This window comes from Brevibacillus sp. RS1.1 (genome assembly GCF_013284365.1).
GTDB classification, from domain to species: Bacteria; Bacillota; Bacilli; order Brevibacillales; family Brevibacillaceae; genus Brevibacillus; species Brevibacillus brevis_D.
The window spans coordinates 691,241-1,152,613 of sequence record NZ_JABSVA010000001.1 but is presented as its reverse complement, the minus strand read 5'-3'; the positions used below and the strand labels follow the sequence as shown (position 1 = coordinate 1,152,613).

The following is a 461,373-nucleotide window of genomic DNA, read 5'->3' as shown; positions in this document are numbered from 1 at the left end:
TCGTCTGTGTATAAAACAACGAATGAGACGATGAAAATCAAAGGAACAGCAGACATGGGCGTCTGGCGAGATACGAAAAAAATGGAGCAAATGCTCGAAAAGGATTTTGGCTTGAGGCTGAATCAACGCACGTACAAAAATGTAAAAGAAAACAAAAGGTACAAAAACAGCGACATCGATCGCCATGAATGGAATGCGAACTCGTATCAAAGCGCGTGGATTACGCTCGACCGTAAAACAAAATCACCCATTGAATTCAAGCTGGATGGTCCCGTAGAAAAGGAGCTTGAGAAGCCGCTCACGCATGATGAGGCAAAAGACATCGCCGTACAATTTGTGGAAAAATACTTATTGTCCAAAGAACAATCCTTCTCCGTAAAGGAGACGAGTCTTGTAGAAAATCTGCCGGGTTGGGCAGATCAAAATCTGGTGCGGCCAATTAGCAGCTTTGCCTTTCATCCTGAGATTGACGGTATCCCTACCAAGAGACCATTGTTCTACCTGGAAGTGGACGCGAAGAAGGGCAATGTAGTCCTTGCGCAAGTAAATGAACTGCCGTCCATGCCAGCTACCATCAGTAAAGACGGTATTATCAAGGATGAGAAAGCAAAGAATGCGTATGTCAAAGAAGCAAATCTACGCTTGGCATACTGGTATCCGAGGGTAGGGACGCATTCAGCGAAACTGCCGCAGCTGGCTTATTTACCGACAACGAATACCAAGTCTTTGCAGATCGATGCCGCAACGGGGGCGGTGGAGGAAACCTGGTTGGAATGGAAAGCTACCCAATAACCAATACCCGATATGGTGTAAAGCCATGTCGGGTTTTCCTTTTCATCATTATCGGAATTCATAAACACTTCAAGGTAGGTAGGATTTTTTTTCTTTTTGTAGAATAACTTCTTGATTCCCATTTGATTTGGCATACAATGCCGATCACGAGAAGGAGAAAGTGCAATGAAACGGCCAACTTATACCCTACCAAGTATTGTAAAAAAGGTATTCCGGCCCGGTGAGCGCTCCCTTCCACGTACGGAGATCTGCTCCCGGATGGAAGCGAATGAGCTGAATGCTTTTTTGGAGCTGGACTGCGAGACAGTACTGGATAAAGTGTTGAAAATGGAGCAATCTCCAGTGCGCGTTGGAAGCTCAGAGGCGATCGTAGAGGTCACTCACCAGCCACATCAAGTGTACGACTTGGCTCATCGCTATTTGCGCGATAGTCAAACACCAAAAAAGCTTGAGCAAATCGTCGCAGAGCTGCGTCGACAAACGCAGTTTGGCTGGAATCAGATTCTTCGTATGCTGCAATTGGAACGCGATCCTCGCTTTGTGCAATATCAAGGCGATAGCAGATGGTTTTTGGCAGAGTGGACTTTGGGCAATGACCAAGTGTATGCGTTTTGCCGCGACAATGGCATTACACAGGTAGCTGCTCGCACATTAGTCCATTTTCTGGAGCAGGAAGTTGGAATTGCTTCAGATGCTGCTTTTCTCCCTGCGCAAGATGACCGCTTCCGCATTGACGGTGATACCATGTACATCATTGCTCGTAGCGAAGATTCCAAGGAAGAGCAGGCGGCCCTCGAGGTTGCTGTTGCTGCCCCTTCTGTATCGATAGGAAACAGCGAGTCCGTCTCAGAAGAAATTGCATCGGAAGAACCAGCGAATCCCTTACACCAGGTGGAACAACAACCAGAACAACTATTTACCAAGGAGGAAGCTACTATGTCTACCATTACCAACCAGCAAGTTCTCGAGGAAGTACAAAAACTGATGCAAGAAGCTATCAGCCGCTTGGAGACAAGAAACCAAGAAATGTCCCAAGAAGTTGTCGCTCATTTTCAACAAAGCAATATGCAAGCTATAGAAGTGCTGATGAAAGAGAAACATAAGCATGAGCAGATCGTACTTGGCATTCAACAGGTACTAGCGACCAGTGAACAACAATGAGTCAACTTGAGGCTACGATCCGGTTAGAGCAGAGATTTGCCATCCTGCGCGATGTTATCGCGGGCTATCGGATTCGCCTTCAAGAAATGGAGAAGGAAGTAGTGGAGCTTTTTGCCACGAACCAACTCTCTGCTATTTCAGCATGCATGGGCGAGAAGCAGCGCATCGTCAGGTTGATGAATCGACTGGAACAATTTATTGTCCAATGGGAAACCAACAACACGGATGTGGGTATCGCACATGAACCAAAGCGAGAACACTTGAACACATGACGAATAATGCGGTAAAATAGGGGGATTGTGCATGATTCCCCGCGCATGCCGCGTGGGATGGAAAGGAGATCCAAACCCTCTATGTCGGTAGGAAGAAACGAACTGTGCCCTTGCGGGAGCGGAAAAAAATACAAAAAATGCTGTGGGGTAGTCACTCCTATTACGGAGCTGCGTAGCCGCCACGAGCAAAAGCTGCAAAAAGAATACGCTGGCTGGGTCGAAAGATTGAACCATTTTGTCGGCGCAAATGTAACCAGCGAGACGATTCAAGAAGCGCGGAATCGCTTTGCGGAAGAAGTCGACTTGACCCAAGAAAGTGTCGCACGTCCTGAATGGGCAGCGCATTTCTTCAACTGGTGTGTATTGGACGTCAAAACAGGTGGAAGCACGCTGCTTGAGAACTATATCAAACAGCATGGACGTCGGATGGAGCCCGATCTTCGCCGTGCGTTTGCTGGACTGCACCTGAATGTTTATGAAATCGTGGAAGTGGATCGTGATGTCATCACGGTTCAACAACCAATTTCGGAAGAAAAACACTATCTGCTTCGTGCCAATACGTTGAATGTTGTCCCTGGACAATTGATCGTAGGGCGTCTGCTGAATCTCGGTCTGCGTGATATGCTCTTCTCTGGCAGCATCATTTTGCAGCCACATGTCAAGGAAAGTCTGCTCGAGTGGTTACACCAGCATCCAGAAGTAGAAGCAGCGAAGGCAGATACGAGCAAGAGAAGCTATACGACAGAGCTGTATCACTTCATCGTTCAATTTGGTGAAGCGGCAAGCGAGTCAGAAGCACCGAAGCAAGAGTCCCTTCTGCGTCGTACTTATGCGATGCCAGATCGTAAACAGCTGTTGAAAGTAATCGAGTCGAACCCTGCATTTGAGCTGAAAAAGCGGGATGGTGCTCGTGAGACATGGGTATATGCGACACGCAAGGAAGAGCATTTGTTCCCGAATTTAAAGGATGCCTTGCTAGAGCTTTATGAAGTACAGGCAGAAGTGATTTTGCAGGATGACAGCCTGATTCTGGAAGGGTTCGCACCGCAGTTGGACGAAGTCGCTGAGACTTTACTGCTGCTTGCATTTGAGAACGAAGAGGAGATTCGCGTTCTTACTTCAACTGGCTCTCGTTTGTCCAAAGGAACTCTGTTTATCACGAGTCAGCCTACTTTGCCACCAAAAGTGTTGCAGTGGGCAGTCCAAACCTATTTTGCTGAAAAATGGCTGGTTACTTCCCATGAACAGCTCGATGATTTGGCTCCACTTTTGGTTGCGGCTACTGAAAACGAGGCGCTGCATGAAAAACTCCACAAGCTGATGGAGCAAATGGAACAGGATCATAAAATCGGACAAGGATTGGCTCGCTTTATCCGAATGGACATGCTTCGTCCGCGCCTCTCGTTGTCAAATGACAGCCTGCATGTGCATAACCTGTTGCGCCGTCCGTTGATCGAGGGATTGCCGGAGAGTGTGTACACCGTACATCCTGACAGACTTGCGGACATCAATCGCTTCGTACAAGAGATGACCGATGGCAAGTCAGAAGCAACCGTCAAAAAGTACGATGAGGTCATGAACAATTTCCGTTCATTCGTCAGAGGAGCGTTTGGCCCATCTTTCACATGGGAGCAGTTGCGCAGAGAGGACCTGGTATATTTCCTCGTCCACGACATTTTCACGCGCACGGACGCAACGACCAAAACGTTGGCAACCAATCTGATGTCTGTTTTGACGGCGTTCTTCAAGTGGCTGGATAAGCAAGGACCATACGCGCTTTATCCTGTCATGCAGCCATTGTTTGCCGAGTTGAAGGAAACATTGCCGGAATCCTATCGCTTACGTGGTGTGCTGGAAAAAGAAGCGACTCAAAATCTTTACAGCAACCCGATGGCGATCAAAGATATCACGGAAGAATCCATGCTCGTGCAAGAGATCACTTCATCTGGCTGTACGGCAAAACGTGCGAATGGCGAGACAATCAAGCTGTCGATTGGCGCTGAATTGGGTGCTTTGCTGGCAGCAGATTGGCTGATCCATGGCGTGTTCGGTCAAGGTGAGGACGGTACTTGGAGACTGTATGGTACGCCTGAAGTGTATCCGCCAGTCATTGCCCAAGTGCTGGGCGCACCAACAGGTGTATTGGTTTAGAGCCCTTAACATGAAGAAAACCCGAGGATTCGTGTCCTCGGGTTTTTGTTTTGACTTTTTATTGGTTTAGATTAGTGAGCCCATTCGCGGAGTGTCTTGTCTTTCGGCAGCAAAAAGCCCATAAATCCAATCAACGGGAGGAACGAGCATAACAGAATGACAAAGCTCAGACTGTAGAGATCGGCGAGATAGCCGAATACGAGAGCGCCCATGCCGCCCATTCCAAAGGCAAGCCCGATAATCAGTCCGGATACGGTACCGATTTTGCCAGGCAATAGCTCCTGCGCATATACGACTGTGACAGAGAAGCTGGAAAGCATGATAAAGCCGCTGATCACGAGCAATGGAAAGGCCCAAAATCCAGAGACGTAAGGCGTCAGTAATGTCAGTGGAAGTGAACCGAGTGTGGAAATGATGAGCAAGTTCCTTTTTCCGAATCGGTCAGACAGCGGTCCGCCAAAAAATGTCCCAATCGCTCCTGCGAAAAGAAAACCAAAAATGACGAGCTGGGCATTGGCGTAATCCATATCTTTCACATACATCAAATAAAACTGGTAAAAGCTTTGGTAGCCAGCATTCATCCAGGAACGCACACTGACGATGACAATCAGGAGGCCTAAGGCAATCAGCCGCTTGTTCAGATTCGTATACGTAACAGGTGCGGCAGTAGCCTTTTTCAAACGCTGTTGCCCACGATACCAGAGAGCAACATAGAGCAAGATGCCGCTAGCTAATAGCGCGGGCAGCAGAAACCAGGCGGCCCCTGTCTGTCCCAGGTTCGCAAAGACCAGGATGGTCATCAAGGGAGCGAGAGCTTGCCCAGCATTTCCCCCCACTTGAAAAATGGATTGCCCCAACCCTCTGCGAGGACCAGATGCCAAGTGGGCGAAGCGTGAGGCTTCTGGGTGGAAGATAGCTGAACCAATCCCAACACAGGCGACTGCTGCGAGAACAAAATAGTAATTGCCGGAGAAAGCGAGTGCCAGCATCCCCAATCCGGATACGATCAAAGCCAGTGGTGGCAATATAGGGATCGATTTGCGATCGGAGTAGTAACCGACAAATGGTTGCAAAACAGATGAAGTAAGATTCATGACGAGCAAAATCATTCCGACTTGTGTAAACGTCAATGCTAGATTCTTCTCCACAATAGGGAGCAGTGCAGGGATGACCGCTTGCAAACTGTCGTTTAACAGATGCGCAATGCTAATGGCAAATAGCATGCGATAGACAGTTGGTGCCGCAGTCCCTGCGGGTGTTGAGTGAATGGGTGTCGACGAGGCACTCATGTCAGTTCATCCCCAACCTTTCTTTCGTAACTTACTTTTTCGTTTTTTCAATGTAGCACGGATTCTACAGAACGTCATCCATGAATACTGGGAATATGATGGTCGAAGATAAAGGATTTGATCTGTCAGGAAGTTTTTAAAAAGGTAGGTAAAAAGGGAGACGCTGTCGAACAAAAGAGAAAAGCACAATGGACTAGACCATGAGCAGAACGCTAGGGGGAATGCTGGAATGCTGGAAGGTATAACAGAATACTGGCTATGCGTGGGAGGAGCCAATGTTGACGTGCAGGGAGTCACCTCTGCCAGACTGTTGCCTGGAACAAGTAATCCGGGTGAAGTGCATCAAGAGGCAGGCGGCGTAGCTCGAAACGTGGCGGAAAATCTGGGATGGCTAGGAGAAGAAGTGCAGCTGTTTGCTCTGGTAGGAGAAGACGCAGACGGCGAGTGGCTAAGACAGGTCACTGCAAATAGTGGAGTAGCTACTCATGGTATGTTGCGAATCGCAGGGAAATCGACTGGGCGCTACTTGGCTATTCGTGATCGTGACGGTGAATTGTACACGGCTGTTGCGGATATGGAACTAAATGAAGAGTGGCCAGCCGATATTATCCAGCAAGGTCTCAAACGCTTGCCACAGGCCGCTGGCTTGTTTCTGGATGCCAATCTTCCCGTCGAGGTTATGCGGGCATTCTTGACGGAAGCCAGAAGACTCGACAAAAAGATCGTCGTAGATCCTGTTTCTGTGAAAAAAGCAGAAAAATGGAATGGGATGCTTGAAGGCGTTCATATACTTGTCACCAGCATTGATGAACTGGAAGTGTTAGGTGGCCAAACCCTTCATTCTTATAATGATGTGGAAGAATGCGCGAAAAAATTAGTGGCAGAAGGTATTCATCAGGTCATGGTCATTTGTGGGGAAGCAGGGCTGTGGCTGTGCACCGCACAGGAGGAAAAATGGCTTGCTGCACCAATTATGCCGATCCGAGAGTCCGCGGGGGATGCGTTTGCTGCGGGTATCATTTATGCGCAAAACAAAGCGTTGACCCTTGTAGAACAAGCTGCTTTCGGCGTTGCTCTGGCCGAGATGAGAACGAAGGGAAACGGACGATATGATATCGATGTCCTTTTGGCACGAAAAGATTACTATGCCGCAAAAGAAAGACAGATCCTCAGCAGAGAATGAAAATACATAGCTTGACGTACACTACCCGTTAGTTACAGAGGAGGAGTGTATGTCATGGAAAAGAAATCGAATGATGTGAATGGAAAACAAGAAAGCCATGTTCGGCAGGGCGGAGATTCACACCGCTCCAAAAACAAGCGTCCTGAGGGTCCTGTACAAGGATTTAGTCAGGCACCACGCGGCTTGCAATAAGCCAAAAATGATATATGCAACTAAAGTCCCCTTATCGACAAAAAGATGGGGGACTTTTCGTTTAAAGGAACATTTTTCTACAAATGCAGACAACGATATGGTACAATACCTGAATCAGAGTATTGCCAACTGAAGAAAATAGTGGTGCATATTGTCGAGTGGCACAATTCAAAATCGTGCCTCCCTTTACTTTGTCAAAAAGCGTGCGCGAACAAGGAGACTGATTCATATGCCAGATACTGTTGTGAAAACACGCGCTTCAGCTTCTCGAAAGAAACAGCCGAGCCGTAATCGAAAAATACGTAAACTCGTGGTATCCATCACATTGATGACCTTGCTGCTGGTTGGCGGTGTGGCTGGAGCGATTTATTGGAAAATTGAAGACACTCTGACGGAAGTAACGAACCCTGCAAACAGCGGATTTACTTCGCCAGTATCCCAAAATACCGATCCCGTTTACTACTCGGATAAGCCAATGTCGTTCGTATTGCTTGGTTCTGATTCCCGTCCTGAAACAGGTTCCATGAATACAGACGTAATGATCGTGGCAGTTGCCAACCCGAAGACGAAGAAGGTTACCATGGTATCGATTCCGCGGGACACACGCGTCAAGATCCCGGGCTATCGCGACTACCATAAGATCAATTCTGTCTATGCCAATGGCGAGGCAGAACGCAGGCAAGCAGAGCGCAAAAACCAGACGGTTACTGAAGACGGTATTTCCTTAACGAAGAAAACGTTGAATGAAATACTGGGTATTCCGATTGAGCATTTTGTAGCCATTGATTTCGATGGTTTCAAAGCCGTCATTGACGAATTAGGTGGTGTGGAAGTCAATGTGGATCGCAGACTGGTATACGATGATCCGACTGACGATACACACATCAATCTCCAGCCAGGACTTCAAAAGTTGAATGGCGAGCAAGCACTTGGTTATGTACGACATCGTCACGACAACCGTGGAACGAAGTACTATTCCAGTGACTTCGACCGCAACCGTCGCCAACAAGAAGTCATCAAGGCAGTCGTGGACAAAACGGCCTCTCTTGAAGGCTTGACAAAGATATTTAATGTCATGGACGTAGGCGCCAAGAATATACATACCGATCTTTCCAAGGATCAGATCAAAGGCTTGGCCTACGATTTCAAAGGATTTAATTCCTCTACGGTCACTGCATTGGATAATGGGGCATATTGGAGCGGAGGATATACGTATCTCGAAAAAGAAAAGCTCGAGACTGTTCGCAATTCCTTGCAATCAGAGATGGGAGTGACAGGGAGCGTCGTAGCGTCGCTCAACAATTCCCCGATACTCGGTACTGGTGAAGCGGTTGCGACTAGCAACAAGAAGAGCGTCAAGAAGAAAACGACAGAATCAGCAGCGTCAACGAAACATAAAACGGAGGCTCCGAAAGAACAAGAGCCGACGAATCCGACCGACGATCAAGACGGTATGGCAAATGAAGGCGCAATGCCGCCACCTGATGTCGTAAACACAGAGGGGCAAGGTCAGTCGACAGATCAAGGTCAGGGAGCACAGAAGCCTGCGACTGATGCAACACAAACTGTACCAGGTAATAACGCTACTCCACCGCCGGATATCACCCCGCCGACCAGTCAGGATGCTGGTCCCACAACTACAGATGGTCCGAGCACGAACTCCTAACGAGTACGAAAAACACCCGTTCATCACGAGCGGGTGTTTTTTATTTGTCGATTCATCATAAATTTTTAAAAATTCGTTTATGGAAAAGGTTTAGAAAACACCAATTTCGTGGTACAATAATAATATGCTGATAAGACAGATTAATCAGATAATTATTACTGACTGGAGGGATTTCTATGACGATTTTCTTGGTGAACCTGTTCTTGGTGATTGCTTTTGTGTACCTGATCAGCCGCCAACAAAATGAAGAGTTTGTGTACGATGAAGATTTTTTCCTCCAGAACCCTTCAGCTTTGGAAGAATATCAGCAGATGCCGATTGATTTCCAGCACGCCTTTTTCCGCAAGCATAAAGAGTGGATTAAGGAAAAATATATGCGCGGAGAAAGCTACATTTTAGGCTACTGTCCAAACAAAGAAGTACGTCGTGCGTGGCTGTCCGAATTCATGAATCAAAAAAATATCAACAATACACCGACCCCTTCCTCGTGAAGGGGTTTTTCGCATTTGTAGGACTCGTGCTATACTGCTACGAGAGAATATGGTGAAACAGGAGGAAAAAGTACGTGCTACAATTTATGGTGGAAAAACTAAATCAACAGTTACATACGCATGGAATGATTTCGGATATCGTCTTGCGCTCAGATCATTCGTTGCTGGAAGAATCGGAAGGGCAAGAGGTTCTGATCACGTTTTCCGAGGCGGAGGACGAGAAGCAACCAACGGCTACCATCCATTTGTTTACACTTGCGGAAGAGGACAGCTGTGAAATTGAAGTGGAAATTGACTATCCTTATAGCTTGCAAGATGAGGAGATTCAACAGCTATGGACGCAAGCAAGAAGCTTGGTAGCGGAGTGCTCGTTGACAGAAAAGCGCCGCTTTGTGGAGCCTGGTAAGCAGACAGGAGCGAATGTCGTGCTGGATTATCACTTTGTCGTGGAAATGCCGCGAACAGAAGCGGAGGAATTGACATTTACAGAAACCATCGGAAAATTTTCTGCGGATTTGGGGATACTCGTCAAACTCGGCACATAAAAAATAGGTTGTCCATGCAAAAAGCTCAGGCTTAATCTTATCAAGAACTAAATTGAAAAAAGACAATAAATGGCGGACACATATTATACATGTATAGTATGTGTCCGCCATTCTTGTCATTCAACTATCGTCTCCAAGCGACCTTCGATGCAGATTCCAACCGCAATTATAAGCGTTCATTAATTCTAATCAACAATTCCTTCAAGGTTTGCTTTTCCTCTTCGGTAAGGACTTGAGTGATTTCGTCCTCCACCTTTTGGAAGGAGTCATTAAAGTCTTCAATCAATTCAACGGCTTTTGGTAAAACATAAATATTTTTTTGCCGTTCATTATTGGCTGGGATTTTACGCTCGATAAATCCTCTTTGCTCAAGACCTTGAAGCATACTTGTAATGCTAGCCCCGCGCAGATGAAACCGATCAGCAAGATCCCTCTGAATTAATCCAGTTTCTTGCTTCTCGTAGATATAGCCAATTACTTTTCCTTGTTGAGCGTTTAATCCTAACTCTTTTATGCTATCGTCCGCTTTTTTCTTTAATTTAAGGCCAATAATCTGAAACAAATCCAGATAAGGCGTATACTTGCGAGGCTTCATGATCGTACCTCCCTATATTGTTAGAAAACTAACTGTAAGCAAATAAACTATACAGAGATCCAGCTTTCGTGTCAAACGAAAGTTAGTTTGTTGACAGTTAGATAACTAACAATTATACTCCGAATTGTTGAATAGCAAACACTTGGGAGGAATTCAAATGGAGAAGGTAGCTCAACATGCTGCGTTAGAACAAGTTACGGCGATTACAAATGTACGGATCTTTGATGGAAATCAAATGATTGCCCCCAGACATGTTGTCATGAAAGGGGAGTCCATTATTTCTGTGGGTGGAGACATTCCGGCAGATGCTACGATTATCGATGGAGAAAATTCGACACTGATGCCTGGTCTGATTGATGCACATGTCCATACCTCAATTGCAGGATTACGAGATGCCCTAAAATTCGGCGTTACAACAGAACTCGAAATGAACGGCGATTTTACGAAAAGAGGGCGAGAGATTCAGTTGAAAAATGTGAATGGCGTCGCAGACGTCCGTTCTGCTGGCACAGCGATCACCGCTCCGGGCGGACACCCAGATGAATTACTGCCGGATGGAGATGAAATACCAGAATTCGTTTTAAAGGAACTAGAGAAGCTATCAGAGGAAAACCGAGAAGCGATGTTGGCTGCATACGCTCACGATCACGAAGAAATACCGCAAGTGACGACGGTGGAAGAGGCGATTAAACATGTGCATACGCAAGTGGAAAATGGGGCCGATTATATTAAGATCATGATTGAAGAAGGAACGGTCATGGGTGCACCTGGCCTGCCTGTACTAAGCGACGAGATTCTGAAAACAGCCGTGACAGAAGCCCACAAGTTCGATAAGTTGGTCATCGCCCACGTCTTGACGGCTCGTTCATCCCAAGAAGCCATCAATTTTGGAGTCGACGGTTTGGGCCACTTGTTTATCGACAGACCCGCGTACACGTCCGAGCTAGTGAACTCTATAGCGAGTTCAGGCGCTTTTGTTACACCGTGCTTGGTATTGAATTCATCTATTATTGGAAATCCAGCATCGGAATTGGCGAATGATCCGCGTGTTCATTCCAAATTAAGTCCGGATTGGATCGATATCTTGAACTCCAGTTTCAATACGTTTCCACAAGGCAATATGGAGAACAGCTTTCAGAATGTGATGGACCTACACCATGCCGGAGTTGATATTCTGGTAGGGACGGATGTAGCTCCGGTTCCCATTCCGAGTCTCGGCGGCCTTGCTCATGGAGCCAGCGTCCATCATGAAATGCAATTGCTGGTGAAGGCCGGGTTCACTCCGATAGAAGCGCTTCGGTCGGCTACCTCGAAACCAGCCCGTTGCTTTGGTCTTGTCGATCGCGGCCGTATTGCCGAGGGTGCGCGCGCTGACCTTATACTCGTAAACGGTGATCCGATAACCAACATCTCAGATACCCTGTCCATTAAAGTCGTATGGTTCAAAGGTGTACAGATACTAAACTAATCAAAACACTTTTGTGGCAGGGCACTCTTCGAGGTAGATGTCCAGAGATAATAAAGTTCTAGACTGAGGCCACGTTAAAATAGCGGGCAGGATAGTATGAACAACTCACGAATTACTAGGATTGGAACCATGTCCCTCGGCTGTCGTCTATATAAACGAAGGCAAAAATGAACACAAACTAATTTGACGAAGAGGTGTTTTGAAAATGGCATTAACGTCCGCATTCACGAGCTTCAACCTGCCTGTAAAAAACGTAGAACAATCGAAAGCGTTCTTCACCGGACTCGGATTCGAGCTCAACCCGCAATTCCCCGAGAACGAGAATTCGGTAGCCATCGTGATCGGCGACAACCTGCAGGTCATGCTGATCAATCAAGCATTCTTTAATACGCTCACGGAGAAGGAACCCGTCGATACGAGCAAGTATGCGCAGATGACGATCGCATTGGCCTTCGAGAGCCGGGAAAAGGTCGATGAAATTGTGAATACTGCGGTCTCCTTGGGCGGGAAATTGCACGCTGAACCTGAAGATCATGGGTTCATGTATCATTGGGGCTTCGTGGACTTGGACGGCCATCTGTGGGCCATTAACTACATGAACATGGATGCGGCACAAGGTTAAGGCTAACGGAGAGCACGCTCGTACTAGGGTTCAAAAAGAAAGACGCCGGGCATCCTTCCCCGGCGTCTTCTTCGCGATGATTAGTTTTGTTCGGTATAGGCTTTGAAATTGTCCATGATCGCTTGCCAGCCTGCTTGCTGGAACTCGACGGGATTGGAGCTTTCCGCGTCGAACGTTTCAATGACCTTCGTCTCATTCCCTTGATCGACGAAAGCAATATCCACTCTTCTTCCGCCTTCCATGGAAACACTAAGAAAACTTTATTATTGAGTTTAGATCCGTGGATGGCTTTATTCTGACGACTCCCGCTTTTATAGTGAGGAAGAAGGAATATAAAGAGAAGAGAGAGAATCGTATAGATAATAAAAATGAATGAGCATTCACTCGTTAGGGGGCGTTTAACGTGGAACTTTCAAAAGTATGGGAACCGATCCAAATTGGGTCGATGACGTTGCCAAATCGGATTATGATGGGGTCCATGCACGTTGGATTTGAAAAGCTGCAGAATGGTGTAGCGCGGCTTGCTACTTTTTACGCAGAGCGTGCGAATGGAGAGGCTGGTCTGATCGTGACAGGAGGGGCTGCCGTACATCCAGAAGGCGGCATGGGCGACGAGTATTGCAATGTATACCAAGACGAGGATATCGAGAAATTGCGCCTGATCACGAAAGAGGTTCATCAAGCCAATGGGAAAATTGCGTTGCAGCTGTTCCATGCCGGGCGTTATGCGTACAAGGAAGCGACAGGATTAGACCCGGTAGCACCATCGCCATTGCAGGCGCCGATTAACCGTTGGAAGCCGAGAGAGTTACGCGCTGAGGAAATCGAAGAGACGATCCAGTGCTTTGCTGATGGAGCCGTCCGCGCCAAAAAAGCTGGCTTTGATGCTGTAGAAATTATGGGTTCGGAAGGATACTTGATCAATCAATTTTTGTCCCCTGTGACCAATAAGCGAGAAGATGAGTGGGGTGGGGACTTTTTGCGTAGAGCCCGCTTTGGCATCGAGGTGGCTAAGCGTGTCCGCCAAGCAGTGGGACCGGATTATCCGATCATCTACCGGATGTCGGGATTGGACTTGATGCCAGATAGTACGACGATGGAAGAGACATTGCAGTTTGCCAAAATGCTGGAGGAGGCAGGGGTTGATGCTCTCAATGTCGGAATTGGCTGGCATGAATCACAAGTACCGACGATTGGCATGATGGTGCCGCGTGGAGCATATGTATGGGTGGCGCAGCAAGTTAAGCAGATCGTGAACATCCCGGTTATCGCCAGCAATCGAATCAACGACATGCGTCAGGCTGAAACGATTTTGTATGAAGAATGCAGTGATATGGTTTCAATGGCCCGACCATTTTTAGCGGACCCGTATATCGTTCAAAAAAGTAAAGAAGGACGTTTTGATGAAGTAAACACATGTATTGCATGCAATCAAGCCTGTCTCGACCATATTTTTGATGGGAAGGTAGCCTCCTGTCTGGTTAATCCGCTTGTCGGCAGGGAAGCAGAGTGGCGGTTGGTTCCGGCGGAAAACTGCAAGAAGGTAGCGGTAATCGGTGCGGGGCCTGCTGGCTTGGAGGCGGCTCGCGTGCTGGCAGAGCGAGGGCATCAGGTGGTCATCATGGAGGCCAAAAAACAGATCGGTGGACAATTAAACTACGCCAGACAGGTGCCAGGTAAAGAGGAGTTTAATGAAACGCTTCGCTATTATCAGACAGAGCTCGCGCGTCTTGGTGTCGAAATCAGGCTGGGAACACTGGCAGAGGCAGAAGCACTAATAGAAGAAGGTTTTGCAGAAGTTGTCGTGGCAACGGGAGTCATTCCGCGGCGTCCAGAGATTCCAGGTGTGGAGCTCGGACATGTGAAGGGATATGATGCGGTATTTGAAAAGCGCGCCAAGGTAGGTAGACAAGTGGTTATCGTCGGTGCGGGAGGAATCGCGTGTGATTTGTCCCATTTGCTGATGCACGACGAAACGATCTCACCGAAGGCAGCGGAGTACTTGCAGGAGTATCGGATTCTGGACGGAAGAGCTGTACAGCAGCTGCAACAAAGAAAACGAAAAATCAGCATGCTGCGGCGTGGGAAGCATGTCGGATCGGGCTTGGGCAAAACGACGCGTTGGGCGGTTCTCGCCAACCTGAAGCGACGTGGCGTAGAGATGCTGACACAAATTGAATACAGCCGAATTGCAGAAGAAGGGGTATATTTCATTCAGAACGGGGAGGAACGCATGATACCGGCTGATACGGTCATTGTAGCGGCTGGAGCGACCTCCAACAATTCGCTATACCATGCATTGCTTAATCGGCTGCCTGTGCACCTTATAGGTGGGGCTAAAGAAGCGGGAGAGCTCGATGCCAAGCGAGCTATTTTGGAGGGTGCGACCGTCGGAAGAGCGATTTAAGGTGATCAAAAGATTTTCTATTTCGAAAACAAGAGGAATCGGCTATGATTAAGAAAAGTATGTCGTCTTTTTAGAAGTTTTGTCGAATCGCTTTTCAACCACCGCTAATTTTTGCAAAATGAAGTTATACTGTTCAAATTCATTTGATTGGGGGCTCTCGCCTTGATGAACCATAATGGCATTCTCTTAGGGAAACGTTACTTCCTGTACTCGTTAGCACCGCTAGTAGAGGTGGAGGGATGGACGTTTACGATAGCCCCGGGGTTTAAGTTGATCGCGGGCGGGAGTGCCAATCCGTTACAGACATTAATCAGCGTTTACCGAGAGAATGAAAAGGTAGCGCAACTCGTGCTTCATCATAGACGTAGTGATTCAGATGTCACTGTGCAGGCTGTATCGAGTGATCTCCTGTTAGAAATCGCCCCGGCGACTAGAACTGTAAGTGTAGCAGAAAAGCTGTAGGCACCCTGAACGGGGTGCTTTTCGCTTTCGAACTTCAATCATCATTCCGAGCAATCGAGGAGGCGTCAGGATCATGGTAGGGAACGAATGGCAGGTAGGTCAGTTTCAATTGTCTTGGCTGAGAGGTGGACTCACGAAGCTGGACGGGGGCGCAATGTTTGGAGTGGTACCCAAGCCGCTTTGGAGCAAAAGATACCCATCCAATGATCTGAATCAAATCCCTTTGCGTGCTGACCCGATCCTGGTACAGGCTCATGGCAAGCGTATTTTGATTGAATCGGGTATGGGAAATGATCGGCTAACGGAAAAACAGAAGCGCAATTTTGGCTTGGAGGAAGAGTCTCAAGTGGTGGAATCCCTCGCTGCGAAAGGGTTGACTCCTGCCGATATTGATATTGTCATCATGACACATATGCACTACGATCATGCCAACGGACTTGTCTCTATACGTGATGGACAACTTGTTTCTACATTTCCACAAGCCGTCATCTACGTGCAGGAGCAGGAGTGGGCGGAGATGAGAGAGCCGAATGTTCGCTCGAAGAATACATATTGGGAAGAAAACTGGCGTCCGATTGAGAAGCAGGTGAAGACGTACGGCGCTTCGCACGAAGTTGTGCCGGGAATCACGCTTCATCATACAGGAGGGCACAGCCAGGGACATGCGATCGTCCGAATGGAGACAGAGGGGCAGCTGCTTTTGCATCTGGCGGACATCATGCCTACACACGCTCACCAAAATCCATTATGGGTGATGGCCTACGACGACTACCCGATGACCTCCATCTATGCAAAAGAAGAATGGATCATCAACGGGATCAAGCAAGGCGCTTGGTTCACGTTTTACCACGATAGCGTTTACCGTGCAGTGAAATGGAACGAACAGGGAGAAATGATTGATCGTTTAGAAGTGATGTTGTAAAAAGGATTGGCAAAGACCGTCAGTGTTTTCTGGCGGTCTTTTGCGTTGTCTACGAGAAATGTGTCCAACCCTATCGAAATTTTGATTACTCTCATAGAAAAGTTTCATAATCAAAAAATTTTGAATGCTCATTGACGAACGACCAATGCCTCTCTACAATGGGAACATCACAGAGCATCTGTTCTGGCAGAGGTGGGAGTGCATAACAGTAGTGGGGAGAGAGAGAAAATGAGCTGGATCAAGATGCGTTTACAGGAGTTTCACCCGATCGTCTGGTCATTAGTCGTCGGGACCGTGTTCGTTAGGGCCGCCAGCTCGATGAGCATGCCGTTTTTGTTTTTATACTTGTCCAATCAAACAGATATGAGCTTGGCAATGATCGGATTGACGATTGGAGCAGGACCGCTCGCGGGTACCATCGGAGGCTTTTTTGCGGGAGCATGGTCGGACAGAATAGGGCGCAGGCGAGTCATGCTAGGCGCGTTGTACGTGTGGACGCTCGTGTTTGTCGGATTTGCGCTTAGTAAAGATCCTTGGGTTCTCCTATTTCTCAATATAGCAGGGGGACTCTGTCGATCCTTCTACGAACCGGTCTCACAGGCGTTGATGGCAGATGTAACGCCACAAGAGAAGAGGCTTCGTGTATTCGGTATTCGCTACATGGCGATTAATGTTGGGGTAGCGGTAGGGCCTATCGCAGGGGTAGTACTCGCCAAAAGCTCTGTCGCTCTACCTTTCCTGGTGACTGCACTGATTTATCTGATCTATGTGATTAGCCTGCAAGGATTATTGAACAAGTTCGGCATTAAACAAATTGAAGGCCAAAAGAAAGAAGTCGTTACATTCAGCCGTGCATTCAGTGTAATCGTGAATGACAAAGCGTTTCGCTTGTATATGCTCGCTGGTGTTTTAGGAGCGATTGGCTACTCGCAGATGTCTTCTACGCTGGCCAAATTCGCAGAAATGACGGTCGTGAATGGAACAGAGCTGTTTGCCATCCTGATGACCGTCAATGCGATTGTCGTTGTCATGATGCAGCTTCCGTTGACAACTTGGGCAGAAAAAAAGACGCCTCTCACCGCAATATTGGTGGGAAACGTCATGTATGCGGTTGGTGATGTGGGGTATGCCTTTGCCAATTCCTGGCTGATTTTCATTGTGGCGATGGTATTTTTCACGATTGGCGAAATCCTTACGTTTACCGCAGGGGACGTCCTGATCGACCGAATGGCCCCAGAGAATATGCGGGGCAGCTATTACGGTGCGAAAAGCTTCAGCAACCTCGGCCAGTTCATCGGTCCGTGGATGGGTGGATTGCTGTTAGCACATTACGGAGGTACGACCTTGTTCCTGGTGGTAGCAGCGACTTCGATGATGAGCAGTGCCTTCCAATGGGCGGGTGCTCGCGCCTTTGAGGCAACCCGAGGCAAATCCTTTAATGAAGCGAGGGGTGAATCACTCTAACGCTTGCAAGATACGATCCGCCATCCGTTTATAGCCATCAGCATTCGGGTGGAAGTGATCTGTATACAAGTAGTTTTGTTCCTTACGCAAGAACAAGTCGTAGGTCGGCACCACGAAAACTTGTGGGTACCGTGAGGCGATTTGGGATGCATGATTGTTCCAGTCGAGCACAGGCCCGATGGTGTCGACGGCTGCTTCGGTATTGCCAAAAGGATTGTACAGGGAAGTGTAAACAATTGTCGCCGTCTTGTTGACGCTGCGAATCTGTTTGAGAATCTCTTCATAGTTGACCGCGAGCTTATTAAGAGCCGTGGTCACTTTTTCTTTTTCAATGGTATACAGCCCGCCCGTCTGCCTGAACAAGTCGTTGCCGCCGATGGTAAAAAGAATCAGATCGGCTTCAGCGAGCAGCTTCTTCACTTGCTCCTGGGACATTTGCTTGAGCAGCTCAGATGATTCCTGTCCATTAATCGCGAGGTTTGTGAACGTAATCGAATGGCCCGATTTTTTCTCCAATGCTTGGCGAACGAGTCCGACATAGCCCTGGCCGTTTGCGTCTCCGGCACCGCGCGTGAGAGAATCCCCTAGTGCGACTACTTTGTGGACACCCTTTTCTGGTAAAGGTGAGGGTGGCTGCTCTTTTTGCACAGGTGGGCTTGCTGTGGACGGTGCTAACTGCTGTGGATTCATCGCGAGGACAAACCCTGTCGCAAATAAGAGAAAGGAGAGTAAAGACAAGAGACCTGCCGTGCGCCAAAGTAATTGGCCGGATGTGCGCATCAGGTATCCTCCTATTCGTTGTAAAGTGTATGGTCATGGTATAATGTGGATGGACATCTTATGACAGTGTATCATAAACACAACGCCATCGTCAGTTGACGAGGGGAGACTCAGATAGGAGGGCGTACATTGGCCGAAACGGTCCTCTCAGTAAAAGGATTGCAAAAAGCGATTGGCAAAAAGCCGATCATTCATGATATTACGTTTGACGTTTTCGCCGGAGAGGTATTTGGATTTCTCGGGCCGAATGGCGCAGGCAAAACCACCACAATCCGCATGCTCGTTGGATTGGCAAAAGCCGATGGGGGAGATATTCGCATCGGAGGCATCTCCCTTCAAGAACAGTTTCCACAAGCGATTGCGCAGGTTGGTTGTATCGTAGAAAACCCGGAGCTGTACAAGTTTTTGACGGGCAGAGAGAATCTGGAGCAGTTTGCGAGAATGAGTGGCGGTATAACGGCTGAGCGTATTGAGGAAATCGTCCGATTCGTTGATTTGGAGCGGGCGATTGATGATAAGGTAAAAACGTACTCACTCGGAATGAGGCAGCGCCTGGGGATCGCGCAGGCACTTTTGCACCGGCCGAAAATATTGATCCTGGACGAACCGACGAACGGCTTGGACCCAGCGGGGATCCGTGAGTTGCGCCAGTTTATTCGCAAGCTTGCCGAGGAAGAAGGGCTCGCGGTCTTCATTTCGAGTCATCTTCTCAGTGAAATCGAGATGATGTGCGACAGGGTGGCGATTATTAGCCAAGGGAAGGTCATTTCGGTTGGATTAGTCAAAGAACTGATGGAGCAGTTTGCTGATCAGGTCGATTGGACAATCCCGTCTTCCCATATAAAAAAGGCCGAGGAAATCCTGCGAAATCTACCAGCAGTGACAGAGGTGTGGGTGGTCAGTGAAGAGCGCCTGAAATCACGCATGGATGTAGAAAAAGTGAGTGAGGCTAACCAGGCTTTGGTCAATGGCGGCATACCTGTGATGGGAATAGCGACGAAGACGGTTACACTGGAAGACCTGTTCCTTACATTGACGGGAGGAGGGGGAAGTCATGGAGCAGAACATGGTGGGGCTCGTACAGAATGAAACCATAAAATTGCTGCGCAGGCGCCGTTTTCTCGTCGTCGTGCTGATCTTGGCGATTCTGATCCCGATTTTTACATACGCACAATACCGTTCGGTTGTTACTGCTCAAGAACGAATGGGGACAACCGACTGGCGTCCGCTATTAACCCAACAAATCGTCGATATGCAAAACAGGCTGGCATCAAGCCGTCTTCCCGAGGAGTGGCGGGATTTTATCAAGGTCAGGATCGCGCAGCAGCAATACTATTTGGATCATGACATTAACCCGATGGCACCGGGGGGGCCTACTTTCGCCCGTGGCTTTATGGACCAAGCCATTTCGATGTTTTTGCCGATGATTATCGTCGTGCTCGCGGTTGACCTTGTATCTTCTGAGTTTAGCGAGGGGACGGTCAAGCTGCTATTAACGCGACCCGTAAGGCGGTGGAAGGTACTGACCAGCAAATACATCACCTTGCTTTTGTTTACCTCTCTCACGGTTCTTACGACACTGATTCTTGCTTATTTGCTCTCTGGGGTCGTGTTTGGCTATTCCGGTTGGGATCTTCCTATTTTGACTGGCTTTGAAGTATCGGGAGGAGAGCTCGAGACATCTGGGGCTTTCATGCTGCCGCAATGGCAATTTTTGCTGATGCAGTATGGTCTAGGCTGGTTCGTCTGCATCGTGGTTGCTACGGTAACGCTTATGGTCTCAGTTTTGGTTCGGAGTGCGGCTGCGGGGATGGGTATTATGATGGCAGCGTTAATTAGCGGAACGATCCTGACGCAGATGGCATCCTCCTGGGAATCGTCCAAATACTTGTTCGTGGTAAACTTGCAGCTGACGGATTATCTCAATGGAACACTGCCTCCGATTAAGGGGATGACGTTGCCGTTCTCGTTGACCGTGTTGAGTGTATGGGCGATCGCAGCACTGATTATTGCGTACGCGGCCTTTATCCGTAGAGATGTCACATCCTAATTTGACTTTTTTCGTTACCTTTATCTAAGTCTGCTCGTCTTTACCATGACGAAAGAAAAAGACAGCGAGAGGGGAAAGGCGAAACAGAATGGATGTATTATGGAAAGCAGGCTCGGTGACACTATCTGGCATGTTTGAGCTGTGGGCAGCAATCCCTGTAGGCTTTATGTTGCAGCTACCACCGGTTCTGATCGGAATCTTTAGTGCGGTGGGTGCGATTATCAGCGCAGGTGCTGTTATTTTCGTGGGAGGTTCATTGCGCAATTGGCTTTTAAAGCGTGTAGAGAATCGGAGCAAGCGTCAAGGGCGCATGTGGCAGATTTGGGATAAATACGGAGTGGTCGGCCTAGGTCTGACTTCGCCGCTTTTAACAGGAGCCCCACTGGGAGCTGCTATTGGTATCTCGCTGGGAGCCCCTACGAAAAAGCTTATGCTGTGGATGTCCGTGGGCATTATTATCTGGAGTGCGCTATTGACGGCAGGAGTGGCTTTTGGTCTTTTGCAATTCATGGTACCAGAAACAAAATAGCTATATGCATGAAAACCGCCAATTTCTGGCGGTTTTTTGTTCATAATGAGAGTCTGTAAACAATTTCTCCATCGTATACGTCGCCAGTTTCTTCAAAACCGGATTGACTGTATAAATGTCTTGCACCTGCATTGTCCGGGCATACGGTCAAGTTCACAAATCGGCTTTGCGGGAAACGGTTCCGTACTGTATCTACGATCGCTGAGAGAGCCGCTCTGCCATATCCTTTGCCTTGGTACTGGTGATCAATCAAAAAACCATTGAACCAGTAACACCAATCTGTGGAGGCGTCATAAGCAATCATGACAAACCCAACCATTTTATCAGCGTCATACAAACAGAATGGGTCATAGGCGCAGTTGTCACCGTCAGGACGGATATGAACCTTCGCCAACGAAACGGCAACAGAGGGGACAAAGTGCAGCTGCTCATCCTGCACCTGCAAGCGTAATGCATCCTGCCAGTTATCTCTGGTTGTTGAAACTAATCGAATAGTCATGTCTTTGATAAGTCTTCACCTCGTTCATCTTGATAGCTTAAGCGTAACCGATCCCACCTGAAAAATCTTCCTTTTCCGCGTGGGCGTTTTTTCGTAAAATAAACCAAGGATACAAATAGAAGAGTTCCCGAAAGTGAGGTAACTGGCATGGACGAGAAAAAAGAAGCGTTGGTCCCTGAACTGGAGGATCTAGTTCGTAAATTTACAGAGCTGTTGACAGGAGAAGCGACTCCTGAGCGCGTAGAAATGGTAAAAGTATGGTGCCTGTACACGACAATGGCAAAAGCGATGCCGCCGCTGATTCAGCATTGGGGAAGCGAGCCTGAGCATATGGAAGCACGAAATCAAATTCGGGAAATCATCGAGCAAATCAAACAGTGGAATCAGGAGAAAAATCAAAAGCACTAAAGATAAGAAAAACGCTGTCTCTTGTTGAAAGAGAGCAGCGTTTTTTTTACTTCAATCAAAAGGCTAACCAGCGTGGAGGCATCCATTCTCCTTGGTACTGTTTTACGGATTCCACGTGATATGCTTGGCAGCATCCATTAATTCATTTAAGGTGACACCGTGTGCCGTCATTACGACATACAACGATTGATTGTCGGATTTAGCGTTAAAATGAGCCGCGTGCTGGGCTGTTGATGCTTTTGAATCCGTTTGATCAAATGAAACAGCGATGGCTTGCTCTCCGTTGACTGCAAACAACTGAGTAGCCGAGAAAGTACCTGGGATAGAGAGGCTACGCTTGCCTTCTGTATTACGCACAACATCTATGCGAATCCAGTCGTTGTTCCGCTTGTAATCTGAAGTTAAGCGAGTCACCTTCTGGCTGGTTTCGGATTCATATTGGACCGATACTGTACTCATCGAGAACCCATTCGGTGCTTGCGACAGGGCAGGTACGGGCATATCTGATGCTTGTACAGCGGTGTTCAAATCAGTGAAGGAGGATAGTGTAATGGGCTGCTTCGCTACCGCTGGCAACGCTGGACCCACTAATGCGTTCTCGGTTGTACCCCCATCAGCCGTGTCTGGTTCCGCTTGGGAAGCGATCCCAAAGGTCATAGGATTCTCAGCAGCAGCGCCATTGGCTTCTTTAGCGGCTATATGGTTACCAGTATTTGCTGACTCCGCTGGAACTTCTGATTTCGCTTTAGCCGCTTGATCAGCTGTGTTCCCCTGTAATCCCCGAGATGCCACGCTGTTCTGCCCGTCTTTATTTACCGTATGTGGCTCTGTTGTGGCTACTTTTTCCTCTGGTTTCACCATCGCAATCGCATTGTTCGATTGGGGAGGTGATGCAGGAGGTGTATCTTTTTTAGGTGCAGTCGGAGCGACCTGAGATTGTGTAGCAGCAGACTCGGGATTGCTCTCTGCCTTTTTCATCGTAGGGCTGTCAGCAGCTGCTGGTTGAGAAGCGATTGCAGGTGCTGGAGCTTGTATTGCCGATTTTGATTCCGCGTCGAATGCAACTATGTTCTTGTTGATCTGATCGTCTTGTATCCCGTTTTTTTGTATGGCAGCCATTTGATTACTACTCGGTGCCAGTTGTTGGTAGCCGACGAAACCAACTGCGAGCAAGACAGCCGCTGCGCTAACCCAGGCGTATGAAGGGAAGCCTTTGGTCCAACGCTTGTTTGGTTTTGAAATCACTGTGCTCGTTTGTTGCTCTGAAGATGCAGTAGCGGCGTGAGGGGGTACACCTGTTCCGGCGGTCTGGTAGATTGCTTGCATGATTTTGTCTTCCAGGTTCGCTTGAGGTAGTGGAACCTCCTTCAAGAACTGCACCTCCTCTTCTGTTGTCATTTGCGTTTCTATCCAAGCGATGCATTCGTCACAGGTTTCAATATGTGAGTGCGAATCGCTATCTGTGTCATCTAGCCATGCCTTTCTAAATGCCTGGCAGTTCATGTACGAGCCCCCCTTCCTTGCGGGATAACAATTTTGCGAGTTCCTGACGAGCACGCAAGTAACGGACACGAGCTGTAGATTCGGCGATGCCGAGAAGTGTCGCTATCTTTTCAAACGGATATTCGTGCGTACAGCGAAGGACGATCACTTCTCGATAAGAATCTGACAGTAAGGCAAAGGCTTCCTGGATTTCTCGACGTTGCTCTTTTGTCATGAGCGATTCCTGAGGGGATTCGTCCCGTGTATTGGATGGCACATAGGCCAATTGTTCATCCGAGTCATGATACTTTCGGCGACGCAAGAAGTCGATGCTCTTATTTCGGGCGAGCGTATGTAACCAAGAAGAAAACTGGCTGTCTCCACGGAATGTCGACAATTTTTCATACGCTTTTACAAATACTTCTTGAGTAAGATCCTCTGCATCAGAGCGATTGTTTACCATTTTGTAAATGAAAACATAAATCATATGCTGATATCGCTGGATGAGGTCGCGATACGCTTCGATGTCGCCTTGAAGAATCCGCTGAATGATTTCGGCGTCGGATTGCATTGAATCTTTGGCCTCCCTTCCCTCTATGAGACGCTGGTTATTCGTAAACGTTTCAGACCAGCGTTTCGATTTCTATAATATCGTATGGATAGCCCTGTTCGACCAGAAAAAGCTGGCGATGGAGCGAAAACTCCTGCTCTCTCGTGTCTCGTGTTACCAATGTATAAAAATGGGCAGTGTTGTCGTCTGTTTTGGGCCTTAAGATACGTCCCAGGCGCTGTGCCTCTTCTTGTCTGGAACCATACGTCCCGGAGATTTGGATCGCGACGTTGGCATCCGGCAAATCAACCGCAAAGTTGGCTACCTTGGATACAATCAGGCGTGTAATTTCCCCTTTTTTAAACTGAGTGTACAAAAGCTCACGTTCTTTGTCCGGTACTTTTCCTGTAATGAGTGGCAGTTGGAGGGCCGTTGCCATCTGCTCAAGCTGATCGATATATTGCCCGATGATCAAAACGCGATCGTGGGCGTGCCTCTCCAATAGCTCGCGGACGACCTCCAGTTTTTTTGGATTTTCCGCTGCAATGCGAAACTTTTGGCGGGCGGTTGCATGTGCGTAAGCCTCCCGCCACTTCGGCTCAAAGGGGAGTCGAATTTCTCGGCAATGCGCCTCTGCGATCCAGCCTTGCTCTTCCATGACTTTCCACGGAACCTCGTACTTTTTTGGGCCAATCAGCGTGAAAACATCTTCCTCCCGCCCGTCTTCCCGAACAAGAGTAGCAGTCAGCCCAAGTCTGCGAGTGGCTTGAATCCCAGAAGTTACACGAAAGATGGGTGCAGGCAACAAATGCACCTCATCGTAAATAATAAGCCCCCAGTCGCGCTCTGAAAAGAGTTTCAGATGAGGAAAATCATCTTCGGCGGTGGGGCGGTATGTAAGAATTTGATAAGTTGCCACAGTTATTGGCTTGACTTCTTTGTTGTCACCAGTGTATTCCCCGACCATATTTGGATCAAGTCCTGTTTTGTCCAAGAGCTCAGCGATCCACTGGCGAACCGATGTCGTATTCGTGGTTAATATGAGGGTGGCTGTTTGCAACTGGCAAATGGCACCGAGTCCAATGATTGTTTTTCCAGCACCACAGGGGAGGACGAGAACGCCGCTGCCCCCAGTCACAGCGCCTCCGGAATAGAAGGCATCGACAGCTTCTTTTTGATAAGAACGCAAAGAGAATGCTCTGCCTCGGGATGTCGTTTCCCGTAAGCTAACTGGACAGGATTCGCCTTCTGTATAGCCCGCCAAATCTTGAACAGGAAACCCGAGCTTGATCAGCTCTTGTTTGATTAGTCCGCGCGCATAGCTTTTGATGACGAACTCATTCTCAAAAAGAGCAGCGATTGATTTATAACTGGTTACCTCTGTTAATAGAAGTGGGTCTTCACTCATTAATACGAGTTGATCACCAATGCGTTCCAAACGAAACAAGCCGTATTTTCGCATCGTATCTTCAATTTCTTTGACGATGGTTGGCGGGACACCGTACTTGCTGTAGTTACCAAGCACGTCTGTTACCTCTTGTGATGTCAGACCGGATGCAGCTGCATTCCAAAGCGATAAAGGGGTGATCCGATAGGTATGGATGTATTCTGGGTTTTTGATTAGCTCAGTAAAACCACTGATAGCTTGTCTGGCCTCGTGAAAGAAAGGATGCTGTGTTTCCAACAATATCGTCCGATCGCTTTGAACGATCAAGGGCAGGTCTGGACGGTAGGACAATAGACTCACCTCGTTGCAAAAGGCATAGGAATCAGCACTATGGTATCACAATCTCAAAAAGAAAGAAAAACGAACAGGTAACATTTTGGCTATGATGGGAAACAATATCCCAAAGCATGGACGGAAAGGATGGCGGGGAGCATGGCAATTTGGGGTAGCTTGTTTAATTTGATCTTGGTCATGATCCTCGTACTCCTGAACGGGTTCTTTGTTGCGACTGAATTCGCGATCGTAAAGGTAAGGGAATCACGCATTGCACAGCTCGCAGCAGAAGGAAACAAGCGCGCTGTTGACGTCGAGAGAGTCCTGCACAATTTGGATGCCTACCTCTCCGCGTGCCAACTTGGGATTACGCTGGCTTCATTAGGACTCGGTTGGTTGGGAGAGCCTGCTATCGCGCATCTCTTGCATCCAGTTTTTCGTTACTTCCATTTAAATGAAACGGTTGTGACCAGTATTTCCTTTATTATCGCTTTTTCGTTGATTACGTTTTTGCATATCGTGCTGGGGGAGCTGGCTCCGAAGACATTGGCGATTCAATACTCCGAGAAGGTGGTACTGGCAGTAGCCAAGCCGATCCAACTCTTTTACAAAATCATGTATCCCTTTATTCAAATGCTGAACTGGTCCGCGAGTCATTTTCTTGGGCTTTTTCATATATCGTTGGAGCCGCATCAGGAAGCACATACAGAAGAAGAGATACGCATTCTTGTCAATGAAAGTCATAAAAGCGGATTGATTGATCAAACCGAGCTGATGCTGGTTGATAATATTTTTGATTTCTCAGAGACGATGGCGAGAGAAATCATGGTTCCGCGTACAGATATGGTTGTCTTGAACCTGCGCGATCCTTTTGACGAGAACGTCAAGCATGTCCAAAACGGACGATTTACCCGCTATCCAGTAGTGGATGGTGACAAGGACCATGTTGTCGGTAGTTTACATATCAAGGATATGCTGACGGGGCTTCTGGAAGGAGAGAGCCATGATCTTCAGACCTTCATGCGCCCGATTTTGACGGTACCGGAGACGATCTCGATCAGCCGGTTGCTGACCATGCTGCAAAAACAACGAGGGCAAATGGCGATTATCATTGATGAGTATGGGGGCACTGCCGGGCTGGTGACCCTCGAAGATATAATGGAAGAAATTGTTGGAGACATCCAGGACGAGTTTGACGATGAACGCCCAGAAGTAGAACGTAGTGACGGCATGCTGTCATTGGACGGGCGTATGTTATTGGAAGAAGCGGGCGATTATCTGGACATCGAATTGGAGTCGAGCGATGTGGATACGCTTGCTGGCTGGATTTACATGCAGATCGACCATCCGCCGCGCGTGGGGGATCGGGTAAAAGAAGGAAAGTACGAATTTATCGTGGGAGAGGTCGATCATTACAGAATCACCCGGGTCTATGTAAAGAAAGTCGGCAAAGCAGAGGAAGAAATCAGTTCCACGTAAGGGAAGAAAGGGGGCTTCTCAATGCGTAATATAATTGCTATAATGGGACACAAGTTGCATAGATGGCAATGAGCCTAATTGCTTAGGGTGATTAGAGCAGCTGAGAGTAGAGACTAGAGGAGGAAGTACAGATGAGACGAGCAGTCAGTATGGTACTGACCGCATTGCTGGCGTTTTCTTTGGCAGCATGTGGCAACGAAACAGGTGGGAAAACAGAGACAGCAGCAACGACAGGCCAAGGGCAAACAGTGAAGCTGGGGCTGACGCAATTCGTGGAGCACCCTGCGCTTGATGCCATTCATAAAGGAATTTTAGATGGTCTGAAGGATGCTGGCTACGAAGAGGGCAAGAACTTGGAGGTAGACTCCCAGAACGCCCATGGTGATATGAACAATACAGTCTCGATCGCACAGAAGTATGCCGGAGATAAAAAGGATCTTGTCGTAGCGATTGCGACGCCATCCGCTCAGGCTGCAGCAAAGGCGATTGCTGACAAACCTGTTATTTTCAGTTCCGTAACAGACCCGATCTCGGCTCAACTGGTTGGCAGTCTGGAGAAGCCAGACAAAAACGTGACCGGGACGTCCGATAAAGTATCCATGGAACAACAATTGAAGCTGGTGAAAACCTTCCTGCCTGGGCTGAAAAAGCTGGGTGTGATCTATACAACCTCCGAAATTAACTCAGAGGTACAGGTCAAGGAATTGGAAGACGCAGCGCAAAAACAAGGCGTAGAAATCATCAAGGCGGGCATTTCGCAGCTGTCTGAAGTGCAGCTGGCGGCTCAAAGTCTTGCTAGTAAAGCAGATGCCATTATTATCCCAATTGACAACACCGTCGTATCTTCCTTTGAAGCGGTGCTCGGAGCAGCAGAGGAAAACAAAATTCCTGTATTTGCTTCTGATACCGATACAGTGAAACGTGGAGCGGTTGCTACTTACGGGATTGATTACTACCAAATCGGTAAACAAACAGGCGATATGGCTGCCCGTATCTTAAAAGGGCAGAGTGTTGCTGATACCCCTGTAGAGATTTCGAAACAAGCTGATTTGTATATTAATGAAACAGCTGCTGCAAAGTTTGGGCTCACTATTACTGAGGCACTCAAACAACAGGCGAAAGAAATCATCAAGTAAAAAGAGAGCGTCATGCTCTCTTTTTATTCTTTTAAAACCGTTTTATCCATGTTAAACTGTAGAAAAAATTCACGAGGGGGAATTCACTAAATGTTCAAACAAAAGAAGAGTGTTAAAATTTTTCAGACTTTTTTATTTCCTTTATTGCTTTTGTCTGTTACCGCTTGTGGACAGCAAAGCACTACTCCTGCAAACAATCCTACACCCGCTCCTGCTACTACGACGGCATCTGCCCCGTCTACTGAAACCAAGCAGCTGACAATTGGAATCGCCCAATTCGTTGAACACCCTGCTTTGGATGCAGCGAGAGAGGGCTTTATCAGCCAACTGGCTAAAAACGGTTACGAAAAAGACAAGCAAGTAAAAATCGATGTGCAATCCGCTCAAGCGAGCATGGATACAGCCATTCAGATTGCCCAAAAATTCGAGGCTGACAAAGTAGATTTGGTGTTGGCCATTGCGACTCCAACGGCACAGGCTGCCGCACAAACCAGTAAAGAAATTCCGATCCTGTTTACTGCGGTAACCGATCCTGTAGAAGCTGGTCTGGTTGCAGCGATGGACAAGCCGGGAGCGAACGTAACCGGTACATCGGATATGAATCCAGTCGAAGAGCAATTGAAGCTGATCAAAGAAATGAAAGCTGATGCGAAATCTGTTGGAATCATTTATAGTTCTGGCGAAGTCAACTCCAAAGTACAGGTAGATGCTGCAAAAGCAGTAGCTGGCAAGCTTGGATTGGAAATTAAAGAAGCGGCGATTACAAGCGCGACAGAAGTGAAGCAAGCAGCTGAGTCCATGGTGGGCAAAGTAGATGCTTTCTACGTACCAACTGACAACATGGTCGTATCTTCGATTGCAGCTGTGATCGGAGTCGCTGAAGCACAAAAAATTCCGGTCATCGCTGGTGAAGAAAACTCTGTGAAGAGCGGAGCGATTGCCACTTACGGGATCGACTACACGAAGCTTGGTGAGCAAACAGCTGATATGGCAACAAAAATCCTGAAGGGTGAAGCGAAGCCGGCAGATATGGCTGTTGAAGTGCAAGCAGACATGAAGCTCGTATTGAATAAGAAAGCAGCGGAAAAAATGGGTGTGACGATTCCGAAAGCCATGCTCGACCGTGCTGGACAAGTGATCGAGTAATAAATGTAGTAATTGGAGGATTTCTTCTATGAATCAACTGGCAGTAATGGGAGCCATTGAGCAAGGTTTACTATTTGGTATCTTGGCTCTCGGTGTATATCTGACCTTCCGAATTCTAAACGTTCCTGACTTGACCGTAGATGGTAGTTTTGCCTTGGGAGGCGCAATCGCAGCCAAATTCATTATCGATGGCACCAATCCGTTTTTGGCCACCCTGCTGGCTTTCATTGTAGGTGCATTAGCAGGAGCTTTTACGGGAGTCTTGCATACCAAAGGAAAGATTAACGCACTTTTGGCGGGGATCTTAACGATGATCGCCTTGTACTCGATCAATTTGCGTGTCATGGGAAAAGCGAATCTGCCTCTTTTGCGGGAAGATACTTTGTTCACTTATGTAAAGGATATGGGCATTCCAAACCTGACCGTAGGTGGAGTTACTTTGCTATCTGGTGTAGCAATCATCTTTATCGTAGGTGTTCTGGTGTTGAAGCTGATCATTGACTGGTTCCTGCATACGGATATGGGTCTGGATTTGCGTGCGACAGGTGACAACTCGAAGATGATCCGCAGCTTTGGGGTAAACACAGATTCGACAACGATTATCGGTTTGGCTCTTTCCAATGGCTTGGTAGCTTTAGCAGGTGCGTGGGTAGCCCAATACCAAGGCTTTGCGGATGTAGGAATGGGGATCGGGATGATCGTCATCGGTCTCGCTTCCGTTATTGTCGGGGAAGTTTTGTTTGGCAGCTCTTCGATTTTCCGAGTGACGCTTGCTGTCATTCTCGGCTCGATTGTGTACCGCTTAGTCATTGCACTGGCACTGGATGCAGGACTCAATCCTTCTGACATGAAGCTGATTACGGCCCTGATTGTTATCATTGCCCTGACTGTCCCAACTGTGGCAAAAGGCATCTGGAAAAAGCAAGCGGTACGCTCGGCAAGGGGAGGAAGCAGCGATGCTTAAAATTACAAACGTCAACAAAGTATTCAACGCAGGAACTGTGAATGAAAAGATCGCGCTTCGAAACGTCAATCTGCACGTGAAGAAAGGAGAGTTCATCACCGTTATCGGAAGTAATGGTGCCGGTAAATCGACGATGATGAACATGATCTCCGGTGGACTGACGCCAGATAACGGAAGCATTCAGATTGACGGCAAAGATGTCACACGCTTGGCGGAGCACCAGCGTGCAGGTCTGATCGGCCGTGTGTTTCAGGACCCAATGGCAGGTACAGCGCCGAACATGACGATTGAGGAAAATCTGGCAATCGCTTTGGGGCGGGGAAAACGTCGTACACTTGGATTTGGGGTGAATAACCAGAAGCGGGAGCAGTTCCGTGAGCAGCTCAAGCAGCTGGATCAAGGGCTGGAGAACCGTTTGAAGACCAAAGTGGGTTTTCTCTCAGGAGGACAGCGTCAAGCACTGAGCCTGTTGATGGCTACCTTTACGGAGCCGAAGATTTTGCTCCTCGATGAGCATACAGCAGCGCTTGACCCGAAACGGGCGCAGTTGATTGTAGATTTAACAGAAAAAATCGTGGAGCGCTATAAACTAACGACAATCATGGTCACGCATAATATGGAACAAGCGTTGAACATGGGGAATCGTCTGTTGATGCTCCACGATGGGGGAATTATTCTCGACATTCCGGATGAGAAAAAACGGACGATGAAGCCACAGGATCTGCTTCGGGCATTCGAAACAGCCCGCGGTGGAGAAAGCTTCAGTGAAGATCGCTTCTTGTTAACTTAATCGGATCGAATCAGCCTTCCTGTTCAAGCGGGAGGCTTTTTCGTTGGTGGAAAGATACACGTACATGAATCCGGCACCGATTAAAAGGATGCCTGCGACAATGGTAAAGAGGATCGTGCCCCCATAATGTAGCAAGACAAGGCTGCCCAAGTACGGTCCGCACATGCGGGAAATATCCCAGTGTGTTCCTGTGATCGCGAAGTACCTTCCGCGCATCGTGACAGGTGATATCCGGGTGACGAAGGCCATCAATTGTGTCAGCCCAATACTTTCTCCGATGACGAGCAACACTTGCAGCGCGAGAAGGGCAGGTACGTTGTCGATGAAGGCGTAACCCAAGGATACGATGAGAAAACAAATGTACGCGCCACTAATCAACAGGCGAGCAGGCAAGTGCTGGGTCCATTTGACGAGTATATACTCGAACAGGAGCAGTAGGACCCCTTTTACCGCAATGAGCAAGGCGAGTGTTTGCAAATAGTTGGGCAGCGTGTATTTCAGATGAAGCTGGAGATTTGTTTCGGTTTGCGCGTAAAACAGACTGATCGGCAAAGCCAGCAGCATAATGGCAAGGGCTGGTCGATAAGCATGCCAGAAGCTGCGTGAACGTACGGTTGCTGCTTCTTCGACGGGAGCCTCCGGCAGCGGAGTTTGTGGGATTTTCCACCAGACGGCAAGAGCATAGATCAATAGCGAGATCGCAGTAAACAAAAATGCCATAGCAGGATCATACTTATAAATGATGACTCCGACTAAAGGTCCCAACGCGGCCCCGATACTGCTAGAAGTACTGAGAAGGGCAAAGGCACCAGCCATTTGTGCAGCGGAAATCGTATCAGCGAGATGCGCGCGGCTGACAGGGATAAACAGGGAGCGGCCAGCACCGTTGATGATGTACAGGATCGCAAACCCCGTCATGGAGTCGGCCCAAGCCATTCCCAACATAGCGAAGCCTTGCAGGAAAAGGGCGAGTAGCATGATTGTTTTTCGACGATAGCGATCCGTGATGCCACCAGCAAATAGCGTCAGCAAAATCTCGGAGAAGGGCTGCAAACCTATGACGAGCATGGTCATGGTGACAGAGCCGCCGATGTTCTCGCTCAAGTACAATACGAGAAACGGAGCGATCATGGCGCTGGATAGTGAAGTGAGCGTTTCGCCGAACAAGCGGACCCAGAGGAGTGTCGGATACGCAGCAATGAATCGACTAAGTGCATGAGGAATGAGTGGCATAAGAAAGTCCTTTCTTTCGGCTTTTTCCGGTTAGTTGGTGTTTTTAGAATTGTAAGGTAGCAAAGACCAGAGAAAAAGCGTACGATTAGGCGAATAGCTTTTTCATGTTTTATGGGCGAATTGGTGGTGGCAAGATGCAACTCGTTGAACAATACATGCGTTTATGTGCGGGGCGGCCGAATGAAACGATCGGGCATCCGCTTGACATATCTTTAGCTGAAGTTGCTTCGATTTTATTTTGTACGTTGCGGAATGCGACCTTGACCTTGAAAAAAATGCAAAGCCAGGGATGGGTAGTTTGGCAGCCGGGGAGAGGTCGAGGAAATCGATCTGTACTCACATGCTTGCTAGTGCCCGAAGACCTGATCATGAGCGTAGCCAAGGAACTCGTGCAAAAAGGGGAAATTCGTGCTGCACGGGACATGATCGACGAATATGGGGGAAATTTGCCTGTTTTGGGTGAAAAATTTTCACGATGGATGAATAGTCAGTTTGGACATCGTGTGAAGCGGGAAAAAGGAAGTAAGGGCAGAGTCGATACCTTGCGTTTGTTTTACAGTCGACCATTCGCAGGGCTTGATCCGATTCATATTCTCCTGCGCTCCGAGTCACATATGGTCAAGCAGCTCTTTGATTCTCTCGTCCAGTTTGATCCAGTCACGAGACGGATTGAACCCGCTATCGCTTTTTATTGGGAGTCTAGTGAAGAAGGAAAGCAATGGACTTTTTACTTGCGGAAAGGTGTCTTATTCCATCATGGTCGTCCACTTATTGCCGATGATGTGCGCTTTTCCTTCCTTCGTTTGATGGAGCATTCCTATAAACATCGCTGGCTAGCCGCTTCAATCGAGTGCATTACCGTCAAAGATGAATACGTAATAACGATTTCTTTGCATATGCCGGATGAACTGTTTTTACAAGCGCTGAGCAAGGAATACATGGCAATAGTCCCCGCTGATTACGTTCTGGAGATGGGGGAGCAATTTGCACAAATGCCAGTAGGAACGGGGCCGTTTCGTGTAGTCCGCAACGATGATTCCATGCTCGTGCTGGAAGCGTTCACGCCTTATTTTGGGGGAAGGCCGTTCTTGGACCGAATTGAAATCTGGTGCGTACCTGGAATGGCAGCAGAAGCGGAGGCAGATGGGAGCTTGTTATCTGTCACGGCTTTGGATGATCATCGGGATACGAGCTTTCTGGCATGGAGTGACGTTGGCAGATTGGAAGATTGTTTTCAATACGTCAGCATGAATGGAGCAAAGAATGGCCCGCTGTCACATCGTGAATTTCGGAGTCTCGTGGTGGCTATCATTTGTGGACAAAACTTGAGACAAGAGCTACAGGGAACGAGGGAGCATGCAGTCATCTGGGGGAAAACGGATTCGTTCCAAGAACCAAAAAAGGTGCCGGGTTCACAGGAGTTTGTTCGTATTTTCAAAGAGAGCGGGTATCAGGGAGAGGCGCTGTCGCTCTATACGTATCCAGATTCCGATCATATAGAAGATGCCCAGTGGATTCAGAAAACGTGCAAGGCATACGGAATTGCCATAGAGATTAGGTATGCATCCCCCGAGGAGCTTGCCTCGCCTTCGTTATTACAAGAGGCTGATTTCGTTGTGGATAGTGCGAATGTAGATGAAAGGGCGGAGCTGTCTTTACGAGAATTTCTACACGCTGGTGCGTTGAGTATTTCTCATCATTTAGATCCGCATGGAAAGGAAGAGATCGCGTATTGGATGAATCGTCTGTCGTGCGCCCGAACAGCACAAGAGCGACAAGCTTGCGTAGACAGCATCATGCATACGCTTGCGGCTTGCAGCACGTTTGTCCCGCTGTATTCGAATCGGGTTGAAATGCTTGCACATCCGCGATTATCTGGTGTAAGTCTGGATGCCTATGGTTGGATTGATTTCAGGCGCATTTTTGTTAGGGAATAGCATAAATTTGTCACATAATGATGTGAAACCGCTTTCGTTTTTCATCGTATTATTATATGTAGATATCTATTATGCTCATAAAGTTTTTTGAGGAGGAACTATGCCGGTGTATACCAAAATCGAAAAGGACAAACACATTTTGTTTGCGTCTATTCGCTTGATGATCTGCGTCGGGCACGCCGACGGTTATATAGGAAACAAAGAAATAGATCGTATTCATGAAATCGTGAATTCGGAGCATTTTACTTTGAAAGAACGACAAATTTTAATGGATGATTTGGACTATCCGAAGCGTCCGGAAGTCATCGTGGAAGACCTGGTAGCCATGACCCAGACTGAAAAGCTCGTGATGATGCGCAAGCTCTACCACATGGCATTGATCGATCGGAAGCTATCCGCATCGGAGACAAAAGAGATTGCTCGCATCGCTTGCTTGATCGGAATCTCGGAGGAAAAGCAGCGTCAAGTAGAAGAGTGGATTCGTGAAGGGATTGCTTGGCGCGAACGATGGAAAGATATTGTAGAAGAATAGCCGGGGCCCCAATATGATTGGGGTCCTTTCGTTTTAGGAGGAAGCTTGGCGCAGCCTCTTTTTCTACAGTACAATAAGAAAAATACGTCCCAGCAAGTGGCAACGCTATGGATGAAGGAGGAGACCCTATTTTGCGGATCTTGGTTACGAATGATGATGGCATTGATGCTCTTGGTATCAAGCGGTTGGTAGAAGCTTTGCTCACTCTGGAAGGAGCGGAAGTCTCTATAGTAGCACCGGTTGAAGAGAAAAGCGGGGTTGGACACGGAATCACTTATCGGAGTGCACTCTCGCCTGAACAGCGTGATTTTTACGGAATGCCGGTGAAAGCGTGGGCGGTCAATGGTAACCCTGCAGACTGTGTAAAAGCTGCTTACCATCTCCTGTTTGAACATGGGAAAAAACCGGATATCGTATTCTCGGGGATTAACGTCGGAACGAATCTCGGACGTGATATTTATTACTCCGGTACGTGCAGCGGTGCCAGGGAGGCGGTAATTTTGGGTGTTCCTGGTGTTGCCCTGTCCTATGATAACTGGTTCGATCAAGACAACTACGGCGAGGTAGTCGAGATGATTCGTCCGCTTGTAAAAGAGTTCAGCGATCGTGCGATCAAAGGGGAACTGGCGTCAGAGGTATTCTGGAATATCAATATCCCGCATGTACCGCTGGCTGAGGTGAAAGGAATGGTTCCGGCCACTTTGTCCATGAACCACTATGAAGACAAATATAGTGAAGAAGCCGAAGGCTATTATTTAGCCCGCGAGTATCCTCAGGTCATGCCTCTGGCGGAGCCGCTGGACTATGATTTGCTCAAGCATGGCTATATTGCGATTACCCCTGTCCACATTGACGCGACAGACCGGACTCTCTTAAAACAAATGGACAATTGGGCATTGCTAAAAGCTTGGGGAAAACAGGAGGAATAACGTATGAACGACGATTTTTTTCCTCCGCTAACCCCCGATGACAGCCTGTGTTCTCCGGAAGAGTCAACACAGGGAGAGGTACTCGATCCCGTTGCTTATCACGATTTGTACAAGCTGGCAGAAGAAGAGGGGCTTCCATACTTTGTCCGTCTTAGTGGCACTGGCGAAGTGGAGCTGTATTTGGTGTTCGAATCGGTGGATGCTTTCAGCGAGCAGACGAGAGATGCCGTTTCACTCGAATTCAAGACGTATCAAAATAAACTGCTCGCTGTCATTTGGACCCTGTCGGATCCGCTGAATCCACTTGGTTTTCCCTTGACGTTCGACATAGCGCTTGCTAATGAGCGAAGCATGGCCTTGAGATTGATTGAGCAGCCGTATATTTCTTTGCACTACTTGGCTTATTCGGATCGTGAGCTTACCCACATCTATTCAGAAGCCATCTCTTTCTCCTCAGAGGAAGTGGCTCGTACACGTGAGATGATTCAGGCGCTTTATGAGGGGACACCCGATACACTTCCAGAAGAGGTGCAGGTGCGTGAGGAAGAGACCGAAAGCATCTCAGCGATGAGCTTGCCTGCATCTGTTTTTACAGAATCGGGGATGGCCTTCGTATTGCGTTACAAGCATATGAGAGATGTCCATGGTGAAGAAGGGGCCCAGCATTTATTGATGAGTACTGTGCAGCAAGCTGTATGGGTCATGCGTAGGCACGCTCGCAGCGAGGTCCGGGATACGTCCTTTACCGTATGGGCTGCGGAAGCGGGTGATTACGCAATGATCGTGCTTACGCCTAGTCTCTCGCATTTATTCGAGATCGTTCATATGTCAGAGGATGAAGCGAATCCGTTCTCGCGCTTTTTGATGACCTTGCCAGAGTACGTACAGACGCAGGACGCTTCTCCCTTACAGTTGGGTGCCTATCCGCTACTGCGTTATGAGAGCGGTCGCCTCTATCATTTGGAGCTCGATGAAGAGGTACAGAAGTATCTTGCGCAGGTGTTTGCGAAAGCGTTTCCAGGAATGCCTGTCCCTTACCTGTAATTGTTGAGAGATTGTGAAAAAGGACTCTCCCCGGAATTTTTTTGTCTTCGATGAAATATGGGTAAATAAGTCATTTTTCAACAAAGGATACGACAAGAGCGAATCCGAATTAGGTAAGACAGACATTCCATTGGGGAGAGGTGACGACGATGTACGCTGTTGAACCCAATTTGTTCCAGGCTGTTTCTGAATGCGCCCACCGTTTTCAAGGGGAGATTGAGCAACTGGCACAACGTCATGCACTTACAATCGAAGGAGGGCTTCCGGCGTTGGAGCTGCAGGTCCATCCGCAGTTTCAGGCTTTGCTCGAGTACAATCTGTGGGGAGAAGCCGGTTTAGTTGTTATCCATGGGAAATTACATAAGCGCGATCACGTTTGGACAGATTCGTTTTCTGTCATGATGAAGTTTTCCTTGACGCATGATCCGAAAGTCGATATCGAAGGAAAAAAGCAGCGCATTGAAGAGTTTTTATACGGGGAAGGAGAGTACTTCTGGAATATCCCTCCCGCTGGCCATGTGGGTCATAGTGAGCTGACCCTGCGCTTTACCTACCAGCCTGGAACGAACCGTCTTGCCGAATATGTCAGGAGTATTTTGGGAATCGTAACCGGAAAGATGATGGCTGCCTAACGCGGCATGAAAGAGAATGGCTCTCCGTCACAGGAGGGCTATTTTTTTCGAAGGAGGACAGAAATGCGCTTATTCATCGCATTGGATATTCCAGCTGAGGCTGCCGCTTATATTGCCGATGTTCAAAAACGGTTGAAGCAAGATGTGACGGTGGACAGGTGGCAGTCTCTCGCTAATTTGCATTTGACTCTGCATTTTCTTGGAGAAGTGGATGAGTCACTCGTACCCGCTATCTGCGAGGACATGGATATTGTCAGTGCGATCATCCAGCCAATGACCCTACGTGTTGGCAGCTTTGGGGTTTTTCCGAATGCTCTGCATCCACGTGTGCTCTGGCTGGGACTGCGCGGTCAACTTTCCCCTCTCAAGCAGCTCCATTTGTTGTTGGGCAGACGGTTCGAATTGCACGAAGGCTTGTCCTATGATCGGAAGCAGTATCGGCCACATATTACGCTGGCGCGAGGTCCGCATCGCAGTGGGAATGAGCTTGCCCTCTTGGATTGGAATGAACGCTATTTAGCGCAGGAGCCGCCACAATGGAAGGCGCGGCATTTCCATTTGTATCGTTCCGAGCTGTTGCCGGAGGGTGCGGTACATACGATTATCCACACGAGCACGTTTGATAAAGATCACAGCAAAAAACAAGCGTTGCCTGAATAGACTAAGAAGAAAGGATCAGGGAAGCCTTCCAGAAAGCGGTGGAAAACGGATGGGTGAGTTCACGACCGGCATTCTTTATCCACGCAAATACGAACCGAAAGTACTGATTGCCTTATCCAAGACAGAGCAGCCACACTTCCACAGAAACGTCAACAGCGACTGGAATGCATTTTTCCTGCAGGATGAGTGGCTGGAAACCTCCACGACGCTTGATTTTTTGCTGAGACTGTCCAAGCAATTCGTTCCCCTCCTCTGGTTTCATGACGCTGAGGACAACGGCTGGGGCTTTCGCTTGTTCGATGCAGGCTTCGAGGTTGCGTCCGCGACAATCAGCTACTCGCTCGATGTGGAAATGGCGGAAGCCGAGTTCGGCAGGCTTTATCCAGAGATTGACCTGCAGGAAGGTATTGTAGACAGCGAGGACGTTCGGCAAAAGTATGAAGACATACTGGAGAGGGTAGTGCGTTCGGAGTTGTATCGGCGAGAGGTAGGTAAAGGGATCACACGTATCAAGCCGCAGTCATTTAGTCGGATCGTGGGTCCCAAGCAGATTCAGCAGTTGCGTTCTCTTTTTGATTTGCAGTTATTGACGAACGTCGATGATGACACAGGGGCTTCACTGTTGTACGACTCGGTTGACCTGTTCAAAGAAATTTTGGGAATCGAAGAGATGGTGTGGGTGAACTTCGCGTATTTAGCAAGCGGAGGCAGAGAGTAGGAAATAACGAATAAAGAGAACAAAAGCCCAGTGCATCTTTTTCGCACTGGGCTTTACACTGTTCGTTACTTCTTTTTCCACTGTCCAAAAATTTCATCCACATCAAGCAGCATGATCAGCTTGTCGTTCATTCGGGCAATACCTTGCAAATATTTACCCTCTACACCAGCGATAATGGGTGGTGCAGGCTCGATCAAGCTCTGCGGAATATTCAGGACCTCAGAGACCGCATCCACGATAATTCCGATGTTCAACCCATCCATCTGCAAGTCGACAAAGCGAGTGTCATCCGTTTCTTCCATCGGTTCCAAATCAAACATTTTCCGCAAGTTGATGATCGGTAAGATCCGTCCACGCAGATCAATGACTCCCTCGACATAAAGTGGAGATTTTGGAAAACGTGTAATGGGCAGCGGCTTGATGATCTCACGTACGAGCGAAATCGACAGGCCGTAATATTCATTCCCCATTTTAAACAAAATCTGTTGGTCAACAGCAGCTTCTGCTTCCGAATCCGAACCATTGCTTCTTTTCGTCATTTCCATCGTACATGATTCCTCCCCGAACCTCTTTCCATGTCTTTACCCATATTGTACCATGGGCAAACCTACTCAGGACGTTTTTTTATCTCAGGCAAAGACTTAAAACAGACCGACAAGCGTCAGGCTCGTCGGTCTGTTTTCTTGATTATGGTTCACGAAGGTCGTTCAATGAAATTCCTTGCTCGAGAGCAAAATCAAAATCATCCACATCGTAAAATTGAACAGGCACGATATATTCCAATATCCGATCCTGATAATCAGGCTGGTCTGTGAGAAGTGGGGCCTCAAATTTCATGGCCGTCAACAATAGCTGTGTCTCTACGGGATCAAATATTTCCCCCCACATGGCGTTGTCCTCTACTTTTACGACCGTCAGGGTCACGCCGTTCGGAAAAGAAAAGGGAACCTTGGACCATGGGGCTATCAGTCCTTTTTCCATTCGTTTGCGGTTGAATGGATCGACAAAAAATTGGCTCATTTCTTTCATAATCCGCCGGACATACTGATCATCAGCAGAGTAGGGCATGATAGGTTCAGGACTCTGGATAAATTCGTCCAATTCATAGATTGTCGACGCGGGTATCAGATATTCTACTGGTTGCGATGGGACCATCAACTCCCCGTAGATAGCCAACATGATCGCTTCTATAACGAATTGTTTCGACATTTCGACAACCCTCCTCGTTACCATCATACAAAAAATCAGGGGCACCGTACAAGGGTGGCGAGTAGGGCTCAAAAAGTTTAAGGAGGGTGCATCCTTTGTTTGAATCTGCTTTTTTTTCGTCCCTGCTACTCATCATCACCATCAACCTCGTATTAAGTGGAGATAATGCCGTGGTCATTGCCATCGCATGCCGGAAGCTCCCTGTCGAACAACGAAAACAAGCCATTTTGTGGGGGACGTTTCTTGCTATCATCGTACGCGTGATTGCTACGGTTCTTGCTGTTTATTTGCTGAAAATCCCGTATTTATACCTGATTGGCGGAATTATTCTGCTTTGGATCAGCTACAACCTGTTGCGCGAGGATGACCGAGAGGAAGCATTCAACTCAAGTGAAGACTTGATTCAAGCGGTCAAGACGATTGTTGTGGCGGATGTGATGATGGGACTGGATAATGTACTCGCTATTGCGGGAGCAGCGCAAGGAGACATCGTTCTTATCGTGCTGGGCCTCTTGATCAGCGTGCCTCTCATGGTTTTTGGTAGCCAGCTTATTTTAGGGGCAATGGAGCGCTTTTTATGGCTTGTTTATGTTGGTTCAGGTGTCCTGGCAGTGACAGCGGCGAATATGATTCTCATGGATAATACGATGCGTGAATGGATCGCAGGGAGGAGTTGGCTCGAATATGCGATCAAAATTGGGTTGGTCGCTCTCGTAGTAATAGCGGGATATTTGCAACGTACAAAAACGACACGGACCCAAGCATGAAAAAACTGAGATGAATAAGGAATCTCAGCTTTGTGGTGGGCCTATAAGGTTTTGACGATCGTCACGCTCATCCATTCTTTATCGTAGAGATCGATTTCATAGGTGCTGGCTACTTCAGAGCCATCTTCATTGGTAAGAATACGGATGGTAGGTCGATTCACAGCCAATGAATTTACTTTTGAAACGACGCCGGTATGTCCTGTACTCAGCAATACCGTAGAAGCAATTGGATAAATCGCAACGTGCTGCAAGAATAGCTTGAGCAGGTCGAGGTCGAAATAGGTGTTTCCTGTAGCGAACAAGTACTCGGTAGCATCACTCGGCGAGTAGCTTTTCCGAAATGGGCGCGGGGAAACTAAGGCATCGTAAACATCGGCGATTGCCACGATTCGTGCATACTCGTGAATGTTATTCTCACTGAGCTGACGGGGATATCCTGTTCCATTGTATCTCTCGTGATGCTGGAGCGCACAGTGTGCGGAGACGACCGAGATATTATGTTGATTCCGCAAAATATTGAAGCCTTCTTCGGTATGGTATTGGACACGTTGGCGTTCTTCTGCACTTAATTCTGTAGGCATGGTCCAGAGCTCCTTAGGAACCTGTGTCATGCCGATGTCGAACAAAAGCGCACCAATTCCCAATTCCATCATCTGCTGCTGGTTGTAGCCTTTGGCCATCCCTACCACACCAGATAGAATGGCGACATTGACAGCATGGTGAAAAAGGTAACCATCCAGCACGTGAAGACTGGACAGGTTGACTAAGATGTCTTTGCGACTGCTCAAGTCTTGAAAGATTTCTCGAAAAACCTTTTGAAAACTGCTTCCGAAATCAGGTGCGGACGTACGGCGCTTGATCTGCGGCTGGTCCATGAGGGTGGTCATCGTTTTGTACACGGCATCCACGGCTTCTTTACGCGTCTCATCGCGGATTACATCTTCCGGCATGATATCTTCTGTGTGCTTGTCTTGAATGTAAAGGGTATCAATTCCCAATTGAACAAGGCGTTCAATGTAACGGGGAGTTAGTTGTACCCCGATCCCCAACAGAACGTTCCCATTTTCCTGGAAAATGCTCTTGGCGATGACATCGCCCGGCTTTACCGAAGTAATATGCAATTTTCTCACAACGAAAGCCCCAGTCCTTTTTTTGTGGAATGTAAATAGCCCTGATTTTCTGGCAGTTCATGTAGTACCATTTTATCACAGTAGAACATGGGGAGACTAGCGCTGTCGAGGTACTTCTCTTAATTGTCATTTTTTACCTTGTGAAAAAAACAAGATTATTGCTCGGCTGCGCGATTTGAACGTGTAAACCAGCGGAATGGATTGAGTGACCAGCGAGGCTCATAGCGGGCATAGCGCTCCTTACGACGAGTCAAGCGTTGTTGCATGAGATCCAGTTCGAAAGTAACGCGACGCATTTCCAAGCGGAGGGACTCTTGCATTTCTTCTATGTCCGCAATCTTTTGCAGAATGGTCGACTGCATATGATTCATGGAGGAGAGTTGAGTGAGCTCCTGCTGAAATTGGACGAGTGTCTCGTGGACTGTCAGTTCCACTTCTCGCATGCCCGTACCCAGCTTGTTTGTGGCGCTGAGCGTAACGGCGGTTTCTTCCGCACCCAAGAGTTCTTCTTCCATGAGCATTTCCTCGGACAGGCGACCTTCTTCTATCAGTTGGCGCTGAATATCTTTTAACGAGCTGTTACCGTTATCTTTTCTTTCTTTCACTTCCTTGAGCAGTTCAAAGCCTGCTTCGCTGATCAAATAGTGACCCTGCGGATTTTTCAGACGTTCCTGAGCAGGTACGAACAAGTCCAGCCAGTTACGTAGTGTACGAACATGCACATCAAGGCGATCAGCTACCTCTTTTGAAGCCATCCAAACTTGTACATCCATCCCGAATCACTCCCTTTTTTCCTCTCGGTATTCCCGGTGGACTCATTATAGCACCAAAATTTTCCGGGTAAGAGAGAATCGACAAAGGTTCTAAAAACTAGTGATCTTTCGTCCGATTCGGACAGGTCGTCGTATTTTGTCAAATTTGCTAGGCTGCTCATAATGACCGGGACAGGCGCGTACATATGGAAGGAGTAAGCATGTTTTTGCTCGTTGGGTGAGGAGAGGACCGGATGATGCAATCTGTTTTCTGGATTGTCCTTTTGACTGCTGCCTTGGCGAGCAGTATCGGGGGACTGCTGTTATGTCTGCGTGCTTGGTCATCCGAGGCATTGTTTGCGATGATCAGTGCAGGGGCTGGGCTACTGCTGGCGATTACGCTTCTAGATTTGATGCCACATGTCTTTTCTGATAAGAGCTTGTGGTTGATGCCATTTGTGCTCGTTGGCTTTGTTACGCTTTTTGCTTTGGAATTAATCAGCAAGTCGAGTGGAGAGTTTGGCTCCACGGGAATGATTGGGGTCATGACAGGTTTTTTATTACATGCATTTGTCGAAGGCGTCTCTTTAGTCGCGAGCTTGCGGATGGATTCAGAAGTTGGGGTATCCGTGTTGGTGGCGATGCTGCTGCACAAAATTCCGGATGGTGTAACCATAGCCTCTCTGTTGCTGGCAGCGACCAACTCGAGAAAGAAAGCATTTTGGGGCGCGACGTCCCTTGGGATTGCGACGATTGCAGGAGCTCTCAGCTTTGGTTTTGCTGAGCGAATGTTTCCATCGAATTGGTCTGGCATTATGCTGGCCATGACGACTGGTATTTTTTTATATGTATCCGCCAGCCATCTCGTCCCTTATATCGGACAGACCAAAAAGGCACAGTACGGGGTTTATTTTGTTGGCGCGATGGCCGTGTATCTGATTTTGTCTGCTTTTTTACACGCGAACCACTTGCATGCATAAAAGGCCCCATTCCTAGCCAGTCTAGTCTGAAGGAAGGGAGTGTGGACAGTATGAACCATCAAGAACAAATGCAAACAGACGATCATTTGCAGTCACTGACTGAATTCCCGGTCATGGGGACATCGTTGAATCCATTGCAGGAATCGTGGGCTTCCTCTGAAGCTCTATCAACGCTAAGTGATCAGGCCGGAAGTACCGATTAAATTTTACACTGCCTCTCTCGTTTATCCACTCGTATCCATGGACAAGATCGGTTATAATGCAGGGGAATAAGTTGGGAAAGGGGCAGATACATAATGAATACATTGTTGCAAGGAAAGAACATCGTCATCATGGGCGTAGCGAACCACCGCAGTATTGCCTGGGGAATTGCGCAATCCTTACATAATGCTGGAGCGAATCTGATTTTTACGTACCAAGGGGAGCGTCTGCGTGAAAACGTGGCGGCACTCACGGAAAAAATGGGAGTAGAGTCGCTGTTGGTAAATTGCGATGTCACGAAGGATGAGGACGTCGAAGCGGCTTTTGCTGTGATCAAAGAAAAAGTGGGCGTGATTCATGGCCTAGCGCATTGCATTGCGTTTGCGAAAACGGAAGAGCTCGAAGGTGAGTATGTGAACACTTCCCGCGAAGGATACGCATTGGCACAGGACATTAGCGCATTCTCCCTGGTAGCAGTTGCTCGTGCTGCTCGTCCGTTGATGACGGAGGGCGGAAGCATCGTGACGTTGACTTACCTTGGCGGTGAGCGCGTGATTCAAAACTACAACGTGATGGGTGTAGCCAAAGCTGCGCTTGATGCTTCTGTTCGTTATTTGGCAAACGACCTGGGCAAAGAGAACATTCGTATCAATGCGATCTCTGCTGGTCCAATCCGTACGCTTGCCGCAAAAGGAATCCGCAATTTCAACTCCGTGCTGAAGGAAATTGAGGAAAAAGCGCCATTGCGCCGTACGATTGACCAATCGGAAGTAGGCGACACCGCTCTCTTCTTGTTCAGCAATCTCTCCCGAGGAATCACGGGTGAAATTCTGCACGTCGATGCTGGCTACAGCATTATGGGCGGCTAACCAGAAGCAAATTTCCCGAAAAAGAATAACAGGCCCTGCTTTCTCGCATACTATACCCAAAATGAATGCGTGAAAGGGGGTCTGTTTTATGTTTCCATTGATTACGAACATGGAAGAATTTTTGATTTATATGGGCGGTGGCTTTCAGTACTTACCTTCCCATCTCGGCGATGAAGCGGGAGGTGCGGGTCTTTCGTCCGAATCGCTCCCGGGGGATACCGATACACAAGCTGTGACGGGCCCGGGTAATCGCGACGTATAAGAGACGGCGTTCTTCTTCAAGCGCACCGGAGCCGCCTTTTCGCAACTCATCCAATGTGTACTCATGAGGAAGGGCACCCTCTACCAGATCGGGCAAGAAGACGTGGTCGTATTCGAGACCTTTTGCCCGATGGATGCTTAAAACATGAACAGCTTCGTCCGGGAGTGGTCGCATCGTGCGCCACTCTTTTTCTTGTCGCGTCATTTGATCGATATAAGCCAAAAAATCGCTGATCGTCGCATGGCGCTTGGAAGCTGCCAGTATTTGCTGCAGCTCATCGCTCCAACGTTCCCGGCCATCTTCCCGGTCTTTCGCGCGTTTTTTTAGATAATCGCGCAGTTTGCCGTCCTCATAGATGAGCTCTAACGCCTGAGCAGGTGGAACATCCTTGCATGCGGTGAGTATCTCATTGATTTGCTGCATGTGCTTGCGCTGATACGGTTTGAGCTGTGTCAGATGCGGAAGAACGTGCAGAATCGGCTTGTCCTCGATGATGGCTTGGCTGCGCAAGGCATTCCACATTTCCGCTGAGATGTAGAGGGTCGACAATATTTCTTTTAGCGCATCGGTGTCATCCGGGTTTAACGCGAGCCGCAAATAATTCAGCGTCCAGCGAACCGTCTGGCGTTGGTAAAAGGATTCCTCCTCTTGTGTGTAATGAAAAGGAATCCCGGCTTCGCTCAGGCGCTCCAAAATGGGGCGTGCCGATTCATTGGTGCGGTATAAGATCGCGCATTCACCCAAAATGGCACCCTGCTCGCGACGATGGATAATTTCATCGACGATCCGGGAAGCTTGCTCTTCTTCGTCTTCCGGCTCGAATAAATACGTGTCACCTTCCTCGCGATGAAAGGACTGACATTCCTTTGCCCAACGCTCCCGGTTGTGACCGATCAGCGAGTAGCCAAGACTGACGATCGAGGAATGGGAACGGTAGTTGACCTCGAGTGTAAATGTCGATGCCTGCGGAAAGTCTTTGGTGAAGCCCAAGATGTACTGCGGATCACTGCCACGAAACCCGTAAATGGACTGGTCATCATCCCCGATGACACATAAATTGTTTTGTGGAGCGGCTAATAGCTTGACCGTCTCATACTGAATGCGATTGATATCCTGAAACTCATCGACCATCACATAGGTGAGGCGTTCCTGATACCGGCGCAGGAGTCCTGGATCATCGCGCAGCATTTCGTAGCAGCCTATGAGCATGTCGTCAAAGTCAAACCATTGATGCTTTTTCTTTGTGGCCTCGTAGAGAGGATAGAGCTGGATCGCCCGTTTTTCTGCATCGCTCGTTGCTTCCCGATACGCGACCTCATGGGGGAGGATGTATTCGTTTTTCCAACGGCTGATGATGCCGAGTGCTTCGGTGATCTCGGTTTCTTTTAACGTGGAAAGGTCGTCATGACCGAGCAGTGCACCAGTCTCGCGCATCAACCGCCATTTTTGCCAATCCTTTTTCAAAAGGCGCTGCTGATCCCAGCGTTCTGGCTGGTGATGCAGGAGCATTCGGTAAAAGATGCTGTGGAACGTTCCGGCAATCAGCTCACGTGCTTGTCCAGCGGGTAGCTGCCGGGCAATACGCTGACGGATTTCATCGGCGGCTTTGGTTGTAAAGGTCACGACCATGATTTGATTCGGCTTTACGCCCAAATCTGATATCAAGTGAGTCGTGCGCGCAGTCATGACGCGCGTCTTGCCACTTCCGGCTCCGGCGAGGATGAGAAAAGGCCCCTCGGTAGCGTGCACCGCTTGCTGTTGTCCCGGGTGCAGCGATTGATCGCGCATTTGCTCAGCCATGTGAGAGATGGTCTTCTTCGGCATCAAGCGTTTGCGGAAAACCGGTGGCTTCGGAGCTGGCGGGGGAGGCGTCGTGCTCGCGCCAATCGTTCTCTTTTTCGGAAGGCGAAAGGAGCCGATGGTTTTTGTATTTGCTTCGTCTACGTCTATGGATGCCTCGCTATGCTCCTTAGATGAGAAAGCAAGTGGTTCTTTCGCGTTATCGTCGTTGTGATCCTTTGCGGCCGTAGCAGCCAAAACAGCTTGAAAGGCAGTGGCTGCCGTTTCATTTATCGCTTGCAGCGAATCGAGAGGAGCAGGACCATTTTCCGTCAGAAGCGGGCACTCTGCTCCTTCGGGATGGAAGAAATGCGGCTCAAAGCTGATGCCAGCATGAAGACGAAGCGCCGATGCACAGGCTGGACAGCGTACCTTGTCCTGCCGGGCAGCCATACGCCAAAACGGTATGCGGTTGTAGTTCTCAGGTAGCAACAGGATGGGTTTGTTGTCTAGTAAAGCGTAGTTCATCAGGACACCTCGGAAACAAGAAGTGCCCCCTGTCGGCAGGGGACACTTGCCATTATGGTTGTTCTTTTCGATTAGGAGTGCAGCGACACGATGCCCTCAGGAAGAACGGACGAATCCTTTACTCCCAAATACGTGATGCTCACCCGTGTAATACGATGGTTTTCCAGTTCACTGATCGCAAAAAGATAGCCTTGGAATGTGACGGTTTTGCCTTTCGCGACCTCTTCATTTAACTGGCTGTAGAGCCAGCCGGCAATGGTGTCGACTTCGTCGGAAACGACTTCAATCGATATGTAATCATTCAGTTCTGTCAAGAGAGTTTTACCGGAAACCGAGAGCGTGTTGCTGGAGCTTTCTTCAATTTCAGGGCGTTCATTTTCATCGAACTCATCCTGAATGTCACCGACGATTTCCTCCAAAATGTTCTCCATCGTTAGCAACCCTGCTGTACCGCCGTATTCGTCAATCACGATGGCAAGCTGGGAACGGCGCTTTTGCATCAAGCGCAAGACGTGGCTGATTTCCATGGACTCTGGCACCGTCAATAATGGGCGGAGAAAATCAGTTAACTCTGCTTTCCCTGTCGTCAGCGCAGAGAGGTAAAAATCTGAGATGTGCACAAAGCCAATCAGCCTGTCCTTATCCTCATGGGCGACGGGAAAGCGTGAATGGCGAGACTCTCTCATGATTTCGAGGTTTTCGTCAAACGTGTTGTCGTCGTAGAGGCAAATCATATCAATCCGTGGGATCATAATTTCCCGGGCAAGACGCTCGGAAAACACGAAGACATTGTCGACGAGTGCCATTTCGGTCTTGTCAATGTGACCACTTTTATGACTCTGGTTCATGAGAAGGCGGATTTCTTCTTCTGTATGAGCAGATTCGTTTTCGTTGGCAGGCTCGATTCCAAGGCGTCTGATCAGTAAATTGGCTGCTCCGTTTAAAAGCCAAATGAGCGGATAGCTCAGCTTGTAGAAAAACATGAGCGGTGCGGCAGTCCATAGAGAAGTGGCCTCCGCTTTTTGAATCGCCAAAGACTTGGGCGCAAGCTCTCCGAAGACGATATGTAAAAATGTGATGATAGCAAAGGCGATCGCAAGTGAGGTCGGACCGACCAAATAAGATGGGAAATGAAAAAATGCTATGACAGGCGCGACGTAATGGGCGACGGCAGGTTCACCGACCCAGCCTAACCCCAACGAAGCCAGTGTAATTCCTAGCTGGCAGGCGGATAAATAGGCGTCGAGCTCTCGTGTGACTATTTGCGCGTAGCGGGCACTTTTGTGATTGCCTTCACTGACGAGCTGGGTCAGACGAGTTTGGCGAACTTTTACCAACGAGAATTCTGCTGCGACGAAGAAGCCGTTCAGAAGAACCAAAAATACCACGAGCAACAGATTCAGCGTAATCTCCCCTATCGGACTCTCCAAGCACACCTCCGCCTCCCGCAGTGCGAAAGGGGGAGAATTCACCTCCGATACGATAATGGTATTTTACATGTACGACCAAAAATGGATAAATATTCGATCTAAAACCTGCAATGGATATGCTTTTCATGAGCCAAGCTACAGGTTTTCTTGTTACTCGTAAGTATACCAATAGGTCAACCGAACAGTCAAAACGTTCCGATTTGAACCAGTGCATTCTGAAGCATTGCTTGGACATACCTGCTTCTTTCTGATCATAAACATAAACGAGCACGGTCTAAGGAGGGGAGCGACATGTACTGGCTGCAAAAAAGTGTAGCGATTCTCACAGGAAGCGTGCTTCTAGGCGTTGGAGTCAATCTGTTTTTGGTTCCGCATCGCTTAATGGAAGGGGGCATGATCGGGATCGGTTTGTTGGCGACATATTACATGCAGATGCCGACCGGTCTCATGATGATTTTGATCAGTATCCCTGTGTATGTCATCGTCTTTTTTTATGATCGCAGCTTGTTTTTTCACAGCTTTCACGGCATGCTGATTTCCGCTTTCTTTATAGACATTCTCTCGGATATGCGTGGCTGGAATCTGTGGTCCACTTCCTTTTCCGCAGTTACTGGAGGTGTATTAATCGGAATGGGTGTCGGCTTGATGCTTGCCTACGAGACAAATACGGGGGGGACAGACCTGTTCGCGCAATTTCTTGCCAGACGATACAAGCTGCGCGTTGCATTGTTGATTTTTCTCATTGATGGGCTGATCGTACTCTGCTCGATTCAGACCATCGGGATGGAGAGGATGGTTTTTTCGTTTCTTACAATCATTTCCATTGCGGCGACCACGCATATGTTCAGTGGACTCGGACGACCTCTGCCACCGTATACGGTCATTGGCCCGCTTTTTTCACATAAAATGGATGACCGCTCATCGCGGCACAATGTAAACACGAGCACGAGATATAGAATAGGGAAGGGGAAGGCGATGTTTTGGAGAAAATAAATAGGAAAAGGATGAAATGAGGGACTGTTTTGTCTGGACAAGCATTTCAAATGATAACGGAGCGTGTTGGTTATTTTCCTGGTCATGTTAACATAGGACTTGTCATTAGTGAGCATGGAGCGATCCTGATCGATTCTGGTCTGGATACCCAAACCGCCAAAAAAATCAAGAAAGGACTGGACGCTATCGCCCAGCCCTTATGTGCCATTATTCAAACGCACGCTCATGCCGACCATTTCGGTGGCAACGCCTACTTGCTCGGATGCTGGCCCGAAGCAAGGGTCTATGCGCCACCGCTGGAAGAGGCGATCATTCGGAATCCGATACTTGAGCCCATTTACTTGAACATGGGTGCAGCCCCACTTGAGGATCTCAAAAACAAGTTTTTGCTGGCGCAGCCTTCTCGGGTGGACCACCTCCTTCCACTGGATGAAGGGATCGAAATTGGTGGCGTACCTTTCTCTATCCTTTCTCTGCCGGGGCATAGCTGGCAACAGGTTGGTGTCGTCTGTGACGAGATATGCTTCGCTGCCGACAGTTATTTAGGCGAAGAGGTTTTGGAAAAGCACAAGCTGCCGTTTCTTGTGGATGCGCATGAGACCCTACTCAGTCTTCATAAACTGCTTGCAACCAATTACAAGGGGTACTTGCCTGGGCACGGAGCATATACCACCACCTCTCATGATGCCGTGAATAAAAATATTGCTTGGCATGAGCGGGTTTTCTCGGTGATCTGCGACATTTTCGTAGAGGAGAGATCAGCAGAAGAAGCGTTAGCTCTCCTGTGTGAGCGTTTACACATTTCCATAGAAAATACTTCGAGCTATGTCCTGTTTCGGACGGCGTTTATGGGTTACTTGGTCGGGCTGCAGAAAACAAAGAGGGTAGCATACCGGTTTGAACAAAATCGGTGGTTGTGGAGAACTGTTCAGGATGGAGCCGAAGGAGAAGAAAGGTAATCGGCGATTTCTGCTAGCTTATGCTCTGCAGCTTCGCGGACGGCCTTGGGAATGAAAAAAACTTCTTCGGACGTGGTGTTCATATAGAACTTTGCTTCCAAATACGGATGACCCAGTTTGACATTCAGTTCCCCTTTTCCGGTTGTTGTGCTGGTGTAGTTCGTAGGGATGCGCAAAAAATACGCGCTGCTGCTGGCGGAATCGTACATGACGACATCGTACGTGGGCATACTGTCCCCGCCTGAACGATGAAAGCCTTGCTGCCGCAGCATTTTGTCAACGTAAGAGAGTGGCTGAACGACACCGGTAAGGGTCTTGTTTTTTAACCGCATGGACATCCTCCTCGGTTCAACCATTGGGAATCGAAGCTTAGTCTCATACTATGTGCGGCAATACCAATTCAGACTTGTAGAATAAAGAAAAGAAGGAGTGGACGAGAATGGAACTTATGGCAGATTTGCATACCCATACAAAAGCGTCAGACGGTACCTGCGAGCCGGCGGAAAACGTACGCTTGGCGAAGGAGGCAGGACTTGCTGCACTGGCGATCACGGATCACGACACGGTAGCAGGGATTCCAGAAGCAATGGAGGCTGCCCGTGCACTTGGCGTGGAAATCATTCCGGGAGTGGAAGTGAGCTCCGTAGGGAAGGGGCAGGATATTCACGTTCTCGGCTATTTTGTCCCGTATGAAGACCCAGCTTTTGAAGAGCGTCTCTTTCGTCTGCGAGAGACGAGGCATGAGCGTAACCAACTGCTGATCACACGGCTGCAGGAGCTCGGTATCGACATTTCCTTGGAAAAGGTATACCGCCGCAAGCAGGGCACGGACAAAAACATCGGGCGACCGCATATTGCAGAAGAACTGATGGAGCTGGGTGTCGTTTCAACGATTGCAGAGGCCTTCGATAAATACTTGGGCAAAGGGGGAGCGGCTTATGTCAATCCTCCACGCCTTACCCCGCAGGAAGCGATTACGCTGATCAAAGAGGCTGGCGGAGTGGCGGTGCTGGCTCATCCGGGTCTGTATGACGATGATGAGTTGGTCCAGGAGTTGATTGTATTCGGTTTGGATGGGATTGAAGTCAATCACCCGGACAATGATGAGGTACAAAAAATGCGCTACAGCAAGTGGACAGCGCAATACGGAATGGTTGTCACCGGCGGTTCTGATTTCCATGGATGGCGTGGAGAGGAGCCGTTTCATGCGATGCTTGGCTCTCATACCGCAGGGATGGATGCTGTTGAACAGCTACGGGCGATTGCGGAGAAGCGGAAAGTGTAATACATCTAAACATAATGGAAGCGACCCTCTTCTCTTTTATGGGAAGAGGGTCTTTGGTGAGCTCAAAACAAAGCTAGCAGAAAGGATATCCCTAACCACAAGCAAAGAGGGGTAAACAATGCCGTATCTCGACGGGCAAACTTCGTATTTTTTACTTTTTTAAAAAAGCCAATGTAGTTGAAGTCTCCCACAGCGCGCAGGACAAATACAGCGGCACAGACCATGCATCCCCATTGAATCAAAGAAGGGGAGAGTACGGGCGATAGATAGCCGCTCTGGGCGAGCAAAATGTAACCAGCACAAGCCAGCAAGCAGGCAACGATGATCGTTCCGCCTTTCCCAGGGGAAAAAGTCCGGCGTGCATGATCGGCTGTTGTGGGAATGACGGAATCGGTCCCCCATTTTCCTCCGAAGGCCCAATAAAAATGCAGCAAGGACACGATGACCAAGAAGATAGCAGATGAGATGGGGAAAACATGCGTCATGGAAATGCCTCCTATTGATTTGTAAGGTCTTCACGAAAGATACGCACTCGTATGTTTTGGGTAAAAAAACCCCTGCACGAGACAATCTGTCAGGCAGAAAGGGGGAGTGGGAATCAAATCCAAGTCATAAAATGTTGCAAGGGTGCGGACATATCAAAAGGCGTTTCCAGCTCTCGGCGAACGAGCCAGCCAATATAGAGGAGGTACGCGAGTTGAGCGCGTGCCTTTGCATCAGCGGGAGCCAGCCCTTTTTTCTCATACAGGGAGGCTACGAAGCCGATTCTGCGTTGCTCGATTTCCACGAGACGTTTGGAAAGGGCAGGATGTTGTTTCGCCCAATTGTAGATAGCGGCTTCGGTTTTTCGCTCGCTGCTAAAAACGCTCGACAAAAGCTGTTCCAACGACATGCTGTCCGAGTGTGGCGCTCGAATGATCCGCTCGGTTGCATGCTCCTCCCAATAATCGATTATGGAGTCTAACAGTGCTTGACGATCCGGAAAGTGATGATAAAAGCTCCCCTTGCTGATCTTCAGTTTTCTGGCGAGAGGCTCCACACGAACAGCGTCAATGCCAGCTTCAGCCAACATATCGAGCCCCGCCCGAATCCAATCTTCACGTACGTATTGCATGGTTCACCTCAAAAGATACGATATCGTATGTTTCTGGTTCCATGTTATTCCACTGGGTGTGAAGTGTCAAGAAGAGTTGGTTTTTGTATTGACATTCACACTAGTGTAAAGCTTTAGAATCGCAATCAAGAGCGGTAGACCTTGCATGTAGCGCCGGATCTTCTCGCTTGGAAAAATAAAACGAATGGAGTGTCGACCTGTGAATTCAGCATCAATTCCTGCCTCTGTAACTGTTATTGGCCTTGGCCATATGGGAGTAGCACTCGTGGATGCTTTTCTAAAAGGCGGTCATCCAACGACTGTCTGGAATCGTTCAGCAGATAAAGCCAAAGGTCTGGTTGAGAAGGGAGCAGTGCTGGCGGGCAGTGTGAGCGAGGCAATCGCGGCAAGCAACTTGGTCGTTGTTTGCTTATCAACCTACAAAGTCATGCAAGAGCAGCTTGCGCCATTAGAAAATGAATTATCAGGGCGTGTCATCGTCAACCTCACTACAGGAACACCGGAGGATGCACGCAAGACAGCCAAGTGGGTAAGCGAGCACGGTGGGCAATATCTCGATGGAGCGATCATGGCTATCCCTCAAATGATTGGACTGCCCGAAACACTCATTTTCTACGGTGGGTCGAAGGCTCTATTTGAAGCATATGAACCGACATTGAAATTGCTGGGAGGTAACGCTGCCTATCTCGGTGAAGACTATGGTGTTCCGTTGATCTATGATTTGTCGCTGCTTACCATGATGTATGGGGCTTGGTATGGCTCCATGCATGCACATGCCCTATTAAGTACGGCAAACATAACAGGAACAGAATTTCTTCCATACGCAACCAACTGGGTAAATCACTTGATTGCCCCGCTCTTAACAGATCCGGTTGCCGCACGGGCACGTGATGAAGGAAACTTCACGACAGATGTGTCCAATTTGAATACGAACAAACTAGGACTTGAACACATCATCCATGCCAGCCAGGAACAGGGAATCACTGTTGAGTGGTTGATGCCATTGCTAACATTGGCCACACAGAAAGTAGCAGAGGGCTACGGTGCTGACTCTTTTGATCGCGTCATTGAGGCAATCCGGAAACCATTGGTGAAATAATTCTTTTCTCTGGGGCAAATGAAAAACAACCTCGTTTCGCATGCTGATCATAACGAAAACGAGGTTGTTTTTCTGAAAGAGGGAATGGAGCTGCACGCAGTTTCCCTTATGCGCGAATGGATTTGACCATCGCAATATGCTCGATACCTGCATCGTCAAATAAGTCGCCAAAAGGTTCATAGCCGAGCTTTTCATAAAACCGTTGGGCTTGCGTCTGTGCATTCAGCTTCAGGCTGTCATACCCGTGTTGCTTGGACAGATCTTCCATCTCAAGCATGATTTGGCGGCCCAGCCCGGTACCGCGTTCTGTTTTGGCAACCGCCACCCGTTCGATTTTTCCCACTCCAGGTGCGTAGGTGCGGATACGGCTTGCGCCCACTGGCTTTCCATCGCGGTAGGCCACAAAATGAATCGTCCCGCCATCAAGGGTGTCATGCTCATCGATTTCCAATTCTTCTGGTACTTCCTGTTCCTCGATGAAAACGATTCGTCGTACCGACAGGGCATCCGCCAATTCTTGTTCCGTGGTGACTCTTTGGATCTGGTAGGTTTGCAGGTTCATCGTATTCGTCCTTTTTTAGAAAATATCCCTCCTTACGATGGAGACGCAGGGAGGGTTGGTGGTTGAGGATAGGGTGTTTATTTTTTGAGAAGGAAAGTCTGGTAAACGCTCCAGATGCCATCTTCGAGCTGATAAACCAAGTGGAAGCGATCAATTTCGCTGTTTAGATCAATTTTTGCCATGCTTAGTTGACCAGTTACATCACGCAGCTCATCGTCGGACAGGTCACGCCCGATGGTCAGATGCGGTACGTATGCGTAGGTTTCTTTTTCATTCACACACTGATTGGCAATCTTTTGATGCAGTTCGTTAAATGGTTCTTTGTTTTGCACAGCCAAATAGATCACGTTGGTGGTAGGGTGGAAAGAAGATACACGATGGAAATGAGCCGAAAAACTGTCAGTAGAGGAGGCAACCTGCTCCAGATGGCTCACCAGCTTAGGCAGCTTCGCTTCGTCCAGCTCGAAGGCTTCCTTCAAACGGATATACGGAGGAACCAAAGCATAGCCCGGATCATAACGTTTCCGGTAAGAGTTGGCTACTTCTTGCACCTTGCTAGATGGGAATATTACGATACTGTACATCATCAGAACCACTCCTCCTTACTATCTATCATGCTCTACAAGATATTATTTTAACAGAAAATTCTTCATTTGTGTAATGTTAAGCGTGGGTCCGTATATTCCTTGCGCCAAAGGAAAGACTGTGTAGTGCAAGGAGGTGCCGCATGGCATGCATACGGCTATGATGATCACATTCATTTTTCTCGTCCTGCTTCTACTGTCTGTGCTGACCTTCACGATCTTGACTGCGATCCGAAAAGGAGAATTCGAAGAGGCTCTCGTATCGACGATCAAGGATGAAGGTCCACAAGAAGAACAGCCACGGTAAGTTTACCCGTAAAGCGTCTTTAGCATACGCGGTAGATTGCGCTGCCAGTGGCCCCACGTATGGTCACCCTCAAACGTTTCATAAATGAGGGTGGCTTTTTTCGTGCCCAAAATCTCGCGCAATTCCTCATTGGCCGCAAGAAGATTCAATGTGCCACGCCCCGTGCTTACTGCCGTTTCCTCCGTCCCGATTTCCAAATAAATGGTTTGTGGCACGGAAAAGTCAGCGTCCGCTACCAGACGATTTAGCTTTGCGTCCATGGCAATCGACTGGCAGGCAACTTGTCCAAACGTATGTGGATAGTTAAGCGCAGTGAACAGAGAGACAACTCCGCCCAAAGATTCGCCAAGAAGTGTTCGTGCGTTTCCCAAAGGATGTGTGGAGTAATGCGTATCGACATAGCTCACGACCTCTTCGGCGAGGAAGCGTCGGTAGGCCATGTGCTCCTTACCATCCGGATGATAACGGTCGTTCCGTTTGCTTTTCTCGACAGGGAGAAAGACAGCTATGATATCAGGCAATTCTTTGTCCTCATTCAATTGATCCAGCAAAGAAGCCATTCTACCCATCGCCAAGTAATCTTCCCCATCCTGTACGTAGAGGACTGGATACGAGTAGAGTGGCGAGTAGCGTTGGGGTGTGTAGACAATCAGCTTTTCCGGCGTCCCCAAATGCCGGCTTTCCAAGATGATTTCCTCAAGGGCCACTGCGTTGTCCTCCTTATTGGGATATTCCTGTTCATTATTATACAGGAGCGAGCGGGCATGCCCAATAGTTTGGGTGTAGAGTTCGGCATTGGGCGAAAGATTGTCGCAATTTGGCTCGTGTGTGATACTATGGTAGGAAACGACTTCACTCGATTTGTGGAAGGGGTTGTCTCTTATATGAAGAAGCAAGTACACAGCATCGAAGTCAGAAACGCTGCTCTCGCACGTTTGGCAGAACGCGGAGTGACGTTGGATGATATCGCAGAGATCGTCTATCTCATGCAGTCGCCGTACCATCCAGATCTCACAATGGCGCAGTGCATCGAGAGCGTGAAAGCGGTCTTGGAAAAAAGGGAAATGCAGCACGCCATCCTGGTTGGCGTTGAGTTGGATACGTTAGCAGAGAAAGGCCTCTTGTCCGAGCCGCTCCAATCCATCATTGCGTCAGATGAAGGACTATTCGGATGTGACGAAACATTGGCGCTAGGCTCCGTATTTGGATATGGAAGTATCGCGGTGACCACCTTTGGGCATTTGGATAAGCACAAGGTCGGGGTGATTAAAAGGCTGGATACAAAGTCGGGAGAGGGACGTGTTCACACGTTTTTGGACGACCTCGTGGCGAGTGTGGCAGCCAATGCGTCTAGCCGCATGGCCCATCGGATGAGAGATGAGCAGGAGGCCGAGTTGGCACAAAATGAGGCGTCGAAGCAATAGGAAGCCGAGCTGCGTGTCGAGGAGAAAGCGAAAGGGACGGAGCAGGCGGGGTAGGTTAGGTTTGGGACGAGGGTGTTTGCTTCAATCGTTACCTAATTATCTTGTTTGTTGTTGTTAGCTTTATTGATCGTTTTTGTCTGGCAGAGTCAATTCTCCACTGGTGTAGCTCATATGCTTGATGCAGTCATGTAAGAAGTGATGCCATCGGGTAGGTGATCTCCCTGTTTTGTAGGGGGAGGTGGGCAGCAGCGGTGGGGAATGGCTTTTTACAAGGGGCACACAAGACTGATTTCACTGGGTTTCTTAGTGTTCTTTTGGTACGAGTGAAAATTTTTACAAGAAATTATTCATTTCCTCTTGAAATCCATTTTACGATGCTGTATAGTAATAAATGTGATCGACGTCCGATACGATTCGGGCCCTTAGCTCAGTTGGTCAGAGCGGTCGGCTCATAACCGATTGGTCGTAGGTTCGAGTCCTACAGGGCCCACCATTAAACGATCACACACATATCCCATGATCCGGTAGCTCAGTTGGGAGAGCACCATCTTGACAGGGTGGGGGTCGCTGGTTCGAACCCAGTCCGGATCACCATAACAGCACTTGCGAAGCCTTGATAATCAAGGCTTTTTTTGATGAGACAGGCACCCAGAGTTAATTTATACAGGGTGCTTTTTTGTTTTTGTTGACGTAGTGTTGACTAATTTTTCATTACTTGTAATTATGATGAAAAGTTGGCCCATTTTAATATAAACATGAAAAGGTATGATGGAAAATGCAGAAATTTCAAGAGTTATATATCGAATTTTTGGACCAATCAAACATTATGGAACTATTCAGTAAAGTAAAAAGCACAAAAGAATTAGAGGCAATTGTATATGAAAAGTTAAATGGTTATTTTGACAATAAAAATGCTCTCAACAATAATCTTTTGACATGCCTACTGTCAGAATCTATTGGACTTGAATACTTAGACAAAGTTGAAGGTAAACGGGAATTTTTTGAACAATTACTCCTGTTATATAAAAAATCTAAACTATCAAATAATAATAAGTGCATGGAGATTATGGTTTATTGGAATTATTATGGTGAGCGTGCAAATTCCGATGTTTGGAATGTCTTTAACATATTTAAAAGCATCGATAAAAGTATGGAATTAAATGAATTGGTATACGCATACTTCAACATAATAGGGGTAATAGTCGAGGGGGTAATTAAGTATTATTTAATGATTTTGTACTGCCAGCTACAAAATATTTCCGGTAAGTTGGTTGATTATCAGAGTGTGAAAATGACAGAGCTAGGAAGATTATTATCTTTATCTAACAAGATTTTAAAGACATTTAAAATAACTCTTCCAAAACCAAAAGGTATATCATTGAACCAGTGGAGGAATATCTCATATCACCATAGCTATAGGCTTGAAGAAGATAAAATAGTTTGTGAAGTTATGAATGGTAAAACATTCAGGTTTAGTATTGAAGAACTTGAGCTAATTGTACAACAAATATTTGAGACTGGACGTGCTTTGAAAGCAGCAAATACAATTTTTTACATAGATAATTCTTTTGAATTAAGCAAGATTAAGAAAAGAAGGTACATTCGAAAGGAGGTTGAACTGTTCGACTTAATTTCAATTATTCTTTCACAAGGTTATGAGATTTTAAATACAGAAACTAGCAATGAAAAAACAATAATTTCAATTAAAGAGATATTCCAGCAAGAATATATTTTCCAGTATATCTTCTTCTTTATTCAAATGTGGCACGTATTTAATTCAAAGATTTATGAGATTAATTATTACAGTTTTAAGGGTGACTTATTTGCAAAATTTAGTGTTACTCAAGAGTCATTAAAAGCGATTGATGAACAAGATAATGATATAGAGAGCCATATTAATTCAGTTAAAATTGAATATCTGCGAAAAAATGAATAATCTAATTCATTATGTGGCTATTTTGAAAATATATGTTGTTATGTAACTATTATATTATCGGTGGTCTACTAAATACGGCCGCCGATAATTAGAGTCTGTAAAATATTCTGTGTAAACGTTCAACCTCATTTTGTGATGAAGAGATCGTAGGGGACAAGCCTGAATGGATTTTGGTAAGTAAGAAACCATCTATCGATCATTTTTGTACCTTGGGATGCTTGTCAGGCCATGTAGACGAAATGGCAATCGAATCGGAAGAGAAAAACGGATTGATTAATTAAATTGATAACGTGTATCCAGTGGCGCGGATCGAATGCACCTGGATACACAAGATCAATTAAGTTGAAAACGGCACTTAATGCGGATATTCTTTGCCAAGGATCAATCCTACGAGGTTACCGATAAATTCGAACACAAAGATTATTAGTTCCACTGGCTTCACACTCCAATTCCTCATCTTGTATTTAAATACGAATGTTACAGAAATTGGTTTCAATGCATCTTCACAACAAAATGCTCATTAAGTACAATGGAAGATCTATAACTGATAAAAAAGAAAGCCGCCTGGTAGGCAGCTTCAGAAATTAGTATGCAGGTTTTATAATTTACAAACCGTTCCTGTATACGTTCCTAACCAGTAAAATCTCGGTCCTTCTGGAACAGGAATAAGATTCCCTTTTTTGTATATTTTTCCATAGTATTCATCATGGACATAGTCTTCATAGTTAATATATTCAGGGACTGGGGTTGGATATCTGGTGAACGATTTGTAGTAAGTGGCCTCTTTACATACGGTTGCTTCTACACTTTCGTTTGCTTGAGTTTCAGTTACTGCAAAAACGGGTGAGACAGCAACAATGCTCAACAAGAAAAAACAAATGACTAAAGTGAACTTTTTGATCATGAGTGAACCACCCTTCAAGATGTAAGTAAATTCCATTTAAGGTTACTACAGGGGATGTTTGTCGTAAAGGTATTTTTGGTTGTAAGAATGATTTTACACACTGTGTAGACAGATAAGATGGAACGGGAAAATAAAAACCCAATCCAAGGGATCGGGTGAAGGAAAGCTTAGATTGAGGCTCATAGGATTTTACTAATTAGCTAGTGAAGAAAAGAGGTATGAACGATGTAATGCAGTGTACAAATTTACTCATGAAGTAAATGCTTCAAACTGATTACGTACAATCACTGTTTGAAAGTACGTGGTGAAATCGTGATGATATTGTAGTCAATCCGATTATCTGGGTCAGTATTCGAAAACATTACCATAAAATCCCCAACTTTATACCAAATCTCATATCTATATTTATGATTCCCGTATGTTTCTTCACCGAAAATTTTAAAAATCTGTTCTTTAGTTAATGATTCAAATCTTGTTTGTATGACAGTTAGACGTTCCTCGCCTTTGATTTTATTAAACATGTATCTATACCCGTTTCGGTCGAAATATCTGGTATGCAATTTTGGTGAAACATAATCATCCTCTCTTATACCGAATTTTGATTGCAGTTCTTCTTTTGTTATATGGAAAGCGATATCACCGCCTAAATTTCCTTCATGGATATTCTCAAGAATGTGGGTGAGAAACTCTTGAGCGTTAGATTGAGATTTTTGGGGTTTGAATCTTTCATAGGCGGTCATAGATGAAGCATCTTTCATATAGGAAAAAACCGGGGTAAGAAGATACATTATTAAACCAATTACTAAGGCTATTTGTTGGATTTTATTCATGGAAAGCCTCCAGGATTATTTCACCATTTTGTTCATTGGTAGTTTTTAAAAGATATTGGTTCAGCTTAAATGTTATCTTCAAGATTGTATTGCATCATCTCGTTAGTTTCAATTTATTTCCAAAATCCTTATATCCGATCTAGTATTTAACACAACGGTAATTAAGAAAAGTAATTTTTCAAGGTAATCGAGTAGATAAGCACTCCAAAGATCAAGGCAACAATTCCTTGAATTCGGTTCCGATGTTTTAAATGAAAAAATCCTATAGCTAAAAATGAGAATAAAATCCCGAGAATTGCCCATAAGAACTTGTTTTCATTGCGTAGTTTTGCTTCTCTAAACAACCAGATACTCATCAAAATACTCATAATCGGCAGAAACATGCAGTATACCCCTTAAAAATCAATGTGTTACAAAATTATACAACACGGGATAGTTCAGGGGAATATGAACAAGGTATCACAACACACGATTTGTTAAATGAGAATTAAGAAAGGGTAGGCGGTGTAGGTGAACGATAAGCTGATCGAAAGTGTTTGCGAAAAATGTCCCGCTACTCAATGGGGCAAGAAATCGATCTGTAGTGTCCACAACCTCCACGTTGGTAAAATCGAAACCTGCCCGGAGTGGGACAATTACATCATAGAGAATCAAGGGTTGCTTGATCGGAGCGGGCAGCTCGGCTATATCAATCTTGAGGCAGCTCTTGAAGTCGTACAAAAGGTAGAGGAAGAAATTAAGGATTACCATTGGATGGTGAAAGAGGTTGAGCGTCTGAGGAAGGAAATAGATAAGGCGATATCTTCGAATCCGTTAATACAGGAGAAATTGGTCGCTACCTATGGCGATGCAGCAGGTATGCCGAGCGGGAAAGGATTACGCCTCTCCACCTTAACCATTCCGGAAGAGCGGTACGAAAAACGGATTGAGAGAATGAAAAGCCTTGAAGACAAGGTGAGGCAAATCAATGATTTCGCTATCGGTCTGAGCGATAGCAAGTACCGAACAGTCCTGGAATGCATGATGGATGGAATGCGAATGAATAGCATTGCTAGGCACGTAGGAGTTTCCCGGCAACGATTGAATGAAATCAAACGGGACATCGTAAATCGATTAGCGAGGGAGCTGTACAGTGAGGAATTGTTAGGTTTCTGAAAGGTTGGCGGAATGACGTTTTTAAAGAAGAGCAGATGCATAAATACTCAGGCAATCCATGATGAAGAAGCCCTCGGGAATGATCCGAGTGGCTTTTCGTGGTTCTAAAAACCTATGGTCATAATGGTGCGTTTGTTACTTTGTATCTATTGTTAGTGTGCGTTCCACATCCGATACTTCATTACGTGGGCATTATTTCCTTTTTATATATAGATTGGATATCGGATGTATCGATCAACATGAGAATCTCCCATCTGTATAGAAACCTTTACAGAGAGGAGGAGACTGTTAGCCCAATATTGAAGGTATCAATATCCAGCAGTCAAGTGCTGAACGCAAGAGCTACGTGGTTGTGGGAGCCATTTTATCATGCAGCAGCGGAAGTAAACAGAGTCGGCTGAAAATGCCGTTCAGCCATGGTGTTTTTGTAAAAGGAAAACCGCAAATGAACATCATGGATTTCGTTCCCAACGTAAATATCATGCCCTTTGGAAAGTGCAGCAGCTTACAAAATCCCACAGTCGCTTCTGCCACAGCTGCTAACAATGGTGTGCTGACACCAATGCCTTGTACACCTCTGACAACAATGCCATGGATCGATGGGAAAGCGGACAAAATAGTCGGTGGCCATCCGGCATTGCTGAACAAATCAACAAATATGTGTTTCTATTGTGGGCAGATTAAGATTGAAGATGACGGACAGGATTTGGGTGGTGTGACGATAGGGAATCAGTCGTCGGCAAATAGCGGGCCGTCAGCTACCGGCTTTGGACAAGGACCAGCTTGCGAAAAGCCGCAGGAAAAACCAAGCATGTTGGATGACTTCATCAAAGGAATCTCGATGCTGGGAGACGTTCCTGCTGCGATGAAAAAAGCGGCGAGTGAGTTGCCAGGCGCTTTGGAGAAAGCAGCAAATGATTTGCCGAAGGGTGTTGGAGTGTTTGTAAGAGAAGGCTATATCGAGCCAATACAAGAAGACATAGATACATTGCGGGATGATAAAATCGATCTCGCGGATGGAATTGCAATCAGTGGGCTTGCCTTGGGTGTACTAACGCTGGGGGGAAGTAAAAGAATTAAGAATTTATTGGATGCGGCAAGGAAGGGAAGGAAGGGGACGAGTGATATTCGTCAGATTTCTTCTGGAGGGTTAAGAAACGAACAGGAATTAACCGATGCTCAAAAAAGCGATTTGATTGAATATGCAAAAAAGATAGGTTTCCCTGAAGAAAATATAGTTTTTAGGGATGGCTGGAATACTGGTATGATGTATGACAGATTATATATTAATACTGACGTTTTACCTGCTCAATCTCCTGGAACTGGAACTTTAAGTGCGAATAGTCGCGTTTCAGGTAAGGCAACTATAGCACATGAAATTATTGGACACTATGAATCCTATGCGAGTGGAAAAGCATTTGAGCTTTATGATGTTGATCCTGCAACTTACGCCAGAAACTTTGCATTGGACGAGGCTCAAGCAAGTATCAGAGCAGCTAGATTTGCTCCTGATTTAACACCTAACGAAAGAATGACCTTAATAAGGGATGCAATTACAAGATTGAGGAATGGTGGACTCCGTGTCCGAGACGTTAAGGACGAACTCTATATCCAACATAGATAGAAAGGGAGATTATGAATGCACAAGTTACTGGACATAGGAGATGTGTTTGAATCAAAAGAATATGGAACTATTATAGTTGGAATAAATCCTGAACTTGATACTCTAAGTCATTCTGAAATTAAAAATAGGATCGGTGACTATATCGTAGTTCGAACACCTGATTACAAAGAGTTAGAAATGAAAGTTATTTCAGTACAAATCTCTAATTCACTCATTGATAAAAAAACGATTGGTATTTGTATTGGTAAAGCAGTTAATCCCTCTGATATACCAATTAGATCCGTGGTATACACGAGATAAATTGGACAGAAAGAGAAAATGTGATCCTATAGAACAATATTTGTTTGAGGGCTGCCCAGTGCCAATAAACTTCTTTACCTAGCCATTACCAATATAACCATTGTTCTACATGTAGGAAATTTTCACGAATTAAGATGAAACGCACAGAAGGAACTTTGTCAGATTACGATACTAGATGGAAAAGATCATGTTCACTATGCTCTTGCAGGGTTGACATTTCTGACACATCTGACGCTTTTGACGTTTTTTGCAAGTAAATCAAAAATCGCTCTATACTAAGTGTACGCACGATGAATAAGCCGCTCAGGGGAATATACCTGGGCGGTTTTGTTTTGGTCTGACAAATTAGAAAGGGGGAAGAGCATTGAGCCAGTCGGTGTACAAGTCACGGCGTTGGAAGCGGAAGCGGGAAGCTATCTTACGAAGAGATAAATACATGTGTCAGGAGAGTAAGCGGTACGGTAAGACTGAACTAGCTACTACTGTGCATCATATTTACCCGTTGGAGTTTTACCCTGAACTAGCGTTCGAGGACTGGAACCTTATTTCTCTTAGTGACAAGCAGCACAACGCTATGCATGACAGGGTGACTCACGAGCTAACAGCATTAGGACAAGCTTGGCAGGAAAGAGTTCGTTCAAAGTTTGAAAAAAAATATCCCCCCACTTTTTAAAATTTTAAATTTTTTTTCGGTGGACCGACTCGGCCAGCCGTTTCCAATAGCGCGAGTTCTGGGAAAAAATTTTTCGGGAGGTGATGGCGGTGGCTAAAGTGACGAAAGCGGCGGTGATATGCCTTGTTATAAGCGTATTTCTTCGGATTCCTCAACCATCCCTAGCCGCGAGGCATCTTTATATCTGCACTGTGAACGAGCTGTCGTTTAAAGCTGGTCCTAACTGAAATCCTCTATTTCAAACTTTGCTTCCGTGTTAAGGATTTTCCAAATATCTTCGTCCTAAAAATATTAACAACACGACAAACGTTTCCTAATATTTAGGTTAAGTGTATTATGAAGAAAACTGGTGACGATAGAATGAAGTACCGAATAATGCATTATTTGGAGAAGATCATAGATTAAGAATTAGAAACATCGAATTAAAGTGGAGGACATTAAATGAATTCTTTTGAAGATTACTTATCTGATTCTCTAGGTTTGAATAAGAATACTATAAAGCAATACATGGAAGATATACGGTTTTATGAAGACAAAATTATCGAACATAGAGCTAATGAGGATTGTCAGTTTTTTTTTCGCAAGGAGTTACTTGAGACTTATCTAAATAAAAGAAGAGGTGCGACTGCTTATTCAGCAGTTGTAAATTATTTGAGATTTCTTGATGAGACAAACCAGATTGACCACATCTCCTTTTTAGAAACAAAGGAACTTTTCTCAACCTTATACAAAAAGAATCTCAAATTCACTGAAACTTTTTTGGATAGGAATTACATTGATTACATATTTAGCGGTCTGGTTCATTATCGCTTTTTAAATAATAGCGAGCGAAACGACGATCAGTTAAGTGTGATCGGTCCTCTTATTTGGGCCCTATCCTATTATTGCGGATTTGAGCAACAACATTTATATAGTTTGACCAACGATGATCTAAGGCTAGAATTGGGGCATATAAGAAACCCATATTATAAATTTAACCCTACTCTTATTGAATGGGTAAAGCTACACGATGAAGCAATAAGGAGAATTAATCGTTACAGAGAAGCGCATCCAGACTTATTTAAATCAAAAGGGGATACACCAGTATTATTTCTCGATGGGAAAAGATTTGATAATAAGTTAGCAAATGCACCGTTTACAATACTCAATGATAGGGTAGCTAATAAAGACAAGCTACCTACTGATATCAGGGTTAACTGCCAAATTCTTGTGCGAAGTGGGATTCTTCACTCGCTACAGGAAACCAAAGGTGCATCGCTTCTGACTTTATCGAAAACGATTGGTCTTGATAATACACAGCTAAACTATGCATTTAATCAATTTCTAAACCCAAATCAAGAAGATACAAGCGCTTAATGCTCAAGTTGTTAAGAAATAGTTATAGCATGGCTACTATGCCATGATGGTGTCAACCACAAAAATTAATACTCCGGCATTTTCATCCTGCATGGTTAATCGAGTTGCCTTTTTGAGTCTGTCTTGGCAGCATTTCTCTTTAAGCTTTTATATTTATTAATAAATTTATAGGAATTCTCATATATGAAAAACATAGAAGTAGACATCAAGGAACTATAATCCATGATTACCAAAATGATCGGGGGATATGAAAATGCTAGACCTCTTTACTCCAGTCGTAGATTCTCAAAATTTTCATCATAATTTTAAGATGATTATGAATGATAAGGATCTAAAAGACGTAATAAATAGCTGGTTAATAGGATTTGAGGATAGAGACAATAAATTCATCAAAGAATTTCAAACAACTTTCAATTCATCTTTCTGGGAATTATATTTATTTGCGTGCTTACGAAATCTAGGATTTACAGTGGATTTTTCTCATAACACACCAGACTTTGTAATTCAAACAAAAGAACAATCACTAATAGTAGAAGCAGTTACAACAAGTAATCCGCAAAACGGGACACCAGAGTTTGACAGAGAACGGGCTATGAGAGAATTTCAAGAAAAAAGACAAACAGCTCAAGGTAGAGAAAAATTAATGAAGGAAGTTGTTTCATTAGCAACAGAAAGAATAAGTAATAGTTTTATTAGTAAGTCAAAAAAATATCTTGATAAGTACTCCAATTTAGATCATGTAAAAGGGAAGCCCTTCGTCTTGGCCATTGGCGGATTTGAACAGCCGTTGTTCTTTATGCAAGGCGTTGCTGCTATTCAAAAAGTATTACTAGGAATAACTGAGGCTAAATATGTAAATTCACGTCCTCAAATTAAATATGATGATAGTATCGTTAAACAGAGTTCAGGATCATCGATAAAAATTGGCCTATTTAATGACGATGAACATAAACATATAAGTGCAGTTATTTTTAGTCCCATCGCGACAACGGGGAAAGCGAGGGCTTTGTCGTTACGCAGACATAAGAACATATTTTTTGAGACTTATCGATATAACGATAATGGGCAGCAAGGAATTATAGATATGTTACCTCAGACAAAATATAGGGAATCTTTGCTAGATGGTATTTCAATTTATTTAAATCCTTACGCTGAGAATCCACTGGACCCGACTTTATTTGACAATGATGATATAGCATTTCATTACAATAAAGACCTTTCAATGTTAAAACACGGTTTCCTATACAGAAGGTTAGTATTAAATGGTTCTAAAGAGGATAAGAACGCGGAATTGTGATGAGTTCCCACTAATAATTGAAAGGTCAGTATAATTTGCACTTTGTATAACGATTTGCTATCGAGTAATCTGCACTTTATGTGCAGATGCTCTTTTGAATTGGAAGAGTTTAGTAGTGTTTATTTACATACATCAGCTGATAAGAAATACAGCAAGTATTTGACAACCATTTTGACAACGCACTAAAGTAAATCATGTAAATTCAAGTTAACTAGATTCGCGAAGAACCGCATTAGAACGCGGTTTGTGCAGGCAGATTAGCCTATAATATTGTGTCAGATCAAATTGACATGGTGGGGGTCGCTGGTTCGAACCCAGTCCGGATCACCATATAACGAATGCTGAAACCCTTGGTAATCAAGGGTTTTTCTTATTGCTTGCTTTGATTAGCCACAGTCACTAACCTGCAGATTCTACGATATCGGTGGTTAATACTATTCATTAACTGTTGACTTGAAAAAACTCCTTCCTTGCCCACAAGCACTTTTTACGTTTGCAATCATCGATCTGTGTTTCTTTAAATCGTCAATTACTTCAGGTGCAATTGTTATAGATCTTTTGCCAATCGTGAGATAATGTCTGCTTCACATAAAGAATCCCTTTTCTAGGTCAACATCCTTCCATCTTAACCCCAAAACTCCCCTTGCCTTATTCCAGTTGTAAGAGCCAAGAACAGCGCAACATAGAGTCTATCGGTTTTTGCTTGCTTCAGAAACATTAAAGACTGTCCGTTGTCCCACACTTGCATTTCTTCTTTAACAGCTTTGGGTCTATCAACTAGATCAACTACATTATTTGATACCATTTGCCAGCGTTCAGCTTAATGTTTAAAGAGTTTGAGCGTGAATTTCTCACTCTGATGTTTTTTAACTCACGAGGGTATTTGAGTATAGAAATGACTGTACCTGAGGTTGGGAGATATATTTTGAATATTGAAATTCCCCACATCTATATTGAAGTGAGAAGGCTTGTTGAAACTACAATTGATCAGATTGTTGCAAAGTTTCTTGAATAGAATATATCAAGACAAGTCGTGATAGAGGTGGCATCATGACAATACTAGAAGTGCTTTCAAAAGAAGACTACATTGAGTGGCATAAGTCAGATCCAGATAAGATGGACGTTTTCGAAACGTGGGAGCGAAAGGGACGGTTTTGTGACTAAGCATATCAAACCTAACGAAATACACATACTGATACTAATTTACTAATTTTCTATTTTAATATTTAGTTATTTAAATATTTATAACTATTAAATGTAAATAACGATGAATATAATGGCATATTTTTAATAGTTATAAATATTTCAATTGACAATGATAATCATTCTTTTTATTATTTATTACGTTCATAATTTCATACTACTTTTTGAAAGAAGGAATTTATATTACAACACGTAGAATCATCTCAAAAATTCATTTATGGCTTAGTATGCTAGCAGGGGTTTTTATAGTACTCATTGGCTTAACGGGAAGTTTGCTTGTGTTTGAACCTGAAATAAACAGCATGCTGCATCCTAATTTGTATAAAGTAACGGAAGGTGAAAAAGTTACGTATCAGCAAGCCTTGCAGGGTGTATCAGAAGCACATCCGAAAGGTCAAATTGATCGTGTATACACTCCAAATGAACCTAACGCTCGAGGAGTTTATTTATTCCGCCTTAAAGAAGGAAAGGAACAACTAAACATATTTGTAGATCCAGGAACAGGATACATAAATGGAACATTAGGGGATAAAGGATTATTCAAGCTAATAACGGAGTTTCATGAAAAGTTGCTGTTAAAAGATTTCAATGGTGAGAAAATCATCGGTATGATTGGATTTATTTTCTTTTTCATTACATTATCAGGATTATATTTATGGTGGCCAGGGATAAAAAAATGGGCACGTGGGTTTATTTTAAGACGTAATGCCAACCCTTATGTACGGCAATATGATCTACATAAAGTCATTGGTGGAGTTTCCATTCCGTTTTTATTGGTTGTTTCGTTAACAGGAGCACTTTTCGCGTATGATGACATGATTTTTGGTTGGTTCGGTGCAGAAGCAAAGGTGATGCCTCCAGAAGAGCAGCTTATCTCAAAAGCTCTTCCCAGTGGTAAGCTTCCACTTGATGAATTGTTCAGTAGAGCTGAAAAAGAAGTACCTCAGGGAACACTTATGCAAGTTAGAATGCCCAAAAAGGTGGAAAGAGGAAACCCAGAAGGCGCAGTGGAATTTCGTATCAGCAATTCATTTGATCCAGGCAATGGAAATGTAAAAGTGTGGATAGATCAGTATAGCGGAAAAGTAGTGGGCAAGTTAGATCCACATGTTAATAGTGGGCTTATGTATCAAACATGGCACCTTCCATTACATACAGGTAGTTTTGGTGGATTATTTACTAAAATTTTGTATGCTATCGGTGGTCTTACTCCATCTATACTAATGTTCACTGGAGTCTATATGTGGTGGTATAAGAAAAAGAACAAGAACAAACGGAAACAGAAAATCGACACAGCAGTAGTATAAACACATGGCGACGATGTGAAATCCGTGGGGGTCGCTGGTTCGAATCCAGTCCGGATCACCATATAACGAATGCTTAAACCCTTGGTAATCAAGGGTTTTTCTTATTTCTTGCTTTGATTAGCCACAGTCACTAACCTCCATATTCTACGATTTGGGTGGCAAATACTATTCATTAACTGTTGACTTGAAAAAACTCCTTCAAAGCTCTTCCGCAACATCTTTTTGCAAACTCGGTAAAACATACGTGTAAGTATCAAGTGTAATTTTAATGGTGGCATGACCCAGTCGTCCGCTTGCTACTTTGGGATTTACACCTTGTACAAGTAGAAGTGTTGCATGGGTATGACGTAAGTAGTGAAATCGAATTTTGGGAACATCCACTGTTTTAAGTAGGCGCTAATAGGTTCTATTCAAATTTCTGGGTGATTGTGGCGTGCCTAGTGTTTAATCGTTAAATACTTCAGCTGGAATTGTTATAGATCTTCTGCCTGCTGCCGGTTTAGGTAATGGGGAGAATTTTCTGCCCATCGTGAGATAATGTTTGCTTCACATAAAGAATCCCTTTTTCTAGGTCAACATCCTTCCATATTAACCCCAAAATTTCCCCTTGATTCATTCCAGTTGTAAGAGCCAACAAAAAAGGCAACTTAGAGTCTAGCGGTTTTTGCTTACTTCGGAAATGTTAATGACTGTTCGATGTCCCGCACTTGCATTTCTTCATTAACAGCTTTTGGTCTATCAACTAGATCAACTACATTTTTTGATACCATTTGCCAGCGTTCAGCTTTATTAAGTGAATCCTTAATGATGGTGTATATTTTTTGCATAGTGGAACCAGCGTAATTGTTCTTACTTAATTCAAGCATGAATTTCTCAACACGTTGAGAAGTAATCTTTGAAATCTCTAGATCACCTAATGCCGGAATTTACTGTCTTTCCAACAATCTTTGTTCATTCAAGTATAGAGATGCTCATGCCATGTATAATATTTGGTATAATTTACATATGACTATAAATTCGATTTTATTAAAGAAGGTGGGTTATAAAGATATTCTGTTCAGAATTAAACTGTGATGGTACTAGTGGCAATAATAAATGTTCAACCTACAAACCGAAGCTTGTCAAAAGCATAAACAATTCTTTAAGTCTATCAAAGGAAAAAGATGTCACTATAAATGGAGATTGTGTATTTATTGTAAGAAATTCCAAAAGTAAAAAAGGCGTCATTTATGAACTATCGCTTTGAAGTAATGGAGGTCAATTTGTTCCCCGATTATAAGGAAGTATCCTTAAAGTACATCGCAGATGACGAAGGAGTAGTGATGCTAGTGGACACTGCAAAATTCAAAGTATTTAGTGATGGCTTAATTGAACATGATAGAAATCACTTTAAAAAGTTTAGAGATGCAAGAGAAGCAAATGAAGTCATGGGCAAATGTATTGAACATCTCAGTTCTCAGCGTCATTCGCTATAAAATCAAAGATTTTAATTAGGGGGAGTGTTGCATCGATTACCCTTTAGTTGTTGCAGTTATAAAAGAGCCCTATTATCAGATACCTGATTGGTTGAATACAGATGTGGCTTATACTGAATATGTCAAGTTAACAGGTCAAACTACTAGTGATGAGGTTGATTTGTTTATTGCGATGCTTTTGGGATACAACAATATAGACATTAAGGGGACACCTCATGAAGTGTTAAAGCGATTATTTGATGAATCAGATGTAGTAATTGGAGGAGGAATCTATTTCGAAAGTAATGATAGGATAATTCCTCCGAGTTGTTGTTCTGGTCTAGAAGCTTGGAGAGATGTGCTAGATAGTGTTATTAACAGGAAAAGCCCTTGGATGGGTCATAATCCAACACCAAGAATGGAATTCGCTGATAATATAGTGCGTGTTTGGTCCGATGATTCTAATGAAGAAGATGTATACAAGAATGAACTGTACTATATTGATTTTGATTATGTGGAGTTTATTGCAAAGCTAGAAATGGTTGAATCGGACTTAATGGAATTTGCAAGAGTGCCTCTCTTCAATAGATTTTTAGAGTTTGACCTTGAGTTAGCCAATGATGTGGTGAAAAGGTTTGAAAGTTGGTTTATCTTCAAAGGTGACTAAGAGGGGCAGTAAAGAATTGAATAAAACGGTAATTTAATTAGGGGGCTTGTTGTAAAAATGGATTATTTAAACTATGAAGATCAGTTTAAAGAAATTTTAAACCAAGAGGAAATAAATCGTATTCAAAATCTTCAACTTTAGAGAAATCAGAATGAAGTATTGGAGATTAAGACACGAGGCATTTATTGATGAACGAAATATATCTGATAGGGATTCAAAGAAAATATGGACTGAATTGATTCGTCAGCAAGAAGAATTGCAGCGCATTAAAAATAATAAATGAAAACAAGATTTGATAAGAAAAAGGTGACGCAATGCACACTTTTATCAAACATGTAAATGGATACACGATCAGACATTGGACTCTTGTTGATGTGTTTTACATTCAAGAAGGTGAGAAATGGATTGTTGAAGACAAGGATCTTGATGCGGTAATTGATTTTGCAATGAAAAGGTAGCTTGATTATGTTTTGGAGGGGAAAATGAGTAGGGTATTTTCTATGCTTGCTTCAAGGACTATTGTTTCAATAGTTTCCATTATAAACTACTATGCTTTAATGATGCTCGCTTATCTGATACTAACAGGAACGGATGTTTTCATAATTACAGTGATACTTCCTATCATGTCGATCATTTTGGCAGTAGTTACTTTCGTTACATTACATCGTGCAAAAGATAAAGGACGTGGCATGATGATCTTATGGACGAGTTTCATGCAACTCTCTTTATTCCTACTATTAGCTTTTTTCATAATTGATACGATGACAAATCCTCATGGTATATGGATTTATAAAACACCATAAAACAGCAATTTAAATAAAAGTGGCGGTCATAATAGAAAAGGTAGCACCAGTTGACCATAAAGCTTGTTGTTGTGCGAGGCATGGTTGCAAATTAAATGTAGAAAAATGTCCAATTGTAATAAGGGAATTCAAGCAAGATGAGTTTGCACGAAATGTCTTGAAGAAGGTATATATCATAGGGACTTTGTATAATGAAATATCGTTTTTATTTGAAAATTTTTTGGGGATGATCTGTTTGAATCAGAAAGTATTAGTAAAATATTTTGATATTCCTGATAAGTATGTTGAGCTAGACAGTCCAACGGTTTACTCGATTGCTGAGAAAGTGGATTTCTTGGACTATTGCTTACTGAACCAAGTAAGGATATTTGAGATGATTCCTTTTAAATTGGGGAATTCATGAGGAAGGGGAATGCAAATGAGTACATTAGAAAAAGCAATTGTGATTGCAACACAAGCTCATGCTGGACAAGTCGATAAGGGTGGCAACCCATATATACTCCACCCTTTGCGAATCATGTTAAAGATGTCGACTGTAGAAACTATGATATCAGCTGTTTTACACGATGTGCTTGAGGATACAGATGTTACAGTGGGAGAGCTTCGAAATGAAGGGTTCTCTGAGGAAATCATTGCGGCAGTTATTGCTTTGACTAGAAATGAAGACGAAACATATATGGAATTCGTCGGAAGAACAAAGCAAAATCCAATCGCAAGGTTAGTGAAGTTGGGTGACTTAGAGGACAATAGTGATTTGTCAAGGATTCCAGATCCAACTGAGAAAGACCATGAGCGACTGCTACGCTATAAGAGAGCCATTAAAGAACTGCTTTCAATATAGAACGCGAGCGGGAAATGATTAAAAGTGTTTTGGGAGGCTGTAATGCAGTTTGAAGGCATAGACTGGACAGAACTATCGATTTATTTTGAAGTTGTTGAACAAAATTATGATGGTGGTCAGGATGAGAAAGTATTAATTTTGACTAAGGATTTTCTCCGGTCTACGTTAATGTCAGATCGAGAACCAGAAGTTGCTAATGGAATAAGGCAATTTTTAGCGAAATTATATAAGAACTCGATAGAACATAAGCACAATGCTCCGATTTGGAAAGGACTGCTTGAAGTAAATGATGATTTTACCTTAATTAAATACACTATACTTCTATTAGAACATATGTGGTATTAAAGAAGTCATATGAAATCTTAATTTGAACGGGAAAGAGTGAAAGAGATGGATAAAGAATTGGATAAAGAAGAGATTATTACTTTTGAGCACTTTATGGCAATGTATTACTGCAATAATAATGAGAAGCCAACGCAAGGTATACTTGAAAAATACAGTAGCTTTTATCGATCAATGGAAGATCAAGAAGTGGTAGATGAACTTCTGAGAGATTTGGCTTTGATCAAGACAGAAATATTTGACAATGAATTAAGCGATATTTTAAAGCGATATGGTTTTGGAATTTCAATAAACGAATTTCGCCTATTAATCGATCCATTGATTAGCGTGTTAAAAGAATAAAATGAAATCAGGGATTTATAAGGAGTAGCTTACCGATGTCAAAGATTCCAAAATCAATTCAAGATGCAATTAGGAAAGTAGCCAAATACAACGAAAAAGCATGAGAACAACACGGCATTTTGAAACATGGATAACTAAGAATTTTGGCGAAGACGTGATAGAAAGCGATGGTATTAGAGATATGATAATCGATGGGATTGAACAGACAAATAATGCAGAATGGGCAATTAAACGAACTCACGGAATTGCTAGATCAATACAAATCATGAATGGGGATTGCTCCTTCGTAAGGATGCACTTGACTATTATGATGAAAGATTAAATCATTATATCGATTTAGGCTTTGTTGGAGTAGAAGCCTTGGCACCCGCATTTGCTGATACCTTAAATCGTTTACCAAAAATGAAAAGAAACAAGATCTCTTCGTATAGCAATTTTAAGAGTGTTGTTGATGATTCGAACGTAATGGATGGCAGATACTATTCCTATATGGATGATCAAGATGATGCATTTAAACAAGCAAAGCCATTCTTGATTTTGGCTGAAAGTAAAGTGCAATCCTCTGACTACAGAAAAGTGTACGATGGAAATTGGTATAAATAATTGTTTGATTCGGAAACCTGTTGTTACAATGTAACAGGTTTTCTAAATAACTTGTCGAAGATTATTATGATAAAATAGCATCGAGATGCCAGTTCATGAAAAAACGCTATATATTCTTAAGTGTATTTCTGTTTATCTTTGGGATTTTTTTCTATCAGTTAACTGGTGGTACCGCTAAAGATGAACCTAATTTTAACAGCGTTTATGATGAGTCTTTTAATCCTCAGGAGTTTATTAAGTCTGCAAGAAGCGGCGATCTGAACAAAGTGAAGTTCCACATTGAGAAAAATATCGATCCCAATGTAACTAATAGTGACGGAAGGACTGCCCTCTTAGGTGCTGTTATTGAAAAACAATATGAAGTCGTAGATTACTTACTTCTTAATAAGGCTGACCCGAACAAGAAAGATAACTACGAACAATCACCACTCAAAACCGCAATGGAAATAAAGGATAAAAAACTGATTGAGCTGCTCCAACGTAATGGGGCTAAAGAATAAACAGGCACCCATTTGGGTGCTTTTTCTATGTGAAAGCAAGCTTGAAGGTTAAAGGACGAACGGTAGACATATCTGACGCTCCAGTTGTAAGAGCCAACAAAAAAGGCAACGTAGAGTCTAGCGGTTTTTGCGTACTTCTAGAAACGTTAATGACTGTTCGTTGTCCCGCACTTGCATTTCTTCTTTAACAGCTTTTGGTCTATCAACTAGATCAACTACATTTTTTGATAACACTTGCCAGCGTTAAGCTTTATCAAGTGAATCCTTTCCAATTGAGATTATTGTGTGGACGAATGACCCTTTTGAATTGTATGCAATGTTTGTTGTAAGGAGATACAATCTCAAAGATAAATTTGGTGAATATACTTATCCGTTTTACTAGAAACAAAAAGAAGTGGGGTAGCAAACTTGATTGTGATATAGAACAGCAAATAAGATTGTTAAAGGAATGATTGATAAGAAGCTACTGTATTGGTATGAGAACGCTAAGTCATATGCGGATGGAAAATGGAGTCCTGTGATGGGAAGTATTATATTTACCCACAGGAGAAGGAAGAAGAGCGGATTAGACTGAGGGAGCAGAAGAGAGTTGGCTATTTGAAAAACGAGATCATAAGTAATGAACAACCTTGGAATATAAGTGATCCAGTTATTCGAGGAATTCATATACAAATTCAGACGAGTTGTAATATTTATCCATTTAACCTATAATATGGGTATTCCTAAAATTCTCAAGTAAAGAGGGGGCAATAAAATGAAAAAGTTTGTAGCACTATTTTTACCCGTAATAATGTTGGCAACAAGTACAGTTACTCCTGCACTGGCACAAGCAGACAATTTAACGGAAAAAAGTGTGTCTCAAGTTCAAAAGAATACTATTGAGAGCAATGGGCAATATCAAAGCGTCAAAGACTTCGCAACAAAAAAGGAAAAGTCAGTTATTGCTCCTATGAGCTATAAAACATATAACTTTGGTAACTCTGATCACATTTACTCTCCCGGCAAATTAAAGATAGAGGTTTTTCCGGGAACAAATGACGGACCAAAAGATAACACAAACTGGATTATTGTGGAGTTATTTGATGTAAATGACCCCGGTACTCATGTAGCTTATAGATCCGTTAGTGCATTTAACGATAGCACCGTAGAATTTGAATGTTATGGGTATCATTATATTTCAGTGTACAATATGAATTACAGTCAAAGCGGTAAGTTTAATGTAGTTTGGTAGATTCTTATTGACAATTGAACAAGAAAAAATGAGAAAGAGGCTACCCCAAAAAGTAGATTTTCTATTTGAGGGCGACCTCTTTTTTTAGATTGTCTTTTTTCGATAAAAGCGAACTCTGCTCCAGTGACTAAATACTAACTATCAGATGACAATTCATGAGAAGGCTTGTCCGGCACATCAATGGAGAATTTTAAAGTGGTCATATCGAACATGTGTTTATATGCACTGTGGAATTACTTCGGATGATGCCGAATTGGAGACCTTGACACGAACAATTAAAAGCATGCTACGAAGAATCTGTTCAGTTTCTCCAAGCACACATTGAAGACTTGGAGGAAAAGATTAGAGGCTCTAGGTTTGAAATGACCGCTGAAGAATATTATGAATATCTGCTCGAGAGTATGGCCGAGATGCGATACGAAGAAGAGCGTATAATGGCATTGGAGGATGCTTACAGATTGAAAGCACCTACCCGGCCTTATGTATCAAGGTTTAACAACCAACTGCCCGCTAATCCGAGGACAGTCAAACTTTTTCCTTCAATAGAACGCGAAGCCTAAAGGAAATCTTTAATGAAAATAATAAAGAAATATAGTAGAGAAATGTCACTCGTATTTAGAGTGGCATTTTTATTTGAGAGAAAGGAGTGGGAATGGTGCTCAGTATAGAGATGATCATTAGAGGATATACATGGTACTGTTTGTATGGTCGTCGTACCAGCTGCCTAATTGAAATCAATCCATACATAATATTTTTGCAAACGATAGTCGGCAGATAAATGTTACAGGTTCAACGAAAACCGGAAGCAATTACCGCGGAAATGGTTCCAGCTTGTTCTACCGTATGTACACCTTAAAAACTATCAAATTCACCTAAAACATGGTAATCCTCTCTTGTGAGAAGACGATACGAAATACGCGACGATCAATGGGATCAAATTACGATGTTGAGAATATTATGATCGACTAGGAAATCGCGAAATTGGAGGATTACATCCGTGAATATAGGCATGGGGCGAACCAACTGCTACAACATGGAAGAAGTTTGCCGTATCCGTATATGAATAAAATGATAGAAAATAAAGGAGAAAATACACGATGGGAATAATGGCCTGTTACTTATCATTAAATGATGCTTTAGCGGATGAGGTTGCCCAGTTAGGCAATTCCCATATCGTTGGGAAGATCGAGGAGCTTATGGAAAAACAACGCTGTCCCGTGTATGAGATAGATAAATTATGGGGCGGATTGCATTATCTGCCAACAGGGACCTCTGCCTCACAGCCTATTGAGGACAACCCATTAAGCGAGGCTATTGTCGGAGTCCACGTCCTGGATACTGAAGAATTCGTAAGCGTCATTGGCTCTGATGAGCTTCCTCGCATTTTAGAAGCTCTTCATTTTGTGGATAGGGCCGTCTTGCAGCAACAATACAAGCCAGCCGATTTTAGAGCGAAACAGATTTGTCCGGATATTTGGGTGGACGATGAAGCTGAGGAACGTTTCGCAGAACTTATAACGGAACTCAACCGGTTAACTTATTTTTATGAACAAAGCCTTGCCCAGGGGCATGACATATTGATCAGCATTTATTAAAACCGCTTCTCTTTCATCGGTGCAGGGCTCCAGAAAAGCTATTGTTTCACTCATGTTTCTTGTTAATGCCTTGTAAAATCATTCGAGTCATCCCGAAAACGTAGATCGGTGTAATGAGACGCTTTTAATGGTGTATGGTTATAGCATAGAAAGTTAATCACCAGCCGTCTACGGGCGGTATTTTTGCATTTTCAGAAAGGCCTACCGAATAGTCAGAATTGAAAACATATAAAGTATGGATTATAATTTTACTCAATTTACAATAAATCCCACAGGAGGTATTAGTTAATGAAACGATTCACAACTGTATTACATGCAGCTCTCATAACTTCTGTACTATTTAGCTCGCAGGGAGTTAGCTTGGCACAGGAAAAGAGTGGTGAAGCTATGGTAGAACAGCAGGAGATCGAGCTCATCGAAATCGGCATAGCCCAAGTGATTTACTTGGAAACGTACCCGGGCTACTCGTATGCATTAAAGGAGGGAAAGTATGTCTGGCTCGATTATGATAAAGGCACCTTTGAGTATAAATTGGTGGCAGGATTGTCTCAGGCAACGGATTATCTGTATCAATATGACCAGTACGGAGTTTATCTCAAAACCATCAAAGTAATTGTCAAATAAGCAGAGTGCGTCCATCAAAAGCTTTAACCGAAAGCTTTTGTCTGGTGAAGACAAAATAGGCCGATCACGGTCTATTTTTTATTTTGTTGCTTGAGACGAAAGGAACCGGGATGTTTTCGAGATCCACTTATAAAAACATTTGTTAAACCTTTGAGAAACAAGGTTTTTTTATGCCCTCAACCATCCTCCCTGATTACATAAACCCCAAGAGGTTGCCGCTTGATTCTTTTTCACCTTGATTCAACAAAAGCATTCAGCTTTCTCTCGAAGTTGTCGGAAGCTTCTTTTTGCATTTTTGGCACCACATGGCCATATTCGTTTATTTAAATCGATGTTGCAGGTATATCGAGCAGGGCAGACTCAAAACCAAATAAGGTGGTTTTTTGTACATAAAGGTGTATTTGTAACTTTATACCTATTACTCGTATTCACTATACATCCGATACCCCAGAACGTGGGTATTATTTCCTTTTTACATATAGATTGGATATCTAGCATATCGATCACCATGAGTCTTCCATCTGTATTGAATCCTTTACAGAGAGGAGGAGACTGAATGCCCAATATTGAAGGTATCAACATCCAACAATCAAGTGCGGAACGCAAGAGCTACGTGGTTGTGGGAGCTATTTTATCTTGCAGCAGCGGAAGTAAACAGAGTCGGCTGAAAATGCCATTCAGCCATGGTGTTTTTGTAAAAGGAAAGCCGCAAATGAACATCATGGATTTTGTTCCAAATGTAAATATCATGCCCTTTGGAAAGTGCAGCAGCTTACAAAATCCCACAGTCGCTTCAGCCACGGCAGCTAACAACGGTGTACTTACGCCAATGCCGTGCATACCTCTGACAACAATGCCATGGATAGATGGGAAAGCGGACAAAATGGTCGGTGGTCATCCAGCATTGCATAATAAATCAACAAATATGTGTTTCTATTGTGGGCAGATCAAGATTGAAGATGATGGGCAGGATTTGGGTGGTGTGACGATAGGAAATCAGTCGTCAACAAATAGCGGGCAGTCTGCTGCTGGTTTTGGGCAAGGACCAACCTGCGAAAAGCCGCAGGAAAAGCCCGGCATGTGGGATAGTTTCGTCAAAGGAATCTCGATGCTAGGAGACGTTCCAGCCGCGATGCAAAAAGCGGCAAGCGAACTGCCAGGGGCTTTGGAGAAAGCTGCTAATGATTTGCCAAAAGGATTACGTAAGGCGGCAGAGGATTGGCCTAAGGGTGTTAGTGCGTTTGTAAATGAAGGCTTTATCGAGCCAATACAAGAAGACTTAGATACGTTGCGGGATGATAAAGTAGATCTCGCGGATGGAATTGCAATCGGTGGGCTTGCCTTGGGTGTACTTACGCTGGGGAGAAGTAAAAACGTAAAAAATTTAGTGGACACGGCAAGAAAAGGAAAGAAGAGGACAGGTGTAGGTCTTACAAGAAGCAGCGGGGATTCCACTAGTTCTATGGATCCAGCTAAATTTGATAGGATGAAAAAGGCATTTGAAAAACAAGGAGGAGTAATTGACCAATCAGAAGAAGCAATAAGATATTTAGATTACCGTGGGGCAGAGGCTGTCACTTGGAATGAGAAGACAATACAATTAAGGCAGAATCCAACGACTTCTGCTGTATTCGAAGAGTTTATTCATACTGCGCAATATAGAGCAGGGAAAATCCCCGACCAAACGCCAAGAACAGTACTGACCGTGGAAATTGAAGCTGCTGAAAAACTAATAAAATACAGAAAGGCATACGGCATTCCGAATATTGAAACAAGAGATACAATTAATAGATTAAGAGATTTGAGACAACAATTTGATGAACTAGGGAATTGAGGAGGGTGAATATGTTTTCAATTGAGGTCAAAACAGCTTTCTTTATCAAAGTTGCCAATATAGTTGCTATCGAAGGAAAGCCCAATGGTGATCTAAAGGCTAAAGTTCTTCATGATGAGACCGATAATTCAAAGTCTTATAATGTAAAAGGAGTTGCATTGGTTAATGGGCGGGAATACATTAGTCCTCTAGAATCCATAACTCTTCAATTAGAGCCTGGAGACTATAATCCCGAAGATTTAATAGGAAAAAGATTGGTAAGCTACGATTAAGAATTGATTGTCATGTTTGCTAATAATGGGGCTTTTGTCTCGAGAAGGATACCTAGTGCGGTGTCAATTCCCCAGACAAGTAGTAAAATTGTTGAGGTTATCTAACAGGTTGACACATCTGACGTAAACGTTTTTTGAAAGTGTATCGATAAACGCTCTATACTAAGGCTACGCACGATGAATAAGCCGCTCGGGTAAAGTACCGGGTGGCTCTTTTGTTGAAAGGGTAAGTGAAGAACATAGCGGAAAAAATTCTGTCGTAAGTCAGGGTGTTCCAAGCTAACAGAGGGACGTCTGCTGCTGGTTTTGGACAAGAACCAGCCGGGTAAAGCCCCTGTTCCTACAAAAACCGGTCGGGGAAGCAATCCTAAAGATTTTGTCAATCCACATTCTGAAAAGCACCTGCATGACCCAAGTAGACCCTGTACCCCTAATAGGTCACAATATGGGAAAGATGTTGATGTAGAGAAATTAAGGCAAGAAACAATGACTAATTCTGAATAAGTCATTTTCAAACGGGCCAACGAACCCAAACCGGATTACCAAGTAAGAAATAAAGAATGAGTGGGTGAGAGAAAGTGAGTTTATTGTTGTATCATGCTTATTTACCTGAAAATCACGCACATTTTGTTTCGGAAGAACAAGTCATGCAAGAAGGAATACAATACTTTACAAAGTCTAATAATCGTTATAGTAACGGTGGTAGAGTAAAAAATGAAAAGACTGAAAGTTTGAGACCTTTTGGTATCCCGGATTGGGTTAATTTTAAAGAAGCTATAGGTGTTGATATATCTAATCGCTTCTTTAAGTCGTTTTGTTTTCCTGTGTTTACGGATAAAATTCTCGTATTTGATAGTGAGATATCTATTTCTATCTATGATCAAGCGTTCTACGATGATTTCAAGGATTTTGATGAAGAAGCCTTGAACTTTGACACAGGAGAAAGCATTGAGCATTGGATTAAGTTGTATTGGGATAGCATGATGACACTTCAAGAATACTTGCTAAAAAGACCTTATCCAAAACCAGAGATATTAGTGTTTGAATCAATACCTAAAGAGATTATTCGAGTGTGTGATGAAAAATCGTAAACTGTGCGTATTTGGCTTGGTAGGGCTACCCAGTGCCGAATTCATGAAGAGCACTTAATTATGATTTGAAGGTTGACGCTCTATAAAAAGGCTACGCACGATGAATAAGCCGCTCGGGTAAAGAACCGGGCGGTTTTTGTTTTGGGTTCACTAATATTGGAAGGAGTTAGAGGAGCTTTAGGAGCAGGTTTATACGTTCTGTTCAGATTTCGAGGGGATTATGCTGTCCCTAAGGTCGTAAAACGCCAATGTTATCATCTTGATAATTTGTACCTCAAGCACGTCTTTCCTTCAAAACTCATACTTCTATGCTCAATGACACTCGAACGCACTAAAATGTCAAATCTGGTAAATTAAAGAAGGAATCTGTCGTTTCTAGTAGAATATAACCCTCATATAAGTAATTGAGGTGAAAAAGTTCCATGCTGTTTGTCCTATTTTCAACATTAGAATACCTCGCAATATTTGCTCTTATGACTACGCTATTTCGATTTGGTTTTTTGGTGCATATCAACCGGATTCTTTTTGTGAGTTTGGTATTAATGCTTTTCTCGTTTGGGCTACGCCAATTTACGCCATATGGAGACTATGCAACCATAGCCCAAGTCGTCATAATCTTTGGGGCATTAATCCTGGTATGGAACGTGAATTGGGGACAGGCTGCCTTAATGACAATGATAACATCAGGAATCTACTTGGGGATTCAGATGGTGGAAGTGTTTTTCCTGACTGTCATAGGAACCTTAGAGACAATTGAATCGTTAGGGGATCGAACCATCAACACCGGGTTCATATTCCAGACAATCTCCGCAGTACTCACCTTTGCATTATGCTACGGGCTTCGGAAATGTAGACTGCAATTTACATTCGTCAGAGACGGAGCGCCTTTCTCTCTTTACCACAGAGTCAACATGGTGATTTTATCACTAATCATTGTAACAGGTGTATTGATAACGGTCTTGTTTAAATTAGCAAGTACATATGGAATTGGTTCCTTGGTGTGGATTTTCTTTGGGATGGCAATCGGAATCACAATACTGGCATGGTTGGCTATAAAAAGGGATGGGGAATATGATTGAAACTCTTGCTGAAAGAATAGCCATACAACTAAAGTCGATCAATCCACATGAAACGAAGTCAGTTCCTACCATGAAATTTGGGCTAATCCTTATCATCAACATGCTGCTCATCATTACGATTAGCCTTACCCTTTCCCTCATCATAGGGACATTTCAAGGAACATTACTCACATTGGCCGGATTTTTAGTACTACGCCAATTTTCAGGAGGATTTCACTATTCATCGTCTGTCTACTGCACCATAACAAGTATTTCGGGAGCGGTATTCATCCCTCTCATTACCCTCCCTACTGATTTTATCACCCCGATTATTATCATCACAGTAGTTCTAGTAGCACTTTTTGCTCCGCAAGATATGGAAATGCAATCACGACTATTCAAACAGAATCAGACTTTGCTCCTCAAGATCATCTCAATTCTCATCGTCAGTTTATTATTTTTCATAGAAAGCGAGACACTGGTTAAGACCTTTTTTGTGCAAGCACTGACGCTAATTCCACTGAAAGGAGGTGGAAAAGATGAAAAATAAAGCGATGATGTTCGTAGCGAAACATGTTTCAGTAATTGCTTCATTTGTTGCAGTACTGGCAGTATCTACAGCATCCTTCGGTTTCGTGGGAAAACCTGAAATTCCAGAAGAACTAAAGAAATAAGAAGTAATGAACGACACAGACCATTTCTCACTCGATCTTCATATCGAAGGGGGAAAACTGGTTGCCTCACTGAGTTTTTGTGAATCCTAACTTTAGTAAGAGATGGTATAGAACTTATAGACTGCTTCTTTCAGAGCGTTACCAATTATCTCAACCCCTTGGTAGACAAGGGGTTTTCTTATTTTTTTGAATCAAAGGGGACTGTCGTTTAGTCGGAAAATCGACTTTTGAGACAGCCCCTTTTTCTTAACGCTTAATGAAGCTTGGAAATAGCGAATTTAGCTGTAAAATTCATTTTTTTCATATAGGAAGAATTCGCTCCAGCTTGAAATTGTACAGAAATATTGCCGTCTTTTTCTGCTTGAAAGACGCGGCCGTAAGGTGAATTCGCTTGGTATGTACCAATCACTTTGTTATCCGCATCAAAGACGGTATAAGAGATCGGGAATCCTGAATTGTTTACAAAAATCGTAAGTTCTTCTCCCTTTTTCAGCGGAAAAGATTCTTTTTGCGTCACTTCGTATGAACTCAGAGAATAGTATTTCGTAACCTCTTGCATGTCTAAAGCCGTTGTTGCTGCGCTAGCTTTTGAGACTTCCACTCCTGGCAAAGATACACCCGAAAGTACTGCAATCCCTAATGCCCCTGCTAAAATGACTTTTTTCATAATCGTAATGCCTCCTTTTTTGCTCATTCAAGAGCGAAAGTAAATATTTGGAAATTATAACCATTATAGTCTCGATGAAAATGATTATCAATAAGTTTTTCAAAGATTACTCTCACGGCGTGATAAGCAGGACATAAAAAAAGAGAGTGATTCAATGGAATCAACATCCCCCTAAAAATGGCACACACATCCCCGTATCTGGACAAAACCCCTCATTCTCCAAGCACAACCTCTCCGTAAATCCAGGGTCCTCCTGCGCCAGAAACTTAAAATAACAAACAATTTCATGATTCCTTACAGCTAAGCTATTCAACTGAAAATCCAACAAATGCTTCCGATCGACATGCTGGTAGTACAACCCTTTTTTCGTAAACGGAGGAGGGTACACCTTGGAGGGCAAAGTCGGAATAATATCATGAACATTCACGATCCGAACACTGTTCTTTACTGTCTCATTAAACCGCGAAGCAAAGACAGGATCTCCGACACGAGGGCTCCCATACGTATACACAAAAGGTCGCGTAAACTTCGTATTTACGGCAATATCCAAGCCGGCAAGTGCGGCCAAACCTCCCCCTAAACTGTGCCCCGCAACAAATAGTCTTTTCGATCTAGAGAGCTTGCTCAACTCCCGAATCAATTCATCTCGCGCGGATTGGTAAATGCAAGTAAACCCACGGTGGGTCTTTCCTGCCTTTCTGACAAAATGATAGGGGACTTGATACAAATCCTGATCTGACTCATTGTCGTTAAACGTGCGTGTTCCCCGAAGAGCAACAACGATACTGTCCGGTGACTCGGCTACAAAACCAAATACCTCGGGCTCCGGCGTCTCGACACCAGCCAATGCTCGAATCGCAAAGCGCTGACGATACCCTTGTGGCAAGACAAGTGAATCTGTTTCAAAAAGCTGATAGGCCTGATGGATCATGCCCGCAAGTAAAATCGCATCTTCACTGTTATAAATACGATCGATCATTCATGTGTCTCCCTTTCTCGGTTTCAAGGCTGTAAAAGCTAGCATTTGCCTTGAAATGGAATACAAGTATCGGTATCGGGACAAAACCCCGGATTTTCCACACAGAGTGTTTGGGCGTAATCAGGGTCAAGCTGAATGAGGCTATGAAAATAGCAGGCGATACTATCGTTGCGAGGCGTATTATTCAGTTGAAACGAGATCGGAAACTTGTTTTTTACATGTTGATAATAAATACCTTCCTGGGTAAAAGGAGGTGGATATTTTTGGTCGGGGAAGGTAGGAAAAGGGTCGTGAACATTGACAATCCGCAGGCTATTTAAAACGACTTTATTGAACCGTGAAGCGAAGTGGGGGTCACCAATACGCGGACTGCCATAGGTATAAACGATTGGGTGTCTAAACGGCGTGTTTACCGCTATATCTAAAGCTGCCAGCACAGCCAGAGCGCCACCGTAGTTGTGTCCAGTGATAATCAGCTTTTTTGATTCGGAAAACTGATTTATTTTTCTGAGTAATCGATCGCGTGTTGACTGATACAGGCAAGTAAATCCACGTGAGGTTTTCCCTGCATCTGTAACAAAAGGATAGGTAATTTGTAGGATGTCATAGGCTGCTAAAAGGTCAGCCGGATAGGCTGCGTACCCTCTGAAGGCAATGATGATTTGATCCTTTGATTCTGCTACAAAGCCATACATATGTTCAGTTGGATTCTCTACGTCAGCAGAAGCTCGAATCGTGTATCGGAGTTGAAAACCTTTGGGTAGGATAAGCTCGCCTTCAAAAAATAGTAGATAAGTCTGATAGCTCATGGCTGCAAGGAAAATGGCAGCCTGACTAGTAAACATGTTGTCTTCGTCCGAGAAAACCATGTAGACAAATTCCTTTCCAAACAAGAATAAGGAACAAACACTTTGTCCCTCCCAAATGAAAACAGGTCAATCCTATTTAAATGTTACTTACCATGAGCCTATGTTTTTACGACGGAATGCGTGCTTGTATGAAGAAAATAAAAAGGGGCGCGTACGCGACGCTCCCCAATTACAAAGGCTTTGAGAGAATTTCAATTCCCACATCAATTGTTTTCTCTACTCCCATGAAGGTTAAAAATATTTTAGCCCTGTTTTTGTGCTTGTCTACTTTTTTGATAATGCCTTCCAGTCCTTTGAGAGGACCAGATTCTACGATCACCTTTGAATTTTCCAGATATACTTTTGAATAATCGACAACCTCACCGTTCCCCATGAGTTGGAGTATTGGGGTGATTTCTTTTTCTTCAATGCTCGAATAATAAGCCCCCTCGTCTTGCGAATAGTAACTACCGTTATTGACCAAACGCAAGCTTCTAGGGATTTTTTTGATTTTATGGAACATTTCGTTAGTCATTTCAGTCTGAATAAGTACATATCCAGGAAAAAAATTCTTTAGGACGTTATACACCATGCCTGACTTTTTCTCAGGCACCAATCTCTTCGGCACAATGGATTTTAAAGACTGCTCATTAAAATAGAGTCTGAGGTACTTTTGAACGACTTCCTCTTTACCGGATTCTACAAAGATGGCATACCATTTCAAGGTGAGCAATCCTTTCATTATGAAGTGGATTCGTAAGTATCTGGAGAACTAATTGCTTTCCAAAAAAATGGGAATGATTGAGTAGATGAATTAACAAAAAATGTGGTATTATACTAAATATATCCAATTCCTTCGCGTTATGCAATAAATGCGGTTGTTGAAAGATTCTGTATAAACAGAAAGAGTTAGCTAGATCAGCTTCTTATCGAAAGTAAAATCTCTCAGGGAATTTAATCGCTGTTTCGGCACGTTAAAGGAACGAGGGAGGTCATACGGAGAAACGGTAGTGTGTAGAACTATTTACCCACGAACCGGGGAAGCTCTGCCCTTTGGCATAGTCGTAGAACGAGAGAAGGCGGAGATTGGATTGCATGTATTTCCACAGACCTTTACGAATGAATTCGTTATCAAAGGGACAGATAGAGAGTTTCGTGCTAGTTTGTGCATGGGCTACTTTTCAGTTCCCGTAGATTTTTTAAAAATAGTAAAATTCCTGCACCCAAGAGAATTCGAGTACTATTTTCATCTGGAGTATGAGCGGAGAGTAAAAAGCTACCTGACAGGGAGATATGTCGCCAAAAGAGCCATTTCGTTTTTGAATGGGGAAGAGAGTTTAGATCGAATATGGATTGAACAGGGCATTTTTCATCATCCTGTCGTAAACCTACCGAATCCAGCCAATCTCCAAGTGAGTATCACTCACTGTGATGATCTTGCAGCCGCTATTGCTTTTTCGGAGGAGCTACCGATGGGGATTGATGTGGAGAGAATTAGCGTTGATAGAAATAAAGTTCTGGAGACGCAAATGACTGTGAAGGAGAGTAGCTTGTTGTCCTGCTTGCCTTATTCCTATGAAACGACGCTCACTCTTTTCTGGACAGTCAAGGAAGCGTTAGCCAAAGTTTTGAAGACTGGCTTAACAACTTCTTTTCATATCTATGAAATAAGCCAAGTGGAGATAAGGGATGGGGTTGTGTATAGTCTATTTGAAAACTTTCCTCAATACCGTACTGCCTCCTACATCCTAGGAGACTATGTGTGTTCGATCACCTATCCGAAAAAAACAGAGTGGAGTGCTGCTGAAGTAAAGAATCTACTTCAGGAGATAGAACAATCCATAACAAATCACGGATAAAAATTCCCCATAAGCGGTCAGTTGACCAGGCTATGGGGAGTTTTCTTTATAAAAACCTTTCATAGAAACAAGGGGTGCATCATACATGGAAAAGCCTGTTGTGTTTATGTTTTCTGGACAAGGGTCACAGTACTATCAGATGGGGAAAGACCTTTTTGATCAGAATCCGGTCTTTCGCAAATGGATGCTTCGGTTAGATGAAAAGGTACATTCCCTGATCGGGGAGTCTGTCCTTGCCCAGTTATACGATGACACGAAGCGACGAGACGATATATTTGATCGCACCCTTTATACGCATCCCGCTATTTTTATGGTGGAATACGCTCTGGCCCAGGTTCTCATGGAAAGCGGAATAAAGCCCGACTATTGTCTGGGGAGCAGTTTGGGGGAGTTTGTGGCGGCGGCAGTGTCTGAAATCATGCCTGTGGAAGAATTGCTGCAACTCGTGGTTGAACAAGCCACCCTTTACGAAGCGTATTGTCAGAAAGGGAGTATGCTTGCGATTCTCCACAATCCCGATTTGTATGATCAAGAGCCATTCTTGCATCGAAATAGTGAGTTGGTAGCGGTGAATTTTCATTCGCATTTTGTCATTGCTGGGAGCAGTCATCAGCTACAACGCATGGAGGATTATGTCAAAGGTAAGGGGATTATTTGTCAACGACTACCTGTATCATATGCGTTTCACTCCTCTTACATCGATCCGGCTGAACCGCATTATCGGGAGGTATTGAAACAGAAATCATTTGGAATTCCCCAGATTCCCTTTGTATCGGGTGTTCATGGTGAAATCATGAAGGAGCTACCTGCTGACTACTTTTGGCAAGTGGTAAGAAAACCAATGCAGCTTCCAAAAGCTGTCCAAGGGCTGGAGAAGCAGCAAAGCTACATTTATTTGGATTTGGGACCAGCAGGCAATTTGAGTAATTTTACAAAGCGAAATTTGCGGCAAGATTCTCAGTCAGAATGCCATTCCATCATCACGCCTTTTAAAAAGGACGGAGAAAATGTAGAGCGCATCAAGCAGCTTTTCGCAAATAAAAGTTTGAAAACCAATAGAAAGGAAGGCAGAAAAATGACCACATATGTTTTCCCAGGGCAGGGCTCTCAAATAAAAGGAATGGGAGGCTCTCTTTTTGATGAGTTTCCAGAAATAACGGCGAAAGCTGATCAGATATTAGGCTATTCCATCAAAGAACTATGTCTCTATGATCCAGACAAGCAATTAGGGAAAACGCAATTTACCCAGCCTGCTCTATATGTGGTCAATGCGCTTAGTTACCTGAAGAAAGTGAAGGAAACCGGGAAAAAGCCTGACTATGTGGCGGGGCACAGCTTGGGTGAGTACAATGCGCTTTTTGCATCAGGGGTGTTTGATTTTGAGACAGGGCTGCATTTGGTGAAAAAAAGAGGCGAGTTGATGAGTCTGGCCGTCGGTGGAGGAATGGCGGCTGTGATTGGGTTTACTTTGGAGCAAGTGGAACGCGTATTACATGAAAATCATTTGACCAGCATTGATATTGCCAATCACAATTCTCCCTCTCAATTTGTGATTGCAGGTCGGAAAGAAGATATCGAGCGTGCCAACCCTGTTTTTCAGGAAGCGGGCGTAAAAGTATACATACCGCTAAAGGTGAGCGGAGCATTTCATTCCCGTTACATGACTGATGCGAAGATGAGCTTTGAGGACTATTTGAATCAGTTTGCGTTTTCTGATATGACCATTCCGGTGATTTCCAATGTTCACGCGAGACCCTATAAACAGCGCGATGTGAAACGGAATTTGGTTGAACAAATTACACACCCAGTGAAGTGGAATGACACCATTCGATATCTCCTGGCCGTGGGGGAAAACGAAATAGAAGAAGTCGGCCCTGGTACTGTGTTGACCAAGTTAGTTATTACGATCCGAAATGAAGCAGAGCCGCTGATCATAGAAGGGGAAGAAGAGAAAGAAAGCATGGTGCAAGAGGCAAAGCCGGTTGCTATCACCATACAGGCGGTAGAGAGAGCAAGCAGCATGGAGCAGCCAAAAGAGATTACCGCTTTTTCGCTGGGAGATCAGCCATTTAAACAGGACTACAATTTGAAATATCCCTATCTAGCAGGAGCGATGTACAAGGGAATTTCCTCGGAAAAGCTGGTCATTAAAATGGGGAAAGCAGGGATGATGGGCTTTTTCGGGAGCGGTGGCTTACAGCTGGATAGAATCGAGCGAGCCATCCAACAGATTCAACGGGAACTACAGCAAGGCGAGCCGTATGGGATGAATTTGTTGCATCATCCAAGTGACCCGTCCATGGAAGAAAAAACCGTCGAGCTGTATCTGGCTTATCAAGTGAGGGTGATTGAAGCATCTGCGTTTATGGCGATTACCCCTGCGTTGATCATCTATCGGGCCAAGGGATTAAGCCGGGGGATGAACGGGCAAGTGGAGGCAGCAAACAAAATTTTTGCCAAGGTATCACAGCCTGAGGTAGCGGAAGCCTTTTTAAGTCCCGCACCTGAGTACTTGATAGAAAAATTGCTGCAAGAACAAAAGCTTACAAGGGAAGAAGCGAGTCTGTTACGGGAAGTCCCAATGGCGGATGAGTTAACGGTGGAGGCCGATTCAGGCGGAAATACCGATCACGGTGTAGCTTCTGCTTTGATGCCTGCAATGATCAGGCTCCGAGATAACATGATGCACAAGTACGGATACCGTAAGCCGATCAGAATCGGGGCTGCGGGCGGCATTGGAACTCCGGAAGCTGCAGCGGTCGCTTTCATGCTTGGGGCGGATTATATTGTGACAGGTTCGATTAACCAGTGCACAGTGGAGTCGGCGACCAGCGAGTCGGTGAAGGATTCGTTGCAGTTGGCCAATGTTCAAGACACAGAGTACGCTCCAGCAGGTGAAATGTTTGAAATGGGAGCCAAAATTCAAGTGTTGAAAAAAGGCTTATTCTTTCCAGCGAGAGCGAACAAATTGCACGACCTCTATCGTCAATACAACTCGCTTGATGAAATCGATGAGAAAACCAAGCAGCAACTCCAGGAAAAGTATTTTAAACGCAGCTTTGAAGAAGTGTATGAACAGCTGAAAATCACTTGCCCGCCTCAGGAACTGAAAAGAGCGGAACGGACGCCGAAATACAAAATGGCGCTCCTTTTCAAATGGTATTTTAACCGCTGTTTTGACTGGGCCTTGGATGGAGCCGAAAGCTATAAAGTCGATTATCAGATTTACTGCGGTCCTGCGTTAGGCTCTTTTAATCAGTGGGTGAAGGGAACGGCTTTTGAAAACTGGAGAGACCGTCACGTTGATCAAATCGGTGAAATGCTGCTCAAGGAGACAGCCAACCTCTTGAATCAGCGTATCCACGCCTTAACAGGTTCGAGCAAGTAAAGAAGGAATGACTCTCAAATAAGAAAGGAACGGCGAAAATGAATTTGGAACTAGAACTGGTAGAATACCATCCGCAGGGCGTTTCTAACGAAGCGCCTCTTCTTTTTGTGCATGGAGCATGTCATGGAGCATGGTGTTGGGAAAAAAACTTCCTTCCTTATTTTGCGGACAAAGGCTTTTCTTCTTATGCGGTGAGCCTTCGTGGACACGGTGAAAGTGACGGTTTTGACAATCTTCATACTTATACACTACAGGATTATACGGATGATGTTCTTGAAGTGATCGGGCGTCTAAAAAACAAGCCAGTGCTAATCGGGCACTCCATGGGCGGAGGCATCGTGCAAAAGATCTTGCATCAGTACCCAGATATCATCTCGGGTACCGTTCTCGTTGCCTCGATTCCTCCGCATGGCGGGATGCGAGACTTATTCCGATTGATGTTCAAAAACTTTAAAGAAGCTATGCAGCTGTTTACATATAACGAAAAAAGAGATGCCTCACTGCTTGCCAATGTCTTTTTTTCCAAGGAGCTACCGATGGAAAAAAAGGACGAGTGGGTGAAGCTCCTGCAGCCTGAATCATTGAAAGCAAGAACCGAGATGAATGGAAAAATTGTTCCCAAAACCATCAGTGCGAAAGCTCCGATGCTGGTTCTCGGCTCTAAGCAGGATCGGATGATTTCTGAGAAAACAACGCGCCGAATTGGCAAAACATACGGAATCGAGCCCGTTCTGTTCCCAAATATCAGTCATGATATGATGCTTGATCCTGAATGGGAAGCTGTTGCTGGCGAGATTTTGGCTTTTTTAAACGAATCGATATCTGAACGGCGGAGGTAGGGAAAAACATGGAAGGTTCTTATCAAATCGCAAACATTGCAACGAATGTTGAGGTAGAAATAGAACGCTTGAAATCGCAGGTGGAATTGTTTTGGGAGAAAGAGCTGAAGCATTATATCGAGTTTGGTCTGACAGATGGGATGTCGGTCATAGAGCTGGGCTCGGGCCCGGGATTCGTGATGGAAAAGGTCATGCAGGCGTTTCCAAATGGCAGAGTGACGGGATTGGAGATTGATCCTCTTCTCGTTGATTATTCCAGAAACTATTTGACGCAAAAGCATTCGGATCGATTTGAGATCGTCGCGGGATCGATTATGGAAACGGGTTTACCTAGCGATTCCTATGATTTTGCCATTACGCGCCTCGTATTGGAGCATTTACCCGACCCAGTCGGTGCGGTTCGTGAAGTGGCGAGGTTGTTAAAGCCAGGTGGCAGGGCGGTATTTATCGACAATGATTTCGAGATGCACATCATGACCACCCCACATGTACCAGAATTGAGAGAGTTGTATGATGCCTACTGTGCGGCACGCTATGCGGAAGGCGGCAACCCGAAAATCGGTCGTGAACTGCCAACGGTGCTCAAGCAAGGCGGACTTGGAAAAATAGATTTCGAAGTCATTTGCGCTCATAGTGAGCTACTCGGGTACGAAATGTTTCTAAAGTCGGAGGGTGTAGGCATTCCTGTGCAGCTGGTTCGTGACGGTTATTTATCCAGCAAGGCGTTGGGTAAGTTATCTGTAGCATGGCGAAACATGCTGAATACGGACGGACATTCTATTCTCAGACAGCTTTACATGGCTGTTGGTGAGAAATCGGTGTAGAGATCGGGGGGAGTCGAGTATGAAGGTACTTTTTCATTCATTTCATGATGTGGAAACGATAGTGAAAGAAGTAATGACCGACTTAGTAAAAGCTACGACGAATCCCTTGGATTTCGATAAAAGCTTTGTGGAATTAGGTATCAGCTCGGTATTGTCTGTAGAAATGGTAGAGATGATAAATGAAAAGCTAGGAATAGACTTGGGGATTGAGGCCATTTTTGATCACGAGAATACCAAGCTGCTAGCCGCGCACATTTTCGAAATATATCAGCCAGCAAGCCGTACCCAGTCCGATAACGGTTTATCAACGATTGCGGGCAAGATAAGTACAATCATGGCTCAGCAATTGGATGCACCTGTGGAAACCTTGAATTTTGATAAAAGCTTCATTGAGCTCGGCATCCATTCTGTATTGGCGGTCGAATTAATAGAAGCGATCAATGCTGACTTGGGGATTCATCTTGGCGTAGAAGTTATTTTTGATTATCCAGAGGTGGGAGAGCTGGCGGAATATATCTCTCTGCAATTTGCAACGGAGATAGCAGCAGACGACAGCCAAATCCCGCCAACTGTTTTCGAAAACGAAATTCGCCACTCTGATATTGCGATCATCGGTATAGCAGGCAGATTTGCTGGCTCGAATTCAGTGGAAGAGTTTTGGGAGCATATAGCATCTGGCGACAGTTGTATCGAGGAAATAACACGCAGCGGTTGGGAAGCGGATCAATATTACGGTGGGCTTCTCAAGGACATTAATCAATTCGATGCATCCTTTTTCAACATTTCCGCTGATGAAGCAAAAAGTATGGATCCCCAACAACGGTTATTCCTGCAAGAATCCTATAAAGCATTTGAAGATAGCGGATATTCGGTTGACCAGTTAGCGGGGAGAAAAGTAGGTGTGTTTGTTGGAGGGCGTCGTTCAGACTACCAAGAGAAATCCATGTTGGCCGAAGGTGTCTCTTCACAAACGATGCTAGGCAATGAAATGTCGATGCTAGGAGCAAGACTCTCCTATTTTTTAAATCTCAAGGGACCCAGTCTTGCTGTAGATACAGCTTGTTCTTCTGCTTTGGTAGCCATTCATTTGGCTTGTGACAGTCTTCGCAGGGGAGAAACCGAAATGGCCCTTGCAGGCGGCGTCGCGATTCACAGCTCCCCTGAATTTTTTGTGATGTCCTCGAAAATGGGGGTGGTCTCACCAGATGGAACATGCAACACCTTTGACAATGATGCAAATGGCATGGTGTTTGGAGAAGGCGTTGGGGCCGTCGTACTGAAACCAGTTGCGAAAGCAGTGGAAGACGGCGACCATATTTATGCAATCATCAAGGGCTCAACGGTGAATCAGACAGGAAAGTCAAACGGGATTACCGCACCGAGCATGCTTGCCCAAAAAGAATTGATTGTGGATGCCTATGAAAATGCAGGGGTTGATCCAGAGACGATCAGTTATATCGAAACGCATGGGACAGGCACGCAGCTGGGTGACCCTATTGAAGTGAAGGCATTGATTGAAGCGTTTCGTTCGTATACGGATAAAGTACAATTTTGCGCGATTGGCTCACATAAGCCCAACATCGGTCATACCACGATGACATCGGGACTGGCGAGTTTGTTTAAAGTAGTCATGGCGATGAAATATAAGAAGATCGCTCCGACGATCAGCGTCAAGGAAGTCAATAAGCATATCAAATTGACCGGGAGTCCTTTTTTCATCAATACGGAGCTCATGGAGTGGAATACGAGTGATGCCACTCCGCGAAGAGCAGGTGTGAGCGCTTTAGGATCGAACGGAACCAATTGTCATCTGATTTTGGAAGAAGCGCCGACGCTACAACCGCAATCAGGCTATCAGCAAGCAGGAGCCTATTACTTGTTCCCGTTTTCAGCCAAGAGCCAGTCAGCTCTCACGCAAAAACTGGATGAAATGTCCCAATGGTTAGCAAAAGAAGCGGGACGTTTTCACCAACAAGATATTTCTTATACCTTGTTCACAGGGAGAAGTCATTTTTCGCATCGTTGCATGTTTATTGCCAAGGACGTAGATGAATTACGGCAAAAAATCGCGAAAGTAATGGAAACGGGAGCAGCTGCTGACTATTTTGTCCAGGATGAAATAGACGTACGGCTAGAAAAGAGCTTGAAAGAGTTCGGAGAAAAATTAATGGCAGAAGTAGCAGAGAAACTTGCGCTATCCAACCAGGCAAGAAAAGAGAAGCTGGCCACGCTTGCCGATTTATTTGTAAAAGGATACAAGCTGGATTGGAGTTCCTTCTATAAAAACGGCAGATACAAGCGGGTTCCTCTGCCCGCCTATCCATTTAGAGGGGAGCGCTATTGGTTACCCAAAACCGAGCGACAGGATCGCTTGCCCAATACCCATCCAGAATTGTGGAAGGAGATGGACGAGCTTATCGCCAAGCTGTTATGGGCGCAAATGCAGTCCATCGGTTGGTTTACTGACAAGAGTGTGAATGTCGCTGACCTCAAGGCAAAAACAAGCTTCCCTCAGCGTTATGAAAAATGGTTGGAAGAAAGTATGGCGATGTTAGCCCGTCACGGCTATCTCGATGGCTATGATGGAGAACAATGCCTGGTGGTCGATCCGACTTTGATCGAAGTAGAAGCGGTATGGGAAGAATGGGATCGACGTAAGGTGGCATGGCGAGAAGATGCCAATCTGGTAGTGCGGATCAGATTGCTGGAAGCCACGATGAAATCTCTGCCGCTCATTGTAACAGGCAAGAAACTTGCTACAGATGTCATGTTTCCAGGCTCTTCTATGGAATTGGTACAACCTATTTATAAAAATAACCCGGTGGCAGATCACTACAATGAAGTGCTCGCGGAAACAGTCGCAGCCTATGTGGAAGAACGGGTGAAAAAAGATCCTTCTGCAAAAATTCGCATCATAGAGATCGGGGCGGGGACGGGCGGAACGAGCACGTTTGTCTTTGAAAAGCTGAAGCCTTATCAGCCGTTTATGGAAGAATATTGCTATACCGACATCTCCAAAGCATTTTTGATGTTCGCACAAAAGGAATATGGACCGCATGTTCCGTATTTGACCTATCAAATTTTTAATGTGGAAGCGCCTTTTGTGGTGCAAGGAGTTCGAGAGGGCTATTACGATTTGGTGATTGCGGCTAATGTGCTGCATGCCACCAAAGATATTCGCAAAACCTTGCGCCATACCAAAGCTGTTTTACGAGAGAACGGTTTGGTTCTTTTAAATGAGATTAGCAGTAATTCCTTGTTCCTTCATCTGACCTTTGGTCTTTTGGAAGGCTGGTGGCTGTCTGAAGATACAGACGTACGTATTCCTGGTTCTCCTGCCTTAACTCCGGCATGTTGGCAAACGGTACTGGAAAGTGAAGGATTTCACACGATCTCTTTTCCAGCTCGGGAAGCGCATGATCTGGGACAACAGATTGTCATTGGAAAAAGCGATGGCGTCCGTCACCCTGATGTTCGTATCGATTCGACTGTTTCGCCGATCGCACGTGAGACTGTACAGCAGGCAAAAGTAGAAGGAAAAGTCTATTCGCAGCCTGCACCGCAAAACATTCCAAGCCAATCTGTAGTGACCGAGCAGACGGTGACGAATTATGTGAAGGATATGATCATTGAAAAGCTGGGTACCGCATTGGAAGTCGATGTCGATTCGATCGATGTGGAAGAACCTTTCAGAGATTATGGATTGGATTCGATTCTTGGCGTTCGATTGGTGCAAGAGATCAATCAAGCGTTGATGATTGAAATTGAGACGACGATTCTGTTTGATTACAGTTCAGTAAACCAACTTACAGGCTATATTTTGTCTGCGTACAAAGAGGTTATTGCTCAAGCGTTAGGGCAGAAGATCAGTCTATCCGAGCAGAGGGAAGATACCGTCCCTGCTATTCAGACCGAGACATCTGTCCTTTCAGCACCTGTGCTTTCAGAGGAAACAGGGAGTGTGTCAGAAAAAGCTTCGTCCCCCACGGAACCCATTGCGATTATTGGAATGAGTGGTACGTTCGCCTCATCTGGCAACACTGACGACTTATGGGATCACTTGGTGAACGGCTCGGATTTGCTTCGGAAAGTGACTCGCTGGGATTTATCAGCGTACGGCTTGGACGAGGCAGAGGGCTATCAATACGGCGGGCTTGTAGAAAATATTGACTTGTTTGATCCGCTTTTTTTCAATATCTCCGGTTTGGAAGCTGACTATATGGACCCGCAGCAACGCTTCTTTTTGGAGGAATCCTGGAAGGCGTTGGAGGATGCTGGCTATGCGGGTCAAGGTGTGCAAGGAATCCAATGCGGCGTCTACGCGGGATGCGCCAGAGGTGATTACGATCGTCTCGTGGGAGAGAATCCTCCTGCCCAAGCCTTCTGGGGAAATATGGAGTCCATTGTGCCTGCTAGGGTTGCTTATCATCTGAACTTGCAGGGACCTGCTGTCACGATTGATACGGCTTGCTCCAGTTCCTTGGTGGCGATTCATATGGCGTGCCAAGCCTTGCGTACAGGTGAGATCGACATGGCATTGGCAGGTGGTGTCTTCATTCAATCTACGCCGGGCTTTTATTTGTCTGCCAAGCGAGCAGGGATGCTGTCACCGACAGGACGCTGCCACACGTTTGATGAGCGGGCAGATGGTTTTGCGACGGGGGAAGGCGCTGGGGTTGTTGTACTGAAACGTCTCTCGGAAGCGATCGCTTGCGGTGATCATATTTACGGTGTCATTCGAGGCTCGGGAATCAATCAGGATGGAACGACGAATGGGATTACAGCGCCGAGTGCGAAGTCTCAGGAACGCTTGGAACGCAATGTCTACGATACATTCGACATCAATCCTGAGCAAATTACAATGGTCGAGGCACATGGAACAGGGACCAAGCTGGGAGATCCGATTGAGTTTCAAGCACTTACCCGCGCCTTTCGAGCCTATACGGATAAAAAAGAATTTTGTGCGATTGGATCGATCAAGACGAATATTGGTCATACCCAGATCGCAGCAGGTGTTGCAGGGGTCATCAAAATCCTTTTGTCATTGAAGCACAAAAAAATCGCGCCATCCCTGCATTTTGAAGAGGGGAATGCCAACATTAAGTTTGCAGACAGCCCTTTTTATGTCAATACAAGCCTGCAGGAATGGTCAGTCGAGCCGCAAGCCAAACGGTGTGCTGCGATCAGTTCCTTCGGAGCCAGCGGTACGAATGCGCATATGGTAATCGAAGAGGCGCCGCAGGTAGAGCGGAATCATGCAAAAAAACCGGGCTATTTGCTTGTGCTGACGGCGCGTACTTTTGAACAGTTGCGTCAGCAGGTCGCCCAATTGCTTTCGTTTTGTGAAAAAGCACCGGAGACGGATTGTGGAAATATCAGCTATACGCTGTTAGTAGGCAGAAAGCATTTCCATCACCGCTTCTCTTGCCTTGTTCAAAATACAGCCGAGCTTGTCCAGCTTTTGAAAAAGTGGCTGGAAACAGGAAAAGCATCACAGGCTTTTGTTTCCGAGTTACATGAAAAAGATCATCGTGAACAAATCGCATTGAAACGTTATGGAAATCAAAGCATCGAGAATCTACATGTGACGAGTCAGGCGAGCGAATATTTGGAGCAGCTATCTGTGGTCGCGGAATTGTTTGTGCAGGGATATGGATTAGACTATGACAAGCTGTTTGCGAACGATCAGTATTCGCGTATTCCACTTCCCACGTATCCTTTTGCCAAGGAACGACATTGGGTACAGGAGAGTGAAGCAAAAGCATTTGCTGTAAGGGGAGCGGCAACTGCCATCTCAGCGTCCGTGATCCATCCCATGCTGCACCAGAACACGTCTACTTTCTCCGAGCAACGGTTTAGCTCTACCTTCACAGGAGAAGAGTTTTTCTTGGCGGATCACGTAGTCAAAGGGCAGCGGGTATTACCGGGAGTTGCCTATCTGGAGATGGCAAGAAGCGCGATGGAGCACGCTGTAGGAGAAGACGTCTACGGGAATACGTCGATGAAGCTACAGAATGTCATATGGGCTCGTCCGATCGTTGTAGGCGATCAGCCTGTTCGAGTACATACGTGCCTCGTACTTGACGAAGATGGTGGAGTATCCTACCAAATTTATAGCGAGGCAGAGGGCAGTGATGCCGAGAGCGTGGTACACAGTCAAGGTAATGCTGTGCTTACTCCTCGCTCGGAGTTGCACATGCTTGATTTACCCGTTTTGCAGGAGCAGTGCAGCGAGCAGGTGATTTCATCCGAGGAATTCTATGAGTTCTTCAGTGCGATTCAAATTGATTATGGATCCGGACATAAAGGAATAGACAAGGTATATGTCGGGCCTGGACAAGTCTTGGCAAAGCTGATTTTACCGTTATCGGTCACCGGGTCAGTGGATCAGTTTGTCTTGCATCCAAGCTTGATGGATTCAGCTTTGCAGGCATCTGTGGAGTTGACACTTTCTTCTCGTCACGTGATGTCGTCTGACAGTTTGACAAAACGCAAGCCAGTGATGCCTTTTGCCCTGGAGGAAATGGAAATCATCCGCCCGTGCACCTCTGAAATGTGGGCATACGTGCGCTACAGCGACGGTAGCAAAGCAGGAGATCAGGTAGAAAAATACGATATCGACCTATGTGACGACACAGGAACAATTTGTGTACGGATGAAGGGATTCACATCTCGGGTATTGGAAAGAGAGATCCAAACAGATCGTACAGCAGCAAAAGGGGCAGTTGAGACCGCAAGCGAATCGCTGATTGGAACCATGCTGCTGAGTCCTGTTTGGGAAGAGGTTGTAGTCGCTCATGGTTCGGAAACGCCACTTGCAAGCGATCGTATTCTGATTGTTTGTGCAGATGACGAGAACCGAAACCTTGTTCAACAACGCTATCCGCAGGCAGCTGTTATGGAGATTACGCCTGCAGAAAGTATAGATGAACTAGCAGTGAAGCTGGAGCAGATTGGTTCGATTGATCATATCATCTGGATGGCGCCATGGATTGATTTGGAATACCTCGCAGAAGAGGCACTGATCATCGAGCAGGAGCGCGGTGTATTTCATGTATTTCGCTTGCTAAAAGCCCTGCTCAAGCTGGGCTACGATACCAAGGAGCTAGGATGGAGTCTCGTAACCTTCCAGACTCAACCGATTCATTCGAACGATGTGGTGAACCCTATTCATGCCAGTCTTTACGGTTTAGTTGGTTCGATGGCAAAAGAATACACGAACTGGCGTATCCGACTGGTTGATCTGGAAGCTGGTCGTGCTTGGCCTATAGAGGATGTTTTCACACTTCCGCCAGATGCTGAGGGGAATGCAACGGTTTATCGCGGAGGGAAATGGTATCGTCAGGAATTAATTCCATTGCGTCAAATGCAAAGGGAACAGGCTTCCTACAGGCAGGGGGGAGTCTATGTGGTGATCGGAGGCGCTGGCGGTATTGGCGAAGTCTGGAGCGAGTACATGATCAGCACCTATCAAGCGCAAATCATCTGGATTGGACGCCGGGAAAAAAATGCAGAGATCCAAGCCAAAGTGGATCGACTTGCAAAGCTCGGACCTGCTCCTGTCTATATCGCGGCGGATGCGACGAATCGCAAGTCCTTGTACTTTGCGTATGAAGGAATCAAAAGACGATATAAACAAGTGAATGGAGTCATTCATTCCGCAATTGTTCTGCTCGATAAAAGTCTCGCAAATATGGACGAAGAGCGCTTCCGTGCGGGGCTTTCGGCAAAGGTAGATGTAAGTGTGCGGATTACTCAAGTATTTGATCGGGAGCCGTTGGATTTTGTCATGTTCTTTTCATCGATCAATTCATTTACCAAGTCGCCTGGACAAAGCAATTATGCGTCAGGTTGTACGTTTAAGGATATATTCGCGCACCAGCTATCGTTGCATAGCCTCAGTGCAGTGAAGGTGATGAATTGGGGATACTGGGCGAACGTAGGCATTGTTGCCACCAAGGATTATCAGGAGAGAATGGCACAGGCAGGATTAGGCTCCATTGAACCTCATGAAGCGATGGCGGCTTTGGAAAACCTGCTTGCAGGACCGATCAATCAAGTCGCGTTGGTGAAAACAACGAAATCACAGGCCTTGGTTAAAGTAAATCCGGATAAATCCATTTACATCTATCCTGAAAAGCTAGTATCCCACATCGAACGTGTAAAGAATGAGATGCCCAAATTAGAGTTTTCGTCTCAACGCAGACAATCTGAAATGGAGGCTTATAAATGAATACAATGGATAAGCTTCTCAGTGAACTACTCTATGGTCAATTACAGTCAATCGGGCTGTTCACGGTAAAAAACCAGACGATAGGAGAACTCAAAGCCAAATTGCATGACAGGTACGGCAAATGGCTGGAGGAAAGCATAGCCGTTCTCGTACAAAACCAGTATCTTGCGTACGATGGAGAGTCACTCATCGCAAACGATACTACCCCTATCAATCTCGAAACCGCATGGGAAAAATGGGAGGAAGAAAAAACAGCATGGCTGAACGATCCGAATAGTAAAGCGCAGGTGATTCTGGTAGAGGCAACCATGCGCGTACTGCCAGATATTTTGTTAGGAAAGATTCCAGCTACAGAGATCATGTTCCCGAATTCCTCGATGGAACTGGTGGAAGGGATTTATAAACACAATGAGGTTGCGGACTACTTTAACAAAGTGCTCGCCAATACGATTGTTACCTATGTGAAGCAGCGTACGGAGCAAGATCCTTTTGCTCGGATTCGCATTTTGGAAATCGGGGCAGGTACAGGTGGAACGAGTGCGATCGTACTGCCAAGGCTAAAGCCCTTTCAGAAGCATATCGAGGAATATTGTTATACCGATCTTTCGCAAGCCTTTTTGCTTCACGCCGAAAAAGAATATGGAGCCGAAAATCCATATCTCACGTATCGGATTTTTAACGTGGAAAAGCCTGTTGAGGAGCAGGGGATCGCTGCGGACACCTATGATCTCGTGATTGCCACAAATGTACTGCATGCGACAAAAAATATTAGCCAAACCTTGCTCCACGCCAAAACAACGTTACAGAAAAATGGCTTGCTGATTCTGAATGAATTAACGAGCAATACCTTGTTTGCTCACTTGACGTTTGGCTTGCTGGATGGCTGGTGGCGCTATGATGATCCAGAATGGCGGATTCCTGGCTGCCCCCTGTTAACGGTGGAAACATGGCAAAAGGCGTTGAAAAAGGCAGGATACCAATCTGTTTTCTTGCCAGCAGAAGACCAGCTGGATTTATGCCAACAAATTATTGTGGCAGAAAGCGATGGGGTGATTCGTCGCAACAGCCAACCGAGGCAATCGGCGGTAACAGTTGCGTATTCGCCTGCAAAAAAGCAAGCCTCAAAGCTGAAGGCGATGCCACTCCAAAAACAAGTGCCTGTACGCACGACACCAGCGAAAAAGTCAGGCAGAGTCACGGAGGAATTACTTCGCGAAAAAAGCACGGCTTACATCAAAACGTTAATGGGTGAAACGCTCAGAATTCCGACCCACCAGATAAAATCATCTGCGCCATTCGAGCAATATGGGATTGATTCGATTCTGGTTGTGCAATTGACCAATTCGCTTCGCAAAGATTTTGCGAATATGAGCAGTACGATTTTTTTCGAGTATCAAACGATTGATGCCTTGGTAGAGTATCTCATCGAGACGCAAAAGGAAGCTTTGCTCAAGGTAATAGGAGTAGAAGCACAAGAAGCAGTTGAGGAAGCATTGCCCGTCGCTGCTTCAACGGCGTACACCGATCTTCCCGTGAGAAGCACGAGACGCTTTTTATCCGTTCGGGAACAAGAAAGAAAGGAATCCATTTCGCCTTCATCGGTGGTGCGGGATGTGGCGATCATCGGTCTTTCCGGGCGTTATCCGCAGGCGAAAAATGTGGATGAATTCTGGAATCGTTTAAAAGAGGGGAAAAACTGCATTTCTGAAATCCCTAAGGATCGCTGGGATTGGCAGAGCTATTTTGACGAAGAAAAAGGGAAAAAGGAATCGATGTATACAAAATGGGGTGGATTTATCGATGATATGGATAAATTCGATCCCTTATTTTTTCAAATCTCTCCAAAAGAAGCCGAGGAGATGGACCCGCAAGAACGGTTATTTTTACAAGAAGCCTATGCGAGTATTGAGGATGCTGGATATACGCCTACAACTCTGTGTGAAAGCAGAAAAGTAGGCGTTTTTGTCGGCGTGATGAATGGCAATTACCCAACGGGAGCCACTTATTGGTCGATCGCGAATCGCCTCTCTTATCTATTAAACTTTCAAGGTCCGAGCGTGGCGGTAGATACGGCTTGCTCCGCTTCTCTCACCGCGATTCATTTCGCCTTGGAAAGCTTGTACAGCGGCACAAGCGAGTGTGCAATCGCAGGGGGAGTCAATCTCATTGTCGATCCCGTCCACTACATGAAATTGTCAGCTTTGACGATGCTCTCTCCTTCGAATCAATGCAAGTCCTTCGGCGATCAAGCAGACGGCTTTGTGGATGGAGAGGGTGTGGGCGCAATCGTCTTGAAGCCTTTGGATAAGGCGATAGCCGATGGTGACCATATTTACGGAGTCATCAAAGGAAGCATGATGAATGCCGGTGGGAAAACGAATGGCTATACCGTCCCGAATCCGCAGGCGCAGGCGCAGTTAGTAGCGGATGCCCTACAGCGTGCCAAGGTACATGCAAGAACGGTCAGTTATCTGGAAGCACATGGAACAGGAACGGAGCTAGGAGACCCGATCGAGGTTGCTGGACTTACTCGCGCCTTTGAAAAAGACACCCAGGACAAGCAGTTCTGTGCATTGGGATCAGCGAAGTCGAATATTGGACATTGTGAAAGTGCGGCAGGGATTGCTGGCGTTACGAAAATATTATTGCAGCTGAAGCACGCGCAATTGGTGCCCTCCTTACATTCCAACACGCTCAATCCCAATATTGACTTCACCAAGACGCCGTTTGTGGTTCAGCAAGAGTTGGCAGAATGGAGACGACCGATTGTAGAGATCAATGGCACAACCAATGAATATCCACGAATTGCAGGGATTTCCTCGTTTGGTGCAGGGGGAAGCAATGCCCATGTGATTATTGAAGAATATATTCCGGAAGAGCAAAAGCAATCCAGTTTGAAAATCACACCTCAGAACCCGGCTATTTTTGTTTTGTCAGCAAAGAATGCGGAGAGGTTGTATGAAAAAGCACAGCAGTTGCTAGCTTTTATCCAGGAACACTCCTTATCTGATGCGAACTTAGCAGACATGGCGTACACGCTTCAGGTAGGACGAGTAGCTATGGATGAGCGTCTTGCTGTCCTTGCTGGCTCTATGACGGAGTTGCAACAAAAACTAACAGCCTATGTAGAAGGGCAAGAGCACATTGCTGATTTGTATCGTGGTCAGGTAAACCGAAATCAGGAAATGCTGGATATTTTGACGTCCGATGATGAATTAGAAGAAACGATTGCGAGATGGATGGAACGCGGAAAGTACAGCAAGCTTCTCGACCTGTGGGTGAAGGGCTTATCTATCGATTGGAACAAGCTTTACCAGGAAGAGCAACCGGGTCGTATCAGTTTACCGACGTATCCTTTTGCCAAGGAATCCTATTGGACCCACGCCAGGTCTGTTAGCAGCAGCACAGGTGTGGGTGCGATTCATCCTTTCTTACACCAAAATACATCCGATTTCATGGAGCAGCGGTTTAGCTCCATGTTTACGGGCCAGGAGTTTTTCCTGAGTGACCATGTCATTAAGGGGCAACGTGTCTTGCCGAGTGCGGCTTATCTGGAGATGGCACGGGCAGCGATCCAGCAGGCGACGGGAGGGCTTGATTCGGAGCGAGAACTAGAAGGACTCCGTTTCAAAAATGTGGTCTGGGCGCAACCTTTGGCTGTTGGGCCAGAGCCCGTTCAGGCACATATCGAACTCTATCCTGAGGCGAATGGTGAGATTGCTTTTGAAATTTACAGCGATAGCAAGCAAGACCGAGAACAAACGACGGAGATTGTACACAGTCAAGGAAGTGCCGTGTTGTGTTCCATTCCAGATATTCCATCATTCGATCTCTCCGTATTGCAGGAACAGTGTAGCCTAAGCACACTCAGCGCGGAACAATGCTATGACGCTTTCAAAAAGATGGGAGTCGACTATGGGCCTGCACATCGTGGGATCGAGCAGATTTTGATTGGTCAGGAGCAGGTGCTCGCGAAGCTGTCGCTGCCTTCTTCCGTGCTGAAGACCCAAGGCCAATTTGGTCTGCATCCGAGTTTGCTCGACGCAGCTCTACAGGCGTCACTTGGCTTGATGATGGCAACCAGTGATTTTTCGCTGATCCTTCCCTTTGCTCTTGAAGAAATGGTGATCGTAGGTGCTTGCTCCTCTTCCATGTGGGCACTCATTCGCTACAGGGAAGGCAGTAAGGCTGGAGACAGAGTGGAGAAGTTTGATATCGATTTGTGTGACGAGAACGGGAATGTCCAGGTGCGGATGAAGGGCTTTTCTACGCGCAAGATTGCAAATGTATCTGTTAGATCAGAAGTAGAAGCGCCAAAAGCTTCCGTTCCTCTCGAAGAGGAGAAGGCAATAGATTCCACCTCACTGATGGAACAGGCAACCCCTTATTTTAAAAAGCTGCTTTCCTCCGTGATCAAATTGCCAGCCAATAAAATGGAAGCAGACGCCTCGTTAGAAAAGTACGGTGTCGATTCCATTGTGGCTATGCAGATGACCAAGGAGCTGGAAAAGCAATTTGGTTTGTTACCAAAAACGTTATTTTTTGAATACCAAACGATAAAAGAATTAACCGGGTATTTTCTTGAAAACTACCGTGAAAATCTGATGCACATCCTGGGGATGAGGGAAAATGCGGAAGCCTCCCTCACGCAAGAACCAGAAGCACCGATGGTGGACGAGAGGAGAGCACAGACAGAGCGCAGGAGCAAAAAACGCAAGTCTCAACGATTCGCGTCCCTGCGTATGGAAACCCAGCGAGCAAAAGGGGCGTTGGACATTGCCATTATTGGGTTGTCTGGACGTTATCCGCAAGCATGGAATATCCGCGATTTTTGGAAAAATCTGTGTGATGGCAAGGATTGTATTACCGAAATCCCAAAAGACCGTTGGGATCACAGTCTGTACTTTGATGAAGCAAAGGACAATCTCGGAAAATCGTATTCCAAATGGGGCGGCTTCATAGATGGTGTTGATCAATTTGATCCGCTGTTCTTCCATATTTCCCCACGGGAAGCGGAGCTGATGGACCCGCAGGAGCGGTTATTTTTACAGTGTGTCTATGAAACGATAGAGGATGCAGGGTATACGCGCGAAACGCTGGGCAAGCACGAAGGCCTGGGAGGCAATGTAGGTGTTTACGTAGGCGTTATGTACGAGGAATATCAGCTCTATGCGTCCGCTGAACAGGCGTTGGGCAGAGCGCTTGCGATTGCGGGGAGTCCAGCTTCTATCGCGAATCGCGTCTCCTATTTTTGCAATTTCCACGGTCCGAGCATGGCGGTCGATACGATGTGTTCGTCTTCGTTGACGGGTATTCATTTAGCGTGTCACAGCTTACAGCGCGGCGAATGTGAGGTTGCGATTGCAGGTGGTGTGAATGTTTCTATTCATCCAAATAAATATTTGTATTTGTCGCAGGGGAAGTTTGCCTCCAGCAAAGGACGATGCGAAAGCTTTGGGGAAGGTGGCGACGGCTATGTACCTGGCGAAGGAGTCGGAGCCGTATTGCTTAAACCTCTGGCAAGAGCAATCGCTGATGGAGACCACATCTATGGTGTGATCAAAGGAAGCGCCATTAATCATGGTGGAAAAACAAACGGCTATACGGTTCCCAATCCTCATTCCCAATCAAGGGTGATTCGCCGAGCTTTTGAAGAAGCAGGAGTTCATCCGAGAACGGTCAGCTATATAGAGGCACACGGTACAGGGACTTCCTTGGGGGATCCCATTGAAATTGCCGGATTGACGAAGACCTTTCAGGAATACACGAAGGAGAGTCAGTTCTGCGCGATTGGTTCGGCCAAGTCAAATATCGGGCATGGTGAGAGTGCGGCAGGGATCGCAGGGTTAACCAAAATATTGCTGCAAATGAAATACAAGAGGTTAGTTCCGTCCTTGCATTCCCGCACACTTAATCCAAACATTGATTTTAGCAAGACTCCATTTGTGGTGCAGCAAGAGCTGGCGGAATGGAAGCGACCCGTCATTGAAATCGATGGAGTAACCAGAGAATATGCAAGAATTGCGGGGATATCCTCATTTGGGGCGGGAGGGGCAAATGCTCACTTCGTCATAGAAGAATATATCGAAGCGGAACACCGCCCACCAAGCAGCATCTCGTCAAAAAATCCAGCTGTCATCGTACTGTCAGCGAAGAATAAAGACCGTCTCCGGGAGCAGGTGCAGCGGTTGTTGTCTGCTATTCGGGAGCAAGTGCTGACGGATAACGATCTAGCTGAGATTGCCTACACGCTCCAAGTAGGACGTGAAGCGATGGAAGAGCGGTTTGCTGTGATTGTCAAGACGATCTCCGAGCTTGAAGCAAAGCTAACGTATTATTTGGAAGATGCGGATGATAGACAAGACCTGTTCACAGGTCAGGTGAAGCGGAATAAAGAAACGATGGATGTTTTTGCCGCAGATGAGGATTTACAACAGGCAATCGATACATGGATCACCAAAGGGAAATACGCAAAGATTTTGCAGATGTGGGTACAGGGGTTGATTTTTGACTGGAACAAACTCTACGGGGATACGAAGCCTCGTCGAATCAGCTTACCTGCTTATCCTTTTGCAAGAGAGTGCTATTGGCTGCCAAAGGTGGAGTCACAAGCCAATGGTTTGACCGTAGGGGCGCCGGCTTACCTGCATCCCTTGCTACATCAAAATACGTCTACACTTTCGGAACAACGGCACAGCTCGACGTTTACAGGACAGGAGTTTTTTCTTAGAGATCATGTCGTGAAGGGACAAAAGGTCTTGCCTGGGGTAGCTTATCTGGAGATGGCACGGGTGGCTGTGGATATGGCAGCAGGTGTCCGAACGGATAACCAGTCGGCGATTCAACTGAAAAATATCGTGTGGGCGAAACCAGTTATCGTGGAAGATGCCCCCATCCAAGTACACACGGGACTATACCTGGAAGAGAATGGTGAAATCACTTTTGAAATCTATAGCCACCCAAGAGAAGCCGAGGAGAGTCTAGTAGTACATAGCCAGGGTAGAGCAGTACTACGATCAGCTATGGAGGCGCCAGCGCTCGACCTTTCCGCCATTCAAGCTCAGTGCACAGAGAGCAGTTATAGCTTTAGCCAATGCTACGAAACGTTCCATAGGATAGGACTAGCATACGGTCCATCACACCAAGGGATTGAGAAGCTGTTTGTCGGGCCAGATCAAGTGCTGGCGAAGCTTGTCTTGCCTCCTTCTGTCACGGATACAGCAGAAAAATTTGTCCTTCATCCGAGTATGATGGACGCCGCATTACAGGCATCGCTCGGTTTCATGATGGGCACTTCCGATCTTCAGCCATCCCTGCCTTTTGCCTTGGAGGAATTGAACATTTATAGTACTTCTACAACTGCTGTATGGGCGTTGGTTCGATACAGTTACGGCCATGCAGCTACGCAAAAAGTACAGAAGCTCGACATTGATTTGTGTGATGAGCAAGGCACGATTTGCGTTAGCATGAAGGGATTCACAACGAGGGTGCTCGAAGGTGAAAAAGCTGCTGGGGTTGCAAAAAACAAGGGTACAGGTGAAGCAGGCAAAATCACTAGTACGTTGATGCTGCAGCCTGTTTGGATCGAAAAAGGCATTCCCAAGGAAGCCAAAGCTCCTGAATATGAACAGCATGTGGTGATGCTTTGCGAACCAGGGAAGATTTCTTGGGAAAGCCTTTCATCTCAGATAAACGGTGCGAGAGTCCTCGTGTTGCAATCGGATCAGCAAGGCATGGCGGAAAAGTTCCAAGCGTATGCTGTTCAGGCGTTTGAAGAAATAAAAGCCCTTCTTCAAGCAAAACCAAAGGGGAAATTGCTGATTCAGATTGTAGTCCCTTTCGAAACGGAACAACGACTGTTTGCTGGTTTAGCTGGTCTGTTGAAAACCGCACAGATCGAAAACCCGAAAGTAATCGGACAGTTGATTGAGGTTAATTTAACAGAAGATTCAGTGGAATTAGCAGAGCAGTTGAGAGCAAACAGCCTTTGCCCTACAGACAGCCAGATTCGCTATCAGTTAGGGAAAAGATATATAGCGGGATGGAGTGAGGTTGCTCCCCAGGTTGAAGTCAGTATGCCGTGGAAAGACAACGGGATTTATTTGATCACAGGCGGAGCAGGGGGCTTGGGACTTCTTTTTGCCGAAGAAATGGCGGAGAAAGCCCGTGGCATCACCTTGATTTTGACAGGACGCTCTGCGCTGACTGAGGAGAAGCAAGCACAGCTTCGCAAGCTTGCGGACAACGGAACCGGAACCAGAGTCGAATACCGCCAAGTGGATATCACGCAGAAACAGGCCGTGGAGGAGTTGATCCAAAGTATCCAAGCAGACTTTGGTGATCTTCACGGGATCATTCATGGTGCAGGCGTGACTCGCGACAACTTTATTCTGAAAAAAACCAAAGAAGAAGTACAAGCAGTTCTCGCGCCAAAGGTTGCGGGACTCCTTCATGTAGACGAAGCGACTAAGGGACTGAATCTGGATTTCTTTGTCCTCTTTTCTTCAGCCGCTGGAGGCTTAGGCAATATGGGCCAAGCAGATTATGCGACGGCCAACGCCTTTATGGATAACTACTCTGCTTACCGCAACGAGCAGATCGCGCTAGGTAAACGGCGGGGGCAGACCATCTCCATCAATTGGCCTCTGTGGAAAGAGGGCGGAATGCAGGTAGGCGAAGAGACAGAAAAGAGATTGTGGGACGATCTTGGCATGGTTGCTATGCAGACAGCTTCGGGTATCAACTGCTTGTATCAGGGGTTAGCTTCGGGACAAGATCAGTTGATGGTCATGGAAGGTGATCGTGTACGGATGAAGCAGAGGCTGATGGGAGCAACGGCAACCTCCGTGACCGCAACAGCTTACTCGAACAGCTTGCAAAGTGAGATTCAAGCGTCTTTGCGGAAAATGGTCGCTGATGTGCTCAAGGTGGAGAAAGAGGATATAGATATCTACGCGGAGCTCCATGAGTACGGCTTTGACCAGATTAAGCTGACCGAATTTACAAACAAGCTGAATCAAGCCTATCAGCTTGAGCTTACTCCACCTGTATTGGTAGAGTACCCGACGCTTTTTACTGTCTCGCAATACTTGTTGGAAGCATACCAGGATCGGTTCATACAATCGTTCCACCCAGCAGAGAAGGAACAGCCAATTTCCGGTGGGCAACAAGATGTGCTTCGGGCAAAAGTAAGGGAATATCTGAAAAAAGAAGTTTCTGCTGTTATCAAGCTCCCTGCCTATAAAATCGATGAGGAAGCCCCACTGGAGAAATACGGGATCGACTCGGTTATGGCGATGCAATTGACCAATCAATTGGAAAAAGCGTTCGGTTCGCTGTCGAAAACGTTGTTCTATGAATACCAAAACATCGAGGATTTGACAGGCTATCTTGTAGCTCATCATCGAGACAAGATCATTGAAATCATGGGGGCTGGGAAAACCGCAGAGACAAGTACAGGAGAGAATGTTGCTAATGTACTGCCTCCTACTGACTCCATAACAACCCATCGTCGTCGTTTCTCACGCTTTGTTACGCGAGAGCAGGCAAATAAACAAACAACATCTGACCTAGACATTGCAGTCATCGGTATTTCTGGTCGCTATCCGCAGGCTTCCACAATACAGGAATTTTGGAACAACTTGCGGGACGGCAAGGATTGCATTACAGAAATTCCGCAAGAGCGCTGGGATCACAGCCTGTTTTTTGACGAGGCTCGGAACAGCCAAGGAAAAGCATACAGCAAATGGGGCGGCTTCATAGATGGTGTCGATCAATTTGATCCGCTGTTCTTCCATATTTCTCCGCGGGAAGCGGAAATGATGGACCCTCAAGAACGCCTTTTCCTGGAAACCGTGTGGAATCTGCTTGAAGAGGCAGGACACACGCGAGAGGTATTACAGAGTCAATATGAGAATAAAGTCGGCGTCTATGTAGGGGCGATGTATCAGCCGTATCACGCATTTGATACGGATATGGAAAAGAGCTCGATCATTTCCCTGTCTTCCTACCATTCGATTGCCAACCGAGTCTCTTACTTTTTTAATCTGCAAGGTCCAAGCATGGCGATTGATACAGCATGTTCTTCATCTGCCATTGCCATTTACCATGCCTGCGAAAGTTTGTTAAAAGGTGAAAGCACGCTTGCCATCGCGGGTGGCGTGAATGTTTCGATCCATCCTAAGAAATACCTAGGCTTAAGTCAGGCCCAAATGATTGGAAGCCACGTAGACAGCAGAAGCTTTGGTGATGGAGACGGATATTTGCCAGCAGAAGGCGTAGGCGCTGTACTATTGAAGCCTTTAGCCAAAGCGATGGAAGATGGAGATTACATCTTAGCTGTTATCAAATCCGCCGCGACCAATCATGGCGGACGTACCAATGGATTCTCCGTGCCTAATCCCAACGCACAAGCGCAATTGATAGAAGAAAATTTTGCGAGAGCGGGCATTGATCCACGGACGATCAGTTATGTGGAAGCCGCCGCTAATGGCTCGCTGCTGGGAGATCCAATTGAGTTGAAGGCGTTAACAAATGCTTTTTCGAAGCAGACGGACGATGTTCAATTTTGTGCGATTGGGTCAGTGAAATCGAATATCGGTCACGCCGAAGCAGCTTCTGGTATTTCTCAGCTGACCAAGGTGATTTTGCAGCTACAGCATCAGGAATTGGTTCCCTCTATAAAAGCGGAGCCGCTGAACCCGCATATCCATTTTGCAGAAACGCCTTTTTATCTGCAAAAAGCTCGACAAAAGTGGGAGCGACCCGTGCTGAGAATCAATGGGGAAGAACGAGAGGTTCCGCGCCGAGCGACGATCAGTTCGTTTGGAGCAGGCGGGTCAAATGCTCATTTGATCCTCGAAGAATATATTCCGCCACAGACAGAGATGAAATCCATTTCATCTGCCACCTCACCCCAGATCGTGGTTTTCTCGGCAAAAAATGCTGACCGATTGGGTGCCGTTGCCAAGCAGATGCTTGCATTTGCCCAGCAGCAAGCGTTTTCCTTAGCGGATTTTGCCTATACGCTCCAAGTGAAACGAGAGGCCATGGAATGCAGGCTGGCTATGGTGGTTCAAGATCGAGATGAACTGGTTCATGGATTACAGGCGTATTTGGAAGCGGTCGAACTAGGTAGCGAGCCAACTGCATCGATTCCTATCTATACAGGAGACCTCGAAGAAGACCATGGAGGAGTGAGAAATCTGTTTTCTGGCAAGGTAGGAGATACTGTATTGCAGGTTCTTTTAGCAGAAAACAATCTGGACAAGCTTGCCCTTCATTGGACGCAGGGAGGTAAAATTCCTTGGGAATCCTTGCATTCAGAAGAACGTCGCATGATGTCTCTGCCTACCTATCCTTTTGCCAGAGAACGCTATTGGCTCGGCACTGAAACGGTCACTCCACCTATGGAAAAAGAGACGTTAACGATTGATATCAACCCGGACAGCCCAACAGAAGAAAACATCCAGCGGGATATGGCACAATTTCTCTCACGGGAATTACACCTTTCGGAAGGGCAAATCAAGCCAAACAAATATTTCTTGGACTATGGCATGGATTCGATCATGGTGACCAAGCTGATTCGTCATTTAGAGCAGCGCTGGAACATCAAGATCAGAGGGCGGGAAGTGCTGGAGAACCCGACGATGAAGTCCTTGGCACATCTCCTTGCGATAAAGATAAAAGAGTGCAGTCATAAAGAGATCGCTTCCACGACAGATTTCGAAACAATGTCTCCGGATAGCGGGGAACGGACGGAGAATATCGCAGTCGATATGTTGCAAAAATTCAAAGAAGGCCTGCTAAGCCTGGAAGAGATCGAACAGTTAATCGACAAAGGAGGGATAATATGATGCGACGGGAAATCCTCATGGCTTACAAAGAAGGTAAGCTGTCTGCTGCGGAAGTCCAAGAGAAGCTTCTGGAGCTGGAAAACCCATCGTTTACAAGTCCTCTGTCCGTCGGGCAGCAAGGATTGTGGATGTTGCAAAAAATGTCCCCTACGATGAGTGCGTATAATGTTCCGTTATGCTTTTGCATCCGCCAGAAATGGGACGTAGCCTTATTTAAACAGGCCTGCCTTCATGTCTGGAAACAGCATCCGATTTTACAGCGTTCGATTATGGAAAAGCAGGGTGTTCCGTATCTCATTCAACGTCTAGAGCAATCGCTTGCCATTGAGGAGGACGACATCTCAAGTCTAACGTCCCAAGATGTTTTGCCGTATCTCAGACAAAAAGTAAAAGAGCCCTTTTCATTGGAAAAGGGTTCTTTACTCCGCATTCATCTATTGTCGCGTTCAGAAGAAGAGCATTATGTGCTGTTTACGGTCCATCATATGATCTTTGACGGACATTCCTCCTTGTTAATCCTGCAAGATTTGGTCCAAACCTATATCGAGCTGGTTGAAGGAAAGCAGCCAAAAGTAACACTGAATTCAACGGATTACGCTGACTTCGTAAAATGGGAACAGGACATGATGGCAAGTGCGGAAGGTGGAGAACATCGTTCTTACTGGCTGGAGCAATTGAAAGGGACGTTTCCACAATTGGAGCTTCCTGCCGATCGCCCACGTTCTTCCGCACCAAGCTTTGAGGGGCAGGTTTATACGCACGTATTTTCACGAGATTTGAGTCAGCGGGTGAAGCAGCTCTGCAAGCATCACCGTATGAACCCATCTGTTCTTTTGTTAGGGATATTTAAAGCCTTATTGTATCGCTATACAGGTCAAACGGATGTGATTGTCGGAATGCCGACGATGGGACGTCCAGAAGAGAGATTCGATTCTCTGATTGGTTATTTTGTCAATATGATTCTCATTCGCAGTCAGGTAACGGGGGAAAAGTCTTTCTCCCAGTTCGTTCGGGAATTGCAGCTTACGCTGATCGACGGGATGGATCACGCTGTCTATCCTTTTCCAGCGATGGTTCGCGAGGCAAATATTCCTCGACTTCATGGAAATTCACCCGTATTCGCTATCATCTTTACGTACCAAAATTTTCTGCAATCGCAAAACTTGCAGCGCTTTTATGATGAATGTCAAAACAAGCTTGCCATCGAATTGATTGACGGCGTTCATCAAGAGGGTGAGTATGAATTTGAGTTAGAGGTGTTTGAGCAGGAAGCCGAGTTTGTACTGAATTTGAAATACAATCCGCATGTATTTGATCAAGCGACGATACAACGGATGGCCGCGCATTATCAAAATATCGCAAACGCAGTCATCAAAAATCCTGACATCGCTTTGGATGAGATTCCACTTATTTCTGCGGAAGAACGAAACATGCTGCTCGTTGAGTGGAATGCGACGGAAGAGGCATTCCCGCAGGCGTTATGCATCCATGATTTGTTTGAGAAGCGAGTTCAACAAACGCCAAATGCTGTGGCAGTTGTTTATGAAAAGCAGTCGTTGACCTACCGTGAACTAGATGAGCGGGTTACCAAGCTGGCGATCTTTTTGCAGGCTAAGGGAGTAGGTCCGGAAGCTACAGTAGGAATTTGTGTCGAACGTTCTTTGGAAATGGTCATCGGCATTTTAGGCATTCTGAAAGCTGGCGCAGCCTATGTTCCATTGGACCCAACCTATTCCACAGAGCGGTTGGCGTACATGGTAGAAGACAGCAAGAGCACTATGGTGCTTACCCAGGCTCGCCTTTTGGACAAGGTATCTTCAGCCGCAGGAGAAAGTACGAAATGCATCGTGTTAGACAGGGATTGGGAAGAAGTTGAGCAGACAGCTCAGCGACAAACAAAGCTCAACCGAGTAGTAAACCCAACCAATCTGGCTTATGTGATTTATACATCCGGAAGCACAGGGAAACCCAAAGGGGTCATGGTGAGTCATGAAAGTATCATCAACACCCTCTTTTTCCTGGAAGCTCGTTATCCGGTTATGGAGAACGAAGTTTATTTGCTGAAAACCAACTATGTGTTTGATGTTTCGTTGTCTGAGCTGTTTGGTTGGTTCATTGGTAAAGGACATCTGGTCATTCTACCGCCACATGGCGAGAAGTCACCAGAAATGTTAGCGGAATCGATCGTGAAGCATCGCGTGACGCATGTCAATTTTGTTCCAGCGATGCTGAATGTCTTCGTCAACGGCGTTGCAGCGAATCAGCGATTCATGGAGCATTGTCCGCTTAAATATGTGATGGTTGCAGGAGAAGCCTTTCCAAAAGAGTTGGTGAAAAGGACGGTTGCGACTTTTCAAAAGGCGAAGATCGAAAATATTTACGGACCAACAGAAGCCTCTATTTATGCGGCATGGTTCTCCTGCTCTGAAAATGAACTGGTTAGCAGCAATACACCGATTGGTAGACCTGTCGCAAATACGAAACTTTACATCGTTGATCGCCATATGAATCCCGTGCCAGTTGGTGTGCCAGGAGAGCTTTGTATTGCAGGAAAAGGCTTGGCTCGCGGATATTTGAATCGCCCAGAGCTGACCGCAGAGAAGTTTGTAGATAACCCGTTTACACCGGGAACCAAGCTGTATAAAACAGGTGATGTAACACGTTGGCTCTCTGATGGAACGATTGAGTATTTAGGTCGAATCGATCATCAAGTAAAAATTCGAGGCTTTCGGATTGAATTGGGTGAGATCGAGAGTCAACTAATGGCTCATCCGCAGATTCAAAGCGTTGTCGTGTTGGTGAAAGAAGAGGGAGATCATAAACGGTTGGTTGCTTATTATGTTCCGGAAGCAGATCCGAACCATGAACGGCTTGAGCCTTCAAAATTACGGGATTATTTGAGAAGGAATTTGCCAGAGTATATGCTCCCGGCATTTTTTGTTTCCATGGATAAAATCCCGTTAACCGCTAATGGAAAAGTGGATCGCACAGAGCTGCTAAATCAAAAGCTTGTGGTCACACAGGCGAAGAAGCAGAGCCTTCCGCAATCTGATATAGAGCAAAGGACTTTGAAAATTTGGCAGGATGTCCTGAATGTAGAGGGGATCAGTTCAGAAGATGGCTTTTTCGATGTGGGCGGAGACTCGATTCTCGCTACCATGGTTGTCGCCAAAATGACGGAAGAGTTTCAGTGCGATCTAAATGTGACTACTCTATTTAAGTACGTCAATATTCGAGAGATTAGCGAATATATCGCGGCAAGGAAAGAGAATGAATCGGATGAGCAAATGGATTTTGCCAATTCGAACGAGACAACGGCATATAGCGATGGACAAGCGGAGGAGTCTTATCCGGATTATTATGAGGATAGCATCGCGATTATTGGTATCTCCTGCCACTTCCCGGGAGCGAAAAATCATAGAGAGTTTTGGGAGAATTTACGAAACGGCGTAGAGAGTGTACGTTTCTTCTCTGATGAGGAAATCGATCAATTACACCTGCCTGATGAATACTTACAGAACCCGAACTTTATTCCGGTGCAGTCCACCATAGAAGGAAAGGATCACTTCGATCCAGGATTCTTTCACCTTTCAGCTAGAGATGCAGAATTTATGGACCCGCAGTTTCGGCTGTTATTGACCCATTCATGGAAAGCATTGGAGGATGCAGGGTATACACCAAAGCAGGTTCCGCAGACGGGTGTATTTATGTCGGCGAGCAATAGTTATTATCAAGCACTTTTGCCGCATTTCACTAAGGAATCACCGAATGTCATGAAAGACCCCAATGAATATGTCTCGTGGGTTTTGGCGCAAGGTGGAACGATTCCCACGATGATTTCTCATAAAATGGGGCTAAAGGGGCCGAGCTTTGCCGTCCATTCCAATTGTTCCTCCTCATTGGTAGGCTTGCATTTGGCTTATCGCAGCCTGCAATCGGGGGAATCGAAGGCGGCTTTAGTAGGGGGCGCAACGATTTTCCCTACGACTTATTCAGGGTATGTCTATCAAGCTGGATTGAACTTTTCCAGTGATGGTCACTGCAAGACGTTCGATGCGTCAGCAGACGGTATGATCGGTGGAGAGGGAGTCGGCGTGGTTGTCCTCAAAAAAGCTTCCGATGCGATCAAGGACGGCGATCATATTTATGCCCTCATGAGAGGAATTCGCATCAACAATGACGGGGGAGATAAAGTCGGATTTTATGCGCCAAGTATAAAAGGTCAGGCTGAGGTGATTCAGCAAGTATTAGAGGACACCAAGGTACATCCTGAAACGATTAGCTATATCGAAGCGCATGGAACGGGTACTTATTTAGGCGATCCAATAGAATTCGCGGCGCTCAATGAAGTCTATACACAATACACATCCAATAAAAAGTACTGCGGACTTGGATCGGTGAAAACCAATATTGGACATCTCGATACAGCCGCAGGGTTAGCAGGCTGCATTAAAGTAGCATTGAGCTTATACCATAATGAAATTCCTCCTTCGCTAAACTATGAAAAGCCGAATCCGAATATCAATTTGGATCAATCGCCGTTTTATGTGGTTGATACACTGAAAAAATGGGAGGATGCACCTGTTCCCCACAGAGCGGCGTTAAGTTCATTTGGCCTTGGCGGGACGAATGCTCATGCGATTTTTGAACAATGGAAGATTGGGACAGAAGCTAAGCATATCAACGTGAGTGATGATAACAATCACCGCGTTTATTTCGTGCCGTTATCAGCCAAAAACGATGATCGTGTTCTGGCATATGCCCAGCAACTCGTTGATTTCCTTAGAGGGAATCAGGCACGAGTCCATCTAGCAGATTTGGCCTATACTCTCCAAGTAGGAAGGGAAGCGATGGAGAGCAGGGCTATTTTTATTGTCAAAGATACAGCAGAACTCATTCAAAAGCTGAGTGACCTTTTGAGTGGAGCGGAACAAACAGCGGGTAGCTTTAAAGGGAATACAAGACAAGCAAGCGACGAAGTCTCCTTATTGAAAAAGAATGGGTCTAATCGTGAGTTATTTACCAAGCTGTTTGCAGAAGGGAATGGAGAAAAAGCAGCCGAGCTGTGGAGCAAGGGTCTGGATATCGAGTGGGAAGTCCTGTACAGCGATGCAAAACCGCGCCGTATCAGTCTGCCTACCTATCCTTTTGCTGAGGAATCCTATGGGGTTCCTGAGAATGTGTACAAGGAGTCGGTAGCGGCTTCTGTACAGATTGCGCCAATCTCTTCAACAACGCCAACGCCAGAAACCCTACTACTCCAACCGTGCTGGAACGAACAGGAGATCAGCCAAAAAGCTGACTCACCTGCTTTTGCAGAGCATCTCGTGATCCTTTGTGAATGGAAAGAGGAATTCCAAGAGCGTATCCAATCCGAAATGAACGGAGTGCGCTGCCTGGCCTTACAACCACAATCGCAGCAGGAAAGTATCGCGGAACGGTTCCATGCCTATGCCGTCCAGGCATTCACGGAAATCCAGCGAATCCTTGCCAATAAACCAAAGGGAAAAGTGCTGCTGCAGCTTGTTGTGCCTGCCAAAGAGGAACAACAATGCTTCTCGGCTCTCTCAGGTTTGCTGAAAACGGCGCACTTGGAGAATCCCAAGCTGATTGGACAGCTGATTGAAGTACAGGCAGAGGACAATCCAACGGAATTGGTTCATAAGCTGCAACAAAACAGCACCGATGAGAAAAGTAAGCATATTCGTTATCAGGATGGCAAGCGATGGGTGAGCAGCTGGAAAGAAATGAAAGCTTCCGGGCAAGCGGAGCATGTATGGAAAGATGATGGCGTTTATCTGATTACGGGCGGTGCAGGTGGATTAGGCTTGATTTTTGCCAAGGAAATCGCGCAGCAAACGAAGGGAGCGACGGTGATTATCACGGGTCGTTCTTCCTTGGATAAAGAAAAGACAGCCAAATACAGCGAGTTGAAAGCACTGGGAGCCAATATTCAATATCGTCAAGCTGACATCACACAAAAGCAAGCGGTAGAAGATTTACTCCAAGGCATCAAGCAAGAGTTTGGTAGCCTCACAGGCATCATTCATAGTGCGGGAGTCATTCGCGACAGTTTCATCATTAGAAAAACAGTGGATGAAGTGGCGCAAGTGCTGGCGCCGAAAGTTTCTGGACTGGTGCATCTCGATGAGGCAAGCAAGGATATGGCGCTTGATTTCTTTATTTTCTTCTCCTCTGGCGTGGGATGCTTTGGTAATGCAGGGCAAGCCGATTATGCTACTGCCAATGCCTTTATGGATCAATACGCCAAGTATCGTAGTGGTTTGGTGAAAGCAGGTGAACGTCAAGGCCAAACAATCTCCCTCAATTGGCCGCTGTGGAGAGATGGCGGTATGCGTGTGGATGAAGCGACAGAGAAGATTATGGAGACTAGAGGCATGGTAGCGATGCCGACTGCAAGCGGGATACAGGCGCTGTATCAAGGGGTGGCTTCCGGCTCTGAGCAGATGCTGGTTATCGAAGGTCATCTGCCAACACTCAAGGAACAGTTGCTAGGTACTCCTGCCGTGTCGCAGCTCGATTCCACACCGATGCAGGATGCGAATCTTTCAGTCGATACAGGCATGTTAAAAGAGAAAACGCTCTATCAGCTAAAAATGATGTTCGGTCAAGAGACGAGGCTTGGAGCAGGTAAAATCGCTGTCGATGAACCGTTCGAAACATACGGAATTGATTCGATTATGGTGATCCAGCTGAACAAAAAGCTAGGCGATGTCTTTAGCGAATTGTCCAAGACCATCCTGTATGAATGTCAGACGCTTGACACACTTGCAGATTATCTCGTCGCTGATCACTTGCCAGAATGCATGAAGTGGACGGGGCTAGATCGTCAGGGTGCGGTCAATCGTGGAACTCCAACACCACTGGTGCAAAACGAACGTGATACAGCCAGCCATGAACCGACTCGCAGTGTAGCTGTGCAATCAGAAAAGCAGATAGCGCGGGAGCCGATTGCCATTATTGGAATGAGCGGTCGTTATCCAAAAGCGCGATCGTTGAACGAGTATTGGGAGAATCTGAAGTCTGGAAAGAATTGCATTACGGAAATTCCGGAAGAACGCTGGTCATTGGATGGCTTTTTCGAACCTGATCCAGACAAAGCTGTGGCAGAAGGCAAAAGCTACGGCAAATGGGGCGGCTTTGTAGACGGATTCGCTGACTTTGACCCGCTCTTTTTCAATATGTCGCCGTGGGAAGCGATGCATTTTGATCCGCAGGAACGTTTGTTTATGGAGTCATGCTGGGAAGTGCTGGAGGATGCAGGTTATACGAGACAACAGCTTGCCGAAAAGTACAATCGACGAGTCGGAGTGTTTGGCGGGATTACCAAAACCGGATTCAGCTTGTATGGACCTGATTTATGGAAGCAGGGTGAATTGATTTACCCGCACACCTCGTTTAGCTCACTGACGAATCGTGTTTCCTATTTCCTCAATCTCCAAGGTCCGAGTATGCCGATTGATACGATGTGCTCCGCTTCGCTCACCGCGATTCATGAAGCATGCGAGCATCTGTATAACGGGGATTGTGAACTGGCGATTGCTGGTGGAGTCAACCTGTATCTGCATCCTTCCAGCTATGTCTTCTTGTCAGCACTGCATATGCTGTCCGTGGATGGACAATGCAAAAGCTTTGGGCAAGGCGGAAACGGTTTTGTACCGGGAGAAGGCGTAGGTACAGTGCTGCTCAAACCCCTGTCGAAGGCAATAGCGGATGGCGACCATATCTATGGATTGATTCGTGGAACCAGCGTGAATCACGGCGGAAAAACGAATGGCTATACGGTACCGAATCCAACTGCTCAGGGAGAGCTGATTCGTCAGGCACTGGATAAGGCAGGTGTTCATGCCAAGACCGTAAGCTATATCGAAGCGCACGGAACAGGTACGGAGCTTGGCGATCCGATTGAAATTTCGGGGCTCATCCAAGCCTTCCGCAAAGATACGCAGGATACGGGATTTTGTGCGATTGGTTCTGTGAAATCCAATATTGGTCACTTGGAAGCGGCGGCTGGAATAGCAGGAGTGGCAAAAATTTTGCTGCAAATGAAGCATCAACAGCTGGTCCCAAGTCTGCATGCGAAAGAGCTGAATCCGAATATTCCGTTTTCGAAAACGCCATTTGTCGTTCAGCAGGACCTGGCTGAATGGAAACGACCGCTAATGGAAGTGAATGGTGTATTGAGAGAATTCCCGAGAATTGCCGGGATTTCTTCTTTTGGTGCAGGAGGATCCAATGTACATGTTGTGATTGAGGAATACATTCCTGCGGTCAAGGAACGCCCGTCGATCACGGTCAGTCCGCAACATCCGGCGATCATTGTTCTGTCGGCAAAGAATAAGGAGCGTCTCATCGAACAAGTGCAGAGACTGTTAGCGTCGATTGAGGAGCAATCCTTTACAGATGTGGACTTGGCGGATATTGCGTATACGCTCCAAGTGGGACGCGAGGCAATGGAAGAACGCCTGGCCCTGATGGCGAGCTCGCTTTCAGAGCTGGTAGAGAAGTTGCGCAGCTTTCTTGCAGGTGAGGACAGCATTGTCGACCTCTATCGCGGTCAGGCAAAGCGCAGCAGGGAAACAGCAGACATCTTTGCAGGCGATGAAGAGTTGCAAGAAGCGATTGAAAAATGGATGCAACGCAAAAAATTCGTCAAGCTTCTCGATTTCTGGGTGAAGGGCTTGCATATGGACTGGAATAAGCTTTATGACGACAAAAAGCCTCGTCGGATCAGCTTGCCTGCGTATCCTTTTGCCAGAGAGCATTACTGGCTGCCCAAACCGAAGACACAGACGTCTATTCACACAAAAAGTATGCCTGGTCTGACTGCTTCCCTGCATCCTTTGCTGCATCAAAATACTTCGGATCTCCGTGAACAAAGATTCAGCTCTACTTTTGATGGTCAGGAATTCTTTTTATCGGATCATGTTGTAAAAGGAAAGAGAATTCTGCCTGGGGTTGCTTATCTGGAGATGGCTCGAGCAGCTGCGGATCTCGCAGCGGGAGCGTTGGAAGACGAGCAATACGCGATGGAGCTGAAAAATGTTGTCTGGGCGCAACCGATAGTGGTGGAAGACAAGCCTGTTCAGGTACACATCGGGATTTATCCTGAGGATAACGGCGACCTTCGTTATGAAATATACAGCGAACCGCAAGTAGAGACCGAATCGGTGGTACACAGTCAAGGGAGTGTGGTGTTTGCAGGGATCACTGCTGCACCCACGCATAATCTCGATGCGCTCAAAGCCCAATGCAGCTATCGTACGCTTCATGCCAGTGAGTGCTATGAAGCCTTTCAAACAATGGGACTTGTCTATGGGCCAGCCCAGCAAGGAATTGAGCAAGTGTACGTGGGAGAAGGACAAGTATTGGCCAAGTTAGCCATTCCTTCCAAAGTTGCCGAGACGCAAGGAGAATTCGTCTTGCATCCGAGCATGCTGGATTCGGCCTTACAGTCCTCTATCGGATTATTGCTTGGCACAGGCGATACAGCGATTCTGAAACCAATCCTACCTTTTGCACTGGAGAAGCTATGCATTTTTAGCCAAACCTCTTCGCGGATGTGGGTATGGATTCGACAGGCTGGCGGCAATAGGACGAAAGACAAGGTACAGAAGGTAGATATTGATTTGTGTGACGACCAAGGAACAGTTTGCGTGCGTATGCAGGGCTTCTCGGCACGAGTGCTGGAAGGTGAAGTAGAGGCGATGGATTCCAAAGGGAAGCTCGGAACACTGCTGGTTCATCCTGAGTGGAAGGAAAAAGCGGTTGTGAGCAACGCCGAAGCCCCTGACTATACACAGCGGATCGTGATGATGGTTGAACCGGATCGCAATACTTGGAACAATCTTCAATCCAACTTGAATGGAGTCCGCTGCCTTCCTTTACAATCCGCCAAAGAAGGCATTGCCGAGCGTTTCATTGATTATACGACGCAGATATTGGAGGAAATTCAAGGGGTTCTCAAGCAAAAAGTACGCGGTAAGGTATTGGTTCAGATTGTCGTTCCCATGGAAGCAGAACAACCGTCTTTCACCGCTTTCTCCGGGTTGCTGAAAACGGCGAGATTGGAGAATCCTAACCTGATTGGACAGGTAATGGAGATAGAATCGGGCGACAACGAATTCGAGATTGCTGAAAAAATAAAGGAGAATGTACGCAGTCCATTGGATGTTCAGATTCGATATCTATCTGGAAAGAGATATGTAGCTGAGTGGGTAGAACTCGATGCTCTACAAGAAACGAGCATTCCGTGGAAAGACGGTGGGGTTTATCTCATCACGGGCGGGGCAGGTGGACTGGGTTATATTTTTGCCAACGAAATTGTACAGAAGGTTCAAAAGCCGAACCTGATTCTGACAGGACGTTCCCCATTGGATCAGGAGAAGCAACGTAAACTCCAAGAATGGATTAAATTGGGGGCAAGAGTTGAATACCGCCAAGTTGATGTGACGCAGAAACAGGAAATGGCAGAATTGATCCGCACGATTCAACAGGACTATGGGCGTCTTCATGGCATTATTCATAGTGCTGGCGTGCTTCGTGACAGCTATATCCTCAAGAAAACCAGAGAGGAAGTTCAAACGGTTCAGGGTCCGAAGGTTACGGGTCTAATCAATCTGGATGAGGCCAGCAAAGATGTAGAACTGGATTTCCTGGTGCTGTTTTCCTCGGTGGCTGGCAGCTTGGGGAATATCGGACAAGCAGACTATGCGTGCGCTAACGCCTTTATGGACGGATTTGCCCACTATCGCAATGGATTGGTTGCGTTACAGCAACGTCACGGACAGACATTGTCCATGAATTGGCCGCTGTGGAAAGCGGGCGGAATGCAGGCTGACGCAGAGGCCGGAGACATGTTGGAGCATAGCAGAGGAGTAGTCGCTATGCAAACTGCGACGGGGATTGCAGCTATGTACCAAGGCTTAGCCTCTGGAAAATCACAGGTCATGGTGATGGAAGGTGATCTGGCGAAGCTCAAGCAAACACTGTTTTTGCAAACGCCAGTCAATAGTTTTCAATCGAAGCATTCGGTAACAGCGGATACCAGTAGCCTGTTGAAAAAAGTGGAATTGGCTTTGATGCAAACCGTGTCGGAGTTGCTTCAGGTTCCAACCACGGATATTGATGGCAAAGTAGAGCTGTCTGAACTCGGATTTAATCAGGTTCTACTGACTGAATTCGCCAACAAGCTCAGTCAGCAATATCACATTGGGCTAACTCCGACTGTTTTCGTGGAGTGTTCGACGCTTCAGCAGCTAGCATTCTATTTACTGGAAGAATTTGAAGACACGCTGGTCAAACAGGTGCAACCAGTGGCATCGATCACACCAACCAAGGTAGAGCCAAATGAAAAACAAGTGACAACCAGAGTGGAAAATAATGTTCTCCACGAGAAAGCAACTCATTTTGTGAAAAAGGAATTTGCCGAGGTTTTGCAACTGCCTGTGAATCGAATCGAAGAAGATGCCGCGATGGAGACATACGGAATTGATTCGATTCTCTCCATGAAATTAACCAACCAACTAGAGAAAAGCTTTGGCTCGCTGCCGAAAACGTTATTTTTTGAGTATCAAACGATTCAAGAATTGATTGGATATTTCCTGGATTCCTATCGAGACAAATTCATTGAAGTCTTGGGTCTTACGGAACAGCAGGAAACAGTTGTTACCCGAGAAACTGCAACCGTGTCAACAGAAGAGAACACGTCGAAAAGGCAAAGGAATAGCCATCGCGGAAGCAATCGCAAAGGCTCGCGGTTCATCTCAACACAGAAGGAAACCCAACCAGCAAAAGGAGCAGGAGCTTTGGACATTGCGATCATTGGGGTTTCTGGACGTTATCCGAAAGCGCGGAATATCCAAGAGTTCTGGAACAATTTGCGCGATGGCAAGGATTGCATTACGGAGATCCCTAAAGAGCGCTGGAACCACAGTCTGTATTTTGATGAGGATAAGAACAAACGGGGGAAAACCTACAGCAAATGGGGCGGTTTCATAGACGGTGTGGATCAATTCGATCCGCTGTTCTTCAACATTTCTCCTCTGGAAGCAGAAATCATGGACCCGCAGGAACGTTTATTTCTGGAGTGTGTGTATGAAACCTTAGAGGATGCAGGTTATACCCGCGAATCTCTTGGCTCGTCCCAAGGCTTCGGACTTGGGGGTAATGTCGGTGTTTATGTGGGTATCATGTATGAAGAGTATCAACTGTATGGTGCACAAGAAACCATGATGGGCAGACCAATGGCCCTTGGCGGAAGCTTCTCATCTGTAGCGAACCGTGTTTCTTACTTCTTTAATTTCCATGGTCCTAGCGTAGCTGTTGATACTATGTGTTCCTCCTCGCTAACGGGCATCCATTTTGCCTGCCAAAGCTTGCTGCGCGGTGAATGCGAGGTTGCGATTGCGGGTGGAGTCAATGTTTCCATTCACCCGAATAAATATTTGATGCTCGGACAGGGGAAATTTGCTTCCAGCAAGGGACGATGCGAAAGCTTTGGGCTTGGCGGCGACGGTTATGTGCCCGGTGAGGGTGTCGGCGCGGTGCTGCTTAAACCTCTGGCGAAAGCAATCGCTGATGGAGATCAAATTTACGGTGTGATTAAAGGAAGCGCTATTAACCATGGCGGCAAAACAAATGGTTATACCGTACCGAACCCGAATGCACAAGCGAGCGTAATTGGGCGTGCCTTGAGGGAGGCAGGAATTGATCCGCGGACGATTAGTTATTTGGAAGCCCACGGTACAGGTACTTCTTTAGGAGATCCGATAGAGATCGCAGGCTTGACCAAAGCCTTCCAGGCGTACACAACTGACAAGCAGTTTTGCTCCATCGGATCAGCGAAGTCCAATATCGGGCATTGTGAGAGCGCAGCGGGAATTGCTGGGATTACGAAAATCCTGTTACAGCTCAAACACGGACAGCTAGCACCATCCTTGCATGCGGAGGTGCTAAACCCGAATATTGATTTTAGCACGACTCCGTTTGTCGTCCAGCAAGAGCTGGCGGAGTGGAAACGTCCTGTCATTGACGGTCAGGAAATTCCAAGACGCTCCGGTGTGAGTAGCTTTGGTGCGGGTGGCTCGAATGCTCATATCGTTTTGGAAGAGTACATTCCAGACGATGAGAAACGTCCAGCTATCCAAGTAAGTCACGCAAATCCAGCGATCATTCTCCTGTCAGCGAAGAATGAAAGCCAGCTCCACGAACAGGCACAGCGATTGTTAGCGGTGATCAAGGATCGGACCATTTCTGACATGGACTTAGCAGATATTGCTTACACGCTTCAAATTGGGCGAGAAGCCATGGAAGAGCGACTGGGTGTGATGGCCAGCTCCATTCAAGAGCTTCAGGAAAAGCTGACGCAATTTGTAGATGGACAGGAAAGAATTCCAGATGTATTCCGTGGACAGGTGAAAGGCAACAAAAAGACAATCGCCGTGTTTGAAGCGGATGAAGATTTGAAACAGGCCATCGATGCTTGGATCAGCAAAAGAAAATACACCAAGCTGCTTGATCTATGGGTAAATGGAGGCGTGGTTGATTGGGACAAGCTCTACGGTGAGAAGAAGCCTCGGCGCATGAGCCTGCCTACGTATCCGTTTGCAAGAGAACGTTATTGGATTCCTCAGATGGATACGCAATTTGCGCGCGAAGTGGCAGCGGCGTCAGAAGGGTCGCTCTTCCTTCACCCATTGCTCCAGAAAAATACGTCCGAATTATTGGAACAGCGGTATAGTTCCACCTTCCGTGGACAGGAATTCTTCTTGGTAGATCATGTTGTGAATGGTCAGCAGCTCTTACCGGGTGTTGCCTATCTTGAAATGGCACGCGAAGCAATCGATCAGTCAGCGAGAGCCTTGAAAGCGGGACAGAATAGCTTGAAGCTCACAAATATTGTGTGGGCTAAGCCAATTGCTGTCGATGATCAGCCAGTCGACGTTCACATTGGTCTTCAGCTCGAGGATAGTGGGGAGATTGGCTATCGAATTTTCAGTGAGCATGCAGAAAATGAAGCAGAAGAGATTGTGCATAGTCAAGGAAGTGCTGGATTCCATACGGTTGCCGAGACGCCGACGCTTAATCTCGCTGCGTTACAAGCCGCATGCGACCATGGCATCTTGAGCGGCAGCCAATGCTATGACGGTTATAAGAGAATGGGAATCCATTATGGTCCAGCGCTACAAGGAATCGAGCAAGTGCATAAGGGCATGGAGCAAGTGTTGGCAAAGCTGTCCCTACCTTTCGCTGTTTTGGGGACAGAAGAGCAGTTTGTGCTGCACCCCAGTATGATGGATTCTGCTTTACAGGCGGCGATTGGCTTGTTTATGGGGGTTGATGACAGCAGCTTCGATTACCAGCTTGATTCGCTCAAGCCAATCTTGCCTTTTGCGCTGGATGAGCTGGAAATCTTCAGTCCATGCACGCCGCAGATGTGGGCGTATATTCGCTACAGTGATGGCAGCAACGCTTCTGATCATGTACAGAAGCTGGATATTGACTTATGTGACGAGCAAGGGAACGTTTGCGTCAGAATGAAGCGATTTTCGTCTCGTAAGCTGGACGGTAAAGCGGTAGACTTCGAAACAACTGAGGCACAAGCGATGTTGATGGTTCATCCTTGCTGGAAAGAGCAAGCAGCAGTCCAAAATACAGAGACTCCTGTCTATGTACAGCATATCGTGATGATGGCGGAAGGCTTTGAATCGTCGCTTGCGAGTATTTCCGCACAGATGAACGAAGTGCGCTTAATTCCTTTGCAATCCCAACAGGATGCCATTGCCGACAGATTCGAGGCCTATGCTTCCCGAGTATTTTTGGAAATCCAAAGCATCTTTCAACAAAAGATACTTGGCAAAGTGTTAGTGCAGGTCGTCGTTCCCGACAAAGCGGAGCAAGCACACGTAAGCGGACTTTCTGGCTTGCTGAAAACAGCCCAGCAGGAGAACCCAAATGTAATCGGCCAATTCATTGAATTAAACCCAGGTGAACATGCAGAAGAAATCGTAAACAAGCTGCAAGAGAATGCCTGCCAGCCAATGGATGACCGAATTCGCTATCAAGCGGGCAAACGTTATGTACTGGGCTGGTGCGAAACCAAGCCATTGCAGGATGAGGTCACTATTCCGTGGAGAGAGCAAGGAACCTATCTGATTACGGGTGGGGCAGGCGGTTTAGGGTTGATTTTTGCAAGGGAAATCGCGACTCAAGCGAAACAGGCAACCTTAATTCTCACAGGTCGTTCACCATTGCGTGAAGATAAGCAAGCGATCCTTCATGATCTGCAAAGGTCAGGGGCAACGGTTGTCTACCGTCAAGTTGATGTGACGGACAAGCAGGAAGTACACCAACTCATCCAAAGCATTCACCAGGAATTCGGAGGGCTTCACGGCATTATCCATAGCGCGGGTGTCGTGCGAGATAACTTCATTCTCAAGAAAACGACAGAAGAATGGAGCCAAGTGGTAGCGCCAAAAGTTGCGGGTCTTACGAATCTAGATGAGGCGAGTAAAGATCAGCCTCTCGATTTTTTCGTCCTCTTTTCTTCGATAGCAGGAAGTATAGGAAATAGTGGTCAGGCAGACTATGCTTGCGCGAATGCCTTTATGGATGGCTATGCGAAAGATCGGAATGAACGAGTGCAGGCAAAGCAACGTCAAGGTCAAACAGTCTCCATCAACTGGCCGCTCTGGAAAGAGGGCGGGATGCAAGTAGATGAAGCAGTTGAGGAGATGGTGAAACAAAAGGTTGGAATGACCTCTTTGCAGACCGCGACGGGTATTCGTGCTTTTTATGAAGCCGTAGCTTCTCGAAAAGATCAGGTGATGGTAATGGAAGGAGATCTACAACGCCTCCACGCAGCAGTGGTGGGAAGACCGAAGACAGCAGAACAAGAAGTCAAAGCTTCTCCCGTTGTACAACCAACGAGTTATCATTTGCCAAAGGAAAAAGCCATCTATTATTTCAAAAAGCTGGTCTCTTCCGTGATCAAGCTGCCGATAGACCGGATTGAAGCAGATGCCTTGTTGGAAAAGTACGGAATTGACTCGATTATGGTCATGCAATTAACAAATGAATTAGAAAAAACGTTTGGTTCGTTGTCGAAAACGTTATTTTTCGAATATCAAACCATCGAAGAAATTGCGAAATACTTCCTGGCATCGCATCAGGATCAGATGATGAGTATCCTGGGTATGGATGAAAAAGAAGCACCAACGGTATCCCCTGGTAAAAGATCGAGGGTTGCACCGACGACGGTTGCTGCAACGGCAAAACCGATCATCCATAAACGCAGGAGCAGAGGCAATGCGTTGAAGGAAACGACGAGTGAAACCAAACCAGCAAACGCCGCCTTAGACATTGCGATTATTGGGGTCTCCGGTCGTTATCCGAAAGCGAGAACCATGAATGAGTTCTGGCATAACCTGCGTGATGGCAAGGATTGTGTCACAGAAATTCCCGAAGAGCGTTGGGATCACAGCTTGTTTTTTGATGCAGATAAGAAAAAACAAGGAAAAACCTACAGCAAGTGGGGGGGCTTCCTGGACGGTGTGGATCAATTTGACCCGTTATTTTTCAATATCACACCAAGAGAGGCTGAAATCATGGACCCGCAAGAGCGCTTGTTCTTGGAATGCGTCTATGAAACGTTAGAGGATGCCGGGTATACTCGTGAATCTCTCGGTTCAACACCTGGCATGGGTCTAGGCGGTAATGTCGGGGTTTATGTCGGAGTCATGTACGAAGAATACCAGCTCTATGGAGCCCAGGAAACGATGCTCGGCAGACCGATGGCGCTGGCAGGAAGTCCAGCCTCCATTGCGAATCGCGTTTCTTATTTCTGCAACTTCCATGGACCTAGCATGGCGGTCGATACGATGTGTTCCTCTTCCCTGACAACTATTCATTTGGCTTGCCAAAGTCTACAGCAAGGGGAATGTGAAGCTGCTATTGCAGGTGGTGTCAACGTTTCGATTCACCCTAATAAATACTTGATGCTTGGACAGGGCAAATTCGCATCTAGCAAGGGACGATGCGAAAGCTTTGGCATTGGCGGCGACGGGTATGTACCTGGCGAGGGGGTGGGAGCAGTCCTGCTTAAACCTCTGGCGAAAGCGATTGCCGATGGAGATCAAATTTATGGTGTGATAAAAGGAACCGCCGTTAACCACGGAGGAAAAACCAATGGCTACAATGTGCCTAGCCCGAATGCCCAAGCTCGGGTTATTGGACGTGCTTTCCAAAAAGCAGGGATCGATCCACGGACGATCAGCTATCTGGAAGCACATGGTACGGGGACCTCTTTAGGCGATCCCATTGAAATGACGGGCTTAACCAAGGCTTTTCAAGCGTATACAAATGACAAACAGTTTTGTGCCATTGGATCGGCGAAATCAAACATCGGGCATTGTGAGAGTGCAGCGGGTATTGCTGGGGTGACGAAGGTTTTATTGCAGCTCAAGCATCGACAATTAGCCCCATCCCTGCATGCTGAAGTACTCAATCCGAATATAGATTTCAGCGTGACACCTTTTGTTGTTCAGCAAGAGCTAGCAGAGTGGAAGCGTCCGGTCATTGACGGACGGGAAGTTCCACGTCGTGCCGGTGTGAGCAGTTTTGGTGCGGGTGGATCGAATGCCCATGTCGTGATTGAAGAATACATGCCAAAAACGCAAGAGCAGCCTACCTTAATGGCAAGTCCGCAAAATCCTGTGTTGATTCTCTTATCGGCCAAAAATGAAGAGCAGCTTCAACAACGGGTACAACGACTGCTCGGAGCCATTTCAGAACAGGGATTATCCGATGCGGATTTAGCTCAAATGGCGTATACCCTGCAAGTGGGACGAGAAGCGATGGAAGAACGTTTGGCTGTGATCGCGGGCTCGATGATGGAACTTGAAGAGAAATTAAAGCAATTCATAGGCAGACAGAAGGACATTGAGGACCTGTATCACGGACAGGTAAAACGTCATAAAGAGACCTTGGCAATCTTTGCAGCCGATGATGATATGCCGCAAATGATTGATTCTTGGATGAGCAAAGGCAAATACGGAAAATTGCTGGATGTTTGGGTGAAAGGGCTAAACATTGACTGGAGCAGCTTGTATGGGGAGAGAAAGCCTCGACGGATCAGTCTTCCAACCTATCCATTTAGCAGAGAAGCTTATTGGGTGCCTGGTGGACATACGTCATTTACAGGTGCAGCATCCCTCTCCACATATGAGCAGCATCCCGTTCAGCCAGACATGCGCATCATGAAAAAGCAATGGAAGGCTTGCCCAGCGATGCCAGCCAAGGTAGCTCATCGAACGATCGGTATTTTCACAACGGATGAAACGAAGCAATTGGCGATTCAACTGTCCAACCATTTCGCAAAGAGTGAAATCATAGAGCTGAACGAGCTTGAATCACGACTCCATCAGGATGAGACGGAGTGGAAAAACTATGATGGTATCGTAGATTTGATCGGTTGTGGACATCAGCAGACCGATTCGCTGGCTTGGATTCCATGGCTGCAACAGCTCATTGAGAATGGTCATAAAGAAGGCATAAAGCTATTGGGTGTGACAAAAGGTGTGGAGGCCTTTCAGAATGACGCTGTCCATTTGGGGGGTGCCTCCCGTGTTGGCTTGTACCGGATGCTGCAAAGTGAATATAAGCATCTGCAATCACGTCATGTGGATGTAGATCCATTGGCTGATGGACAAGAACTTGCGAAACAGATTGCAGCAGAGTTTTTCATGGATGATCAGGAAGCAGAGGTTTGCTATCGATCGGGTGAGCGTTATAGCGCTTATCTTCAGGAAGAGATGGTAGCCGACAGTCAGGAGCCAGCGCTTGTATTCCCTGAGAACCATGTTTTATTGATTACAGGCGGTACACGAGGGCTAGGGTATTTATGTGCCAAGCATTTTGTAGAACATTATGGTGTCAAAAAACTGGTGCTCACAGGGCGAGAAAGCCTGCCGCCGCGCGAGCAATGGGGAGATTATCAACACGAAAGTACTTCCGTAGCAAAGAAAATTCAGGCGGTACAAGCTTTGGAAGTGCAAGGCGTACAGGTTCAAGTCTTATCTGTATCCTTAACTGATGAAGAGGCTTGGAAACAGTATGTACACGAGATCAAACAGACGATGGGTCCTATTGGTGGGGTGATTCATTGCGCAGGTTTTAGCGATGATCAAAATCCTGCCTTTATTCGGAAAACGACGGCTGGAATTCAGCAAGTTTTACAACCGAAAGTGGCTGGGCTGCATACGCTCTACCAAATCTGCAAGGACGAGCCTTTACAGTTCTTTGTTCTCTTTTCATCTGCTTCGGCAGTCATTCCGTCCTTGGCAGCGGGACAGAGTGATTACGCGTTAGCCAATGCCTATATGGATTATTTTGCTTACGCACATGCGGATTCTTGCCCGATCATCAGCATTCAGTGGCCGAGTTGGAAGGAAACGGGAATTGGTGCAGTTACGACCAAAGCCTATCAACAAACAGGACTTGTACACATCACTGACGAGCAAGGACTGCGATTACTGGATCATATTCTTTTGGAGAAGATTGGTCCTGTAGTTTTCCCGGCAGCTATTAACCAAGAACTGTGGGAACCCCATCAGCTGATGCAACACAAAAAGCAAGAAGCTTCTGGAGCGAATCTGTCATCTCGTCGTCCACCAGCAGGGAAGCCGCCGCAAAGCTTAGTGGATCGTGTGAAGACAGCGAAAACAAGATTGATTGAGCTGTTTGCGAAGGAGCTGAAAATAGATCCTGCCAGATTGGAGATAGACAAAGAGTTTCCGGACTATGGGATCGATTCGGTGTTACTGGCTCAAGTCATGAATGAGATCAGTAAATGGTTGGGCAAGGAGTTGGACCCGACGATTTTATATGAGTATCCCACCATCGAAACTCTTGCAGAATGGCTGTCCAGCAATCACGGCGATTCCATCACTGACGATCTGAAGCTGACACCTCCTGAAATGAACCGCGATCCGAAGAGTCAGCCCATCCGTAGGGAGACTGTGAAAAGCCAAATGGCGAGTAGTCAGGCTGCGCAATATCGGGAAGCAATTCAAAATCCGTCTGACATTGCGGTAGTGGGGCTCTCTTGTCGTTTTCCGGGTGCTCGTAACGTGGAAGAATATTGGAAGTTGTTAGCGGAGGCCCGTTCAGCCATTGGTGCTGTACCCAAGGAACGCTGGGGTTATGAAAATTCCTATCACGCGGGACTTCTGGACGACATCACGACGTTTGATCCTTCTTACTTCCTGATTGCAAAAGAAGATGCCAAGGCGATGGACCCGCAAGCGCTATTGGTATTGGAGGAAAGTCTTCACCTTTGGCATCAGGCTGGATACACACCGAAGGACATCAAGGGAAAATCGGTAGGCGTCTACATCGGGGCAAGAAGTAATCACCGCCCAAGTGAAGATCGTCTGCATCAAACACAAAACCCGATTATGACCGTGGGACAAAACTATTTGGCTACGAATATTTCCCAATACTTCGACCTTAGAGGTCCGAGTATGGTCATCGATACGGCATGCTCTTCAGCGCTGGTCGGGATGAATATGGCGATTCATTCCCTTCGAAGTGGAGAGATTAAGGCTGCTATCATCGGCGGGGTTAACGTTTTAAACGGTGATGAAGCGCATCGGATGTTCCACCAAAGAGGAATTTTAAGCGAGGAGCCAGCCTTCCATATTTTTGACAGGCGTGCGGACGGACTCGTATTGGGAGAAGGCGTAGGAATGGTTCTATTGAAGACCGTGGAGCAAGCACTGGCTGATGGGGATGAAATACATGCCGTCATCAAGGGAGTAGCGGTCAACAATGATGGACGAACAGCAGGTCCTGCCACCCCGAATTTGCAAGCCCAAAAAGAGGTAATGCAGTCGGCACTGGCTAAAGCTGGCGTGAAGCCGGAACAAATCAGTTATATCGAAGCGAATGGATCAGGTTCAGAGGTTACAGATTTACTTGAACTCAAAGCCATTCAGTCTGTCTATCGCTCATCTCATACGGAGGCTTGCGGATTAGGATCGATCAAGCCAAATATCGGTCATCCATTATGTGCAGAAGGGATTGCCAGTTTGATAAAAGTCGTGCTGATGCTCAAACACCGACAATTGGTTCCGTTCCTGTCAGGGCAAGAGCCGATGACTCATTTCCCTATGGAGTCAACGCCTTTTTATTTTCAGCGACAGCTTTCTGAATGGAACGATTCGCCCAGAATAGCAGCGATTAATTGTTTTGCGGATGGGGGAACCAACGCCAACGTCGTTTTACAATCCTGGGAGGAGACCGTCTCACTTCCGAACAAACGACATTCGATTGCACCTCCGACGTTAAACCGATTTGACGTCTACCGTGAAGAGAAACCCAACCATACGATCAGTATTTGGAAGCGACAAATAGTGGAGGGATAAACGTGCATGATCAGTTTCTCATAACGATCAACCATCCAATCCTCAAAAATCATAAAGTGCACGGTCAGGAACTGTTGCCCGGATTAGCCCATATTGATCTGTTGTATCAAATGTTTCGAGAAAATGGCCATGATTACCGTGAGCTTGAGCTTCGTAATCTAACGATCTATCATCCAATCATGGTCGGACAAGATTATGATGTCATGCTGAGCATTCAGTGCACGCAAGTCAAAGCAGGACAGTGGCAGATTCGGATGGAGGGTCAGACACAGCGCAACGGTATTTTAGACTCGGAGAAAAAGCTGTATGTCACTGCTGAAATGCATCAACATGCTTCCGCGCAGTTCGATGAAACGCTGAATCTTCCCTTGCTAGAGCAAGCGGCAAACAAAAAGATCAATCTGCATGACGTGTATGAGCAATGCCGCCGTCAGGAATTGGTGCATACAGGTTTTATGAAGGCAGAAGGAACGATTTACGAAACAGATTCAGCAGCGGTAATGGATATTTCACTCGGTAAACATGCCCTTCCCAGTGTGGAAGGGTTCATGTTTCACCCAACATTGATCGACGGGGCTGCGATCGGTTCGATGGTATTGTTCACTTCGATAGTCCAAGAAGAGCAGCGACTATTTTTACCACTTTTCTATGAATCTTTTCGCGCCACAGCTCTATTACAGCAGCATTGCTTTGTCAGCGTCCAAACCTCATCCATCCAACGAAAAAATGAATTGATGTATATGACGATGGAGTTCTTTGATCGTTCAGGCAAAAAAATTGCGCATTTGCAAAATTTTGCAGGCAAGTTAGTTCGTGATCCTGGCCTGATCCAACCATCAAAGCAAAACGTATCTTTGTCAAAGGAATCGAGTAAAGCACAAGCTTTTTTACAACAACTGCTGGCGGATCGATTACAAGTTCCAGCCGCGTTGATCGATACGCAGATTGGTTACTATGAAATGGGGCTGAATTCACCGGGCTTGTTGGAAGTGGTGCAGGCTGTCGAAGCGAAAGTAGGAGCGCCGCTGTCTCCTACTTTATTGTTTGAGTATACGAATATCGCTGATTTGGCCGCCTATTTGACCGAGAATCATGCTTCCGTATTTAACGGGCTTGATTTGATGAATCAGGAACGTAGACAAGAATGGCCGCAACCTGCCGGGATTGTAGATTCATCAGCAAACGCTAAGAGTCATGCAGTAATCGCTGATGAAGAAATTGCGATCATCGGGATGGCGGGGCGTTATCCAGAGGCAAGAAATCTCCAAGAATTTTGGATGAATCTAAAAGAAGGCAAAGACTGCATCAAAGAAGTCCCGAAATCTCGCTGGGATTGGCAGCAGTTTGGAGAACTCAAATCCCCATCTGGAAAGCAGATGTCCAAATGGGGAGGGTTTATAGAAGACCCGGATTGCTTTGATTCTCCCTTTTTCAGAATATCACCGCGGGAAGCAGAGACGATGGACCCCCAGGAGCGTTTGTTTTTGGAAACATGCTGGGAAGCGATGGAAGATGCAGGCTATACGCCGAAGACGATTGTTCCGCCTCGGGGGAGCAGTAACAGGCGGCAGGTTGGTGTCTTTGTTGGCGTGATGCACAAGGACTATTCCCTCATCGGAGCAGAAGCGATGTCCCGAGGCGAAATGTTCCCGTTATCCTTGAACTATGCACCGATTGCCAATCGCGTTTCTTATTTTTGTAATTTTCATGGGCCGAGCATGGCGATTGACACCGTATGCTCATCCTCGCTGACAGCTGTTCATTTGGCGCTGGAAAGCATCAAGCGCGGTGAATGTGAGGTAGCATTGGCGGGGGGCGTCAATTTATCCTTGCATCCTGGAAAATACTTGTCCTACGGCATGATGGATATGCACGCCAGTGATGGCTATTGTCATACCTTTGGCAAGGATGGCGATGGGTATGTTTCTGGAGAAGGCGTCGGTACGATCGTATTAAAGCCATTGCAAAAAGCGATGGAGGATGGCGATCATATTTATGCCGTGGTAAAAGGAAGCAGTGTGAACCACGTCGGATCGGTGAGCGGGCCATCCGTGCCAAGCCCTGTTGCGCAGGCAGAAGTGATTACGGCCTGCCTGGAAAAGAGCGGTGTGGACGCGAGAACGATCAGTTATGTGGAAGCCCACGGGACCGGGACCTCTTTAGGCGATCCGATTGAAATTCAAGGATTGGTGAAAGCATTTCGTCAATATACAGAGGATCAGCAGTTTTGTTCCATAGGCTCGGTGAAGTCAAATATCGGACATGCAGAATCTGCGGCGGGTATCAGCGGTCTGCAAAAAGCTGTTCTTCAGCTTTACCATAAAACGCTTGTTGCTTCCTTACATGCCAAGGAAGTGAATCCGTTTATTGATTTTGCGCAATCTCCTTTTTATGTACAGCAGCGGACAGAAGAATGGAAATCGGAGATCGTGGAAAACGGTCAAGAAGTCTCCCTTCCGAGACGAGCAGGGGTAAGCTCGTTTGGAGCTTCGGGGTCCAATGCCCATATTATTTTGGAAGAATACATCCCAGCTAAAACAAAGCGGAAAGCACAAGTAACTGGCCATAAAAATAACCCAGTGTTGATTCCGCTATCTGCCAAGAATAAGGAACGATTGCAGGCTTATGCGCAAAAAGTAGCGGACTTTCTAAAAGGGGTATCACCTGACAATCGCCTACAAGAAATGCTGGAGAAGAAGCTGCGCAAGATTTTATCCAGTATTATTCATGTGGGAGAAAACAGCATTGAGATCGAACAAGAATGGCATGAATACGGAGTAGACCTCGTTCAACTCACACAGCTCAAGCAAAAACTGCAAGAGGAGCTACCCATTCAGCTAGATATCAAGGAGTTTGATCAAAGCAGCTCTATTGCTTCCGTCATCGCTGCTCTCATGGATAACCATCGAGACGAGATAGCGGGAGAAGTTCAAACTTTTGCTGATCGAGAAACGCAAATCGATCTGGAAAATGTGGCGTATACCCTGCAAGTTGGACGAGAAGCGATGAAAGAACGAGTAGCCTTTGTCGTCGAGGCTATACCCGAGCTGATCGGAAAATTGGAAGCTTATTCGAGAGGCGAGAATACGATCGATCATTGTTGGGAAGGGAGCTTGAAGTCCAACGACGACCAAGACTCTCAACAACTTATTCAGAGCTGGATTGCTGAAGGCAACATCAGAAAAATAGCTGAATGTTGGGTGACAGGCTATGAAATGGAGTGGGAACAGCTTTACCTGAATAACAAACCGAGACGTGTTCCCTTGCCGACGTACCCATTTGCGAAGAATCGTTATTGGATTCCGGAAAGCAAAAGTAAATCGGTAAGCGGCAAGACAGCAGCTTCACTCACGGGAGAAGCTGCCATTCATCCACTGTTGCAGCGAAATACTTCTGATTTTTCCGAACAGAGGTTTAGCTCCACGTTTACAGGTCAGGAGTTTTTCTTAACAGACCATGTCGTGAAGAAGCAGAGAATCTTGCCGGGAGTTGCCTATCTGGAAATGGCGAGAGCAGCAGCAGAGCAAGCAACGGCTTCCTTGACAGAAGAACCAGCCAAGATTGCACTCAAAAACGTGGTTTGGACACGGCCAATTGTTGTGGGGGACCAGCCTGTACAGATACATATCGGTCTAGTTCCCGAAGAGAATGGTGAGATTACATTTGAAATCTACAGCAACTTGGAGGCTATGGATGCAGAACCCGTCATACACAGCCAAGGCAGCGTCATGCTTCATTCTGTTGCAGAGAAACATGCTCTGAATCTGCCATCCTTACAAGCAGAGTGCGGTCTACGAGCGTTTTCATCCGAACAGTGCTACAGCATTTTTCATGCAATAGGAATGGAGTATGGGTCGGCTCATCAAGGAATTGACACCTTGTATGTAGGGGAGGGGCAAGTTTTAGCCAAGCTGTCCTTGCCAGCCTCCGTCTCCGAAATGGAGAACCCTTTTGTCCTGCATCCAAGCTTAATGGATTCAGCTTTGCAGGCATCTATTGGGCTCATGATGGTTGAAGAAGAGACCTCAACAGCGGATGGTCATTCGAGCCGCAAGCCGTCCTTGCCTTTTGCCATGGAGGAAGTTGACATTCACAACAAGTGTACAGCCTCTATGTGGGCGTACGTTCGTTACAGTGCCAACAGCAGCGCAGATGACAAGGTACAGAAGCTGGATATTGATTTATGCGATGACCAAGGAAACGTTTGTGTACGAATAAAGGGATATTCCATGCGAGTGCTGGAGGACGGGAAGCAAGCGAGCCATGTTTCTTCGAGCATAGCTTCTTCTGTAACCTCTCTAGAGCCTCCTGTGGGGAATCTCATGCTGTCCGCTGTGTGGGATGTGACTCCAGTAGAGAAGGGCCAGCTTTTCCCTACTGCTGATGAGCAGGTTGTCATTGTGGGAGGTAATGAAGAGAATGGAAGCGCCATTCACCAGTACTATCCACGAGCAAAAGTGTTGTCCATTCAGGCTGAGAATACGATTGAGGAAATCGTAGATCGACTGGAAGAGCTTGGTTCCATTGATCATCTGGTGTGGATCGCTCCTTTTGATGCGATAGACTCCTTGGCGGATCATCGATTAATCACGGGGCAAGATCAGGGAGTGATTCTGTGCTTCCGAACGATTAAAGCCTTGCTTCGCTTGGGATATGGAGGTAAGGAGTTGGGGTGGAGTGTCATCACGGTTCAATCCCAGCCCATTCGCCATACAGATGTGGTGAATCCTTGCCACGCCAGTATTCATGGGTTAATTGGATCGATGGCGAAGGAATATCCAAACTGGAAGATTCGACTCATGGATGTAGAGGCCGAATCTGAATGGCCGTTGGATGATATGTTGAGGCTGCCAAGAGATCGTCAGGGGCGTCCGTGGGTATATCGTCGTGGTGAATGGTATCGCCAGCAGTTGCTTGCCGTCGATCATCCTCCGATTGATCAAACACGTATGAAGCAGGGTGGCATTTATTTGGTGATTGGCGGAGCCGGTGGCATTGGCGAAGCATGGACCGAATATATGATTCGTACCTATCAAGCCCAGATCATATGGATTGGTCGTCGTCAAAAAAATGAAGAGATTCAAGCGAAGATAGATAGACTTGCCACTTTTGGACCAGCACCAGACTATATAGCAGCGGATGCAACGCAGCAGAAGGCTTTGCAACAAGTCTATGAACAGATCAAGCAAAGGTATACACGGATTGACGGTGTTGTTCATTCTGCCATGGTCTTGGTGGAGGAGAGCTTGGAACATATGCAAGAGGAAGGTTTCCGAGCAGTGCTTTCGTCAAAAGTTGATGTGAGTGTGAACATCGCAATGGTGTTTGAGAAGGAGCCTTTGGATTTTGTCTTATTCTTCTCTTCGCTCATGGCGGTTACGAAAGCGCCGAAGCAAAGCAACTATGCGGCAGGATGTACCTTTAAGGATGCCTATGCCCATCAATTGACCCAAGCATGGCCAAGTGCGGTGAAACTGATCAATTGGGGATATTGGAGCAGTGGGCAAGTGGAAGATAGTCATCAAGAGATGGTAGAAACCTATCGTCGCTTGGAGCAAATCGGCATTGGCCTAATTCAGCCGCAAGAAGCAATGCAAGCCATAGAGACACTTCTCGCAGGAGCCATGGATCAAATTGCTTTCATGAAGATCACGAAGCCTGTTGTCATTGAAGGGATGAAGGTAGAGGAATGGGTGGATGTTCATTCTGCACAGTATCCATCCATGCTACAGCTGTCCGCCCATGAAAATGAAGGGCTTGCTGATGTCGTGATTGCCTTTATCAAGGAGAGATTGAAGCAGGATTCATCAGCGCGAGTGCGGATTCTCGAACTCGAAGGAGCGGGCACAGAATCTACCAGTTCCTTGCTTTCACAAAAATTACATGCCTATCAATCATTTGTGAGCTTCCACGTTTTTGATCCAGAAGCGGCGTTAGGTGAACAAGGAAGGATTGCTGGTGAATACGACCTGATTATCACAGCTGATAACCTACACACAGCTCAACAAATCCGCCAAACCCTGCGTACCTGCAAAAATCTCTTAAAAAGAAATGGTCTGCTTCTAATAGAACAGATGACCGATCAAAACGTACGCAAAGACCTCGCAGCAGGTCTTTCACTCCCTCTGGAAGCTTGGCAGAAAGCATTGAGAGATCAGGGCTACCGAGTCGTTTCCTATCCTCAGATGATGATAGCGGAGAGTGACGGCGTTGTCCGCAAGTCCAAACAACAGCAGAAATTAATGGAGACATCTGGCTCAACTCTAGCCATTCCTTCTCATGCAGACAGAGGAACAAGCACGGAGGATTTGCTTCGTGAGAAAAGCACAGCCTATTTCAAGCAATTGGTCGGAGAAACACTGAAAATTCCATTTGACCAGATCGACTCTTCTGCCGCTCTGGAGGAGTATGGCATTGATTCGATTATGATTGTGCAAATGACGAATGTCCTACGGAAAAAATTAAAGCAGATCAGTACGACCCTCTTTTTTGAATATCAAACGATTGATGCGCTGGTCGAGCATTTCATGACAACACAAGCGGATGAATTACTAGCATTAGTAGGGAGAGACGAACAGCAGTCTGTTCAAAAGCAAATAACCAACGCAGCAGCTTCTGCAAAGCCAACCAGAGAGCAAGCTGGCTCGGCAGTTCGAAAAGCAAGGTCCCGCCGTTTCCTGCAAGTTCTTGATACGGATGCAGAAAAACCAGCAGCGCCGTCCAGACAGGATGTGGCGATCATTGGTCTTTCAGGACGTTATCCGCAAGCGGGGGATGTCTGGGAGTTTTGGACTCGCCTGAAAGAAGGGAAGAATTGCATCACGGAAGTGCCGAAGGATCGTTGGAATTGGCAAGAATATTTCAGCGAAGAAAAAGGAAAAAGAGGATACATGTACACCAAATGGGGCGGTTTCATCGAGGATATGGATAAATTCGACCCGCTCTTTTTCCAAATCTCGCCTAACGAAGCAGAGCAGATGGACCCACAAGAGCGCTTGTTTTTACAAACGGCATACGCCAGCATGGAAGATGCGGGCTACACGCCTGCCACGTTAGGAGAAAGTAGAAAAATTGGTGTGTTTGTGGGTGTCATGAATGGAAATTACCCAGCAGGAACGAGCTACTGGTCGATTGCGAATCGAATTTCCTACTTGTTCAATTTCCAAGGACCAAGTCTAGCAGTAGATACAGCGTGCTCCTCTTCTTTGACCGCGATTCATTTAGCTTTGGAAAGCTTGTATAGCGGTACAAGTGAATGTGCCATCGCTGGCGGGGTCAATTTAATTGTCGATCCGTTCCACTATATTCGACTGTCTGGAGCGACAATGCTATCTGCTGGTGACCGCTGCAAGTCGTTTGGCGACCAAGCGGACGGCTTTGTAGATGGAGAAGGTGTGGGAGCTATCGTATTGAAGCCTCTGCAAAAGGCGATTGCAGACGGAGACCATATATACGGCGTGATCAAGGGAAGCATGCTCAATGCAGGCGGCAAAACAAATGGATATACCGTTCCCAACCCCATCGCGCAGTCGCAGGTCATCCACGAGGCATTGCAGCGGGCAGGAGTGGATGCTCGTGCCGTCAGCTACATCGAAGCCCACGGTACAGGTACCGCTTTGGGCGATCCAATCGAGATTGCGGGACTGACTCGCGCATTTGGACAATACACGAAAGACAAACAATTCTGCGCCATCGGCTCGGCGAAGTCAAACATTGGACATACGGAGAGCGCGGCAGGAATTGCAGGATTAACCAAAATATTGCTTCAAATGAAGTATGGTCAAATCGCACCATCCTTGCACGCTGAGGTCAAGAATCCAAACATTGATTTCAGGGATACACCATTTGCGGTTCAACAAAAGCTGGCAGAGTGGCAAAGACCAGTCATTGAAATCAACGGAGTAACCAAGGAGTATCCGAGAATCGCTGGGCTATCATCATTTGGGGCGGGAGGAGCCAATGTCCATATCGTCATCGAAGAGTATCGCGAAAAAGATAGACAGCCCGATCGTAACATTCAGCCACAGCATCCAAAAGTGATTGTGCTCTCAGCGAAGAACGAAGAGCGCCTATTTGCTCAAGTGAATCGATTGTTGAAGGCGGTCAAAGAAGAATCATTCACGAATGCCGATTTGTCTGATATCGCTTTTACGCTTCAAGTAGGGCGGGAAGCGCTGGAGGAACGCTTGGCTGTTATCGTCAGATCAGTGGATGAGCTTGCGGAAAAACTAACGCATTTTGCAGAAGGCGCAGAGAACATTGCCGAGCTGTATCGAGGGCGGGTGAAACGTAACCATGACACGGTAGCCCTTTTTGCTGATGAAGATATGAAACAAACAGTAGAGACATGGATGGCCAAGGGGAAATTCGCAAAACTGATGAACCTTTGGGTCAAGGGTGTCTCTTTTGATTGGAACAAGCTTTATGGCGAAGATAAGCCGCGCCGCGTCAGCCTGCCTACTTATCCTTTTGCCAAGGAGCGGTACTGGATAGATGTTCAAAAGCCAATGGCAACAGGGGGGACTGGGGCTTCTTCCGCTAGCGGTGATATCCTCCACCCATTGCTTCATAAGAACACTTCTGACCTCTATGAGCTGAGATACAGCTCGAGTTTTACAGGGCAGGAGCCGTTCTTAGCTGACCATCTAGGAAACGGGCAGCGCTTCTTTCCACTCACTGCTTATCTGGAAATGGCACGGGCGGCAGTGAAACAGGCAGCAGGAGATAGAGCGGGGACTTTATCTGGAATCCGAATGTCTCATGTTGTCACAGATGATCCGCTATTGGTGGGCGACGATCTGGCTCAGGTACACGTAGGTATCTATCCAGAGGATACAGGAGAGCTTGCTTATAAAATCTACAGCGAATCGAATGAAGATGATACCAAGTCAGTGGTACATAGCCATGGTATGGTCGAACTCACTTCGTTCGTTGAAGTACCAACGTTGGATCTACCTGCCTTGCAAGCTGAGAGCAGTGAGATACTTACTGCCCGACAATGCTACGAGCTGTTAAAAGAACTTGGAATGGCTGATCATTCTGAATTTCAAGGGATTGACCAAGTATACAGGGCGCAGGGACATGTTCTGGTAAAACTCTCCTTGCCTTCGATTACCTTGGAGACAGCCGAACAACTCGTTTTCCATCCTAGCCTGCTGGAGTCTCTGTTGCCGTCAACTCGTTATCTCATCACGGAGGCTACATCATCTGACAGCATTCGCTCCATCCAACTAGACGGTACTTTTACCCTTGAAGAGCTGGAGATCTACGAGAATCATCCTGCTGTGAAGTATGCTCTCATTCGATTCAGTGATAATGTCCAAGCAGAGAATGAGACCGAGACACTCGATATCGAACTATGCGATGAGGCAGGCAGAATAGGCGTAAGGATGAGAGGCTTTTCAATGGGGAGTGAAAAACGGGATACGACGGTTGGAACCACGATGCTCACTCCAGTATGGAATGCCGTGTCCGTAGAAAAAGGGGGAGTCATTCCAGCAACGAGTGATCAAGTCGTCATCGTTTGCGCCGAAGAAAAGGACAGAAGTCTCCTTCAACGTCATTACCCCAGAGCTTCGGTTATCCAGCTTGAGCCAAGTGATTCGATAGAGGTAATCGCAAGTAAGCTGGAAGAGCAGGTTGTGATCGATCACATCATGTGGGTGGCTCCTGACACTCGTGCGGAATCTGTAAAAGACGAGTCCTTGATGAACGACCAGGAGCGGGGCGTTATTCAAGTTTTTCGCTTGATCAAGGCTTTGCTTGCGTTGGGGTATCAGACGAGAGACTTGGGCTGGACGATCATTACTGTGCAAGCGCAGGCTATCTACAAAAAAGAGACGATCCATCCAACACATGCTAGCATCCACGGATTGATCGGATCGATGGCGAAGGAATATCCGAACTGGAAGGTAAGACTCGTCGATTTGGAGGCGCATGCCGAGTGGCCGCTACGTGATATTTTTGCTTTGCCTGCCGATACACATGGAAACGCTTGGGCATATCGTGAACACGCGTGGTACCGCCAGCAGCTTTTGCCCGTGCAGAGTCCTTCCATTCACCAAACCGTCTACAAACAGCATGGGGTCTATGTTGTGATTGGAGGCGCAGGTGGGATTGGACAAGCGTGGAGCGAATACATGATCCGCACCTATCAAGCACAAATCATTTGGATCGGTCGTCGTAAAAAAGAGGAGTCGATTCAGAACAAAATCAATCAACTGGCAACCCTAGGACCGGAACCGCTATACATCGAAGCCGATGCTACGGATCGCGAGTCGCTGCAATCTGCTTACGAAGAGATCAAGAAGCAATATGGCAAGATTAACGGCGTGATTCATTCTGCCATTGTTCTCTTTGATAGAAGTCTGGCGAATATGGACGAGACGACCTTCCGAGCCGGACTGGTACCAAAAGTGGAGGTAAGTGTGCGGATGAGCCAAGTGTTTGGCGAGGAAGCAATGGATTTCGTCCTGTTTTTCTCTTCGATTAACTCGTTTACGAAATCGCCTGGGCAAAGCAATTACGCCGCAGGCTGCACCTTTAAAGATGCTTTCGCCCATCAGCTTGCCGAGGAATGGACGTGTGCGGTGAAAGTAATGAACTGGGGATACTGGGGCAGTGTCGGAATCGTTGCGTCCAAGGACTACCAGGCAAGAATGGAACAGATCGGCATTGGCTCGATTGAACCTTCAGAAGGGATGGAGGCATTGGAAGTCCTGCTATCGGGTCCGATGAATCAAGTGGCGCTGATGAAAACGACCAAGCCACTCGTGATGGAAGGAATCAATACAAGCGAATCTGTTGCAATCGTTTCTGACAAAATTTCCTCAAGCATGGCAAGCATTAAAAACAAGGTAAAAAGAAAAGAGATACCAACAGCAGAAATGGATACAGACAGGAACAACTTGTTTGATGATGTACAAGCAACGATCATTCAACTCGCCTCTCTCATCCTAAAGGTAGAGAGCGAAGAAATCGATACGGATATTGAACTAAAGGAGTACGGATTCGACCCAGTCAAGCTCACCGAGTTTTCTGCCAAAATCAATCAAAAGTACAAGCTTGAGCTGACACCTGCTGTGATGATGGACTATCCAACGCTTAAGCACATTACTGAATTTCTAGTCAATACCACCCTGAAATCTCAAACAGACAGAGAACAGGACAAACCGGTTCTATACGTGTAAGCCGAAGGAGTGCCTAGAATGAACAAAATGGACGAGCTTCTCTTAAAGTTACTGTGGGGTCAAATGCAGTCGCTTGACTGCTTTACGGAAAAGAATCAAGCGCTCAGCGATCTCAAAAGAAAAAGCGGTCTGCTTGACTTATATGACATGTGGCTCGAAGAAACGGCTTCTGTTTTGGCCCGGAATGATTATCTCGTTTACGATAGAGCTACGTCTACCGTGATCGATCCTGCTCCCATTTCCAGTACGGCTGTCTGGCAGGAATGGGAGCAAGAAAAAGAAGTCTGGCTAAAAAATCCGGATACGAACGCGCAAGTCAAGCTAGTCGAGGCAACCTTGCGTGCTTTACCGCAAATTCTCACTGGAAAAGTGAGGGCGACAGAGGTCATCTTTCCCCATTCATCGATGGAATTAGTCGAGAAGGTATACAAAAATAACACCGTTTCTGACTACTTCAATGAAGTACTTGCGGATACAGTGGTTGCTTTTGTAGAGGAACGGCTGAGCCAGGATTCTGCGGCCCGAATTCGCATTCTCGAGATTGGCGCAGGTACGGGAGGAACGAGTGCCGTCGTTTTCCAAAAACTAAAGGCGTATGAAGCGCATATCCAGGAATATTGCTACACAGACCTCTCCAAAGCCTTTTTCATGCATGCAGAAAAAGAGTATGGCCCAAGTAATCCTTATTTGACCTATCAGATTTTTAACGTAGAAGAGCCGGTGTCAGGACAAGGAATTGATTTGGGCGGATATGATGTTGTCATTGCAGCAAATGTCTTGCACGCCACCAAAAATATTCGCCAAACCGTGCGTAACGCGAAAGCCGTTCTAAAGAAGAACGGCTTGCTTTTCCTTAATGAAATGAGTAAAAACTCCATCTTCCTCCATCTTACCTTTGGCTTGCTGGAGGGATGGTGGCTGTACGAAGACCCAGAGCTGCGCCTTCCAGGCTGCCCTGGGTTATCTTCGGCAACGTGGCAGAGAGTATTGGAGGAAGAAGGATTTCAGTCAGTCTTTTTCCCAACAGAAGAGGCGCACGCGATGGGGCAGCAGATTATTGTGACCGAAAGCGACGGCGTGATCCGCCAGCAGCAAATAAAACAACGGCCTAAACCGAAGACGAGCGTAAATACGGAACAACCAAAAACAAAGAGGCTGAACACACCCTCCGCTCCTAACGGAAAGGCAATCGAGGATGTCCTACGAGAAAAAAGTACGGAATACATCAAACAGCAGATCGCTGAAACACTGAAAATGCCGAGTAATCAGATGGATGCTTCCGAGCCTTTAGAGGCATATGGTATGGATTCCATTTTATCTGTACAACTGATCAATCAATTTCGGAAAATTTTCGGCGAAACCATCAGCGGTACTTTGTTTTTTGAATATCAGACAGTAGATGACTTAGTCGAGCATTTACTAGAGACACAAAGAGAAGCGCTGATTTTGCTCACAGGATTGGATAATCACAAGCAGACGCAGGAGCCAAATCAAACGGAAGATCATGTTGCGTTTGCCTCATTGCCGAAAGCTGAAGGGAAACGAGACACAAGAAAAACGAGAGCATTTGCATCATCTGCCCATTCGCAAAGGACGACGTCCAGACCTGCATCCTCCAGTAAAATAGCGATTATTGGCATGAGTGGGCGTTTTGCTCAAGCGAACAACTTGGACGAGTTTTGGGAGAACTTACTGCATGCGAAAAAGTCTATCTCTGAAATTCCAAGTAAGCGTTGGGATTGGACCGCGTATTATCATCCAAATCGAGAGGAAGCCATTTCCCAAGGGAAAAGCTATAGCAAATGGGGGGCGTTCTTAGAGGAATTTGATCAGTTTGATCCGTTATTCTTTCAGATGACTCCGCGAGAAGCAGAAAATATCGACCCTCAAGAGCGCCTATATTTAGAAGAGTGCTGGAAGGCGTTAGAAGATGCAGGCTATGCTTCATCCAAGATGTCTACGGAGCTCCGTAAGCGAACAGGGGTTTTTGGTGGCATTACGAAACAAGGCTTTCATTTGTATAGTACGGAGACTACTCATCACTTTCCGACAACCTCGTATTCGTCGATGGTCAATCGGGTTTCGTACTATCTAAACTTACAGGGTCCGAGTATGCCGATCGATACGATGTGTTCCTCCGCTTTTGTAGCGATTCATGAAGCATGTGAATACATCCGAAAAGGGAAGGGAAGCATGGCGATTGCTGGTGGAGTGAATTTGTACACACATCCGCTTACCTACTTCGGTCTGACTGTGGGGCAGCTTATCTCCCATACTTCTGACAGTGCTGCCTTTGGGAACGGCGGAATTGGTTTTGTGCCAGGCGAGGGAGTAGGGGCAGTTGTTCTCAAGGATTACGATCAGGCTGTACAGGATCGGGATCATATTTATGCCGTGATACGCGGTACCGCTGTCAACCATAAGGGCAAAGCCAATAGCTATATGACACCAAGCCCCCTCCCCATTGCAGATGTGATGGAAGAAGCGTTGAAAGAAAGTGGACTGGACCCTCGATCCATTAGTTACCTGGAAGCTTCCGCCTATGGATCAGACATCGTTGATGCCGTCGAGATGACAGCGGTGACGAAAGCTTTTCACAACCGTCAAGGAGCAGAAGGGAACTATCGAATCGGTTCGGTCAAACCGAATATCGGGCATTGTGAATCGGCTTCTGGCATGTCGCAGCTAATGAAAGTGATTTTGTCATTACAGCATCAGACGCTGGTTCCAACCCTGATTCCTGACGAACTGAATCCGAATATTCCATTTGATCAACTTCCCTTTCAATTGCAGCGAGAGGTATCGGAATGGATCCAGGTCACAGTAGATGGGCAGACAGTCCCCCGCCGAGCGGGCATTACCAGCTTTGGCGGCGGTGGAGTGAATGCCCATCTTATCGTGGAGGAATACAAGCACAATCCATCATCGAGGAGAGTAAACGAGTCAGAACCAGAGCTGTTTGTCTTTTCGGCGAAGAATAAAGAAAGATTGCAAGCATACATTCATCGCTGGATTGGTTATTTGCATAAGAACCAGCAGTTGGATATAGCGAATACGGCCTACACCCTGCAAATCGGAAGAGAAGAAATGCCTTGCCGTTTGGCCGTCATCACCAATAATCAGACAGAGCTTTTAGAGCAACTGGAACGCTGGTTGGAACATCAAGAAGAGACGGAACATTGCTTTTTTGGCGATCTCAAGGAAACCAAAGAAATGATCCCAGACCGAGTTGCTCAGGCAGTCAAACCGAGAGATATAAGGGAATTGGCAAAATTGTGGGTTCTAGGCAATCCTATCCCTTGGCAGAAGCTGCATGAAGGGAAGGAGTTATCCAGAGTAGCTAAGCTCCCAACCTATCCATTTAAGAGAAGAACGTGCTGGATAGAACGCAATCAAACGAATCGCACTAGGAGGGAGACGAGCATGAGATCCGCTCATCCAGAATTCGAAAACAAAGCCGTTGAAATATACACATATAGCGCCAATAGCAGCGATGCGGAGTTTTCGGAGGATTACTTGACCGTATGTCCATTTGACAAGAAGATTCCAGGCTTTTCAATGAGCCGCGTCATTTTGAACCCGGAAAAATATCCGTTGGAAAGAGAAATGGTAAGAGAGAAGCAAGTAGAGATGCGCCAGGTGCTTTTTTGTAAAGAGAACTTCTCGCGTGTGCAAAAAGTGCTGGACTTCGGATGCGGTCACGGGACAGATGTGATTCAAATAGCAGAGCTCTATCCGCATATCAAAACGCATGGATTTACGATTACGAAGGCGCAAGCTGAGCTAGGCAATCAACGAATCGCGCAGAAAAATCTAGGGGCTCGTGCGAAAATTTTCAATAAAGACAGCTCTAAGGATGCCTTTCCCGATCTCTACGACATGATCGTCGGGATTGAAGTGAGCTTCCATATTCGAAATAAACACGGATTATTTCAAAATATCTCCTCTTCTCTGAACGAAGAAGGAACCGTTCTGTTGATCGATTACATAGCCAATACGCGAGGACCAATCGTAGACCAGAACGTCGAAGTCAGCATTCCTACCGTACAAGAATGGATTGAGCTTTTAGCGGAGCATCAGTTAGTGATCGATGAAATCATTGACGTATCGCCGCAGATTGCTAACGCCTTGCATGATCCCGATGTGGAACAGTACATCAAGCATCTGCCTAAAGCTGTACAAGATTTGTATATCAATACGGTGAATCAATCCATCTCGCTCGAACGAGGGTGGATCAGCTATTGCTTGTTTAAGCTGAAAAAGGCTCCGCATCTTACGTACACGAAGCGTTGTGAATGGAATGCCAGCAAACTATCGAAGAAAAGACCTTATCCAGAAGCGTTAGCGGAAATGATAAACAGCGGTTATATTCCGTATCCGAAACAGCAAACGAGAACTCAGCCGAATCCAAATCAGGATGACAATAGCTTTCATTGCAATAGGCGAGCAATGAAAGAATCCTTGGTTGAGGCTTTTGCTGCCGTTTTAGGTCTTCAACCAGAAGAACTGGAAGAAGTAGAGACCCTGAAGGATATGGGGATTGGCTCACTTAATGCCGTTGCCTTATCCGAAATGATTAACAGTAAATTCAATCTGAAGCTACCGACCAGCGTTGTGTTTGAACATAATACGTTAGATGCATTGGCGAGCTATATTGCTAGCCATTTGCAGCAAGACGAGCCTAGCCAGCTCCATCCAAATAAACAATTAGTGTCGGATGCTCAAAATCAACCAATATCATCTGAATATTCTGAACGAAAACGCAATTTGTCGTCAGATCAGTCCATTCCAGATCGGACAAAAATCAAAGCGAGCCTGATTGAGGTCTTTTCTACCGTTTTAGGCTTGAGTCAAGAAGAGCTGGAAGAAGTGGAAACCCTTAAGGACTTGGGTATTGGATCGCTCAATGCCGTTCAACTATCCGAAGCTATCAATAGCAAGTTTCATTTAAAACTACCAACGAGCGTCGTGTTTGAGCATAATTCGCTAGAAGCATTGGCGAGCTACATCGCGACTCAGCTACCAGAGCGACAACCAGCGCAGGCAGAAGTGTTTGATAGTCTTGAAGCGAAGCCAACGTATACAGAGATAGTCCCATTGCGAAATATTGGCTACGATCCACCTAGAGCAGCCTCCGATGATATTGCGATCATTGGGATTTCCTGCCGCACAGCAGGTGCTCGGGGGCAAGATGAATTCTGGGAGCTCGTCAGTGAGGGCAGAGATTGCATCAAAGAAGTGACCAATCCAGACTGGCGTGCCTTTTTCAAAGAAAATGCACTCGTCGATATGCCGATCAAATACGGGGCGATGGAGGATATTGAATATTTTGATCCAGCTTTTTTCAAAATTTCTCCGACCGAAGCCCAATCGATGGATGTCACGCAGCGCATCCTTTTACAAGAGAGCTATAGAGCATTAGAGGACGCAGGCTACACCCCGTCCATGCTGAGGGGACAACCTGTTGGAACGATCATTGGCGCGATGGCGGGAATGACCGTAGAACAAGATTTCTCTCATTTTGGCATGCTCGGATCAGATACGAGTATACTCGCCTCGCGAATCGCTTATTTCCTTGACCTGAAAGGACCAGCTTTAGCTGTGAACACAGCTTGCTCATCCTCATTGGTGGCGATCGATATTGCTTGCCAAAAGCTGAAGACGGAAGAGGTCAATCTGGCTATCGCAGGAGGAATTACGATTTATTCCCATCCTGCTCCGTTTATCTCGATGAGTAACGCAAGGATGCTATCTCCTACAGGGGAGTGCCGCCCGTTTGACAATGGTGCGAATGGCATTGTCGTTGGGGATGGGGTTGGTGTTGTGATTTTAAAAAGATTGCAAGATGCAGTACGGGATAACGACAGCATCTATGGTGTTATCCGCGGCAGTGGAACCAATCAGGATGGACGGACATTGGGCATTACCGTGCCTAGCTTCCAAGCGCAAAGCGACCTGCAAAAATCCATTTACGCGAAAAAACAGATTGAAGTGGAAGACATTCAATATATCGAGGCACACGGAACCGCGACAAAATTAGGGGACCCTGTAGAGATTCATGCGCTGAGTGAATCGTTCCGCCAATTCACGCCGAAGAAACGATTCTGCGCAATTGGTTCTTTGAAAGCCAATATCGGGCATACCACAGCAGCGGCTGGGGTGTTGAGTGTCATTAAGGTTTTACTCAGCATGAAAAACAGGAAGATGGCTCCTTCGATTCATTTTGTCAAAGAGAATGAACACATTGATTTTGAAAACAGCCCTGTTTATGTGAATACCAAGCTGCAGGATTGGCAGACCAATTCCAAAGGCTCTCGATTGGCTGCGGTCAGCTCTTTTGGCTTTAGCGGTACCAATGCTCATCTAGTGATCGAAGAGTTTGATAGAAGTAGCATAAGATCCGCTACTCCTGATGAGGGTCAAGAGATCGCGACGGGAGTCTTCGTGCTGTCAGCTGAATCACGTGAGCAATTAGTGACCTATGCCAAGCAAACAAAGGCATTTGTAGAGAAGCACCCTGATGTGAACCTGGCAGATTTCCTTTTTACCTATCAGACTGCAAGGGAACCCATGTCTCATCGAGTAGCAGTCGTGGTACACAGTAAAGAACACCTCATTGCACAGTTAGAGCAATTCATACAAGGGACTGGGGAAAAAACGGCTGATCTGTTTATCGGAGAAAGAAACAAAACGGGCGGCATCAAGATCGGTGATACAGAAGAGGGAAGGGATTTTATCCGCAATCTCGCTTTGAACAAAAAGATCAAAAAACTGGCAGAGCTATGGGTTCATGGGAACGAAATAGAGTGGGAAGCTGTCTATCCAAAAGGAATGGTGAGCCGTCTAACAGGTCTGCCAAGCTACCCATTTGCCAAGGAGCGATACCGTTTACCTAAAGTTGTCGTACGCAACCAAACCCATCAAGAAGCCGCCGCCACCACGGAACTGACAGAAGATAAACAGGGGATTAGAGCAGCAGATATAGCCCAACCAACGGAGGTAACTCGTGTTCAGACTGACGAAGACGATACACAACGTAACGAACTCGTGAGAAAAATTGCTGCAGCTTGGGAAGAGGTACTTGGCGTGAAGAAGGTTGATATCCATAAAAACTTCCAAGACCTGGGCGGCGATTCAATCATGGCCACGCAGATTATTTCCAGATTGAAAAATAGCTTCCCGGTTGATTTGAATCTGGACAATCTCTTTTCGGCGCCAACTGTTGCAGGAATGGCAGAGCTTATTGAAGAGGAACTGATTGCTGTTATTGATGAACTTCCAGAAGAGGCGATTTTGGAGCTATTAAGTTGATGAATTCAACATGTGGGAAGGAGCAATCCGATGATCAACGAAAAGGAATCCGCGAAATCAAGAGATGAGATACTTGCCGAGAGCAGATCGAAGCTTTCTGAGAAGAAACTGGCCTTGCTGGAGAAGCTGAAAGGCTCAAAACTGGAGACGAAAAAGACGGGGATTCCGCGGCGTTCAAGAGAGGGCTTCGTGCCCCTCTCTTTTGCCCAGCAAAGACTATGGTTTTTAGACCAGTTGGTACCAAACAGCCCTGCTTATAACGTGGTGGCCGCCTTCCATCTATCGGGTGAGCTTCACACAAACATCATGGAGCGGTGTGTTAATGAGATCGTGAAGCGCCATGAAGCCCTGCGAACCACCTTTCAAGTCGCAAACGGAGAGCCGTATCAGCTAATTGCTCCTGCCTTGCAAATCCCTTTTCCCATCGTCGATCTTACAGGACATCCCGAGCCGGAGAGGGAGGATGAGTTTCGCCGACTCGCAAAAGAGGAAAGCTTGTATGTTTTCGATTTAACCAAGGGACCCCTGTTGCGTGTTACGTTATTCAAACTCGGCGAGGATTTGAATATCCTGCTTTTAAACGTTCACCATATCATCATTGACGGTTGGTCAGTCGGGGTTTTCTTCAGAGAAATGGTTCTGCTTTATCAGGCCTATCTGGCGGGCAAGCCTTCCCCGTTGCCTGAGCTTCCGATCCAGTATGCCGATTTTTCAAGCTGGCAGCGGGAGTGGCTTCAAGGAGAAGTGCTGGAGAAACAGCTCTCTTACTGGAGAGACACTCTTGGAAAAGAAAGCAGCGTGTTAGAGCTGCCAGTAGACCGTACACGACCTCCCATCCAAACGTTTCAAGGAGGGAGCCTAAAGCTACAAATTCCCTCTTCCCTTTCCCATGCTATAAAAGCGCTGAGCGAGCAGGAAAATGCCACGCTGTATATGGTCATGATCACTGCGTTAAAAATATTGCTGCACCGTTACAGCGGGCAAAATGATATCCGGGTGGGCGTGCCCGTAGCAAACCGTAACCGAGTGGAAATAGAAAATTTGGTCGGCTTTTTTGTAAATACGTTGGTTCTCAAAACGGATGTTTCCGGCAATCAAAGCTTTAGAGAGCTGTTGTCACGTGTGAGAGAAACAGCGAACAGCGCATACAGGCATCAGGACGTACCGTTTGAACGATTGGTGGATGAATTGCAGCCTGAGCGTAATATGAGTCAAAATCCACTATTTGAAGTCTGCTTTGTGTTGCAGAACTTTCCTATGCCGAAAAAATCGGACATGTCTGCATTAGGCTTTTCCTTGGTCAAATTTGAAGAGTTCCGTAACAACACATCCAAGTTTGACCTCTGGATTCAGGTTGTAGAAAAAGGGGATATCCTTGACCTCGACGTTGAGTTCAATTCTGATATTTTTAATGAATCGACAATCAGTCGTCTGCTAGAAAGCTTTACAATCGTGCTGGCAGGTATTGTCGCGAATCCGAACCAGCCGATTGCAGATCTGCCGATTTTGACCGCTGCTGAAGAGCAAAAGCTGTTAGTTGAATGGAACGATACGAAGACGTACTACCCAGAGCAAGATATGTGTCTTCATGAAATAATCGAAGCGCAGGCTGCCAAAACACCAGATGCGCCAGCCGTTATTTTTGAAGAGGCGCAACTCACTTACCTTGAATTGGATCATCGGGCGAATCAACTGGCGAATTATCTACGTAAACAGGGTGTAAGAGCGGAAACGCTTGTGGGTATTTATATGGAGCGCTCCTTGGAGATGGTCATTGGGTTGTTAGGTATCCTCAAAGCAGGCGGAGCCTACGTTCCCCTAGATCCGAGCTATCCGCAAGATCGGGTGGCCTTTATGATCACGGATGCGAATCCTTCTTTCCTCTTGACTGCGGAGGCGCTGAAGAACACGCTGCCTGAATACGATGGACAACTAATCTGCCTCGATTCAGATTGGGAGACAATCGGCATGGAGAGCCATGTGGCGCCCGGAAGCGGAGTCAACAGCGATAATTTGGCGTACATGATTTACACCTCAGGTTCTACTGGTAAGCCAAAAGGGGCGATGAATGCCCATCGTGGTATCGTCAACCGACTTTTGTGGATGCAGGAACAATATCAACTGAATGAAACCGATCGGGTGATGCAAAAGACGCCTTTCAGCTTTGATGTATCGGTATGGGAATTTTTCTGGCCGTTAATGACGGGCGCCTGCATGGTAGTAGCTCGTCCAGAAGGACACAAGGATACGACCTATCTGGCACGCCTGATCAAAAAAGGGAAAATCACCACCATGCACTTTGTTCCCTCGATGCTTCAAGTATTCCTGGAGGAGACGGAAATTAGTGGCTGCGATACGCTTCGACGCGTCATTTGCAGTGGGGAAGCCTTATCTTATTCAACGCAGGAGCGCTTTTTCGAGTGTCTCGATGCGGAATTGCACAACCTGTATGGTCCTACCGAAGCGGCGATTGATGTCACGTACTGGGCATGTCAAAAAGGAAGCAAGCTAAGATCCGTGCCGATTGGACGTCCTGTGGCAAACACCCAAATCTATCTGTTAGACGAGCACTTAAAGCCTGTTCCCGTAGGTGTCTCTGGCGAGCTGCACATCGGTGGTGTGCAACTGGCTCGCGGATACTATAACCGACCTGAGCTGACAGAAGAGAAATTCATCCCTGATCCGTTCAGCAAAAAAGAAGGGGCACGCCTTTATAAAACAGGGGACTTGGCGCGTTACCTGCCGGATGGAACAATCGAGTATTTAGGCCGAATTGATTTTATGGTCAAACTCAGAGGGTTCCGTATCGAGCTGGGTGAGATTGAAGCTGTATTAGATGAACATCCACGTGTACAAAAATCGGCTGTGATCGTTCATGAATCCGAGCAGCGACCAGGGCATAAGCAGTTGGTATCTTATATCGTGCCAGATTCACAGTCCAAGGAAAAACTGAAAAAGGCAACAGAAGAAGCGCTTCCTGCAGAACAGGTATCAGAATGGCAGGATGTCTTTGATAAAGCCTATGATGATGAAAATAAATATGAGGCCGATTTCAACATCACCAGCTGGAACAGCAGCTATACAGGTGAGCCTCTTTTAGCGGAAGAAATGCGCGAATGGGTCAATTCGACGGTGGATCGTATCCTAGCCCTGCAACCGAAAAAGGTACTCGAAATCGGGTGCGGTACAGGGCTGTTGTTATCTCGAATTGCGCCTCATTGTGAACAATATTGGGGAACGGATTTTTCGTCGATGGCGTTGGATTATATTACTGCGAATCTGATCAACCAACGAGAGGATTTATCCAATGTTACATTGCGTAAGAGCTATGCGGATGATTTTAGTGGGCTAAAGGGACAGAAGTTCGATGTGGTCGTGCTCAACTCTGTGGTGCAGTATTTCCCGGATGCGGACTACCTGTTGGATGTGCTGAAAAAGGCCATACACGCCATGAATGACAAAGGAACCATTTTTGTCGGTGATGTTCGTAATCTTTCTTTACTGCAAACCTTCTTCACTGAGGTAGAGATGGAAAAGTCACCGGCGACGTTGACCATGGATCAATTGCAGCGCCGCGTACAGAAACGAATGAGACAAGAGCAGGAGCTGGTTATCGATCCTGCCTTTTTCTATGCGCTTCAAGAGCAGCTGCATCAAATCAGCCATGTAGAAATCAAGCTGAAGCGCGGAAGTCATCATAATGAATTAACACGCTATCGCTATGATGTGGTTCTTCATCTTGGCAAAAAAGTGCAGCCGATTGAGGACTTTTCCTGGCTGGATTGGCATGAAGAGGGACTCCAAAATATAGATGGACTTCGCCAAATCATGACCAAGTATAAACCGCAAGTTTTGGGTCTTACGAATATTCCTAATCTACGGTTGGACAGGGCGAATCGATACCAGTCGTTGCTTGCTGACAAAGATGTAGTCAAAACGGTGGAAGAGCTAAGAACAGATCAAAACCTTCCAGGCATTGGAATAGACCCTGAGGAGCTTTGGAAGTTGGGTGCTGAGCTTCGATACAGCGTAGATATCGCTTGGATGGGGGATAGAAAGGATGGCAGCTATGAAGCTGTGCTCCGACCTGAGCATTTACTAGAAAAAAGACAGCGTAACACAGTTGTCACCCCGTGGCACCGTCCAGTGAAGAACTACCAGCCGATCGAATCGTATGCGAACGATCCTTTGACAGACAGAGTTGCTCGCCAGTTCATTCCAGAGCTGCGCAGTTATTTACGGGATAAGCTACCAGATTACATGGTTCCGTCCATTTTTGAGTTTATCAAGGAAATGCCAGTGAACATGAATGGAAAATTGGATCGCAAAGCACTTCCTACGCCGCTTATGGAAGTGCCAGAGATGGAGGGGGATTTTGTACCACCAACAACGGAGACGGAAAAAATTCTTGCCGATGTTTGGGCTGAAATATTGGGCTTGGACAAGGTTGGCATACATAATAGCTTCTTCGGATTGGGTGGCGACTCCATTCATACCATTCGAGTGGTTGCGAGAGCAAAACAACACGGTTTGGAATTGACTCCACAGCAAATTTTCCAATTCCAGACGATAGCTGAACTGGCAGAGGTTGCAGGTGCGGCTTCCACCCAAAGTGCGAAACGAACGGCAACAGTAGAGTTACCCACGCTTGATAAACATCAGCTGGATCGGATAAAAGCAGACAACCCATATATGGAGGATGTATATCCGCTGACCATCATGCAAGAGAATATGCTCTATCGATACAAACATCATCCAGAGCCTGGTTTAAATGTGGTTCATCATGCTTTTCGCATCGAGGGTGGTCCTTTCCACGTAGCTGCATTTGAGCAGGCATGGCAGCATCTCATCCAACAATTCCCTGCCTTGCGAACCTCCTTCGTCTGGGAAGAGCTGGATGAACCGATGCAGATCGTGCATGAGAAAGTAGATATCCACATCAAACAGGAAGACTGGCGCGGCATTCCGGAAGAAAATCAACAGGAACAATTGCAATCCTATATTCAAAAGCTAAGAAAACAAGGATTCGAGATGGGCCAAGCACCACATGCGCATCTGGCTCTGCTTCAAGTAGGAGAGGATGTCTACTACTTTATTTATGTCTTCAACCTGATGTTGCAGGACGGTTGGAGTTATACGTTGATCGTGAAGAGACTTTTTGAATATTATCAAGCGTTTTCCCAAGGGAAGGCGATTGAGATTATGCCTGTATATCCGTATCGGAACTATGTTGCGCTACAAAAACAGCAGGACTTAACAGATGCCGAGCTGTTTTGGAAGAAAAATCTGAAAGGAATGACCAGCTCCACGCTTGAATGGTCACAGGCGAGCAGAAAGAATCTTCCTGCCGACGAGCCTCCTTATTCTCAGGAAAGGTTCATCGTATCACCAGAAGTCTCCTCGGCGTTGTTATCCTTGTCCAAGAAGTACCATCTGACGCCATATACATTGGTACAAGGAGCTTGGGCATTGCTGCTCCACCATTACAGCGGCAAGGAAGACGTTGTATTTGGAACGATTTTCTCCGGCCGTAGCATAGCGATGATGGAGGTCGAGCATTCTGTCGGGCTTTTCTTCAATATTCTGCCCATTCGCGTGAGCATTGAGCAAAACATGAGGTTCTTGTCCTGGCTCCAAAACATGCAGTCCAAGGTAGTAGAGACGAGTCAGTATGAATACACGCCGTTGAAAAAAATATACGAGTGGTGCGATATTCCACGGGATCGGCTTTTGTTTGACAGCTATCTGGTAAGCGAACAGCTCCCGGATTTCTCTTCCGTGTTTAGAGGATTTAATGATGTCCTCGGTGCTACCATCTATGATTCGATCGCGCAGACGGAGCATCCATTACGAGTCGAGATCCTTTTCTATGAACAAGTGCTAGTCTTGCATATCAACTACTATCGTCGCTTCTTCAACGATCAGGAAATTAGCAGTATGCTGCAGCACTTGAATGCTCTTTTAGAAGGATTGGTAGCGAACCCAGAGCAAAAGGTAAGCGAGCTAGTCCGTGCGATAACGCATCATCCCCAACACTAAATTTGCGAACAAGAGGAGAGGTTACTATGTGTGGAATTGTGGGATGGCTTGATTGGGATGACGATTTGTCATCCCAGCATGCTATTTTGCAGAAAATGGCTCAAGCGATCCAGCATCGCGGGCCAGACGAAGAGGGGTATTGGTTGTCTCCTCGGGCAGCAATTGCGCATCGGCGCCTGATCGTGATCGACCCAGAAGGTGGCAAGCAGCCCATGATCTACCGAGAAGGAGATCAGACATGTGTCTTATCGTTCAATGGCGAAATCTACAATTATTTGGAGCTGCGCCGCCAGTTAGAGCTGCTTGGACACACTTTTCAAACCAATTCTGACACGGAAGTATTACTGCACGCTTTTTTGGAATGGAGAGAGGAATGTGTCCGTCATCTCAATGGAATTTTTGCATTCGCCATTTGGGACGAAAAAAATCATCGCATGTTTTTAGCACGTGACCACTTGGGTGTAAAACCATTGTTTTATTGTCAACGTGGGAGCTCGTTCTTGTTCGGCTCTGAACTGAAAGCCTTGCTTGCCCATCCAAAAGTGAAGCCTGAAGTTGAAGCGGATGGGTTAGCAGATATTATCGGACTCGGTCCGGCGAGAACGCCTGGATTTGGTATTTTCCGCAATGTAAATGAGGTTCGAGCTGGACATTGTGTAACAGTTACAAAGGATCAAATCAGGACAAGGCCATACTGGAAACTGGAGAGCAAGGTGCATACCGATGATTTGGATACAACGACAGAAAGGATACGTGCCCTGTTACAAGACACGGTAACGCGTCAGTTAATCTCTGACCTGCCATTGGTTAGTATGCTGTCTGGCGGTTTGGACTCTAGTGGCCTGGTCGCTTTAGCCGCTGAAGAGCTTCGTAAAAAAGGGCAGACGTTGCAAACCTATTCGGTAGATTTTGTTGACAATGATCAGCATTTTGAAGAAGGCTTGCTGCACATTAGCTTGGATGCGCCATGGGCAAAAAAAGTCTCAGAGCATGTACAAACGAGACATCAAGAGATTACCTTCAACGCTCAAGATCTGATCACTCATTTTCATATGCCGTTGCGAGCGCGTGATCTCCCGGGATTAGGGGAGACAGATACCTCGCTCTATTTGTTTTGCCGGGAAATGAAGAAAAAAGCGACCGTCTCGCTATCAGGTGAATCGGCAGACGAAGTGTTTAACGGGTATCCTTGGTTTCAAAAGGAGAAATTCTTGAATTCAGGCAAATTCCCTTGGATGGAGCATGACGGGTGGAGTTCCTTTTTAAATGAAGAAGCCATCGAGAAGATTCGCCCACAAGAATACCTTCGCAGGCGGTATGAGGAAGGGATTGCAGAGGTGCACCCTTTGGAAGGGGAGACAGCTCTGGAAGCTCAACAACGCAAAATGTCGTACCTTTTTATCACTCGCTTTCTCCCGCTGCTATTGGATCGCAAGGATCGAATGAGCATGTATACGGGGTTTGAAGTACGTGTTCCCTATTGTGATTACCGCTTGGTTGAATATTTATGGAATGTCCCATGGAAAGTAAAAAATATTGATCAAATCGAAAAAGGCTTGCTTCGCAGAGCGTTCAAAGGCTATTTGCCGCAGGAAGTATTGTACCGCAATAAAAGCGCATATCCGATGACCTATCACCCAGAGTATTACCATGCGATTTTGGACCATATGAAGCAAATTCTGGCGAATCCCAATTCGCCTTTATTACCCTTGATTAATAAGTCTGTGATCCAATTTGTACTGGATGGTAAAGCCCCTATGAATCTCGCTCAATCAACCAAACTGATCGAATACCTCGTCCAAATAAATATGTGGTTAGAGGAATACAAGATTTCCATTCGATAGAAGCCCAAGAATCTGCTGATAAAAAGGACAGTCAGGATGTTTTTTAGTTGAAGGGGTGTGAAAGAAATGAATGTCGGTGAAGTAAATCAGAACATGGCAATCCCGCAACGACTGCCTGCAAACGGGAGTGACAGGTTTAATTACATGGTTAGCTATCTTTCCGATTGCCAGCTACAAATGGTGCTGGAAATGGACGGACAGGTGAATCAACAGCGATTGCTTCAAGCGATGGAGGCAAGCACCATTGCGGAACCGATCATTGGTTGCCGTTTTATAAAAGATCCAGTCCGCCCCTATTGGGAGCGACGCAGCGATTTGGCGTCAAGCGGTTGGTGTTCCTTACAACTTCTCAGTGAATCCGATTCCGTAGAGAAAGCCATACAGGAGTGGCTGTCGAGCCCAATAGACATCGATGCTGATGCGATGGTCAAAATTCGCATTCTGCGTACCCTGACCAAAGATATCATTTGCATCAAACTGAATCATCTATGCAGTGATGGAGCAGGGCTGATCGAGTATGTTCACTTGTTAGCATCGCTATATAGTGAGCTTGCCAAAAACCCTCGCTACGCTCCCAAGTCAAACCCGGAGGGCAGGGATCAGAGCCGTTTGTTCAAGGAGATGGGTATCCCAGCTGGCGGGATGCCGGAAGCCCCAGAACCCCAGGGACCAACACTTCCGTTTACGCCTGGAGAACCAGTCAAAAGGAGACAAGCCATTCGCAGAATACCGCGCGAAGTGTGGCTGGAGCTGGCGCATGGATTTAAACAAAAAGGGTTCACGGTAAATGATGTGCTATTGGCTGCCTACATGCGAGCTTTATATCAACAGATGGAGAATGTTCCGGCTGAGCAAATAAAAGTCATGGTGACAGTTAATGTAAGGAAATTCTTACCCAAAGGCAAGGCAGACGCGATTTACAACTTGTCTGGCGTTGTTCACGCTACTATGAATCAAGCAAAAGGGACATTTGCAGATAAGGTAAAAGAAGTGGCCGAATTCATGAAGAATCAACGCGATAATAAAGAGATTTTGCATGATGCGGTAAACACGTTTGCCTTTGTGGAAAATTTCGAGTTCGATCACACCTTGAAGATCATTCAGGATGTAAGAAAACAAATTGTAGCAGATGGAAAAAGTACACCAATATTATCAAATTTCGGTATGATTAGTACGAGTCAAATAACATTCGATGATGTGAAAGTCGCAGGGGCGTATATCGTCTCGCCAGCCTATTACGCACCAGGATTGATGCTTGGAGTCAGTACGTATCAAGATTGCATAACCCTCACTATTTCCTTCTTTGAATCGAATACAGATAGTGGGTTAATAGAAAAACTCCTAGATACCATGATAGAGGAAATCAAGTCCTACCGAGTGTAGCAGTTTGCAGCAATTCCCTACTTATTTAAATAAGGAGTGATTGAAATGAATAAAATAGTATTCCCTAATGAAATATCAGGTGCCGAGAATCTGCAACAACAGTTTGAACCATATGGCTGGTATGCGGAAATGAGAAAAAATAGCCCGGTCCATTACGATGAAAAGCAACAGGTTTGGAACGTATTTCTCTATCCGGATGTAGAACGTGTGCTGACCGATTACCATCTCTTTTCAAGCGATACAGGCAAACGAATCGCCGGTTCCCTCGCATTGAAAGAAAAGGGCATCACAGAGATGGACCCGCCTGATCATGGAAAAAGGAGAGCGCTTTATACAAAGGCCTTTTCAACCAGAACACTTCAGGAGTGGGAGCCGCGCATTCAAGAAATTTCACGTCATTTGCTAGAGGAAGTAAAAGAAAAGCAAAGCATCAGGATTTTAGGTGATCTCGCAACCCCTATGCCGGTGATTGTCATTGCCGATTTGCTCGGTGTACCGTCCAGTGATTGGATGCTGTTCAAACAATGGTCCGATGTTCTCATCACTTCCGGGACCCGCGAAACGTATGAGGATATTACCCTTAAAAAAGAAGAAATTATGAAAGAAATGGCTGTTTATCTCTCGCCGATCATTCAAGAAAAAAGAGAGAACCCGGCAAAAGATTTCCTCTCCGATTTAACGCAAACAGAATATAAAGGCCAAAAACTATCTGACCGCGAGATTATTGATATTGCAATTAGCTTACTGCTCGCAGGAAATGTAACGACAAGTACGCTCTTGTTCAGTGTTTTCTACTGCTTTTTACTGGATCGACCAGGCGTATATCGTGAATTAAGAGACAATCCGGAACTGGTAGATCAAGCGATCGAGGAAGTGTTACGCTTCCGTCCGCCAGCACAGGTTTTGATGCGCAAGGTTCAAGAAGATACGGATATGTTCGGAAGTCTGATGAAAAAAGGAGAGATCGTCATGGCATGGCTCGGTTCTGCCAATCGTGATGAAAATACCTTTGCACAGGGAGATCAATTCGATATCCATCGACCGAATAGCAACAAGCATTTATCCTTTGGAAAAGGCTGCCACTTATGCCTGGGAGCACCACTATCCAGACTGGAAGCAAAGGTGATGCTAACAGAAATGCTCAAGTGCTATTCTGACATCTCAATCGGCGGATTTGAGAACGATCTGATCCTCCATGTGACGAGAGACTAATCAATCATATTTTCTTATCAAGCAGTTGAGCAGGAAGAGATTCCTGTTTAACTGCTTTTTTTTTTCGGAAAATCAAATGTGGAGGGATGTACGAAGAGAAAAATAAAAAAGTAAGGACAGGGAATTCCTTACTTTTCAAAACTTATCTTTTCGAATCAACAAATAAACAATCAACCCAATAATCGGAAAAAACAATAAAGCAATAAGCACGATGATGGAGAACTCCTTGCTATTCCCTCGTCTCCTTGCATCACGGTATGCCCAAATGCTGATGACAATATTAATCACGTTCAAAAATAAGAGGAGAAGGACGGGGAGAAACACAAAAAAGGTAGAAGGAGCATCGCCTACACTAACCAAAGGATCACCTGCTTTTGAATGTATTCAAGACTTTCCCAATTATATAAAAAGATGATCGAATTGTGAAATCAATTTATTCTATCCGCGTAAAAATTGGTATAATCTGAATGTATTATTTCTACTTCTTACCATCCTTGGGGGCGCTTAACCATTGAGAAAAACTTTGAATAAAAGAAGATGGCTTTCGATGCTCGGGATGATCGCATTGGTTACCGGATGTCAACAGGAACCGACCAAACCGATCACATCGGAGAGCACCGGCCAAACAACAGAGACCACAACAAAACCAAGCCCTACTCCATCCGTTACACCCAATCAAGAAACGGAGAAAGAACCAACATCTGAACCCATTCCAGTCTCTAGCCCAAACACAACAGTCCCTACCAACCAACCAGTGGAAGAACAACGAAAAGAACCTCTGTCTCCTTATCAAGTACTTAATAAAATCCGGGAAATAGAAAAAGTGAAAGGGGGAACATATCAGGGGGAGTGGAAAGAGGATGAATACACATTTCACCTACCAGACAAGGATGGAGATGGCCGAAACGCCCGCTATTATGAACGCTCGACTCACCATGTAAAAGTACTTGGAAAAGATGGTTTGAAGGATTTCTATCATCTTTTTGATCCCGCTACTTATCCACAGACAACCTTGGAGGCAAAAAGTATACAGGTGAATCCGGAAACAAGGCAGAAAATGGACAAGATCGAGCAGAAGCTGTATACAAACGAGGATATATTTCACGCCGAATGGTCGCCGAACTTTCAGGCAGTTGCCTATTATAAGGGAACGACCGAAGAGGGTCAGGCATACATTTGGAAGGTTGGCAACGATTCACCCTCCCCAATAAAAGAGGCAGTCATTGACCGCTATTTCTTTACCTGGTCTCCCGATTCTGAGTATCTCCTATTGGATACGGGAACGAGCAGACATCGCGGCGGACAAATCTATCAGGTAGCAAACGATAAAATGAGTGAGCCCTTCTCTTATATTTTCCAATTCCGTTTCTCACCAGATTCGAAATGGGCAGCATTTTCTTTATTAAGTGGGAAAGTAGCGAAAGAAAAATACGGGATGGAAGACGAAGAGACAGAAGACATATGGCTGTATGATTTGGCTACCATGAAGCAGAAAAAGCTGCTTCAAGCCGATGATCATACGGACTATTTCCCACTCGAATGGAAGAGTGAAACCGAGCTCCTCTACTGGAAGAAAGATTATCAGAAGAATACAGAAGAAGAGTTAACGCTGACGATTCCTCAAAGGTAGTAACCCAATACCCTCTATGTGATGTAGAGGGTATTGGCTATGTTCTGGATGGAAACTTCCCCCGAACCTCCTCTAGAAAAGCCTGCATCGCCGGGGCCAAATAACGATTTTTCAAGTACGCCAAATAAACCGTCCGCTCCAACGCAGGCGAATCAATGGTTTTCCGAACAAGCGAAGCATCTGTTGATCCAGATAAATAGTTCTCCGGAATAATCGTAACCCCCAGATTCTCCCTCACTAACGTCAACGCAGTTTCAAAGCGCTCAATCTCAAATTTGATTTGCGGGTTGACTTGTTCAAACGAAAAGGCTGTTAAAATATCCTCCCTCGTCTGAAATCCCTCTGTACTAATGATGAATGGCTCATTAGCCAAGTCTTTCAAGCGAACGGATTCCTTTTCCGCCAGCGCATGATCCTTGTGTAGCACCAGCATTAAGCGCTCATCATACAGAGGAAAGGATTCGATATCGTCTTCATCGATGAATTGGTTGGTTATGAGCAAGTGCGTATGATACTTCCGCAGTGATTCCTTTACAGCCTTCCCGCTTAGTACCTCGATTAGCTTGATGTTAATAGAGGGAAAACGCCCCTGATATCCGCGAATGACTTTTGGAATCCAATGCTTCACGGACTCAATGATGCCGATGATGAGATCGCCGCTCCCGGTCAGCTTTACTTCTTCCATCTCTTTTTTCAGCATGTTCATTTGGGAAAGAAGCAGCAACGATTTCTGATACAAGATTTTACCAGCATCCGTCAGTTCCATTTTCCTCGTGTTTCTCTCGAGCAGTGGAGAGCCGACTTCTTGCTCCAGATTTTTGATCGCATTACTTAAGGAAGGCTGTGAAATATGCAGTTTTTGTGCGGCTTTGGAGTAGCTCAACTGATCGCAAACTGTCACAAAATAGTGCAAATGTTTGATATCCAACTGGATCGCCTACCCTTATTTATAGCTTAAAGCTATCAATTTATTTGAATTATATATTAGAAATAATAAGTTTGTCATTATATAATCAATAAACAAAAGGTTCAGAAAGGGTGAATAGCTTGCCAATGAATGTATCAGCAGATTTGTGGACCGGCCGGACTGACCATACGGAGAGAAGAAGTAGTTTTCGCTACCATCAGATTGTAGAAATAACGGACTTGGATACCTTGCAAGCTGCCAAGGATCGCACAGTTGCTATCATTGGGTTTGAATGCGAGGAGGGAGTAAGGCGCAATCAAGGACGATTAGGTGCAGCCAAAGCTCCAAACGCAATTCGGCAAGCGCTTGCAAGCCTTCCTTGGAAGGTGGAGGAAGGAAAACGGATTGTTGATGTGGGGAATGTTGCTTGTCCAAACGAAGAGCTAGAAGCTGCCCAAGAAGAGTTGGGGAATGCCGTCTCTGCGATCTTTTCCAAAGCCATGACGCCCATTATTTTAGGTGGAGGCCATGAGACCTTGTATGGACATTACGTTGGTGTCCGGAAGTATATTGGAAAAGAGGCTTCTCTGGGCATTATCAATATTGACGCTCATTTCGATTTGCGTTCCTATGAAGTTCAGCCTTCATCGGGGACGATGTTTCGGCAAATACTAGAGCATGACAAAAATAGCAGCTATTATGTGCTGGGGATTCAACGCTTCGGAAATACACAGGAGCTATTTGATAAAGCAGATGAGCTTGGTGTGCGCTATGTGTATGAAGAAGAGATGAGAGACGCACGAATGGATGAAATTTGTTTATCTGTAAGCGAATTCATCGAAAAGCACGACCATGTCATGCTGACGTTGTGTACAGATGTTTTAAACGCAGCTTTTGCACCGGGTGTAAGTGCTCCATCTCCTTTCGGCTTAACACCGATGGTTGTTCGCACTTTGATCCGTACCGTTGCCGCTCATAAGAAAACGCTTTCTTTTGATATTTGTGAAGTGAATCCGGTTTTAGATGAAAACGGAAGAACAGTAAAGTTAGGTGCTTACTTGACGAATGAAGCCATCATGGGATTACTAGAGAACTAAGGGGAGACAACTATGACGTTAGCACTTAATCAAGTAACGACGATTTTTCTCGCAGTAGCACTTCTCGTATTAGGTACATTTCTCGTAAAAAAGGCTAGCTTCTTGCAAAAATTTTGTATCCCGGCACCAGTGGTTGGGGGCTTGTTGTTCGCTATCATTGCAACGGCTTTGAAAGCGACCGGAATTTTACAAATTACATTGGATACTTCCTTGCAAAGCTTGTTCATGCTCACGTTTTTTACTACGGTTGGATTGGGAGCGAGCTTTAAGCTGATCAAGCTTGGTGGTAAGCTGCTCGTTATTTACTGGATCGCCTGTGGATTTCTGGCTTTGGCCCAAAACGTAATCGGTGTGTCTTTAGCTTCCGTGTTCGGTATTCATCCGTTGATCGGGATGATGGCAGGGGCTGTCTCGATGGAAGGTGGACATGGAGCGGCTGGCGCTTTTGGACAAACGCTTGAGGATATGGGCATTCAATCTGCGTTGGCGATCGGGATCGCAGCAGCTACCTTTGGTCTCGTAGCAGGGGGCTTGGTTGGCGGACCGACTGTGAAATATTTAATTGCCAAACACGATCTGAAACCGACGGAAACGGAAGAAGTAGTAGAGACAGAAGAAGAAAAAGGACAACCGATTCACTCGAATACCTTCTTCATCCAAGTCCTGTTGATTACGTTCTGTATGGCATTGGGAACGTATTTGGGAGAGCTGTTCTCTACTGCAACCGGATTTGTTTTACCAGGTTATGTGGGAGCGATGTTTGTAGCGGTGATTGTCCGTAATATCGTAGACAAGCTCAATCCAAAGGCAATCGACATGAAGAGCATCAACCTGATCAGTGACGTGACACTCGGAATCTTCCTGTCCATGGCACTGATGAGCATCAAGCTGTGGGAAGTTGCCGATCTAGCGCTTCCAATGCTCGTAATCGTATTTGTTCAAGTAGTTTTCATCGTTTTGTTTGGGATTTTCGTTCTGTTCCGTTTACTTGGCAAAAACTACGACGCCGCAGTCATGGTCGCAGGCTTTACAGGGCATGGTCTGGGCGCTACTCCAAACGCAATGGCGAATATGGCGGCCGTAACGGGACGATTTGGTCCTTCGCGAAAAGCGTACTTGGTCGTTCCGATCGTCGGTGCCTTCCTGATTGACGTGTTCGCGATGCCAATCATTATTACTACGATTAATTTGTTTAAATAAAGACGATTTAAATATCCCTTCATGCTGGAGAAAGTCAAGCTGGAGGGATTTTTTGTGCTTACAATTACTTTGGCTTACTCTCAACCGTTTAGAGCTTTACAAATAATAGAGAAAAAAGGAAATAATTTCTTGACTGTTCGCATCGTGTTCGTATATCTTTATATAAGAACGTACGTTCCTGTTTTAAAAAACTTTGCAAAGGAAATCTCACCCAACGATACAAGTTTCAGGGTAGAGATGTAGGATGCTGGCTTGGTAAGAGACAGCAGGAAGGGGATGAAAAGGGGCAGCAACTCCTAGGCAAATTTGAGGCACGAATGCAGAATCAAAGTTTGCACAAGTAGAAGCCAATGAAAAATATTATTTTGTTTTTTTGAGAAAATTGTAACCTTTTGTCAATTTTTGCGTACAATCTGGAAGAAACAACCAAAAAGCAGAGAATGTGGAGGGAAGTAGAATGAGAGAACTTCATGCTGATGTGGTAATTATTGGGGGAGGTACTGGTGGCTGCGCAGCAGCACTGGCAGCAGCGAAATCAGGAAAATCAGTTATTATGACAGAAGAAACTGACTGGATTGGGGGTCAATTTACGAGCCAAGCAGTACCGCCAGATGAGCATCCATGGATCGAACAATTCGGTTGCACGCGCAGCTATCGCACATTCCGTGACAGCGTGCGTGATTATTATCGTAACCACTATCCAATGACGGCAGAAGCCCGCGTCATCCCGAATCTTGATCCTGGTAACGGTTCGGTAAGTCGCCTTTGCCACGAACCAAAAGTAGCGCTAGCTGTTTTTTATCAGATGCTTGCTCCTTATATTAACAGTGGTAGACTTACTATTCTGACGAATCACAAGCTGCATGCCGTTCGCATGGCTGGCGATAACGTACTGTCGATCACAGTAGAAGATCAGAAGCATCATGATTTGCATGAACTGGTAGCACCTTATTTCTTGGACGCGACAGAATGTGGAGATGTGCTCCCACAAGCCGGGGTAGAATACGTACTTGGCGCTGAATCAGTGGATCAAACAGGAGAGCCAAATGCTGTTGTCGGGCCGCCGCAGCCAAATGATATTCAGGCGTTTACGTATTGCTTTGCCATGGATTATTTGGAGGGAGAAAATCATACGATTGCCAAGCCGGAAACGTATGACTTCTGGCGAAACTACAAAGCAGATTTTTGGCCGGACAAGCTGCTCAGCTGGACAGGCTCCAATCCGCGAAATACTGCTGACTCTGTACGATATGAGCTGTTCCCAGGCACTAAATATTTTCCACTCTTCACGTATCGTCAGATTGCTGATCCGAAGAACTTCCAAACCGGATTGTACAAGAGTGGCGTAACGACTGTGAACTGGCCGCAAAATGATTACTGGCTCGGCTCGATCATTGATGTGCCAGAGGAAGAGCGTCAGCGTCACCTTTACGGCGGTAAACAGTTGAGTCTCTCCCTTCTGTATTGGATGCAAACAGAGGCTCCTCGCCCAGATGGTGGACAAGGGTATCCAGGACTGCGACTGCGCAAGGATGTAATGGGAACAGAGGATGGACTGGCCATGTATCCTTATATTCGTGAATCCCGCCGGATCAAAGCAGAATTCACCGTATTGGAGCAACATGTGAGCGCATTTGTCCGCAAAACAGGCAAAGCAGAAGCCTTCGAAGATTCTGTTGGTGTCGGTAGCTACCGAATCGACCTGCATCCGAGCACAGCGAACCGCAATTACGTCGATGTGTCTACCTATCCGTTCCAAATTCCATTGGGCAGCCTAATCCCTGTTCGTGTAAATAACTTGCTGCCAGCGGGCAAGAATCTTGGGGTTACGCATATTACAAATGGATGCTTCCGTCTCCACCCAGTAGAGTGGAACGTCGGTGAGGTAGCTGGTTATTTGACAGCTTATTGCTTGCAACATGGCCTGACTCCTCGCGCTGTCCGTAACACTCCCGATGAGCTGAAAAAGTTCCAAGCGTTCTTGTACGCGGAAGGCGTAGAGTACTTCTGGCCAACCATGTACGCAGTGTAAGAAGTTAGACGATCTGGTTGCCTGAGTTCGGGATTTCACCGAACTCAGGTTTTTTCACGGAGAGTAAGATTTCCTCGACAGTTTCCTGAGGCGTCTGCTCGGAAGAATCGATCCACATGCCGAGCTTTGGTGTCTCGGTCTGCAAGATATTATTCAGGTGGGAAATCGTCCAAGCACCATACCCTGTTTTGGGACGGGAAGCTTCTCTTTCTTCAACCGCTTTTTCATTTGGCGTGAGTACTACCACATACAACGGACGGTTTTGAATCATTTCAACAAATTCGCCTAAAAAGGGGCCAATCACAACATCCTGTACAACGACATTAAATCCTTCTTCAAAAAAAGTGTCTGCCGTAGAGGCTGTTATTTTGTAGCGCAACCACAACTGACGAATGGCTTCTTCTGACGGTTCGGGCATATATTCCTCTCTGCCATTTACAATCATTCGTCGGAACGAATCACCTCGCAAATGAACGCCTCGATTCAGCTTTTCAGCAAGTAACTGAGCTACTGTTGATTTTCCCGAAGCCATAATCCCCGTAACGAGAAAAATACATCTTTCTGGAGCGTGAACATTGGCATTCTCTTGCATCATCATCCCACCTTACTTATTTGATGTTATGTGAGTTTATATATGGAAATCATTGGATAATTGTTAGCTTTTTGAATCATATCATGGCGGTCGTGAAAACGCGATTTAGAAAAAGAGGCACAAATAGGATAATATTTCTGCGCGGGGAATGACTGATTTGCAAATAGAAATAGATGACATTCTGATTAGGTTGGAAACAATGACAAGAGCAGTGGGACGAGGCGAAGCCAAGATGCATCTGCTCTAAGCGGAGAGGGCTAGCATTTCCTGCAAACATCTCTCCATTCACACAGACAAACCTCCCCCCATTTTCATATGGTAATGCTGTGTAATACCATAACTGTTAATGGAGGTGTTGAGGTATGAGTTCAATAAAGGGAACAAAACGAAAAAAAGCTACGATGACCATGATCGCCGTACCAACCATAATCGTAGCCGGGGAAACATCGAATCTCTCGGGACAAGTCAAGGTGAACGGACGTCCTAAAGCAGGGATCGTAGTCGTTTTTGCAACCGAAAATACTTTTGGTGTCGTAATCCCTGCCTTTACTATTACAGACGCTAAAGGAAATTTCACGGCAAAATTTAGATCGTTTATCAACCCTGATCAACCTGGATTCAGAGCAGTTATCGTCACCGCTGCACTCCCTTCTTTTCCTGGAGTCTCCGCTTCAAGTGTAATTGCAATCCTTCGAGGGCCGGGGTCTAGGAATAGGGTAAACCGACGGAAGACAGTCCAACGGAATTCAGCAAATGTAAGATCGGTTGGTAAAACGAAGCTCGCCTTACGAAAATGAAGCCCAATCCGTCCAGTCATGTGGAGTGTTGCTCACTGTTAGTGCGTAAGGATAATTAAATCGTAGATGTTTCTGTGGATCCGGAAAGAAATTTAAAATTACCTGGTGATTTAGAAGACCGGGACCTCTTGCACCATAAGGGGTTCCGGTATACCATTTTGGTACTATCATCTCGCCATACAATATGACGAGGAGAAGAGAACAGCTATCATCTGTGAGTTACTCGTGCGTAAATTAAACCAGGATCATTGTAGAAAAGCGTTGCTCATGGCGGTATCAGTTCATTCCGCATCAAAACATCACATATTTGTCTTAGAAGAACAATCACACATGGAGGTGTCAAAGTATGGTGAACCTGATCAAAATCAGGGCAAGTGTATTTATCCCCGTATCATGGACGGAACCAAGGACTGATCCGCAAACAGGAAGAATCATTCAATTCGAAGGCGATTCGCGTGAATTTACCCCGTATGCGGTTAACACCATGCGTTCCAGAGTGGAGCAAGAGGTTGTCGTAGACTTTATGAAAAAAGAAATTTTTACTTATCAGAATACGGGAATCACAACAGAGAAAATCACGAATCCTGATGGCTCGATTCAGCTGCGAAAGGGAAAAGCGAGTACGGAGGGTATTTTGTGCAGGAATATGGTATGGAAAACGGATGAAGAAGTGAGCTTTGAAATGAGCGCAAGCGCGAGTAATCCCCTGAATGAGCATGCGCCACCGGTTGACTACTTATTGTCGGTAACGGCGAAAAGGGATGGTCTTGTGCAGATTGAAGGAGCGCATGATGGCTTCCCTTGCTTTGAGTTTTATAAGCAAACGGATTTTGGGCCGTTTGAAACGATTTATACCCATGATTTCCGTGAAACAGGTGATACTCTAGCAGCCTTGGGTGGAGAAATGGAATATCACTTTCGTAAGATGCTGTAATAGGAACAAAAAATCTCTCATCATACGTTTTCGAGGAGGTTCTTATCGTGAGTAACCCGACGATGTTCGATCAATTCCCTATCATCGAAACAGACAGATTGATCCTTCGCCAACCTGATCAACAAGACATCGAAGATATTTTTGAAGTGTTGTCACATGAAGATGTGGCGAGATATGTAGGGATCGCGAGGTTTCAATCGAGCGCAGATGCTGAAAATGAACTTCGATGGTATCGAGACTTATTTGAACAAAAGCAGGGAATCAGGTGGGCGGTCACGGATCGTTCTACTGGAAAATTTCTTGGCAGCTGCGGCTATAAACATTATCATGCGGTACATAACAAAGCAGAGATTGGGTATGATCTGAATTTTTCGTGGTGGAATAAGGGGATCATGTCGGAAGCACTGCGGCCCATTATCGCGTACGGGTTTACGCATATGCATCTAAACAGAATAGAAGCCGACGCAGATACACGAAATACGGCATCGATCCATTTGCTCCAGAAATTTGGCTTTCAAGTGGAAGGAATCCATCGAGAAACGGAATTTGAAAATGGGATGTACATTGATCTTATGAAGCTGGCGTTGCTTCGAAAAGAATATGAATGGAATTCGTAAAAGAATCGTAGTAGATAAGTGGCGGGGGAATGTACGGAATCTTTCATTGTACAGACCTCCGCTTATTTTCTCCCCACCTCTACAGCCACGCGTACAGCAGACTCAATCGCCCCTTGAATCCAGCCGTGATGTTCATTCGAGGTGTGCTCCCCCGCAAAGTAAATTTTTCCTTCAGGCGCACCAATGTAGGGAGTTAATTCCGTCTCCTGCAACGGTTTGAAAAAGGCAAAGGCACCAGCAGCATAAGGCTGCAACGCCCAATTATGTGTGACCCCCGTTACGAAGGTATTGTACACCTGCTCCCCATGAATGTCAGCCAGATGCTTTACCGCTTGCATCACTTGTTCTTCTCTCGACATGCTGAGCCATGGCAGATCGTCATCCTCCCATGTGTAACTGACCAATACGACACCTCCGGGCTGATCAAACCCGTGGCTGGGAAAGTAGGAGAGACGAATAGGTGAATCCGTTACGGTTTGTCCGCTCCTTATTCCCTGTGCTTCCCAGAAACGCTGAGAAAACTGAATGCCTATTTTAGAGGAGGAAACATAGTGGAGTTGACGAATGGCATCCCATTTTTGATAGGAAAACAGGTCGTACGGTTCGACCTGAACAAACTGCAAGACGGTAAAAGGGATGGTAATAATCGTGATATCACCGGTCACCTGAAATCGTTCGTCTGTGTCAGTACGAACGCCAGAAATGGTTATTTGGTTTCCCGTCTGGACGATTCGCGTCATTTTATGCCGGAAGTATATATGGTCCTGTAATTGTGGGAGAAATGCCTGTGGTAGCTGGTCAAATCCCCCTGTTATTTCGTAAAAACGTGTAGAAGGATCGAACAGGAAGAAGTCTCGTAGAATTTCGGGAAAAGCGAGCTCAGGGAAGCCCTCGAAGCCAGTCATGACCTTGATCATATCGATAGCAGGGGAGGATAAGGAAGGGCCAACAGGATTGAAGCGCAAGAATTGATCCATGGAAAAACGATCGTATTTTTGGACGACGATGGGCCAGTTCGTCGCTGGATTGAGTTTGATGAAGTCGATGACAGGATTAATGGCCTGACCGGCTAACTCATTGAAAGTACGGCCTTTTTCATGCGGGGCTACAGGGAAGCGGAGGATGTCGGGATTGCGTTCATAGATCCAACGTCTTGTTTTGATGCCATTTATAGAGAGGATGTCGTTGGAAGAGCTGTTGACAAATGGATGAAGGGGAAGAGAGAATTTCCTCACGTATGCGAGGGTAAGTTCGTGCGTATGAGGAATACGCATGGCCCCAGCTTCTAGATAATGCCCATGGGTAAAAGGAGAGCGCAGTGTGAAAACTCTCCCGCCTATCCGGTCCGCAGCTTCCAAAATCGTTACGTTGTGCCCTGCTGCTTTAAGCAACGAGGCAGAAACAAGACCAGCCATTCCAGCCCCAACGATGATGATATGGAGGGGGGAGTGGGTTTTTGGGAGACCGTTGCGAATAATGGACAGCATGTCAGGTTGTGTTAAGGAGAAGGAGGGATTACCCATCGATTGTCTCCTTTCCATTCTTTTCCGGTACTATGATCCTATTCCATGGATGACGCAGGTATGCGTTGTGTAAGCCGATCATACAGGGCTCTACCATTTTCATCCAAGAAATGATAGGATAGAGAAAAGGGGAACAAATGATCGGAGGGCTTCGCGTGTTACCAACGAATGTTATCTGGAAACCGACGGCAGGTGTCGGATATGAGCACTTGAGAATACGGGAGGGGTCGAACAGAATCCACGTAAATAGCATGGTGATCGGAAGGCTGGATGACGCTACCCTTACCAGAATCCAATATGAAATGGTCCTGGATTCAAATTGGGCCACACGAGAGGTTTCCCTGGCGATTGTGGGTGAAGAAGGAGCTTTGCATCTCTCATCGGATGCCAAGGGAAATTGGACAAACGAGGTGGGTGAGCCCATTCCTGAGCTAGATGGCTGTATCGATATCGATATTTCTTGTACACCTTTCACAAATACACTGCCAATCCGGCGTTTGTCGTATTCTCTGGGGGAACCACAGTCTATCCAGGTAGTCTATTTCTCAGCCCATGAGCTGACGTATAGACAAGTTCAGCAACAATATACGCTGCTAGAAAGCAAAGAGGACTCGTCTGTCTATCAATATCGGGCAGGAACATTCGTGGAAAACATCACGGTTGATACAAACGGGTTGGTTCTAAACTATCCAGACCTGTTTACACGTGAGCAGGTATAGGAAGAAGGAGGGATGGTTCCGCATGGCTGAAAGGTTTATTGCGGGTATACTGGCCAGCTTTTTATTTACGTTTGGGGCTGCGCTTCTGTATTTTCAGGATCGATCCGCGGTTCTTTTCGTTGCGATGTTTACGTTCCCGACTGTGTTTCTGTTAGGGATTCCGCAATCTATCATTATAGATTGGATCATGAAGCGATTACCAAGGAACAAGGGAAGTCTCCTTTTCCTACTAGAAGCATTGCTGTACATCGTGGCTGGAATTATCGCAACCGTGATGCTTTTCTTCATCGTTATGCATACCTTTACGCTGCTTCCCAAGTTTTATGTTCTGGGCGTAGCAGCATCTTTGCTTTATTTTGTTTGCCTGCGCTTCTTAAGACGTAAAAGGAAAGCCTTACATGTAGCGTAAGGAAAGGAGTAAGTGTTATGAATGAATGGGTACAAGTCGTGTCAGGCAACATTTTGGAGGCTACGGAAAATATCATCGTACAGCAGGTCAACTGCAGGGGTGTAATGGGAGCAGGGCTTGCCAAGCAAATAAGAGCCAAATATCCAAGTGTTTATACGGAATATAAGCGGCATTGCGAGCAGTATGCGGATGCACGTGGCGACCTCCTTGGACAAGTGCTGCTTTGCCAGGTTGGGGAAGGGAAGTACATTGCCAACCTTTTCGCACAGCTCGGTTATGGGAAAAAAGGAGTCTACACGAAATATGACATGCTGCAAAAAGGGTTGGAAGAAGTTCTCTCCCTCGCGAAAAAAGAAAATCTGACTATCGCCATACCATACGGGATCGGCTGCGGATTAACAGGCGGGGACTGGGATGTGGTGAGTAAGCAGCTTGACGAGATTTTTACTGGTTATGGTGTGAAGCTGTACAAATTCGAAGCGGATTGACGCCAGAGTATCACATGCGCTATAGTAAAAAGAACCATATCTAGGGAGAGATGTTGATGTCGGCGGTCGTTCTTAACTAAAGCAATTCCATACAAAAGGTCTTGATTCAACCTTTGAAATTTTGCCATGTAGCAAAGTTTCTTTGTGCTGGGTGATAATCGGCCTTGGAATTAGTTAAGAACAACGGATATCATACAATGCCTTAGGTGAAAATCCTATCATTGCGCCCAAAATCCGTGCTGTGTTCAGCGCGGTTTTTTATTTGGTTGCGTTTTGTTTAGGTATCCCAAAAAAAGGGCGGAGAATGACATTTGTTCATTCTCCGCCCTTTTTTATTTTCCATGAAAAAGGAGAAATCAGCCATGAATGAAAAAGCATTACAGCGTCTCGAATACGACAAGATCAAAGAAAAGGTAATGGAATACGCCTTATCGTACGCAGGGAAAAAGCATGTAGAACAAATGATGCCGATAGACTCTGCCAAAGTAGTGCGTAGTAAGCTGGACGAAACAGCAGAAGCCAAGAACATCCTGCAAAACGGAGCCAGTGTACCAATTCCCGCGCTGGAAGGGATGGAGAAGATCCTTTCCCTCTTGGGGACGGGATATGTCTTTGGCGTAAACGATTTTACAAATCTGTACTTGTTCCTAACAAGTTGCTCACAACTAATGAAGTACATGGCGACAAAAGCACAATTGGCGCCACGGGTAAGCACCTATGCAGCATCGATGTACGACGCCACAAAATTGAGGAACGAAATCGAACAATGCATCCGTCATGGGCAAGTTGTCGATTCGGCCAGCAAAGACTTGTTGAAGGTGCGTAAACGCATTGTCGTATTTGAAGAGCGCCTGAAAAGACAACTGGATTCGATCGTGAACAAATATCGTTCGATCATGCAAGAAAATGTGATTAGTACACGCAATGGACGTTATGTCATCCCCATCAAAAAAGAACATCGCAAGCAAGTGGCTGGCAGTGTCTTAGATGAATCAGCGAGCGGTCAAACCGTCTATATGGAACCGACGGAGATCAGCACCGTACAGTTCGAGCTGACAGCACTCAAGGCAGAGGAAGAACGTGAAGTAACAAAAGTTCTGATGCAATTGTCCGCGTTCGCAGAAGAATACACCCATGAACTCACCGTGAATGTCGAGACCGTTGGAATGTATGACTTCCTTTTCGCAAAAGCGAAGTACGCATTGGCAATCGGAGGCGCGAATGTCGAACTAAACGAAAAAGGGATCCTCGATGTCAAGGAAGCACGGCATCCGCTACTCGGCCCGAAAATGGTGCCGCTGCACATGAAGATTGGTCGAGAGTACAAATCGCTGATTATTACAGGTCCCAATACAGGCGGAAAAACATTGACGTTAAAAACGATCGGACTGTTAACCATGATGGTACAGTCGGGTTTGCTCGTACCCGTACAGGAAGGCAGTCATTTCTCCATTTTCCGCAACATCGCGGTAGATATTGGCGATGGGCAGAGCATCGAGCAAGCGTTAAGTACGTTTTCGGCGCATATTCATAACGTCCTGGAAATCTTGAAAATTACTGACGCCTCGACTCTCGTCTTGATTGATGAGATGGCTACGGGTACAGATCCAGGAGAAGGAGTCGCCTTGTCGATTGCGATTTTGGAGGAGCTGCACCGAAGAGGCGCGACGGTAATCGTGAATACACATTTTAACGAAATTAAAAATTTTGCCTCCGCAACTGCCGGGTTCCAAAATGCACGAATGGAATTTGACGAGGAGACCTTGCAGCCCCTATATCGCTTGCGAATCGGAGAAGCTGGCCAGAGCTACGCATTCCTGATCGCATTGAAGCTGGGTATCCCGTCTGAGATGATTCAGCGTTCTCGGGAAATTACTCGGAATGGGTTCATGACGACGACTACTACTTTGGAAAGGCTGGAACCATACCAAGACGTCGAGCAGGAAGCGGATGAGGCTCCAAGCTATGTGGAGACACGAGTAATAGAAAAGTCAGAAGAAGTGGAAGTAGAGGTGGAAGAGGAAAGACGAGAGGAGCTTCCACGGGAGATTTCAGAAGAAGCCGTAGTCACATCAGCCACGCCAAAGCGTGACAAACCATTTGCTGTTGGTGATTGTGTATTTATCTCCTATCTGGGGAGAATCGGCATCGTGTTTAGTGCGGAGGACTCCAAAGGTATCGTTGGCGTCATGATTCAAAATCAGAAATATAAAATCAACAAAAATCGCCTCGTCTTGCATATTGAGGGCAAAGAACTGTATCCGGCGGATTATGACATGGACATTGTTTTCGAGACAAAAGAGAACCGGAAGAAACGTAAAATGATGAGTCGCAAGCATGTCGAAGGATTATCGATCGAGACGAAGCGGGAGGAGTAATGAGTATGGGCAAAAAGCCGATTTTCTCTAAGAGAGAATCGGCTTTTTTTGATGTTGAAGTTGCTGAACAGAGCGAATAGGCTATTTGGCTGTATGGCTAATCGTTATTTGTTTACTTACAAGCACCATCATGATCGCCAATAGCAAGAAGTAGATAGGCATGGTGACCAGCGAGCCGTTATGAAAATAGCTCATACCACTCGTGATGAGACTGACGATGAGATAGTAGCCCAAACCAAAAATAGCGCCAGCAGTTCCGAGTACATCACCGTAGTGGACAAGAGCTAAACTCAGGCAGTTTGGAATCGCGATCCCAATCCCCAGCAAAAGGGTAAAGAGAGAGGTTACCATGATCACCATCGAGACAACGGAAGGACTCGCGCCATACAAAGTGAAGCTTGTAAGGCATACTGCCCCAAACGTCGTTACCAGCGAGCCGATTAGAATTAGGCTCTCAGCCGGGTATTTGGTTAGCAGTTTTTTCGAGAGCATTGCCCCGATCACAGAGGCCAAAGCTACGAAAATACCCAATAACCCAAACAGACCAGGCGTCATGCCGAAAAAACCAATGAAAATAAATGGCGCTTCGGCATAGTAACTGAACAACATGCCATTTGTCGCCCCGATTAAGAAGCCAAAAGCCCAAATCCTTTTGTCCGTAAAAAGGCGTTTGGCTACAGCTAGCGTGCTTATCTTTGAAGCTGTAGACGTTTTGGTCTCAGGCAACGATACAAATGCGTAAGCAAAAATCACTACGCTCATTGCGATCAGCGTGAAGAAGACAGCCTGATAGCCAAATGATTGATCCACCCAACCACCGATTAAGGGCCCAATTGCAGGCGTAAAAGCGAGAGCAGCGGAAATCTGAGCAAAAACAGCATGCCGCGTGGTGGTATCGGTACTCTCTCGTAAGATGGTTTGGGTTACCACTGATCCTGCACTCGCACCGAAAGCTTGGATGAACCGGCTCCATAACAACCAGTCAGCCGAATCGGAGAGGTAGCAACCCAAGCTGCCAAGTCCGTAAACGAAAATTCCCCAGAGCATGGCAGGGCGTCGACCGATAGAGTCAGAGAGTCTTCCCCAGCAAAATACACCAAAGGCAAAGCCGAGGAAGTAAATACTGAGTGTCAGTTGGATCATATTGTTACTGGCATGAAGACTATTGGCGATATCAGGTAACGAAGGTGTGTAGATCGTTTCGCTAATTTGCGGAAAACCCACCAGGATAATCAACAGTAGTAAAGATGGTGTTGAGATTTTTCTATTCACTTGTACATTCCCCCTATATTCCGAAAATCTCAAACAGCGTAGGAGGGAGATTACGGGATAGGGGGTTTACATTTTATCAATCTGGAAAATGAAAGCATATTGTCACCTTACATAATGAATAGGGGGAAATTTTTCAATAGAATAGCATTTATTAGGAAGCGGTGACAAGTCATTTTCGTCTGGTAGTTTACTCACACTTTTCTCTTTTCCCACGCTGTAGGGCTGTACGGAAGCTGCTTCCACAGCCGCAGGTTGCAATTGCATGGGGGTTTTGGATCGTAAATCCACCCATCATTCCTGTTTCTTTGTAATCGATTTCGACGCCATCGACATACGGATAGCTTTCCGGATTGACGACCAGCTTCACACTATCCATATCGATTGTAGTGTCGCCTTCTTGATACGTATCATCAAAACCGAGTCCGTAGGTCATCCCGGAACAGCCTCCGTCCTTTACGCCAAAACGAATGAAGAGAGTAGAGCTTTCTTGTTCGAGCATATGTTGAAGGCGAGTGACGGCAGCTTCGCTTATGTGAATCATTGTGAGGCCTCCCTTTGTTATTTTTACTGTTCTCCTACGATTACAACCTCAGGTACAAGGTAAATGCCTGATTGGCTGTGAACCTTTTCCTGGATCTGCCTCATGAGTGTCCATACATCAAGTGCAGTCGCATTGCCAGTATTCATAATAAAATTGGCATGTTTGCTCGATACTTCCGCGCCTCCGTACCGCATGCCCTTAAGACCAGCATCTTCAATGAGCTTTGCCGCAAAATGGCCCGGAGGATTTCTGAATACACTACCCGCACAGTCGAACGGCAGAGGCTGTGTTTGTAAACGTTTTTCTTTATAGCGGTTCCATTGGAGCTTGATGCTTTCGTTGTCGCGCATAGTCAGCTCAAAAACGGCTTCCGTGATAATCGCATTAGCATCTTGCAAGGAAGAGTGGCGATAAGAAAAATCCAAATCTACGTCACGCAAGGAGCGAATGGCTCCCGTTTGCGTGATTACTTCAGCTGAATGGAAAATGTCCGATATATCCGATCCGTTCGCGCCTGCATTCATATACACGGCTCCGCCTACAGACCCGGGTATTCCACCTGCGAACTCCAAGCCACTGAGCCTGTGCTTATTTGCCAATGCTGCAAGCTTGATCAAGGAGTAGCCAGCCCCTGCGTAAATCTGATTTCCCACGATTCGGGCATAGTCCAAAGCCTTGTTTAATTTGATGACCGCGCCACGATAACCCTTGTCTGTGACTAAAAGGTTGGAGCCCTTTCCCATCACCATCCATGGAACATGATGTTCATTCAGGATTTGTAGGACCATGATCAGTTGGGATTTGCTGCTCGGTGTAATCAGTAAATCCGCAGGTCCGCCAACTTTCCAGGTAGTATGTGCCGCCAAAGGCTCTTGATAAGTCACTTCGACCTGTCGTTCACGGAGAAGGGAGAATACAGGTTTCATTTGTTTCACCTATCCTTCTTGAAAAAAACACCTTGCACTTCAATCACAGTATAGGAATAATTTTATATATATTCAACTAAAATGTTTAATAAATTGCAATTGCGTAGCTTTCGTGATGAACAAAGAATGTCACTTTATAAACATGTTTGTTGAATTAGTTATACAAAGGACATATACTGTGAGCGTATCGTTCTTTTCCAAATAAAGGGGCGAAGAGAAAATGGAGAGATATAGACACCTATCCACACGTGAATACATTCTTTTGCTGCTGAAAAGGGAAGGGGAGCTCAGCACAAAGGATTTGCAAAACAGGCTGGAGCTCACAAAGGTAGCTGTCAGCAGGCAAATGATCTACTTGGAAAAAGACGGTTTTGTTGTTTGCAGAGTAGGTCGTCAAAAAGCAGGCAGACCCATGCACTACTACTCGTTGACACAGCAAGGTAACGAACAATTTCCGAATGATTACGGGCGATTGGCCGTGGATTTGATGGAGCATATCGTGCTGGCCGACGGGGAAGACCGTGTGGATCAATTTTTTGCAAGACAGCAAGAGAAGATTATCCAGAAATACGAGGGACAAATGGAAGGGAAAACGCTATCTGAAAAGGTGGCAGAGATGGCGCGCATCCAAGATGACAACGGATTTATGGCGAGATGGGAACAGGTCAGTGATGAGGAATATGTGATTACACAGTACAATTGTCCCTATTTTAAAGTAGCAGATCGGTATCAGATGATTTGTGCAAGAGAGCTTGCTTGTTACCGAGAGTTACTCCAAACGAGCGTAGAACGGACGGAATGCGTGGCAATCGGCGGAAAGAGATGTGTCTATCAGATTCATGCTACACAATCGTAGCTGTAAGCATTATCATGGCAGATGAAACGACGAAGGGGAGGGAACGAAAATAATGACCAACGCGAATCCATGGGATGCTGACTGGGAAGTATCTGAACCATTGGTACGCACACTCATCCTCCGTCAGTTTCCGCAGCTCTCCTCTATGCCCATCAAGCTGATCGGCTGTGGTTGGGATAATATGGTCTTTCGAGTGGGGGACGATTTTGTTTTCCGTTTTCCCAGGCGGAATGTCGCTGTGGAATTGATCAAAAAGGAAGGGATGCTGCTGCCAATGCTTGCGGCATTCCTGACGTTACCGTATCCGAAGCCAGTTTTTTATGGAGAACCAACCACCGACTACCCATTCCCTTTTTTGGGGTACACGTATCTTCCAGGAACGTTTCCAAAGGGCTTGACCGACGAGCAGCATGCTTCATCGGCAGTGGCCCTTGCGACGTTTTTAAAAAGCTTACACGCGTTTCCGACCCAGCGTGCCCGCGAGAACGGGATCGAGCAAGATCATAGGAACCTCCTGGACATTGCACAGAGAAAAGAAAAAATGCAGACGTTCTTGTCTACCTTGGCTGTACATATTTCTGGAGAAGATCGGGATGCGATCGCGAATTATTTACGACAAGTCGTGATAGACCGAATAAGTCCGCGTGAAGTGCTGCTGCACGGAGACCTCCATGTGAAAAATATGCTGGTAGATGAAGCCGGGCAGATATCAGGCATCATTGACTGGGGAGATCTCAATGTGGGGCATCCAGGAGCGGATTTAAATGTGGTCTACAGTTTTTTACCGCCACATGCCCGCCAATCGTTTTTCCAGGTGTATGGAGAAGTGGATGAAGAGACAAAAATATTGGCCAGGATGATGGCTGTGTACATTCCGATGCTGCTTTGGATGCAAGCCATTGATCATAAGGATGAGGTAGTAGCAGAGGAAGCAAGAAAGACGATACGGCGAGCGCTCGCTGACGAATAGAGCATCAGTAAACGATTTCGGGGGAAAAGCGGCTTACGCTCATCCCCCGATTTTCTTATCCGATTCCTAACTCTTCCATTTTTCGATACAGAGTACTTCGCGCAATACCTAGCTTTTTGGCAGCGGCGCTGATAGATGGAGCTTCTGTGATGGCTTGCTGGATTGTCTGTCGCTCTAATTCGCGCAATAATGGCAAAGGTTTGCTGGATGCTTCTTGCAGACCATATTGCTGCTGCCATTCGCTCGGGAGATGGTGAGAGGTGACCCACGGATCACCGTACGCATGTAAAAATGCTCGCTCCACGATATTGCGCAGCTCACGAATATTACCAGGCCATGAATGCTGCTGCAAGATCGCTAGGGCAGATTCACAGATACCTGTCGGACCGCCAGCGTATTGGGTATGAAGCAGCTGAAGGAACTCGTTAGCCAAGGCTGCAATGTCTTCTTTGCGTTCACGCAGGGGAGGGATGCGTATTTGCAGGATATTTAGCCGGTAGTAAAGGTCTGCACGAAACAGACCATTCTGTACATCTTCTTCAATGGAACGATTGGTGGCAGCGATCACACGAATGTCCAATGGCTTTTCTTCGTGGGAACCCAATCTCGTCACTTTTCGTTCTTCGAGTACCCGCAACAAAAGCACTTGAAGCTCCAAGCTCATTTCCCCGATTTCATCGAGAAATAGCGTTCCTCCATTTGCCGCTTCAAATTTTCCTGGTTGTCCTCCTTTTTTTGCTCCCGTAAAAGCTCCTTCTGCGTATCCAAATAGCTCACTGGCGATCAGTTCGCGTGGAAGTGCTGCGATATTGACGGCAAGAAAAGGGCCGTCTTTTCGCGAACTGGAGGAATGGATGGCACGTGCCAGGACTTCTTTGCCACAGCCTGTTTCTCCGAGCAATAACGTATTCGATAGCGACTGTGCAGCAATACGTGCTGTACGCAGTTGAGCTTGATAGAGGGGGCTATTCGTATGTATCTCTGAAAACGAATAGCTGCTAGTAGTCTTTGACAAGGTTGACGTACCTGGGCGAATCAAAAAGAGGCGATACCACGTCTTTTCCCCCAGATCGAGTTCCTCTACATACCAATTGGGTAAGCGTTCTTGTTCCCAATCCGCCTCGAGCACAAGGCCTTCCACTAACGAAAAGCGTTCCTTTGCCCGCTTGTTAGCAAAAAGTACGCTGCGCTTGTCACTGAGGGCGATGAGGCATTCTTGGCTATTTTCCGCCCATGCGAAAAGAAGACTCTTCCAATTGGGAACAGAATGAGAGGCATGTCTGAGGGCTGGAATCGCATGATCAGTTTGTAGCAAATGGATTAGCGCGTCCTTGATCAGAGAAAATTCGTAGGGTGAGAGATGCGTGGTGGCCTGTAATTGCTGATAGAGAGAATGAAAGACAGCATGAGAGATCGCGCGATGTTGGGAACGCTCGAATGCGGAGGAAGAATCGAAAGAAGAGAGAAGCATGCCGGCTTCAAAAATCGTTCTCGCACCCTTTCTTGGTTATAGTTTGTTTGTTCGATCGTGGGACAGGTGTCCGACAAGGAAGGTGAAACAAACGACACACAAAGACGAAAGCGATACAAGAGAAGAGGGAGTTTTCTGGTCAAGGGCAGATCAACTGCATGACCTGTTTTGCGACAAGCTCTTTGTCATAAGTATACAGGAGAAAATAGCCAAAAGAATCGGTACGATTAAATTTTTATCGGGGCCAGCAAGCATTGGCATGTCTTTTGCTTCTTTTTGTGTATGTACGCATATGCCATTTCGAACAAGTGAGGGGGAAGCAGCATGCCAGAAGTTTTATTTCGAGTTGACTTGAACAAACCGATGGAGGAGCAGGATACACCTGGTCACAACAGATGGCATCCAGACATTCCAGCAACCGTTTCCGTGAATCCGGGAGCTGTTTTTCGCATGGAATGTAAGGACTGGACGGACGGGCAGATCTCGAACAACGATGACCCTTCCGACATTCGCGATGTGAACCTCAATCGCGTCCATGTACTTAGTGGACCTGTCTGGGTGAATGGAGCAGAGCCAGGCGACCTCTTGGTTGTCGATATTCTCGATATCGGGGCACTTCCCCAATCGGAATGGGGCTTTAACGGGATTTTCGCCAAAGAAAACGGCGGGAGCTTCCTCGTTGATCATTATTCACAAGCGGCCAAGTCGATCTGGGACTTCCACGGCATTTACACGACCTCCCGCCATTTGCCAGGAGTCAAATTTGCTGGCATTCTTCATCCAGGCTTGATTGGTACCGCACCTTCCCACCAGCTATTGGATCGCTGGAATCGAAGAGAGAGCGACCTTGTAGCGACAAATCCTGAACGAATGCCGCCACTCGCGAATTTGCCGACCCCGCACAGTGCCGTGTTGGGTAGTTTAAAAGGAGCGGAGTTTGATCGGATTGCCAGAGAAGCGGCTCGGACTGTCCCCCCTCGTGAGCATGGCGGAAACTGCGATATCAAAAACTTATCCAAAGGCACTCGTATTTACTTTCCGGTTTATGTAAATGGGGCGAAGCTGTCCATGGGCGATTTGCATTTTTCACAAGGAGACGGAGAAGTGACCTTCTGTGGCGGAATTGAAATGGCTGGGTGGCTGGATCTTCATGTGGACATCATCAAGGGTGGGATGGCGAAGTATAACATCGTGAACAACCCTGTATTCAAGCCGGGTCCAGTAGAACCTCGCTATACAGAATACCTCGTTTTCGAAGGGATTTCCGTCCACGAGACGACAGGGCAGCAGCTGTACATGGATGCGCATGTTGCTTACCGCAATGCTTGCCTGAATGCCATCGAGTATTTGAAAACAGCGATGGGCTTCACGGGGGAGCAGGCGTACATGCTGCTGGGAACAGCGCCGGTGGAGGGAAGAATTGCGGGAATCGTCGATATTCCGAATGCGTGCTGCACCTTGTCTATCCCGACAAGCATTTTTGATCGAGATATTTTGCCGAAGTAGCCAGGAAAAAGAACGCGAAAGAGGGAGCCAAATACGATGCCGAGATATGATTACATGTGCGAGGAATGTGGTCCATTTGTACAATGGCTGAAGATGAGCGAGCTGACAGATAGCATTGCGTGCCCCAACTGCCGGCTACCGTCAAAGCGTTTGTATGCCGCACCAGGATTGATCATGACACCGCAAGCGCTGCGACAACGTATTGAGCGTGGTGTGGAACCAAAAGTGGTACGGAAGCATTCGCATTCCCATGAAGGAGCAGGGTGCAGCCATAGCCACGGTAGCCAGACACATCAGGGACATTCTCACAGTCGTGGGGGCAAACGCCCTTGGATGGTAGGGCATTAAACGCCCCTTTGCCATGCTATTACCGCAGATATCCGCCGTTGTTGATGTCAAAAGTCGCTCCGGTGTAGTGTTTGGACTTCTCCGATAACAGGAAAACGACGGTATCTGCCACGTCCGCTGGCATTACAGGGCTGTCGATGAGGCCGTGAGCGAGATATTCTGCCCGACGCCATTCTGGAATGGTGTCCATCATCGGTGTAGCAACCATAGTGGGTGCTACCGCATTGACCCGGATGTAGGGAGCGAAGTTCATTGCGCAGCTTTTCGTCAAGCCGAGAATTGCCGCCTTCGAGGTTCCATAGACTGCATCCGAGCTGCCCTCGATTCCGGATACAGAGGACAGGTTGACGATCGTTCCTCGTTTTTGGGCAGGAAAAAGGAGCTTTCCGAACATCTGTGAGAAATAAATGCTACCTTTTAAGTTAATCGCGAGCACTTTTTCAATTGTGTCGAGGTCGTAGTCCAGAATGTTTTTCGCCAGGTAAATGCCTGCGTTATTGACGAGACTGGTACAATCCGCATGCTCTGCCTCGATATGCGCAAAAAAAGCCGCGACCTCCTCATATTTGCTAACATCCACACAATACGTATGTAGTCTTTCTGCTCGATCCATCTCTTCTTCCAGTGCCAGCAAAGCTTCCTGATTGAGGTCACACGCGATGACAGCGGCCCCTTCTTGCAAGCAGTGCATCACTACGGCTTTCCCGATCCCAGAAGCTGCTCCTGTTACGATTACTTTTTGATTGCTCAGCATACCTGTACCTCTTTCTGTTTGTGTTTTAGTAGAAACATAGGTAGAAAATATGAGATGCTTTGTTAAAATATACGATCATTCAGAAATATTTGTCTACAAAGAGTGTCATGTGAATAGCTTACGTGGAAAAAGAAAACGTCGAGTGGTCATCTTGATGATCGTTTGGCGTTTTTTTGCTTTTTTCTCACTCAAGTGTAATTGCAGTTTTGCCAAGTCTCTCGTACAATTGGTGAGAATTGTTATCAATTGCTGCATCATGATTCAAGAGGAGTTATTTATGAGAAAAACAGACACATATAGTGATCCGAATGTCATCACTGTAAATGATGTGCAAGTTTTGTCCATTTCAAAAGAATGGAAGCTTGTAGAAGCGAGAGATAGAAGCGAACAAATAATCATGTTGGTAATAGAGGGCAGGGCGTCGTTTCGGTTGGATAAGACAGGAGGGATGCTTAACCAAGGAGATTGCATGGTTATATCTCCAGAGGATAGGCAGGAAGGGCTCGCCCTTTTGCCCATTACGGAGAGCATCTATGTTTGTTACGTGGCGCTTTTTGCTGCTCATGCCAGAAAAGAAAGGGATGGGTGGCTCATAAACGAAGTGATGCTACCGATCCAGGGGAAGTACCATATCGAAACAATCTCCTTGATTCACCATCACATCGAACAATTGCATCTGGCATGGCGAAAAGATCACCTCGATCAGGCAACCATGCAAATTCTTTTTTGGAAGCTATGGCAAGCGATTATGGCTGGAATTACGCTGCAAGAGAAAAAAACAGATCGTCAGCAACTTCTTCAAGGGATCGCTGAGCATATGGAGCAGCATTGTGAGGAGATTTTTCAGATCGAGGAGATGGCTCGCTACTCAGGAATGACGCCGACCCTTTTCTATCAGCAGTTTAAGGAGTACACCTCGCTCACTCCCTTGCAATTCATCAATCGGAAACGAATGGAGAAGGCTTGTCAGCTTCTGGTGGCGGAGGACGTGATAATTCCTGAGGTAGCTAATGAAGTGGGCTATCGGGATGTGTACTATTTCAGTCGGATGTTTAAAAAGATCGTTGGTGTTCCCCCTTATCGCTTCAAGAAATCGTTACAAAAGAAAATCGCCGTACTCCATCCAGCAATCATCGGTGATCTGCTCGCACTGGGGGTTTCGGTCCAACATCTGATTCCTGTTTGGGAAAAGCATCGGCAAAAGAGGCCGTACTCCCAGATGGAAGCAGCCACACTGGAATTTGACTTGTACCGTCTACGCCAGATGGAGCCGGATTTGATTGTCGGTACAGATCAGGTTGCACCTTGGCTTGAACAATTGGAAGCCATTGCACCGACACAGCTCATTCCTTTCAAAACAACGACCTGGCGAGATCATTTGCAGCAGGTAGCTGCCATGCTGGGAATTACAGAGGTGGCGACGAGTTGGCTCTATTATTATGATCTGAAAGCAGTTGCAGCCCGCGAGCGTATCCGCAAAAAAATTGGGAATGAAACCGTTATGGCAGTGAGGGCTTGGGATGGAGGAGCCCGTATATTTGGTGCGAGAAGGCGGAAAATTTCCGATATTTTGTACGGAGATCTTCAGGTAAGACCTCCGGTGGGAACAGATCATTTTGCCTTTCTGGATATCGCGAGTCTGGATGAGCTACAAGATTTTCAAGCTGATCATATTCTGCTTTTCGACGAAAGGAAAATTCGAACGGATGTACGCAAGCATCGATTAAAGGGAAATGTACATCGAGCAGGGGTATATCCTTGGCTGCATTATTCCGCACTCGGCCATGAGCAGGCCATATCAGAGGCGCTCACGCATCTTGCAGAGTCACAGGAATGTACAAAAAAGGAATCAGGTTCTTCAATTTTCTTGCGTCCACAAGTTTGTGATAATGATTGAGAATGAGTATCACTATTATTGGAGGGAACGAGATGGAACCATCATTGTATCCGATTGCACAAGCGATCCGTGACCGCAGAACCATAAAGAAATTCAAGCCAGACCCGATTCCACTGGAATTGATTCGTGAGTTACTGGATGTAGCTGTCTGGGCACCTAACCACGGACTACGCGAGCCTTGGCGATTCGTTCTGTATATGGAGGAAGGCAAGCAGGTTGTCGTCGATGCCATTCTTCAAAACGCCATGAAAAAAAGAGATCCGGAATTGCTTTTACGCGTCCCGGCATATCTTTTGGTAATCGTTCATGAAGACTCTCGGCAAAGAGAACGGGAAGAGGACTATGCGGCTGCCTGCACGTTGATTCAAAACTTTCAGCTCGCGGCGTGGGAGCGGGGGTTGGGCGTCGTTTGGAAAACGGAACCGTTCACGTATCAAGCAGGATTTTTGCAAGCGGTAGGGGTACGTGCGGAGGAAAAGCTCGTAGGAATGCTTCAGCTTGGCTTTCCGGAGGTCATCCCGGAAGCACGAGCGAGAACGGCTGCAAACGACAAGCTGACCGTGATTCATTCGAACGTTGCTCTGGAGGATAAGAAGGGAAATGTCACTGTCACAGCCGATCACTAAAAATACTTCGCTTCGAACCAGGCCGTGGATGGCGACCGTGTTGATTGTTGCGGGGATCTGCGGCATCTTGTTCGGGCTAGGTTCATCCATTATCACAGGAGTGGCGAATATCTCGTTTACCACCGTTTGGAACTCGATTTTTCATTACGATTCTAGCAACGAGCATCACGTCATTATTCAATCACTGCGAATGCCGCGTGCCTTGGCAGGAGCGCTGGTGGGAGCTGCTTTTGCCGTAGCAGGAGCCATCATGCAAGGGGTTACGAGAAATCCGATTGCGGATACGGGCTTGATGGGCATTAATGCAGGGGCTGGATTCGTGCTTGTACTCGTTTTTGCTTTTGCACCAGGACTCCCTTTTGAGTCTATTATTCTCTTTTCTTTTATCGGAGCGGGTCTGGGAGTAGGGCTTGTTTATGGACTGGCCTATTTTTCCAAAAACGGTTTGACACCTTTACGGCTCGCGTTGGCGGGGGCAGTCGTTAGCTCTATCCTATCAGGGATTAGTCAGGCGATATCCCTCCTCTTTCAGATCAACTACGATCTGGCATTCTGGTCAGCAGGGGGGATCTCTACAGCGGAGTGGTTTCAAGTATCCGTCATGATGCCCTGGATTGTGGGAGGAATCATTGTGGCCATGATCCTGTCTCGCTCCATTACCATTTTGAGTCTGGGGGAAGAGATTGCAGCGGGACTCGGACAAAAGACCAGACTGGTGAAGGGTTTGGCGGCGGTTGTCGTCATGGTGCTGGCAGGTGCTTCGGTTTCAACGGTTGGCGGTGTCGGGTTTGTCGGTCTTGTCGTCCCGCACATCGTCCGTTTTCTGGTCGGGGTTGATTACCGCTGGATCATTCCTTGTTCGGCAGTCATGGGAGGCGTTTTGGTTGTTTTTGCAGACATCGGAGCCAAAATGATAGCGATGCCCTACGAAACACCGCTTGGCGCCATTATCGCTGTCATCGGGGTCCCCTTCTTCCTGTACCTGGCACGTAAGGAAAGGAGGGAGTGGTAGTGGACATCGATCCATTTTCTCACAAAAGAAAAAGGCGTAGTGTCCGACTGATCCTTCTTTTCGCAGTACTTTTGCTTGTCGGTTTTGTCCTGAGCTTGAACACGGGACCGTACAGTATTGGGCCCTTTGAGGTGTTGCAGACATTGCTCGGGGAGGGCTCGAAAAAGCAGAGTCTCGTGTTGTTTGAGCTGCGGCTTCCTCGTATGGTGATTGCGGTCATGATTGGGGCTGGGCTTGCTGTATCGGGGGCGATTTTGCAAGGGATCTCTCGCAATGGTCTGTCTGACCCTGGGATTCTTGGAATCAGTTCAGGTGCTGGACTGGCCGTATTGTTGTTCGTCTCTCTTTATCCCGCGACGAACATGGCTCCGCCTTTTTTGATGCCATTTCTCGCACTCATCGGTGCCACTGCCACAGCAGCCATCATCTATATCCTTGCATACAAGAAGGGGCACGGCATATTTCCTACTCGTCTTTTGCTTACAGGGATTGCAGTAGGGGCGGGACTTAGCGCCATCAGCATTATTTTGACACTTCAGTTGAATCCACGAAACCTCGAGTTTGTCGTCACTTGGCAAATGGGATCGTTGTGGGGTTCCAATTGGAAGTTCGTGCTGGCACTTTTGCCGTGGATGGTGATTCTGCTACCGTACGTGTACTGGAAGGCAAATGTGCTGAACCTGCTCAGTATGAACGAACATATTGCAGCAAGTCTGGGTGTATCTCTTCAACGGGAGCGATTGGCTTTGATGGCCGGGGCGGTTGGTTTGGCTGCGTCGAGTGTAGCGACAGGTGGAGGCATAGGCTTTATCGGCTTGCTCGGTCCGCATATCGCGCGCAGATTGGTCGGACCCCAGCATCAATACATGCTGCCCATTACGGCGCTCGTCGGTTCATTGCTCGTATTGGCCGGGGATACGATAGGGCGAAGCATCATGCCAGCTACAGAAGTACCAGCGGGTATTGTTATTTCCCTCATTGGGGGGCCTTATTTTCTGTATTTATTGATCCGGACAAAGGGGTAAGACACGTTGAAATCAGGGGATGAAAAAAGGAGTTCAATCGATATGAAAAAGAAATTATCAGGCATTCTGTCCGTAATCTTAGCCACAGCCGTCGTAGCAGGTTGCGGAGCAGGACAGTCGACTACAGACACAAACGCTACCAATAAAGCGCAAACGGTTGAGGCAAGAGCATCACAACCCGATACAAAAGGGACAGAGGCGCCTGTGTATCCTCGAACCATCAAGCATGCGATGGGGGAAGTCACACTGGAGAAAAAGCCGGAGCGTGTCGCTTCTGTCGATATCATGGGAACAGATTACTTCCTCGTGCTAGATTTTGCTCCGATTGTATCGGAAGGCTATGAGTCGACCAAAAGCAAGTCACCCATTTTTGCGAAGTATGCGGAAGGGAAAACGGTGAAGGATCTGGGTGGAAAAACAAATTTGGAGACTTTGTTGGAGATGGACCCAGAGGTTATTGTCATGACAAGCACCGGAAAAGGCTCCAGATTTGAGGAATTCAACAAAATGGCTGATTCCATCGTCATTGATTTCTCAGTGGATGCACCCACCCGCCTCATGAAAATAGCTGAAGTTATTGGCAAAGAAGATAAGGCGAAGCAAGTTTTGGCGGATTTTGATAAGCTGAAAAGCGAAGCAAAAGCAGCAGCAGACAAACATAAAGGAGAAACGGTGCTATTCCTCGTTTCCAATGGCAAGGATTTTACGGTGATGCATCCCAAAAACTTCCCGATTTACTATGAGGAAGTGGGACTAACGACGATAGCAGAATTGCCCGAGGATGGAAAGATTGGGGGGCGTATCGGAATCGAGGCGTTGAGTGAGCTCGCTCCCGATCATATCTTTATTGCTGAGAACCGCCGATCAGCGAAAGCGGAGGAGCCGGAAGGGTTGATTCATATTTGGAAGGATCATCCTGTCTGGAAAAACCTCAAAGCAGTGAAAAACAACCAGGTTTACAAGATGGATACACTCGCGGGCGATACGTTCTTCCTGGGGGAAATTGCTGGATTGGAAGCCATTAAGAACAATCTCGGCAAATAGAAATTCTCCCTGAAGTTCGTAACCATATAAGAAGCACTCTACAAGATTAGTAGAGTGCTTTTTTTCATTTCCGATTATCTGATTCCGTATAGGCAGAGGAGATAGCTTGTGTTGCTTGTGCCAATTGGATTCGTGCTGGGTTTTTCACTTCTAAGGTCATAACGGACATGATGACTGTATGCATCGTTACGAAAAAATAGGTTCAAAAAAAGATGTTTTTCAAAAGGGGTGATTCCACGAAAAATCGTTTCTCCTTCTCATATAAGAAAAAATAGAAAGTAGTTAGAAACGATATGTATTACACTGCCATTCACGCTCTCTTTCGTATGTCATCGAGCCGACTGTTGTCCTCTCGATTGCTTTTATTATACGGAAAAAAGCGGAAAGCACGCAAAAGTGCGGAAGCTTCATTTGCGTCGATTTACAGCCGGAATAGATCGTTTTTGCCAGTAGAAGACACTCGCTCTTTTTGTTAATCGCTGTGGCTCACCGGCAATCACGATTCGGTGAGAGGTCTTCTTTATTTTCTCATCCATTTCTAATCTGTCTCTTTTTTCTCTCAGCTGCCCTTTTTATGAGTAAGGAGATCAAACAACCAGTCGAAAAAAGGAGCGAGATCCTATGAAATAAGTAGTCATGACCACGATAGGAGCACCTTTAATTAAGTAGAGGGTCGGTTTTTTTGTGCCAGGGCCTCTATAAATTCGATCGCTTCTTGAACCGCAGGTATTTTTCGGACATTCTCTTCGGCAAACTGCTGAGCTTGCGGATAGTTCGTAGAAGCGATTAGTTTTGCAGCAGCTTCTACGTCATAGGGTGTAAAGCGATGCTCATAGCTGTCACCATCAAGCAATAACCAGTATGCCCCCGGTTTGTCGGCATACGGCATGCCCACACTTCCGGCATTGAGAATACGCAGATCGCTAAGGCGACGTTCAAATTGGATATGTGTATGACCACAGATGACTGTTCGTTGTTGCGTCCCCTCAAAGTAAACGGCCACAATTGCATCCGGAGTGAGTGGAGTGAAAATATCTTCATCATTGGTGGGAATCGCGTGGCAGAATAGCACGTCCTCGAAATCTTCTCGATTTAACGTATAGGTAAGAGGGAGTTGCGCCAGAAAGTCACGATCAGAGCGGCTCAATTGCTCCGCAACCCATGACGTGATTTCTCGGACAGAATCGGACAATTCCAAGGTCTGAGCCTCTCCGTCAAATGTGAGAAGTACTTCACGCTCGCCATTACCACGGATGAATTGCACGGGTGTATCCAATTGGAACAGCAGTTCAAGTGTTTGGACGGGCATCGGGCCTGAGATCGTATCACCCCCGATGACAATAAGATCAGGCTTCACTGATTCCAGTTCTACCAATATAGCCTGTAGTGCAGGGGCATTCCCGTGAATGTCATACAGAGCTGCCACTTTCATCTCACATCGCCTCCCGTTCATTCCTGATTGATCTTCAAAATCGTATTTTCAATGATCCGATTTGAACCTATAATGTATCTTGGGCATATCCTCTAAGTTGTGGTATAATTTGGGAGCCAAATTACGATTAAGGAGTATGGATGATGGAAAAAAAACTAATCTTCGGTCATAAAAATCCAGACACAGATTCCATTTGTTCAGCACTTGTGTACGCTGACTTGAAAACAAAATTGGGCGCGAATGTAGAGCCTGTACGCCTCGGTGTAATCAGCAGCGAAACAGCGTTTGTGTTGAATTACTTCCAAGTAAAAGAGCCGCGCCTCGTAGAAACAGTGGCAAATGAAGTAAATGAAGTCATCCTTGTAGACCACAATGAGCGCCAACAAAGCGCAAATGACATTGAGAAAGTGCAAGTGGTAGAAGTGATCGACCATCACCGTATTGCGAACTTTGAGACGAGCAATCCTCTCTACTTCCGTGCCGAGCCGGTTGGATGCACGACTACCATTTTGAAGAAAATGTACAAAGAAAACGGCGTAGACATTCCAAAAGAGATGGCGGGCTTGATGCTTTCTGCTATCATTTCGGATACGTTGCTGTTGAAATCCCCAACTTGCACGGAGCAAGATGTAGCGGCTGCTCATGAGCTGGCTGAAATCGCAGGTGTCAATCTGGAAGCATACGGTCTGGACATGCTCAAAGCGGGGGCAGACCTGAGCGACAAAACAATCGAACAATTGCTCACATTGGATGCAAAAGAGTTCCAAATGGGCAATGCGAAAGTAGAAATCGCGCAAGTCAATGCAGTAGATGTCAATGATGTACTTGCACGCCAAAGCGAATTGGAAGCAGCTATGAACGCAAACATCGCTGAAAAAGGTTTGGACCTGTTCGTGTTTGTTGTAACGGATATCTTGAACAACGATTCTGTTGCGATCGCTCTTGGTAGCGCAACACAAGCGGTAGAAAAAGCGTACCAAGTAACATTGGTGGACAACAAAGCTGTTCTGAAGGGCGTTGTCTCCCGTAAGAAGCAAATCGTACCGGTATTGACTGATACATTCCAAGCTCTGTAAAAAAGAAAGGTGGCTGCCATGCACAGGATGCGGGCAGCCATTTTTTATTTTTACATTCCTTGAGAAGGGTTGTTGTGCATCTGGAACAAGTTTTGCTGGGCATAAGCATCGTCACTGTAATGGGTGATGGCATGTTTATCTCTCGCTTTGAGGCTAAGCAGCCCTGTTAATCCCCATCCGGCACCGACTACGGCTACAATGAAACCGATGATATAGAGCATCGAAGTCCCCCCTTGTATGGCGTTATCTCTATTTTAACAAATTATGGATAGAGAGTAACGACAATTTTATGCTGAAAATGTGTTTGACATTGACGGTCCGTAAATGTGTACGATCAATTTGTCAGGAGGAATGAACATGGAATACACGGTGCAAAAGCTAGGACTCCTGGCGGGTGTCAGCACCCGGACGCTCCGATACTACGATGAAATTGACCTTCTCAAGCCGGCGAGAATCAATTCGTCAGGGTATCGCATTTACGGACAGCTTGAGGTTGATCGATTGCAGCACATCCTTTTTTACCGCGAGCTGGGTGTGAGCTTGGAGGAGATCAAGGAGATCCTGGATTCACCAACCTTTGATGCTGACCGAGCACTGTGGGAGCACCGCGAGAAGCTCCTGGAAAGGCGAGCGCAATTGGATGCGTTAATCGCCAATGTCGATTTGACATTAGCACAAAGAGAGGGGACCAAAACGATGAGTGACCAACAAAAATTTGAAGGCTTCAAGCAAAAGATGATTGATGAGAATGAAGAGAAGTACGGGGCAGAAATTCGAGCGAAATACGGAAATGACCAAATCGAAAAATCGAATCAGATGGTCAAAGGCATGACAGAAGAACAGTATGCCGCGCTGGAGAAATTGAACGCAGAGCTGCACGATACATTGGCGCAGGCTTTTTCGACAGGTGATCCTGCTCATGAATTGGCGCAAAAAGCAGCAGATCTTCACCGTCAATGGCTCAGCTTTTACTGGGACAGTTACAGCAAAGAAGCGCACGCAGGTGTTGCCCAGATGTACGTCGATGACCCGCGCTTTACTGCTTACTATGACAAGGAACAGCCAGGTGTAGCCGAGTTTCTCCGCGATGCAGTGGTCATTTATACCAGCAAGTAAAGAGTTTTCAAACAAAGAAGCTGCGAGCAAGGCAGCTTCTTTGCGTTTTACGCTTCGTTATCCCCACCTACTGCAGGAAAAAGCTTTTGTCCCAAGGGTGTTGGCAAGCCATCCATGCTTACTACGTTGTTTTCCTTTTGATAAGCAAGCAGTTCCTGTTCGTCTTTAGCCAAAGTCCATTTCTGAAGGGTGTCGCGTTCTTTTGAGTAGGAATAGAAGGGGATAGCCCAGCCGCAAGAAGTCTTTACTTCCTGTACGTTTACGGTAATGATTTGACGAGCACCGGGCAGAAGCGGGAAGTCTTTTACGAGCTCATCCCACCGAGGCGAATCTGGGAGAATAACCGTTCCTTTGCCGAATAAGCGCATGATGAGAGGAGGGCCTTCAAATGCACAAAACATGAGAGTAATCCGGCCATTTTCCTGTAGATGAGCACTGGTTTCGTTTCCGCTTCCAGTCAGGTCTAAATAGGCCACCTCGGTAGGCGATATGATGCGAAAGGAATCGTACCCTTTCGGTGAAAGATTCACGTGACCATCTGTGTCCATAGGAGCAGAGGCAACGAAGAACATTCGCTGCTTCTTGATAAACTTCTCATGCTCAGGTCGTAACTCAGAGAAAAGCTGACCCATTTTGCACCCCTCCAGGTAAAGGAATTGTTTTTACTACCCTCATATTACGATGAAAATATGAAGAATTTGTGTTGATATTCCCAGTACGTCCCAAATTGATGATAAAGTATAAATATTCTTGCAACAAAATCACCTTTGAAAAGGAGGAGCATTTACATGCAATCATCACAGCCAATTTACTTAGGGGAGCGCATCCATTTAATAGACGGTTTCGATATGGGCTGGGCGGAACGCACGGGGACTTATGTCATCGCTGAAGAAGAACTGACTTTGGTTGAAACAGGGCCAAGCCCCTCCGTCCCATACATCAAGACCGGCCTCGCCAAGCTCGGTTTTACCCCGGAACAAGTAAAATACATTATTGTGACGCATATTCATTTGGATCATGCGGGAGGAGTGGGACTTTTTCTACAGGATTGTCCAAACGCAAAGATCGTCGTCCATCCAAAAGGTGCACGTCACCTCGTTGATCCAAGCCGACTGATCGCAGGGGCGAGAGCGGTGTACCATGATGATTTTGATCGATTGTTTGATCCGATTGAAGCTGTTCCCGAAGAGCGGATTTTGATTCGTGGAGACGGGGATACATTAAAGATCGGGGCGAATTGCATGTTGGAGTTTCTGGATTCGCCAGGGCATGCAAATCATCACTTCAGCATCTACGATCCCGTTAGCCGCGGCATGTTCACAGGTGACACGGCAGGTGTCCTTTATCCGCAGCTTAAAAAGGATGGTATACACCTCGTGCTGCCATCTACTTCTCCGAATCAGTTTGACCCGGATGCCATGTTAGCGTCTCTACGTCGATTTGAAGCGCGCAAGCTGAATCGCATTTACTTTGGTCATTTTGGGATGTCTGAACAGGTAGACGATGTGTACCGCCAAATACGTGAGTGGCTCCCCGTGTTTGTGGCGGAAGGAGAATCAACACTTGCTGCTGGACAAACATATGCTGATCTGTCTCGTAAGTTATTGGAACGAGTCTCGGAGCATCTACAGTCACAAGGCATCAATGATGACCACGAAGTTTTCGAAGTACTCAAGCTGGATTTACAGGTGTGTGCCATGGGCATTCTGGATTATTTGCACAAACGAGGGTAAAAGCTTTGCCAAAAGCATTCTATTTGCCTGAACTTTTTGTTCAGGCGTTTTCATTTTTAGCAGGCAAGAAAGTATTGGCTTACGTGTTTGTCATTCTTTTTTCATCCAAGGAATGCTATGATGTAGGATGAGTCATGGACTGTGACAATTTCAAACGTAACAGCAAATAGGTGCCTCGTCTTTTCTCAAAAAGATCGGGTGAAAAGGGAAGTCGGTGAAAATCCGACGCGGTCCCGCCACTGTAAATCGGCTCGTTCCTCAGCCGTAAGCCAGGAGACCTGCCTGTTTGTTTTTGTGCCTGTTGCCTTCGCGGAAAGGATCGGCCTATTTCAGGAAGCAGACCATCCTGTCTGTTTGCCCTGAGGTGCCGACCCTTTGATTTCCGAATGGAAGCAAGGGTCGCTTTTTTTATTGGAAGGTACAGTCAATCAGACACGCAGAAAGGAAGTTCTACATATGAAACGTTCATTGCGATTCATGATCCCACTACTAGTTGCGGCGAGCCTCGCAGGTTGTGCGGGTAACGATAACAGCCAGCCAGCACCTGGTGGACAAACAAGTGCACCGCAAGAGAATACAGCCGAGCAGTCTGCAAAACAAACAACGTATCCGTTGACAGTCAAGGATGCGACAGGAAAAGAAGTAACCTTTGCAAAAGCTCCTGAGCGAATCGTCTCCACATCACCTGCCGAGACAGAGATTTTGTTCGCATTAGGCTTGGAAGATCGGATCGTAGCTGTCTCAGACTATGATGATTATCCAGAAGCGGCGAAGACAAAACCGAAAATTGGCGGCGTCGTCAAACCGAATGAAGAAGCGATTCTCGCTCAAACGCCAGATATGGTCGTCGGTGGGATTTCGATGGAGAAGCCAGTGGCTGACAAGCTCAAATCTCTCGGGATGCCCGTCTACATTACCCATCCGACAAAGATGGATGACATCCTAAACAATGTGTTGGCGATGGGAGTTATCACTAACAAACAAGAACAAGCCGAAAAAGTTGTCGCGCAAATGAAGAAAGATATCGCGTACGTTCAAGAAGCAGTGAAAAATGTAAAACCAGAAGAGAAGAAAAAGGTATACCTTGAGTTTTCCCCAGGCTGGACAGTCGGAAAAGGTGAATTCATGGACGAGCTCATCACACTGGCTGGAGCGACGAACATTGCTTCTGATACACAGGGCTGGAATCCGATCAGTGAAGAAAAGATTTTGCAAAACGATCCAGACGTCATTTTGTATGCGAGCGGAATTACCGATGAAAAGACTGGCGTCAAGCTGGAGGATATGATTGCCAAGCGTAATGGCTGGGATAAAATGAAGGCGATTCGTGAAAAACAAATCTTTGGCATGGACCAAAATATTTTGTCCCGTCCTGGTCCGCGTATTACACAAGGCTTGATTGAAGTAGCGAAGGCGATTTACCCTGACTTGGTGAAATAAAATGAAGAAACGATTGTTCATATGGGGAGGAGCCAGCTGTCTCGTCCTTCTGGCTTCAATAGTCATCAGTATCTCGATGGGGGCGGCACACCTTCCCATTTCGCAAGTATGGCTCATCCTGCTCCACCAAATCTCGGGCTTGTCTGAGTGGATCACCGTAACGTGGCCGGAGTCATCTGAGCAAATTGTCATGAAGGTTCGTTTTCCACGCGTTGTATTGGCTGTTTTGATTGGTGCTTGCTTGTCACTTGCGGGAGCGGGCTTTCAGGGAGTTTTGCGTAATCCGCTCGCCGATCCGTTTACGATGGGCGTGGCATCAGGTTCTGCTGTCGGAGCAGCCTTTTTGATCCTGTTTGGCTTACAAATCAGCTTTTTGGGTGCATGGAGCACGCCTGTTGTCGCTTTTCTTACAGGACTGCTCAGTTTATGGATCGTACTGGGACTCGCGAACACGCAAGGAAAGCTGCAAACGGAGACCCTGATTTTGTCTGGTGTTGTGGTGCAGGCTTTTCTCGGCTCACTCGTTTCCTTTATGGTGTCGCTATCGGATCAGACGGTGAATGAGATCGTGTTCTGGCTGATGGGCAGCTTGTCATTTCGGGGCTGGGCCTTCACGTATGTCTTGATTCCGTACTTGGTCATAGGCGGAATGGTGCTGGTAAGCTATGCGCGTTCCTTGAACCTATTTGCGTTAGGCGAGCGGCAGGCTGCGCATCTCGGCGTCCATGTAGATCGAACGAAGCTGGTGGTTCTGGTCGTTTCGACACTCCTGACGGCAGCGGCGGTTTCTATCGCGGGAATTATCGGGTTCGTTGGCCTGGTGGTACCGCACCTCGTCCGTATGCTTGTCGGTCCTGACTATCGAATTTTACTGCCGATGGCTGCGATCTGCGGTGGTATCTATGTGCTGTGGGCTGATACTCTCGCCAGAATGCTGCTAAGTCCAACGGAAATCCCGCTCGGTGTCGTGACTGCATTTCTGGGTGCACCGTTTTTCGCGTATTTATTGAAGCAAAATAAACGCTTTAGGAAGAGGTAACGTATGCAATGATCAATGTGCACAGCTTGCAAAAATCGTATCAGGATACGCCAGTTTTGCACGGAATCGATTTTTGCGTGGACAAGGGAGAATTTTTTGGCATTATCGGACCAAATGGAAGTGGTAAATCCACCTTGCTGAAAATGATTTCAGGGGTCATCAAGGCAGATGCAGGAGATATTTTGCTTCAGGAGAAAAAGCTTCATTCCTATCCGCGCAAAGAGCTTGCCAAAATACTGGCTGTATTGGAGCAAGAGGGTTTGCCGCCAGTCGGCTTTCGTGTCCGAGAGGTGTTGGAGATGGGGCGCTTTCCATACCAAAATTGGCTGGGGGAAGAGAAGCAGGATGTCGCATCGCTCATTGATGAAATCGTACAGATGCTCGGCCTTGAACATTTGGAAGAGCGCACACTGGATCAGTTGAGTGGTGGGGAAAAGCAACGCGTAGCTTTGGGGAAGGCATTGATCCAAAGACCTCAAGTGCTGTTGCTCGATGAACCCACGACTTACCTCGATATCGGGTACCAGATTCAGCTTATGGACATCGTGCGCAAATGGCAAAAGACGACCCAGGTGACGGTCATTGCTGTGCTGCACGATCTGAATCTGGCCTCCCTCTACTGCGATCGTATTTTGATGCTGCATAAAGGAAAGCAGATAAGCGTCGGCACACCAAAAGACATTTTGCAAAGTGACAGAATAGAGGCTGTATACGGAACCAGACCGATTGTCATGGAGCATCCTGTCCATCATTTGCCGCAAATTATATTGCAATCGCAAGTGTAAGGAGAAAGAAGCATGATCGTACTGATAACAGGTGGAGCACGCAGCGGAAAAAGCACGTTTGCCGAAAAATACGCGGCACATTTGGGCTCCTCAGGTGTTTACATCGCGACCGCGCCAATCACCGATGAGGAAATGGAAGAGCGGATCATGCACCATCGCGACCGCCGCTTGCAGTCCAACTTTCCTTGGCAAACGATTGAGGAGCCGTATGCATTGACAGAATGGCTGACGAAGCTCGGAGCACAAAAGGACATACAAGAACAGCAGACAGTGATTTTGATTGATTGCTTGATCCTCTGGCTTTCCAATTGGCTTTTGCATGATCAGGAGGAGCAGTCGTTTGAGGGTGTGCTCCAGCAGGTGGATGTGCTGGTAAACAAGCTAAAAGACTACCATGGCACCGTTTTGCTGGTGACAAACGAAGTGGGCGACGGACTCGTCCCACAACATCCGTTAGGCCGTATGTTCCGAGACTTGGCGGGGCTGATGAATCAGCGTGTGGCAGCTGTTGCCGATCAAGTTTTTCTTGTCACAGCAGGGATTCCGGTGGAACTAAAAGGACAAGCTTTCCGATTTTAACGCGGTGAAAAGACGGTTTCGAGTCGTCTTTTCACCTTTTTTATGATATAATACAAGAAAAGCCATGGAAGGGATCAGGATACCATGCGTCCCCATAGGACGATCTGGAAACGTTTTGACCTCTCCTACATCTAGCTTCGTAGTAGTCGATCGTCACTGAAGACGACTAATCTACTACGAAAGCGAGGCCATTTGTATGAATAGCGACTTATACTTGCGATGTTCCTCGGTAGTCGGTTGGTCGTCTGTGCCTAAACCGACAAAAATGCGAGGAAACCATGATGAGGAGAGCGCTGCAGTTATCTAAGCGTTATAGTATGATTTTGTTTGGAGCTTGTTTACTTGCTTTTGCGTATTATCACATTAACTTTCAGAACCATTTGTCTGAAGGTGGGTTTGTTGGCTTGGGGTTACTGGCGAAATACGCCTTTGACTTGTCGCCAGCGATGGTGATGCTTTTGCTGGATATTCCACTGTTTTTGGTTGCCTGGTTAGTAAGAGGCCGCCAGTTCATTTGGGACACCATTTTTGCATCACTTGCTTTTACCGTGTTTTACGATTTGTTTGAACGATTTTCACCGATTGTCATGGATATGAGCAGAATGATGCCGCTGGCGTCTGTCTTGGCCGGTGTATTGACCGGGCTAGGTACCGGATTGGTTCTGCGCTATGGAGCTGCGACAGGTGGAGACGATATTTTCTCCCTGTTGATCAGTAAGTACACGGGATTGTCCATTGGTACGGTCTTTCTTTTACTGGACGTTATTGTGCTTTGCATGTCGTTCTGGTTCGTACCGATGAAAGAGATGATGTATACCATTTTGGCCGTTGTCATTTCCAGCCAAGTCATCACCTGGACCGTCAATCATGGTGCAGGCGTGGAGGTCATGGAAGAGGAGCACGGGCATGGCAGCGTCTCGATGACCCACCAGTAATGAGTAGATATTCAGTTGAAAAACATGCCTATACAAAAGCAAGCAAAAGGCCAAGTCGGTTTTCATGTCGACTTGGTCTTTTGAGTGTTTATGACCGTTTTTGTACATAATATCCTGCTTTCCTAGTGGATACTAACCAACACAGATACTATCGATGGAAAGGACCTGCCATGAGCGATCCGTTTTTTAGCAACTATAAAGCATTCGTCGTCATACCGGCGGATGAGAAGCAAATGGGACCGGAGCCTTTTAGCCCGAACGATTACGCTAGCCATTTCATCCTGACGTTTTCGTTGTACGATGCGGTTATTTCCTCTTGGAAGGAAGCGACAAAGTATAAAGTGCAGGCAAAAAAAGGGCTGTCGAATGTGATCGAGGGTTTCAACGCCAAACGCCGCGGTACAGCCCGTTTGCATCTGTTGGAAATGGAAGAAGACCAGGCATATTTCGTCTTGGCCTTGTCGTTGAAAATCCAAAAGGACAATGAAAAAGCGGTCATGGAGACGATCACCAATCTGCTGGACAAAGATTTCGCTACCGACTTGTTGATCGGCGAGACCTGGTATCAGATCATTGGTGCCAAAGGGAAATTCGAGCGGAAGCTATTTTCCTACAATGTCCAGCCGTACGATTATCGCCCGAAGTAATCTGCTAGGGCTTCCGTAATCGCCTGGGCAGCTTTGTCCTGATAGGACGATGAACGGACGATGCCTTCATCCTTTGGATTCGATAGAAAGCCAAGCTCAATTAAGACGGACGGATCATTGTTTTCGCGCAGGACGTGATAATTGCCGAATGAAATGCCGTTGCTTCTTAAACCGATGCCACCTGCCAAGCGAGACTCAATCGCTCGAGCTAATGGCTCATCCTTGTCTTGCGAATAATAAAACGTGAGGGTACCGCTATTTGGCTTCACAGAAGAATTGTAATGGATGCTAATGAAGGCATCTGCTCCCTTTGATTCGCTAAAAGCGACACGCTGCGCTAGCGAAGGCTTTTCTGTGTCACTTGTCCTCGTCATGAAGACTTGCGCACCCCGTTGTCGCAGCTTGCTGGCGAGCAGCATGGCCGTTTTGTAATTCAACGTTTTTTCCATGCTGTTCCACTTCGTTCCCTGTGTCCCGACATCGGAACCGCCATGTCCCGGGTCGATGACGATGACTTTTCCTTTTAAGCCTGGCGATTTGGTGCTTTTGGTCACCGGAGCGTTGGCCTTGGCATCGCCAATATATGTCGCAGACACCCAGCCTGTCTGTCCATTGGAAGTTCTCGCTTGGATCCAGTCACCTTGCTTTTTCAAAATATCTACACGGGTTCCTCTAGGTAGCGAGAGGACAATCTCATGGCTCGTGCTTGGTCCTTTGCGCATTCGAAGCGAATCGGCCAAAACCGTACCTTGCTGGCCTTTGACAGTGGCTGTTTTGGCTGGTGAAGAAGCTGAACCCGCACTCGTTACCGCTCCTTTTTGCAAGTAATACCCCGCGACCCAGCCTACCTTTTGATTGTATCTAATTTTTGCCCAACCATATGCTTCATCCGTAATGGTCACGACGGCTCCTTGCGGCACGGTAGCGACAACAGAGGCATTGGGGGCTGGTTCACTGCGAACGTTCAGAGAGGTCGCGACCACCTTTGCCTGAATGACACTTGCTGCTTGCGCCGGCTCCGTATGAAACGGCCATGACAGAATAAGCCATAGCCCACATAGGAGAGACGCTTTTTTACATGTTGTTTTCATCATTTCTACCTCTGACTTGGATTAGCTATATCTCACCTGAACTATGATAAGGGAAATGCAGGAAATCGAATAGGGTATGATTTCCTGATTTTTTGGGACAATTAAAATGGAGTTTCGGTATATCTTGCCAAGGCGTTCGTTGCCGACTCTGCCATTCGCTGTTTGAGCTGATCGTTTTCTACTACTTTTACCCGCAGGCCGAGAAAACGAATGCGTGATAAAATAAACTCCTGTTCGTCGGAAAGAAAGTGCAGGGTGATCGTGTACACCTGCGATTCTGGGTCAAAAGCGACCTCTTTGTCAAAGCAAGAAAACGCGTACAATATGCGCTGGAGCTCAGCGTTGTAACGACGGATGACCACAATTTTTGCCATCTGCTTGCGCTGTTGGATCTGTTCCAAAATAGCCGGTAAAAAACTGTCATACCATACATCTTCTATGTAAAGCTCATCGACGGAGCGAATGAGATGCAGCGGAGTCGTGATCAGGCGATTGGTAGACATGTTTAGCCAGATCAGGTACCAGGCCTTCTTGGCAAGTGAATATTCCAGCTTGTAGGGAACCCCTCGTTGATTGCGAAAAACCGGGCCTTTGTTCGTGGCTGCGGTTATTTTTATGTGATTCTTGCCGAGAATGATTCGTCGCAGGGGGCGCACGAGTGGGCTCCAGAGCTGTTTGGCCTGTGTTTGCGCTTTTTCCACGAATCGTTCTTGTTCGGTCCATTCATTTTCTGGCGTATGTGTCAAACGGCGAAGCTTATCGAGTGTAGCGGGCTCGAAAATTTCTGCCGCAGACGGATTCGCCAGCATCAGGGAGAGCCACGCTTTTTCGTGTGAGGTGACTGGATAAACCCCCGCTTCATCCAGTCGTGTCACTAGTTGGTAATTATGTATCTTGTCAAACAGATTCATAGTAGGCGAGCAGCTCCTCCCATTCTTTTTGGAATTGCTTGCGAAGAAACAGCGGTTCAAGAACTTCCACGCTCGAACCGAAGCTGCGAATCCATGGTGTAATTTCCATCGTGCTGTTCACGTTTATCTCGTATACAAAGCTCTCCCGTGATTCTTCTGTCACAATCCCCCATTGACCCTGTGCCTCCACTCGCTCTTGGATAAAGGAATGAGGCGTGTCGCGAGGCTGAAAAAAGCGAAGGCGTACCGTTACGAGTTTTCCGGTATCAATCAGCCAACTGTGCGCAATACGCTCATCTGCACTTGCTTGCAAGGAAGTGAAGATTTCCGGCGTAACGGATTTGCCTGTTACGAGCTTGGTCATACCTTCCACACGGTATTTGCGCAGCGGACCATTGCCGCATCCTTGTGCCAGCAAGTACCATCTGCCGTATTGATGATCAAAAATAACCCGGAGTGGAATTGCTTTTTGATGTTGCCCTGTTGTATCCCGTTGGAAAGTCGGATTCGTATTTTGAGAATCGTAAAACTTCCGGCGTTTGGGCGTGTAGTAGTGAAATTCAACGATTTTTCGCTGACGAATGGCTTCCGTGAGAAGTAAAGCTTGATATTCATCGAGAATACGTGAGACGAAATGATATTTGTATAAAAACGCAGATGCATCGGTTAACTTCAAGCGATGCTTGAGATAGCGTTTCACTTTTTCTTGCAGAAGATAACCAGGGACAGCCGGTAGTTGGGTATTGGCCATGAAGTCGATGAAATCGTACAGATCCAAAAGCTCATCGTCCGTCAATGAGTCCAGTAGCTCGTCATCGAATTGATAAACGTACGGTCTGACCTCACTAACATTTTTTATCACACCAATTTCTTCGAGGTATTTCATGTCCTGGCGGATTGTTTTTTCATCGGGCTCTGTATCTACAAACGTCTCCAGTAATTCTTTAATGGAGAGGGGCTGTTGTTTAAGCTTTTCCAAGATGTGCGAAAGTCGCTCTACTTCCGAATCCTTCAATGATTTCGCATGGTACAAAAACATCAAGAAATTGTCCGTCACCTCAAAATAGTTGTAACGAAGCTGCGTGTAATACTCTTTTTTCTCCTCATCGCCGACATGCTGATAAAAGGTCGATTGGATGTCCTTCAGCTTTTTCATCGTTTTATCAAGCGTATGAACGGAGATCCCGAGTCGCTCGGCTAACTGTTGCCGATTGTAGGCACCAGCGGTTAAAAACAGGAGACGGAGCAATTGCAGCTCTTTGTCAAAGCTTTCGCGTGCCATTACACTCATCCTTATTCACTCGTCATTTATTTCCAAATTAGTCCTCATATTACGAAGAGGCTGGAGAGAAGTCAATGAGAAAGTGAGGTTCGTAATACTTTTACCATGTTCAAATCACATGCGCAGATGGAAAATAAGGGTATGAAAAACAGCGCAGCTGTGAGAGACAGGAGAAATAATGATGAAAACAATTTTGCATGGAAACAACCATCGTGAAGTGAAGCTGGAGCATGGAAATGTGCACGTTTTTGCGAATGACGAAGTCTTTGCGAGCTTCGGTGAACGCGTATACCAAATGGCAGACAATAATTTGCGTATTCCGCGAAATGTTTATTTCTCGTATACCCCTGATGCGCATGTAGGCGTTGGGACTTGCATTGGGACGACAGCGGTTTGGAATCTGTCGGATGGATTTGTCTCGCCATCCATCGTCGGATCAGACATTGGATGTGGAATGCGTGTGCATCTGACTCCCTTGCATCGAGACGACCTCAAAGACAAGAGCCTAAAGCGGGCATTGATCGAGGCGATCGAAGCGTACGTCCCGACAAACGAGCGGGGAAATACGCATTTTACGGATATTCGCTTGGAGGAAGTGGTGAAGCATGGCTTACAAGGACTGCCGAGCAACTACATTCCAGACACAGAAGCAGCGCCTGACACCTTTAGCCGTTCTTTCTCGCATGTGGAAAAGTACACATTTGAATTCGACCATTCCTTCCTGGAGCAAATACCGCAAAAATCTTGGAGTCGTGCCTGGGGCCAGTTGGGAACATTAGGGGGCGGTAACCACTTTATTGAAATCCAGCATATCGAGATCGCGGAGGAGAACAGGGAAATTGCGAAAGCGTGGGGACTGTTCGACGGCCAGGTCGTCATCATGATTCATTCCGGTTCGCGGGCGTGGGGGGCTATGTTAGGGAGGGATTACACCAAAAGCTTCAAAGAAGTCATGTACAAATGGGGGATTCATAATCCCGAGCCAAGCCTGGTGTATGCTCCGATCCAAAGCGAGGAAGGGCAACAGTATTTGAATTTGATGTACTCCGCGCTGAACTTTGCGGTAACGAATCGGCATATGATTGGATTTTCAGTAGAGCAGGCGTTTCGCGATATTTTTGGTAGAGAGACGCGTACACCAGTGCTGTATGATCTGATGCATAATTACGCCTTGAAAGAATTCCATCGCAATTCGCCGGTGCTCGTCCACCGCAAAGGAGCGACAAAGGCGTTGCCAGCAGGCCATTTCCAAAATCCGAAGGCTTACCGTAAAACGGGACATCCAGCATTGATTCCAGGTTCTATGGGAACATCGTCCTATATCATGGTTGGATCGGAGGCTGGCGCCAAAAACTTTTATTCGATCTGTCATGGTGCAGGGCGTGTTCGTTCCCGCAAAGCAACCAAGGAGCTTGTGACCATCGATCAATTCGAGCAGGCAATGCGCGTGGGACAGGAAGATGAGATCATGGTGAATCACCGTTCGCTCGCTTCCATCCTTGATGAATGCCCGCAAGCCTATAAAGATGTGGATCAAATCATTGATTCCGTTGTGGGAGCAAATCTTGCCACTGTCGTAGCAAAATGTAACCCTCTTATTGCCATAAAAGGAGTATAATGAAGAGTGGCTTCCTGAAAATTTTGGGGGAGCCACCTTTTGTGATTTAACTTACACTAAAATACAGGAATTAAATTGTGAACAAATTGCTGAAAAGTTTCAAAAAATAGGTTCGAATGTAACATAAATTGCATCGCTTCCTCAACCGATACCAAAAGAGAGACAAAATAGGGGAGATAGGGGAACAGATATGCCTACATACTATTACTTCACCTGCCTAAAATGCCGAACCCGGGGGGGAGTTTTCGGCGAACAGGCCTGGGGCTGGGGAAACTTTGATATGATCGAGTCCTTCAAATACCTGGCTCACCACATCCGTACTTGCGGAGAAAATTCGATTCGCGTGATTTCTGAGGATGTAGATGATTATGTAGATCAGCTACACGGAGAGTACAACACCTTCCTTGAGCAAACGAAGCATATATTTCCGCATTCCAAGGATTGGGAGTTCCTTGATCGATGGAAAACACTAAAAGTAGAAGAAATGAAGCTAAAATGGGTCGAGGAAAACCGGATCATGCATCCAGATGATCGGATGAAAATATGCGGAGTGCTTGATGCCGTGGATATCTTGAAAGAAGGGGCGGGAAGAGTCTCGTTCAGTGCTAGTGTGACGGATGATGATGGGAAGGTGTGGAAAATCGTAGCGAATATGCGCGAATTACCCATCTTAAAACACACGTATATCATCATTGGCGTCATACAAGAGCATTCTATATTAGGAGAAGTCATCGAGGTGTACAAGATGATTCCACGAGTCTCTGTTCAGGAGGAAAGGGGTAACGATCATGATTCTGGAGACAATCGGGCAATTACTAATTAAAGTGCGCGAGGAAAATCCACTCGTTCATAATATAACGAACGTAGTTGTCACAAACTTTACAGCGAACGGCTTGTTAGCTCTCGGTGCATCCCCTGTCATGGCGTACGCCAAACAAGAGGTGGCAGATATGGCAAAGATCGCCGGAGCTCTTGTATTGAATATAGGGACATTGAATGAGCACGAGATCGAAGCGATGTTAATCGCAGGAAAATCCGCGAATCAGCATGGAGTGCCTGTTTTGTTTGATCCGGTGGGGGCGGGAGCAACATCGTATCGAACCGAGACAAGTCAACGTCTTGCCCAGGAACTAGATATAGCCCTCATAAGAGGAAATGCTGCCGAGATTGCGAACGTTATCGGGGAGCGGTGGGAGATTAAAGGTGTAGATGCGAAGGAAGCAGGCGGAGATGTCGAGGACCTAGCGAGAGCAGCAGCGAAAAAACTAAGAACAATCGTTGCGATTACGGGCAAGGTTGACGTTATTTCGGACGGAGAAACGACTTACTCGATCCATAATGGTCATCCAATCTTAACGAAGGTGACCGGAACAGGCTGTTTGTTAACGTCTGTTATGGGAGCGTTTGCAGCCATTGCAAAAGACAAGCTGATCGCAGGAGCTGCGGCATTGGTATGCTACGGTGTTGCTGCTCAGCTGGCAGCCGAGAAAGCAGCAGGAGTAGGTCCAGGCAGTTTCCAAATCGAATTTTTGAATGCCTTGCATAACTTGACCGCAGACGATGTTCGCCGTTTTGGATACATCGAAAAAAGGGAATAAAAATTCCCCTTTAAAAAAGGGGAGAAAAATGGCCGTAGAACGATTAAGCTAGATATGTTAGACAGTAGCTGTAATTTCGTAGTGAATAAGACAGCAGCTTCTTCTGATGCTCTGAGAGTGATAGGAATATAAATTCAACGTGATCATCATCGTATGGACGGACATAAAAACGGGAAATACCATGACAAATAATTTCTCTCTTTAACGTCAGTGCCACACTGGCGTCTGTTCGTATGTGCAATTCCACGCTGCGTACCCTCCTTGGACATTCAATAGAGTACCAAAAAAATACAAGGAAAAACAAGGTAATTATGTCTGAATCATGTCCAAGTTGTTACCGTTTTTTGGATGAAAACTGACAAGGAAAACGATTCAGAAAAGGCTAGCGAGGATTGCTGGGAAAGCACCCTGTACGAGAGAAAAAATTCGAGATGATTCCGGCCATTCTCCCTTTTTCCGTTGTGTTGTTTACTTTATTTCGAAGGCAGCGTACGAGCTCCTGATCGCAGTGACAAGAGAAATAGCCGTGCTTTACATAGCATTCATCATGCCTCTTGCAGCATCTGTCGACATTATCAATTGGCGCAGCCGGCCCGGAGCATCCAGGCCCACACCAGTTTCCGTACAAACAGGGGAAGCCTACTGAACGGTGTTTTCTTTTTGACAACTAACATCACTCCGTCTTGTAAAGGAATACTACTTGTATCATATTGAACAAGAAGGGAAGTTGCTTTAGGCAATCTCCCTTTTTTCGTTTCGATTCGATAGATAATCGCCTGACATGAATGGCTCGGAGATGGACAAAGGGAAAAACTTTCAAAATATCACTTGATATCATGTTGTGAATATGATAGATTAATTCTTGCCGAAGCGAACGCTTGCAGGCTCAATGGATGGATGTCCGAGCGGCCGAAGGAGCACGATTGGAAATCGTGTAGGCGGTGTCGAACCGTCTCGTGGGTTCAAATCCCACTCCATCCGCCATCATACTTGGCCCGTTGGTGAAGCGGTTTAACACAGCAGCCTTTCACGCTGTCATACAGGGGTTCGAATCCCCTACGGGTCACTTAGAAAAATCCCTACATCTTGTAGGTGATTTGGAGGCTTAGCTCAGCTGGGAGAGCATCTGCCTTACAAGCAGAGGGTCGGCGGTTCGATCCCGTCAGCCTCCACCATTTTTATATGCGGTCGTGGCGGAATTGGCAGACGCGCTAGATTCAGGTTCTAGTGGTGGCAACACCGTGGAGGTTCAAGTCCTCTCGACCGCACCAAGCAAACCCTATATATGGCGGTCGTGGCGAAGGGGTTAACGCACCGGATTGTGGCTCCGGCACTCGTGGGTTCAAGTCCCATCGATCGCCCCATCTATTTATGTTCAAAATGTAAAAATGAAATAGCCCAGCGGTGGCTCCTGTAAAGGAACTCCGGCTGGGCTTTCTTTGTATTTGTTTACGAGTGATCTGGCTGATAAAAGTGAAGGCGATTTCCAAAAGGATCGGTCACGCTCACTTCACGCGTTCCCCACGGCGTCTCCTCTAAACCAGGACGAGCATACTTGTACTCTTGGCGCAACAGGGACTGATGAAAAAGCTCAATGTTCTCTACCTGTACGCGAATCGCTGAGCCAGGACAAGCATCCCCGTGATGCTCAGACAGATGAAGTGTGCACGATGGAGAGGAAATTTGCATGTATAAAGGAAAATGATCCTCGTAACGATGCTCCCAATCAATTTGAAAACCTAGAAAATCCACGTAAAACTCTCTTGCCTTCTCAACATCAAACATACGAAAAATCGGCGTGATAATCTGATTCATTTGCCTAGACACCTCCGGATTGTATTGAGGGAGGCGAGGTGCATCCCTTCGTGAAAAATCGTTCGGACAAGCACTTGTGAAATCGTATGCATGTCAGATTCCGTTGCGGGAAACTCTGCTTCTAATCGATCCTTGTAAGCGGCTTGTATCTTCTGAGGTTGTTCTTGTAATAGGGAGAAGAGCACGGCGAGTTTCGGTGGCTGCGTATCCCAATCAGCAGGCTTTCCCCCTAGAGTGGCAGTCTTTGTAAATAAATTCGAGTCAAAGATTCTACCTTCCTTCCATAAAAAGAGGGAGCATCATCAAAAAAGCGTGCAGAGCCAATTCGTCTGCACGCTTTTTGTATGCGGTTATAAGAAACGGCGCTACATTCTTTCCTGCTCGAGGGCGTGAGAAGGGGAGAATAGTTTCCGCCATTTTACTTGCGGTACGCAGATGGCAGCAAGGATCATGAATACGCCACCCCATTGAGGGAGAGAGACAGTCTCTTGAAGTACGAAGCTCGACAAGAGCACGACAGTGGGTAGCTCGACTGCACTTAAAATGGTAGCCAGTCCATTGCCGATCCGTGGCACACCGACAGCCAAACAGAAGATGGGAATGACCGAACCGAAGATCGCAACCAAAAGACCAAGCGGCAGCAAACCTTGCAGAAGCTGACCATTTACCAGGAAAGTTGGTGGATAAACGATCGAGAGCATCAGGGCAGCCATACTAATCGAAATCGCGCTTCGCAAGTAGGGGTCCATTCCTGGAAGAATTCGCCCGCTAAAGAAAATAACCAAGGCAAAGGTCGCGCCTGACATCAGACCGAAGATCAGTCCGACCATGTCTACACTCTGAATTCCGCTTTCGCTAAGTCCACTTGCAAGAACGGTCCCTGCTCCAAGCATAGCCAGAGACACCCATTTTTCAGCGGTCGGCCATTTGCGATCCACAATCGCCTCCAGCAAAACGCCGATCCAGGTAAACTGAAAGAGGAGAACGATTGCGAGCGAAGCAGAAACCCGGCTAACAGCCTGATGGTAAAAAAGACTGGTTGAGGCCATCATGAGGCTGGCTGGTGCCAAAAGCAACAAATACTTGAACGAAAACCGTTGCTTGGAGAAAAAGATGGCCATGACCGTCATGATCAATCCGCCAAAAATCAATTGGCTTCCACTCATTTCAAACGGCGTAAAGCCGAGTTGAAAAGCATGCTTCATGAAGATCGAGAGGACACCGTAGCTGCACGCACCGAGTAAAACTAAAAAGATAGATCGCCAGTATGTCATAAGTAAAAGTTCCTTTCGTATGACTAAACTCGGAAGAATAATGACTATTGTACTACAGGTATAAAAGTGGTACAATAAAATTTTTGTCTGCACTTTACTATGCTACTAAGGTAATTAGATAGCTGCGTACATTGGTAATATGGTAACGGATGAAAGTGTAGGGGACACCTTCTTTTACGTGAGAATACATAGCTGTTTTTTCGTATTTCCGTTACACTACTTCATAGAGAAGAAGTTTAAAAGTCGTCTATAGAGAAAGAGAAGGCGAAACACATGGAGGAGCAGGATGAGACAGGGGATTATTTATGCAATTGTGGCGTATTTGGCTTGGGGGTTACTCCCGCTCTATTGGAAGCTGTTTCAGGCAATGGGGGCATGGGAGATACTCGCTCATCGAATCGTCTGGTCGGTTATTTTTGTCGCAATCATTATTCAGGTAACGAAACGCTGGCGCAGTATGTGGGGAGCGGTTACTGGTTTTAAAATGTTCGGAGCATTAGCGATATGTTCACTGCTAATCAGCGCAAACTGGCTTATTTTTATCTGGGCAGTGAATAACAATCATGTTATGCAAACGAGTCTTGGTTACTATATGAATCCTCTCATCACTGTACTGCTTGGAGTCCTTTTCTTAAAAGAAAAAATGCATGCTGGGCAATGGTTCGCGCTTATACTCGCGGCTTTCGGAGTCCTGTTCATCACCTTCCAGTACGGTGAGATTCCATGGGTCTCTTTATCACTTGCTCTGACCTTTGCTTTTTACAGCTTGGCGAAAAAACTCGTCCGGTTGGAGGCGATGGTCGGACTGGCGTGGGAGACGCTGTTTGTGGCCCCTATTGCTTTCGGTTATTTGTTGATGCTACAGGTTAATGGGACAGAGACGATGACATCCTTAGCGTGGTGGCAACTTTTGTTGCTGACACTGGCGGGGGTAGCTACTGCCATGCCGCTCTACTGGTTCGCCCAAGCAGCGACTAGACTCCCACTTTCCGTTGTGGGCTTCATTCAATACTTGGCGCCTACGATATCGCTTTTATCAGCTGTTTTCTTGTTCGGTGAGCCTTTCACTCAAACACATTTCATCAGCTTTGGATTCATCTGGTCTGCGCTCATCGTATTTACAGTGTCTTCTGTACGTATTAAACGAAAAGCTGCCCCAATCAATCCCGAGGTTGCTATCAAAAAACAAGCGTAACCATAAGAAAACTCCTGGCCCGCCGAGAAAGACTCGGAGCTGGTCAGGAGTTTTTGCTTACCAAGATGTGATTAGCAAATCGCTTCGCCGTGCTTTTTCATGCGGTACGCGCCGTGATTAGTAGGGCCCACATATTGATTGAGCGCAAACGAGTGACGAATCGCTTCGGTAATAAATTCTTTGGCAACAGCTACTGCGTTGTGTACATAGCTTCCTTTTGCCAATTCAGCACAGATTGCAGCTGAGAATGTGCAGCCGGCACCATGAGTAAAGCTCGTCTCAAAGCGCTCTGATTCCATTACCTCGATCGTTTTCCCGTCATAGAAAACATCTACGGCATTTCCGCTTTGAAGCTTGCTTCCACCTTTTACCACGACATAAGAGGTGCCGAAGTCGTGGATGCGCTTCGCCGCTTCCTTCATGTCATCGACACTTTTCAGCGCGCCCATTTGGCTAAGAATACCAGCCTCGAACAGGTTAGGAGTCGCAACTGTTGCATGCGGGAGCAAAACTTCGCGCAGGCTGACTGCGATTTCTGGATGGAGTGCTTCATCTGCACCCTTACAGATCATCACAGGATCAACGACAACATTTTTCAAATCGTATTGTTTTATTTTACGGGTAGCGAGGTCAACCAATTCAGTGGTTCCGAGCATCCCTGTTTTTACAGCATCTACGCCAATTCCTGCGAGTACGGTTTCGATTTGTTTTTCTAGGATCGCAACATCGATCGGAAACACTTCGTGAAACCATTCGTTATGTGGATCTTGGGCTACGATAACGGTGAGGGCGGTCATCCCGAAAACACCAAGCTCCTGAAACGTTTTGAGGTCTGCTTGCTGACCAGCTCCGCCGCTGGTGTCGGAACCTGCAATGGTGAGTGCTTTCTTCATGGTCATTGTGATTATCTCCCTTTGTATACCGCTGCACAATCGAAGCGGATCTATACTGTCATGCGCTGTAATGCCTCTCTCTCTATTAAAGAGGAAGAAATCGGTGCTGTCAATAATATCCCCAAAATATAAAAACCGCCTCCCTTAGAGGGAAAGCGGTTTATGTATGTGTGCATTTATGCTTGAGAAGCAGCGTGGTGAAAAGAGAAGCTGATGGTAGTGGACATGGACTTGGAACGCTTGGTTGCAAGCTGTTTGGCTTGTTTTGCTGCCTCAAACATACTGGGTGCCTTGATGATTTCAACCCATCTGCGTGTTGCTGTTTCAAATAAAAAGCGATAGATAGTCATCTTTTTCGACCTCCATGGTTTGTTGACATCTACATTGTAATACGTAACAGGCTGCAAGAGGTTACATAGCTGTTACATATTTTTGAAGAAAACATGGTTATTCTGTAAATCGTAAAATGTTTCCGAAAGAAGCGTTACGTTTTGCGAAATGTTACGTCTTTAGTATGTGATGTTTACGAAAGCTTCCATTTTTAGAGAACGAATGAGGTGCGACAAACGATGGTCAATTCAACAGGAGAGCTGACGGTGACAGGGGTCAATCACAGCTACGGAACGGGAAAAATCAAAGTGCCCGTGCTGTATGATATCAACCTTCATATCAACCAGGGAGAATTCGTAGCTCTGTGCGGCTCGTCGGGGTCAGGGAAGTCTACGCTCTTGAATTTGCTTGCAGGTTTGACCAAGCCGGAGGAAGGGAGTGTCATGGTTAGCGGAGCAGAGATTTCCAGCTACAACGAAAACGAATTATGCATGTTTCGCCGGAAAAGCATGGGCTTCATCTTCCAGTCATACAATCTGCTCCCAAATTTGACAGCGTTGGAAAACGTAGAACTTCCTTTGATATTTGCAGGCGAAAGCAAGAAAAAACGTCGGGCGAAAGCAACTGAAATCCTACACCGCGTAGGGTTGGAAGGTCGTATCGACCACAGACCCAATGAGCTTAGTGGTGGACAGCAGCAGCGTGTCAGTATTGCAAGAGCGCTCGTCAATCAGCCTGGCATCATCTTGGCGGATGAGCCGACGGGGAACCTGGACTCGAAGACAGAACAAGAGATTCTCCTTTTAATGAGAGAAATGAACAAGGAAAATGGGACTACGTTCATCATCGTTACCCATGAGCAGGAAGTCGCGGAACAGTCCGACCGCGTTATTTATCTCCAAGACGGACGGGTTGTACAAAAAAGGACAAGACCAGCGTAGGCGAGGGTATGAGGTGAACAAACAGTGAAGGTAATGGATTCTTTTCGCATCGTCTGGAGGAATCTGTGGCGAATGAAGCTACGGACAGCCCTCACGTCGGTTGGTGTCATGATCGGGACGGCTGCAATCGTCGCGATGATGGCGCTTAGTTTAGGGCTTAAGGAAAGTGCGGTAAAAAGCTTGGAGAACTTCGGGAACTTGACAGAAATGGACGTCGATGCATTGCGCTGGTACGAGGAAAATGGCGAGTGGATTGATGTCCCAGAGGATAAGGTCAGGAAGCTGAATATGCAAGCGGTGCAGGATTTAAAAAAGATTCCTGGTATTCAGGCAGTTATGCCGATAAAAGAATTACGAGAGCAAGCGAAATTAAAGGTAGGTAGACGAGAAGGTTACGTACAGCTAATTGGGGTGGATGTGAACGAGTCGGCTGCCTATCGCAAAAATGACATTGAAAAAGGAAGCTATCTGACAGGGGCGCCACAAGAAATAGTGGTTGCTTTCGATGTATCCAGAGAATTGCGTGACATAGAAAAGGAAAAGCGCGAGGAACGGCGAAGAAAAGCCGGAGCTGGACGGCATGAAATGTCCCAGATGCCACCTCCTGATATAGGGGGCGGAGATGCACTGACCTTCAATCTCGTAGACAGAGCAGGGACTCTCATCTTGTCACGCGAATATCGCATCGACGATGAACCGAAATACGAGAAAAAAGAACTGCGTGTGAAGGTTGTCGGTCAATTGAAAAAGTCAGAAGAACGTAACTCGTCAGCCGCGGTTTATGTACCGATTAACGTAGTGAAAGAGCTGAACGAGTGGGTCACGCGCAGTCGAGGTGACGAAGTCGAAGAGGGAGCATCGCGCAGATCACGCGATAAAGCCAAAAAGGATACCTTTGAATTTGACAGAATTACAGTCAAAGTAGAATCTCGTGAAAAAGTCGAGAGTGTAGTCAAAGCGTTGAAGGAAAATGGCTTTGAAGTATATTCGCCTGCACGTGAGCTGGAAACCATCAATAACTTCTTCTTCGTGATTCAGATGGTCCTCGGAGGAATTGCAGCAATCTCCCTGCTTGTCGCAACTATTGGAATCGTCAATACGATGATCATGTCGATTTTAGAGCGAACCAAAGAGATTGGCATCATGAAAGTAATCGGAGCCACTGTGTTGAATATTCGTTGGCTGTTCTTAATGGAGTCAGGCTTTATTGGCTTAATTGGTGGACTAGCTGGTCTCGGCATGGCGTGGGGAGCTGTTGAGCTCGTGAACTACTTCGGAGCGTCTGGCGGTCTTTTGGATAGTCTGAACATGGGCTATGGCGGTGGAGGAGATCCTGAGGCTGAGCCGGCAAAGCTAGCGGTCATTCCAAGCTGGCTGGCACTCTTTGCGATTGGCTTCTCCTTTGTTATTGGGGTGTTGGCGGGAATCTTCCCGGCAATCCGCGCATCTCGTTTAAGTGCACTGCAAGCGATTCGATCTGAATAAGTGATGAAATGTGGGGAACGTAAGATGAACAAGAAAAAATGGATCATTATCGCCACGGTCGTGGCCGTTCTTGGTGGAGGAAGCTATTACGGCTATTCGTACTTCAAGGGCGAAGAGGTTACAGAAGAAAAGCCAGAAGAAAAACCGAACTTCCCGACAGCGCTCGTGGAACGTGGTGAGGTCAAGAAGACGATCAACTCAGCAGGTACAGTGGAAGCGAAGGCGCGTGAGGAAGTCAAGCCAGAGCTCAATGGCAAGGTGCAACGTGTGCTAGTCAAGGAAGGTCAGTCTGTGAAAAAAGGGGATGTCTTGTTCACGATAGACAGCTCGGATGCACAGCTGGAGATTCAAAAGCTAGAGCTGGAAATTTTAAAAGCGAAAAAAGAACTAAGTGAAATTAAACAGAAAAAAGATAAGATCACGGCTACCAAGGAAGGGAAAGTCATCGAAGTCACAGTGGAAGAAGGGCAAGATGTCAGACCAGAAACAGTAGTCGCCAAACTTGCTAATACCGACTATTTGAAAATTATTGGGCAATTTACCTCCTATGAGTCTGAACGCTTCAATGTAGGTACAAAAGTGAAGGTATTCATTCCGACTTCCATGTATTTTGTGGATGGTGTTGTCACGGAAGTGGATAGAATAGGTGAAAAAGTAGAAGGTGCTGGCGGAATTCACAATGTCGAGGTATTGGTCAAGAAGCCTGGAGCCATTTATGTTGGGGACAAGGGTGAGGTACAGTACACGGATGATAAGGGACTCTTATATGTAAGCCGAAATCAGAAGGAATTCCAGCTGCCAGATGAAATGGAGATATTGGCTGGTACTTACGGGAAAATCGGCAAGGTCAACGTGAAAAAGGACGATGTAATCAAAGTAGGGCAACAACTGTTCAAGATGGATATGGAAGCGTCCGGCATGGAGCTGATGGAAAAAGAACTAGCGCTAAAAGGGTCCTTATTGAACATGGAGCAGAAAAAGCGTGAAATTGCGAAGAACCAAGTAACAGCGCCAATTAGTGGTGTCATCACCAAGCTAGGTGTAAAAGAAGGCGAAGCGCCAGGGTCAGAACCTGCGGCCATTATTATGGACACAACTTCTGTTTACTTTATGGCAGCCGTTGGAGAGCTTGATATTCCCGCGATTAAAATCGGACAAAATGTCGATGTTTACGTGTATGCATTTGGTACAGAGCCGTTTAAAGGCAAAGTCGTAGAGCTTCCGAAAGAAGGAAAAAAAGAAGACAAGGAAGTTCGTTTCGCGGTAAAAGTGGAATTACTAGACAAGGCTGAATTTAAGCATGGGATGACGGGAGACAACGATATTATCGTCGCTCAAGCACAGAATGTCCTGCGCTTGCCAAGCAATGCGGTTGAAATTCTGGGGCCAGGTCAGGGTACCGTAATGGTGAAAGATCCGAGCACCGGAGATCCGATGCCGAAAGACGTACAAATCGGGATTGAAGGTTATGATTTTATTGAAATCAAAGGCGGCTTGAAAGAGGGAGACGAGGTTCTGGTGACCAACGCCGAAGGCATGTAAAAGCCAATTGAATTCGTTTATAGAGACAGCCCCGTTGCCACTGGCCAAAAACCTAAGGAAACGGGGCTGTTTTTTACGCGCATACGATTTTCAACAATTTAAAAGTAATGGTAACGTTGCAGACACTTTCGACGTCAAACTATGTAAAGGATGGGAAATCTTACAGTCGTTTTCCTTTGCAAATTGATCAGCAACAGGTGCCATGGAGAGCTGTGCCACTGCAATTGGTTGATCTGGAAACGTTTGGCGGAGCTGATACAAGGCGTCTTTTACTGCTTCTCTGTACGCTTCTTGCTTGTTTTCCATGAGCAGGGCAAAAGCATTTTCGACGACAGATACTTGTACCTCTGGATGAAGGTTGTGGGAATGGGCGAGCTTCACGAGACGCTCCATCGTAGGTTGGACAGTAGCGGGATTGGAGAACAGCAGAACTTGTGGCTCAGGATGACGGGCAAGCTCATGAAAAAATGGTCCATCGATCGTGAAGAGTGGGACAGTGGCAGTTGCTTCAACCTCTGGTGTTACCAGTGCGGCATACTGCGTGCAAGTGATCACGATTGCATCGACTGCGCAGCTCTGCATCCAGTTTAGCTGCTCACGTAATTTGGCTTGTGCTTGTTTCGTGGTATGGACAGGAATTCCCGCGTTTTGCAGGAGTAAACCTGGATCAACAAAATGAAGGAGCTCTACTTCAAAGGCTGCGAACGCATCTGATAAGAGGGAAATATTCGAATAATGTCCATGGAGACAGGCAATCCTGGTCATTTTACAGCTCCTCCTTGTAGAGTATCCTTCTCTGATTTCTTATGGGCAAGGACGCGAATACGCTTGTAATCGAGCACCCAGTGTCCCTCTTGAAACAGAGCAGGACGCAGTATGTCAGTGACTTCCCTACATACTTGCTGGATATCATCTGAGGACAGTCCAGCAAAAAAAGGACTGCAAAAAGAATTCAGCCAATGCGAAAGCCCCAAGTCCCCATCAGCCATGACTGTCGGACGATCAAAATGGGAGGCAAATACGACATGGAAGCCTTGCTTCTCCAAAAGGGTCGTGTACTCTCCAATGCTTGGAAAATACCAAGGTGAGCGCTCATCAGCAGATATTCCTCTTCGTGCTAAAGCAGTCCGTAATGCTTTTGTGATTTGTCCGCAATTGCCGTGCCCTCCAAATTCGGCAACAAAGCGTCCATCGGGAGCAAGAGCCAACCAAATGGTTTCAACGACTTCTGCAGGGCGTTTCATCCAGTGGAGTGCGGCATTGGAAAAGACAGCGTTGTAACTGACATCTGTACGATACCTATGCGCATCGGCTACTTCAAAAGCAAACGGCGGATATTTTTTGCGAGCAGCCTCAATCATGGTTGCAGAAAAGTCGATTCCTGTCACATATGCTCCTGCAAGCGATAGTTCGGCACACAGGTCGCCTGTTCCACAGCCTAAGTCAAGAATGCTTTCTCCAGGAGCCGGCTGTAGCCAGTCCACTAACCCTTTGCCGTATTCAGAAACGAAATTCATTTTGGCGTCGTACAGTCCGGCATTCCATTGATTGGTTTGTACCATCTGAATCCCCTCCTTTTCATCCATTTTTACCGACTAGGGAGATATAAGTCAAATCTATATAAATTATAAACCGGATAGTATTTAACTATATCTAGCGCGTGAAAAAGCTTTATGATCGTAAAGGATATTTCGCCGTTTTTGTCGAATGATCACAGTTGAAAATTGTAAGGAAGAAAGTAGGAGGACAATTCGTGAAAAAATGGGTTGTAAAAGCACTTCTAGTGTGTTTGGCAACGGGCACCCTTTTGTCAGGTGTGTCAGTACCGCCAGCCATGGGGGCCGGGGCAACAGCATCCATGAAAAAAAACAGCCAAGTATCTAAGCCACTCCGGCAGCAGCCTGTTCACGATATGGTTATCTTTAACGATTATCAGGTTGCAGGACTGGACTCAAATGGTTGGAACTGGGTGAAGAATGATGAGTTTATTCTTCCTCCCGAGACACCACTTGATATTGACGTGATACAGACTACTTATGGAACTGGCACCAACATCAATCGGAAGCAAGTTTTATTGGATGGCGTAGAGTTACCGGAGTATCAAGCCGAAAATACCTCGTCACAAGCTACTTTTAAATGGCAAGTACCTCGGTTTACCATTCCAGCACAAAAGCTGTCTGCTGGCTCGCATACCTTGACCTTTGTTGTGACAGATGCCAAAGGGAAGAGCAGCACAGTGCATGTGCGATTTCTGGTAGAGGCCATAAATTACCCGAGCATATTTAACGGGGAAAAGGCAGAGGGAGAACCAGTACCAAGTGGCGGGCAAACGGCGATTTTTGGAATGATGGGTTCACACGACTTTACCAGTTCTGTACGGGGCACGTGGAAATTAACAAATAAGTCCACGAGTACAGAGATGAGGTCTGTTCAAGAAACAATATTTTCGACGGGGACATTGTTGACGGGGCAGTATGAGCTCCTCTTTGTTCCAGATGATACAACCATGTCACCTTGGATGACAACGATTCAAGTAGGCGTTGCAGAGCTGTACATGGGAACGGATGCAAGCGGTCAAAAGCTGACGCAAGATCAGAAAATAACAGCTCCAGCAGCACCAGGGAAGGTTCCATTGTATTCGCCAATCCCAGGAAGATGGTCGGTGAACGGGACAGGACAAACCTTGACAGACGCGCAATATTTTGAGGTGGACATTCCTGAGAGATTGGCTGGAATCACAATCGCTGTCACGTTTGAGCCTGTTTCGGGGCAAAAAGAGAAATCGTCTTTGTGGGGCGATACTTCAGCGACAACGGTTCAAATAGAAATACCAGGTGCACCAAATGCCTGCGGCCCTGCTGATGGAAATGTCACGATGGATGTGTTGATGAAGCAAAACGAAAAATCAACACCGACGGTAGAAAAGATGAACCTGTATTCCTCTGATAATACAGTCAAGCTGTATCAGAATCCTGTTCATCTGATCTGGCTGACCACTGCTGCCGAGCACATTGAAAAGGGAAGTGAAGCAGATGATGATGAGGGGCCGGGTGTATGGGCGATCGATAACGTCATTGTCGATGAGAGCAAATTGAATTGGGATCACACGGGATTGCTGTTGTCTGGCTACAAGCCAGGTCGCTACAAAGTCAACTACTATAGTAAAAGAGACCCAGCGCAAGTCTGGTGCGGCTATGTTCAAGTGATAGAAGATTCGCCTCCAATCAAGTCGTATCCGGCATGTGAGCCAGGGGATACAGGTGTGAGTCCGCCAAGTTCGCCACTTCTTCTTCGAAGCGAGAGCGGCAAGGAATACCGGGACGGACAAAAGATTACCGTGAACGCAGGCGATGATCTCGAAATGGAAGACCTAAGGCTGATCGCTACTCATGCTGAGCTAGTCGGATCCAAAAAGATCAGGGATAAGAGCGAAAAGAAGTCCTACTATATGCCGAAATTTGAATGGAAACATGGCGAGATCGGTATTGGTGCCAACCGGAAGCACAGTAATGGTACCATTTCCTCAGAAAATCGGATCGAAATCTTTTTCGGGGAAGAAGAGATCGCCAGCATCAAGCCCAGCAAAGGTGATGTCGACGATAGCGAGGGACTTGAATCACTGAATTTGAACAGGTATATCGATACGGATAAGCCTGGGGAATACAAGATCAAGGTAACGAATACGCTCAGCAATAAGACCTGCACGGTTATCAACTCCAAAAGAAAGTACACGAAGAAAAACGATGTAAATGAGCGTAATGAAACATTGACGCTTACAATTGAAGTGAAATAGTAGATAGGAAAACCCCCTTGCATTTTGGCATGGGGGTTTTCGACTACAAGGGGAGGAAGTTCTGTGACAAATGAACAGAAGGTAATCTTGGAAAAGTTCGGCTTTCGGATCGAAGGAGAGCAAGTGAAACATTTGAAGCTGGGGATCGTAAGAAATATAAAAGAATTCGTCTGCCACGCCACGCCAGAAGAGTTGCAGGACTATATCAAGTCCATCTTGCGCAACCAATGTCAGTGGAAGCGAGGAGAATCTGAGTGAGCAGGCAGGGAGGTTGTTGGGGTTGAAAGAGTCTAGGGAGACATTGGTTACGGCCTTACGCGAAGTGGAGGACTGGGAGAAGGATCAGAACGACTTGTGGTTCTGGGAAAAGCTTGGCAGACTTCCTTTTGTTCTCTTGGATCGGATTACGCCTGCATTTGTTCAGGAGAAGCTGGGAAAAGCCGTAGATGAAATGGCAGCCTTTCTCGAGACAGGTGGGACTTATTTGGTGCAGGATGAATCAATATACAAGCGGTTTGACAAACGGTTAGAGGGATCCGGTACTTCTGTAATTGGCAAGGAGGAGATTGCTGCTGTACCGCTTACAATCATGAATGATGTCGCAATGGAGCTGAAGGATTCACGTGCGAATTTTGCCACAGTGCAAGGTGCGACGACTGGCTTCGGGGGGATATTTACCCTCGCGATCGATATCCCGCTATTGATGGGGACATCCCTAAAAGTATTACAAGAGACGGCGCTTGCCTATGGCTATCGACCGGAAGAGAAGAGGGAGCGGCTGTTTGTCGTCAAATGCTTGCAATTTGCTTCATCAGACATCGTAGGGAAAAAAGCGATACTCGCTGAGCTCTCCCGCTTTGATGAACCAAGTGCGCAGAGAGAGGTAATGGCACAATTGCAGGGATGGCGTGAAGTCGTGGTTACGTACACAGAAAACTTCGGGTGGAAAAAGTTATTTCAAATGGTGCCTATTGCGGGTATTTTGTTCGGAGCGTATTTGAATCGCTCAACCGTAAAGGATGTCGCCGAAGCGGGGATGATGCTGTACCGCAAACGGCGCATCCTGGAGCGGCTGCGCGAGATTGAAAAGAGCAAGGAGATTACACAGACCACTCCTCAGCAGTAAGAGCGTAGATGAGATGGTCCTCCCATACACCGTTAATTTGCAAATAGCGTAACGATAGCCCTTCCTGGCGAAACCGGTTTTTCTCCAAGACACGAATGGAAGCTTGGTTGCGAGGCATGACAGCCGCTTGTACCCTGTGTAGCCCAACATCCGTTAGAGCAAAGCGAAGGGCAAGATTTACAGCTAGTGTTGTATAGCCTTTGCCATTGCAGGCCTGATCCATGAAGTAGCCAATCGTCGCATTTTGCCATGCGCCGCGTGCGACATTCGACAACGCTACACGTCCAATCATCTTTTCGGATTCCCGGGAGAATACACCAAAAGCATAGGCAGTACCACGTTCAAAATCATTCTGTGCTTGTGAAATCTGTTCTTGCTGTGCTGGAAGGGTCAGAAATGAAGCGGGGCGGATCGGTTCAAATGGTTGGAGAAATTCATGATTACGCAGCCGAAGCTCTAGGAGCTCGGCTGCGTCTTGTTGGTGGAGAGGTCGTAACAGAATCTCGTCTGTATGTAGTGACATGAGATCAATCCTCCTTAAAAAGTTGGATTGATAGTATAGCATGTGCCAGAGTATTTGGGAAACATCGATTAGCCGAGCAATTCAGCAAACGATACCCCGAATGCTTTGCAAGTTTCCACTTCTTTTGCTGTAGGAGAAAGCTCGATTTTCAAACCTTCCAGAGGAGTTTCTGCGCCACGCTCACTCGCCTTTTTCAGCAAAATATCAACAGCTGCACCGACATGCTCGTAAGCGGAATCGCAAGAGCCAAAAGCAACAACCTTTTTCCCACTAAGGTCAATATCGTCCATCTCCTCATAGAAATCCAGGCATTCATCTGGGAGTTCGCCATCGCCCCATGTGTAGGCACCAAGCAAGATTCCGTCGTAAGCCTCGAGTTCTTTTGCATTCGCGTCCATTACTTCTTTTATCTCCAGCTCAGCACCAGTTGAACGAATACCTTCTGCAATTGCTTCAGCAATTTCCTGTGTATTCCCTGTCATGCTCGCGTATACCATCAAAATGCTCATAAAACGTAAAACCTCCAATTAGATAATGAGTATCATTCTCACAAATAAAATTAATGAAAATGAGAATCGTTGTCAATAACTTTTTTCATCTTGCCACGTTTCATTGATTTTGGTAGAGTTAAATAAAATTAATATAATGTACACTAAATAGAGGTGCGCCGAAGAAGAGTAAGCCTTTTCGCAATCTGCCAGGGGGCAGGAGAAGGAAGAAAGGCTAAAGCGCCGAAGCTTATGCTATGCCCCTACGTAGCACAGGCTGGGGTGTTTCATGAAAAATGAACATCCTGTCACAAGGGACCTTACATCTTTTTGTGGAGCGCTATTTATGATTTGCTTACGTAGTATCAAAAGCAATGAGATAGCGAATGCACTCATTGCTTTTTTTGATTTACCATGCTGTTATTTTGAGGAGGATGTAACAATGAACATGATGGATGCTAACGAAATTATCGCGTTTATTCAAAAAAGCGAAAAGAAAACACCTGTGAAGGTATATGTGAAAGGGAACCTGGAGGGAATCGACTTTGGTGCGAGTTCCAAAGCCTTCATTACTGGTCCGACTGGTGTTGTTTTTGGTGAGTGGAAAGAGATTGAGCCAGTACTCGCTGCTAACGCAGACAAAATTGAAGATTATGTAGTAGAAAGCGATCGTCGCAACTCCGCTATTCCGTTGCTGGATACAAAAGGGATTCAAGCGCGTATTGAGCCAGGCGCTATTATCCGTGACCAAGTGACAATCGGTAACAATGCGGTCATCATGATGGGTGCTTCCATTAACATCGGTGCAGTGATCGGTGAAGGTACGATGATCGATATGAATGTTGTAGTAGGTGGACGTGGAACCATCGGGAAAAACTGCCACATCGGCGCTGGATCGGTTATCGCAGGCGTTATCGAGCCGCCGTCTGCACAGCCAGTTGTTGTCGAGGATGATGTTGTCATCGGAGCAAATGCTGTCATTCTGGAAGGTGTACGCGTAGGAAAAGGTGCTGTTGTTGCAGCAGGTGCTGTCGTCATTGAAGATGTACCTCCATACGTAGTAGTTGCGGGAACACCTGCACGTGTGATCAAGCAAATCGATGAAAAAACTCGTTCCAAGACAGAGATCAAGCAGGAGCTACGTCAGCTGTAAGGGAGAGAGTGCACATGGACTGGCGTTCGCTCGATGAACAATATATCGTCTCCTCTTATAAAAGAATTCCGATTGCCATAGAGAAAGGCGAAGGAAATTACTTGTACGATACGAACGGGAAGAGTTATCTCGACTTGTTTACTGGACTCGCGGTAAACGTTTTGGGGCATTCTCATCCGCGCATTGTACAGGCTCTGCGTGAGCAGGGAGAGCGCTTCTTGCATATTTCCAATGTATTTTTAAACAAGCCGGCTATCCGATTAGCGGAGCGTTTGGTTGCAAACAGCATCAGCGGTAAGGTGTTTTTCACCAACTCTGGTGCGGAGGCCACAGAGTCTGCGATCAAGCTGATTCATAAATGGACGAAAAACGAGGGAGCAGGTCGTGAAGGCATCGTTGTTTTACGCAACAGCTTTCACGGGCGAACACTTGGAGCAGTACGTCTGACGAGGCAGGCTCACGTCTATCAAGACTTTCCTCAGCCAGCTTTTCCTGTTTATGAACTGGATGTGGAGGACACGGCAGGATTGCGAGCGATTTGCCAGGAGGCAAGACCCGCTGCAGTCCTTATGGAGCCAGTCTTGGGTTCCGGCGGTGTCGTGCCACTAACAGAAGCGTTCTTGCGAGAGGTAGCTGCCATCTGTGAACAAGAAGGCATGCTCTTTGTCATGGACGAAATCCAGACAGGAATGGGCAGAACAGGAAAGCTGTTTGCTTATGAGCATGCAGGCGTAACGCCAGACCTTATCCTATTCGCCAAAGGCATAGGGGGAGGGCTTCCACTCGGCGGTGTCATCGCTGGTCCAAAGCTGATGAACCAGTTCAAACCGGGGGATCACGGAACGACATTTGCACCATCGCCATTGTCTGCTGCCCTGGGGAATGTCGTGTTGGACGAATTGCTTAATCCAGCCTTCATCGCTCATGTAGAAGAAGTGATTGCGTACCTGTGGTCGGGGTTGGAAGCGTTGCGAACGCGTCTTCCAGATCAACTGCAATCCCTTCGCGGAAAAGGCTTGATGGTTGGAATTCCGCTCTCTTCCACCCCAGAAGAGGTAAGCCACTTGCAGCAAGCATTGCTTGACGAAGGAATCCTTGTAGACGTGACGCAGAAAACGATTGTTCGCCTGCTGCCGCCACTGACGTTGACAAAAGCCGATGTCGACCGTTTCCTTGCTGTGTTTGAAGAGCAATTAACAGCAAGAACAGGTACGAAAAAGGAGGCGTAGACCATGACGACTTCCTTGTTTACACAAATTCGCCGAGATTTGCACCAAATACCGGAGCCAGGCTTCGCTGAAGTGAAGACGCAGCAATACTTGCTCGATTATTTGAAAAAGCTGCCTCAGGAGCGAATCGAGATCAAAACGTGGCGGACAGGCATTTTGGTCAAGCTGGCAGGAACAAAGCCAAAACGACTAATTGCCTGGCGGACGGATATGGATGGCCTACCGATCGTAGAGGAAACGTCCTATCCGTTTCGATCGCTTCATGAAGGGTATATGCATGCTTGCGGCCATGACATGCATATGGCAATTGCTCTTGGCCTCCTGACGCATTTTACTGAGCATTCGATCGCAGATGATTTGCTGTTCCTCTTCCAGCCGGCAGAAGAAGGTCCTGGCGGTGCTTGGCCGATGATGGAAAGTGAAGAGTTTGCAGAGTGGCGACCGGACTGCATTTTTGCTCTGCATATCGCGCCAGAATACCCAGTTGGTCAAATTGCGACAAAGCCAGGAATTTTGTTTGCCAACACTTCTGAGTTGTACATTGATCTGGTCGGCAAAGGGGGGCATGCAGCCTTCCCTCACAAGGCGAATGACATGGTGGTTGCAGGAAGCCATCTGGTGACACAGCTTCAATCGATTATTTCGCGCAATATCGATCCATTGGATTCTGCCGTCGTAACGATTGGCAAGCTGGAGAGCGGGACGAAGCAAAACATTATCGCGGAGAAGTCCAGGCTAGAAGGGACGATCCGAACCTTTTCGATGGAATCGATGGCACTTGTCAAAAGCCGCATTGAATCTCTCGTAAAGGGAGTGGAAATAGGCTTTGATTGCCAGGCAACGATTGACTATGGCGTTGGTTACTGCCAGGTTTACAACGAGGAGCAGCTAACGACAGACTTCATGCAATGGGTACAGGAGCAATGTGATGATGTAACTCTCATCGCCTGCAAGGAAGCTATGACCGGAGAAGACTTCGGGTACTTTTTGAAAGAAATCCCCGGCTTTTTATTCTGGCTGGGTGTGCAAACGCCATACGGCTTGCACCATTCCAAAATTGAGCCCAATGAAGACGCGATCGAGGTTGCTATTCGACTGGTCTCCCGGTATTTTACTTGGCTTTCGCAACAGGAGTAGCAAGTGTCAGGAGTAAAAAAAAGAGTGGCTGGATAGCCGCTCTTTTTGCTGTGTCATTCCCAGCTATATTTTGGTCAAGAGTAAGAAGTAGTTACTAACATCTCTGTGTATAAGTCTTTCTTCCTAAGGTTTTTGTGTTTGTGGATATTGTGGATATTGTTGAAAAAACTTATCAGGGCAGCACAACTATTTCCTTTTCCAAACGTATAAACTAGGGAGAAGAAATTCCGGAAAAACAAGCGCTGCCGCGCACACATACAGGAGGATTATTGACATGAAAAAAGCATGGTTATCGGCCTTGTTGGCGTTGACTGTAGCAGCAGGGGTGGGGAGCACTACTGCGCTGGGAGAAGGTGCGATGCGCGTATTTTTCGGTGCGGAAACTGTAGCGAGTGAAATGCCAGCATCCAAGGCTGAATCGGTAGAATCAATAGTGAACAAGCTCGGTGGTTTCGTCGATTACGATCAGCAATCTGGCAAATTGCAAGTGATTAAGCCAAACGTAAATATTATTGTGGTCGAAGGGATTCAGCAGACCCGCAATAAAAATGTCGTTTTCAGCAACCCTGTCAAAGGATACAGCGATAAAAATGTCCCTCGTACGTTTAACGTTTTCGTAGAGGTTGATGACGCGCCTATCGCCAAAGACTTGCGCATGCAGCTCGTGTTGGTCGGACCAGACGGCAAAGAAGTGTCTAAAGGGAAAGAGTGGAAATACTCCACACAGAATGCAAACAGTTTTTATTTTTCCGAGCCTTTTGTATCTACGAAACTCGAAGCATACGGCACTTATAAAGTACAAGTTCAAATGAAATCAGAGAAATTCACTTCTTATGTAACCGTCGGTGAAAATACATTTACAGTTGGACGCTAAAAATTATGGCTTGGATGCGTTTCCACTTTACATGTCCCCGTGCTATAATATACGGAAAAGCCAATATACTTGGTAATAGCAAGTAAAAGAAAGGAACGATGGGAGCGAATGGAGACAAATCCCCCGCGATCGTCCACGGATGTAGAAGGCCCGAGTATACGCATTGCCTGGAAAGATGAGCAGTCCATTCAGGCAGAGTGGAGCATGACGAAGGAGTTCGAGCAAGAAATAGAGCGAAAGTTTGCTATTCCATTTGCTGAACTGCCTTTTGTCCTACGCCTTTTTGATGTGACGTACCGCAAAGAGATCCGAAATGATGGCACTGACCTTTACACTGATTTTGATATCAACCACCGTTCTTCCGAATGGATTTTGTACGGAGTGACGCAAGGATTGGAATATTGCGTCGATCTGGGAATTCGGATGGTGGACGGAAGGTTTTATTCGCTGTCCAGGTCTCAAATGATTTGATCAACGTGCTCAAGCAACGTTACGACTGAGGCAACTGCATTTTTATACGAAACAGCCCCATTACCCACAAAATTTGCTTGTGGCAATGGGGCTTTTGATTTTTATTCATGGACTCATGGCTTCTCTCGCTGTTTGTCCAGCAGTCGCAGGGCAATTGCTAAAACAAGCCCATACTGGCATTGGTTCATCTAGCTTATTTAGCCAATCCGGCGAGGTCAGCAAGCCCTCCTGTAACGCACGATTTCCCAGCTCCCGTTTCCAGGGAGGAATCGATTGTGGCTCTTCCGGGCCGAATTGATCGTACTGGGTCAGGTTGTACGTCTGAATGAGGCGCGTCAGCTTTTCAGCGTACGCAGGATCGGTAGCGTAGCCGGCTTCCTCTAAAGCCTGTGCGGCTTGTGCGGGAGTCGTGGCTGCAAGCACGTTTTTGTAAGTGGGCTTGCGTAGAAACTGGGCATGGTCCTCCATGGCTTGCTGATAATTTTCATAAGCGCGGAACTGGGAAGTACGTGTAACCGTCTTTCCGTTTTCTACCTCTTTGCTTTCGATGGTGACAGAGCCAGCAGGTCCCGTTCCCTTTATTCCAAAGAGGTTGTACGAGGATGTCCCAGTGGCAGGGTCAACAGGTACTTTTTGACCCCAACCTGACTCGAGTACGGCTTGCGCTATTGTAATGGAGGGGAATATACGATGGTTCTGATAAGACTTTCTGGCGTGGTCAGCAATCAGCTGAATAAATGCTTGGGCATCCATAAGCTCCCCCCTTTCCTCTCTATTCGTATGAAAAAAAGAGGTCGGGGGGAATAGGCCTGAACATGAAAAACAGTCGATATGATTCGACTGTTTTCCGTTTTTCTTTATGGCTTTCGAGGTTGGAAATATTGAATGCGGTTGTTGAAGAGGTGGAGCTCTGCTTTATAATCACGTGCCAAGTATCGACAGTACTCATTTGCCTTGTTTTTGTCGCCATGTGTGGCTGATTCAGGGAGGGACACTTGTATGTAGTGCTTTTCGGAACCGTTTTCATTTTTGCTCCCGACTCCAACAACGATGGCTTTGTACATATTTGGGTCTTTTCCTTTGAGAAGGAACCACGCGTCCTTTCCTTCAGGGCGTTCTTCTAGGGTGTAAGGGAAAGCGGCGTCAGCATAGGTCCAGCCCAACTGCTTTCCAGTTTTTGTGGTCATGTCAACGTATCGCGTAAACTTGGCTTTCACGTCGTCAATACTTGCAGATGCTGCGGTAGAACCATCAACGAAATAGATGTAGGCCGATTGAAGTTTCACGACTGCACTCACTCCTAGTACCGGTATTCTGTGCGTTAAGTGTAGCATTGTCTTCCACTCTTTGGCAATGAGGCAGTTGGCGACCAAAAATAATTGCGCGTTTTTTCTGAAAAGTGTAAAATATATATCATATTTATATGCCGTTAGATGAACGATAAAGGATCATGGAGGAATATACGCATGCAGGAGGCCTCAATTAGACATGTATTCGAAGCTTTAAACACCATGCGCGCCATCGATGTGGTGAACAAAGAAGACTGGGAGCGGGCAGCGAAGGAAGCTGAATTGGATTCCTCCGTGCAGTTAAACATTCTCTGGATCATCTACTGCTATGAAGGTGTACGCGTCACGCAAATTGCAGATTGGACCTTCTGGCATCCCTCTTCGATTGTCATTCATATCAAGAAATTAATGGAGAAAGGCATGGTGACCATCGAAAAGTCGGAGTTGGATGGGCGTGTGGTTCACGTATACCCGACTGAAAAAGGAAAAGAAGTATTGGAAGCCAGTCGAAGAAGTGTACCAGATATTTTTAGATTGACGTATGCATTGGAGAAAATGGAGGAACGATACAGTACAGCAGTAGTTGAACTGTTCTTTGAATGTCTCTCCTTTGTCGCGCAATCGTTGCATGGTGCAGAAAAAGTAAGATGGATTCAAGAAGGCGAAGACAGGGTCATGAACCCGACACGTCTGGTAAATGATGCTGTTTGGGTGGCAAAAACGTAATTTTTCGCTTATACTAGTGAATAATCCGAATATTTCACGAAATTCGGAGGCCAAAATACTGTTGAGGAGGGATTGCTGATGGAGCACTACGACCACTTATACGACGTATCGGAGAATGCTAATGTACGTTTTCTCGGTTTTATTTCAGAGGGAACACGATACGACTTTGGCATGGTATTTACACACAAGTTTTATGGGAAGCCGTTGGTGATCTGTATGCAGACAGGGCAATCGACTCTTCTCAGTTCTGAAGATGCGGTGAATCCAGGATACCTGCAAAAAATTTTCAGGCTGGATTCGGAGAACGAGGCAGTCGCGCTTGCTGAGTTTTTTCAGGAGCATTTACCATCCATTCCATTTGAAGAAAATCAGTATTAGGTAACGAGCAGAAGTTTATCTTCTGCTCGTTTTGGTTTTTTTTGTAAAATGCGATCCTCTGTTTTTTAGTATAATCGAAAGAAATCAAGCAGTAGGAGGAACAGGGAGAATGGGTGTACATAAATGGTCGGCCAATGATTCTCGTGGAGCCATTGTTCTCGTCCATGGAACGGGAGAGCATCATGGGCGTTATGAGCATGTAGCGGCTTATTTCAATCAGGCAGGCTGGGACGTATATGCGGAAGATTTGCCGGGATGGGGGCGCTCTCCTGGGAGACGGGGGCATATTCAATCATTCGAAGACTATTTGTCCCGTGTACGTGAGTGGACGAGTACCGCTCTTGCCGATGCATCAGGGGAGAAGCCAGTATTTTTAATGGGGCATAGTCTGGGTGGTCTCATCGCGACTCGCTTTATTCAGACGGATGAGCGGAGCAAAGAGTTGGCAGGGTTAATTCTCACATCTCCATGCATGAAGCTCAAATTGGCTGTACCGGCGTGGAAGGAGCAATTGGCACAATTTCTCGATCGGGTCTGGCCAACCCTTGTCATGCCGAATGGAATCACTCCCGATATGGTATCGCGCGACGAAGCTGTTCAGGCAGCTTATCGGAACGATCCGCTCAATTATTCCAAGGTAAGTGTCAGATGGTTCACGGAATTAAACCGATCTATGGAAAAGGCGTGGGAGGAAAGAAATCGAATCAAGCATCCTGTCCTTGTTTTGCAGGCTGGTGCTGATACATTGGTTGATGCGGATGCTGTGGAGCAGTTTACAGCCGGCCTTTCAGACAGACAAACCTTTGAGCGATTCGCAGGCTTGCGACACGAAATTTTGAATGAACCTGAAAAGGAAGAAGTTTTGCAAAAAATCGTGACCTGGTTGAATGACAATATTCCGTTGTAATGTGACATACTAATTATCAACAAATGCATCTTGACTCCGAACGTTGTAGCGTATTAAGATGAATGTAACATAACATTTAAAGGAATATGCGAATCAATTGAATGCGGAGGGGACATAGATGGGAACTATCGTATGTCAGACTTGCGGAACCATCATCGAGCATTTTGAAAGTAACTCAGTGAAAACGCTTTATGCGGTGTGCAACTGTGACTGCCGACCTGGTGAAAGACAGGAAAAAGAATAAAAAAATAGTCAACAGGCCTACGGTGAGGCCTGTTTTTTTTGACAACCTTTTCCGTATGGAGGATAATGGAGAAGAGTGAAAATCGTTGTAAAAGGAGGAATTGTTTCATGAAGCGAAAACCGATGCAGGGAATGCTGGCCGCTGCACTTTTGGTCACATCTCTGTGGAGCGGGACACCGGCGCTTGCCTACAGTATTGGTGATGAAGAAAAAATCGATGCGAGCAAGCCTGAGATTTCCGGAGCCGGTTATGACATTTCCAAAAAATATGCCGTGTGGATGGTTGAAGGGGAAGAAACCGTAACCCTTTACAATCTCGATAAAGGTACACAAACGCAAATTGGCGACAAGGAATCTGAAAAGACGAATCCGAAAGTCGATGGTGAGTATGTCGTGTGGATCGACTCCCGTGATGGAGGTTCGGACGTCTACTTGTATGACATCGCGAAGCAAAAAGAAACCCGTTTGTCAGATGGGTCAGCAACTGTCGATGGTGTGGAGATCGGGGATAAAAACGTCGTCTGGACAGATAACGGGGATGTTTATCTGTACAAAATTTCTACAGGTGATACAGAGGTCGTATCTGCGAATGGAAAAGCAAGCAACCCAGTGGTAAGTGATGCGTATGTCGCATGGGAAGATGAGCGAGATGGCAACAGCGATATTTACTATTACGATATCAAAGCCAAACAAGAAAAGGAAGCTGTCGTCCAAAAAGGCGATCAAGGGCGTCCTACTCTTTCCACAAATAAAATTTTGTATGAGAATCGCTCCTATAATCAAATCTACGTGCATACCATTAGCAATGGCAGAAACAAGGAATTGACGAACGGTTCAAGTGACAAAGAATTTGTACATACGTACAAAGACGATTATGTGTATGCGGAAGGTAATGATTTGATCTATCGTACCGTCGATAAATCGTCCAAAAAGAAGATTGACTCCAACCTTTCTGGAAATGTAGGGCCGAAAATTTATGGTGACTACATTTTGTATGCCAAAAAGGACAGTAATAAAAAGCTCCAGCTTCATCTGTATGATCTGGACGATAAAGAGCAAGTTCCGCTGGGTAATGTAGGTGGCGATCCTATTGATCCAGCTGGCCACGATCGTTATGTCGCATATGTATCAAAGTCTAAGAATAACAATGCGATCGTTCTTTACGATATGGAAAAAGGAACGAGCAAAGCCATCAGTGGTTCAGATCAAGATGCTGCTCGCCCTGTCGTAAGCTCTCGTTATGTTGTCTGGTATGATCAGAAGGAAGACGCACTCTTCTCCTACGATATTCGTAAAGGCGTCCAAACGCAGATCACAAACGAAGATGATGATCAAAAGCCGAGTGAGAAGTTTTACGAAATCGACGGAGAACGTCTATTGTGGGTTAATGTCGATCGCAGAGCAGAAGTGATCATCACAAATCTGTCCACTGGAAAGCATACTGAGGTAACAAGGCTGAAAAGTGAACCGTTAAGTGTTGATATTTCTCAGGACTATGCAACCTGGGTAGTCGAAGAAGGCAAAAAGAATGCGTCGATCGTTCTCTACGATATCGAGGCAGATAGAGAAAGAGAAATTCGTAAAAACGTAAAAATAGAGAAAGCAGCTATTGGCGATGATTTCGTGGTTTGGAGCGAAGATACTGGCAATTCCAAAGCAGGTTGGGATTTGTACTATTACAACATCGACCGTCAAAAAGTCAATCCGCTGCTACGCTATTCGGATGGCGACCAGAAAAATCCACAGGCTTCACGAAATATGATTTTGTTTGAAGACAATCGTCTGTCCGGAAAAGGCAAGCAGTTCTACTTTGAGCTATATGATTTCGAAGAGGGTTCATTTAGCGATATCGAGTGGGATGATGATGCGGAATTGAAAAGCCCGCGCATGGGTGGGAATCGCATTGTCTGGGTAGATGATCGCGACAAAACTCCTTACGTTTACACGTTGGCGTTCGCTTCGGGTGCTGACGATGACGACGATGATGATGAAAAAGACGAGGACTGATTCTGAATAAATCGAGTCAGGCTCTCTGAGAGAAAAACAGACGAAAGGATTTCTTTCGTCTGTTTTCTTTTACGTCCGGCATAAATACGGCTTCAAAAGGACGAGTGCTATGAGAAATAAAAGGACGGCGACATAAGCAGGCAAGAGATGAATAAAATCAACATAGCCAACGGTGAAATGTATGCCTATGCCAGAAACAAAGCCTGGAATGCCTGCTAAAAACAATGTCCACCAAATCCACGCTTCTCCTCGCCTGATCCCCCAAAGACTGATCAGCAAGACGGCTAGGCCATTCGAAACTAATGCCCCGCCAAAGCCAGCACGGTCATGAGCAATGACCGGAATTAATCGCTCGTTGTAAGACTGCAAGGTATCAGCTGACACGCAGAGAAAGACGAGGTCGGAAGGAACGAAGACACCAGTGACGCCGATGATCGAAATGATGATACCAGCCCCTGTTAAACCAAATCCGATGATGACAAAGAGCAACTGTCCCCATAGTGCCATTCGCCAATCTCGATCATTGTGAAGCTGAGGAGGTAGGCGAGTCAAATGAACCTTCGCTGGTGTCCGTAATGCGAGCAAAAACATGGGGAACAATACGAGCGCTAAAATCGCGTGCAAGTAATCGAAGTACCCATATCCAATAAATAAAAAGATGCTGGAAAATCCAACGGCTCCGGAGACGACCAAGATGGTCCGCGTCCAGTGAATATCTTTACGTAGGCCATGGTAAGCCAGTTGGCTATACAAAATTCCTATGGATATCATCGTTCCTGCCAGACTTACCCGATCGTGTGACATAAAAGAGAGGATTTGCGCATTTAAAAATGCAAGCTGGTCGGCTGACATCCCGAGAAAGCGTTCGTCGTAGGGGAGGACAACTGTTGTTGCGGCGACCAGCCAGGCAAGTGCACCGCCGATCATCATGCCCAAGCCCAACAAGATGCCCCATACCCAAGAAGGAAATAAAAAAGCAGGTCGCTTTTCTTGTCGAGGGTTTGTGGCTGGTTGTGATTGCAAGATGGCTTCATTAATTCGTTTTGGCAAGCCAGGTCCAGAATAGACCAAGCCACTGTGTAACTGCACAAAGTCGGCACCCGCTGCCAGAAAGGTCAGAGCATCTTGTGGCTCCAGAATCCCACCTGATCCAATGATAAGAGCATCTGGCCACTGTTCCCGTGTCCAGGAGACAAATTTAACCGCTTGTTTGTGTGAACTCCTCCCCGTGGTGTAAACAAAGGTGTTCGCGCATGATGAATCTTCCTGAATGATGCCGCCAGCGACAACTAGACCGTTGAGTCCTGCTTCTTTTGCCGAGGTGAGAATCGGGAGTGCTTCCGTTTCTGAAAGGCTCGGAGGAATCGCCAGCAAGAGAGGTAGATCCGTTTGGCTGCGCAAACAGGAAAAATGTTCCTTCCACGCTGTATGGCTCCATTCTGGCTGTCCCAAATTCGCGCGCGTATCAATTGTGAAAAACGAACAGATGTGCTCTAATTTGCCGATCAGCTCCTGAAGCTCTTCTGTGGCTTCTCTCAGGCTGGTTTCTGGTTGGCAGGCCAATCTGACTCCGATCGGAATTTTGATGCCAGCAGACCCCGTCAGGCGCCTCAGAAGGCCATCTATACCATTATTTACCAAATGACCGGAATAGTGGATACTCATGGCGGTAATGTCACGTTGAACGGTGCTGTGAGAAACGATCGGATCTTTGGACACAGGTCCTAGCTCTAGAAACCCGAAGCCGAATTTGGACAGCGCCTGAATGGCGATGCATTCCGTGTCCAATCCTGCACCCAACCCGACTGGGGTAGGGAACGTGACTGGGCCCATTGTTTTGGAGAGCTGCGAGGGTGGCTCCATATGTCCCATCCATTCGATGATGGACGGACCACCCGGAATTTTGGCCAAAGTACCGATTGATTTCAAGGTAATCGATCTGGCCCGTTCGGGTGGCATGAGAAAGAGAAGTGGCCGAAATATCGTTTGATACGACCAGTCTGGCATGGCAGCATCGCACACCTTTCCTGATTTTTCCCAATTTCATCTTATCTCAAAATGCTTGCATAAAAAATAAAAAAGCTGCTCTCTCGTGAAAGAGGCAGCCGTTTTTCGGTTCGGATCGCTTAGCCAGAAATGGCGGTTTGTCTTTTTACGACTTTGATCGTTCTCAGTGTCTCATCTTCAGGACCTTGTACGGGTAATCCGACTCGAATGTTCTCCTGGATGTATGCGATATTTTCCTCGGTGATTACCTCCCCAGGTAGGAAGATCGGGATGCCTGGAGGATACACCATGATGAACTCAGTGATGACTCGACCTGCTGCTTCCACTAATGGAATCGTCTCTGTTTCTGCATAGAAAGCATCTCGAGGGGTGGTGGACAGCATAGGGATATTCGGCAGGGAGATGGTCGGCTTGTCTTCTGCTTGTACGTGCGAAAATTCAACGGACAGATCACGCAAGCCATTTACCAGCGCACGGATGGATTCTTCCGTATCTCCGGCAGTAACGAAGCAGAGGATGTTATACAGATCGCTCATCTCTACCTCAATGTTATACTTGTCACGCAGCCAGTTCTCGACTTCCCATCCAGTGATTCCGAGATCGCGTACATGGATGAGGAGCTTGGTTGGGTCCATCGCAAAAGTCGCAGGCTTTCCAAGAATCTCCTTGCCAACGCAGTAAATACGCGGGATTTCGTTAATCATATCGCGTGCTTTTGTTGCCAGCTCCATCGCTTGATCCGCGAGCATTTTTCCGTTGAGGGCCAAGTGCTGACGCGCCATGTCCAACGACGCGAGGAAGATGTAAGACGTCGAGGTCGTTGTGAGCATACTCATGACCGTTTTCACCCGATCCACATCGACGAGCCCTTCCCGTACATTCAAGATCGACGTTTGGGTCAAAGAGCCACCCAGCTTGTGTACGCTGGTTGCAGCCATGTCGGCACCTGCTTGCATGGCTGAAATCGGGAGCTCCTCGTGAAAATGAATATGCACACCGTGAGCTTCGTCGACCAATACAGGAATTTCATAGTTATGCGCCGCCCGCACGATCTCACGCAGGTCACCTGCAATACCGAAGTACGTTGGGTTAATCACCAACAGAGCAGCAGCATCAGGGTGGGCTTCCAGTGCTTTTTGCACGGCCTTCACTGTGATTCCGTGAGAAATACCCAGACGCTCGTCCATGGCAGGGTGAATAAAGATGGGGATTGCTCCAGCGAAAATAATCGCCGACATAATCGATTTGTGCACGTTACGCGGTACGATAATTTTGTCGCCAGGACTGCAGGTCGCCATAATCATCGCCATGATGGCACCGCTTGTACCTTGTACGGAAAAGAATGTATGGTCAGCGCCGAATGCCTCGGCTGCCAAATCTTGTGCTTCTTTAATCATTGCCTTCGGGTGATGCAAATCATCCAATGGCGCAATGTTGATGAGGTCTATCGAAAGAGCGTTGTCCCCGATGAACTCGCGAAATGCCGGATGCATACCCATACCCTTCTTATGGCCCGGAATGTGAAATTGAATCGGGTTCCGGTTGGCGTGCTCCAACAACCCGCTGAACAAAGGAGTTTTCATTTGTCTCACTACGATCGCCTCACTTTACTAATCAAGAATAATAAGGGGAAAAACAAACAAATTGAGTATAGCAAAATAGGGGGGGAAAGCAAGCGAATTTTTATTCAGGTTTACGTGTGGTGGCAGGAGTTTAGCCTGTAAGCCGAGAAGGTCATTTACACGAGGTGATAAAAGGATGAAAACGAGAGTAACGGAGCTACTTCAAATAGCATACCCAGTCGTTCAAGGCGGCTTGGCTTATTTAGCTTACGCAGACTTGGCTGCGGCTGTGTCAAATGCGGGGGGACTCGGTCAAATTACGGCGATGTCCTTGCCATCGGCTGAAGCGCTGCGAGAGGAGATTCGCAAGGTTCGTGCATTGACCGATAAGCCATTTGGTGTGAATTACGCAATTGGTCAACACGGTCGGCCGTTTGAAGAAATGCTGGATGTGGCGATTGAAGAAGGAGTGACAGCTGTTTCGGTAACAGGAGGAAATCCAGAGCCACTGCTGCGCAGACTCGATGGTCATCCCATCAAAAAGCTTGTCTTGGTTGCATCTGCCCGCCAAGCACAAAAAGCTGAATCGATCGGCGCGGATGCTGTGATGGCTGTTGGTCAAGAAGGTGGGGGTCACCTGGGAAGAGATGATATCGGGACGTTTGTTCTGATTCCGCGTGTGGTGGATTCCGTGAAAATCCCGGTATTGGCTAGCGGTGGTATCGGTGATGGTCGGGGAATTTTGGCAGCGCTTGCACTTGGTGCAGAAGGTGTGGAGATGGGAACGCGATTTATTGCGACGAAAGAATGTGTCCATGCCCATTCTGCTTATAAAGAGGCGTTAATTACTGGAACCGAGCACGATACCGCAGTTATCAAGCGCACACTGGGGGCACCTGCGAGGGTCGTTCGTACACCAGGCTCTGATCATATTCTCCAATTGGAAAAAGAAGGGGCAGGCTACGAGCAGTTAAAGAGCTTCATCAGTGGAGAGAGCAATTGCACCTTTATTTATGAGGGCGACAGCCAGCGAGGCTTTGGGTGGGCTGGTCAGGTTATTGGATTGATTGATGATGTACCTAGTGTCCAACAATTGTTTGACCGCATGTTTGGCGATGTGAACAAGTCTTTGGATCGACTGCGGTCTTTTTCATAAAACAAAAGAACAGGCCTGCGTTTTTCAAATGAAAGCGGACCTGTTCTTTTGCATATAACTTAATTAAAGAAAGCAGTAAGCGTTCTATCCACGAGAATTTCCTAATGTATAGAGCTTACTCAACACGCCAAATGTTTCTTCGAGTCGACTCACCAATGCTTCTCCGTCTGAAAGAATCGGATCATGACGATCAATGGTAATTCCGCAGAGCAACTCCGCTTTTTTTACCTGTGCCAGCCTGTCCACCAGCTTTTTCACGCCAGCCGTGCCCAATTCTTTTTGAGACGTACTTGCTGGTTGCATATGATCCGGGGACCAGTGAAAGTGCTCCGGAACCATCGCAAGAACCTCATCCAGATGCTTGTTAAACGCATGGCTGATGATCTCTTTGGAAGGAGACTCGTAAATTACCGCGTACCAAACGAACAAATGTGTTCCCCACAAGCCGATTTGAAAGTGCGGATGTTTTTTGTAACCGCGTTTATCATTAGCCAAGGCAACCCACGTATCAGCTGGTGGGTTCACCGTACGGCGTGCATGTTTTGCTATGTGCGTAAACATTTCATCCCCGGTTGCTACGGAGAGAAAAGGCGCAAAGTGTTGGCTGAGTACTTCGAATTTGGGACGGATATTGGTTTTGATCGCGTCCATCCGAGCATCCAGTCCATCAATGGCAAAAACATCAAAATCTTCTTGACGAAAACCTGGAAACGTTGGCATGTAACAAACACCTCTTTTAAGCATCATCAAACCCCACTGGAAAGAAAAGGGCGATCGTCCCCGTCAAGGGAGCTTGGAATCCACCATATGATATCATACCATCCCGGAAAAAAATACATGCCGAGTTTATGAATAGCAAAACCAAAGCCTGAATAATATGATATACCACTCACTCCCTTACGGCGAAAACGATATCTGAGTATTCTGTCAACGGGAGGGGCCTGTAGAAGATGAATCTCGGCATGGAGTTGGAGTATTTCCATTTGGCAGTTTGGTTTGACCGCAAAACATTGCACGCGATGGTGCAGGCCCTGGTGGAAGCAGGGGTGAGCGTCACGTGGAAAGAATCTCCCGAGCAGTTTCACCTCCTCGTGAACACCACAGATGGCCGATCCGACTGGAAAATGCAGCGTTTAAATGGGTCCTATAAGCTGCACATTGCAGGCATTCCTGTCAATGATTCTCGGGTGGCACTCGTACTGTACCACTTTGTAGAGCGGGCAAAAGGGCATGCCATGATCAAGGTCACTTTTGAGGAGTGCGTCTTGCTGAAGCAAATCCAGTACGGAGAAGTTATCAGAATAGTGGAATTAAAAGGAGCTGAGAAAAAAGTGATCTATGAAAAATTTTGCAATGTAACGATGGATCAGGTAATTGCCGCGATGAAACGACGTGACTCGGAAGAACGCATCCCGGTATTGCGTCTGGAGTTGGATTATGAACTGGCGACGTTGTATGACGCGATGCAAGCCAAAGACCAAAGTCAGATGAAACACTCCACAGAGCGATTAAAACAGCTCCGTCGGGAAATGTTGCTTTTGGAAGCGTAGGCAGACTGGAGGATAGCCAAAGGACGATGAGTTTGACACAAACCAATACGGAATGAAAAAGCGACATCTCAAACAAATGAGGGTGTCGCTTTTTTTGGTGGAAAAGTCGCTCATTATAGTAATTGTTGTTTTTATAAAAGACTTGTTTGAATGGGAGGCCCGACGGTTGTACAATAAAGAAGGTTTTTAACAGCATATTTACGTACGCGCCGGAAAGGAAGAAAAGTTTTGGAAGCATTCCTATCACAAATCCCCACTGTAGCGATCCTGCTTTTAGCCATCATCGCATTGACACTGATCCTGTTATGGATCGTGATTATGCAGTCAGTTCGGACCAGTCGATTGAGGAAATCGATCAACCGGATTATGACAGGGACGGGAGGAGCCAATCTCGAGGAAGGCTTGCATAAACTGCTGGATCAGGTAGAGGAAATGAAAAAGCAGCATAGCGATCAGCAGTTTGCCATCAATCGTCTGTCACAACGAATGGCAGCGCAATGCGGCAAAGTAGCGATTATCCGTTACAATGCCTTCGGGGATGTCGGCAGTGATCTTAGCTTTTCGCTGGCGGTAACAGATGACGCTGGGAACGGCGTCGTGATCACCAGCATTTTTGGACGAGAAGAATCTCGCGTGTACGCCAAGCCGCTTGAGCAGGGTACATCGACCTACCATTTGTCTGAAGAAGAACAGGCAGCAATCAAAAAAGCGATGACCTCAACCGCAGGGATATAAGTCGCTTTGAATTTCAATGAAACAGCAAGCATTTGAGTGAATCAGGGAGTTCTTTTCATTTCCCTGCTTCTGATTGCGGATATTCCGGTTTTTTGCTAAAATTCATCGTCATTTTGCTCAAGACTTTTGAGGGCACCTGAGGTATAATAAAGATGTCAGAAATGGCTTTTTTGCGAAAAACAAAAAGTAGGTGATCCGCCTTCATTACCCAAATCGATTTTCGATGCGGAGGGCAAGGCCAGGTTCTACAGCGTTCTTTTGTTGATACTTAGCGTATCTCCTCTGTTTTGGATAACTGTTCGGTCATACTCGACCCATGCAAACCAAAAGAATTGAGGAGATATTTATGGCACAGCGTTTAGCAACTAATTACGCCAAGGCCTATTTTACGGTGAATGAAGAAGAGCTGAACCAGTTCGTTTCGCTTTTCACCAATGAACACATTTCAGTCCAAGTCAAAGTGTGTGACAATGGCGATCGTGACGTAATCTTGAATGACAAGACCGGCGAAATTCAATTGAGTTTCTGTCGGGTTGGCAGCCGCTACTCATGCGACAGCTCGTATCTGATCCAAGATCGGCAACTGGCAAATGCTATGAGAAAAGCAATGAAAGCGTTCCGAGGCTATGGAATTGTCCACCGGATTTACGACGGCTTCACAATGGTGTATCACTACGATCAAGGATCGGTTGTGAGCATTCAGGAGCTAACCGGAGACGAAGAAGTGTCCATCTTTGAAAATAACTCTCTGCACATGGCCAATGAGCTGGAGGCTTTGTTCCAGCAGGATGGTAGCGAGCAGGAGATTGAGTCCTTACGTCAAGAAACGGACCGATGGCTGGATTTGCGTAATTGGGCAAAGAGAACTGCCCCAGAAAAACTTCCAGCAATTGATGTTCGACTGGTAACGTTATCGCGACGTCTATTTGAATTAGAAGTTTAGTGAAAGAAGGGTGCCCGGGGCGCCCTTTTTTATTTATGTGATCAGGTAGCGAATAAGAAAAAGCGGGTTTCCTCCTAACAAGAGGTGCCCGCTTTTACTATTTGTCCTTCACATTTAGCGCAATGGTAATGGCTTGCTCATATTGTACCAAATTTCTCCGGCGTGATCTGAGCTGGAAACACCGTTGTTGAGGTATCCATGTCTTTCATAGTAGCCAATCAAATTATCTTTACACGTAAGAGTGATCGTCACGCGACCGGAAACTTTTGCGGATGCTTCCATATGTGCTAGGAGCATGGAGGCAATGCCGCGATTTTGAAAAGTGGGAGAAACCGCTAAACCTAAAATCGTTTGATGACCGCCAGATGCCGGATTTTCTTTAATCGTTTGAAAAAGATCATCAGTAATGAAGGGGGATTCGATGACGGGTCCATTGATCAAACCCGCAATGATCCCATCCGCTTCCGCTACAAAAAAACTGTCAGGAATCAAACGAATACGTTTCTCAAATGCTTCCTGTGTTGCAGCTTCTTCTGGTGAGAAGCAAAGGTGCTCGATAGCGATTAGTGCTGGCAAATCTTCTGGTTTGGCATTACGGATAGTAATCATGTGTTGTAATCCTCTCCATTCAGGTTCCTTTCTAAAAGTTTAGCATATATCATAATAGGTGAAAGCCACTTGTAGCAGGCGTCGCTCTCCATTCTGTAGAGACAGCCGTCATGCCTATTTGTAATGTTCTTATAGATTATTGAAAAAGGGTATTGTCAAACTAGGCCGATGCATGGTATTGTTGTTTTCGTTGGAAACAGGATTAGGAACCAGGATTCACTTTAAAGGGTGGATAACAACGGAAACCGCCCCCGTTAGTGAATGACGCAGGTCCTAGCGATGTTTAACATTACACTCGTTAGGAAGGGGGAACCGAAAGATGGAATATTCGACTTTCGGAAGACACGTTGCTGTTGACACATGGGGAGTTCAGTTTGATTTGTTGAACGACGCAGAATTTTTGAAAAAGGAAATGATTGAGGCTGCTGAGGCATGCGGTGCTACGGTACTGAGTGTGCAAGCGAAGCAGTTTTCTCCTCAGGGTGCTACCGTACTGGTTCTTCTCTCGGAAAGCCACCTGTCCATTCATACGTATCCTGAGCGCGGCTTTGCTGCTCTGGATTGCTACACGTGTGGGGAAACCGTTGATCCGCAAATCGCCATCGACTACTTGGTATCCGTGCTGAAGCCGGAAAAAACTTACGCGAAGAAATTAGTTCGTGGTTTGGGTGAACTGCAAGTTGTTGAGCCAGAAATGAAACTGGTTGAAGCGGCAAAGTAAGTAACAAATGGAAAAGTTTTCAAGAGGTGCGGACTAAATCCGCACCTCTTTTATATGGAGCTTCGATTCCTATTTGTCATCATGGAGTGACAGTAGGAATTCTGAGACCCATATCGTGGAGCAGAGAACGAAATTCCGTGGATGTATTGGTGATTTGATTGTTCATGTCGGGTCTCACATCAACTTGATTGGTCCGATGCGTCGCTTCTTCATAAATATCTGCATGGATGGCACGAATCCGATCAAATGTGGCTGCGTCGGAGGCTACTTGGATGGAGAAGTGGGGAACACGTGAACGAACGGCTGAGTGGACTTGCTGTTCGATTATGCGCGTTTGCTCAGGGCCAAAATTTTTTCGAACACGAATTCCGATGACAGCATCTGTTCCACTCACGAGAACAGTAGCCCGCTCCACACCAGGTACTTCATCTGCGACCAAGGTGAGCTGTTCAGCCAAATCCTGATTGAAACCATTGACCGTATAGCCTTTGTGATAATTGCGGGCATTGATTCCGCCAGTGTAGGCATGATAATCATGAGCAAGGCTTGTCCTGGCACCCGGGGCTTGCTGATAGGTGGTACTTTGTGTGTGCGCTTGATTTTTTGGATGGCTGCTCGAGCTTGCGCATCCGGTCAACATGGTTGCAATCGTTAGCAAGCCAACCAAATATTTCGGGCCGTACCGATTCATACGTATGCCACCTCCATTTTCCTTAGTATGACGAAAATAAAGTTCCCTACTCTGGAAGTGGCTCCCGTAAAAAACTGCCCATTGTGCCGCGTTTCACTACCTGTTAATATGGAAGGTATGCATAATAGAGGAGGTTCACATGAAGCGTCTTGACATACGCAACATTGCAATTATTGCCCACGTTGACCACGGAAAAACCACGCTGGTTGACAAACTTTTGATCCAATCGGGCACATTCCGCTCGAACCAACAGGTAGAAGAGAGAATGATGGACTCTAACGACCTGGAGCGCGAGCGTGGAATCACGATCCTGGCGAAAACTACTTCTGTCAAATACAATGATTTCACGATTAACATCTTGGATACACCAGGCCATGCTGACTTCGGTGGCGAGGTTGAGCGTATCATGAGCATGGTGGATGGCGTTCTGTTGATCGTCGACGCCTTCGAAGGCTGTATGCCACAAACGCGCTTTGTATTGAAAAAAGCGCTGGAAGCAAAAGTTACCCCTATCGTTGTCGTGAACAAAGTAGACCGCGACAATGCACGTCCTCAAGAAGTTATCAACGAAGTGTACGACCTGTTCATTGATCTGGATGCGACGGAAGACCAACTGGAATTCCCAATCGTATATGCTTCCGGTCTGCAAGGGATTGCAGGACTTGAGCCAGATAAACTGGAAGGCGACCTTCGCCCACTGTTTGACACCATCGTAGAGCATATGCCTGCTCCTGACGCAGACGAATCTGCTCCGCTCCAAATGCAAGTAACCATGCTGGATTACAACGACTTTTTGGGTCGTATCGGGATTGGCCGCATCTATCGCGGAACCATGAACCTGAATGAAATGGTATCTGTCACTACACGCGACGGCGAAGTGAAAAAAGCACGGATTCAAAAGCTGTTCGGTTTCTCCGGATTGCAACGTGTTGAGCAAAAAACAGCAAGAGCAGGAGATATCGTAGCGATTTCTGGTATTGACGATATCAACGTAGGGGAAACGGTTTGCCACGTTGATCATCCAGAGGCATTGCCACTCTTGAAAATTGACGAGCCAACTCTGCAAATGACGTTCCTTGTGAATAACAGCCCGTTTGCTGGTCGCGAAGGTAAGCACGTGACTTCCCGCAAGCTGCGTGATCGTCTGATGTCTGAGCTGGAGACAGATGTATCTCTGCGTGTAGATGAAACAGATTCGCCAGATGCGTATGTGGTTTCTGGACGCGGTGAATTGCACTTGTCCATCTTGGTAGAGAACATGCGTCGTGAAGGCTTTGAGCTGGGTGTGTCCAAGCCTGAGGTTATCATTCGTATGATCGATGGACAAAAAATGGAACCGGCTGAGCTGTTGATCATTGATGTGCCTGAGGAATACACAGGGCCGGTTATGGAGACATTGGGTCAACGTAAAGCCGAGATGGTTAACATGATCAACAACGGCTTCGGACAAGTTCGTCTGGAATTCATTATTCCATCCCGCGGTTTGATCGGATATCGTACAGAGTTCTTGACGATTACACGCGGTTACGGTATTCTCAACCACTCCTTTGACAGCTATCGTCCACTTGTACCAGGAGCGGTAGGAGGACGTCACGCAGGGGTACTTATTTCCCACGAGACAGGAACAGCTACCACGTACGGCTTGATGTCCGTAGAAGATCGCGGAACGATGTTCATTCACCCAGGTACAGAAGTATACGAAGGCATGATCGTGGGCGAGCACAACCGTGACAACGATCTTGTTGTAAACGTATGTAAAGAAAAGCATGCGACCAACGTACGTTCTGCGACCAAGGATGAGACTGTCAAAATGAAGGCTCCTCGCATGTTGTCTTTGGAAGAGGCACTGGAATATCTGAACGACGATGAGCTGTGCGAAGTCACACCTCAATCCGTTCGTCTGCGCAAAAAATATCTGAACAAATCAGATCGTGAGCGCTATGAGAAGCAAAGACGCTATGAAGCACAACCGCAAGCGTAAGATTGATTAGAAAAGAACGCCACTTGATCCTGTTGGGGATGAAGTGGCGTTTTTGTTTGGGCTTGTCCTTACAACAGACTCTCGATATCTGAGCAGATTTCTTCGGGTTGAGTACGAGCACTGATGCGTTTCACGACACGACCGTCTTTATCCACGAGGAATTTGGCGAAGTTCCATTCGATATCTGGATTTTCTTCGCTTGGAGCATGTTCCTTCAAGTACTGATACAACGGGTGGGTACCAGGACCATTGACATCGATCTTCGCAAAAAGCGGGAACGTCACGCCGTAATTGCGATCGCAGAACGTTGCGATTTCTTCTTCTGTTCCAGGCTCTTGCCCAGCGAACTGGTTGCAAGGAAAGCCGAGAACGACGAGACCCTTATCTTGATAACGCTCATACAGCTCCTGTAGCCCTTTGTATTGAGGGGTAAGTCCGCATTGGCTGGCGACGTTCACGATTAGCAGTACGTGGCCTTTGAAGGCGGCCAAAGTCTTTTCTTCACCGGAAATCGTTTTGACGGCAATATCATACAAGCTCATCTTATTCCCACCTTTTTCTACTGACATATCCTCATCATAGCATGTACGGCGAAAATCATGCCAGCCACATGGAAGGGCCTACCGTTTTTTGACACAGAATCCACCACCTGATAAAGTAAGAAAGATAGCGTTTTCCTAAGAAAAAAGGAGTGACTATTCGTTTCATTCCGCCTATGAGGTGGCATGTGAAGCAGTAGGGGTTTCACCGCTTGAAGACAGGAGAGATAAGTGATGGACTGGATACAAATCGCATCAACCTATGTGCCAACGAATCCAGATCAGCTCACAGCATTTGACAGCTTTCGCATGTGGGCTGATAAATATCGCGCTTGGATTTTGTTTGCGGAATTAATTATTGTCTATTATCTTGGCTTTGCTACCCGTATCCGTATGCCTATTTTGAAAAATGTGCTCTTGTACATCCTTTTATTTGTTGGAGCTCTCATTTTCGCTATTTTGGATGTGCAGCTTCCTGTGAAAAGTGCAATGCTGGTGGCGATCGCGATTCTCGTGATTGTAAAGGTACGGATCAAACCGGAGCAAACTGGGCGAAAGTGAGGAGAATCGCGTGAAGCGTGAAGATGCACTTTTTAATTGGCTCCAAATTCAATTGGTTGCCGATGCGCGACCAGAGGACCGCTCTGCTTTGGATACAGCTGCTTTTTTCTTGCAATTGCTACATGAGGATCATCAAATGAGCGATATCGGTTACCGTCAGGAAGGTAGCTGGTATGTGCTATCGGGGAACGCTGATTCACAGTCCGTGGAAGTGCGATACCCTGCTGAATCAGTCGAAGCTTTATTGGTCGCGATTGAAAGTGAGCCCAAGTACAACTGCAACTAACGGGACAAAGACTCCTCTCCACTTGCCGAAATGATTCGGAAGTTGGGGGGAGTTTTTTTGTTTCAAGCGCTTTTCATAGGTAATAAGACGCGGTTTCCTGGATGCTGCAACTTTTGAAAATGATTTCCCGTCAATATGAAAGACCCAAGCAAGCAGGGGGATTTTGGCAGACTAGAAGGGGGAACTACCATTGAAGAAGTACATGACCAAGCCCGTATTAGCAGTTGTGACAGCGGCAGGTATTCTTGGCTGTTTAACGCCAATTTTTGCCAATGCAAGCTCGATTGCTAGTCCAAGTGCCACAAAGGTAGTCATGAATGACGAGGGGAAGCAAGTCACGCGCTACAATTTAAAAGAACTGGCCCAAAATGATCCAACCACGTTGAACATGCTCTTGAAAAATCAAGCGGATCACTTGTACATCATTGTAGATGAAATCAACTTGAATACGAAGCTCCAAACGTATATGGAAGAAAACAAAGCGGAGTGGGAGCGTATCTACAACGAGTACTACAGCGACATCTGGCTGGAAGTGCGCCTGACAGAGAATGCAGAAGAAATCGTGAGCGTAAATGCCAAGACTGAAAATAACAAGGTGTACATAAAGGGGATTGTGACTTCGGATGTCACCAAGGTGGTAGTGAAAAAGCCGAATTCCGACATCATTGAAGTCGTTCCGACCAACGAGCATTCTTTTACGGTCAGCTTTGAAGCTCCGGATGCATCCTATGAGCCGTATGTAACCGTAAGCGCCTATGCAGGCAGCAAGCTGGTCGATAGCGAACAGGTAAAGATCGTTCCAAAAGCAGAAGAAGATCAGGAAATGATCATCCATACCATGTCTGTATTGGATGCGAAGAAAAAGGAATTAAAAGTAAAAGGAATTGTCAAGCAGGGGGCAGACAAAGTAACTGTCACCTATAATGGCGTGAAAAAAGACGCAAACGTGAAGAAGCTATGGGATGGTGTAGGCAGCTTTACGGTTTCAGTAAAGGATGTACAAGCCGCAAAAGATCAAAAAGCCTTGATCGAGGTTTACGAGGATGGCAAGAAGGTTGATTCCGAATCCGTTCAGGTAGAAATCGTTAACGCTCCTGATAAGGATCAAGCGACCACATATGTCATCAAGGCGACTGCTGTAAACAATCCTGCCGCCAAGTCCATCCAGGTGAAGGGGACAGTAAGCGGCTGGAACAAAAAGGACGATGCTGAGCTGGTTGTGATCGCTCCTGACGGGAAGAAAAAAGAGATCAAACCGAATGACAAAGGCGAGTTCTCTTTGACGTTGTCTTACAAGAATCATTCCTTTAGTGCCAAATCGATTCAATTCGCATTGTATGAAGACGATAAGCTGATTAAGAAAGCTGACGTTGCACTCAGCACAAAGGTCATTGTCGAGCCTGTGAAGCCTACAGATGGCGATGAAGACGATGATGATGACAAAAAGAAAAAAGAAAAAGGGAAGCATAAAGATAAGCATCCCAACGGCAATGCGTATGGCTATTGGAAAAAGCACGGTAAGGAATGGAATGAAGATCACGATGATGACGATCATGACGAGGACAGAGACTAGTCTCTATCATTAAGGCCGTTGCTTGTAAGTCTCGACGTACTCCACCAATTGTCTGATGTAATCCCCCAAAATGGGGATCGAAAGAAATTGCGTCAAGAGGGAGCCGAGGAAAGCCAAAACGATAGCAGTACCAATCGTCAATCCCAGACCCCGGGCAAGACCTGCGAGGAAATTGATCCAGAGCAGCTTGCGCGGGGCTGTGTAATTTTGGATCACATCTGCTAGTCGGATATCTTCTAAGAACATCGCAATTTTGTGCATCCGCTCATTTACCTTCCGAACTTCCTGAAGCTCTTCAAGTACTTGGTCAATTTGCTGCATGAGGCGATCTGTAGGCGACAAGCTGTCCATCCCCTTCCATCATTCGGTATCGTTACCTACCAGTCTAGGGAAAAAGATAACGAGAATCAAGGTGGAGAGGAAACGTTTGCCTATCAGCTATGCGAAGGGTAAAATGAACGTACTAAACGTTTGATAGGAGGCTTTGAAATGGCTGAAACTGTTTCCCAAACTCTTTCCGAAGATTTATTCAAGCTCTTGCAAAAAGAGCGTTTTGTTACCTTGGGCACAGTAGACCATGAGTCAGGAGCACCATCGCTCAGTTCCTTGTCCTGGACGTTTGCTGTCAGCGCCGATACGATTCGTTTTGCCGTGGATAATCGCTCACGTATTTTGGCTAATATTGCGAAGGAACCGCAGGTTGTCCTGCACTTGATCGGTGCCGGCTCGTCTTTCGCCATTAATGGTCGTGCTGTCGTTAAAACAGACCGCCTGGAAGGTGTTCCGCTCAAGCTGGCCATGGTAGAGATCAAAATTGAGGCTGTTCGTGATATTATGTTTTACGGTTCCCGTATTTCCGCAGAACCACAATATGAAAAGACGTATGACAAAAACGCAGCAGCGAAGCTGGACAATCAAGTGATGACCGCCCTGAAAGATGCAAATTAACGGGTGGAAATAAATTGTTGACAAGAATCCTGCCGATCCATTAGTATTAGGGTCAATCGAATTGAATAGCAATCTTCTTATCCAGAGCGGCGGAGGGACTGGCCCGATGATGCCCGGCAACCAATCACCTGTATTTTAACAGGGAGATAATGGTGCTAATTCCTGCAGAGTTATCAAACTCTGAAAGATGAGAAGGATTTGCTTACGGTGACGTAAACAAAGCCTTCTTTCAGAGGAAAGAGGGCTTTTTTGATGCCCTCGTACACTATTGGAGGGAGAGAAACAGACATGAAATTGGAAACAAAGTTGATTCAGGCGGGAGTAGGCAAAGACGAAAAAACAGGGGCGGTGAGCTTTCCTGTTTACTATGCAACGGCTTATCGTCATCCTGCCTTGGGCCAGAGCACTGGCTATGACTATACGCGCACAGCTAATCCTACTCGCGCCATTTTGGAGGAGACCATCGCTATAGCGGAATCAGGAGATGCAGGATTCGCTTGCGCCTCGGGAATGGCTGCTGTTCATACCGTCATGGGTTTGTTTTCCCAAGGAGATCATCTGATTGTTTCGCTCGATCTGTACGGGGGAACCTATCGATTGTTCGAGCAAGTGCTCTCTCGTTACGGTCTGACGTTTTCGTACGTGGATTTGCGTGACATTGGTGCACTGAAAAATGCGATTCGCCCAGATACAAAGGCTATTTTCGTCGAGACACCAACCAATCCGCTCATGCAGATTACCGATATTCGAGCAGTAGCACAATTGGCGAAGCAGCACAGTCTCCTGACGATTGTAGACAACACATTCTTAACCCCGTATTGTCAACGCCCACTAGAGCTTGGTGCAGATATCGTCTTACATAGTGCGACCAAGTATTTGGCAGGACACAACGATGTGTTGGCTGGACTCATCGTAACAAAAGGAGAAGAGTTGTCGGAAAAAATCCGGTTTTTGCACAATTCAATCGGTGCTGTACTCGGACCTCAAGATTGCTGGCTTCTCATTCGCGGGATGAAAACATTGGCATTGCGGATGGAGCGCCATCAATCCAATGCCTTGATTGTAGCGGAAAAGCTGCGTGAGCATCCGGCAGTAGCGGAGGTATTTTATCCGGGTCTGCCAGAGCATCCGGGACATGAGATCCAGGTGAATCAAGCGACAGGGCATAGTGGGATGGTATCGTTCCGCGTACGCGATGTGGAGCAGGTGGGATTGTTCCTGCAAAATCTGCAAATCGTGTCCTTTGCTGAAAGCCTGGGTGGTGTTGAGTCATTGTGTACGTATCCGGCGACGCAGACTCACGCGGATATCCCGCAAGAAGTCAGAGAGCATGTCGGTGTTTGTGATCGATTGTTGCGGCTGTCGGTTGGCATCGAGCATCCAGATGATGTCGTAGCCGATTTGTTTCAGGCCTTGAATGCTAGTTTGGTCGTAGGGGGGAGTGTACGATGAATTTTGCCACCAAGATCCTCCACGGTTCCACTTGCATTGACCCGTTCACAGGTGCGTCGTCGGTTCCGATTTATCAAGCTTCTACGTTTCATCAGGCTGATATCGATCAGCCAGGTGCATTCGATTATGCCAGATCAGGCAATCCGACCAGGCAGGCTTTGGAAGAAGCCATTGCGTCTCTGGAGGGAGGCGCACGCGGTTTCGCGTTCTCATCTGGCATGGCTGCCATTTCCAGCGTGTTCATGCTGTTTTCTGCCGGAGATCATGTTGTAGTAGCGGAAGATGTATACGGTGGCACGTTTCGGTTTTTGACCAAGGTATTGTCGAGAATGGGCATCTCTGTAACGTTCGTGGATGCGACAGAGACAGAAGCCGTTCGTGCGGCCATTACACCGGCAACGAAAGGGGTTTACCTGGAGACCCCCTCCAATCCCACCTTAAAGGTGACAGATATTGCAGCGGTTTCTCGTATTGCGAAGGAGCGGGGCTTGCTCGTCATTGTCGATAATACGTTCCTTACCCCGTATTACCAGCGACCATTGGAACTTGGCGCCGATGTGGTCATTCATAGTGCAACAAAGTTTATCGGAGGGCATAGCGACGTCGTGGCTGGTCTGGCCGTGACCAGAGAAGCTGGGTTAGGGGAGCAGCTCTACTTTATCCAGAATGGCATGGGAGCGATTTTGGGTGTGCAGGACTGCTGGCTCGTGATGCGAGGGCTCAAAACATTGAAAGCCCGACTGGATGTGAGCACGAAGACAGCCGCGAGCTTGGCTGATTGGTTGTCTACGCATCCACAAGTAAGTCGCGTTTACTATACGGGACTGGCGGATAATCCCGGTCACCTGATTCAAACACAACAAGCGACTGGTCATGGGGCTGTTCTTTCCTTTGATGTAGGGAGCCGCGAGCGTGCAAAAGCGCTGTTTGATCGCGTGAAATTGCCGATTGTGGCAGTCAGCCTCGGGGCAGTGGAAACGATTCTCTCGTATCCAGCTACGATGTCACATGCAGCGATGCCCGCTGAAGAAAGAGCTGCAAGGGGAATCACAGACGGTTTGATCAGATTGTCAGCTGGTTTAGAGGATTTCGATGACTTGGTGGCAGATTTGAATCAAGCACTGGATCATTTGCCATCTGAAGCACCAGCCTATAAAGAAAAAGAGGTATTCTCCCGGGCTTAAATCCGGGGGATACCTCTTTTTCTTTAAGGTGTTCCAGTACGATTTGCGTTGATTTTGTTTTGTCCTTGTGGCTCTTTGTGCATGCGCTTTTCTTTTACTTGGGAAGGGGTTTCTTCACGAGGCTGCACACTGCGTGGCAGTTGGGGAATGATCCGACCTACCATATCCGCCAACTCTTCGGTAATTCCGGCAATCGGATGGCCACGACGAATATCATCTCTCATTTCCCGTAAACGCTGGACGATGGCAGGGTCTGCAGTAACGACAGCATTCGCTCCTTGAGGGTCTTCTTTCAGAGCTTCCGCAACTGTATACTTAATGACGCCAACTTCTGGGCGATCCAGATTCGGATCCACAGTAATACCGACTACCGCATATTTGCCCAAGACCACAGCCGTGGCGCTGTGCACCCTTTTCACACGTGTTGCTAGTTGGGCGAGACGATCAGCGGTGGCTTGGGAAGATTGATTATAAGCAGGCTGAGGAGCTGTTTGCTGAACACGCTGAGTATGAGTGGCATGCTTTGGCTGTTGTGCAGCCTGATTCGTCGGGGTTTTATTGCCTGACGTACATGCTGTAAGCAACAAGCTAAAACCGAGACAGTAGATCATGATCCGTTTCACAGGCATTCTCCCTTTCCCAGTATTGCCTTCCTTCGTTAGGAGGGCAGGGTTACAAGTATTTTGTTCTGGGCTGTCCATTTTCATTCTGCCAATGGGTCGTCTATCTCTGTCTACCTGAACATAGACTGTAGTACATCACGTCGCCGCACTTGAGCATCCCTCCAAAAATTGCATAGGGTATATAAGAAGGGTAATAGGAGGCGAGATTTTGAAGAAAATCTACGTACTGGACACCAACGTACTCCTGCAAGATCCAAGGGCGATGTTTTCTTTCGCTGACAACGAAATCGTCATACCAGCTGTCGTATTGGAAGAAATCGATTCCAAAAAGCGGTACATGGATGAAATTGGCCGCAATGCTCGGTACGTATCTCGGCTCTTTGACAGTTTTCGTGAGCTGGGGCAATTACACACTGGCATTACCCTTGAAACAGGTGGATTGTTTCGAGTGGAACTGAATCATTCCTCTTTCCACCGCCTTCAAAAACAATTCACCGAAATGAGTAATGACAACCGGATTTTAGCGGTTGCACTAAACTTACAAGAGGAGGAAAACGGAAAACCACAGCCAAGACCAGTCATTCTGGTAAGTAAGGATGCGCTCATGAGAGTCAAGGCTGATGCATTGAATATTTCCGCAGAGGATTTTCTTTCGGATCGAGTTGTGGGGGAGTTCTCCAGTATTTACCCGGGGTATCAGAAGATGATGGTAGCGTCCGATATCATCAAGACTTACTACGCAACAAAAAAACTGCAGCTGGCCTCCTGTTTTCCGCGCTATCGCTTTTACCCTCATCAATTTTTAGTGCTGAAGGACGAATGCAACCCATCCATTTCAGCGATTGGAAAGGTCGACCCAGACGGAAAGATGTTAGAAATGCTTGTATCAGATGATGATCCGATTTGGGGCATCCGAGCCCGTAACGTGCAGCAACGGATGGCAACCGAATTGCTGCTACGAGATGATATTCCTTTAGTAACCATGACCGGTAAGGCCGGTACAGGAAAAACCTTGCTGGCATTAGCAGCGGGCCTGCTGCAAATCGAAGACCAGCAAAAATACAAAAAACTGTTAGTGGCAAGACCTATCGTTCCACTTGGAAAAGACATCGGTTATTTGCCCGGCGAAAAAGAAGAAAAGCTTCGACCGTGGATGCAACCGATTTATGATAATTTGGAATATTTATTTAACACGAAGCGCCCAGGTGATCTGGATAAAATTTTGGCAGGCATGGGGAGTTTGCAGGTGGAAGCTTTGACGTATATTCGGGGGCGCTCCATCCCTGAACAATTTATTATCATTGATGAAGCACAGAATTTGACAAAGCATGAAGTAAAGACGATCCTGACGAGGGTGGGGGACGGCTCGAAAATTGTGCTAATGGGTGATCCTGAGCAGATCGATCATCCGTATCTGGATGAGAGCAACAACGGTTTAACCTACGTGGTAGAGGTATTTAAAGATCAAAAGCTGGCTGGACATATCCAGTTGGAAAAAGGCGAACGGAGTGTGCTTGCACAGCTTGCCGCGGATTTATTGTAAAGAGGATGTATGAAAAATCACGAGGAGGTCATACTATATTTGTCGAGCCCGATGATTCATGTGAGTAAACGGCGAAATGCCTTGCAGGAGGCGAAGATCCGTGGATAATCATGATCAAGCAATCGACGAAAGTCGTATGGAAATACACCGATTCCTTTAGCTACTTTTCTCTACGATGGAGGTTGAAGAGCCAAAGAGAATAACCGGTAGAACCCCATAAGCAATTCGGGCTCGACAAGGACCGCTCCTCATTGGAGCGGTTTTCATTTTTTTGAGCATTTGGCAGGTAAAAAGAAAAACGCGGATAAACAATCCGCGTTTTTGTCCGATTTCCTTATTTAGCAGCTGCGATTGCTTTTCGCAATGACGAAATACATCCGATGTGCATTCCTTCATGGAAAAGAGTGAAGACCATCATTTCCCCATAAGTATGCATCGTGCCTTTGTCTCCTAGTTCAAACGGCTTTGGCAATGGATCATTCAAGCGGGAATGCAATTCTTCTTTGATACGTACATGTTGTTCCTTTAGCTCGGCAGCCAAGGCTTCGAGGGAAGGACCTTCTTTTTCCCAATCAGCGGGTTTGGTTCCTGGAGCGAACATGGCAGCGTAATGCGGAGGACATTTCATTCCTTCTGGTCCGAAGAGCAAGAAATCTTGTGTCAGAAGAATATGACCAATATTCCAGCGAATGTTGTTTTTAAAGCCAACTGGAACCACATCTGCTTCTTCCTCGGTTATTTCCGTCAATCTCGCCAAAAACATTCCGCGAATCAAGTCGAACTGATTCCATACAAATGAAAAGTCCTGCATTGCAATCCCTGCCCTTCCTTATATTTACATGCACTTCACATCTTACCGCATAAACATCAAAGGGGAAATATACAAACTGCAAAAAAATTTGCAAGTTGTCCCTCCAATTCCATACATATGTAAAAAGGAGGGAAGCATGATGGTTACGTTGGATTCATCGATTTCTTTCTTGATTTATATAACAGCGGTGTCCAGCGCGGCAGCAGGGGTTACAGAAGCTTTTAAATCAGTCATTCCCTTTTTGGCGACGGATTATGAGGCGAAAGAAAATTGCTGGGAGGATCAGTATCACGCTGCTCGATTGATGCACTACAAACGATTTTTCAATTTGGTCATTTCCGTATTGGCTGCTGGTGTCATTTTTGGCATGCTAGGTCTGGACCCAGCCCTTATTTTAACGGGGGCGGAATCAGCTTATGTAAAAAATTCGTGGCAGTTAGGAACATGGATGTGGGGGATTGTTGCGGTGTTTGGCTCGCCTTTTTTTGCATCACTCCTCAAAATACTAGAGAGCTTCAAACAATCGGTAGACAACAATCTGCCTCCTAATCGACCGCGCCGCAAAGTCAGCGGAACACGAGAATAAGCTCGTCTCTCCATAGTTGCCCGAAGCTTGCTGGATACGCTAAGATAACCAAAAGAGCGGTAGCAAAGGTGGGCACAGAAGGATGATAGGGAAATGCTTGCGAATGGCTGTGATTTGGGTGGTGACAGTAGTTGTCTTGGTGGCATGTTCGGCCCGATCGGAACCAACTGCTACATTTGACCCCGAAAATCAAAAGGAATACGGAGTAAACGGCATTTATCTCGGGCAGAACGTAAAAGAAGCAATGGATATTTTGAAGCCGACAAAAGCTGATTTTATGGATATGGTGACAAGGCAAAGCTACACGGTAGAGCAGATGGCGCAGGGTGCGGGAGATGCAGTGATGGGGATGCTGCTGGTTGATCAGACCCAGATGATGATCAAAGTTCACAAAGGTGAATTGACATCGATTATGCTGGGAGGAGTTCCCCGTGAGGACGTGCAAAAATTCAAAACATATCGAGGACTCGCTATGTTTGACAGTGCTCGGCAGCTAGAGAAGCTGTACGGAAAAGGAAAAGACGAGCAAGAAGTGGTGTACGAAGGCAGCAAATACATCGCCAATTTTGGTCTTGTGAATAATCAAGTGGCATGGTTCCGGTTTGATCGTAAATCGTCGTCATAAGGAAAAGGGAGTTCGCTTATCAGGCGCTCCCTTTTTTACATGGAAAGGATTTATTTAGTCGGATGGAGCCAAACGAGCTTCACTTGATAAGCCTTCGCGATTTTCTCTGCCAGTGGAATCAAGTTTTGATCGATCAGGTAGGCTTCGGGTTGGTCTGTATTTTCGGGTATCACCCCTAGAACATGCTCGCGGAGTTGTTCTATGGCAGCCCACTGATCCTCTGATTGGGATGGAGCCACCAGCGTTACGATGGCAACTTGATCTGCATATACATACAAATGTTCATTTTGGGAGACAAAACCGATATCATCAAGTGGCTCGATTGTGGTTGCTGACGGCAGCAGCAATAGAGAAAAGGCATCGCCTAACATGTTGGACTTCTCCAAAATGGTTTCCAGCTTCTCCTGTTCGGCTTGATTCTCGACAATAAAAAGCAGTTTGTCCCGATCAAAGACATTGACATGATCTCCGATTTTATGTATGACTTGAGCATAGAAGCCAGGGAGCTTCCCAGCTGGTACATTCAGTTCAATTCCGTACATATGGCGCATGTCATACCCCCATGTTTGCAAACGTGTTTTTTCTATCGTATCAAAAAATCAAGGAGGTTTCCTGTGATGAATCAAAATCTTGCCATTGAATCCTATGCGTTGGGAGCATTTCAAACGAATGCGTATGTAGTGACAAACACCACTACCAACCAAACCATTGTGATTGACCCGGGCATGGAGCCAGATCAGTTGCTCCGCGCCCTCGCAAATAAAAACGTCGTCGCCATTCTTTTAACGCATGCCCACTTGGATCATATTGGTGGACTCAACCAAGTAAGAGAATTAACAAAAGCACCCGTTTACATTCATCCACTGGAGCAGGAATGGCTCACAAACCCTGATCTCAACGGATCGCGACGCTGGAATCTGCCGGAGCTCATCATATGTGAGCGGGCCGAGCACGAACTGGAGGATGGTCAGACTCTGGAACTGGCAGGTTTTCATATTCAGGTGCTGCATACGCCAGGTCATTCACCAGGCAGTTGTTCATTCGTAATTGGCCAACACTGCTTCGGTGGGGACGTTCTGTTTAACCAGAGCATCGGGCGTACAGATCTCTTCGGAGGAGATTTTGAGACACTGATGATCAGTATCCAGGACAAACTGTTTGAGCTCGATGATGAAACGATTGTTTATCCAGGGCATGGACCGAAGACGACAATCGACTACGAGAAAACGTACAATCCGTTTGTCACAGGCATGCTTCGTTAGTCATTTCATCATTCTTTATAAGTCTGTGAGAGGATTTTGTCAGGTAATGGAGAAAAGGAAGGGGTCACCATTTACCAAAGGAGCTATTCATTATGAAGCGAACATGGAAATGGGCACTCCTTCTCGTTATCGCCTGCACGAGTCTGGTTGGGTGTGCGGCACCCGTCGCCCAAGCAGATAAGACGAGCCAAGCTCCCAACGTGAAAGTGCCTGATCCCGAAACACCACCGCAGACAGCAACCAATCAACAGGAGACACAACCTCCGACTTTGCCATCAAGATTTCCGGAACAGCGTATCTCCCTTCTCGCTGTTGGGGATGTCATGATGCATCAGGAGCAGTTGGATGCCGTCTGGGACCCAGCGACGAAAAGCTATGATTTTAAACGTTTCTTCCCGAATGTCATCCCGATGTTCCGCGAGGCAGACTGGGTCATCGGCAATCTTGAGACAACGATGAGCGGCAGCGAGGCCAAATACTCAGGCTATCCGATGTTTAATTCTCCTGAGTCGCTTGCACATACGTTGAAGGAAATTGGATTTACCGCGGTAACGACAGCGAATAACCATTCGATGGACCGCAAAGAACGAGGGGTTCTGCAAACCATCAAATATCTCGATGAAGCCGGTCTACCGCACACGGGAACGTTTGCAAATCCCGAGGATCGAGATGAGCCCTTGTTGTTGAGCAAGGACGGATTCACACTAGCCTTGCTGTCGTATACGTACGGAACGAATGGAATCGCGATTCCAGAGGGCAAGCCGTATCTGATCAATCTGATTTCACCTGAGCTGATGAAGAAAGACATCGCACGGGCAAGAGAAAAAGGAGCTGATCTGGTTGCAGTGGCGCTTCATTTCGGAAATGAGTATCAACGGATGCCCAGTCCTGAACAAATCAAGACTGCCGAGCAAGCTCTGACATTTGGAGCGGATATCATACTGGGCGCGCATCCACATGTGGTACAACCTTACGAATGGAAGACGGTTACCCTCGAAGATGGACGTCAACACAAAGGGCTAATCACCTACTCGTTAGGCAATTTCATCTCCGCGCAGCGATGGGACTACAAGGATGTTGGGGCAATTCTGAAGCTTGTGCTGTACAAGAATGAGTCAGGAGAGGCCAGCATCGAAAGTGCTGAAATGATCCCGACCTACGTTCATTTTTATCGGAAAAATAACAAGCGCAACTATGTCATTTACCCAGTGTCAGAAACATTGGAGAAGCTAAAGCAAGGGCAAAAATACCCGACGCTGACGAAAGAAGCGATCCAGTACATGACACAATTGCAGCAGGAAATGCCGGTTCATATCAATAAGGTTGTCTCCCAGAAAAAAGCCAGCTAACGAATAGCTGGCTTTACTTCTTTCCAAATCCAAATGGAAGATTAAATTGTAGCTGGAGCTTTAATTCTTCGTCCATCAGCGTGATGCCCTGCACTTGGATATTGGGGGAGATCAGCTCCGGATAAAATCCGAGATCGTACGCTTTCTCCATTTCTTCCACGGTTGAAGGAGGCAAGGCAAAGCCGTCAAAGTACAGCTCGGTAATGTGGAATTTGAGATGGGTGGGAGAGACGAGCTCATAGTTACCAACGAGTTTGAGCTCCATCTGATCATACGTACCTTCCACGGTCAGCTTGTTATCCTCAAAGGAGAAATGGGATTGTTTAAACAAGGCGTCTTTCTCTATCAAAAAATTGTTGAAGTCAGTCTGGTTGATGGTTAGCGTATGCTTGAGGAGACCTTCCGACGAAATTCGATCCGGCGTTGCCAACTCGGGAACTTGAACCATGACCTGCGCGAGCATTCCGAAGAAGGTCTGGAAAGCGGGCAAACCACGTTTTTCCCAGTCTAAAATCAAGTGATTCATCATGGATTCCACAACTGTCGGGTCATCCAGTTTTTGTACATTCTTTTCTTTTTCAGCGGCAACAGCGAGCATCTCTGACAATTGAAGCTCGTATTTTTTTCGCAGTGCTTGAAGTTGTTCCAATCGATTCTTTTTGTCGGTTTGCATCGCGGTGAGCTTCGTGCGCTCAGTATGATAGGTTTCTAGTCGAGACATGTCACGCTCGTACAAGATCTCGTAGAAATCGTACATCAATAAGAACTGATTGAAATTTTCCGCATTTAATAGTAACGTCAGAAGATTAGTACGCTCGCCCATGTAATAGGCCCGCGCTACTTCACCGGCACGACGTTGTGTCGCTTCCATCACCAGCTTTTGCCGTTGCAAGTCGAGATCCATTTGAGCGATTTTCCCGTATGTCCGCGTCTCTTCTTCCTTAAGTAAGGTGAGGGTTCGCTCCAGCTCTTTTTGTGTAAAATGCTGCTGCAGGATGAGCTGTTCCAAAGAGGTAGCGGGCTCTTCCTGGGCGAACACCGTCAGTGGACATACAAGCAGGAATAAGACGAGTAGAATTTTGCGCATGATTTCACCTTTTGCTTTTGCCTTTCCATATTGTATGCTTCTTTTCGTATTATAGCCTTATCTAGTTGAATTTGGATAGCAGGAGAAGAGCTGATGACGATGATCGAACTGATTCGCGAGGAAATAGAAAGCCAACCAGGAAAAGCCATTACGTTCGCGCGCTTTATGGAGTTGGCCCTCTACCATGACACACATGGATATTATATGGTCGAACAACCGAAAGTAGGAAAAGCGGGAGATTTTTATACGAGTGCATCGGTGCATCCCGTCTTTGCGGAAACAATCGCAGATGCTGTCTTGGCATTATGGGAGGAGGCGGATATCACTTCGCCTGTTCTCGTAGAGATTGGTGGTGGAACCGGGGCTGTCTGCCGTCACATGCTGGAGCGCATCCGTGCGTGCAAGCCAGAGATATACAAAGAATTGACGGTCATTTTGATAGAGGCGAGTCCGTATCACCGGAAAATGCAGCAGGAGGCGCTTCAGTGGCACGAGGGTCCGAAGCGTTGGTATTCTTCCGTGAATGAAGCTGCCAAACAAGAAAAAATAGAAGGGGTTATTTTCTCAAATGAATGGCTGGACGCATTTCCGGTACATATTGTGGAAAAAACCAAATCCGGCTGGCAGGAAGTGTGGGTGCGTGTTGGCGAGGACGGGTTGGAAGAGTGTCTGGGGGAGATGACACCAGCGCTAGGAGAATATTTGCGTGGGCTGAACTTGAAGCTGCCAATCGGCATGCGGATCGAGATAAATTTGGCGATGGAGCAAGCGGCACAAGATGTTTCCTGCCTATTGAAAAAAGGATTCGTCATCACGATTGATTACGGTGACCTGCAAGAGGAGCTCTACCATCCCAGTCGAAAAAACGGAACACTGATGTGCTATCATCGCCATCAGGCTCATACGAATCCGTATCTCAACATAGGTGAACAAGACTTAACGACACATGTGAATTTTTCTGCGTGGAAAGAGTATGGAGAAAAGGCTGGTTTACAGGAAATAGACTATATGAGGCAGGATCGGTTTTTAATGCGGAATGGCTTGCTTCATAAAGCGGTCGCGCATATGGATAGGGACCCTTTCACGAGCGTTGCGATGAAACGGAATCGGGCTATTCAGCAGTTGATCGATCCTGCTGGCTTGGGTGGGCGTTTTTGGGTTATGGTCCAAGGAAAAGGCATTCGGGAGTAAAAGAAAAAGTGAACACAAAAAAAGATGCTCAAGGCGAGCATCTTTTTTTACATAATCAATTGTAGAAAAGCGTGTTCTTGTGGGCCAACAGGCATCACGAAGAACGTGTAATACGTGAATCCAACAAAAGACAGGAACATGAAGCCGAAGAAAATGTTTAAGTATACTCGTTCAGTCAGGTTCATGTAGCTCAACGCTACGAAGAAAGCAGTCAAACTGAAGAAGATGAGCGCCATCGGGTACAATTCCCCCCAAAACGCCATCAACGCGATCACAATGGTCCAGAAACCAAGAACGCGATACATACGATCCATTTTTGTCCCCCCTTTTTGCCTCCAACGGTAAGATTTACAAGATTCCTCCCCCATTATATAGGACAGGTGAACACGTGTAAACGATAAAGGTATGACGGATTAATGTCACCCGGGAAGGAGAGACTGGACTTGCGGTGCTAATACTGAATCACCGTGTAGTTGCAAGATTGGCAACCGCGAATTTTGGAATCATCCTCACGTAATTCAATGTTCCCCAAGTACGTTTCGAATATTCCCATCAAGAGAGCGTTGTGCATCTGGCATACGGCATTCGGGTATTTTTTTGCGCTGTCAGAGAAGGTGCAATTATTCACGCGAAAACGCAGCTTTCCTTCAGCCATTGCTTCGATGTCTGGTTTCAATCCCTGAGCCACGACAATCCGATGGACCAGGTCCAATTTTTCTTCCATAGAGGCTGTTTCTAAATTGATTCCGCTTCGGACAACCGCCCGTTTTGCCATTTCTGTTCCAATGCGATGTCCCATTTTAATGAGAGCGGCTTCGCCAGCTTCGCCGAGCGATAGCAGGCTTTCAATCGCGATATCGGCCAACAGCTGATAGTCACGAGGTGGGAATTGCAGACTCACAACCTGTTCAGATAATGAGTACAACCGACTGGGACGTCCTCCCTTACCGCTTTTGTCTGTAACAGCAGTGAGTAAATTTACGTCCTCTAACTTCGTCAAGTGCAAGCGTGCCACATTTGGGTGGATAGAGAAGTGATCAGCTATATCCTGAACCGTAATGGGATCTTTACTGTAGGCGACAAATTGGTAAATGGAAAAACGGGTGGGGTCAGCTAAAGCACTGGTTAACTTTTGCGCATCGTGGTCCATGCCGATACCCCTTTCTCAAAACAATCTTCATAAGATCAAATTAAAAAGTCGTCTTTTCAGCACCGAGAAAGTGGTGAGAACCTGAAAAAGGAGGAGCGGAGTGTAGGGGACCTACATGAGCACCAGACTTTGAAGGTGAACGCCTCTTTCGATGTTGCCCAAGCTTTCAGGGCTCCTTCGTGATCAAAAGACGACTTTTTGAAGATCTTCATAAGTGTATCCCATTTTGTGTTACTTGTTAAGGTAGCAGTGTGCTACAACAGCATATCACACGAATTTTCATCTAGTTTTTAAATTAACTACTATTGACATAGTGTTAATGAAGCAGTAAAATCCAAAGTAAGGAAGGAAAATTAATTGACTAACCTTTCGTAAGAGAACGAACGAAACATCATGAACTGCAAATCGCAAGACTTTTATAGATGAAATCATTCGTGATAGTTGAGATGGAGGGGTAACCAATGGCAGTTGCTGAACGTACACAAACACAAAAATTAACGTTTTTTACTTATCCGAGCTGCACATCCTGTCGCAAAGCGAAGGCATGGCTGGCAGAAAACGGAGTGAACTATGAAGAGCGTCACTTGTTCAAAAATCCACCGACAGCAGAAGAACTGCTGGATATTATTAAAATGACTTCAAATGGCTTGGATGAAATCTTGTCCACGAGAAGTCAGCGTTTTAAAAACCTGGATGTCGATATTAATGATATGTCGGTGAAGGAATTGCTCGAAATGCTTAGCGAAGAGCCTCAGCTTTTGAAACGTCCGATCCTGACTGACGGTGAAAACCTGATCGTCGGATTCAATTCTTCTGCCATGCAAAATTTGTTGTCTTAATGAAGAGGGGGTAAAGGCCTCCTCTTTTTTGTTTGTCCATCGAAAGGTAAAATAAAGCCACTAGCTGATAAAAAGGTGGGAGTTCATATGGAGACCTTGCTTTTGCAAAAACAGGACGGTATTGCCACAATCACATTAAATCGGCCGCATGTTCATAATGCCATCAGCGTGGAGCTGGTTGACGAGCTGCATCAGGTTCTGCAAGATTGCCAAGCCGATCCTCGGGTGAAGATTTTGATTGTGACGGGGACGGGCAGAAGCTTTGTTTCCGGAGGCGATTTGAATCAGTTTATTGCAGCGCGCGGCTTTGAACAGGCGCATCCTTTGCTCAGCAAAGTGACGGGGCTTTTGTCGACCATTGATCAGTATTCCAAACCGGTGATAGCCATGATAAATGGTGCTGCGGTCGGAGGTGGCTGTGAGTTTGCGGGCGCGTGTCATTATCGTTTTGCCAGTGACCGGGCCGCCTTCGGGTTTGTACAAATCAGCATGCACATTACGACAGGCTGGGGTGGAGGAAGTCGGCTGTTGGACTTGCTGCCAGAATCAAAAGCACTCGCTCTCCTGCTGACTGGAGACAGATTGCGGGCAGAGGAAGCCAAGTCCTACGGTTTTGTTGACGAGGTATATCCGGAAGAGAAGCTGCATGAGGAAGTATATCGTTTCGCTCGAAAAATCGCTGCCCAGCCGCTTACTGGCATTGAGGCTTACATGCAGATCCTGAAGTGGAAGCGTATGGGTCTTCCGCAAGAAGAACGAATCCGGCGCGAAGTGAGTCAATGTGCGCATCTATGGGGCAGCCCCGAACACGTCGCTGTAGTGGAAAGCTTCCTGACAAAGCGCCCAACATCCTGATCGATATAGTCCTTTTCGTTTAAACATTTATTTGCTTGGACATACTTTTTCTAGTAGAAAGCGATTCTACAAGAGTAGGGAAAAGCATAGGATGAATTACATCATCCTTTTTAAAGGTAACGGGAGGGACTCATATGGTAGCTTCCAGACAAGACGCATGGACCGAAGATGACGATCTAGTGTTGGCGGAAGTCACCTTGCGCCACATACGCGAAGGCGGCACACAGCTTGCTGCATTTGAAGAAGTGGGTCAAAGGTTGGGAAGGACAGCAGCTGCGTGCGGCTTCCGCTGGAACAGTTGCGTGCGCAAACGGTACGATGCGGCCATTTCGATTGCGAAAAGCCAAAGGCAGCAGTTGAAAAAGCTCGGGAGGATTCAAGCACCACCCCCTGTGGTTGCTGAGGTCGAGGTCGTCACGTTGCATACAAAACGTGCTGAGACACCAGTAGCAGAGGTACAAATGTACACCGATGTTGAGGAACAGCAGATTGAAGCAGTCATTCGCATGCTCGTCAATCAAAAAGAATTGACTCGTCGCTTGCGACAATTGGAACAAGAGTTGGAAGGAAAAGAGTTGGAGTTAAAAGAATTGAAAGAAGCCCATGAACGCGCTAGAAAAGAGCTGGATCAGGTTCAGGGTGTCAATGATGACTACCGTGCATTGGTACAGATCATGGAACGTGCACGCAAGCTTGCTTTTTTACAAGAAGAGGATTCCAACAAAGCGATCTTCAAAATGGATGAAAACGGAAATTTAGAGCGCGTGGAAAAATAAGCGCAAGGCATGAAAAAAGAAGCGGTGCTGATCCGCTTCTTTTTGTTTACGCATTCATTGATAAAGAGGGAGCTAGTCTTGCAGCTCTACGCTCTCTGGCAACCATACGTACGGGTTTTCGCCACGGTCACGCATGAGGTTGTACTTCACAGGCGTGAAGCCCATTTTCAACCAAAAATCGTCTGCGCGACAACGGGAGTTGGTTTTAATAGGAGCCCCAAAGCTCTTCGCGTGGTTAACCAAAGCAGTTCCGTAATCTTTTGAGCGGTAATCAGGCAGGACCTCGAGCTTCCACAGCTCGTAATAGTCTTGCGCAGGTTGGAAGTAACGGTCGTATTTCCCGTCAATTTTGTAGAGGCTCATACGTGCTACCAGAAGATCGTTGTCATAAATACCGTAAAATGGAGATTCCGAATCGTTTTCCACGATGTTCGCCTCCAGGTCTTCCTTCATAGAAAGCTCCTCCAGGCCAAATTCGCGAAACTTCTGGAATTCCTCCAGTGTCTTATAGTTGATTTGCAAACGTCTTACTTCAAACATGGTTAGCCACTCCTCTCACAGCTCTTTGCCTTGGCCACCTTTTGGCCCCGCCCCTTTATTATACACGATGATTGGCTTTTCCGAAGTGTTTTTCTTTTTTTATTGGAGGGATTGGCAGGAAATGATTTCGCTATCTTGGAAAAATTTAAAATTTCATTCTAGAACTATGATCGTTCTCGTGGCACAATAGAAAGTAGCATCACATGATACAAACCAGGCAAACAATTTGGAAGCGCTTACGGTTGTAGTCGGTTTGTCAAAGAGGGGAGCGTTGCCATGAATAAGGTATTAATCGCAAACCGTGGTGAGATTGCCAGACGAATTATCCGTACATGCAAGGCAAGAGGAGTGGCTACGGTTGCTGTCTATTCGGATGCAGACAAGGATCTGCCGTTTGTACGTGAAGCAGATGAGTCCGTCCATATTGGTCCACCGCCCGTTCCACACAGTTACCTGAACGTAGAGGCCATTCTTGCAGCAGCGAAAAGCACCGGTGCCGATGCTATTCATCCAGGCTACGGTCTTTTGTCAGAAAACGAAGCTTTTGCCCGCCGCGTTCTGGAGGCAGGTCTCCTATTCATTGGGCCTACCCCCGAGGTTATCGGTCAAATGGGTGACAAGCTGACTGCCCGACGTATGATGGAGGCTGCGGGAGTACCAGTCGTTCCAGGGTGCGAACAGGCTATCGATTCTCCAGATGAAGCAGCTGTCATCGCGGTGTCCATCGGATATCCCGTGATGCTCAAGGCCAGTGCTGGCGGCGGAGGAATCGGGATGCACATTTGTCGAGACGAGGCAGAGCTGCGTCAAGCGTACCAATCGGCGAAAGGTCGCGCAAAAGCGTATTTCGGAAACGATGCGATGTACTTGGAGAAATACGTAGAACGCCCGCACCACATCGAAGTGCAGGTGGTCGCCGATCAGCATGGAAACGTCATCCACTTATTAGAACGGGAATGCTCCATACAGCGCAGACATCAAAAGGTGCTCGAGGAAAGCCCTTCGCCCTTTTTGAACACAGCAACGCGAGAGCTTCTGTGCGATGCAGCGGTTACAGCAGCGAAAGCAGTGGGCTACTCGGGTGTAGGAACAGTCGAATTTATCGTAGATGAGCAGAAAAACTTTTACTTCTTGGAAATGAATACACGCTTACAAGTGGAGCATCCCGTGACGGAAGAAATGACGGGCATTGACCTCGTATCGCTCCAACTGGACATTGCTGATGGTCACCCGCTGTCAATCAAGCAAGAGGACGTCAAGGCTCTGCGTCACGCGATTGAGCTGCGTGTCTATGCGGAAGACCCTGTCACCTTCCTGCCCTCACCAGGGACGATTACGTTGTACCAGCCACCAGCATTTGAGGATGTACGAATTGATGATGGGGTAGAGACAGGTACACAGGTGACTCCTTTTTACGATCCGATGATTGCAAAGGTCATTGTATCTGGGGTGACAAGAGAAGAGGCTGTGCAACAGGCGCAGAAGGCTATGGATCATTTTCTGATTACTGGCATTAAAACGAACATTCCGTTTTTGCAAGAAGTATTACAGGACGAACAATTCCGAGCAGGTAACTATACGACATGGTTCGTTACTGAGCGTGGAGCCGCGTCAAGCTCGGAAAAACGTTAAGCTAACAAAAATGATATGTAAGGGAGAGAACCATCTATGAAACAAGTAGCAGCCAATATGGCAGGAACCGTTATAAACGTCCTGGTGCAGCCAGGTGACGAGATTAATGAAGGACAAGACGTTCTTGTACTGGAATCGATGAAAATGGAAGTTCCTGTACAGGCTCAAGCCTCAGGCAAGGTTGTGGAAGTAAAAGCGAATATTGGCGATTTTGTCAACGATGGCGATATCATCGTCGTTTTGGAATAGGATTAGAATACTTCTAAACTGAGCGGCCGCTAGGCGAAGGAGGTGACTTGTTGTGCGTGTACAAATCGTGGAGGTCGGTCCTCGTGATGGGCTGCAAAATGAGAGCGCGATCGTTCCGGCAGCGGCAAAAATCGCACTGATTCATAAGCTGATGGCAGCAGGCTTGAAGCGGATAGAAGCAAGTTCGTTTGTGAATCCGAAATGGATACCGCAATTAGCGGATGCTGACGAGGTCTTGCAGGGAATCAATCGCAGCCAAGGGGTAACGCTTAGTGCATTGGTACCCAATATTCGCGGCCTGGAGCGGGCGCGCCAAAGCGGACTGACAGAGATTGCCCTGTTCATGTCTGCCTCTGAAACGCATAATCAAAAAAATATCAATAAACCGATAGCAGACACGTATCCGATCCTGCGGGAGGTTGCCCAGGAAGCGCTGGCTATCGGGATGAAAGTTCGCGGATATATCTCAACGGTATTCGGTTGTCCGTACGAGGGAAACGTTCCGCTAGACAATAGCCGCAGGGTGACAGAGGCTCTGTTGGAAATGGGAGTGTACGAGATTTCTCTCGGGGATACGATCGGGGTTGCAACACCGAAGCAGGTTCATGAGGTCTTTGGAGAGCTTGTGAAAGATGTTACGAACGAGCGCTTAGCCGCCCATTTCCATGATACAAGAGGAACGGGATTGGCGAACGTAGCAGCAGCGCTAGAGGAAGGAATCCGCATCTTTGACAGCTCAATCGGTGGCCTCGGCGGATGCCCGTATGCGCCAGGAGCTGCCGGCAACATTTCGACTGAAGATTTGGTCTACATTCTGCATGGAATGGACTATGAAACGGGCGTCGATCTCGAGAAGTTGATTGAGGCTGGTGCGTATATTGGGCAGCAGTTGGGCAAAGAGCTCCCCTCAAAAGTGCTGCGGGCATCTCTCGCAAGCAAACCAGCTGGATGATCTGTATTTTCCACACATTCGCAAAGAGGGGATAAAAGATGACGGTTTCCCTGCAAAGAGAGGGCGCGATCGGCGTACTAACGCTGCAACGGCCAGAAGTTTTTAACTGCCTCAATCTTGAAACACTTGTGACTCTGCGCGGCTTGATCAGTGAAATCAGCTATGATCGTGACATCCGGACAGTCATTGTGACAGGTGCTGGTGACAAGGCGTTTTGCTCCGGTGCAGATTTGAGAGAGCGGCGCTCCATGTCACCACAGCAGGTCGATGTCTATATCCAAACGATTCGAGATACGTTCACAGAGCTGGAAAAGCTACCGAAACCAGTCATCGCGGCGATTAACGGGCTGGCGCTGGGAGGCGGTACAGAATTGGCGCTGGCGTGCGATCTGCGAATCATGAGTGAACAGGCCCAGATGGGATTAACGGAGACCTCGCTTGGGATCATCCCGGGTGCTGGCGGAACACAACGTTTACCTCGGCTAGTTGGAAAAGGCGTCGCCAAGGAACTGATTTTTACGTCAAGGCGTGTATTTTCGGAGGAGGCACTGTCCATCGGGTTAGTCAATCGGATAGTTCCCGCTGATCAACTCATGGCGACAGCCATTTCTTTGGCCGAGCAAATTTCATCGAATGCTCCACTTGCCCTAGCCCAAGCCAAGTTTGCCATCGATTGTGGAGGAGAGGTCGAGCTAGCAAGCGGACTTCAGATTGAAAGCAACGCGTACAAGCTGCTCGTCCCAACGAAAGATCGCCTAGAAGGACTCGCAGCCTTTCAAGAAAAACGAAAACCGATATACCGCGGAGAGTGACGAGGGGGATTACGCTGATGACCAAACATTTGGAAGACACATTGCACGAAAAAATCGCCCAAGTAGTGCAAGGGGGCGATGCCAAGTATCATGACAAGCTCAAGGAGCAAAACAAGCTATTCGTTCGCGATCGCCTCAAGCTATTGTTCGATGACGAGTTCATGGTCGAGGATGGGTTGTTCGCGAATGTCATGGCAGGCGATCTGCCGGCCGATGGAGTTGTGACCGCAATTGGCAAGGTAAATGGTCAAACTGTCTGCGTGATGGCCAACGATTCAACAGTGAAAGCCGGGTCCTGGGGATCGCGGACCGTCGAAAAAATTATTCGCATTCAAGAGACAGCCGAAAAAATGCGTGTTCCACTTCTCTACCTGGTCGATTCAGCAGGAGCGCGTATTACGGACCAATTGGAGATGTTCCCAGGCCGCCGGGGGGCTGGGCGAATCTTTTACAACCAAGTGAAGCTATCCGGCAAAATTCCACAAGTGTGCATTTTGTTTGGACCTTCTGCTGCTGGTGGCGCTTATATCCCAGCTTTTTGTGACATTGTCATCATGGTCGACAAAAACGCGAGCATGTACTTGGGCTCTCCGCGTATGGCGGAAATGGTGATCGGAGAAAAAGTGAGCTTGGAAGAGTTGGGCGGTGCACGCATGCATTGCTCCGTCAGCGGATGTGGCGACGTACTAGCGGCCAATGAGGAAGAAGCGATTCAAGCAGCGCGTAGCTATCTGCGCTTCTTCCCGGCGAACTATACATTGACCCCACCGACTGCACTGGCAAAAGCCCCTGTGTCAACAGCGAAAGAAATCACGAGCATCGTGCCCGAGAACCAAAATGCAGCTTTCAATATGCATGATGTCATTACAGCATTGGTCGACGAGGATTCGTTCTTTGAGATCAAAAAATTATTTGCTCAAGAGCTGATTACCGGATTGGCACGTCTGGATGGCAAGCCTGTCGGAATCATTGCCAACCAGCCGCGTGTGAAGGGAGGCGTTTTGTTTGTCGATTCGGCTGACAAGGCGGCTCGATTCATCACACTGTGCGATGCGTTTTCCATTCCATTGTTGTTCTTGGCGGATGTTCCTGGCTTTATGATTGGGACAGCCGTAGAGCGGGCAGGCATTATCAGACACGGGGCAAAAATGATCTCCGCCATGGCGGAAGCAACGGTACCGAAAATATCCGTCATTGTACGCAAAGCGTATGGTGCCGGCTTGTATGCAATGGCCAGCTCTGCATTTGAACCAGATGCTTGCCTCGCACTGCCCGGTGCCCAAATCGCCGTGATGGGACCAGAAGCAGCCGTTAATGCCGTCTACAGTAACAAAATACAGGCGATTGAGGACCCGGCAGAGCGTCAAGCGTTTATTCAGGAAAAACGTAGAGAATATCAGGAAGACATCGATCTGTACTTGCTGGCATCGAACTTGATTGTAGATGCTGTTGTACCTCCAAGCGAACTGAGGCGCGAATTAATCCAACGCTACGAGGTTTACAAGGAAAAGCGTCACGTTTTTTCGGACAGAAAGCATGCAGTTTACCCCGTATAAATCAGGGGTCAGGCTATCGTCAAAGGGCGATAGTCTTATTTTTTTACAAAAAATGTGAAAGGGCCTAGGAATATTTCGATAATTTCGATCTTTTTTTGTGGCAATCAATTGAACAATCCCGAAAACTCTGTTATTCTTGAAAAATAAGCATTGATTAATGTGGGTGAACAAATGCTGCTAGAACCAATGACGTGTCAGGTGGTAGTCGTAGGTGGTGGGTCTGTCGGGCTGCTGTATGCAGCGAGGCTCGCACTTGCTGGACAACCTGTCACGATTGTCACACGCAGTTCACTCCAGGCGAATCAGCTAAATGAACGCGGGCTCAGCTTTCAAAAGCTGAATGGCGAGACAGTCACTGTTTCCGTCACCGCGAGCCCCATTGAAGAAGGATTGCCTGAAGGGAAGCTGTATCTGTTAACTGTAAAGCAGCCAGATTTGCATAGCGTGCTCCCAGCCTTACGAGGGTTAGACCTCAAGGCAAGAGTGATCGCTTTGCAAAATGGCATGGGTCATTACGAATTGCTTCGAACCGTTTTAACGGAGACACAGTGCTTCTTTGCGATTAATACGGAAGGGGCAAGGAGATTGTCGCCTACAGAAGTCGTGCATACCGGTACAGGTACTTTGCGCGTAGGCTCTTGGGAGACGTCTGATTGCAATGATCCACTGATTCGCACATTTGTTGAGTGGGCAATATCAACAGGCATGGAGGCTGTCTATGAAAAGGCAATACAGCCCTTCGCTTGGCGCAAGCTCATCGCAAATGCGCTGATCAATCCGTTAACCGCGCTTTTTGAAATCCCAAATGGTGCTCTCCTCGAAAATTCACATACGCAACAGCTCATGCGTGCTTTATTTGTGGAAGCAGCTACAGTGGCTGCGTATGCCGGACAAAAAATCGAGGATGCAGACTTGCAGGAAATTGTCTCCATTTGCCGAAATACTTCCCGTAATCTTTCCTCCATGCTGCAGGATATTAAGAAGCGCAGACCGACGGAAGTGCAGTCTATCAACGGCTATCTCGTCCAAGTAGGACAAAAGGCCGGGATTCCGACACCGCTGCACGAAACCTTGCTTCGCGTTATCCTTCTTAAGTCAGACATGGGAATACGGAAGGAGGGAGGCGACAGTAGATGACCTTTCTGGCGAATGTCTGGGCCTATTTGTGGGGGACGCTGACGGTTGTGCCGTTTCTCGGATTTCCGATCGTTTATTTCATCTTGTATGGAATGACGCGGAACAAGAAATTGGCAGGCCGCTTCGCGATAAATATCACGAATCTTTTGGTGATTCGCTCTGCCGTTTCCACTTACGAACTGATTTGGCCCGAGGCATTTTCCGCTTGGTGGTGGGTATTCTGTTTTTACCTGGTGGTAATCATGCTCCTTGGGTGGGTACAGATGAAGTTGAAGGGGCGGCTCTCCCTCAAAAAGGTAGGATTTTCAGCCTGGCGATTGTCGTTTCTCTGGTTTGGAATCGTCTACATAGTGCTGTTTACGACCGGAATTATCAAAACGATGGGTGTCGTGTAAAGCACTGTTGATACATATCGTATTTATTCCGATAAGAAAGAAGGTTGGAACTATGCGACTTCCCATCGAGACCATCGGTCATAAGATTCGAATGATTCGGAAAGAACGCGGCTTTACCTTGGAAATTATGGCAGGAAAGACAGGGTTGAGCAAAGGTTTGCTGAGCCAAGTAGAGCGTGGAATTTCGCAGCCGTCACTGGATTCGCTGTGGAAAATCACCAAAGCTCTGGAGTCACCCATCATTCATTTTTTCGAAGATATTGATCAAAAGCAGGTGCATGTGACTCGCTTGCAAAAACGCAGACAACTGGTCTTTCCTGAATCGACGGGCACTTATTCGCTACTCTCGATGGGAGGTAGTGCCAAGCTGGGGATGCTGGAAGTGCGACTGATGCCTGGAGAAATGGCTGTTGACAAGTTCGTGCAGTCAGAGGGAGAAGAGTGCTTCACGGTCATCACTGGAAGTGTGACAGCACGCTTCAACGATGAAGAGCATGTATTGGAAGCAGGAGACAGTATTTCATTTGACAGCAGTAAAACGCACTCAATCGAAAATACAGGAGAAACGGAAGCTTTGTTAATCTGGTCCGTCAACCCACCGCAATTTTAATGCAAGCGCAAACAAGCTTGTATTACACTTTGACAACCCATTAAAGTGGGTTGTCTTGTTTTTTGTGGCTGTGGAGCATGTTATAATTTTGGTTGACCATGGCCCGAAGAAAGGTGAGCTTGCATGAATGTTGAATGTCTTGCGCTTCCATTGGCGAATCCGCTGGCACAGGAGTACCAGCAGCAAAATGCCTCTGCATTACAGTTTTTTGCGCATAATCCCTACCGTGAACAGTCCTACCGAGAACGCGTGGAATGGCTCCAAAGTCAATCCTATCCTCACCGGAACCAGCTCGTGGAAGGTCTATATCGTTTTAATAAAGAGATGGGTACTCACTCAGAAGCACTAAAAAATATCGAGTTGCTCAAACAGCCGGACACCTATGTGGTCATCGGCGGTCAGCAAGCAGGAGTTCTGGGTGGACCACTCTATACGGTCAACAAAGCTGTTCATCTGATCCAGGCAGCGAAGAGGTTGTCTGCCGAGCTTCAGGCGAACGTCATTCCGGTGTTCTGGATTGCTGGCGAAGACCATGACATCGATGAGATCGATCATGTGTACTGGGGAGCGGACGATGGAAAGCGCCTGCATAAAGAGCGACTGGCTCTGAACAAAAAGGGCCGCCAATCGGTAAGTACGCTACCCTTGGACCCTGAGCTGTGTACGCAGTTCCTGGAGAAGTTTTTCCAGGGACAAACAGAGACTGCCGAAACCAAACAGATTCGTGAGTTGCTGACGCAGACCGCGGCAGATTCGCGCACAGTCGCAGAGTGGTTTGCCCGCTTGATGGCAAAAATGTTTGGCAAGCACGGTCTCGTTCTGGTTGAATCCTCGTTGCCGTTTGTTCGTGAACTGCAGCAACCCATTTTTTCACAGATCATTGAAAACAATGAGCAATTGACGAAGGTGTTGCTGCGGGCAGCGGATCGGATTTCAACTGCTGGCTATCCGCTTCAATTGCAGGTGGAAGAGCATCAGGCCAATCTGTTCGTCTATGAGGGCGATGATCGATTGCTGCTGGAACGTCACGGAGAGCGCTTCATCAATCGGAGACGTGCTTACAGTCGCGATGAATTGCTCAAGCAGGTCGCAGATTCCCCGGAGCGTTTTAGTACAAATGTTGTAACCCGTGGGTTGATGCAGGAGCATCTGTTTCCTACGCTTGCCTTCATTGGAGGTCCGGGCGAGATTTCGTACTGGGCGTTTTATCGGGAGGTATTTGAGCTATTTGGGATGCAGATGCCGATCGTATTGCCTCGGATGTCCATTACCCTTGTGGAAGGTGCTCAACTGAGACTGCTGGATAGCTTGGGGCTTTCTGTTGAACGAGTCTTGACTGATTTCGCCGCTTGGAAAACCGAGTGGTCCAAAAACCAGGCACCACATCCACTGGAGCAGCAATTCGCTTCGGCACGGGAGTCGATGATGTCGATCTACCGTCCGTTGGTAGAGGAAGTCGTTTCTCTGGATGGCGGATTGCGTGGTCTGGCGGAGAAAAATAGTAAGCTGCTGTTAGAGCAAGTCTCTTTTTTGGAAGAGCGTTTGATTCGTTCGCTACAGCAAAAGGATGACGTAGAGCACGTACGCGTCCAACGAATTGAGACCGCTTTGTTGCCCGAAGGTGGACTGCAAGAAAGAAAGCATTCGTTTTTCCTGTTTGCAAATAAGTATGGTCTTGGTTTGATTGACCGATTAGTAGATGCGCCATTCGCGCATGATGGTACTCATCAACTTTATTACCTGTAAATTGCAGCGCAAAATAGTCGGATCGTCCTAGAAGTGGACCCGACTATTTTTTTGTTGTTTAAGGAGATGGAAAACTTTTCTTCCAATTATGCCGAAACTTTTCCGACAAATTCTGCGTATTAGTAGTAATGGATTGTTTTTGGGGAAAGGTGGTACTCGGGATGCAGATTACATTACAACAAATCGGGAAAAAAGCCACTCTACTAGTTGTTAGCTTGTCGGTTTTATTGACGGGCATAGCAACCGTAGGAATGAAAAAGGCCGACGCACGGGAAGAATACGTGGCCAATTCCCCTGCATTTATCGACACAAATGGACATTGGGCGGCAAAGGAAATAGGGTTTGCTACCAAAAAAGGATTGATCAAAGGTTTTCCCGACGGAACCTTTAAGCCAGAGCAAACGGTGACGCAAGAACAGTTTTTATCCCTGATTGAACGCGTCATACCTTCCTTCACAGGCCATGAGCCTGAAAGCTATATCAAAGAGACCTACTTGCAGGCTGCTGCGGGACGTTGGTCAGAAAAAACCTACCACCATTTAGCTTCAGCGGGTATTATGCCATCCGGGAAACCGACGGAAAGCATGATACGGTTGGAAGCGGCAAGAACCTTGCTGGCGGCCATCGGGCATCAATCAGAAGGGGAAAAATATCGGGGAACGACTGCGAAATTTTTCACGGATCTTTCGGTCGAAAATGAAACACAGGTGATGACGGTCTACCCTGCCTACAAAATGGGGATTTTGGCTGGCTTTCCAGATGGAAGCTTCCGTCCTGATGACAAAATCAACAGAGCACAGGCAGTCGTCCTGTTAAATCGTTTGGAAACAAAAATCGATGAGCTGTACCCTGGCAACGTATCGGAGAGCGAGAAAAAGGCAATAACACAAGCAGTCTCGTCATTTGTAGGTGACGTGATGGATAAGCAAAAGATTCGTCGCTATGATGACTTGGTCGCGTATGTAAAGAAAAACAATCTGGCTGTGAGCGAATCGTTTTTACGCGAGCATTTTTCGTTTATGCAGTATGAAGTGTATGATTATGTCCGGTTTCCGCAGTTTAATGAGCTGATGTACTTTGCCAAAATCGGAATGAATAAATATAGAATGACGGTTCAATATTACGCAGGAGATTTGGGCGGAAGTGTTGATCGTACGTTTTACCTCACCTCCAGTGATGGCAAAACGTTCCGGCTGATTGGAAAAGATGAATAAGAAAAGAAGGCTGGGACATGACCCCAGCCTTTTTTCTTTCAGGTATGACGTTTTTGGCAGATAAAAAGCACGAGTGCAATCACAAGCGGATAGAGAGCGGACCACCCCAAAAAAGGATAGAGTCCTACTGTACAGACGAGAGAAGTCCAGGAAGCGATTCTGCCTACGCGACTATTGCGCAAGAGCCGGACCCCTGCTAGACACCCGCCGATGTAAGTCGCAAAAAAGGTAGCATTGGGCAGCTCGATGAGTCTCGACAAGTCGATCACGTCGAAATAGAGTACGCCAAGAACGACGATAAAACAAAGAGAGAGAAACAGAAGTCCGCCGGTTGGTGTCCGGTATTTGGCGTGAAGAGTGCCAAACCAGCGAGGAGCGATCTTTTCTTGGGCCAACGAATAGGCGATGCGCGACGCTGCTCCAATGTAAGCGTTGGCTGTTGCGATACAAATGAACAAGGCGGTTACAGCTACAATCCACCCGCCGATCGGTCCTAAGGAGAGTTGAACCATGACGCTAAGCGAGGCAGCGGAGATACCGCCCCCGTAGCTATGCGTAGCCACAGTCATAAAGGCTACGGCAAAATACAAGAGAGCGACGATTCCCGCACTCCACAAAACACCGCGGATCGCGTTTTTTGCAGGATCGACGAATTCCTCTGAGAGATGCGTCACGGCTTCCCACCCAATGAAGCACCAGAACATCAGACCTGCTGCTTGCACGACACTCAGCCAACCGTTTGGCAAAAAAGGGGTAAAGTGAGTGACAGAGGCATGCGGAATGCTGGCGACAACAGCCAAAATCAAAATCGTGATAATCAGCGAGACAACAACGGTTTGGACACGTGCAGCTACATGCAAGCCTACAACATTCATCATAAGGACAGCGAGAAGAAGCAGACCAGCCGCCACATATATTTGCGACTCACTCCAGTTCAGCAAGATGGCAATGTAGTTGGCCCCTGTCACACTCAGAATCGGTGCGCCAATCGGGACAGATAAGAGAAAGAACCAGCCAACCATGTTTCCGAATCGATCTCCGTACGCTGTCCGTACAAATGTAGAGACTCCTCCTGAGCTCGGATAACGAGCAGATAACAGCCCCATCGTAATGGCCATGGGCAGGACGAGAATAGACATGACGAGCCAAGCTAAAATGGAAGCAGGACCAGCCTTCTCAGCTGCGAGTCCAGGGATGAGCAATACGCCGGAACCGATCACAGCCCCGATGTATAAGGCGACGATCTGCGGAAGTCGCAGTGTTTTAGCTAGACCGGGGGCTTGCGTGGATAATTTCCCCATAGGTAGATCCCTCACTTTTTTTACTTACCTTGTCGTTGATAACTGAAGTGTAGCATAGACATAATTATCGGAGTTATCTATAATATTAGATGATTCAAATCGATTTTTCCGATGAAATGAGGGGGGAATCTGGATACTCGTTATTTGCAAACCTTCCGTGAAGTAGCAAAATGCCAAAGCTTTACTCGTGCAGCAGAAGTGTTGGGCTACGCGCAGTCGAGTGTGACGACCCAAATTCAAAATCTGGAGTCGGAGTTCGGTGTCAGCCTATTCGAGCGTTGGGGCAAAAAGATCAGGCTTACCCATGCAGGCGAAGTGCTTCTAGGCTACAGCGAACAGCTACAAGCCGTATTAGATGAGGCAAAAGCGAATCTGTCAGAGCAAGCGCAACTGGCAGGAACGTTGCGTATCGGAACAGTGGAGTCATTGGCAGCCTTTTATTTACCTCCTTATTTGCAAAAATTCCGCTTGGAGCAGCCGCGTATGCGGATCATGCTTGCACCGGGTATCTGCCAAGACTTGAGGCAGGGAGTAAAGGAAGGAAAGTTCGATTTCGCTTTTGTGCTCGATTGGCTACAAGATCAATCTGAGCTGGAAACTGTCGTTTTAGGTGAGGAAAAACTAGTTGTTGTTGCTGCCCCTACCCATCCGCTTGTGAAAAAAGAGAAGGTAGAAACCCATGATTTTACCGGAGAAACCTGGATTTTTACAGAAAAGGGATGCAGTTACCGCGGGATGATGGAATCGGTGTTACGTGAAGCCGGCGCCACCGTGGAATCTTCTTTTGAATTTGGCAGTCTGGAAGCGATTAAACAATGCGTTGCCTATGATTTAGGAATTGCGTTACTTCCGAAAATTGTCGTACAAGAAGAAGTAAAAAATGGTACACTAGTAATACTCTCGTTTTCCCATCTGGATATCCGTGTTTTCCGACAGTTGGTCTACCATAAAAAGAAATGGATGCCGCAGGCTTTGTTGCGCTTTTTGGAGCTACTTACGGTAGAAACCGCGGAGCGTAAACTACCGCTAATAGGAAAATAATTGGAAAAACTGATGATGGTTGAACTTGCGTATGATATGATAGACAAGGTTGCTTTATGAGATAAAAGGAGGTCCATCCGTACATGAACACAGTATCTGAAAGCATCGTAAAAGATATGGCGTTGGCGCACAACGGCCATCTGAAAATTGATTGGGTAAAAGAACACATGCCTGTCTTAAACCGCATTCGTGAGCGCTTTGAAAAAGAGCAGCCGTTTGCAGGCCTGAAAGTTGCGATCTCCTTGCACTTGGAAGCAAAAACAGCTTATCTGGCAAAAGTAGTTCAAGCTGGTGGCGCTGAAGTAACCATTACTGGTTCCAACCCGCTGTCCACGCAAGATGATATTTGTGCAGCATTGGTGGAAGACGGTATCCGCGTATTTGCGAAATACAATCCAGATCCTGCTGAATACAAAGAGCATCTGATCAAAACGCTGGAAACTCGTCCTGACCTGATCATTGATGACGGTGGCGACCTGATCACGATTTTGCACAGCGAGCGCCGTGATCTGCTGTCTCAAGTACGCGGTGGTGCAGAAGAAACGACAACAGGTATTTTGCGCCTGAAAGCGTTGGAGAAAGAAGGCAAGCTGGAGTTCCCAATGGTTGCCGTAAACGATGCATTCTGCAAATACTTGTTCGACAACCGCTATGGTACGGGTCAATCCGTATGGGATGGTATCAACCGTACAACAAACCTCGTTGTTGCTGGTAAAACAGTTGTGGTAGCTGGCTATGGCTGGTGCGGTAAAGGTGTAGCAATGCGTGCAAAAGGTTTGGGCGCAAAAGTAATCGTAACCGAAATCGACCCAATCAAAGCGGTAGAAGCTTACATGGATGGATTTGAAGTAATGCCGATGCTCGAAGCTGCGAAGCATGGTGACTACTTCGTAACAGTGACAGGTAACCGCGATATCATTAGCAAAGAGCATTTTGCTGTGATGAAAGATGGCGCAATCTTGTCCAACGCAGGTCACTTCGATGTCGAAGTAAACAAGGTTGACCTGAATGCCATGTCGACTTCTTCCCGTATTGTGCGTAAAGATATTGAAGAATTTGTCTTGACTGATGGTCGAAAAGTGTATCTGCTCGCAGAAGGCCGCCTCGTGAACCTGGCTGCTGGCGACGGACATCCGGCTGAAATCATGGATATGACCTTTGCTTTGCAAGCGGTATCCTTGGCTTATGTCAATGAACAGTACAAAAACATTGGCAAAAAAGTGCTGAACGTACCATTCGAGTTGGATCAAATGGTTGCTCAGTACAAGTTGGAAGCTCTGAACATCGGAATCGACAAATTGACAGATGCGCAAAAATCCTACCTGGAAAGCTGGGTCGAATAGTCCCTCGAATCCCGTCTTTTCCCGGCAAAAAAATATGCGAAAAAATCCTGCATACAAACGCAGGATTTTTTTTTATAATAACAAATAGGTACTAGGTGGGGAAAAGTGGGGGAAAGTGGAGCCAACCGACAGGAAAGTGGGGGACCAGGGCGTGTTCATGGGGGAATATCAGCACAGCATCGACGAAAAAGGCCGCCTGACGATCCCAGCCAAATTCCGTGAAGGGCTCGGTACTTCCTTTGTTATTACCCGCGGCCTGGACCAATGTTTGTTTGCTTATCCGCAAGATGAGTGGAAACAACTAGAGGAAAGACTTAAGTCTCTCCCATTTACAAAAGCAGATGCTCGCGCATTTACACGATTTTTCTTTTCAGGTGCCACCGAATGTGAGTGGGATAAGCAGGGAAGGGTAAACATACCCCCCAATTTACGTGAGCATGCAGGCATGCAAAAAGAATGTGTGATCATCGGGGTATCAAACCGTGTAGAGGTATGGAGCAAGGAACGCTGGGAAGATTATTTTGCCCAGTCAGAAGGCTCTTTTGGAGAAATTGCCGAAAAACTGGTTGATTTTAATTTGTAGCAGCGAGAAGAACAGGAGTGACGACATTGTCGTTTCATCACGTAACCGTTTTGATGGATGAGGCTGTCCAAGGGCTAAATATTCGTCCTGGGGGCATTTATGTAGACTGTACACTCGGCGGAGCTGGGCATAGCAGTTTGATTGCTTCCAAGCTGACGGAGGGCGGTCGTCTTATCGCCATCGATCAGGACGACTGGGCACTGGATAATGCCCGTGAAAGACTCGCTTCCTATATGGACAGAGTCACGCTGGTAAAGAGCAACTTCCGCCATATCAAAGACATTGTGAGAGATTTAGGCTTGGCTGGTGTAGACGGGGTGTTATTTGACCTCGGGGTATCCTCTCCACAATTGGACGAGGGAGAGCGAGGCTTCAGCTACAATGCCGATGCGCCCTTGGATATGAGAATGGACCAGCAAGCACCATTGTCCGCCTATGACATTATCAATGAGTGGGATGAAGAAGAGATTGCCAAGATCATTTGGCTGTACGGAGAAGAGAAGTTTTCCCGCCGAATTGCCCGGCAAATCGTTCAACAACGGAAGAAGCAGCCGATCCAAACAACAGGTGAACTCGTTGAGTTGATTAAGGAAGGAATTCCTGCCGCTGCGCGCCGTACCGGACCCCATCCGGCGAAGCGTACCTTTCAGGCAATTCGGATCGCTGTCAATGATGAATTGGATGCATTCAAAGAGGCCGTCGTCGATGCAATTGAGGTTTTGAATCCAGAAGGTCGCGTAAGTGTCATTACGTTTCATTCCTTAGAGGACAGAATCTGCAAGCAAATTTATCAAGACTTTTCAAAAGGGTGCACGTGCCCGCCAGCCTTTCCGATTTGTACATGCGGAAATAAAGCAGTAGTAAAAGTCATTACAAGAAAGCCGATTTTGCCATCAGAAGAAGAATTAGAAGCAAACAAACGTGCACGATCAGCTAAACTACGGGTAGCGGAGAAGCTGTAGACCGGGATCGACGAGAAAGGGGAGGGAGAAGCGATGAGTTATTACTACCGAGGGAATTTAGCTATGGAGCTGGAACAACAATCCCGCTCTGTAACGAAAACAACAAAGCGCACGGTCCGAATCAAGCCAACGATTCCGACCGGAGAAAAATTGCTGTATCTCTTATTTATCTCGTTAACCGTCGTCGGCTTGGGTCTAGTGGGTGTCCGCTACTCGCAAATTTCCCAGTTGAATTACGAAATCCAGACCACCAAACATGAAAACCGTGTGACGGCAGAAAAAAATGCAACGTTGAAATTGCAAATTGAACAAATGACCAACCGGGATCGCCTGCAAAAAGAAGCAGAGAAGCAGGGGATGGTATACAATCCAGCAGCTGTACATACGATCGGGAACCTAGAAGTACAGGCGAGTCTGCCAAAACCACAACCCAAAAAACCTTAAATGTTACTGCGCCTTATGTGCGGTAACATTTTTTCTTAGCTGGGCTAGTTGGCTTAGGGAGCGGGCGATCTTTGATGCGATGGAGATGAACGGAGATGGAATGGAAGCGAAAAGTAAATTGGCGAATTCTCATGGTAGCCTTATGTACGATTTTGATTTTTTCGACGTTGAGTTTTCGAATCTACTGGCTTCAGACTGTCAAAGCTACCGAAATCATGGGGACGGCTCAAGAGCAGTGGGACAGGGAGCAAGTCTTGAAGCCCAAGCGCGGGGCGATCTATGATCGAAACGGCGAGATTTTGGCGTATAACGGGAAGGCATACACGGTAAACGCAAAACTGAAGCCACGAAATGATAAAGACGAAGATTTTGTGAAAGATCCTTACTATACAGCGAATATGTTGGCTCCTATTTTGAATGCGCCTGTTCCTGAATTAGTGAAGAATTTGACTAAGCCGAACAAAGTCGTGGAATTGGGACGCTTCGGGCTAAAGATCAGTGAAGAGCAAAAGAACCGAATTCTAAATTTGCAATATCCGACACTGCCAAGTGGTGAGAAGCTCAAAAAGAATCAGCTCCCAGGAATCTATTTGACTGAAACGACTCGCCGGGTTTATCCGAATAACGCCTTCGCTTCCCATGTGATCGGTTATCTTGATTTGTATGATGAACCGAAAATGGGGATCGAGCTGCAATTTAACGATAAATTGGCTGGCCAAAAGGGACATATTGCCTACCAAAAGGATCGCGCAGGCTACCAGCTGCCGGACGGAGAAGGAGAGTACACTCCGGCAATAGACGGCGTAGATGTATATCTTACGATTGATCGCCAGATACAGGATTATGTAGAACAAGCCCTAGATAAGGTGGAGCAGCAGTACAAGCCGCAGGGCATGACGGTCGTTGTAGCCGACCCGCAAACGGGCGAGGTATTGGCGATGGGCAACCGCTCGACGTTTAATCCGAATACGTACTACAACGGGATTGAAAACTACAACAACCATGCGGTCACCACAATGTTTGAGCCGGGCTCTACGTTTAAGATTATTACGCTGGCGGCAGCGATTGAAGAAAAAATGTTTAATCAGAATGAAACCTATCAATCAGGTGCTTACACCATCAAGGGGCAGATTCCGATCCGTGACCACAACAATGGTGCCGGTTGGGGGACCATCAGCTTTTTAGAAGGGGTTCAGCGATCGAGTAACGTATTGTTCGTTAAGTTGGGTTATGAACGGTTGAAGCTGGAGGGTCTAAAGAAATACTTCAAAAAATTCGGGATGGGTCAAAAAACCGGAATTGAGCTTCCTTACGAAAAAGAAGGAAATTTAATCAACCTGTATAAACCTCAGTCACCGCGTGACTGGGCTGCAACAACGTATGGTCAAGCAGCGACGGTTACGGCGATCCAGCAGGTTGCCGCTGTGGGGGCGATCGCGAATGGAGGAGAGCTTCTAAAACCTCATATTTTAAAAGAAATGCGTGATCCTCACACAGGAGCCGTTGTCGAACGCACGCAACGTGAGGTTGTGGATCGGGTCGTAAGCGAAGCGACTGCAAAACAGACACGCGACATTTTGGGCAAGGTTGTCTCAGAAAAACCTGGAACTGGTACACTATATCAGATCGAAGGGTATCAAGTAGCAGGAAAGACGGGAACTGCACAAAAATATAATCCTAACAATGGGAAAATTTTGGATGGTCGTTACGTGGTTTCCTTCATCGGTTTTGCGCCAAAAGACAATCCGAAGTTGTTAGTTTATGTTGTCATTGACGATCCGAAAACAGATGCATGGTATGCATTGTGGGGCCAAATGATGCTTGCGCCGATGTTTACGTCTATTATGGAGCGCAGCCTGCAATATTTGCAGCAGCAGCCTGATCTGTCGGTAGTTAATAGTACTAAAAAACCGACGCCAAAAAAAGAAGTACAGGCAGCGCTGGCATCCTCACCAGCTACACAGAAGACATTGCCTAAGTTTGAAGGGATGTCCACGACAGCCGCACAATTGCGGGCGAAGCAGGACAATTTGCCGGTCACGGTAGCCGGAACAGGTACGAAAATCGTCAAACAGTATCCCGAAGCTTATAATCAGGTCGTTCCAGGTGAACAGATCATCCTTGTAACGGACAGGGTAAAAGGAACGAAGATGCCTGACTTCAAAGGAAAATCATTGCGGGACGTCATGGAATTTACCTCTTTGATCAATCTCGCAGTGAAATCAACTGGAACTGGCTTCGTCAGCCAACAAAGTATTCCTCCGGGAACGGTGCTCCAGGGTACAGAGCTGCTTCAGGTGACGCTGCAATCCGTGTCGGAACCACCTGTACCGGCAACACCTCCTTCTAGTCAGGAGGGCAGCACAGTGCCTGCTACAACAACGCCGAACAATACAGGAGCGAATCCTCCTACAAATCCAACAGGAGGAAATAATCCGGCTCCACCATCTTCTGGTCAGCAAACCGGGCAAGGTGGAGCAGCACAGCCGCCAGCTTCTGGACAGGCACCACCACCTGACAAACCAGGAGACCAATCAACGCAAACACCGACAACTCCATAGTTCTAACTAGTCCCCCCTGCGAATAAGGTTAAGAAGAGACAACCTATTTGAGGGGGGACTCGCTTTGCGGGTATCCAATGCTACTGTACGCCGTCGCATTTTTATCATCTTGATTGTAGGAGTCGTTTTGTATTCGGCACTTGTCACCCGTTTGGGTTATGTTCAATTGATAGAAGGACCGAAACTCTCGCAGATGTCAGATGAACTTCTCAAACGAGAGATTAAATTTCAACCCAATCGTGGTCGCATTTTAGACAGAAGCGGAAATGAGCTCGTGACGAATATGACCGTGCCTACACTGGTATCGGTAGGGGCGCAAATCAAGGACCCGAAAGAAACAGCGAGACAGCTCGCCGTCATTTTGGAGCAAAAAGAAGAAGATGTATTTCGTGCCATTACGAAAAAAGCAATGAGCAACAACCAGATTCCAGGTGGAAGAAAACTGTCTGTTGAAAAGGCGAGGAAAATACAAGAATTGAATTTGCCAGGGATATACTTGGCAGGGGATACGAAGCGTTTTTACCCGAACGGAACGATGGCAGCCCATATACTTGGTTTCACAGGCATTGACAATCAAGGGTTGACAGGTCTTGAAAAAATTTATGATCCCTTCTTGATGGGGACCGAGGGACATATCTCATTTCCGTCAGATGCCAAAGGGCGCGTACTGCCAGGTGGAACCGAAGACTACGTAGCACCCGTGAATGGGATGGACATGTATTTAACACTCGACAGTGCCATCCAATCGTTTATCGAACGCGAGCTGGATCAGGCAGTAGTCGCTTATCAGCCAGATGATGTTCTGGCGATCGCGATGAATCCAAAGACAGGGGAAATATTGGGGATGGGGAGTCGCCCGACTTTTCAACCGGATGCGTACAGGGACTATCCTTCTGAGGTGTACAATAGAAATCTCCCTATCTGGAAAACATACGAGCCTGGTTCCACATTCAAGATTGTGACACTGGCCGCTGCTTTAAACGAAGGCGTTATCAATCTGAACGAAGGCTTCTACGATCCGGGATTCATAAACGTGGCAGGGAAGCGATTGCGTTGCTGGAAGCGTCAGGGGCATGGACAGGAAACGATGCTGGAAGTGGTAGAGAATTCTTGTAACCCTGGCTTCGTGACGATGGGCCAGCGACTGCAAAAAGAACGACTTTTTGACTACATCAAAAAATTTGGCTTCGGACAAAAGACAGGGATCGATTTGATCGGCGAAGAAAACGGGCTGTTATTCAACTTGAAAAAAGTGGGACCGGTAGAGCTGGGGACGACTTCTTTCGGTCAAGGGGTTTCGGTAACGCCGATCCAACAAATGGCTGCGGTCTCAGCCGCTATCAATGGTGGCAAACTTATGAAGCCGTTTGTCGCTAAAGAATGGCGGGATAGTGTGACACACGATGTGGTAGCGAGGACTTTGCCGACAGAGGTTCGACAAGTGATTACCGAGGAGACCTCGGCCAAAGTTCGGCATGCGCTGGAAAGTGTGGTCGCGCAAGGAACGGGAAATAAGGCATTTATTGAAGGGTATCGGGTAGGAGGTAAGACGGGAACCGCGCAAAAAGTAAAAAATGGCCGTTACGTCGATGGCGAATACATCGTGTCGTTTATCGGCTTTGCGCCGGCTGATGATCCACAGCTCGTCGTATATTTCGCTGTAGATAATCCGAAAGCACTGGCGTTTGGTGGATTGATTGCTGCCCCGAGTGTAAAAAGTATCATGGAATCCTCCCTAGAGCATTTGAATGTACCCAAACGAAAAGATGGCATCCCCAAGGAAATTAACAAAGCACTGGGAGAACGGGCGCCAATCGAAGTACCAAACATGGTCGGACAATCCATGAGAGACGTAGTGACAACGTATGATACTCTGCCGCTAGTCGTTTCAGGTAAAGGTCAGTACGTCATCCAGCAGTCCCCAGCACCTGGAGTGAAAATTGATGAGGGCGGAAAAATTCGCATATACCTTGGTGACAAATCGACCAATTAGCTATAAAATGAGATTTCGAAGGCGGAGGGGAGTAGGCTTGTCTACGTTCGCTCTGCCTTTGTTCATCAAGACTGCGCCTAAATGATCGGCGTAGCCAAGTACAAATGTTCAAATTTCTGTCTATACTAGTTGGAGAATGGGGTGCCTGTTTCATGTTTCTACGGGATCTGCTCATGCCTTTGTTGCCAGTAACGGTTTCGGGGGATGACAGCATGGAGATTACGGGTTTGACAGCAGACTCGCGCCAGGTAAAGCCCGGCTACTTGTTTGTCTGTCTAACTGGATATACCGTGGATGGACATACGTTCGCGGCCCAGGCGGTGAAGAATGGTGCCGTCGCCGTGTTATCCGAACAAGATCTGGACGTGCCAGCGACTATTGTCAAAGTACCGGATACCCGGCGGGCAATGGCTATGCTGGCTGATCGTATTTTCGGATCTCCCACGAAAGAAGTAAAAGTCATTGGCGTAACCGGGACAAATGGCAAGACGACCACAACGCATCTGATCGACAAAATTTTGCGCGATCAAAGCAAGCAAACAGGCTTAATCGGAACGATCCATATGAAAATTGGAGACGTTACGGAGGAAGTCAAAAATACGACTCCAGATGCCATAGATTTGCAAAGAAGCTTTCGTCGCATGTGCGATGTAAACACAGACTATGCGATTATTGAGGTTTCCTCTCATGCATTGGAGCTGGGAAGAGTCCGCGGTTGCGAAATCCATACAGCGGTTTTTACCAACCTGACGCAGGATCACCTCGACTACCATAAAACGATGGAAAACTATCGCTACGCCAAATCATTATTGTTTTCCCAGCTGGGCAACGGCTATGACACAGACCGTCTAAAAACAGCTGTACTGAATGCCGATGATGAGGCGTCCGAATTATATGCCACCGTTACACCGGCGCGAGTCATTACATACGGCATCGATCAACCAGCAGATGTAAGGGCAAAACAAATCGAAATCACAAGTAAAGGAACTTCTTTTACAGTCGAAAGCTTCGCTGGCAGTGCGCGTCTGAACTTGAAGCTGATGGGAAAGTTCAATGTGTATAACGCTTTGGCAGCCATCGCGGTTACACTCGCAGAAGGTATTCCACTCGAAGCGATCAAGGCGAGCCTGGAAGAGGTAGCGGGCGTAAATGGGCGATTTGAAGCAGTAGATGCTGGTCAGCCGTTTGCGGTGCTCGTCGATTACTCCCACACACCAGACAGCTTGGAAAATGCATTAATGACTGTCAAGGAATTTGCCCGTGGCAACGTATTTTGCATTGTAGGCTGCGGAGGCGATAGGGATCGAACCAAACGCCCAATCATGGCGCAAATTGCAACGAAATATGCTGATCTGACCGTCTTAACATCAGATAATCCACGCTCGGAGGAGCCGCAGGCGATTCTCGATGACATGCTGGCTGGTTTGTCAGAAGTGGCACCTGATCGTTATACGGCACTGACAGACCGACGCGAAGCCATTGTCCATGCAGTTTCGCTTGCAAAGCCGGACGATGTGATCTTGATCGCTGGAAAAGGACACGAAACGTATCAAATTATTAAAGACCAGGTGTTGCCCTTCGATGACCGTGAAGTTGCGCGCGAAGCGATTGCCCGGTACAACCAAGAATAGAACAGATGCCACACACTGCATCGAAAGAAAGGAGGCTCGGGCATGTTCGTTGACAACGTCCTAATCGTCACGATCGTCGCTGCGTTTCTCATCGCCGTACTCATTGGCCCATTGTTTATTCCCTTCCTTCGCCGCCTGAAATTTGGGCAGGCAATTCGTGAGGAAGGACCGCAATCCCATTTTAAGAAGGCTGGAACTCCCACCATGGGAGGCACCATCATTCTTTTGGCACTCATATTTACCGTGTTGAAGTTTGCCAATGCGAAAATGGAAATTTACTTCCTGTTATTGGTGACCCTCGGATACGGTTTAATCGGGTTTTTGGATGATTTCATCAAAATCAAGAAAAAACGCAACCTCGGGTTGACTGCCAAACAGAAGTTTGCTGGTCAGATTGTCTTGGCAATCGGCGCTTATATTTTGCTGCTTATGATGGGGCATGACACGTCCATCCATCTGCCAGGTACACCGTGGAAGCTCGAGCTCGGCTATTTTTACTTCCCATTCCTGTTGTTCCTCTTGGTAGGTACAACGAATGCCGTTAACATCACAGATGGATTAGATGGACTATTGGCAGGGACGGGAGCGATTGCTTTTGGTGCTTATGCGATCATCGCATGGTTTGGTCAAGATTATGACACTGCTATTTTTAGTGCGGCTGTTGTAGGTGCGGTACTTGGTTTCCTCGTCTTCAATGCGCATCCGGCACGCGTCTTCATGGGTGATACGGGTTCACTTGGACTTGGTGGAGCGCTCGCGGGAATTGCAATCATGACCAAGACGGAATTACTTTTGGCTATTATCGGTGGGGTATTCGTTGTCGAGACGCTCTCTGTTATTATGCAGGTAGTCTCCTTTAAGACACGTGGAAAGCGTATTTTCCGTATGAGTCCCCTGCATCATCATTTTGAATTAACAGGCTGGTCAGAGTGGCGCGTGGTTGTCACGTTTTGGCTCGTCGGTATGTTCTTTGCTGGATTGGGTGTATACCTTGAGGTGGTGACAATCAGATGATGCGTTTTCATAATAAGCATGTCGTCGTTATTGGTATGGCAAAGAGCGGTGTCGCAGTGGCAAAACTGCTACACCGCTTTGGTGCTCATGTCGTCGTAAATGATAAAAAGCCACGTGAAGAAGCGGTCGGGGTAGAAGAGCTGGAATCGTTGGGGATTCCGGTCATTTGTGGTTATCATCCCGATGATCTCATTCATGAAGGCGTATCCCTTGTGGTCAAAAATCCGGGGATTCCGTATGAAGCAGCACCCGTCAAGCAGGCGCAGGCACTCGGTATTCCTGTTGTGACGGAGGTGGAGCTGGCCTCCCAGATTGCCAAGGCACCGATTATCGGCATTACAGGCTCCAATGGCAAGACCACGACTACGACGCTCGTCGGACTGATTTTCAAAGAAGCGGGTCTGGATGCGAAGGTAGGAGGCAACATTGGTACCGTATTGTGCGGCCTGGCGGAGGAAGCTGGTCCCGACGAATGGCTCGTTGCTGAATTGAGTAGCTTCCAACTGATGGGGACGAGAGAGTTCCGCCCGCATATCGGTGTTTTGCTCAATCTGTATCCTGCTCATTTGGATTACCATCACACCATGGAAGAGTATTTGGCAGCCAAACTGAAAATGTTTGCTAACCAAACGGCAGAAGACGCAGCTATTTTGCCATATGACCAACCAGAGATCGTAGAAAAATGCAAAGACCTCCCTGCATCCATCTACTACTTTAGCAAGAGTCAAGAGGTGCCAAAGGGAGCTTTTGTCAAGGATGGTTTGATCCTGTTTGCGGATGGGAATGGGAATACAGAGCCAATCGTTGCGATCGCGGATATTACCGTTCCTCATTTGGACAACGCACTGGCAGCGATTCTGGTTGCGAAGCTCGCAGGCGCGGACAAGCAATCGATTATACAAGTTCTTACTACCTTCCCAGGGGTAGAGCACCGGATGGAGTTCGTGGACTCGATTCGCGGTGTCAAATACTTCAATGATTCAAAAGCGACCAACCCGGAAGCGGCATCGCGCGCTTTGCAAGCGTGCAAGGAGCCGGTCGTATGGATTTGCGGTGGGCTGGATCGTGGTGTTGATTTTCGGGAACTGCTGCCAGTGATCCAAGGTCGGGTAAAAGCAGTCATCGCTCTCGGGCAAACGGCTCCGATTTTACTGGAACGTGCGCAGGAAGCAGGGATTAATGAGCGGATCCATGTCGATACTGTGGAAAAAGCCGTTCTTGCTGCTTCCCAGTTGGCCGAATCAGGTGATGTGGTCTTACTGAGCCCTGCTTGTGCGAGTTGGGACATGTTTCCTTCGTTTGAGACAAGGGGGAGCATGTTTAAGGACGGCGTGCATAGACTTAAAACAAGCCTAGCATAACGTCCCACTGGTATCATCACGAATATGACAAAAGCGGGACGGCATGAGAAAGGATGACCTGGCACAATGAGCAAGGTACGCTCTGCCCCCGACTTCGTAATTATTTTTGCAACACTTTTTTTATTGGGAATTGGCATCGTGATGGTGTATAGCGCCAGCGCGATCGTGGCGCAAAAGCCGCCGTTTTCCGATCCGTATTTTTTCGCCAAGCGGCAACTGATCTTCGCTCTGTTAGGGATTACATCCATGTACATTACGATGAATATCGATTACTGGGTGTGGAAGCAATGGGCCAAGCCAGGGTATTTGGTAAGCATCGGTCTGTTGATTTTGGTTTTGATTATCGGGATCGAAGTAAATGGCTCGAAAAGCTGGCTTGGTTTCGGTGCTTTTGGAATTCAACCAGGGGAATTTGCGAAACTGGGCGTCGTTGCATTTCTGGCGAAGTGGCTCTCAGATAATCAGAAGCAAATTGTCTTATTCCGAAAAGGTCTTCTGCCTGCCTTGGGAATTCCCGTTCTGTGTTTTGGTTTGATCATGCTGCAACCGGATTTGGGAACCGGGACGGTTTTGATGGGAACCGCCGTCGTTATGATTTTTGCGTCAGGTGCGCGGATTAGTCATTTTGTCGGTTTGGGAATGATCGGAGTTGTTGGCTTCATCGGCTTGGTTTTGTCAGCGCCTTATCGAATCAAAAGGATTACGTCCTTCCTCGATCCGTGGTCTGATCCGCTCAATACGGGCTATCAAATCATCCAATCTCTTTACGCAATAGGTCCCGGCGGTTTGTTGGGTCTTGGCCTTGGACAAAGCAGACAGAAGCATCTGTACTTGCCTGAGCCTTACAATGATTTTATTTTCTCGATTGTCGCGGAGGAGCTGGGCTTTATCGGAGGCACGCTCATTCTCCTGCTATTTCTCCTCTTGTTGTGGAGGGGAATGCGAACGGCAATTACGGCTCCAGATTTGTTCGGAAGCCTGCTTGCGCTAGGGATCATTGGCATGATTGCCATCCAGGTTGTCATCAATATTGGTGTTGTGACAGGAATGTTTCCGGTGACTGGAATCACGTTGCCGTTCCTAAGCTACGGTGGTTCTTCGCTGACACTGATGCTCACAGGTGTAGGTGTCTTGTTGAACATCTCTCGTTTTTCTCGATAACAGAAACCTCAACAGGAGTACGCAATAAGAATGTAAAGCAGCCTATTGCTACTCCTTCTCAAAAAAGGGTGTGAACGTAATGCGTGTCGTCTTAACAGGCGGTGGCACAGGTGGACATATTTATCCGGCGCTTGCGGTGGCGAGGGAGGTTTCTCGTCAATATCCGCAGGCTGCCTTTTTGTATATTGGCAGTAAAAAAGGCTTGGAAGCAGGTTTGGTTCCGCGATCCAATATTCCTTTCCAATCCGTAGAAATTAGCGGATTGAAACGCAAGCTGTCGTTGGACAACTTGAAGACCTTGTGGAAATTCGTCCGGGCTGTTGGGGATGCCAAGAAAATGCTGCGCGAGTTCAAACCGGATGTCGTAATTGGTACGGGTGGCTACGTATGTGGTCCAGTCGTATATGCAGCTTCGCGCTTGGGGATTCCAACGTTGATCCATGAGCAAAACGTAGTGCCGGGCTTGACCAACAAGTTCCTTTCTCGCTCAGTTACTCGGGTGGCCGTTTCGTTCAAAGAATCGCTCGCCCATTTTCCCCCGTCTAAAACGGTACTGACCGGAAATCCACGTGCAACGGAAGTTATGCACGGTAATGCCGAGGTGGGTCGAAGCTTTTTGGGTGTGGACAATAGCAAAAAAATCGTGCTGATCTTTGGTGGCAGCAGGGGAGCGCGTGCAATCAATGAGGCAGTGCTTTCGGTTGTTACGCAGTTAGGTAAATACACCGATACTCATTTTGTATATGTGACGGGCGATGTTCATTTTGAGGCGATTTCGGCACAGCTTGGTGAACGAGGAACACTTCCAAGTAACATTTCTGTGCTTCCGTTCGTCCATAATATGCCGGATGTTTTAGCAGCGACGCATGTATTGGTTGGTCGCGCAGGAGCATCTACCTTGGCAGAAATAACGGCACTAGGTGTGCCTTCAATCTTGATTCCGTCCCCGTACGTCACGAACAACCATCAAGAGAAAAATGCAAGGGGATTGGAGCGCGTAGGGGCCGCTCATGTTATCGTTGAGCGTGACCTTACCGGAGAGAGCTTGCTACTTTCCTTGGAAAATATCCTTACCAATCCAGCGAAATGGGAAGAGATGAAAAATAGTTCACTTTCCTTGGGTATGCCGCAAGCAGCGACGGAGATCGTTCGTCAATTAGAGGCGATGACACGAAAAAAATGATCAGATAGGCGATTGTCACGCCGATCTGGGCGAAAGCATAGTATGGAGCAAACACGTGAGAAGACTAGGTCCGACCTAGCAAACGTATCAGGAGGTTCACAAATGAAAAAAATCGCAGATGAGCTCATGCAAGCAGGAATCGAAAAAGTGTGGACCGATGAACCCCTTGCTAATCATACAACGTGGCGGATCGGGGGTCCTGCTGATTTGTTAATCCAACCCAAGGATAAAGCATCCTTGCAAAAGGCCTTGCAGATCATCCATCGTCATGAAATTCCTTGGAGTGTAATCGGGCGCGGTTCAAACCTTCTGGTGAGGGACAGAGGGATACGTGGAGCCGTGCTTAAAGTGGCCGAGGGCTTGAGCCACTGTGAGTTCAGGGGCGAAGAGGTGTGTGTGGGTGCCGGATATTCCATGATCCGCCTGGCGGTGGAGACAGGCAAGATGGGATTAACAGGTATGGAGTTTGCAGGAGGGATTCCTGGTACGGTAGGCGGCGCCGTCTATATGAATGCGGGGGCACACGGATCTGATCTTTCACGTATTCTTATTGAGGCCGAGGTCCTTTTCGAAAACGGCGAAAGTAAAGTGTTGAGTAATGAGGAACTGAGCTTTAGCTACCGGACTTCTCTTTTGCAAAAGCAAAAAGGGATCGTGCTAGAGGCCCGTTTTCAATTGAGGACGGGCGACCGCAAGGAGATTGCGGCCACACTCGCTGTCAATAAGGAACGACGGCGCAATACGCAGCCATTGCAGATGCCGTGTGCTGGCAGTGTGTTCCGAAATCCGCCTAATGACCACGCAGGTCGCCTGATTGAAGCAGCTGGGCTGAAGGGCTATCAGATCGGAGGAGCTCAGGTTTCAGAAAAACACTCCAACTTCATCGTGAATTGCGGAGGAGCAACGGCTGCCGACGTCCTCACCTTGATTAATCACGTTCGGAGCACGATTCTCGAGAAAAATGGGATTGACCTGCATCCGGAAGTCCTGGTGGTGGGCGAGGGGTAACACGGAGGTGAAAGTTTGGAGACTTTTGCGATCGAAGGCGGAAGACCTCTGTCCGGTTCGCTTCGGATCCAAGGTGCTAAGAACGCTGCTCTTCCCATTCTTGCCGCTGCTGTGCTCGCGGAAGGGCAATTCTATATCTATGACGTCCCCCATCTAAAAGACATTAAGGTCATGCTCGAAATCTTGACGTTGCTTGGGGCGAATACGAAGCATGAGGACGGATGTGTCGATCTGGATACAACGTCTGTCTGTGTCCCGCAGGTGCCGGATGATTTAATGAGCCAAATGCGATCTTCGATTTTTTTGGCGGGACCACTCCTGGCACGTCTGGGTGAGGTCACGATTTCCAGGCCAGGTGGATGTGACATTGGAGAGCGCAGGATTGACTTGCATTTGGCTGGATTGACAGCGCTAGGAGCCAAAATTGAAGAATCGGAAGGTTACATTACATTTCGGGCCAAACAATTGCGTGGGTCCAATATCTTTCTTTCCTTCCCCAGTGTGGGCGCGACGGAAAATATCATGATGGCGGCTGTGCTGGCAAAAGGCACTACCCGAATTTGTAATGCAGCACGTGAGCCGGAAATCATCGACCTCCAGAATTTCCTGAATGCAATGGGAGCAAGGATCAGAGGGGCGGGCACCGATACGATTGAGATCAGTGGTGTACCTCGTTTGCGTTCCGTCAGTTACCGGATCATACCGGACAGGATTGTGACAGGAACTTATCTGCTGGCTGTCGGTATTTCACAGGGACATATCGAATTGACCAATACACTGCCTGAGCAATTGATGGCATTGATTGAGGTCGCCCGTAGCTGCGGTGTTGAAATCAAGACCCGCCATGATATAATGGAAATCAAAAGCACCTCCCGTCCACGTGCCTACGACCGGATCATCACCTCGCCATATCCCGGGTTTCCGACCGATTTGCAGGCGCAGCTGATGGTGTTTCTGTCACAGGCTAGGGGAACGAGTGTCATTAAAGAGACCATTTTTGAAGGAAGATTCAAACATGTGAATGAATTGGCGCGAATGGGCGCCTCTATATACGTTGATCTTGGCTCCGCAATTATTCGGGGTGTCAATAAATTGACCGCTACGAATGTCGAAGCTACTGATCTTCGAGCAGGTGCTGCCTTAGTCCTCGCGGGGCTTGCTGCAGAAGGTATTACCACGGTGAACCAGATCCATCATATTGATCGTGGATACGATCGGCTGGAAGAGCAGTTGCGTCAATTAGGAGCCGATATATCACGAGTATCGATGTAACCGAGGGAGAGTGGGCGGCATAATGTTATGCCGCTTTCCCTGTTTTGTTAAATGACATTTATTCGAAGGACATCCAGTAATTTACTTTGCTCTGGGCAATGAGCCTAAAAAACAAGAGGAAGGGTACGGCCATGGCGGTATATGAGGAACGCATTCCGCAAGTCAAGCAACAACGCCCCAGAAGAAGGGGCAACCGCAAACTGGTCTTTCTGCTGGTATTGTTTTTTCTTACCATTCTCATCATCGTTTTTATCCGTTCCCCTTACAGTAAGGTGCAAGAGATTCGAGTGACTGGTAATGATATTTATACGGCAGAGCAAGTCATTACAGAATCTGGCCTAATGAAGGACATGCAGTTTCTAAACGTATGGGAGAACAGTGTACGAAATAACTTGAAACCATTAGAGGCCATTAAAGATGTGACGGTGAGCCGTTCTTTCCCCGGGTTGATCACGCTACATATAACCGAACAAAAGCGCGTCGCTTTTTGGAGTGGGCAGGACGGAAGCCGCTATGCCTTACTGGACAATGGCTATGTGCTCAAACAGGTTAATTTCGCCAAGCGCGTAGTGGACAGGCCATTGATTAGCTCGTGGGCCTCACCGGAGCTCCTTCCCCATCTCGCCAAGTCGCTATCGAAATTATCGCCAAATGTACTTGCGGAGATTTCAGATATTACATTGACGCCGACGGTTTACGACAAGCAACGCATAACGCTGTACATGCGCGACGGGAATGAAGTAAGAAGCGTCATCTACAAGCTGGACAAGATGATGAACTGGTACCCGGCGATCATGAAACAATTGCCGCCAGATACAAAAGGGGTGCTCTCTTTGTTTGAGCAACCGTGGTTTATTCCGTACGGGGCTCAAGGGGCTATTCCTATACAGGAAGGGCAAGAGCAGCCACAGCAGCCACAGCAGTAAATGAAAAAGGGGAAAGTAGACATGAGTCGTCGTCGCAAATTTCATTTGTATTTAACCATCGTGACGTTATCTACCGGCTTTCTAGTGGCCACTTCCTTCGAAACGAACAAGCTTACCCGCAAAGAACGGATGAATGATCAGCTGTTCCAACAGGAAACGCAATTGAATGACCGGATTTTGGCTGAAAAGGAGCAAAATCGGCATCTGGAAAATCAACTGCTCGATTTGCAACGTCAGGTGGGAAAAGTGGAAGAGGCGATGGCGGAGCGCAAATCGGAGGCTGCTGAAACACTCAGTCAACTGGATGCAGCGCGGATGCTAGCAGGGGTAGTAGCTGTCGAAGGGCCAGGTATTGTCATAACGATGCAGGATAGCCAGAATGCAGCGAACAGCACAGACATCGCAAACTACATCGTGCATGAGCAGGACGTACGCCTGGTCGTAAATGAACTGCGTGCAGCAGGAGCAGAGGCCATCAGCATTAACGGGCAGCGTGTGGTAAGCAATTCCGAAATTCGTTGCATTGGACCAACGATTATCGTAAACGGCATCAAATCGGCCGCTCCATTCGTGGTAACAGCGATAGGGAATCCCGACACACTAGACAGTGCTTTGAATTTACCGGGAGGTGTTTTACACTCCTTGCAAGATTTTGTACAAATAAGCATAGCCAAAAAAGAGCGGGTCGAACTACCTGCCTTTGTTGGTGACGCGAAAACGAAACACTCCTAAATAAAAGGATGCGTTTACCTATGTTACAAAAAAGCCGTAAAATCACATTTATTCTTGCCATCATTAGTGCTATCATAGGTGTGATGTTGACTGTGCAATTACGAAGCAGTCTTCATCCTGTTCATAAAGAGTCTCGCAGCATCGCGGAACTTCGGACCACGTTGCAAAAAGAACTGGAGAAACACAAAAACCTGCTCGCAGACATTTCAAAGTATAATCAGCTGTACTACCAATACGAAACCTCACTCAGTGAAGATGAAAGTATCTCCGTTATGAAAGAGGAGTTGGCACGGACTCGCCGAATGGCTGGAATGGTAGGGATGGAGGGAGAAGGCATCGTTATTGATGTTGTCGATGCCCATACACCTGCAGAACCAGTTGGGGATGGACATATGCCTGTGCCTGTTGTAGGAGACTATACGATTGACGATGAAGATTTGCGCTGGTTGGTAAATATCCTGTTTGCAAACGGAGCACAAGCTGTTTCTATTAATGGCCATCGACTGATTGCTACCACTGCGATCCGCAATGTGGGAGACGTCATCCAAATCGATACCAGGACGATCAGGGCTCCGTATGAGATAAAAGCATTGGGGGAGCCTGAAGTATTGTTGTCCGCATTGAAGCTGGAGGGCGTAGAGGAAAACTTCCAGCTGGCGAATAAAAAGGTGCTGGCAGAAAAACGGGACAAGCTGATGATTTCAGCGAATAATGAAACTCGTGTCATTCAATTTATGAAACCTGTAAAACAAAAAGGAGATTCGTAACCATGTGGCTCCCGCTTATCGGACTGATTGTCGGTCTTGTTGTCGGCTTCCTACTGGATTGGCGTGTGCCCCAGGAGTATAGCAGCTATCTATCAATAGCCCTCTTGGCTGGATTGGATACGATCTTTGGGGGGATTCGTTCGTTTTTAGAGCGTACTTTTAACGTTCGTATTTTCATGTCTGGATTCTTTTTCAACACACTTTTTGCAGCAGGCTTGGCCTTCATTGGAGGGTACTTGGGGATTGATCTGTATTTGGCTGCGATCGTGGCTTTCGGGGTCCGTTTGTTCAACAATCTCGCTGTCATTAGGAGAATTGTTCTATCCAAATGGATCAATCAGCAAGAATAACGCGAAGAAAAATGGGAAGATGGTCATTTTTTTGCAAAAAATCAATAAGAAAAAAAGGGAATGGTTGTCCTGTGTGGAATAATTTATGCAGGTGTTCTCACTTTAGCAAGAAAAAAGACGTAGCAGGGGAGGTGTCACAGGTTTGGTAAGCAATGAACTCATAGTCAGCCTAGACATTGGAACATCCAAAGTACGCGTCATGATCGGCGAGATCAACAATGGTTCCATCAACATCATCGGCGTCGGACAATCACACTCAGAAGGAATCAAGAAGGGCGTGATTGTAGACATCGACCAAACCGTGCATGCCATCCGGGAAGCGGTTGATCATGCGGAACGCATGGTTGGCGTTTCAATCGAAGAAGTGTATGTTGGGATCACTGGAAACCATATCGATCTGCATGAAACCCAAGGGGTTGTCGCTGTATCCAGCGAAGACCGTGAGATACGAGAAGAAGATATTCAACGCGTAATTCAGGCAGCGAAGGTCGTGGCTATTCCTCCAGACCGTGAAATCATCGAGGTAGTCCCAAAGGAGTACATCGTTGATGGACAAGGGAGCATTAAGGACCCTCGTGGGATGATTGGTGTCCGACTGGAAATGGAAGGGACCATTGTGACCGGGTTGAAAACGGTCGTACATAACATCGTTCGCTGTGCTCAACGAACTAATCTGCGTGTAGCTGGAATATTCTTGCAACCGCTTGCGGCTAGCACTGTTGCTCTATCAAAAGATGACAAAAATATGGGTGTCGTTCTTGTCGACATCGGTGCGGGTTCTACCACGATCGGTGTATTCGAGCAAGGGAAACTGGCAGCGACCACCGTGATCGGCATCGGTGGCGACCACATTACGAGCGATATTTCACTCGGACTGCGAACGCATACAGATGTGGCAGATCGTGTGAAAACCAAAAACGGCTGTGCCCTTATTGACGAAGCATCCGAAGATGTGAAGTTCAAGGTGAACCGGATTGGCAGTGAAGTTGAAAAGCAATTTACGCAAGTGGATTTGGCCAATATTATCGAGCCGCGCGCTGCGGAAATATTCCAATTAGTCGAGGATGCTGTATACAAATTGGGCTATCGCGACGAAATTGCAGGTGGCTATGTTCTTACGGGTGGTACCGTAGCTATGCCGGGCATGTTGGAATTGGCAAAAGAAGAATTGGACGCACCTGTTCGAATTGCGATTCCTGATTACATCGGAGTGCGAGATCCTGCCTACACCACCGGGGTAGGTTTGATTCAATATGCCTTGCAGTTGATGGAGCGCCGCAGCATTCGCGTCACCCCCTCATTCAAGGGCACTCAGAAGCAAACCGTCTCGTCTAAGCCAAAAGAAGGCGGCGGTTTGATGGAAAAAGTAAAAAACTGGTTTAGCGAATTTATTTAATGGAGTTCGCTTTATCGAGCTTAACTACAAGGACGAAGACGGGTATCGATTCGTTCCATTGTGTTTAGTTGACAGGCTTCTGTAGCCACGAAGTTTTCTTATGTTGAAGTTGGGGAGGACTAGCAATATGCTGGAATTTGATATGGACTTGGAATCCTTTGCACGAATTAAAGTTATTGGTTGCGGGGGCGGAGGTAGCAACGCAGTAAACCGCATGATCGCCGGTGGAGTAAAGGGTGTAGAATTCATCACCTTGAACACTGACGCGCAAGCACTTCAGCTCTCCAGTGCAGATATCAAGCTGCAAATCGGGGAAAAATTGACACGTGGACTGGGAGCAGGTGCGAATCCTGAGATCGGTAAAAAAGCGGCGGAAGAAAGCCGTGATTTGATTGAGAACGCTTTGCGTGGAGCTGACATGGTATTCGTAACTGCCGGTATGGGTGGAGGTACGGGTACAGGTGCAGCACCTGTTGTTGCAGAGATCGCCAAAGAAATGGGTGCTCTTACAGTTGGTGTAGTAACTCGTCCGTTCTCTTTCGAGGGTCGCAGACGTTCCCAGCACGGTGAGATCGGTATCGCTGCTCTGAAAGAAAAAGTAGACACACTGATCGTGATTCCTAACGACCGTCTTTTGGAAATCGTTGATAAAAATACGCCAATGCTCGAAGCATTCCGCGAAGTTGACAACGTACTGCGACAAGGGGTTCAAGGTATTTCCGATCTGATTGCGGTACCTGGACTGATCAACTTGGACTTCGCTGACGTGAAGACGATCATGACTGAGCGCGGCTCTGCTCTCATGGGTATCGGTGTAAGCAGTGGCGAAAATCGTGCGGCTGAAGCTGCACGTCGGGCTATTTCCAGCCCACTTCTCGAGACTGCGATTGATGGTGCACGCGGTGTTCTCATGAACATCACTGGCGGGACCAACCTGAGCCTGTACGAAGTAAACGAAGCAGCCGACATCGTATCTTCTGCATCTGACCCAGATGTTAACATGATTTTTGGTGCGGTGATTAACGAGGATCTGAAAAATGAATTGGTAGTGACCGTAATTGCTACAGGCTTCGAGCATAGTCAACGCGCGGCGGAAGCTCCGCGCCGTCAACAACAGCCGATCAACACGCCTGGCAATCGTCCGACACCAGTTTCCAATACGAATAACAGCCGTGCGAAGGAAGAAGAGGAAGACAAGTCCTTCTTCTCCATGGGTAACCTGGATAATCTGGATATTCCAGCATTCCTGCGCAATCGTCGCCGCAACAAAAACTAAAGTGATAAATGACTGTCAAAAGCCTTGTTCCCGTCAGTGGGGACAAGGCTTTTTTTCGTTGATTAGATGAAAAATGTTAGACAAAAAAACCAAAAAAACACCGTCAAGAATTGACAGACTTTACATACACATTGATATATACTGCTTTTACTGATAGAAGTCGTCCTACTATTTACCATTTTTGCTAGGACACATGCTTGCTGCCAAGTCGGTCAAAAGATGAGGGGGAAAGCAAGTGGTTGTGTATCTTGATATCATTCTACTCCTGAATGTGGCTATTGATACCTTGTTACTCTGGTTTACTGCTTATTTTCGCAAAGAGCGCATGGTGTGGTGGAGAATGATACTCGCCTCTCTGTTTGGCTCCGCGTATCTGGTCTTTTTCTTTTTTCCTGTGTTTTCTTCCATGTACCAATGGTGGGTCAAACTACTCTTTTCTGTCATCATGCTGTGGATTGCTTTTGGGAACAGGAGGTTGTTGTCCTTTGCGCAAAACTTGATCATTTTTTACTTCGTCGCATTTGTGTTCGGAGGGGGAGTGTTTGGGCTACAGTATTTTTTGGCACCGCAGAGTGAAATTGTCAATGGACTGGTTGTCACGCATAATGATGGGTTTGGCGTCGGATTCAAGCCTACTTTGGGGATTGTCCTGGTCGGTTTTATCCTGATCTTTTTCCTCGGGAAAAGGAGCTACCGTGCAATCCAGGAGCCACGAAGAATCGAAACCTTTCTTGTCGATGTCGTCGTCACGCTAGCAGGGGAAAAAGTCATTTGCCGTGGACTTGTGGACACAGGAAACCAGCTCCACGAGCCGATTACACGCATACCCGTCATGATTATAGAAAATCGCATGTTCGCACATTTGCTTCCGCCGTCGCTTCTCCGACAAGCCGATGAAAACGGTGGAGTGTGGGAGAAGCTGGACGGATCTTGGGACCATTTGCCGCTGGAATGGCAGTCTCGGGTACGCTTGATCCCGTATCGTAGTGTGTCAAGAGGAATGGATTTTTTACTCGCAATCAAGCCAGACCGTGTCATGGTCGTGCAAGACGGGATTCGTTTTGAAACAGAACGGGTGCTAATCGGGCTTAACCCGATCCCCTTGGCTGCTGATGGCAAGTATCAGGCCATCGTGCACCCAGCCATGATGGAAACTTATACAGAGGAATCAACCTTTATTCTCAAACAGGAGGGCTAATCATGTATGTAAAACTTCGCCTACAACTCCAATTGACCTGGTACCGAATCTTGCTCTGGCTTGGTGTACGCGCCGAAGAAGTCTATTATATTGGCGGGAGTGAAGCATTGCCTCCACCGTTGACCAGAGAAGAAGAGGAGCTGCTGCTCGGACGACTGCCGTCTGGTGATCCGGCTGTCCGCGGTATATTGATTGAACGCAATCTTCGTCTGGTCGTTTACATCGCCCGCAAGTTTGAGAATACGGGAATTAACATTGAGGACTTGGTTAGCATAGGCACCATCGGCTTGATCAAGGCAGTGAATACCTTTGATCCAGACAAGAACATCAAGCTGGCAACGTATGCTTCTCGTTGTATCGAAAACGAAATCCTCATGTATCTTCGCCGAAATAATAAAATTCGTTCAGAGGTATCTTTTGATGAACCCCTTAACATTGACTGGGATGGCAATGAGCTGTTGCTCTCAGATGTTCTGGGTACGGAAAATGACACGATTTATAAAAACATCGAGGACCAAGTGGATCGAAAGCTGCTGAAAAAAGCACTGGATAAACTGTCTGACCGCGAGAGAATTATCATGGAGCTGCGCTTCGGCTTGGCGGGAGAAGAGGAAAAGACACAAAAGGATGTAGCTGATTTGTTGGGAATCTCACAGTCGTATATTTCGCGTTTGGAAAAGCGAATTATAAAACGGTTGCGAAAAGAATTCAACAAGATGGTCTAACGCATATTTTCCCAGCTTGGGGGGATACTGTTCCTAAACCGAAACAGATGGTGGTTTTTGCCACCTTCTTGGTCGGCTACGCGTCAGTTACGCGGCCTTTCAAGACAACCGGGTTAGGGACTTTTTTCTTGCTTCGAGGAGGGAAAGACGTGACGCGCAATAAGGTAGAGATATGCGGGGTAGATACCTCCAAGCTTCCGGTGTTGACAAACAAAGAGATGCGGGAATTGTTTGAGCGCCTGCAAAGTGGGGAGCTGGCGGCTCGCGAGAAGCTGGTCAACGGCAACTTGCGATTGGTGCTTAGCGTAATCCAACGGTTCAACAATCGCGGAGAGTTCGTGGATGACTTGTTTCAAGTGGGCTGCATCGGGTTGATGAAAGCGATCGACAACTTTGATCTCGGGCAAAATGTGAAGTTTTCCACGTATGCCGTACCGATGATCATCGGAGAAATTCGCCGCTATTTACGGGATAACAATCCGATTCGTGTTTCCCGCTCTTTGCGAGACATCGCGTACAAGGCCTTGCAGGTGCGTGACAATTTGACCAACAAACATTCGCGAGAGCCTACCATTATCGAGATTTCTCAGGAATTGAACGTAGCCAAAGAAGATGTCGTGTTTGCACTCGATGCGATCCAAGATCCGGTTTCATTGTTTGAACCGATTTATCAGGATGGTGGCGATCCGATTTACGTCATGGATCAGATTAGTGACGAGAAGAACAAAGATGTCACGTGGGTAGAGGAAATTGCACTTCGTGAGGGAATGCAGCGGCTAGGTGACCGAGAAAAAATGATATTATCCATGCGCTTTTACGAAGGAAAAACGCAGATGGAAGTAGCAGAGGAAATCGGTATCTCACAGGCACAGGTCTCCCGATTAGAAAAAGCGGCAATTGCCCATATGCAAAAGCACGTTCAATCGTAATGAGAAACGACATAGGTGACCCGGCGGTCTTGTACCGTTCGGGTTTTTTGTACGAGCGGAAACGTTTGATTTCTATCGCCTTACTTTTTGGCAAAGAAGCGGACATATTCTTATTTGGACTCATATACTGAAAGTAACGGAGAAAAGAAGGTGAGGAAGAATGGTAAAAATCTCTGACTTCCAGACCAAAGAAGTGGTAAATATTCTCGATGGGAAACGGCTTGGGCAAATTTCAGATTTGGAGATCGATCTGCGTCACGGGCGCGTAGAGGCTATCGTCGTACCGGGACCAGGAAAATTTCTCGGCTTCTTTTCTGCCGGGAACGATTATGTCATTCCTTGGCGCAATATTGTGAAGATCGGGAAAGATGTGGTTCTTGTTCGGATGGAAGAAGCACTTAAAGTTGAAGTAAAAACTTCAGGCGGAGATGAATACTAACGTGAAAGGGAGAAAGGCACGGATAGCCTTTCTTTTCTTTTCGGCTATGGTATGATTAGCCATATGAGGAAGGTGACAACATGAGAGAGCCATTTGTCAGGGTAGAGGATAAGTCAATCTTATCGTTAGCAGAGTGGGAGCAACAATTTCCTGGATTAGTGGCGGGGTTTACCATTCGCTCAGGCGGGGAAAGTGAACAACCGTACGGGTCTTTTAATATGGGGCTGCATGTGGGTGATGAATCTGCGAACGTAGTAGCCAATAGACGCAAGCTGGCAGAACAAGTCGGGATGTCATTTTCGGCGTGGACATGCGCCGATCAAGTGCATGGGAATCAGGTATGCCAGGTTACAGCAGGCGGGGCGGGAAAAGAAAGTCTGGAGGACGTCATTTCTGCAACAGATGGTTTGTTTACCCTTGAAGAAGGAGTCATGCTGACCTCGTTTTATGCAGATTGTGTGCCTCTCTATTTTCTACACCCTCAATCAGGTGCAATCGGACTTGCCCACGCAGGCTGGAAGGGAACAGTAGGCCGTATTGCCGAGGAAATGGTGAAGGCAATGACGAAGCACTATCAGGCCAAGCCAGCGGACATTTTCGTCGCAATTGGCCCATCCATTGGCGGCTGTTGCTATGAAGTCGATGAGCGAATCATGACGCAGGTTCGCACTTGTGCAGGCGATTGGGAAAAAGCAGTGATCTCTTCCACTGGGGATCGATATATGCTGGACCTCCGTCAGTTGAACACAGCGATATTGCTCGAAGTTGGAATTTCTTCCGGGAATATTTTCTCCACGAATTGGTGTACAAGCTGCAGAACAGACTTGTTTTTCTCTCATCGCAAGGAAGCTGGGATACAAGGAACTACCGGACGGATGGCTTCCTATATCGGCTGGAAGGAAAACCTGTAGAAGAAAGGGAAGGGTTCGTTATGACCAAGGAACAAGAATTGTTAAAAGAACGACTGCAATCCATCGAGGCAAGAATTCAGGCTGCTTGCGATCGGGCGAACCGCAAGCGTGAGGAAGTAAAAATTATTGCCGTAACCAAGTATGTCGACGCAGATGCTATTGGCGACTTGCTCGCTGTAGGCGTTGAGAATATCGGAGAAAATCGCGTGCAGGATGCCTTGCCCAAGCATGAACTACACGGCGATAAAGGAATCTGGCATTTTATCGGGCACCTCCAGACGAACAAGGCAAAAGAAGTCGTAGGGAAATTCCCGTACATCCATTCTCTGGATCGACTTTCTTTGGCACAAGAGTTGAATCGACGCGGTGAAGCACTGGATCATGTCGTAAAATGCTTTTTACAGATCAATATATCCGGTGAAGAGACAAAATTTGGGCTTAGTCCCAATGACGTATTGGCTTTTTTGCGCGAAACCAGTAATATGAAACATATAAGTATCGTTGGATTAATGACAATGGCGCCTGTTGTCGAAAACCAAGAGGAAGCCAGACAGGTGTTCCGTGGTCTCTATGAGTGGAAGCAACGGATTAACGAAATGGCATTCCCGCACGCACAGGTGGAAGAACTGTCCATGGGCATGTCTAGTGATTTTGAAGTGGCCATTGAAGAGGGAGCTACATATATTCGTTTAGGATCGGTATTGGTCAAGCCGGAGTAAAAGAAAGCAGACCAAACCACGGAGTAAGAGAGGAGGAAGAGTATGGGTGTTATGAATAAATTGATGGGGTTTCTGGGGTTAGAAAACGAGGAATACATCGAAGAGACAACAACGGTGGAAGAGGAAAGAGAAGAGCAAGAGTCCTCGCACAAACGCCAGCCAGCGATCAGTCGAACTAACAACGTAGTACCGTTTCAAGCACGGGAAAAGGAGGGAATCCGTTTGATTCTCTGTGAACCCCGTCATTACAGCGACGCACAGGATATCGCTGACAACCTACGTCATCGTAGACCTGTTGTGGTCAATCTTCATCGCGTGGAAAAAGACCAAGCCAAGAGAATTATCGACTTTTTGAGCGGGACGGTATATGCATTAAACGGTGATATCCAAAAGGTCGGAGACACGATCTTCGTGTGCACACCTGACCATGTAGATATTCAGGGTACGATCTCCAGTGTGCTGGAAGAGTAGCCATTTAAGACGAATGTAAAAGGGTGAGCTAATGACTGCTGTCATTTCGATTTTAAATTTTGCCTTTACGGTATATCAATACATGATTATTGCTTACATTTTAATGTCATGGGTTCCTCAAATGAGAGGTACAGGCATCGGTCAGTTACTGGAAAAACTGGTTGAACCTTATTTGGCGCCATTTCGCCGGTTTATCCCACCGCTCGGCTTCATCGATATCTCCCCGATTGTCGCATTGATTGCCCTGCGTCTTGCCCAATCTGGCCTGTACGCCATTTTGGAACAAATCATGTTCTAGGCGAGTGAAACGATGAGCATATTTGACCATTTTTCAAAAGAAGAACGTCCCTTTGTTGAACGGGCGCTGGAAATGCTGACGCAAGTAGAGCGGAAGCAGGCCATGCGCCTTACTGATTTTGTAGACCCGAGGCAGTTGCTGATTTTTCAGAGTCTATCCTCACAAGTAAGAGATGTAAAGGTTTCTCCATATGGAGGATACGAAGGTGCCGAGCGAGTTCGTATTATCATCCATCCGGAGTACCTCCCAGTCGACCCTGATGATTATCGCCTTACCTTATTGGCAATCAAGGCAGATCAGCGCTTTCATGTGCTGGAGCATCGAGATGTGATGGGGGCGATGCTGGGTGTCGGGATGAAGCGGGAGAAATTCGGAGATATGCTGACAGATTCAGCGGGCAGCTATACGATTGTAGCAGAGGAAGTTGCTGATTTTGTCTGTGCGCAGGTGACACAAATTCACCGGACATCTGTTCAGTTTGAGCGGGTAGCATGGGAGGCGTTCACACCTCCTGCACCCAAGTTTGTAGAAAAAACAATCACCGTGCCATCATGTCGAATTGACGCGATCATCGGAGAAGTACACAATATGTCTCGCGCAAAAGCCCTGGTGCCAATTCGAGCGGGAAAAGTAAAAATCAACTGGAAAGTAATCGAAGATCCGTCTTATCAACTCCAGATGGGGGATATGGTATCTCTTGCAGGCTATGGTCGGTTCAAAATTCTTGAGGTAGCAGGTCCAACGCGCAGCGGACGAATTCGAATGATTGTCGGACTGGTTACATAAGATGGACCAAGGCGCAAAAAATTGTAAAATACGGCAGGAAACACTGCTAATCCTGTCGAAATGATTAGAGACGAATTATCGGGAAAAGTGGGGGGTTCATGTGCCATTAACGCCGTTGGATATACACAATAAGGAATTCAGCACAGGCTTTCGTGGGTATAACATTGACGAAGTGAACGAATTTCTCGATCAGGTGATCAAAGATTTTGAGCTCTTGATAAAAGAGAAAAAAGAACAGGAAGAGCGCGTAGCCATTCTAAATGAGCGCGTAGATTACTATAAGAGTTTGGAAGAAAATTTGAGCAAGTCGATTCTGGTGGCGCAGGAGACAGCAGAGGATGTGAAGTCGAATGCCCGCAAGGAAGCGCAGCTCATCCTAAAAGAAGCGGAGAAAAATGCAGACCGAATCGTCAATGAAGCATTGGCGAAGTCGCGCAAAATCGCAATCGAAATCGAAGAATTAAAAAAACGTGCTTCGGTTTACCGTATGCGCTTTCGGACGCTTTTGGAAGCGCAACTGGAAATGCTGGAGAATGGCGACTGGGACAGCATCGAACAGCCACAGGTTGATTCTCCTGTAACAGTTGAATAAATCATTGACGTTCGAGCAATGATGGTATTATAATGAAAGACAACTTTTTTGAAATAAATCACAAATCATTGACGATGAACGGGAAGAGTACGTGAGCCAGCACTGCCTAGAGAGTCGGGAAAAGGTGAAAACCCGGCCAGTTGCTTTCGCAGAAAATCACCCGGGAGTTCAACATCCGAAAACCGGTGAACCTTGATGGTTGAACAGGTGAGTAAGTGAGCGCGTCATTCCCGTTACGAATGAGTGAAGTGGAACGAATCCGATGCAGGCTTTTTTGTCGTACGGGTTTGTTCAATCAGGGTGGTACCACGGGAGCTTTCTCTCGTCCCTTTTAGGGGATGAGTGAAGGCTTTTATTTATTTAAGGAGTGAATCAGGCCATGGATTACAGCAAAACTTTAGCGCTACCAAAAACCGATTTCCCTATGCGTGGAAATTTGCCAAGCCGCGAGCCACAGATGCAAGCGGTATGGGAAGAGCAAAATATTTACCAACAAGTGTTGGATCGTACAAAAGACCGCCCGTCTTTTGTCTTGCATGATGGCCCTCCATATGCGAATGGAGACATTCATATTGGTCACGCACTGAACAAAATCCTCAAGGACTTCATCGTTCGCTATAAATCAATGGCAGGCTTTTATGCGCCGTACATCCCAGGCTGGGATACACATGGTTTGCCGATTGAGCAAGCGATTATCAATGCACAAGGGCTGGATCGTCGTAGCATCGAAGTGAACGATTTCCGCCAGCGCTGTGAAGAATATGCTTGGTCCTATATCGACAAGCAACGCGATCAATTCAAGCGTCTGGGCGTTCGCGGAGATTGGGAAAACCCTTATGTAACACTGCTGCCTGAGTATGAAGCCAACCAAATTCGCGTATTCGGTGAAATGGCGAAGAAGGGCTATATTTACAAAGGTCTGCGCTGCGTATACTGGTCTCCGTCTTCTGAGACGGCTCTGGCTGACGCAGAAATCGAATACAAAGACAAGCGTTCTCCTTCTATTTACGTCAGCTTCCAAGTCGCAGATGGAAAAGGCAAGCTGGACACAGAAACAGGTGTTGTGATCTGGACAACGACTCCGTGGACATTGCCAGCAAACCTCGCGATCAGCTTGCACCCAGAACTCGAGTACAACGTCGTGAAGGTAGATGGCCGCAAATTCCTGGTAGCCAACGGTCTGATTGAAGCTGCGAGCAAAGAAATTGGCTGGGAAGGCGTAGAGATTCTTGCGACCTTTAAAGGTCAAGAGCTGGAGGGTGTAGAAACGCAGCATCCATTCTACGATCGCAAGTCTCCACTCATCCTGGGTGAGCACGTAACCCTGGATGCAGGTACTGGTTGCGTTCATACTGCTCCAGGACACGGGGAAGATGACTTTAACGTTGGTCAAAAATACAATTTGGGTGTCCTTTGCCCGGTAGATCACGAAGGTAAAATGACCAATGAAGCACCAGGCTTTGAAGGTCTATTCTATGAAGATGCCAACAAAGTGATTACCGAAAAGCTGAAAGAAAACGGAGCACTCTTGAAGCTCAGTTTCTTCACGCACTCTTACCCACATGACTGGCGTACGAAAAAACCGGTTATTTATCGCGCGACAGAGCAATGGTTCGCATCGATCGACGGATTCCGTACGCAAATGCTCGAAGCGATTAAAAATGTAAAATGGATTCCGCATTGGGGAGAAACTCGTCTGGCTAACATGATTGCGGATCGTGGCGACTGGTGCATTTCCCGTCAGCGTGTCTGGGGTGTACCGATTCCAATCTTCTATTGCAAAGCATGTAACGAACCGATCATTAACGACACGACGATCAACCATGTTGCTGATCTGTTCCGCAAAGAAGGATCGAAAGTATGGTTCTCCCGTGAAGCAAATGAGCTCGTTCCAGAAGGGCTTTCTTGCACCAAATGCGATTGCAACGAATTCCGCAAAGAAACGGATATTATGGACGTTTGGTTCGACTCCGGTTCCAGCCACCAGGCTGTTTTGCGCGAAAGAGGCATTGCTTGGCCAGCTGACATGTATCTGGAAGGCTCTGACCAGTATCGTGGCTGGTTTAACTCTTCTCTCTCAACAGGGGTTGCTGTGCATGGCACAGCTCCTTACAAATCCGTCCTGAGCCACGGCTTTGCATTGGATGGAGAAGGACGCAAGATGTCCAAATCCCTTGGTAACGTCATCGTGCCTCAACAAGTGATTGACAAGATGGGCGCAGATATCTTGCGTCTGTGGGTAGCTTCTGTAGATTATCAGGCTGACGTGCGCATTTCCGATGCGATTCTGAACCAGATCGCTGAGGTGTACCGCAAAATCCGCAATACGTTCCGCTTCCTGTTGGGTAACCTGGATGGATTTAATCCAGCAACAGACCGCGTAGCGTACGAAGAGCTGGGAGAGCTGGATCGTTATGTTCTGGCGAAAGCGGCAAAAGTCGCGAAGCGTACACGCAAAGCGTACGATGAATATCAGTTCCATACCGTTTTCCATGCGGTTCACAACTTCTGCGTGATTGATTTGTCGGCGTTCTATCTGGATATTTGCAAGGATCGCCTGTATGTAGAAGCACCAGACAGTCTGAAACGACGTGCTGCACAGACAGTGATGTACGATTGCTTGCTCAGTCTGGTGAAGCTGGTTGCTCCACTCTTGCCGCATACAGCAGATGAGGTGTGGGCGTTCATTCCAGGCGTGGAAGAGAAGAGTGTGCAGTTGACAGATATGCCAGAAGGCGACGAACAACATCTCAGCTTTGCAGCAGAAGCAGAGAGCAAATGGGATGCGTTCCTGGCGATCCGTGACGAGGTTCTCAAAGCCATGGAAGAAGCGCGCCGCAACAAGGTGTTCGGTAACTCCGTTGATGCGAAGCTGGCTCTGTACCCACAAACGGAAGAAGTTGCGAAAACATTGGCAGCAATGGACGATCTCGCTGACCTGTTCATCGTGGCTCACGTGGATGTACACAGCGGGTCTGCTCCGGCAGAAGCAGTACAACTCGAAGGAATTGCTGCTGTGGTCTCTGCCGCAGACGGTGGAAAATGCGAGCGTTGCCGCGTAGTAAAACCTGATGTTGGCACTCGCGAGTCGCACGCGTCGCTCTGCGTACGTTGTGCTGATGTGGTCGAACAACATTACGCACATGTAACAGAATAAAATCGGTTGATCAACCTGTCATTCCCTTTGGGGGTGGCAGGTTTTTTGCTGGTCATATTTCCTTCGGGACCAAGACATACTACCTGTTGAGGAAACCAAACAAAGGTGGTGTACAGCGTGGACCAAAAGATGGTGGCCAGCTTCCGGGAAAAGCTGCTGGAACAGAAAAAAGAACTGGAAGACCGCGTACAGGACCATTATGGCATGAGAGAACCGATGACAACCTCTTTGCAGGAATTCTCCATGTACGATAATCATCCGGCAGATATCGGCAGCGAGATGTTTGAACGGGAAAAAGATTTGGCTCTAGACAGTCTCGATCGTGAGACGTTAAAAGAGATTGATCAAGCGCTACAGCGTATGGAGGAAGGCACCTACGGCCTGTGTACCGTCTGTGGAGAGCAAATACCTGTGGAGCGACTGGAAGCATTGCCACAGTCACAAACGTGCAAGGAGCACGCACCAGCGCCAATAGTCAATGAGTCGCGCCCGATTGAAGAGGAGTTTTTGCAGCCACCATTCGGACGTACGTCTTTAGATGAAAAAGAAGGACAAAACGGATTCGACGGTGAGGATGCTTGGCAAATTGTCGAGTCATGGGGGACATCCAGCACGCCATTTTCGTACCAGGGACCCGACAAAACGGATTACGACGAAATGTATATCGAGAGCAATGAGCCGGATGGTTTTGTAGAAGCCGTAGAGGAGATCGGTTATACCGATATTGAGGGCTATCACGGACCGGACAGTGTGCATTTTATGAGAAGCGGGACGTATGAGGAGTACATGAGAAAAGGAGAAGGAAAAGGAAACTTCCTCTCCTATGACGATTATGAGGGAGAGCAAGCAGAGCGAGAGGGCATGGATGACTATTCGTGATCAGGTAGCGATCGCAGACTTACAAATTGAGCGCGTGGAAACGTATCCGCTTCTTCATCGTTTATCGCAAGCTTACGGTGATGCGAATGGGTATAAGCGTTATCGAACGAGTTATCTCATTCGGATTATCACACGGGCTGGAATAGATGGCTGGGGAGAAATTATCGATTGGCTGCCGACGCTCCACAAGGGCTTTAGTGAGCGCATTATTCCGTACTTGCTCGGGAAGCAGGTGGATGACAGAGTAGCCATTGTCGATGTCATAGGAAAGTGGCATCAGCGATCGGCTTCAGGTGTCAGTATGGCCTTTACGGAAATTTTGGCGAAAGCGGCCGGGTTAACTGTGTGCCAACTGTGGGGAGGGCAGATTCATTCTGGTATCCCGGTATATGCCTCCCTCCAATCCTACCGTGAAACAGAAGACTGGATGCAACAGTCATGGAAGCAAGTCAGCCAGCAAGTCGACGATGGCTTCAAGATGGTGAAAGTAAAAATTGGCGGCCGCTCTGTTCAAGAGGATCAGACGCACATTGAAAAACTGATGAAAATCCTTCCCGAAAAAGTTCAAGTAGCAATAGATGCCAATCAGAGCTACGACTGTGCGACTGCAAGGAAGTGGGCAGGGCTTTTTTCCCGTTATGGCAATTGGCTTTGGCTGGAGGAGCCGATGCCTATGGATCGTACAAACGAATATGTCAAGCTTCGTTCGTCATTATCCATTCCGCTTGCTGGCGGAGAAAACTTGATCCGTTGCACACAGTTTTTGCCCTTGTATAAGGAGGGGGCCATCGATATTGCACAGCCTGACCTGATGCATACAGGGGGCATTGACGATTATCGAACACATTTGCAAATGGCCCGTCAGTTTGGTTATCGCGTGTCTCCGCATTCCTTTGATGGCTCGCTGGCACGATTGTATACGTTATTTGCACAAGCTTGCTTGTTAGCATGGACCAAGATGGATAGCCATCCCATTGAGCCTGTGGAATGGGATGTGATGGAGAACCCCTTTACACAATTGTTTCCGCTGCGACCCATAAATGGCGAAGTGACGCTACCCAGTGGCGTGGGAATAGGTGTTGAACCTGACTGGGAGATTATTAACGCGTTGCGCTGGGACGGTAGCGCTTATGCGTAAGACAAGGAGTTTCGTATGGCACAAAATGCGAAAAACCTAATTGGGCTTGTCGGGGTTCCATTAGTTATGGTGCTGGGCAACTCGATGCTGATCCCTGTACTGCCTACAATGAAAACGGAAATGAAGCTCACTTCCTTACAGTCGAGCTTGTTGATCACCGCTTTTTCGATTGCAGCAGGTATTGTTATCCCTTTTGCCGGCTATTTGTCGGATCGATTTGGGAGGAAAATTGTCATTATCCTCTCCCTTGCCCTGTATGGTTTGGGTGGATTGGTCGCAGGGCTTGCCGCGTTGTGGATCGATCAACCTTATATGGCCATCATGGGGGGGCGTGTTCTGCAAGGGATCGGTGCCGCCGGAACAGCCCCCATCGCGATGGCATTGGTAGGGGATTTGTTCGATGGCGCATCGGAGAGTAGGGCATTGGGGCTCTTGGAGACATCCAATGGGATGGGAAAAGTATTAAGTCCGATTATTGGCTCCTTGCTAGCTCTCATTTCTTGGTACATGGTCTTTTTAGCTTTTCCGATTATTTGTGGGGTCGTCCTCCTGATGTTTTTATTTTTGACCAAGGAAAAGAAACAGGAGAAGAAGCCGCTCCCCGTCAAGCAGTACATGCATTCAATCGCGCAAGTGTTCAAGCAGCATGGAAAATGGCTTGTCCCCGCGTTTTTTATAGGGAGCATCTGCTTGTTCACGTTGTTTGGTGTACTGTTTTACCTCTCTGATTTATTGGAGGAAAAATACAAGATTGATGGTGTCATCAAAGGCTTCTTTTTGGCCATTCCCTTGCTCATAATGAGTATAGCGGCATACGTGACAGGAATCATCATTAAAAAGAAGCTGAAGCTGATGCGTCTGTTTGTGATAATCGGCATGTTTTTGTTGGCTACGTCTTACGTTCTGGCCAGCTTTGTCCAAGGGGCTTATATCCTGATTGGCATTTTGGTCATCGGCAGCGTAGGGACAGGGATGATTTTACCGTGCTTGAACTCCATGATCGTTGGGGCCGTACAAAAAACAGAGCGGGGCATGATTACTTCTTTGTATAGCGGTGTCCGTTTTATCGGTGTTGCGATTGGCCCGCCTATTTTTACCTGGTTGCTCGGAATTTCCCGAACGGTCATGTTTCTATCAATCGCAGGTTTATCGCTCGTTTTCGCAGTAGTTGCGATCTTTTTCTTGAAGCCCAAGCAGGTCGAGCAGCAAGGACAGGGGACAAAAGACAGCGAGACGAAAGCGTGGCGGCAACTATCAGAGGTATTGGGAATTGAACCGGAAACGGTACATGAGGAACAACGTGAGAGAGCCATCGAAAGGTATGGTTTTGACCCAAATGAGCTCGTCAAGCGAGTGTTGTCGGGAAAGAAGGAAAAGGAAAAACAATAAACAGGCTGTCTCTGCCGGTCAGTCTCACCGAATACAATGTCGGAGAGCGGTAGGGACAAGCCTGTTTATGATGGCTAGGACTCAGCGAACGGATGACGCAAAGCTCGTTCGAGTGCAAGCGGATACACATCATCTTGCAAAATGCGACTAAACTCCTGATTGGCTTTTACATCCCGCGGGATATCCGCAAACACAATGGTGGCAAGCACATCGGAGCCACTTGGCTGGTTTGTATAATGCGCTACCTTGGCGATATAAATGTCTTTTCGCATCGAGTCGTCGATGGTGTACTGTCCGATGCGCTCAATCCCTTCCAGAATAGCGCCAGTTTCTTCATAGACCTCACGAACTGCCGCTGCCAGGCTGTTTTCACCCGGTTCTACTTTTCCCCCTGGTAGCTCCACACCGCGTTTACGATGGCGCGTAAATAACAGCTTACCTTGATAAAAAGCAAAGATCAGCACGTGACCGGCTTGGTGGTTACGATATTCTTCTGGGGAAAAGGTTAGCTTGACAGGTAAGCCGAAATCGTCGTTAAAAGCGTACATGCAATGCTCTCCTTCTACAGGCTCATTGATTTCGTGTTTTGGATTTGCAAGGAAAGATGTTTGACCGCCTTCATCGCTTGACCAACTGCTAGAGACAAACTCGCATAAGCGGCTCCGTTGCTCACGTCTCCGATTGCGTATATCCATGGAGAGTTGACTCGGTGATACGAATCGGTTTGCAAATACTCATCGCCAAACGTGTCCAAGCCTTTGAGACCAGCTGTGTTTCCATGAACGCCAATTCGTGGCAGAATCCAATCGACTACGATCGTCTCCGGATTACCTTCTCGCGTAGAGGTGAGTGACAAAACAGTCCGTGCCTCTTCGTCCTGATAGTCGTTAACTTGTGTTTCCCACAGGACTTGAATGTTGGGGAGGCCTGTGATTTTCTTTTGCCACTCCGGCCGAGCACGCCACTTCTTGCTCCGAACCAACAGATACACCTGTCGGGCATGCAAACTCAAATTCGCAGCACTCTCTAACGCACGATCTCCTCCGCCAATAACAGCGATATCTTGCCCGGCGATGGTGTGCGCTTGGGCAGTTGTAGAAAACCAAGGCGACAGGACGCTCGGACAACCAGCTAGGGTCGGGATTTCATTCCAACCAACGCCTGTAGCAATGAGTAAATAGTCGACACGATAAACGGATTTTGAAGTGGTCACCTGTTTCGTTTCCTGATCAATGGAAAGAATGGTCTCGTTGAATCGTATGTTTTGCTGCTGGATGAAAGGATGTTCGATCAGTACCTTTACAAGGGCAGCTCCCTGGTCATATACAAGGGGCGGAAAGTCGGTAATCTCGTTGTATATGTGATGCAGTTGGCCGCCGAGTCTATCTGTTTTTTCGATAAGAAGACAAGAAAGACCTAATCGTTGGCACCATATTGCTGCGGACAACCCTGCGATGCCGCCACCTGCGATCAGCACCTGTATGTGTTCCACTCTCTAGTCCCTCCGATTCCCTTATTCATCTATCCGATTTTCCTCAGTTTTAGACTACCTGTTTCGATTCGCAAGTGCAAGAACTCAGAGGGAAAACCGCTCGAGTTGAATCGGCAGGATTCTACATTTTAACGGAAGATTGTGGTAAAATGAGACGGAAGTTTTCCAGAATATATTGAAAAATGAAAAGCCCAAAGCACTATGGACCCCGTGATACGAAAAAGGAGTGAACCGAACGTGCAAGCCAAGAATGACAAGCCTCAAGCTCCTGCAAAACAGCCGCGTAAACGGATGAAGCGTGGCCAGCGAAGCAAGCGGATGTATCTGCTCTTGGCGGGTTGCTTATTCCTCTGTTTGTTGGCCGTAGGAGCAGGCCTCACCCTCAACCAGTTAGACAAGACCCTGGACGTCGTAACGGTAGACCCTTACAAGCTGCCGGATCAACCCGCTGTAGAGAAGCCGTACGAGCAAAAGAAATCAATCGCTTTTGTCATCGTCGGGGTGGATACGCGCAAAAACATCGGCATGTTGAACACAGATGTCCTTATCGTTGCAGTCGCCAATCCGGTTACGCAAAAGCTGAGCATGGTTTCGTTGCCCCGTGATACCCGCGTTCAAATCCCAGGCTATCCAGGCTATCACAAGGTCAATGAAGTATTTGCATTAGGGGAAAATATTAGGAAAGATGCAGAATTCAAAGGGAAGCCTGTCACAGAAAATGGCATGACGATGCTCAAAAAAACGTTGAATCACATGCTGGGGATCTCGGTTGAGCATTATGTACAGCTTGATTTCGAAGGCTTCACAGCGGTCATTGACAAGCTAGGTGGCATTACGGTTGACGTAGATCGCGATCTCGTATACGAATTGCCGAAGCAAGGTGTATACCGCAATTTGAAAAAAGGGAAACAATTATTGAACGGCGAGCAGGCACTCGGCTTCGTCCGTCATCGCATCGACAGACGTGGAGACGCTTACAACTCCAGCGACTTCGATCGCAACCGCAGACAGCAGCAGGTGATTCGTGCCGTGGCAGAAAAGAGCATGTCGATGGATGGATTATCGAGTTTGACAGTTGTACTGGATACCGTTGGTCAGCATATCAAAACCGATCTCTCGAAAGACCAAATAAAAGGATTGGCACTCGATTTTGCCAGCTTTTCGTCAAGCAATATGGTTACTTTGAATAATGGGGCGATCTGGAGTTCTCCTTATTCCTTGTGGCCGAGGGAGAACATGCAAGCGGTCCGAACTGCCCTGCAAACAGAAGTGGGTGTAACCGGACCGGGCGAACAGCTCAGTGATGCAGCTGTAGCAGAAGTAGCAAAGGTCGAAATGAAAGCGGAGAAGAGAACGCCAGCTTCAAATTCTAAGTCTACAACAGGGACAAAAGAACAGCCAAAAACATCAAAACCAGCGACAACACCAAAACCTAATCCAGAACCGAAACAGGAGCCTGTAACACCACCGACTGTTCCAGATGGCAATGGCGAACTCAATCCTGGGCCGACGGATAGTAATATGCCGCCACCAGATATTTTGGCTCCGCCTGCACCGGCGACAGATAGTGCTGACATCGGGCAAACTGGATGATCTTGAGCACACCCCCCAGGCAAAAGCACATATTCTATCATACATAGACTGTCTTGCCTCTGCTGGGAAGGGGAGTGTGTACGTGATGAAAAATCTGCAAGAGACCATGAAGCAGTTGCAAAAAGCATCCGAAAGTTTGTCCAAGCTCGGTTTTAACCCAGATCACCCGTGGAAAGCATTGAGCCAGATGGGACAGGTGCTGGATACAAACTTTTGGGAGAATATCGCGACGCTTAATAAACAAGCTGCACAAAAAACGGCCGCCGACGCCGCGCCAACTGTACCACCCGTGAAAAAGAGAAAAAAAAAGACGAAGGAAAAACCGATGCGATTCGTGCAGGCTGACGATTCGCATTTTTCCCCAGTCTCGGATATCTTCCAATCAGAGCAAATGGTCATTGTTTCCTGTGAACTGCCGGGCTTCGATCGCGATAGTCTGGAGATTACTCTCTCCGAGCAACGGTGGTTGGAGGTCAAGGGGATCATCAAGGGGAATGAGCACCAGGGGCTTCGTACACAAGGGGAAAGAAGCTACGGTCCCTTTTATCGAAAGCTGGCTCTTCCGGTTTCCGTCAGTTCAAAAGGGATGAGGGCCCAATATCAGGACGGATTGTTAGAAATCTATTTGATGCGTGGTAGGGCTGCGAACGAAGGAAAAACAACATTTAAGGCGAGCTTGTAACAGCAGGTGTAGTCGAAACATCAAAAAAGAACCTGGATTTTTCCGCCAGGTTCTTTTTATTGCACATAAACAGACGCGATGATATAATCGGTTCACGACTGTTATTGTATATGAGATCGTAGTTATTGCATCTTATATCATCATCGTATCATGCTGCTGAACTCTTGTCAAATGTTTTTTCTCATTTGAATGGTTAGGGGAGATATTGAATGAGTTCTTTGGTTCTCGGTTTTCAGGAAATGAAAAAGACGCAGCTTTTGCTCGTTGGCGGAAAAGGGTTACATTTAGGGGAATTATCAAAAATTCAAGGAATACAAGTACCAGAGGGATTTTGCGTGACAACAGTGGGATATCAAAAGATGGTCGAATCAAACGACATGTATCATGCATTGTTGGATCAACTAACCATGTTAACAGTACAAGACCGAGAACAAGTTGGAGAAATCAGCAGGAAGATTCGAGAGAGTATTATGGAAGCAGAGATTCCTTCCGATGTTGTGAAAGCCGTTACTCACTATCTCTCCCAATTTGGAGAGGAGCATGCTTATGCAGTGCGTTCTAGTGCGACAGCTGAAGATTTACCACATGCCTCTTTTGCTGGTCAACAAGACACCTATTTAAATATCATCGGCAAAGAAGCAATCTTGCAGCACATCAGCAAATGCTGGGCTTCTCTCTTTACGGATCGCGCAGTCATCTACCGTATGCAAAATGGATTTGACCACAGTCACGTTTATTTATCGGTTATCGTTCAAAAGATGGTTTTTCCACAGGCTTCGGGGATTTTATTTACCGCTGATCCCATTACATCCAACCGGAAGTTGCTATCCATCGATGCCAGTTTTGGACTTGGAGAGGCACTGGTCTCTGGCCTGGTATCTGCTGATTGTTATAAAGTGCAGGAAGCAGAAATCGTCGATAAGCGGATAGCAACCAAAAAATTGGCTATCTATGGACGAAAAGAAGGCGGAACAGAGACACAGCAGATCGATCCTGATCAGCAAAAGACGCAAACACTAGCCGATGAACAAATTTTACAACTGGCACGCATTGGAAGACAGATCGAAGCTTATTTTGGGTCCCCGCAAGATATCGAATGGTGTTTGGTTGATGACACCTTTTATATTGTCCAGAGTCGGCCGATCACGACTTTATACCCGATCCCTGAAGCGAATGATCAAGAAAATCACGTCTATGTATCTGTTGGCCATCAACAAATGATGACCGACCCTATGAAACCATTAGGACTGTCTCTTTTCTTGTTAACGACTTCTGCACCCATGAGTAAAGCGGGGGGAAGGTTGTTTGTTGATGTTACAAAAATGTTGGCTTCACCTGACAGCAGACAAACCATACTAGATACCCTGGGACAATCCGATCCGCTTATCAAAGACGCACTGATGACCGTCATAGAGCGAGGCGATTTTATACAATCGTCCCCAAATGATACAAATGAACAGAATCCCAGTACAAGCAATAATGGTATGTCGGCTTTGGGTTTTCAAGAACAATTCGAAAACGATCCGACAATTGTTTCTGATTTGATTAAGCGCAGTCAAAAATCGATTGAAGAGGTAAAGCATAACATCCAAACGAAATCAGGGTCGGATTTATTTGATTTTATTCGAGAAGACATCCAGCAATTAAAGAAGATTATATTTGATCCACAAAACATTGGTGTGATTACGGCTGCTATGAATGCTTCAAAATGGATCAATGAAAACATGAACATGTGGTTGGGGGAAAAAAACGTAGCAGACACGCTTACTCAATCTGTGGCAAACAATATTACTTCGGAAATGGGTCTGGCGCTCATGGATGTTGCGGATATCGTTCGTCCTTATCCAGAAGTCATTGATTTTTTACAGCATGTAAAAGATGATAACTTTTTACATGAACTGGTTCAGTTTGAAGGTGGACAGGAGACGCAAGACGCAATCTATGCGTATCTTACGAGATACGGGATGCGATGTTCCGGAGAAATCGATATAACGAAAACCCGTTGGAGTGAAAAACCAATCATGCTTGTCCCCATGATTCTAGGTAACATCAAAAACTTTGAACCGAATGCTGGCAAGCGGAAATTCGAGCAAGGACAACAGGAAGCTTTGGAAAAAGAACAAGAGCTATTAGCGCGACTCATGCAATTACCGGATGGTGAACAAAAAGCAAAAGAAACCAAACAAATGATGGACCTCATCCGGAATTTCATCGGCTATCGAGAATATCCAAAGTACAGCATGATGAATCGCTACTTCGTTTATAAGCAGGCTTTACTGAAAGAAGCTGAACAACTCGTACAAACAAAGGTCATTCATGAAAAAGACGATATATACTATCTCACTTTTGAAGAACTTCATGAGGTCGTACGCACAGACAAATTGGATGATCAGATCATCAACAAACGAAAAGACGAGTACAAGTTTTTTGAAAAACTGACTCCCCCACGTGTAATCACGTCTGATGGTGAAATTATTGCTGGTGAGTACAAGCGAGAAAATCTGCCAGCTAATGCGCTTGTAGGTCTACCTGTTTCAACCGGAGTCATAGAGGGGCGAGCACGCGTCATCTTAAATATGGAAGATGCTGATTTAGAAGATGGCGATATATTAGTCACCGCCTTTACTGATCCTGGCTGGACACCATTGTTTGTATCGATAAAAGGTCTAGTCACCGAAGTCGGTGGACTGATGACACATGGAGCAGTTATCGCGCGTGAATATGGCTTACCAGCTGTTGTTGGCGTGGAAAAGGCTACCACTCTGATAAAAGACGGACAACGAATTCGCGTGCATGGAACAGAAGGGTATATTGAAATATTGTAGTCAGGGGGCCTTGTGCCTCCTTTTTTGTTTCGTTTTTTAGCAAAAATAAAAACAGTGTCAATGAAAAAACATTAACACTGCAAGGATTAGATGTTCCCAAACAATGGCTGATCGACGAGATTGGAGTCCACAGTATTGGTTGCGTTGACGCCATTGAGCGTATTTACGACGTTACCTGTGTTGCCGCCTCCTGAACCGGAGAATGTCTTGGCGGCTGTTTTTGGCGATATGTTGAGGGTGTCTCCGAAGTTAACGGTACCTGAATTGTTATTGATATTGACAGCTCCAATGACAGAAGGCAAAGGCTATCTCCTCCCCCCAGTATATGGTTCTTCACGGAACAGGTGGCGAATGTTTACCACACGTGTTTCTAATGAAATAGACTCGTTTGAACCGATGTGGACAACAGAGGCAGCAGCTAAGAAAGGGACCCGCACATTTCGAACAAAAATGTAAGGACAGTCATGGAACGTATCGATGCAAATCGGTTCAGTCGGGCTGGGTGCGACTAAAGGAATGGAGAAGGCAGAGTAATCCTCGAACATAAATTCGTTTTCGTAAAAGATGGCCTTTTCACGCTGGACCGCCAAAATATTGGAAACAGCATCAAGGCACTGGGAATCACCTACTTGCAGAACCGATGAGGCATCTCCTGAGAGGACATCTACCTTGTGGATATGACTGGTTCTCCGGCACATGGTGACCAACGTCCTTACGGAGCAGGAATTGCCGTATCAACGGGAATAGTGGCACCTACAATCATTTTTTCAGGCGGCGTTTCATAAATCGATCGGAGGTTCACCGTCTGGGTGTCTCCGATAAATAAAGAGGCGGCAGAGGAGAGAGCTTCAATGGTGACTCGCTTCACGCAAATGGCTTCGTTAATCACCTGATACATGATCAAGGTTCGTTCACCTCACGCGGCAAATTTTTTACAAACGTTTCGCATGTTTTATCGATATCGCGTTTCACTTTTTGAACGATCGTTTGCACGAAAATGTCGTGCTGCTCCGGTTCCAGCTCATCAGTAGGAAGATCGTTTAGGTAATGCTTGATGCGTTGATCAATCTGCTTTTTAATATCATCTAAAATAAACGCTCGATAATTTTGGTCAAGTGGGTAATTGCACTCCGTTTCAATTTTTTCTAAAACGAGGTAGGCATCGCCCTCCAAATATTGATAAATCTCATTTTGTACACGGTCAAAAAGAGGAGCGCTGGTTTGGTGAGGATCAGGGATGTCCATTGACTGATTGATGGAGAAATCACCGATCCCAGAATCATTTCCTTTTGGATTTAATCCGATATTGAGAGTCCCTTCGAGACGTTCAACCTTGAGCAAGTCGAATTTGTATTCATTTTTAATGACGGGAGGAATCTGCCTTTCCTTGAGGTCATTGACATCTTGTTGCAGTTGTTCAAGCATCTGCCTCATATGTTCGATCTTTTTGTTTTGCGATTGTATATAGTCATGTAGCTGTTGAATATATTGCATCATTTCGTGTTCCATGTACATGACGATCATCCTTCTTCAGCCAGCATAAAGCGTATTTAGCGACGCCGTAGGGACATACGTGGGGTAATGCGTGACGGCTCTACCAACGGGACCAGTGGAACGAACTCCTCCGAAACAGCTTGTGGAAGAGGTCCTGCTGGTGGTGCTGGTTCTGTAAATCCCCCTGTATTGTAGAGCTTGGATAATGGCTTGATAATACCTGCACTTCCGATCTGGCACACAGAGGAGTTGGTAATGCCATCGATCTTAAGTGAGTTGATTACGATATGCTGCGTGACAAAAAAGTTCATGCGAAATCTCGTCCCTTTGCCCGGTAATCATTCGTTTCTTCTACAAAAAGAGGAATGTCATTATCCGATTGATCATTGACGTAGACGACGCTACGTGGAATTTTGAAGGACAAATTCGTACCGGAATTAAATGATCCTCCACCCGCGAAGGTTTTTGTGTAGCTGGTAGGTGCGATTTTACGGACGTCTCCGACATTGAAAACGCCGCTCACGTTGTTTACATTGATGACTCCAACGAATGCTGGCATGTTCGGCACATCCTTTTGGGAGAGATCCTCTCTGTATTGTATGTCGTAGGCCATTGGGTGTTCATACCTGTTTTTGCGACCGAACCAGTGCGAGCAGCATATGATGTATGGATAGGCGAGTTTTAGGAAAAGGAGAAAAAGTTGCATGAATATGAAGGTGACGAATAAAAAAATAGACGTCGGTGATTTCAGCTTTGGTGGGGTTTCTCAGTCGTCGATTGTGCTGATTGGGGACACCGATGTCCTGTCCTGCTACACTATTTTTGATACGCCGCTACACGCCGTGATTTATTCACCCCAGGTTCCTATCCGGCCGTTAGACCTTGGTTTGCGAAGAGGGTAGCAGTGGTTTTTACGTGTTCGCGTATTTAGCCTGATAGTGGCTGAGAGCCAGCAACGGCCAAATCCAGCGATAGCTGTGATAAGCAAAGTAAGTGCCGCCAGGGCGACCCCCGCCAGTTGGGTAGCGTGTCGTCCAGTCATTTGCTTGATTGTGAGTGAGCAAATAGCGAATTCCTCGTTGCAGCTCTGCCGTCGGCTTGGATGACACGGCTATCAGTGCATCGATTGCCCATGCTGTCTGCGAGGGAGTGCTTGCTCCGAGGGGGACGTACGTTTTCTTTAGGTCACTTTGGCAAGATTCCCCCCAGCCGCCGTCGGGATTTTGGTTGGCAACCAGCCACGCCACCGCTTTTTGGATGGCGGGTTCAGTAGGGGAGAAGCCAACCGCCATCAGCCCGGTAATGGCAGCCCAAGTACCATATAGGTAAGCAATTCCCCAACGTCCATACCAGGAGCCGTCTGACTCTTGATGCTTGAGAAGCCAGCGGACTCCTTTTTCTACGTGCAGGTCAGTCAATGTTCGTCCGGCATAGTTTCCGAGGAATTCTAAGGTCCTCCCTGTCAAATCTGCAGAGGACGGATCTGTACTGACGGTATCAGCTCCTTCGATAGGCAAGTGGCGAATGAAATCAGCATCTGTATTTCGTTCAAAAGCAGGCCAGCCTCCATCGTCGTTTTGCATGGATAATAGCCATTCGAGACCGCGTTTCCAAGCGGCTGCTGCTGTCACATCCGTACGGGCCAGCAGGCGTAGAGAGCGCAGCGCAGCCGTCGTATCATCAATATCCGGGTTCATGGTGTTGTAATCAGAAAAGCCCCAACCGCCAGGCTTTCCATTTGGATTGCGAATTTTCCAGTCACCGTACGTATGCTGCTGTTTTCGGAGAAGGTAGCGGTTTGCTTTTTGAATCGCGGGATGCGTGGGAGTAAGTCCGCTTTTTTGCAGCGAAAAAGTCAAGAGCGCCGTGTCCCAGACGGCTGAAGTAGCTAGCTGCAAGTGTGCACCGTTTTCATAATCATAGACACTACCCGTAAGCCCTTGCATCGCTTTTTGGATCAGTGGGTCTTTCGGAGAAAACCCCCGTGCAAGTAGCGCAAATATCATGAAAAAGGTAGAGGTCGAATAATTGTACAGCGTACCGTCCGGCTCGATTCGCGCCAGGATATATTGTTCCAGACGACGTAAAGCAAGCTTGTGTAGTTGTCCGGGTAAAAAGGGGAGCTGCTGCAAGGAATCGTGGATGGTGGCGAGAAACGATTGTCCCTCTTTGAGAAAATTCTCTAGGAATCGATGCGGATATAGACCGCGAGAGATCGGTGTATCTGCGTATAGATCGGACAAGTCTGGTGCATTGTCAGGCTTTTTTACATAGTTGCGATCAGACACAATCATCATGGGGGCAAGATGGACACGTGCGTACCCGACAAAATCGTAAAAGCTGACAGGGAAGCTCGGGGGGAAGAGAGCAATCTCGACGGGAACGAGAAAATGCGAGGGCCACTGGTATTGGCCAGTCAAGGCTGTAGCAAATTTGGTCAGCATGTTTGCTTGTGTCAGCCCACCCTTTTCCAAAATAAACGAGCGAGCCAGAGCCATTCTGGGTTTGTTCTTCGTATATTTGCCTGATAACAGCAGAGCGTAATACGAATCAATCGTCGTAGACAGATGGCCTTCCTGCTCGTCGGGATACAGCTTCCATGCCCCATTATCGTGTTGAAGAGACGTGATGTGAGTCGTGAGCTTCTCCACCAAACGTTCATCATGAATACCCAGCGTACGCAATAGGATGATCATGTGAGAATCTGTCATCGGTGAGCTTTCCAGACAAAAGCGCCATGTGCCATCCTCTTGTTGGCGCTGTAACAAAAAGGCTTGAATGCGGTTGATTTCTTGCTGGACTTCACGCAACTCATTCACCTCCCGATAAAATACGGCGCCTGAGGAAGAGAGGGGGAAGGGCATCGATGGGTTTGTCGTGGTACCAATACGCATCACGTCTGCCGCTTGCCATGAATCTGGGGAAAGTCCGTACGGCGACAGCACCATTGCCAGCACAGGATCAAAAAACGGTAGAGCAGATCAAACAGGAGACAGACGCCCACAACCGTGACAACATAGACAGAACGCGCGCCTATTTGTCGTTTTATCAAAAGCATCCACAGGTTCACTGGGCGCTATTGGCACATCTCGTATCGCGCAATGCGGGATGGAGTATGACTGATTTGCGGGGAGAATTATTACCTCGCTTGCTTCGAACAAAAGAGCAGCAGGATTATTTTTCGTTTTTGGAGCGGGGAAACTGGTTGATTTTTCACGATGCGTACCCTCAATTGTTACTGTATGAAGAGAGTGTCAGGCAACAGACCAACCTTTTTTATTTACTGCCCCATCTGGGCGTCTCTACGTTCATGCAGGCGATCTGGAATCATTTTTGGAAGACCACAGATAAAGAGCTGCTCGCCATTGCTTTGATCATCAATGAACAAAACTATTTGGAAGAACTGGTCATGAAAGACCCGGCCTATCAAAATTCTGTTGTCCGCACAATCCCGTTTGCCCTGCAGGAGCTTTTGCAACTGAATTTGATCTTGTTTCCCCAGCGGAAAGTGGTCGATGAGCAGGGCAGCTCCTTGCAGCTCGCCGGTGAGCGAGTGTTTCATTTTGCCTCCTTACCAGAGAGAATCCGCTTGGGAAAAAGGTTGTACAGTCTGCTGTTCGGTGGTGCGAATAGGCAGGAGGCAGCGTACGCTTGGGCATTGCAACAGCCACACACAGGTTCGCGAAAAGATTATTGGCCGCATCTTTTTCACGATGTGAATGATACAGTTCCTGGTACGTCTTATCAGGTAAAGCTAACGAACTGTCAGCTGCGCCAAGGGGCAAAGCGGCTGTTTTCCCCAACGCTGCGTCAAGTTTGGAGACCTATCCACCATGAGCCGCCAAAGGCGTTAGATTGGTACAAAAACAAGAGCGATGTATGGCATGTGCTGACGCGAGTGGAGGAGACAGCATTTACAGCAGAGATGAGTGAGGCGCATTGCCAGGCGTTGGCAAAAATCGAGTGGGCTGTCGCAGCCAGGACGAGATTACTTGGCTAACTTGTAGTAAAATAGAGAGGAATCCAGAACGCTAGACCGATCCTCGGCGCGTTGCTTAGAGAGTTTTAGAAGGAGCGATTATCATTTGAAGACACTAATTATTGCGGAGAAACCTGACATGGGACGAAATATTGCTGCCGCAATAGATCCTAAAGCGAAAAATAACCGCACCTATTTAGAAGGTGAAAAATATATCATTACGTGGGCAATCGGGCACTTAATTGAACTGGCAGAACCGGAGGCGTACGACCAAAAATATAAAAAGTGGAATATCAATGATCTTCCTATCATTCCCGAGCCGTTTAAGCTAGTACCCAATCGGAAAACAATCGACCAGCTAAAAATAATCGGGCAGTTGGCCAAACGAAGCAATCTGCTGGTTAATGCATGCGATGCCGGGAGGGAAGGCCAACACATCTTTTCCCTCATTCAGCGACATCTAAAATTGACGCAACCCGTTAAAAGACTGTGGATCTCGGACTTGACCCCTGAAACGATCAGGAAAGGATTCGCAGAGATGAAGGATGCCGCAGCCTATGAAAACTTAACGAGGGCAGCAAAAGCTCGTAGTGAAGCGGATTGGCTAATCGGGATGAATGGCTCACGTGCATTTACGACCAAACATAACGTGCTCCTCTCTGTAGGACGAGTACAGACCCCTGTCCTTGCGCTCATTTATGATCGACAGAAGCAGATTGAGGCTTTCTCATCGGTTACGTTTTTTCAAGTAGAAGGGCATTTTTCGCAGGGGGAGAGGATGTACAAGGGTCTTTGGCAAGGTGATCGCTTAACCGATCCAGCTAAAGCAGAAATGTTGGCTCGTAAAGTGAAAGGAAAACAAGGGCGGATCGCCTCCTACGAAGTAAAGGATACCAAGGAGTATCCATTCAAGTTGTATGACCTGACATTGCTGCAACGTGAGGCCAATGGCAAATACGGTTTTTCCGCCAAGAAAACCTTGGATATAGCACAGGCGCTGTATGAAAAACACAAGGTGATTTCTTATCCGAGAACGAATTCCAACTATGTGACAGAGCAAAATATTCCTGAAATGCACAACACCCTGTCGTCCTTGCAAGGCACTGGATATGACGCTCTGGTAAAGGGTGCAAACCGTAGTTTGGTTCATAAAGGCAACAAATTTATATGTAATCCGGCAAAGGTAGATGACCACCATGCTATCCTGCCGACAAATCGTAAGGCTTCAGGGCTTACGCCAGATGAGCAGAAGTTATATGATTTGATCGTTCGCCGCTTTCTGTCGCAGTTTTATCCGCCAGCAGAATATAAGATGCATACGGTCATAACCGATGTGGAAAATGAGTTTTTCAGAACGTCGGTGAAAGAACGGAAAAGTCTCGGTTGGAAGATTATTTATGCCGACCAGCAGAAGGAAAAGCCCAAGAATGGAAAAGGTACGGCCAAAGAAGAAGAGGATAAAGAAGAGATTGAAGTGAACGAGCCTTTTATCATTCAATCCGATGCCAGCGTAGTATGCTCGGATGCGATGGTAAAGGAAAAAGAAACGCAGCCGCCCAAGCATTTTACGGAAGGAACGCTTCTAAAGGCCATGGAAAGCGCAGGCAAGCAAATCGAGGACGAGGAATTGCGTGATGCGATGAAGGAATCTGGTCTGGGAACCCCGGCAACTCGTGCCGCCACCATCGAACGGTTGAAAAAGGTCGGATACGTTGAGATGCAGGGGAAAAAGGTTCAACTTACGCTAAAAGGCCGTACCGTTATCGAATTGATTAGGGGAGCAGGTATCGAACTTTTAACCTCTCCTGAAATGACGGGGCATTGGGAGCGTCGCTTAAATGAGATCTCCCGAGGAACCGCCGCCGACGGGCAATTTATGGAGAATGTGAAGAAATTCGCTACGATGATCGTAGAAAAGGTTCGCGTACAATCTCGTGCTGAAAAGACCTTGTTTGAGAGTGAGAGTACCACGCAAAAAGGATCTTCGAAAACAAGAGGACGAGCTGGCGGGCGCAGTACAGGTAAATCAGGTGGCAGTACTGCCACAACAAGGGCTTCAACTCGAAGCGCAGCAAAGACCGCTACTACAACTTCGAGTATCATCACCAAATGTCCGCGACCGGGTTGCGGAGGCTCCATTTTCATGGGACGCAAAGGTTACGGATGTTCGAATTACAACGTGGGCTGTAAATTCGTTATATGGAAAGAGAATTACGGGCGTATGCTGACGGATACACAGATTAAAGCACTCATTGAAAAAGGCAAAACGGGTAAAATGAAGCTTGAGCGTCAGGATGGAACACCATTTCAAGCAAAACTTATTTTGAAAAGTGTAGAATCGGGCGAGCTTACTTTCGAGTAGGAAAGTAAGCCAATAAAAAAATAAATTGTTGAAACTTACTTGCGTAACCATCGTAAATACATGTATAACGGGGACGGCAAATTCAGGCCGAACTACCTAGCACGTACTTAAGGAGGAATAATCCATGTCCATTTTTAAAAGACTGCGTGATTTGACCATGTCCAATTTGTACGCTTTGATTGAGAAAGCAGAAGATCCAATCAAAATGACAGACCAGTATTTGCGTGATATGCAAGAAGACTTGAGTGAAGCAGAGAAAGCGGTTGCCGCTCAAATTGCATTGGAAAAGAAATTCAAGGTGCTGTATGAAGAACAGGAAGCCTTGGTGAAAAAGCGTGATGAGCAAGCTCACATCGCAGCACAAGCACAGAACATTGATCTGGCTCGACGGGCTCTGGAAGAAAAGAAAGCTGCCGAGCAAAAAATGAACGAATACAAGGACAGCTACGAGAAAAACAAGCTGGCAGCCGATGGATTACGCGAGAAGCTGGCTGAGATGAAAAAACAGATTACCGAACTGAAAAACAAGCGTGAGACATTGGTTGCCCGCGTCAATGCAGCCAAAGCGCAAAAGACGATTAATCAGGCGATGGGTAGCTTCGACACGAACTCGGCTATGTCTGGCTTGAAACGCATGGAAGAAAAAGCACTGCAAATGGAAGCAGAAGCAGAAGCCAGCGGCGAGATTTACAAAAAGCAGAGCTCTTTAGATGATGAAATTGCGAAGTTGAATAAGGATCAAGCCGTTGAGGACGAACTGGCTGCTCTGTTGAAAAAATATGAGGGGTAAACCGCTTCAAGCGGTTTCCCTTTTTTTCAGACCTTATACACTTTGATGAAAGTGGAGTGATTCGCTTTGACGTGGACAGAAATACTAGGGATGCTGGTTTGGACAGGAGCCGGCGGCATTTTGCTTTTTGTTTTGATGTGGATCGATTCGTTGTTTACGAAATACAAGGACATCACGGAAATCAAAAATGGAAACATCGCGGTCACGACGCGTTTTGTTATGAAGCTGTTTGCGCAAGGATACATCTTATCGCAATCTATCATTACCTCCAACTCATTGTGGACAGCTCTGCTCTTTTCTGTGGTCTCCTTTATTATTTTATTCCTTTTGGAAAGAATCGTGGAATGGCTGTTAAAGCAAGTAACCGGACTGGATCTGGAAAAAGGGACGCAGGAAGGAAAGGTGGCACATGCCATGATGGCTGGTTCATTCCATCTCGTGGGTGCCTTGATTTTGGCTGCATGTCTGTAAGACGTGAAAGGGAAGGGAGTACAGCATGAGTTTGATGAAGCGAATCCAAAACATTTTTGCCAAGCATGAGCCTCCTGCACCGGAGAAGAGCATCCTGACGGTGGGACCAGGTGATGTGGTCGATGTATCGCTCGTTACGTATCAAGTAATCGGGAAGGCGAGCAATGCGAGTCGCAAAGCCACGATGCTTACCTTGCAGGATGGAACGACCATTCGCTACCTGTATATCGAAGAACGGGAGAAGATCGTCTATCAGCTGTATAGCGTTATTGATGGACGACTGGATTCAATAGACGAGGTACCGACCACAATCGAGATGGATGATGTCACCTACCATTTGGAGGAGCAATATAATGGCGCCGTCCAGACTGTGGGAAAAGCGCCGTTTCACACATCAGGGGAGCAGTACATCTGGCAATTCCAATCGGATCAACGCCAATTGCTGCGGATCGAGTGGCAGGATGGCCGTTTCATGCTCTATGAGGGAGAAAGTGTTCTACCAGCGGACGTGCAGGTATTGCGCGGCACATAGAGAGGAGGGACAAGTACATGCCAAATCCATGGATGAAATCAATCAAGCTCCTACTGATTCCGGCGTTGTTCCTCCTTACGTTAGCGGGTTGTGGCAGCCCTGGGGTTGGCGAGACATATCCGCTTGAATCTGTCTCCACCAAGGACAATGGACAGTCGTCACGCATCTACCGTGCGGAAGACAAGACTGTACCGGAAGTAGCCTCGGAGCTGGCGGAACAGAATACGCCAGATGAAATCTCCAAAGAAGATCCGCAGCATATGTTCCTCATTTATCCGGACGAGATCTACCATTTGCAGCAAGACGCTGCCAAGCCGACAGATACGTTGATCGAGGTCGACAGCAAAGAGTACGTCCGGCAAAATTACGATTCTTCGTTTTTGCAGGGATATATTGTAGCCAGTGTACTGGATGATTTGTTCGACGGACTTAAGAAAAGTACAAAGGGCAGCTATCGTGGCTACTCTAGCAAGGACATATACAAGCCTTCCGGTACGTATCGCGTGCCTACAATCGAGGACAAGAAAGTAGCGCCGCCGATTACCAAAGAGGGTACGGGCAGTATTTTCAAACGGGGTAATGCGAAGAACTCGGATGGTACGGTAGGTTCTGACGGCAGCATTTTTAAGAAGAAGGCGGATTCATCTTCCAGCGGTAGTTCAGGCAAAATTATTCGTTCTTCCAGCAGTCAATCGTCGAATTCGAGTGACTCTTTCTCTTCCAAACGTTCGAGCTTTTCCCCACCGAAAAGTAAATCGCCCCCACGAACGAAGGTGGGGGGCTCTGGGCGGATTACAAAACGCCGATAACTGTAAAAACAAGAGAGAAACGAACACCCCCAAACGATTTTGATAGCTCGTTTGGGGGTGTTTTTGTTTTGCTGATTAACGCTGCTTGGTCTCTACCGTATACACAATATCTTCATTTTGATATTTGTACACATACAAGAAGTAACGGCCTGGCTTTACTTGATAATGGGCACTTTGCAGATTTCCCTCCCGCTCTTGCGGGTACGTTACAGGCTGATCCAGATTTCCTTCATGGAAGAGCATCCAAGTCACACCTTGTCCCTCTTGAGGGTTTAAAGAAATACGTATTTCTTCTGGTTTATCTACTTGGAAGGCAAAGATATCTTGCCAATCGTTTCCTTTCATGTCCCCTGAAACAGTCGTGCCAATCTTTAATGGACCATTTGCTTGCTCGGTAGAATCATTGCTCTCGTTTTCTTGATAGAGCTGCTCTTGTGGGCGATCTTCCCCCGTAACCAATAAGCGAAACGGTTGGTCCTCTTGTTCTGTACGATACGTATAAGCAGTCACATAGTAAGTCCCTGGTTTCGCATCGAATGATCCGATCAGCTTGTTGCCTTCACGCTTGGTGGGATAGGAGATGTAGTTCTCTCTATCGGACTCGTGGAATACAAGCCATGCCACGCCATCTCCTTGCTTCGTTTCCATCTCTACTTGAAGCTGTTGGGCTGATTTCACATCGAGACGGAACTCCTGACTCGGTTTTTGTGGATGAATGATACCCGTGATCGGCTTACCTAATGAAAGGGAAGACTCTTCAGGATTTGGATTTGGGTTTGGCTGTTCCGTTTCGGAGCCATCTTCTTGAGCCAGCTTCCCGTGGAACACGACATCATAGGCAAAGCGTCCATCTTTTGTCGTACGATAATTGGTGAAGTAGCTCGTAACCGTGTCGTAGCCATTCCAGGAAAGATCCGATAACTCCTTGAGGAAGCCATCTGTGAGGCGGTTCATTTCTTGCCAATCTTGATATTCCCCTTGGGAAGCTCCACCTGTATAAACCCCACGCAACGTGAAGCTGCGGAAATCTCCAGAGTCTTTTTCATCTGTTTTTGCATCGGCCAGAGAAGCAACCTTTGCGATTTGACGATAAACCTCTTCTTTGTTCGTCACGTCTACTTTTTGTAGGTAATCATCTGAAACGAGAGGAACATCCAACTCTTCATACTGTTCGATCAAATCTTCTACTGTTTCTTGATAGCCACGTTCAAGAGCGCGGTCACGGCTGAATTTTTCGATTAAGTCATCATAAGCAGATACATCATTGGAACGGATCGTATCATTGATTTTATCCAGACGAGCAAAATCATTCTTGAATAGATGGTACTGAAGCGCGAAGGAGTAGTCATAGAATGCCAGGGTTCCGTATTTGGCATGCATCATATCGGCCGCAGTGTAATCGAGATAAGGCGCTGCATTTCGAATATTGCCTACAACTGACTGGCGAGGCTTGATTCCTTCTGTTCGGGTAGAACCTGCGAAAAACTCAGCTCCGCCTTCTTCATACCAAGGCAAGCGACTGTTTTCATATATCTTTCCTTGTCCCCACATGCCCGGCACTTCATATCTGCCTTGCAAATAGTGGACGAATTCATGACGGAACAGCTCTTCCAGACTGTAGATGCTTTGTTCTTTTGTCCGATCATAGGTGAAGAAAGTGCCAGTACCCTCGATGTAGATACCACCATTATCGGTGTCGTACCCGTACAAGAAGCGATTCATTTTATACTCATCAGGCGTATTGTAGATGACAATGGTCAGTACATCATCCGGATTGCCGCTGTCCAGCTCCTTGTCATTTCCGATGACACGATGAAATTGTGCCTTCACTTCCTTGGATGCCCAATACAAGCGTTCAACCTGTTCTTCTGTGAGTTTATCTCCCGTTTTGAACACAACGGCTCCGTCATCAAAGGTGAATTGCTGCGGAAGATAATGCTTTTTGCCTTCCTTTACTATTTCCTCGAGATCGATTTTTTGGCCATTGGCATCCTCACCATATGCTTCCGCGATTTGTTGCGCCGCAGTGAAGTACGGCTCGCTCATCTTTTTATACGTTTTCATCGCTTTCGTCAATATGTCATTGGCTTTGTCTGGATCACTGTAGTAGCTACCTAATTTCCCTGTGTAATACAGGGCATTGTTCGTCAACCATACATGATCAGCGGAAGTCTCCCCATTTTCTGCCATGTCAAAAATGGGGTCAAGAAATGCGTCGATGTTACCTTTCAGCTCATCTCTTCCTGAATCATCTACTCCCCAAATCAGAACATAGCCAATACCTTGAAGGACGCTGTAAAAGGCCTCGCTTGCTACGCGATCATCTGACCATTTATCCCGATTGTCGTTAAAGTCTTCCATTACTTTTGACAGAGTACCGATTGTCTCTGAATCAACAGTCGTGTTGCTAATTAATTTTCCCGTTGAACTAATGATTTCATTTTGAGTCTTTGTCCCGAAGGCGAAATTTTGATTGGCAGTAATAGCTTGAAGTGCTGGAATAATCTTTTGCTTATACTTTGGCTCCATCAAATACTTTAATTCATCATGGTAGTACCCCAAGTAATACCCCGAACGCAAAACCTCTACATAGGTATGGATGCCCTGCTCGTCATCCTTGGTGAAGTTCTTGCCACTCTCTTGCAACGCATCAATGATGGCCTGAACCCGCTCCCGATCCTCATAAAATTCCTGGGTGTCGTCGTTGTAAGTAAACAGCTCAGGGATTTGCGTCCAACTGATTTCCTTCAACAATTCAACAAGCTCTGAATTGTCCAATGTTTTCAGATGCGAGATGCTGTACTTCTCCTGTTTGGCTGCTTGGCGTAACTGTGCTTTCGACATGCTTTCCTGAACGGGTGTATGACCAATCTGGGAATCGATGGGCTCTTGGGATGGGGGTTGCTGCGTGCTTTTAGCTTGAGCTGCTAGTGGCAAGCCTGCTGCTACCGTTGAAATGGCAATTGATCCTGCTGTTACCATGCTAATCCATGAACGATTCATAGCTTTTGTTGACTCCTTTTTCATTCATTTTGGAAGTATAAGTGAATATTTTATAGTATCGGTATCCAACATGAAAATACTTACAAATAAAACAAAAGGTGATGGAATATAGAACTTTATTCCTATTTGGTAAAAAGAAAAGAATGTCTCGAGAAGTCGCTTTGTAAGAATGGAAGGAGAGCGACTTTTGTATGCCTGTGACGAAAACATGATTGTTGATCGACAAAAGAAGAAGGGATGTGCATTCAGCATTCGACAGTCTTTGTTAGCAGCATTGGCTATGATTGACATTGGGAAAGCACAGATAGGCGAAGTTGGCGGAGGGGAGTGTTAGAAGATGCTGGAAAAAATTCTCGAACTGCGTTCACGATCCATGTCCATTGCACAAATTGCCAAAGAGATCGGCTTAACGATCGGTCAAGTGAAGTATCGCCTGCAAAAAGACCGTGCGAAGCCAGAGGCACCACCTCCCGCTAGAACGGAATTGGAATGGCAATTACCTGCGTTTTATGGTCGGGACATTGTCAAAGTCATGGCACAAGGACCGACTGTGTTATTCATCTATTGGGAAATCACTTGGCCACGCATGAGAATGGTCGCCTCGTACCTCCAAGCCGATTATCGTCACATTCAGAAGGGATTGCGTCTGTATGATGTGACTGAACGTTTATTTGATGGAAAAAATGCGCATTCCGTCCGAGATGTGTTCGTACATGAAGAGGCTTATTCCTGGTACGTGAAAGATGTAGAGCCAGGACGTACATATATGGTTGATTTTGGGTTATATGAACACAATCGGTTTTGTCCGATATTACGCTCGGAAACGGTAGTTACTCCACGCCATTCAAAAGCTAGCTGGGGGGAACCGTTAGTGGAGCCCGCCCACGATCCAGCTACACCTTCCTGGTTTGAGAACTTTTCCTCCTACTCGTTGTATACCAAAACATCAAATAAGTGAGGTGTCATTTGTGCACAAAGGTTATCTCTCCCTCGTGTTGCATGCCCATCTGCCTTATGTCCGACACGGGGATCGGGACGATCGCCTGGAAGAGCGCTGGGTATATGAAGCCATGCTGGAATGCTATCTTCCTTTGCTCATGGTTTTCGACAAGCTCCTCTCAGACGGCATCGCTTTTCGCATGACCCTTGCTATTTCTCCGACATTACTTTCCATGCTGGATGATGATCTGATCGTGACGCGTTTTCGCACACATCTAGCGAAAACCGTTGAATTGGCTGGGAAGGAAGTCAAACGAACCGCAGGTCAACCTCAAGAAAACCGTATCGCCAAAATGTATGTGGAGCGTTTTCGAACGATCATTGCCTACTGCCGCAAGTGGGATTTTCAACTGATCAAGGCCTTTAGGCATATCGCGGACAGTGGATGCCTCGAACTCATCACTTGCGCAGCCACGCACTCTTTTTTGCCCTATGTGGAAACAGAAGAGGCGATTCGGGCACAGCTTCTGGTAGGGATCGATACGCATGAGCGGATTCTGGGAAGACGTCCGAAGGGAATTTGGCTGCCAGAGTGCGGGTATACACCTGGACTGGATCGCTTGCTGAAAGAGGCAGGGCTTCGGTATTTCTTTGTAGACAGTCACACGATAGAGCATGCGACGCCTTTACCTCGCAGAGGGTTGCTGGCTCCCTTGTTCACGCCGCATGATGTGGCTGCCTTTGCCCGTGATGAAGTGGCCTCCCGCCAGGTATGGAGCTCGATCGATGGTTATCCAGGGGACTATGACTACCGTGAATACTACCGGGATATCGGATTTGACAGGGAGATGAGCTACATCGAGCCGTACATCCATCCTGAAGGCATTCGCGTGCATACCGGTTTGAAATATTATCGGATCACCGGAAAACAAGGGGATAAAGACTGGTATGAGCCAAGCTGGGCGCGCGAAAAAGCAGCGTCACATGCGGGACATTTCTTGTATCACCGAGAGCGTCAAGTGGAGGAAGCCAGTCAATGGATGGACCGCAAGCCATTGGTCGTCGCCACTTATGATGCGGAGCTGTTTGGTCATTGGTGGTTCGAGGGTCCGCAGTTTTTGGATTTTCTCATGCGCAAAACGGTGTGTGATTCAAAAGAAGTGAAATTAATGACACCATCTGAATATTTGGAGGAGTATCCAGAGCAGGATCGCGGTCACTTGCCGATGTCAACATGGGGGAGAAATGGCTACGGAGAAGTCTGGCTGAACGAGAACAATGGCTGGATATACAGGCATCTGCATCAAGCGGAGCGGGAATTGATCACAGCGATTATTACCTATTCTGAAAAGAAAGGAGATCAGCTTGCGTTACGGTGCCTCAAGCAGGCTGCACGGGAATTGATGCTGGCCCAAAGCAGTGATTGGGCGTTTATTTTAGACGGTCAAACGGTCACTCGGTATGCGGTGCAACGCGTTCATGACCATTTGGTTCGCATGCGGGCTCTCTTGGTGATGTATCGAGAGCATCGACTGGATGAAGAGGCAATTACACAAGCAGAAGCTGACTTTCCGATCTTTCCTAACGTGGATATCACGTTCTATTTGCCTAAACAAACGCATAGAGTGAACGTATCGCGTCAATTGGTAGCGGCTGCGCAAGATCAGTCTTCGACAAAAACAGTTTTGATGCTTGCATGGGAATTTCCCCCTCATGTAGTAGGGGGGCTAGGTCGGGCTGTCTACGATCTCGCCAGGCATCTTGCCCAGCAAGGAATCGTGGTGCATGTGCTGACACGTGCGACAGATTCATGCGCCGTAGAGGAGATGATGGAAGGGGTTCACGTACACCGTTTGCCTACGTACATTCCTTCTGAACAAGCCGACTTTCTGGCATGGGTGTTTCAACTGAATTTGGCGATGGTCGATGCTGCCTATCAGCTCTGGTCACTCGGGGTGCGACCAGATGTCATCCACGCTCACGATTGGCTAGTTAGCTGGGCTGCAATCGAACTGAAACAGAGGTACTCTCTTCCGCTCGTCAGCACGATTCATGCTTTGGAACATGGTCGGCATCAAGGTATTCATACACCGTTGCAACAAAGGATCCATGAGTGTGAACGTACGCTAACACAAAGCTCTGACGCAATGATCGTTTGCAGCAAGTATATGGAGTCGGAAGTCAAGCGCCTGTTCGGAACACCTTCATCCCATTTACGTGTCATTCACAATGGTGTCGATCTCATTCCCCTAACGGAGATAAATCGTGAACAGCTTCGACAGGAATTGGCGATAGGGGATGGTCCTGTTCTCTTTTTTGTAGGGCGCTTGGTTCAGGAAAAAGGTGTTCACCTCTTGTTAGAAGCTATGGCAAGGCTACGCGCTGAGTTTCCGCATGCGAGGTTGCTCATAGCAGGCAGAGGACCGATGCAAGACGAGTGGAAGCTATTGGTTCATCAGATGGGACTTTCTGAACAGGTCCGCTTCTTGGGCTTCGTAGACGATGGAAGGCGAGATGAGCTGTTCGCCCTGGCTGATGTGGCAGTATTCCCGAGCTTGTATGAGCCTTTTGGAATTGTTGCGCTGGAAGCGATGGCTCTAGGGACTCCTGTTCTGGTTGCGGATACGGGAGGGCTGCGAGAGATCGTTCGCCACGGCGAAAACGGCGCCATGATGTACACAGGCGACCCTGAATCCTTGACGAATCAACTCCGCTGGCTACTGTGCGACCCTGATCAGCGGCATCAACTGGCCCAAACGGCCATGCAAGATGTTAAGCAGTTTTACAACTGGACACTTCTGGCTAGTCAAACCATCGATCTATACCGTTCACTTAGCGTACCTGCGGAAATCGGCATGACAACCTAGATTGCAACGATGAAGGAGGAAGAAAAGAAGATGAAGGCAGTAATCATGGCTGGGGGAAAAGGTACACGACTACGTCCGTTAACATGCCACACGCCAAAACCAATGGTGCCACTCTTAAACCGGCCTTGCATGGAGTACACGATTGATCTATTGAAAAAGCATGGGATTACAGAGATAGCAGTGACACTCCAGTATCTGCCTGACGTCATCCGCGATACGTTTGGTGATGGATCTCGCTACGGTGTTTCGCTTGTCTATTTTGAAGAAGCCATTCCTTTGGGCACGGCAGGCAGCGTGAAAAACTGCGCGGATTTTCTCGATGAGCGTTTTGTCGTGATCAGTGGAGATACGTTGACAGACATCGATTTGTCGGCAGCCATACGTTTTCATGAGCAAAATAATGCACTGACTACGTTGATTTTGACGCGGGTTGAAACACCGCTGGAATTTGGCGTTGTCATGACAGACGAGGGCGGACGCATTACCCGTTTTTTAGAAAAGCCGAGCTGGGCGGAGGTTTTTAGCGATACGGTGAATACCGGGATATACGTCTGCGAGCCAGAGGTCTTGTCTTATATAGAAGAGGAGCGGGAAGTGGATTTCAGCAAGGAAATTTTCCCGTCGTTTTTACAAGCAGCAAAGCCTCTATATGGCTATGAGGCAAGCGGCTATTGGTCTGATATTGGTTCTTTAGAGGTATACCAACAAGCCCAGTTTGATTTGCTGGATGGACGCGTACATCTCGAAATAAAAGCACAGGAAATCGCACCGCGTATTTTCTTGGAAAATGATGTTCGCATCGATTCATCGGTCCGTTTGGAAGGCCCTGTCTATATCGGTGAAAATGTACACCTGCAAGCTGGCGTTGCCGTAGGTGCTTATTCCATTCTGGGGAAAAATACGGTGATTTCTTCCGGTACGAAGCTGTCCAGAACGATCATTTGGGAAAACAGTGTCATTGGGAAAAAAGCAGAGATCACAGGAACGACTCTCTGCCGCAACACCCGAATTGCAGATTGCGTACAACTCGGGGAAGGGGCGGTCATCGGAGACCAGTGCCTCATTGGGGCGAAGTCAGTGGTAAAGGCAGGAATCAAAATTTGGCCGGATAAGGAAGTCGGGGAAAATGCGACTGTCACCACCTCGCTTATCTACGGTGCCAAGCAAACCAAAAATTTGTTTGGGACGCACGGCATCAAGGGCATTGGTAATGTTGACATCACGCCCGAATTTGTTACAAGACTTGCTGCTGCCTATGCGTATTTACTACAAGCGGGGGACAAAATTGCGCTCTCGGCATGCGCACACCCTTTTGCTCAATTATTGAAGCATAGCATCATGACGAGCTTGTGCTCTTCCGGAATTGATACGGTCGATCTCGGAATTGGGAATTCACCCTTGATCCGGTATGGCGTGCGCTCTCTGGCTTGCAAAGGCGGCATACATATTTATATGGCAGAGCCAGTGGATGATAAAGAGATTGTTATCCAATTCATCGATCATGCAGGCTTGCCGATTTCTCGTGATCTGGAGCGCAAAATTGAGAATGCCTACTGGCAAGAGACTTATATTCGCAACCTGAATCGGTTGGGAGCACTGCAAGTCGAGCATCACGTACAAGAAGCTTATCTCCATGCTTTGGTCCAACAGTTGAATGTATCGTCCATCCAGCGTCAGCGCTTCCACCTGCTGATCGATTGTGAACAGCGTTTTTTCCCGACTTTTCTTGCGCCTCTTTTGCATGCACTGGGAGTTACTGTCGATTACAGCTCGATACAAGAAGGTATTCGTAAAAAGGGAGCGGATTTGGGCGTTCGTCTCGATAAAAATGGCGAGCAATTTGTCTTGTTTACCGAGCATGGAGAGAAGCTCGCAACCGAACAGATCACGGCACTGCAGCTATTGGCGTGCAGTGGTCAACATCGGCGAATTGGCCTTCCTGTGAGTGCACCGATTGAATTGGAGCATATGGCCCAGCTGTTGCAAATGGAGGTTGTACGCACCAAGGTTTCACCGCGATCCATGATGGAGGTATCGAGCGAACAGCGTTTTCATCCAATGTTTGACGCTGTGTACAGCCTCATGAGAATTCTTTCTTATCTGGCTTCTGAGGAAAAGCCGCTTAGCGTTCTGCTGGAATTGTTGCCAGCGTGCCATATGGAGAAAAAGACTGTTTTTTGCCCATGGGCAGCAAAAGGGAAGGTCATGCGCAGAGTGATGGAAGAAAACAAAGGCAAGCTGCTCGAGCTCGTTGATGGAATCAAGGTATACGATTCGAATGGCTGGGTACTGATTTTACCCGATTCAGAGGATTCGCACGTAAAGGTAATTTCGCAAGGGGCTACCGCAGAGACCGCGGCTACACTTGCTTCTTCCTACGCGAGACGAATTGCCGAATATCAGTTTCACGAAAAGAGAGAGATCGACAGCCTATAACGAAAAGGACGTGAAGGCATGCCGAGACCGCTCGTCGTCGGGAACGGAAAACTGCTGATTAATTTTGATGACAAGCTGCACATGCGAGATCTGTATTTTCCGTATGTTGGTCAGCTGAATCATGTTGGGGGACACTTTAGCAAGCTGGGGATTTGGGTGCAAGGTCGCTTTTCCTGGCTGGATGAAGACGGCTGGGCGCGGAGGCTCGGATACGGACAGGAGTCTTTGGTGACAGATGTTCATGCGCATCATGAACATCTGGGTATCTCCTTGCAAATCGCAGATGGGGTGCATCAGCGTGACCCGATTTATTTGAAAAAGGTGTGCGTTCGGAATTTGACGAGCGAGGTTCGGGAGGTCAGGCTGTTTTTCAATCACGATTTCAGCTTGAATGAGACAGAGGTAGGGGATACTGCTGTTTTTGATCCCAATCTGCGTACGATTTATCACTACAAGCGCAATGTGTATATCATGGCGAATGGAAAAACGGATACGGGTGGGATCGATCAATATAGCGTCGGGATCAAGCGGTTCAACTATGCGGAGGGGACTTGGAGGGACGCGGAGGATGGCCTTTTGTCCGGCAATCCGATTGCACAAGGCTCCGTAGATAGTACGATCTCTTTTTCCCTCATCCTTCAACCTCAAGAAGAGAAGGCACTCTTTTACTGGATGTGCATTGGTGAATCGTATGAGGATGTCAAAGGATTGAACCAATATGTACTCGAAAGTGATCCGGAGAGTTTGCTCAGTCGGGTCGCTGTGTATTGGCAGCGTTGGGTCAATAAGGAAGAGCGGGACTTTGCTGATCTTCCGGCAGAGGTTGTCAATCTGTACAAGACCAGCTTGCTTCTCGTTCGTACGCAAATCGATCAGAACGGAGCGATTCTCGCTGCGAATGACTCGGATATTCTCCAATTTAATCGCGATCATTACAGCTACATGTGGCCAAGAGACGGGGCTTTGATTGCGAGTGCGATGGCGAAAGCGGGCTACACGGGAGTGGTCGCATCATTTTTTCGATTTTGCGCGGACGCCTTGAACAAGGACGGGTATTTGCAGCACAAGTACAATCCAGACGGGTCTGTTGGCTCCAGTTGGCATCCGTATATTGTTGACGGAGAGGTTCAGCTTCCGATCCAGGAGGATGAGACGGCACTCGTACTGTACGCCCTCTGGGAGCAATACAAGAGCGGCAAGCAAATTGAAGATTGCCAAGCGCTCTATCCTACGCTGGTTCGTCCGGCGGCTCGCTTTTTGCTAGAGTATGTCCATCCAGAGCTGCAACTCCCAAAACCAAGCTACGACTTATGGGAAGAGCGACGGGGAATTTTTACGTTTACCAGTGCTACGGTTTTCGCAGGCTTGATGGCTGCGGCTCGTTTCGCCCAGCTATTCGGGGATGATCGACGCTACAAACGCTACACAGAAGGGGCAGAGCGCATTCGTGAGGCAATGGAAAAACATCTGTACGACCCTGAAATCGGGCGTTTTCTGCGTGGGATTTATGTAAGAGCAGATGGGAGTGTCGAAAAAGATTTCACGGTGGAGAGCAGCTTGTTCGCTCTGTTTGCGCTTGATGTGTTTTCTGTAGACGATCCGAGAGTTGCGCAGACAATGGAAGCTGTCAAAAAGAGTTTGCACGTAGACACGGCGATCGGTGGAATCGCTCGCTATCAAGGGGATTACTATTTCAAAAAATCACATGACACGGTTAAGGTCCCGGGAAATCCATGGATCATTTGCACCTTATGGGTGGCTGATTGGGAAATTGCCAAGGCAAAATCACTCGATGAACTCCAAGAGCCAAAGAACAGACTGGCCTGGGTCGTACGGCATGCCCTACAAAGCGGCGTGCTATCCGAACAGCTCGATCCGTATACAGGTGCTCCCGTATCCGTTGCACCCCTGACGTGGTCGCATGCTACTTATGTCGCCACTGTTTTGCGTTATTTGGAGAAGGTGAATGAGTTGCGGTAACGAAGGGAGAGATGAGGAGATGACAACGATCCGTTTCGGTACGGACGGTTGGCGCGACATAATCGCAGATGGCTTTACCGTCGAGAATGTCCGTATTGTCGCACAAGCCATCGCCAGCTATACCAAAGAAATCGGACAACAGGAGCAGCCTGTTTTGGTCGGGCATGACACGCGGTTTCTGGGGAGACGCTTTGCCGAGGAGGTTGCAGCTGTCCTGACCGCCAATGACATTCGGACTTATTTGGTGAACGAAGCAGCGCCAACGCCTGCCGTAGCCTTTGGAGTGAAGCATTTTGCAGCGAGTGGTGCAATCATGATCACGGCCAGCCACAATCCACCCGAATATAACGGCATCAAATACATTCCGGAGTACGCTGGACCTGCAACGCCTGCGATCACGCAAAGATTGGAAGAATGGATCACCGAAACCTACGAGACCAACTTGGTGCGTGCGATTTCCCTCGCGGAAGCAAAGGCCCGCAAGCTTCTGCAAGTCATTGTGCTGCGTCCTCATTACGAGGCGCATCTGAGACGCATGATAAACATGGATGTTTTGCATAACTCGTCCTTGTCCGTTGTTGTCGATGCCATGCATGGTGCGGGTATGGGCTACGTGAGCGGTTTTTTGTCAGAAGCGGGGGTAAAAAACGTCGGAATCAGAGAAGTCCCGGATGCGGCTTTTGGAGGGGATTTGCCAGAGCCAAACGATAAGCATTTGCAGTTATTAAAAAAAGAAGTCGTAGAACGCCAGGCATCTCTTGGTCTTGCCAATGACGGGGATGCAGATCGCTTCGGAGTCGTCGACCGCTTCGGACAGTATCTCACGCCAAATGAAGCACTGGTCCTGCTCACCTATCATTTGCGAAAAAATCGAGGCTTGACCGGACGGATTGTCAGGACAGTTGCAACCACGCATCTTCTGGATCGAATGGCTACGCATTATGGTCTGGAGCTCGTAGAGACGCCGGTCGGTTTCAAGTACATCGGTGAGGAAATGCGCAAAGGCGACGTGCTCATTGGTGGAGAAGAAAGTGGCGGGGCGAGTATTCTCGGTCACATCCCGGAAAAGGATGGCGTACTCATCAATTTGCTGCTCGCCGAGATGTGCGCGTATGAAAACAAAGGAATCGATCAAATACTGCGAGACGTATACGAGCAATTCGGCGAGCTGTTCCACACGCGGCTTGATATGAAATTGCCGGAAAAAGATCAATGGGTACAGCAAATGATCGCCAAGCCACCTGCACTCATTGGTCCTTATCAGGTTTTGGAGATTCAACGAGTGGATGGGGTCAAGCTGTTGCTCGAGGAAGGACATTGGGTCTTAATCCGTCCGTCTGGCACGGAACCTTTGGTGCGCATTTATTGTGAAGCAACGAGTGCGACAGCCTTGCAGAAGCTGCAAGATGCGATTCATGAATGGTTTTTGGAGATTAATGTGTAAAAAGTTGACGAGGAGAGCCTGCATAATGTGCGAGGTTCTTCTTTTTGCGTGGGGTCCTTCTATGCGGCTGCGGAGAAGAGAAGAATATTTCCAGTCTAGGCTCCAGGCTACGTCCTGCTGTGGGCTAGACTGTCCGCTCCGAAGGGATTCGCGGGGAAACGCAAAAGTGGTAGCCGCTTCGTCGTACGGGCACGGTTGCGTTTCTTCTGCCCGCAAATCCCTTCTCCGCTTGGTAGGACTCCACAAGTCGCTACGTCTGGAAATATTCTTCTCTGACGTAACTGATGAGGTTCTTCATTCTTTCAAAGCTTTAAAAAGCGGGGGAAACTCGTAAAGCTCGTAGAGGAAACAGGAGAAAAAAGCGAAGATCTTAGGGACACCGACCGAGACGCAATGCAAAAAGCGAAACACGCATTTAGCGTCCACCTCTGAAACACATCCTGAAGAGACCACTTTGGACGCGGTTTCGCTTTTTGCATGGAGTCGTGCAGTCAATCCCACAGGAGGTGGCCCTAGAATCTGAGCGTTTTCTCCTGTTTCCTCCCCACCACAACAGTTACTTAAGGATTCTTCTCTGCCGAAACAGATGAGGTTCTTCAATTCTTTTCAGGTATTAAAAAATCGGGATTAAATAGAAAGCTCGTAGAGGAAACAGGAGAAAAAAGCGAAGATCTTAGGGGCACCGACCGAGACGCAATGCAAAAAGTGAAACACGCATTTAGCGTCCACCTCTGAAACACATCCTGAAGAGACCACTTTGGACGCGGTTTCGCTTTTTGCATGGAGTCGTGCAGTCAATCCCACAGGGGGTGGCCCTAGAATCTGAGCGTTTTCTCCTGTTTCCTCCCCACCACAACAGCAACGTACAAGAGCCCCATTTACCAAATCAAAAAAATGAGGTATTCTTGTCCATATGCAATCCTTTCATTGGAATCGGACAGGACTTCCTGGCCCCAACCAGTGCAAAGGATTTTTTGCCCCTTATAGGAAATGTCTGAATGATCGTAGTAGATGAACCTTCATTAATTTTGTTTTAACGTAGTTCGAAGTCGGTAACTGATGAGAGATGATGAGAAACGATGCGGATCGATCAGCATATATTACAAGCTTTTTTACAGGAAGTTCAAGTGGAGAGTCTGTCACCAGATGATCCTGTCGTTGTACACCACACGCCATACCCGTGGGAACTGGTTGGTACCGGCAATTATGCTGCCGTATTTGCCCACCCGGACTATCCAAAGGTAGTAATCAAGCTGTACGCACCTGGAAGACCAGGAGCCGAACAGGAAATCGAAGTCTATCGCAAGCTAGGGGAGACTCGTTCCTTCCCCATCTGTTATGATTATGGGGAAGGATACTTGGTCATTTCGCGGATGAACGGTATCCCCTTGTTTGACTGTGTCCGCTTTGGTATTCCGATTCCTCCGCAGGTGATTGAAGACGTGGAGGAAGCATTAGAAGAAGCCCGCAGGAAGGGCTTGTTTCCGCATGATGTCCATGGGAAAAATGTATTAATGGATCAGGGACGAGGTTATCTGATTGACGTATCGGATTACTATGTCAATGATACAGACACCAAATGGCGTGATTTACGCAAGGCGTATTACAAGGTGTATCTGCCATTTATCAAGGATCGTGGATGGAAAATTCCATTGTGGATGCTGGAAGTCGTACGCAAAGGCTATCGACTGTTCAAAAAAGGAAAGCGCTTGTTCACGTAGGCGGTCTCTGGTAAAATGATCATTTGACATTGTGTTTGTACAGTTGCTGGTCGAAGCAGAATAAGGAGGACATTCCATTGTGGTACTATCTCATTGCGGCAGTAATTATTGCACTTGATCAGTTTACAAAGTATTTAATCGTGAAGTATATGGAACTGGGAGAATCCATTCCTTTGATCGCGGACGTCTTTCATCTAACTTCCCATCGAAACATGGGAGCGGCGTTTGGTATCCTGCAAAATCGACGTTGGTTTTTTATCGCCATTACCGCTGTCGTTGTGATTGGGATTGTCATTTCCTTGATTCGCTTGGGAAAAAAACAACCTCGTGCATCGTTGGCGCTGTCATTTGTCTTGGGTGGAGCCGTCGGGAATTTCATTGATCGCGCGATGTCCGGTCAAGTCGTAGATTTTCTCGATTTTACGTTGATTCACTTCCCGATCTTTAATGTGGCGGATATGGCCATCACGATTGGTGTGGGGATTTTGCTTCTCGATGTTTTTCTGGATGGGAAGAAAAACAGATAGTCATGAGAATAATAGTGGGAAAGCTCGGATAGGTGGAGAACATACATGAATGACACGCAATTGTTTGAACGTTACGATTGGACGGTAGACCCAGCAGATAAGAACGAGCGCATTGACAAGTTTATCACGCTGCAAAATGAAGATTGGTCCCGTTCACAGGTACAGGCTTGGGTGAAGGAAGGTCGTGTTACTGTAAATGGTGAACCGATCAAAAACAACTACAAGCTACAGGCAGAGGACGAAGTGACCCTCCGTGTTCCGCCGCCAAAGGAAATGGCGATCCAGCCAGAAGAGATGTCGCTTGATATTGTATACGAGGATAGCGATGTCGTGGTCGTAAATAAACCGCGTGGTCTCGTCGTGCATCCTGCTCCTGGTCATTACAGTGGGACACTCGTCAATGGGCTTTTGGCTCATTGCAAGGATTTGTCCGGAATCAATGGCGTTTTGCGTCCGGGAATTGTCCATCGCATTGATAAGGATACGTCCGGCCTGTTGATGGTAGCCAAAAACGACAAGGCACACATGGGGTTGGCTGAACAGTTGAAAGCACATACCGTCAATCGGAAGTATGTCGCGCTTGTTCATGGGGTCATCCCGCATGAAATGGGAACGATTGAAGCACCGATCGGGCGCGATCCGAAAAATCGCCAGCAAATGGCGGTCGTTTTTGAAAACAGCAAGCCGGCTGTTACGCATTTTATCGTGCTGGAGCGCTTCAAAGAGTACACGATGGTGGAATTGAAACTCGAAACAGGGCGTACCCATCAAATTCGCGTACACATGAAGTACATTGACTATCCACTGGCGGGCGACCCGAAATACGGTCCGAAAAATACATTGGAGCTCGATGGACAAGCTTTGCATGCGAAAACGCTAGGCTTCATCCATCCCCGTACAGGAGAGCAGCTCGAGTTCGAAGCGCCGATGCCGAAGGAAATGCTTGACGTCATCGAAGTTCTCAGACAAGCGTAGAGAACAGGGGGAATAGCCGTGCTAAAAAGATTAGCGCATGTGACACTGTACGTTCACGACTGTGAAGATGCATTGCGGTTTTACACGGAAAAACTCGGTTTCGAAAAACGCATGGATTCTCGGATGGATGATGGTTCTCGTTGGCTCACCGTCGGTCTTCCAGGGCAGGAGCTAGAGATTGTATTGCATGACCCTACCCATTGGCATCGGGAAGACGTTGCGCAGGAAATGCTTCGTCAGGTCGGCAAAAATCCAATGTGGGTTTGGCATACGGATGATTTTTGGTCCACATACGAAACACTGCGTCAACGCGGCGTGGAGTTTGTGAGTGAACCAAATGAAGTAATGTATGGCATAGAGGCTATTTTCAAGGATCTGTATGGCAATCGTTTCTTGTTGTTGCAGCAAGTCTTCCTATGACACTTACATAATGGCAGTTGGATTGGAAAACGCTAGTAGAGAGCTTATTACTTTCTTCTGGCGTTTTTTTCATCTTTCAATAGAGAGTGTAAGGAGTGAATGCCTGTGATCGGAAAATGGGGGAAGCTGTTCGGTCTTTTTGTCCTTTTGGTTGTACTTGTCACAGCAAACGGTGAAGCAAAGGTGGCAGCCCAAAGCCAAGGGCCGGAGCGTGTGAACAAGGAAGTAAGCGTTCCGGTAAAAATGGCATTTACGAGCAACCAGCATTTGTTTTTGGTAGATGGACGGGATGCGACGGGAAAGATCAAGCAAATCACCAAGGATGGCTATGCACAGATCGTGGGTTGGTCGCCAGATGGCAAGTGGCTCCTGTTCGTGAAATACAAAGGCAACGACAATTACTCGACACCAGGCTATGTGTGGATCGTCAGAGCTGACGGCAGCAAAGCTGTGCAGGTAGACGAGCGAGCGGTTTTTGAAACGCCAAAATGGTCTCCGAAAGCGAACAAGCTCGCGTACACCGTGAATGTCGGCAGTAATGAAGCCCCGAGACTATTGCTGATCGTAAAAGACGTTCAAGAGCATGGAGAATTAGCTTTGCAAAGTACAACGAAGGCTGACTTCGAAGATTTCGCCTGGATGCCGGATGGGGAAAACATGCTTGTCTCACTACCAGCCGAAAAAAATAAGCCGATGACGCTGGCCTTGCGCACACTTGCAGGTAAACCGTTGGCTGCCTACCCGATTGCAGAACCGCCAAAAGTGGAGGAAGGCATCTACCCATGGGCAGCGACAGGCTTAAAAGTATCGCCGGATGGGAAGGCTGTGGCCTACTTTGTCAGGTATAACTCAGGCTCCTTGTCTGCTGATGGCGTACCGATTCAATGGTTTGATTTGACACAGCCTGCCAAAAAGCCAATAGACCTAGGAACAGGATTGGCTTATCCTGATTGGCTTGCCTGGACACCAAATGGCGAACAGCTCGCTTTTGTCGATGGCACTGACCGAACCGCCACGACTAACAAGCAGTTAAAGCTGGCAGATCGAGCAGGAAAGGTCAAAACGGTCAGCCCTGGTCCAGTGGTGGTAGACACTTATCCGGTATGGATTCCAAAAGCTCCGTACACGCTGCTTTTCACCAGAGGCTTGGCTACAGAGTATTCATATGATCCGAAGAAGGTCATGGTACCGGAACAAGGCATCTGGCGGCGGTCCGCAGATGGAGTGGAGCAGCAGGTGACAAAAGGGGAAGCGAATACAGCGGACTACTATCCTGCGCCGTCTCCAGATGGAAAACAGCTTCTTTTCCTGCGGTTGGATCGAGCGGAGCACGGCTCCTTGTTTATCCAAGGAATTGGTGAGAATGCGGACAAACAAGTCGAGCTGATCAAAAACATGACAGGGGACATTGGTTATTATGCGAACTACTTGCCACCGTGGGTCAGCGTCTATTGGGAATAGTTAGACTTTTCCGGGCTGCATTGACACCCGTCCAGAATCGTGACATAATTCTACATGACGAATGGAACCTTTTAATCCAGTCCAGTGAGGCTGGCAAGGGCACGGAATGACAAACAGGCGGGACGCTTAAAAGTCCGGTCAGTTTGTCCGAGGGCTTCTTGTCTCCTGACAAGGAGCCTTTTTTCGTAAGGTCCACTGTTCCCGTCGAAAAGGGGGATATTGAGATGATCAACAAAAGCGTTATTATGGATGAAGCGGCGATCCGCCGCGCGCTCACGCGAATCGCACATGAAATTATTGAGCGAAATAAAGGCGTCGAGGATCTCATTATCGTGGGGATTAAGACCAGAGGGATCTACCTCGCGCAGCGCCTTGTGGAAAGAATCGAAATGATTGAAAATGTGAAAGTCCCAGTCGGTGAGCTGGACATTACGTTTTATCGCGACGATCTTCAGCACAAGTCCGAAGATGCCATTTTGCAAGGCTCCAAGCTACCGGATCAAATCACAGGCAAGACTGTGATTCTGGTCGATGATGTTCTCTACACGGGAAGAACGGTGCGTGCCGCATTGGATGCACTGATTGATAACGGTCGCCCACGGATGATTCAACTGGCTGTTCTGGTTGATCGCGGTCATCGCGAGCTGCCAATCCGCCCTGATTTCGTCGGAAAAAACCTCCCAACTGCTAGAACGGAAATTGTCGATGTACAATTGGCAGAAGTGGACGTTATGGACATTGTCTCCATCCGACAGCTACTTTAAAAAGAATAGGATTCCTCTTTAAAAACGATCCTGTGAGGTCGGCAAGAGGCAAGATACTTCCCATGACTATGGCGAAGCTAGCCTCTTTGTGCCCGCACAAAGAGGTTTTTTGTATAAAAAGAAGCTTTTTGTATAAAAGAAGTTTTGAATGAAACAACACAGGGGGCATACAGGCATGAGCCAGAAAAATTACATCGATGTAGACGAAACACCACATATTTCGCGATTGCTGCCACTTAGTATTCAACACTTGTTCGCGATGTTCGGCTCGACTGTATTGGTGCCGATCTTAACGGGGCTGGATGTTGCAACGGCGCTCATGGCAAGTGGGATTGGAACCCTGTTGTTCCTGTGGATCACCAAAGGAAAGCTGCCGAACTACCTCGGTTCTTCCTTCGCTTTCATCGGTCCGATTATCGTCGTGAGTCAATCACATGGAGTAGGGACCGCACTCTTAGGCTGCTTCCTCTCCGGGATTGTGTACATCATCGTCGCCGGAATCGTGAAGAAGGCAGGGGTCAAATGGCTTGATCGGGTACTGCCACCAGTTGTCATCGCCTCTGTCATCGTCGTGATTGGTCTGAGCCTGGCTGGCGTAGCAGTAGACATGGCAACGAAAGTTACTGTAGATGGTCAATCGCAAATGTCATTGACTTCGATTGAAATCTCGCTGGTAACTGTGGTCATAACAGTGCTTGCAGCAGTTATGCTGCGCGGTTTCCTTGGTCTTATCCCCATCTTGATCGGTATGGTTACAGGTTATGTATACACACTACTGCGTCACCCTGAACTGATTAACTTTCAAAAAGTAGTAGAAGCAGACTGGTTCATCACGCCACAAAAAATGTTTGCGGAGCACTTCAAATTTACCGAAGTGATGAGTGTGATAGGTGACGGCTCTGCATGGATCGCAGCACTGGTCATCGCGCCAGTCGCTTTCGTCACGCTGGCAGAGCATTTGGGTCACTTGCTGGTAACGAGCAAGGTCATGGATCGCGATCTGATGAAAAATCCGGGTCTGCACCGCAGCTTGCTCGGAGACGGGGTGGCAACCTCACTGGCAGCTATCTTGGGAGGTCCGCCAGCAACGACATATGGAGAAAACATCGGTGTCCTTGCAATGACTAAGGTATACAGCCGAGTGGTCATCGGTCTTGCGGCTGTACTGGCAATCATGTTCGCCTTCGCTGGTAAGGTTAGCGCCATTTTAATGACGATTCCAACGCCGGTACTTGGCGGTGTCTCCATCATCCTGTTCGGTATCATCGCGGCACAAGGCTTGCGGATGTACGTCGAGCACAAAGTGAATTTTGCAGACAAGCGGAACATGATTCTCGCAGCCGTCATCCTCGTCACGGGAATCGGCGGATACAAAATCAGTTTTGCGAGTACAGGTATCGCTTTCCTGAGCGACCTGACCATCGATAATATCGCACTCTCTACCTTCCTGGGAATTATTCTGCACCTGATCCTTCCAGGAAAAGCGTCCGCGATGGGAGAAGCGCATCTTGAAGAACAAAAATAAATAGCCTATACGTTCCCAATCCTTTAAATCCAGTCCAGAGAGGCTGGCAAGGCAAAGAACGCTGTTTCGGCTGCCCAAAAAGGCACTCAACCAGCTTCTTGTCTCGCTTGCCTCCAGATGCAAAGCGATGCCAAGAAGCTTTTTCTTTTGAACATTAAAGAATCGGAGGGATTCATGATGAAAAATGTAGCGCACCTGATTGGCCTCAAAGACTTATCGAAAGAACAGATCATCCAGCTCCTCGAGCGAGCAGAGTATTGGGCTGCCAGACCAACTGAGCAAGCGGATATCCTGCGCGGACGGTTTGTCGCGAATCTGTTCTTCGAGGCCAGCACCAGAACCCGCTTTTCTTTTGAAGTAGCACAAAAGCGACTGGGCGCACATGTTTTGAACTTCATTCCGGAAACCTCCTCTACTGTAAAGGGCGAGACGGTCTATGACACAATCCGCACCTTGGAAGCAATGGGTGTGGAAGCAGCCGTGATCCGCACCAAGAAGGAAGGCCTGCTGCAAGAGCTGGCTGAAAGCGTAGACCTGAAGCTGATCAACGCAGGAGATGGAACGAATGAGCACCCGACCCAATGCCTGCTCGATCTTCTGACCATGAAAAGGCAGTTTGGCAAGCTTTCTGGTCTCACGGTTGCGATCATTGGAGACCTGCGCCACAGCCGCGTGCTCGGTTCTCACCTGCATGCGCTGCCGAAGCTCGGTGTGAATCTGCTGCTCTCAGGTCCCGCTACGATGATGCCAGCGCATATCCCGCAAGGTGTGAAAATCGTGGAAATGGAAGAAGCGGTTCAAACCGCAGATGTGGTCATGATGCTGCGCGTGCAGCTGGAGCGCCATGCGGAATCCCTCTATCTATCGAAGGAAGAATATCACAAGGCACATGGGCTCACACTGGATAGAGCCAAAATGATGAAGTCCGGCGCAGTTATCATGCATCCGGCACCCGTCAATCGCGGGGTTGAGATTCATACCGATTTGGTAGAATGCGAAACGTCCTTGATCCAAACCCAAGTGACCAACGGAGTCGCAGCAAGAATGGCAGTTCTAGAAACTCTTTTGAAAGGGAGCGAAATGACATGGGAATCATCCTTGGCAACGGCAACGTACTAAATCAGGCGGGGGAACTCACCCCGATGGAAATATTGGTGGAAAAGGGAAGAATCACAGCGATGGGAGAAACACTCGATCGCGAGGGGCATGATTGGATCGATTGCCACGGGGGCATGATTAGCGCGGGTCTCATCGATGCCCACGTACATCTGCGTGAACCAGGCTTTGAACATAAAGAAACGATCGAAACAGGGGCAAAAGCAGCCGTACAAGGCGGATTTACAACGGTAGCATGCATGCCAAACACACGACCATCCATCGATAGTGTCGAGACTGTGACCTACATTTTGGACAAAGCGAGCGAGGCAGGTATGGCGCGCGTCATCCCGTATGGTGCAATTACTGTTCGCCAATTGGGAAAAGAGCTGACGGATTTCGCTGGGTTAAAAGAAGCAGGGATCTTCGCGCTGACAGATGACGGTGTGGGTGTCCAATCAACCGCCATGATGAAAAAAGCTATGCAAAAAGCAGCAGAGCTCGGTATCGCAATCGTCGCTCACTGTGAGGACGAAGACCTGTTGATCCCGGGAGCAGCTTTGCATGACGGGGTGGTTGCAGCTCGACACGGACTCCCAGGAATTCCTTCTGAGTCAGAGTCCATCCACGTTGGCCGCGATATTTTGCTGGCAGAACAGACAGGTGTGCACTACCACGTATGTCACATCAGTGCAAAAGAATCGGTTCGTCTGGTACGCGACGGAAAACGCGCTGGCGTGAATGTAACGTGTGAAGTCAGTCCGCATCATCTCTTGCTGTGCGACGAGGATATCCCGGACAATCTGGATACAAATTGGAAAATGAACCCGCCGCTGCGCTCTCGTGAAGATCGTGCTGCACTGATTGCGGGATTAAAAGACGGTACCATTGATATGATCGCAACCGACCATGCACCACACACCCAAGAGGAAAAAGCCAACGGGATCAACCGCGCACCATTCGGAATCGTCGGACTGGAGACAGCTTTCCCACTGTTGTACACCAATCTCGTACAAACGGGAGAGCTGACCTTGAAGAAGCTGGTTGAGCTGTTGACCGTGAAGCCAGCAGAAGCATTCAAACTGCCATATGGACGTCTGGAAGTAGGCGCACCAGCAGACCTGACTGTGATGGATCTGGAAACGGAAAAAACAATTGACCCAAGCACATTCGCAAGTAAAGGAATCAACACACCATTTGCTGGTTGGGTATGCAAAGGCTGGCCGACGCTGACGCTGGTAGATGGAAAGATCGTATATCAAAACGTGTAAAAACGACTGACAGACAAGACAAAAGTTTTTACACGACAATGGAGGAGGAGCATAAATGCGTGCAAGATTGATCTTGGAAGATGGAACAGAATTTATCGGGACGGCATTTGGAGCGACAAAGGAGTCTTACGGGGAAGTGGTTTTCAATACAGGGCTGACTGGCTATCAGGAGGTTTTGTCCGACCCATCCTACTGCGGACAGATCGTCACCATGACATACCCGCTAATCGGAAATTACGGGATCAATCGAGACGACTTTGAAGCTGTTCGTCCATACATTCACGGCTTCGTTGTTCGCGAGCATTGTGAGGCACCGAGCAACTGGCGCAATACGAACACACTCGATGAACTGCTGAAAACATACGAAATTCCGGGCATTGCTGGAATTGACACCCGAATGCTGACGAGAAAAATTCGTTACCACGGCACGATGAAGGGCATGATTACCACCAGTGAAGCCCCGTTGGCTGAATTGGTTGCTGTCCTGAACGGCACGACATTGATGACAGACCAAGTATCACGCGTTTCTACGAAAAGCGTCTTCAGCTGCCCAGGTTCAGGTCATCGGGTAGTACTGGTAGACTTCGGAGCCAAGCACGGGATTTTGCGCGAGTTGACCAAGCGCAACTGTGACGTAGTCGTTGTGCCTTACAATGTAACAGCAGAAGAGATTCGCCGCATCCAACCGGACGGGATACTTTTGTCCAATGGCCCTGGGGACCCGAAGGACGTACCGCAAGCTGTAGAGATGATTCGCGAAATCTTGGGTGAATATCCTCTGTTCGGAATTTGCCTCGGTCACCAACTGTTCGCGCTGGCATCTGGCGCTGACACGACGAAAATGAAATTCGGACACCGTGGCGGCAACCATCCAGTAAAAGAGCTGCCAACCGGACGCACCTATATCACATCCCAGAACCACAGCTATGCAGTAAAAGAAGACTCGCTCGCAGGCACGGAGCTGGAAGTTACACATATCGCCCTGAATGATGGCACCATCGAAGGTGTACGTCATGCCGCGAAGAATGCATTCTCAGTACAGTACCATCCAGAAGCAGCTCCAGGACCGTATGATTCCGGCTACCTGTTCGACCAGTTTCTTGCGATGATGGAAACCGCTAAGGAGGAAAAAACTCATGCCAAAACAAGATAATCTGAAAAAAATCCTCGTAATCGGCTCTGGACCAATCGTTATCGGGCAGGCTGCAGAATTTGACTATGCAGGCACGCAAGCATGCGAAGCGTTAAAAGAAGAGGGTATGGAGGTAGTTCTGATCAACTCCAACCCGGCGACCATCATGACTGATACAAACATGGCGGACAAAGTATATATCGAGCCAATCACGCCTGAATTCGTAGCGCGCGTCATTCGTCAAGAGAAGCCGGATGGACTACTGCCTACACTTGGTGGTCAAACGGGCTTGAACATGGCTGTTGCCCTCTCAGAAGCAGGCGTTCTCGAGCAAGAAAATGTAAAGCTGCTCGGAACGAAGCTGGAATCGATCAAGCAAGCAGAAGACCGCGACCTGTTCCGCTCCCTCATGAATGAACTGGGCGAGCCAGTACCTGAATCAGTCATCGTGAGCACGATAGAAGAAGCGGTTGATTTTGCAAACGAAATCGGTTATCCCATCATCGTTCGTCCTGCCTACACCTTGGGTGGTACAGGCGGCGGAATTTGTGATGATGAAGAAACCCTCCGCGAGATCGTCGCAAGCGGATTGAAATACTCCCCGATTACACAATGCTTGATCGAGAAAAGCATTGCCGGCATGAAAGAAATCGAATACGAAGTGATGCGTGATGCCAACGACAACTGCATCGTCGTCTGCAACATGGAAAACATCGACCCAGTCGGTGTGCATACTGGTGACTCCATCGTAGTAGCACCTAGCCAAACACTAGCTGACCGCGAGTATCAAATGCTGCGCACATCGGCTCTGAACATCATTCGGGCGCTCGGTATCGAGGGTGGCTGCAACGTACAATACGCACTCGACCCGCACAGCTTCCAGTACTACGTGATCGAAGTGAACCCGCGTGTGAGCCGCTCTTCTGCACTGGCTTCCAAGGCAACAGGCTACCCAATTGCAAAGATGGCAGCCAAAATCGCAATCGGCTACACGTTGGATGAACTGAAAAACCCGGTGACAGGTCAAACATATGCATGCTTCGAGCCAACACTGGACTACATCGTCAGCAAAATCCCACGCTGGCCGTTTGACAAGTTCCAATCCGCCAATCGCAAGCTCGGTACGCAAATGAAAGCGACTGGAGAAGTAATGGCAATCGGTCGAACTTTTGAAGAATCGATCATGAAGGCCATCCGTTCCTTGGAAATCGGCAGCTATCACATTGAGATCAAGGGAGCAGACGAAATTAGCGAGGAAGATCTGAAAGCTCGTCTGGTGCACGCAGATGACGAACGCCTCTTCCTGCTGGCAGAAGCACTGCGCCGTGGCTGGACAATCGAACAACTGCACAGCCTGACCAAGATCGATCTGTTCTTCTTGCACAAGTTCCATAAAATGATTGCCTTTGAAGCACAACTGGCAAAAGGCTTGACGAGCGAGAAGCTATACGAAGCAAAACGCATGGGCTTCACGGACCGCAAAATTGCTGAGCTGTGCGGTGAGACAGAAGAAGCGGTACACGCCATGCGCAAAGAAAAAGGCTTTGTACCTGTATATAAAATGGTAGATACTTGCGCGGCAGAATTCGAGGCGCAAACACCGTACTACTACTCCGCTTATGAAGTAGAAGACGAGCGCATCGAGACAGGCAAAAAACGCGTGGTGGTACTGGGCTCCGGACCAATCCGCATCGGTCAAGGAATCGAGTTTGACTATGCAACGGTACACGCCGTCTGGGCACTGAGAGAAGCGGGCTATGAGGCAGTGATCATCAACAACAACCCGGAGACAGTTTCTACAGACTTCAACACCTCTGATCGCCTGTACTTCGAGCCGCTGTACATCGAAGACGTCATGAACATTCTCGATGTGGAAAAACCAGAGGGTGTCATCGTACAATTCGGCGGACAAACCGCGATCAACCTGGCTGACAAGCTGGCTGCACGCGGAATCAAAATCTTGGGTACGAGTCTGGAAAACATCGACGCAGCGGAAAACCGCGAGAAGTTCGAAGCACTGCTGCGCGAGCTGGAAATCGCCCAACCACCAGGCAAAACGGTTACGTCAGTCGATCAGGCAGTAGTGGCGGCAGAGGGTCTTGGCTTCCCAGTCCTGGTGCGCCCATCCTACGTACTTGGCGGACGTGCGATGGAAATCGTCTACAACCAGCCCGAACTGTTGGAGTATATGGAAAAAGCGGTGAAGGTAAACCCTGATCACCCTGTACTGGTAGACCGTTACATGGTCGGAATAGAAGCGGAAGTCGATGCGATTTGCGACGGCGAAAACGTTCTGATCCCAGGCATCATGGAGCATATCGAACGCGCAGGGGTGCACTCCGGCGACTCTATCGCCGTATATCCTCCGCAATCCTTGTCCCAAGCGATTAAGGATGAGCTGATCGACATGACGACGAAGCTGGCGCGTGCCCTGCAAATCAAAGGCTTGCTCAACATCCAGTTCGTCATCTATAAAGATCGCCCATACGTAATTGAGGTTAATCCGCGTTCGTCTCGTACAGTGCCATTCCTTTCCAAAGTAACGGGGATTCCAATGGCGAACATCGCGACGAAAGCGATCCTTGGTCACTCTATCATGGAACAAGGCTTTACACCGGGCTACCATCCAGAGGAGTCGATGGTTTCTGTCAAAGTACCAGTCTTCTCCTTCGCAAAGCTGCGCCGCGTTGATATTACGCTCGGCCCTGAAATGAAATCGACCGGAGAAGTCATGGGACGCGAGAGCACTCTGGCAAAAGCGTTGTACAAAGGCTTGGTCGCAGCAGGCATGAATATCCCGACACAAGGCACCTTGCTCGTGACTGTTGCTGACAAAGACAAGGAAGAAGCGCTGGACATTGTGAAACGCTTCCGCCACCTCGGCTTCAAGCTGATGGCAACCTCAGGCACAGCCGATTATTTGGAGCAAGCGGGACTGCAAGTCACACGCGTAAGCAAATTGTCCGAAGGCACGCCAAATCTGTTGGATGTCATCCATACAGGCGAAGCGAACATCGTACTCAATACACTGACAAAAGGCAAAACGCCACAACGCGACGGCTTCCGCATTCGTCGGGAAGCGGTCGAGAACGGCGCCGTATGCTTGACTTCACTCGATACAGCTTCCGCTCTCCTGCACGTACTGGAGACGATCACATTCTCTACAGAAGCAATGCCAGCCCAGCGTGCTGGTGCCAAAGTGGCAGTAACCGTATAAAAAGGGGAGAGCAGCGTGCAACAACAACTAACCGATATTCGCGAACGCATGATTGTTGCGCTCGACTTTTCCACACTGGATGAAGTCAAGAAGTGCATCGAGCCGCTACAGGGGCATATCCGTTATGTAAAAGTAGGGATGGAGCTCGCTTACGCAGAAGGGCCAGCGATCGTTTCCTTCTTGAAGGAAAAAGGACTCAACGTGTTCCTCGACTTGAAGGTTCATGATATTCCCAATACAGCAAAAGGCGCGATGAGAAGCCTGGCGCGACTGGGAGCAGACATGGTAAACGTTCATGCGGCAGGCGGCGTAGCCATGATGGCGGCAGCGAGAGAAGGATTGGAGCAAGGGACAGCGGCAGGTGCTGCTCGTCCCCTCCTGATCGGTGTAACGATGCTGACATCCACTGGTTTGCAAACGATGAATCAAGAATTGGCAATACCAGGTGCGGTAGAAGATGTTGTCGTGCACTATGCACGGATGACCAAGCAAGCAGGTTTGGATGGGGTCGTTGCTTCTCCACTAGAAGTACCGATAATCAAAAAAGCTGCCGGAGACGCCTTTGTAACCGTAACGCCAGGAATTCGCCCACTGGGAGCAGATCAAGGTGATCAGACGCGTATCACGACGCCAGAACAGGCATTCCGCTTGGGTAGTGATTACCTCGTGATCGGACGCGCCATTACGGGTGCTAAAGATCCGGTAGGGGTATGGCAAAGTATCGTCGCAGCAGTGGAAAAAGATCGTTCGTAAAGTAGCCAGCTGGAGGGAATAAGTGAAATGACGACAATGACAACCGCTAAACAAATTGCAGCGAATCTTCTCGAAATCGGGGCAGTTCATCTGCGTCCGGAGCAGCCTTTTACATGGACGTCCGGGATTAAATCCCCGATCTACTGCGACAACCGGATCACGATGTCCTATCCGCATGTGCGTCGTGCCGTTGCGAAAGCATTTGCCGATTTGATCAAGGAGCAGTACCCAGATGCGCAAGTCGTGGCGGGGACAGCGACTGCTGGTATTCCACATGCTGCATGGGTAGCAGAGCTGCTTGATCTGCCTATGATCTACGTACGGGACAAGGCAAAAGGCCACGGTCGCCAAAATCAGATTGAGGGCGCATTGGCGGCTGGTCAAAAGGTCGTCGTGATTGAAGACCTGATTTCCACAGGAGGCAGCTCCTTGAAAGCGGCGCAAGCGGTACAGGCAGAGGGTGGAGAGGTACTGGGGGTCGTAGCCATTTTCAGCTATCAATTCCCGGATGCCCAAGCCTTGTTTGAGGAAGCAGGCATTCCTTGCTCCACCATTTCGAATTATATAGCGCTTTTGGAAGTAGCTTCAGAGCAAGGGGTTATTACTAGCGAACAGGAAAAAGTATTGGGCGAATGGCGGAAATCCCCGCGTACTTTTTTTGAATAAGGGAGACATGATGAAGAGTAGGGCGGGGTCAAACCGTCCTACTCTTTTTTGTTTCGTCATGGATCGTAATCTGGACCCCTTCGGATCGATAGAACTGGAGGATATCCTCGGCAGACATTTCGAGATGCCTCAAATCCTCTGGAAAAAGAACACCGGGCGTAACCGTTTCGTTTTCGCTTTGCCGAAGGACTGGTTGTGCAAAAATGGCAGCTCCCAAAGCGGTCAGGTGAGTCTGCCCTTTCGGATCAGTGATCTCGACTTGGCGTTTCACGTTCATGCCATGCTCATTGCGCCCATTTATTTGGATGACAACATGGTGAGGTGACCCTGCACCCGGATTGTACAGTATTTTTTGACGTGTGCTTTTGCCAAGCATGTCCCATATCCGGCTTTTTACCAATAAAACGAGGGCAAAAGTAGACAGTTTATTGTCAAAGGCGATCCGAAAATCAGCGGCAGTTACGTTTGGGGCTTTCACGAGCGTCATGTGATCCGGTGTGTCAAGACGATAGCATTTCGTATGAAACCCATTCGGAAAGGTCACGGGTACCGGATCTGACATGGGTGTCACTTCTTTTACGCCAGTGGGGGTGGTGACAGTAAAAGGGATCGTTATACGATCCATATAGTCGGTGGAATCTGGACCTGCTTTGTCTTGAAGAGAATAAAGTGCGTGAAGATGAATCCGGACATCTTGCAGGGAAGAGGTATGTATGCTTGCAAGAAGGGCTACAGTTCCCCCCATCCATCCTGAGGCGAGTATAACTGGAGAGCCCATGTTCTCCTTCTTCAATCGGTCGATTGACCGTGTAAATCGCTCTGTCCAACGCGTGACGTCAATCAAAGGGATCTGTCGGCGAACCGCAGCAAGCAACAGTTTGTCATCTGGATCATTTACTGCACTGATAATCAAGGCCAAATCATCTGGAGCATGGGCGAGAGGATCAGATTTGGAGATGTCCAAGAGAAAAGGCTTTAGCCTCGTGGACGCAAAAGGCAAAGGTTTTCCGGCAGACCTTCCTCCCAGCAATAATTCGAGAGTAGGGTGGCGATCGTGCAGGATCTTGGCAATTTGGCTCCCAACCGTTCCGTAGCCGCCGACAATTAAAACTTTGGTGGGATTCATGACGATTTCTCCTTTGATTAAATGTTTATTCGTTTAAGTTTATTAACGGATAGCTGTGAAAAACAGGGACACACTGTCCCTTCTCGTGACGTCCTATTCAGTTGCACTCTTCTTCGACGAAAGTCACCAATTGCTTAAAAAGACGGATCGCCTCTGTAAATTCAAGCCGATAAAACATCTCCGTTCCCTTCTTTTGAACGTTTACTAGGCCCGCTTGTTTTAATATTTTCAAGTGATGAGACACCGTAGGTCTAGACATGGGAATATGTTCGGCAATTTGTGTTACGTTCATGCTTTCCTTGTCGATGAGAAGAGCTACGATTTGCTGCCGAATCGGATCACCCAAGCCTTGGAAGTATGGACTTAACTCCATAAATATTTGCGTCGCTTTTTCATTGCAGGTTGGATTCGTCATTGCACACTCCGTTAATAAACTTAATCATTTAAACCAAAGTATATGAGTTCTTCCTTATTTTTGCAAGCGATAAAAACGCTTCTTCTCTTTTTCGGGACGAAGCGTTTTTCATGTAAAAGAGCTAACTTTAGTTAGTGTTAGAAAGAATTTGGATAATGATATCATGATTGATGATTGCTATTTAATCAGGAAGGATTTCAGAAAAGTACAACGATTACTACAAGGAGGATTATGGTACATACCAGACCTTTTGAATATGAGCAAGACGAATCACTTATTTGGGAATTGTACTGTTCTACGAGAACCGAAGAAATGGCACTTTGGGGTTGGAGTGAGTCGGACAAGCTTGCTTTTTTACAGTCGCAGTTTATCATGCAGCAGAAATCTTACCAAATGCAATTTCCCGCTCAAAATCATCAAATCATTCTGCGATCCGGGCAGCCTATCGGTCGTTTGATCACGGATGCGAGCGGAGAAGCACTGCATCTTGTTGATATTTCTTTGCTGCCTGCTTATCGGGGCCAGGGTGTTGGTTCTGGCATTATTGGCGATTTGCAAAAAGAGGCTGAAGCTATCCAATTACCTATCCGTTTACATGTTTTACACGGGAATCCTGCCTTTCGATTATATGAACGACTTCATTTCATCGTGACCGACTCAACGGGGCTGTATATGCAAATGGAATGGCAGCCACTTCTGCAAAAATGACCGGTTTGTTCGTTTGACAAGGGAAATAACCACTTTACATAAGGAGGAAGCAACATGGCAGAGCCATTTCTTGGAGAAATCAGGATGTTTGGGGGAGATTATGCACCACAAGGATGGGCATTATGCGAGGGACAGATTTTATCTATTTCGGAAAACGACACATTGTTTAGTTTGATTGGATTCACATATGGCGGGGATGGACAAACGACTTTTGCGTTGCCTGATTTACGAGGGCGTATCCCGCTCCATCAAGGGAAAAATCCGAGTACAGGAACTACCTTCGTGATAGGTGAAAAAAATGGTGTAGAATCCGTCACCTTAAACGTCCCACAATTGCCCGCGCATACGCATACGGTCCATGCATCATCGCAGCCAGGAACGCAGAATAGCCCTGCCAATGCTGTATGGGCAAAGAATACGCAGCTATATTCAACAAATGCACCTGATGGATCGATGAACGCGTCCAGCTTGAGTACTGTAGGTGGAAATCAACCACACAGTAACCTGATGCCGTTTACGGTTATTAATTTCATCATTGCCCTGTATGGGATCTATCCTCAACAAAATTAACATTCCAATCGAACAGGAGGATTTTACGTGGAACCATTTCTTGGAGAAATTCGATTTTTTCCCTTTCCATTTGCGCCAAAGGGGTGGGCTTTGTGTAATGGTGCGTTGTTGCCTCTCAATGGAAACCAGGCACTGTTTTCCTTGTTAGGAGCTGTTTATGGAGGGGACGGGAAAAACAATTTTGCTTTACCAGATTTAAGAGGACGTGTCCCCGTTCATAAAAACAATCAACAAGATCGTCCAATGGTACCGCTTGGTATGTCAGCAGGAGAAGAAACGCATGTATTAACAACAAACGAAATACCCACTCATACCCATACCGCGACGGGCTCGAATGCAGGAGCCAATGAAAAAATTAGCGCTGGGAACTACTGGGCACAAGCATCTACCACTACCTATGGGACAACCCCTGATACAACGATGAGTGAGAGTGCGTTGCAAACGGTAGGGAACAGTGCACCTCATACGAATATGCAGCCGTATTTGGTCGGGAATTTTTGCATCGCGATTCAAGGGATTTACCCGCCAAGAAACTAGAGGAGGCACTATCATATGGATCCGTATATTGGAGAAATTCGTATCTTCGCTGGCAACTTCCCGCCGAGGGACTGGGCTTTTTGTGATGGACAACTGCTTGCGATCCCTTCCAATCCTATTTTGTATTCGATATTGGGAACAAAGTATGGCGGCGATGGCAAGACCACATTTGCACTTCCCAATTTAAGAGGCACAGCCCCGATGAACCAGGGGGAAGGACCTGGATTGACACCGCGTACGGCAGGTCAGACAGATGGCGCAGCCAAGATAACACTGCTACAAAACGAAATTCCGGCGCATACGCATGTTCCCAATGCGTGCTCAACGCCTACAGGGGATACGCCAACAGGGGCAAAATGGTCATCCACTGGTGGCCGGGGAGGTATCATTCCTTACTCCAACACGAGTGATGGGACACAGCTTAGCCCGCAAGCAATTGGAACCACAGGCGGGGCTCAGCCTCATAATAATATGCAACCTTATCTCGGACTCTCGTTCATCATTTGTGTGGAAGGCGGAGTTTATCCGGCGAAAGGATAGAGACTGAATTTTGGACGCCCAATGCTGTGCAGCTGGAGGCGTCTTTTTCACGTGACGGTCACAGCCCTTCTTCCATCTTTTCCTATTTTTCGTATTCTTCTTGCGAGACGTATGCATTATAATGGATATGTCCGTGATACTAAACGATCGCTTGAAGCAGAACGATCGCAGAGGATGAAGCAGATGACGAAGATAGAAATACTGAAAAGCATGTTGACGAGCGATCAACGCAATGCACCAGTATGGCTGTTGTTAGGGTTAGAGCATGCTGAGCAGGGGGATCGTACGGAGGCTTTACAGGCCTTTACGCAGGCCCTTGCCTATGGTAATGAAGCGATGAAGGAAAAAATTGTGATCGAGCTCAACAAGCTACAAAAAGAATCCCCCTATTCGCGGACGTTAAAAGGGATCAATCAGAAGGATTCCTCTACATACACTACGATGTTTTCACCTAAGATACGCGTCATTGAAGGGGGAAAAGGGAAGACCACCACGAAATCGGTACAACTCGTTGAGAAAACGGCGGGCTTTGGAATGGTCGGCGGGCTTGGACGAGTAAAAGAGGCAATCTTTCAAAGACTCCTACAGCCTATTTCGCAACGGTTGCCTCAAAAGAAAAGTACCATCTTACTTTACGGCCCATCGGGGTGTGGAAAATCTTTGCTGGCAAAAGCAACCTCAGAAGAATGCCAGGCTCATTTTTTCTCCATGGCGAACACAGGCGGTCGAAGTATGTATACGCCGTCGAACAGGCAGTTCAACATCCATGACTTACTGGCAACAGCCCCTGCCAATAAACCGTTTCTGTTTTTTTTAGATGAACTGGAGGCTTCCAGCCATTACGAAGAGCATGCGAACTCCTATCCTAGACAGGGGATCGATTCCAAATGGCTTCAGCAGATAGCGGAGGTAGGCGAGTACAACGAACGATTCGTCCTGATGGGTGCAACCAACGTCCCGTGGGAATTGGAGCCATCCATGCTCCGAGCGGCCGGCTTTGATCACTGGATTTTTGTCGGACCGCCAGATCGGCAAGCACGGGAGGATATTTTTCGCCTAAAACTGGAGGGCCGTCCCACTGAGATGCTAAATTATGAGCAGTTAGCAGGATGGACGGAGTTTTATTCGGGGGCAGACATCGAGTATGTAGTGGAGCTCGCGACGGAGCAGGTATGGCATGATGTCGTAACAAAAGGGGTCGACCGCCCCATTCAAATGAGCGATCTACGGGAGGCCATTGCAGCTACGTATCCAACAACCATTGAGTGGTTGAGGACTTTGAAAGAACATTTGAAACAAGTGGATGATAACGGAATTTATGATGAAGTGTGGGATTACCTGTCTCTTCACAGTAGAATCTGAAATCAACGAAAAGACTGTCGGCACGCTATCAAGCTGCAGTCTTTTTTTGGTACAAATGTTAGAATATTGACTCAATACAGTCTTTTTTGTACGCTGAGTATAGGCTTGAACAGTTGCTGGAAGGTGGAGGTTACGCGATGAAAATAATAGATATATCCCGTCCGTTCATGGCAGGTATGCCGACCTGGCCAGGGGACACTCCCTTTCACTATGTCGTAAACTGGCCCAAAGCGGAGAGTGGCTCAGTCAATGTCGGCAAAATAACCATGAGTATTCACACAGGTACTCATGTGGATGCTCCATTTCACTTCGATGATGAGGGTCGAAAAATAGCTGAATTACCTCTAGACTTGTACATCGGAGAGGCAAGAGTGGTAGAGCTTACTGGACACTCCAGCATTGGTCCAGAAGATTTTGCCCAGGTTGATCTGGAGGGGGTGGAACGCTTGCTGCTCAAAACATTATCATGGAGCGACCCCAATCAGTTTCCGTCAACGATCTGTCATCTGCGAGCGGACTTGCCAGCGTTCTTTGCCAAAAAGGGCATTCGGCTGATCGGAGTGGATGTCCCATCTGTCGATCCGTTGGACAGCAAGGAATTGGCTGCTCATCATGGGCTTCACCAGCATGATATTCATATTTTGGAGGGGCTTCTCCTCGATCATGTGGAACCGGGTGATTATGAATTGATCGCACTGCCGCTACCTTTAGTAGAAGCAGATGGAAGTCCGGTACGTGCAATCTTGCGTCGTTCGTAACGCTACATATTGATAAAGCAGTGATTTTCTCGAATAATAACAGGGTAACCAAAAAAACCATCATCACGGCGTACGTATGAAGGGAATGAAAAAATAGATGGAAGCGATGACCTTTGTCCTTTTTGGTGCGACAGGAGATTTAGCCAAACGCAAAATTTTCCCTGCGCTCTTTACCTTATTTGTAGATCAAAAGTTGCCTGCTGCCTTTTCGATTATTGGTGTGGGAAGAAGGGCCTGGTCTGATGACGAATTTCAGGAATCTGTTCGCCAGTCTGTCCATGAATTTTCCCGTCGCGCCCAGATTGATTCCCGCGAGCTAGATGTTTTCTTGTCTGCTTGTCGCTATGCGGAAGTAGATGTCATGGAACCGCGTGCTTATGTAACGTTACATGATCTGGTCCTGCAAAGAGAGCAAGAGTTGCAGATTCCGCAAAACCGGATGTTTTACTTGTCAGTGGCCCCGCAATTTTTCGAGGGAATTGCAACCAATGTCAAAGACAGCGGACTGGGTTCAACGACAGGCTGGAAGCGTCTGATCATCGAAAAACCGTTTGGGCATGATTTGCAATCCGCGAAAGAATTGAATGAAAAGCTGGGAAAAGCATTTTCAGAAGAAGAAATATATCGCATTGATCATTACTTGGGGAAACCGATGGTGCAAAACCTCGAAGCTCTCGAATTCGCGAACCCGGTTTTCCAGGCTCTCTGGAACAATCAATACATCGCCAACGTACAAATTACGGCGAATGAAACGGTCGGCGTCGAGGACCGGGCTGGATATTACGAGCCAGCCGGAGCACTGCGGGACATGCTCCAAAATCACATGCTGCAAATGCTGATGATTATCGCCATGCAGCTTCCGAAGCGAATCACATCCGCCCATATCCGCGAAGAAAAACGCAAGGTGATGGAAGCCGTGCGCCCGATGAAGAAAGAAGAAGTCGGGACCCACGTGATTCGCGGTCAGTATAGCGCAGGTCATATTCAAGGAACGCCTGTAGCTGGCTACAGGGACGAGCCTGGTGTCGATCCCGTTTCTCTGACAGAAACGTATATTGCCACGCGTGTCTGGATTGATGACCCGTTTTGGGAAGGGGTACCTTTTTATATTCGCACGGGAAAAAGACTGCAAGAGAAATCAACCAGGATCGTCATTGAGTTCAAAAATCCGCACGAAAAGCTATATCAGGAGCAAAATGAAACGCCATCGCCTAATTTGTTGATCATCAGTGTGAATCCAAATGAAGGTATTGCTTTGCAGGTAAATAGTAAGAATCCGACAAATAGCGGTAAGATTGAGCCGGTGACGGTAGATTTCAGTTCAGGGACAAAAGACGTGCCAGAAGCGTACGAGCTGCTCTTGTTCGATGCACTCCGGGGGGATTCCACTTACTTTGCGCATTGGGATGAGGTCCGGCTGTCGTGGGAGTGGGTGACACCGATTTTGGAAGCCTTCGCTGAAAATTTGGTGCCGCTCTTTACGTACGAAGCAGGCTCATTCGGACCAAAGGCCGCAGAGCAATTGCTTGCAGCAGACGGATTCGTGTGGTGGCTGGATAAGGTCGAAGAACGACTGCCAGTCACTGCAACGAGATAGAAAAAGAAAAGGGAGCGGATGAGATGCGATTTGGCGTAATCGGAACGAACTGGATCACCGAGGAATTTATCCAGGCTGGTCAAGAAGTAGAAGGATTTTCTCTTCAGGCTGTTTATTCACGTACGATCGAACGCGCCAAAGAAATCGCGGACAAGTACCATGCTCCATTCGCCTATAGCAGCCTAGAAGAAATGGTTACAAGCAAAAATATGGACGCGGTCTATATTGCAAGCCCCAACTCCTGCCACGCGGAACAAGCGATCCAGTGCATGGAAGCGGGGCTGCACGTATTGTGTGAAAAACCACTGGCTTCTAATGCGATTGAGGTAGAAGAAATGATCGAGGCAGCGAAAAGAAATGACGTGCTGCTCATGGAAGCTGTCAAATCTACACTGTTGCCGAATTTTTTTGCGATACAAGACAACCTGCACAAGCTGGGAAAAGTACGACGTTTTATTGCTAGCAATTGCCAATATTCTTCGCGCTATGACGCCTACCGCGAAGGGAAGGTTTTACGTGCTTTTGATCCTGCTTTTTCAAACGGAGCCTTGATGGACATCGGTATTTATTGTCTTTATCCGTTACTCATCCTTTTTGGCAGACCAGACGTGATCAAAGCAGAAGGAATCGTGCTTGATTCTGGAGTGGACGGAGAAGGCAGTATGTTGTTGAAGTATCGAGAGATGGATGCCATCATTAGCTTCTCGAAAATTACGACCTCCTATCAGCCAGCAGAAATTCAAGGGGAGGACGCTACGATGGTGATCGATCGAATCAACCATCTCAGAGAAGTGGACATTCGTTACAGGGAAGGTCGAACCGAGCAAGTAGCAAGGCCGCAGACCCCGAAGACCATGCATTATGAAATAAGAGAATTCCTACACTTGGCGAAGATCGGGGCCAGACAATCTGCAACGAATTCGCATGAAGTTTCCAAAATGGCCATGCAGGTCATGGATGAAGCGAGAAGGCAGATGGGGATTGTTTTTCCAGCGGATCGAAAAAAACAGTAGGCAAAAGGGAGGGCGTTTGGGATGAAAATGTATGATGTGACCGCCACCGTGTACGAAGGAATGACGGTGTATAAAAACAAGCCGGAAAAGCAGCCGAAAATACGTACCGCTACCAACGGTTATGTAACAGAATCGAGAATCGACATGGACCTCCACACAGGTACCCATGTGGATGCTCCCCTGCATATGGTGAATGCTGGTGATACATTTGAGAGTATTTCCTTGGAGAAGCTAGTGGGCAAGTGTAAAGTTCTTGATCTCACAGCGGTCGAGGACAGGATCACTCGCGCTGACTTGGAGAGCTTCGATCTTGAGCGAGGAGATTTTGTCCTGTTTAAAACGAAAAACTCTTTTGAAGAGGCGTTCTCCTTTGAATTTATCTTTCTGTCTGAAGAGGGTGCGGAATATGTAAGTGAGCTGGGGGTTCGTGGCATTGGTACCGATGCACTTGGAATCGAACGCAGCCAGGAAGGTCACCCCACCCATAAAAAATTGTTTGCAGCGGGAGTCATTGTCGTGGAAGGCTTGCGGCTAGCAGAGGTCCCGCCAGGCGAGTATTTTCTGGTAGCTGCACCACTCAAGCTGGTCGGCACGGATGCAGCCCCGGCAAGGGTCCTATTGTTTGAAGGGTTACATAGTAATTTGTCTATTGAAACTGAATGACGAGGAGTGGGAAACAGATGCTCAGACGACCAGAGCGCGATGAATACGCTGCTTATTTTGACTATTACATGGGTCTTGTACCGGAGGGGGAGTTCCAAACGATCCTCACGCAGCAAGGAGAGAGGATCGTCGCGTTCTTTTCGTCCCTTGCCCCCGAGCAAATTGATTATCGGTATGCGCCAGGCAAATGGACGGTTAAAGAGGTGTTGGGTCATCTCATCGATGCAGAACGCATCATGAGCTATCGCTTGCTGAGAATCGCGAGAGGGGATCAGACACCCCTCGTCGGTTTTGATGAGAATGCTTTTGTTGAACACGGGTGTTTTCAGCTAAGAGACCTGTCTGATTTACTGGAAGAGTATAAGGCTGTCCGTGCTTCCACCATCGCTTTGGTGCGAGGGATCTCTCCAGAAGCGTGGTTGTGTACAGGACTTGCCAACGGAAACAAGCTATCTGCAAGGACATTGGCCTATGTGATTGCTGGACATGAAGCTCATCACACTCGCATTTTGAAAGAGCGGTATTTGGGGGAAGGTAAAATCTGAAGGTAGTAGTGAGAATAGACAATTTCATAGGTGGAAACAGGTTCCTTAGGGCGTAACCAACTCGCCACAAGGATAATAGGGAAGCTCGGTGCAAATCCGACACGGTCCCGCCACTGTAAGAGGGGAGTCAGCGTCCAACAAGCCACTGGTCTATCAAAATAGACGGGGAAGGCGACGCTAGGCGATGAACCCATAGTCAGGAGACCTGCCTGTTTCGACAACACTGATAGACCTACGGGAGATAGGGAGGTGTTAGAGATGGCTTGCGAAAAACAGCGAGTGGACAAGTATGCCCCTCCTTTTCTGGCATTTTCTAACGATCGTCACGGTCGAGCGGAAAATGCTCTTTTTATTTTGGGCAGAATAATAGAAGAGGAGGGCGAGCAATGATACAACTTTTTATTTGCCAATGGTGCGGATATGTTGAGGAAAAAGAGCAGCCTGAGGAATGCCAGGAGGGCGTGTTTCATTGTGCTTGCTGCAGTATGGAAGAGGTAGAAAGCCTGTTCACCCACAACTGAAATCCTTGCCAAATCAGCTTGCAATCAGAAAAGAAAGAATTTTGTTGACGCTTGCCTTGGAATTTCTTAGAATAAAGCTCAACAGCATAAATGGTTCTTATCCAGAGAGGTGGAGGGTCTGGCCCGATGAAGCCCGGCAACCGTTGCATATTGCAACAAGGTGCCAATTCCTGCGAGACGTTTCGTCTCGAAAGATAAGAAGCGGGTTACTCTATTAGTAGATGAACCTTCTTCTTAGCGAAGAAGGTTTTTTTAATTTCATATTTTCTTTATCCAGAGAGGTGGAGGGACTGGCCCGATGAAGCCCGGCAACCGTCACGTATATTTTGTGACAAGGTGCCAATTCCTGCAGGACATTTACGTCCTGGGAGATAAGGAGGGGGAGCATTAACTGCTATCAAGCCTTCTTCTTATCGAAGATGGCTTTTCTTTTTATCTAAAATTCGGGGTATGGGGTGGTCAGGATGAGTGCAGAAGTGGTACGCGTGGGATTATTGGGATTGGGGACAGTGGGTGGGGGCGTAATCAAAACGATCCGTTCACAACAGGAGAAGCTGGCTTCTCGTCTGGGAAAACGAATTGAGATCGTCAAGGCATTGGTGCGTGACTCGGAAAAAGAGCGGGCGGTTCATGTCGACCCGGCTTTACTGACGACAGATTTTGAGGATGTATTGAGAAGCGATGTGGATATCGTGGTGGAGGTTATGGGCGGTGTAGAACCTACCTATGACTACGTACGTGCTTTGATCGAAAAGGGCTGCCATGTGGTAACCGCCAACAAAGAGCTCCTGGCGAAAAAAGGAACAGAGCTAGTCGATTTGGCAAATCAGCATCAAGTGCATCTTGCCTATGAAGCGAGTGTGGCTGGGGGTATCCCGATCTTGAGTGTGCTCCGGCAGTTCCTACGTACGAACGATATCCAAGGCGTTCGCGGTATTCTCAACGGAACAACGAACTTCATTTTGACGAAAATGGAAGCAGAGCAGCTCTCCTACCAGGAGGTGCTCAAGCAAGCACAGGAGCTGGGCTATGCGGAAGCAGACCCTCGTTCGGATGTAGAAGGCTTTGATGCTATGTACAAATTGTATATCCTGGCACAGCTTGTTTATGGAGAATCGCTGCCTTTAGCGGATGTTGTTCGCAAAGGAATTGCAGATTTGTCAGCAGGTCACATTCGGATTGCAAGCGACTTAGGGTACCGGATCAAGCTGATCGCGCAGGCTTATCAAGCCGAAAAAGGCATTCGCCTATCTGTTGAACCAACCATGCTTCCGCTGAGCCATCCGTTGGCGCAAATCCACGATGCGTTTAATGCTGTCCAGCTATCCGGCAACATCGTAGGAGACCTGTTGTTTACAGGAAGAGGGGCAGGAGAGCTCCCTACAGCAAGTGCAGTCGTGGAAGATTTGGCCTATTTATTGACACAGCCATTCACGCCGCATCCTACCTGGAAAGAAAAAACGGCTGACAAAGCTGGAGGCACGTTGGACTCGACAGAACACGTCCTATGTTATCTGGAGGGCTCATGTCATACTGCGACGCCAGATCGGGTCTTGCATTTCCTTCAGCAGGCCGGGGTGAACGTGCATAAACTAAAAGTCCAATTCGATTTGGGAGGCGTCTTGCGCGCAGGGTTGATCGTGACGGGAATCAGTGAACAGCATGAGTCCTTATTGAAAAATGATTTTGGCTTAGAAGTGCGCTGCTTCCCTATTCTTGAATCTGCGTAAGTAAGAGGAACCATAAGAAGAAAAGCCGTATTTCTAGGAATCTGGAAACACGGCTTCTTTTATCAGTGGGAAATCTCCACCGCCTTTGCATGTGGCTGCACACGCCCGTCACTTTGTATGTCGACTTGCTCAGAAATGGATTCAATGCGTTTTAACAGGGCAGCGCCGTTGCTTTCATTCATGGGTACAGCTTGTCCCAATTCTGCATGAAATGGAAGCATCGTTAGCTCACAATCACCGCTCTTGGTACAGTTTGCTTGCAGGACCATCGTTTCCCAAGTCTTGGGTTCGTTTGCACGTGTGAAAATGAAATTGCCAAGACTGTACGCAATCCATTTGTCGTTGTATCGTTCAAAGCCTTGCAGTACGTGGGGATGACCGCCGACAATCAAATCTGCACCAGCATCGATGTAGGCACGAGACAGCTCCTTTTGATGATCGACAGGATAATCGGAGCGTTCTTTGCCCCAGTGTGCAATCACCACCACGAGATCCGCTTGGCTGTTCGCATCCTGGATCGCTTTCACTGCCAGTGTAGGATCATAGGAAGCGGCCATACCTGGCTGGGAATTCCCTGCAAACCAGCTCGTTTCGGGAATGACCCTGCTGAAGCCGAGAATTGCGATCTTGATGCCGTTCTTTTCTAGGAAAACAGGTGAATAGGCGCGGCTTGCATCCTTACCGGCACCGACGTATTCTATACGGTTTTCGTCCAAAGCGTCAAAGGTATCCAGCAATCCCGGAACGCCTTGGTCCATGGAGTGGTTATTGGCCAGATTCACCACATCAATCCCAGCGTTTTTCATGGCAGGAACAGCAAGTGGCGATGACTTGTAAACATACTCCTTGTTTTGAGCAGCAACACCTGTGTCGGTGATCGGCGTCTCCAAATTGGCAATGGTGATATCATCTTGCAAAAAGAGCGAGCTTACATGTTTGTATGGGTAGTCATAGCTATTTGCAAGTAAGGTTTTCTCAACGTTTCCTGACATCATGATGTCACCGACAAAAGTGAGCTGCACGGAAGACTTTTGGTTCGCGGTATTATCAGGATCAGGCTGGGTGTTCGGGTTGGCATGTTCTCCATCCATGGCAGTTTGAAATAAGTAGTAGGTTCCGACGACGAAGATGGCCAACACGCTAAAGAGGAGCGTGCTCTTTCCCACACGTGCCCATTTTCTGCGTGAGCGTTTGCGCCGAGCATGTATCCGGCTTGATCTGTTCTCGTTCATTTTTCCCCCTTGTCTTTCTATCCTTACATAAATGAATTTTGATATCCTATAAGTAATACGAAAAAGGGGAGAAAAAAGGTGCGATTAACTTTTGATCATTTGGTTCATTTTGTACATCGGACTCCTCAGGAAGCAGCGGAGCAATTTTGCCAAGCGGGTTTTCATACGGTAGCTGGAGGGCGTCATGCGTCTTGGGGGACATGGAATAGCCTTAGCTATTTCGGGCTTTCCTATGTTGAGTTTTTGGCGGTTGAACATCAGGAGCTTGCTCGACAATCAGAGAATCCGCTCATACGTCAATGCATCGAGGATGAGGCAAAGGGAGAAGGATTTGGCCAGATTGCCCTTCGGACCAACGAGATGGATGCGTGGGCAGAGCGCTTGCGAAGCCAAGGCTTGCGGGTTACTGGACCTGTTGCGGGAAGTCGTACGCGTGATGATGGCACGACGCTTCGATGGCGGATGTTGTTCCTTGAAGATGCAGATAGTACTCTTCTCCCGCCCTTTCTCATTGAATGGTCGCAAACGGATCCAGAGAGAAGAGAAGATTTGACTAATCGCGGCATCATTGGCGCACATCCGAACGGTGCTGCCGATCTCAAGTCTGTAGGGTATGCCGTGACGGATCTGGAAGAAGCAACAGCACGTTGGCAAAGCTGGTTTGGGTGGGAGAAGAGCGAAGTATTACACGATAAAGAATTGGGGGCCATCTGCCAAGCATTTGAACTTCCGGGTGGAAATGTAGTACTTTGCCAACCGACTGAGGAGGGAATGGCGCAGACTGCATGGAAAAAACGCGGGCAAAGACCGTTTTTTGCGAGGTTGGCAGGAGGAGGGACGAATAGTGAGTATAAGATTGGTGGAGGATCTTACTTTCTAGCAGAGCTGGAATAGTTATTTAGAACAAGGGGTGGTACCAATGAAGTTGACACCACCCCTGGTAGATAGTTTAACCAGCATTTCCCTTCGTCTCTCGTAAAAGTACATGTGGAACAAGACGAATATATACTAGTTCCCCAATCAGCTCTACAATGGTTTGCGTTACAATTACAGCAGACACTACCCCGTTTAGAGGTTCAGGTAGCGCCAGTGCAAAAGGAAGTACGACAAGAGAGTTTCGGGTTCCTGCACTAAAGATAAGAGCCCGCCCTGCTCCAGTATCTAAACGGAATATACGAGAAACGATACGTGCAAGAATCGGTGCTATGGCCATATAGGCTACATAAACGGGAATCACTAGGCTAATAAAATGAAAAGAGGTATATAGTTTAGAGATTTGAGATGCAACAACAATAAAAAGGGTTAGTGCCATAAAAGGCACAGGAAGCCATGCTGTAGCATCAAGAAAACGTTCTCCGTATGGGTGGCGTCTAGACCACCATTGAGTAAGGAGAGCAAGTACCAGTGGAGCAACAATAAGACCAAAAAATGCTTCGAAAAACGGTCCGACACTCACAATTTCTGCCGATGTCTTGCCCATAAAAAGCCCTAAATAAATAGGTAATAAAAGCATTTGGGTGACAAAGAGTATAGGGGTTGAAACCAAAACAAGCTTTTCGTTCCCTCTCCCAAGTTGTGTAAAGACGATAACATAATCAATGCAGGGAGTAAGTAAAACAAGAAGTACACCTAATCGTATTGCTGGATCGTTTGGAAGAAAATAGGTCAACCCCCAAACAAGGATAGGTACAGCTATGTAATTCGTAACAAGCAGTGCATAAATGAACTTTCGATTCGATAGTGCCTCTTTTAAACGAAAAAACGGTATTTGGGCAAACATCCCATACAGTAAGATGGCAAGTATCAATGAAATCATGCTATCTAAGCTCTCACTGGATTCTGGCCATAACAAGCCTACTCCAGCGGCAATAAGTAGTACGAAAGCATAGAGCCATACTTGATTTTTTTCCAATTCTTCTCTTGAAATCATCTCTTGTACTTCCCCTTCCTAACAGTCCTCTGTCTAATATCTGTATCATCTAGTGAAGCTGTTTTTTCTTCTCCTCAAGTTGGATTCGTTTAAGTAGTCGTTCGTCATAGCGACGTTGTCCCGTTTTTACGCTCCGGGGCAGGGAGCAAACCAAAAACCACCTCGAAATGGAGGTGGTTTTTTTTACTAGGTACCAAACGTTTTTTTAGTTAAATTCCGGTACATCACCAGCATCGCGATACGCCAAGGCACGAGCATACCAAATGCGAGCAAGAAGAACAGTCCACCTGTTTGAATCGGTGTAAAGCTATCATTGATCAACAGTTTAATAATCAGCCGGATGACCAACAGACCGGACAAAATGAAGAAAAACGCACGGGACCGTTTCAAATACACATCTTGCCCAATGATTTCGAAACGTGACGTCATAATCAACGGAATCGAAAAGATTACCCCAACCACAAAGGCTGCAATATCAAACTTGGGCGGTAATTGCGCCTCTGGGAACAAGAACATCGCAAACCCTGTCGCCATAAAGAATGGTGGCAAAATAATGCTTTTTGCAGAAGCTGGCTTTTTTTGCCGACGCATTCTCAAAAAGATCACTGCAATAGCCATCACGAGAGGCAGCAGGATTCCCAAAACGGGAGAGGAAAGGATCTGCATGGAAAAACGCCTCCATTCGTGTTCAACGTACTTTCACTAGTGTACACCAAAGCATGGTCGATAGGAAAGCGGTTGTCATGGTACGTTCCATTCCGATATTAGGCAGCAGCTTCATCATGAGAGCGAACATCCAGCTTATGCTTTTTACTGTAAATAAAAGTTAACAAGCCAAAGAGCAGTGTTAGCGAGCCGATGAAGAGGAGGTAGCCGCTAATGCCGAGAAGGTCCAGCCCAACTCCTGTAATCGCAAGAGCCAACAAGAAAAATCCACGATCTAGCATGCTTTTGAAAGAAAAAAATCGCCCTTGCTGGTGTGGTGGCAGGCGCTTCTGGAAAATCGTTGCGGTGACCGGGAAGAAGAAAGCAACGACAAAGCCGAACACGGAGAAGGAAGCAAGGACCATGAATTTGTTATCGGCGAATGACATACCAAACTGGGACAGGGCGAAGAAAAAGAGCATGATGGTGGAAGCTGCCACGAGATTTCTGTGACCTATCCAACGTTTTGCCAAGAGTCCCCCAATCAAAATGCTGATTCCTTCTGCCGCATAGATCCATCCCATGAGCTGAGGTTCCTGTTGCAGCTCACTAAAGTTCAAGATCATCAAATTCACACCACCAAGGAACAAGGTGATCAACCCATTATTAATCAGTCCGACAAACAAAGCCGGGTCTTGTCGCGAGATCGTCAGTACTTCGCGAAACTCCACTTTTTCCTGAATTTTCCGAGAAGTGACTGGAGGAATGCGGAGAAAGAGCGTGACCACAGCGAGTACTGCATACGCGATGATAGAGAATACATACAGCATGGACAGGTCCATGGACGCAACGAGTATACCGCCGATTGCTGTTCCGCCAATGCGCGAGAGCGTAGAGATATTCAAATATGCGCTGTTCGCCTTGAGTAACTCGTCCTGAGAAAGGATGGCTGGCAAGGAAGCCTGCACGGTCGGAAAATAAAAAGCAGCAGAGCATTGCATCACGATCAAAGAAACGATCATCCACAGAAGAGAATCATTTGCAAGAGCTGGGAACATGAAGACTGGGCTAAGTGTCCGGATCAGGCTGGCAAACAGCATGATCTTGCCTTTGTCGTACATGTCAATCACCACACCCGCTTTTGGGGCGAGGAGAATGCTGACCACCAATCCACACATCAGAATCAAGCCCTTCACCGTATCAGAAGGAACAAGTTTCTGCATGAACGAAAGATTGGCAATAATCGAAATCCACATGCCCGCTCCCGCGACGATCTCTCCGCTCATTAAAAGCAGAAAGGTACGATTACGCCATAACATGAGAGCCACTCCAAACATTCGTTAGTTAGGTAAAAATTTGAACCGATCCTTTCATTTGAGAAAAAGCGATTTCTCTAGTATAGCATTCATGCAAACGCTTGTATATTTATTGTCTTTGTGGGTATTCTTCGTATTCATAACGGACAAACTAACGCAATGCTGCGGCCATTACGCCCAAAAGGAGATATTCGTAAATGGCGCGAAAACGAACGTTGCTACTATTGATCGTGTATGGGTTTGCTGCGACACTCACGATCTTTTACGGACTGGTGGAAAAGCATAGTGTCATTATCACGTTCTTTTCTTTTCATGTGCTCGTATGCATCTGTATACCCGTCATTCACGGATGGTGGGAAGGAGATTTGCGCAAGCAATGGCAGTCCGCGTGGGGAAGTTTTGAATGGCAGGGTACTTTATACGGACTGGCACTTGGCGTTCTGATGTTGACAGGAGTGCTTGCTGGACTTTGGTTGCTCTTGCAGGAACCGGGAAGACCTGAAGCTGTTCGAGCAGGCATGGAAGCATGGGGGATTAAGCGCCGCTGGATTTGGGTTTTTTCCGTCTATCTTATTTTCATTAACTCGCTGCTGGAAGAATTGTTCTGGCGAGGCTTCGTATTGCAGCGGTTTCGTGCATCCTTATCCCGCTTCCTATCCATTTTTCTTTCTGGCTTTTTTTATTCCTTGTATCACCTGATTATCTCTACGCTCCTATTTGGTTTGCGAAACGGCTTGTTCATTACGTCGTTGGTTTTTGGTGTAGGGCTGATATGGGGCTGGCTGAAAGAAATGTTTCCTTCGATTTATCCAAACTGGATTAGTCATTTACTCGCGGATTTGGGTCTCGCACTAGCTGTGGTTCTCTGGATTTATTGACCGGATAGGAGGGAGAAAATGATGCTGGCGATACATGAAGAAACAAGACTTCGCAAGCGATTGCTTAGCATACTTCGGCAAAACAGTGAAGCATTTCAACTCTACTATGACACGTATGGGTATACCCCGGTTGAGCCGTTACTGGAATATCTTCATACGCTGAAAGGGTGCGCATACATAACCAGGCAAGATCTTCATCAAGTCGTGGAATTCGATCCGGAGCGGAGTATCGAATGGGACGGAGGATCACTCATTCGAGTTACCTACGGTTTTTTGCCCTCGATTGCAAAAAGCAGGCTCATGGAGATCGTGCCACCTGATGTTCTCTATTACGGGACACATCGAAAGTTATTGAAACAAGTACTCACTGGCGGCCTGTTACCGATCGCCAGTGAGTATGTGCAGCTTGCGGATAGAACGGAGCATATAGGAGAGCCGACAGACACATTGCGCCTCGTCACTGTGAATGCAAAGGAAGCCCATGAAGCCGGCATTTGCTTTTACCGAGTGGGTGAGCGCTATTGCTTGAGCGACGCTGTCCCATCCAGTTATTTACAGCTGTGCGCAGATTAGTTTGACTCGTTGTTCCGACGTGCTTCGCGCTTTTGTAGCTGGTGCTGGCGTTCTGCCATAACTTCGCTGCGATCCCTCAAGGTATGCTTATTCAGCAAGTAGGCGTCTTGCATATCGCTATCCCGATGCTCTGGGTGATTTTGCATCGTACAAGCCTCTTGATATGCCTGTTTCAAAGCATCGGACATGGGCAGAGACATGCTTCGATAGGGCTGACCATTTTGCATTTCTGTCAGACGCTCTTCAAGCAGGCTCGCCAGACTATCACTATCCAACCCAAGCTTTTGGATGTCTAGATGATGCTTTTTGACAAGGGAAATGGCGCTCGTGAGCATCTTGATTGCACCTGCCTGATTCCCGCGTCTCTGATGATAAAGAGCGACGGAGATTTGAATCAAACCAACCCACACAGGCTGTCGCTCATGGGGAGGAGCGCTTTTCCAATACTCCTCGAGAATCTCATGACACTCAAAATAATCGCGTTCTACATGAAACTGGATCAAATAATCCAGATACGGTTGCGGATACATGGTGATCTTCACCTCACTGCTTGGTTTTCAATGGATCGTTTATGTACTATTATAAAGCATAGAGAGTAGAAAATGAGGTGTAAAACGATTTATGACAAGAGATGAACTCGTAGCCGTATTGGAAAAAAAGCGAATGACCGAAATTATAGAACTGATCGAGGATGCTGAACAGGGCGAGCTGGAAGAGCTCGAGCTTGTGGAAAGCCTAGGATTGCTCATGGATCAGGAGTTGAACAAAGAAGTCCTTTCGTTATTGGAGAGCTTGGGTGTCACCATTATTTACGTAAGCGGCGATGAAGAAGACGAAGAGGAAGAAAACGACGACGAAGACGACGACCATTCGTAAAAAAGAGAAACCAACCTTGTGCATAGTGCCAGGTTGGTTTTTGCATTTCTTACTTTTGTGTCCATACGCGATTTTTATTTCGTGTAGCGGGAAACTTTTCCCCTCTGGAAAGCTCGATGATCATCGGGTCCTGCACGCTTGCACCGGACTCACCAATCTCCATGTATACGGCATTTTTCGGAGACTTTTCTCCTTCACGAAAACGGCTGTGTTCTCCCACGAAGGCACCTTCTTCCTAAGGATTTGTCATCTGCATTAGTATGACCCGGTATACAGGCTTAATGCCCTCCCTTTTAATTGACGATAAGTTTTGAATTCGCTTCGTCTGGTCCGCTGTCTTGCTCGGAAAAACAGCGATCCAATCAGCATTTGACCACTCCTACTGCAAAATAGCCTACGAGACATCCGCTGATTTTGACTAGAATCTAGACTTCTGTCCATGCCGATATGTCATCACCTACATACCTTGTAGATGTAACGAAAAGGAAGGAGTGAGGTTAATGAGTTGCGGATGCAGAAGATCTCGTCGCAGATGCTTTAAATGCTGCGAAAAGAAAGTGTACAGAAAGCATTGCTTCTACAAGCCACACTACAGAACCCATTGTAAGCCATACGGTCGTAGTTGTGGACACGGTCACGGTCACTTTGGTGGTTTTGAACACTTTGGCGGCGGTTACGGCGGATTCGATGGCTTCGATGGTTATGGTTCCTCTTATGGTGGCGGATACGGCGGCGGTTACGGTGGAAGTCACGGCGGAAGTAACGAGAGCAAGTATTAATAGAGAAAGGCGCCGGGGTGGCGCTTTTTTCGTTTTTTCGCAAGTTTCGTGCAATTTGTCGTACAATAGTGGAAAAGGGTTAAGGGAGGTATGGATATGCAATTCCTGAATGGGAAAGAGGAACGAATGTGGGCGATGATCGTACATCTATCTGCCTTCCTTGGTTTTGTCGTTCCTTTCGGCAATGTATTAGGACCTTTAATCGTATGGTTGATCAAGCGTGAAGAGGGAGCCTTTTTTTATCAGCATGGAAAAGAGGCCCTGAATTTTAGCATCTCGGTAATGATTTATGCCGCCATTTCAAGTTTATTGATCATCATTTTTATCGGCGCACTATTATTGGGAGCCCTTTTTATTTTTTGGGCGATCTTCGTGATCATCGCTGCGGTGAAAGCGAATGAAGGAAAAGAATTCCGTTACCCGCTCACTCTCCGGTTTATCAAATAACCGATCTTGGGAAAGTCGTTCCTTGTGGGACGGCTTTTTGTATTTGTTTGAATTTTCCATTAAAAAAGAGGGTGAACAGTCGTTCATCTCGAATTACAAGGGAGTGTAGTCGGTGAAGGGGGAGTCAAATCATGTTGACGGGAGTGACAATAGTTGATTTTTCTCGCCATCTTCCAGGTCCGCTTTGTACGATGCGCCTGGCTGATTTGGGGGCAGAGGTCATTGAGGTGGAACCGTTTCACGACAAAGCTCACTCACCGTTAACCAGACCTTCTCATTCGGAAGCTAGAGAGACGGGAGCGTTTTACCTGCGTTCACATCGCAATCATAAAAGTATTTCCTTAAATTTGCGGACGAATGAGGGAAAAGCGCTCGCGTTTGCTCTGGCCAGACAGGCTGATGTTGTGGTGGAAAGCTATCGACCAGGTGTGATGCGACATTTGGGACTTGATTACGATCACCTGTGGGAGATGCACCCTGCGGTCATTTATTGCTCTGTGACGGGCTATGGCCAAAGCGGCGAGCTATACCAAATAGGGGGGCATGACTTGAATGTCCAGGCAGTAAGTGGATTTCTCTCACTGGTTCGCGATCTGGAAGGCAAGCCTGTCGTTGCAGATATTCCGCTTTCTGATTACGCTCTCGGGCTGTATGCCAGTGAACAAATATGTGCGGCGCTTGTGCAACGTACGCGGACAGGCCGGGGAGCTTATTTGGATGTTTCATCGGCTGACTTGTTTAGCTCTTGGACAGGGCTGCACGCACTGTTTATGTCATACAGCTCCTCCATTGGACGGGAGACCGGGAGAGGGAGTTTGCTGGCGTATCAGGTCTATGAGACAGCAGACGGTCAGTATGTCGCACTTGCTGCGTTGGAAGAGAAGTTCTGGCTCAATTTTTGCCGCGCGGTAGGAAGAGCAGACTGGGAGCTATGCCACCGGGCTAGCGTTGCTCTGCATCCAGAGATGTTTGACGATATGAAAGCACTGTTTCTGTCCAGAACCCAAGCTGAGTGGAGTGAGCTGGGTAGTGAGGTGGATTGCTGTCTGACCGCCGTTGAAGATTGGGAAAACTGGGCAGACAATCCGTACGTTGCGAACAGGGAGATAGCGTATACGCTTCCTTATTTGGAAAAGAAGTCGCCCAATCAAGAGCGGAGTTTCGCGCATCGCAATAGGGCGGAGAGGTTGTCACCCCCATGGCACACCGATTACACGCACGAGCTGCTAAAACGCAAGCTGAACCTCACAGAAGAGGATTTGAGCCGGCTGCAAAGGCAGGGGGTTATTCCTGCCGCTTCTTCATAGGAAAGGGTGAGAAAAAGGATGGAACAGGATCATCAAACACAATTGATCGTAACAAAAGCGGATGGAATCTGCACGATGACGCTAAACAGGCCACACGTCCTCAATGCGATGACGGTTGAAATGTTTTCCCTTTTGCAGGACGCGATCGCAAAAGCTTCAACAGATGAGGAAGTCGATGTGCTTCTTTTGCGGGGAGCAGGAGGGAACTTTTGCTCCGGTGCGGATTTGGGCGTATTGACTGCGCTGACGGATCAGAGTGATGCTGATCAATCATTGACGATCATTAATGATTTCATCACCAACTTGCATCAAATGCCAAAGCCTGTGATTGCAGTCATCGAAGGAGTAGCCGTCGGAGCGGGACTCAATCTTGCGTTGCATGCTGATTTTGTCATTGCGACGGAAGATGCTCTGTTGCAGGAGCCCTTTGTCCAGATCGGTCTGACGACGGATTTTGGCGGGACATACCTTTTGCCGAGGCTTGTTGGTACGGCGTGGGCGAAGCGACTCGCATTGCTGGGAGAAAGGATTACAGGGAAAAAGGCGGAGGAAATCGGCTTGATCTATCGAGCCGTTGAAGCCAGTCAAGTCGAAAGTGAGCTGGAAAAATTGGTTACTGCGGTACGTCGCCTGCCGAAACAAGCGTATGCCGTAACCAAAGAAGGGTTGGGACGCTGCCAGATACAGGCTCTAGAATATGCCCTGGAATGGGAAAAGCAACAGCAGCCATCCCTGATCGCACGTCCTGAATTTCAGATGCTTGTACAAGCGAAGGTAAAGCGGACATAGCGATTTTTTGGCAGGGAAATGCTTAGCTCATGGGATTGATTAGATTGAAAAGTCCAAAGGGAACTTTATCCGTTGAGCAAAGGACCATTCTGTGTTAAAGTAGGGATATCAAGATCCTGCGATGTACGATAGGCCGTAAATGTTTCTAACCTTATACGTGTTTTTCGGGAGACGGAAACTGTGATGGATGTCAGGCCCACCTCCTTTTTGGATGCATGGGAAGGTTGAAGTACAGAAGGGTCGCCCACCTGTGTGAGCGCAGGTTATAGAAACATGAGGTCAACGGCAGAGCGGGGACTTGGCCGTTTATGAACGCAATGAATGACCGATAGCAAAAACAAAAACCACTTGGAATCTGCTTCCAGGTGGTTTTTGTTTTTTGTCTTCAAACTAATGAGTGGTTTTGTTTTGTTTGCCCGAGCCGTGGCCCTGCCCTTGTTTTTGGGCGCCCTGGTCTTGATCCCCGTGATCGACAATGGTCAGGTCCTTTTCAAGGGTTTGGGAGTCTTGGGCATCTTGAAGAATTTGATACATTTGCAGGAAATTCGCTTTTTGTCCCTCAGGAATTCCTTTAATGCGGACGGTCAGCTCTTGCGGGCCATTTTGCTGTTGTCCGCCTTGGCCTCCGCCTTGACTGTTCCCTTGCCCGCTTTGTTCATTTGAACTCGGTTGTTCATCGAGAAAGCTGAGAAACATCGAGTCGCTGTCTTGGTCTTGTTGATGGTTTTGTCCGCCGTCGTGTGATTGCTGTCCTTGTCCGTTTCCACCTTGTCCACCTTGCTGCTCAAACAGCACGTTGAATTCGTTCAGATCGGTCTGGATGATGCCAATAACGTTCATCCTGATCCTCCTTCCAAAATAGAAATGATGCTTCAGCCCGGATGTTTGGAATGGTGGACGCCGTGCCGTTGCAGGTAACCATGGAAAAAGTATTCCACCACCGTAATGGCAAATGTCGTCAACAGCAAACCTGATAAGGATATGGTCTGACCAAACAGGTAACAGCCAAGCCACAAGGAGGCATACACGAACAAAAAATCAGCGGTGCTTGCAAACGTATTGTTTGTACGAGGGAGGATTGTCAAATCCAATACATAACCCAGTAAACTAACAATCACGCTTGCGAGCACGGCAAACATAAGGGACGTCCCTGACCACCAAAGCCCTGGAATGGCAATGATTCCGTTAAACAAGAGCTTGAGAACGATGTTCAAAGAGCGAACACCACCTTTCATGCCCTTAGTATGAACTTAGGTAGTCGCACTATTCGTAGAAGAGGTGTTTGATTTTAAACGGCGGATCAGTGCTTCATCCGGTGTCACATACAGCGTTCGTTGCTGTTCGTAGATCACATAGCCTGGCTTGGCCCCGCTCGGTTTTTTTACATGCTTCACGAGCGTGTAATCTACGGGAATCTGACTTCCTTCTTTGGCGCGACTGAAGAAAGCCGCCAGATTGGCTGCTTCAAGCAACGTCTCATCCGAAAATTCCCGAGCGCGAATGACCACATGGGATCCAGGAATATCCTTGGTGTGCAGCCATGTTTCTTGCGACGATGCGAGCTTGTTGGTCAGGTATTCATTTTGTTTATTGTTTTTGCCGACCAAAATTTCAATGCCATCCGAAGAAAGGTACGTATCCAGCTCTGGTCGGGTATCTTTTTTCTTGCGCGGACCACGTTTTTTACGATCTCGCATGTAGCCTTGCTCAACGAGCTCCTCGCGAATTTCTTCGGCATCTTTTAGGGTGGCATGTTCCAGTTGGACCAATACGCCGTCCAAATACAAGAGTTCAGCCTGCGCTTGCTCAATCTGCTCACTCACGATGGAAAGGCTGTTTTTGGCCTTGTTATACCGTTTGTAATACGACTGTAAATTTTCCGACGGGGTCTTTAATGGGTCGAGCGGAATGGTGATGGTACCTCCTGCTTCGTCATACCAGTTGACTGTGACGAGTTCGCGATCCCCTCGCTTCATTTGGTGCATATTGGCGGTGATCAATTCACCGTACAGACGAAACAGATCTGCTTCATGCGCATCTTTCAGCGTTTGCTCGAGCTTCTCGATTTTCTTTACATTTTTATTGCGCTCAACAGTGACAAAGCGAATCAAATCGTGCGCACGTTGTTTGACAGTGTCACGGAGCGCCTTCCCTTCGTAAAATGCCTGCAAGCATTCTTGGACGGAAGGATAGGGGGTTGTAACTCCATTTGAGAGATGTGTCAGCTCGACGACGTGAAAATACGCTTTGCCGTTTGCCTCTACAATGGATGGCACATATGCATGATCGCTGATTGCTTTCATCACCTGTGAAAAGGCAGCCCACAGTGATTCACGATTCGCGAGGCCGGCTCTGTGCAAAATTTCTTTTGCCAATAAGGGACTGATCCCGGTATAGCCATCTACGATTTGCTTGTCCAAACGACCGCCGTTCCAATCGAGGGAAGAAATAAACGCTTGCTCCGTTACAGTGAGAGGGTCGCGTTTATCTTGGCTCGGAGGAGTGACGTAAGGTCTGCCGGGCGTAACTTGTCTGTACTGGCTAATGGCGAGCGTCACATGCATGGCGCTATCCAAAATTATTCCGGTTGCAGGATCGATGAGGATGATGTTGCTGTGCTTGCCCATGATCTCTACAATAATGCGGCGGACAGCCGTGTCACCCAGCTCATCCCGGGTGCGTACGTCGATGTGAATGATTCGCTCCATCCCGATTTGCTGGACGGATTCAATTACGCCGCCCTCACAATGCTTGCGCAATAGCATGCAAAACATCGGAGCTTCCAGCGGATTCGTGAATTCTTCTGTCGTGATGTGTAAGCGGGGATAGGTCGGGTTTGCAGACAGGAGGAATTTTACCGTTTCTCCTTGTGTCCGTACTTGCATAATAATATCGCTATGGTGGGGCTGGTGGATTTTTGAGATGCGTCCTCCTACCAGTTTATGTAATTCCCGCGCAACAGAGCGGGTTACTACGCCATCAAATGCCACAAAAGTCACCTCAGATCAAAAAAATGGCTAGAATAATAGATAGAGAGCTGCCAGTCACAGTGTAGCATAAGTCAGAGCAAGGAGGAATCTCATCGTGGTGGGGGTGCTTCGGTTGACACTGCCAAGAGTTGTCTCCTATAATAAATTAACGATTTTGCGTCTATGGAAGTGAAAACTTGTGATTCGAAGCATGACTGGTTATGGTAGAAAAGAAGATAGCAAAGGCTCCATTCGAGCAACAGTCGAGATACGTGCAGTGAATCACCGCTTTTCTGAGATTGTCGTGCGCCTGCCCAAAGCGTGGAATATGCTTGAGGATTCGATTCGTAAGCTGGTTGCACAGTATGTCAGAAGAGGGCGTGTCGATGTCACTGTCTCAGTGGAAGGGAAAAGTTCTTCTGCTACGGTTATGGACATTGACTGGGATGTAGCTGAACAGCTAGTCTCCATTTCCCGCGAGATGACTCAGCGTTTTGCGCTAGAGACGCCTTTAACCGTCAAGGATCTGCTACACTTTCCTGGCGTGATACATACCAAAGAGTCAGAGGACGACAATGTGGAGGAGCTGGCAGAGTGGCTCCAAGACCTAGTCAGGGGCGCCGCCTTGGATCTCGTTTCGATGAAAGAGACCGAGGGTAAACTGTTGCACGCTGATCTAGCCAGTCGCCTGACTGCCGTCAACACATGGACGCGGGAGATCTCCCAGTTGGCCCCACTTTGTAAGGAAGATTATAAGGGCCGACTCGAGCAACGCGTAAGTGAGTGGGCCGGTTTGACGCCTTTTGAATTGGACCCTGCTCGTGTAGCGCAAGAGGTTGCCTTTTTCGCTGATAAAAGTGATATTAGTGAAGAGTTGACCCGTTTAGATAGTCATTGCCAACAGTTTGCCAATCAATTAGGCAAAGAAGAAGCAATTGGTCGAAAACTGGATTTTCTGCTCCAGGAAATGAATCGGGAAGCCAATACGATTGCTTCCAAAGCGAATCATTTGCGCATTCAGCATTTAGCTGTCGAGATCAAGACAGAACTGGAGAAGATGCGGGAGCAAATACAGAATGTCGAGTAGCATGAAAGGATGGGCTGGGCCGTCATGGCAATCAAGCTAATCAATATCGGTTTTGGCAACATCGTCAATGCCAACCGCATTATTTCAATTGTAAGTCCGGAGTCCGCTCCTATCAAACGGATCATCCAGGAAGCGCGCGATCGCAACATGCTAGTGGACGCTACCTATGGGAGACGTACACGTGCGGTCATTATTACAGACAGCGATCACGTGATTTTGTCAGCGGTACAGCCAGAAACGGTGGCACAACGCTTGACTACGAAGGATGACGAATCGGACGAATAAAGTAGGAGTGTAAACAATGAGCATGGTTGATCGTGGTCTCCTTTTGGTTCTTTCCGGACCAGCTGGTGTGGGAAAAGGAACAGTATGCAAGGCACTTCGTGAAGTGATGCCTGGTCTGGTGTATTCTGTTTCCGCTACCACACGCCAGCCGCGTCCTGGAGAGGTAGAAGGAGTTAATTACTTTTTTAAAAGCCAGGAAGAGTTCAAGCGGATGATTGAAGAAGATGCTCTCCTGGAATGGGCAGAATACGTGGGGAATTACTACGGAACCCCTCGTCAGTTCGTGGACGATATGCTCAATGAGGGGCGCGATGTCATTCTTGAGATTGAAGTTCAGGGTGCTCTTCAAGTAAAAGAGAGCTTCCCGCAAGGTACATTCCTGTTCCTGGCTCCGCCTGATTTAAACGAACTGGAAAACCGGATCGTGGGACGCGGGACAGAATCACAAGAGATCATTCGCAAACGCATGGAAGTGGCGCGTGCTGAAATCGAGCTCATGGACCACTACGATTATGTAGTCGTCAATGACGTCATCGAATCGGCGTGTGATCGTATCCAAGCGATTATTACAGCGGAGCATCTGAAAAAAGATCGTCAGGTTCACAAATATCGCAAATGGTTACAGGAGGTTGAATAGAATTATGTTGTATCCATCTATTGACGAATTGACCGAAAAGGCAGAGAGCAAGTACATCCTGGTGACAGTCGCATCCAAGCGTGCGCGTCAGCTTCGCGAAAACAGCGAAGTTCAAGTCGTGAGACCAAAATCCAAAAAGTTTGTAGGTTTGGCACTGGAGGAGTTCATCTCCGACGAGCTCGTTCACGAGTTTTTGGACGGTCGCAAATAAGCAGTCACCTTTAAAAACAACCTCACGAGGTTGTTTTTTTCGGATTTCGGATAGGGGAGAAAGGAGAGAGTGCAGATGCATTCGCTTGCAGGAAAACGAATTGTTCTTGGAGTATCTGGCGGCATTGCTGCTTATAAGGCTGCTGCACTGACCAGCAAGCTGACACAAGCAGGTGCATTGGTGCATGTCGTTTTGACAGAGAGCGCCTTACAGTTTATTCAGCCTTTGACGTTTCAAGCCTTGTCTCACCTGCCTGTTTATACAGATACATTTACGGAACCAGATCCACATGTGATTAGTCATATTGAACTGGCTGATCGAGCTGATCTCATTTTGATTGCGCCAGCAACGGCAAACGTGATTGGCAAAATGGCGAATGGCATTGCGGATGATATGCTGACGACGACTGTATTGGCTACGAAAGCGCCTGTCATGGTCGCGCCTGCCATGAACGTCAATATGTACAATCACCCTGCGGTTATCGCCAATATGGATAAGCTTACGGCTTATGGTTATCGGTTTGTGGAACCAGGTGTCGGGCTTTTGGCATGTGGCTGGATTGGCAAAGGACGTTTGGCGGAGCCAGAGGAAATCGTCGAAGCTGTGCGTCAGTGGTTTGCCTCCGATGAGACCAGACAAACGATCCGTGAAAAAGATTTGCAGGACAAGCACGTACTGATCACAGCGGGACCGACTCGTGAAAAAATTGATCCCGTTCGTTACATAACTAATCATGCTTCAGGAAAAATGGGCTACGCCATCGCGGAAGCGGCACGAGACAGAGGGGCAAAGGTCACGTTGGTCAGTGGACCGACAACCTTGGCACGTCCTGATGGAGTAGAATTCATCGCGGTGGAATCGGTACAAGAAATGTTCGATGCCGTCATGGAGCAGTTGCCACACTGTGACATTGTCGTCAAATCAGCAGCCGTTTCCGATTATCGACCGAAGCATGTAGCTGAACATAAGCTGAAAAAGGGTGATGGTCCACTCGACCTCGTGCTAGAAAAAGCACCCGATATTTTAAAGACGATTGGTGAGCGCAAAACGAAGCAATTCGTCGTAGGCTTTGCGGCAGAGACCCAAAATGTGTTACAGCATGCCCAGTCCAAGCTGGAGCGAAAAAATCTCGATATGATCGTAGCCAATAATGTGTTGCTTGAGGGAGCAGGTATGGGGAGCGATACGAATATCGTGACCTTGCTAACCCGTGGCGGCGAGCAACTGGCATTGGATAAATTGAGTAAGCGGGCTGTGGCAGACAAGCTGTTTGATGCTGTCCTTGCCGTGCAAGAGCATAGACCGCTCCAAGACCTGTCATGATTGCCCAAATTATCGTGGACGTTCCGGTCAATCGAACAAATCGACCTTTTGATTACCATGTTCCGCCTTGGTTGCGTCCACTGATTCGCATTGGCAGCCGCGTGGTTGTCCCGTTTGGCCCTCGTCAATTGCAAGGCTATGTTATCGGGATCGTAGAGGACGACCAAGCCATACCAGATCGTTCGCGACTAAAAGATGTCGTGCAGGTACAAGACGATACGCCTCCTCTCACGCCAGAGCTGCTAAAGATGAGCGAATGGATGTCCAAGCAATACTTGTGTCCGTGGGTAACAGCTGTACAGGCGATGCTTCCGGCTGTGCTCAAAGGGAAGTCGGAGAAGTGGTTGACAGCGACAGACGCATTGGACGAAGAGGCATGCGGGAGATCGGGGCTTCTGTGGGAATTGTTCCGCAAACGGCAACTACCGCTGACAGAAGTGGAGAAACAATTTGCAGAGGAGTATTTGCTCGTTCCGGGCTGGATACAAAGCGGTCTGCTTGCTACGGAGTATCAAGTAAGAGACAAAATAACTCGCAAGCAGCAATCATTTGTCCGAAGCTTATTGGATGAGGGGAAGCTGGAGGAAGCGATTGGTTCGTTGCCAGCACGGGCAGAGCAGATGCGCCGTGTCCTTCAACTGATGCTCATGCACAAGGAGCAGTCCTTATCTGTACAAATGCTGCGGGATGAATACGGAATTACGCGTTCTCCACTGAAAAGCCTGGAATCAAAAGGCTGGATCGCGATCGAGCAAGTGGAGGTTTACCGGGACCCCTACGCGAATCGACGATTCCAGGAAAAGCAGAAGCCTGTCTTTACCCCGTTACAGGAAGAGGTACTGACACCTATCTTGCAATCGATTGAATCGGGAACCTATGCTTCTTACTTGCTCCACGGGGTTACCGGAAGCGGTAAGACAGAAGTATATCTTGAAGCGATCGAACGCACGTTGGAAAAAGGGCGCGAGGCGATCTTTCTCGTTCCAGAAATTGCACTGACTCCGCAAATGGTAGAGCGCTTCAAAGCTCGTTTTGGCGCAGATGTAGCTGTTTTGCACAGTGCGTTGTCGCAAGGAGAGCGTTTTGACGAGTGGCGCAAGATCATTCGCAAGCAAGTCAAAGTGGTGGTGGGTGCCCGATCTGCCATCTTTGCTCCGTTTCGGAATGTTGGCTTGATTGTGATCGATGAAGAGCATGAAAGCTCGTATAAGCAAGAAGAGACCCCGCGATATCATGCACGAGAAGTAGCGCTGTGGCGAGCGAAAGAGAATCAGGGTGTCCTTGTCATGGGAAGCGCGACTCCTGCCTTGGAGACGTATGCATTGGCTACGCGAGGCCGATACGAGCTGTTGCGTATGCCGGAGCGTGTCGGGAATCGCCCGATGCCAGAGGTACATGTCGTGGACATGCGCGAGGAGCTTCAGGCCCAGAATCGCTCGATGTTTAGCCGGAAGCTGCATGAGATGATTGCGGATCGATTGGCAAAAGAAGAACAGATGGTCATTTTCCTTAATCGAAGAGGCTTTTCTACCTTTGTCATGTGCCGCTCCTGCGGATATACGATGCGTTGCATTCATTGCGACATCTCGCTTACTTATCATAAAACGAATCATACGGCGCGCTGCCACTACTGTGGATACACCATCGCACAGCCTAAGCATTGTCCTGAGTGTCAAAGTGAGCATATCCGCTTTTTTGGTACGGGGACGCAAAAGGTGGAAGCCGAGCTGGCAAAACTTTTCCCTGGAATCCGGGTCATCCGAATGGACGTGGACACGACCTCGCGAAAAGGCTCTCACGAAGAGCTACTAAATAAATTCCGCTCAGGTCAAGGCGACGTTCTGCTCGGTACGCAGATGATTGCCAAGGGACTTGATTTTCCACGAGTGACGCTAGCGGGCATCATTGCAGCGGATACGTCTTTGCATCTGCCCGACTTCCGTGCAGCGGAGAAGACATTTCAGCTTTTGACGCAGGTAGGTGGACGGGCAGGACGGCATGAGCTGGACGGGGATGTTGTGATTCAGACGTATACGCCGGAGCACTATAGCATTGTTCATGCGACTAAACATGATTATCCCGCATTTTATCAGGATGAAATGATGCAGCGCAGACGAACAGGCTACCCGCCATATTTCCGTCTCGTATTAATTACGTTTAGCCACGAAGAGGTACCTGTTGTGATCCGTGGTGCGCATACGATGGCTGACTATTTGCGGCAGCGTTTGGCACAGACAACGATCCTCTTGGGCCCTGTGGCTTCGCCCATTGCAAGGGTGAAGGATAGATTTCGTTTTCAGATCATGCTAAAATATCGTGATGAACCGCAACTGTCAGAGCTGCTCGCTCAGGCGACGGCTGCGTTTGAAGAATGGAACAAACAGCAGAAAGTATTGATGACGATTGACGTCGACCCTTACGTACTGCTTTAGGGAGGATATGAAACACATGGCGATTCGCACAATTGTAAAACATCCAGATCCGATTTTGCGTGAAAAGGCAATGGTCGTAACCAAATTTAATTCCAACTTGCACAAGCTGCTTGATGATATGGCAGACACGATGTACGATGCAGACGGTGTAGGCTTGGCTGCTCCACAAGTGGGCATTTCCAAGCGTGTCATCGTGATGGATTGCGGTGATGGACTGATTGAAATGATCAATCCGGAAATCATTGAGCATGAAGGAGAGCAATACGATTATCCAGAAGGCTGCTTGAGCATTCCTGGCCTGCAAGGAGACGTTCGTCGCCACAAGTGGATCAAGCTGCGCGGTCATGACCGTAACGGGAATGTGGTTGAGCTCGAGGCAGACGACCTGTTGTCCCGTTGTGCTCAACATGAAATCGATCATTTGAACGGTGTCCTCTTTATCGATGTAGCTGACAAGGTGTACAAAGTAAACCCGAACCAGGAAGGGGAATAACCATTTGAAAGATGCTCGCATCCTGTTTATGGGTACGCCTGACTTTGCTGTATCGAGTCTTACGGCAGTACTCGAAGCAGGCTACAACGTGATTGGAGTCGTAACACAACCCGATCGTCCCGTTGGACGCAAGCAAGTATTGACGCCGCCCCCCGTGAAGGAGGCGGCTTTGCGTCATGGACTTTTGGTATTGCAACCGGAAAAAATCAAGGCAGAGGAAGCGCTTGAAGAAGTGATGGCCCTCAAGCCTGATCTGATCATTACCGCGGCATATGGGCAGATTTTGCCTAAAAAACTGCTCGATGCCCCGAAATATGGCTGCATCAATGTGCACGCCTCTCTTTTGCCGAAATATCGCGGGGGTGCCCCGATTCATAAATCGATTGTTGAGGGAGAAGCGGAAACAGGCGTAACGATCATGTACATGGTGGAAGCTCTCGATGCAGGGGATATGCTGTCCAAGGTAGTCGTGCCGATTGAAGAGCGCGATACAGTGGGGACCTTACATGACAAATTGGCTGCGGCAGGCTCTGAGCTGTTGATTGCTACTGTTCCGCCCCTGTTGGCTGGTGAGCTTGTAGCAGAGCAACAGGATCATTCGGCAGCGACTTTTGCCCCCAATATCAAGCGTACAGACGAAAAAATTGACTGGAGCCGTTCTGCGGAACAGATTTACAACCAAGTCCGCGGCTTGAATCCGTGGCCTGTCGCATTTACTACATGCGAGGGAAAGATTTGGAAGCTGTGGTGGGTAGAAAAAATGCCTGCGTCCGGTGAAGACAAGGAGCCGGGAACCATCATCGCCCGTGAGGAAGACGGTATCGTTGTCGCTTGCGGTAGCGGTGCTGTGAAAATAACCGAATTGCAGCCAGAAGGCAAAAAACGTATGAGTGCACTCGACTTTTTGCGCGGAGCGGGCAGCAGCATTGAAATCGGCACAAAGGTAGGAGAATAGTCCGTGGCAAAAAAGGGAGCTCGCGATATCGCCCTCGATGTTTTGAACAGGGTAGAAGAACATAAGTCCTACAGCAATCTTGAACTGCGCAATGTCTTGGATCGGGAAAATCTCAGTGCAGCAGATGCAGGGCTGGTGACAGAGCTTGTGTACGGTACCATACAGCACAAGATGACGCTGGATCATGTCCTGTCCCATTTTGTCGGGAATAAAAAGGTCCAGACCTGGGTCCGTAATTTGTTGCGTCTCAGCTTGTATCAAATTCACTTTTTGGACCGTATTCCTGAGCGTGCTGCCGTACACCAGGCGGTTGAAATCGCCAAGAAACGCGGTCACCAAGGGATTGCTTCGATGGTCAACGGTGTCTTGCGCAATGTGTTGCGTCAGCCGGATGTGTGGGAGCGTCAGCCAAAAGGCAGCCGTGCCTTGCAAATCGCCGTAGCCTATTCGCATCCGGAATGGCTTGTGCGTCAGTGGCTTAACGTATATGGCGAAGAGACGACGATTGCGATTTGCGAAGCCAACAACAGAACCCCGCATAGCTCTATCCGGGTCAATGCATGGAAAACGACGAAGGATCAAGTGCTGGACAAGCTGGCGGAAGAAGGGCTGGAAGGACAAGCGTCGTCTGTCAGTCCTCATGCTATTCTGATGGAAGGCGGACATGTAGCAGGCTCTCGCTTGTTCAAGGAAGGCTACTTCACGATCCAGGATGAGAGTTCCATGCTCGTAGCACCAGCTCTTGCTGCCCAACCAGGTATGCGTGTACTGGATGCTTGCGCGGCACCTGGTGGAAAAACAACGCACATAGCCGAAATGATGGAAAACCGCGGGGAAATCATAGCGAGTGACGTGCATCCGCACAAACGCGATCTGATTGCAAATGCAGCGAAAAGACTCGGGATTACGATCATCCAGCCAATCGTAAGTGATGCACTAGACCTGCCCGAAAAAGCGCTGGGAACTTTCGATCGAATCCTGCTGGATGCGCCATGCACCGGATTTGGCGTGATTCGTCGCAAGCCTGATCTGAAGTGGAACAAAACGCCGGAAGATGTCCGTGCGATTGCTCAGCTACAGTACGAACTGCTCAAAACATTGGCGCCGCTACTCGCAGAGGGTGGTGTCATGGTTTACAGCACATGTACGATTGAGCCAGCAGAAAACCAGGAGATTGTTCGCCGCTTTGTTGAAGAACACCCTGATTTCGTATTTGATGATACACTGGCACAAGACCTGCCTGAGGCTGTCAGAGGGCATGTCGATGAAACCGGAGCCTGCGTGCAAATTTTGCCTCACCATTTCGAGAGTGATGGATTCTTTATCGCGCGATTGAAGCGAAGAGGATAAGGTAACGGATGTACAAACAAGGGGTGGCGCACCAACAGGTGGAAAATGCCACTCCTTTGCCTTTGTTTGCGCGCGCTTGGATTGGTTTACACTAGGAAAAGCGACGCATTTGTGAATCTGGATGTCAAAACCGTTTGAAGCGAGACGCCCCACGAGGTACAATGATAGAATGGATTTAGGCAAGCAATGATTTTGAGGATGTGGAGATAGAATGCCGTTAACGACATTTACTGGCGCAAAGCCGCTTATTTACAGTTTAACGCAAGATGAAATGAAAGAATGGCTGGTTAGTGCAGGCGACAAAGCATTTCGTGCACAACAAATTTTTGACTGGCTATATGTAAAACGCGTCACTTCTTTTGAAGAGATGAGCAATTTGTCCAAGGAGCTGCGCGAAAAGCTGGCTGATACATTCCGTATGGAGCCACTCAAGGAAATCACGCATCAGGAGTCGCAGGATGGGACGATCAAGTTTTTGTTCCAGCTTGTCGATGGACATGCGATTGAGACGGTGATTATGCGTCATAACTACGGAAACAGCATTTGTGTTACGACACAGGTGGGCTGCCGTATTGGTTGTACGTTTTGTGCATCTACATTAGGTGGACTGAAGCGTAACCTGGATGCAGGTGAAATCGTCTCTCAAGTATTGACGGCACAACGCAGACTGGATGCGGAAGGTGAGCGTGTCAGTCACGTTGTCGTCATGGGGATCGGCGAGCCGTTCGAGAACTTCGAGAGCTTGATGGCGTTCTTGTCCGTCATCAACGATAATCGTGGATTGAATATCGGTGCTCGTCACATTACGGTTTCCACCAGTGGAATTGTACCGAAGATTTATGAGTTTGCTGAACGAGGCGGACAAGTGAACCTGGCGATTTCCCTACACGCTCCGAACACGGAGCTGAGAAGCCAGCTGATGCCGATCAACCGTGGCTTTCCGCTTGCTAAGCTGATGGAGGCATGTCACCATTACATTAACAAGACAGGGCGTCGCATCAGTTTTGAGTACGGTCTTTTCGGCGGGAAAAACGACCAGCCCGAGCATGCAGAGGAGCTGGCCGAACTCATTGGCGACATGCTTTGCCACGTGAATCTGATCCCGGTGAACTACGTACCAGAGCGTGATTATGTACGGACGCCACGTAATGAGATTTTTCAGTTCAAACGCATTTTAGAGGAAAAAGGAATCAATGTGACCATCAGACGCGAGCAAGGCAGTGACATTGCTGCTGCTTGCGGACAATTGAGGGCACAACACGCTAAAGAAACCGTGGGGTGATGCCATGGAAATCGCGATGAAATCCCATGTTGGTCGCGTTCGTCAGGTTAACGAGGACTATTATGCCTGTGTGACCGATTTAAACGGACGCGTGCTCGCCATTGTAGCAGATGGTATGGGTGGCCATCAGGCTGGTGATATTGCCAGTCGCCTAGCTGTTGAGCGAATAGTGAAAGAACTGCGTCACCTAGATGGGGACCTCGAAGCAGAGGATGTGCGCGAGCAATTGATGAACGCCGTTCTGCTTGCGAATAAAGAAGTCTATGAATATGCGCTTGAACATCCGGAGTGCAGTGGCATGGGCACAACCGTAGTTGCTGCCTTGTTCGACCGATCCTCCGTGATTACCGCGCATATCGGTGACAGCCGTCTGTATTTTTACAACCAAGACGGACTGGTCATGAAAACAGAAGACCATTCCCTTGTCAATGAGCTGATGAAAAGTGGACAGATTACAGCCGAGGAGGCGTCTGTCCACCCTCACCGCAATGTTATTATGCGTTCACTCGGGACAGAACCGGATGTACTCATTGATCTTGGGCAGTTTGAATGGTCAGAGGGTGATATCGTCTTGATTTGCTCAGATGGATTGAGCAACAAGGTCAGTCATCCTTCCTTGGAAGAAAAGTTGCAGAAACAGATATCGTTACAAGCGAAGGTGGACGGTTTGGTGCAGGAAGCACTGGATGCTGGTGGGGAAGATAACATAACGCTGGTTGCCGTACGAAATACGCTTGATGCCGGTCAGAAAGAGGGGTGAGAGAGATGGAAGGTCAACGACTGGGAGGACGATACCAAATAGAATCCCGCGTCGGTGGGGGCGGTATGGCCATTGTATACAAGGCCAAAGATTTAATTTTGAATCGTCCAGTGGCAGTTAAAGTACTGCGTTCACAGTTTGGTACGGACGAAGATTTCGTAAATCGTTTCCGACGTGAAGCGCAGGCGGTGGCGAGCTTATCTCACCCCAATGTGGTTGGGGTGTATGATGTCGGTCAGGATGGCGATACCCATTACATGGTGATGGAGTACATAGAAGGCTATACGTTGAAAGAGGTCATCATTCAACGTGGTGCGCTGCCGGTAGAAGAGGCAGTGCGGATCGCCGAGCAAATTTGCGATGCACTCGATCATGCGCATCAAAACCAGATCATTCATCGAGATATTAAGCCGCATAACATTATGATTGGAAAAAATGGTCGGGTGAAGGTTACGGATTTCGGGATTGCGCGAGCCGTTACTTCAGCAACGATTACGCATACGAATGCGATGCTTGGCTCTGTCCATTATTTTTCGCCAGAGCAGGCGCGCGGTGGGATTACCGGGGAAAAATCCGATATTTACTCGCTGGGGATCGTCTTGTACGAAATGGTGACGGGTGAACTGCCGTTTTCCGGGGACTCGCCTATATCAGTGGCGCTAAAGCATTTGCAGGAGCCGCTTCCAGAGCCGCGCCAAGTCAATCCGGCTATCCCACAGAGTGTGGAAAATGTCATTTTGAAGGCGCTGGTAAAGGATCCATTTCTCAGATATGCATCCGCGAGTGAAATGCTAGAAGATTTGGAGACCTGCCTGTTCCCAGAACGATTAAACGAAGAGAAGCTGACGTTCCCGGTGGATGAAGAAATGACGCGTGTGGTGCCGATCATCACACCTGACATGCTCGAAGGCCATACCAATGGCAAAACCGGAGGAGCGGGACGTAGCCGCTATGAGCAGCGTGCGGAAGAAGAGGATGCCAAACCAGCCAAGAAACAATGGTGGGTCAAAGCGCTGTTCTGGGTAGGCGGTATCGGATTGTTTTTCGTACTGGCATTCTTCGGATTTAACTTACTGTTGAATCTGTTCCCGTCCGTTCCAGAGGCACAGGTGCCTCATGTGGAAGGGATCGAAGTGACGCTTGCTGAGAAAAAGATTCAGGATGCCAAACTTGTTGCCCGTATCGTCGAAGAAGCCAATGATACGATAGAAAAGGGAATGGTGATACGCCAGGACCCTGCGCCTCCCATGCGGTTAAAGGAAAATTCCGTTGTGACCTTGTTTGTAAGCAAAGGACAACAAGAGATCAACATGCCAAATCTGGTTACGTTGCCGCGAGCAACAGCAGAGGAAGCATTGAAAAGCAATGGTTTTAAACTGGAGAATGTCACTTTCGTAGAGGAAGAGGACGATAAGGCTGAGGTAGGGACGGTTATCAAGCAGTCTCCAGCCGCAAATGAAAAGGTCTTCCCGACCAAAACGAATGTGACGGTCACGATCAGTAAAGGGAAAACCTTCGTGAGAATGCCGGATGTCCGGAATAAATCCGTAGAGGCTGCGCAAGTAGAATTGTTCAAAAAAGGGCTGTCTGTCGGGAAAATCACCGAGGTACCTTCTTATACGACTGACAAACCAGGTATTGTTCTCAGCACTCACCCTTACGATCCGGGAATGGAAGTGCAAAAGGATGTAGCGATTCCGCTTGAGGTCAGCAATGGCCAATATCCGCAGGACGCCAAGCTGGCAAACGTTCCGGTTTATGTAGAGGTTGTACCTGGTGAACCACTGGAAGTGAAAATTGAAGTGACAGATGCTCGTGGAGAGGCAAAAGTTTTCCAGACGGAGACGATCACCGAAAATAAAGAGTACGATGTACCAATCGTCTTGGCGCCACAGAAGGACTCGGTAGTCAAGGTCTTTGTGAAACGATCGACTGATCAAGGCTTCAATGAATACCAGACGATTCCAGTTTCCTATAACAGCTTGCCATAGTGTAGTGGAGGGACATGAATGCCAGAAGGACGGATTGTGAAAGCGCTCAGCGGTTTCTATTATGTAGCCGACGAAGGGCGAATCTACAGTTGCCGTGCACGAGGGCTCTTCAAGAAAAAAGATGCAAAAGTAAACCCACTGGTTGGGGATTGGGTCGTCTACGATGCGATCAATGAGGAAGAAGGCTATATCATGGAGGTGGGCGAACGGACGAATGAGTTAGTTCGTCCGCCCATTTCCAATGTGGATCAGGCGGTACTCGTCTTTTCGATGTACAAGCCGATGTTTAGCCCGTTGCTGCTGGACAAGTTCCTGACGCACACGGAGCATGCAGGGATTGATTCCGTGATTGTCTTATCCAAAGCCGATCAAGTGTCGGAAGAAGAGGTCACCGAAATCGTGAAGAAGTATGAAGCGATCGGGTACCGCGTGATTCCGACCTCAACGGCGGATGAACGCGGTGTAGAGGACGTGCGTGAGATTTTGCGCGACCGTATTTCGGTTTTCGCCGGTCAGTCAGGTGTGGGTAAATCCTCCCTGATCAACATGCTGTTTCCGGGTGTCAGCTTGCAGACAGGAGATGTCAGCCAAAAGCTCGGACGCGGAAAGCATACAACGCGTCATGTCGAGCTGATTCCGCTTGCGGGCGGCGGCTATGTGGCAGACACACCGGGCTTCAGTTCATTGGAATTTATCGATTTCTCCGAGCTTGACCTGGCGGAATCCTTCCTGGACTTTGCCGATCGCAGCTCGGAATGCAAGTTCCGTGGCTGTCTTCACGTAAGCGAGCCAGCTTGTGCCGTGCAGGCCGCGCTGGAGGCTGGAGAAATCAGTGAACAGCGTTACGAGCACTACAAGCAATTCCGCGAAGAGCTAAAAGAATACCAACGGAGGAACAAACCATGGTAAAAATCGCACCTTCTATCCTATCTGCTGATTTTGCCCGTCTGGGTGAAGAAATTCTCGATGTCGAGAAGGGAGGAGCAGACTGGATTCACGTGGATGTGATGGATGGACACTTCGTTCCAAACATTACGATCGGTCCTCTGATTGTGGAAGCGATTCGTCCAGTGACCAAGCTGCCACTCGATGTGCACTTGATGATCGAGGAGCCAGATCGCTACATTCCGCAATTCGCGAAAAGTGGAGCAGACTGGATTACTGTTCATCAGGAAGCATGCCGTCATCTGCATCGCACGCTGTACTTGATCAAGGAGCAAGGTGTGAAAGCGGGAGTGGTATTGAACCCGGCTACACCGATTTCCACGATCGAGCCAGTCCTTGCTGATTTGGATATGGTTCTCCTTATGACAGTGAACCCTGGTTTTGGTGGACAAAAATTCATTCACAGCGTTGTGCCAAAGGTTGCCCAGTTGCGTCAAATGCTGAACGAGCGTGGCTTGGGGCATGTGGAAATCGAAATCGATGGCGGTGTCAATGCACAAACAGCACGTTTGTGCGAGGAAGCAGGAGCGACAGTCCTCGTTGCAGGAAGCGCGGTATTCAATCAGGAAAATCGCGGTCAAGCGATCGCTGCGATTCGTGGACAGTAAGAATAATGCTTAGCAGCTGTAAGCTGACGACGATATAATCGGCGTCAGCTTTTTTGTGCTTTCCTCTGTGCATATTTCATTTGTAATCATCTGAATATTTTAACTAATTATGTGATAAATCAATTAATAATAAAAATGTAAGTATAATTATCGTTCAAACTACAAATAGGATGAAATCAAATTATGCTTACTCTAATAAGGATTTTTGGTGATATATGAGTAAAGGTTAATTAACAAAAATAAAACATTTTGGAAAATATTGCTTTTTAATAAATATAATGATTAAATCAAATTATCCAGATAGTGGTAAAAATTCTATCTGAGAGATACTGGCCAGTATCAAGTAATGTTGTTGCCCTCTAAAAAAAATCAGGAGTTGATAAAGTATGAAATCGTTATTGAAAAACAGTGTAGCGGTTCTCACCATTCTCTCCATCCTCCCATTTTCACAAACTGCCGTGCAGGCTGAACAAAAACATTCGGAGTCGATCTCGGCTTCTCAGGTAGACGTGCAAACGAAAAAATTGTCTATCGAAAAAGAGGGTACATTGTCAGCGGCTGAACGAGAGTTCGTAGGAAAAGTAAAAGATAAGAAGGGTGTACATCGCCAAGGCGACTTGTATGTAGTCTCCCGTGGTGAAATGCCTACCTCTGGTTATAGTCTGAAGGTTGTTGGAACAGAGCAAGGATGGGAAATGCTCAAGGTTTATGTAGAGCTGACAAACCCTACTCCAGAAGATATTACAATGCCAGCGCTGCATACACCTTATATCCTTGTGCGTGCAAGCCTGCCGCCATACACAACAATGGTGTTTATGGATGCAAAAACAGATAAAGTGCTGTTCCAATAAACTGCTAAATGGATAAAGTAAAGAAGACCGGATGATTATATCCGGTCTTCTTTAGTCGGAACATGCTGTTGTAGGCGCCAATCTGATAAAAATACCCCCTTAGAATCGTCGGAAAACGGGTGGTTTTTCCAATAACCAATCGAAGGGGGCTCGTCGCAGAGCTGCTATTTTCTATGTAAGATGAGTAGTAATTTAAGGCTGATCCGATGTTACATACGTACCGGCGATCAAATCATGGAGCGAGCGTTTATCCTGACGAACAGCAACCATGATGGCACTGACGATTATACCAATACCGAGTGTAATGACGTACACGATCCCTCCGACCAAATTGCGTAGCAGCATGGTTCCGATTCCTACAGGATCTCCATCGATTCGGGCGATGCGAATACCGGCAATTCGTTTGCCCACTGTATAGCCGTGCCAAAATACAGGTACAAGAAGGTTGTAAAGTGAAGTAATGATATTGGTAACAAGATTGTCTTCTGTATTGCCTGTAATGATATAGGTGATCAGTAGTAGCGGTAATCCAATAATGATTGCATCTAGCAGACCGGCACCGAGCCGGCGCCAAAATCCAACAGGATTGCTTGGCGATGTGAAGTTTGATTCCATGGTTCCCTCTCCTTGTTATTCGAATAGGTATATATATGTCTGCCCATTCGAAAATAGTGCAGATAAGGCTCCGTCGTTAAGTAGACGGAGCCTTAAATTTCCATAAAATTATACACCTGTAAATTTATTATGACAAGGTTAAAAACATCCGAAGCATGACGGCAATCCTGCCAGGTATGGCGTCAATGACGATATGCTCATGGGAAGCGTGGGCTCCATCACCAACAGGTCCCAAACCGTCGAGCGTTGGTGTTCCTGTATCTGCGGCGAAGTTTCCATCGCTAGTTCCACCGACACCTTGCTCTGTCAATTCAAAACCTTCCAGACGTGCTTGCTCCTGTGCATGCAAGAATAGTTGCTCAGTACCAGCAGTTCGTTCCATAGGAGGCTTGGTGATTCCGCCTTCCACGAACAGCTTGGCTTCCGGATGGACAGGGGTCAGCTGACTCATCAATCGGGTAATACGCTCGCTTTCCTCGTGACTTTGGATACGCACATCAATTTCCGTCATGGCAAAGTCAGGCACGACGTTCGATGCACTTCCGCCTGTAATGGTACCGACAGATAAGGTTGTGCCCGCTTCATAATTCGTAAATGATTGAATAGCGAGGACGTGGTGAGCCAGCTCAGCAATCGCATTGACCCCCTTGGCGTGATCATTGCCCGCATGCGCAGCGCGGCCCGTTACTTTTAAAATGAAGTCTCCTCCGCCTTTGCGGCTTGTTTTCAAAGAGCCATCTCCAGCGGCGGGCTCCAGTACCAATGCATATTTACTCCTTTTTGCTTCCTCTCTAATGAGCATTTCGGAGGAAACACTGCCAATCTCTTCGTCGGTATTCCAAAAAAAGACTAGCTTATTTTTGGGCGAAAGATTATGTTCCATCATGGCGCGCAGGGCAAAATAGCTAAACACAATTCCCGCTTTCATGTCGTATGTACCAGGTCCATAGAGTCGGCCATTTTCCTCGCGACAAGGCTCTACTGCTAGTGTTCCAACCTCTTTTACGGTATCGAAGTGACCGAGAATGAGGATTTGTTCGTCGCCGTCTCCATACTCCATTCGCAGCTGATTTCCGTATTGCTCTTGTGGCAAGCTTTCCACCCGACACCCCAATTGGCGAAAGCGTTCTGCAATCAGGCTGCCTAATCGATCGACAGCTTGCTTGTTATGGGTGGGTGTTTCCATCTCTACATATGTATGCAGTTCCTCGATAATTTCTGGGAGCTGCTGCTGAAAATAGGACGTCCAGTTTTTCTCCATGTCAGCCTCCTGTAATTCCTTTTACTAGCACTATAAAGCCTTGTTTGCTTTTCTGCCACAAAAATAAAGATTTGTATATAAAATTCTGGATATTCCGCATTTAAAATGTAAGTAAAAAATGATTGAAATTGTTCAGATTATGAGTAAAATAATCATTGTAATGCATAAATATAAGTTTTCATGCAAATTAATGCTGCAAATAGACTGTTTTATGCGTAAAAATCATAACAACGGGGGTTCATCATGAAGAAAACAAAATCATTTATTTCTCTGGCACTTACTTCTATGCTTGCGGCAGTCGTGATCGCTGGATGCGGCACAGGCAATCAAACCGCAACAGGACAAGCACCTGCGTCTTCTGCTGGCGACAAGAAAACATTGGTCATGGCTACTTCTGCTGACTATAAGCCGTATGAATATCACGATCTGAGCAGCGGAAAAGACGAGATTGTCGGCTTTGACATTGATATCGCGAAATACATTGCAAAAGAGCTTGGCTACGAATTGCAAATCAACGACATGAACTTTGACGGACTGGTTCCTGCGCTGCAAACGAATCGCGCGGACTTCGTTATGGCTGGCATGACGGCAACACCTGAGCGTGAGAAGAACGCTGATTTCTCCACCATCTATTACGATGCGAAAAATACGATCGTAGCAAAGAAAGACAGCAATCTGACCAAGCCTGAGCAATTGGCTGGCAAAAAAGTGGCGGTACAGCTCGGTTCTATTCAAGAAGGGGCAGCTAAGGAGCTTGCAAAGACTGTTTCCGGCTTGCAGATCACTTCACTGAACAAGTTGCCTGAGATTGTTGAAGAAGTAAAAGCAGGCCGTGTAGATGCTGCCATTATTGAGGACACCGTAGCGAAAGGCTTCGTGGCTAATAATGACTCTCTGCAATTCACTACAATGGAAGAAAATGAAAAGAATGGCTCCGCTGTTGCGTTCCCAAAAGGATCGCCGCACGTGCAAAAATTTAATGAAGTGATTAAAAAGATGCAAGAAAACGGAGAAATGGACAAGCTGATTCAAAAATGGTTCGGTCAATAATCTCTCCAGACAACGACGAATAACTGTATAAGCAGCAAGAGGGGAGAATGGGCATGAATTTGGATTTTGCACAAATCGTGCCCTATATTCCTTTCATATTGGAAGGGATAAAGGGCACGTTACTTGTTACTTTGATTTCGGTCGTATTAGGATTTTTCTGGGGCTCCATCCTCGCACTCATTAAAATTTCGAATGTGAAAATGCTAAACTGGCTCGCGGTTGCCTACACGTCTGTTTTCCGCGGGACACCTTTGATTTTGCAACTGACCTTTGTATATTTTGCAACGCCACAGCTTACTGGTTACAATATTTCACAACTGGATGCAGCTGTATTGACGTTTACATTAAACTCAGGTGCATACATTTCCGAGACCATTCGTGGTGGAATTTTGGCGGTGGATAAAGGGCAGTGGGAAGCCGCTAAAGCGCTTGGGGTACCTTATCACCGGATGATGCTCGACATTATTTTGCCGCAGGCTGTCAAAAATATCTTGCCTGCTCTTGTCAATGAAACGATTGCACTCTTGAAGGAATCTGCACTCGTCTCCACGATTGGTCTTGCAGACATCATGCAGAACGCGAATGTGGTCAAAGGCGTCACCTTCCGCTATTTTGAGCCATACATGATGGCCGGTATCCTGTACTATGTCATGGTTATGATCCTGACTTGGGTAGCTCGTGTACTGGAACGGAGGATGAGACTCAGTGATTAAAATTGATAACATTACGAAGTCCTTTGGACAATTGAATGTTTTGAAGGGCATCACGACGAATATCGGTAAAGGGGAGGTTGTCGCCATCATTGGTCCATCTGGATCGGGTAAGTCAACGCTATTGCGCTGCATTAATCTGATGGAGACACCAACGACGGGTACCATTACGATCAACGGACAGGAAATCACCGCGCCAAAAGCGGACGTGATGGGCATTCGCCAACAAATCGGGATGGTTTTCCAGCATTTTCACCTGTTTCCGCATATGTCGGTGTTGAAAAACTTGACCTATGCTCCGATGAAAGTAAAAGGCATGTCTGCGGCTGAAGCGGAACAGAAGGCGCACGAGCTATTGGCACGTGTAGGGCTGGCAGATAAAGCGGATGCCTTTCCTTCGCGCTTGTCAGGGGGTCAAAAGCAGCGTGTAGCCATTGCCCGTTCGCTTGTGATGGAGCCGCAAATCATGCTCTTTGACGAGCCGACCTCTGCTCTTGACCCTGAGATGGTCAAGGAGGTTTTGGAGGTTATGAAGGGGCTGGCTGATAGCGGAATGACTATGGCAATCGTCACGCATGAAATGCGCTTTGCTGAAGAGGTGTCAGACCGTATTTTGTTCCTCGATGATGGTCGTCTCTTGGAGGATACGCCACCAAAAGAGTTTTTCCAAAAGCCAAGAAGTGAACGTGCCCAGCAGTTTTTGGAGAAAGTTCGGTAATACAACTAGCCGCAGTGCCGATGAGGCAGCGGCTTTTTTCTTTGACACGAGCATAGACTTGGGCTAGAATCAGAAACATTATCGGTGTAAAAAAATTTTTATTTATTCTATTTTGAGGAGTGACTATATTGGATCGTCAACGGTTGGTCATTTTGTTGGAAATGGCGATGATGGCGGCTCTTGCAATTGTGTTTAGTCAGATCAAGGTTTTCGAAATGCCACAGGGTGGCTCTGTGTCCCTTGTGATGGTGCCAATCGCATTGATCGCTGTTCGCCGTGGACTCGCTGCTGGTGTCGTGACAGGGCTTGTTGTCGGATTTCTTCAATTGCTCTTGGGCAGTACAGTTGTTCATCCGGTTCAGCTGTTGCTGGATTATCCGCTTGCTTTTGGTGCGCTGGGTCTCGCTGGTCTTTTTCGTCTGTCTGGCTACGAAGGAACGAAGCAACGAATCATGGTACTGTGGAGCGGCTTGTTCATCGGCGTGATTGCGCGATTTGTCTGCCATTTTCTATCGGGGATTATCTGGTTTGGCAGCTATGCGCCAGAAGGTGTACCAGTCTGGCAATATTCCCTCATTTATAACATCACGTATCTGCTGCCAGAAATGATTCTCGCGGGAGTCGTTCTGACAATTGTGCTTAGTAGTGCATCACAGCTGCTGCTCCCCGCACGCGATCGAGTTGTATAAAAAAGGAAAAAATCGGTATCATGTACAAACTATCCACATAATGTAATCAGGCAGCGAGTTACCGTTGCCTGATTTTTTACTTCTTAGGCATATACTTTTTTCATGTGGCAGGATACATGTTTATCCGACAGCAGAATATGATGTAATATGCACGTTTTTGAGAACACCTAAAGGAGGTGCTTACGCGAAATGGGATTGCGCTCCTATCGCCTGCGACAGGGGGGCGCCTTGCGACGTGTTCTCGGGGTTGCGTTGGCTGTCGGGGGAATCACCATCTTCCTGTATTGGGCACCTCCGTGGGTTTGGTATAGCCTATTGGCATTAGCACTCATAGGGGCCGGCGTGTATTTGTATCGTGTGTAGTAATTTCGGTGAGGAGGGGTAGCATGCGGTTTTACACCATCAAGTTGCCGAAGTTCCTGGGTGGCATGATTCGGGGCATCATCGAGGCGTTCAACAAGAAAAAGTGAAGCTTCGGCCCCGAGCCTCCCTTTGGGAGAAGAGTGGAGAAACGGGAGAAATGCAAAAAAGCACCTCGAGGGTGCTTTTTTTCGCATAGCTGAAATCAACTATACGCGAGTTACGAGACCGGATTTCAGTGCTCGAGTACTTACATAAACGCGCTTCGGTTTTCCATTTACGAGAATGCGCACTTTTTGTACGTTGACACCCCAGGTGCGGCGAGTTGCGCGCATGGAGTGGGAGCGAGCGTTTCCAGCTTTAGCAGATTTACCTGTTACAAAGCAACGACGTGCCATTAAGATCCACCTCCCTTGTTACATCTAAACGGGATTTCCTTTGTGGGAAATACAAATACTCGACTATATTAGCACACCATTGCTGTCAATTGCAATACTTGACAAGATGATTTCCCCCGTCTTTCTCGTAGGGTTGATAGGATCGACAAAACGCTTCATTTCTATTAAGTGTTAGTGTAGAATTGTAAGGAAGCATGGTTACGCTTACCTATGACGGTCAAGCTGTTTTAACAGAGGAGGAGTCCTTGCATGACAGTGGAAATGAATACATCGCTAGGAAAGATCGATGTTACCGAAGACGTGATCGCACGGATTGCTGGAGGCGCGGCCATGGAAGTTTTTGGACTTGTGGGCATGGCTTCTCGCAAAGCGTTGAAAGATGGAATCGCTGAGTTGTTAGGAAGAGACAACCTGAGCAAAGGTGTCGTCGTTCATAACACAAATGGCGAAGTAGTTTTGGACATGCACATTATCGTCAGCTATGGCGTGAAAATTTCCGAGGTGGCAGGCAACGTTCAACGCCGTGTTCGATATACCTTGGAGCAAACGGTAGGCATTGATGTGACTGCTGTTAATATTTTTGTGCAGGGAGTTCGTACAGACAGGGATATGTAAGGAGGAACATCAGTTGGTACATACGCGTCTAGATGGCGTGCTGTTTAGCCGGATGGTTTACCTGGGGGCGAACCTTTTATCCGACAACGTCAGAGTAGTGGATGGATTAAACGTCTTTCCTGTGCCGGATGGCGATACGGGGACAAATATGAATTTGACTTTCTCTTCCGGTGTGGAGGAGCTAACTCGAAAAGAATCCCCCCGAATCACTGAATCGGCAGCTGCTTTGGCAAAAGGTCTGTTAATGGGCGCGCGCGGTAACTCCGGCGTGATTTTGTCCCAGTTATTCCGTGGCTTCAGCAAATCAGTCAATGGAAAAGATGAGGTTAACGCCCGTCAGTTTGCCGATGCCTTGAAAGCTGGTGTTGACTCTGCGTATCAAGCAGTGATGAAGCCGGTAGAAGGCACGATTTTGACTGTTGCCCGTGAAGCGGCGGAGATGGCTGTGCGTGCAGCGCGCACGTCAGATGACATTATCTCTGTCATGGAAAAAACATACGAGCAGGCACAAACTACGCTATTGCGTACGCCGGAAATGCTGCCTGTTCTAAAAGAAGTGGGCGTAGTCGACTCAGGTGGACAAGGTCTCTTGTTTATTTATGAAGGGTTTTTGCGAGCATTGCGCGGGGAAGAGCTATCTGCTGATCGTGAGCGTTCGGTACCTAAAATGGGTCAGCAAGAGCTGGACAAACTCATTTCCGAGCAGCATAATGCGCAAATCCACATGAAAACGGAAGACATCACGTACGGGTACTGTACGGAGTTTATGGTTCATGTCGCGCATAGCACCGAGCCGAACAAAAAAACGTTCTCAGAAGCGCTGTTCCGCAACCATCTGGATACGATGGGCGATTCACTGCTCGTCGTCTCTGATGATGAAGTGGTTAAGGTACATATTCATGCAGAGCATCCGGGAAGCGTCCTGCAATACGCTCAGCAATTCGGTAGCCTGCATCGATTGAAGATAGAAAACATGCGCGAGCAGCATGCGAACATTCTCAAAGCGGAAGAGAGCAAAGGACAGGCGAAGCCAGAAGCAGCTGCTCAACCTGTTGCAGACCTGCTTCCTTACGGATTGGTCGCGGTAGCTGCTGGTGAGGGGATCGCTACGATTCTGCGCAGCATGGGTGTGCATGTGGTAGTAGAGGGCGGCCAAACGATGAACCCGAGCACAGAGGACTTCATGAAGGCCGTTGAGGGGCTCCGTGCAGAGCACATCATCATCCTGCCAAACAACAGCAATATCATCATGGCAGCACAGCAGGCATCCGAGCTCGCTGAAGTTCCTGTTTCTGTCATACCGACGAAGAGCATTCCGCAGGGATTGGCAGCACTGATCAGCTTCCGCGTGGATGTTGAACCAGAAGCGAACGTGCAAGCGATGACCAAGGCGATTGCCCAGGTGAAAACAGGGATGGTGACCCACGCGGTTCGCGACACACAAATGGGTGAGGTACAAATCAAAGAAGGCGATTTTATCGGCATGGCTGAGAAAGAAATCGTCACAGCAGGTCCTGACTTGTTAGCTTGCGCCACGACGCTGCTCTTGGGAATGGTGGATGAAGACTCCGAAATCATTACGATATTCTTAGGAGAAGATGCGACAGAAGATCAGGCTCATGCTTTGGAAAAAGCATTGTCCGATCCATTCCCGGATGTGGAAGTTGAGATCCAGGCAGGCGGTCAACCGTTGTATCCATTCATTTTTTCTGTCGAGTAAAAGCCAATTTTTTGAACACGAATGAATAGGGAGAGGAGCGATCGAGAATGCCAATTGTGATTCTTACCGACAGCGCGTCTGATATCGATGCAGCTGTCAGGCAGTCATTGGGGATCGTGGCCGTCCCGTTGAAAATCATGTTTGGGGCGGAAACGTATGTGGACGCAGTCACTATCTCGTCTTCGGAGTTTTTCGATAAGCTGAAGCAATCGAGCGTGATGCCGACGACCTCGCAGCCGTCTCCGCTTGAATTTGCCGAAGCGTACAAAGCGATCCATGAGAAATATGGCAAGGACGTGCAAATCATTGCCATACTTTTATCTGGTTCCTTATCGGGGACGTATCAATCAGCGATGATCGCCAAGTCGATGTTGGACGAAAATATCGACATTACGGTGATCGATTCTCGCAAAGCTTCGTTTGTTCATGGAATGATCTGTGTGGAGGCTGCCAAAGCCGCTCAAGCAGGCAAGAACAAGGAACAAATTCTGGATCAGATTGATCGTTATTTGGATGAGGTGCAGGTATACTTTATTGTGGATACGCTGGAGTTCCTGCAAAAAGGCGGTCGAATTGGCAAAGCATCTGCCGTCATCGGTTCGCTCTTGAATATCAAGCCGATTTTGACGCTGGATCCTGCCGGATACGTGTCTGCTTTTGACAAGGTACGAGGGACGAAGAAAGCTCTGAATCGCGTATTTGAAGCGTTGCAGGAATACGCGCAAGGCGAGCCTGTGAAAATCGCTGTACTGCACAGCAGTGTTCCAGATCAAGCGGCTGAGCTCTTGGAACGACTCAAGCAAGAGTTTTCGGTAACGGACTCTTGGTTGGAAGAGATTGGTCCCGTGATCGGTACGCATACAGGTCCAGGTCTACTCGGGATCGTCATGGTAAAAAATCAGTAAGGCATATATGATATGGAGAGGAGCTTCCCTGAGGCAGGGGGCTTCTTTTTTTCATAGTCATGAAAAATAAGGGAGAGGTTTTGGTGAATAAGGATGAATTCCTTATTGAGTTGGAGGATATTGTGTATGACTCTCTATTTATTGGGGGCCATAAAGATGATTTGAATAAAGAAATTTCTGCTAATAGGTGGTCTATTTCTTTAAGTATGCAGTTAGCTAGTCAGTTCACAGTTTTTGATTTCATGAACTTTTTTCGTAAAGTAATAGAGAATAGACAACAGCAAATTTTAAAATCAAATAGTGATCATGGAATGCTGTTATATGTTTGGTTCGATTGGCAGGCTGCGCAACTAAGATTTAATCTTATCTCTCAGATTCATGAAAGACTCCCTTTTAGCGGAAAAATTGAAATCCTTGATGAGCTTGAACCAATTATTAACGAGTTTATTCACTTCCCTTATCATGAGGGAATTCCAATAGGAGAAACAGCAAACGAAGGAAATGATGTTCAAGCAGATTTCGACCAAGAACCAGATCCCGTAAAGGTATTCCTAACTTCACTTCCAAAGAAATAAAATGAAATTTATGAAGTTTGCACGCATATCATGCTGGTCGTGGGATCCCTTTTTTCATTGGGAGTTTTTTCATTTATCCTGATTTGTCCGCATGTTGTCTGCGTAAATCGATTATGATTGCCTTACGTACAGTTTCCTCTGTAGCGCTTTCAAAGGCTGTAGGATACAATGAAAGTGAATCTTGTTGAACCCCTTGTGATTCAGGAGGAGAACCGGTTGAAGTACAAAAGCGTATTTGATATTATCGGTCCAATCATGGTTGGGCCATCTAGCTCCCATACGGCTGGTGCAGCTCGTATCGGTCGTGTAGCTCGCAAGCTGTTTGGCAGAATGCCTTTGCGAGCAGAAATTGTTTTTTACGGCTCATTTGCAAAAACGTATCAAGGACATGGTTCTGATGTGGCGACAGTGGCAGGAATTCTTGACTTTGACACGTCGGATTTGCGTCTGAAAAATTCGCTGGTGATTGCAGAAAAAGCTGGCATGCAAGTGGAGTTGTCCACTTCTGATGTTTTGACAGAGCACCCGAACACGGCGCGGATCAAGCTGTCTGATGATGAGCATCAGATCGAAATCGTGGGTGTTTCCATTGGTGGCGGGAAAATCGAAGTGTTGGAAGTGAATGGGTTTTCCTTTCAGTTGGGCTTCGATACACCGACGCTCTTAGTTTTACATGAAGACCGCTTTGGGATGATTGCGGCTGTGGCAAAGGTACTGACGCAGCACAACATTAATGTGGGATTCATGGAAGTGTCTCGACACACACGCGGTTCGCGTGCTTTGATGGCAATCGAAACAGATTCGACGATCTCTCCGGAAGTTCTGGAGGAAATTCGTCAAATCCCCCATATCTTTGACGTATCCCTGCTCGCATTGAACTAAGCAAAAGGACGAGCAGGATTAGAGGAGTGAACAACCAGATGTTTCGTAATGTGGCTGAACTAGTTGAGTTGGCCGAATCCCAGGGGAAGAAGATCTCCGAGGTGATGATTGAAGCAGAAATGGAAGTTTCCCAGCGCGGTCGGGATGCCATTATGCAAGATATGTACGCCAACCTCGATGTGATGGAAAAAGCAGTGCGTCGCGGGCTTACCGAAGATATTCGCTCGCATAGCGGGTTGACGGGCGGCGATGCGAAGAAGCTGCAAACATATATGGAGACCAAGACGTTTTTGTCCGGTCCTACACTTTTGAATGCTGTCTCGATGTCCGTGGCGGTGAACGAAGTAAACGCAGCAATGGGCACGATTGTCGCAACACCTACTGCAGGAGCATGCGGCATTGTACCTGGCACGTTGTTTGCCGTATCTGACAAGCTACAGCCGACCCGTGAGGAAATGGTCAACTATTTGTTCACGGCAGGCGCTATAGGGTATTGCATTGCCAATAACGCGTTCATTTCGGGTGCTGCGGGTGGTTGCCAGGCAGAGGTAGGCTCTGCAACGGCCATGGCTGCTGCGGCGATTGTAGAAATGGCTGGCGGTACGCCTGAGGAATCTGCCCAAGCAGTGGCGATCGCATTGAAAAATATGCTCGGTCTGGTCTGTGACCCCGTAGCCGGACTGGTTGAAGTACCATGTGTGAAACGAAATGCGATGGGAGCAGCGATTGCGACGGTAGCCGCAGATATGGCAATGGCAGGCATCAAGAGCGTGATCCCGACAGATGAAGTCATCGAGGCCATGTACCGAATCGGCTGCGCCATGCCGACTACGCTGAAGGAAACCGCACAGGGTGGTCTTGCTGCTACGCAAACGGGCCGCATGATCGAAGCCAAAGTGTTCGGCGTACGGATGGAGAAGTAAGATGGCTGGTGCATATCAATCGCCCGTTTCCCTTTTGCACGGGGTAGGGGAAGAGCGGGCGAAGGCATTTGCAGGACTGGGAATCAACAGCATTGGTGATTTGCTGGAGTATTTCCCGTCTCGCTATGAAGATTACCGTGTGCGCGATTTGACAGAAGTAAAAGACGGAGAGAGGGTCACGCTGGCAGGTACGGTGTACGGCGAACCCTCTGTTCGTTTTTATGGAAAAAGAAAATCACGATTGTCCGTCAAGGTTGTCATGGACCGTGTTGTAGTGACGGCTGTCTGGTTCAATCAGACGTTTGTCAAAAGCAGGCTGTCGCCAGGCAAGGAAATACTCGTCACAGGAAAATGGGACAAGCACAAGCTGCAGATAACTGTGAGCGAAATGACAGAGGTAGACTCCGAACGTGCGACAAAACGAGGCGAGCTCGCCCCTGTCTATCCACTTGGCGGCGATGTGACGCATACACTGCTGCGCAAAACCATTCAACTGGCGTTGCGCCAGTACGGAAAGGAAATTCCTGAAATCCTTCCTGCGGATATCGTGGAGCGCTACCGATTGATGCCTCGGATTCATGCCTTTCATTCGATTCATTTTCCTGAAAATGCGGAAGATGGTCGTCAAGCGCGGCGACGGATTATGTTCGAGGAACTTTTCTTATTCCAATTGAAAATGCAAACATTGCGCAAGATTAATCGGCAGCAAACGGAAGGCGTTGCACTGGCGATTCCAATGGAAGAGGTACGGGAATTTGTCAAAGGGTTGCCGTTTCCGTTGACAGATGCCCAGAAACGAGTCGTAAAAGAAATATTGGATGACATGCGGGCACCTCATGCGATGAATCGTTTGCTGCAAGGGGACGTAGGCTCGGGGAAAACCGTCGTAGCTGCCATTGCGCTGATTGCTGCGGTGAAAGCAGGTTATCAGGGAGCGCTAATGGTACCGACGGAGATTCTCGCCGAGCAGCATGTGCAGTCGTTGACGAAGCTCTTGTCCGATTACGGCATTCAGGTCGCGCTCTTGTCAGGCTCACTGACGGCGAAACGTAGACGCGAAGTCATCGGCTCTCTGCAAATGGGGTTAATCGATGTCGTAGTTGGTACCCATGCGCTCATTCAGGAGGATGTGTTTTTCTCCCGTCTTGGCCTCGTGATTACGGACGAGCAGCACCGGTTCGGTGTGGAGCAACGGCGAATTTTACGGAATAAAGGCTTGTCGCCTGATGTCTTGTTTATGACTGCAACGCCAATTCCGAGAACACTGGCCATTACGGCATTTGGCGACATGGACGTCTCGACGATTGATCAAATGCCTGCGGGGCGCAAACCGATTGAGACGACATGGAAAAAGCATGATCAGTTTCCGGCTGTGCTGGAGCAAATGCGGGATGAGCTGCGCAAAGGACGACAGGCCTACGTTATTTGTCCGCTTATTGAGGAATCTGAAAAGCTCGACGTGCAAAATGCAATTGATGTACATGCTCAGCTCACACACATTTTCCCTGAATTCGGCGTAGGCTTGATGCATGGACGACTGCCAGCGAAGGAAAAGGATGCCGTCATGCAAGCCTTCCTTGCCGCAGAGCACGCTGTCCTGGTCAGTACAACGGTCGTAGAGGTCGGTGTGAATGTTCCGAATGCCACCTATATGGTGATTTATGATGCAGAGCGGTTTGGTCTTGCTCAGCTTCACCAATTGCGTGGGCGCGTAGGACGTGGCTCCGAACAGTCGTATTGCGTGCTGATCGCCGACCCGAAATCCGAGATCGGAAAAGAGCGGATGCGTGTCATGTGCGAGACGACGGATGGATTTGAGCTGTCGCAGCGCGATTTGGAATTGCGCGGACCGGGTGATTTTTTCGGAACCAAGCAGAGCGGCTTGCCAGAGTTTAAAGTCGCTGATTTATTAAGTGATTACAAAGCGCTGGAGGTAGCGAGACAGGAGACGGTCAAGCTGGTAGCAGAGGATTCTTTCTGGCGGGACGAAAAGTATCACTGGCTGCGTGACTATTTGAAGAATGAGGGCGTACTGGACGGTGTCGTCTTCGATTAAGAGAGGCAGGCCTTCCCACTTCAAGCGTGTGGGGAGGCTTTTTCTATTGGGGGGTGAAACCTTAAGCTGGCATTCGACGTCTATCCTCTGTAAGGTAAATTTTTCTAGGAAGCGAGGCGAGTTTTTTGTCTTTGCGAAAAATTCGGGGAATGAGTATGTCCATTGTGTTCGCATTGATTATTTTGACAGGATCCGACTTCGCGCAAGCAACTTCCACGGACAGTCGGATTGCTCAGACTGGCCCATCCCATACGACCAGCCAAACAACAAAGGAATGGAAGCAAAAGGAACTGCCTTACGACTACGCCGCGATGAAAGAAGACGTGGTCATTCAGCTAAACGATGCTCCACAGCTCCGCTCTCCTCGAAGAACGGTCGTGGGACCTGCACCACAGGCGTACACTCTCTTTTTTAAAGAAGCCGTGAACCGTGGAACGGTCGAAGCAGCTATCCGCAAAAATGCTCAAGAAGAGACCAAAAAAGAGAACTTGGGATTCGTGGAGCCGATTTTTACGTTTCACTGGGTGCACGATCGCCAACTGCAATTGCTGGCTACCCTTCCTGATACGCTTGCCAAAGACAGAAGCTGGACGGAGTATGTTGTAAACGTAGCAGGAGCGAAGACGGTAAAGGGAACCGTGTTTGACGATACGAACAATTTCTCGGCGGTGGTGTTTGCTCCGGCTCAGATATGGCGAGTCTCAGTCGATGGCAAGGTGAAAGAAAAAATGACGGACTTTGCCGTCAGGACTCCCATGGAGTTTATCGACTCTGAGGAACGGTATGTGTTGCTGGAGCGATTTACAGAATATTGTGAGTGCGATGCCCGTTTCCCCATGCTGTATTCGATTTATGACACACAGACAAAAGTACTGACTGCTTATCCAGTGGAGCTCACTGACAATTATAGCGGTGCAGGCGACTTCATGGCAGATCGTCGCGGCTTCTTTTTCGCTCATCCACCGAAAGGGACAGACGTACCGAAAAGCGAGTTTGCCATTCGTGTCAAGGTAGATGGATACGTACATGGAGCCAGCTTTAGCCATGATCGCAAGCATGTATTGATGGCAGTAGGCAAGACTGAACAGAAAACAGATCTCGATCTGGTCGTGTACGATTTGGCGACTGGGAAAGAACGGCGCCTCCCAGGGGTTATCAAAGGATGGGTTCCAACAGATGAGATGAATGGGCAAGTCCAGCCCGTCCGTTTTATGGATGATGGACGTTACGCGACGTTTGAAATGAGAACAGAGGAAGATAGCTTTGAAGAGCTTCGGCAACGCTACGATTGGCAGTCAGGCAAAGTGATCAGCTGGAATCCACCCGTTCCCAAAGAAGCTTGGTCTGGCTATATCCAGTCGACAGATGGCGCCTATCAAATGTATTGGAATGCAGGGGTGTTTAAGGGCGACTTCAAACTGATGGAAATGAAGCCAGAAGCGATATGGATTCCAGGCACTCACCATTTGGTTTATATCGATTGGGAAAAAGCTGAGCAAGGAACAGAGTCTGTGTCGTCGCTCTTCCTGTTCGATGCCGATCGTAAGCAACAAGCTGTGCTGGTGAAGGGACTTCCAGCAAGTGTATCGATTTTGGGAGCGAGCAACGACGGCAAATGGCTGTATGTCACGACTCCGGACGCATTTGCCCCTTAGGCACGTCATATTCCGTTGCCAGCATTGATAAAATGATCAGGGATTCGTAAGTATCGCCCGATTTCAGGCAATCGCGCATGGTTCCTTCTATGTGAAACCCTTCCGATAGGTAAAGGCTGTGGGCCCGGTCGTTCGTTTCTTTTACATCCAGCCAGAGTCGATGGGCTTTTTGTTCGATGAATGCCAAATGCTTGATCTGACGCAGGATGTTGCGTCCGTAGCCCTCTCCCTTCACTGCGATTGTAATACGCATAAGCTCAATACTTTGATGAGGATTGGTCAGCCCGGCGATGATAACGTAGCCGACGGGGTGGCCTGTTTCTTTTTTTTCGGCGATCATATGGAGGATGTCCGGGTCGCCAAGAGCGTTGTGGTGCCGATCTTCGCTCCACGGAATAATGAACGGGGTATTCTCTGGCGCATTTTCTACTTCGCATACGAATGGAATGTCTGCCGGTGTCGTGCGGCGCAAGTGGATGGTCATGTCCTTTAACATTGGCTCACCATGATCAGATTGCCGTCGGGATCGCGGAAGTTGAACCAGTGGCCATGCTGGATAGGAGTGACGACTTCGACTTCGCTTTCTTTGAGAAATGAATAAGAGGCTTCGATATCCTGTGTGTTGAAATGAAACAAGGGAGCATCATCTGTGATGCGCTTCGGAAAGATTTTGCTATCCAGAACGAGCGTCAGTCCGCTTTGTAAAGGAATGCAGTATATATGCCCAAACATAATTTCACCGTCTGCGGGAATGCCCAAGAGACGGCAGTACCAGTCGCGTGCGCGCTCGATGTCGCTGACGGCTACAAAAATAGCTCCGATTTGGGGGAGTAGAGGGGAAGTCGTTGTCATTGGGATAAAGCTCCTTTCCATAGTCGTTTTTACAAGGTCGACCCGTCATAATCGTGCACGAAATGTCGGATCGCCCGATTTTGCATCTGCTATTCTGAGGGAGAAAGGGAGGTCATTACCATGGATTTGCTTGTGAAGCTGAATGAGGCTCTGGACTACATCGAAGACCATTTGACAAGCGAGATTGACTATAAAGAAATCGCCCAGGTGGCTTGCTGCTCCGAGTATCACTTCAAAAGGCTGTTTTCTTTTCTCGCTGGTGTTCCGCTATCCGAGTACATCCGGCGCCGACGCATTACGCTTGCAGCTTTTGAGCTTGCGGACAGCAACGAGCGTGTCATTGACATTGCGATCAAATACGGATACGGATCGGCTGATTCCTTTGCCAGAGCTTTTCAGAATGTGCATGGAGTCACTCCGACAGAAGCCAGACACATCGGCCATTCCTTGAAGGCTTATCCGCGAATGACCTTTCATCTATCCATTAAAGGAGGCAGTGCCATGAACTACCGTATGGAAGAAAAAGAGGCATTTCGCATTGTGGGTCTGAAAAAAAGAGTTCCGTTGATTTATCGTGGAGTCAATCCAGAGATTGCGGCCATGTGGGCTTCATTAGATATGGAGATGATTCAGCAACTAAAATCGCTATCCGATGTCGAACCACTTGGACTGATCAGTGCGTCCACGAACTTTTCAGAAGGTCGGCTGGAATATGACGAGCTCGATCACTATATCGGCGTAGCTACTACAAAAGCTTATCCAGACAATTGGGCAGTACTTGAAGTTCCTGCTTCCACCTGGGCGGTTTTCGAAGCAGTGGGTCCTTTTCCTGATACGCTGCAAGATATCTGGGCCCGGATTTATTCGGAATGGTTTTTATCCTCCGGTTATGAACAGGCTGAGGGTCCTGAGATTTTGTGGAACGAAAGCAAAGACACTTCATCACCAACATTTCGAAGCGAAATTTGGATTCCTGTCGTGAAAAAGTAACCCCTTATTGGATTCGCTCTCGTTTGTGGAACACCTGCCGAGGTGTGCTGGAGTGGTCGCGGCCGAAGCGCTGTGGCAGGCGCAGCAAAAGTGCACCAGCTCGTCGTTTTTCGTCCTCGCATGGAGATGTACATTCGCATCTCCATGCAAATCACTCGTATATTCGAGGCATTTACTGACAAGGTGGAGCCGTACTCGATCGATGAGCAGTTTCTCGACGTGACAGGCAGCGTCCACCTGTTTGGTGATCCGTTGCAGATGGCTGCACAGATTCGGCAGCGCGTTTGGATGGAGACGGGAATCAACTGTCAGGTAGGCATCGGGGAGAACAAGGTATTGGCCAAGATGGCCTGAAGATACGACGCCAAAGAAGTGGTTTAGTTCCCCATGGCTCTGTAAAATAGTAAAATAATTCTTTTTTGTTAACACGGTGGCCCTCACAAGCGCATCAATTCATTGAGATATTCCAAGCGTATTTATACATTGATTTTCTTCACCATGACTTTTTCACCGTTAATATCAATTTCTCGATTGAACTTGAATCCATATTTTTGATAAATACGAATGGCCTGGACATTGTCCTTAAATACACTTAAGTAAATTTTTTTACAGTTATACTGTTTGACAAGATGCTGAATAAGGGCTTCCAATGATTGCTTACCTAAGCCATATCCTTGATAACGGTGGTCAATAAAGTAGCGATCCAACCAAACACGTTTATCTTCTATTTCATCTTCACCCGGGAATTCCCCGTACATCGCAAATCCAACTAAATCTTTGTCAGTATATAGCCCTACTGGCTGATAATAGCTACATGCTTTTGCATCTTGTAAACATTTTTGAGGTGATTCGATAAATGAGGTTTGGTCCTTTTTGACACGTAATTGCAGGATCTCTTGAACATTTTCTGGCGTTATGTCACGAATAATGATATTCATGACTATCAAACCCTTTCCCTTAAATTTATAGTAAGAAATGTACACTATATAGTAACTATATAGTCAAGAGAGGGAGGGTTGTATGTCAGAGGGGACACATAAATATTTCACGACAGGGGAATTTGCGAGGCTATGTCAAGTCAATAAGCAAACATTGTTTTATTATGATGACATCGGGTTAATGTCACCAGATATTAAAAATGAGAAGGGCTATCGATTCTATTCGTATCGACAGTTTGAGTTATTTAACGTGATTGAACTATTAAAAGAGGTCGGGATGCCCTTAAAAGAAATAAGGCCCTTTCTGGAAAACAAAACACCAGAAAACTTTGTTAGCCTTTTAGAAGATAAAGCGTCTACAATTCATCGCAAAATTCAAAACCTGCAGCAAATCCAACAAATGATTGAAACGAAGCTTAGCTTGACCAAGGAAGCCATCAAAACCGATTTTTCACGTATTCATATAGAAGAACTTTCGGAGGAAAAATTATTTACCAGTGATGCCATTCTAGATTGTACGGACCGAGACTTTGTACGGGCTGTTTCTGATTTTATCAATGCGCTCCATACGCATCGGCTCGATACGGGTTATCCAATTGGAGCGATGGTTTCACGTAATCAACTATTGTCAGCAGATTACGAAAACTATTCGAATTTATATATGAAACAAACAGAAAATCATGAAGCGATAACTTGCTATACAAAGCCAAAGGGGTTGTATGTGGTTGGCTATCATATTGGAAAGAGTGAAAGGATTACTGCAACTTATGAAGAAATGCTTGCATTTATAAAAGCCCACGAACTTCAAATCAGGGAATATTCGTATGAAGAATACGTACTAGATGCGGTAACCAAAAATACTAGCGAAGAGTATGTGACAAAAATAATGATAGAGGTTCGAAAATAACTTTTTCACGTATTGGGAAATGATTTTGTCCCGATTGTTAAGAATCAACTCATGCGTCTGTTGAAATAGGAAAATAGAAGTATCAGATATCGTTGAAATGCGTCAGATCGATTAGAGTCTGGCGCTTTTTTATAGTGATGTAGCAAGATTGTTGAATTAAGTGGCAGCGTTTTGAACGAATTTCAATTATGATGTTTGTGGCAACGCTGCTGGTTGGGTTTCTTTCATAATTGACTATAGAAATGAGGGATATAATGGACAAATGGGAAAGGATTTGGGGGCAGAATAGTATTGAAGATATCGATATACACTTACGTAATGCTGCGAGAAACTTGCACAAACTAGAAACCGTTGATGAAGCACTGCTGTTTCTAGTAGAGTCATTTTGGGATGAGTTTGTCTGTGACTACGTTGCGATTATTCAAAAATCAGAGGATGTCTTGAGCATTAAAATAAGAAGAGGAGACTCACAGAGTTTTGAGAAGAAGTTTCCATTATCGTGTTCGTCTTGTTTGGAATGCTGTTTATCTAAACCACATTGTTCTATGGATGATATCGATGTATGGAAGAGTTGTGATCTGCTTAGAGAATTTGAGAATGAAGGTTTTGTTACCTGGTTTACCTTTCCAATGAAGGAAAGCGACTCCACCAGTTTTGATGTCTGTGTTGTTGGGTATCGGGAGGCGGCTCCCTTGAATATCCAAGCGGACAAGTCCTTTGAGGAATATGGGAAAGATTTCGCAATCGTAATGGAAATGGTAAAAAACAAAGAGAAAGAAAAGCAGAAATTGAAGGCAGAACTGGAAGACAAAAATCGTTTGGAAAAACGAATGATTCACTATAAAGAATTAGTAACACTGGCTCTGGTAGGTGACGGTTACTTTGAGATTACCAAAACCTTCTCACATTTGATTGGAAAAACAGTTATTCTATTTGATCGTTTCCTGCATCCGATCTTCAGTTTTTTCATAGGAGAACGTAATGAGGAGCTAGAGGAAATCGTAAGACAACTAAATGTAAAAGCATGGGAAATCATGAATATACCTGATCGAGAGCAGTGGCTCCAATATGGGGAAGACAATCATCTTGGAATATGGAAGGTAGTTTGTGGCAGTGAGCTATCCGGGTATGTAGGTGTGAAAGCAAGTAAACAGGAGTTCGATCTGGAAATGCGAATGACACTGAAGTACGCTTTGGATGTATATGCGATTCAGATCAGAAAGCAAAAACTTGTGGCAGATGCAAAAGAACAGGTTAAGGACGGTTTTATCCATCAACTTTTCCTGGAAAAGATTGAAGATAAAGAAAAAATGATCGAATATGCCAATCTGTTTAATCTCAATCTGTTTGAACCTAATAGAATTGGTGTATTATCTATCGAATGTAATCATAGAGAAGCGGATTTACAATCAATTGAGTTCAAGATGACTTGGATATGGGAAAAAATCAGAACAGCATTACACCTCTTTGATCGAAATATTATCGTAACGCAAAAAGAGGGGCGCTATGTTCTGATTGTTCCTGACCAAAAAGAAAAAGACAGCAACCTCTATTGGAAACTGATTCATAAACAAATTAGAGATGTTGTTTCACCAATGATACAAGGAATTGAAATTTTTTTAGGAATAAGTTCTAGTACACAAACCATAGAAGACTACCACATTTGTTATCGCCAAGCTCATCAAGCTTTGAAAATCGTAAGTAACCGCGTTTCAAACAAACATATACAAAACTTTGACAATCTTGGCTCTCTTTCTATTTTATTTGATCTTGAAGAAAGTTTTGCGACAAAATTGTTCATCAAGAAATATCTAGACCCGTTATTAAACTACGGAAATGAAAAAGGAAAAGACCTGTTTGATACTTTGCGGGTGTATTTAAGCATGAACGGGAATTTAAAAGAAACTGCAGAATATCTTTTTATTCATCGAAGTTCACTGAAGTATAGATTAGAAAAGATAACAGACTTATTACAGCTGGAGCTGAATGATCCGGAAGAGCGGTTTAATCTCATGTTAGCCTTTAAGCTGTACGATTTATTCGAACAAAGAAACCTCCACCGTGGATGAAAAAGTATTCATTTTTCGTCTGCTATGAACATATTTCTCTACCTATATTTTATATATCATTCTTCCTGGAGTGGATTGTAGACACGCTAGGAAAGGTGATTGTATGAAGCTAAAGAAGACGTTGAGTGTTGCTCTTGCCTCTCTCTTAATGAGTACACTTTTCTCAGGATTTGCACAGGCCAAAACAAATGCAACGAACCCCATCAGTAAAAAGGCAGATGTCATATTGCAAAACGGTACTGTTTACACCGTTAATGCAAAGCGTGATTTTGCTGAAGCTATAGCGATCAGTGATGGGAAAATTGTATATGTTGGCACCAATCAAGGAGTAAAACCTTTTCAAAACTCAAAGACCAAAGTGGTTGATCTTGGCGGAAAGATGGTTCTTCCTGGTTTTATTGATAGCCACTCTCATGTGACGGCAACCGTTGAAACAATCTTCTCAGTGAATCTGGTTGGAAAAGAATCGCGGGAGGATTATCTCCATACAATTAAAGAATTTGTTCAAAAGAACCCTAATCTTAAAGGTTTGAAGGGATTTGGCTGGGTAAACCCTGTGTTCCCCGGAAAGGGCCCGAAAAAAGAGGATCTTGATCAAATCGTAAAGGATATACCTGTTGTCTTGACCTCAGGAGACCATCACTCGGTGTGGGTGAACTCGAAAGCTCTTGAACTGGCCGGTATTACCAAGGATACCAAGAATCCAAACGGCGGCGTAATTGAGCGAGACGATGTTACGGGGGAACCTACTGGTACTCTTCGTGAGACCGCTCAAAATTTGGTTATGGAGATTATTCCGGATTACTCTGAAGAAGAGTATAAGGAAGGGATTTTAGCGTATGAGCAGATGGCAGCAGAAAAAGGGATTACTTCTGTCCATCTTGCACTAGCTGTTCCAGGTAGTAATGCCCTAAATGCATTAAAGGCTCTTGAAGCAGAAAACAAGCTTCATCTCAAATATCGTGTTTCATTGGCCACTGACCCTTCCAAGGGTCCGTCACAAGTAAAATCGTTGGTAGAAGAACGGGCGAAACTAAACGGACCCGATGTCCAGGTAAACTCGGTGAAGGTATTCATGGATGGTGTAATCGAGGGAGGAACAGCTGCACTAATTGAACCATATAAGGATAAGCACAATGCAAAACCGCAATGGGACCCTCAAGTCTTTAAGGAGACAGCTGCTGCATTGGATAAAGCAGGTTTTGCCATGCACGTTCATTCTGTTGGAGATGCTGCCACAAAAGAAACCTTGGATGGTTTTGAATACGCAGTAGAGAAGAATGGAAAAAGAGATTCTCGCCATCAGATGACTCATCTTCAAATTGTTCAGCCAAGTGATATTCTGCGCATAGAAAAATTGAAGGTTGTGGCTGTCGCCAATCCATATTGGTTTATTAAATCACCAGGCTATTATGAAAATATTGAGCTGCCTTATCTCGGAGAGGAACGGGCGAGTCGTGAGTATCCGATGAAGAGTCTGATTAATAACGGAGTGAAAGTGGCCTCTGCCAGTGACTATCCGATAACGTGGGAATTTGATCCATTATACGGAATACAAGTAGGTGTCACCAGAGAGGCGTTTGGAAATACCGATCCTAAGTTAGTGCTCGGACCTGAAGAAAGAGCATCGGTTGCTGATTTGATTGCTAGTTTCACGATTAATGGTGCCTATGCCAGCTTTTCAGATAAAATCACTGGTTCCATTGAACAAGGGAAGGAAGCAGATCTTGTTGTGATCGATAAGAATCTCTTTAAGATTCCTTCAATAGAAATTGGTAGTGCAAAAGTATTGTTGACGATGGAAGCAGGAGAAGAAACCTTCAGGGATGCCACGTTAAAATAATGAACTACCTGGGGCTGTCCTAAAAGGGTAATCCGAATGACAAAATCCCAAAAAACATCCCGTTTCACACTCTAGGGTGGAACGGGATATTTAATTCCCTACCAAGTGCCGCAAATTATTTTATTTTATATTCGGGCATACGATGTCTCGTACAAGGTGTACATAATGAGTGCAAAAACTATTGGTGAGCGAGTCAAATTGGTAAGAAAAAACATGATATGACTCTAGTTAATTTTACCAAAAGTCTTGGTATATCACATGCAAGTTTAAGCGAAATTGAATCAGATAAATCAACTCCTTCTATAGAAGTATTAGTATCTTTGGTAATTCAATACAAGGTCGATATGCATTGGCTTATTTTAAGTAAAGAAATGGTCTATACGAAGAAAATGGAGAATGATGAAGTAATTGATTATATTAACCTAAAATTACTGCGATATAAATGAGTTGGATTTCCATTCCAGGAAGAAACAATAATTTTAATGGCTATATTTATGGCTATGGGAACGAACATTTCATTCCGGCAGATGTCCAATGCCACGTTTTAAATGCCCGCCAAAACGTTTTATGAAATAAAGTGTCACTTATCTGCAACTATCTTTATTATATCGCTTGTTTATAATACCCTCATAAACATCGACACACCTTATACGAAGAGAGAGGAACCCAACATGAATTTCAAAAAAATCATCGTCGGCACCATACTGACATCCGGCGTAGTGATCGGCATCTTACTCGCTATTAACTATGACAAAGTAGAACACCCAGCACAGCATGTTGCACAGGAAAGCGGAAAAACTAACCTTTACACTAACCCTCAAGCAAAATTCAGCTTTAAGCCTCCAACTTCTTGGAACGGAAATTATAAGGTGAACCAATACGAAGGTGCAGATGCAGACAAAATTCTGCCATCTGCCAAACATGTAGTGCAGTTCGATTATGCGACAAAGGATGGAAAAGATTCTGAAACGCTTCTGATGATCTCCGTTTTTACGAAAACGGATTGGACTCGCCTCTCTAGCGAAGCAGGTCCGCCTGTCGGGACATCCATTACAGAATCAAATGACATGGTGTATGTGTATACAACTCCACAGTCCAATCCGTTTGATTCCCAGTCAGAAGACGGTAGCTGTTTGACCAACTATACGGTGATTTGAATATAAATGAATCTTTCGCACTTCTAAAATAAGACTGTTATTATTTGTTGTACTCTGAAACCCAGAACGGAACAAACCAATTCTCTCTACATTGGACGCTGCCGTGTGGGACGTGGAACCGCCTTTTGCCGTAGAGATACCGCGTACAAATGCAACGGTTCCGAAGGCGTTAGGTCCTCTGAGACAAGAATGAACGGCTTTTCCGGAAAAGTGGCTATCTGCTCACTTCCAGACAATTTGTACATAAAGGAGCAAAAATGAAATGCAGTGGATAAGGGATATAAAAGTAAGCAAAAAAATATTATTGCTTATGATAATGGCAGTTGTATTTTTAACCATGGTAGGGTTCGTGGGGGTTACATACATCAAAAGTATGGCGGAAAATTCAACTGAAATGTATGAAGATCGGATGAATTCAGTAAGATGGCTTTCTGAAATCCGACTGAATAATCGTGTCGTTGAGGTAAATACATTAGGCTTATTACTAACGAAAGACCCGAAAGAGAATGAAGAAATGAAGAAAACAATGAACGACAGGAAGCTAGCCACGTCACAATTGATAAAAAGCTATGAAAGAACAAAAATGGATGAGCATGAGAAAGAGTTATTTCGTCAATATAAAGAGTTGCGCAATACATACTGGGGAAATGTGGAGAAAGTAATTGCTCTGGCGATGGTCAATAAAAATGATCAAGCTTACCAATATTATGTACAAGATGTTAGAGAGACTCGTGCGCAGTTGAGTGGTAAGCTGGAGAAACTGGCGGATTACAATCAGGAAAGAGCGGAAGAACTCTATAAGACAAATAGTGCTTATGCAAAGGGCGCGATTACTTGGACAGTTATCATTACAGTGGTTGCGATTGTATTATGTGCGCTTCTCACTTTAGTCATTGGTCGCATCATTACGCGTCCGCTTCACATGATGAAAGAATTAATGATAAAAGCGGAGCAAGGCGATTTAACCGTACAAGGAGATTATCAAGCAAGAGATGAGATTGGGATGCTAACCCAATTATTTAACAACATGATGCGCAGTGTACGTAGTGTCGTGCAGCAGGTAAACACAAATGCAATGGAATTATCGGCAAGTTGTGAGGAGTTATTGGCAACGGGTGAACAGGTAAAATACGCGGCAAGTCAGATTTCAACAACAATTCAAGAAGTGGCAGGAAGTGCAGAGTATCAGCTGTCCGGTGCTGATCAAGTAAATCAAGCCGCTGTAGAAATTTCTAAAGGAATGGAGCAAGCCGCATCTTCTATGCAGGCTGTAGCCGATCTGACAGTAACGGCAAATCATAAGGCGGCGACAGGGAACCGGGTTGTTACAGAAACAGTAGCCCAGATTGAGCTTGTCCAGCAAAAAGTGAATACGACAGCGTCAGTTGTTGATACACTTGGTGAGAAGTCGAAAGAAATTGGGCGGATTGTTACGCTGATTACAGAAATCTCCAATCAAACGAACTTGCTTGCCTTAAATGCAGCGATCGAAGCAGCAAGAGCAGGCGAGCATGGAAGAGGGTTTGCGGTTGTAGCAGATGAAGTGCGAAAGCTGGCGGAGCAGTCAGGACAGGCATCTGAGGAAATCGGGCAGTTGATTTCTGAAATTCAGGCAGAAGCAGGGCATGCAGTGCGTTCGATGGGAGAAGGAACGTCTGCTGTTCATAAAGGGATTGAGATGGTTCAGCAGGCAGGTGAAGCGTTTCATGATATTACGAATATGGTGGAACATGTTTCGGTACAATCACAGGAAGTGTCTGCGATTGTAGAAGAAGTAACGGCGAGTTCGCAGCATGTGGTGAAAATGATAAGAGGGCTTGCAGATACTTCACAGCAATCTATGACCCATACACAAAATGTGTCTGCAGCAGCGCAGGAACAGTATTCATCGATGGAAGAAATCGCTTCTGCTATTGAAGTAGTAAGCAGAATGGCGGAAGAATTGCAACAATCCATAACTAAGTTCAAAGCATAAAAGTACAGGAAACAGTCAAAAACCTCTTGGGTAATGTAGTGCACCCCTTAATGTAGACATTGGAAAAGCACCCTGGTGTTAAAATCGATGAATAATTGATATTATCCCCTTTGAGTAGACAGTGTAAAAAGCCCTCCCACCTAATGCTGGGTGGTACACCCTACTTGGAGGGGATTTTCCCATGGCTAAAAAAGGTCAAACATTCAAGCGATATTCCGAGGAGTTTAAGCTGAGCAGTAGACATGTACGAACAAGGAGGCATGGGTTATAGAGCAATAGCTAAAGAATTGGGATACCTTGTAAAACGCAAGTTCTGCAATGGGTTCAAAAGAAAAATAGTGGTCAAGGTTTTGTCGATCAGAGAGGGAAGAATTGTTCTAGTGACAACTCCATTTGTTGGTCGTCCAAGAACCAAGTTTACTACTGTGGAAGAAGAAAGAGACGTGTAGAAAGCAACCCTACATTCAGATTAGGGCTTCCAATATACAATAAGCGAATAAAGGAACTTGCCATAAGTGGCAGCCACTCCCCAATGGAAACTGCCTTGATAACGCCTAGGTCGAATCCTTTTTCACGCATCTCAAAACTGAGACATTGTACTTTACTGAGTGTAAGACAGAGAAGATCTCATTTAAGTCATTGAAAAATACAATTGGTTTTATAACCATGGACGGTTTCAGAAAAAAATTAAACCAGTGTGCCCCGGTAGAATACCGAAACACACTGGTTACTTATGCTTTTTTATTTTGTCTACTTAACAGGGATAAGACGAGGGGATTGGTCTTTTGATTGTCGTGCAACTCATTCAACGTATTTAGTTTACGTTCGTTTCTTTGTTCATGTCTGAATTGGCTTTTCGTATTCGCCAACACGCCCACGCACTGAAGCCGTATAATAGCGCGCTCGTATAAAACAACGCATTTATTGTTAGCCAGTCGATGAGGTAGCCCCCAAGAATCACAGCAAAGCCAGATGAGACCGAAGTCCAAAAATGATAAGAACCGATGATTGTTCCGCGGGCTCCGTTTTCCGTGTGATCTGCTAACAATAGCCGTTCGCTCATTTTTTGCATGGCACTACAGCTTCCCATAACAAACTGGAGAACTAGCACCCACACATATGACGTCACCCATGGAAAAGCAAGCATCGCTAACATCATACCTAGAGAACTAATCATGAGGATTTGAATGCCATGCCTGTCCAATCGTGGAGCAAGCCATTGGGAAATGGCCGCAGAGCTTATCGTAAAGACGGCAAAAGCTAGTCCGTACTTGGAATAACTGTTACCTAGATTCTTCAGAAATAGCAAATAGTACGGGTATACCATACCCGCGGCTAGCGTAACGACGCTTTGTGACCGAATGAGCCATTTTACCGTCATGCCCTATTCCCCCTTATATTGTTCATAAAAATAGTTCATGAACAAATGTTCCCGATCATATTGATCCTTCTTCACGAAAAACTCTTTATACCGCGGATATGCAGCTTGGAACTGCTCTAAGCTCGGATAAGCAGCGTAGGGCAAATAATAGGTTCCGCGATGCCTGATGACTTCGTCGATAATTCGTTGGATTCCCTTTTTAAATGAGCTCTGCCCTTGCTCCTCCAAAGGAGCGTTAAACAAGCATACGAGCGCAAACATATCCTCACGCGCATACGACAAGGTCGCTTCCTCGTCCTGATTCACGTAACGAACCGTAATGTTTAGTAGATTTAAATTTTCCTGTGGCAAAATCGTTTTCAGGTGATGTACAAAATCAGCGAACTGGTCGACAGGAATGAAATATTCCTGAAGAAGGTCGTTCTTGCCAATCCCTCTGTACTCCATAAATTCTGTTTCTGAACGCATAGCGTTATTGCGGCTGATTACGTTACCTTGCTGTACCTGGAAGAATTTTTGCTGGAGATCCCAGAACATATTTTTCCCCCAGTCAAAAGAACGATTGAGATGAAATAAAAGCTTAGTAGGAATGACCAAATCCTCTGTCGCTTTTAACGTATTGTGCTCTATCAGGGGGACGGTCTTGTCCACCGTATAGTTAATGGCATACATGTCTGTAAGAAAATGATCGGGCGCCACTGATATTCGTGCGTAATGCATGTGAATATCCGGATTTGATTTGACCTGGCTCAAGAAATAGTTGCTGTACTCGTCAACCGTCATGGCCTCAGACGTCGTCCTGTAGATTTCATCTTCTGTAAGTGTCAAGGTTACATCTAAAATAATCCCGAATAACCCATATCCTCCGAGGACAAGTGGAAATAAGTCAGCATTCTCCGTTCGGCTGACTTGCTTAATCTCACCCTTTGAAGTCAACAGCCGAAAGGACTCTACGCTTTTGATCAGCGAGCCGTTACGGATATCCCTACCGTGAGCGTTAATGCTAATCGAGCCACCCACGGTAAAAATATTTTGTGATTGCATCGTCTTCACCGACAACCCGTAGGGATTTACCTTGTCCTGAATATCTTTCCAAGTTGCCCCTGCTTGAACGCGAATGACTTTCGCTGCTGGGTCAAACGATACGATTTTGTTGAAATGAGTCATGTCAACGACAATGCCGTCCTTGTAATAAGTGTGGCCGCCTTGACTGTGCCGCTGTCCGGCTATGGAGACGGTCAGGTTTTTATCTCTTGCTTCTTTTAGTAAATGAATTAGTTGCTCTTGTTCTTTACCATCCACCACTCGCTCGACTTTTACAGGATGCAGCCTGCTATAGTCTGTGATTAGAAAGGGATCCTGATCTATCGTATCCAGCAATCTGTAATTAACAAGACATAACGCAACAAGCAACAATAATGTAATACTTTTTTTCATGGAATCTCCAACCCTTTGCTTTACTGGACTGATCATCTTTCAAACAGTCGTCTCATAGCGAGCACGGTGTTAAACATATCAAAGGAACCGAGATCAAGACAGTACCATCTTTTTTTAGTACCTCGTTGGATTGGCTGATTTCGGAGGTTAAATTTGAGAGATCAAGGGGCAGTCAAACGGGCCGATAAAGCATCCCATTTTAAAGGAGGAAAACAAACGTCAAGGTTACATTTCTGGGGTCACTTCACCAATGATTATTTTTGTTTTCAATTTCCTGAGGAACAGGGGTTTGTTGGAATAATACACATGCTACTGGTTACATTAATGAAAATTGGATTGAACCTAGGTGAAGAACATTGAGGGATCATTTCTTCCCTACCTCATGCATAAAGGGAACCGAGTGGACGTTTCTCGGATTGCTATGTTTCATGATCAACGACTGACAGGGGTACTGAGCCCAGATGAATCAACCATGTGTCTATTATTACAAGCAAGCAAGGGGAAGCTGGCGAGATTCACACAAAAAATAAGTGCGCAGAATGGCAAGTCAAACATCAAAGATTTTATAACCTTTAACGTAGATAAATCAAAACGAGAGATGGAAGTGTCTGTTCAACCGGACGGTCAAATTTCCGTTAAGCTGGATTTAAATTGGAAAGCGAGTGTTGAGGAATATCCCAAAGATCACTTGAACGGTAAAACCATGATTGCACAGTTAAACCAGCTTTTATCCAAAGAAATGACTGATTTAGCTAAAAAAACACTGAAAAAAATGCAAAATGCCCGCTGCGATGGATTAGGTATCGCCAGGCAGCTCATGGCTTACCATCCTGAAACTTGGAAAAAACAAAAAGAAAATTGGGGGAGCTATTATCAAAAAGTGAAGTTCGATCCTAACATTCAGGTGGAAATTAGGAAAAAAGGGATTATAAACTAACCATGTGAACTATCATTTTCCTAATAAAAGACAAATGAAGAGATTTAATCAAGTTCCCACGATGGAACGAAGCTCGTTTATTTAGATTACATCCGAGATACGAGTATATCTCGGATGTAACCAAGGAAAAGTAAACGGCTGTAAATCGCCTCTGTTCATTCCAAGCAGAGTGTTAGACTTCTGTACGGTGCACTTTCCCCCTATCCAGAAATAGACTCTAACACAGTGGTCGAAAGGTATGCTTTGTCCCTGTTACTAATATACGCTTTGCAGCTGAGCCCATCGGGACGTGGAATATTGACCGCCCCTCGATACACTGCAAACCACTTAGGTCCGTAAATCCTTAAGAAAATAGCTTATAAATGCAAGAGAAATAACAAAAAATGTTGATTTATATTGTTGGCTGATATATAAATTAATTAGATTAATTATTATTTGATATTTAATTCAAATAGAGAGAAGGACAAATGGACTCGATGGCACTGGAAAGGTAATACGGCATAGCCAAATGACAATAGATTCTGAAGAAGACTTTTCCGTTTGCCATAAGTTGTATGGAGTGTGCAGGGTGACTTACACTATGAAAAGCTACCAAGAACGATTGGACAGATTTGAGAAATTTTTACGAACGAACGCCGAGGTAACTTGGTCAGAGCTGATTCATACACCAAATAGACGCATCGCCAATCGTTTATATCAGGACGATTGCGCCCACAAAACAGAAAATGAGCTCCATAACGCAGCCGAACATACGGCTACCCTGTCGCCAGAGGAAAATTATAATCCCAAAACAAAAGAATGCTGATTAGACTGCCTTAAAAAAGTGGTCTTAAACCGACCACTTTTCGCAGCCGCTGGTCTACTTGTCGCTATTTCTGAACATATCAGAGACATATTTTGAAATTCGCATACTTATTTCTGCTCGTGCTACATCACGCACTATAGCGAAGGTATCCTCATAACCTCGACACACAAACCGATAGTACAGCGCGCTATCTATGCGTTCTTCTTGAAATACTTTAATATTTTTTGCCTTCAATTTTTTCCTGACCTCACTTAGATCCAGATGGATTTGTGCCATCAATACTTGGGAAGCTTTGAGGTAAAGATTTTTCAATGAAAAGGATGAGAGGCCGATTTCTGTACTGTTTTTATCGACTATCGTTAAGATCATCGGCAGAAGAACAGAATCCCTTATTAATTCAAGTTCTTCTTTGCTGGGCAACTCTGGTTTGACCGGCTCTTGTTGCTGATTCTTTCTGCTTAAGTATTGTTCCCGGTGTTCTGGAAGCATCATTCGACTGGATTCCCATCGTCCATTATTCTGAAGTTTTTTACTCATCTATAGTGCCCTCCTATTTTCGCACTACGCTCTTGAGCTTGTGCTGCTCCCAATAAAGAAGATGCGCGCAAAATCGCTGTGCTTCCGTAGCGATTCTTTATTTGATCTGTGATGCGTTCTAGCCTTTTGTACCTTTCTCTATTACCGAAGAAGGAAAGTTGGTATTCATCATCACGGCTCAAATTTGATACCACTATTCCAAGTTTTCGAATCGGTTGTTCATCCCAATGGATATAAAACAACTTCCGAGCTGCTTCAAACACCTCATTGGTGATATTGGTTGGATCGTCAATTGTGATTTGTCTAAAAAATCCCGTAGGTCTGTCAAAGTCAGCACCTTGAGCTCCTACGGATACCACTTTTCCCATATAGCCTTTGGCACGACAACGGCGACAAACTTCTTCGCTTAACTCAAGTAGTATGACGTCGATATCCTCCTTATGGGAATAGTCACGCGGCAAAGTCATTTGATGTCCAATAGCTTGTTGATGATCGTGTGTGCCTGGTGTAACTGCGCTTGGGTCTATGCCGTTCGCAGTTTGCCAATACAATTCAGCTTGTATATCACTATTTTTACCCATAACAAGCTTCATTCTACGTTTGAAATCACCAAGCGGAAGTTTGGCTATATCGCCAATTGTCGCAATGCCTATTCGGTTAAAGTGAGCCGTCATCCGTGAACCTACACCGAACATTTTGTTGATGGGCTGAGGCCATAACAGATTATCTATATCGCTTTTAGGAAGTGTGAAGATACCCGTTTCACTTTTTTTAGCCCATATGTCAGTTGCCATTTTCGCCAACATCTTTGTTGAACTTATACCCACCCTGATCCAGACACCGGTAGACATCATTACCTTGACTTGTATTCGTTTTGCAATTTCTTCTGGAGATCCAAAATAAGAAAGCGATCCGGTCACATCCAAAAATTGCTCGTCAATTGAAAATGGCTCAACTAAGTCTGTAAAGGATTCAAAGATCTCAGTAATCATTAGTGATACATCGATATAAGTCTGCATGCGAGGACGTATAACGACCGCTTCAGGACACTTGGCGAGAGCCTGACCCAATGTTTCTGCTGTAGTTATTCCAAACTTTTTGGCCACAGGACATGCTGCTAAGACGATGCCCGATCTTCTGGCCGGATCTCCGGCCACAATAACGGGACTATTGCGATATTCTGGACGTGCTGCCTTTTCAACAGATGCATAAAATGATTGGCAATCCGCCAACATTATTACGGGCACCACAGTGACACCCCCAAATTAATACGAAAATATGTTCTTATTATATACCGAATGTATGTTCGTAATACAATGGTTAAATCATCCAGCTCAGGTATTTTTCCTACTCCAAAATTTACTTCAAGCTTCTATAAAACAATGGTCCCCGAACTCTATTTAGGAGTTCGGGGACCATTGTATGCAAAATCTTAGGCAAAAGAGGGGATTAACTCTAAAACGAGAATGTAGGCGCGGCTAAACACTGAGTGGGGGTGTCATTGGCTGCGCGAATGCGTCATTTTGAGAGCTATTGTTACCATCTCAACCTGTCGGTTTATCCGTGAATAAAGCTGTCGCAGCAGGTGGAAAGATCAACATGAGCACACCAGCTACGTCGCATCCTGCGGCAAAGAGGGTGCACAGTCGCAGTTCACGACGTCAGGGACATATGTATGTCGTCCACTATCGACAACGCGGGAAAAACGCGTGTCCAAAAAGGAAAATGTATTCGTGGCCAGTCGGTTTGTGCTGCCGGAGCATCGGGAAGCGAGCTTCTAAATCGAGGAAATGCAGGTACATGATGGGCAAGGCATGAGAATTACTCAAGAAATCGGCAAAAATAGGCCCCTTTTTCAAAAGCAAGCGGCAAAAAACAGCGTGCCGCGTTGAAACGGTGTGTGCGAGGAAGATGTGAGATTCCTGAAACGAAAAGCGGTCAAAAACAGCCGTTTTTCGTGTTTTTTTGGCTTACACGGATTTTGCCAGAAGGGAGGTTTCCCTGTATTGTTAGATTATCTTTTGAAGCATATATTTGACGGATAGAACAAAGGAGATTTAACATGCTAGCACAAGAAATGGGTGTCATATTCACCAAGCACGCCGATCAGATTACTTCCAAGCGTTGGGGAGAATTCATGCAACAATTGGAGGAAAAAGGCCTGTACGTGCTCATTGAGACAGACACGATCGGAAGAGTGATGAGTCCATTGGGCGGATTGATGCCCATGCCGTGTAAAAGTGAGACGCTCCATATTGTGACAGCTAATGAGCTGGAGCAGCGTGGCTTGCCGCTCGGTCACCACATCGTAACGAAAGCGAAAGAAAAAGTAATCCAACCATAATCGAAAAAAACAACGTAACCTTTCCTGTAGGAGCAAGCTTCCAAGTCGGAAAGGTTTTTTTGTGTGAAAAACGCCTCGACGTTTTTCATAAAGATGGACATCAGTATCAGTGACAAAACCCGCTAGGAAAGTCAGCCGAAGCGGGTTTTGTTTAGGTATGGGCGCAAACTTCGTTCAGTTGTCTGCTTTTTTAGTCGCAGGGACGTGACGGAATAGCTTGGTCATGCACACCCACGCGATGAGTGGGCCGATTCCGATACACAGAATCAACCAGTTCAGTGTAAGAGGAGAGACGCTCAAGGACGTTACTAGCAGAAAGATCAAAATCCCCACCAGCCGACCAACGTCCAGAGCAAACTCTCGGAGCACGACATACTCGACCCGGTTGCGTGCGCTCTCTTCGTTCGTGCCAATCAGATCAAAAATCGTGGAGAGCATGGGCACAGAAAACAGCGGGTAAGCGATGGACACCGCAATTCCAAAAATAAGCAGAGTCGTAAAGCTCACCTGCCAAAAAAATACGAAGAGAATCCCCCACATGATGACAGAACCAGTGAGCATTCCCCACTTGCGATAGCGAGGAGCGAACCATTTGGCGATCAGAAAATAGCTCACAAGTCCGACGGCAGATGTAGTCAACCAGTAGTTGCCGAGTGTCATCTCGCTTCTCGTGGAAATGTAGACGAGTAGACCGATCACAAAGCCGAATACACCTTCACGCAGTCCTTGACCAGCCAAAGCCCCTGCCGCCCAGCGCCACTCGGGCTCCTCTCGCAAACAACGTAAGGAAAAGCTCCAGGAATAGGTCCCTTCCGATTGACGTTTTTTTAGAAAAAAGCTGATGAACACGCCGACGACAAATAGGGCAAGAGAGATCCCGAAAATAAGGGAGTAGCCGCTGTTCCCCGGAAGCCGCGTAATGAGCAAGCCCGATATCCATGGAGCGAGCATGCCGCCAATGGAAGCAAACAACCCTGCCCAACCGTTGAAAAGGTCGCGGTTATCGGCATTCGTGATTTCGAAGTACACCACATTAAATGAAAGCCAGAAAAACCCACTCGCTATACCCTGAACGAGCCCAAGCGGTACGGCATAAGAGACAGCTTTGGGACCTGCCAGAAGAACGAGTAAATAAAAAAGGGCAGAAACGGCCATTCCGGCACGCAGGACATTCATTTTGTTCAGACGCTTCACGTACCAGCCCGCAAGCCAGAAGGTCAGAGCACCCGCGAGATGGGCGGCAAAAGTAAACCAAGCGATCGGTGCAAATTGACTTTTTACCTTCCACAAATAGACGTTTACAAACGTGCCAGAAAGGGAGCCAGCGGCAATAAATACGGCGTTGACCAGGAGCAGCAGCTTGGCTTGATTGTCCAGCCGACCGGATGGCTTTTGCACAGAAGGCTCATGGCGCGTCATTTTTAGACCAGTGGACTCCTGCATTTGAAGGAAGGATGGAAGGCGTTTTTTTGTTTTTTGTTGCATACGTTCCCTCCGCGTAAAAATAGGACATGAACATAACGTGCCCTACCGCTGCTGCTTTCAACAGGGAAGTGAGGAAACACCATGTTTTCCCAAATAAAAAAGCGAAGGTCGCAATTTTTTGAACGTTATTTCATTTTAGGGAGGAAAAAGACTAGCAGCAAACAAATTAAGAGGGGATAGGCATACGAAAAATAACAGAAGCGAACAGAAAAGAGGTCACGAGATGACGACAACCATTTTCAGAAATGGACGCATTTACACAGGAGATTCCCGGCATTTGTTCGTACAAGCATTAGTTGTTCGAGATGGAATTGTGCATGACTTGGGCAGCGATGCGGATATGCTTCTTCAATACGGAGGTAGTGATGCAACCGTCATAGATCTGCAAGGATATACTGCTACTCCGGGATTGATTGACAGCCATCTGCACTTGGGATGGCTCGGTCTCACCTTTTTGCAGCTAGATTTAAGTAAAGCTCGTTCCAAGGACGAGATGCTGCTTCTCTTGAAAGAAAAAGCACAAGCCACACCAGAAAATGCGTGGATACAAGGCTACGGCTGGGATGAGAATTTATTCGCGGATGGTGGTGGCATTCCTACTATCGACGAGCTTGATCAAGTTGCTCCACATTGCCCAATTCTTCTGGCACGAATATGTGGACATGCGAATTTGGTCAACAGCAAGGCATTGGAGCTATGCGGCTATCATCGTGATATGGAGGTGCCAGCGGGAGGAGTCATAGTACATGATCCTGTGAATGGAAAGCCAACGGGCATGTTGTTGGAAACGGCCTCCAACCTGATTACGAAGCATATTCCAAGACCTGACTACGATCAGCTGAAGCAAAGCCTGCGCAGCTCGATTCGCTATGCAATGGCGCATGGATTGACAGGGGCACATACGGAGGATTTGCGTGAATTGGGCGGACTTGCGCAAACGTATCGGCTCTATGATGAGCTCATTAATGGTGAAGAGCTTGCGCTGCGCAGTAACCTGCTTGTCTACTATCCGCATATGCATGAGCTGCGCGACTTAAAAATGACGGCAGGTTACGGTAACGCTCACGTGCAAATCGGTGCGGTGAAAATTTTTGCAGATGGGGCATTAGGACGTAGGACAGCTTATCTGTCAGCTCCGTACGCTGATGATCCGAGCACCAGCGGTTATCCTGTGCATAAGCAAGACGAGCTGACAGAGCTGGTTCGGCAAGCACGTGAACTCGGGATGCCTATTGCTGTACACACCATTGGCGACAAAGCACTGGAAATGGTGCTGGACAGCTTGGATCAGTTTCCGGCAGTCGCCTATCGGGATCGCCTCATACACACACAAATCTTGCGGCCGGACCTGCTGGAACGCTTGAAGCATCCTCATCGGATCGCAGATATCCAACCGCGTTTTCTCGCAGGAGACTTCCCGTGGGTAATGGATCGGGTAGGACAGGAGCGGATTCAACACTCGTACATCTGGAAAACGATGATGGATTATGGAATCATTTGCGCCGCGGGCTCGGATACACCGGTAGAACCAATCGATCCGCTGTTGGGGATACACGCAGCCGTCACGCGCAAAGCACCGGGAGACACGCACGATGGATACTTCCCGCAAGAAAAACTGACGATGGAGGAAGCCATTCATCTGTTTACATTGGGCAGTGCACAGGTGACCAACGAGGATCATGTCAAAGGCACGCTGTCTCGAGGAAAATATGCGGATCTGACCGTCTATTCCAAAGACCTGTTTACCATTGATCCAGACGAGTTGCTCTCGACAAAGGTCATGATGACCATCATTGGTGGAAAAGTGTGCTACACGTCTTGAAAAAATAACCCGAAAAATCAGAGCAGCGGCAGCCCAGGACAAGAAAGGAAAGTCCTGGGCTGTCGCTGTTTTATGGAACGATCTACTGTTAAGACATACTGGCCAGATGCTCCTCAAGACGATCCATGGCCTGTTCGGCACCTGGGACGGCGTATGTTTTCACCTTATCGAATACAGCCGTAGTTTCTTCAAAAACGGTGCGATAAGTAAGTTTGGTCTTGCCATCCAGATCCTCAAAGATGGCTGTCGCTAGAAAATGAGGAAATACAGTATGCTTGAAAACGATTCGCTCAAGTTGAACGACCTCGACAAAGACGTTGGTGTTGGGAAAATCAACGCCATCAGGACCGTGCATGATAAACTGCCATGTACCGCCCAGTTTTAGATCAAACTTCTCTGAAGTCATCGTAAAACCTCGAGGCCCCCACCACTTCGACAGGTTCTCCTCTTTCGTCCAAGCATCAAACACGAGATCGCGTGGAGCATCCAACACGCGGGTGATCACAATCTCGCACTCGCCTACTTGCGTTGCGATTTTATTTGCTTCATTGTTTTGATTCATGTCCATCCCTCCATACTAAGTAGTGTCGTCATTGAAACACTCATTTTTTCCATCATAGCAAATAAATCAGGCATGGATTTCTTTCAGATTGCTCTCTTGTATGACCCATACGCAAAACCCGACTCAGGATAAGTGAGTCGGGTTTTTTGTCAGCTGCTTTTGGCGCAGTAAGCTCTTCACATCGATTTCTGCAATTAGCACACTGATCAAAACGAGACCTGCGCCTATGTACCCGCGTAGAGACAGTGTTTCGCCTGTGACCAGGAAGGCAAACAAGGCAGCGAAGACTGGCTCCAAGGAAAAAATAACACCCGTGTGCGTAGCCGTCGTATATTTTTGGACCACAGTTTGAACGACAAAGCCAATTGCGCTGCACAGTACGCTAAGGGCGAGCACGGCGATCCAAGCCTCTGTAGTCTGCGGTAATGTCGGGGTCTCCAGTGTAAATGAAAAAACAATGCCCAGCAGCGCCGTAAAGCCAAGCTGGTAAATTCCCAACTGGATCGTATCCGATTGATTGGCCCATCGGCCTGTTACGGTAATATGTGTAGCGTAAAAGAGGGCACCAGCGATGCACAAAAGGTCTCCTTGGCTGATGCGAAATTCAGCGCTTAGTGTGAGCAGGCCAATACCGATCATGGACAGTCCAGCGCCGACAAAGACTCTTTTTTCCGGACGGTTTCGCAAAAGAATAGATAAGAGCGGAACAAAGATAACGGTCAAGCTAAAGAGAAAACCTGCTTGGGAAGCTGTCGTTGATTTCACTCCGTTCGTGATGGTGGCAAAAACCCCGAAAAGGAGCGCGCCGAGTATGAATGCATGAAGCATTGTTTTTCGATTCGTGCCACGTAATCGTTTATAAAACAAGGCGGCTGCCAGTAGAAAAGCAATGCCAAAGCGGATACCGATCAGATTGAAAGTCTCCAAATCCTTTAATCCCATTTGCATAAACACATACGAGGTTCCCCAAAACAGGGTGACCAAAATCATTGCCAAATCGGCTTTCACTTGCGGTTTCATGATGAAATAAGCCTCCTTGCCCGGGAAAAAGCGGGTCCTAATGTTGCGCCATAAACAGTATACGAGTATCGTTTGAATAAGAAAAATGAATGTTTGTGATGATTTTCATGAATCGGATTCATGTAAAGGGGACGAAGAAGGGTGAGTTTAAACAAGTTTGAGGTAGTGATCACCGTTATTGAGTCAGGGAGCTTAACCAAAGCTGGAGAAATACTAGGTCTAACACAATCAGCGATCAGCCATGCGATTGCGAGTCTGGAACGGGAATTTGGGTTTTCGCTTTTGACCAGAGGACGGTCAGGTATCAGCCTCACGAGTAATGGGGAGCGACTGCTTCCGTACATGCGTGAGACCTTGCGCTGTCATGAGCGGATGAAACAAGAGGTGTTTGCGATCAATGGGTTGGAGGTCGGGACGGTGAGAATTGGAACCTTCACGAGTGTATCCACACAATGGCTTCCAGGAATCCTTAAGCGGTTCCAAGACCAGTATCCGGCGATCGAGATTAAGCTGATGGAAGGGTATTACGATGGAATTGAAAGCTGGATTCAAACCGGAGAGATTGATTTTGGCTTCGTCTCCTTACCAACAACAGAGGATTTGGAATGGATTCCTTTAAAAAAGGATCAGATGTATTTGCTGGTGACAGAGGAACACCCGCTCTACAAAGAGGAACGGGTGCATGTGAGCCGACTGGCCGAAGAGACATTTATCATGCCGAAGACGGGCTGTGACAATGATATACAGCGTTTGTTGGCGCAGTATCAGATTGAGCCGCGAATCAAATATGAAGTAGGGGATGATCACGCAATTATTGCTATGGTGCAAAATGGGCTTGGGATCAGCATTCTTCCGGAAATGATTTTGTTTCGCTTGCCAGCCAATATTCGGATGATCCCGCTGGAAGGGGAGCATTACCGTTCGCTGGGGGTGGCAGCAACCTCTTTTGCCAAGCAGTCACCGGCTGCCAAACGCTTCTTGCAGTATGTAACCGATTGGGTAAACGAGCAGCAAGCGTAATTCAGACAGACAAATCGCTCTTGACTTCCTTCGCCAGCGGCTGCTTTCGGACAAAGGGCAGGTACAACAAGAAAAACAACGCGAGGGCTACTCCTTCCAACGAAACGATGTACCACGGATACGGGCCCAAAAAGTCAATCAGACTGGGATTGTCCGGTTTGCGCGAGACAAATAAGTAATTTCCACCGGTCCATTGGTTGACGAAAAGTGCGACGAGCAAAAGCAGGTTTAAAAAGCCCATCGTTTTCCAGATCGAACGGACAGTCGGGCGGTAGCCTTCTACCCATGTCATGTACAAGCAAGCAAGGACGATTCCCGCGTGGGCTACAAAAAAATGCACAAAGCGAAAATGCGGAAATGGATAAAACAACTCGGGGGTAAGCAATGCCTGCATCGCGCCGCCAATCCCGGCAAAAAACGTAATCTCATACAGTCGGTAGCTTCTCATCATCAGCATCACGGCAGAAAGCAGGAGAGTCACGCTACATAGCTGCAAGGGTAATGTGTAAGCAGCCGTCCAGCTCTCGGTATAAACATGCCAAAGCTGATAACAAACCTCTGATAAAAGCAAGACACCTGCAAGTACGTAACGGGTAGTGAGTCGATGTGTCGGGGCTTTGAGCTTTTGCCGAAAGAAATAGGTGAGCATGACCAGACAGAGCACAAGAATCAAGGTAATAACGTGAGAAGAGGAAAACAGCCGAAACGGCTCTCCTGTCAGGAAAAGTGAAAAATAGGGTGAGGTCATGATGGGCTCCTCTTTGTTTATTATTTTTTATATTTGAAAATTCACGAAATTTTAACAGATAGAAGTTTTTCTGATATAAATCATTGGTTATAATATAAATAGACTAGTTTACATCATTGAGAGGAGATATAGTCTTGAACTTAGTGCTCACGGAAAAAACATGCAAGTCTTGTCAAGCTCGCTTAACCGAGTATGAAATCGATAACAATGGTGCACTCTGCATGGAATGCTTCAAGGAAGAACAAGGCGAGTAAAAGTAACAGCAAGGCATACGGCAACTGACTGTCTACTGCTATCTAATAATAGACCCTTTCAATCAGGCCCTCTCTTTTCATAGAGAGGGTCTGATTTTTTTGCAGGCCTTATTCCGGGAGAGGAATGATCAGTTCCATTCTTCGGCTACCGTCTTTCATGCTTGTTTCAAACAAGATGAGTGTCAGTGTGCTGTTCGGTTCCGCTTTTTTCACTTTCAGTGTATGGGTAAAATCTCCCCAGTCAGGAGCAGCAGTAGAAGCCTGCACGGAACCTTGCGTCAGCTCGTTGTGTCCATCTTCTACGACATAATTGAGTACAGCTTCGAACACGCTCGCCTGTCCTTTGATTTCAAACGTGTCTTGGGCGGTTTTCTTCACAGTGACATTGCGGAAAATATCATTGCCATAGACAGTCTCCTGTTGACCTGTTTGATTCGTTGGTGGCTTTTCAGGCGTTGTAGGCTGGGTGCTTGCGGGTGGCTCAGAAGCAGGTGTCTCGGGCTTCGTTGCAACAGGTGGCTTCTGTTGTTCTGTTGGAGTGGAAGGGCTATCTGTGCCACTCGAGCATCCTTGCAGCAAGCCGATCGTCAACAGCAGCAAAAGCATTTTTTTCATGGTATCCCTCGATTCTGTCTGGTATGAAATGGTACCTACAAATAGTAAGACGTAAAAACGAATAATAGAGTTTCAGGTGGATGAGTCTTCCTGCATGAAACTGTGGTAGAATGGAGGGGAAGTAGCAACCATTATTCCTAGAAGGCTGGTCTGATAACAATGGAACAACAGACGTTTCGAGTGGAAAAAGACTTTCTTGGCGAGAAGCAAATTCCAGTAGATGCTTATTATGGCGTGCAAACGATGCGAGCAACGGAAAACTTCCCAATCACCGGGTACCGTCTTCATTTTTCCCTCATCAATGCAATGGCAATGGTAAAAAAAGCAGCTGCAATGGCAAATATGGAAGTTTCCAGATTGAATCCGCGGTTAGGAAATGCGATTGTTGCTGCAGCGGAAGAAATCATGCAAGGAAAATGGCATGATCAATTTATCGTCGATCCGATCCAGGGTGGAGCAGGTACTTCGATTAATATGAATGCCAACGAAGTGATCGCGAACCGTGGTCTTGAGATGCTTGGTGAGAAAAAAGGAGATTATTTCCACTTAAGCCCAAATACACATGTCAACATGTCTCAGTCTACCAACGATGCGTTCCCAACAGCGATTCATATTGCAACACTCACCCTGTTGGAAAAGTTGCTCGTAACGATGGATAAGATGCATGATGCATTTGGCCAAAAAGCAAAAGAATTCGATGATGTCATTAAAATGGGCAGAACGCATTTGCAGGATGCGGTTCCGATTCGCTTGGGCCAAGAATTTGAAGCATACCGTCGAGTGCTTGAACGCGACATCAAGCGTATTAAGCAATCTCGTCAGCATTTATACGAAGTAAATATGGGAGCGACTGCGGTAGGAACGGGTTTGAATGCTGACCCTCGTTACATTACAACAGTAGTCAAGCATCTTGCCGATATCACAGGCTTCCCGCTGACAGGTGCAGAGCATCTCGTGGATGCTACACAAAACACGGATGCGTATACAGAAGTATCAGCAGCGCTGAAAGTTTGCATGATGAATATGTCTAAAATCGCGAATGACTTGCGTTTGATGGCATCCGGACCTCGAGCTGGACTGGGGGAAATCTCCTTGCCAGCACGTCAGCCAGGCTCCTCGATCATGCCAGGAAAAGTCAATCCGGTCATGGCAGAGCTCATCAACCAAGTAGCGTTTCAGGTCATCGGAAATGACCATACGATTTGTTTGGCATCTGAAGCAGGTCAGCTAGAACTGAACGTGATGGAGCCTGTGCTTGTCTTCAACTTGCTGCAATCGATCAGCATTATGGACAATGCATTCGATGTCTTTACGCGTCACTGCTTGGAAGGAATCGAGGCAAACCGCGAGCGCATGAAAGAATACGTGGAAAAAAGCGTAGGCGTCATCACAGCGGTGAATCCTCATCTTGGTTATGAGACTGCTGCACGCATTGCCCGCGAAGCTATTTTGACAGGAAAGTCTGTACGTGAGCTGTGCTTGCAACACAATGTACTGACAGAAGAAGAACTGGATCTGATTCTCGATCCATTTGAAATGACGCATCCAGGTATTGCTGGAGCATCCTTGCTGGATCGCGACTAAACCCAAAAACTCCCGCGCTTTGCACATGCGAAGCAGCGGGAGTTTTTTCTTGCAAAAGGGAGGCTTGCGCTACTTTTTCGGTAGCTGATCCAAGCTCTTAAATTCATAGCCTTGCTTGCGTGCTTCATCGATTATCGTCCCGAGAGCCTCTGCATTGTCTTTGGAGACAGAATGGAGCAGAATAACAGCACCGGGATGCAACTGGGCCATCACGTTATCATAAGCGTATTTTGCCCCACGTTGGACTTTGGTATCCCAATCCCTATAGGCAACCGACCAAAAAACATTGGTATAGCCCAAATCTTTGGTTACAGCAAGAGTGCGATCGCTGAAAATTCCTCTGGGAGGTCGCAAGTAACGCATGTTCGCTTGCCCGATCACTTGCTGGACGGCATCACTTACTTTCGTCAGTTCGTCTTTGATTTTCTGATTCGGTACGGTTGTCATATCGGGGTGGCTCCAGGAATGATTACCGATCAGATGCCCTTCTTTTGCCATTCGCTTTAACAACTCGGGCTGTTCCTTCACAAAGTGCCCTGTCACAAAGAAAATGGCAGGGACTTTTTTTGCGAGAAGGGTATCTAAAATCTTTGGTGTAAAGCCATTCTCATAACCGTTATCAAACGTCAAATAAAGCTCTTTTTTCGTGGTATCCCCTAAAAAAACCGCACCGTGACGATCCACAATACTTTTAAAGCCTTCCTCGTTGATAGAGGGTAACTGACCATTCTTGCTCTTTTTAAATCCAAAATGGTATGGGTGATCTGGTGAGGCGATAATGAGGTCAACTGGCAAGGCACTTGTAAGCAACAAGCTAATCCCGACCAACAAGCTTTTGATCCATCGTCTGCCCAACAATGAGCTCTCCCTTCTGTTGTGAAAGTCGTGATGTATTGAAGTCGATTCCATCAAAAGTTTGTCCAGTCTACTTCCAAATATGTAACCGACACGTATGCAACAGTAGCTTGTTAAGTACATGCGTTACTTGCAAGGTCAAGTTGTGTAAAAGTCTACTGTGAGGACGGGGACAACTGTCCATACATGAAAAAGGAACTCTTCATATAGTATCAATGTCGACAGTAAAGCTGTTGGCAAATGCTGCCAAGAGATCATCTATAACCAGGAGGTGTAGTTAACATGAACGAATGGTTAGAGCAATTACGTGAGGCACTTGGTGAAGGTGCAGAAGAAATGGAAGTAAAAATCGAATACGAAGATGGCACTACGAAAAAATTATACTTCGGCAATAATGACGACGATGACGATGACGATGAAGAAGATGAAGAAGACAATGCCGGAGAAGATTCTGATGCAGAGGATTCCGATGAAGAAGATTCTGACGACGAAGATTCCGATGACGCCTAATTGATTTTTATAAGGGGAAAAAGATACGCTTTCATGCGTATCTTTTTTCAGTTGCATTCTGTAATATTAAACATATTTCAAAATGAGGATGGAACAGAAAATGAGCTTTCAAGTGAGCCATCAAATGATAAAAGAATGGTGTGGTCGCCTTTCATATGAGAGAGGAAAGACTTTTTACCGTTCTGGGAACGTGCTTGTGGAGCATTTTCAACCGGAACCTGCGTGGATCAGAACGACAGTGAACGCCGGAAAAAATAATTATCAGGTCACTATTGAACTGGACGACTCTGGTATGGCAGCAGTGTGCAGCTGCCCGACTTTGGCGTCGTACGATCAGTACTGCCAACATATCGCAGCCTCGTTGTTAACCATGCGCGATCTACTAGTAGACGAGCATCCTGACAGCTTTTCCACTTCCATTACAACGAAACAAGCAGGCATGACAGATCAGCCTGATTCTCAGCTAACAGAGGGATTGTTCGGTTTGTTTGTGGACCGCCCGCTTCGGACGAGCCATCATCGTGTGTTGCTGGATTCACGAACAACGCTTGCCTTGGAAATCATATGTAAAATCGTTCGGTATGGCTTTCGCAAAAGCATGATCGGAATAGAGCTGAAGCTAGGGCCAAAGAGGTTGTACATCGTAAAGGACATTCGCGCATTTTTAGAACGGGTGGATAAGCAGCAGGTGTATCAATTCTCCAGCCAATTTACCTATGATCCGAATTTGCATCGTTTTTTGCCAGAGCACGAAGCTATCCTTCGCGAACTCCTGCAAATTTACCGAGCGGAGAAACTGTATCGGGAGACAGCGAGCGACCGTTATCAGGAACAGAAGCATGTGGGTGGGGAACGGATTCTTCTCGTTCCGCCGTTTACCTGGGAGCGATTATTTGCCTTGCTACTCAGTGCTCCGTCTGTTCACATTCAGGATCATGAGCAAATATATCCAACGTTCGTATGTCTAGATGATCGACCGCCACTCCACTTCGAATTTGATCAGACAAAAACAGATCAATATCAACTGGAAGTGCAGGGCTTCAAGCACATTACTGTCTTGGAAGCTTACGGCCTGCTGCTCGTAGATGGAAAATGGCACAGACTGCCCAAGGAACAATGCCACAGTTTGGCGGAGCTCAAGCACTTGTTGGAATCCCATGGAAGTGAGCGGATTCACATTCCCGCTGAAAAAATCGAACCATTCATGGTGCAGATTGTCCCGGCCTTGATGAAACTGGGGAACGTGCATATTGCAAAAGCTGTCTCCGAACGGGTCGTGCAATTCCAGTTAAAAGCCAAGCTGTATCTGGATCGAGTAAGAGACAGACTGCTGGCGGGACTGGAGTTTCAATACGGTGATATCGTCATCAATCCGCTCGAAGGCCATGAAGGGGGAGGGCAACGTGGCAGTGAGCTGATTTTGATGCGTGACGGGGAGAAGGAGCGGCAGATTTTAGAGCTGATGGAGGAAAGTGCCTTTACCCGCACGGAAGAGGGGTATTTTCTAGATGATGAGGAGGCTGAGTATGACTTCCTTTATCATGTCGTTCCTAAGCTGGAAAAGCTGTTAAAGGTATACGCGACGACCTCCGTAAAAATCAGGATTCAGCCTCTCCACATCCCCCCTAAAGTCAAAGTAGATGTGAATGAGCGAACAAATTGGTTGGATTTTCGCTTTGATATGGATGGCATACCCGAGTCTGAGATTCGAGGCGTCATCCAATCAGTAGAAGAAAAGCGCAGATATCATCGGCTGTCGAATGGAGCGCTTCTGCCGCTTGAAACAAAAGAATTTGAGCAAATCAATCGTTTCTTGGACGAGATGGGCATGCAATACGCTGATCAAATGGGAAGTGGCTTTCAATTGCCTGCTATTTACGGACTGCGTTTGATGGATATACCCATGCAGGGACAGTCTGTTCAGTTAGGAAAATCGTTGCGTCAGTTTTTGGAGAATATGCGAAACCCTGATAATCTGGACTTTCCTGTACCCGAATCTTTGCAGGGGACACTTCGCGATTACCAGAAGTACGGCTATCAGTGGATGAAAACACTGGCACACTACGGCTTTGGGGGAATTCTCGCAGATGATATGGGTCTGGGGAAGACATTGCAAAGCATGACCTTCCTCCTCTCTGTTCTGCCCGAAATCCGAGAACAAAAGCTACCGGCGATTATTGTGGCTCCTGCCTCTCTTTTATACAATTGGCACAACGAAATCAAAAAGTTTGCGCCAATGATTCGGAGCGTTATTGTGGATGGCACGAAGGAAGAGCGGAATCAAATCGTAAACGAGCAGTCAGAAATCGATGTGCTTATTACTTCGTATCCACTCTTGCGTCGTGACCATGCCCAGTTCGAGGAGCATTCCTTCCACACCTTGATCTTGGATGAAGCACAGACCTTCAAAAACTATGTCACCCAAACCGCTCAGACAGTCAAACGGATAAAAGCCAAGCATCGATTTGCGCTTACGGGAACACCTGTGGAAAACAGGATAGAGGAGCTGTGGTCCATCTACGATGCTGTTTTCCCAGAGCTTTTTCCGTCACGAAAGGAATTCCTCGACTTGCCGAGAGAAACGATTGCGAAGCGAACGCGTCCATTTTTATTGCGCAGGCTCAAGACGGAAGTTTTAAAGGAATTGCCAGCAAAAATTGAAACACTGCAAAGCGCAAAGCTATTGCCCGAGCAGAAAAAGCTGTATGTCGCCTATTTGGCGCAGCTCCAACAGGAAACAGTGAAGCATCTGTACAATAAAGGCTTTCAAAAAAATCGGATTAAAATTCTCGCAGGCTTGACTAGACTGCGCCAGATATGTTGCCACCCAGCGCTGTTCGTCAAAGAGTATGACGGAGGGTCAGCCAAGCTCGAACAGCTATTCGAGATCCTCGGTGAATGCAAAAATGCTGGAAAGCGCGTTTTACTCTTTTCTCAATTCACGGAGATGTTGGGGATGATCGGACGTGAGCTGGGCTACCACGGTGTCCCGTTTTTCTATTTGGATGGACAGACACCAGTAGCAGAGAGGCTAGATTTGTGCAACCGGTTTAACGAGGGGGAGCGTGATTTGTTCCTCATGTCGTTGAAAGCGGGGGGAACAGGATTGAATGTGACGGGTGCGGACACCGTAATCCTGTATGATCTGTGGTGGAATCCCGCAGTCGAACAACAGGCAGCTGATCGTGCCCATCGCATCGGACAAAAGAACGTCGTCCAAGTGATTAGGCTTGTTGCAGAGGGGACGGTCGAAGAGAAGATGTACGAGCTGCAACAAAAAAAGAAAAACTTGATCGAAGAAATCATTACACCGGGACAAGAGGCAATCTCTTCTTTAACCGAGCAAGAAATACGCGAATTGCTGATGATTTAACATAAACAGCTTGACTGTCGCTACCAAGCGAGGGGTCAAGCTGTTTTTTTGCGAGACCTTATCCCTGTGCGAATAACGAATTGGCAGACTCCCAATGATATTTGTCCGGTTCGAGATCAGGACATAGCGAATAGCTTATGGAGAAGGACGAAGCATCACCACAGAAGTGTGGGGGGAATGGAATGGAACAATATGTGATTAAGCCATGGGATACCCGAGAAGGGAATGCGGAAACGCCGGCTAACTGGGATTTGACAGTGCCACCAGAAGTAGATGTGATCGCAGAACAAGTGATCAAAGAGTATGACATGTCGGTAAAGAGTCGTACACTCATTACTTCCAAGCCAGACAAAGGCGGGGCTATTTGGCGCATCGAGACAGATAAAGGACCGCGCAGCCTAAAGGTACTGCACCGTACGCCTGAACGGAGTCTCTATAGTGTGGCTTTCCAAGAATACGTTGTCAAACAGGGGGCAAGGGTCCCAGCACTGATTCCAGCCCGAAATGGAAGTCTTTATGTGGAAAAAGGCGGGAAACTATGGATTGTTACCGATTGGATTGCCTTGCAGCCGGCGACAAAAGTAGATTTGGTAGGCGCGCAAGAGCTTTGCTACGGTCTTGGTGAATTTCATCGCCATTCGAAAGGCTATGTTCCGCCCGCAGGAGCCAAAAACTCCTCCCGTTTATATCGTTGGCCCAATCATTATCAAAAGATTGCCAAAAAAATCGGGTGGATGCGGGAAATAGCAAAAGCCTACAGTGAAACCCCAACAAGTAAATCCATTTTGGCCGTCGTCGATCACTATGAACAGCGAGCATGGGCAGCCTTAGAGAAATTAAAAGCGTCTGCCTATCCGAAAATGATCAAAATGGGAGAGGCGCACTGGGGATTGGTTCACCAAGATTACGGCTGGTCAAATGGTCAAAATGGACCTGGAGGGCTTTGGGTCATCGACCTGGATGGCGTGTCGTACGATTTGCCATTTCGGGATTTGCGCAAGCTCATCACCAGTACGATGGATGATATGGGCGTCTGGGATGTTACCTGGATGCGAGGCATGATCGAAGCCTACCATAAGGCAAATCCACTGGATCGCGAATCGTTCGAAGTGCTCTTGAATGACATGGCAGTACCAAACGAATTTTATAAGCATCTCAAAGAGATGTTTTATGATCCAGCCACCTTCTTGTCGACTGAGGCGGAAGGCATCCTGCAACGAGTACTGACGGGGGATCAAACAAAAGATGCGGCATTGGCAGAGCTCGCGAAAGACATTAGTAAGTACGAACCGGGCAACTATGATCAAATAACAGAAGTGGTTGAACCGCAAAGGTTGGCATCCGGTATCAAGGAATTGTTACCTGTTGGGTTGTCCACACCACCAACAACTGAGGCTTTTGTCGAGGAACCGAAAGACAAAAAGTCCACGAAGATCAAAGTGTCTAAGGATAAAGAGTCAAAGGTCAAGGGATCCAAAGACAAAGAGCCCAAACTCAAAGAGTCCAAAGAGTCCAAAGACAAAAAGCCTGTAAGTGACAAGGTAGCCAGTTCCCGTCCGACTTCCGAGAAAGCGCTAAATAAACCGCAAGAAAGCCAGCAGGAAAGGGCAAGTGCGGAAAATAGCAGCACAACCCGCAGAGGTCCGATCTCATTTTCGGGAAGTGCTCCGTTCACACCATCAGCACCATTTGCTCCAAGTAACGTACGAAAACTCGTCCGTCAAAGCAAGAAGCGGGTAATGAGCTCTGCTGTCTCAAAAAGCAGCAAAAAGTCAAGCAAGTCTCTAAGCAAAGTTCGGGTCTCTATTGGAGTAAAGAGCAAATCACCAAAAGTAAAACCCGCTAGTCAAGCTGGAAAAAACAAAAAAGAAACTGTGTGGACATCTAAACAGCAGTCCCGGACCGTCACTTCCAATAAAAGCAAGAAGGTTGCCAAGACAGCGAATCTAATCCGAAATACGCAGATAAAGAAGCAGCGTCAAAAATCAAAGAAATCGAAAGGCAACTAATGTAAGAGGTCGGTACGGGAAAGGAGAATACGGATGAAAGTTATTATGGTCTGTACAGAAAAATTGCCAGTCCCTCCTATACGAGGGGGAGCGATTCAGACATATATTGCGGGGATTGCAGATATTCTAGGGAGGCATCATGAGCTGACTATCCTGGGAACGTCGGATCCCACGCTACCGAAGGATGAAATGGTTCGCAATGCGCGTTATGTCCGGGTAGATGGTCAAGGGGTGTTCGAGATCTATGCGCGCGAAGTAGCCGCTTTTCTGAGTGCGAACAACTATGATGTCATCCATGTTTTTAACCGACCGCGGATGGTGCCCATCATTCGTGAGGTATGCCCGAACGCACGCATCATTTTAAGTATGCACAATGATATGTTTGATCCAGTAAAAATAGGGCAGGCAGAAGCTGCTAGAGCCGTTGCTGAAACAGAACGGATCATCACCATTAGTGATTATGTCGGTCGGGTCATTGCCTCGTTGTATCCAGAAGCCGCAAATAAACTTCGCACGATTTATTCAGGTGTGAACTTGGAAACGTTCGTTCCGGTGGATGGGTCCAAGACGGCGCAAAAGATTCGGCAGGAACTGCGGGCGACACACAATCTTGGCAACAAGCAAGTGATCTTGTTTGTAGGAAGACTGACACCGAAAAAAGGGGCAGACATTCTGGTTCGTGCGATGAATGAACTCCGCTCCTATCATTCCAACATCGCCCTCGTCTTGGTTGGAGGGTCCTGGTACGGAGAAAATAAAATCAGTGACTATGCAGCATATGTACGCTCTTTAGCGAATCGTTCGCCTGTTCCGGTTATTACAACGGGATTTGTTCCAGCAGATCAGATTCACCACTGGTTCTGGGCGGGGGACGTTTTTGTCTGTCCATCGCAATGGGAGGAACCGCTGGCACGTGTTCATTATGAAGCGATGGCTGCCGGACTGCCCTTTGTCACGACAAAGCGGGGTGGAAATGCTGAGGTGATCATCGGAGGAAATGGACTGTTGGTCGAGCAGCCGGAGGACCCTCTAGCGTTTGCTGCACAGCTGAAACAACTATTGTCTAGCCGCGACCTCCAACGTCAAATGGGGAGAAGTGGACGCCAGCTCGCTGAACAGAGATTTACATGGGATCGAGTCGCAAGAGATGTGCTAGACGTATGGAATAACAGCGGTAGGTAAAACCAAAAAGTGAATGCTACAGCCCACTTCCCTAAAGAGAGAACGGAGAAGTGGGCGTTTATTCATACCTTAAGGACGAAGAGTCATGCAATGCCACCAGAGTGGACTGGCCTGACTGAACATAAGGGCTAGTCCCGCATGTGTTTGAACGAAATGGAGGGAGATGCGGGGAATCTACTGCGCACAGACTCCCCGTATCTTTAGGCCATCGTAAAGCCTCGCAGAATATCAGCTTGTTCAATTGGATTTATGCATTTGGAATAATCGCGACGATATGGGTGATAGGAATAACGATCGATCGTGAAGAGGTCTGTAATTCAATGATTCCTTCTTCCACTCTAAGAAGCTTGCCAACTCGGTAAGAACGACTCTCAGGGCCCAATTCTGTCGTCAGCAAGACCTCCACACGTTGATCGTTTCTCATGCATTTGCTGAGCTCTTGGCGAAGCCCTTCTATAGATGCTTGATCCGCTGATTCTTCTTTTTCGACATCTACCTTCACTAATGGTGCAGGGATGACGATTGGCTTAGGAGCCTCTACTTGTACATAAGGTGCCTCTACTTGTACAACAGGCGATTCTACCTGTACAACAGGTGCTTCTACTTGCACGACAGGCGCTTCTACTTGAGGTGTGGGGGTGGTCACATTCACTTGAGGTGCGCGAACGTGGATACGCACAAAACGTCGTAGTTTCCTGAGCAGACTATTGTTTTTGCGTTTGGTAGATCGCTTCTTGCAGCGGCAACGGGCTTGCTTTGCTTTTAGCTTCTTCTTTCTCAATGCTTTCAAAGGCAACACCCTCCTAACTATGCATGCAATATCATATTCAACAGGGGGATGACCGCATTGGACTAACACCTGATTTGACAAAATCAGGCAGGGAAACATTAGCAAAATTAGATGATTTTTTTAAAAAAACAGGAAAATCGTGTATACTTATCAGGTAATCTCAAAAAGAAAGATGGAGGTTTCTCATGAATCGTACGCCGATTGCCCCCATGGGAGTGGGGAAGCTGTTGGACAAGAGCTTTTCAGTGTATCGCCAGCATTTTGGAGCATTCTTTTTGTTGGCTTTAATTTGGTTCGGTCCATTATTACTCCTGCAGCAACTGCTTCTGGTTGACTTTACCAGAGTGCCTTTGCTCGCACAAGATACAGAAGGTCTGGACTTTGCAGAATCGTTAGGCGCAAGATTTGCCGGACAAGAAGAATTTATGACACAAAGCCTGCCTATGTTGCTCATATTCTTCTTCCTTGTCGCACCGATCCTTTGGATTATCGCCTATCCGCAAATGATTTCCGGTTCGATTTTACTGACGAAGGCTGCCCTCGAGGGAGAGATATTGAGCTTAAAAGATGCGTTGAAGGGGGCACTTCGCCGATTTTGGCCGCTCGCAGGTAGTACTTTCCTATATGGAGTCATCGCATTTGCAGTATCGACAGCATTTGTCATCGTATATGGATTGATTTTCTTTCTGATCGCCTTCGCTGGTGGAATGACATTGGAAACCATGTTTAATCCGTCAGAGGAAGGCAGCATTGTGCTTATGATCATTCTGGTTTTATTTGGCTATTTATTTTTAATTGCTGGGATGATGCTCGTACCAGGCTTTTTCTTAATTCGTTGGGGTTTTTATATGCCGCTCGTTCTGTTCGAACGCGATGGTGTCGGAATTGGTCAGAGCTGGAATATGACAAAAGGAAACTTTTGGCGCTTATTCGGTATTTTTGTTGTTCTGAGTGTGATCTACTCGATGTTCTCTAGCGGCATCCAATTAGTACTCACTGGCGTCTTGGGTACATCGATCCTCACGCAATTGATTCTAGTTGTACTTACCTGCCTCTTGACCCCTTGGATGGCCATTGTTTACGCTTTGGCTTACTTTGATCTGCGTGTGAGAAAAGAAGGGACAGATTTACAAGAGCTAGTAAGCCGTCAGCTTGCTACATCCGCACCAGTAGAACCAGCAAATCCTACCCCTGCACAAGAGCCGGGAGTTACACATGATTAGCACGAGTCCTTGGGTAGATGACAAGGAGCATTTACAAGAGATTCTAGCCAGAGACGAGTTCAATTTGCCCCAAGGAAGTGGAGAGAACTGGATTCAAAGAGCGGTGGAGTATGTGATCGAGTTGATCGCCGAGCTATTTCAGTGGACCCACATTCCATCGGGTGCGGCTAATACCGTATCTACACTCGTGCTCATTCTGGCAGTACTGGGACTGGTCGGCATCATTTACTGGTTGTTCCGCAGAATGATTTGGGAACAGAAGAAGCATCGACCGCTGTTTATGGACGGTGAAAAAATACGTTCTCATGTAGACTATTTGCGTGATGCGAAAGAAAAAGCAGCGCGAGGAGAATGGCGGGAAGGAGAACGCTCGTTGTTTTTGGCGTTGTTGGTTTATTTGCAAATGAAGTCATGGGTTCGTGTGGAGAAATGGAAAACGAATTGGGAATACGCAGAAGAAATTGAGGCAAATCAGCCGAGCTTACGCGATGTGTTTGGCAGCTTCGCACGAGAATTCGACGCTGTTTGGTACGGGCAGGCGCTTGTTGATGAAGGGTCGTTCTGGCAGCGTGTGAACGAACTGGAAGGCATCTGGCGCGAGGAGGGACAGCATGGATAGTTTGCGCACCTATCGTGTCGGAATCATTGTGACTAGCTTGTTGCTCGTCATCGTGGGCTGGCTGATCGTCAAGCCTACAGCTGACCCTCTCCCACCGTACTTGGCTTCGTCTGCACAGTCGAGCGGAATCAAGGCTGTGCTCGTATTACTGGAGGAAAAAGGCAGGCAGGTAAAGGAATGGCGCCAGCCTATGCGTTTTTTACCAACAGCAACAGGGCAGGCCATGCTTGTAGTAGAGCCAGAAAGACTGCTTCCAGAGGAACAGATAGACATTCTGGATTGGGTCAGTGAAGGCAATGACTTGATTCTCTTTCAATCGAGACCAGAGTGGGAAGACCTTCCCTTTCAGACGGAGTACATTCGGGGTAAAGAAAATCAGGAGCGAAACATTCAGGGATCTCTCGTTTTAGGCAGGTTCATGGGCAAAGCAGAGACCCCATTGCGATTTTTAGAAGATGACGACATGGAGCCACTTCTCTACGACGACCAGGGGATACTCGGGGGAAGAACAGAGGTAGGAGATGGCAGTGTCACGTTTTTTCTTGTACCGGAATGGCTAACCAATCAAAAAATTGATCGACTGTCCCACTTTGAAGCGATCTGGCCGTATGTACAAGGAGATTGGTCCGTTCTTTGGGTAGACGAGTACCATCATGGCTTGCAAGAAAAACCAGGTTTTTTGGCGATCTATCCAGGATGGCTCATAGCCGCTTGCATGCAACTCGGTATCCTGCTTTTGCTGTATGTGTGGTGGAGAGGAAAACGTTTCGGACCAGTCTATACGCTTAGGGAATGGACAGTACGACGTGGTGATGAGACGTTGCTCGCCGTGTCTAGCTGGTATGAGCGAAGAGGGCTGGCAAAGGATGCGTTACGACATCGAGAAGCATACATGCGGCAGCTGTTGTACGATCGGTGGGGAGTGCACCAACGAGCTGATCGTGTAGAAATCGTGCGATATGCCAAAACAAGATGGACAAATCAAGAGGTAGAGAAATTCGCTCATCTACTGGAACGATTGGAGCAGGCAAAAAACGAAGGGCGATACTCGCCCAAGGGCTTGCTTGCAGACAGTCTCTTGTTGGATGAGATTACGAAGCGTCTGGAGAAGGAGTGACAATTACGGTGGAGCAATTGTTGCAACAAATGGAAAAAGAGCTGGTTGGTCAACGACAAAATATTCGGCTGCTGCTAACCGCTTTGGTTGCTGGCGGACACGTTTTGCTAGAAGGTGTACCCGGTATCGGAAAGACAAAAATGGTAAAGACCTTATCGGAGTTGATGGGGGGCGAGAGTAAGCGCGTCCAGTTTACGCCTGACATGATGCCATCGGACATTATTGGTCATGTGGTGTTCAATATGCAGCAAAACCAGTTTGAGACAATCAAAGGTCCTGTATTCGCTAACTTATTGCTGGCTGATGAGATTAACCGGACTCCGCCGAAAACCCAAGCGGCCCTTTTAGAAGCAATGGAGGAGGGACAAGTGACGATTCATGGTGTCACCTATCCTTTGCCTGATCCGTTTTTTGTCGTCGCTACGCAAAACCCGGTGGAGTATGAAGGAACGTATGTGTTGCCGGAGGCGCAGCTCGATCGCTTTTTGTTCAAGCTAACGATGTCGTATCCTTCCCATGAAAATGAAAAGCAAATCCTTGCCAAACATATTCCCAACAAGCGCAGCCACGAGCGTAATCAAGAGCCGCTCTTTACATGGGAGGCGATTTTGGAGAAGCGACGCCAATTAGAAGAAGTGGTTGTGGATGATTCGATTCTGGAGTACATTACGACACTGATTCGCAATACACGTGAAACGAAACGATTGCTCTTAGGTGCCAGCTCTCGTGCTGGAATCGCCGTGTTGATGGCGAGCAAGGCCTGGGCCCTTTTGGACAATCGCAAGTTCGTGACGCCTGATGACGTGAAGATGGTAGCCCGCCCTGCTTTGCGGCACCGACTCATTCTGTCACCGCAGGTAGAATTGGAGGGGGGTACCAGTGACCACATCATCGAAGAGACGCTGGCGGCTATTCCAGTTCCTCGCTGATTTTTTGGCAGACCGTTTTGTCTTGCCATCCAAGCGACTACTCGTGGCAGTTTTGCTAGGGACGCCCATCGCGATCGTCGGTTTTTCGCTGGAGATTGGCTATTCGACATTCTTTTTGTACAACGGTTTACTCCTGATCGCCAGCATCTTGGATTGGGTTACCATCCCCAAACGCCGAGACTTGTCGATCCGGCGTATCTTGCCTGAGCAGACGGATATCGGACAATCGTTTTCGATCGAGCTTGAGCTTGCCAATAATAGCGGGCAATCCGTTTCGTACTCCATCGTGGAAGATCTTCCGCTGACTTTTGAAGAAACCGGACCAATCACAGGCGTGATGGAGCAACCCTTAACCAACATCCGTTTTGAAACAAGAGGAAAAGAACGCGGAGAGTACGTGTTCCGCTGGCTGTATATGCGCTGGCATGGCAAGCTCGGCTTGTGGTATCGCCAAAGCCGCTTTGCGTGTGAACAAACGATCAAGGTATACCCCGACCTTTCAGCCGTTCGTGGCTATTTGGCTTCATTGCAGGAGAGCTTGATCGTCGACGGGAAAAAAATCATGCGCAGGGAGAAAGCGGGTACGGAATTCCATGCGATCCGCGATTACGTGCCGGACGATGATCCTCGGATGATTAACTGGTCCGCTTCTGCACGCTCCCGACGTCTGATGACGAACCAATATCGACCAGAGCATGGCAAGGTGATTACCATTCTGATCGATTGCGGCAGGTTGATGGGCGTCGAGCTGGATAATCAGACGAGGCTGGATCGATCGCTGGAGTCTGCTCTCACGTTAGCGGCAGTGGCATTGCGTCAAGGAGATCAGGTAGCGCTACTAGCCTATTCGCATGAAATCAAGACGTACATACCTCCAGGCAGAGGACTGCGCCACTTGCACACCCTTTTGGAGGCGACCTACAACCTGACGAGTGATTTTGTAGAGGCTGATCCAGCGAAGGCGCTTGAATTTTTGAATCGCCAGCAAAAGAGAAGGAGCTTGGTCGTTCTTTTTTCAGATATGGAAAACTACCTCGTCGAAGATCAGTTGAGCAATTATTTGTGGCGGATGCGCCGTTCGCATTTGCTCCTGTTGCTGTCTTTGGCAGATCCGCTGCTGCATGAATGGAGCCATATAGACACGAGCAACAGCAGCTTGGCGTTTACGAAGGCGGTAGCTCAACGGTTCCAGCTCGATCGCAGGGCGTTTCAACAAAAAATGATCGGCGCGGGTATCCAGGTACTGGACGTTCCGGCCGATCAATTGACGCTGACGGTTATCAATACTTATTTGGACATCAAATCAAGAGAAGCTTTGTGAGAATCGGACTTGTATCCGAGGAGGTACCAGGCAATCAGCAAAAGCAATGTGCCAACAGCTACGATGTACTTGGCTTCGAGAGAGAGACTCGAGGGAGTAATATAGCCCTCGATGATTCCCGCGATGAACAAAAGCGGGATGGTAGCCAACAGCAGATGCGCAGACTCTTTTGCCGCCTCCAAAAATTGATGTCTTCGTGCGTAACGACCGGGCACAAGCAGGCGGTATCCCATGTGAAGACCTGCTCCGCCCGCAATAAAGATGGCAGTCAGCTCAATCACGCCGTGCGGCAAAATGTAGGCCCAAAACGCGTAGCTGCTATCTGCCTGATAGTAGACGGCTGCCAAAGCTCCAACCAAAAGGCCATTGAATAAGAGAAGGTAGATGGGAACGATTCCAAACGTAATTCCACTGACAAAGGCCAGCATCGCGACTTTGATGTTGTTAGTCATAATCATCGTGGAAATGACCGGACTGTCGAGCGATTCGTGCCCTTCTCCCAGCCTGGATGGATCGATCTGCTCAGCCATCCCTTGTGGCAATACATAATACAGGTTGAGTGGATCGACCATGACGGCGGCAAAACCAGAAATGCCACCGATGATGAAAAGAAGCGCTGCCACACCAATGAAGCTCATTCGCATATGTACGAGACCCATCAAGTAGCTGCCAAAGAAATGCTTGAGCTGTTGCCAGCTGCCTATTCGCTGCTTGTAAGCCAAATTGTGTGCACGTAAGACAAGTTGGTTTAAGTAGAGGGTAATCTCGTCCGCAGGATGGTAGGAGCGTACATAGGCCAAATGAGCAGACGTCTTCTTGTATAGCTGTGTCAGTCGATCAATATCGGTAGCACTGATGTGCCGAGGCTGTCGGGTAAAACGCTCCACTAATTGTTCCAGTTCGGCCCAAGAGGCCTTATGCTTGTGCCAAAATGAGGTAATATCCATGTATAATGCCTCCTTCATTAGCGTGTGTGTAATCACTCGAAAAAAACTCATAGTTTCGAGGGGGGAAGAAAAACATCATGAATGAACCAACATACGTCAGTGGGTCAAATCGAGAAGCGTCTGTCGTGACACCCGAGCATGTTATGCTGCGATTTCAGACGGCAGGTCTAGGCAGTCGCGCCACTGCGATGCTGATTGATACAGGAATTTTGTTCCTGGTTAATCTTACTGTATTTATATTGTTTGGTATAGTTTTATTTGGAAATGAAGATGATTTTTTCCTGGATTCTGGCAACTACACGTTGGCCATCGTTCTCCTGGTGACTTTCGTAATAAATTTTGGCTACTATTGGTTACAGGAAGCATTCTGGGGTGGACAGACCGTTGGCAAAAGGATGGTGGGAATCCGGGTCATCCGTGATAACGGACAGCCTGCGACGTTTGTTTCCTCGACGATCCGGAATCTGTTTCGCATCATTGACGCAATGCCGACTGGTTATTTTCTCGGGGCGCTCGTCTGCTTTTTTCACCCCCGTGATAAGCGAATTGGCGATATGGTAGCGGGCACAATTGTCGTAGTGGAGTCAGGACAGCGATCGACTCTTTTTCAGAAAAAGAAAGACAAACAGCCAAACGGCTTTGATTTGAATCATGCGCTACTTGTGCTTGATGAGCGCCAAAAACAGGCGATTACCCGAGAGGATTGGCAGCTGCTTTCCTCCTTCATTAGCAGATTATCTTCTTTATCTCAAGCGAAAAAATATGAACTGGGGAATCAAATAGCCAGCATCCTGCGCAAAAAATTAGAGCTTGTTGACGAACAGACCAACAGGGAAGACCCGATCCTGTTTTTGCAAAGGCTGCACAATCAGCTACAAAACGAATTTCAACTCCGAAAATAAAGCGAAGTACCGCCAAAAAATAGTGGCGGTATTTTCTTTTCTCGACGTATTTTCCCATTATTCAGCAAAATGCTGCTTCAAAAACTTTCTATGTTATAATGAAACCTCACTCTATGCCACAGGAAGGAGGAGGGAGCCGATGGACGACAAATACATGGGAGCGTCATCGACTTCGTCACCCACACTGCCACTCCCGGCAAACGGGAAGCAGAAAGGAAGACGCAGAAGAGGCAGTCTTTTTCAGGCATTGATTCCCTCCCAGACAGAAGGTAAGCGCCCTTTACTACCGATCGTTTTGGCCGTTCTGGTCTGGGTAGGACTTGCCTATGCTGGATATGCCTTTGCTGTTTATACGTTGGACAAGCAGCAACAATTTGTAAACCAACGAATTGATCAAATTCAGGAAAATAATCAAAAGCAGATGAAGGCATTGGGAGCCCAATTGACTCTCGTGCAGGAAGAAATGCAAAATGTCCAGAAGGGTCTAGGAAATCTGGAAGAAGATTTGGCTTTGACGGGTGAAACCATTGGTGGCACCAACAAGACCAAAGAAGCCCTGCAGGATCGGGTTGACCAACTCAACAAACAGCTGGTTGATTTGAAAGCATCTCTGAAAAAATTGGAGGATGCTGCCCGTGCTTGGTAAGATAAACCGTTTCTTTCTCTTTCTGTTGGCGCCTGCTCTCGGTTTTTTGGTCGCTTTTGCGCT

398 protein-coding genes, 7 tRNA genes, 1 other RNA gene, 6 pseudogenes, 6 riboswitches and 1 other annotated feature (2 of these 419 only partly in view) are annotated in these 461,373 nt (G+C 46.9%); of the genes and pseudogenes, 303 read left to right on the top strand and 109 right to left on the bottom strand.

Annotation, left to right across the window (positions count from 1 at the left end):
* The 4 genes from HP570_RS05175 to HP570_RS05160 all read left to right on the top strand — a co-directional run.
* Window positions 1-792: the 3' portion of a YcdB/YcdC domain-containing protein gene (locus HP570_RS05175; RefSeq protein ID WP_173625077.1), read on the top strand. The gene continues 771 nt to the left of window position 1, outside the view; the window shows 792 of its 1,563 coding nt (coding positions 772-1,563); its start codon lies beyond the left edge, outside the window; it ends in the stop codon at window positions 790-792.
* A gap of 165 nt (window positions 793-957) precedes the next feature.
* Entirely contained in the window at window positions 958-1,953 is a 996-nt protein-coding gene (locus tag HP570_RS05170) for a hypothetical protein (RefSeq protein WP_015892319.1), read from the top strand.
* Window positions 1,950-2,225 (top strand): hypothetical protein, encoded by a 276-nt coding sequence (locus tag HP570_RS05165; protein WP_015892318.1) that lies wholly within the window; start codon window positions 1,950-1,952, stop codon window positions 2,223-2,225. Before HP570_RS05170 ends, HP570_RS05165 begins: the two co-directional genes overlap by 4 nt.
* Window positions 2,226-2,306: 81 nt before the next feature.
* The gene (locus HP570_RS05160; protein WP_173625076.1) at window positions 2,307-4,376 is read left to right on the top strand and encodes a YecA family protein; all 2,070 of its coding nucleotides are present in this window, start codon (window positions 2,307-2,309) and stop codon (window positions 4,374-4,376) included.
* Window positions 4,377-4,447: 71 nt separating this feature from the next.
* Here HP570_RS05160 and HP570_RS05155 read toward each other — a convergent pair whose 3' ends face one another.
* Entirely contained in the window at window positions 4,448-5,665 is a 1,218-nt protein-coding gene (locus HP570_RS05155) for an MFS transporter (RefSeq protein ID WP_173604446.1), read from the bottom strand.
* Window positions 5,666-5,894: 229 nt separating this feature from the next.
* Here HP570_RS05155 and HP570_RS05150 point away from each other — a divergent pair, with 229 nt between their 5' ends.
* The 5 genes from HP570_RS05150 to HP570_RS05130 all read left to right on the top strand — a co-directional run bounded on the left by HP570_RS05150 (window position 5,895) and on the right by HP570_RS05130 (window position 9,742).
* Window positions 5,895-6,848 (top strand): carbohydrate kinase family protein, encoded by a 954-nt coding sequence (locus tag HP570_RS05150; RefSeq protein ID WP_173625075.1) that lies wholly within the window; start codon window positions 5,895-5,897, stop codon window positions 6,846-6,848.
* 54 nt (window positions 6,849-6,902) lie between these two features.
* A complete protein-coding gene (locus tag HP570_RS05145; RefSeq protein WP_007717021.1) occupies window positions 6,903-7,040 on the top strand; it encodes a hypothetical protein in 138 nt (45 codons plus the stop codon).
* A 229-nt stretch (window positions 7,041-7,269) separates the two neighbouring features.
* A complete protein-coding gene (locus HP570_RS05140; protein ID WP_173625074.1) occupies window positions 7,270-8,706 on the top strand; it encodes an LCP family protein in 1,437 nt (478 codons plus the stop codon).
* Window positions 8,707-8,882: 176 nt separating this feature from the next.
* Entirely contained in the window at window positions 8,883-9,197 is a 315-nt protein-coding gene (locus HP570_RS05135; protein ID WP_015892313.1) for a hypothetical protein, read from the top strand.
* 74 nt (window positions 9,198-9,271) lie between these two features.
* Window positions 9,272-9,742: a hypothetical protein gene (locus tag HP570_RS05130; RefSeq protein WP_173625073.1), complete on the top strand. Its 471-nt coding sequence runs from the start codon at window positions 9,272-9,274 to the stop codon at window positions 9,740-9,742.
* A 166-nt stretch (window positions 9,743-9,908) separates the two neighbouring features.
* Here HP570_RS05130 and HP570_RS05125 read toward each other — a convergent pair whose 3' ends face one another.
* Entirely contained in the window at window positions 9,909-10,337 is a 429-nt protein-coding gene (locus tag HP570_RS05125; protein WP_064202858.1) for a MarR family winged helix-turn-helix transcriptional regulator, read from the bottom strand.
* Window positions 10,338-10,494: 157 nt separating this feature from the next.
* On the opposite strand from HP570_RS05125, the gene HP570_RS05120 reads away from it, so the two are divergent.
* Window positions 10,495-11,805, top strand: a complete 1,311-nt coding sequence (locus HP570_RS05120) for an amidohydrolase family protein (protein WP_173625072.1) — start codon at window positions 10,495-10,497, stop codon at window positions 11,803-11,805.
* A 205-nt stretch (window positions 11,806-12,010) separates the two neighbouring features.
* Window positions 12,011-12,427, top strand: a complete 417-nt coding sequence (locus HP570_RS05115) for a VOC family protein (RefSeq protein WP_173625071.1) — start codon at window positions 12,011-12,013, stop codon at window positions 12,425-12,427.
* Between the two features lie 80 nt (window positions 12,428-12,507).
* On the opposite strand, the gene HP570_RS05110 is transcribed toward HP570_RS05115, so the two are convergent.
* Window positions 12,508-12,651, bottom strand: coding sequence for an SRPBCC family protein (locus tag HP570_RS05110; RefSeq protein WP_172801923.1), 144 nt, complete (start codon window positions 12,649-12,651; stop codon window positions 12,508-12,510).
* Between the two features lie 179 nt (window positions 12,652-12,830).
* On the opposite strand from HP570_RS05110, the gene HP570_RS05105 reads away from it, so the two are divergent.
* From HP570_RS05105 to HP570_RS05090, 4 genes are all read left to right on the top strand, one after another.
* On the top strand, window positions 12,831-14,834 hold the full coding sequence (locus tag HP570_RS05105; protein WP_173625070.1) for an oxidoreductase: 2,004 nt from the start codon (window positions 12,831-12,833) through the stop codon (window positions 14,832-14,834).
* A 165-nt stretch (window positions 14,835-14,999) separates the two neighbouring features.
* The gene (locus HP570_RS05100) at window positions 15,000-15,296 is read left to right on the top strand and encodes a hypothetical protein (protein ID WP_016742437.1); all 297 of its coding nucleotides are present in this window, start codon (window positions 15,000-15,002) and stop codon (window positions 15,294-15,296) included.
* A 73-nt stretch (window positions 15,297-15,369) separates the two neighbouring features.
* Window positions 15,370-16,218 (top strand): YtnP family quorum-quenching lactonase, encoded by an 849-nt coding sequence (locus HP570_RS05095; protein ID WP_173625069.1) that lies wholly within the window; start codon window positions 15,370-15,372, stop codon window positions 16,216-16,218.
* 228 nt (window positions 16,219-16,446) lie between these two features.
* Entirely contained in the window at window positions 16,447-17,682 is a 1,236-nt protein-coding gene (locus tag HP570_RS05090; RefSeq protein ID WP_064202854.1) for an MDR family MFS transporter, read from the top strand.
* On the opposite strand, the gene HP570_RS05085 is transcribed toward HP570_RS05090, so the two are convergent.
* Window positions 17,674-18,462 carry a GDSL-type esterase/lipase family protein gene (locus HP570_RS05085; RefSeq protein ID WP_087349157.1) on the bottom strand — a complete coding sequence of 263 codons (789 nt, stop codon included), beginning with the start codon at window positions 18,460-18,462 and terminating at the stop codon, window positions 17,674-17,676. The genes HP570_RS05090 and HP570_RS05085 overlap by 9 nt on opposite strands.
* A 129-nt stretch (window positions 18,463-18,591) precedes the next feature.
* On the opposite strand from HP570_RS05085, the gene HP570_RS05080 reads away from it, so the two are divergent.
* The 3 genes from HP570_RS05080 to HP570_RS05070 all read left to right on the top strand — a co-directional run bounded on the left by HP570_RS05080 (window position 18,592) and on the right by HP570_RS05070 (window position 21,041).
* Window positions 18,592-19,551, top strand: coding sequence for an ABC transporter ATP-binding protein (locus HP570_RS05080; RefSeq protein WP_173625068.1), 960 nt, complete (start codon window positions 18,592-18,594; stop codon window positions 19,549-19,551).
* Window positions 19,517-20,512: an ABC transporter permease gene (locus HP570_RS05075; RefSeq protein WP_041749545.1), complete on the top strand. Its 996-nt coding sequence runs from the start codon at window positions 19,517-19,519 to the stop codon at window positions 20,510-20,512. The genes HP570_RS05080 and HP570_RS05075 overlap by 35 nt, the downstream gene beginning before the upstream one ends.
* A gap of 88 nt (window positions 20,513-20,600) precedes the next feature.
* On the top strand, window positions 20,601-21,041 hold the full coding sequence (locus tag HP570_RS05070) for a small multi-drug export protein (protein ID WP_015892301.1): 441 nt from the start codon (window positions 20,601-20,603) through the stop codon (window positions 21,039-21,041).
* A 40-nt stretch (window positions 21,042-21,081) separates the two neighbouring features.
* Here the strand turns inward: HP570_RS05070 and HP570_RS05065 are convergent, their stop codons facing one another.
* A complete protein-coding gene (locus tag HP570_RS05065; protein WP_173625067.1) occupies window positions 21,082-21,540 on the bottom strand; it encodes a GNAT family N-acetyltransferase in 459 nt (152 codons plus the stop codon).
* 147 nt (window positions 21,541-21,687) lie between these two features.
* Here HP570_RS05065 and HP570_RS05060 point away from each other — a divergent pair, with 147 nt between their 5' ends.
* Window positions 21,688-21,948, top strand: coding sequence for a YusU family protein (locus tag HP570_RS05060; RefSeq protein WP_015892299.1), 261 nt, complete (start codon window positions 21,688-21,690; stop codon window positions 21,946-21,948).
* A 102-nt stretch (window positions 21,949-22,050) separates the two neighbouring features.
* Here HP570_RS05060 and HP570_RS05055 read toward each other — a convergent pair whose 3' ends face one another.
* Genes HP570_RS05055 through HP570_RS05045 form a run of 3 tightly spaced genes read right to left on the bottom strand, consistent with a single transcriptional unit; the run spans window position 22,051 to window position 25,718 of the window.
* Entirely contained in the window at window positions 22,051-23,451 is a 1,401-nt protein-coding gene (locus tag HP570_RS05055; protein WP_173625066.1) for a hypothetical protein, read from the bottom strand.
* Window positions 23,432-24,001, bottom strand: coding sequence for an RNA polymerase sigma factor (locus tag HP570_RS05050; protein WP_007716978.1), 570 nt, complete (start codon window positions 23,999-24,001; stop codon window positions 23,432-23,434). The genes HP570_RS05055 and HP570_RS05050 overlap by 20 nt, the downstream gene beginning before the upstream one ends.
* A gap of 52 nt (window positions 24,002-24,053) precedes the next feature.
* A complete protein-coding gene (locus tag HP570_RS05045) occupies window positions 24,054-25,718 on the bottom strand; it encodes a DNA repair helicase XPB (protein ID WP_217364494.1) in 1,665 nt (554 codons plus the stop codon).
* A 141-nt stretch (window positions 25,719-25,859) separates the two neighbouring features.
* Between HP570_RS05045 and HP570_RS05040 the strand changes: the two genes are divergently transcribed.
* The 5 genes from HP570_RS05040 to HP570_RS05020 all read left to right on the top strand — a co-directional run bounded on the left by HP570_RS05040 (window position 25,860) and on the right by HP570_RS05020 (window position 31,215).
* Window positions 25,860-27,179, top strand: coding sequence for a hemolysin family protein (locus HP570_RS05040; RefSeq protein WP_173625064.1), 1,320 nt, complete (start codon window positions 25,860-25,862; stop codon window positions 27,177-27,179).
* Between the two features lie 131 nt (window positions 27,180-27,310).
* Window positions 27,311-28,315 carry an ABC transporter substrate-binding protein gene (locus HP570_RS05035; RefSeq protein WP_015892294.1) on the top strand — a complete coding sequence of 335 codons (1,005 nt, stop codon included), beginning with the start codon at window positions 27,311-27,313 and terminating at the stop codon, window positions 28,313-28,315.
* Between the two features lie 90 nt (window positions 28,316-28,405).
* Entirely contained in the window at window positions 28,406-29,461 is a 1,056-nt protein-coding gene (locus HP570_RS05030; protein WP_173625063.1) for an ABC transporter substrate-binding protein, read from the top strand.
* 28 nt (window positions 29,462-29,489) lie between these two features.
* Window positions 29,490-30,425: an ABC transporter permease gene (locus tag HP570_RS05025; protein WP_015892292.1), complete on the top strand. Its 936-nt coding sequence runs from the start codon at window positions 29,490-29,492 to the stop codon at window positions 30,423-30,425.
* The gene (locus tag HP570_RS05020) at window positions 30,418-31,215 is read left to right on the top strand and encodes an ABC transporter ATP-binding protein (RefSeq protein ID WP_015892291.1); all 798 of its coding nucleotides are present in this window, start codon (window positions 30,418-30,420) and stop codon (window positions 31,213-31,215) included. Before HP570_RS05025 ends, HP570_RS05020 begins: the two co-directional genes overlap by 8 nt.
* Here the strand turns inward: HP570_RS05020 and HP570_RS05015 are convergent.
* Complete coding sequence (locus tag HP570_RS05015; protein WP_173625062.1) at window positions 31,207-32,448, bottom strand: MDR family MFS transporter; 1,242 nt, start codon at window positions 32,446-32,448, stop codon at window positions 31,207-31,209. The two genes, HP570_RS05020 and HP570_RS05015, sit on opposite strands and share 9 nt — an antisense overlap.
* A 134-nt stretch (window positions 32,449-32,582) precedes the next feature.
* Between HP570_RS05015 and HP570_RS05010 the strand changes: the two genes are divergently transcribed.
* The 7 genes from HP570_RS05010 to HP570_RS04980 all read left to right on the top strand — a co-directional run bounded on the left by HP570_RS05010 (window position 32,583) and on the right by HP570_RS04980 (window position 38,900).
* Window positions 32,583-34,385, top strand: a complete 1,803-nt coding sequence (locus tag HP570_RS05010; RefSeq protein ID WP_173625061.1) for an SgrR family transcriptional regulator — start codon at window positions 32,583-32,585, stop codon at window positions 34,383-34,385.
* 100 nt (window positions 34,386-34,485) lie between these two features.
* Window positions 34,486-34,917: a tellurite resistance TerB family protein gene (locus HP570_RS05005; protein ID WP_015892288.1), complete on the top strand. Its 432-nt coding sequence runs from the start codon at window positions 34,486-34,488 to the stop codon at window positions 34,915-34,917.
* 107 nt (window positions 34,918-35,024) lie between these two features.
* Window positions 35,025-35,846, top strand: a complete 822-nt coding sequence (surE, locus tag HP570_RS05000) for a 5'/3'-nucleotidase SurE (RefSeq protein ID WP_173604427.1) — start codon at window positions 35,025-35,027, stop codon at window positions 35,844-35,846.
* A 3-nt stretch (window positions 35,847-35,849) separates the two neighbouring features.
* On the top strand, window positions 35,850-36,890 hold the full coding sequence (locus tag HP570_RS04995; protein ID WP_173625060.1) for a hypothetical protein: 1,041 nt from the start codon (window positions 35,850-35,852) through the stop codon (window positions 36,888-36,890).
* A 149-nt stretch (window positions 36,891-37,039) separates the two neighbouring features.
* Entirely contained in the window at window positions 37,040-37,522 is a 483-nt protein-coding gene (locus HP570_RS04990; RefSeq protein ID WP_064202841.1) for a hypothetical protein, read from the top strand.
* Window positions 37,523-37,585: 63 nt separating this feature from the next.
* Complete coding sequence (thpR, locus tag HP570_RS04985) at window positions 37,586-38,182, top strand: RNA 2',3'-cyclic phosphodiesterase (protein ID WP_173625059.1); 597 nt, start codon at window positions 37,586-37,588, stop codon at window positions 38,180-38,182.
* A 49-nt stretch (window positions 38,183-38,231) separates the two neighbouring features.
* Window positions 38,232-38,900: a hypothetical protein gene (locus HP570_RS04980; RefSeq protein ID WP_026134193.1), complete on the top strand. Its 669-nt coding sequence runs from the start codon at window positions 38,232-38,234 to the stop codon at window positions 38,898-38,900.
* Between the two features lie 65 nt (window positions 38,901-38,965).
* Here HP570_RS04980 and HP570_RS04975 read toward each other — a convergent pair whose 3' ends face one another.
* Both HP570_RS04975 and HP570_RS04970 read right to left on the bottom strand, forming a co-directional pair.
* The gene (locus HP570_RS04975; RefSeq protein WP_015892282.1) at window positions 38,966-39,445 is read right to left on the bottom strand and encodes a chemotaxis protein CheW; all 480 of its coding nucleotides are present in this window, start codon (window positions 39,443-39,445) and stop codon (window positions 38,966-38,968) included.
* A gap of 142 nt (window positions 39,446-39,587) precedes the next feature.
* Window positions 39,588-40,109 (bottom strand): ADP-heptose synthase, encoded by a 522-nt coding sequence (locus HP570_RS04970; RefSeq protein WP_173625058.1) that lies wholly within the window; start codon window positions 40,107-40,109, stop codon window positions 39,588-39,590.
* A gap of 86 nt (window positions 40,110-40,195) precedes the next feature.
* Here HP570_RS04970 and HP570_RS04965 point away from each other — a divergent pair, with 86 nt between their 5' ends.
* Window positions 40,196-40,876 (top strand): TerC family protein, encoded by a 681-nt coding sequence (locus HP570_RS04965; RefSeq protein WP_173625057.1) that lies wholly within the window; start codon window positions 40,196-40,198, stop codon window positions 40,874-40,876.
* A 41-nt stretch (window positions 40,877-40,917) separates the two neighbouring features.
* Here the strand turns inward: HP570_RS04965 and HP570_RS04960 are convergent, their stop codons facing one another.
* On the bottom strand, window positions 40,918-42,006 hold the full coding sequence (locus HP570_RS04960; protein WP_173625056.1) for an HD-GYP domain-containing protein: 1,089 nt from the start codon (window positions 42,004-42,006) through the stop codon (window positions 40,918-40,920).
* 155 nt (window positions 42,007-42,161) lie between these two features.
* Window positions 42,162-42,779 carry a MerR family transcriptional regulator gene (locus tag HP570_RS04955; protein ID WP_173625055.1) on the bottom strand — a complete coding sequence of 206 codons (618 nt, stop codon included), beginning with the start codon at window positions 42,777-42,779 and terminating at the stop codon, window positions 42,162-42,164.
* Between the two features lie 233 nt (window positions 42,780-43,012).
* On the opposite strand from HP570_RS04955, the gene HP570_RS04950 reads away from it, so the two are divergent.
* The 3 genes from HP570_RS04950 to fabI all read left to right on the top strand — a co-directional run bounded on the left by HP570_RS04950 (window position 43,013) and on the right by fabI (window position 44,808).
* On the top strand, window positions 43,013-43,738 hold the full coding sequence (locus HP570_RS04950) for a ZIP family metal transporter (protein ID WP_015892277.1): 726 nt from the start codon (window positions 43,013-43,015) through the stop codon (window positions 43,736-43,738).
* Window positions 43,739-43,788: 50 nt separating this feature from the next.
* The gene (locus HP570_RS04945) at window positions 43,789-43,941 is read left to right on the top strand and encodes a hypothetical protein (RefSeq protein WP_173604419.1); all 153 of its coding nucleotides are present in this window, start codon (window positions 43,789-43,791) and stop codon (window positions 43,939-43,941) included.
* A gap of 93 nt (window positions 43,942-44,034) precedes the next feature.
* Window positions 44,035-44,808: an enoyl-ACP reductase FabI gene (fabI, locus tag HP570_RS04940; RefSeq protein ID WP_015892275.1), complete on the top strand. Its 774-nt coding sequence runs from the start codon at window positions 44,035-44,037 to the stop codon at window positions 44,806-44,808.
* Window positions 44,809-44,959: 151 nt separating this feature from the next.
* Here fabI and HP570_RS04935 read toward each other — a convergent pair whose 3' ends face one another.
* Together HP570_RS04935 and HP570_RS04930 are read right to left on the bottom strand one after the other, a co-directional pair.
* The gene (locus HP570_RS04935; protein WP_173625054.1) at window positions 44,960-47,377 is read right to left on the bottom strand and encodes a UvrD-helicase domain-containing protein; all 2,418 of its coding nucleotides are present in this window, start codon (window positions 47,375-47,377) and stop codon (window positions 44,960-44,962) included.
* A gap of 71 nt (window positions 47,378-47,448) precedes the next feature.
* Complete coding sequence (locus tag HP570_RS04930) at window positions 47,449-48,813, bottom strand: hemolysin family protein (protein ID WP_173625053.1); 1,365 nt, start codon at window positions 48,811-48,813, stop codon at window positions 47,449-47,451.
* A gap of 285 nt (window positions 48,814-49,098) precedes the next feature.
* Between HP570_RS04930 and HP570_RS04925 the strand changes: the two genes are divergently transcribed.
* Both HP570_RS04925 and HP570_RS04920 read left to right on the top strand, forming a co-directional pair.
* On the top strand, window positions 49,099-49,800 hold the full coding sequence (locus tag HP570_RS04925) for a YitT family protein (RefSeq protein ID WP_254495019.1): 702 nt from the start codon (window positions 49,099-49,101) through the stop codon (window positions 49,798-49,800).
* A 29-nt stretch (window positions 49,801-49,829) separates the two neighbouring features.
* Window positions 49,830-50,759, top strand: coding sequence for an MBL fold metallo-hydrolase (locus HP570_RS04920; protein ID WP_173625052.1), 930 nt, complete (start codon window positions 49,830-49,832; stop codon window positions 50,757-50,759).
* Here HP570_RS04920 and HP570_RS04915 read toward each other — a convergent pair.
* Window positions 50,729-51,091 carry a hypothetical protein gene (locus HP570_RS04915; protein WP_087349181.1) on the bottom strand — a complete coding sequence of 121 codons (363 nt, stop codon included), beginning with the start codon at window positions 51,089-51,091 and terminating at the stop codon, window positions 50,729-50,731. The two genes, HP570_RS04920 and HP570_RS04915, sit on opposite strands and share 31 nt — an antisense overlap.
* Window positions 51,092-51,198: 107 nt before the next feature.
* On the opposite strand from HP570_RS04915, the gene HP570_RS04910 reads away from it, so the two are divergent.
* Window positions 51,199-52,044, top strand: coding sequence for a PHP domain-containing protein (locus HP570_RS04910; protein WP_173625051.1), 846 nt, complete (start codon window positions 51,199-51,201; stop codon window positions 52,042-52,044).
* Window positions 52,045-52,106: 62 nt separating this feature from the next.
* Here the strand turns inward: HP570_RS04910 and HP570_RS04905 are convergent, their stop codons facing one another.
* Together HP570_RS04905 and HP570_RS04900 are read right to left on the bottom strand one after the other, a co-directional pair.
* The gene (locus HP570_RS04905; protein WP_173625050.1) at window positions 52,107-52,529 is read right to left on the bottom strand and encodes a DUF3995 domain-containing protein; all 423 of its coding nucleotides are present in this window, start codon (window positions 52,527-52,529) and stop codon (window positions 52,107-52,109) included.
* A gap of 113 nt (window positions 52,530-52,642) precedes the next feature.
* Window positions 52,643-53,158 (bottom strand): TetR/AcrR family transcriptional regulator, encoded by a 516-nt coding sequence (locus HP570_RS04900; protein WP_173625049.1) that lies wholly within the window; start codon window positions 53,156-53,158, stop codon window positions 52,643-52,645.
* Window positions 53,159-53,357: 199 nt separating this feature from the next.
* Between HP570_RS04900 and HP570_RS04895 the strand changes: the two genes are divergently transcribed.
* Window positions 53,358-54,257, top strand: coding sequence for an NAD(P)-dependent oxidoreductase (locus tag HP570_RS04895; RefSeq protein WP_173625048.1), 900 nt, complete (start codon window positions 53,358-53,360; stop codon window positions 54,255-54,257).
* 106 nt (window positions 54,258-54,363) lie between these two features.
* Here the strand turns inward: HP570_RS04895 and HP570_RS04890 are convergent, their stop codons facing one another.
* Together HP570_RS04890 and HP570_RS04885 are read right to left on the bottom strand one after the other, a co-directional pair.
* Window positions 54,364-54,819, bottom strand: coding sequence for a GNAT family N-acetyltransferase (locus HP570_RS04890; protein ID WP_173625047.1), 456 nt, complete (start codon window positions 54,817-54,819; stop codon window positions 54,364-54,366).
* A 77-nt stretch (window positions 54,820-54,896) separates the two neighbouring features.
* A complete protein-coding gene (locus tag HP570_RS04885) occupies window positions 54,897-55,406 on the bottom strand; it encodes a YjcG family protein (protein WP_173625046.1) in 510 nt (169 codons plus the stop codon).
* 145 nt (window positions 55,407-55,551) lie between these two features.
* Between HP570_RS04885 and HP570_RS04880 the strand changes: the two genes are divergently transcribed.
* Window positions 55,552-55,710 carry a hypothetical protein gene (locus HP570_RS04880; protein ID WP_015892263.1) on the top strand — a complete coding sequence of 53 codons (159 nt, stop codon included), beginning with the start codon at window positions 55,552-55,554 and terminating at the stop codon, window positions 55,708-55,710.
* Window positions 55,711-55,712: 2 nt separating this feature from the next.
* Here the strand turns inward: HP570_RS04880 and HP570_RS04875 are convergent, their stop codons facing one another.
* Window positions 55,713-56,417 (bottom strand): alpha/beta hydrolase, encoded by a 705-nt coding sequence (locus HP570_RS04875; RefSeq protein ID WP_173625045.1) that lies wholly within the window; start codon window positions 56,415-56,417, stop codon window positions 55,713-55,715.
* A 177-nt stretch (window positions 56,418-56,594) separates the two neighbouring features.
* Between HP570_RS04875 and HP570_RS04870 the strand changes: the two genes are divergently transcribed.
* The 4 genes from HP570_RS04870 (at window position 56,595) to HP570_RS04855 (ending at window position 59,070) form a co-directional block, all read left to right on the top strand.
* Window positions 56,595-57,134, top strand: coding sequence for a phosphatidylglycerophosphatase A family protein (locus HP570_RS04870; RefSeq protein WP_015892261.1), 540 nt, complete (start codon window positions 56,595-56,597; stop codon window positions 57,132-57,134).
* A gap of 416 nt (window positions 57,135-57,550) precedes the next feature.
* Window positions 57,551-57,627, top strand: a tRNA-Ile gene (locus HP570_RS04865).
* Between the two features lie 25 nt (window positions 57,628-57,652).
* A tRNA-Val gene (locus tag HP570_RS04860) sits at window positions 57,653-57,728 on the top strand.
* Window positions 57,729-57,909: 181 nt separating this feature from the next.
* Complete coding sequence (locus tag HP570_RS04855) at window positions 57,910-59,070, top strand: hypothetical protein (protein ID WP_173625044.1); 1,161 nt, start codon at window positions 57,910-57,912, stop codon at window positions 59,068-59,070.
* A gap of 598 nt (window positions 59,071-59,668) precedes the next feature.
* On the opposite strand, the gene HP570_RS04850 is transcribed toward HP570_RS04855, so the two are convergent.
* Window positions 59,669-59,974, bottom strand: a complete 306-nt coding sequence (locus tag HP570_RS04850) for a hypothetical protein (protein WP_173625043.1) — start codon at window positions 59,972-59,974, stop codon at window positions 59,669-59,671.
* Window positions 59,975-60,258: 284 nt separating this feature from the next.
* Complete coding sequence (locus HP570_RS04845; protein ID WP_015891836.1) at window positions 60,259-60,804, bottom strand: hypothetical protein; 546 nt, start codon at window positions 60,802-60,804, stop codon at window positions 60,259-60,261.
* A gap of 510 nt (window positions 60,805-61,314) precedes the next feature.
* Between HP570_RS04845 and HP570_RS04840 the strand changes: the two genes are divergently transcribed.
* The 6 genes and pseudogenes from HP570_RS04840 to HP570_RS04815 all read left to right on the top strand — a co-directional run bounded on the left by HP570_RS04840 (window position 61,315) and on the right by HP570_RS04815 (window position 69,719).
* Complete coding sequence (locus HP570_RS04840) at window positions 61,315-61,959, top strand: hypothetical protein (RefSeq protein WP_173625042.1); 645 nt, start codon at window positions 61,315-61,317, stop codon at window positions 61,957-61,959.
* 298 nt (window positions 61,960-62,257) lie between these two features.
* A pseudogene (locus HP570_RS04835) lies at window positions 62,258-62,665 on the top strand (DUF4280 domain-containing protein); the annotation flags it as partial.
* 933 nt (window positions 62,666-63,598) lie between these two features.
* A complete protein-coding gene (locus HP570_RS04830) occupies window positions 63,599-63,883 on the top strand; it encodes a hypothetical protein (RefSeq protein WP_173625041.1) in 285 nt (94 codons plus the stop codon).
* Window positions 63,884-64,997: 1,114 nt separating this feature from the next.
* Complete coding sequence (locus HP570_RS04825) at window positions 64,998-65,912, top strand: hypothetical protein (protein WP_173625040.1); 915 nt, start codon at window positions 64,998-65,000, stop codon at window positions 65,910-65,912.
* 253 nt (window positions 65,913-66,165) lie between these two features.
* Window positions 66,166-67,209: a hypothetical protein gene (locus HP570_RS04820; protein WP_173625039.1), complete on the top strand. Its 1,044-nt coding sequence runs from the start codon at window positions 66,166-66,168 to the stop codon at window positions 67,207-67,209.
* Window positions 67,210-68,576: 1,367 nt separating this feature from the next.
* Window positions 68,577-69,719, top strand: coding sequence for a PepSY-associated TM helix domain-containing protein (locus HP570_RS04815; RefSeq protein ID WP_256436201.1), 1,143 nt, complete (start codon window positions 68,577-68,579; stop codon window positions 69,717-69,719).
* A gap of 198 nt (window positions 69,720-69,917) precedes the next feature.
* Here HP570_RS04815 and HP570_RS30020 read toward each other — a convergent pair whose 3' ends face one another.
* Window positions 69,918-70,100, bottom strand: a complete 183-nt coding sequence (locus tag HP570_RS30020) for a tyrosine-type recombinase/integrase (RefSeq protein WP_375138851.1) — start codon at window positions 70,098-70,100, stop codon at window positions 69,918-69,920.
* Between the two features lie 848 nt (window positions 70,101-70,948).
* On the opposite strand from HP570_RS30020, the gene HP570_RS04805 reads away from it, so the two are divergent.
* The 16 genes and pseudogenes from HP570_RS04805 to HP570_RS04730 all read left to right on the top strand — a co-directional run bounded on the left by HP570_RS04805 (window position 70,949) and on the right by HP570_RS04730 (window position 83,650).
* Window positions 70,949-71,194 carry a hypothetical protein gene (locus tag HP570_RS04805; RefSeq protein ID WP_173625038.1) on the top strand — a complete coding sequence of 82 codons (246 nt, stop codon included), beginning with the start codon at window positions 70,949-70,951 and terminating at the stop codon, window positions 71,192-71,194.
* A 103-nt stretch (window positions 71,195-71,297) separates the two neighbouring features.
* Window positions 71,298-71,840 (top strand): hypothetical protein, encoded by a 543-nt coding sequence (locus HP570_RS04800; protein ID WP_173625037.1) that lies wholly within the window; start codon window positions 71,298-71,300, stop codon window positions 71,838-71,840.
* Between the two features lie 1,221 nt (window positions 71,841-73,061).
* Window positions 73,062-73,484 carry an HD domain-containing protein gene (locus HP570_RS04795; protein ID WP_173625036.1) on the top strand — a complete coding sequence of 141 codons (423 nt, stop codon included), beginning with the start codon at window positions 73,062-73,064 and terminating at the stop codon, window positions 73,482-73,484.
* Between the two features lie 42 nt (window positions 73,485-73,526).
* The gene (locus tag HP570_RS04790) at window positions 73,527-73,829 is read left to right on the top strand and encodes a hypothetical protein (RefSeq protein WP_041749539.1); all 303 of its coding nucleotides are present in this window, start codon (window positions 73,527-73,529) and stop codon (window positions 73,827-73,829) included.
* A 45-nt stretch (window positions 73,830-73,874) separates the two neighbouring features.
* Complete coding sequence (locus tag HP570_RS04785; protein WP_173625035.1) at window positions 73,875-74,168, top strand: hypothetical protein; 294 nt, start codon at window positions 73,875-73,877, stop codon at window positions 74,166-74,168.
* Between the two features lie 276 nt (window positions 74,169-74,444).
* Complete coding sequence (locus HP570_RS29470; RefSeq protein WP_254495016.1) at window positions 74,445-74,771, top strand: hypothetical protein; 327 nt, start codon at window positions 74,445-74,447, stop codon at window positions 74,769-74,771.
* Between the two features lie 95 nt (window positions 74,772-74,866).
* Window positions 74,867-75,271, top strand: a complete 405-nt coding sequence (locus HP570_RS04775; protein ID WP_173625034.1) for an ankyrin repeat domain-containing protein — start codon at window positions 74,867-74,869, stop codon at window positions 75,269-75,271.
* Window positions 75,272-76,025: 754 nt separating this feature from the next.
* Window positions 76,026-76,502 carry a hypothetical protein gene (locus HP570_RS04770; RefSeq protein ID WP_173625033.1) on the top strand — a complete coding sequence of 159 codons (477 nt, stop codon included), beginning with the start codon at window positions 76,026-76,028 and terminating at the stop codon, window positions 76,500-76,502.
* Between the two features lie 1,097 nt (window positions 76,503-77,599).
* Window positions 77,600-78,097 carry a YfbM family protein gene (locus HP570_RS04765; protein ID WP_173625032.1) on the top strand — a complete coding sequence of 166 codons (498 nt, stop codon included), beginning with the start codon at window positions 77,600-77,602 and terminating at the stop codon, window positions 78,095-78,097.
* 288 nt (window positions 78,098-78,385) lie between these two features.
* The gene (locus tag HP570_RS04760) at window positions 78,386-78,721 is read left to right on the top strand and encodes a hypothetical protein (protein WP_173625031.1); all 336 of its coding nucleotides are present in this window, start codon (window positions 78,386-78,388) and stop codon (window positions 78,719-78,721) included.
* 556 nt (window positions 78,722-79,277) lie between these two features.
* Window positions 79,278-79,697, top strand: a pseudogene (locus HP570_RS04755) (DUF4280 domain-containing protein); the annotation flags it as partial.
* Window positions 79,698-80,566: 869 nt separating this feature from the next.
* A complete protein-coding gene (locus HP570_RS04750) occupies window positions 80,567-80,827 on the top strand; it encodes a hypothetical protein (RefSeq protein WP_173625030.1) in 261 nt (86 codons plus the stop codon).
* A gap of 578 nt (window positions 80,828-81,405) precedes the next feature.
* Window positions 81,406-81,918 carry a DNA polymerase III gene (locus HP570_RS04745; RefSeq protein ID WP_173625029.1) on the top strand — a complete coding sequence of 171 codons (513 nt, stop codon included), beginning with the start codon at window positions 81,406-81,408 and terminating at the stop codon, window positions 81,916-81,918.
* A 422-nt stretch (window positions 81,919-82,340) separates the two neighbouring features.
* Window positions 82,341-82,997 carry a hypothetical protein gene (locus tag HP570_RS04740; RefSeq protein WP_041749537.1) on the top strand — a complete coding sequence of 219 codons (657 nt, stop codon included), beginning with the start codon at window positions 82,341-82,343 and terminating at the stop codon, window positions 82,995-82,997.
* A complete protein-coding gene (locus HP570_RS04735) occupies window positions 82,990-83,526 on the top strand; it encodes an accessory gene regulator ArgB-like protein (RefSeq protein WP_015892251.1) in 537 nt (178 codons plus the stop codon). Before HP570_RS04740 ends, HP570_RS04735 begins: the two co-directional genes overlap by 8 nt.
* A complete protein-coding gene (locus HP570_RS04730; protein WP_173625028.1) occupies window positions 83,516-83,650 on the top strand; it encodes a cyclic lactone autoinducer peptide in 135 nt (44 codons plus the stop codon). The genes HP570_RS04735 and HP570_RS04730 overlap by 11 nt, the downstream gene beginning before the upstream one ends.
* Before the next feature lie 253 nt (window positions 83,651-83,903).
* Here the strand turns inward: HP570_RS04730 and HP570_RS04725 are convergent, their stop codons facing one another.
* From HP570_RS04725 to loaP, 4 genes are all read right to left on the bottom strand, one after another.
* Window positions 83,904-84,317 carry a hypothetical protein gene (locus tag HP570_RS04725; protein WP_173625027.1) on the bottom strand — a complete coding sequence of 138 codons (414 nt, stop codon included), beginning with the start codon at window positions 84,315-84,317 and terminating at the stop codon, window positions 83,904-83,906.
* A 160-nt stretch (window positions 84,318-84,477) separates the two neighbouring features.
* A complete protein-coding gene (locus HP570_RS04720) occupies window positions 84,478-85,296 on the bottom strand; it encodes a lipase family protein (RefSeq protein WP_173625026.1) in 819 nt (272 codons plus the stop codon).
* Window positions 85,297-85,334: 38 nt separating this feature from the next.
* Entirely contained in the window at window positions 85,335-86,165 is an 831-nt protein-coding gene (locus tag HP570_RS04715; protein WP_173625025.1) for a lipase family protein, read from the bottom strand.
* Window positions 86,166-86,334: 169 nt separating this feature from the next.
* Complete coding sequence (gene loaP / locus HP570_RS04710) at window positions 86,335-86,868, bottom strand: antiterminator LoaP (RefSeq protein WP_173605523.1); 534 nt, start codon at window positions 86,866-86,868, stop codon at window positions 86,335-86,337.
* A 286-nt stretch (window positions 86,869-87,154) separates the two neighbouring features.
* Here loaP and HP570_RS04705 point away from each other — a divergent pair, with 286 nt between their 5' ends.
* The 13 genes from HP570_RS04705 (at window position 87,155) to HP570_RS04645 (ending at window position 163,566) form a co-directional block, all read left to right on the top strand.
* Window positions 87,155-88,003 carry a 4'-phosphopantetheinyl transferase family protein gene (locus HP570_RS04705; protein ID WP_173625024.1) on the top strand — a complete coding sequence of 283 codons (849 nt, stop codon included), beginning with the start codon at window positions 87,155-87,157 and terminating at the stop codon, window positions 88,001-88,003.
* Between the two features lie 85 nt (window positions 88,004-88,088).
* On the top strand, window positions 88,089-91,391 hold the full coding sequence (gene fabD, locus HP570_RS04700; RefSeq protein ID WP_173625023.1) for an ACP S-malonyltransferase: 3,303 nt from the start codon (window positions 88,089-88,091) through the stop codon (window positions 91,389-91,391).
* Between the two features lie 38 nt (window positions 91,392-91,429).
* Window positions 91,430-92,230 carry an alpha/beta hydrolase gene (locus HP570_RS04695; RefSeq protein ID WP_173605526.1) on the top strand — a complete coding sequence of 267 codons (801 nt, stop codon included), beginning with the start codon at window positions 91,430-91,432 and terminating at the stop codon, window positions 92,228-92,230.
* Window positions 92,231-92,238: 8 nt separating this feature from the next.
* Window positions 92,239-93,054, top strand: coding sequence for a methyltransferase domain-containing protein (locus tag HP570_RS04690; RefSeq protein ID WP_142497568.1), 816 nt, complete (start codon window positions 92,239-92,241; stop codon window positions 93,052-93,054).
* A 19-nt stretch (window positions 93,055-93,073) separates the two neighbouring features.
* On the top strand, window positions 93,074-101,287 hold the full coding sequence (locus HP570_RS04685) for an SDR family NAD(P)-dependent oxidoreductase (protein ID WP_173625022.1): 8,214 nt from the start codon (window positions 93,074-93,076) through the stop codon (window positions 101,285-101,287).
* Window positions 101,284-113,142 (top strand): SDR family NAD(P)-dependent oxidoreductase, encoded by an 11,859-nt coding sequence (locus tag HP570_RS04680; RefSeq protein ID WP_173625021.1) that lies wholly within the window; start codon window positions 101,284-101,286, stop codon window positions 113,140-113,142. The genes HP570_RS04685 and HP570_RS04680 overlap by 4 nt, the downstream gene beginning before the upstream one ends.
* Window positions 113,139-134,588, top strand: coding sequence for a non-ribosomal peptide synthetase (locus tag HP570_RS04675; protein WP_173625020.1), 21,450 nt, complete (start codon window positions 113,139-113,141; stop codon window positions 134,586-134,588). Before HP570_RS04680 ends, HP570_RS04675 begins: the two co-directional genes overlap by 4 nt.
* 2 nt (window positions 134,589-134,590) lie before the next feature.
* The gene (locus HP570_RS04670; protein WP_173625019.1) at window positions 134,591-145,777 is read left to right on the top strand and encodes an SDR family NAD(P)-dependent oxidoreductase; all 11,187 of its coding nucleotides are present in this window, start codon (window positions 134,591-134,593) and stop codon (window positions 145,775-145,777) included.
* A gap of 18 nt (window positions 145,778-145,795) precedes the next feature.
* Complete coding sequence (locus HP570_RS04665; RefSeq protein ID WP_173625018.1) at window positions 145,796-153,088, top strand: beta-ketoacyl synthase N-terminal-like domain-containing protein; 7,293 nt, start codon at window positions 145,796-145,798, stop codon at window positions 153,086-153,088.
* A 30-nt stretch (window positions 153,089-153,118) separates the two neighbouring features.
* Window positions 153,119-159,127, top strand: coding sequence for a non-ribosomal peptide synthetase (locus HP570_RS04660; protein WP_173625017.1), 6,009 nt, complete (start codon window positions 153,119-153,121; stop codon window positions 159,125-159,127).
* 26 nt (window positions 159,128-159,153) lie between these two features.
* The gene (gene asnB, locus HP570_RS04655; RefSeq protein WP_015892235.1) at window positions 159,154-160,971 is read left to right on the top strand and encodes an asparagine synthase (glutamine-hydrolyzing); all 1,818 of its coding nucleotides are present in this window, start codon (window positions 159,154-159,156) and stop codon (window positions 160,969-160,971) included.
* A gap of 66 nt (window positions 160,972-161,037) precedes the next feature.
* Window positions 161,038-162,354 carry a hypothetical protein gene (locus HP570_RS04650; protein WP_173625016.1) on the top strand — a complete coding sequence of 439 codons (1,317 nt, stop codon included), beginning with the start codon at window positions 161,038-161,040 and terminating at the stop codon, window positions 162,352-162,354.
* A 45-nt stretch (window positions 162,355-162,399) separates the two neighbouring features.
* A complete protein-coding gene (locus HP570_RS04645) occupies window positions 162,400-163,566 on the top strand; it encodes a cytochrome P450 (protein ID WP_015892233.1) in 1,167 nt (388 codons plus the stop codon).
* Between the two features lie 135 nt (window positions 163,567-163,701).
* Here the strand turns inward: HP570_RS04645 and HP570_RS04640 are convergent, their stop codons facing one another.
* Entirely contained in the window at window positions 163,702-163,926 is a 225-nt protein-coding gene (locus HP570_RS04640) for a PLDc N-terminal domain-containing protein (RefSeq protein WP_015892232.1), read from the bottom strand.
* A 151-nt stretch (window positions 163,927-164,077) separates the two neighbouring features.
* On the opposite strand from HP570_RS04640, the gene HP570_RS04635 reads away from it, so the two are divergent.
* A complete protein-coding gene (locus tag HP570_RS04635; protein ID WP_173625015.1) occupies window positions 164,078-165,196 on the top strand; it encodes a hypothetical protein in 1,119 nt (372 codons plus the stop codon).
* Between the two features lie 37 nt (window positions 165,197-165,233).
* Here the strand turns inward: HP570_RS04635 and HP570_RS04630 are convergent, their stop codons facing one another.
* The gene (locus HP570_RS04630; RefSeq protein WP_015892230.1) at window positions 165,234-166,124 is read right to left on the bottom strand and encodes a LysR family transcriptional regulator; all 891 of its coding nucleotides are present in this window, start codon (window positions 166,122-166,124) and stop codon (window positions 165,234-165,236) included.
* A 110-nt stretch (window positions 166,125-166,234) separates the two neighbouring features.
* On the opposite strand from HP570_RS04630, the gene hutG reads away from it, so the two are divergent.
* The 3 genes from hutG to HP570_RS04615 all read left to right on the top strand — a co-directional run bounded on the left by hutG (window position 166,235) and on the right by HP570_RS04615 (window position 170,432).
* The gene (gene hutG, locus HP570_RS04625; RefSeq protein WP_173625014.1) at window positions 166,235-167,200 is read left to right on the top strand and encodes a formimidoylglutamase; all 966 of its coding nucleotides are present in this window, start codon (window positions 166,235-166,237) and stop codon (window positions 167,198-167,200) included.
* Window positions 167,201-167,212: 12 nt separating this feature from the next.
* Window positions 167,213-168,400, top strand: coding sequence for a sodium/glutamate symporter (gltS, locus tag HP570_RS04620; protein ID WP_015892228.1), 1,188 nt, complete (start codon window positions 167,213-167,215; stop codon window positions 168,398-168,400).
* Window positions 168,401-168,857: 457 nt separating this feature from the next.
* Complete coding sequence (locus HP570_RS04615) at window positions 168,858-170,432, top strand: FAD-dependent oxidoreductase (RefSeq protein ID WP_173625013.1); 1,575 nt, start codon at window positions 168,858-168,860, stop codon at window positions 170,430-170,432.
* Window positions 170,433-170,436: 4 nt separating this feature from the next.
* On the opposite strand, the gene HP570_RS04610 is transcribed toward HP570_RS04615, so the two are convergent.
* Together HP570_RS04610 and HP570_RS04605 are read right to left on the bottom strand one after the other, a co-directional pair.
* Complete coding sequence (locus HP570_RS04610; protein ID WP_173625012.1) at window positions 170,437-171,030, bottom strand: AAA family ATPase; 594 nt, start codon at window positions 171,028-171,030, stop codon at window positions 170,437-170,439.
* Between the two features lie 337 nt (window positions 171,031-171,367).
* Window positions 171,368-171,625 (bottom strand): hypothetical protein, encoded by a 258-nt coding sequence (locus HP570_RS04605; protein ID WP_015892223.1) that lies wholly within the window; start codon window positions 171,623-171,625, stop codon window positions 171,368-171,370.
* Window positions 171,626-171,885: 260 nt separating this feature from the next.
* Between HP570_RS04605 and HP570_RS30015 the strand changes: the two are divergent.
* The 3 genes and pseudogenes from HP570_RS30015 to HP570_RS04590 all read left to right on the top strand — a co-directional run.
* Window positions 171,886-171,930: pseudogene (locus tag HP570_RS30015) on the top strand (SEC-C metal-binding domain-containing protein); the annotation flags it as partial.
* Between the two features lie 237 nt (window positions 171,931-172,167).
* Complete coding sequence (locus HP570_RS04595; protein ID WP_173625011.1) at window positions 172,168-172,755, top strand: DUF3238 domain-containing protein; 588 nt, start codon at window positions 172,168-172,170, stop codon at window positions 172,753-172,755.
* Window positions 172,756-172,802: 47 nt separating this feature from the next.
* Entirely contained in the window at window positions 172,803-173,372 is a 570-nt protein-coding gene (locus tag HP570_RS04590; protein ID WP_173625010.1) for a GNAT family N-acetyltransferase, read from the top strand.
* Window positions 173,373-173,434: 62 nt separating this feature from the next.
* Here the strand turns inward: HP570_RS04590 and HP570_RS04585 are convergent, their stop codons facing one another.
* A complete protein-coding gene (locus HP570_RS04585; RefSeq protein ID WP_173625009.1) occupies window positions 173,435-174,895 on the bottom strand; it encodes a flavin monoamine oxidase family protein in 1,461 nt (486 codons plus the stop codon).
* Between the two features lie 155 nt (window positions 174,896-175,050).
* Here HP570_RS04585 and HP570_RS04580 point away from each other — a divergent pair, with 155 nt between their 5' ends.
* The 4 genes from HP570_RS04580 (at window position 175,051) to HP570_RS04565 (ending at window position 178,889) form a co-directional block, all read left to right on the top strand.
* Window positions 175,051-175,614 (top strand): putative glycolipid-binding domain-containing protein, encoded by a 564-nt coding sequence (locus tag HP570_RS04580; RefSeq protein ID WP_173625008.1) that lies wholly within the window; start codon window positions 175,051-175,053, stop codon window positions 175,612-175,614.
* A gap of 22 nt (window positions 175,615-175,636) precedes the next feature.
* Entirely contained in the window at window positions 175,637-176,023 is a 387-nt protein-coding gene (locus HP570_RS04575; protein WP_173625007.1) for a hypothetical protein, read from the top strand.
* Between the two features lie 17 nt (window positions 176,024-176,040).
* Window positions 176,041-176,511 (top strand): macro domain-containing protein, encoded by a 471-nt coding sequence (locus HP570_RS04570; RefSeq protein WP_173625006.1) that lies wholly within the window; start codon window positions 176,041-176,043, stop codon window positions 176,509-176,511.
* A gap of 362 nt (window positions 176,512-176,873) precedes the next feature.
* Window positions 176,874-178,889: an endonuclease MutS2 gene (locus HP570_RS04565; protein ID WP_173625005.1), complete on the top strand. Its 2,016-nt coding sequence runs from the start codon at window positions 176,874-176,876 to the stop codon at window positions 178,887-178,889.
* A gap of 81 nt (window positions 178,890-178,970) precedes the next feature.
* Here HP570_RS04565 and HP570_RS04560 read toward each other — a convergent pair whose 3' ends face one another.
* The 3 genes from HP570_RS04560 to murB (HP570_RS04550) all read right to left on the bottom strand — a co-directional run bounded on the left by HP570_RS04560 (window position 178,971) and on the right by murB (HP570_RS04550) (window position 181,628).
* Window positions 178,971-180,161 (bottom strand): multidrug effflux MFS transporter, encoded by a 1,191-nt coding sequence (locus tag HP570_RS04560; protein WP_173625004.1) that lies wholly within the window; start codon window positions 180,159-180,161, stop codon window positions 178,971-178,973.
* A 187-nt stretch (window positions 180,162-180,348) separates the two neighbouring features.
* Window positions 180,349-180,702: a HesB/IscA family protein gene (locus tag HP570_RS04555; protein WP_015892214.1), complete on the bottom strand. Its 354-nt coding sequence runs from the start codon at window positions 180,700-180,702 to the stop codon at window positions 180,349-180,351.
* Between the two features lie 23 nt (window positions 180,703-180,725).
* Window positions 180,726-181,628 (bottom strand): UDP-N-acetylmuramate dehydrogenase, encoded by a 903-nt coding sequence (gene murB / locus HP570_RS04550; protein ID WP_015892213.1) that lies wholly within the window; start codon window positions 181,626-181,628, stop codon window positions 180,726-180,728.
* A gap of 220 nt (window positions 181,629-181,848) precedes the next feature.
* On the opposite strand from murB (HP570_RS04550), the gene HP570_RS04545 reads away from it, so the two are divergent.
* Entirely contained in the window at window positions 181,849-182,484 is a 636-nt protein-coding gene (locus tag HP570_RS04545; protein ID WP_173625003.1) for a helix-turn-helix transcriptional regulator, read from the top strand.
* A 52-nt stretch (window positions 182,485-182,536) separates the two neighbouring features.
* Window positions 182,537-183,454 (top strand): phosphotransferase, encoded by a 918-nt coding sequence (locus HP570_RS04540; RefSeq protein ID WP_173625002.1) that lies wholly within the window; start codon window positions 182,537-182,539, stop codon window positions 183,452-183,454.
* Window positions 183,455-183,509: 55 nt separating this feature from the next.
* Here the strand turns inward: HP570_RS04540 and HP570_RS04535 are convergent, their stop codons facing one another.
* Window positions 183,510-184,769 (bottom strand): sigma-54 interaction domain-containing protein, encoded by a 1,260-nt coding sequence (locus HP570_RS04535; protein WP_254495014.1) that lies wholly within the window; start codon window positions 184,767-184,769, stop codon window positions 183,510-183,512.
* A gap of 480 nt (window positions 184,770-185,249) precedes the next feature.
* On the opposite strand from HP570_RS04535, the gene fmdA reads away from it, so the two are divergent.
* Window positions 185,250-186,431, top strand: coding sequence for a formamidase (gene fmdA, locus HP570_RS04530; RefSeq protein WP_064201961.1), 1,182 nt, complete (start codon window positions 185,250-185,252; stop codon window positions 186,429-186,431).
* A gap of 36 nt (window positions 186,432-186,467) precedes the next feature.
* On the top strand, window positions 186,468-186,779 hold the full coding sequence (locus tag HP570_RS04525; protein WP_173625000.1) for an FmdB family zinc ribbon protein: 312 nt from the start codon (window positions 186,468-186,470) through the stop codon (window positions 186,777-186,779).
* Between the two features lie 19 nt (window positions 186,780-186,798).
* Here HP570_RS04525 and HP570_RS04520 read toward each other — a convergent pair whose 3' ends face one another.
* Complete coding sequence (locus HP570_RS04520; protein ID WP_173624999.1) at window positions 186,799-187,533, bottom strand: SDR family NAD(P)-dependent oxidoreductase; 735 nt, start codon at window positions 187,531-187,533, stop codon at window positions 186,799-186,801.
* Between the two features lie 277 nt (window positions 187,534-187,810).
* Between HP570_RS04520 and HP570_RS04515 the strand changes: the two genes are divergently transcribed.
* Genes HP570_RS04515 through HP570_RS04495 form a run of 5 tightly spaced genes read left to right on the top strand, consistent with a single transcriptional unit; the run spans window position 187,811 to window position 193,137 of the window.
* Window positions 187,811-189,430, top strand: a complete 1,620-nt coding sequence (locus tag HP570_RS04515; protein WP_173624998.1) for an AraC family transcriptional regulator — start codon at window positions 187,811-187,813, stop codon at window positions 189,428-189,430.
* Window positions 189,431-189,462: 32 nt separating this feature from the next.
* Window positions 189,463-190,056 carry a nitroreductase family protein gene (locus HP570_RS04510; protein ID WP_173605559.1) on the top strand — a complete coding sequence of 198 codons (594 nt, stop codon included), beginning with the start codon at window positions 189,463-189,465 and terminating at the stop codon, window positions 190,054-190,056.
* A complete protein-coding gene (locus HP570_RS04505; protein WP_173624997.1) occupies window positions 190,031-191,068 on the top strand; it encodes a FecCD family ABC transporter permease in 1,038 nt (345 codons plus the stop codon). The genes HP570_RS04510 and HP570_RS04505 overlap by 26 nt, the downstream gene beginning before the upstream one ends.
* Window positions 191,068-192,093 (top strand): FecCD family ABC transporter permease, encoded by a 1,026-nt coding sequence (locus HP570_RS04500; RefSeq protein WP_173624996.1) that lies wholly within the window; start codon window positions 191,068-191,070, stop codon window positions 192,091-192,093. Before HP570_RS04505 ends, HP570_RS04500 begins: the two co-directional genes overlap by 1 nt.
* 42 nt (window positions 192,094-192,135) lie before the next feature.
* Window positions 192,136-193,137: an ABC transporter substrate-binding protein gene (locus tag HP570_RS04495; RefSeq protein WP_173624995.1), complete on the top strand. Its 1,002-nt coding sequence runs from the start codon at window positions 192,136-192,138 to the stop codon at window positions 193,135-193,137.
* 407 nt (window positions 193,138-193,544) lie between these two features.
* On the opposite strand, the gene HP570_RS29770 is transcribed toward HP570_RS04495, so the two are convergent.
* Window positions 193,545-193,673 (bottom strand): hypothetical protein, encoded by a 129-nt coding sequence (locus tag HP570_RS29770; RefSeq protein ID WP_256436200.1) that lies wholly within the window; start codon window positions 193,671-193,673, stop codon window positions 193,545-193,547.
* 125 nt (window positions 193,674-193,798) lie between these two features.
* Window positions 193,799-194,569 carry a metallophosphoesterase family protein gene (locus HP570_RS04490; RefSeq protein WP_173624994.1) on the bottom strand — a complete coding sequence of 257 codons (771 nt, stop codon included), beginning with the start codon at window positions 194,567-194,569 and terminating at the stop codon, window positions 193,799-193,801.
* A 143-nt stretch (window positions 194,570-194,712) separates the two neighbouring features.
* Between HP570_RS04490 and HP570_RS04485 the strand changes: the two genes are divergently transcribed.
* A complete protein-coding gene (locus HP570_RS04485) occupies window positions 194,713-195,645 on the top strand; it encodes a manganese-dependent inorganic pyrophosphatase (RefSeq protein ID WP_142497538.1) in 933 nt (310 codons plus the stop codon).
* Between the two features lie 50 nt (window positions 195,646-195,695).
* Here the strand turns inward: HP570_RS04485 and HP570_RS04480 are convergent, their stop codons facing one another.
* Window positions 195,696-195,866: a hypothetical protein gene (locus HP570_RS04480; RefSeq protein ID WP_015892197.1), complete on the bottom strand. Its 171-nt coding sequence runs from the start codon at window positions 195,864-195,866 to the stop codon at window positions 195,696-195,698.
* 136 nt (window positions 195,867-196,002) lie between these two features.
* Here HP570_RS04480 and HP570_RS04475 point away from each other — a divergent pair, with 136 nt between their 5' ends.
* Entirely contained in the window at window positions 196,003-196,761 is a 759-nt protein-coding gene (locus HP570_RS04475) for a MerR family transcriptional regulator (RefSeq protein ID WP_142497537.1), read from the top strand.
* A gap of 47 nt (window positions 196,762-196,808) precedes the next feature.
* On the opposite strand, the gene HP570_RS04470 is transcribed toward HP570_RS04475, so the two are convergent.
* A complete protein-coding gene (locus tag HP570_RS04470) occupies window positions 196,809-197,393 on the bottom strand; it encodes a pyridoxamine 5'-phosphate oxidase family protein (protein WP_015892195.1) in 585 nt (194 codons plus the stop codon).
* Between the two features lie 156 nt (window positions 197,394-197,549).
* Between HP570_RS04470 and HP570_RS04465 the strand changes: the two genes are divergently transcribed.
* The 7 genes from HP570_RS04465 to HP570_RS04435 all read left to right on the top strand — a co-directional run bounded on the left by HP570_RS04465 (window position 197,550) and on the right by HP570_RS04435 (window position 203,919).
* Complete coding sequence (locus tag HP570_RS04465; RefSeq protein WP_173624993.1) at window positions 197,550-198,494, top strand: MBL fold metallo-hydrolase; 945 nt, start codon at window positions 197,550-197,552, stop codon at window positions 198,492-198,494.
* Window positions 198,495-198,645: 151 nt separating this feature from the next.
* Window positions 198,646-198,794, top strand: a riboswitch (cobalamin riboswitch).
* 156 nt (window positions 198,795-198,950) lie between these two features.
* Entirely contained in the window at window positions 198,951-199,934 is a 984-nt protein-coding gene (locus HP570_RS04460; protein ID WP_173624992.1) for an ABC transporter substrate-binding protein, read from the top strand.
* A 1-nt stretch (window position 199,935) separates the two neighbouring features.
* On the top strand, window positions 199,936-200,973 hold the full coding sequence (locus tag HP570_RS04455) for a FecCD family ABC transporter permease (protein ID WP_173624991.1): 1,038 nt from the start codon (window positions 199,936-199,938) through the stop codon (window positions 200,971-200,973).
* 8 nt (window positions 200,974-200,981) lie between these two features.
* Entirely contained in the window at window positions 200,982-201,758 is a 777-nt protein-coding gene (locus tag HP570_RS04450; protein WP_015892190.1) for an ABC transporter ATP-binding protein, read from the top strand.
* 12 nt (window positions 201,759-201,770) lie between these two features.
* Window positions 201,771-202,337, top strand: a complete 567-nt coding sequence (gene cobU, locus HP570_RS04445) for a bifunctional adenosylcobinamide kinase/adenosylcobinamide-phosphate guanylyltransferase (protein ID WP_173624990.1) — start codon at window positions 201,771-201,773, stop codon at window positions 202,335-202,337.
* A gap of 278 nt (window positions 202,338-202,615) precedes the next feature.
* Entirely contained in the window at window positions 202,616-203,272 is a 657-nt protein-coding gene (locus HP570_RS04440) for a YitT family protein (protein WP_173624989.1), read from the top strand.
* Between the two features lie 170 nt (window positions 203,273-203,442).
* The gene (locus tag HP570_RS04435; protein WP_142497531.1) at window positions 203,443-203,919 is read left to right on the top strand and encodes a hypothetical protein; all 477 of its coding nucleotides are present in this window, start codon (window positions 203,443-203,445) and stop codon (window positions 203,917-203,919) included.
* On the opposite strand, the gene HP570_RS04430 is transcribed toward HP570_RS04435, so the two are convergent.
* From HP570_RS04430 to HP570_RS04420, 3 genes are all read right to left on the bottom strand, one after another.
* Window positions 203,904-205,010 (bottom strand): N-acetylmuramoyl-L-alanine amidase family protein, encoded by a 1,107-nt coding sequence (locus HP570_RS04430; protein WP_173625135.1) that lies wholly within the window; start codon window positions 205,008-205,010, stop codon window positions 203,904-203,906. The two genes, HP570_RS04435 and HP570_RS04430, sit on opposite strands and share 16 nt — an antisense overlap.
* A 101-nt stretch (window positions 205,011-205,111) precedes the next feature.
* Window positions 205,112-205,921 (bottom strand): WYL domain-containing protein, encoded by an 810-nt coding sequence (locus HP570_RS04425; protein ID WP_173624988.1) that lies wholly within the window; start codon window positions 205,919-205,921, stop codon window positions 205,112-205,114.
* Window positions 205,908-207,203, bottom strand: a complete 1,296-nt coding sequence (locus HP570_RS04420; protein WP_041749529.1) for a helix-turn-helix transcriptional regulator — start codon at window positions 207,201-207,203, stop codon at window positions 205,908-205,910. The genes HP570_RS04425 and HP570_RS04420 overlap by 14 nt, the downstream gene beginning before the upstream one ends.
* Before the next feature lie 181 nt (window positions 207,204-207,384).
* Between HP570_RS04420 and HP570_RS04415 the strand changes: the two genes are divergently transcribed.
* The 8 genes from HP570_RS04415 to HP570_RS04375 all read left to right on the top strand — a co-directional run bounded on the left by HP570_RS04415 (window position 207,385) and on the right by HP570_RS04375 (window position 211,783).
* Window positions 207,385-208,821: an RtcB family protein gene (locus tag HP570_RS04415; protein ID WP_173624987.1), complete on the top strand. Its 1,437-nt coding sequence runs from the start codon at window positions 207,385-207,387 to the stop codon at window positions 208,819-208,821.
* A gap of 280 nt (window positions 208,822-209,101) precedes the next feature.
* Complete coding sequence (locus HP570_RS04410; protein ID WP_231850498.1) at window positions 209,102-209,644, top strand: hypothetical protein; 543 nt, start codon at window positions 209,102-209,104, stop codon at window positions 209,642-209,644.
* Window positions 209,610-210,419: a hydroxyethylthiazole kinase gene (thiM, locus tag HP570_RS04405; protein ID WP_173624986.1), complete on the top strand. Its 810-nt coding sequence runs from the start codon at window positions 209,610-209,612 to the stop codon at window positions 210,417-210,419. Before HP570_RS04410 ends, thiM begins: the two co-directional genes overlap by 35 nt.
* A gap of 891 nt (window positions 210,420-211,310) precedes the next feature.
* A tRNA-Ser gene (locus HP570_RS04395) sits at window positions 211,311-211,403 on the top strand.
* A gap of 8 nt (window positions 211,404-211,411) precedes the next feature.
* A tRNA-Glu gene (locus HP570_RS04390) sits at window positions 211,412-211,485 on the top strand.
* Between the two features lie 33 nt (window positions 211,486-211,518).
* A tRNA-Val gene (locus tag HP570_RS04385) sits at window positions 211,519-211,594 on the top strand.
* Between the two features lie 9 nt (window positions 211,595-211,603).
* Window positions 211,604-211,690: transfer RNA gene (locus HP570_RS04380), tRNA-Leu, on the top strand.
* 17 nt (window positions 211,691-211,707) lie between these two features.
* Window positions 211,708-211,783: transfer RNA gene (locus HP570_RS04375), tRNA-His, on the top strand.
* An 85-nt stretch (window positions 211,784-211,868) separates the two neighbouring features.
* Here HP570_RS04375 and HP570_RS04370 read toward each other — a convergent pair.
* A complete protein-coding gene (locus HP570_RS04370; RefSeq protein WP_173624985.1) occupies window positions 211,869-212,234 on the bottom strand; it encodes a glyoxalase superfamily protein in 366 nt (121 codons plus the stop codon).
* 365 nt (window positions 212,235-212,599) lie between these two features.
* Window positions 212,600-213,508, bottom strand: a complete 909-nt coding sequence (locus HP570_RS04365) for an EamA family transporter (protein WP_173624984.1) — start codon at window positions 213,506-213,508, stop codon at window positions 212,600-212,602.
* 286 nt (window positions 213,509-213,794) lie between these two features.
* On the opposite strand from HP570_RS04365, the gene rarD reads away from it, so the two are divergent.
* Window positions 213,795-214,703 (top strand): EamA family transporter RarD, encoded by a 909-nt coding sequence (rarD, locus tag HP570_RS04360; protein WP_015892178.1) that lies wholly within the window; start codon window positions 213,795-213,797, stop codon window positions 214,701-214,703.
* 71 nt (window positions 214,704-214,774) lie between these two features.
* Here the strand turns inward: rarD and pdxK are convergent, their stop codons facing one another.
* Together pdxK and HP570_RS04350 are read right to left on the bottom strand one after the other, a co-directional pair.
* Window positions 214,775-215,602: a pyridoxine/pyridoxal/pyridoxamine kinase gene (gene pdxK, locus HP570_RS04355; protein WP_173624983.1), complete on the bottom strand. Its 828-nt coding sequence runs from the start codon at window positions 215,600-215,602 to the stop codon at window positions 214,775-214,777.
* A gap of 170 nt (window positions 215,603-215,772) precedes the next feature.
* Window positions 215,773-215,946: a hypothetical protein gene (locus HP570_RS04350; RefSeq protein WP_007723176.1), complete on the bottom strand. Its 174-nt coding sequence runs from the start codon at window positions 215,944-215,946 to the stop codon at window positions 215,773-215,775.
* 219 nt (window positions 215,947-216,165) lie between these two features.
* Here HP570_RS04350 and HP570_RS04345 point away from each other — a divergent pair, with 219 nt between their 5' ends.
* The 3 genes from HP570_RS04345 to HP570_RS04335 are packed head-to-tail and all read left to right on the top strand — an operon-like array spanning window position 216,166 to window position 219,894.
* Window positions 216,166-216,867 carry an ABC transporter ATP-binding protein gene (locus tag HP570_RS04345; protein WP_015892175.1) on the top strand — a complete coding sequence of 234 codons (702 nt, stop codon included), beginning with the start codon at window positions 216,166-216,168 and terminating at the stop codon, window positions 216,865-216,867.
* Window positions 216,868-216,891: 24 nt separating this feature from the next.
* Window positions 216,892-218,352 (top strand): ABC transporter permease, encoded by a 1,461-nt coding sequence (locus tag HP570_RS04340; protein ID WP_142496410.1) that lies wholly within the window; start codon window positions 216,892-216,894, stop codon window positions 218,350-218,352.
* 24 nt (window positions 218,353-218,376) lie between these two features.
* On the top strand, window positions 218,377-219,894 hold the full coding sequence (locus HP570_RS04335; RefSeq protein WP_173624982.1) for an efflux RND transporter periplasmic adaptor subunit: 1,518 nt from the start codon (window positions 218,377-218,379) through the stop codon (window positions 219,892-219,894).
* Window positions 219,895-219,984: 90 nt separating this feature from the next.
* Here HP570_RS04335 and HP570_RS04330 read toward each other — a convergent pair whose 3' ends face one another.
* Together HP570_RS04330 and HP570_RS04325 are read right to left on the bottom strand one after the other, a co-directional pair.
* Window positions 219,985-220,659, bottom strand: coding sequence for a hypothetical protein (locus HP570_RS04330; protein ID WP_173624981.1), 675 nt, complete (start codon window positions 220,657-220,659; stop codon window positions 219,985-219,987).
* On the bottom strand, window positions 220,656-221,456 hold the full coding sequence (locus HP570_RS04325) for a class I SAM-dependent methyltransferase (protein WP_173624980.1): 801 nt from the start codon (window positions 221,454-221,456) through the stop codon (window positions 220,656-220,658). The genes HP570_RS04330 and HP570_RS04325 overlap by 4 nt, the downstream gene beginning before the upstream one ends.
* Window positions 221,457-221,647: 191 nt before the next feature.
* Between HP570_RS04325 and HP570_RS04320 the strand changes: the two genes are divergently transcribed.
* The 3 genes from HP570_RS04320 (at window position 221,648) to HP570_RS04310 (ending at window position 224,813) form a co-directional block, all read left to right on the top strand.
* Entirely contained in the window at window positions 221,648-223,687 is a 2,040-nt protein-coding gene (locus HP570_RS04320) for a hypothetical protein (protein WP_173624979.1), read from the top strand.
* A gap of 63 nt (window positions 223,688-223,750) precedes the next feature.
* The gene (locus tag HP570_RS04315) at window positions 223,751-223,945 is read left to right on the top strand and encodes a hypothetical protein (RefSeq protein WP_231850497.1); all 195 of its coding nucleotides are present in this window, start codon (window positions 223,751-223,753) and stop codon (window positions 223,943-223,945) included.
* A gap of 13 nt (window positions 223,946-223,958) precedes the next feature.
* Window positions 223,959-224,813 carry an EcsC family protein gene (locus HP570_RS04310; protein WP_173624978.1) on the top strand — a complete coding sequence of 285 codons (855 nt, stop codon included), beginning with the start codon at window positions 223,959-223,961 and terminating at the stop codon, window positions 224,811-224,813.
* Here the strand turns inward: HP570_RS04310 and HP570_RS04305 are convergent.
* Together HP570_RS04305 and HP570_RS04300 are read right to left on the bottom strand one after the other, a co-directional pair.
* Window positions 224,788-225,336 (bottom strand): GNAT family N-acetyltransferase, encoded by a 549-nt coding sequence (locus HP570_RS04305; protein WP_142496416.1) that lies wholly within the window; start codon window positions 225,334-225,336, stop codon window positions 224,788-224,790. The two genes, HP570_RS04310 and HP570_RS04305, sit on opposite strands and share 26 nt — an antisense overlap.
* 68 nt (window positions 225,337-225,404) lie before the next feature.
* Complete coding sequence (locus HP570_RS04300; RefSeq protein WP_007723194.1) at window positions 225,405-225,845, bottom strand: flavodoxin; 441 nt, start codon at window positions 225,843-225,845, stop codon at window positions 225,405-225,407.
* A gap of 140 nt (window positions 225,846-225,985) precedes the next feature.
* Window positions 225,986-226,175, top strand: a riboswitch (Lysine riboswitch).
* Between the two features lie 91 nt (window positions 226,176-226,266).
* Between HP570_RS04300 and dapD the strand changes: the two genes are divergently transcribed.
* From dapD to HP570_RS04275, 5 genes are all read left to right on the top strand, one after another.
* A complete protein-coding gene (dapD, locus tag HP570_RS04295) occupies window positions 226,267-226,977 on the top strand; it encodes a 2,3,4,5-tetrahydropyridine-2,6-dicarboxylate N-acetyltransferase (protein WP_007723196.1) in 711 nt (236 codons plus the stop codon).
* A gap of 14 nt (window positions 226,978-226,991) precedes the next feature.
* Entirely contained in the window at window positions 226,992-228,206 is a 1,215-nt protein-coding gene (locus tag HP570_RS04290) for an aspartate aminotransferase family protein (protein WP_173624977.1), read from the top strand.
* 3 nt (window positions 228,207-228,209) lie between these two features.
* Window positions 228,210-229,343, top strand: coding sequence for an N-acetyldiaminopimelate deacetylase (locus tag HP570_RS04285; RefSeq protein WP_173605270.1), 1,134 nt, complete (start codon window positions 228,210-228,212; stop codon window positions 229,341-229,343).
* A 274-nt stretch (window positions 229,344-229,617) separates the two neighbouring features.
* The gene (locus tag HP570_RS04280) at window positions 229,618-230,217 is read left to right on the top strand and encodes a hypothetical protein (RefSeq protein ID WP_016740669.1); all 600 of its coding nucleotides are present in this window, start codon (window positions 229,618-229,620) and stop codon (window positions 230,215-230,217) included.
* Window positions 230,218-230,325: 108 nt separating this feature from the next.
* Window positions 230,326-230,688: a DUF4912 domain-containing protein gene (locus HP570_RS04275; protein ID WP_007723202.1), complete on the top strand. Its 363-nt coding sequence runs from the start codon at window positions 230,326-230,328 to the stop codon at window positions 230,686-230,688.
* A gap of 113 nt (window positions 230,689-230,801) precedes the next feature.
* Here HP570_RS04275 and HP570_RS04270 read toward each other — a convergent pair.
* Window positions 230,802-231,441 (bottom strand): annotated as a pseudogene (locus HP570_RS04270) (glycoside hydrolase family 73 protein).
* Window positions 231,442-231,545: 104 nt separating this feature from the next.
* Window positions 231,546-231,974 (bottom strand): DUF1885 family protein, encoded by a 429-nt coding sequence (locus tag HP570_RS04265; protein WP_016740671.1) that lies wholly within the window; start codon window positions 231,972-231,974, stop codon window positions 231,546-231,548.
* Window positions 231,975-232,154: 180 nt separating this feature from the next.
* On the opposite strand from HP570_RS04265, the gene HP570_RS04260 reads away from it, so the two are divergent.
* The 5 genes from HP570_RS04260 (at window position 232,155) to HP570_RS04240 (ending at window position 236,238) form a co-directional block, all read left to right on the top strand.
* Complete coding sequence (locus tag HP570_RS04260) at window positions 232,155-232,703, top strand: MarR family winged helix-turn-helix transcriptional regulator (RefSeq protein WP_026134060.1); 549 nt, start codon at window positions 232,155-232,157, stop codon at window positions 232,701-232,703.
* A gap of 78 nt (window positions 232,704-232,781) precedes the next feature.
* Complete coding sequence (locus HP570_RS04255; protein WP_015892160.1) at window positions 232,782-233,081, top strand: DUF3055 domain-containing protein; 300 nt, start codon at window positions 232,782-232,784, stop codon at window positions 233,079-233,081.
* 109 nt (window positions 233,082-233,190) lie between these two features.
* Entirely contained in the window at window positions 233,191-233,988 is a 798-nt protein-coding gene (locus HP570_RS04250) for an alpha/beta hydrolase (protein WP_173624976.1), read from the top strand.
* Window positions 233,989-234,106: 118 nt separating this feature from the next.
* A complete protein-coding gene (locus HP570_RS04245; RefSeq protein WP_015892158.1) occupies window positions 234,107-234,232 on the top strand; it encodes a GapA-binding peptide SR1P in 126 nt (41 codons plus the stop codon).
* A 107-nt stretch (window positions 234,233-234,339) separates the two neighbouring features.
* The gene (locus HP570_RS04240) at window positions 234,340-236,238 is read left to right on the top strand and encodes a TolB-like translocation protein (protein ID WP_173624975.1); all 1,899 of its coding nucleotides are present in this window, start codon (window positions 234,340-234,342) and stop codon (window positions 236,236-236,238) included.
* Window positions 236,239-236,307: 69 nt separating this feature from the next.
* On the opposite strand, the gene HP570_RS04235 is transcribed toward HP570_RS04240, so the two are convergent.
* Both HP570_RS04235 and HP570_RS04230 read right to left on the bottom strand, forming a co-directional pair.
* Complete coding sequence (locus HP570_RS04235; RefSeq protein WP_173624974.1) at window positions 236,308-238,245, bottom strand: beta/alpha barrel domain-containing protein; 1,938 nt, start codon at window positions 238,243-238,245, stop codon at window positions 236,308-236,310.
* A 119-nt stretch (window positions 238,246-238,364) separates the two neighbouring features.
* Window positions 238,365-239,837 carry an aminotransferase class I/II-fold pyridoxal phosphate-dependent enzyme gene (locus HP570_RS04230; RefSeq protein WP_015892152.1) on the bottom strand — a complete coding sequence of 491 codons (1,473 nt, stop codon included), beginning with the start codon at window positions 239,835-239,837 and terminating at the stop codon, window positions 238,365-238,367.
* A gap of 163 nt (window positions 239,838-240,000) precedes the next feature.
* On the opposite strand from HP570_RS04230, the pseudogene HP570_RS04225 reads away from it, so the two are divergent.
* Window positions 240,001-240,963 (top strand): annotated as a pseudogene (locus HP570_RS04225) (NAD(P)H-dependent flavin oxidoreductase); the annotation flags it as partial.
* 84 nt (window positions 240,964-241,047) lie between these two features.
* Here the strand turns inward: HP570_RS04225 and HP570_RS04220 are convergent.
* Window positions 241,048-241,683, bottom strand: a complete 636-nt coding sequence (locus HP570_RS04220) for a YktB family protein (RefSeq protein WP_173624972.1) — start codon at window positions 241,681-241,683, stop codon at window positions 241,048-241,050.
* A 230-nt stretch (window positions 241,684-241,913) separates the two neighbouring features.
* Between HP570_RS04220 and HP570_RS04215 the strand changes: the two genes are divergently transcribed.
* The 3 genes from HP570_RS04215 to HP570_RS04205 all read left to right on the top strand — a co-directional run bounded on the left by HP570_RS04215 (window position 241,914) and on the right by HP570_RS04205 (window position 244,191).
* Window positions 241,914-242,513, top strand: a complete 600-nt coding sequence (locus HP570_RS04215) for a hypothetical protein (RefSeq protein ID WP_173605277.1) — start codon at window positions 241,914-241,916, stop codon at window positions 242,511-242,513.
* 228 nt (window positions 242,514-242,741) lie between these two features.
* Complete coding sequence (locus tag HP570_RS04210) at window positions 242,742-243,248, top strand: DUF4446 family protein (RefSeq protein WP_173624971.1); 507 nt, start codon at window positions 242,742-242,744, stop codon at window positions 243,246-243,248.
* A 346-nt stretch (window positions 243,249-243,594) separates the two neighbouring features.
* Entirely contained in the window at window positions 243,595-244,191 is a 597-nt protein-coding gene (locus tag HP570_RS04205; RefSeq protein WP_015892146.1) for a hypothetical protein, read from the top strand.
* Between the two features lie 114 nt (window positions 244,192-244,305).
* Here the strand turns inward: HP570_RS04205 and HP570_RS04200 are convergent, their stop codons facing one another.
* On the bottom strand, window positions 244,306-244,800 hold the full coding sequence (locus HP570_RS04200) for a GNAT family N-acetyltransferase (RefSeq protein ID WP_173624970.1): 495 nt from the start codon (window positions 244,798-244,800) through the stop codon (window positions 244,306-244,308).
* 319 nt (window positions 244,801-245,119) lie between these two features.
* On the opposite strand from HP570_RS04200, the gene speD reads away from it, so the two are divergent.
* Complete coding sequence (gene speD, locus HP570_RS04195; RefSeq protein WP_007723244.1) at window positions 245,120-245,521, top strand: adenosylmethionine decarboxylase; 402 nt, start codon at window positions 245,120-245,122, stop codon at window positions 245,519-245,521.
* A gap of 79 nt (window positions 245,522-245,600) precedes the next feature.
* On the opposite strand, the gene HP570_RS04190 is transcribed toward speD, so the two are convergent.
* A complete protein-coding gene (locus tag HP570_RS04190; protein WP_015892144.1) occupies window positions 245,601-246,212 on the bottom strand; it encodes a YhcN/YlaJ family sporulation lipoprotein in 612 nt (203 codons plus the stop codon).
* Between the two features lie 139 nt (window positions 246,213-246,351).
* Between HP570_RS04190 and typA the strand changes: the two genes are divergently transcribed.
* A complete protein-coding gene (typA, locus tag HP570_RS04185) occupies window positions 246,352-248,193 on the top strand; it encodes a translational GTPase TypA (RefSeq protein WP_015892143.1) in 1,842 nt (613 codons plus the stop codon).
* 68 nt (window positions 248,194-248,261) lie between these two features.
* Here typA and HP570_RS04180 read toward each other — a convergent pair whose 3' ends face one another.
* A complete protein-coding gene (locus HP570_RS04180) occupies window positions 248,262-248,735 on the bottom strand; it encodes a glutathione peroxidase (RefSeq protein ID WP_015892142.1) in 474 nt (157 codons plus the stop codon).
* A 231-nt stretch (window positions 248,736-248,966) separates the two neighbouring features.
* Here HP570_RS04180 and HP570_RS04175 point away from each other — a divergent pair, with 231 nt between their 5' ends.
* From HP570_RS04175 to HP570_RS04165, 3 genes are all read left to right on the top strand, one after another.
* Window positions 248,967-249,293 carry a YlaH-like family protein gene (locus tag HP570_RS04175; RefSeq protein WP_015892141.1) on the top strand — a complete coding sequence of 109 codons (327 nt, stop codon included), beginning with the start codon at window positions 248,967-248,969 and terminating at the stop codon, window positions 249,291-249,293.
* 10 nt (window positions 249,294-249,303) lie between these two features.
* Window positions 249,304-249,579, top strand: a complete 276-nt coding sequence (locus HP570_RS04170) for a hypothetical protein (protein ID WP_015892140.1) — start codon at window positions 249,304-249,306, stop codon at window positions 249,577-249,579.
* A 190-nt stretch (window positions 249,580-249,769) separates the two neighbouring features.
* On the top strand, window positions 249,770-251,152 hold the full coding sequence (locus tag HP570_RS04165; RefSeq protein WP_173624969.1) for a hypothetical protein: 1,383 nt from the start codon (window positions 249,770-249,772) through the stop codon (window positions 251,150-251,152).
* Between the two features lie 9 nt (window positions 251,153-251,161).
* On the opposite strand, the gene HP570_RS04160 is transcribed toward HP570_RS04165, so the two are convergent.
* Entirely contained in the window at window positions 251,162-251,503 is a 342-nt protein-coding gene (locus tag HP570_RS04160) for a DUF5665 domain-containing protein (RefSeq protein WP_007723262.1), read from the bottom strand.
* Between the two features lie 138 nt (window positions 251,504-251,641).
* Here HP570_RS04160 and HP570_RS04155 point away from each other — a divergent pair, with 138 nt between their 5' ends.
* The 3 genes from HP570_RS04155 to HP570_RS04145 all read left to right on the top strand — a co-directional run bounded on the left by HP570_RS04155 (window position 251,642) and on the right by HP570_RS04145 (window position 254,736).
* Window positions 251,642-252,100, top strand: coding sequence for a pyridoxamine 5'-phosphate oxidase family protein (locus HP570_RS04155; protein ID WP_015892137.1), 459 nt, complete (start codon window positions 251,642-251,644; stop codon window positions 252,098-252,100).
* A gap of 74 nt (window positions 252,101-252,174) precedes the next feature.
* Window positions 252,175-252,294, top strand: a riboswitch (SAM riboswitch).
* Window positions 252,295-252,388: 94 nt separating this feature from the next.
* Window positions 252,389-253,552, top strand: coding sequence for an aminotransferase class I/II-fold pyridoxal phosphate-dependent enzyme (locus HP570_RS04150; RefSeq protein ID WP_173624968.1), 1,164 nt, complete (start codon window positions 252,389-252,391; stop codon window positions 253,550-253,552).
* Window positions 253,549-254,736 (top strand): trans-sulfuration enzyme family protein, encoded by a 1,188-nt coding sequence (locus HP570_RS04145; protein ID WP_173624967.1) that lies wholly within the window; start codon window positions 253,549-253,551, stop codon window positions 254,734-254,736. The genes HP570_RS04150 and HP570_RS04145 overlap by 4 nt, the downstream gene beginning before the upstream one ends.
* Before the next feature lie 23 nt (window positions 254,737-254,759).
* Here the strand turns inward: HP570_RS04145 and HP570_RS04140 are convergent, their stop codons facing one another.
* Window positions 254,760-255,365 (bottom strand): YhcN/YlaJ family sporulation lipoprotein, encoded by a 606-nt coding sequence (locus HP570_RS04140; RefSeq protein ID WP_142496433.1) that lies wholly within the window; start codon window positions 255,363-255,365, stop codon window positions 254,760-254,762.
* A 202-nt stretch (window positions 255,366-255,567) separates the two neighbouring features.
* Here HP570_RS04140 and HP570_RS04135 point away from each other — a divergent pair, with 202 nt between their 5' ends.
* Window positions 255,568-256,902: a PhoH family protein gene (locus tag HP570_RS04135; RefSeq protein WP_016740695.1), complete on the top strand. Its 1,335-nt coding sequence runs from the start codon at window positions 255,568-255,570 to the stop codon at window positions 256,900-256,902.
* Window positions 256,903-257,236: 334 nt separating this feature from the next.
* Here the strand turns inward: HP570_RS04135 and HP570_RS04130 are convergent, their stop codons facing one another.
* Window positions 257,237-257,713 (bottom strand): DinB family protein, encoded by a 477-nt coding sequence (locus HP570_RS04130; protein ID WP_015892131.1) that lies wholly within the window; start codon window positions 257,711-257,713, stop codon window positions 257,237-257,239.
* A gap of 139 nt (window positions 257,714-257,852) precedes the next feature.
* On the opposite strand from HP570_RS04130, the gene HP570_RS04125 reads away from it, so the two are divergent.
* Entirely contained in the window at window positions 257,853-258,299 is a 447-nt protein-coding gene (locus HP570_RS04125) for a hypothetical protein (protein ID WP_015892130.1), read from the top strand.
* An 82-nt stretch (window positions 258,300-258,381) separates the two neighbouring features.
* On the top strand, window positions 258,382-258,924 hold the full coding sequence (locus HP570_RS04120; protein WP_173624966.1) for a hypothetical protein: 543 nt from the start codon (window positions 258,382-258,384) through the stop codon (window positions 258,922-258,924).
* A gap of 50 nt (window positions 258,925-258,974) precedes the next feature.
* Here the strand turns inward: HP570_RS04120 and HP570_RS04115 are convergent, their stop codons facing one another.
* Window positions 258,975-259,475, bottom strand: coding sequence for a hypothetical protein (locus tag HP570_RS04115; RefSeq protein ID WP_173624965.1), 501 nt, complete (start codon window positions 259,473-259,475; stop codon window positions 258,975-258,977).
* Window positions 259,476-259,541: 66 nt separating this feature from the next.
* Here HP570_RS04115 and HP570_RS04110 point away from each other — a divergent pair, with 66 nt between their 5' ends.
* Together HP570_RS04110 and HP570_RS04105 are read left to right on the top strand one after the other, a co-directional pair.
* Window positions 259,542-260,186 (top strand): MBL fold metallo-hydrolase, encoded by a 645-nt coding sequence (locus tag HP570_RS04110; RefSeq protein WP_173624964.1) that lies wholly within the window; start codon window positions 259,542-259,544, stop codon window positions 260,184-260,186.
* 92 nt (window positions 260,187-260,278) lie between these two features.
* Complete coding sequence (locus tag HP570_RS04105; RefSeq protein WP_173624963.1) at window positions 260,279-261,535, top strand: CapA family protein; 1,257 nt, start codon at window positions 260,279-260,281, stop codon at window positions 261,533-261,535.
* A gap of 13 nt (window positions 261,536-261,548) precedes the next feature.
* Here HP570_RS04105 and HP570_RS04100 read toward each other — a convergent pair whose 3' ends face one another.
* Entirely contained in the window at window positions 261,549-262,622 is a 1,074-nt protein-coding gene (locus HP570_RS04100; RefSeq protein WP_173624962.1) for a coiled-coil domain-containing protein, read from the bottom strand.
* Window positions 262,623-262,715: 93 nt separating this feature from the next.
* Between HP570_RS04100 and HP570_RS04095 the strand changes: the two genes are divergently transcribed.
* Window positions 262,716-263,813, top strand: a complete 1,098-nt coding sequence (locus tag HP570_RS04095; RefSeq protein ID WP_064200527.1) for a class I SAM-dependent methyltransferase — start codon at window positions 262,716-262,718, stop codon at window positions 263,811-263,813.
* A 47-nt stretch (window positions 263,814-263,860) separates the two neighbouring features.
* Here HP570_RS04095 and HP570_RS04090 read toward each other — a convergent pair whose 3' ends face one another.
* Window positions 263,861-264,127 (bottom strand): DUF2626 domain-containing protein, encoded by a 267-nt coding sequence (locus HP570_RS04090; RefSeq protein WP_064200528.1) that lies wholly within the window; start codon window positions 264,125-264,127, stop codon window positions 263,861-263,863.
* 137 nt (window positions 264,128-264,264) lie between these two features.
* On the bottom strand, window positions 264,265-264,963 hold the full coding sequence (locus tag HP570_RS04085; protein WP_064200529.1) for a helix-turn-helix transcriptional regulator: 699 nt from the start codon (window positions 264,961-264,963) through the stop codon (window positions 264,265-264,267).
* 461 nt (window positions 264,964-265,424) lie between these two features.
* Here HP570_RS04085 and HP570_RS04080 point away from each other — a divergent pair, with 461 nt between their 5' ends.
* The 3 genes from HP570_RS04080 to HP570_RS04070 all read left to right on the top strand — a co-directional run bounded on the left by HP570_RS04080 (window position 265,425) and on the right by HP570_RS04070 (window position 267,433).
* Window positions 265,425-265,802, top strand: coding sequence for a Spx/MgsR family RNA polymerase-binding regulatory protein (locus HP570_RS04080; RefSeq protein WP_015892121.1), 378 nt, complete (start codon window positions 265,425-265,427; stop codon window positions 265,800-265,802).
* A gap of 87 nt (window positions 265,803-265,889) precedes the next feature.
* Window positions 265,890-266,657 carry an enoyl-CoA hydratase/isomerase family protein gene (locus HP570_RS04075; protein WP_173624961.1) on the top strand — a complete coding sequence of 256 codons (768 nt, stop codon included), beginning with the start codon at window positions 265,890-265,892 and terminating at the stop codon, window positions 266,655-266,657.
* A gap of 134 nt (window positions 266,658-266,791) precedes the next feature.
* Window positions 266,792-267,433, top strand: a complete 642-nt coding sequence (locus HP570_RS04070) for an RsfA family transcriptional regulator (protein WP_015892119.1) — start codon at window positions 266,792-266,794, stop codon at window positions 267,431-267,433.
* A 72-nt stretch (window positions 267,434-267,505) separates the two neighbouring features.
* Here the strand turns inward: HP570_RS04070 and HP570_RS04065 are convergent, their stop codons facing one another.
* Complete coding sequence (locus HP570_RS04065; protein WP_015892118.1) at window positions 267,506-267,973, bottom strand: N-acetyltransferase; 468 nt, start codon at window positions 267,971-267,973, stop codon at window positions 267,506-267,508.
* 276 nt (window positions 267,974-268,249) lie between these two features.
* On the opposite strand from HP570_RS04065, the gene HP570_RS04060 reads away from it, so the two are divergent.
* The 10 genes from HP570_RS04060 (at window position 268,250) to HP570_RS04015 (ending at window position 278,276) form a co-directional block, all read left to right on the top strand.
* Window positions 268,250-269,605: an acetyl-CoA carboxylase biotin carboxylase subunit gene (locus HP570_RS04060; RefSeq protein ID WP_173624960.1), complete on the top strand. Its 1,356-nt coding sequence runs from the start codon at window positions 268,250-268,252 to the stop codon at window positions 269,603-269,605.
* A gap of 36 nt (window positions 269,606-269,641) precedes the next feature.
* Window positions 269,642-269,854, top strand: coding sequence for a biotin/lipoyl-containing protein (locus tag HP570_RS04055; protein ID WP_015892116.1), 213 nt, complete (start codon window positions 269,642-269,644; stop codon window positions 269,852-269,854).
* Between the two features lie 52 nt (window positions 269,855-269,906).
* The gene (locus HP570_RS04050; RefSeq protein ID WP_173624959.1) at window positions 269,907-270,806 is read left to right on the top strand and encodes a hydroxymethylglutaryl-CoA lyase; all 900 of its coding nucleotides are present in this window, start codon (window positions 269,907-269,909) and stop codon (window positions 270,804-270,806) included.
* 38 nt (window positions 270,807-270,844) lie between these two features.
* Window positions 270,845-271,618: an enoyl-CoA hydratase-related protein gene (locus tag HP570_RS04045; RefSeq protein ID WP_173624958.1), complete on the top strand. Its 774-nt coding sequence runs from the start codon at window positions 270,845-270,847 to the stop codon at window positions 271,616-271,618.
* Window positions 271,619-271,635: 17 nt separating this feature from the next.
* A complete protein-coding gene (locus tag HP570_RS04040) occupies window positions 271,636-273,174 on the top strand; it encodes an acyl-CoA carboxylase subunit beta (protein WP_106783012.1) in 1,539 nt (512 codons plus the stop codon).
* Between the two features lie 171 nt (window positions 273,175-273,345).
* Window positions 273,346-274,311, top strand: coding sequence for a ketopantoate reductase family protein (locus HP570_RS04035; RefSeq protein WP_064200535.1), 966 nt, complete (start codon window positions 273,346-273,348; stop codon window positions 274,309-274,311).
* Complete coding sequence (locus HP570_RS04030) at window positions 274,308-274,706, top strand: DUF3397 domain-containing protein (protein WP_087348042.1); 399 nt, start codon at window positions 274,308-274,310, stop codon at window positions 274,704-274,706. Before HP570_RS04035 ends, HP570_RS04030 begins: the two co-directional genes overlap by 4 nt.
* Window positions 274,707-274,758: 52 nt before the next feature.
* A complete protein-coding gene (locus HP570_RS04025; RefSeq protein ID WP_015892110.1) occupies window positions 274,759-275,316 on the top strand; it encodes a helix-turn-helix domain-containing protein in 558 nt (185 codons plus the stop codon).
* Window positions 275,317-275,439: 123 nt separating this feature from the next.
* Window positions 275,440-277,062, top strand: a complete 1,623-nt coding sequence (gene bshC, locus HP570_RS04020) for a bacillithiol biosynthesis cysteine-adding enzyme BshC (RefSeq protein WP_173624957.1) — start codon at window positions 275,440-275,442, stop codon at window positions 277,060-277,062.
* A gap of 161 nt (window positions 277,063-277,223) precedes the next feature.
* Window positions 277,224-278,276: an S-layer homology domain-containing protein gene (locus HP570_RS04015; protein WP_173624956.1), complete on the top strand. Its 1,053-nt coding sequence runs from the start codon at window positions 277,224-277,226 to the stop codon at window positions 278,274-278,276.
* A 38-nt stretch (window positions 278,277-278,314) separates the two neighbouring features.
* On the opposite strand, the gene HP570_RS04010 is transcribed toward HP570_RS04015, so the two are convergent.
* Complete coding sequence (locus tag HP570_RS04010) at window positions 278,315-279,577, bottom strand: APC family permease (protein WP_173624955.1); 1,263 nt, start codon at window positions 279,575-279,577, stop codon at window positions 278,315-278,317.
* A 144-nt stretch (window positions 279,578-279,721) separates the two neighbouring features.
* Between HP570_RS04010 and HP570_RS04005 the strand changes: the two genes are divergently transcribed.
* The 34 genes from HP570_RS04005 (at window position 279,722) to HP570_RS03840 (ending at window position 316,212) form a co-directional block, all read left to right on the top strand.
* Window positions 279,722-280,618: a LysR family transcriptional regulator gene (locus tag HP570_RS04005; RefSeq protein WP_254495009.1), complete on the top strand. Its 897-nt coding sequence runs from the start codon at window positions 279,722-279,724 to the stop codon at window positions 280,616-280,618.
* A gap of 83 nt (window positions 280,619-280,701) precedes the next feature.
* A complete protein-coding gene (locus HP570_RS04000; RefSeq protein WP_015892105.1) occupies window positions 280,702-281,961 on the top strand; it encodes an adenosylhomocysteinase in 1,260 nt (419 codons plus the stop codon).
* Window positions 281,962-282,112: 151 nt separating this feature from the next.
* On the top strand, window positions 282,113-282,544 hold the full coding sequence (gene mraZ / locus HP570_RS03995) for a division/cell wall cluster transcriptional repressor MraZ (RefSeq protein ID WP_007717680.1): 432 nt from the start codon (window positions 282,113-282,115) through the stop codon (window positions 282,542-282,544).
* A 17-nt stretch (window positions 282,545-282,561) separates the two neighbouring features.
* Window positions 282,562-283,506, top strand: coding sequence for a 16S rRNA (cytosine(1402)-N(4))-methyltransferase RsmH (rsmH, locus tag HP570_RS03990; protein WP_087348032.1), 945 nt, complete (start codon window positions 282,562-282,564; stop codon window positions 283,504-283,506).
* 33 nt (window positions 283,507-283,539) lie between these two features.
* A complete protein-coding gene (gene ftsL, locus HP570_RS03985; RefSeq protein ID WP_173624954.1) occupies window positions 283,540-283,950 on the top strand; it encodes a cell division protein FtsL in 411 nt (136 codons plus the stop codon).
* Between the two features lie 95 nt (window positions 283,951-284,045).
* Entirely contained in the window at window positions 284,046-286,511 is a 2,466-nt protein-coding gene (locus HP570_RS03980) for a penicillin-binding protein (RefSeq protein ID WP_173624953.1), read from the top strand.
* Window positions 286,512-286,575: 64 nt separating this feature from the next.
* Entirely contained in the window at window positions 286,576-288,504 is a 1,929-nt protein-coding gene (locus tag HP570_RS03975) for a stage V sporulation protein D (protein WP_142496451.1), read from the top strand.
* 152 nt (window positions 288,505-288,656) lie between these two features.
* Window positions 288,657-290,135, top strand: coding sequence for a UDP-N-acetylmuramoyl-L-alanyl-D-glutamate--2,6-diaminopimelate ligase (locus HP570_RS03970; RefSeq protein ID WP_173624952.1), 1,479 nt, complete (start codon window positions 288,657-288,659; stop codon window positions 290,133-290,135).
* A gap of 42 nt (window positions 290,136-290,177) precedes the next feature.
* Entirely contained in the window at window positions 290,178-291,149 is a 972-nt protein-coding gene (gene mraY / locus HP570_RS03965; RefSeq protein WP_015892099.1) for a phospho-N-acetylmuramoyl-pentapeptide-transferase, read from the top strand.
* On the top strand, window positions 291,146-292,510 hold the full coding sequence (gene murD / locus HP570_RS03960) for a UDP-N-acetylmuramoyl-L-alanine--D-glutamate ligase (protein WP_173624951.1): 1,365 nt from the start codon (window positions 291,146-291,148) through the stop codon (window positions 292,508-292,510). Before mraY ends, murD begins: the two co-directional genes overlap by 4 nt.
* 66 nt (window positions 292,511-292,576) lie before the next feature.
* On the top strand, window positions 292,577-293,671 hold the full coding sequence (gene spoVE, locus HP570_RS03955) for a stage V sporulation protein E (protein WP_015892097.1): 1,095 nt from the start codon (window positions 292,577-292,579) through the stop codon (window positions 293,669-293,671).
* A gap of 79 nt (window positions 293,672-293,750) precedes the next feature.
* Window positions 293,751-294,854 (top strand): undecaprenyldiphospho-muramoylpentapeptide beta-N-acetylglucosaminyltransferase, encoded by a 1,104-nt coding sequence (murG, locus tag HP570_RS03950; protein ID WP_173624950.1) that lies wholly within the window; start codon window positions 293,751-293,753, stop codon window positions 294,852-294,854.
* A gap of 102 nt (window positions 294,855-294,956) precedes the next feature.
* On the top strand, window positions 294,957-295,862 hold the full coding sequence (gene murB, locus HP570_RS03945; protein ID WP_173624949.1) for a UDP-N-acetylmuramate dehydrogenase: 906 nt from the start codon (window positions 294,957-294,959) through the stop codon (window positions 295,860-295,862).
* Between the two features lie 15 nt (window positions 295,863-295,877).
* Window positions 295,878-297,134, top strand: coding sequence for a UDP-N-acetylglucosamine 1-carboxyvinyltransferase (gene murA, locus HP570_RS03940; RefSeq protein ID WP_015892094.1), 1,257 nt, complete (start codon window positions 295,878-295,880; stop codon window positions 297,132-297,134).
* Between the two features lie 131 nt (window positions 297,135-297,265).
* Window positions 297,266-298,060: a cell division protein FtsQ/DivIB gene (locus HP570_RS03935; RefSeq protein WP_173624948.1), complete on the top strand. Its 795-nt coding sequence runs from the start codon at window positions 297,266-297,268 to the stop codon at window positions 298,058-298,060.
* Between the two features lie 21 nt (window positions 298,061-298,081).
* On the top strand, window positions 298,082-298,792 hold the full coding sequence (locus tag HP570_RS03930; protein WP_173624947.1) for a DUF881 domain-containing protein: 711 nt from the start codon (window positions 298,082-298,084) through the stop codon (window positions 298,790-298,792).
* Window positions 298,793-298,812: 20 nt separating this feature from the next.
* Window positions 298,813-299,559 (top strand): DUF881 domain-containing protein, encoded by a 747-nt coding sequence (locus HP570_RS03925; protein ID WP_015892091.1) that lies wholly within the window; start codon window positions 298,813-298,815, stop codon window positions 299,557-299,559.
* Window positions 299,560-299,561: 2 nt separating this feature from the next.
* Window positions 299,562-299,909, top strand: a complete 348-nt coding sequence (locus HP570_RS03920; protein WP_015892090.1) for a small basic family protein — start codon at window positions 299,562-299,564, stop codon at window positions 299,907-299,909.
* A gap of 142 nt (window positions 299,910-300,051) precedes the next feature.
* Window positions 300,052-301,305, top strand: coding sequence for a cell division protein FtsA (gene ftsA, locus HP570_RS03915; protein WP_015892089.1), 1,254 nt, complete (start codon window positions 300,052-300,054; stop codon window positions 301,303-301,305).
* A gap of 127 nt (window positions 301,306-301,432) precedes the next feature.
* On the top strand, window positions 301,433-302,581 hold the full coding sequence (gene ftsZ / locus HP570_RS03910; RefSeq protein WP_015892088.1) for a cell division protein FtsZ: 1,149 nt from the start codon (window positions 301,433-301,435) through the stop codon (window positions 302,579-302,581).
* 235 nt (window positions 302,582-302,816) lie between these two features.
* Window positions 302,817-303,779, top strand: coding sequence for a sigma-E processing peptidase SpoIIGA (gene spoIIGA, locus HP570_RS03905; RefSeq protein WP_173624946.1), 963 nt, complete (start codon window positions 302,817-302,819; stop codon window positions 303,777-303,779).
* A 2-nt stretch (window positions 303,780-303,781) separates the two neighbouring features.
* Window positions 303,782-304,504, top strand: coding sequence for an RNA polymerase sporulation sigma factor SigE (sigE, locus tag HP570_RS03900; RefSeq protein ID WP_173624945.1), 723 nt, complete (start codon window positions 303,782-303,784; stop codon window positions 304,502-304,504).
* A gap of 149 nt (window positions 304,505-304,653) precedes the next feature.
* Window positions 304,654-305,433, top strand: a complete 780-nt coding sequence (gene sigG / locus HP570_RS03895) for an RNA polymerase sporulation sigma factor SigG (protein ID WP_007717728.1) — start codon at window positions 304,654-304,656, stop codon at window positions 305,431-305,433.
* Between the two features lie 160 nt (window positions 305,434-305,593).
* The gene (locus HP570_RS03890) at window positions 305,594-305,872 is read left to right on the top strand and encodes a YlmC/YmxH family sporulation protein (protein ID WP_015892085.1); all 279 of its coding nucleotides are present in this window, start codon (window positions 305,594-305,596) and stop codon (window positions 305,870-305,872) included.
* 80 nt (window positions 305,873-305,952) lie between these two features.
* Entirely contained in the window at window positions 305,953-306,783 is an 831-nt protein-coding gene (pgeF, locus tag HP570_RS03885; RefSeq protein WP_173624944.1) for a peptidoglycan editing factor PgeF, read from the top strand.
* 20 nt (window positions 306,784-306,803) lie between these two features.
* The gene (locus tag HP570_RS03880) at window positions 306,804-307,502 is read left to right on the top strand and encodes a YggS family pyridoxal phosphate-dependent enzyme (protein ID WP_142496457.1); all 699 of its coding nucleotides are present in this window, start codon (window positions 306,804-306,806) and stop codon (window positions 307,500-307,502) included.
* Window positions 307,503-307,544: 42 nt separating this feature from the next.
* Window positions 307,545-307,973: a cell division protein SepF gene (locus HP570_RS03875; protein WP_015892082.1), complete on the top strand. Its 429-nt coding sequence runs from the start codon at window positions 307,545-307,547 to the stop codon at window positions 307,971-307,973.
* A 31-nt stretch (window positions 307,974-308,004) separates the two neighbouring features.
* Complete coding sequence (locus tag HP570_RS03870) at window positions 308,005-308,271, top strand: YggT family protein (protein ID WP_015892081.1); 267 nt, start codon at window positions 308,005-308,007, stop codon at window positions 308,269-308,271.
* A gap of 12 nt (window positions 308,272-308,283) precedes the next feature.
* A complete protein-coding gene (locus HP570_RS03865; RefSeq protein ID WP_173624943.1) occupies window positions 308,284-309,057 on the top strand; it encodes a YlmH family RNA-binding protein in 774 nt (257 codons plus the stop codon).
* 100 nt (window positions 309,058-309,157) lie between these two features.
* Entirely contained in the window at window positions 309,158-309,649 is a 492-nt protein-coding gene (locus HP570_RS03860) for a DivIVA domain-containing protein (protein ID WP_007717747.1), read from the top strand.
* A 65-nt stretch (window positions 309,650-309,714) separates the two neighbouring features.
* Window positions 309,715-309,982, top strand: a binding site (T-box leader).
* A gap of 46 nt (window positions 309,983-310,028) precedes the next feature.
* Window positions 310,029-312,806 (top strand): isoleucine--tRNA ligase, encoded by a 2,778-nt coding sequence (ileS, locus tag HP570_RS03855; protein WP_173624942.1) that lies wholly within the window; start codon window positions 310,029-310,031, stop codon window positions 312,804-312,806.
* A 105-nt stretch (window positions 312,807-312,911) separates the two neighbouring features.
* Complete coding sequence (locus tag HP570_RS03850) at window positions 312,912-313,685, top strand: TraR/DksA C4-type zinc finger protein (RefSeq protein WP_015892077.1); 774 nt, start codon at window positions 312,912-312,914, stop codon at window positions 313,683-313,685.
* Complete coding sequence (locus HP570_RS03845) at window positions 313,672-314,823, top strand: mandelate racemase/muconate lactonizing enzyme family protein (RefSeq protein WP_173624941.1); 1,152 nt, start codon at window positions 313,672-313,674, stop codon at window positions 314,821-314,823. The genes HP570_RS03850 and HP570_RS03845 overlap by 14 nt, the downstream gene beginning before the upstream one ends.
* Window positions 314,824-314,838: 15 nt before the next feature.
* Entirely contained in the window at window positions 314,839-316,212 is a 1,374-nt protein-coding gene (locus HP570_RS03840; protein WP_142496463.1) for an MFS transporter, read from the top strand.
* A gap of 74 nt (window positions 316,213-316,286) precedes the next feature.
* Here the strand turns inward: HP570_RS03840 and HP570_RS03835 are convergent, their stop codons facing one another.
* The gene (locus tag HP570_RS03835; RefSeq protein WP_173624940.1) at window positions 316,287-316,760 is read right to left on the bottom strand and encodes an NUDIX domain-containing protein; all 474 of its coding nucleotides are present in this window, start codon (window positions 316,758-316,760) and stop codon (window positions 316,287-316,289) included.
* A 14-nt stretch (window positions 316,761-316,774) separates the two neighbouring features.
* On the bottom strand, window positions 316,775-317,704 hold the full coding sequence (locus HP570_RS03830) for an NAD(P)/FAD-dependent oxidoreductase (protein WP_173624939.1): 930 nt from the start codon (window positions 317,702-317,704) through the stop codon (window positions 316,775-316,777).
* A gap of 237 nt (window positions 317,705-317,941) precedes the next feature.
* On the opposite strand from HP570_RS03830, the gene HP570_RS03825 reads away from it, so the two are divergent.
* From HP570_RS03825 to ppsA, 3 genes are all read left to right on the top strand, one after another.
* Complete coding sequence (locus tag HP570_RS03825; RefSeq protein WP_173624938.1) at window positions 317,942-319,297, top strand: LCP family protein; 1,356 nt, start codon at window positions 317,942-317,944, stop codon at window positions 319,295-319,297.
* A gap of 85 nt (window positions 319,298-319,382) precedes the next feature.
* Window positions 319,383-319,979, top strand: coding sequence for an Hsp20/alpha crystallin family protein (locus HP570_RS03820; protein ID WP_041749522.1), 597 nt, complete (start codon window positions 319,383-319,385; stop codon window positions 319,977-319,979).
* A gap of 209 nt (window positions 319,980-320,188) precedes the next feature.
* Entirely contained in the window at window positions 320,189-322,804 is a 2,616-nt protein-coding gene (gene ppsA, locus HP570_RS03815) for a phosphoenolpyruvate synthase (RefSeq protein ID WP_173624937.1), read from the top strand.
* 86 nt (window positions 322,805-322,890) lie between these two features.
* On the opposite strand, the gene HP570_RS03810 is transcribed toward ppsA, so the two are convergent.
* The 6 genes from HP570_RS03810 to HP570_RS03785 are packed head-to-tail and all read right to left on the bottom strand — an operon-like array spanning window position 322,891 to window position 324,857.
* The gene (locus HP570_RS03810; RefSeq protein WP_015892069.1) at window positions 322,891-323,106 is read right to left on the bottom strand and encodes a spore germination protein; all 216 of its coding nucleotides are present in this window, start codon (window positions 323,104-323,106) and stop codon (window positions 322,891-322,893) included.
* A gap of 3 nt (window positions 323,107-323,109) precedes the next feature.
* Entirely contained in the window at window positions 323,110-323,502 is a 393-nt protein-coding gene (locus HP570_RS03805) for a spore germination protein GerPE (RefSeq protein ID WP_173624936.1), read from the bottom strand.
* 14 nt (window positions 323,503-323,516) lie between these two features.
* On the bottom strand, window positions 323,517-323,702 hold the full coding sequence (locus HP570_RS03800) for a hypothetical protein (protein ID WP_015892067.1): 186 nt from the start codon (window positions 323,700-323,702) through the stop codon (window positions 323,517-323,519).
* Window positions 323,703-323,704: 2 nt separating this feature from the next.
* Window positions 323,705-324,319, bottom strand: a complete 615-nt coding sequence (gerPC, locus tag HP570_RS03795) for a spore germination protein GerPC (protein ID WP_173624935.1) — start codon at window positions 324,317-324,319, stop codon at window positions 323,705-323,707.
* Window positions 324,320-324,354: 35 nt separating this feature from the next.
* Window positions 324,355-324,609, bottom strand: coding sequence for a spore germination protein GerPB (locus tag HP570_RS03790; RefSeq protein WP_015892065.1), 255 nt, complete (start codon window positions 324,607-324,609; stop codon window positions 324,355-324,357).
* Window positions 324,606-324,857, bottom strand: a complete 252-nt coding sequence (locus tag HP570_RS03785; RefSeq protein ID WP_015892064.1) for a spore germination protein — start codon at window positions 324,855-324,857, stop codon at window positions 324,606-324,608. The genes HP570_RS03790 and HP570_RS03785 overlap by 4 nt, the downstream gene beginning before the upstream one ends.
* Window positions 324,858-325,002: 145 nt before the next feature.
* Here HP570_RS03785 and HP570_RS03780 point away from each other — a divergent pair, with 145 nt between their 5' ends.
* Window positions 325,003-325,200: a hypothetical protein gene (locus HP570_RS03780; RefSeq protein WP_015892063.1), complete on the top strand. Its 198-nt coding sequence runs from the start codon at window positions 325,003-325,005 to the stop codon at window positions 325,198-325,200.
* Between the two features lie 9 nt (window positions 325,201-325,209).
* On the opposite strand, the gene shc is transcribed toward HP570_RS03780, so the two are convergent.
* Complete coding sequence (shc, locus tag HP570_RS03775) at window positions 325,210-327,192, bottom strand: squalene--hopene cyclase (RefSeq protein ID WP_173624934.1); 1,983 nt, start codon at window positions 327,190-327,192, stop codon at window positions 325,210-325,212.
* On the opposite strand from shc, the gene HP570_RS03770 reads away from it, so the two are divergent.
* The 6 genes from HP570_RS03770 to HP570_RS03745 all read left to right on the top strand — a co-directional run bounded on the left by HP570_RS03770 (window position 327,165) and on the right by HP570_RS03745 (window position 333,241).
* Window positions 327,165-328,298 carry a DUF2515 domain-containing protein gene (locus HP570_RS03770; RefSeq protein ID WP_173624933.1) on the top strand — a complete coding sequence of 378 codons (1,134 nt, stop codon included), beginning with the start codon at window positions 327,165-327,167 and terminating at the stop codon, window positions 328,296-328,298. The two genes, shc and HP570_RS03770, sit on opposite strands and share 28 nt — an antisense overlap.
* Window positions 328,299-328,383: 85 nt before the next feature.
* On the top strand, window positions 328,384-330,639 hold the full coding sequence (locus tag HP570_RS03765) for a type IA DNA topoisomerase (protein WP_173624932.1): 2,256 nt from the start codon (window positions 328,384-328,386) through the stop codon (window positions 330,637-330,639).
* A 124-nt stretch (window positions 330,640-330,763) separates the two neighbouring features.
* Complete coding sequence (locus tag HP570_RS03760) at window positions 330,764-331,429, top strand: PspA/IM30 family protein (RefSeq protein ID WP_015892054.1); 666 nt, start codon at window positions 330,764-330,766, stop codon at window positions 331,427-331,429.
* A 66-nt stretch (window positions 331,430-331,495) separates the two neighbouring features.
* Window positions 331,496-331,900 (top strand): DUF350 domain-containing protein, encoded by a 405-nt coding sequence (locus tag HP570_RS03755; protein WP_015892053.1) that lies wholly within the window; start codon window positions 331,496-331,498, stop codon window positions 331,898-331,900.
* Window positions 331,901-331,925: 25 nt separating this feature from the next.
* A complete protein-coding gene (locus tag HP570_RS03750; RefSeq protein ID WP_015892052.1) occupies window positions 331,926-332,432 on the top strand; it encodes a DUF4178 domain-containing protein in 507 nt (168 codons plus the stop codon).
* Window positions 332,433-332,449: 17 nt separating this feature from the next.
* Complete coding sequence (locus tag HP570_RS03745; RefSeq protein ID WP_173624931.1) at window positions 332,450-333,241, top strand: DUF4247 domain-containing protein; 792 nt, start codon at window positions 332,450-332,452, stop codon at window positions 333,239-333,241.
* Window positions 333,242-333,316: 75 nt separating this feature from the next.
* On the opposite strand, the gene HP570_RS03740 is transcribed toward HP570_RS03745, so the two are convergent.
* On the bottom strand, window positions 333,317-336,244 hold the full coding sequence (locus HP570_RS03740) for a collagenase (RefSeq protein WP_254495007.1): 2,928 nt from the start codon (window positions 336,242-336,244) through the stop codon (window positions 333,317-333,319).
* A gap of 337 nt (window positions 336,245-336,581) precedes the next feature.
* Between HP570_RS03740 and HP570_RS03735 the strand changes: the two genes are divergently transcribed.
* The 18 genes from HP570_RS03735 (at window position 336,582) to pyrE (ending at window position 361,437) form a co-directional block, all read left to right on the top strand.
* Entirely contained in the window at window positions 336,582-337,202 is a 621-nt protein-coding gene (locus HP570_RS03735) for a DUF4912 domain-containing protein (RefSeq protein WP_173624929.1), read from the top strand.
* Window positions 337,203-337,212: 10 nt separating this feature from the next.
* Window positions 337,213-340,050 carry a 1,4-alpha-glucan branching protein domain-containing protein gene (locus HP570_RS03730; protein WP_173624928.1) on the top strand — a complete coding sequence of 946 codons (2,838 nt, stop codon included), beginning with the start codon at window positions 337,213-337,215 and terminating at the stop codon, window positions 340,048-340,050.
* Window positions 340,051-340,080: 30 nt separating this feature from the next.
* The gene (locus HP570_RS03725; protein ID WP_173624927.1) at window positions 340,081-342,486 is read left to right on the top strand and encodes a sugar phosphate nucleotidyltransferase; all 2,406 of its coding nucleotides are present in this window, start codon (window positions 340,081-340,083) and stop codon (window positions 342,484-342,486) included.
* An 18-nt stretch (window positions 342,487-342,504) separates the two neighbouring features.
* On the top strand, window positions 342,505-344,466 hold the full coding sequence (locus HP570_RS03720; protein ID WP_173624926.1) for a glycoside hydrolase family 15 protein: 1,962 nt from the start codon (window positions 342,505-342,507) through the stop codon (window positions 344,464-344,466).
* Window positions 344,467-344,485: 19 nt separating this feature from the next.
* Window positions 344,486-345,910 carry a phosphoglucomutase/phosphomannomutase family protein gene (locus HP570_RS03715; RefSeq protein WP_173624925.1) on the top strand — a complete coding sequence of 475 codons (1,425 nt, stop codon included), beginning with the start codon at window positions 344,486-344,488 and terminating at the stop codon, window positions 345,908-345,910.
* A gap of 1,079 nt (window positions 345,911-346,989) precedes the next feature.
* Complete coding sequence (locus HP570_RS03710; RefSeq protein ID WP_015892043.1) at window positions 346,990-347,631, top strand: serine/threonine-protein kinase; 642 nt, start codon at window positions 346,990-346,992, stop codon at window positions 347,629-347,631.
* A 77-nt stretch (window positions 347,632-347,708) separates the two neighbouring features.
* On the top strand, window positions 347,709-348,158 hold the full coding sequence (gene lspA / locus HP570_RS03705; RefSeq protein ID WP_015892042.1) for a signal peptidase II: 450 nt from the start codon (window positions 347,709-347,711) through the stop codon (window positions 348,156-348,158).
* A gap of 45 nt (window positions 348,159-348,203) precedes the next feature.
* Window positions 348,204-349,133 (top strand): RluA family pseudouridine synthase, encoded by a 930-nt coding sequence (locus HP570_RS03700; protein ID WP_015892041.1) that lies wholly within the window; start codon window positions 348,204-348,206, stop codon window positions 349,131-349,133.
* A gap of 18 nt (window positions 349,134-349,151) precedes the next feature.
* A complete protein-coding gene (locus HP570_RS03695) occupies window positions 349,152-349,553 on the top strand; it encodes a VOC family protein (RefSeq protein WP_173624924.1) in 402 nt (133 codons plus the stop codon).
* A 99-nt stretch (window positions 349,554-349,652) separates the two neighbouring features.
* Window positions 349,653-351,014 (top strand): TolB-like translocation protein, encoded by a 1,362-nt coding sequence (locus HP570_RS03690; RefSeq protein WP_173624923.1) that lies wholly within the window; start codon window positions 349,653-349,655, stop codon window positions 351,012-351,014.
* A gap of 224 nt (window positions 351,015-351,238) precedes the next feature.
* Window positions 351,239-351,778 (top strand): bifunctional pyr operon transcriptional regulator/uracil phosphoribosyltransferase PyrR, encoded by a 540-nt coding sequence (gene pyrR / locus HP570_RS03685; RefSeq protein WP_007728461.1) that lies wholly within the window; start codon window positions 351,239-351,241, stop codon window positions 351,776-351,778.
* Between the two features lie 175 nt (window positions 351,779-351,953).
* Complete coding sequence (locus HP570_RS03680) at window positions 351,954-353,303, top strand: solute carrier family 23 protein (protein WP_015892038.1); 1,350 nt, start codon at window positions 351,954-351,956, stop codon at window positions 353,301-353,303.
* A 177-nt stretch (window positions 353,304-353,480) separates the two neighbouring features.
* A complete protein-coding gene (locus HP570_RS03675) occupies window positions 353,481-354,422 on the top strand; it encodes an aspartate carbamoyltransferase catalytic subunit (protein WP_015892036.1) in 942 nt (313 codons plus the stop codon).
* Window positions 354,389-355,669 carry a dihydroorotase gene (locus HP570_RS03670; RefSeq protein WP_142496493.1) on the top strand — a complete coding sequence of 427 codons (1,281 nt, stop codon included), beginning with the start codon at window positions 354,389-354,391 and terminating at the stop codon, window positions 355,667-355,669. The genes HP570_RS03675 and HP570_RS03670 overlap by 34 nt, the downstream gene beginning before the upstream one ends.
* A gap of 55 nt (window positions 355,670-355,724) precedes the next feature.
* Complete coding sequence (locus tag HP570_RS03665) at window positions 355,725-356,822, top strand: carbamoyl phosphate synthase small subunit (RefSeq protein WP_173624922.1); 1,098 nt, start codon at window positions 355,725-355,727, stop codon at window positions 356,820-356,822.
* Window positions 356,806-360,018 carry a carbamoyl-phosphate synthase large subunit gene (gene carB / locus HP570_RS03660; RefSeq protein WP_173624921.1) on the top strand — a complete coding sequence of 1,071 codons (3,213 nt, stop codon included), beginning with the start codon at window positions 356,806-356,808 and terminating at the stop codon, window positions 360,016-360,018. The genes HP570_RS03665 and carB overlap by 17 nt, the downstream gene beginning before the upstream one ends.
* Window positions 360,019-360,033: 15 nt before the next feature.
* On the top strand, window positions 360,034-360,771 hold the full coding sequence (pyrF, locus tag HP570_RS03655) for an orotidine-5'-phosphate decarboxylase (protein WP_309139180.1): 738 nt from the start codon (window positions 360,034-360,036) through the stop codon (window positions 360,769-360,771).
* A gap of 27 nt (window positions 360,772-360,798) precedes the next feature.
* Window positions 360,799-361,437 carry an orotate phosphoribosyltransferase gene (gene pyrE / locus HP570_RS03650; protein WP_173624920.1) on the top strand — a complete coding sequence of 213 codons (639 nt, stop codon included), beginning with the start codon at window positions 360,799-360,801 and terminating at the stop codon, window positions 361,435-361,437.
* Between the two features lie 28 nt (window positions 361,438-361,465).
* On the opposite strand, the gene HP570_RS03645 is transcribed toward pyrE, so the two are convergent.
* Window positions 361,466-362,563: a saccharopine dehydrogenase family protein gene (locus HP570_RS03645; protein WP_173624919.1), complete on the bottom strand. Its 1,098-nt coding sequence runs from the start codon at window positions 362,561-362,563 to the stop codon at window positions 361,466-361,468.
* Window positions 362,564-362,660: 97 nt separating this feature from the next.
* Window positions 362,661-362,978: an ArsR/SmtB family transcription factor gene (locus HP570_RS03640; RefSeq protein ID WP_015892029.1), complete on the bottom strand. Its 318-nt coding sequence runs from the start codon at window positions 362,976-362,978 to the stop codon at window positions 362,661-362,663.
* A gap of 231 nt (window positions 362,979-363,209) precedes the next feature.
* On the opposite strand from HP570_RS03640, the gene HP570_RS03635 reads away from it, so the two are divergent.
* The 13 genes from HP570_RS03635 (at window position 363,210) to HP570_RS03585 (ending at window position 373,522) form a co-directional block, all read left to right on the top strand.
* Window positions 363,210-363,686, top strand: a complete 477-nt coding sequence (locus HP570_RS03635) for a GNAT family N-acetyltransferase (RefSeq protein ID WP_173624918.1) — start codon at window positions 363,210-363,212, stop codon at window positions 363,684-363,686.
* Between the two features lie 54 nt (window positions 363,687-363,740).
* Complete coding sequence (locus tag HP570_RS03630) at window positions 363,741-364,256, top strand: phage tail protein (RefSeq protein ID WP_064200589.1); 516 nt, start codon at window positions 363,741-363,743, stop codon at window positions 364,254-364,256.
* A 27-nt stretch (window positions 364,257-364,283) separates the two neighbouring features.
* A complete protein-coding gene (locus tag HP570_RS03625; RefSeq protein ID WP_064200590.1) occupies window positions 364,284-364,793 on the top strand; it encodes a phage tail protein in 510 nt (169 codons plus the stop codon).
* Between the two features lie 15 nt (window positions 364,794-364,808).
* Window positions 364,809-365,333 (top strand): phage tail protein, encoded by a 525-nt coding sequence (locus HP570_RS03620; protein WP_173624917.1) that lies wholly within the window; start codon window positions 364,809-364,811, stop codon window positions 365,331-365,333.
* Window positions 365,334-365,516: 183 nt separating this feature from the next.
* Window positions 365,517-366,695, top strand: coding sequence for an ATP-binding protein (locus HP570_RS03615; RefSeq protein ID WP_173624916.1), 1,179 nt, complete (start codon window positions 365,517-365,519; stop codon window positions 366,693-366,695).
* 137 nt (window positions 366,696-366,832) lie between these two features.
* On the top strand, window positions 366,833-367,453 hold the full coding sequence (gene kynB, locus HP570_RS03610; protein WP_173624915.1) for an arylformamidase: 621 nt from the start codon (window positions 366,833-366,835) through the stop codon (window positions 367,451-367,453).
* Window positions 367,454-367,550: 97 nt separating this feature from the next.
* Complete coding sequence (gene zwf / locus HP570_RS03605; RefSeq protein ID WP_173624914.1) at window positions 367,551-369,050, top strand: glucose-6-phosphate dehydrogenase; 1,500 nt, start codon at window positions 367,551-367,553, stop codon at window positions 369,048-369,050.
* Between the two features lie 23 nt (window positions 369,051-369,073).
* Window positions 369,074-370,063 (top strand): Gfo/Idh/MocA family protein, encoded by a 990-nt coding sequence (locus HP570_RS03600; protein WP_173624913.1) that lies wholly within the window; start codon window positions 369,074-369,076, stop codon window positions 370,061-370,063.
* A gap of 21 nt (window positions 370,064-370,084) precedes the next feature.
* Window positions 370,085-370,726 (top strand): cyclase family protein, encoded by a 642-nt coding sequence (locus HP570_RS03595; protein ID WP_173604704.1) that lies wholly within the window; start codon window positions 370,085-370,087, stop codon window positions 370,724-370,726.
* A 17-nt stretch (window positions 370,727-370,743) separates the two neighbouring features.
* Complete coding sequence (locus tag HP570_RS03590) at window positions 370,744-371,271, top strand: DinB family protein (protein ID WP_173624912.1); 528 nt, start codon at window positions 370,744-370,746, stop codon at window positions 371,269-371,271.
* Between the two features lie 21 nt (window positions 371,272-371,292).
* Window positions 371,293-371,498: riboswitch (cobalamin riboswitch) on the top strand.
* A 31-nt stretch (window positions 371,499-371,529) separates the two neighbouring features.
* Window positions 371,530-371,661: a hypothetical protein gene (locus tag HP570_RS29765; protein WP_256436198.1), complete on the top strand. Its 132-nt coding sequence runs from the start codon at window positions 371,530-371,532 to the stop codon at window positions 371,659-371,661.
* Complete coding sequence (locus HP570_RS29760) at window positions 371,658-371,792, top strand: hypothetical protein (protein WP_256436197.1); 135 nt, start codon at window positions 371,658-371,660, stop codon at window positions 371,790-371,792. Before HP570_RS29765 ends, HP570_RS29760 begins: the two co-directional genes overlap by 4 nt.
* Before the next feature lie 94 nt (window positions 371,793-371,886).
* Window positions 371,887-371,993, top strand: a riboswitch (SAM riboswitch).
* Window positions 371,994-372,058: 65 nt separating this feature from the next.
* A riboswitch (SAM riboswitch) is annotated at window positions 372,059-372,170 on the top strand.
* Window positions 372,171-372,256: 86 nt separating this feature from the next.
* Entirely contained in the window at window positions 372,257-373,522 is a 1,266-nt protein-coding gene (locus HP570_RS03585; protein ID WP_173624911.1) for a homoserine dehydrogenase, read from the top strand.
* A gap of 62 nt (window positions 373,523-373,584) precedes the next feature.
* Here the strand turns inward: HP570_RS03585 and HP570_RS03580 are convergent, their stop codons facing one another.
* On the bottom strand, window positions 373,585-374,754 hold the full coding sequence (locus HP570_RS03580) for a CapA family protein (RefSeq protein WP_173624910.1): 1,170 nt from the start codon (window positions 374,752-374,754) through the stop codon (window positions 373,585-373,587).
* Window positions 374,755-374,832: 78 nt separating this feature from the next.
* Here HP570_RS03580 and HP570_RS03575 point away from each other — a divergent pair, with 78 nt between their 5' ends.
* Window positions 374,833-375,648: a VOC family protein gene (locus HP570_RS03575; RefSeq protein ID WP_173624909.1), complete on the top strand. Its 816-nt coding sequence runs from the start codon at window positions 374,833-374,835 to the stop codon at window positions 375,646-375,648.
* A 55-nt stretch (window positions 375,649-375,703) separates the two neighbouring features.
* Here HP570_RS03575 and HP570_RS03570 read toward each other — a convergent pair whose 3' ends face one another.
* The 3 genes from HP570_RS03570 to HP570_RS03560 form a co-directional block, all read right to left on the bottom strand.
* Complete coding sequence (locus HP570_RS03570) at window positions 375,704-376,684, bottom strand: arsenic resistance protein (RefSeq protein ID WP_173624908.1); 981 nt, start codon at window positions 376,682-376,684, stop codon at window positions 375,704-375,706.
* 186 nt (window positions 376,685-376,870) lie between these two features.
* Window positions 376,871-377,350: a CcdC family protein gene (locus tag HP570_RS03565; protein ID WP_015892012.1), complete on the bottom strand. Its 480-nt coding sequence runs from the start codon at window positions 377,348-377,350 to the stop codon at window positions 376,871-376,873.
* Window positions 377,351-377,448: 98 nt separating this feature from the next.
* Window positions 377,449-378,648, bottom strand: coding sequence for an MFS transporter (locus HP570_RS03560; RefSeq protein ID WP_015892011.1), 1,200 nt, complete (start codon window positions 378,646-378,648; stop codon window positions 377,449-377,451).
* Between the two features lie 194 nt (window positions 378,649-378,842).
* Here HP570_RS03560 and HP570_RS03555 point away from each other — a divergent pair, with 194 nt between their 5' ends.
* Window positions 378,843-379,523 (top strand): CPBP family intramembrane glutamic endopeptidase, encoded by a 681-nt coding sequence (locus HP570_RS03555; RefSeq protein ID WP_015892010.1) that lies wholly within the window; start codon window positions 378,843-378,845, stop codon window positions 379,521-379,523.
* A gap of 18 nt (window positions 379,524-379,541) precedes the next feature.
* Complete coding sequence (locus HP570_RS03550; protein ID WP_254495005.1) at window positions 379,542-380,096, top strand: RNA 2'-phosphotransferase; 555 nt, start codon at window positions 379,542-379,544, stop codon at window positions 380,094-380,096.
* Here the strand turns inward: HP570_RS03550 and HP570_RS03545 are convergent.
* Window positions 380,093-380,626 carry a DUF309 domain-containing protein gene (locus HP570_RS03545; RefSeq protein WP_015892008.1) on the bottom strand — a complete coding sequence of 178 codons (534 nt, stop codon included), beginning with the start codon at window positions 380,624-380,626 and terminating at the stop codon, window positions 380,093-380,095. The two genes, HP570_RS03550 and HP570_RS03545, sit on opposite strands and share 4 nt — an antisense overlap.
* Before the next feature lie 91 nt (window positions 380,627-380,717).
* On the opposite strand from HP570_RS03545, the gene HP570_RS03540 reads away from it, so the two are divergent.
* Window positions 380,718-380,972 (top strand): hypothetical protein, encoded by a 255-nt coding sequence (locus HP570_RS03540; protein WP_015892007.1) that lies wholly within the window; start codon window positions 380,718-380,720, stop codon window positions 380,970-380,972.
* Window positions 380,973-381,021: 49 nt separating this feature from the next.
* Here HP570_RS03540 and HP570_RS03535 read toward each other — a convergent pair whose 3' ends face one another.
* Complete coding sequence (locus HP570_RS03535; protein ID WP_007728413.1) at window positions 381,022-381,192, bottom strand: YjzC family protein; 171 nt, start codon at window positions 381,190-381,192, stop codon at window positions 381,022-381,024.
* A 280-nt stretch (window positions 381,193-381,472) separates the two neighbouring features.
* Here HP570_RS03535 and HP570_RS03530 point away from each other — a divergent pair, with 280 nt between their 5' ends.
* The 5 genes from HP570_RS03530 to ssrS all read left to right on the top strand — a co-directional run bounded on the left by HP570_RS03530 (window position 381,473) and on the right by ssrS (window position 384,595).
* A complete protein-coding gene (locus HP570_RS03530; RefSeq protein WP_173624907.1) occupies window positions 381,473-381,751 on the top strand; it encodes a hypothetical protein in 279 nt (92 codons plus the stop codon).
* 96 nt (window positions 381,752-381,847) lie between these two features.
* On the top strand, window positions 381,848-382,198 hold the full coding sequence (locus HP570_RS03525; protein WP_015892006.1) for a DUF4870 domain-containing protein: 351 nt from the start codon (window positions 381,848-381,850) through the stop codon (window positions 382,196-382,198).
* A 131-nt stretch (window positions 382,199-382,329) separates the two neighbouring features.
* Window positions 382,330-383,505: a CaiB/BaiF CoA transferase family protein gene (locus HP570_RS03520; RefSeq protein WP_015892005.1), complete on the top strand. Its 1,176-nt coding sequence runs from the start codon at window positions 382,330-382,332 to the stop codon at window positions 383,503-383,505.
* A gap of 18 nt (window positions 383,506-383,523) precedes the next feature.
* Window positions 383,524-384,294 carry an enoyl-CoA hydratase/isomerase family protein gene (locus tag HP570_RS03515; protein ID WP_173624906.1) on the top strand — a complete coding sequence of 257 codons (771 nt, stop codon included), beginning with the start codon at window positions 383,524-383,526 and terminating at the stop codon, window positions 384,292-384,294.
* A gap of 110 nt (window positions 384,295-384,404) precedes the next feature.
* A non-coding RNA gene (gene ssrS / locus HP570_RS03510) (6S RNA) lies at window positions 384,405-384,595 on the top strand.
* An 89-nt stretch (window positions 384,596-384,684) separates the two neighbouring features.
* Here ssrS and HP570_RS03505 read toward each other — a convergent pair.
* The 3 genes from HP570_RS03505 to HP570_RS03495 are packed head-to-tail and all read right to left on the bottom strand — an operon-like array spanning window position 384,685 to window position 387,284.
* Window positions 384,685-385,134: a hypothetical protein gene (locus tag HP570_RS03505; RefSeq protein WP_173624905.1), complete on the bottom strand. Its 450-nt coding sequence runs from the start codon at window positions 385,132-385,134 to the stop codon at window positions 384,685-384,687.
* 32 nt (window positions 385,135-385,166) lie between these two features.
* Window positions 385,167-385,508 carry a DUF2512 family protein gene (locus HP570_RS03500; protein ID WP_015892002.1) on the bottom strand — a complete coding sequence of 114 codons (342 nt, stop codon included), beginning with the start codon at window positions 385,506-385,508 and terminating at the stop codon, window positions 385,167-385,169.
* A 36-nt stretch (window positions 385,509-385,544) separates the two neighbouring features.
* Window positions 385,545-387,284: an Rqc2 family fibronectin-binding protein gene (locus HP570_RS03495; RefSeq protein WP_173624904.1), complete on the bottom strand. Its 1,740-nt coding sequence runs from the start codon at window positions 387,282-387,284 to the stop codon at window positions 385,545-385,547.
* 178 nt (window positions 387,285-387,462) lie between these two features.
* Between HP570_RS03495 and HP570_RS03490 the strand changes: the two genes are divergently transcribed.
* From HP570_RS03490 to HP570_RS03420, 15 genes are all read left to right on the top strand, one after another.
* The gene (locus HP570_RS03490) at window positions 387,463-388,350 is read left to right on the top strand and encodes a YicC/YloC family endoribonuclease (protein ID WP_173624903.1); all 888 of its coding nucleotides are present in this window, start codon (window positions 387,463-387,465) and stop codon (window positions 388,348-388,350) included.
* A 24-nt stretch (window positions 388,351-388,374) separates the two neighbouring features.
* The gene (gene remA, locus HP570_RS03485) at window positions 388,375-388,635 is read left to right on the top strand and encodes an extracellular matrix/biofilm regulator RemA (protein ID WP_015891999.1); all 261 of its coding nucleotides are present in this window, start codon (window positions 388,375-388,377) and stop codon (window positions 388,633-388,635) included.
* 16 nt (window positions 388,636-388,651) lie between these two features.
* Window positions 388,652-389,272, top strand: coding sequence for a guanylate kinase (gene gmk / locus HP570_RS03480; RefSeq protein WP_015891998.1), 621 nt, complete (start codon window positions 388,652-388,654; stop codon window positions 389,270-389,272).
* 4 nt (window positions 389,273-389,276) lie between these two features.
* Window positions 389,277-389,483, top strand: a complete 207-nt coding sequence (gene rpoZ / locus HP570_RS03475) for a DNA-directed RNA polymerase subunit omega (protein ID WP_007728388.1) — start codon at window positions 389,277-389,279, stop codon at window positions 389,481-389,483.
* Window positions 389,484-389,558: 75 nt separating this feature from the next.
* On the top strand, window positions 389,559-390,806 hold the full coding sequence (gene coaBC, locus HP570_RS03470; protein WP_173624902.1) for a bifunctional phosphopantothenoylcysteine decarboxylase/phosphopantothenate--cysteine ligase CoaBC: 1,248 nt from the start codon (window positions 389,559-389,561) through the stop codon (window positions 390,804-390,806).
* On the top strand, window positions 390,803-393,238 hold the full coding sequence (gene priA / locus HP570_RS03465) for a primosomal protein N' (RefSeq protein WP_064200612.1): 2,436 nt from the start codon (window positions 390,803-390,805) through the stop codon (window positions 393,236-393,238). The genes coaBC and priA overlap by 4 nt, the downstream gene beginning before the upstream one ends.
* A gap of 16 nt (window positions 393,239-393,254) precedes the next feature.
* Window positions 393,255-393,731, top strand: a complete 477-nt coding sequence (gene def, locus HP570_RS03460; RefSeq protein ID WP_015891995.1) for a peptide deformylase — start codon at window positions 393,255-393,257, stop codon at window positions 393,729-393,731.
* Window positions 393,732-393,735: 4 nt separating this feature from the next.
* Entirely contained in the window at window positions 393,736-394,686 is a 951-nt protein-coding gene (fmt, locus tag HP570_RS03455; RefSeq protein ID WP_173624901.1) for a methionyl-tRNA formyltransferase, read from the top strand.
* A 3-nt stretch (window positions 394,687-394,689) separates the two neighbouring features.
* Window positions 394,690-396,036, top strand: coding sequence for a 16S rRNA (cytosine(967)-C(5))-methyltransferase RsmB (rsmB, locus tag HP570_RS03450; protein ID WP_173624900.1), 1,347 nt, complete (start codon window positions 394,690-394,692; stop codon window positions 396,034-396,036).
* Between the two features lie 211 nt (window positions 396,037-396,247).
* Window positions 396,248-397,318: a dual-specificity RNA methyltransferase RlmN gene (gene rlmN / locus HP570_RS03445; protein WP_173624899.1), complete on the top strand. Its 1,071-nt coding sequence runs from the start codon at window positions 396,248-396,250 to the stop codon at window positions 397,316-397,318.
* Window positions 397,319-397,322: 4 nt separating this feature from the next.
* Window positions 397,323-398,078 carry a Stp1/IreP family PP2C-type Ser/Thr phosphatase gene (locus HP570_RS03440; protein ID WP_173624898.1) on the top strand — a complete coding sequence of 252 codons (756 nt, stop codon included), beginning with the start codon at window positions 397,323-397,325 and terminating at the stop codon, window positions 398,076-398,078.
* Window positions 398,079-398,083: 5 nt separating this feature from the next.
* Window positions 398,084-400,069, top strand: coding sequence for a Stk1 family PASTA domain-containing Ser/Thr kinase (pknB, locus tag HP570_RS03435; RefSeq protein ID WP_173624897.1), 1,986 nt, complete (start codon window positions 398,084-398,086; stop codon window positions 400,067-400,069).
* A gap of 18 nt (window positions 400,070-400,087) precedes the next feature.
* Window positions 400,088-400,978 (top strand): ribosome small subunit-dependent GTPase A, encoded by an 891-nt coding sequence (rsgA, locus tag HP570_RS03430; protein WP_142496522.1) that lies wholly within the window; start codon window positions 400,088-400,090, stop codon window positions 400,976-400,978.
* Window positions 400,972-401,622: a ribulose-phosphate 3-epimerase gene (gene rpe / locus HP570_RS03425; protein ID WP_015891988.1), complete on the top strand. Its 651-nt coding sequence runs from the start codon at window positions 400,972-400,974 to the stop codon at window positions 401,620-401,622. The genes rsgA and rpe overlap by 7 nt, the downstream gene beginning before the upstream one ends.
* Before the next feature lie 386 nt (window positions 401,623-402,008).
* The gene (locus HP570_RS03420) at window positions 402,009-402,473 is read left to right on the top strand and encodes a protease complex subunit PrcB family protein (RefSeq protein WP_173624896.1); all 465 of its coding nucleotides are present in this window, start codon (window positions 402,009-402,011) and stop codon (window positions 402,471-402,473) included.
* 192 nt (window positions 402,474-402,665) lie between these two features.
* Here HP570_RS03420 and HP570_RS03415 read toward each other — a convergent pair whose 3' ends face one another.
* Together HP570_RS03415 and HP570_RS03410 are read right to left on the bottom strand one after the other, a co-directional pair.
* On the bottom strand, window positions 402,666-403,088 hold the full coding sequence (locus HP570_RS03415; RefSeq protein WP_015891986.1) for an RDD family protein: 423 nt from the start codon (window positions 403,086-403,088) through the stop codon (window positions 402,666-402,668).
* Between the two features lie 127 nt (window positions 403,089-403,215).
* Window positions 403,216-404,349 carry a M20 family metallopeptidase gene (locus HP570_RS03410; RefSeq protein WP_173624895.1) on the bottom strand — a complete coding sequence of 378 codons (1,134 nt, stop codon included), beginning with the start codon at window positions 404,347-404,349 and terminating at the stop codon, window positions 403,216-403,218.
* A gap of 243 nt (window positions 404,350-404,592) precedes the next feature.
* Between HP570_RS03410 and HP570_RS03405 the strand changes: the two genes are divergently transcribed.
* From HP570_RS03405 to spoVM, 6 genes are all read left to right on the top strand, one after another.
* Window positions 404,593-405,399 carry a transporter substrate-binding domain-containing protein gene (locus tag HP570_RS03405; protein ID WP_173624894.1) on the top strand — a complete coding sequence of 269 codons (807 nt, stop codon included), beginning with the start codon at window positions 404,593-404,595 and terminating at the stop codon, window positions 405,397-405,399.
* A gap of 53 nt (window positions 405,400-405,452) precedes the next feature.
* Window positions 405,453-406,112 carry an amino acid ABC transporter permease gene (locus HP570_RS03400; RefSeq protein ID WP_173624893.1) on the top strand — a complete coding sequence of 220 codons (660 nt, stop codon included), beginning with the start codon at window positions 405,453-405,455 and terminating at the stop codon, window positions 406,110-406,112.
* The gene (locus tag HP570_RS03395) at window positions 406,105-406,827 is read left to right on the top strand and encodes an amino acid ABC transporter ATP-binding protein (RefSeq protein WP_173624892.1); all 723 of its coding nucleotides are present in this window, start codon (window positions 406,105-406,107) and stop codon (window positions 406,825-406,827) included. Before HP570_RS03400 ends, HP570_RS03395 begins: the two co-directional genes overlap by 8 nt.
* Before the next feature lie 128 nt (window positions 406,828-406,955).
* Window positions 406,956-407,516, top strand: a complete 561-nt coding sequence (thiT, locus tag HP570_RS03390; protein WP_173624891.1) for an energy-coupled thiamine transporter ThiT — start codon at window positions 406,956-406,958, stop codon at window positions 407,514-407,516.
* A 189-nt stretch (window positions 407,517-407,705) separates the two neighbouring features.
* On the top strand, window positions 407,706-407,879 hold the full coding sequence (locus tag HP570_RS03385; protein ID WP_007728365.1) for a hypothetical protein: 174 nt from the start codon (window positions 407,706-407,708) through the stop codon (window positions 407,877-407,879).
* 23 nt (window positions 407,880-407,902) lie between these two features.
* Window positions 407,903-407,986, top strand: a complete 84-nt coding sequence (gene spoVM / locus HP570_RS03380; protein WP_005831022.1) for a stage V sporulation protein SpoVM — start codon at window positions 407,903-407,905, stop codon at window positions 407,984-407,986.
* A gap of 99 nt (window positions 407,987-408,085) precedes the next feature.
* On the opposite strand, the gene rpmB is transcribed toward spoVM, so the two are convergent.
* Complete coding sequence (gene rpmB / locus HP570_RS03375) at window positions 408,086-408,274, bottom strand: 50S ribosomal protein L28 (protein ID WP_005831020.1); 189 nt, start codon at window positions 408,272-408,274, stop codon at window positions 408,086-408,088.
* Window positions 408,275-408,523: 249 nt separating this feature from the next.
* On the opposite strand from rpmB, the gene HP570_RS03370 reads away from it, so the two are divergent.
* The 8 genes from HP570_RS03370 to HP570_RS03335 all read left to right on the top strand — a co-directional run bounded on the left by HP570_RS03370 (window position 408,524) and on the right by HP570_RS03335 (window position 417,605).
* Complete coding sequence (locus HP570_RS03370) at window positions 408,524-408,889, top strand: Asp23/Gls24 family envelope stress response protein (RefSeq protein WP_007728362.1); 366 nt, start codon at window positions 408,524-408,526, stop codon at window positions 408,887-408,889.
* 13 nt (window positions 408,890-408,902) lie between these two features.
* Window positions 408,903-410,609 (top strand): DAK2 domain-containing protein, encoded by a 1,707-nt coding sequence (locus tag HP570_RS03365; RefSeq protein WP_173624890.1) that lies wholly within the window; start codon window positions 408,903-408,905, stop codon window positions 410,607-410,609.
* A 47-nt stretch (window positions 410,610-410,656) separates the two neighbouring features.
* A complete protein-coding gene (locus tag HP570_RS03360; RefSeq protein WP_015891979.1) occupies window positions 410,657-411,514 on the top strand; it encodes a DegV family protein in 858 nt (285 codons plus the stop codon).
* 83 nt (window positions 411,515-411,597) lie between these two features.
* Window positions 411,598-412,089, top strand: a complete 492-nt coding sequence (locus HP570_RS03355; protein ID WP_309139179.1) for a hypothetical protein — start codon at window positions 411,598-411,600, stop codon at window positions 412,087-412,089.
* A 216-nt stretch (window positions 412,090-412,305) separates the two neighbouring features.
* A complete protein-coding gene (gene sdaAB, locus HP570_RS03350; protein ID WP_015891977.1) occupies window positions 412,306-412,971 on the top strand; it encodes an L-serine ammonia-lyase, iron-sulfur-dependent subunit beta in 666 nt (221 codons plus the stop codon).
* A 38-nt stretch (window positions 412,972-413,009) separates the two neighbouring features.
* On the top strand, window positions 413,010-413,894 hold the full coding sequence (sdaAA, locus tag HP570_RS03345) for an L-serine ammonia-lyase, iron-sulfur-dependent, subunit alpha (protein ID WP_064200625.1): 885 nt from the start codon (window positions 413,010-413,012) through the stop codon (window positions 413,892-413,894).
* 1 nt (window position 413,895) lies between these two features.
* Window positions 413,896-415,950 carry an ATP-dependent DNA helicase RecG gene (gene recG, locus HP570_RS03340; protein WP_015891976.1) on the top strand — a complete coding sequence of 685 codons (2,055 nt, stop codon included), beginning with the start codon at window positions 413,896-413,898 and terminating at the stop codon, window positions 415,948-415,950.
* A gap of 155 nt (window positions 415,951-416,105) precedes the next feature.
* Window positions 416,106-417,605, top strand: coding sequence for a hypothetical protein (locus tag HP570_RS03335; RefSeq protein ID WP_173625131.1), 1,500 nt, complete (start codon window positions 416,106-416,108; stop codon window positions 417,603-417,605).
* Here HP570_RS03335 and HP570_RS03330 read toward each other — a convergent pair.
* On the bottom strand, window positions 417,577-418,089 hold the full coding sequence (locus HP570_RS03330) for a GNAT family N-acetyltransferase (protein WP_173625130.1): 513 nt from the start codon (window positions 418,087-418,089) through the stop codon (window positions 417,577-417,579). The genes HP570_RS03335 and HP570_RS03330 overlap by 29 nt on opposite strands.
* Window positions 418,090-418,094: 5 nt before the next feature.
* Window positions 418,095-418,457 (bottom strand): VOC family protein, encoded by a 363-nt coding sequence (locus HP570_RS03325; RefSeq protein ID WP_173624888.1) that lies wholly within the window; start codon window positions 418,455-418,457, stop codon window positions 418,095-418,097.
* Window positions 418,458-418,577: 120 nt separating this feature from the next.
* Here HP570_RS03325 and HP570_RS03320 point away from each other — a divergent pair, with 120 nt between their 5' ends.
* Together HP570_RS03320 and HP570_RS03315 are read left to right on the top strand one after the other, a co-directional pair.
* A complete protein-coding gene (locus HP570_RS03320) occupies window positions 418,578-419,447 on the top strand; it encodes an AraC family transcriptional regulator (RefSeq protein ID WP_173624887.1) in 870 nt (289 codons plus the stop codon).
* Between the two features lie 49 nt (window positions 419,448-419,496).
* Window positions 419,497-419,798, top strand: a pseudogene (locus HP570_RS03315) (Y-family DNA polymerase); the annotation flags it as partial.
* Window positions 419,799-419,923: 125 nt separating this feature from the next.
* Here HP570_RS03315 and HP570_RS03310 read toward each other — a convergent pair.
* The gene (locus tag HP570_RS03310) at window positions 419,924-420,385 is read right to left on the bottom strand and encodes a GNAT family N-acetyltransferase (protein ID WP_173624886.1); all 462 of its coding nucleotides are present in this window, start codon (window positions 420,383-420,385) and stop codon (window positions 419,924-419,926) included.
* Window positions 420,386-420,467: 82 nt separating this feature from the next.
* On the opposite strand from HP570_RS03310, the gene HP570_RS03305 reads away from it, so the two are divergent.
* The 6 genes from HP570_RS03305 to HP570_RS03280 all read left to right on the top strand — a co-directional run bounded on the left by HP570_RS03305 (window position 420,468) and on the right by HP570_RS03280 (window position 428,336).
* A complete protein-coding gene (locus HP570_RS03305; protein ID WP_173624885.1) occupies window positions 420,468-421,292 on the top strand; it encodes a MerR family transcriptional regulator in 825 nt (274 codons plus the stop codon).
* 254 nt (window positions 421,293-421,546) lie between these two features.
* A complete protein-coding gene (locus HP570_RS03300) occupies window positions 421,547-423,361 on the top strand; it encodes a PucR family transcriptional regulator (protein ID WP_254494998.1) in 1,815 nt (604 codons plus the stop codon).
* A gap of 103 nt (window positions 423,362-423,464) precedes the next feature.
* Window positions 423,465-425,204 (top strand): amidohydrolase, encoded by a 1,740-nt coding sequence (locus HP570_RS03295; RefSeq protein ID WP_173624884.1) that lies wholly within the window; start codon window positions 423,465-423,467, stop codon window positions 425,202-425,204.
* A gap of 218 nt (window positions 425,205-425,422) precedes the next feature.
* A complete protein-coding gene (locus HP570_RS30010; protein ID WP_173624883.1) occupies window positions 425,423-425,650 on the top strand; it encodes a helix-turn-helix domain-containing protein in 228 nt (75 codons plus the stop codon).
* A 225-nt stretch (window positions 425,651-425,875) separates the two neighbouring features.
* Window positions 425,876-426,361 (top strand): hypothetical protein, encoded by a 486-nt coding sequence (locus HP570_RS03285; RefSeq protein WP_254494996.1) that lies wholly within the window; start codon window positions 425,876-425,878, stop codon window positions 426,359-426,361.
* 262 nt (window positions 426,362-426,623) lie between these two features.
* Window positions 426,624-428,336 carry a methyl-accepting chemotaxis protein gene (locus HP570_RS03280; RefSeq protein WP_173624882.1) on the top strand — a complete coding sequence of 571 codons (1,713 nt, stop codon included), beginning with the start codon at window positions 426,624-426,626 and terminating at the stop codon, window positions 428,334-428,336.
* Between the two features lie 814 nt (window positions 428,337-429,150).
* On the opposite strand, the gene HP570_RS03270 is transcribed toward HP570_RS03280, so the two are convergent.
* Both HP570_RS03270 and HP570_RS03265 read right to left on the bottom strand, forming a co-directional pair.
* Window positions 429,151-429,717 carry an MFS transporter gene (locus tag HP570_RS03270; RefSeq protein ID WP_173624880.1) on the bottom strand — a complete coding sequence of 189 codons (567 nt, stop codon included), beginning with the start codon at window positions 429,715-429,717 and terminating at the stop codon, window positions 429,151-429,153.
* Between the two features lie 3 nt (window positions 429,718-429,720).
* Window positions 429,721-431,154, bottom strand: coding sequence for an FAD-binding oxidoreductase (locus HP570_RS03265; RefSeq protein WP_142496540.1), 1,434 nt, complete (start codon window positions 431,152-431,154; stop codon window positions 429,721-429,723).
* Between the two features lie 346 nt (window positions 431,155-431,500).
* On the opposite strand from HP570_RS03265, the gene HP570_RS03260 reads away from it, so the two are divergent.
* Window positions 431,501-432,091: a Ger(x)C family spore germination C-terminal domain-containing protein gene (locus tag HP570_RS03260; protein ID WP_173624879.1), complete on the top strand. Its 591-nt coding sequence runs from the start codon at window positions 431,501-431,503 to the stop codon at window positions 432,089-432,091.
* 580 nt (window positions 432,092-432,671) lie between these two features.
* Window positions 432,672-432,896: a hypothetical protein gene (locus tag HP570_RS03255; protein WP_173624878.1), complete on the top strand. Its 225-nt coding sequence runs from the start codon at window positions 432,672-432,674 to the stop codon at window positions 432,894-432,896.
* 54 nt (window positions 432,897-432,950) lie between these two features.
* Here HP570_RS03255 and HP570_RS03250 read toward each other — a convergent pair whose 3' ends face one another.
* Together HP570_RS03250 and HP570_RS03245 are read right to left on the bottom strand one after the other, a co-directional pair.
* Window positions 432,951-433,433 carry a YhjD family protein gene (locus tag HP570_RS03250; protein ID WP_173624877.1) on the bottom strand — a complete coding sequence of 161 codons (483 nt, stop codon included), beginning with the start codon at window positions 433,431-433,433 and terminating at the stop codon, window positions 432,951-432,953.
* Entirely contained in the window at window positions 433,430-434,683 is a 1,254-nt protein-coding gene (locus HP570_RS03245; RefSeq protein ID WP_309139178.1) for a DNA polymerase IV, read from the bottom strand. Before HP570_RS03245 ends, HP570_RS03250 begins: the two co-directional genes overlap by 4 nt.
* 812 nt (window positions 434,684-435,495) lie before the next feature.
* On the opposite strand from HP570_RS03245, the gene HP570_RS03240 reads away from it, so the two are divergent.
* Window positions 435,496-435,777 (top strand): hypothetical protein, encoded by a 282-nt coding sequence (locus HP570_RS03240; protein ID WP_173624876.1) that lies wholly within the window; start codon window positions 435,496-435,498, stop codon window positions 435,775-435,777.
* Between the two features lie 174 nt (window positions 435,778-435,951).
* Here HP570_RS03240 and HP570_RS03235 read toward each other — a convergent pair whose 3' ends face one another.
* Window positions 435,952-437,262: an MFS transporter gene (locus HP570_RS03235; RefSeq protein WP_173624875.1), complete on the bottom strand. Its 1,311-nt coding sequence runs from the start codon at window positions 437,260-437,262 to the stop codon at window positions 435,952-435,954.
* 223 nt (window positions 437,263-437,485) lie between these two features.
* Between HP570_RS03235 and HP570_RS03230 the strand changes: the two genes are divergently transcribed.
* Window positions 437,486-439,084 (top strand): amidohydrolase, encoded by a 1,599-nt coding sequence (locus tag HP570_RS03230; protein ID WP_173624874.1) that lies wholly within the window; start codon window positions 437,486-437,488, stop codon window positions 439,082-439,084.
* Between the two features lie 88 nt (window positions 439,085-439,172).
* Here HP570_RS03230 and HP570_RS03225 read toward each other — a convergent pair whose 3' ends face one another.
* On the bottom strand, window positions 439,173-439,646 hold the full coding sequence (locus HP570_RS03225) for an SRPBCC family protein (RefSeq protein WP_173624873.1): 474 nt from the start codon (window positions 439,644-439,646) through the stop codon (window positions 439,173-439,175).
* Window positions 439,647-439,769: 123 nt separating this feature from the next.
* Complete coding sequence (locus tag HP570_RS03220) at window positions 439,770-440,666, bottom strand: DMT family transporter (RefSeq protein ID WP_173624872.1); 897 nt, start codon at window positions 440,664-440,666, stop codon at window positions 439,770-439,772.
* Between the two features lie 141 nt (window positions 440,667-440,807).
* Between HP570_RS03220 and HP570_RS03215 the strand changes: the two genes are divergently transcribed.
* Entirely contained in the window at window positions 440,808-441,686 is an 879-nt protein-coding gene (locus tag HP570_RS03215; RefSeq protein ID WP_173624871.1) for a LysR family transcriptional regulator, read from the top strand.
* 1 nt (window position 441,687) lies between these two features.
* Here HP570_RS03215 and HP570_RS03210 read toward each other — a convergent pair whose 3' ends face one another.
* Both HP570_RS03210 and HP570_RS03205 read right to left on the bottom strand, forming a co-directional pair.
* A complete protein-coding gene (locus HP570_RS03210; RefSeq protein WP_173624870.1) occupies window positions 441,688-442,434 on the bottom strand; it encodes a YwaF family protein in 747 nt (248 codons plus the stop codon).
* Between the two features lie 362 nt (window positions 442,435-442,796).
* Window positions 442,797-443,303, bottom strand: coding sequence for a Gmad2 immunoglobulin-like domain-containing protein (locus HP570_RS03205; RefSeq protein WP_173604737.1), 507 nt, complete (start codon window positions 443,301-443,303; stop codon window positions 442,797-442,799).
* A 159-nt stretch (window positions 443,304-443,462) separates the two neighbouring features.
* Here HP570_RS03205 and aspA point away from each other — a divergent pair, with 159 nt between their 5' ends.
* On the top strand, window positions 443,463-444,887 hold the full coding sequence (gene aspA, locus HP570_RS03200) for an aspartate ammonia-lyase (protein ID WP_015891960.1): 1,425 nt from the start codon (window positions 443,463-443,465) through the stop codon (window positions 444,885-444,887).
* 69 nt (window positions 444,888-444,956) lie between these two features.
* On the opposite strand, the gene pdaA is transcribed toward aspA, so the two are convergent.
* Window positions 444,957-445,742 carry a delta-lactam-biosynthetic de-N-acetylase gene (gene pdaA, locus HP570_RS03195; RefSeq protein WP_173624869.1) on the bottom strand — a complete coding sequence of 262 codons (786 nt, stop codon included), beginning with the start codon at window positions 445,740-445,742 and terminating at the stop codon, window positions 444,957-444,959.
* Between the two features lie 282 nt (window positions 445,743-446,024).
* Between pdaA and HP570_RS03190 the strand changes: the two genes are divergently transcribed.
* The 4 genes from HP570_RS03190 to HP570_RS03175 all read left to right on the top strand — a co-directional run bounded on the left by HP570_RS03190 (window position 446,025) and on the right by HP570_RS03175 (window position 452,816).
* Window positions 446,025-446,252 carry a hypothetical protein gene (locus tag HP570_RS03190; protein WP_015891958.1) on the top strand — a complete coding sequence of 76 codons (228 nt, stop codon included), beginning with the start codon at window positions 446,025-446,027 and terminating at the stop codon, window positions 446,250-446,252.
* A gap of 100 nt (window positions 446,253-446,352) precedes the next feature.
* The gene (locus tag HP570_RS03185; RefSeq protein WP_173624868.1) at window positions 446,353-449,625 is read left to right on the top strand and encodes a DEAD/DEAH box helicase; all 3,273 of its coding nucleotides are present in this window, start codon (window positions 446,353-446,355) and stop codon (window positions 449,623-449,625) included.
* Between the two features lie 182 nt (window positions 449,626-449,807).
* A complete protein-coding gene (locus tag HP570_RS03180) occupies window positions 449,808-451,634 on the top strand; it encodes a CotS family spore coat protein (protein ID WP_173624867.1) in 1,827 nt (608 codons plus the stop codon).
* 33 nt (window positions 451,635-451,667) lie between these two features.
* A complete protein-coding gene (locus HP570_RS03175; RefSeq protein WP_173624866.1) occupies window positions 451,668-452,816 on the top strand; it encodes a glycosyltransferase family 4 protein in 1,149 nt (382 codons plus the stop codon).
* A 247-nt stretch (window positions 452,817-453,063) separates the two neighbouring features.
* Here HP570_RS03175 and HP570_RS03170 read toward each other — a convergent pair whose 3' ends face one another.
* Entirely contained in the window at window positions 453,064-453,615 is a 552-nt protein-coding gene (locus tag HP570_RS03170; protein ID WP_309139177.1) for a hypothetical protein, read from the bottom strand.
* A 176-nt stretch (window positions 453,616-453,791) separates the two neighbouring features.
* Between HP570_RS03170 and HP570_RS03165 the strand changes: the two genes are divergently transcribed.
* From HP570_RS03165 to HP570_RS03145, 5 genes are read left to right on the top strand one after another with little or no spacing between them, the layout of a single operon-like run.
* Entirely contained in the window at window positions 453,792-454,829 is a 1,038-nt protein-coding gene (locus HP570_RS03165) for a DUF7847 domain-containing protein (protein ID WP_173624864.1), read from the top strand.
* A complete protein-coding gene (locus HP570_RS03160; RefSeq protein ID WP_015891952.1) occupies window positions 454,822-455,448 on the top strand; it encodes a DUF4129 domain-containing protein in 627 nt (208 codons plus the stop codon). Before HP570_RS03165 ends, HP570_RS03160 begins: the two co-directional genes overlap by 8 nt.
* Complete coding sequence (locus HP570_RS03155; RefSeq protein WP_173624863.1) at window positions 455,441-456,565, top strand: DUF4350 domain-containing protein; 1,125 nt, start codon at window positions 455,441-455,443, stop codon at window positions 456,563-456,565. Before HP570_RS03160 ends, HP570_RS03155 begins: the two co-directional genes overlap by 8 nt.
* Before the next feature lie 8 nt (window positions 456,566-456,573).
* A complete protein-coding gene (locus tag HP570_RS03150) occupies window positions 456,574-457,494 on the top strand; it encodes an AAA family ATPase (RefSeq protein ID WP_064200644.1) in 921 nt (306 codons plus the stop codon).
* Complete coding sequence (locus HP570_RS03145) at window positions 457,445-458,815, top strand: DUF58 domain-containing protein (RefSeq protein ID WP_173624862.1); 1,371 nt, start codon at window positions 457,445-457,447, stop codon at window positions 458,813-458,815. Before HP570_RS03150 ends, HP570_RS03145 begins: the two co-directional genes overlap by 50 nt.
* On the opposite strand, the gene HP570_RS03140 is transcribed toward HP570_RS03145, so the two are convergent.
* Window positions 458,782-459,762 carry a stage II sporulation protein M gene (locus tag HP570_RS03140; protein ID WP_173604747.1) on the bottom strand — a complete coding sequence of 327 codons (981 nt, stop codon included), beginning with the start codon at window positions 459,760-459,762 and terminating at the stop codon, window positions 458,782-458,784. The two genes, HP570_RS03145 and HP570_RS03140, sit on opposite strands and share 34 nt — an antisense overlap.
* Window positions 459,763-459,839: 77 nt before the next feature.
* On the opposite strand from HP570_RS03140, the gene HP570_RS03135 reads away from it, so the two are divergent.
* The 3 genes from HP570_RS03135 to HP570_RS03125 form a co-directional block, all read left to right on the top strand.
* The gene (locus tag HP570_RS03135) at window positions 459,840-460,664 is read left to right on the top strand and encodes an RDD family protein (protein WP_173624861.1); all 825 of its coding nucleotides are present in this window, start codon (window positions 459,840-459,842) and stop codon (window positions 460,662-460,664) included.
* A 139-nt stretch (window positions 460,665-460,803) separates the two neighbouring features.
* On the top strand, window positions 460,804-461,310 hold the full coding sequence (locus HP570_RS03130) for a hypothetical protein (protein WP_173624860.1): 507 nt from the start codon (window positions 460,804-460,806) through the stop codon (window positions 461,308-461,310).
* On the top strand, window positions 461,291-461,373 hold the 5' portion of the coding sequence (locus tag HP570_RS03125; protein ID WP_173624859.1) for a phosphodiester glycosidase family protein. Its footprint extends 997 nt past the window's final position; 83 of the gene's 1,080 nt are visible here — the first part of the coding sequence; its start codon is at window positions 461,291-461,293; its stop codon lies beyond the right edge, outside the window. The genes HP570_RS03130 and HP570_RS03125 overlap by 20 nt, the downstream gene beginning before the upstream one ends.

Coding starts and splice junctions, on each gene's coding strand:
- HP570_RS05170 (WP_015892319.1), top strand. CDS start 958: ATGAAACGGCCAACTTATACCCTACCAAGTATTGTAAAAAAGGTATTC.
- HP570_RS05165 (WP_015892318.1), top strand. CDS start 1,950: ATGAGTCAACTTGAGGCTACGATCCGGTTAGAGCAGAGATTTGCCATC.
- HP570_RS05160 (WP_173625076.1), top strand. CDS start 2,307: ATGTCGGTAGGAAGAAACGAACTGTGCCCTTGCGGGAGCGGAAAAAAA.
- HP570_RS05155 (WP_173604446.1), bottom strand. CDS start 5,665: ATGAGTGCCTCGTCGACACCCATTCACTCAACACCCGCAGGGACTGCG.
- HP570_RS05150 (WP_173625075.1), top strand. CDS start 5,895: ATGCTGGAAGGTATAACAGAATACTGGCTATGCGTGGGAGGAGCCAAT.
- HP570_RS05145 (WP_007717021.1), top strand. CDS start 6,903: ATGGAAAAGAAATCGAATGATGTGAATGGAAAACAAGAAAGCCATGTT.
- HP570_RS05140 (WP_173625074.1), top strand. CDS start 7,270: ATGCCAGATACTGTTGTGAAAACACGCGCTTCAGCTTCTCGAAAGAAA.
- HP570_RS05135 (WP_015892313.1), top strand. CDS start 8,883: ATGACGATTTTCTTGGTGAACCTGTTCTTGGTGATTGCTTTTGTGTAC.
- HP570_RS05125 (WP_064202858.1), bottom strand. CDS start 10,337: ATGAAGCCTCGCAAGTATACGCCTTATCTGGATTTGTTTCAGATTATT.
- HP570_RS05120 (WP_173625072.1), top strand. CDS start 10,495: ATGGAGAAGGTAGCTCAACATGCTGCGTTAGAACAAGTTACGGCGATT.
- HP570_RS05115 (WP_173625071.1), top strand. CDS start 12,011: ATGGCATTAACGTCCGCATTCACGAGCTTCAACCTGCCTGTAAAAAAC.
- HP570_RS05100 (WP_016742437.1), top strand. CDS start 15,000: ATGAACCATAATGGCATTCTCTTAGGGAAACGTTACTTCCTGTACTCG.
- HP570_RS05095 (WP_173625069.1), top strand. CDS start 15,370: ATGGTAGGGAACGAATGGCAGGTAGGTCAGTTTCAATTGTCTTGGCTG.
- HP570_RS05090 (WP_064202854.1), top strand. CDS start 16,447: ATGAGCTGGATCAAGATGCGTTTACAGGAGTTTCACCCGATCGTCTGG.
- HP570_RS05085 (WP_087349157.1), bottom strand. CDS start 18,462: ATGCGCACATCCGGCCAATTACTTTGGCGCACGGCAGGTCTCTTGTCT.
- HP570_RS05075 (WP_041749545.1), top strand. CDS start 19,517: ATGGAGCAGAACATGGTGGGGCTCGTACAGAATGAAACCATAAAATTG.
- HP570_RS05070 (WP_015892301.1), top strand. CDS start 20,601: ATGGATGTATTATGGAAAGCAGGCTCGGTGACACTATCTGGCATGTTT.
- HP570_RS05065 (WP_173625067.1), bottom strand. CDS start 21,540: ATGACTATTCGATTAGTTTCAACAACCAGAGATAACTGGCAGGATGCA.
- HP570_RS05060 (WP_015892299.1), top strand. CDS start 21,688: ATGGACGAGAAAAAAGAAGCGTTGGTCCCTGAACTGGAGGATCTAGTT.
- HP570_RS05055 (WP_173625066.1), bottom strand. CDS start 23,451: ATGAACTGCCAGGCATTTAGAAAGGCATGGCTAGATGACACAGATAGC.
- HP570_RS05050 (WP_007716978.1), bottom strand. CDS start 24,001: ATGCAATCCGACGCCGAAATCATTCAGCGGATTCTTCAAGGCGACATC.
- HP570_RS05040 (WP_173625064.1), top strand. CDS start 25,860: ATGGCAATTTGGGGTAGCTTGTTTAATTTGATCTTGGTCATGATCCTC.
- HP570_RS05035 (WP_015892294.1), top strand. CDS start 27,311: ATGAGACGAGCAGTCAGTATGGTACTGACCGCATTGCTGGCGTTTTCT.
- HP570_RS05030 (WP_173625063.1), top strand. CDS start 28,406: ATGTTCAAACAAAAGAAGAGTGTTAAAATTTTTCAGACTTTTTTATTT.
- HP570_RS05025 (WP_015892292.1), top strand. CDS start 29,490: ATGAATCAACTGGCAGTAATGGGAGCCATTGAGCAAGGTTTACTATTT.
- HP570_RS05020 (WP_015892291.1), top strand. CDS start 30,418: ATGCTTAAAATTACAAACGTCAACAAAGTATTCAACGCAGGAACTGTG.
- HP570_RS05015 (WP_173625062.1), bottom strand. CDS start 32,448: ATGCCACTCATTCCTCATGCACTTAGTCGATTCATTGCTGCGTATCCG.
- HP570_RS05010 (WP_173625061.1), top strand. CDS start 32,583: ATGCAACTCGTTGAACAATACATGCGTTTATGTGCGGGGCGGCCGAAT.
- HP570_RS05005 (WP_015892288.1), top strand. CDS start 34,486: ATGCCGGTGTATACCAAAATCGAAAAGGACAAACACATTTTGTTTGCG.
- surE (WP_173604427.1), top strand. CDS start 35,025: ATGGATGAAGGAGGAGACCCTATTTTGCGGATCTTGGTTACGAATGAT.
- HP570_RS04995 (WP_173625060.1), top strand. CDS start 35,850: ATGAACGACGATTTTTTTCCTCCGCTAACCCCCGATGACAGCCTGTGT.
- HP570_RS04990 (WP_064202841.1), top strand. CDS start 37,040: ATGTACGCTGTTGAACCCAATTTGTTCCAGGCTGTTTCTGAATGCGCC.
- thpR (WP_173625059.1), top strand. CDS start 37,586: ATGCGCTTATTCATCGCATTGGATATTCCAGCTGAGGCTGCCGCTTAT.
- HP570_RS04980 (WP_026134193.1), top strand. CDS start 38,232: ATGGGTGAGTTCACGACCGGCATTCTTTATCCACGCAAATACGAACCG.
- HP570_RS04975 (WP_015892282.1), bottom strand. CDS start 39,445: ATGGAAATGACGAAAAGAAGCAATGGTTCGGATTCGGAAGCAGAAGCT.
- HP570_RS04970 (WP_173625058.1), bottom strand. CDS start 40,109: ATGTCGAAACAATTCGTTATAGAAGCGATCATGTTGGCTATCTACGGG.
- HP570_RS04955 (WP_173625055.1), bottom strand. CDS start 42,779: ATGGATGTACAAGTTTGGATGGCTTCAAAAGAGGTAGCTGATCGCCTT.
- HP570_RS04950 (WP_015892277.1), top strand. CDS start 43,013: ATGATGCAATCTGTTTTCTGGATTGTCCTTTTGACTGCTGCCTTGGCG.
- HP570_RS04945 (WP_173604419.1), top strand. CDS start 43,789: ATGAACCATCAAGAACAAATGCAAACAGACGATCATTTGCAGTCACTG.
- fabI (WP_015892275.1), top strand. CDS start 44,035: ATGAATACATTGTTGCAAGGAAAGAACATCGTCATCATGGGCGTAGCG.
- HP570_RS04935 (WP_173625054.1), bottom strand. CDS start 47,377: ATGAACTACGCTTTACTAGACAACAAACCCATCCTGTTGCTACCTGAG.
- HP570_RS04925 (WP_254495019.1), top strand. CDS start 49,099: ATGTACTGGCTGCAAAAAAGTGTAGCGATTCTCACAGGAAGCGTGCTT.
- HP570_RS04915 (WP_087349181.1), bottom strand. CDS start 51,091: ATGCGGTTAAAAAACAAGACCCTTACCGGTGTCGTTCAGCCACTCTCT.
- HP570_RS04910 (WP_173625051.1), top strand. CDS start 51,199: ATGGAACTTATGGCAGATTTGCATACCCATACAAAAGCGTCAGACGGT.
- HP570_RS04905 (WP_173625050.1), bottom strand. CDS start 52,529: ATGACGCATGTTTTCCCCATCTCATCTGCTATCTTCTTGGTCATCGTG.
- HP570_RS04900 (WP_173625049.1), bottom strand. CDS start 53,158: ATGCAATACGTACGTGAAGATTGGATTCGGGCGGGGCTCGATATGTTG.
- HP570_RS04890 (WP_173625047.1), bottom strand. CDS start 54,819: ATGAACCTGCAAACCTACCAGATCCAAAGAGTCACCACGGAACAAGAA.
- HP570_RS04885 (WP_173625046.1), bottom strand. CDS start 55,406: ATGATGTACAGTATCGTAATATTCCCATCTAGCAAGGTGCAAGAAGTA.
- HP570_RS04880 (WP_015892263.1), top strand. CDS start 55,552: ATGCATACGGCTATGATGATCACATTCATTTTTCTCGTCCTGCTTCTA.
- HP570_RS04870 (WP_015892261.1), top strand. CDS start 56,595: ATGAAGAAGCAAGTACACAGCATCGAAGTCAGAAACGCTGCTCTCGCA.
- HP570_RS04855 (WP_173625044.1), top strand. CDS start 57,910: ATGCAGAAATTTCAAGAGTTATATATCGAATTTTTGGACCAATCAAAC.
- HP570_RS04850 (WP_173625043.1), bottom strand. CDS start 59,974: ATGATCAAAAAGTTCACTTTAGTCATTTGTTTTTTCTTGTTGAGCATT.
- HP570_RS04845 (WP_015891836.1), bottom strand. CDS start 60,804: ATGAATAAAATCCAACAAATAGCCTTAGTAATTGGTTTAATAATGTAT.
- HP570_RS04830 (WP_173625041.1), top strand. CDS start 63,599: ATGCACAAGTTACTGGACATAGGAGATGTGTTTGAATCAAAAGAATAT.
- HP570_RS04825 (WP_173625040.1), top strand. CDS start 64,998: ATGAATTCTTTTGAAGATTACTTATCTGATTCTCTAGGTTTGAATAAG.
- HP570_RS04820 (WP_173625039.1), top strand. CDS start 66,166: ATGCTAGACCTCTTTACTCCAGTCGTAGATTCTCAAAATTTTCATCAT.
- HP570_RS04805 (WP_173625038.1), top strand. CDS start 70,949: ATGAACTATCGCTTTGAAGTAATGGAGGTCAATTTGTTCCCCGATTAT.
- HP570_RS04795 (WP_173625036.1), top strand. CDS start 73,062: ATGAGTACATTAGAAAAAGCAATTGTGATTGCAACACAAGCTCATGCT.
- HP570_RS04790 (WP_041749539.1), top strand. CDS start 73,527: ATGCAGTTTGAAGGCATAGACTGGACAGAACTATCGATTTATTTTGAA.
- HP570_RS04785 (WP_173625035.1), top strand. CDS start 73,875: ATGGATAAAGAATTGGATAAAGAAGAGATTATTACTTTTGAGCACTTT.
- HP570_RS04775 (WP_173625034.1), top strand. CDS start 74,867: ATGAAAAAACGCTATATATTCTTAAGTGTATTTCTGTTTATCTTTGGG.
- HP570_RS04770 (WP_173625033.1), top strand. CDS start 76,026: ATGAAAAAGTTTGTAGCACTATTTTTACCCGTAATAATGTTGGCAACA.
- HP570_RS04765 (WP_173625032.1), top strand. CDS start 77,600: ATGGGAATAATGGCCTGTTACTTATCATTAAATGATGCTTTAGCGGAT.
- HP570_RS04760 (WP_173625031.1), top strand. CDS start 78,386: ATGAAACGATTCACAACTGTATTACATGCAGCTCTCATAACTTCTGTA.
- HP570_RS04750 (WP_173625030.1), top strand. CDS start 80,567: ATGTTTTCAATTGAGGTCAAAACAGCTTTCTTTATCAAAGTTGCCAAT.
- HP570_RS04740 (WP_041749537.1), top strand. CDS start 82,341: ATGCTGTTTGTCCTATTTTCAACATTAGAATACCTCGCAATATTTGCT.
- HP570_RS04735 (WP_015892251.1), top strand. CDS start 82,990: ATGATTGAAACTCTTGCTGAAAGAATAGCCATACAACTAAAGTCGATC.
- HP570_RS04730 (WP_173625028.1), top strand. CDS start 83,516: ATGAAAAATAAAGCGATGATGTTCGTAGCGAAACATGTTTCAGTAATT.
- HP570_RS04725 (WP_173625027.1), bottom strand. CDS start 84,317: ATGAAAAAAGTCATTTTAGCAGGGGCATTAGGGATTGCAGTACTTTCG.
- HP570_RS04720 (WP_173625026.1), bottom strand. CDS start 85,296: ATGATCGATCGTATTTATAACAGTGAAGATGCGATTTTACTTGCGGGC.
- HP570_RS04715 (WP_173625025.1), bottom strand. CDS start 86,165: ATGGTTTTCTCGGACGAAGACAACATGTTTACTAGTCAGGCTGCCATT.
- fabD (WP_173625023.1), top strand. CDS start 88,089: ATGGAAAAGCCTGTTGTGTTTATGTTTTCTGGACAAGGGTCACAGTAC.
- HP570_RS04695 (WP_173605526.1), top strand. CDS start 91,430: ATGAATTTGGAACTAGAACTGGTAGAATACCATCCGCAGGGCGTTTCT.
- HP570_RS04690 (WP_142497568.1), top strand. CDS start 92,239: ATGGAAGGTTCTTATCAAATCGCAAACATTGCAACGAATGTTGAGGTA.
- HP570_RS04685 (WP_173625022.1), top strand. CDS start 93,074: ATGAAGGTACTTTTTCATTCATTTCATGATGTGGAAACGATAGTGAAA.
- HP570_RS04680 (WP_173625021.1), top strand. CDS start 101,284: ATGAATACAATGGATAAGCTTCTCAGTGAACTACTCTATGGTCAATTA.
- HP570_RS04675 (WP_173625020.1), top strand. CDS start 113,139: ATGATGCGACGGGAAATCCTCATGGCTTACAAAGAAGGTAAGCTGTCT.
- HP570_RS04665 (WP_173625018.1), top strand. CDS start 145,796: ATGAACAAAATGGACGAGCTTCTCTTAAAGTTACTGTGGGGTCAAATG.
- HP570_RS04660 (WP_173625017.1), top strand. CDS start 153,119: ATGATCAACGAAAAGGAATCCGCGAAATCAAGAGATGAGATACTTGCC.
- asnB (WP_015892235.1), top strand. CDS start 159,154: ATGTGTGGAATTGTGGGATGGCTTGATTGGGATGACGATTTGTCATCC.
- HP570_RS04650 (WP_173625016.1), top strand. CDS start 161,038: ATGAATGTCGGTGAAGTAAATCAGAACATGGCAATCCCGCAACGACTG.
- HP570_RS04645 (WP_015892233.1), top strand. CDS start 162,400: ATGAATAAAATAGTATTCCCTAATGAAATATCAGGTGCCGAGAATCTG.
- gltS (WP_015892228.1), top strand. CDS start 167,213: ATGACGTTAGCACTTAATCAAGTAACGACGATTTTTCTCGCAGTAGCA.
- HP570_RS04615 (WP_173625013.1), top strand. CDS start 168,858: ATGAGAGAACTTCATGCTGATGTGGTAATTATTGGGGGAGGTACTGGT.
- HP570_RS04610 (WP_173625012.1), bottom strand. CDS start 171,030: ATGATGATGCAAGAGAATGCCAATGTTCACGCTCCAGAAAGATGTATT.
- HP570_RS04595 (WP_173625011.1), top strand. CDS start 172,168: ATGGTGAACCTGATCAAAATCAGGGCAAGTGTATTTATCCCCGTATCA.
- HP570_RS04585 (WP_173625009.1), bottom strand. CDS start 174,895: ATGGGTAATCCCTCCTTCTCCTTAACACAACCTGACATGCTGTCCATT.
- HP570_RS04575 (WP_173625007.1), top strand. CDS start 175,637: ATGGCTGAAAGGTTTATTGCGGGTATACTGGCCAGCTTTTTATTTACG.
- HP570_RS04570 (WP_173625006.1), top strand. CDS start 176,041: ATGAATGAATGGGTACAAGTCGTGTCAGGCAACATTTTGGAGGCTACG.
- HP570_RS04565 (WP_173625005.1), top strand. CDS start 176,874: ATGAATGAAAAAGCATTACAGCGTCTCGAATACGACAAGATCAAAGAA.
- HP570_RS04555 (WP_015892214.1), bottom strand. CDS start 180,702: ATGATTCACATAAGCGAAGCTGCCGTCACTCGCCTTCAACATATGCTC.
- murB (WP_015892213.1), bottom strand. CDS start 181,628: ATGAAACCTGTATTCTCCCTTCTCCGTGAACGACAGGTCGAAGTGACT.
- HP570_RS04545 (WP_173625003.1), top strand. CDS start 181,849: ATGGAGAGATATAGACACCTATCCACACGTGAATACATTCTTTTGCTG.
- HP570_RS04540 (WP_173625002.1), top strand. CDS start 182,537: ATGACCAACGCGAATCCATGGGATGCTGACTGGGAAGTATCTGAACCA.
- fmdA (WP_064201961.1), top strand. CDS start 185,250: ATGCCAGAAGTTTTATTTCGAGTTGACTTGAACAAACCGATGGAGGAG.
- HP570_RS04525 (WP_173625000.1), top strand. CDS start 186,468: ATGCCGAGATATGATTACATGTGCGAGGAATGTGGTCCATTTGTACAA.
- HP570_RS04520 (WP_173624999.1), bottom strand. CDS start 187,533: ATGCTGAGCAATCAAAAAGTAATCGTAACAGGAGCAGCTTCTGGGATC.
- HP570_RS04515 (WP_173624998.1), top strand. CDS start 187,811: ATGAGAAAAACAGACACATATAGTGATCCGAATGTCATCACTGTAAAT.
- HP570_RS04510 (WP_173605559.1), top strand. CDS start 189,463: ATGGAACCATCATTGTATCCGATTGCACAAGCGATCCGTGACCGCAGA.
- HP570_RS04505 (WP_173624997.1), top strand. CDS start 190,031: ATGTCACTGTCACAGCCGATCACTAAAAATACTTCGCTTCGAACCAGG.
- HP570_RS04495 (WP_173624995.1), top strand. CDS start 192,136: ATGAAAAAGAAATTATCAGGCATTCTGTCCGTAATCTTAGCCACAGCC.
- HP570_RS29770 (WP_256436200.1), bottom strand. CDS start 193,673: ATGGATGAGAAAATAAAGAAGACCTCTCACCGAATCGTGATTGCCGGT.
- HP570_RS04490 (WP_173624994.1), bottom strand. CDS start 194,569: ATGAAAGTGGCAGCTCTGTATGACATTCACGGGAATGCCCCTGCACTA.
- HP570_RS04485 (WP_142497538.1), top strand. CDS start 194,713: ATGGAAAAAAAACTAATCTTCGGTCATAAAAATCCAGACACAGATTCC.
- HP570_RS04480 (WP_015892197.1), bottom strand. CDS start 195,866: ATGCTCTATATCATCGGTTTCATTGTAGCCGTAGTCGGTGCCGGATGG.
- HP570_RS04475 (WP_142497537.1), top strand. CDS start 196,003: ATGGAATACACGGTGCAAAAGCTAGGACTCCTGGCGGGTGTCAGCACC.
- HP570_RS04470 (WP_015892195.1), bottom strand. CDS start 197,393: ATGGGTCAGCTTTTCTCTGAGTTACGACCTGAGCATGAGAAGTTTATC.
- HP570_RS04465 (WP_173624993.1), top strand. CDS start 197,550: ATGCAATCATCACAGCCAATTTACTTAGGGGAGCGCATCCATTTAATA.
- HP570_RS04460 (WP_173624992.1), top strand. CDS start 198,951: ATGAAACGTTCATTGCGATTCATGATCCCACTACTAGTTGCGGCGAGC.
- HP570_RS04455 (WP_173624991.1), top strand. CDS start 199,936: ATGAAGAAACGATTGTTCATATGGGGAGGAGCCAGCTGTCTCGTCCTT.
- HP570_RS04450 (WP_015892190.1), top strand. CDS start 200,982: ATGATCAATGTGCACAGCTTGCAAAAATCGTATCAGGATACGCCAGTT.
- cobU (WP_173624990.1), top strand. CDS start 201,771: ATGATCGTACTGATAACAGGTGGAGCACGCAGCGGAAAAAGCACGTTT.
- HP570_RS04440 (WP_173624989.1), top strand. CDS start 202,616: ATGATGAGGAGAGCGCTGCAGTTATCTAAGCGTTATAGTATGATTTTG.
- HP570_RS04435 (WP_142497531.1), top strand. CDS start 203,443: ATGAGCGATCCGTTTTTTAGCAACTATAAAGCATTCGTCGTCATACCG.
- HP570_RS04430 (WP_173625135.1), bottom strand. CDS start 205,010: ATGAAAACAACATGTAAAAAAGCGTCTCTCCTATGTGGGCTATGGCTT.
- HP570_RS04425 (WP_173624988.1), bottom strand. CDS start 205,921: ATGAATCTGTTTGACAAGATACATAATTACCAACTAGTGACACGACTG.
- HP570_RS04420 (WP_041749529.1), bottom strand. CDS start 207,203: ATGGCACGCGAAAGCTTTGACAAAGAGCTGCAATTGCTCCGTCTCCTG.
- HP570_RS04415 (WP_173624987.1), top strand. CDS start 207,385: ATGAAAACAATTTTGCATGGAAACAACCATCGTGAAGTGAAGCTGGAG.
- HP570_RS04410 (WP_231850498.1), top strand. CDS start 209,102: ATGATCGAGTCCTTCAAATACCTGGCTCACCACATCCGTACTTGCGGA.
- thiM (WP_173624986.1), top strand. CDS start 209,610: ATGATTCTGGAGACAATCGGGCAATTACTAATTAAAGTGCGCGAGGAA.
- HP570_RS04370 (WP_173624985.1), bottom strand. CDS start 212,234: ATGAATCAGATTATCACGCCGATTTTTCGTATGTTTGATGTTGAGAAG.
- HP570_RS04365 (WP_173624984.1), bottom strand. CDS start 213,508: ATGACATACTGGCGATCTATCTTTTTAGTTTTACTCGGTGCGTGCAGC.
- rarD (WP_015892178.1), top strand. CDS start 213,795: ATGAGACAGGGGATTATTTATGCAATTGTGGCGTATTTGGCTTGGGGG.
- pdxK (WP_173624983.1), bottom strand. CDS start 215,602: ATGACCATGAAGAAAGCACTCACCATTGCAGGTTCCGACACCAGCGGC.
- HP570_RS04350 (WP_007723176.1), bottom strand. CDS start 215,946: ATGACTATCTATCGCTTTTTATTTGAAACAGCAACACGCAGATGGGTT.
- HP570_RS04345 (WP_015892175.1), top strand. CDS start 216,166: ATGGTCAATTCAACAGGAGAGCTGACGGTGACAGGGGTCAATCACAGC.
- HP570_RS04335 (WP_173624982.1), top strand. CDS start 218,377: ATGAACAAGAAAAAATGGATCATTATCGCCACGGTCGTGGCCGTTCTT.
- HP570_RS04330 (WP_173624981.1), bottom strand. CDS start 220,659: ATGACCAGGATTGCCTGTCTCCATGGACATTATTCGAATATTTCCCTC.
- HP570_RS04325 (WP_173624980.1), bottom strand. CDS start 221,456: ATGGTACAAACCAATCAATGGAATGCCGGACTGTACGACGCCAAAATG.
- HP570_RS04305 (WP_142496416.1), bottom strand. CDS start 225,336: ATGTCACTACATACAGACGAGATTCTGTTACGACCTCTCCACCAACAA.
- HP570_RS04300 (WP_007723194.1), bottom strand. CDS start 225,845: ATGAGCATTTTGATGGTATACGCGAGCATGACAGGGAATACACAGGAA.
- dapD (WP_007723196.1), top strand. CDS start 226,267: ATGAACATGATGGATGCTAACGAAATTATCGCGTTTATTCAAAAAAGC.
- HP570_RS04290 (WP_173624977.1), top strand. CDS start 226,992: ATGGACTGGCGTTCGCTCGATGAACAATATATCGTCTCCTCTTATAAA.
- HP570_RS04285 (WP_173605270.1), top strand. CDS start 228,210: ATGACGACTTCCTTGTTTACACAAATTCGCCGAGATTTGCACCAAATA.
- HP570_RS04280 (WP_016740669.1), top strand. CDS start 229,618: ATGAAAAAAGCATGGTTATCGGCCTTGTTGGCGTTGACTGTAGCAGCA.
- HP570_RS04275 (WP_007723202.1), top strand. CDS start 230,326: ATGGAGACAAATCCCCCGCGATCGTCCACGGATGTAGAAGGCCCGAGT.
- HP570_RS04260 (WP_026134060.1), top strand. CDS start 232,155: ATGCAGGAGGCCTCAATTAGACATGTATTCGAAGCTTTAAACACCATG.
- HP570_RS04255 (WP_015892160.1), top strand. CDS start 232,782: ATGGAGCACTACGACCACTTATACGACGTATCGGAGAATGCTAATGTA.
- HP570_RS04250 (WP_173624976.1), top strand. CDS start 233,191: ATGGGTGTACATAAATGGTCGGCCAATGATTCTCGTGGAGCCATTGTT.
- HP570_RS04245 (WP_015892158.1), top strand. CDS start 234,107: ATGGGAACTATCGTATGTCAGACTTGCGGAACCATCATCGAGCATTTT.
- HP570_RS04240 (WP_173624975.1), top strand. CDS start 234,340: ATGAAGCGAAAACCGATGCAGGGAATGCTGGCCGCTGCACTTTTGGTC.
- HP570_RS04235 (WP_173624974.1), bottom strand. CDS start 238,245: ATGCCAGACTGGTCGTATCAAACGATATTTCGGCCACTTCTCTTTCTC.
- HP570_RS04220 (WP_173624972.1), bottom strand. CDS start 241,683: ATGCCAACGTTTCCAGGTTTTCGTCAAGAAGATTTTGATGTTTTTGCC.
- HP570_RS04215 (WP_173605277.1), top strand. CDS start 241,914: ATGAATCTCGGCATGGAGTTGGAGTATTTCCATTTGGCAGTTTGGTTT.
- HP570_RS04205 (WP_015892146.1), top strand. CDS start 243,595: ATGGCACAGCGTTTAGCAACTAATTACGCCAAGGCCTATTTTACGGTG.
- HP570_RS04200 (WP_173624970.1), bottom strand. CDS start 244,800: ATGATTACTATCCGTAATGCCAAACCAGAAGATTTGCCAGCACTAATC.
- speD (WP_007723244.1), top strand. CDS start 245,120: ATGGAATATTCGACTTTCGGAAGACACGTTGCTGTTGACACATGGGGA.
- HP570_RS04190 (WP_015892144.1), bottom strand. CDS start 246,212: ATGAATCGGTACGGCCCGAAATATTTGGTTGGCTTGCTAACGATTGCA.
- typA (WP_015892143.1), top strand. CDS start 246,352: ATGAAGCGTCTTGACATACGCAACATTGCAATTATTGCCCACGTTGAC.
- HP570_RS04180 (WP_015892142.1), bottom strand. CDS start 248,735: ATGAGCTTGTATGATATTGCCGTCAAAACGATTTCCGGTGAAGAAAAG.
- HP570_RS04175 (WP_015892141.1), top strand. CDS start 248,967: ATGGACTGGATACAAATCGCATCAACCTATGTGCCAACGAATCCAGAT.
- HP570_RS04160 (WP_007723262.1), bottom strand. CDS start 251,503: ATGGACAGCTTGTCGCCTACAGATCGCCTCATGCAGCAAATTGACCAA.
- HP570_RS04155 (WP_015892137.1), top strand. CDS start 251,642: ATGGCTGAAACTGTTTCCCAAACTCTTTCCGAAGATTTATTCAAGCTC.
- HP570_RS04150 (WP_173624968.1), top strand. CDS start 252,389: ATGAAATTGGAAACAAAGTTGATTCAGGCGGGAGTAGGCAAAGACGAA.
- HP570_RS04145 (WP_173624967.1), top strand. CDS start 253,549: ATGAATTTTGCCACCAAGATCCTCCACGGTTCCACTTGCATTGACCCG.
- HP570_RS04140 (WP_142496433.1), bottom strand. CDS start 255,365: ATGCCTGTGAAACGGATCATGATCTACTGTCTCGGTTTTAGCTTGTTG.
- HP570_RS04130 (WP_015892131.1), bottom strand. CDS start 257,713: ATGCAGGACTTTTCATTTGTATGGAATCAGTTCGACTTGATTCGCGGA.
- HP570_RS04125 (WP_015892130.1), top strand. CDS start 257,853: ATGGTTACGTTGGATTCATCGATTTCTTTCTTGATTTATATAACAGCG.
- HP570_RS04120 (WP_173624966.1), top strand. CDS start 258,382: ATGATAGGGAAATGCTTGCGAATGGCTGTGATTTGGGTGGTGACAGTA.
- HP570_RS04115 (WP_173624965.1), bottom strand. CDS start 259,475: ATGCGCCATATGTACGGAATTGAACTGAATGTACCAGCTGGGAAGCTC.
- HP570_RS04110 (WP_173624964.1), top strand. CDS start 259,542: ATGAATCAAAATCTTGCCATTGAATCCTATGCGTTGGGAGCATTTCAA.
- HP570_RS04105 (WP_173624963.1), top strand. CDS start 260,279: ATGAAGCGAACATGGAAATGGGCACTCCTTCTCGTTATCGCCTGCACG.
- HP570_RS04100 (WP_173624962.1), bottom strand. CDS start 262,622: ATGCGCAAAATTCTACTCGTCTTATTCCTGCTTGTATGTCCACTGACG.
- HP570_RS04095 (WP_064200527.1), top strand. CDS start 262,716: ATGACGATGATCGAACTGATTCGCGAGGAAATAGAAAGCCAACCAGGA.
- HP570_RS04090 (WP_064200528.1), bottom strand. CDS start 264,127: ATGGATCGTATGTATCGCGTTCTTGGTTTCTGGACCATTGTGATCGCG.
- HP570_RS04085 (WP_064200529.1), bottom strand. CDS start 264,963: ATGGACCACGATGCGCAAAAGTTAACCAGTGCTTTAGCTGACCCCACC.
- HP570_RS04080 (WP_015892121.1), top strand. CDS start 265,425: ATGGCAGTTGCTGAACGTACACAAACACAAAAATTAACGTTTTTTACT.
- HP570_RS04075 (WP_173624961.1), top strand. CDS start 265,890: ATGGAGACCTTGCTTTTGCAAAAACAGGACGGTATTGCCACAATCACA.
- HP570_RS04070 (WP_015892119.1), top strand. CDS start 266,792: ATGGTAGCTTCCAGACAAGACGCATGGACCGAAGATGACGATCTAGTG.
- HP570_RS04065 (WP_015892118.1), bottom strand. CDS start 267,973: ATGTTTGAAGTAAGACGTTTGCAAATCAACTATAAGACACTGGAGGAA.
- HP570_RS04060 (WP_173624960.1), top strand. CDS start 268,250: ATGAATAAGGTATTAATCGCAAACCGTGGTGAGATTGCCAGACGAATT.
- HP570_RS04055 (WP_015892116.1), top strand. CDS start 269,642: ATGAAACAAGTAGCAGCCAATATGGCAGGAACCGTTATAAACGTCCTG.
- HP570_RS04045 (WP_173624958.1), top strand. CDS start 270,845: ATGACGGTTTCCCTGCAAAGAGAGGGCGCGATCGGCGTACTAACGCTG.
- HP570_RS04040 (WP_106783012.1), top strand. CDS start 271,636: ATGACCAAACATTTGGAAGACACATTGCACGAAAAAATCGCCCAAGTA.
- HP570_RS04035 (WP_064200535.1), top strand. CDS start 273,346: ATGCTGCTAGAACCAATGACGTGTCAGGTGGTAGTCGTAGGTGGTGGG.
- HP570_RS04030 (WP_087348042.1), top strand. CDS start 274,308: ATGACCTTTCTGGCGAATGTCTGGGCCTATTTGTGGGGGACGCTGACG.
- HP570_RS04025 (WP_015892110.1), top strand. CDS start 274,759: ATGCGACTTCCCATCGAGACCATCGGTCATAAGATTCGAATGATTCGG.
- bshC (WP_173624957.1), top strand. CDS start 275,440: ATGAATGTTGAATGTCTTGCGCTTCCATTGGCGAATCCGCTGGCACAG.
- HP570_RS04015 (WP_173624956.1), top strand. CDS start 277,224: ATGCAGATTACATTACAACAAATCGGGAAAAAAGCCACTCTACTAGTT.
- HP570_RS04010 (WP_173624955.1), bottom strand. CDS start 279,577: ATGGGGAAATTATCCACGCAAGCCCCCGGTCTAGCTAAAACACTGCGA.
- HP570_RS04000 (WP_015892105.1), top strand. CDS start 280,702: ATGAACACAGTATCTGAAAGCATCGTAAAAGATATGGCGTTGGCGCAC.
- ftsL (WP_173624954.1), top strand. CDS start 283,540: ATGAGTTATTACTACCGAGGGAATTTAGCTATGGAGCTGGAACAACAA.
- HP570_RS03980 (WP_173624953.1), top strand. CDS start 284,046: ATGGAATGGAAGCGAAAAGTAAATTGGCGAATTCTCATGGTAGCCTTA.
- HP570_RS03970 (WP_173624952.1), top strand. CDS start 288,657: ATGTTTCTACGGGATCTGCTCATGCCTTTGTTGCCAGTAACGGTTTCG.
- mraY (WP_015892099.1), top strand. CDS start 290,178: ATGTTCGTTGACAACGTCCTAATCGTCACGATCGTCGCTGCGTTTCTC.
- murD (WP_173624951.1), top strand. CDS start 291,146: ATGATGCGTTTTCATAATAAGCATGTCGTCGTTATTGGTATGGCAAAG.
- spoVE (WP_015892097.1), top strand. CDS start 292,577: ATGAGCAAGGTACGCTCTGCCCCCGACTTCGTAATTATTTTTGCAACA.
- murG (WP_173624950.1), top strand. CDS start 293,751: ATGCGTGTCGTCTTAACAGGCGGTGGCACAGGTGGACATATTTATCCG.
- murB (WP_173624949.1), top strand. CDS start 294,957: ATGAAAAAAATCGCAGATGAGCTCATGCAAGCAGGAATCGAAAAAGTG.
- HP570_RS03935 (WP_173624948.1), top strand. CDS start 297,266: ATGGCGGTATATGAGGAACGCATTCCGCAAGTCAAGCAACAACGCCCC.
- HP570_RS03930 (WP_173624947.1), top strand. CDS start 298,082: ATGAGTCGTCGTCGCAAATTTCATTTGTATTTAACCATCGTGACGTTA.
- HP570_RS03925 (WP_015892091.1), top strand. CDS start 298,813: ATGTTACAAAAAAGCCGTAAAATCACATTTATTCTTGCCATCATTAGT.
- HP570_RS03920 (WP_015892090.1), top strand. CDS start 299,562: ATGTGGCTCCCGCTTATCGGACTGATTGTCGGTCTTGTTGTCGGCTTC.
- ftsZ (WP_015892088.1), top strand. CDS start 301,433: ATGCTGGAATTTGATATGGACTTGGAATCCTTTGCACGAATTAAAGTT.
- sigE (WP_173624945.1), top strand. CDS start 303,782: ATGTATGTAAAACTTCGCCTACAACTCCAATTGACCTGGTACCGAATC.
- HP570_RS03890 (WP_015892085.1), top strand. CDS start 305,594: ATGGTAAAAATCTCTGACTTCCAGACCAAAGAAGTGGTAAATATTCTC.
- pgeF (WP_173624944.1), top strand. CDS start 305,953: ATGAGAGAGCCATTTGTCAGGGTAGAGGATAAGTCAATCTTATCGTTA.
- HP570_RS03880 (WP_142496457.1), top strand. CDS start 306,804: ATGACCAAGGAACAAGAATTGTTAAAAGAACGACTGCAATCCATCGAG.
- HP570_RS03875 (WP_015892082.1), top strand. CDS start 307,545: ATGGGTGTTATGAATAAATTGATGGGGTTTCTGGGGTTAGAAAACGAG.
- HP570_RS03870 (WP_015892081.1), top strand. CDS start 308,005: ATGACTGCTGTCATTTCGATTTTAAATTTTGCCTTTACGGTATATCAA.
- HP570_RS03865 (WP_173624943.1), top strand. CDS start 308,284: ATGAGCATATTTGACCATTTTTCAAAAGAAGAACGTCCCTTTGTTGAA.
- ileS (WP_173624942.1), top strand. CDS start 310,029: ATGGATTACAGCAAAACTTTAGCGCTACCAAAAACCGATTTCCCTATG.
- HP570_RS03845 (WP_173624941.1), top strand. CDS start 313,672: ATGACTATTCGTGATCAGGTAGCGATCGCAGACTTACAAATTGAGCGC.
- HP570_RS03840 (WP_142496463.1), top strand. CDS start 314,839: ATGGCACAAAATGCGAAAAACCTAATTGGGCTTGTCGGGGTTCCATTA.
- HP570_RS03835 (WP_173624940.1), bottom strand. CDS start 316,760: ATGTACGCTTTTAACGACGATTTCGGCTTACCTGTCAAGCTAACCTTT.
- HP570_RS03820 (WP_041749522.1), top strand. CDS start 319,383: ATGAAAAATCTGCAAGAGACCATGAAGCAGTTGCAAAAAGCATCCGAA.
- ppsA (WP_173624937.1), top strand. CDS start 320,189: ATGAGTTCTTTGGTTCTCGGTTTTCAGGAAATGAAAAAGACGCAGCTT.
- HP570_RS03805 (WP_173624936.1), bottom strand. CDS start 323,502: ATGTGCCGGAGAACCAGTCATATCCACAAGGTAGATGTCCTCTCAGGA.
- HP570_RS03800 (WP_015892067.1), bottom strand. CDS start 323,702: ATGTATCAGGTGATTAACGAAGCCATTTGCGTGAAGCGAGTCACCATT.
- gerPC (WP_173624935.1), bottom strand. CDS start 324,319: ATGTACATGGAACACGAAATGATGCAATATATTCAACAGCTACATGAC.
- HP570_RS03790 (WP_015892065.1), bottom strand. CDS start 324,609: ATGAACTTTTTTGTCACGCAGCATATCGTAATCAACTCACTTAAGATC.
- HP570_RS03785 (WP_015892064.1), bottom strand. CDS start 324,857: ATGCCAGCATTCGTTGGAGTCATCAATGTAAACAACGTGAGCGGCGTT.
- HP570_RS03780 (WP_015892063.1), top strand. CDS start 325,003: ATGAATATGAAGGTGACGAATAAAAAAATAGACGTCGGTGATTTCAGC.
- HP570_RS03770 (WP_173624933.1), top strand. CDS start 327,165: ATGGGTTTGTCGTGGTACCAATACGCATCACGTCTGCCGCTTGCCATG.
- shc (WP_173624934.1), bottom strand. CDS start 327,192: ATGCGTATTGGTACCACGACAAACCCATCGATGCCCTTCCCCCTCTCT.
- HP570_RS03760 (WP_015892054.1), top strand. CDS start 330,764: ATGTCCATTTTTAAAAGACTGCGTGATTTGACCATGTCCAATTTGTAC.
- HP570_RS03750 (WP_015892052.1), top strand. CDS start 331,926: ATGAGTTTGATGAAGCGAATCCAAAACATTTTTGCCAAGCATGAGCCT.
- HP570_RS03745 (WP_173624931.1), top strand. CDS start 332,450: ATGCCAAATCCATGGATGAAATCAATCAAGCTCCTACTGATTCCGGCG.
- HP570_RS03740 (WP_254495007.1), bottom strand. CDS start 336,244: ATGAATCGTTCATGGATTAGCATGGTAACAGCAGGATCAATTGCCATT.
- HP570_RS03735 (WP_173624929.1), top strand. CDS start 336,582: ATGCTGGAAAAAATTCTCGAACTGCGTTCACGATCCATGTCCATTGCA.
- HP570_RS03725 (WP_173624927.1), top strand. CDS start 340,081: ATGAAGGCAGTAATCATGGCTGGGGGAAAAGGTACACGACTACGTCCG.
- HP570_RS03720 (WP_173624926.1), top strand. CDS start 342,505: ATGCCGAGACCGCTCGTCGTCGGGAACGGAAAACTGCTGATTAATTTT.
- HP570_RS03715 (WP_173624925.1), top strand. CDS start 344,486: ATGACAACGATCCGTTTCGGTACGGACGGTTGGCGCGACATAATCGCA.
- HP570_RS03710 (WP_015892043.1), top strand. CDS start 346,990: ATGCGGATCGATCAGCATATATTACAAGCTTTTTTACAGGAAGTTCAA.
- HP570_RS03700 (WP_015892041.1), top strand. CDS start 348,204: ATGAATGACACGCAATTGTTTGAACGTTACGATTGGACGGTAGACCCA.
- HP570_RS03690 (WP_173624923.1), top strand. CDS start 349,653: ATGCCTGTGATCGGAAAATGGGGGAAGCTGTTCGGTCTTTTTGTCCTT.
- pyrR (WP_007728461.1), top strand. CDS start 351,239: ATGATCAACAAAAGCGTTATTATGGATGAAGCGGCGATCCGCCGCGCG.
- HP570_RS03680 (WP_015892038.1), top strand. CDS start 351,954: ATGAGCCAGAAAAATTACATCGATGTAGACGAAACACCACATATTTCG.
- HP570_RS03675 (WP_015892036.1), top strand. CDS start 353,481: ATGAAAAATGTAGCGCACCTGATTGGCCTCAAAGACTTATCGAAAGAA.
- HP570_RS03670 (WP_142496493.1), top strand. CDS start 354,389: ATGGGAATCATCCTTGGCAACGGCAACGTACTAAATCAGGCGGGGGAA.
- HP570_RS03665 (WP_173624922.1), top strand. CDS start 355,725: ATGCGTGCAAGATTGATCTTGGAAGATGGAACAGAATTTATCGGGACG.
- carB (WP_173624921.1), top strand. CDS start 356,806: ATGCCAAAACAAGATAATCTGAAAAAAATCCTCGTAATCGGCTCTGGA.
- pyrE (WP_173624920.1), top strand. CDS start 360,799: ATGACGACAATGACAACCGCTAAACAAATTGCAGCGAATCTTCTCGAA.
- HP570_RS03645 (WP_173624919.1), bottom strand. CDS start 362,563: ATGAATCCCACCAAAGTTTTAATTGTCGGCGGCTACGGAACGGTTGGG.
- HP570_RS03640 (WP_015892029.1), bottom strand. CDS start 362,978: ATGACGAATCCAACCTGCAATGAAAAAGCGACGCAAATATTTATGGAG.
- HP570_RS03635 (WP_173624918.1), top strand. CDS start 363,210: ATGGTACATACCAGACCTTTTGAATATGAGCAAGACGAATCACTTATT.
- HP570_RS03630 (WP_064200589.1), top strand. CDS start 363,741: ATGGCAGAGCCATTTCTTGGAGAAATCAGGATGTTTGGGGGAGATTAT.
- HP570_RS03620 (WP_173624917.1), top strand. CDS start 364,809: ATGGATCCGTATATTGGAGAAATTCGTATCTTCGCTGGCAACTTCCCG.
- HP570_RS03615 (WP_173624916.1), top strand. CDS start 365,517: ATGACGAAGATAGAAATACTGAAAAGCATGTTGACGAGCGATCAACGC.
- kynB (WP_173624915.1), top strand. CDS start 366,833: ATGAAAATAATAGATATATCCCGTCCGTTCATGGCAGGTATGCCGACC.
- zwf (WP_173624914.1), top strand. CDS start 367,551: ATGGAAGCGATGACCTTTGTCCTTTTTGGTGCGACAGGAGATTTAGCC.
- HP570_RS03600 (WP_173624913.1), top strand. CDS start 369,074: ATGCGATTTGGCGTAATCGGAACGAACTGGATCACCGAGGAATTTATC.
- HP570_RS03595 (WP_173604704.1), top strand. CDS start 370,085: ATGAAAATGTATGATGTGACCGCCACCGTGTACGAAGGAATGACGGTG.
- HP570_RS03590 (WP_173624912.1), top strand. CDS start 370,744: ATGCTCAGACGACCAGAGCGCGATGAATACGCTGCTTATTTTGACTAT.
- HP570_RS29765 (WP_256436198.1), top strand. CDS start 371,530: ATGGCTTGCGAAAAACAGCGAGTGGACAAGTATGCCCCTCCTTTTCTG.
- HP570_RS29760 (WP_256436197.1), top strand. CDS start 371,658: ATGATACAACTTTTTATTTGCCAATGGTGCGGATATGTTGAGGAAAAA.
- HP570_RS03585 (WP_173624911.1), top strand. CDS start 372,257: ATGAGTGCAGAAGTGGTACGCGTGGGATTATTGGGATTGGGGACAGTG.
- HP570_RS03580 (WP_173624910.1), bottom strand. CDS start 374,754: ATGAACGAGAACAGATCAAGCCGGATACATGCTCGGCGCAAACGCTCA.
- HP570_RS03570 (WP_173624908.1), bottom strand. CDS start 376,684: ATGATTTCAAGAGAAGAATTGGAAAAAAATCAAGTATGGCTCTATGCT.
- HP570_RS03565 (WP_015892012.1), bottom strand. CDS start 377,350: ATGCAGATCCTTTCCTCTCCCGTTTTGGGAATCCTGCTGCCTCTCGTG.
- HP570_RS03560 (WP_015892011.1), bottom strand. CDS start 378,648: ATGTTATGGCGTAATCGTACCTTTCTGCTTTTAATGAGCGGAGAGATC.
- HP570_RS03555 (WP_015892010.1), top strand. CDS start 378,843: ATGGCGCGAAAACGAACGTTGCTACTATTGATCGTGTATGGGTTTGCT.
- HP570_RS03550 (WP_254495005.1), top strand. CDS start 379,542: ATGATGCTGGCGATACATGAAGAAACAAGACTTCGCAAGCGATTGCTT.
- HP570_RS03545 (WP_015892008.1), bottom strand. CDS start 380,626: ATGTATCCGCAACCGTATCTGGATTATTTGATCCAGTTTCATGTAGAA.
- HP570_RS03540 (WP_015892007.1), top strand. CDS start 380,718: ATGACAAGAGATGAACTCGTAGCCGTATTGGAAAAAAAGCGAATGACC.
- HP570_RS03530 (WP_173624907.1), top strand. CDS start 381,473: ATGAGTTGCGGATGCAGAAGATCTCGTCGCAGATGCTTTAAATGCTGC.
- HP570_RS03525 (WP_015892006.1), top strand. CDS start 381,848: ATGCAATTCCTGAATGGGAAAGAGGAACGAATGTGGGCGATGATCGTA.
- HP570_RS03520 (WP_015892005.1), top strand. CDS start 382,330: ATGTTGACGGGAGTGACAATAGTTGATTTTTCTCGCCATCTTCCAGGT.
- HP570_RS03515 (WP_173624906.1), top strand. CDS start 383,524: ATGGAACAGGATCATCAAACACAATTGATCGTAACAAAAGCGGATGGA.
- HP570_RS03505 (WP_173624905.1), bottom strand. CDS start 385,134: ATGAACGTTATTGGCATCATCCAGACCGATCTGAACGAATTCAACGTG.
- remA (WP_015891999.1), top strand. CDS start 388,375: ATGGCAATCAAGCTAATCAATATCGGTTTTGGCAACATCGTCAATGCC.
- gmk (WP_015891998.1), top strand. CDS start 388,652: ATGAGCATGGTTGATCGTGGTCTCCTTTTGGTTCTTTCCGGACCAGCT.
- rpoZ (WP_007728388.1), top strand. CDS start 389,277: ATGTTGTATCCATCTATTGACGAATTGACCGAAAAGGCAGAGAGCAAG.
- coaBC (WP_173624902.1), top strand. CDS start 389,559: ATGCATTCGCTTGCAGGAAAACGAATTGTTCTTGGAGTATCTGGCGGC.
- priA (WP_064200612.1), top strand. CDS start 390,803: ATGATTGCCCAAATTATCGTGGACGTTCCGGTCAATCGAACAAATCGA.
- def (WP_015891995.1), top strand. CDS start 393,255: ATGGCGATTCGCACAATTGTAAAACATCCAGATCCGATTTTGCGTGAA.
- rlmN (WP_173624899.1), top strand. CDS start 396,248: ATGCCGTTAACGACATTTACTGGCGCAAAGCCGCTTATTTACAGTTTA.
- HP570_RS03440 (WP_173624898.1), top strand. CDS start 397,323: ATGGAAATCGCGATGAAATCCCATGTTGGTCGCGTTCGTCAGGTTAAC.
- pknB (WP_173624897.1), top strand. CDS start 398,084: ATGGAAGGTCAACGACTGGGAGGACGATACCAAATAGAATCCCGCGTC.
- rsgA (WP_142496522.1), top strand. CDS start 400,088: ATGCCAGAAGGACGGATTGTGAAAGCGCTCAGCGGTTTCTATTATGTA.
- rpe (WP_015891988.1), top strand. CDS start 400,972: ATGGTAAAAATCGCACCTTCTATCCTATCTGCTGATTTTGCCCGTCTG.
- HP570_RS03420 (WP_173624896.1), top strand. CDS start 402,009: ATGAAATCGTTATTGAAAAACAGTGTAGCGGTTCTCACCATTCTCTCC.
- HP570_RS03415 (WP_015891986.1), bottom strand. CDS start 403,088: ATGGAATCAAACTTCACATCGCCAAGCAATCCTGTTGGATTTTGGCGC.
- HP570_RS03410 (WP_173624895.1), bottom strand. CDS start 404,349: ATGGAGAAAAACTGGACGTCCTATTTTCAGCAGCAGCTCCCAGAAATT.
- HP570_RS03405 (WP_173624894.1), top strand. CDS start 404,593: ATGAAGAAAACAAAATCATTTATTTCTCTGGCACTTACTTCTATGCTT.
- HP570_RS03400 (WP_173624893.1), top strand. CDS start 405,453: ATGAATTTGGATTTTGCACAAATCGTGCCCTATATTCCTTTCATATTG.
- HP570_RS03385 (WP_007728365.1), top strand. CDS start 407,706: ATGGGATTGCGCTCCTATCGCCTGCGACAGGGGGGCGCCTTGCGACGT.
- spoVM (WP_005831022.1), top strand. CDS start 407,903: ATGCGGTTTTACACCATCAAGTTGCCGAAGTTCCTGGGTGGCATGATT.
- rpmB (WP_005831020.1), bottom strand. CDS start 408,274: ATGGCACGTCGTTGCTTTGTAACAGGTAAATCTGCTAAAGCTGGAAAC.
- HP570_RS03370 (WP_007728362.1), top strand. CDS start 408,524: ATGACAGTGGAAATGAATACATCGCTAGGAAAGATCGATGTTACCGAA.
- HP570_RS03360 (WP_015891979.1), top strand. CDS start 410,657: ATGCCAATTGTGATTCTTACCGACAGCGCGTCTGATATCGATGCAGCT.
- sdaAA (WP_064200625.1), top strand. CDS start 413,010: ATGTTTCGTAATGTGGCTGAACTAGTTGAGTTGGCCGAATCCCAGGGG.
- recG (WP_015891976.1), top strand. CDS start 413,896: ATGGCTGGTGCATATCAATCGCCCGTTTCCCTTTTGCACGGGGTAGGG.
- HP570_RS03335 (WP_173625131.1), top strand. CDS start 416,106: ATGTCCATTGTGTTCGCATTGATTATTTTGACAGGATCCGACTTCGCG.
- HP570_RS03330 (WP_173625130.1), bottom strand. CDS start 418,089: ATGACCATCCACTTGCGCCGCACGACACCGGCAGACATTCCATTCGTA.
- HP570_RS03325 (WP_173624888.1), bottom strand. CDS start 418,457: ATGACAACGACTTCCCCTCTACTCCCCCAAATCGGAGCTATTTTTGTA.
- HP570_RS03320 (WP_173624887.1), top strand. CDS start 418,578: ATGGATTTGCTTGTGAAGCTGAATGAGGCTCTGGACTACATCGAAGAC.
- HP570_RS03310 (WP_173624886.1), bottom strand. CDS start 420,385: ATGAATATCATTATTCGTGACATAACGCCAGAAAATGTTCAAGAGATC.
- HP570_RS03305 (WP_173624885.1), top strand. CDS start 420,468: ATGTCAGAGGGGACACATAAATATTTCACGACAGGGGAATTTGCGAGG.
- HP570_RS03300 (WP_254494998.1), top strand. CDS start 421,547: ATGGACAAATGGGAAAGGATTTGGGGGCAGAATAGTATTGAAGATATC.
- HP570_RS03295 (WP_173624884.1), top strand. CDS start 423,465: ATGAAGCTAAAGAAGACGTTGAGTGTTGCTCTTGCCTCTCTCTTAATG.
- HP570_RS30010 (WP_173624883.1), top strand. CDS start 425,423: ATGACTCTAGTTAATTTTACCAAAAGTCTTGGTATATCACATGCAAGT.
- HP570_RS03285 (WP_254494996.1), top strand. CDS start 425,876: ATGAATTTCAAAAAAATCATCGTCGGCACCATACTGACATCCGGCGTA.
- HP570_RS03280 (WP_173624882.1), top strand. CDS start 426,624: ATGCAGTGGATAAGGGATATAAAAGTAAGCAAAAAAATATTATTGCTT.
- HP570_RS03270 (WP_173624880.1), bottom strand. CDS start 429,717: ATGACGGTAAAATGGCTCATTCGGTCACAAAGCGTCGTTACGCTAGCC.
- HP570_RS03265 (WP_142496540.1), bottom strand. CDS start 431,154: ATGAAAAAAAGTATTACATTATTGTTGCTTGTTGCGTTATGTCTTGTT.
- HP570_RS03255 (WP_173624878.1), top strand. CDS start 432,672: ATGAAAAGCTACCAAGAACGATTGGACAGATTTGAGAAATTTTTACGA.
- HP570_RS03250 (WP_173624877.1), bottom strand. CDS start 433,433: ATGAGTAAAAAACTTCAGAATAATGGACGATGGGAATCCAGTCGAATG.
- HP570_RS03240 (WP_173624876.1), top strand. CDS start 435,496: ATGCTAGCACAAGAAATGGGTGTCATATTCACCAAGCACGCCGATCAG.
- HP570_RS03235 (WP_173624875.1), bottom strand. CDS start 437,262: ATGCAACAAAAAACAAAAAAACGCCTTCCATCCTTCCTTCAAATGCAG.
- HP570_RS03230 (WP_173624874.1), top strand. CDS start 437,486: ATGACGACAACCATTTTCAGAAATGGACGCATTTACACAGGAGATTCC.
- HP570_RS03225 (WP_173624873.1), bottom strand. CDS start 439,646: ATGAATCAAAACAATGAAGCAAATAAAATCGCAACGCAAGTAGGCGAG.
- HP570_RS03220 (WP_173624872.1), bottom strand. CDS start 440,666: ATGAAACCGCAAGTGAAAGCCGATTTGGCAATGATTTTGGTCACCCTG.
- HP570_RS03210 (WP_173624870.1), bottom strand. CDS start 442,434: ATGACCTCACCCTATTTTTCACTTTTCCTGACAGGAGAGCCGTTTCGG.
- HP570_RS03205 (WP_173604737.1), bottom strand. CDS start 443,303: ATGAAAAAAATGCTTTTGCTGCTGTTGACGATCGGCTTGCTGCAAGGA.
- aspA (WP_015891960.1), top strand. CDS start 443,463: ATGGAACAACAGACGTTTCGAGTGGAAAAAGACTTTCTTGGCGAGAAG.
- HP570_RS03190 (WP_015891958.1), top strand. CDS start 446,025: ATGAACGAATGGTTAGAGCAATTACGTGAGGCACTTGGTGAAGGTGCA.
- HP570_RS03185 (WP_173624868.1), top strand. CDS start 446,353: ATGAGCTTTCAAGTGAGCCATCAAATGATAAAAGAATGGTGTGGTCGC.
- HP570_RS03180 (WP_173624867.1), top strand. CDS start 449,808: ATGGAACAATATGTGATTAAGCCATGGGATACCCGAGAAGGGAATGCG.
- HP570_RS03175 (WP_173624866.1), top strand. CDS start 451,668: ATGAAAGTTATTATGGTCTGTACAGAAAAATTGCCAGTCCCTCCTATA.
- HP570_RS03165 (WP_173624864.1), top strand. CDS start 453,792: ATGAATCGTACGCCGATTGCCCCCATGGGAGTGGGGAAGCTGTTGGAC.
- HP570_RS03160 (WP_015891952.1), top strand. CDS start 454,822: ATGATTAGCACGAGTCCTTGGGTAGATGACAAGGAGCATTTACAAGAG.
- HP570_RS03155 (WP_173624863.1), top strand. CDS start 455,441: ATGGATAGTTTGCGCACCTATCGTGTCGGAATCATTGTGACTAGCTTG.
- HP570_RS03140 (WP_173604747.1), bottom strand. CDS start 459,762: ATGGATATTACCTCATTTTGGCACAAGCATAAGGCCTCTTGGGCCGAA.
- HP570_RS03135 (WP_173624861.1), top strand. CDS start 459,840: ATGAATGAACCAACATACGTCAGTGGGTCAAATCGAGAAGCGTCTGTC.
- HP570_RS03130 (WP_173624860.1), top strand. CDS start 460,804: ATGGACGACAAATACATGGGAGCGTCATCGACTTCGTCACCCACACTG.